The following is a 450215-nucleotide window of genomic DNA, read 5'->3' on the forward strand; positions in this document are numbered from 1 at the left end:
CCTGGTCCGGATGACCCTCACCCCCGCGGTGCTGTCGCTGCTGGGCGAGCGCGCCTGGTGGCTGCCCCGCTGGCTGGACCGGATCCTGCCGGACGTCGACGTCGAGGGTGCCAAGCTCGAGCGGGCGCTCGGCGGGCCGTCCGCGGCTCAGGAGCCGGAGGTCGTCGCCAGCCGCTGACCGGCCGCCTGCAGCAGCTCGCGGGCGCCGTCCCGCGCGACAGCGTCACCCTCGGTGACCTGGAGCGCGAGGCGGCGCCCGTCGCGTCGGTAGACCACCAGGCCGGGCCCGCCCTCGTCGACGATGAAGGAGGTGCGGTCCGGCGAGGGCCGCAGACCGATGCCGCCCCAGCGCATCGGGTCGAGGTCCTGCACGGCCACCCCCGCGACCTCCTCGGCCGGCACCCGGACCAGTCGGACCGGGGCGACGCGCGAGCGCACCTCCAGCCCGTCGACGTCGACCTCCACCCGCACGGCGCTCCACGCCAGGGCCAGCGCCCAGGTGCCGGCACCCACCAGGACGAGCACCAGGGCGGCCACCCATCCCTGCCCGCCCACCAGGACGACGACGAGGGCCACCGCGAAGACGGCCAGGACCCCCCAGCCGATGACCCGCATCGTGCGCGAGTCCAGGTCTGTGCTCCACGGCCGCACCTCCCGCACCTGCCGACCGCGCAGGGCCTGCACCCGGGACCGCTCCGGCACCAGGGCCCGGAGCTGGGCGGGGGTCGGCCGCCGGCGGCCGTGCACGGCATACCCGACGGCGCCCGCCACCACGGCGCCGAGCAGCGCGGCGAGCAGCACCGGCTGGCTCACTCCCCCGTCCTGGCTCCCGCCCCGCGACGCGGTGAGCAGGTGCAGCAGCCAGGCCCCCCACCCCACCCCGGCGAGCGCGGCCAGGGCCCACCTCGACCACGACTGGGGCACGACCCGCTGGAGCACGGCCATCACGGCCGCCCCGAGCGCGCACAGCACGACGACCGCCATCAGCCGCGCGGTGAGCGCGGGGTCCACGGTGGGCATCGTCACGGTGGTGACGAGCAGCGCGGCCAGGGGCAGGATCGCCCACACGCCGGCGGCGACGCGGCGCCAGTTCATCGACAGGTCCTCTCGGGGTGGGGATCCCCAGGGTATGCGGTGCGGACCGGGCGGCGACCGCGTCCGGCGAGGTGACGACCGCGTCCGGCGGGGTGGCCACCACGTCCGGTGGATTGACGGCCGCGTCCGGCGAGGTGACGACGTGCCGCCGGGTGGGTCGATCCGTGACCGCCGGGCCGGTAGCGTGGTCCGACGATGAGCACCCCCGACCGGACCACCGACGGTCCCAGCGAGTCCACCCTCGCCCTGCTGGCCGCGCTGCGGGAGATCGGCAGCGCCGAGGACGCCTCGTCGCTGGCCCGGCACGGCCTGCGTCTGGCCCGCAGCCTCACCGGGGCCGGGGCGGCCCTGCTCGCGGTCGCGGACGACCGTCACCCCGACGACCTGCTCGTCGTCGCCCGCGACGGCAGCGCGCTCACCGACGAGGAGGTCGAGCGCTGGTTGCTGGCGGGCGACGGGCAGGGTGCGGACGGCGAGGGGCGGCGGGCGGGCGGCGACGGCGAGCGGGCGGTGGGGGGTCCGGTGCTGTCGGCCGAGGTGACCGTCGAGTCCGGCCGGTTCGGCGTGCTCCGGCTCGGGCAGCTCCCCGGCCCCGTCGGGGCGCGCAGCCGGGCGGCCCTGGACGCCGTGGCCTTCGCGCTGGGCTCGCGCGTGGAGACCCTGCGCCAGCGCGAGGTGAGCGACCTGCACGAGCGCATCACCGACGCCGTGTGGGAGCTGGACCGCACGCTGGCCGACGGCGTCGACCTGGAGGTCACCCTGCCGCTGCTCGTGACCCGGACCCGGGAGCTGACCAGGGCCGACGCCGTGGCTCTCGTGGCCCGTCCCGGCTCCGGACCCCACCGCGTCCTCGCCGCCGACGGCGAACGGTCCGCCGCCGTGCTCGTCGAGCTGCAGCCCGACCTGGAGGAGGTCCTCGGCGCCGGGACCGCCCACCACTGGTCGGCCCGGGGCACGGTGCCCCGGCCGGACGGGGTCCACCGGCGGTGGACCTCGTTGGTGCCGCTGGAGACCCGGGGCGAGCAGCACGTCGTGCTCGTCGTCCACGCCTGGTCACCGCCGCGGGGCGTGCCGCCCCACCAGGTGCAGGACGTCATCAGCGCCCTGGCGCTGCACGCGGCCCTCATCCTCGACCGGGCCCACGGCGAGCGGGAGCACGACCTGGTCACCCGGCTGGAGGACCGCGACCGCATCGCCCGGGACCTGCACGACCTGGTGATCCAGCGGCTCTTCGCCGTCGGGCTGACCCTCCAGGGCGCGACGCGCCGTGCCGGGTCGCCCGAGCTCGTCGAGCGCCTCGAGGGGGCCGTGGCCGAGCTGGACCAGACGATCCGGGACATCCGGGCCACCATCTTCGAGCTGCGCCACCACCCGGGGCAGGGGTCCTTCCGGGCCGACCTGCGCGCCCTCGTGGACAGCTACGCCCCCACCCTGGGCTTCGCGCCGGTGCTGCACGTCCACGGGCCGCTGGACTCCGTGCCGGACGAGGAGCTGCACTCCCAGGTCCTCATGGTGGTCCGGGAGGCCCTGTCCAACGTCACCCGGCACGCGCGCGCGTCCAGCGTGCAGGTCACCGCGAGGATCGACCCCGGCACGCTGTCGCTCACCGTGCAGGACGACGGCGTGGGGGTGGCCGGTGGCGCCGTGGAGAGCGGCCTGTCCAACGTCCGGGCCCGGGCAGCGGACCGGGGAGGCCGGGTCCGGCTGGACCCGGCCTCCCCGCGGGGCACCCGGCTGCAGTGGTCGGTGCCGCTGCCCTGACCCGACGCCCGTGACGTCGCGACCGTCGTCGCCGCAGCCTCAGACCACCGCCACCGGGCCCTCGGCGTACTCCACCACCGCGCAGCCCCGGTCACCGCGGGGCACGACGAGCAGCTCGGCCCCCTCGGCGTGGTCCAGCAGGGCGGCCACCGCGTGCCGGTCGGTCGTGACGCCGTCCAGCACCACCTCCGGGTAGGCCTGCCGCCAGGGCCGCAGGAACGTCTCCAGGGCGCGCTCGGCCCGGTCCGCGTGGTCGGCCCAGACCTCACCGATCGGCCGGTCCGGAGGGTCGAGCGGTGGCGCGGCGGACCAGACGAGGACGGCCAGGACCCGCCGGCCCTCGCGGGCCGCCCGGTCCATCGCCACGCCCAGCGTCCGCATACCCTCCTGCTCGTCCTCCCCGACGTCCACGACGACCGGGGCGTCGACCGGGGTCGTGCCCGGGGCCCAGACCTCGGGGACGACCACCACGGCCGGCCCGGCCTCGTGCACCAGGCGTCGGGCGGTCATGCCCAGCCGCACCCGGCGCGAGGGTCCGTGGCCCCGCCGGCCCAGGACGAGCAGGGCGGGGACGGGGGCCGGGCAGGGGGCCGACCACGTGGTGGCTGCGCTCCTCAGGGCCGCCTGCACCCCGCCGTGCCGCACCTCGGTCACCACGTCCAGCCCGGGGGCCTGCCGGGCGACGTCGGCCAGGGCCCGCTCGAGGATGGCGCGACCGATCGACGACGACTCCTCCGGGCCCTCGCTGCCGTGCACCAGCACGAGCGGGGGTTTGTCGGGGGACGACCACGCCTCCGCGGCCGCCCAGGCGACCGCGGAGGCGTTGTGCGTCGATCCGTCGACGCCGACCAGCACCGGGCACTTCACCTGTGCCCGCACCGCGGCGTCCACGGTCCTACCTCAGCGGAGGTAGGAGGGAGCCAGCCGACGCCACATCGAGCCCAGGCCCAGGTAGCTCCAGGCCGCGGGGATGGTGGCGATGACCAGCATGACGATGGCACCGGTGAGGTGGTCGTCGAGGAAGGGGTTGGTGACGGTGGGGAGGGAGGCGCCGTACATGAACAGGTACATGGCCGCGCCGGCGAGAGCGCCGACCCGGGCACCCATGCCCGTCATGAGGGTCAGGCCGATGCCCAGCAGGCCGAGCATGAACAGCCAGTCGATGACGGCGATGCCCGCCATCCCGTTGTAGAAGCCGGCCAGGGGGCCCTCGACGCCGGACAGGTAGCCGGTGGTCGGGCTGCCGCCGTTGAGCCAGGCGCGCTCGGCCGGGGTGGCGAAGCCGAAGCCGAAGAGCTTGTCGACGAACGCCCAGAGGAAGTAGAAGCCGAACGCGATGCGCAGGACGCCCAGGGCGTAGCCCCCGGCCTCGGGCAGCAGGTGACGCTCACCGTCCAGCGTGGCGAGCTCGGGGTGGGTGTCGTGCTGGGTCTTGGTGCTCATGTCAGCCATCTCCTTCGTGGTGGTGTCTTGGTGGCTGACTCCAGAGTCGCATCATCCGACAGCACGTAGTAGAGGCGGAGGTCCCCACTTCCCGCGGGACCTTGGTCCCTCACTTCTCGAAGAGCTTGGCCCCCAGCACGGCCGCCTGGGTGCGCCGCTCCATCCCCAGCTTGGCCAGGAGCGAGGAGACGTAGTTCTTCACCGTCTTCTCGGCCAGGAACAGCTCCTGGCCGATCTGCCGGTTGGTGAGCCCGTCGGTGATGAGCTCGAGGATGCGCTGCTCCCGGTCGGTCAGCAGGGCGAGCTTCTCGGCCTGGGGGTCGCGTCGGGGCTCGCGCAGCCGCTGGACCACCTTGCTCACCAGGGCCGGGTCGATGAGGGAGCGCCCGGAGGCGACGCTGCGGATCCCGTCGACGAGGTCGGTGCCGGCGATCTGCTTCAGGACGTAACCGTCGGCGCCGGCCATGATGGCGGCGAAGAGCGCGTCGTCGTCGTCGTAGCTGGTGAGGATGACCGCACGGATCCGCGGGTCGGCCGCACGCACGTCCCGGCACACCTCGATCCCCGACCCGTCGGGCAGCCGACCGTCGAGCACCGCGACGTCGGGCACCAGGTCGACGATCTCGGCGGTCGCCCGCACGGCGCTGCCCGACCCCCACGATCTCGATGTCGGGCTCGGCCGACAGCAGGTCGTGCAACCCCCGACGCACCAGCTCGTGGTCGTCGAGCAGGTAGACGCGGATGGGTGTCGCCATGGGGGCAGTCTGTCAGCCCGCGCGGTGCGACACACCGTCGACGAGCGCCCGCAGCGCCTCGACGGCGGGGCCGGGCGGCAGGTCGACGAGGAGGTCGAGCGCCTCCTGCGCCACCCGGTCGGTGTGCCGGCGGGCCTGGTCCATGGCCGGGTGGGCCCGCAGCAGCGCCAGCGCCTCCGCCAGCTCCTCCGGGTCCTCGACCGCCCGCCGGGTCAGCTCCAGCAGCCTGGCGTCCGCGGGGTCGGTGGAGGTGCGCGCGTAGAGCACCGGCAGGGTGGCCTTGCCCTCGCGCAGGTCGGCACCGGGCGTCTTGCCCGAGTCGCTGGACTCCGAGGCGATGTCGAGCAGGTCGTCGGCGAGCTGGAAGACCACGCCCAGCTTCTCCCCGAAGGCGGTGAGGGTCACGACCGTGGCGGGCTCGCACCCGCCGAACATCGCGCCGTAGCGGGCCGCCGTGGAGATGAGGGAGCCCGTCTTGTCCGCCAGGATGGACAGGTATGCCGTCACCGCCGCCGGGTCGTCCGCGGCCCCGGCGAGGGTGTCCCCCGCCCCGGAGGTGCCGGCCCGCTCACCCTCGGCGACCTGCCGGTCGTCCCGGATCTGCCCGGCGCACAGCCGCACGAAGGTGTCGGCCTGGATGCGCACCGCCTCGGCGCCCAGCCCGGCCACGACCCTGGAGGCCGTCCCGAAGAGCAGGTCGCCGATGAGGATCGCCGTGGAGTTGCCGTAGCGGGAGTTCGCGCTCTCGACCCCCGCCGCAGCTCGGCCTCGTCCATGACGTCGTCGTGGTAGAGGGAGGCCAGGTGGGTCAGCTCGACCCCGACGGCCGCGTCGACGACGTGCTCGTCCCACCCCCGGCCGACCTCGCTCGCCAGCAGGGTGAGCAGCGGGCGGAAGCGCTTGCCCCCGGCAGCCACGAGGTGCCCCGACGCCTCGGCGATGAAGGGGTCGTCGTGGTCGACGACCTCCTCCAGCCGACGCGCGACCGCCGCCATGCCGTCGGCCACGCGGGCCTGCAGCGCCTCGTCGACCCCCGGGAGCGTGGGGACGCTCACCGGACGAAGGCCGCGGCGCTCTGGGCGAGGTCGAGGACGGGCGCGGGCATCACGCCCAGGGCCAGGGTGACCACGACGCCGACGACGATCGCGAAGGTCGTCATCCAGGACGGGTCGGCCACGGCGGTGTCGCCGGCCTCGTCACCCAGCCACATGGCCACGACCAGCTTGAAGTAGATGTAGGCCGTCACCGCGCTGGCCAGGACACCCAGGACCGCCAGCCACGCCCAGCCCTGGCTGACCGCGGCCGAGAAGACCGCGAACTTGCCGGTGAACCCCGAGGTCAGGGGGATGCCGGCGAAGGCCATGAGCAGGAAGGTGAAGGCGGCGGCCAGCCAGGGTGCCCGTCGGCCCAGACCCCGCCACTGCTCGACCAGGGTCGCCTCGGTGCCCGAGGAGCGGACCAGGGCCACGACGGCGAAGGCCGGGATGGTCATGAAGCCGTAGGTCATGAGGTAGAAGATCGTGCTCGAGATGCCGACCTCGTCCAGGGCGATGACCCCGGTGAGGATGAACCCCGCGTGCGCGATCGAGGAGTAGGCGAGGATCCGCTTGACGTCGGTCTGGACGACCGCGAGCAGCGCACCGACGACCATGGACAGCGCGGCCACCACGGCGATCACCGGCTGCCAGTCCAGGGCGGCGCCCTCGACGGCGACGTAGAGGACCCGCAGCATCGCCCCGAAGGCCGCGACCTTGGTGCAGGCGGCCATGAAGCCGGTGACGGGGGTCGGGGCACCCTGGTAGACGTCGGGCGTCCAGGAGTGGAACGGCACCGCACCCACCTTGAAGAGCAGGCCCACGGCGACCAGCAGCACACCGGGGACCAGCAGGCCGTTCATCCCCACCTCGGTGCCGATCGCGGCCGCGATGTCGGCGAACCGCATCGACCCGGCGAAGCCGTAGAGCAGCACGGCCCCGAAGAGGAAGAAGGCCGAGGCGAAGCTGCCGAGCAGGAAGTACTTGAGCGATGCCTCCTGGGAGAGCATCCGCCGGCGACGGGCCAGGCCGGTGAGGATGTAGAGCGGCAGGGACAGCACCTCGAGGGCGATGAAGAGCAGCAGCAGGTCGTTGGCGGCGACGAAGAGCATCATGCCGCCGACGGAGAACAGCGTGAGCGGGAAGACCTCGGTGGTCGTCGCCCCCAGGCGCACGGCCTGTGTCTCCGCGGCGGACCCCGGGCTGGAGGCGCCGGCCTGGGTGAAGGCGTCCGGCTGCGGCCCGCCGAAGCGCTCGGCCATGACCATCATGCCGAGGATCGCCAGCAGGAGGATGAGCCCCTGCAGGACCAGGGCGGCACCGTCGACGGCGACCGTGTCGGCGGCGGTCAGGCCCTGGCGGTCCCGGCCGAGCACGACCAGGGCGACGAAGGCCAGGACCAGGGTCGCGACGGCCAGCGGGACCTGCACGGCATACCGCGACCCCCGGCCGGCGAAGCCCTCGACGAGCACGCCGGCAAGACCTCCCACGAAGACGATGATCATCGGCAGGAGCGCCACGTAGTCGATCTCGGGCGCGACGAACATGGAGCCACCCATCAGCGGCCACTCCCCTCAGCGGTGGTGTCGACAGCCGGGGCGGGATCGGTGACCCCCACGGTCTGCATGGTCTGCTGCACGGCGGGCTCGAGCACGTCGAGCACCGGCTGCGGGAAGAAGCCGAGCACCAGGAAGGCGACGATGAGCGGGGCCACGACCCACTTCTCCCGGCCGGTCATGTCCGGGACGACCCGGTCGCCCAGCTCGGGCCGGGGGCCCGTGGCGATCTTCTGGTACATGACCAGGATGTAGATCGCGGCGACGATGACGCCCAGGGCGGCGATGAGGCCGACCCACCAGGTGCGCTGGAAGGTGCCGATGATGACGAGGAACTCGCTGACGAAGGAGTTCAGCCCCGGCAGGGCCAGGCCCGACAGACCCGAGACGAGCAGGGCCCCGGCGATGAGCGGGGTGACCCGCTGCCAGCCGCCGAAGTCGCTCATGGAGCGCGAGCCGCGCCGCATGATGAGCATGCCCGCCACGAGGAACAGCCCGGCGGCGGTGAAGCCGTGGTTGACCATGTAGAGGGTGGCACCGGTCTGGCTGACGGTCGTGAAGGCGAAGATGCCCAGGACGATGAAGCCGAAGTGGCTGACCGAGGTGTAGGCGATGAGCCGCAGGATGTCGTCCTGACCGATCGCCAGGAAGGCACCGACGAAGAGCGAGACCAGCGCCAGCGTGATGATGACCGGGGTCGCCCACTGGCTGGCCTCCGGGAAGAGCGTGAGGCAGAAGCGGATCATGCCGTAGGTGCCGACCTTGTCCAGCACCCCGACCAGCAGGACCGAGGTCGCCGGGCGAGCCTGCTCGGCGGCCAGCGGCAGCCAGGTGTGGACCGGCCACATCGGCGCCTTGATCGCGAAGGCGATGAAGAAGCCCAGGAAGAGCCAGCGCCCGGCCTCCACCGACAGGTCCAGACCGGTCAGGTTGGTGACGAGGAAGCCGTCGGTGCCGCGGGGGCCGGCCAGGTAGACCCCGATGACGGCGACCAGCATGATGAGCCCGCCGGCCAGGGAGTAGAGCAGGAAGGTGGTCGCCGCACGGGCCCGCCGGGCCCCGCCGAACATCCCGATGAGGAAGTAGACCGGGACGAGCATCGCCTCGAAGAAGACGTAGAAGAGGAAGACGTCCATCGCCGCGAAGACACCGACCATCATCGGGGCCAGCGAGAGCATGAGGGCGAAGTAGGTGTGCTGACGGCGGCCGACGGCCGGGACGTCGTCCCAGGCCGCGACGATGCAGATCGGCAGCAGGACCAGGCTCAGCAGGATCATCGTCAGCGAGATGCCGTCGATGCCCAGGGCGTAGGAGACGCCGAACTGCGGGATCCACGAGTAGATCTCGGTGAGCTGGAACTGCTCGGTGCCGCCGACCTGGAACTGGGTGGCCATCGCGACGCCGACCGCCAGGGTCAGCAGCGAGACGCCGAGCGCGACCGGGCGCACCGCCGTGCTGCCCTTGGGCAGCAGCGCCACGACCAGGGCGCCGAGTGCCGGCAGCACCAGCAGCGTGGTCAACCAGGGGAAGTTCATCACTGCATCACCCACACGACACCGAGGATGGCGACGACACCGAGCAGCATCGTCATGGCATAGGAGCGGACGAACCCGTTCTGGGCCCGCCGCAGGACGGACGCGAGCCCGCCCACGGCCGAGACGGCACCACCGGTGGTGGCACCCTCGACGATCACCCGGTCGGCCTCCACCATGGTGGCGGCGCCGGTGATGGTCGGGCCGACGAACAGCGCGTCGTTGACCTCGTCCTGGTAGAGGTCCTTCCGGGCGGCCCGGGTGAGGGCGCTGCCCTCCGGCGCGACCACGGGGACCTCCCGGGCCGTACATCATCCAGGCCAGGCCGACGCCGATCGCCATGAGCACGAAGACCGAGACCTGGATGCCGATCAGCGGGATCAGCGGCTCGGCCTCGGCCACGTGACCGAACACCGGGTCCAGCCAGTTCGGGAGGATGCCCGTGGGGTAGAGGACCGCGCCGAGCACGAGCGATCCGAGCGCCAGGATCATCATCGGGACCGTCATGGTCAGCGGCGACTCGTGCGGGTGCTGGTCGTCCTCCCAGCGGGCCTTGCCGTGGAAGGTCATGAAGAACAGGCGCGACATGTAGAAGGCCGTGATCCCGGCGCCCAGCAGAGCGACCAGGCCGAAGACCCAGCCCTGCCAGCCCGGCGCGGAGAAGGCGGACTCGATGATGTGGTCCTTGGAGAACCAGCCCGCGGTGAACGGGAAGCCGATGATGGCCAGCCACCCCGCCGCGAAGGTGATCCAGGTGATCTTCACCTCGCGGGACAGCGCGCCGAAACGTCGCATGTCGACGCGGTTGTTCATCGCGTGCATGACCGACCCGGCGCCCAGGAACATGTTGGCCTTGAAGAACCCCTGCGTGATGAGGTGGAAGATCGCGTACGTGTAACCGATCGGGCCCAGCCCGACGGCGAGCATCATGTAGCCGATCTGGGACATCGTCGAGGCCGCCAGGGCCTTCTTGATGTCGTCCTTCGCGCAGCCGACGATCGCGCCGTAGAGCAGGCTGACCGCACCGACGACGGCGACCGCGAGCCGGGCGTCCGGCGTGAGGTCGTAGATCGCCTGGCTGCGGGCCACCAGGTAGACGCCGGCGGTGACCATCGTCGCGGCGTGGATGAGCGCCGAGACGGGGGTCGGGCCGGCCATCGCGTCGCCCAGCCAGCTCTGCAGGGGGAACTGCGCGGACTTGCCGCAGGCCGCGAGCAGCAGGGCCAGGCCCATGAGGGTGAGGGTCAGGGGGCTGGCGCCCTCGGCGTTGCCGTGCACCGTGGCGAAGTCGAGCGCGCCGAAGGTGGCGAGCATCATCGCCATGGCGGTGATGAGCCCGACGTCACCGACCCGGTTGACGATGAACGCCTTGTTGGCGGCGGCCGCGTAGTCCGGGTTGGAGTTCCAGAAGCCGATGAGCAGGTAGGAGGCCAGACCGACACCCTCCCAGCCCAGGAAGAGCAGGAGGTAGGAGTCGGCCAGGACCAGGATGAGCATGGCTGCCACGAAGAGGTTCAGGTAGGCGAAGAACCGGCGCTTGTCCGGGTCGTGCTCCATGTAGCCCAGGGAGTAGACGTGGATGAGCGAGCCCACGAACGTGATGAGCATGACGAAGGCCATGGACAGCGGGTCCATGAGCAGCCCGGCCCGCAGGGTGAGGTCACCGACCGCCACCCACTCCCACAGCGGCAGCTGCAGGGCGCGGTCCCCGGGGGCGAACCCGGTCATCTGGACGATGACGAGCGCGCCGACCACGAACGAGCCCCAGGAGAGCACGGTGGCCAGCAGCGGCCCGAACGAGTCGGTGGCGCGACCGCCGACGAGCAGCAGGGCGGCGCCCAGCAGCGGCAGGGCGATCATGAGCCACCCGACCTGCGCCATACCCCCGGAGACAGCGTCGTAGGCCATGGGCTCGCTGGCCGCCAGAGCGAGCGACGAGAGCGGAATCACCTCGGTGCCTCCTTACAGCTTCAGCAGGTTGGCGTCGTCGACCGAGGCCGAGCGACGCGCACGGAAGATGGACATGATGATGGCCAGCCCGACCACGACCTCGGCGGCGGCGACGACCATGACGAACAGGGCGTAGACCTGCCCGTCCACGCTGCCGTGCATGCGCGCGAAGGTGACCAGGGCCAGGTTGCTGGCGTTGAGCATGAGCTCGATGCCCATGAAGACCATGATGTTGTTGCGCCGGGTCAGCACCGTCATGGCACCGAGCGCGAAGAGCACCACCGAGAGGTAGACGTAGGCCTCCAGACCCATCAGCGGCTCTCCTCCTCGTGCGCAGCCGTGTCGTCCAGGTGCAGCCGCCGGCCCTCGTCGTCGGTGGTGGCCACCTGACCCTCGGGGAGGTCACCCGGGAGGATGTCGCCCGGGGGCTCGCCCGCGGCGGTGCCGGTGGTCAGCCGGTAGTCGGCGGGGTTGGTGACCTGACCGCGCGCGACGAGCACGCGCGGGACGGACTCCTCCACGGGCGTGCCGTCAGGCCGCAGACCGGGGGTGTCGGCCGCGTTGTGGCGGGCGTAGACACCAGGGTTGGGCTTCCCCGCGAGCCAGGTGCCGCGGCGCAGGGCCTCGGTCGACATCTCGCGCTGGCCGCGGCTCGGGGTGAGCCGCTCGCGGTGGGCCAGCACCATCGCCCCCATGACCGCGATGACCAGCAGGGCGCCGAGCACCTCGAAGGGCAGCACCTGGCGCTCGAAGATCTCGCGCGCCAGGGCGGTGACGGTGCCCTCGCTCTGCGCGCCGTCCTCCAGGGTGACGTCCGGGGTGGGCCAGCGGACGGACGTCAGCGCCATCACCGCGCCGACGATGAGCAGCAGCCCGAGCAGTGCGGCCCAGAGGCGCTGGCCGCGCAGGGTCTCCACCATCGAGTCCGAGGCGTCCACGCCGATGAGCATGACCACGAAGAGGAAGAGCATCATCACCGCGCCGGAGTAGACGAACACCTGGATGATGCCGACGAACTCCGCACGCTGTGCGATGTAGATGACGCCCAGGCTGACCATGACCATGGCCATGGCCATGGCGGCGTGGACCGCCTTGCGCGCGAAGAGGAGCCCCAGCGCACCGACCACGGCGATGGCGGCCATCACCCAGAACAGGGTGACCTCCATCCCGGTGATCATCTCGGGGGCGGGGGTTGGGTTCACCGCGGGACCTCCTGCTGCTCCGCCTGCTCGCGCTCGGCGACGTAGTCCTTCTGGGCCTGGGTGGCACCGGTGACCTGGCCGCGGTAGTAGTCGCGCTCCTCCATACCCTCCGCCATCGGGAACGGCGGGGGGCATGTCGGGACCGACGGGAGCCAGCAGCTGGTGCTTCTCGTAGATGAGGGGCTGGCGCGCGGTGTCGGCCATCTCGTACTCGTTGGTCATGGTGAGGGCGCGGGTCGGGCAGGCCTCGATGCACAGGCCGCAGAAGATGCAGCGCAGGTAGTTGATCTGGTAGACGCGGCCGTAGCGCTCACCGGGCGAGAAGCGGGCCCCGGGGATGTTGTCGGCACCCTCGACGTAGATGGCGTCGGCCGGGCAGGCCCAGGCGCACAGCTCGCACCCCACGCACTTCTCCAGCCCGTCGGGGTGACGGTTGAGCTGGTGCCGGCCGTGGAAGCGCTTGGCGGTGGGGCGCTTGACCTCGGGGTACTCCTGCGTGGGCACCTTGCGGAACATCGTCGCGAAGGTGACGCCGAAGCCGGCGACGGGGGCGAAGAACTGGCCCAGGATCCCGGGCTCCTTCTTGCCGCCGGTGGGGTCGACGGACGGCTGCGCCGGCGGGGGCGCGCTCGGACGCCGCTGCGGGCTGGTGCTGCCCTCCGGGGTCGGGTCGGTCTGGTCAGCCACGGCTCTCCTCCGGGTCGTCGGTGGTGGTCGTGCTCGCCGGGACGGCGCTGGCCTGCTCCAGCCGGCGGCCGGCGCCGGGCTCGACGAGCGTCTGGCCCGGCAGCGGGGGCACGGGGTAGCCCTCCGCGAAGGGGTCGACCTCGTCGGGGACGGCCTCGCGCTCCTCCCGCTCGGCCGCGCGCCGTTGCGCGCTGCGGTCCCAGGCGAAGATCCCCAGGAGCACCACCAGGCCGATGCCCAGCAGGGTGAGGACGAGGTCGAAGCGGCCGCCGCCGAAGAAGCCCTCCTGGGCGGCACGGATGAGGATGACAGCGACCACCCACACCAGCGACAGCGGGATCAGCAGCTTCCACCCAGGTGCATGAACTGGTCGTAACGCACCCGCGGCAGGGAGCCGCGGAGCCAGACGTAGAAGAAGATGAAGCCCCACATCTTCAGGGTGAACCACAGCAGACCCCACCAGCCCTCGGAGAGCATGCCGTCCCCGATGAGGTTGAGCGGCCACGGGGCGTGGTAGCCGCCGAGGAAGAGCGTGGTCGCCAGGGCCGAGACGGTGAACATGTTGACGTACTCGCCCAGGAAGAACATGCCGAACTTCATCGAGGAGTACTCGGTGTGGAAGCCACCACCGAGCTCACCCTCACCCTCGGCGAGGTCGAAGGGCAGCCGGTTTGTCTCCCCGACCAAACCCATGGTGATGAGGTAGACGACGAAGGAGAAGAACAGCGGCACGACATACCACATCGGGATGCCGAGCCAGGTCTGCTGCGCCTGCGCGGCCACGATCTGGCTGGTGGACATCGACCCCGAGAACAGGAAGACCGCGACCAGGGACAGCCCCATCGCGATCTCGTAGGAGATGACCTGGGCCGTGGAGCGGATGCCGCCGAGCAGGGGGTAGGTCGAGCCCGAGGACCAGCCGGCGAGCACGAACCCGTAGGCACCGACCCCGGCGACCGCCAGCACGAGCAGCACCGCGACGGGGGTGTCGGTGAGCTGCAGCGGGGTGGTGTGTCCGAACATGCGCACCTCCCCCGCCATCGGGATGATCGCGAAGGAGACGAACGCCAGCGACCCCACCATGAGCGGCGCCGCGATGAACATCAGCTTGTCCGCGGCCTTGGGGGTGACGTCCTCCTTGAAGAACAGCTTGATGCCGTCCGCGGCCGTCTGGAGCAGGCCCAGGGGGCCGAACCGGTTGGGGCCGGGACGCTGCTGCATCCGGCCGATCACGCGGCGCTCGAACCAGATGACGATGACCACGGAGAGCATGAGGTAGACGAAGACCAGCGCGGCCTTGATGAGCGACAACCACCAGGGGGTGTCGCTGAAGTCGGCGGCCGGGAAGTCGCTGCGCGAGCCCAGCTCGGCACCGGCCGCGAGGATCTGCGGGTATGCGGTCACGACGCTCATGCCTCACCTCGGGACTCGGAGTGGTCGGCGGCGGTCAGCCGGACCACCGCGCCGGCGTCGACCCCCAGGGTCGCCCGGACCGCGGAGCCGGCGGAGTTGGTCGGGATCCAGACGACCCGGTCGTGCATGGGCGTCAGGGTGACCGGCAGGGTGAGCGACCCGCGGTCGGTGGCGACCGTGACCGCACCGTGCTCGTCGATGCCCAGGGCCGCGGCGGTGCCGGCGGAGATCCGGGCCCGCGCCTGCGGGGCGGTGCCGGCCAGGAACGGCTCGCCGTCCTGCAGACGGCCGGCGTCCAGCAGGTGGTGCCAGGTCGCCAGGACCGCCTCGCCCTCGCCCGGCGAGGCCGGGCCGGCGGGCGGGGTCCGCGGGGCCGCGGGCCGGGCCACGGACGACTCGTCCAGACCGCTGAGCTCGTGACGCAGCGCGGCCACCGAGCCGGCACCGAGCACCACGCCCATGACCTCGGCCAGGCGGTCGAGGACGACGTGGTCCGGGCTCGCCTGCGAGGCGAGCGCCTGGTCGAAGGGACGCAGCCGCCCCTCCCACGTGGCGTAGGCGCCGGCCTTCTCCTGCTGCGGGGCGACCGGAAGGATCACGTCGGCGAACTCGTGCACGTCGCTCTCGCGGATCTCCAGCGAGACCACGAAGGCCCGGGCGAGGGCCTCGCGGGCCAGCTGCGGGTCCGGCAGGTCGTCGATCTCGACGCCGCCGACCACGAGCGCACCGATCTCGCCGCGGGCGGCCGCGGCCAGGATCTCGGAGGTGTCCCGCCCCGGCTGCACCGGGACCGCACCGCCGTCGATGCCCCAGCGCGCGGCGACCTCGTCGCGCGCCGAGGGGTCTCCCACCGGGCGTCCGCCGGGCAGCAGGTTGGGCAGAGCGCCGACCTCGACGGCACCGCGCTCCCCCGCCCGACGGGGCACCCAGGCCAGGGCCGCCCCCGTGGAGCGGGCCAGCTCGGCGGCCGCGGACAACGCCCCGGGCACGGTGGCCAGACGCTCGCCCACGAGGATGACCGAGCCGTCGCCGAGGGCGTCGGAGGCCGCGTGGTAGGGGTTGGCGTCGCCGATGGGCTCCACCGCCCCGTCGACCGGTCGGGCCGCAGCGCCGGCGCGGTGCTCGGCCAGCGCCTGCAGCACCTCCGCCTCGGTCCCGGGCGCCGACGCCAGGAGGGTGCCACCGAGCTTGGTCAGGCCGCGGGTCTCGAAGGGGGCCACGGCGTAGACCGCGGTCCTGCTGCGGCGCATCGCCTTGCGCAGCCGCAGGAAGACGATGGGGCTCTCCTCCTCCGGCTCCAGCCCCACGAGGAGCACCGAGGTGGCCTCCTCGAGCGTGGCGTAGCTGACGTCGTGGTTGCCGGCGACGACCGCGGCCAGGAAGTCGGCCTCCTCGGCGCTGTGCGGGCGGGCGCGGTGGTCGACGTCGTTGGTGCCGAGCGCCAGCCGGGCGAACTTGGCGTAGGCGTAGGCGTCCTCGACGGTGACGCGGCCGCCGGGCAGCACCCCGGCCCGGCCGCGGGCCTGGGCCAGGCCGCGGGCGGCGGCGGCGTAGGCGTCCCGCCAGGAGGCGACGGCATACTCCCCGTCCGCGCCGCGGACGACCGGGTCGTGCAGCCGGTCACCCAGGGTCGGGTAGGGGAAGGCCCAGCGGCCCTTGTCGCAGTTCCACTCCTCGTTGACCTCCGGGTCGTTGATCGCCATCCGGCGCAGGACGACACCGCGACGGTGGTCGGTGCGGATCGCGCAGCCCGAGGCGCAGTGCTCGCAGACGCTCTCGGTGGACACCAGGTCGAAGGGGCGGGAGCGGAACCGGTAGGCGGCGCCGGTCAGGGCCCCCACGGGGCAGATCTGGACGGTGTTGCCGGAGAAGTAGGACTCGAACGGCTTCTCCTCGTAGATGCCCACCTGCTGCAGGGCACCGCGCTCGATGAGGGCGATGAAGGGGTCACCGGCGACCTGGTCGGAGAAGCGGGTGCACCGGGCGCACAGGACACAGCGCTCGCGGTCCAGGAGGACCTGGGAGGAGATGTTGACCGGCTTGGGGAAGGTGCGCTTGACGTCGTCGAAGCGGGAGGTAGGCCGGCCGTCGGACATGGCCTGGTTCTGCAGCGGGCACTCCCCGCCCTTGTCGCAGACGGGGCAGTCCAGCGGGTGGTTGATGAGCAGCAGCTCCATGACGCCGTGCTGCGCCTTGTCGGCGACCGGGCTGGTGTGCTGGGTGTTGACGACCATGCCCGGGGTGGCCACGATCGTGCACGACGCCTGCGGCTTGGGCATCGGCTTGACGTTGCCCTCGCGGTCGGGGGTGGCGACGTCGACCAGGCACTGCCGGCAGGCCCCCACCGGGTCCAGGAGCGGGTGGTCGCAGAAGCGGGGGATGTGGATCCCGGCCTGCTCCGCCGCCCGGATCACCAGGGTCCCCTCCGGCACGGAGACGGGGACGTCGTCGATGGTCAGCTCGACCATCTTCACGTCCGTCGCGGTCTGCTCGGCCGCCTTGTCGGTGATGCTCATGCGGGCTGGCTCTCCTTCGAGAAGAGGGTGTTGCGCTCCGGCGGGAAGAGCTCGTGCCAGGGGGTGTGCATCCCGGCCTCGAACTCCTCGCGGAAGTACTGGATACCGGAGGTGATCGGGCTGGTCGCGCCGTCGCCCAGCGCGCAGAACGCGCGGCCGAGGATGTTGTCGCAGATGTCCAGCAGCTTCTCGACGTCGCCCTCCAGGCCCTGGCCCTTCTCCAGGCGGGTCATGATCTGCTTGAGCCAGAACGTGCCCTCACGGCAGGGCGTGCACTTGCCGCAGGACTCGTGGGCGTAGAAGTCGGTCCACCGGGACACTGCGCGCACCACGGAGACCGACTCGTCGAAGATCTGCAGGGCGCGGGTGCCGAGCATCGACCCCTCGCTGGCGACCGACTCGAAGTCGAGCGGGACGTCGAGGTGGGCGTCGGTGAAGATCGGCGTCGAGGACCCGCCGGGGGTCCAGAACTTGAGCTTCCTGCCCCCGCGGACGCCCCCGGCCATCTCGAGCAGCTCGCGCAGCGTGATGCCCAGCGGCGCCTCGTACTGCCCCGGGCGCTCCACGTGACCGGAGAGGCTGAACAGACCGAAGCCCGTGGACTTCTCGGTGCCCATGTCGGCGAACCAGTCGGCGCCGTGCAGCACGATGGGCGGCACCGAGGCGATGGACTCGACGTTGTTGACCACCGTGGGACGGGCGTAGAGCCCGGCCACCGCGGGGAACGGGGGCTTGAGCCGGGGCTGGCCGCGCCGCCCCTCGAGGGAGTCGAGCAGGGCCGTCTCCTCGCCGCAGATGTAGGCCCCGGCCCCCGCGTGCACGGTGATGTCCAGGTCGAAGCCGGTGCCGAGGATGTCCTTGCCGAGGTAGCCCTTCTCGTAGGCCTCCTCGACCGCGCGCATGAGCCGGCGGTAGACGTGGACGACCTCGCCGCGCAGGTAGATGAACGCGTGGGAGCAGCCGATGGCGTAGGAGGTGATGATCATCCCCTCGATGAGGAACTGCGGGGCCGCCATGAGCAGCGGGATGTCCTTGCAGGTGCCGGGCTCGGACTCGTCGGCGTTGACGACGAGGTAGCGGGGCCCACCGTCGGGCGGGGGCAGGAAGCCCCACTTCATCCCGGTCGGGAAGCCCGCGCCGCCGCGGCCGCGCAGGCCGGAGTCCTTGGTGGCCGCGACCAGGTCGGCGGGGTCGTCCTGCAGCGCCTTGCGCAGCGCCTGGTAGCCCTCGTGCTGCTCGTAGGTCTCCATGGACCAGGAGCGCTCGGCGTCCCAGAACGCCGACAGGATGGGGGTCAGCTGGGTGCTCATGTGTCCTTGCCCTCCTCGCTCGTCTGCGTGTCCGTGGCGTCCCCGGCGTCCGGGGGGCTGTCCTGCACCCCGGTCGCGGGCACGGGGCCCTCGGCGGTCGGCTTCTCGTCCGGCTCGTTGGCCGCCTCGTTCACCGACAGGTGGCGACCGGCGGCGAGCCCCTCCTGCTGAGCGGCCTCGCTGGCCTCGGCGGCTCCCGCGTCGCCACCCCGGGGGGCGGTCCAGCCCTTCTCCTTGGCCAGGACCGTGCCCCGCAGCGAGGCCTCCCCGGCGCCGACGCCCTCGTCCGCGAGGCCGTCGGGGAAGCCGGCCAGGACGCGGGAGACCTGCTTGAACGTGCAGACCCGGGAGGGCCCGCGGGTCGGGGTCACCGACTCGCCGCTGCGCAGCCGGTCGACGACCTCCTTGGTGGACTCCGGGGTCTGGTGGTCGAAGAACTCCCAGTTGACCATCACCACCGGGGCGAAGTCGCAGGCGGCGTTGCACTCGACCCGCTCGAGGGTGATCCGGCCGTCCTCGGTGGTCTCGTCGTGACCGATGCCGAGGTGCTCGCTGACCTCGTCGAAGATCTGGTCGCCGCCCATGATCGCGCAGAGGGTGTTGGTGCAGACGCCGACGGTGTACTCGCCGTTCGGGTGGCGCTTGTACTGGGTGTAGAAGGTGGCCACCCCGCTGACCTCGGCCGTGGTGAGGTCCAGCTCCTCGGCGCAGAACTGCACGCCGCGGCCGGTGACGTACCCGTCCACGGACTGGATGAGGTGCAGCATCGGCAGCAGGGCCGAACGCTTCTGCGGGTAGCGGGCGATGATGGCGGCCGCGTCCGTCCGCAGCTGCTCCAGCACCTGGTCGTCGTAGGGCTCGTCCGAGGCGTGCAACGGTGCCTGCGGGTGCAGCGGCGACTCCGCGAACATGTGGTCGGAGCGGGCGACGCCCCGCTGCTGCTCCTGGGTGCTCCGGGTGTGGTCGGTGCTCACCGGTCCACGCCTCCCATCACGGGGTCGATCGAGGCGACGGCGACGATGACGTCGGCGACGAGGCCGCCCTCGGCCAGCGCCGAGGCCGCCTGCAGGTTGTTGAAGCTGGGGTCACGGAAGTGCGCACGGTAGGGGCGGGTGCCGCCGTCGGACACCAGGTGGCAGCCCAGCTCGCCCTTCGGGGACTCCACCGTGGCGTAGGCCTGACCCGGCGGGACCCGGAACCCCTCGGTCACCAGCTTGAAGTGGTGGATGAGGGACTCCATGGACTCGCCCATGATCTCGCGGATGTGGTCCAGGCTGTTGCCCTGGCCGTCGGCCCCGACGGACAGCTGGGCGGGCCAGGCGATCTTGCGGTCGGCCACCATGACCGGCTCGCCCTGGCTGGCGCGCAGCCGGGCGATGGCCTGCTCGACGATGCGGATCGACTGCCAGATCTCCTCCAGCCGGATGACCGTGCGCGCGTAGGCGTCGTGGTCGCGGCGGGTGATGACGTCGAAGTCGTACGTCTCGTACCCGCAATACGGCTCGGCCTTGCGCAGGTCGTGCGGGAGGCCGGTGGAGCGCAGGATCGGGCCGGTGATGCCCAGGGCCATGCAGTGCGCCAGCGACAGGTAGCCGACGTCGACGGTGCGGCCCTTGTAGATGGGGTTCTCCAGCAGCAGGAGCTCCAGCTCGTGCACCCCGTCGCGCAGCCCGGGCAGCTCGGCCTCCAGCAGGTCCAGGTGCTCAGGGAGCACGTCCTGGGCCACGCCTCCCGGGCGGACAAAGGCGTTGTTCATCCGCAGGCCCGAGACGGCCTCGATGAAGCGCAGGGTCCGCTCGCGCTCGCGGAAGCCGATCGTCATGATCGTGGTCGCGCCGAGCTCCATGCCACCGGTGGCGAGGGCGATCAGGTGCGAGCCGATGCGGTTGAGCTCCATCATCAGGACGCGGATGTCGTTGACGCGCTGCGGGATCTGGTCGGTGATGCCCAGGAGCTTCTCAACGCTCAGGCAGTAGGCCGTCTCGTTGAAGATCGGCGTGAGGTAGTCCATCCGGGTGCAGAACGTGGTGCCCTGCACCCAGGTGCGGTACTCCATGTTCTTCTCGATGCCGGTGTGCAGGAAGCCGATGCCGGCGCGGGCCTCCCGGACCGTCTCGCCGTCCAGCTCGAGGACCAGCCGGAGCACGCCGTGCGTCGAGGGGTGCTGCGGGCCCATGTTGACCACGATGCGCTCGGCACCGATCGCCGCGGCCTCGGCCGCGACGTCGTCCCAGTCGCCGCCGCCCGCGGTGAGGACCGGCCCCTCGTCGGGGTCCGTGGTGGGGCCGCCCTCGGCGTAGTAGTCCGTGGTCGGGCCCTGGGTCTCGTCGTGCGTGGTGGCCATCAGGTGTAGCTCCTCCGCTGGTCGGGGGCGGGGATGGTGGCGCCCTTGTACTCCACCGGGATGCCGCCGAGCGGGTAGTCCTTGCGCTGCGGGTGACCGGGCCAGTCGTCCGGCATGAGGATGCGGGTCAGGCCGGGGTGGCCCTCGAAGTCGATCCCGAACATGTCGAAGACCTCGCGCTCGTGCCAGTCGGTCGCGGGGTAGACGGTGACGATCGAGGGGACGCGGGCGTCGGACTCGGGGGCGGTGACCTCGAACCGGACGCGACGCATGCCGTGGGTGATCGACAGGAAGTGGTAGACGGCGTGCAGCTCGGCGCCGGTCTGCTCGGGCCAGTGGACGCCCGAGACGCCGGTGCAGATCTCGAACCGCAGCCGCGCGTCGTCCCGCAGCGGGCGGACCAGCTCGAGCAGCTGGTCGCGGTGGACGTGGATGGTGAGCTCGCCGCGGTCGACGACGACCATCTCGACGCCGGCCGCGAAGGCCTCGGGGGCCGCGGCCTCCAGGGCGTCGACGACATCGTCGAAGTAGGAGCCGTAGGGGCGCTCGGCCTGGCCCGGGAAGAGCACGGGCGCCTCGAGCCCGCCGTAGCCAGAGGTGTCACCGCTGACCGATCCGCCGAACATGCCCTGCCGGTGCGCCATCCGCACCGGCTCGCCGGGCACGGCGCGTCGCACCGCTCCCGCGCCGCCCTGCACCCACGCCTGGGCCGTGTCGACGACCTGCTCGGGGGTCTGCGGGGGGTGGTTGGCCGGGTCGTGCGTGGTCTCCTGGGCCGGGGCGTTCTTGTCCGGCGTCTCCGGTCCGGTGGGAGTGGTCGTCACGCCAGCAGCCCCTTCATCTCGCGCGTCGGCACAGCCCGCATCGCCGCCTCCTCGGCGGCGCGCGCCGCGGCGACCCGGTCCACGCCGAACTTGAACTCGCGGATCTGCTTGTGCAGCTCCAGAAGGGCGTTGAGCAGCATCTCCGGTCGCGGCGGACACCCCGGGAGGTAGATGTCGACGGGGACGATGTGGTCCACGCCCTGGACGATCGCGTAGTTGTTGAACATGCCGCCGGAGCTGGCGCACACGCCCATGGAGACGACCCACTTCGGGTTCGGCATCTGGTCGTAGACCTGGCGCACGACGGGGGCCATCTTCTGGGAGACCCGGCCGGCGACGATCATCAGGTCGGCCTGGCGCGGGGTCGCGGCGAAGCGCTCCATGCCGAAGCGGGCGATGTCGTAGTCGGGCGTGCCGACGGCCATCATCTCGATGGCGCAGCAGGCCAGGCCGAAGGTCGCCGGCCACACGGAGTACTGGCGCAGCTGACCGACCAGCCCCTCGACGGTGCCCAGCATGATCCCGCCAGGAATCTTGTCCTCAAGACCCATTCTCAACACCCATCTGCGTGAAGGAGCGGTGCGCGTGCGCACCGCCTGACGTCATACCCGGGATCAGTCCCACTCGAGCCCACCCCGGCTCCACTCGTAGACGAACGGGACCGAGACCACCACGAGGAACAGGAGCATCGCCAGCACCGAGAAGAGCCCGACCTGGTCGAAGGCCACCGCGAAGGGGTAGAGGAAGAGGACCTCGACGTCGAAGACGATGAACAGCATGGCGGTCAGGTAGTACTTGACCGGGACCCGGCCGCCCTCGTGAGCCTGGGGCGTCGGCTGGATGCCGCACTCGTAGGCCTCGGCCTTGGCCCGGTTGTAGCTCACCCGGCCCAGCAGGCCACCGCCGAAGACGGACCCGAAGGCGAAGAGGAGACCGAAGAAGAGGAAGAAGACGACCGGAAGATACGGGTGGTAGTCCATCAGAGCCTGGACTCCTTTCGGGACTCGCTCGGCGTCGGGCACGCCTTGGTCAGGGTCGGACGCAGTGCAATCCTAAGCGCACGCGTGCCGATCATGCGGCAGGGGTCATCCGGCTCAGCGCGTTGATGACGTGGTCGTCGAGGCGGCCGCCCCGCTCCTGCGGGAGGTTGGCCATGATCTTGAGCAGCAGGCGCATGAGGGCCTTGCGGGGCAGGCCGTAGCGGACGGCCAGACGCATGATCTCGGGCTTGCCGATGAGGGTGGCGAACTGCTTGCCGAGCATGTAGTAGCCGCCCAGGGCGTCCTTCATCACCGCCGGGTAGGACTGGAGCACCGCCTCGCGCTCGCCCGGGGTGGCGCGGGCCAGCGCGGAGGCGATGACCTCGGCCGCGTGCCGGCCGGCCTCCATCGCCTCGGCGATGCCCTCCCCGTTGAAGGGGTTGACCATCCCGCCCGAGTCGCCGACCAGGAGCAGGCCGCGGTCGTAGAGGGGCTGCCGGTTGAAGCACATCGGCAGCGCGGCACCGCGGATCGGACCCAGCTGGGTCTCCTCGGAGAAGCCCCACTCCGGCGGCATGGTCGCGACCCAGCGCCGCATGACGTCGCGGGAGTCGAAGGTGCCGAACTCCTTCGCGGTGTCGAGGATGCCCAGCCCCACGTTGGCGGTGCCGTCCCCCAGGGGGAAGATCCAGCCGTAGCCGGGCATGAGCACGTCCTGCCCGCCGTCCTCGCCCCTGGCCCACAGCTCCAGCCAGGACTCGAGGTAGTCGTCGTCGTGCCGAGGGGTCGTGAAGTAGGTGCGGACCGCCACCCCCATCGGGCGGTCGTCCCGCTTGGGGCGGTCCATGGCGAGCGAGAGCCGGCTCGAGACGCCGTCCGCGGCCACGACGACCGGCGCGCGGAACTCGCGGGTCTCCCCCGTGGCGCGGCCCCGCTCGTCCATGACCTTGGCGGTGACGCCGCAGACATCACCCCGGCGGTCGAGGATCGGCTCGGAGACGTTGGTGCGCTCGTGCAGGCGTGCACCCCGCGACTGCGCGTGACGGGCCAGGACCTCGTCCAGGTCGGTCCGCCTGCGGACCAGGCCGTACCCGGGGAAGCTCGCGTTGCCGGGCCAGTCCAGCTCCATCCGGACACCACCGCCGAGGATCCGCAGACCCTTGGTCCGGTGCCAGCCGTCCTCCTCGCGGTGCGGCACCCCGAGGCTGATGAGCTCCCGGACCGCACGGGGCGTCAGCCCGTCCCCGCAGATCTTGTCGCGCGGGAAGGACCCCTTCTCCAGCAGCAGCACGTCCAGCCCGTGCTGCGCCAGGTAGGCGGCCGTCGCCGACCCGCCGGGGCCCGCCCCGACGACGATGACGTCTGCCGTCTCGACCTGCTCACTCACGTCTGCCAGCCTCGCTTGTGACGACTTTCACGAACTCGGCCGAGTCTAGTCGCGCCTCCGGAGTGCCCCTGCCAAGCCCCTCCTGGCAGGAATTACCGACCGGCGGCGTGGCCCAAATGCCGTGCCCGGTCAGCGCAGGCGGCGCTCCGCGAGGTCGCCCAGCGTCGGGGGGCGCCCCCAGAGCTCCTCCAGCTCGGCGCACTGGGCCAGGAAGAGCTCGGCGCAGGCCAGGGCGTCGGTCAGTGCCGAGTGCGCGCGGTAGCGGGGCAGGCCGCGCCGGCGGCGGCACGCGTCGAGCCGGACCCGCCCCTCCCGCAGCTCCTGCACCGGGGTCCGCAGGACGAGCCGCCGCTCGACCTCCATCGTGTCCACGACCTGCAGACCGACGGTGCCGCCGAGGACCTCGCGGGACGCCGCCGCCAGGAAGGTGGTCTCCACCTGGGCGAAGTGGGCGAGCAGCACCCGACGGTGCGGGTGGACCGGGGGTATGGCGGTGCCGGTGGACGTGCTCGGCGCCTCCGGCAGGAACGCGGCGAGGACCTGCGGGAGCACCTCCTCCACGGGTGCGGCGGTGGCGAGATCGTCGTCGGTGAGGCCGTGGAGCGTGGCGGACTGGCCGACGTCACCGCGGGGGCGGACCGGCAGGTGCCGCGCGCCGGCGAGCAGGATCTGGCGGCCGCGGACGGGCACCATCCCGATGGCGAGCATCTCGTGGCGGCGCGGGTCCAGACCGGTCGCCTCGAGGTCCATCGCCAGCAGCTCCACCTCGGCCAGGGGGGTGTCTGCAGGCACGGTGGGTGCTGCGGCCAGGTCGGCGAGGACCCCGGCCGGCGGCCGCGACGACCGCCTCGACGGACCACGGCGCCCGAAGATCCCCACGAGGTCCTCAGCCGACCTGCGGCAGCCGCGAGGTCAGCCCCTGCTGAGCCGTCCGCACGATCTGGAACGCGTCGCGCAGGTGACGGCGGTCCAGCCCGCTGAGCCGCCCCGGGTCCAGGTGGTTGTCGGGCTGCCGGCCGAGCCGGACCTGCTCGGCCTGGTGGCGCAGCCGCAGGTAGGACAGCAGCTCGAAGGCGTCCCGCAGGTCGGCGGCCCCCTCCGCGGACAGCTGCCCTCGGGTCGCCGCCACCTGCAGCCGCTCCCCGGTGCCGAGGGCGGTCGAGCCGGCGCGCAGGGTGTGGACCCGGGCGAGCTGCACGATCGCCGCGACGCCGCGCTTGAGGTCCAGCGTGTCCCGGTGCTCCCCCGCGTCCTCGAGCACGAAGTGCCGGAAGAAGCCGATCGGCGGGCGCATGCGCGAGGCCTGGCCGGTGAGGTAGGCCATGAGCAGGTCCGACCGGCCCCCCGCCGGGACCACCTCGGCCCGCAGCCGCTCCACCAGCGAGGCGTCACCGTGGACGGCCCGCATGTCGTAGAAGATGGCCGCCCACAGGACCGCCTCCGGCCTGGGCTCGTGGCTCCATCGGGCGAACTGCGCCCGCCACTGCCCCGCCGTCATCCGCCACTGCGGGTTGGTGGCCATGACGTCCCCGTCGCAGCGGCGCCAGCCGCACGCCTCCAGGCCTGCGGTGACCCGCTCGGCCAGCCCGGCCCACCACGGGTCGTCCGGGTCGGCGTCGTCGGCCAGCACCAGGGCGTGGTCCTGGTCGCCGCCGAGCCCGACCTCCTCGCGGGCCACCGACCCCAGCGCCGCCCAGGCGTAGCCGCCCGGTGGACCGCCGTGGCCCCCGGCCTCCAGCTCGGCGGCGGCCAGCTCCAGGAGCCTGGTCGTCACGGCCTCGACCAGCTTCGTGGTGACCCGGCCGATGTCCTCCGCCGTCGCGTCCTCGGCCACCAGCTGCTGGACGACCGAGGGGATCCGGCGCGCCTGCTCGACCACCCCGTCCAGGTGCTCCTGGGAGGCGATGTCCGACACGAGGTAGACCGGGTTGGACCGCTCCAGCCGGACCAGGTCGGTGGTGGTGACCAGCCCCACGACGCTCCCGTCGTGCCCCAGGACGGGCAGGTGGTGGATGTTGCGGGCCGTCATCTCCAGCAGCACCTCGAGGGCGAGGGCCCCCTCCCCCACGGTGACCGGGCCGGCGGTCATCACCTCGCTCACCGGCCGCTCCGGCGACACCCCGGCTGCCAGCACGCGGCGCCGCAGGTCGCGGTCGGTGACGATCCCCAGCAGCCGTTCCCCCTCCATGACGAGCAGGGACGACACCGAGGCCTCGGTCATCACCCGGGCCGCCTCGGCGATGCTCGTCCCCGGCCCGGTGCCCACCGGCTCGGCCCGGATGAGGTCGCGCACCGACGTCCGCAGCACCGCCGACCCCCGGCTGGAGGACTGCAGCTGCCCCAGGGCCGTGCGGATCCGCCCGTGGTGGGTCGCGGCGAAGTGGACGGCCACCGCGGGGTGCCTGCCCGCGAGCTCGTCGAAGTCGGCCTGCGGCAGGGTCAGCAGCAGCGTGTCCTCCCGGGCGTGGACGGCATACCTCGTCGGTCCGTGCTCGACGACCGCGGACATGCCGAAGGCCCCGCCCGCGCCCACCCGGTCCACCAGCTGACCGTCGTCGGTGATGTCGACCGCCCCCGAGCGGACGAGCCACAACCGGTCGCCCCGCTGGCCCTGCGGGAGGATCTCGGTGCCCCGCCGGGCGTAGGTCATGGTGAACCGTCGCGGCAGGTCGTCGAGCACCTCGGGCGGCAGCGCGTCGAAGGGAGGGTGCTGCGCGAGGAAGTCGCGGACCTCCACCAGCTCGACATCCATGTCGTTCCCTTCCTTCCCGGGGCGGCTCTGCGCCCCGACCGCCTAGGTCAGCCCGCCCGCCCGCCCGGGCGCGACGGCGTGGTGGAGCGCGACGATCCCGCCGGTCAGGTTGCGCCAGCGCACCTGCTCCCAGCCGGCGGCGCGGATCTGCCCGGCGAGCGCCCGCTGGTCGGGCCAGGCGCGGATCGACTCGGTGAGGTACTCGTAGGACTCCGGGTTGGAGGAGGTCGCGCGCGCGACGGCGGGCAGCACCCGCAGCGCCACCTTGTCGTAGGCGGTCGACAGGACCGGGACCGTCGGGGTGCTGAACTCCATGACGAGCAGCCGCCCGCCCGGCCGGGTCACGCGCAGGAACTCCCGCAGCGCCCGGTCGACGTCGGCGACGTTGCGCAGCCCGAAGCTCATCGTCACGGCGTCGAAGGACCCGTCGGCGAACGGCAGGGCCATCGCGTCCGCCGCGGTGAAGGGCAGGTCGGGACGCCGGCGGTGGCCCTCGCGGAGCATGCCCACCGAGAAGTCGGCGGGCACGACCTGGATCCCCCGGTCGGCGTAGGGGACCGACGAGACACCCGTGCCGGCGGCGATGTCGAGCACCCGCTCGCCGGGCCGGGCGTCGACAGCCCGCGTGGCGGTGCGGCGCCACAGCCCGTCCAGGCCGCCCGTGAGCACGGTGTTGGTGAGGTCGTAGCGCCGGGCCACGCCGTCGAACATCTCGGCGACCTCCGAGGGCTGCTTGTCCAGGTGCGCGCGCGTGGGGCTCATGACGGTCATCCTCCCACCACGGCCTACAGTGGTCCGCTGTGTCCCCCGAGGTCCCCCGGCTGCGCGTGCGCACCGTCGCCGTCGACGCCACCGGCGACCTGCTGACCCGGGTCCCCGACGAGGTCGACCCCCGGGAGGTCGTGGCCTGGCTGCGGGAGGGTGACGGGATGGTCGGGTGGGGCCGCGTCGCGCAGGTCGAGACCTCCGGGGCGGACCGCTTCGCGCGGGCCGAGGACTGGTGGTCGGCACTGCGGTCGCACGCGGAGGTGGAGGACGAGGTCCGGCTGCCGGGCTCCGGGCTGGTCGCCTTCGGGTCCTTCGCGTTCTCGGCCGACTCCGTGGACGCCAGCGTGCTCACCGTCCCCCGCGTGCTCATCGGCCGGAGGGACGGCCTGGCCTGGATCACGCACGTCGTCGTCGGGGAGGAGCCCTGGCCCGCCACCCACCCCGCCGAGATCCTGTCGCGGACCAACCCCGCGCTGGGCCGGCTCGACCCCCTGGTCGAGACCGAGGGGAGCGTCGCGCCCCAGGACTGGCCGCAGGTCGTCTCCCGGGCGATCACCCGGATCGCCGCGGGGGACGTGGACAAGGTGGTGCTCGCCCGCGACGTCGCCGTCCACCACCGGGACGGGCGACCGGTGCGGATCGCCCCGGTCCTGGAGCGGCTCGAGAAGAGGTATGCGGCCACCTGGACGTTCTCGGTCGCCGGCCTGGTCGGGGCGACCCCCGAGATGCTCGTCCGGCTCCAGGGCGGCCGGGCCCGCTCCCGCGTGCTGGCCGGCACCCTCCGTCGACCCGACGGCGTCCCCGCCCCGGAGCGACCGGCCGGCCTCGCCGCCCACGCAGACCCCCGGATGAGCCTGGTCCGCAGCGAGAAGGACCTGGACGAGCACGCCTACGCCGTCCGCTCGGTCGCCGAGGCCCTCGCACCGCACTGCACCGACCTGGTCGTGCCCGAGGCGCCCTACGTGCTGGAGCTGCCCGACGTCTACCACCTCGCCAGCGACCTGAGCGGGACCCTGCGCAGCGGCGCCACGTCGCTGTCGCTGGCGGCGGCGCTCCACCCCTCCGCGGCGGTGTGCGGCACGCCCACCGACGCGGCCTTCCGGGTCATCGCCGAGCTCGAGGGCATGGACCGGGGCCGCTACGCCGGTCCGGTGGGCTGGGTCGACGGCTCGGGCGACGGGGACTGGGGGATCGCCCTGCGCTGCGGCGAGCTCGCCGACGACCGCCACTCGATGCGCATCTTCGCCGGTGGGGGCATCGTGGCCGCGAGCGACCCCCAGGCCGAGCTGGCCGAGACCGAGGTCAAGCTCAGCGCCATGCGCCACGCCCTCGGGCTGGGGTGACCCTGGCGTCCGGCGCGGCCCTGCGCACTCAGCCCTGGTGCGCCTGGATCCAGTAGCGCCGCTTCGGCGGGCCGCCGCCGGGTTGCGGCCGGACGTCCTCCAGCACCCCGCCGCACCGCTCGATGGTCCTCGCGGAGGCCTCGTTGTCGTCGTCGCACGTCACCAGCACCCGGTCGACCCCGAGGGCCGCCAGCCGGCGCACCGCCTGCGCCAGGATCTGCGAGCCGTAGCCCTGCCGCCGGAACTGCGGGGCGACGGCATACCCGACGTGCCCTCCGACCTCCTCCAGGAAGGGGGTGAGCCGGTGACGGACGGAGACCCGGCCCACGGGCTCGCCCTCGACCTCGGCCACGAGGAAGTCGGCCGGCACCCGACCCTCGGGCAGACCCACCCCGCGCGACTCCCGCTCGACCTGCGCCAGCACGTGCGGCCACGGGCCGTCGGCGAGGAGGAACTCGAAGTCCTCCCGGGCCAGCTGCTCGTGCATCGCGCGCAGGGTCGCCTCGTCCTCGGCGGTCGGTGGTCGCAGCCGCAGCGTCATCCCGACATCCTGCCCGAGGCCGTCCCGAGCCGGTCGGCCGCCCGCCGGTGTCGCACCGTCATCACCGGGGAGAGCACCACCATGAGGGCCAGGAAGGCGACGACGAGCAGCAGCGCCCGGTCCAACCCGACCGCCTCGCCCAGCAGCCCGATGGTGGGTGCCCCGAAGAGGAAGGCGCCGTAGGCGATGGTCGAGACGACGGTGATGGCCCGGTTGCCCCGCCCCGGGACCTCCCCTGCCGCCGACATCGCCGCCGGGAAGACGGCCGACACGCCGAGCCCCCACAGCAGGCCCCCGACGATGGCCAGCGGCAGCGAGGGCACCAGCGTGACCACGAGGATCCCGGCCGCCGCCAGCACCCCGCCGACGCGCACGACCCCGGCGCGCCCGAGCCGGTCGGTCGCCGGGCCCGCGAGGACCCGCCCGACCGTCATCGTGACGTTGAAGGCGGTGAGGGTGAGGGCCCCGAAGGCCGCGGGCGCGCCCTGCACGTCCACCAGCAGCAGCGCCAGCCAGTCGTTGGCGGCCCCCTCCGCGAGCGCGGCCGCCAGGCAGACCAGGCCGATGAGGACCTCCACCCGGGTGAGCCCGGAGCGGGCGGGTGCCGGCTCCGCCGGGGACGGGGTATGCGGTGCGCCGGGCTCGTGCACCTCCCGCACGAAACGCCGCAGCGCCGTCACCGCGACGACCGCGGTGACGGCCGCGAGGACCGGCAGCTGGACCAGCCCCACCCCGCGCCAGGCCGCGAGCGCGCCCGCACCCGACCCCAGGACGGCCCCGAAGGAGAAGGCGGCGTGGAAGTAGGGCATCCACGCCCGGTCCCGGTGCCGCTCGACGTGCGAGGCCTGGATGTTCATCGCGACGTCCCACACGCCGACGGCCGTGCCCGTGACGACGAGCGTCGCGAGCAGGGCGACCACGGACGGCGCCGCGGCGAGCGCGGCATACCCGGTGCAGGCGACCAGCACAGCGGCGCTCACCACCGCCCGGCTGCCGAAGCGGTCCACCAGCCGCCCGGTGAAGGGCATGGCCAGGAGCGACCCGACCCCCATCCCCATGAGGGCCAGCCCGAGCTCGGCCGTGGTGGCCCCGACGGCGTCGCGCAGGGCCGGCACCCGCGCCACGGTCTGCCCCATCGCGAAGCCGGCCGCGGCGAAGACCACCAGGACGGCGCCGACGCTGCCGGGGGCGCCGCCGGGCCGCTCAGCCACGCAACGCCCGGACCCGGTCGCGCAGGGCGCGGTGCGTGGACCGGTCGACCGGCACGACCAGCACCCTCAGACCGCCGGCCGGCTCGGCGAGGGCCCGCGCGAGCTCCTCCGTGGTCCCGACCCGCCGGTGGTCGACCCCGTGGGCGGCGCACAGCGCTGCCAGGTCGGTGCCGTGCGGGGTGCCGAAGATCCGCTCGGTGGCGGCGACCGCCTCGGCCGTGGCCGACCGGGCCGGCTCGCCGTACTCGAGGGTGCTGAAGATGCCGCCGCCGTCGTCGTCGACCACGACGACGGTCAGGTCGGGCACCGGCTCCGCCGGGCCGATGAGCAGCCCGTTGGTGTCGTGCAGGAAGGTCAGGTCCCCCATGAGGGCGACGGTGCGTCCGGAGGTCGTGAGAGCCACCCCCACCGCGGTGGACACGGTGCCGTCGATGCCCGCGAGGCCGCGGGAGGCGACCACGCGGGCCGCGGACCCGGTGCCGTCGTGGGCCAGGGCCAGGTCGCGCGGCGCGTTGGACGAGCCGAGGACGAGCACGTCGTCCTCGCCCAGCACCGCCGCCACCGCCGCCGCGACGCCCGGCCCGGTCGCCCCCTGCGTGGCCTGCCGCACCCCCGGCGTGAGGGCCCGCCCCGCCCCCACCCACGCGTCCACCCAGTCCTGCCACCCCTTCGCCCTGGCGGGCGGGACGCCCAGCACCCCGGCCCCGTGCACCCGGTGCACCACGTGGGACGGGTCGGTCCAGGCCGCGGCGGGCGAGACCTGCTCGACGACCGTCCCCGGCCGCCGCAGCAGCGCCCCCAGCTCGCGGAAGAGCGTGAGCCGCCCGACCACCACGACGCGGTCGGGGGCCAGCCGCGCCTCCAGCTCGGGGTCACCCGCCGCCAGCCGGGCCGCGAGCAGCACCCCGTGCGGCACGACCGTCCCCCCGACGGGCAGGACGCCGAAGGGTTCGGCCAGCACAGGCCACCCGGCGTCCTCGGCCCAGAGCAGCGCACGGCGCGTCAGCGCCGGCTCCGGCAGATCCCCCAGCAGCACGAGGGTGCGCCCGCCGGTGTCCCCGTCCGGGTCGACCGGTCGGCCGGCCACCCCCGGCACGGCCTCCGCGCGCGTCCACGGCCCGCCGTCCTCCCGGCCACCGAGCCCACCGGGCCCTGCCGGCCCCCGGCCGAGCGCCGGCCCGCCCCCGTCCGCCGGGTCCGGCGCGAGGGGGTCGCGGAAGGCCACGTCGATGTGCACCGGACCCCCGCCGTAGGGGTCGGTGCGACCTGTGGCGGCGGCGAGCGCCCGGCAGACGGTGGTCCGCCAGAAGGCCCCGGCCGCGTCGTCCACCGCCCCGGGGGCCGGCAGGTCGGTCTCCCACCGGACGGCCCGGCCGAAGAGCCCGGGCTGGACGGTGGTCTGGTTCGCCCCCGTGCCGCGCAGCTCGGCCGGGCGGTCGGCGGAGACAACGACGAGCGGCACCCCGGCGTGGTGCGCCTCCAGGACGGCCGGGTGCAGGTTGGTGACCGCGGTGCCGGAGGTGGTGACGACCGGCACCGGCAGCCCGGTGGCGCGCGCCATACCGAGCGCCAGGAAACCTGCCGAGCGTTCGTCGACCCGCACGTGCAGCCGCAGCCGCCCGGCGCGCTCGGCCGCCTCCAGGGCGTAGGCCAGCGGCGCGGAGCGGGACCCCGGGGCCAGCACCGCCTCCCGCACCCCGCCTCGGACGAGCTCGTCGACGAGGACGGTCGCGAGCGCGGTCGAGGGGTGCACGTGCCGATCGTGCCATGCCGAGGCGCTCCCCTAGAGTGAGGCCCTATGGCCTCGAGCTTCGAGATCGACCTCAAGGACGCCGACGCTCCCCTGGTGCTCGCCCTGGACGTCGGCTCCTCCGCCACCAGGGGCATGATCTACGACGCGCAGGGACGGCCGGTCGGCCGGCGCGCCAAGGTCTCCCACTCCTTCACCGTGGTCCCCGGCGGGGGCTCGGAGATCGACCCCGACCAGGTGGTCACCGAGATCGAGCAGGTGATGGAGGAGCTGCTGGGGGGCCTGCGCAAGGAGCAGGTCGCCGCGGTGGCGATCGACACCTTCGCCTCGTCCCTGGTCGTCGTCGACGCCGACGGCTCGCCCCTCACCCCCTGCTACACGTATGCCGACGCCCGTCCCGGCTCCCAGGTGGAGGGGCTGCGGAAGGAGCTGTCGGAGGAGCGCCTCCAGCAGCGCACGGGCACCCGCGTGCACGCGAGCTACTGGCCCGCGCGGCTGCGCTGGCTGTCGGCCGAGCAGCCGGAGGTCATGGAGCGGGCCGCGCACTTCCTGTCGCTGGGCGACTACGTGCTGCGGGCGCTCACCGGTGCCCTCGGCACGGGCACCTCGACGGCGGCGTGGACCGGCCTCGTCGACCGGCACACGGCGCAGTGGTACCCCGAGCTGGTGGAGATCTGCGGGATCGGCCTGGAGCAGCTGCCGCCGATCCACCACCTGGACCAGCCCCTGGAGATCGGTGACAAGCAGCGCGCCCGGCTGGCCCGGCGCTGGCCGGCCCTCGCGGACGCCCGCTGGTTCGCCGCCATCGCCGACGGCCTGGCCGCCAACGTCGGGCTCGGCGCGCACGACGAGACCGCCATCGGCGCCTCCTGCGCGACGTCCGGGGCGCTGCGGGTGCTCGTGCGCGTCATGCCCGAGGAGCTCCCCCCGGGCCTGTGGTGCTACCGCGTCTCCCACGACCGCTCCCTCATCGGCGGGGCTCTCAACGACGTCGGCCGGGCCCTGGCCTGGGCCGAGGTGACCCTGGCCCTGGACCAGGTGGACCCGGACGACCTCGCGGAGGCGCTCACGGCCGAGCCGCACGAGACGACCCCGCTCGTGCTGCCCTTCTTCACCGGCGAGCGCAGCACCGGATGGGCCGCCGACGCCCGCGCGGTGATGACGGGGGTCACGGCCGCCTCCACCCCCGCCGAGGTCTACCGCGGGGTGCTCGAGGGCATCGCCCTGGCCTACGCCCGCATCGCCGCCCAGCTCCGGGAGGTGGCCCCGCAGCCGGAGAAGCTCTACGCCGGCGGCTCGGTGGCCGCCGGCCACCCCGAGCTGATGCGGGTGCTGGCCGACGCCATGCGCACCCCGGTGACCCCGGTGACGATCAAGCGCTCCACGCTGCACGGCACGGCCCTGCTGGCCCTGGAGTCCGTGGCCCCCGGGGTGCGGCGGGCCCGGCCCGACCGGGGCACGACGCTCACGCCCGACTACGACCGGCGCCCCTACTACACCGAGCGCTTCGAGCGCTTCGCCAGGGTCTATGACGCCCTCTACGGGTGATCCGTTGATCGGCGGGCCGTGGGGACCCTGAGGTCGCTGGCCGACGACCTGCGCGCCCGGTCCGACGCCGAGCTCGTGGCCCTGCTGGAGGCCCGTCCGGACCTCGCCCGCCCGGCACCGGCCGACGTCACCGCCCTGGCCGCCCGCGCGACGACGCGGGCCTCCCTCCACCGCGCGCTCGACGGGCTGGACCTGGCCCACCTCCAGGCGCTGGAGGCCGTGGTGGTGGCCTCGCCGTGCGAGGCGGCCCAGGTCGCCGCCCTCCTGGCCACCGACGAGCGACGGGCGGGCGAGCTGCTCGACCGGCTGGTCCTGCTCGCCCTGTGCTGGCGCTCCCCGGAAGGGGTGCGCGCCACCCGGGCCGTGGCCCAGGTGCTGGGCGAGGAGGACGACCGGCCCGGCGGCCCCGGCCCGGCGGCCACCGGGTCGGCGGCGACGACGTTCGGACCGGCGGGGCTCGGACCAGCCGGGCCGGAGGTCCCGGAGGGTGACGCCCTGGACGCCGCCCTGGCCGCGACCGACGGACCGGCCCGGCACCTGCTCGACGCCCTGACCTGGGGTCCGGCCACCGGGGCGCTGAGCCGCAGCGGCCCGATGGCGGCCGCCGGGACCGCCCTGGTGGAGGCCGGGCTGCTGCTGCGGGTCGACGAGGACCACGTGGTGCTGCCGCGACAGGTGGCCCTGGCGCTCCGGGGTGGCCGGCTCCACCGGCACCCCGCCGTGGACCCGCCCCGGGTGCCGACCTCCCACGTGGCGCAGGAGGTGGTCGACGCCGCCGCCGGTGGCCGGGCCGGCGACCTGGTCGTCCTGGTCACCGAGATCGTCGACCGGTGGGGCGTGCGTCCCCCGCGCGTCCTGCGCTCCGGCGGTCTGGCCGTCCGCGACCTGCACCGGCTGGCGGCCCACCTGGAGATCCCGGAGGCCGAGACGGCCTGGCTGCTGGAGACCGCCCACGCGGCCGGTCTGCTCGGCGTCGACGACCGCCGCGGCGACGAGCCGTCGTGGGTGCCGACCACCGACGCCGACGGCTGGCTGCTGGTCGACGCGGGCGAGCGGTGGGCCCGGCTGGCGGCGGCCTGGTGGTCCATGTCGGCGGCCCCCTCCCTGGTCGGGTCGGGCGAGGGAGGCCGGGTCAACGCGCTCACCACGGCGACCTCCTACCCGCCGGCCCGGCGGCGGCGGCACGACGCCCTGGCCGCGCTGGCCGCGCTGCCCCCCGGCGCGGTGGCCGACGCCGAGCACCTGGGCGAGCTGCTGCGCTGGCGGCACCCGATCCGGGCCGCGCGGGCCGGCGGTGACCCCGCCTCGGGTCCGGAGGTCGTCCTGCGCGAGGCGGAGTGGGCCGGCATGACGGGCCGGGGCGCGCTGTCGACGCCCGGGCGCCTGCTCCTCGCCGGGGCCCAGGACACCTCGGACCAGGAGCGCCTCGCGGCGGCTGCCCGGGCGATGGAGCCGCTGGTCCCGCCCGCCGTGGACCACGTGCTCCTGCAGGCCGACCTCACCGCGGTCGCCCCCGGGCGCCTGGACGGGGCCGCCCGCACCCTGCTGCACCTGGTGAGCGACATCGAGTCCCGCGGGGGCGCCAGCGTGCACCGGTTCACCGAGACCAGCGTGCGACGGGCCCTGGACGCCGGCTGGTCCGCCGACCGGCTGCTCACCGAGCTGGCGGCGGTGTCCCGCACCGGCGTCCCCCAGCCCCTGGACTACCTCGTGCGGGACGTCGCCCGGCGCCACGGCCAGGCCACCGTCGGCGCCTGCGCCGCCTACCTGCGCTCCGACGACCCCGCCCTGCTCGACCGCGTCGAGCACGACCGCGCCCTGTCGGTGCTGCAGTGGCGGCGCGTCGCCCCCACGGTGCTCGTGAGCCCCGTGCCCGCCCCCACCGTCGTCGACCTGCTGCGCGAGGAGCAGTACGGCCCGGTGGTCGAGGGCGCGGGCGGTGGTGCCGAGCTGTTCCCGCAGACCGCCCGGCGGGTCCAGCGACGGGCCGCTGCCCCGGTGCGGGTGTCCGGCGTGGACCGGCAGGTCGCCACGGCGGTGGTGGGGATCGTGCGGCGTGGCGAGGGGGCTGCGGAGCGCGGGTCCGAGGACCTGGCCACCGACCCCGTGGTCATCGCCGCCACCCTGCGCGAGGCCGTGGCCGAGGGTGGGGCCTGCTGGATCGGGTATGCCGACGACGCGGGCGGGGTGGCGACCCACCTCGTGCGGCCGCTGGGCCTGGAGGCCGGTCGGGTGCGCGCCGCGGTGGGGGACGGGGACGTGGTGCGGTCCTTCGGGCTGCACCGGATCACCGGGGTCCGCCCCGCCGGCTGAGCCTGCTGGGGCCGGTCGAGCCCGCTCGGCCCGGCCGCGCCCGCTCAGCCCGGGGTGGACCGCGCGGTACGGCGACGGTCGGCGGCCCGGCGACGGCGGCCCGCGAGCTCCTCCCGCATCTCCGGGTCGTCCATGACGAGGTAGACCAGACCGCAGTCCTGCGGCCCGGTCACGCCGGGCTGGCAGAGGCTGCAGGGGTCACCGGGGCGTATGGGGCACTGCGGCGTGGGGGCCCGCCGCGCGCCGGGCGGGCTCATCCCAGGGAGCGCAGCGCCGCCGACAGCCGCTCCCGGGCGTCCGCGGCGACCTCGGCCAGGGCTTCCCCGGCCAGCTGCTGCATGGCGTCGGGGTCGAAGGCCTCGACCCGGGTCGTGCCGTCGCCCAGGTCACGGACGGCGACGTTGCAGGGCAGGACCGTCGCGACCGCCGGGTCGATCTGCAGGGCACGGTGCGCCAGCGCCGGCCGGCACGCCCCGAGCACGACGTGGGCGGGCACGTCGACGTCCAGCTTGGCCTTGAGCGTGGCCGCCCGCGACCGCCGGGTCGATCTGCAGGGCACGGTGCGCCAGCGCCGGCCGGCACGCCCCGAGCACGACGTGGGCGGGCACGTCGACGTCCAGCTTGGCCTTGAGCGTGGCCGCGAAGTCGATCTCGGTGAGGATGCCGAAGCCCTGCTCCTGCAGCGCGGCCCGGGTGGCCTCGACCGTCGAGGCGTAGTCCCGGGGGACGGTGACCTCCAGCACGTAGCTCATCGCGCCGCCCCCTCCTGGACCTCGGCGGCCGACCGCTCGGCGAGCTGGCGGTGCACGTCGTCCATGTCGAGGTCGCGGACGGCCTGGATGACCTGCTCCAGGGCGGGCGCGGGGAGCGCGCCGGCCTGCTCGAAGACCAGGATGCCCTGGCGGAAGGCCATGAGCGTGGGGATCGACATGATCTGCGCGGAGGCCGACAGCTCACGCTCGGCCTCGGTGTCCACCTTGCCGAAGACGATGTCCTCGTGCTGCTCGCTCGCCGCCTCGTACACGGGGGCGAACATCCGGCACGGGCCGCACCATGAGGCCCACCAGTCGACGAGGACGATCTCGTCGTTCTCGAGGGTGCTGGCGAAGTCGGTGGCGGTCAGGTCCTTGGTGGCCATGGTGGATCTCCTCTGCCTGGGGCGATGGACACGGTCGACAACGAACATACCCCCTGGGGTATTCCTGCGATCAGAAGACGCGCACCCGGTCCTGCGGCGCCAGCCAGAGCCCGTCGCCCTCGGCCGTGCCGAAGGCCTCGTGGAAGGCGTCCACGTTGCGCACGGTGTTGGCGCGCAGGTCCGCGGGGGCGTGCGGATCCACCGACAGCAGCCGGCGCGCCTCCTCGGGACGGGCCATCGCCCGCCACACCGAGCCCCAGCCCAGGAAGAACCGCTGGTCACCCGTCCACCCGTCGAGCTCCGGGGCCGTCCCGTCGTTGGCGATCGTGTAGGCCAGGTGGGCCAGCTCCAGGCCGCAGAGGTCCCCGATGTTCTCGCCCACCGTCAGGCCGCCGTTGACGGTGGCCTCCTCGCCGGGGATGTCCCGCGGCGAGAGCGCGGAGAACTGCGCGACCAGGCGCTGGGCCCGCTCGTCGAACCGCGCCCGGTCCTGCTCGGTCCACCAGTCGGTGAGCGACCCGTCGCCGGCGTAGCGGCTGCCCTGGTCGTCGAAGCCGTGGCCGATCTCGTGCGCGATGACCGCGCCGATGCCGCCGTAGTTGACGGCGTCGTCGGCGTCCACGTCGAAGAACGGGGGCTGCAGGATCGCGGCCGGGAAGACGATCTCGTTGAGCATCGGGTGGTAGTAGGCGTTGACCGTCTGGGGCGTCATCAGCCACTCGTCCCGGTCGATCGGCCGGCCGATCTTGGCCAGCTCCCGGTCGGTCTCGAAGGCCGCGCCCCGCCGCACGTTCCCGACGAGGTCCTCGGGGTCCAGCTCGTAGGCGGTGTAGTCGCGGAAGGTGGGCGGGTGCCCGACCTTCGGGCGGAAGGCGGCCAGCTTCTCCAACGCCTTCTCACGGGTCTGCGGGCCCATCCACTCCAGCTCGCCGATCCGACGGCGGAAGGCCTCGGTGACGTGGGCGACCAGCTCGGTCATCCGCGCGTGGGCCTCCGGCGGGTAGTGCGCGGCGACGTAGAGCTCCCCGGCGGCCTCACCCAGCAACGACTCGACCAGCGCGACGCCCCGCTTCCAGCGCTCCTTGTTGGCCGGGGTGCCGCTGAGCGCGGTGCCGTGGAAGGCGAAGTGGGCGGCGACCAGCTCGTCGTCGAGGTAGGGCGCCAGACCGTCGACGGTACGGACGGCGAGCCAGGCCTGCCAGTCGGCGACGGGCACCTCCGTGAGGGCGATCCCCATCGCGGTGAGGACGTCCGGCTGGCGCGCCACGACGTGGGCCAGCGCGCCCTCGGGTGCGCCCAGGCCCTCGGCGTAGGCGTCCCAGTCCCAGCCCGGGGCCAGCTCAGCCAGCTCCGCGGCCGACACCCGGGTGTAGGAGCGGACGGCGTCGCGGGCGGCGACCCGGTCCCAGTGGGCGTCCGCGATCCGCTCCTCGAGGGCGTAGACACGCTCCACCGCCTCGGCGCCGAGGTCGAGACCGGCTGCCGTCAGCGCCGGCGCGGCGAGCTCGAGCAGGGTCCGGAGGTAGGCGCGGTAGGCGTCCCGGACGGCGGCGTGCTCGGGCGCGGTGTAGTAGGCCTCATCCGGCAGGCCGAGACCACCCTGGTGCAGATAGACGATGTAGTCCTCCGGGCTGCCCGCGTCCGCCGTCACCCACGGGTTGACCAGGCCGGGCAGCCCCTCACGCTGCATCCGGCCGCTCAGCCGGACCACGTCGGAGGGGGTGACGACCCCCCCGACGACCCGCAGGGGCTCGACCAGCGGGTCCCGGCCGAGGGCGGCGACCCGCTCCTCGTCCATGAAGCTGGCGTAGAGAGCGCCGACCTTGCCCGCGGGCGTGTCCAGCCCCGGCTCGGCCCGGGCGGCCGTCTCGATCAGCTCGCGGACCGCCGCCTCGGCCTGCTCGCGCAGCAGGTCGAAGGAGCCGTAGCGGGAGCGGTCGTCCGGGATCGTCGCCGTCGCCAGCCACCCCCCGTTGACGTGCTCGAAGAGGTCGTCCTGGGGACGGACGTCAGGGTTCAGGTGGTCGTGGTCGATCCCGGAGTGCATGGGTCCACCGTATGCGTCAGGGCAGATCCCCGAGCAGGCGGAACACCACCCGTACGGGCGCGAGCAGCAGCCGGCCGGCCGTCACCATGAGATCGAGCGCCTCCAGGCCCGCTCCCACCCCGTCCAGAATCGTCCCGGCCCCGTCCGCCAGACCGGAGAGGCCCAGGCCGTCCCGGCCGGCGGCATCCTGCTCGAGGGTGCTGGGGAAGTAGTGGGCGTCGTCCCGCAGCTGGCTGGTGATGGTGGCTGCCCGCATCGCCAGGGCCGTCGGGTCGTGGTCGGGGAAGAGCCGGGCCAGCAGGTCCATCTCGAAGACGATGGCCACGAGGAGGGCGGTGTGCCGGTCCGGACGCAGACGGACGGTCAGGGCCTCCAGCAACCGGGCCCTCACCCCGGCCTCGGGGTGGCCGTCCCGCGGCAGGTGCCGGCGCCACCACAGGTAGCCCCGGCGGAGCACCCCTCTCCCCCTCAGCCGCTCCACCAGCACCCTCAGCTCACGACGGTCCGGCTCGGTCAGCTCCTGCGGCCGGTGGCCCGCCACCTGGGTCGCCGCGCTGTCCAGCACCGGGTCGCCGCCGGTCGCACCCGGGAGACCCGGCACGAGCAGACCGTCGTCGTCCAACGAGATCGCCCGACGGGCGAGCAGCTCGACGACCAGCGCCACCCGGGCCGCGCGACGCACCGCACGGCGCGGCACGAGCCACCGCCCCGAGTCGTCGTCGAGCAGGAGCAGGATGAGCTCTTCCCCCAGCAGCATGCCGCCATGGTAGGCGACGCCGTACGCTGGCAGGCATGAGCGCCCACAGCCGCCCGGGCGCCCTCGCCGGGCTGGCTCCGCTGGTCCGCCTCGCCCTGCGGCGGGGTCGCTGGCCCTACCTCGCCTGGGTGGTCATGCTGGCGGTCACGGTCCCCGCCGTCGCCGCCGCCTACGAGACGGTCGTCGACCCGCGCAACGCCGACGTCCTCATCGCCTCGATGACCGCCAACCCCACCATGCGGGCGATGCTCGGACCACCCTTCGAGCTGTCCACCGCCGGAGGGTTCACGGTCTGGCGGGTGGGCACGTTCGTCGCGACGATGGCCGGGATCATGGCGATCCTCGGCGTCGTCCGCTCCACCCGGGCCGACGAGGAGGAGGGCCGCACCGAGCTCCTGCTCTCGGGGTCGCTCGGTCGGCACGTCCCCCTGCTGGCCGCCGTCCTGGTGGCGCTGGCCGCCTGCGGTGCGCTCGGGCTGCTCGTCACGCTCGGTATGGTGGCGACCGGCCAGCCGACCGCAGGGTCGGTCGCCTTCGGGCTGGGGACCGGGCTCGTCGGGGCGGTCTTCGTCGGGGTCGGCGCCGTCGCCGCCCAGCTCACGGGCTCCGCCCGGGCGGCACGCTCGGTCGCCCTGTGGACGCTGGGCGCCGCATACACCGTGCGGGCCGTCGCCGACGCCGCGCAGGAGGGCAGCACGGTCCGCAGCCTCGCCTGGCTCTCCCCCGTCCAGTGGATGGCGCTGGCCAGGCCCTACGCGCAGGAACGCTGGTGGGTGCTCCTCATCCCCCTGCTGTGCACGGTGCTCCTGCTGGGCGCGGCCCTCGCCCTGCAGGAGCGACGGGACCACGGCGCCGGCCTCTGGGCGACCCGTCCGGGGCGGGCGGGGGCCCCAAGGAGCCTGGCCTCCCCGCTGGCGCTGTCCTGGCGGCTCCACCGCGGCGGCGTGCTGGGCTGGACCCTGGGGCTGGTGCTGCTGGCTACGGCCCTGGGCTCGCTGTCGACGAGCTTCGAGACGATGTTCGAGGAGACGCCGGCCCTCCGCGCCGTCCTGGAACGCATGAGCGGCGGCACGACCGTGCTGGCGGAGGCCTTCTTCGTGGCCATGCTCAGCCTCGTGGCCGTCGTGACGGGGGTGCTCGCGGTCAGCATCTTCCAGCGTCTGGCCACCGAGGAGGACTCCGGCCGCGCCGAGCTCGTGCTCTCGACCCCCACCGCTCGGCTGCGTCTCCTCCTCTCCCACCTCCTCCCCGCGGCGGTGGCGCCGACCGCCCTGCTCGTGCTCACCGGCGCCGTGCTGAGCCTGCACCTGGCCCGCACGGAGGGGGACTGGTCCTGGGTGGGCCGCATCGCCGGGGCCGGAGCCGCTCTCGCGCCCGGTGGTCTGGTCGTGCTCGGCCTCGCCGTGCTCCTGCACGGATGGGCGCCACGCCTGGCCTGGCTGGTGTGGGTCGTCGTCGGCTGGAGCCTGCTCATGGTATGGGTCGGCGCGATCCTCGACCTGCCGGGCTGGGTGACCGGGCTCACCCCCTGGGCCCCCCTGCCGCTCCTGCCGACCGACGCCATGGACTGGCCCGCCGTGCTCGGCACCACCGCCGTGGCGGTGGTCCTCACCGCGGCTGGGGCCCTGGGCTACCGGCGGCGGGACATCGCGGCCACCTGAGGACACCCTGGGAGGTGGCTGACCGCGGCGCCCAGACTGCGGACCTAGCGTGCACCGGATGCGACCGACCATGCGCACCACGGCCCTGCCCGCCCTCGCCCTGGCGACCGCCCTCTGCTGGGCGCCTGCTCCGGTGGCGCCGGCGGCACCGACAGCACGGGCGGCAGCACCGACGGGGGCACCGCCACGACCGCCGACGCCGCGGGGACCACCCAGCCGGCCGCCGACGGGGCCGGCAGCACCCTGGACGTCGACGCCCTCCCCGACCCCGTCGCCGAGGTCAACGGCGAGGACATCCCCCGTGACGTCTTCCTGGCCGCCTTCGAGGGCCAGCGGGAGGCGGCCCGGCAGCAGGCCGAGCTCAGCGGGACACCCACCGACGAGACGGTGCTGCGGGACCAGATCCTCGACCAGCTCGTCGACGCCGAGCTGCTCGTGCAGGAGGGTGAGCGTCTGGACGTGTCGGCCGGGGAGGACGAGGTCGACGCCGAGCTCGCCGCCCTCGTGGACCAGTCCGAGGCCGGCTCCGAGGAGGAGCTGCTGGCCCTGCTGGAGGAGCAGGGCCTGGACGAGGAGCAGGTCCGCGACGAGCTGCGCCGGATCGTGCTCATCGACACCTTGCTGCAGGAGCGCGGCGGCGTGGAGGAGCCCGAGGAGCAGGAGGTGCGGGACCTCTACGACCAGCTCACCCAGCAGGGGGCGGACGGTGCCGGATCGACCGCCGACCCCGGGTACCCGCCCTACGAGGAGGTGCGCGACCAGCTCGCCGAGCAGCTGATCCGCCAGAACGAGAACGCCGCGCTGGGCGAGCTGCTCACGGACCTGCGCGCGGAGGCGGAGATCACCCTCCACGTCTGAGCCCTCCCCCGCCGCGACCCGGGGCGCAGCCGCCCACCGGTGGCGGGTCTGCGATGCTGGTCCCGGCCGGGGCGGCGCGCGGAGGAGGGACGACGGTGGGTCACGGACGGGACGGCGCCCGCTCAGCGGGTGACCGGGATCCGCAGTCGTCGGTCGTGCTGGTGCTCGTCGTGCTGGTCGGCGCGTTCCTGCTCTGGCGGGTGCGCCACGGGGTCGACCAGGGGGACGGCGCCCATGTCGTCGCCCTGGCCGTGCGGCTGGCGGAGGGCGCGACCCCGTTCGTCGACGAGATGAACGTCCAGTCGCTCGGGTCCCTGGCCGCGGTCCCCTTCACCTGGGTGTGGCTGCAGCTGGTGGGCCTCGAGGGCGTCGTCCTGGCGTCCCGGACCTGGTACCTGCTGCTGGCGCTGGGGGCCGGCGTCGTCGGCTACCGGGCGCTGCGGACCGGGCTGCGGCCCCTCCCCGCCTTCACCGGGGTGGCGCTGGCCTGCGTGCCGACCCCCTACAACCTGCTCGTCACCAGCTACAACACGGTGCCGGGGCTGGCACTCGGGGTGGCCACCTTCGCCGGGTATGCCGCACTCACCCGCTCCAGCGGGCGCTGGGCGGCGGTCAGCGGCGCGGCCCTGGCCGTCTCGGTGCTTGCCCACCCCTCGTCGCTCCCGGCCGCGGCCGTGCTGGGCCTGGTAGTCCTGGTCCTCGGTCTGCACCGCACCGGGGTCGTCCGCGGCCTGCTGCTGGGCGGAGGTTCGCTGTCCGCGGTCGTGATCCTGTGGGTCGTCGCCGGCCCGGGGATCGGTGCGCTCCTGGAGACGCTGAGCTACACCACCGACTACCAGGCCTCCCGCCCGCACCCCGTGGACCGCCTGGCCGACACGACGCGACGCTTCGCCGAGGTCGTGGTCAGCCCGGCCTTCGTCCCCGCGCTGGTGCTCGCGCTCCTGGCCGGGCTCCCCCGGGTGCCCGCACGCCTGCGCACCCCCTCGATGGTGCTGGTCGCGCCGGCCGCCGCGGTCCCGGCCGCCCTCTCCCTGTCCGATCCCACCCGCCTGGTGACGGGGGCGACCAGCGGGACGTACGCCGTCCTGGTCGTCCTCGCCCTGGTCGTGCCCGTCGCCCTGTGGTCGGCCCGCACCCCCCACCGGGACCTGCGGCTGCTGCTGGCCCTCAGCGGCCCGCCCGCCGTCGTCGGGCTGGTCACCTACGCCCTCGCCACCTCGGCCAAGGGAAGCTGGGGCGTGATCGTCCCCCCGGCCCTGCCCCTCTACGGCGTCCTCGGGATCGGCGCGGTGCTGGCCGCCACGCAGGCGTGGGGGCGCCGGGACGACGCCCGTGACGACGACCGGGGTCGCTCCACCCGCCGACCGCTGCGACCCGTCCCGCTCGCGGCCGTCGCCCTCCTGGTGGTGCCGCTGCTCGGCGTGCACACCCTGCACAGCTTCCGCGACCCCGCTCCCTGGCGCACGACCGCCAGGATCACGGAGGGCCCCAACGCGGGCCTGTCCACCACCCCGGAGGGGTGGGTCCAGGACTGCCGCACCCGGCGGGCCGTCTCGGGCTGGGTCGGCCCCGGTGAGACTCTCCTGGCCTACGCCGAGCCGTCGGTCTACCTCTACACCGAGGCGCGCGCGGCCACGAACATCGTCTGGCTGGGCACCTTCGGCGCGGTCAACCAGGCGACCGTGGACTGGCTCGACGAGCGGGGCGCCTGGCCCGACGTCGTCCTCGTCCTGCCCTCCGTGGCCTCGGACTGGACCCGGTACGCCGCCGACGACCCGCTGCTGCAGCGCCTCGGCGAGGACTACGGCACCTACGTGGGTGCCGGGCCCTTCGGTGTCCAGCGGCGCGACGGCGCGGTGTCGCCGCCGTACGGCCCGGTGGACCTGGCCGCCTGCGACCTACCCTGACCCCGCGAGCGCCCGCACCACCCGCGAGGGCGCCGGGCGGCCCAGCTGCCCGGCCATCCAGGTGCTGGTCCGGACCAGCGCCTCCAGGTCGACCCCGTGGGTGATGCCGAGACCGTCGAGGGCCCACACCAGGTCCTCGGTGGCGAGGTTGCCCGTAGCCGACCTGGCGTAGGGGCACCCGCCCAGCCCGCCGGTGGAGGCGTCCACCGTGCGCACCCCGCGGCCCAGTGCCGCCATGGTGTTGGCGAGGGCCTGGCCGTAGGTGTCGTGGAAGTGGACGGCCGTCTGCTCCGGGCCGATCCCCGCGTCGTCCAGGGCGTCCAGCAGCCGCACGACGTGGCCGGGGGTGCCGACGCCGATCGTGTCCCCTAGGGAGAGCTGGTCGCAGCCGAGGTCCATGAGCCGCAGGCAGACGTCCACGACCCGGTCCACCGGCACCGGCCCCTCCCACGGGTCGCCGAAGCACATCGAGACGTAGGCGCGCACCCAGGCGCCGGAGTCGAGGGAGCGCCTGACCACGGGCGCGAACATCTCCACCGACTCGGCCACGGAGCGGTTGAGGTTCTTGCGGGCGAAGGTCTCGGTGGCGCTGCCGAAGATCGCGACCGAGGTGACCCCCCGCTCCAGGGCGCGGTCCAGCCCGCGCTCGTTGGGTACCAGGACCGGACGGTGCTGTCCGAGCCCGGCCGGCCCCAGCAGCTCCAGCAGCTCCTCGGCGTCGCCCAGCTGCGGCACCCAGGAGCGAGGCACGAAGCTGGTCAGCTCGACGGTCTCGAGACCGGCCGCCAGCAGGCGGCGCACGAAGTCGACCTTGACCTCGACCGGCAGCGGGGTGGACTCGTTCTGCAGGCCGTCCCGGGGACCCACCTCGTAGATCGTCACCCGGTCGGGCAGGCCCGGCAGCGGCTCGGTCATCGGCAGCGACGGGGTCGTCATGGGGCCATCTTCCCGCACCGGGGGAGGATCGCCGACCAGGTGGCCGGCTCCTGCGCGGAATGCCGACGCCACGCCATACCGTTAAGCCCTTGATGAACGGCCCTCTGATCGTCCAGTCCGACAAGACCCTCCTGCTCGAGGTCGACCACCCCGCCGCCGAGGCGGCGCGGCGCGACATCGCGCCCTTCGCCGAGCTCGAGCGTGCACCCGAGCACATCCACACCTACCGTGTGACCCCCCTAGGGCTCTGGAACGCACGGGCGGCCGGCCACGACGCCGAGCAGGTCGTCCACGCGCTGATCACCCACAGCCGCTACCCCGTGCCCCAGGCGCTGCTCGTGGACGTCGCCGACACCATGGCCCGCTACGGACGCCTCACGCTGGACAAGGACCCCGAGCACGGCCTGGTCCTGCGCACGACCGACCGGGCGGTCCTCGCGGAGGTGTTGCGCCACAAGAAGATCAAACCCCTGGTCGGCGCCCTGATCGATCCGGACACCGTGTCGGTCCACGCCTCCGAGCGCGGGCACGTCAAGCAGGAGCTGCTCAAGCTCGGATGGCCCGCGGAGGACCTCGCGGGGTACGTCGACGGCGAGGCCCACCCGATCGCGCTCGACCCGGACTCGGGCGGCGGATGGGCCCTGCGCCCCTACCAGCAGCAGGCGGTCGACGGCTTCTGGGACGGCGGGTCGGGGGTCGTGGTGCTCCCCTGCGGCGCGGGCAAGACCCTGGTGGGCGCCGGCGCCATGGCCCGCAGCTCGACCACCACCCTCATCCTGGTCACCAACACCGTCTCGGCCCGGCAGTGGCGCGAGGAGCTGCTCCGCCGCACCTCGCTCACCGAGGACGAGATCGGGGAGTACAGCGGCGCCCGCAAGGAGATCCGTCCGGTCACGATCGCGACCTACCAGGTGCTGACGACGCGCCGCAAGGGCACCTACCCGCACCTCGACCTGCTCGACGCCCGGGACTGGGGCCTCGTCGTCTACGACGAGGTGCACCTGCTGCCGGCACCGATCTTCCGGATGACGGCCGACCTGCAGGCCCGCCGACGGCTCGGGCTGACCGCCACCCTCGTGCGGGAGGACGGCCGGGAGTCGGACGTCTTCTCCCTCATCGGCCCCAAGCGCTACGACGCGCCCTGGAAGGACATCGAGGCCCAGGGCTGGATCGCCCCGGCCGACTGCGTCGAGGTCCGGGTGACGATGCCGGAGTCGATGCGGATGGCGTACGCCGTCGCCGAGCCCGACGAGCGCTACCGCTTCGCCGCGTCGGCGCCCGCCAAGGACGCGGTCGTCCACCAGCTCGTCGAGCGGCACCCCGGCGAGCCGACGCTCGTCATCGGGCAGTACCTGGACCAGCTCGAGCTGCTCGCGGACCGGCTCGACGCCCCCCTCATCACGGGGGCGACGACGGTGCCGCAGCGTCAGGAGCTGTTCCGCCAGTTCCGCGAGGGTGAGATCGACCTGCTCGTCGTGTCCAAGGTGGCCAACTTCTCGATCGACCTGCCCGAGGCCTCGGTGGCCATCCAGGTCAGCGGCACCTTCGGGTCACGTCAGGAGGAGGCCCAGCGCCTCGGGCGTCTGCTGCGACCCAAGGGCGACGGGCGGACGGCGCACTTCTACACCGTCGTGGCGCGGGACACCGTCGACGCGGACTTCGCGGCGCACCGTCAGCGCTTCCTCGCCGAGCAGGGGTACGCCTACCGCATCGTCGACGCCGACGACATCTCCACCCTCACCTGACTGCGCCCGGGTCAGCCCGGGGACAGCGCCGTCCGGATCGCCAGGACGGTCGCGACCGCGGCGGTCGCGGCCTCGTGACCCTTGTCCTCGGACGAGCCCGGCAGGCCGGCCCGGTCGAGAGCCTGCTGCTCGTCGTCGCAGGTGAGGACCCCGAACCCCACGGGCACACCCGTGCCGACCGAGACGTCGGTCAGGCCGGTGGTGGCCGCGGAGCAGACGTAGTCGAAGTGCGGCGTGCCGCCGCGGACGACGACCCCGAGGGCGACCAGAGCGTCATACCCACCCGTGCGGGCCAGCTGCGCGCAGGCGACGGGCAGCTCGAAGCTCCCGGGCACCCGCACCTCCGTCACCTCCGTGACGCCCGCCTCCGCCAGGCCGCGCCGCGCCCCGTCCAGCAGCCCGCCCATGACCCGGTCGTGCCAGGACGCGGCGACGACGGCGACCCGCAGGCCGGTCGCGTCGACGGTCAGGGTGGGTGCTCCGGCCTTGCTCATGCGGTGCTCCTCATCGTGCTGGTGGTGGGTATGGCGTGGGGGGTGTGGCCGAGCTGCTCGGCCTTGGCGCGGAGGTAGGCGTGCGACTCCGGCGGCGGCGTGGTGCGGGACGGCTCGGTGGCCGCGACCGTGAGCCCGAGCCGCGCCAGGGCCGCGGCCTTGTCGGGGTTGTGGGTGATGAGTCGCAGGTGCCGGTCGCCCAGCCCCAGGTCGTGCAGGATCGCGGCCCCGGCCGAGTAGTCCCGCGCGTCGACGGGCAGCCCGAGCACGTGCTGGGCCGCGACCGTGTCCACACCGGTGTCCTGCACGGCGTAGGCGCGCAGCTTGTCGAGCAGGCCGACACCCCGGCCCTCGTGGCCGCGCAGGTAGACCACGACGCCGCCCTCGGTGGCGACCCGGGCCAGGGCGTCCTGCAGCTGCGGTCCGCAGTCGCAGCGGCGGGACCCCAGGGCCTCCCCCGTCAGGCACTCGGAGTGCAGCCGCACCAGGGGCTCCGGCCCGGCGTCGGGACGCCCGACCAGCGCGAGGTGCTCGGCGCCGGTCACCAGGTCGCGGTAGCCGTGCACGACCAGCTCGCCGTGCTCGGTCGGCAGCACCGTGGTGGCCTCCCGGCGGACCGAGTCGTGGACGAGCCGGTGGGCGACCAGGTCGGCGATCGTGATGACCGGCAGGTCGTGCCGGGCGCCGAGCTCGGCGACCTGCGGACCGCGCAGCATCTCGCCCCGGTCGTCGACCAGCTCGGCGATGACCGCGACCGGGGCCAGGCCGGCGAGGCGGCAGAGGTCGACGGCGGCCTCGGTGTGCCCCCGCCGGGCCAGGACACCGCCGTCGCGGGCGCGCAGCGGCACGACGTGCCCCGGACGGCGGAGGTCCGCCGCGGTCGTGCCCGGTGCGGCGAGCAGCCGCAGCGTCGTGGCCCGGTCGCTCGCGCTGATGCCGGTCGTGACGCCGACGGCCGCGTCGACGGTGACGGTGTAGGCCGTGCGGAGCAGGTCCTCGTTGTGCTCCACCATGAGGGGCAGCTCCAGGCGGTCGGCCACCTCGCCGGGCATCGGGGCGCACAGGTAGCCCGAGCTGTGCCGCACCGTCCACCCGGTCCACGCGTCGGTCAGCGTCTCCGCGGCCAGGACGACGTCACCCTCGTTCTCCCGGTCGACGTCGTCCAGCACGAGCACGGGCCGGCCCTCGCGCAGGGCCGCCAGCGCCTCGCCGAGGCTGCTGGTCCTCACGGTGCCACCTCCCCGCCCGCGTCGACCCGGCCGTCGGCGAGCATGGCCTCGACGTACTTGGCCAGGACGTCCACCTCCACGTTGACCTCCTCGCCCGGCTGACGGGAGCCGAGGGTGGTCAGCTCCAGCGTCGTCGGGATGAGGCTCACGGAGAAGGTGTCGTCGGTGCGGGCCGACACGGTCAGCGAGACCCCGTCGAGGGCCACCGAGCCCTTGAGGACGACGTAGCGTCGCAGCGCCGCCGGGAGGGCGAAGGTCACCACCTCCCACCGGTCCCCCGGCTCGCGGGACAGCACCGTGGTCGTGGCGTCGACGTGACCCTGGACGATGTGACCGCCGAAGCGGGCGTCGGCACGCATGGCGCGCTCGAGGTTGACGGGGTCCCCGCGGCGCAGCCGGCCCAGGGTGGAGCGGGTCAGCGTCTCGGCCATGACGTCGGCGCTGAACCCCTGGGGGGTGTGGTCGGTGACGGTCAGGCAGACGCCGTCGACGGCCACGGAGTCGCCGTGCCGCAGGTCGGCCGCGACGGTGGGTGCGTGGACCTCGATGACGCTCGAGTCGTCCCCGTCGGTGCGGGCGGTGAGCGTGCCGAGCTCCTCGACGATGCCGGTGAACATGGTCAGTCCTCCTGGACGGTGGGTGCGGTGGCGCTGGGGGCGGGTGCCGTGGCCGTGGGGCTGGGGGTAGTGGCGCTGGGGGCGGGTGCGGTGGCGCTGGGGCCGGGGATGGGTGCGCCGGCGCTGGGGGCGGGGACGCGTGCCTGGTCGTCGGAGGCCGGGGCGTCCGGGTCGCGCGGGGTGCCGGGGACCAGCCGCATCCGGACGTCCGGCCCGACCCGGGCGAGGTCGACCAGCCGCAGGCGGGGCGCGTCGGCGAGGGTCCCGACCCCCAGGTCGGGGACCCCGGTGGGCCCGGCGCCCAGGAGGACGGGGGCCACGTGGAGGAGCAGCTCGTCGACGCAGCCCGCCGACCAGAAGGCCCCGCCCAGCGTGGGCCCTCCCTCGAGGAGCACCGTGCGGACGTGCCGCTCGGCGAGCGCGGCCAGCACCTCGCGGGGGTCGTGCGTGCGCAGCTGCAGCACCGGTGCGGGACCGCGGCCCAGCCGGGAGCCGGCGGGCAGGTCCCGGTGCCCCACGACGACCCGCAGCGGCTGGGTCGGCAGCTCCGCTCCGTCCCCGGCCCGGGCGGTCAGCGCCGGGTCGTCGGCGAGCGCCGTCCCCGTGCCGACCACGATCGCGTCCACGCGGGCCCGCAGCGCGTGGGCGTCGGCCCGGGCCTCCTCGGAGGTGATCCACCGGCTGGTCCCGTCGGGGGCGGCGACCCTGCCGTCCAGGGAGCCGGCGATCTTCCAGGTCACGTGCGGGCGCCCGAGGGCCGTGGCCCGCACCCAGTCAGCCACCAGGGCGTAGGACGCGGGGTGCGGGTGGTGCTCGACGGCGATGCCGCGCCCACGCAGCCAGTCACCGCCGCCGGTGGCCCGTCGGGTCGGCTCGGGCACGGCATACACGACCCGCTCCACGCCGGCCCGGAGCAGGGCCTCGGTGCACGGACCGGTGCGTCCGTGGTGGTGGCAGGGCTCGAGGGTGACGTAGGCGGTGGTGCCCCGGGCGCGCCCGCCCGCCGTGGCCAGCGCCGCGGCCTCGGCGTGGGGCGTGCCCGCCCCCTCGTGGTGCCCCTCGGCCACGATCTCCCCGCCGGGCGCCACCAGCACGCACCCCACGCGCGGGTTGGCGTCGCGGGCCGGGCCCCGCAGGGCACGGGCCACCGCCCGGTCCAGGTGCTCGTCGGTGCCGGTCACCGCATCCTCCGTCTCGTCGTCCTGCCCCGGAGGGGACGAGGGAGACGGAGAGGCCGACGGTGCGGGTCACGGCCGCGCCGACCGGACGGTCGGCGACGCCGGTGCGAGCACCGTCGCCGCTCGCGCTGCCTCCCATCCGGACTTTCACCGTCGGTCCCGGAGTTGCACCGGGTCAGCCGACCGCTGGATGCGGCCGGGTCGCGGACTGTCACCGCCGGCTCGGAGTTTCACCGACCCCGGAGCGCGTGCTGCTGGACCCAGCCTAGCAACCGTCCGGACACCACCCGTTCAGGATCTGTCCAGCCGTCTCCCAGCCTCCGGGCAGAGGATAGGCGCATGAGCGCCACCAGCCCGACCCCCGAGGCGACCCTGCTGGTCGTCGAGGACGAGACCAACATCCGCGAGCTGCTCACGACCAGCCTGCGCTTCGCCGGCTTCGCCGTCCACGCCGCACCGGACGGCCGGACCGCCCTGCAGCTGGCCTCCGAGCACGAGATCGACCTGGCCGTCCTCGACATCATGCTGCCCGACATGGACGGCTTCACCGTCACCCGCAACCTGCGCGACCGGGGGCTGGACCTGCCGATCGTCTTCCTCACCGCCCGCGACTCCCTCGACGACAAGGTCAAGGGGCTGACGGTCGGTGGTGACGACTACGTGACCAAGCCCTTCAGCCTGGAGGAGGTCGTGGCCCGGATCCGGGCCGTGCTGCGGCGCACCCGCGCGGCCGAGGAGGAGGCGGACGACCACGTGCTGCGGGTCGCCGACCTCGAGCTCGACGAGGACAGCCACGAGGTGCGGCGCGCCGGGCAGGTCATCGAGGTGTCCCCCACCGAGTTCAAGCTGCTGCGCTACCTCATGCTCAACCCCGGCCGTGTGCTCTCCAAGAGCCAGATCCTGGACCACGTGTGGGACTACGACTTCCGCGGCGAGATGAACATCGTGGAGTCCTACATCTCCTACCTGCGGCGCAAGATCGACGTCGTCGGCGAGCCGCTGATCCACACCAAGCGCGGGGTCGGCTACGTCCTGCGCGCCCCCCGGCCGAGCTGACCCGGGGCGTGCTCACCGGCCTGCGGCGGCTCACCTACGACCGCCTGCACGGGCTGTCGCTGACGCGACGACTCGTGACGGTCGTCGTCCTGCTGGTCCTCGCGGCCTACCTGCTCACCACGTCGGTGACGGTGATGATGATGCGCGGCTACCTCGTGAACCGCGCGGACGAGGACCTCACCGCCTACCTGCAGCCGCTCGCGCAGCGGGCCCTGTCCCAGATCGACGCCGAGACCACGGGTCAGCCCTCGCCGTCCAGCGCCCTGCTCGTGCCGCCCAACATCCCCTACTTCGTCGTCGTCACCCCGGCCGACGGGGGCGCGGCGAGACCCTTCCTCACCCGCGACACCGACCTCAGCCTCCCGGCGCTGGCCTCGATGCCGATGGACGACCCGCGGATCGGCGCCCCCTTCACCGTGCGCTCGGCGAACGGGGAGCTGAGCTGGCGGGTGCTGGCCGGGCAGCAGGCCAGCGGCGAGGGGACCGTCGCCGTGGCGGTGCCGCTGGACGGCATCGAGAGCACGGTCCGCCAGCTGGCGGTCCTCATCACCGTCATCGGTCTGGTCACCCTGGTGCTGGTCGCGGTGCTGGGCTGGTTCGCCGTGCGCCGCGCCTTCCGCCCCCTGACGCGCATCGAGGACACCGCGGCCGCGATCGCCGGGGGCGACCTCACCCTCCGGATGCCGCCGGGCGGCGCCGACGACGAGGTGAGCTCGCTGTCGGCCTCGATCAACGCGATGCTCACCCAGATCGAGCACTCCTTCGGCGTCCGGGAGGCCTCCGAGCGCCGCATGCGCGACTTCGTCGCGGACGCCTCGCACGAGCTGCGCACCCCGCTGGCCACGGTCAAGGGGTATGCCGAGCTCTACCGCTTCGGTGCCGTCCGCGACCCCGAGGACGTCGCTGGGGCGATGCGTCGGATCGAGGGTGAGGCCACCCGGATGACCAAGCTCGTGGAGGACCTGCTCACGCTCACCCGGTGGGACGCCGAGCCGCGGCTGTCGCCGACCCGGGTCGACCTGACGGTCCTGGCCTCGGACGTGGTGCAGGACGCCCGCGTCCGGGCCGGCGACCGCCGGCTCGCACTGGTGCCGCTCCGGCCCGGATCCCCTCCGGAAGGGGGACGCTCCGGCCCTCCGATGGTGATCGGCGAGGACGGAGCGCTGCGCCAGGTGCTGACCAACCTGGTGGCCAACGCGATCTCCTACAGCCCGGTCGACTCCCCGGTCGAGGTGGCGCTCGGCAGGCTCGGCGACGAGGTGGTCGTCGAGGTCCGTGACCACGGGCCCGGCCTCGACCCGGACAGCGCGGAGCGGGTGTTCGAACGGTTCTACCGGGCGGACAAGTCCCGCAGCCGAGCCTCCGGCGGCACCGGCCTGGGCCTGGCGATCGTCGCCGCCATCGTCGCCCGTCACGGGGGCGGGGTGCGCCACCTGCCGACCCCGGGCGGCGGGGCCACCTTCCGTGTCACCCTGCCCGCGGCGCCCCCGCCGGGGCCGGACGACGTCGAGGGCGAGGGCGAGGGCGACGGCGACGAGGCGCCGGCGCGTCCAGCAAACTCCTAGCGATATCCCAGGCCGCACCGACCTCCGGGGTGTCTCATGGACCCATGCCGATGACCGCCACCCCGTCCCCCGCCGCCGGCGGGCCCACGCCGCACGAGGCCACCCCCGACAGCACGCCTCCGGGCAGCACGCCCCCGGCGGGCGCCATTCCCTCGGCCGTGACCCCCACCGGCTCCTCGACCGGCGGCGCCCCGCCGGTCGCTGCCTCCTCCTCGCCCGCACGTCCCGCCCGTCCTCCTCGGCGCTGGGCCGACCTCGTCGTCGTCAGCCTGCTGTCGGCCGGGCTGGCCGCCGGGGGCACCTACACCGCGCTGGAGCTCGGGCAGCCGGGCAGCACCGGGTCGGTCGCCGAGGACCCCGCCCCCGATGGCGCCGACGTCGACCCTGGCGCCACCCCGGTCTCGGACGCCCCCGCGGCGGACCCCTCGACGGGGAGCTCCGCGGCGGCCGCGGAGGACTGGGCCGCGGTGGCCGAGGCGGTCACCCCCAGCACCGTGACGATCGCCGTCGCCGGCGCCACCGGGCAGGGGTCGGGCTCGGGCGTGGTCTGGGACACCGAGGGCCACGTCGTGACCAACGCCCACGTCGTCCAGGGTGCCCGGCAGGTCCAGGTCAGCCTCGCCGACGGCCGCACCTACCCCGCCACCGTGGTCGGCACAGACCCCTCCAGCGACCTCGCGGTGCTGCAGCTCACGGGCGCACCCGACGACCTCCCGCCGATCACCGTCGGGGACGACCGGGCCCTGCAGGTCGGTGACCCGGTGCTGGCCGTCGGGAGCCCCCTGGGGCTGTCGGGCACCGTCACCTCGGGCATCGTGAGCGCCCTGGACCGCCCCGTCACGACCCAGGGCACCGACGAGAGCCTGAGCGGCCGGGGCGTCCCCGTCGTCACCAACGCCATCCAGACCAGCGCCGCCATCAACCCGGGCAACTCCGGGGGTGCCCTGGTCAACGCGCGCGGCGAGCTGGTCGGCATCAACTCCTCCATCGCCTCCCTCTCCCAGGCCGGTGCCGGCGGGCAGGCCGGATCCATCGGCATCGGCTTCGCCATCCCCGCGGTCAAGGTGAGCCTGATCGCCGAGCAGCTCATCGAGACCGGGACCGCCACCAACGCCTTCCTGGGCGTCGGCCTGGTCGACGGCTCGGCCACGCTCGACGGGGCCCTGCTCACCGGTGCCGAGATCCGGCAGGTGGAGGACGGCTCGCCGGCGGCCGAGGCCGGGCTGCGCACCGGGGACGTGGTCGTCGCGATCGACGGGGAGCCGGTCTCCGGGCTCACCGCGCTCATCGGCCAGGTTCGCGAGCGGGCCGGCGGCCAGCAGGCGTCCCTCACCGTCGTGCGCGACGGCGCGCGCCAGGAGGTCGCGGTCACCTTCGCCACCCGGGCGGACGAGGGGTGACCTCGGCCGCCGGGTCGCGTTGATACCTTGACCCGGAGCGAGGCCGGCCCCCGGTCCTCGCCCCCACCTGGCAAGGAGTGTCCGTGAAGATCGCAGTCCTCGGCGGTGACGGTTTCTGCGGCTGGCCCGCGTCCCTGCACCTGTCGGACCTGGGTCACGACGTCCTGGTCGTCGACAACCTGTCCCGGCGGCGGATCGACGAGGAGCTGGGCGCCTCCTCGCTGACCCCGATCGTCAGCCCGCAGGAGCGGGTGGCGGCGTGGCAGGAGGTGTCCGGGCGGACGATCACCTTCGTCGAGCTGGACGTCGCCCAGGACTACGACGGCCTTGTCGACCTCCTGCTGGCCCAGCGTCCGGACGCCGTCGTCCACTTCGCCGAGCAGCGGGCCGCCCCCTACTCGATGAAGTCCCCGGCGCACAAGCGCTACACCGTGGACAACAACGTCAACGCCACGCACAACCTGCTGGCGGCGCTGGTCGAGACGGGCCTGGACGCGCACCTGGTCCACCTGGGGACGATGGGCGTCTACGGCTACGGCACGGCCGGGATGAAGATCCCCGAGGGTTACCTCCCCGTCCAGGTCGTCACCCACGAGGGCGAGCAGGTGGAGCAGGAGATCCTCTACCCCACCAACCCCGGCTCCGTCTACCACCTGACCAAGTGCCTGGACCAGCAGCTGTTCGCCTACTACGCCAAGAACGACCGCCTACGGATCACCGATCTGCACCAGGGCATCGTCTGGGGGACGCACACCGACCAGACCGCACGGGACGAGCGGCTGGTCAACCGCTTCGACTACGACGGTGACTACGGCACGGTCCTCAACCGCTTCCTCATGCAGGCCGCCGTCGGCTACCCCCTCACCGTGCACGGCACCGGCGGGCAGACCCGGGCCTTCATCCACATCCGCGACATGGTCCGCTGCGTCCAGATCGCCCTGGAGAACCCTCCGGCCCGCGGCGACAAGGTCAAGATCTTCAACCAGATGACGCAGACCCACCGGGTCCGCGACCTGGCCGAGCTGGTCGCCGGCCTGTCGGGCGCGACCGTGGAGATGGTCCCGAACCCGCGCCACGAGGCGGCGGAGAACGACCTGCACGTGCGCAACGACACCTTCCTCGACCTCGGTCTGGAGCCGACCTTCCTCGAGGAGGGCCTGCTCCTGGAGGTCGAGGAGGTCGCCCGTCGCTACGCCCACCGGGCGGACCTCGAGAAGATCCCCTGCACCTCCGTGTGGACCGCCGAGCAGCGGCCGGGCGTCCCCTCCCGGCACCCCCAGCCCGTCGCCGGCGGCTGAGCGCCGCCGGGTCGACGGCATACCCGCCGCCCATGCGCATCGCCCTGTTCACCGAGGTCTTCCTGCCCAAGGTCGACGGTGTCGTCACCCGCGTGACCCGCACCCTGGAGCAGCTGGAGCAGCTCGGTCACACCGCGCTCGTCTTCGCGCCCGGCGACCCGCCCGAGCGCTTCGGCGCCCACCAGGTGGTGCGGACCCGGTCCTGGTCCTTCCCCTGGTACCCCGAGATCATGGTCGGCACCCCCACCCCCCGGATCGCCCGGGAGATGCGCGCCTTCCGGCCCGACATCGTGCACGCGGTCAACCCGGTGTGGCTGGCGGCCTACGGCGTCCTGTCCGCGCGCCGGCGCAACCTGCCCCTGCTGGCCAGCTTCCACACCGACGTGCCCTCCTACACGACGGCGATCGGCGGCGGGCTGCAGGTCCTGCGCGCCCCGGTGCAGACGTGGACCACCGCCCTGCACAACCTGGCCGAGGTCAACCTGTGCACCTCCCGGCAGATGGTCGACCGGGCCCGGGAGGTCGGGATCCACGACGTGGACCTGTGGCCCAAGGCCGTCGACACGGTCGGCTACCACCCGCGGCGCCGCTCCCGCGAGATGCGGGAGCGGCTCACCGGCGGTCACCCCGACGCTCCCCTGGCGCTCTACGTGGGCCGGCTGTCGCGGGAGAAGAACCTCGTCCAGCTCCTCGAGCCGCTGCGCCGGCTGCAGGGGTATGGCGTGCGCCTGGCCCTGGTCGGGTCGGGACCGGGGCGCAGCGAGCTGGAGGCGGTGTTCGCCGGGACGCCCACCGTCTTCCCCGGCTACCTCGGTGGTGAGGACCTCGCTGCGGCCTACGCCTCCGCGGACGTCTTCGCCTTCCCGTCGACGACGGAGACCCTGGGCCTGGTGGCGCTGGAGTCGATGGCCTCGGGGGTCCCCGTCGTCGGCGCGGACGCGGGCGGGATCCCCTTCGCCGTCGAGGACGGCCGCACCGGGTTCCTGGTGACCCCCGGGGACGTCGAGGGCTGGACCGACCGGCTGCGGGCCCTGCTGACCGACCCGCAGCTGCGGGCGCGGATGGGAGGGCAGGCCCGGGCCGACGCCGAGGAGCACTCCTGGCAGGCGGCGACGGAGTCGCTCGTGCGGTCCTACGAGGTGGCGCTGGAGCGTCACGCCGGCCGGCGTCCGATGCACCGGGCGCTGCGCGCCCGGGGGTGAGGGCACTCCCCCCGCCCCCCTGACGCAGACCCCTGTCGACCACCCGTCGTCGCGGTGCCGGCGCGTCCTCCCCGGGTGTAGTCTCGTCGCTCCTCCCGCCGCCACCTCCGACGCACCGAGGTCCGCCGTGCCCGCCCCACCTCAGCCGCCCCTCCCCCCGCAGGACGTCCCCGACCCCGCTGCCGAGCTCGCCTCCGAGCAGGCCCACCTGGCGCGCGCCCGCACCGAGCTGGCCCGGATGCGCGAGCACACCCTGTCGCTGGCCGCCGACGGCGGCGACGCGATCGCCGGGGAGGCGCTGGCCCGCGTCCTGTGGCTCCGCGCGAGGGCGCTGCAGGACGACCCCGGCACCACGCTCTTCTTCGGACGCGTCGACCGGGACCCGCGCGGGCTCGGCGCAGGGGCGGGTGCGGTCGCGGGACAGGGCGCGGAGGACCGCCTCTACCTGGGGCGCCGGCACGTGTCGGACGCCGACGGTGACCCGGTCGTCATCGACTGGCGGGCGGAGGTCTCCCGGCCCTTCTACCGCGCCAGCGTCGCCGACCCGATGGGGTTGGTGCGCCGTCGCCGGTTCGGCGTCGAGGGCGGGGAGCTGACCGCCTTCGAGGACGAGTGGCTGTCGGCCCCGGGTGCCGTCGGGGGCGGGCTGGCCGTCGAGGGCCCGGACCGCAGCGGGCCGACCGACCCCGGCGGTCGTCCCACGAGCGCCCTGCTCGCCCGGGAGATCGAGCGCCCCCGCATCGGGCCGATGCGCGACATCGTCGCGACGATCCAGCCGGAGCAGGACGAGATCGTGCGGGCCGACGTCGCCACGACAGTCTGCGTGCAGGGCGCGCCGGGCACCGGGAAGACCGCCGTGGGCCTGCTCCGGGCCGCCTGGCTGCTCTACGCCTTCCGGGACCGGCTCGCCCGCTCCGGCGTCCTCGTCGTCGGACCCAACCGGGCCTTCCTCGAGCACGTCGGCGCGGTCCTGCCCTCGCTGGGGGAGGTGAGCGTGCGCCACACCACGGTCGAGGAGCTCGTGGCGCACGCGCGGGTGCGGGCGGTGGACCCCCCGGAGGTCGCCCGGCTCAAGGGCGAGGCGCGGATGGCCGAGGTGCTGCGGACCGCGCTGTGGGCCTGCGTGCGGCCGGCGACCGAGGCCCTCGTGGTCCCGCGCGGGTCCCGTCGCTGGCGGGTCCCTGCCTACGAGGTCCAGGACATGCTCGACGAGCTGCGCACCCGGGGCGTGGGGTATGCCGCCGCCCGCGCCATGCTGCACCAGCGGCTCGCGCACGCCGTGCTCGTCGCCATGGAGCGCTCGGGCGACTCCCCCGACGACCGGGTGCAGGACAGCGTGGCCCGGTCGGCGGCGGTGAGGGCCTACGTCAAGGAGGTCTGGCCCGAGGTGCGCGCGACCACCGTGCTCGCCCACGTGCTGTCCACCGGCGAGCACCTGGCCGACGACCAGCGCGCGATGACGTGGGACGCACCTCCTCGCACGGCGGCGTCAGCCCGGTGGACCCCCGCCGACCTGGTGCTCCTGGACGAGCTGACCGACCTCGTCGACCGGACCCCGAGCCTGGGCCACGTCATCCTCGACGAGGCGCAGGACCTCTCCCCGATGCAGCTGCGGGCCGTCGGGCGCCGCGCCTCGACCGGGTCCCTGACCGTGCTGGGCGACCTCGCGCAGGGCACCACGCCCTGGGCGAGCACCTCGTGGGAGGAGTCGCTGCGGCACCTGGGCCCCCGGCACGCGCTGGAGGCTCCCGGCACGGTGCTGGTCGAGCTCCTCCGCGGCTTCCGGGTGCCCGGCGCGGTGATCGAGTATGCGGCCCGCCTCCTGCCCGTGATCGCCCCCGGTCTCGCCCCGCCCGAGTCCGTGCGCTCCAACCCGGGCCGGCTCACCGTGCACGAGGTCGGGGACAGCGTGGCGGGCGCGGTCGAGGCGACGGTGGAGGCGGTCCGGACCCCGGGGTCGGTCGGGGTGATCGTGCCGGACGCGTGGACCGCGGAGGTCGGTGCGGCGCTGACGGCCGCCGGCGTCGCCCACGAGGTGCTCGACGGGCAGCACGCGGGTGAGCAGGTGCTCCGGGTCCACTTCGTCCCGGCCCGGGTGGCCAAGGGGCTGGAGTTCGACCAGGTGGTGCTGGTGGAGCCGGCCGCCATCGCCGCCGCCGAGCCGGACGAGCGCACCGGCCTCCGGCGGCTCTACGTCGTCCTCACGCGTGCGGTGTCGGGGCTCAGCGTCGTGCACGCCGAGCCGTTGCCGGAGGCGCTCACCGGGGCCTGACGGCTCACGGGCCGGTGTCGACGGCCTCGCCCGTGTCGTGCGCGACGTGGTAGGTGGGCCGGCCGAGCATCGTGGTGTACATCCGGCCGACGTACTCACCCAGGATGCCCACGCACAGCAGCTGGATGCCGCCGACGGTGGTGACCACCACGAAGGTGGAGGTCCAGCCCGGGACGTTCAGGCCCACGGCATACCCGACGAGCGCGTAGACCAGCAGCAGCATCGCCACGACGAAGCCGGCCAGGCCCAGCCAGGTCGCCAGCCGCAGGGGCGCGATGCTGGCTCCGGTGATGCTGTCGACGGCCAGGCGCACCATCTTGGACAGGGGGTACTTCGAGCTGCCCGCCGGCCGCTCCTCGCGACGGTAGGTGACCATGCCGCCGGGGAAGCCGAGCTGCGGCACGACCAGCCGCAGCACCCGGTGGTGCTCGGGCAGGGCGTTGACCGCCTCGACGGTCGCCCGCGACATGAGCCGGTAGTCACCGGCGTGCGCGTGGGACTGGTGCGCGCCGAGCCGGCGCATGGTGTCGTAGTAGCCCTTGGCCGTGACCCGCTTGAAGCGGGTGTCGGTGCTGCGGTCCGAGCGGGCGGCGTAGACGACGTCGAGACCGTCGTCCTGCGCCAGCCGGAGCATCTCGGCGATCAGCTCGGGCGGGTCCTGCAGGTCGGCGTCGATCGTGACGACGTAGCTCCCCCGGGCCCGGGCCAGGCCGGCGGAGATGGCCGCCTGGTGCCCGGCGTTGGCGCGCAGGCGCACCACCCGCAGCTGGGGCCAGGACACCCGCTCGCGCTGCAGCAGGACCGGTGTCCGGTCCTGGCTGCCGTCGTCGACGACCAGCACCTCGTAGGGCACCCCGAGCCCGTCCACCACCGGTCGCAGCCGCGCCACGAAGAGCGGCAGGACCTCCTCCTCGTCGAACATGGGCACCACGACGCTCAGCACGGGCGCCTCCGTCATCCTCGTCCTCCCTGCTCAGCGGTCGAAGCGATCCTACGTGCTGCGGTCGCACCGGCCGGGGGGACGGCATACGGTGGACCCGAAGACCTCCCCCCTCAGAACAGGAGCGACCATGCACCCCACGCACGTCCCCCTGCGCGTCGTCACCGGCGCCTACATCCTCAACTCCGGCCTGAACAAGCTCAAGGCCGGCGAGGAGGAGCAGCAGCAGATGCACGGTTGGGCCTCCAGCGTCTACCCGTTCCTGGGGGACCTCAAGCCCAAGGAGTTCGCCAAGCTGCTGGGCTACGGCGAGATCGGTCTGGGCGCGGCCCTGCTGCTGCCGACCGTGCCCTCCGCCGTCGCCGGCGGAGCGCTGGCCGCGTTCGGTGCCGGCCTGACGGGGATGTACCTCAAGACCCCCGGCATGACCCAGGACGACGGCATCCGGCCCACCACGGAGGGCACGGGGCTGGCCAAGGACGTGTGGCTGGTCGGTGCCGGTCTCACCCTGGCGATGCAGTCCTTCCTCTCCGGGACCAAGCACGCCGCCCAGTCGGTGGCCGGCGGGGTCGCGGGCGCCGCCGGTGCGGTCGCCGGCGGTGTCACCGGAGCCGCCAGCTCGGTCGGCTCCAGCCTGACCAGTGCCGTCGGCGCGGGCGCCTCGAAGAGCAAGGGGGGCGTGCACAGCCTGCTCGACACCGCCCACGACAAGAGGGAGGAGCTGGCGGACGCGCTCGCCGACCTGGCCGAGTCCCTCGTCGGGAGGCGCTGAGTCCTGGTCCCCGACCCCGAGGCCCTCCTCGACCGGTGGCTCGCCGACGCGCAGCACCTCGCCCCCGACGCCGGCCGGGACCTGTGGCTGGCGGAGGGGTCGGTGCTCCTTGGCGGGTGGTCCCAGCCCCACCGCGTCTACCACACGACCCAGCACCTCGCGGAGGTCCTGACGGCGCTGGACGAGCTGGCCGCGCAGGTGGGTCTGGACCCCCTGGACGCCCTGCTGGCCCGCACCGTCGCGTGGTACCACGACCTCGTCCACGACCCCCGTGCCACCCCCGGCAGCAACGAGCACCGCAGCGCGACGCTGGCACGCGACCACCTCCACCGGCTGGGGGTGGAGGACGGGCTCGTGGACGTGGTGGAGGCCGGGGTGCTGATGACCCGGACCCACCAGGTCCCCGAGAGCTCCCCGCACGCGCCGGCCCTGGACGCCGTGCACGACGCCGACCTGTGGATCCTCTCGGCCCCGCCGGACCGGTACGCGCAGTACCGCGAGCAGGTGCGCCAGGAGTACGCCTTCGTGCCCGAGGACGCCTACCGGAGCGGACGGGTGGACGTGCTGGCGCCCTTCCGGGACCGTCCACGGCTCTACCGGACCGGGCACGCGCACCGGGGCTGGACCGCGCGGGCCCGGCGCAACGTCGGGGACGAGATCGCCGGGCTCGGTGGTGGGGGCCGGGACGACCGTGCATGACGTCGCGCTGGTCCACGAGGTGCGCGTCGCCCTCGCCCGGGCCGCGGACCCGCAGCGCGCCGCCGGCCAGCAGGCGTACATGCGCAGCGCGATGCCCTTCCACGGGGTCCGCTCGCCGGAGGTCGACCGGATCGTGCGGACCGCCGTCCGGAGCCACCCCCCGACGGACCGGCGGACGTGGGAGGCGAGCGTCCGGGAGCTCTGGGACGCGGCGACCCACCGGGAGCAGCGGTATGCCGCCCTGGCGCTGGCGGAGCACCGCTGCGCCGCGGCGTGGCCGGACCCGGGCGGGCTGGAGCTGGCGCGGCACCTGGTGCTGACCGGCGCCTGGTGGGACCTCGTCGACCGGACCGCGACCCGCCTGGTCGGCCCGGTGCTCCTGTCGCACCGGGCGGTCGCGACACCCGTGATCGACGCCTGGTCCGTCGCGGACGACCTGTGGCTGCGGCGCACGGCGATCCTGTCCCAGCTCAAGCACCGTGCCGCGACGGACCAGGACCTGCTCGAGCGGGTGGTGGCGGCCAACCTGGAGGGCTCCAGGTTCGGGTCCGAGTTCTTCGTCCGCAAGGCGTTGGGGTGGGCCCTGCGCGAGCACGCCAGGACGGACCCGGCCTGGGTGCTCGACCTGCTGGAGCGCCATGCCGCGCGCGTGAGCCCGCTCACCCGCCGCGAGGCGACCCGCCACCTGGGTGGGGAACGGGAGGGGTCACCGGGACGGCATACCTAGGCCAGCAGGTCGCGCCAGCGCTCGAAGAGCGGCCAGAAGACCGCCTGCCCGGCCCACGCCCGGGCCTGTCCCCACGGGAGCCACACCGCCTCGGCGATCTCGACGGGGTCGGGCCTCAGCTCCTCCCGCGCGTCCAGGTGCACCCCGAAGACGGCCAGGTGGTTGACCTCGTCCCAGGGCTCCGGCACGGGGGTCCCCGTGATCGTGATGCGCTCGTAGCCCACCGGGGCGAGCCGGTCCGGGTCGAGCTCCAGACCGAGCTCCTCGCGCACCTCGCGCACCGCGGTCCCGCGCACGCTCTCCCCCGGGTCGCGCTTGCCCCCGGGAGCCGCCCATCCTGACCGCGTCGTGTTGCGGACCAGCAGCACGGCGTCGGCCGCGGTGACGACCACGACGGCGGCACCGGCCGAGCGCGGCGGCTCGTGGGGCGAGCCCACCACCTCCACGACGTGCTCGACCCCGATCCAGGGCAGCCCGCCGTCGGCCCGGGCCAGCGGCCGCTCCCCCTTCCGCTTGCGGAAGCGCATCCCGCTGTCGCGCAGGGTTCGGGCGAGCTGGGTGCCGCTGACGGCGACGGCGCCCGCCGCGAGGCAGTCCGCATACCGCTCCTGCGGGACGTCGTAGTGGTCCCCCTCGAACGACCGCTCCGGGATGCCCAGGCGCCGGGCGAAGGCGTGCAGCTCGGCCAGGGACCGGTCGCTGATGAGGTGCGACCACAGCCGCCCGTGCGCGGGCCACAGGGGCGGGTCGAGCAGGATCGTCATCCCAGCGTCCTGGGGGCGTACATGATGAGGGCCACGCCGGCGAGGTAGACGGGCGCGCCGGCCACCAGCGCGGCCAGGGCGGAGAGGGCGACGGAGCGGCCGGTCATGGGAAGGACAGTAACCCGAGGCTGTGGACGAGGAGGGCCTGGTCCGGCGCCGTTGGTCTAGCGTCAGGACCTACCAGGTGACCGCCCGGTCACCGGGATCACGGGGAGGGACCCAGACATGAGCAACACCTTTGCCGTCGACACGGCCCGGATCGCCGCGGCGTCCGGGGACATCGAGCGGATCGCGGCCACCATCGAGTCCGAGGTGCGCGCGATGATGGCCAAGCTGAACGGCCTGCAGGACTGCTGGCGGGGAACCGCGGCGGGGCAGTTCCACAGCGTGACGCAGGACTGGAGCGCCACGCAGGAACGGGTCCGGACCTCGCTGCAGCAGATCTCCACCACGCTGCGCACGGCCGGTCAGGACTACGAGCTGGTCGAGCAGACCAACCGGATGCGCTTCACCCCGTCCTGACGGGCCCCACCCGGGTGGCGGCAGCCCCCGGGGACGCCGACGGGGCGGCCCCTCCAGGAGGGACCGCCCCGTCAGTGGTCTTCCGCGAGCAACGCGGGAGTCCGGCTCCGACCCGGGGGGTCAGAAGTCCATGCCACCCATGCCACCGTCGCCGCCCGGCATGGCCGGGGCCTTCTCCGGCTTGTCGGCGATGACGGCCTCGGTGGTGAGGAACAGCGCGGCGATGGAGGCGGCGTTCTGCAGCGCGGAACGGGTCACCTTCACCGGGTCGGCGACGCCGAAGCCCAGCATGTCGCCGTACTCGCCCGTGGCCGCGTTGAGGCCGTGGCCCGGGGTGAGGTTGCGGACCTTCTCCGCCACGACGCCACCCTCGAGACCGGCGTTGATCGCGATCTGCTTGAGCGGGGCCTCGACGGCGACCTTGACGATGTTGGCGCCGGTCGCCTCGTCACCCTGCAGGTCGAGACCGTCGAAGGCCTTGGAGGCCTGGATGAGGGCCACGCCACCACCGGCGACGATGCCCTCCTCGACGGCAGCCTTGGCGTTGCGCACGGCGTCCTCGATGCGGTGCTTGCGCTCCTTGAGCTCGACCTCGGTCGCCGCGCCCGCCTTGATGACGGCCACGCCGCCGGCCAGCTTGGCCAGCCGCTCCTGCAGCTTCTCGCGGTCGTAGTCGGAGTCGCTGTTGTCGATCTCGGCGCGGATCTGGGCGACCCGGCCGGCGATCTGGTCGGCGTCGCCGCCACCCTCGACGATGGTGGTCTCGTCCTTGGTGACCACGACCTTGCGGGCGGTGCCCAGCAGGTCCAGCTCGGCGGTCTCCAGCTTGAGCCCGACCTCCTCGGAGATGACCTGGCCACCGGTGAGGATGGCGATGTCACCGAGCATGGCCTTGCGGCGGTCGCCGAAGCCCGGGGCCTTGACGGCGACGGACTTGAAGTTGCCGCGGATCTTGTTGACCACCAGGGTCGCCAGGGCCTCGCCCTCGACGTCCTCGGCGACGATCGCCAGCGGCTTGCCGGACTGCATGACCTTCTCCAGCAGCGGGAGCAGGTCCTTCACCGAGGAGATCTTGGAGTTCACGACGAGGACGTAGGGGTCCTCGAGCACGGCCTCCATGCGCTCGGTGTCGGTGACGAAGTAGGGGCTGATGTAGCCCTTGTCGAAGCGCATGCCCTCGGTGAGCTCGAGCTCCAGGCCGAAGGTGTTGGACTCCTCGACCGTGATGACGCCCTCGTTGCCGACCTTGTCCATGGCCTCGGCGATCATCTCGCCGATCTCGGTGTCGGCCGCGGAGATTGACGCGGACTGCGCGATCTGCTCCTTGGTCTCGACCTCCTTGGCCATGCCCAGCAGCTCGTCGTTGACCGCCTGGACGGCGACCTCGATGCCGCGCTTGAGGGCCATCGGGTTGGCGCCGGCGGCGACGTTGCGCAGGCCCTCCTTGACCATGGCCTGGGCGATGACGGTCGCGGTGGTGGTGCCGTCACCGGCGACGTCGTCGGTCTTCTTGGCGACCTCCTTGACCAGCTCGGCGCCGATCTTCTCGTAGGGGTCCTCGAGCTCGATCTCCTTGGCGATGCTCACACCATCGTTGGTGATGGTGGGGGCGCCCCACTTCTTCTCGAGCACGACGTTGCGGCCCTTGGGGCCGAGGGTCACCTTCACGGCGTCGGCAAGGGTGTTCATACCCTTCTCGAGCCCGCGGCGAGCCTCCTCGTCGAAAGCAATAAGCTTGGCCATCTGCGCTGGTTCCTCCACACGTGGACGGACGGGTGACCGGGTGCCGCCCGCGACGGACGAGCCGGACGGATGGGGCTTCCGGCGCCCCACGGTCCGACCCTCGGCAGGCCGGTCGGGATTATCACTCTCGGGTCGAGAGTGCTAGGTCCATGATTAGCACTCGACCCCCTCGAGTGCAAATGCTCACGACCGCGTGCCCCGCAGCTCCAGCGCCCTGACGGCCGCCTCCCGCAGCGTCTGCTCCTGCAGGCCCAGCCCACGGGCGGCGCCGATGAGGGCCTCCACGCCGGTCGGGCCGGCCTCCAGCACCTCCGCGAAGCGCTCGGCCAGCTCGGCGAGCTGCGCCGTCTGCGTCTGCACGAAGCTCTGGTCGACCACGTCCCCGTGGCCCGGCACCCAGGCGTCGGCGCCGCTGGAGGGCGCCTTGGCGGCCAGGGCCCGCAGGGTGCCGGCCCACTCGAGGGGGAAGGCGTCCTCCATGGCCGGGTCGGCACCCTCCTCGACCAGGTCACCGGCGAAAACGACCCCGGCGTCGGCACCGCCACCGCGAGGTCGTGGTCGGTGTGGCCGCGCCCGGCGTAGAGGAGGTCGACGCTGCGGTCACCGAGGTCGATCCTCGTGTCCCCGTCCACGAGGTAGAACGGCAGCACGATCTCGGTCTGCTCGATCTCGCGGGCGATCGCCTCGCGGTCGGTCCGGCGCAGGTGCTCCACGATCTGGGTGCGTTGCGACTCCCCCGTCCGCATCAGCTCCTCGGCCGCACCGGTGTGGGCGTAGATCTGGGAGTCGCGGAAGGCGGAGTTGCCGAAGCAGTGGTCGTAGTGCGCGTGGGTGTTGACCACGACGATCTCGGTCGGCGTGATCTCGCGCACCGACTCCAGCAGCTCGACGCCCTGGCGGTGGTAGATCCGGGTGTCGACGACGACGCTGCGCCGCTCGCCCACGATCAGACCGCAGTTGAGGTTGAGCTCCTCGTGCCGCCGGGCGAAGACCCCGGGGCCGATCTCGCGCCACGTCAACATGGCCCCAGTCTAGGTATGCGGCGGGCTAGGTATGCGGCGGGGCTGGCCGGACGGCACCCGGCCCCACGGCATACCCCCGGTCTCAGCTCAGACCGACGATCGTCCCGTCCTCGGTGATGTCCATGCCGTTGGCCGCGGGCACCTTCGGCAGGCCCGGCATCCGCATGATGTCGCCGGTGAGGGCCACCACGAAACCCGCGCCCGCGTTGACCACCAGCTCGCGGACGGTGATGCGGAAGCCGCGCGGGGCGCCCAGCCGGGTGGGGTCGTCGGAGAAGGAGTACTGGGTCTTGGCCATGCACACCGGGAGGTGGCCGTAGCCGTCGGCGTTCAGCTGGCCCAGCTGGGTCGCGGCCGCGGGCGCCAGGTCGACGCCGTCGGCGCGGTAGATCTCCTTGGCGATCGTCTCGATCTTGCTGTGCAGGGTCTGCTCCGCGTCGTAGAGCGGGCGGTAGTCGCTGCCCTGCTCGCACAGCTCGACGACCGCGTGCGCCATGTCGGCACCACCCTCCCCGCCCTTGGTGAAGACCTCGGACAGCACGACCTTGACCCCGAGGGCCTCGCAGCGCTGGCGCACCAGGGACAGCTCGGCGTCGGTGTCGCTGGGGAACCGGTTGAGCGCCACGAGCGCCGGGACGCCGAACTTCGCGAGGTTCTCCAGGTGCTGCTCGAGGTTGACGATGCCGTTGCCGAGGGCGAAGAGGTCCTCGTTCGTGAGCTCCTTCTTGTCCTTGCCCCCGTTGAGCTTGAGGGCCCGGACGGTGGCGACGACGACCACGGCGTCGGGGCGCAGGTCGCCCGCGGGGCAGACGATGTCGAAGAACTTCTCCGCGCCCAGGTCGGCGCCGAAACCCGCCTCGGTGACGACGTAGTCGGCCAGCTTGAGCGCGGTCTTCGTCGCGACGATGGAGTTGTTGCCGTGGGCGATGTTGGCGAAGGGGCCGCCGTGGATGATCGCCGGGGTGTTCTCCAGGGTCTGGACCAGGTTGGGCTTGATCGCGTCCTTCATGAGCAGCGCCATCGCACCGGGGGCCTGCAGGTCGGCGGCGGTGACCGGCTGCTTGTCGTAGGTGTAGGCCACGACCATCCGGGAGAAGCGCTCCTTGAGGTCCTCCAGGCTGGTCGCCAGGCACAGGGCCGCCATGATCTCGGAGGCGACGGTGATCTCGAAGCCGGACTCGCGGACGACACCGTCGCCCACCTTGCCCATGCCGATGACGATGTTGCGCAGCGCGCGGTCGTTCATGTCCAGCACGCGGGGCCAGACGACCCGCTTGGGGTTGATGCCCAGCGGGTTGCCCTGGTGGATGGAGTTGTCCAGCAGCGCGGCGAGCAGGTTGTGCGCGGAGGTGATCGCGTGGAAGTCGCCGGTGAAGTGCAGGTTGATGTCGTCCATCGGGACCACCTGGGCGTAGCCGCCGCCGGCCGCGCCACCCTTCATCCCGAACGACGGGCCCAGGGAGGGCTCGCGCAGGGTGGTCATCGCCTTCTTGCCGATCTTGTTCAGCGCCTGGGACAGGCCCACGTTGGTCGTGGTCTTCCCCTCGCCGGCCGCGGTCGGGTTGATCGCGGTGCACAGGATCAGCTTGCCGTCCGGCCGGTCCTTCAACCGCTCCAGGATGCCGAGGGAGAGCTTGGCCTTGGTGTGACCGTAGGGCTCGTAGTCGTCCGTGGACAGCCCGAGCCCCTCGGCGATCTCGCCGATCGGCCGCAGCGTCGCCGCCTGGGCGATCTCGACGTCGGTCTTCATGGAAGCCAGCCTCCTCGATCGAGGCCTGCCAGGGCCGCAGGCCGTGGCGTCCAACCTAGTGGGTGCCTGCGCCCGCGGCGAGGGGGCCGGCGGGCCGGATCAGCCCTGCAGGCCGAGGCGACGCATCGAGCGCGCCCGCTGGCGGCGGCTGCGGTCACGGCGCAGGCGCTTGATGAGCAGCGGCTTGTGGGCCAGCGCGGCCTCGCTGTCGATGAGCTGGTTGAGGATCTGGTAGTAGCGGGTGGCGGAGAGACCGAAGAGGTCCTTGATGCCCTGCTCCTTGGAGCCGGCGTAGGTCCAGTGCCGGTGCTCGAAGTCCAGGATCTCCCGGTCGCGCTCGGACAGCCCGGAGGAGGGGTCGACCTGCTGCACGCGGGTGGCGGCTCCCATGGGTGAATGTCCTCTCGTCGCACGACGGTCTGACCAGATGTCGACCATCGTACGTCACCGGACTTACACGGGTGTCATTCACGGCGCCGCGCGTCGCCGCATACATTGTCGTCCCGTGACCGCCACCCCGCTGCGCGACCTCGTGCACCCCTCCTGGGCCGACGTCCTGGCCCCGGCGCAGGAGACCGTCGCCGCCCTCGGGGAGTTCCTGCGGGCCGAGCTCGCGGCGGGGCGCGGCTACCTGCCCGCCGGCGAGCGGGTCCTGCGCGCCTTCGAGCGCCCGCTGGAGGAGGTGCGGGTGCTGGTGGTCGGGCAGGACCCCTACCCGACCCCGGGTCACGCGGTCGGCCTCAGCTTCTCCGTCGCCCCCGACGTCACGCCCCTGCCCCGCAGCCTGGACAACATCTACCGCGAGCTGGTCGACGACCTCGGCGTCCCCCGGCCCAGCACCGGTGACCTGTCGCCGTGGGTGGAGCAGGGGGTGATGCTCCTCAACCGGGTGCTGACCGTCTCGCCGGGAGCGCCGGCCAGCCACCGCGGCCGGGGCTGGGAGCAGGTCACCGAGCTCGCGATCGACGCCCTGGCCCGGCGCGGCGGTCCGCTGGTGGCCATCCTGTGGGGTCGCGACGCCCGCGCCCTCGCACCGCGGCTGAGCGACGTGCCGTGCGTCGAGTCCGCCCACCCCTCCCCCCTGTCGGCCGCTCGCGGCTTCTTCGGCAGCCGGCCCTTCAGCCGCACCGACGAGCTGCTGGTCCGCCAGGGGTCAGACCCGATCGACTGGAGGCTCCCGTGAGCGACCGACCCGACACCCCCGGCACCCCCGCACCCCGCCCGTCCCTGCTTGTCCACGGCGACGCGGGGCCCACCGTCCACGGTGGGACGGGCAGCGTGCGACCCCGGCCCCGCGCGTGGGCCCGCTACGTCGCCATCGGCGACTCCTTCACCGAGGGCATGAGCGACCCCGACCCCCGGGTGCCGGACCGTTACGTGGGCTGGGCCGACCGCCTGGCCGCGCTGCTGTCGACGCACGTCGACGAGCTGGCCTACGCCAACCTCGCCGTCCGGGGCGCAAGCTGGCGGACGTCGCGGGCCCCCAGCTCGAGGCCGCCCTCGCGCTGGAGCCCGACCTGGTCAGCATCGTCGGCGGCGGCAACGACATCCTGCGCCCGCGCGCCGACGTCGACGCCCTGGCCGCCCAGCTCGACGCGGCGGTGGCCCGGATCCGCGCCACCGGGGCCGACGTGCTGCTGGCCACCCCCACCGACCCGGTGGGTGCCCCGGTCATCATCCGCACCCGCGGCCGGGTCGGGGTCTACACCGCCCACCTCTGGTCGATCGCGCAGCGGCGCGGCGCCTTCGTGCTCAACCAGTGGGCGTGCGACTTCCTCAAGGACTGGCGGATGTGGTCCGAGGACCGCATCCACATGACCTCCGAGGGACACCGCCGGGTGGCGCTGGCCGCCTACGTCGCGCTCGGCCACACGCAGGAGGAGGCGGACTGGCGGGCGCCGTTGCCGCCGGCCGTGCCGCTCGGGACGGTGGAGAGCCTGCGCGGCCACGCCCGCTGGGCCAGGGAGTATGCCGCCCCCTGGGTCCAGCGGCGGCTGCAGGGCCGGTCCTCCGGGGACGCCCTCGAGGCCAAGCGGCCCGACCTGGACCCGCTTCGCCCCGGGGAGGGGGGCGGACGATGAGCACCGCTCCGACGGGGCCAGGCCTGTGGCTCACCGTCCTGCGTCCCGCGGCCCTCGAGGCCCTGCTGGTCGAGCTCGGGGTCGGGTGGCTCGGGGTCGACCTGCAGCACGGGCAGTACGACGTGGCCGACCTGCGCGACCTGCTCCGGGTGACCGACCTGCCGGTGCTCGCCCGCGCCGCGTCCACCGACTTCGCCCACCTGGGCGCGGTCCTGGACAGCGGCGTCGCCGGCGTCATCGTGCCCAGCGTCGACACGGTGGAGGACGTGCGCGCGCTGGTCCGGGCCGTGCGCCTGCCGCCCGTGGGGAGGCGGAGCACCGGGATGTCCCGCAGCGCGGTCGTCGGGGCGCCCGCCCACCCCCTCCTGCTGCCCATGGTCGAGACCCGCGGCGCGCTGGACGCGGCCGCGGCGATCGCGGCCACCCCCGGGGTCGACGGGCTCTTCGTCGGCCCCTACGACCTCTCGCTGGCGTTGGGCGGTCCCGGCCCGGTGGACGACCGGGTCCTCGCGGCGATCCGCACGGTGGTGCAGGCCGCCCGGGAGCACGGCGTGCTGGCGGGCGCCTTCTCCGGCAGCCGCGACCTCGACCCGCACCTGCCTCCGTTGGACCTGGTCGCCGTCGACACCGATGTCAGCGCGCTCCGGGCCGGGGTCCGGGGGTTGTTCGCCGACTGAGCGGTCGACGGTCGTCGGCGCATCTGCGGCGCTATGGTGTCTCCCATGACGCAGATGCGGATCTCGGAGGCGGCCCGGCTGCTCGGGGTGTCGAGCGACACGGTCCGTCGCGCGGTGGAGGCCGGACGGCTGACCGCGGGCCGGGACGTCGGTGGCCGGGTGGTGGTCGAGGCGATCGACGTGGCGCGGATGGCCGGCGAGCAGGCTCCGTCCGCCCAGGCCGAGGTGGGGCCGGTCGGCACGTCGTCGGCCCGCAACCAGATGCGCGGCATCGTCACCCGCGTCGTCAGCGACCGGGTCATGTCCCAGGTCGACCTGCAGGCCGGACCCTTCCGCCTGGTGTCGCTGCTGTCCACCGAGGCCGTGCAGGAGATGGGGCTGGAGGTCGGCTCGGTCGTCGTCGCGTCGGTCAAGGCCACCCACGTCACCGTCGGGCTGCCGGGGTGACCACCTCCCGCCGACGGGGTCCTGGGCGGGCCGGAGCGGTGCCCTCGGGGCCGCCGTCGCGGCCGCGCTCGCCCTGACCGCCTGCTCGGGTGCCGGGGCGGGCGAGGACGACGGCCGGACCCTCACCGTCCTGGCCGCGGCCTCCCTCACCGACGTCCTGTCCCTCGTCGCGGCCGACGTGGAGGCCGACCATCCGGGGAGCACGGTGGAGCTCAGCTTCGCCGCCAGCTCCACGATCGTCCAGCAGGTGGCCGAGGGGGCACCCGCCGACGTTCTCGCCCTGGCCGGCCCGGGCCCCCTGGACCACCTCCCCGCCGAGCTCCGGCGCAGCGAGCCGGTCGTCTTCACCACCAACAGCCTCTCGCTGGCGGTCCCCCCGGACAACCCCGCCGGGGTCACGGGCGTGGAGGACCTCACGACGGAAGGGCTGCGCCTCGTGGTCTGCCAGCCCCAGGTGCCCTGCGGTGAGGCCACGTCCGCGCTGCTGACCGGGCTGGGGATCGACCCGGCCGTGTCCTCCCAGGAGCGCGACGCCCGGGCGACCATCACCAAGGTCGAGCTGGGGGAGGCCGACGTCGGCATCGTCTACCGCACCGACGTGGCCGCCGCCGGGGACCGGGTGCTGGGGATCGACATCCCGGGGGCGGTCAACGTCACGACCGGCTACCCGATCCTCGCCGTCTCCGACCACGAGCTGGCGGCGGCCTTCATCCAGGAGGTCCTGTCCGGGCGCGGGCAGCAGCACCTGGCCGACGCCGGGTTCGTGGCCCCGTGACCACGGTCCTCCCGAGGCGGCTTCCCCTCCTGGTGCCCGCCGCCGTCGGCGTCGGCTTCCTCGTCCTGCCCCTGCTCGCGCTCCTGCTGCGCGCGGACTGGCCCGACCTGGCGACGCACCTGCGCGCCCCCGTGGTCGGCCAGTCGCTGCGGCTGTCCGCCCTCACCACGAGCGTGACGATGGTCGTCGTCTGGCTCGTGGGCACCCCACTGGCCTGGCTGCTCGCCCGGTCGGACCACCCGCTGACGAGCTGGGCCCGGGCGCTCATCACGGTCCCGCTGGTGCTGCCGCCCGTCGTCGGCGGCGTCGCCCTGCTCATGACCTGGGGGCGACGCGGCGTGCTGGGAGGGTGGCTCGACCAGACGTTCGGCATCACCGTGCCGTTCACGACCGTCGCCGTCGTCATGGCGGAGATCTTCGTCGCCCTGCCCTTCTACGTCATCGCGGTCGAGGGCGCGATGCGTGGCCTGGACCGGCGCTACGACGAGATCGCCGCGACCCTGGGCGCCGGCCCGGTGCGGACCTTCCTGCGGGTGGCCGTCCCGCTGACGCTGCCGGGCGTCGCCGCCGGGTCGGCCCTGGCCTGGGCCCGGGCGCTCGGGGAGTTCGGCGCCACGATCACCTTCGCCGGCAGCTTCCCCGGGCGCACCCAGACGGCACCGCTGGGCGTCTACGCGGCCCTCGAGCAGGACCCGGAAGCGGCCCTGGCCCTCTCCCTGGTCATGCTCCTCCTGAGCGTCCTGGTGCTCGGCCTGCTCCGCTCGCGGTGGCTGCGGTGACGCCGGGACGCTGGTCCGCACCCCGGCCGGGCGGCGGGTCGGCCCTGGACGCCCGCCTCGAGGTCGACCTCGGCTCGTTCCGGCTGCGGGCCGACCTGCGCAGCGACGGTGGCGTCACCGCCCTCCTCGGCCCCAACGGGTCGGGCAAGACCACGGCCCTCAAGACGCTGGCGGGGCTGCATACCCTCACCGCCGGCCACGTGCGGGTCGCGGGGACCCTGTGGGCGCAGGGGCGGGGTCCGCACCGGCCGTCCGAGGACCGCAGCGTCGGGATGCTGCTGGCCGACCCCCTGCTCTTCCCCCACCTGAGCCTGCTGGACAACGTCGCCTTCGGCCCCCGGGCGCGCGGGGCGAGCCGCCGGGTGGCCCGGGCCCGGGCGGCGGAGGAGCTGGACCGGGTGGGTCTGGGCGACCTGCGTGACCGGCGGCCCGGCCGTGTCTCCCAGGGCCAGGCGCAGCGGGCCTCGCTCGCCCGGGCGCTGGCGACCGACCCCGCGCTCCTGCTGCTGGACGAGCCCCTGTCGGCCCTGGACCCTGAGACCCGCTCGGTCACCCGGGCCGGCCTCGCCGCCCGCCTGCGCGACTTCCCGGGCGTGACCGTCCTGGTCACCCACGACCCCGTCGACGCACTGACGCTGGGCGGGCAGCTCGTGTTCCTCGAGGACGGGCGCGTCGTCCAGCAGGGCGCCCCCGCCGAGGTCATCGCCCGCCCCCGGTCCTCCTACGTCGCCGGGGTCGTGGGGCTGAACCTCCTGCAGGGCCGCCTCTCGCCGGGCCCCCCGCCCACCCTGGAGTCGAGGGGGGCGGCCGGCTCGTCGTCGCCTCGGCCCCCGACGGTGCCCGTCCCGGTGACCGGCTGTGGGCGACCGTCGACCCCGAGGCGATCACCCTCTACACGTCCCTCCCCCACGCCTCGGCCCGCAACCTGTGGCAGCTCACCGTCGGCGCCGTGACCGTCACCGGTCAGCGCGCTCGCGTGCACCTCACCGGGCCGGAGCTGCACCTGGTCGCGGAGGTCACCCTCGGCGCCGTCGCCGAGCTCGGCATCGTCACCGGGCGCACGCTGTGGGCCGGGGTGAAGGCGACCGAGACCCACGTCTACCCGGCCTGAGGCGCGGCTCCATACCCGACCTGTGCACGACCTCCGGACTTCTGCACGGGCGATATCCCGCGCAGACGTCCGGAATCGGTGCACAGGTCGGGGAGGGAGGGGGTATGAGGCGCGCGGAGGGTCGGGGTACGGCGGGGAGGGACGGGTACGGGGCGGCGGGCGGGGAGGGACGGGGCGCGCGGCGTGCCGGGGTCGGGACGAGGGTCGTGTGGGGGTGACGTCGCGTCGGGCGCTAGCGTTGCGCGCATGGTGCACCGTGTCCTCCCGACGGACGAAGCCCGCGACCTCCTCGCCCTGGTCCGGGAGATCGCCGACGAGCAGCTCCTCCCCCAGGTGGACGCGGCCGAGGCGGAGCACCGCTTCCCGCGCGAGGTCTTCCGGCTGCTCGGGGACACCGGGCTGCTCTCCCTGGCCTATCCCGAGGAGCAGGGCGGCGGTGGGCAGCCCTACGAGGTCTACCTGCAGGTCGTCGAGGAGATCGCCCGGGCCTGGATGTCGGTCGCGGTGGGGGTCTCCGTCCACTCCCTGACCGCGTTCCCCATGGCGACCTACGGCACCCCCGAGCAGCAGGAGCGCTGGCTGGGCGAGATGCTCGGCGGGGCCCAGCTGGGCGCCTACTGCGTCTCGGAGCCGCAGGCCGGATCCGACGTGGCCGCCATCCGCACCCGTGCCGTCCGCGACGGCGACGACTACGTGCTCACCGGCGGCAAGGCCTGGATCAGCCACGCGGGGCACGCCGACTTCTACACCACCTTCGTCCGCACCTCCGACGACGGCGGGCGGGGGCTGTCCTGCTTCCACGTGCCCGCGGGCGTCGAGGGGCTGACCTTCGCCGAGCCCGAGCGCAAGATGGGGCTGCACTCCGACACCGTCGGGGAGGTCCTGCTCGACGGGGTCCGCCTCCCGGCCGAGCACCGCATCGGGGCCGAGGGGCAGGGTATGCAGATCGCCCTGGCCGCCCTCGACGCCGGTCGCCTCGGCATCGCCGCGGCGGCGACGGGGCTCGGCCAGCGGGCGCTCGAGGTGGCGACCGCCTACGCCGCCGAGCGCCAGCAGTTCGGTCGCCCGATCGCCGACAACCAGGGCCTGGCCTTCCTGCTCGCGGACATGGCGGCCGCCGTGGGCTCGGCCCGCGCCACCTACCTGCACGCCGCCCGGCTCAAGGACGCCGGCCTGCCGCACACCCAGGAGGCGTCCATCGCCAAGCTGGTCGCCACCGACGCCGCGATGCGGGTCACCACCGACGCGGTGCAGGTGCTCGGCGGCTACGGCTACACCATCGACTTCCCGGTCGAGCGGATGATGCGGGAGGCCAAGGTCACCCAGATCTTCGAGGGGACCAACCAGATCCAGCGCCTGGTGATCTCCCGCCAGCTCCTCGCCCAGCACCGCTGACCCCGCCCACACCCGGAGGACCCATGCGCATCACCGAATCCACCGTCGCCCTCGTCACCGGCGCCGCGAGCGGCCTGGGCGAGCAGACCGCCCGCCGGCTGCTCGACGCCGGAGCGCAGGTGCTGCTCGTCGACCTCCCCGGCGGGCGGGGGGAGGAGCTGGCCGGCGAGCTCGGCGACCGGGTCGGCTTCGCCGGCGCCGACGTGCGCGACGCCGAGCAGGTGGCCGCCGCGGTGCGTGCCGCGACCGAAATGGGCGAGCTGCGGGTCGTCGTCAACTGCGCCGGCGTCGCGACCCCCGGCCGGGTCCTGTCGCGCCGCGGCGTGCTCGACCTCGAGGCCTTCCGCACCGTCGTCGACATCAACCTGGTCGGCACCTTCAACGTCCTGCGCCTGGCGGCCGAGGCCATGGCGCAGAACACCCCGGACGACGAGGGCGCGGGTGACCGGGGCGTCATCGTGATGACCGCCAGCGTCGCGGCCTTCGACGGCCAGATCGGGCAGGCGGCCTACGCCTCCTCCAAGGCCGGCGTCGTGGGGCTCACCCTCACCGCCGCCCGCGACCTGGCCGACAAGCAGATCCGGGTGATGACCATCGCGCCCGGCGTCTTCGAGACCCCCATGATGGCCGGCCTGGGTGAGGACGTGAAGGCCTCCCTCGAGGCGCTGGTCCCCCACCCCTCCCGGCTCGGCCGCCCGCAGGAGTATGCGGCGCTCGTGGCCCACATCGTCGAGAACCCGATGCTCAACGGCGAGGTCATCCGCCTCGACGGCGCCCTGCGGATGCCTCCGCGCTGAGCGGTCGGGCCCCCGCCGCGGGCCGTCACGAGCCCGCGCCGTCCTCCCCCGCACGCAGTCCCAGCCCCCGGTCGCCGGCCGTCAGGGTGAGGCTCGGCCCGACGATCTCCACGGTGAGCGCGCCCGTCCGGAGCACCCCCAGCACCGCGTCCTCGAGCTCGCCCCGCTCGTCCTCGCACGCCATCGCGGTCATCACGACGTCCCCGACGACCAGGGTGCCCTCCCGCTCGTCGTAGGTGTAGGGCGCGCTGCCCTGGTTGCACCCGCCCAGGATCTCGACCGTCCCGTCGTCCCGGAAGGTCAGGGTCGCTTCCGCCTGGCCCGGCACGCTCGCCACGGCGTCGCGGGTGACGAGCGAGTCGACCTGCCAGCGCGGGCCGACCAGCGGACGGTCGGGGTCGGCGACCTCGCGGTCGAGCAGGGTGAGGACCGTCCCCGCGCCGGTCAGCGTCAGCGTGGCGTCGTCGAGGGCGAGCACCGGGCCGGACTCCAGAAGCTCGACGAGCCAGGCGTCCTGGGCCATGAGCTCCTCGGGACAGCCCATCTCGGTCCCGCCCAGGGAGTCGACCCGGAGCACGTCCTCCTCGACCCGGTAGCCCGCGAACATCGTGTTGCAGCCGGCCTGCGCAGAGAGCTGCCCGTCGTCGAAGGTCAGCCGCACCCGCGACCCCGCCACGAGGTCCCGGGGCCGCCCGTCCTCGGTGACGCCGGTGCTCAGGAAGGTGCGCCCCACGACCTCGACCTCGGCCCCCGGCCCCGGGCCGAGCCCGCAGCCCGACAGGAGCAGGGTGAGGGCCGCGACGAGCGCGACGGCATACCCCGGGCGCCGGCTCACGGGGCCGACCCTCCGGAGGTCGGTCGCTGCGCGTGCCACCGGCGCAGCCGCTCCAGCTCCTCGGGAGGCACGGCGAGCAGGGTGAGGAGCCGCCCGTCGCGCGGGACCGCCTGCACCCGCCAGGCGTGCGGGGGCGGCTGGTCGTGCCGCAGGTCGAGGATGTCCTGCCGCCCGAGGTGGTCGACCTGGGTGCCGGAGGTGACCACGATGCGGTCGGCCTCCAGCCGCGTGCCGCTGCGCTCCCGCCGGCTGGCCCAGACGAGGAAGACGCCGTAGCCGCACCAGGCCGCGACCAGGGGCAGGGCGCCCGGTCGCCAGGGGCCCACCACCGACAGGGCGGCGAGCGCGACCAGGGCGGAGAGGATCACGGCAACGCCGAGGCCGGCGCGGAAGGTCGGCAGCCACCGGGGCTGCATCAGCCACTCGGTCTGCGGGCTCACGCCGGGTGGGCCGGCGGTGCGCGGCGGTCGACCACTCACGCCGCCAGGGTATGCCGCCGGCCGCTACCGGCGCCTCAGCTCGCGCGTGACGTCGCGGGCCTGGGCGGCGGACACCCCGGGCAGCTCGACCCGACGGCCGTCGCTCAGCACGGCGACGGCTCCCCCGCGTGCCGCGTCCCGGTCGACCGTGCGGACCGTCGCGGCGGGGAACTCCAGGCGGCGGATCCCGTCGTGGACGACCAGACCCTCCGCGGAGGCCGTCGTCACCCCGCCGGAGCGCAGGTAGACCCCCACGAGGAGCGCCACCACGGCCACGCGGAAGACCAAGCCGAAGAGGTCCTCCTCCAGCGCCACGCCGCCCCGGCTGTAGCGCCACACCCCCTGGCCGACGACGAGCACCACGGCCGCCAGCAGCGTCCAGGCGAGGCTCTTCGGTCGGGAACGCACCCAGGTCATGGGGTCAGCGTAGGCGCGGGGGCCGTGCGGTCGCGCGCCCGGCCCCGTGTCCTCCAGACTGGGCCCATGAGCGATCGCCCCTCCCCTGGTCCCGACGTCGTGGTGGTGGGTGCCGGTGCCGTCGGCGCCACCATCGCCTACACCGCCCTGGTGCGCGGGAGCGCCCGCCGCGTGGCGCTGCACGACATCGACGCGGCCAAGCTCGAGGCGGAGGTGCTGGACATCAGCCACGGGCTGTCGTTCACGCCGAGGGGGTCGATCGTGGGCAGCGACGACGTCGAGGTATGCCGTGGCGCCCGGGTCGTGGTCGTCACCGCCGGCGCCAAGCAGAAGCCGGGGCAGACCCGCATGGACCTGGCCGGGAGCACCGTCGCCCTCGTCCGCACCCTCATGCCGCGCCTGCTCGAGGTCGCCCCGGACGCCACCTACGTCATGGTCACCAACCCGGTCGACGTCGTCACCACGGCGGCGCTGCGCCTCACCGGCCTGCCGTCGCGGCAGCTCTTCGGCTCCGGCACCGTGCTGGACTCCTCCCGCCTCAGGCACGCCATCTCCCGGCGGGTGGGCGTCGCGGTCCAGAACGTCCACGCCTACGTCGTCGGGGAGCACGGCGACACCGAGTTCCCGCTGTGGAGCTCGGCCAGCCTGGGCGGGGTGCCGGTCCGCGACTGGTCCCGCGGGCACGGAGGACGGCTGGACGAGGCCGAGCTGGCGGAGATCGCCGACGAGGTGGTGCACGCGGCCTACCGGATCATCGCTGGCAAGGGCGCCACCAACTACGCCGTGGCCCTGGCCTGCTGCCAGATCGTGGAGTCGGTCCTGCGCGACGAGCGGCGGGTCCTGCCGGTGTCCACCCTGCTGGAGGGTGAGTACGGCGTGAGCGGGGTCTGCCTGTCGGTCCCCACGGTGGTGGGCGCCGACGGGGCCGTGGAGCGGCTGGCCGTCCCGATGTCGGATGACGAGCAGCACCGGCTGCGGCTCAGCGCCGCCTCCATCCGCGCGACGCTGGAGGCCGTCGGCGACTGAGGTCGCATCAGGGGTCCCGCCGGGGCGGGCGGGTGAGCAGCGGGACGACCGCGCCCACCAGGGCGATGACCCCCATGACGGTGAAGCCGAGGGTGTAGGCCTGGTCCTCCCCGACCAGCCAGGAGATGAGCAACGGCCCGATCACGCCGCCGATGGACCAGCCGATGAGCATCAGGCCGTAGATCGCGCCGGCGTGGGCCACCCCGAAGAAGTCGCTGGCCGTCGAGGGCAGGGTGCCGAAGGCCCCGCCGTAGCAGGTGTAGATCAGGGCGGCGAGGACGTAGAAGACGACCACATTGCCCACGTGCGGCAGCGCCAGCAGGGCGAGCCCCTGGATCCCCAGGATCCCGACGAACGCCGGGCGCCGTCCGATCCGGTCCGACAGGGCCGCCCAGAAGATCCGCCCGCCCCCGTTGAACAGGCCCATGACGCCGACCAGGGTGGCCGCCCCGACGGCGGAGAAGCCCGCCACGTCGGTGGCGGTGCCGGCGGCGACCGAGATGAAGGAGATCCCCGCGGTGACCGAGATGGTGAGGATGAGGGTCAGGAGGTACCACTGCCGTGTCCGCAGCGCCTCCTGCTGGGTGAAGTCCCGTGCCTGGGAGCCGCCGTCGGCCTCCGCGCGGTCCTCGGCGTCGCCGTCCGCGCGGTCCTCGGCGTCGGCGGGGGGCGTCGCCGCGTCCTTGACCTCGCCCCTGCCGTCGTCCTCGACCCCGCCCTTCCCGGGCGCCGTGTAGCCCTCCGGCGGGTCCCGGAAGACCGCGGCCCCGAGCAGCCCCGCGACGAGGTAGGCCAGCCCGAGCCACAGGAAGACCTTGGTGGGGTAGCGCTGGTAGTCGGCGCTGCCGTCGATCATCATCTGGGCCAGGGGGGAGGTGATCACCGCACCGAAGCCGAAGCCGCCCACCGCGATGCCGGTGATGAGGCCGCGCTTGTCGGGGAACCACTTCTGGAGCATCGCGATCGGCACGATGTAGGCCAGGCCGAGCCCGAAACCGCCGAGGACGCCGTAGCCCAGGACGAGCAGCCACAGGTCACCCGCGTCGCGGGCGAGGCTCGCCAGCATGATGCCGACGGAGTAGATCGCCACCCCGGCCAGGGCGACCGGTCGCGGTCCGCGCCGGTCCTGCAGGCGACCGCCGAGGAAGGTGCCGACGAAGATCATCCCGATGGCGACCTCGAAGGGGATGGTCGCCTGGACCTTGCTCAGCTCGAGGGCCGAGGGCTCGGCCTGGATCGCCTTGCTGAAGGTGCTCCAGGCGTAGACGGCCCCGATGGCGAGCTGCACCAGCACCCCACCGGCGAGGATGAGCCACCGGTTGCCGGTGCCCGAGCCGGTGGACGGCTCCCTGGTGGTCTGCGTCGACTCGCTCATCAGCTCTCCTGGGAGGTGGGTCGGTCGGAGTGGGTCGGTCGGAGTGGGCCGGTAGGAGGTGGGTCGGGTGGCAGGGGTCGGGCGGCCAGGGTTGCCGGCCGGCGGGGTCAGCGGACGGTGACGATGCTGTCGTGGACGGTGCCCGCGGCGCGCCGCTCCTCCAGCCGGCGGCGTTGCGGCCCGACGGTGAACCGCGGGTCCTTCGCGGACTCGATGCCCCCCTCGACCATGCCGAAGCGGGTGAGGGCCGAGGCGGCCGCGAGCGCGGCGCCGGAGGCCACGGAGAGCAGACGGCTGCGCCCGGTCAGCAGGGTCCCGAGCCCGCCGGCGACCGTGAGGGCCTTGGCCAGCCGCAGCTTGCGCCCGGCCTCCCCCTCCTCCAGCGGCTCGAGGAGCTCCAGGTCCTCCAGGTGCCGCTCGAGCCGGTGCATGGCCACCAGGTCGGTCGCGGCCCCGAGGAGGGCGAGCCGGCGGGCGGGGCCGGCCTGCACGGTCGGGGTGAGGACCAGCTGCACGCCGGAGGCGGCCATCGCCGCGGACGCCACGAAGACGAAGGGCAGCTGGCCGCGGCTCTCGAACCACACGGGCGTGACCGTGTCGGACAGCAGGACGGCCGTGTATGCGGCCAGCGGGGGCGCGAACAGGGCCTGGCCCACTGCGGCGGGCAGGTCGACGAGCTCCAGCGCCTGACCGGCGAGCGCGACGACGCCCCGGTCGGGCAGCGGGAGGGCCCGGGCGACCTCGCAGGCGGTGGCGACGCCGGCGAACGCGGCATACCCGGAGAGGATCCAGGTGCCCACGGACATCGGGGAGGTGAGCTTGACGGTGCGCAGCATGTTGAGGAAGCGCTCGGGACGGCCCAGGTCGGCGACGAGGGTGGCGCCGCTGAGGGCGACGGTGGCCATCGCGGTGTAGCGGCTGTTGCGACGCAGCACGTCCCGGCCGGTGAGGGCGGCGCCCGTCGCCAGCAGGCCGGAGCCGGCGGCCACCCCGCCGAGGAAGAGGTAGGCGGGGATCTCGTGCTTCCACGGCACCGGCTTGATGATCGGGCGGCCGTAGTAGGCGGAGAACTCGGCGTCCGGGACCGCGGGGGCCTCCCGGCGCCCGCCGCCGTCGCGGTTGAGCCAGCTGCGGCCCCCGCGCGCCAGGTCACGGGCGGCGGCACCCGCGGAGGCCCGCACCCCGGACCGGCGTCGGCGACGCCCCTCGTCCTCGGGCGGGCGGTAGCTGTCGAAGGCCGAGGTGGTCACGACCGCCTCCCCGCGAAGGCCAGCGCCGCCGCCCCGAGCAGGCCCAGCCCGGCGTAGCCCGCCGTGCGGAACATCTCGGCCAGCCGGGCGGTGGGCACGATCGGGTCCGGCGGCAGGCCGTAGACCTCCGGCTCGTCCAGCAGCAGGAAGACCGAGCCGGTGCCGCCGACGCCGTCGTCCTCGTTCGCCCCGTAGAGCCGGGCCTCGGTGAAGCCCTGGTCGTGCAGCTGCGCGACGCGGGTCCGCGCGGCCGCCACCATCTCCTCGTGCGTGCCGAAGCGGATCGAGGTCGTCGGGCAGGTCTGCGCGCAGGCCGGCGTCTGGTCGTCGGTGAGCCGGTCGTAGCACAGGGTGCACTTCTGGGCGACACCAACGGAGGGGACGTGCCCGTCGTCGCGCACGGAGACGGCGGAGTCGCTGCGGCGCTCGATGACGCCGAACGGGCAGGCCCCGACGCAGTAGCCGCACCCGTTGCACACGTCCGCCTGCACCACCACCGTGCCGTGCTCGCTGCGGAAGAGCGCGCCGGTCGGGCAGACGTCCAGGCAGCCGGCGTGGGTGCAGTGCTTGCACACGTCCGAGGCCATCAGCCAACGGAACTCCGGCAGCGGCCCGACCATCGGGGTGCCGTCCACGGTCGTCGCGCCCTCGGTCGGGGGCTGCGGTGCTCCCCCGCCGACACCCGCCAGCAGGTCGCGCAGGTCCGGCCCGTGACCCTCGACCGGGGCGGGCAGGGTGCCGTAGCCCGCCGGGGCGCCGCCCGACGGGGAGGGAGGGTGCGCCGGTGCCCCGACCCCCGGCATACCCAGGTCCACCAGGCGACGGCCCGACTCGCGGGCGGCGGCGATGCGCTCCTGCGTCTGCTCGACGAAGGCGACGTGCCGCCAGGTGCTGGCACCCAGGTCGCCGGTGTTGTCGTAGGAGTTGGCGCTCAGCCCGAGGCCGTCCATCGGCAGGGCGTTCCACTCCTTGCACGCCACCTCGCAGGCCTTGCACCCGATACAGATCGAGGTGTCGGTGAAGAAGCCCTTGCGCGCGGGCGGGTGCTGCCACCCGGCGTCGGGGGCGGGGTCGGTGGGTCCCGCGAGCTGGCGGGCGAGGTAGCCCATCTACCGCTCTCCTTCGTCGGGTGCGTCGTCGTCCGGTGCGTCGTCCGGTTGGTCGTCGTCGGGTCGGGGTGCGGTCGCGGCGCGCCGGGCGGCCAGCTCCGGCGCCACCTCGTCGACCCGCTCGTTGGCGGTCTCGGCGGTGCTCCCGGCGCGCGACTGGTAGTCCGCGACCAGGCGCATCAGCTCCTCGCCGTGGGGCCGGCGCCCGGGCCGGATGTCGCAGGAGCCGACCTTGGACTCCTGGATGTGCACGTTGGGGTCGAGCACCACCCCGAGCAGGTCGTTGGCCGAGTCGCCCTCGACGACCGCGTCGCGCCCGACGCCCCAGTGGTAGGGCAGGCCGATCTGGTGGACGGTGCGGCCCCCGATGGTCAGCGGCCGGACCCGGTCGGTGACCAGCACGCGCGTCTCGATGGCGCTGCGCGCGGAGATGATCGTCGCCCAGCCGCCGTTCTCCAGGCCGCGCTCCTGCGCCAGCTCGCGGGACACCTCGCAGAACATCTCGGGCTGCAGCTCGGACAGGTAGGGCAGCCACCGGCTCATCCCGCCCGCGGTGTGGTGCTCGGTGAGCCGGTAGGTGGTGAAGACGTAGGGGTAGACGTCGTGGCCCGGCTCCTGCCCCGAGGGGCTCCACAGGTTGTCCTTGCGTGCGAAGACCAGCCGGCTGGGGTTGCGCTGCTGGGCGTAGAGCGGGTTGCGGACCGGCGACTCCTGGGCCTCGTAGTGGGTGGGCAGCGGCCCGTCCACCATCCCCTTGGGCGCGAAGAGCCAGCCCTTGCCGTCGGCCTGCATGATGAAGGGGTCGTCCCCGGCGATCGCGGCGGGGCCGCCGACGTCGGCGTCCGGGCGGAAGCTCGGGTGGCGGTCCACCGGGAAGTCCGGCACGTCCTTGCCGGTCCAGCGCCCCGCCTCCTCGTCCCACCAGACGTACTTCTTCCGCTCGCTCCACGGCCTGCCCTGAGGGTCGGCGGAGGCGCGGTTGTAGAGGATGCGCCGGTTCATCGGCCAGACCCAGCCCCACTCGGCCGCGGTCTCGTCCTGCTCCTGCCCGGGCACCCGGTTCTTGGAGCGGTTCACCCCGCCGGCGAAGACGCCGCTGTAGATCCAGCAGCCGCCGGAGGTGCTGCCGTCGGCCTTCATCTCCGCGAAGGAGCTGAGCGGCTCGCCGGCCCGGTCGCCGGTGAGGTGGACGCCGTTGATCTCAAGCAGGACCGCCTCGGCGTCGACCTCGCCGTGCTCGTCGCGGGGGTAGTCCCAGGTCATGTCGAGCACCGGACGGTCACGTTCGTCGGTCGAGCCCGCCAGCCGGGCGCGGATCCGCACCCCGAGCTCGTGGTAGAAGTCCAGCTCGCTCTGGGCGTCCCCTGGCGGCTGCACGGCCTGGTGGCGCCACTGCAGCATGCGCTGCGTCTGGGTGAAGGTGCCCGACTTCTCGGCGTAGCTGGCGGCCGGGAAGAAGAAGACTTCCGTCCCGATGTCCTCGGTGCGCAGCTCGCCGGTGGCGATCTCCGGGGAGTCCTTCCAGAAGGTGGCGGTCTCGATGAGCTGCAGGTCGCGCACGACGAGCCACTTCAGCTGCCCCAGCGCCATCCGCTGCATCCGCGCGTGCGCCGAGCCCACCGCGGGGTTCTGCCCGACGACGAAGTAGCCCTCGACCTCGCCGTCGAGCATCGCCATCGTCGTCTGGTAGGTGCCGTGGGCGCCCGTGAGACGCGGGAGGTAGTCGAAGCAGAAGTCGTTCTCCGGCGTGGCTGCCTCGCCGAACCAGGCCTTGAGCAGGTTGGCGGTGTAGGCGTCGGCGTTGGTCCAGAAGCCCTTCTGCAGCGGGGAGGAGATGGTCGCGAGGTACTCCGTCAGCGAGTCGTGCTCACCGGCCATCGGCATCGGCAGGTAGCCGGGCAGCAGGTTGAACAAGGTCGGGATGTCGGTGGAGCCCTGGATGCTGGCGTGCCCGCGCAGGGCCATGATGCCGCCGCCGGGACGACCCATGTTGCCCAGAAGCAGCTGCAGGATCGCGGCCGTCCGGATGAACTGCGCTCCCAGGCTGTGCTGGGTCCACCCCAGCGCGTAGGCGAAGCAGGTGGTGCGCTCCCGGCCCGAGTTCTCGGTGATGGCGCGCGCCACCTCGTGGAACTGCTCGACGGGTATGCCGCACATGTCCCGGACCAGCTCGGGGGTGTAGCGGGCGTAGTGCCGCCTGAGGATCTGGAAGACCGTGCGGGGGTGCTGCAGGCTCTCGTCCCGCACCACCTTCGCGTGCTCCAGGGCCGCACCGGCGGCTCCCAGCTCGTGACCGCCGGCGCGGGCCCGGTCCTCCGACCCCTCGTCGTCCCCGGCCGGGGCGTCGACGGTGTCGTCCGAGCCCGACGCGTCCTCGTCCTCGCGGGACTCGTAGGCCCAGGAAGAGGTGTCGTAGGCCCCCGTCTGCGGGTCGTAGCCGGAGAAGAGCCCGTCGAGGTCCTCGGTGTCGGCGAAGTCCTCGGTGATGAGGGTCGCGGCGTTGGTGTAGGCGACGACGTAGTCGTGGAAGTAGAGGTCGTTGCTCAGGACGTGGTTGATGAGGGCACCGAGCAGCACCACGTCGGTGCCGGCCCGCACCGGGACGTGCGTGTCAGCGATCGCCGAGGTGCGGGTGAAGCGCGGGTCGATATGGATGATTCGCGCGCCGCGGGCCTTGGCCTCGAAGACCCACTGGAAGCCCACCGGGTGGCACTCGGCCATGTTGGAGCCCTGGATCACCACGCAGTCGGCGTTGGCCATGTCCTGGAGGGACTGGGTGGCGCCGCCGCGGCCGAACGAGGTCCCCAGACTGGGGACCGTGGAGCTGTGTCATATCCGCGCCTGGTTCTCGATCTGGATCGCCCCCGTCGCCGTGTACAACTTCTTCATGAGGTAGTTCTCCTCGTTGTCGAGGGTGGCTCCCCCGAGCGAGGCGATCCCCATGGTGCGGCGGACGCGCCGACCCTTGTCGTCCACGTCCTGCCAGGTGTTGCGGCGGGACTCGACGTAACGGTCGGCGACCATGTCGATGGCGGTGTCCAGGTCGATCGTGCGCCACTGCGTGGCGCCGGGCGCGCGGTAGAGGACGGAGGTCTGCCGGGTCGGTGAGTTGACGAGCTGCTCGCTGGCGGCCCCCTTGGGGCACAGCCGGCCCCGGCTGATCGGCGAGTCGGGGTCGCCCTCGATCTGCACGATCTTCTCGTCGGAGACGAAGACCTTCTGCCCGCAGCCCACGGCGCAGTAGGGGCAGACGCTCTGCACGACGCGGTCGGCGGTCGTGGTCCGCGGCTCGATCTCGCGGGTGCGCCGGGACGTCACCGCCGCCCCCCGCCCGAGCAGGTCGCCCGAGGCCAGCTGCCGCAGCACCGGCCACCCCAGGAAGGTCGAGTCCTTGCGTGCCACCCTCACCAACCACCTCTCGACGCGGACGTGATCTGGCTCACCGTAGCCGCCCGCACCGCATACCGTCAGGCGAACCGCCTCCGTGCCCCGGGGCGGGGTCGTCTCACCCGCCGTCGGGACGCCCCAGGCCCTCCTCGGCGCTGAGCAGGACGACCTGCCAGACCTTCCTGCCGTCCTGAGGCTCGGCCCTCGCCCGGTCCTTGGCCCGGGCGAGCACCTCGCGGAACTCCTCCCCCACGGCCTCCATCTCCTCCTCCGTGAGCTCGAGGGTCGTGGACGCCAGCTGCGCCCGCGCGACGGGGTCGCGCCCGGCGGCCCACTCCGGGGCCCACGCCAGCACCCGCCGGAGCAGGTCCTGCAGGTCCAGGCCCTCCTGGTCGACGAACGCCCGGATCGCCGCCTCCTCCTCGGCCGAGACGGGGGCGTCGGGGTGGTCGAGGCCGAAGCTTGACCCGGTGAGGACCCACACCCGGTCCCGACGGTCGCGGGCCAGCTCGGGAGCCTCGCGGATCATCCCCGCCGCCGCCAGCCGGCGCAGGTGGAAGCTGACGGAGTTGGCCGCGACGTCGAGCCGCTCGGCGAGGTCGGTGGCCCGCATGGGGTCTCCCGACCGCATCAGCCGGACGATCCGGCGACGCAGCGGGTGCGTCAGCGCCTTGAGCATGGGCGAGGTCATGGGGACGGGTTGCGGCAGGCTCACGAGAGAAGTTTAGCAAGAGGTATTGCGCAACTAAAGTTGCGCAACTATCGTTGCGGGTATGACGCACACGACCACCGCCCCGGCTCCGAGCGGCTCCCCCGTCCCGCCGGAGACCGAGCGCCCCGCACCCGCCCCCTCGCTCTGGCGCGACCGGGGCTACCTCGCCTGGCTCGCCAGCGACACCAGCTCGGCCCTCGCCTCCTCCGTGCAGGGCTTCGTCCTGCCGCTCGTCGTGCTGCTGCTCACCGGGGACCCCGCCGTCGCCGGGAGCGTGGCCGCGCTCGGGCTGGCCGCCCGGGTCCTCACCACCATCGTCGGCGGGGTGCTGGCCGACCGGCACGACCTGCGCCGCCTCATGATCCTCGGCGGCGCCCTGGGTGCCGTGGTGCTCACGCTCATGGCCCTGGCGTATGCCGCGGGGCTCGGCGTCCTGGCCCTGGCGGCCCTCAACGTCGTGGCCGGGGTGCGGTCGGGCCTGTTCGGGAGCGCCTCGAACGCCGCCCTCCGGCAGGCGGTCCCGGCCGGCCTGCTGCCGCGGGCGATGAGCGCGAACCAGGGGCGCGACGCCGCGCTGGCCATGGGCGGAGGTCCGCTCGGCGGCCTGCTGCTGGGCCTGGGCCCGGTCGTCGCGCTGGGCGCGGCCGCGGGCGCGCACCTGCTGGCGGCGCTGTCCGCACTGGGCCTGCGCGGGTCCTTCGCGCCGGTGGCCCGGCCCGAGGGGCACCGCGCCTCGATGCGGAGGGAGGCGGCCGAGGGGCTGCGCTGGCTCTGGCGCCAGCCCGTGCTGCGGACCATCGCGCTGGTCGCCGCGGTCCTCAACCTCGGCCTCAACGCCGCGCTCACCACCGTCCTCTACTCCTTCGGGGCGCAGGGGGTGTCACCGGGACGGCTCGGGCTGGTCTCCCTGGCGCTGGGCGTGGGCATGCTCCTCGGCTCGCTCGTCGCCGGCACCCTGGTCGACCGCCTGCCGACCGGCTGGGTCGCGGCCGGCGGCCTGGCCTGGCTGGCGGCCTCGGTCGCCGTCCTGCCGTGGCTGCCAGGCTTCTGGCCCACCCTGGTCGTGCTGGGCCTGGGCACCGTGGCCGCGCCGGCGATCAACGCCGGGGTGCTGGGCTACCTGATGCACGTGACCCCCCGCGCGGTCCTCGGAAGGGTGTCGAGCGCGATCGAGCTGCTCTCCGCCGGGGCGGTCCCGCTGGCACCCGTGGTCGCGGGCCTGGGGCTGGCGACCGTCGGGCTGCGGGGGACCCTGCTCGTCAGCGCCGGCTGCTGCCTCCTCGCCCTGGTCCTGGTCCTCGCCGGCCGGGACGTCCGCCGGCTCCCCCGGCCCGCGCAGTGGGGCGCTGCGCCGGAGTGAGCCTCCGGGAAGCGCCGGTGTGACGGGGCAGACAGCCCGCCGCCCTTGTGCGCTGCGGGAGCCGGGTGTGTGCTGGAGGCACGGCATACGGAGGGATTCCCATGCGCTACCTGGTCGTCTACGAGTCGGCGTTCGGCAACACCCGGGAGGTGGCCGAGGCGGTGGCCGCGGGGCTCGGCGGGGAGGCGGAGGTGGTCGACGTCGGCGCCACTCCCCCGCTCGCCGGGCTGGACGTGGACCTGCTGGTCGTCGGCGGGCCGACGCTGCGGGCCCTGGGGTGCACCCTGGTAGCCGACCCGGAGAAGTTCTGGGTGCACGGTGACCGGGGGCCGCTGCTCGACGGTGAGGTGGAGCGGGCCCGGCAGTGGGGTGCCGGCCTGCGGTGAGCGTGCGCCGCGGGTGATGCAGGGCGGGCGGGACCCTGGTGCCGCCGGCGTCCGGTGGGACGATGCAGAGACCCGTCGGGCAGGGAGGACACCACATGACCGTCTCCACCAGCACCCGCACCCTGGCGGTCCCGGGGGCCGCCGTCGTCTACGACGTGCACGGGCCCCTGCCGCCGACGGACCGGCCCCCGCTGCTGATGATCGGCCAGCCGATGGACGCGAGCGGGTTCAGGGCGCTGAGGTCCTTCTTCCCGGACCGCACCGTGGTGACCTACGACCCCCGTGGGCTGGGTCGCAGCACCCGCGAGGACGGTCGGACCGACCACGACCCCCAGCAGCACGCCGAGGACCTGCACCACCTGGTGAACGCCCTCGGCTGCGGCCCCGTGGAGGTCTTCGCCAGCAGCGGGGGCGCGGTGGACGGGCTCGCCCTGGTGACGGCATACCCCCAGGACGTCCTGGTGCTCGTCGCTCACGAACCTCCCCTCACCCACCTGCTGCCCGACGCCGAGGGGGTCGGGCGGGCCGAGCAGGACATCGCTCGCGCCTACCAGGAGGGCGGGTTCGGCCCCGGGATGGCCAGGTTCATCGACTACACGTCCTGGGAGGGTGAGCTGACGCAGGACTACTTCGACCGGCCCGCGCCGGACCCCGTGGCCTACGGTCTTCCGGCCGGGGACGACGGCTCCCGCGACGACCCCCTGCTCTCGGGCGCCTCGGACAGCGTCACCGCGTGGACGCCGGACGTCGACACCCTCTCGGCCTCCGGGGTGAGGATCGTGGTGGCGGCCGGGGAGGAGTCGGCCCGTCAGGTCACGGGCCGGTCGGCGGAGGCGGTCGCGACCCGGCTGGGCCTGCCGCTGACGATCTTCCCGAGCCACCACGGCGGCTTCCTGGGCGGGGAGCTCGGGTGGGCCGGTCAGCCCGAGGCCTTCGCGGCCCGGCTCCGGGAGGTGCTCGACGCGTCCGGGCCGTGAGCGCCGGGCGCCGGGGCCGGCTCGGCGGGCAGGGACGACGGTGCCGGCCCGGACGACGGTGCCGGCTCGGGCGACGGTGCCGGCCCGGGCGTAGGGTCGACCGGCATGAGCCAGGTCCTCTTCCGCGGTGGCGTGCTGGTCGACGGGACGGGCGCCGAGCCGGCGCCCGGTGACGTGCTGGTGGTGGACGGCCGGGTCGCGGCCGTCGGCCCCGATCTCCCGGTGCCGGACGACGCGCGGGTCGTGGACTGTGAGGGCGGGTTCGTGACGCCCGGGCTCATCGACTGCCACGTGCACTTCCTCTTCGAGCAGCCCACGATGCTGCAGGTCCTGCAGACGCCGTTCTCCCTCCCCTTCTACGAGGCTCTCGACCGGATGCGGCGCACCGTGGCGACCGGCATCACGTATGTCCGGGACGCGGGGGGCGCGGACCTGGGGCTGGCGGAGGCGGTGCGCCGCGGGCTGGTGCTGGGGCCGCGGATGCAGGTCGCCATCCAGATGATCAGCCAGACCGGCGGGCACGGTGACGACTGGCACGTCTGCGGTGCCGAGCTCGGCCTGCTCGCGGCGCATCCCGGCATGCCGTCGTCGGTGGTGGACGGGCCGGTGGAGATGCGCCGCAAGGTGCGCGAGCTGGTCCGGGCGGGCGCGGACGTCATCAAGGTCGCGACGAGCGGTGGGGTCCTCTCGCCCCGGTCCGATCCGAGGCACGGGCACCTGCGCGACGACGAGGTCGCAGAGCTGGTGCGCGAGGCCACCGCGGCGGGGCTGGCCGTCATGGCCCACGCCATCGCCACCGACGGCATCAAGACGGCGGTCCGCAACGGGGTCCGCTCGATCGAGCACGGGATCTACCTCGACGACGAGGCGATCGGGCTGATGCTCGAGCACGGCACCTGGCTGGTGCCCACCCTGAGCGCCCCGCGGGCGGTGCTGGCCCAGGCCGCCGCCGGGGCCGCGATGTCGGACGCGGTCCTGGCCAAGGCCCGGATGGTCGCCGCCGTGCACGACGACTCCGCGCGGCGCGCGATCGAGGCGGGGGTCAGGGTGGCGATGGGCACCGACAGCGGGGTGGGCGTGCACGGCACCAACCTCGAGGAGCTCGGGCACCTCGCCGCCCTGGGTATGCCGCCCGCCCAGGTCTGGGCGTCCGCCTCCGGGGTGGCGGCCGAGCTGCTGGGGGTGGAGGCCGACCACGGGACGCTGCAGGTGGGGAAGGTCGGGGACGTGGTGGTGCTCGACGGCGCCTTCGACGACCTCACGGGGCTGCGCGAGCGGGTGCGCGAGGTCTGGATGGCCGGGGAGCAGGTCAGCTCCCGCAGGTGAGGTCCGGGCTGACGACGACCGACGCAGGGCCCGCGTGCACCGCATACCGTCCGCGACGGGCCGTCCTGTGCCATCCTCACCTCATGGCCCCTCCCCACGGGAGCCCCGCGCCCCGGACCCCGCCCGCACCGGTGCCGGCGCACGTGCAGGCCGACCTGGCCGGGCTGGGGGCCGAGCTCGACCGGGTCGTCCCGGGCAAGGGGCCCACGAACCTGCTCATCGGCACCTGGAACGTGCGCGCCCTGGGCGGCTACACCGACCGGTGGACGTCCCGGGCCGGGGACAGCCCCACTCGCGACTGGCACGCGATGGCGTGCATCGCCGAGGTGCTGCGCCGCTTCGACGTGACGGCCGTCCAGGAGAGCCGGCGTGAGACCAGCGCCCTCTTCGCGGTCCTGTCGCTCCTCGGCCCCGACTACCGCGTCATCGCCTCCGACGTCACCGAGGGCGGGCCGGGCAACGGCGAGCGGCTCGCCTACGTCTACGACAGCACCCGCGTCCAGCCCTCCGGCCTGGTGGGCGAGATCGTGCTGCCCGACGAGGCCGAGGGCCCCGCACGCCAGTTCGCCCGCACCCCCTACGCAGCCGGGTTCGTCCGCCACGGCGTGGAGTTCATCCTCACGACCGTCCACGTCATCTGGGGCAACAAGCCGGCCGACCGGCTCCCGGAGATCACCGCCTTCGCCCGCTGGATGCGCTCCTGGGCCGACCGGCCCAAGGACTGGAACCGCAACCTGCTCGTGCTCGGCGACTTCAACATCGACCGCTACGAGGACCCGCTGTGGCGGGAGTTCGTCGCCACCGGCCTCTACCCGCCGGCCGTGCTCCACGACGTCCCCCGCACCATCTTCGACGACGACAAGGACCGTCACTACTACGACCAGATCTCCTGGTTCACCCCCGTCGGGGCCGACGGTCTCACGCAGTCACGCCTGGAGGGGATCACCTTCGACCAGGTCGGTGGCAACGTCGACTTCGTCCCGCACGTGCTCACCGGCAGCGGCCTGACCCGCTCCCAGATGTCGTGGCGCATCAGCGACCACTACCCGCTGTGGCTCGAGTTCGGCGTCGACCCCGGGACGACCTGAGCCCGGCCGGCGACCGGGGCGGAGTGCACGAGGAGGTGCCCGGTCGGCATACTGCGGGGATGCCCAGCTCCCGCCATGAGCCCCGTCCGCCCGTCCGCCTGAACCACCCGGAGTGGACCAGGGACGCGGTGATCTACCAGGTCAACCAGCGTCACTTCACCCCTGAGGGCACCTTCGCCGCCGCCCAGGCGCACCTGCCCCGCCTCAAGGAGCTGGGCGTCGACATCCTGTGGCTGATGCCGGTCAACCCGATCGGGGAGGAGAACCGCAAGGGTGGGCTCGGGTCCCCCTACGCCGTGCGGGACTACCGTGCGGTCAACCCGGAGTTCGGGACGCTGGAGGACTTGCGCGCCTTCGTCGACGCCGCGCACGCGCTCGGCCTGCGGGTCATCCTGGACTGGGTCGCCAACCATACCGCCTGGGACAACCCGCTGACGGTGGAGCACCCGGAGTGGTACCGCCGCGACTGGAAGGGCGACCTCGTGCCCACCCCCTGGTGGGACTGGGACGATGTGGTCGACCTCGACTACGACCAGCCCGGGCTGCGGGAGTACATGGCCGACTCGATGGCCTACTGGGTGCGCGAGGCCGACGTCGACGGCTTCCGCTGCGACGTCGCCGGCTACGTGTGGACCGACTTCTGGGCGGCGGCGCGTCGCCAGCTGGAGGAGATCAAGCCGGTCTTCCTGCTCGCGGAGTGGGAGAACCGGGACCTGCACGAGGAGGCCTTCGACGCCACCTACGCCTGGTCGTGGAACGAGACCATGCACAAGATCGCGCACGGCCGGGCCACCCCCTTCGAGCTGAAGGTCTATTACGCCTGGAACGAGCGGGCCTGGCCGCAGGACGTCATGCGGATGCTCTTCGTGTCCAACCACGACAAGAACGCGTGGGAGGGGACGGAGTACGAGCAGTTCGGCCCGATGCTCGACGCGGCGGTCGTCATGTCCGTAGTCAGCGAGGGCATCCCCATGATCTACAACGGCCAGGAGGCCGGCAACGACCGCCGGCTGGTCTTCTTCGACAAGGACGAGATCGCGTGGCGGGAGGACCCGCAGGGCGAGCTCTACCGTCATCTTTTCGCGCTGAAGAAGGCCCACCCGGCACTGTGGAACGCGGGCTGGGGCGCGCGGATGACCCGCGTCGTCAACGACGACGAGGACCGGGTGATCAGCTTCGTCCGCGTGCACGCGACCGGGGACGCCGTCATCGCCGCCTTCAACCTCTCCGACCGCCCCGCGCGCGTCACCCTCGGGGCGGCCCGGGCAGGACCTGGAGTATGCGGACGCCTGGTCGGGCGAGCCCGTGGAGCACCGCGAGGGTGCGGTCTGGGAGCTGCCGGCCTGGGGCTACCGCGTGGGGGTGACGCCGGGCTGACCGGTCTCGAGCGCCGCGAGCAGGGCACTCACGGCCTCGACGATGACGGGGTCCGGGTCGTGGTGGGCGGTCAGCCAGGCCAGCACCGCCCGCGCGGCCTCGGGGTTCTTGTCGTAGCCAGGAGCCATGCGCTCCAGGGGCAGGTCGCCCGGCACCGAGGCCCGCTCGATCCTGCGGCTGGCCTCGAAAGGGTCGGGGTGGGCCAGGGACGCCGACGGGTGGAGGCGGACCAGGGCAAGGACGCGGTCGAGCGCGTAGACCTGGATGAAGCGCATCGCCGCCAGCCGCTCTCCCCGCAGCTCGCGGTGCAGCCCGACGAAGAGGTTGGTCAGCGCCTCGTTCACGTGGAACTCAGGGGTGTCGAGGGCGGACCGGGCCGGCGCGGCGGCGCCCCCTGCCAGCGGGTCCCGGCCCTCGCGCGACCAGACCACCCGGGGGCCCACCAGCGGGATCGCCGCGAGCTCCTGGGGGGTGAAGACCGCATACTCCAGGAAGAGCCCGTCGGCCAGCAGCGCCTTGCGGCCGTTCGGGTCGTTGACGAAGCTGAAAGCGACCTGCCCGCCGAGCCCCTCCAGCCAGCCGGTGCCCGCCAGGTAGCGCTGCTTGGTCGCGGGGGTGTCGACGACCAGGAAGAAGTCGATGTCGGAGTGGTCGTCGAAGCGGTGCGTCTCCTGGCCGGCGGAGCCGAGGCCGAGGACGGCCTCGACGTGGGGGTCTCGGGCGACAGACGCGGCGAGAGCATCGAGGCGGGCCAGCTGGGGGTGCACGCCGTCACGCTAGACCACGCCGGTCCCCGGGGGCGTCAGGCCCGAGCCACCGCTGCCTGGTGGGTGACGGTCAGGGCCGCCACCGCGCCGGTCCTGCTGAGGACCCCGAGCCGGTCGTAGGAGTGCTCGAGGTGCTTGCGCACCGTCGCCTCGCTGATCCCCAAGACCCGCCCGACCTCGCGGTTGGTCTGCCCCAGGGCCACCTGTCGCAGGATCTCCACCTGGCGGCCCGTGAGCCTGGCGGTCAGGGGCTGGACCGGCGGGAGCGTGCTCAGCACCAGCCCCCGCAGGTGCGGCAGGAGCAGCTCCATGAGCATCAGCTCGCGCGGGCCGAAGGCCGAGCCCTCGTCCCGCCGCAGGATCAGGCGTGCGCTGCGGCCCCGACCGGTCGGGTAGCCGACGAGGATCTCGTCGACGTAGTGCAGGTACTCCACATACAGCGGGTCGGACCTCATCTCGTGCCGGCTGAGGACCGACCGGTCGGAGACGACCACCGGCCTCCCGACCCGCTCGGGAAGGCTGCACGTGGACCTCCACCAGCACCGCCAGAAGAGGGCGACGCCCGGGTCCCGCCTCGTGACGGCCCGCTCCTCGGGAGTCTCGCTCCACCGTTGCCCGCCCGTGGAGGCCTGGCAGTAGAGGCGGACCTGCTGGACGCAGTCCATCTCCTGCAGGCTCGCGGCGTCGCACCCGACCAACGACTCCAGGTGCGCCAGGAGCTGGAAGGTCCGCTCTGCGGGCGCCTCACGATGACCCGGCCGGGTGAGGTCCAGGAGGTCGCGGAGGATCCGCAGGTCGTGCGGCGACAGCGAGCGCTCAGACATGACCGCGCTCCGTGCCGTCGTCGGGCCCGAAGGCCTGCGCGACCGCTGCCGTGCGGCTCGCCACGCCCAGCCTGAGGAAGGCGTTCTCCAGGTGCTTGCGCACGGTGGCCTGGGTCAGGCCGAGGGCGTGGGCGATCTCCTTGTTGCACAGGCCGCACCGCACGAGGGCCAGGACCTCCCGCTGCCGCTGGGTCAGCGCCGGTCGCCCAGGGGGCCGGCCGGGTCCCCGCGCCTGCTGAGCCAGGCGGACAGGTGCGGCCGGAGCAGGTCGACCAGGACGACGTCGTCCTCGCCGAAGGGACGGGCCGACGGACGCCGCAGCCGGATCCCGGCGTGGACCACCCCGCCCGCGGCAGCGTCGACGACCAGCTCGGTATGCCCGGTGGCGGCGAACGCGGGAGTGCACGGAAGGGTCCGGAGCGCCTCGGCCTCGAGGGCCTCGGCCTCGCAGTCCAGCAGGCTCTCGAGGAGGGCGACGAGCAGCACCGGGGAGCCGGCATCCTGCGCCGCCGGGTCGGCCAGCTCGCGGACCGCCCGCAGCAGGTCGACCTGGGTCGTGCTCGTCGTGCTGTCAGACACGGGACCCTCCTGTGCGGGCTTGCTGACCGGCCCTTCGACGGTACTCCTGGGACGCCCGTGCGGGGCATACGCGTTTCGTCGTAACCCTCTGCGGCTACGACTCATCACGTATTCCGCGCCCCCTTCCCCGTGGCCATCGTGGAGATGTCACCCGAAGAGCCCCGGGCAGGGCGTCCGGGCGGGGTGAGAAGGGACAGGGACCATGAAGATCCACACCACTGCGGTCGCCCTCCTGGTGTCCGTGGCCGCTCTGACCGGGTGCGGGGACCAGGAGGCGCCCGAGGTCGAAGCCGTCGACTACAGCGACGACCGGGACGCCGCTGAACGGGAGGGGCTTCGCAGGGAGCAGGCTGCGGCCGGCGGGGCCGGCGGGACCGGCGGGTATGCCCGGGGCTGGCGGCCCGGACATCCGGCACCGTCCGTGGGCGACGACAGCACGCCCCAAGAGGTCACCCGTCACCGTGGCCTCGTCATGCAGTAAGGCACCGCACCACGGCTCCTCTCCCCGTCCGGGGGGCCGAGCCGCCCCACCCAAGACCGACAGGAAAGGACACTCACCATGTCCCAGCTGGACCACCTGGCCGCCCGCTCCGTCGCACGTGAGCGCGAGCGCGACCTGCAGGTCACACTCCGTCAACGGGAGACCCGACGGGGCCCCGACCCCGGGTCCTCGCAGCCGGAGCCCGAGAGCCACTGGCTCCGCGACATGCTGGTGCACCTGCACCTGGTGCACGCACCGAGCCGGTGACCCCACGGGGAGGTGCCGCTCCCGTGCCCGCGGGAGCGGCACCATACCCCTGTCTGCCCTCAGATGCCGTCGATGCGCAGCACCGTCCCGGTCAGGGTCACGACCCACGCGGTCCCACCGCGGATCTCCATGGAGGTCGGCCGGTCCAGGCCCTCGACCAGAGGCACCAGGTCACCGCCGCGGGTCCCGAGCATGAGCGCCCCGGTGTCCGGCGACGCAGGAGCGCCCGCGTTCTCCGGGTCGTCGGGCAGATCCCAGATCCCCTGGGACAGGGCATACATCTGGTGACGGTGGCCGGCCTCCACGTCGACCAGCAGCGGCCCGCCGGAGGCCACTCAGCCACGTCCAGCGCTACCGCCACCGCACCGGACCCGCGCTCCACGACCCACACGCCGTCCGAGACCGAGCCCTCTGTGGTCGCCGGCCGTTCCACGTGGGGTGGGATGTGCGCCGACGGGCCCTGCCGTGCCGAGCTCGTCGTGGGTGGCGACGGCGGTTGGCGCCTCGACACGCAGGACGGAGCGTCGGAGGGGCGGCTGACGGACGCCGAGCTGGATCAGGTGCTCGATGCGGTGGAGACCACCGGGCTCGCGTCGGCATCCGAGGTGGCGACCGTGTGCGCCGCGGACAGCGACGGAACGTCGTTCTCCTACAGCTGGACCGCCGACGGTGAACAGCACGAGGTGGACTCCTGCGAGACGGTCATCCCCACCAGTGACCCGTTGGTTCAGGTGCTTGACCAGCTCGCCGCGCGGCTGGAGGACTGAACCGGTGGCCGGTAGACAGAGCGGGCGAAGGGACTCGAACTGTCAACCACCTGATTACAAGACATCCAGGCGAAACCCGTTGACCTGCGAATATCGCACGTAACAGTGTCTCTTGAACCCTTTCGTGCAGCATACGTGCATCGCGCATGCCCCCTCGTGGCCCGTTCTGCCGCCGTCGACACCTTGGGCGCAAGCGGCGGGGAGCCGTCCAGGCCTCGTTGCCCGAGGGCACCCTTCGGCCAGTCGTATGTCACGCGCCCTTCGGACGGTGATCGAGGATGCCGTAGCGAATCGTCTTGTACCCGCCTGGCGGACTCCGGAGGACCACGGAACCGCTGACGGCGTACATGCAGAGCGGCGCAAGGGTGGAGCTCGACCACCACACGGAGACCGAGGTCGCGAGGCGGCAAGTCGATGGAGCCCCTGACGTCGACGCGGACGGACGAGACATCCTCACTCACGCCGGACGTTTGGCGACGCTCCTGGCTCGCGCTCGGGCGCGCGGAGTTGAGAGCTTTTGGCTGGACGCTCGGGCCCGCTCGGCCGTCAACCGCCTCGTCCAACTCCCTGCCTGAGAGAACGTCACCGGCAGCCCGAGCGACCCACAACCGACGCCCGCGTCACACCGCGGCGATTGAGCCTCGTGCGCACGTGGCCCATCACCTCTCACGCCGACGCGCGGTGGGTCAACGGCCCACATGCACCCGGTCCTCGAACTCGGTCCACAGGAGAGCTGCTCGTCGTAAGCCATGGTCGCGTGGGCACCACTGCTCCTTGGCAGCATGACACCTGTCAGCCCTTGCTCGTACGGTTGCGGGCGAACCGATGAAAGACTGCGCATCGGGCACTTCAAGGAAGGCGACACATGGGCAACCACTCCTCGACCACCCCCGTCGGCACCTACAGCCCATCCGGCGGCACGGCGGAGAAGACCCAGGTGCCGGGTCCCGAGCAGCAGGACCCGCTCGTGACCGTCGGGGAAGGCGCCACGCCGGGCGCTGGTGAGGTAGTACGCGGTGCCACGGGCGAGTCCAGCGAGAACGTACAGGCACTCGTCGGAAAGGTCGCCGGCACGCAGGACTCGACGCCGCTGAAGTTTCACGTGGCGATTACAGAGCACGCCTACCTCCAGCTCGACGACGTCGTGACCTGCTCGCGCGAGGTCCCCGGCGTCGGCAAGGTCGTCACCTCCGGGGTCGTCACCGACGTCGTCGCTCGCCACGAGGGCGCCACGTTCGGCTCGGACGTTTTCCTCATCGCCGACGGCGTCATGCCCGGGCAGGTCCAGGAGGTTGCCGAGGTCACCGCCACCCGCGTCGACCCGGAGTGCTACGTCCCGCCGCGCCCCGGCGCGGACGCGTACCGTGCCACCGGAGTCGAGCGTGACCAGGCGCTGTACTTCGACCAGATGGAAGCCAAGGTGCCCGTCGGGCTGGGTCGCGACGGTGTCCCGGTCTACTGCAACCTGGAATTCCTCGACGGCACCCGTGGCGCTCACGTCTCCATCTCCGGCATCTCCGGCGTCGCGACCAAGACCAGCTTCGCGCTGTTCCTCCTCCACTCCGTCTTCACCTCCGGCGCCCTCGGCGCACGATCGGTGAACGCGAAAGCTCTGATCTTCTCTGTCAAGGGTGAAGACCTGCTGTTCCTCGACCAGACGAACAACAAGCTGACCGACGTCCACGCCGCCAAGTACGCCAAGCTCGGACTGGCTCCCGTCCCGTTCTCCTCCGCCGGGTTCTACTCCCCGCCGATGCCCGATGACCAGACCGGCCGTCCGAACGTGAAGGGCCGCACGTCAGGCGTCAACGCGTTTTGGTGGACCCTCGTGGAGTTCTGCGACCGGGAGCTGCTCCGTTACGTCTTCGCCGACAGCGAGGACGAGCGCAGCCAGTACACGATGGTCATCCACCAGGTCGCCGCGCGGCTCAAGTCCGACGCCGTGCCGGCAGGGAACGACGGCGCCATCTCCATCGACGGCATTCAGATCCGCACGTGGCCCGACCTGATCGAGTTCATCACCGAGCGCGTCACCGACGAGGATTACCGGGCCCGGTGGGCGGGTCCCGTGACCGGCATCGGGACCGTGAACGCGTTCGTACGCCGGTTGCGGTCCTCCCAGCGGCACCTGACCCCGATCATCCGCGGTGACCTGCCCAACAGCCCCACCCGGCAGATCTCGACGGCCAATCAGCAGGTCACCGTCGTCGACCTCCACGCCCTGCACGACCGGGCACAGCGGTTCGTCGTCGGTGTCGTGCTCGCCACCGAGACCGAGCGCAAGGAGGCCGCTGGCTCCGGCGGTCTGCTGTTCACAATGCTGGACGAGCTGAACAAGTACGCGCCACGTGACGGGTCCTCCCCGATCAAGGAGGTCCTCCTCGACATCGCCGAACGCGGCCGGTCGCTCGGCATCATCCTCATCGGCGCGCAGCAGACCGCATCCGAGGTCGAGCGGCGCATCGTGTCGAACTCCTCAATCAAGATCGTCGGGCGCTTGGACCCCGCGGAGGCCGGCCGGCCCGAGTACGGGTTCCTGCCTGCCTCCCAGCGCGGCCGCGCGACGCTCGCCAAGCCGGGCACGATGTTCATCTCCCAGCCGGAGATCCCCGTCCCGCTCGCCGTGGAGTTCCCCTTCCCGGCCTGGGCCACGCGGCTCTCGGAGGTCACCGACCCGACGTTCACCACGGCTGCGCCTGACGGTGCCGCGGCCGGCTCGGGCGTGGCTGCCTCGCATCCCGCGGCCGCGGATCCGTTCGCGCTGCTTCCCGACCTCGACGGCGACGACGGTGCCATCGCCGACGACCAGCCGCCGTTCTGACCCACCGCCCAGCGCCAGCCGCCCGACCTTCCGACCGACCCAGGAGTCGACGATGAAGTTCCTCCACACCTCCGACTGGCACGTCGGCAAGACGCTCAAGGGACGTCCGCGTCTGGACGAGCACAAGGCGGTCCTCGCCGAGATCGTTGGCCACGCCCGAGCCAAGGACGTCGACGCCGTCGTCATCTCGGGCGACATCTACGACACCTCCGCCCCGACCGCCGAAGCGCAGCGCCTGGTCATCGCGACGCTGCTCGCGCTGGCCAAGGACGACATCGAGGTCATCGCGATCGCCGGCAACCACGACTCCGGGTCAACTTTCGAGGCGTTCCGTCCACTTATGGGCGTCGCCGGCATCAATCTGTACGGGCAGGCCCGCGCGAAGGACAAGGGCGGCGTCTACTCCTTCACGGCCCGCTCCACCGGCGAGCCGGTCAACGTCGCCGTCATCCCGTTCCTCTCCCAGCGGTACGCCGTCCGCGCCGCCCAGCTGATCGCACCGGGTGACAACGTCCCGGCCCGCAACGTCGGGTCCTACGACCAGTGGGTCCGGAACATCGTCGACCACCTCCAAGGCGGCTACGACCCCGACGGGGTGAACCTGATGACCGCGCACCTGACGTGCACCGGCGGGGCGTTCGGCGGCGGCGAGCGGATGGCGCAGTCGATCTTTGAGTACCACGTGCCCGCAGCGATCTTCCCGATCGACACCCACTACGTTGCCCTCGGTCACCTGCACCGCCGTCAAGAGCTTCCGGCCGGCTGCCCGGTCCACTACTCCGGCTCCCCGCTGGCCGTCGACTTCGGCGAGGAGGAGAACACCCCCACCGTTCTGCTCGTCGAGGCTTCCCCCGGCGCTCCGGCGAAGGTCACCGACCTGCCGCTGAGGTCCGCGCGCCGGCTCCGCACCGTGGAGGGCACCGTCGAGCAGCTGCGCGCCGCCGCCGAGGAGTACGGGGAGGACTGGCTGCGTGTGCGGGTCAAGCAGTCGACGTACGCCGGCCTGCGCGACGACATCATCGAAGCTCTCCCGAATGCGCTCGAGATCCACATCCACTCCGACTTCACCAACACCGGGTCGGGGAAGGTCTCCAGCGTCCAGGTCGCCGCGAAGACCCCGGCGGAGCTGTTCGCGGAGTACTGCGCGCATGTTGGCTCCGACGACGAAAGGGTCCGCGCCATGTTCGACACCATCAACGACGAGCTCACCACCGGCCGCTGACGCGCCCGCCCGAGAAGAACCACAGGAGCAGCCAGGATGCGTCCAGTTCGCCTCGACATTCACGGGTTCGCCTCGTTCCGCGAGCCCGCGACGGTCGACTTCAACGACGTCGACTACTTCGCCCTCATCGGACCGACCGGTGCGGGGAAGTCGACCATCATCGACGCGATCACGTTCGCGCTCTACGGGACCGCTCACCGTTGGGAGCGCGCTAACTCCATCGCCTACGCGCTCGCTCCGACGACGAACCGGTGCACCGTCTCCCTCATCTTCGACGTCGCCGGGCGGCGGTACCAGGTCGCGCGTGAGGTCCGCCGCGTCGGGCAGCAGATCCAGCAGAAGGCCGCGCGCCTGGAGCGGTTCCTCGACCCGACCGCCTGTCCGGCCCCCGGCGACGACCCCGTCGAGACCGAGGTGCTGGTCTCCGAGGTACGCGACCTAACGCCGGCGATGTGCGACTTGCTCGGCATGGAGTTCGACGACTTCTGCCAGTGCGTCGTCCTCCCACAGGGCGAGTTCGCCCGCTTCCTCAAAGCGACCCCGCGGGAGCGGCAGACGATCCTGCTCAAGCTGCTTGGGTCCGGCCACTACGAGCAGATCGGCAAGGTCGCCGGCGCCCGGGCGAAGGAGGCGGAGAAGGAGGTCGAGATGTACGCCGACCAGCTCCGCGGTCTCGCTGAGGTGACCCCGGAGGCGCGGCAGGCGGCGACCACCCGCCGCGACGTCCTCGCCGAGCTCAACGCGCAGATCTCCGACCTGGTCGCTCCGGTCCTCGCCGCCCGCACCGCTGAGGAGACGCACGCCAATGCCGCGGCGGAGGCAAACGCAGCCGTCGCCGCCCTCCGGGAGGTGAAGGCTCCCGGAGGGCTGGTCGACCGGCACGCGAACCTGACGAGCGCGAAGTCCGCGCACAGCGACGCGGCGAGCAAGGCTGCCGATGCCGCCGCCGCGTTCAACGCTGCGACCACAGCCGCCGAGTCCGGGCCGCAGAAGATGGCTCTGGACGCCGCCGAGACGCTCTACTCTGAAGCGGATCAGGTCCGCTCCTCGTTGGAGAAGGCGACCCGGGCCGCCGAGGAGACCAGGGCCGCAGCGTCCCGCGCCACTGAGGCATGGGACGTCGCCCAGCGGGTGCTACGCGACGCCCGGACCGCGGACCAGCATGCTCGCGCCGAGCACGAGGCCGCGGCAGCCAAGGTGAAGGCCCTGACCGACCAGGTCCAGCGCCTGTCGACCATCACCGCGCCGACCGACCTCGCCGACCTCGCCGCAGGCGCCCGGAACACTGCGGAGGAGCTCGCTAGAGCCGACTCCGCCCTAGCGGACGCCAAGGACGCAGCAGCGAAGACCGCGGCCGCATGTCAGGGCCTGCCCGACCCGCGCACGTTGCAGTCCCTGGACTCCGAACGCACCGCCCTCGCCGCGAGCGCCGCCGGCTGGGACGCGGGCGCCGCGAAGGGCGCCGAGCTGGCGGCCGCCGCCAAGGCCGCTGCGGCGGGCCTGGCCGAGTCCTCTGCGCAGCTCGACACCGCGTGGGCCGCGCTCGAGGACGCCCGCACCCGAGACGCAGCTGCCGCGCTGCGCCCCTCGCTGCAGGTCGGCCACGAGTGCCCCGTCTGCACCCAGACCGTCACCGCGCTCCCCGAGGTGGCGACCGACGGTCCGACCGTGGAGACACTCACCGCGGCGTGGCGCACGGCACAGGCCGCCCAGCAGCAGGCCGAGGACCAGCACCGCGCCGCGGTCCGGGCCGCGGAGACGTTTACGGTGCAGCGGGAGGCGAAGACCCGGGAGATGCGGTCTGCCGCTGACCGTCTCACCGCCGCGGTCTCCTCCCTCGCCGCAGACACCGGTCTGGAGGAGCTGCCGGCGCCGATCGGTGAGGACGTCACCGGTTCAGCAGTCGAGGCGCTCGTGGCAGCGGTTGCCTCGACCCTGACCGCTGCCGAGGCCCGGTGCCGTGAGGCGTTCACGAGCCGCGACGAAGCTGCCGCTGTTCTCGCCGCTGCCGAGAAGCAGGTCGCCGCGACCCGCGTCGCCGCCGAGCAAGCGCAGCGGCAGATCGACGGTCACCGCGCCGCGCTGGTCCGGGCTCACACCGGCGTCGAGTCCGATGGCGCGCCGGCCGTGGACACCTCCACCCTCGAAGGGACCGTCGCCGGGTGGGCGTCCTTGACCGCGTGGGCCGCTGGGACCGCCGAGCAGATCCAGGACGAGCAGTTGCCGGCCGCAACGACCTCAGCCGAGCAGGCCCAGGCGCGGGCCTGTGAGGCGGCCGAGAACCTGTCCGGCGCCGAAACCGCAGCGACCGAAGCGGCGTCAGCGGCCTCTCAGGCCGCGGCAGCGGCCGCTGGAGCAGCAGCGACGCTCGAGCAGCTCACCAGCCGCGACACGGAACTGACCGGACGTCTCGCGTCGGTGCCCGCTCGGGCCGCCCTGCCTGCGCTGCTCGCCGAGGCCGAGACGCTCTCCCGGGCACGCGCCGACGCGGCCGCTGCCGCAGAGCTGGCCCAGCAGTTCGCGAAGATCGCGGAGGAGGCGTTGCAGGCTGCGCAGGCAGCGGTCACCGCCGACCGGGACGCTCTCGGCGCGATCCGCGACACGGTGACGGCGTGGAGCCCTCCGACGTTCAACGCGACGCGGATGGGAGAGGACCTGGCCGGATGCTTCGACGAGCTCGTCACCTGGGCTGAGTCCCGCGCCGCCGAGCAGGAGGCCACCGCCGCCGACGCTGCCGAGTCCCAGGCGCAGGCTGCTGCGGACGCGGCCAAGCGTGTGAACGCGCTGACCGAGCAGCTGACGAGCACGATCTGCCGGTCGCCGGCGTCCAGGAAGACCCGCGGTCCGCCGAGCGTCTGGTCGCCGTCGCCCACACCCAGGCGGCCGCGGCCGCCGAACGGCTTTCTGACGCCCTGGCCCGCAAGGACGAGGTGCTGTCCAAGAGCGAGGAGGCCCGGAAGCGGGCGATCGTCGCCGGGGAGCTGCGCACGCTGTTGCGCTCGGACAAGTTCCAGCAGTGGCTTGCGACCGCTGCGCTCGACACGCTCGTCGCGGGCGCCTCGACCAGCCTGTTCGAGCTGTCTGGCGGCCAGTTCACCCTGACGCACGAGAAGGGCGAGTTCTTCGTCATCGACCACTTCGACGCGGACTCGCTCCGCTCGGTGAGGACCCTGTCGGGCGGTGAGACGTTCCAGGCCTCCCTCGCGCTGGCCCTGGCGTTGTCGGAGCAGCTCGCGTCACTGGCGGTCGGCGGGAACGCACGCCTGGACTCGATCTTCCTCGACGAGGGGTTCGGCACGCTCGACCCTGACGCCTTGGAGACGGTCGCGGCAACGCTGGAGAACCTCGCTCAGGGTGAGCGGATGGTCGGCGTCGTCACCCACGTCGCCGCTCTCGCCGAGCGGACCCCGATTCGGTTCCTGGTTAGCCACGACAACCGCACCTCGCGCGTGGAGAGGGAGGCCGGATGACCACCGCCACGACGAGCGGCCCGGGAGGTCGGATGAGGTTCCACATCGACGGCTGGGACCCCGCGTACGGGTCCGCGATGGAGGACACCGGCGAGGCGACCGCCGTCGCCGAGTCGACCGCCCGCATCGACGCGACCGTGGAGACGCCTCCGGAGCAGTGGGCCCCGGTCGTCGCAGGACCGGAGTCCAAGGAGCCTGGCGCTGTTGTGTTTATCGACGGGGTGCGGCGCATCGAGGCTCGGGTGTGGATCCCGGATGCCGATGACACCGGGGCGTCGATGGGTGTCGCCGCCTCCTACGCCTCCGGTGCGGTGTGCTGCTGCCCGGATGGTGGCGCGCACATGCTGGTCTCCGAGCAGCGGCGTGGCCTGTTTACGACCGACGCGCACGCCGCCGACGTGGCGACGAAAGCCGGCGAGTTCCGCGCCCATCACGTCCCGGCCGACGAGGCGGAGTCGCCGGCGGTCACGCTGTCGGCAGCGTTGCAGCGCGAGCTCCTCGCTCTCGAGCTGGTCACGGCGGCGAACGCGAGGGCGGCGGTCAGCGGGCACTGCGCGGAGCGGGACACGGACCTGCTCGTCATCGACGGTCCGCTGCGCTCTCGGGACCACCTTCCGCGGGCGCTGGGCTTCATCAAGACCCACCGGGCGATCTACCTGCCACCGGAGCTGAACGCGGTCGTGGGCCGGCTCGGGCCCGGGGAACGGACCCCGGTGTTCCTGATGGGCACCAGCTGGGACCGGTACGCATGGTACCTGCGGCTGCCGTGCCGGCCGGGCTCGCCGTGGGTCGGGGTCGTGCGCGTGGAGTGCGCGGCTCATCTCACGGCGAAAGAGGCCGTCGAGCTCGCGAGCCTTTCCCAGCTTCTCCTGCCTCGGTACGCGTCCGTGGAATATAAAGACCAGCGGGCCCCGCAGAACTTGGTCCCGATCGCAGGCCTCGAGCGTCAGCTGCGACGCCGTCTCGGCGACCAGAAGATGGTGTACCGGGCGCTGCAGGTCGCGGCCGCCAGCTCATAAGCCGACCCAACCACTCGGCATCCGCAAGTGCCACCCGTCGATCTCCCGATTCTTGGGAGATCCGTCGGAGGCCGATGGTACCTTCGCTCCGTGCCAATGAGCCTGACCGAATGGGTGAACGCGCAGCTCGAAGACTCCGATCTGCCCGACGAGGTGGCGCTGCTCGTTCTGGCCGCACTCGAGGGGGATGACGAACTCGATGGCTACCTGGACGACGGCGTCGCGGTTGCTCGCCCTGAGCCTTCCGCGGCCTCAGACGAGGTCGAGGCGAACGGGGTTGTCCTGACCTCGATCAAGGTTGAGGGCTTCCGAGGAATTGGCGCCACGTGCGAGCTTCCGATCGCTCCGAAGCCCGGGCTCACCATCGTCGCCGGGCGGAACGGCTCCGGAAAATCCAGCTTCTCCGAGGCGCTTGAGCTCGTCCTCACTGGCGGCACCTATCGCTGGGCGAACAAGAGCGCAGAGTGGCGCGAGCAGTGGCGAAATCTCCATCACTCCTCTGCGGCCGTCTCTGTCGGGCTCCTCGAGGAGGGTGTTGGCCCGATTACCGTGACGTCCACGTGGTCCGACGACGAGAGTTCCGTCGAGTCACGCACAGTAAAGGCGCAGGTAGCGGGTCAGCCTCAAGTTCACAGCATCGAGCATTTGGGATGGAAGCGGGCGCTGGAGCAGTTCAGGCCGATCCTGTCCTACGACGAATTGGGCGGCATGCTCGAAGGCAAACAATCCGAGCTGTACGACGCACTCGCGAGCATCCTTGGGGTTGAACAGCTCGGCGACGCGGTTAAGCGACTCAAGGCACGATCCGACGCCCGCAAGGGACCCGGCGCGGCCGCGACCGCCCGGCGCAAGGAGCTACTGGGACAAGCAGCGGCCTCCACAGACGACCGCGCCGCTGAGGCGGCGACGTCGCTGAAAAGGCAGACCCCGACACGGCCAAACTTCGTGCACTCGCGACTGGCGGTGAGCAGGTCGACCGCGGACCACTCCCGGCGCTGCGGGCGCTGTCCACGCTCTCGACACCCGACGAGACCGCCGTCTTGGTCGCCGTCACGCGCCTTCGAGCTGCGAAGAACGAACTCGCTGACGCTGGCGCGCAGGTGTCCCAGCGCAATCGGGACCGCTTGAAGCTGCTTGAGCAAGGCCTCCTGCTGCACGCCAGCCATGGTGATCAGACTTGTCCGGTGTGCCGTGCAGGCAACCTCGACGCGGCCTGGGCGGAGACGAGTAAGGCCCTCGTCGAGCACGAGAAGAAGCAGTTCGCCGAGGTCGAAGCAGCCCATCAGACCTTCGACCTGGCCTTTGAGGCCGTTCGCAAGCTGCTGCAGTCGCCGCCCCCTCAGCTGACGAACGCGCCGATGCCGTCGCTGCAGGTCACCGTTGATGAGGCGCGACAAGCCTGGAGTGCATGGACCAACATCGAGGTCAAGAAGGACGCCGGCGGCGCTGACGTGCTAGCGGCCCACGTCGAGAAGCAACTTCCCGCCCTTGCCGCCGCTGTCAGTTGCCTCAGGGAGTCGGCGGCATCCGAGGTCTCAGCCTTGGACGACGAGTGGCGGCCTTTGGCTAGCGCTATCGCCGGCTGGTGTGACGACTGGGAGGCGTGGAAGAACGTCGAGCCGAGCGTCAAGCAGCTCCTCCATGCCGAGAAGTGGCTGAAGGACAACGACCTGCGCCTGAAAAACGAGCGCCTCGAGCCGATTCAAGCCCAGGCGCGGCATGCGTGGGAGAAGCTCAAGCAGGAGAGCAACGTTGAACTGGGAGCTCTTGAGCTGACAGGAACCAACACTCGCCGACGTGTCCGCATCAGCGGAGCGATCGATGGCGAGGCAGTGGATTCGTTCGCCGTTTTCAGCCAAGGCGAGCTGCACGCTCTGACGCTCTCGTTGTTCCTGCCCCGAGCGACGCTGGCACAGTCTCCGTTCCGGTTTGTCGTGCTCGACGATCCGGTGCAAGCCATGGACCCGGCGAAGGTTGACGGACTTGTAGACCTCCTTGGTGAACTTGCGCAGACCAGACAGGTCATCGTCTTCTCTCACGACGATCGACTTCCCGCCGCATTGCGCCGCTCACCCCACGACGCCACGATTTTGGAAGTCAGCCGCGGCGCACATTCGGCCGTCAGCATCACCGCGTCCCAAGACCCAACAGTGCGCTACCTCAGGGACGCGCATGGCCTTATCAAGGAGTGGCAGCACGATCGACTGACCGAGGACGATCTCCGCAAGACGTTGCCCGGGCTCTACCGCTTCGCCATCGAGTCTGCGGCGAAAGATCGCTACTTCGCGAACCGCCTCGCCACCGGGGCAAGCATTCACGATCTGGAATCGACCTGGTCAGGCACTTACAACACGCGCAAGCGGGTTCTCCTCGCGATCTTTGGGGAAGAGCCTCAAGAGCACCTTGCCCAACGCTGGATCTCTGGGCCCTACCGCCCCGGGGCCCTCGGGATCGCCAGCAACGGCTTCCATCGGGGGTTGGCGACAGACCCCGAGGATGCTCACTACAAGACGAAGAAGCTCGTGGAAGACATCAAAGCGGGCGCCAAATGAACACTCTCGTCGAGAAGGCCCGCCAGCAGATTGAGGCTCAGGATCCTTACTCCCTGCGTCGAGCATGCTGGCTCGCCCGGACAGCACTTGAGGGCGTCATCACAGAGCTCCTGAAGATCAAGGGCGTCGCGGCCGATCGAGCATCTGCACGCGCGAAACTATCCTGCTTGGAAGGCGTCTACATCGATGATCGCGCCTTGGCGCACCGAGCGGAGTACGCCTGGAGTCGCCTCAGCGATGCCTGCCATCAACACGCATATGAACTCGCACCGACGTACCCGGAAGTCCAACACCTGGTCGGGCTTGTGGCGGAACTGTCGAACATGTCAAAGAACAAGCACGAGGAGGCGCCCTAAGCATGGAGACCGTCGAGGCTGAGGTTCGACAGTTCGCGACCCAGACCAACCTCTTCGTTTGGGAAGGGATCCCTTGGGGGGGAGCCACGACGCTGACCCCGGAGTCGCAGACACTCGCAGATTTCTTGGCGGTTGCTCGAGCGGTTGGCGCTCCGATCTTGTATCTCGATCCGGACGGATCCGCGGCGGCCTTCGCGGCCAACGGCGTTGTCCACGTGTTCGCTACACCGGCCGAAAGGCTCCGCCTTACGGGAGGCGACTCAGCGGATGACGAAGACCTGCTCCTCAATGAGGACGAGGACCAACGCTCTGGGAGCGTCACAATCCGGGTGGGCGGGTCGCATGACTACAACGATCCCTACTACGACTGGCAGAGCGGCAGGAAGGTTTCTGGCCGGGTCCGCGAGGCAGTCGATGCATTGGTTGCCGACGGCCGCTTCAACGGTTACCGCAGTGGCCATGTTGTCGCAGAGTACGTCGCCGAGCTCGAGGCCAAGGACGCTGACGCAGTCGAACGGGTCGCCAGACGAGTCTTCGAAGAGACTGTCGGAAAGCAACTCGACCACCAAGCTACCCAGCTCGTTCAGACGCTGGTGAAGGACCCGGCGTACGACCCTCTGGCATGGGGCCCGGAGAACCGCGCGTTCATTGAGGAGCGCGTCGAGAACGAAGACCTCCGGCTTCTCGAGCGCCTTGAGCGCGCGCTTGCCACCTATGCCCACGAGTCCGGTGCTCGCACCAAAGCTGAACGCGAGCTCGCCCGACGCGCCGAGGCCATCCTTCTCGCACTCACCCCGGCGGAGCGCGACCGGCTCGGCTTCGCCTCGAGAAATGCGGCCAAGCTACAGGTGCTCGCGCCTCATCTCGAAGGAGAGTCGAATAGCAAAGCCGACCGTCTGGCCAAGGAGGTAGCTCGCCTTGAGCAGGAACGCTTCGGGCTGCCCCGCGAGGAGCGCTACGCCACAGCAGCCCGGCACCTACAGGCGAGCGGGATGACACGCGCGGAGGTTTCACGCCGTCTAGGTATCTCGAACTCAATCGTGGAGCGGATAGTCGCAACGCATAGGCGCGACGTCGAACTCACCAGTGATGACCCCATCCGCGTGGATCACGCCCCGGACTTCTTCTAGTCAAGGCGCGTTGGCCGGCTCTTCGCAGTTGAGCGGGGCACCCGGTAGGTGATCGGGATCGTGGGCCCGACATGCTGTTGGTCTCTCACCCCCAAACGACGAGGCCACGAGCAGGGATAACGGGCTCTTCGCAGATGAGGGTGTAGCGGGCGCTGGCGCGTCGATCCAGGGGTAGGTGTCGAGGTCCTCCGAAGATGGAAGTTCTCACACTGCCCATCCGGAAGACCTCGACGTGCCCGACGCTACCTTCACGCGCCCTGACCTGACCACCTTCACCGGCCTGGACGACCTGGGGCTGGAAGTCACCGGCCAGCGCCTCGAACCTGACCGGGCTGTGCTCGCGTGTCGGGTCGTGGACCCGGACGACTGGTGCAAGCGGTGCGGCTGCCAGGGCACTCCGCGCGACACCGTGACCCGGGAGCTGGCGCACGAGCCGTTCGGGTGGCGCCCCACGACCCTGCTGGTGACGGTCCGCCGCTACCGGTGCGCAGAGTGCTCGCACGTGTGGCGTCAGGACACCACCGCCGCCGCCGAGCCGCGGGCGAAGATCTCCCGCGCCGGGCTGCGCTGGGGCCTGGTCGCCGTCGTGGTCCAGCACCTGTCGATGTCCCGTGTCGCCGAAGGGCTCGCGGTGTCGTGGAACACCGCCAACGACGCGGTCCTGGCCGAGGGCCAACGGCTGCTCATCGCCGACCCGGCACGCCTGGACGGCGTCCGCGTGGTCGGGGTCGACGAGCACGTGGTGCGCCACGAGGCGCTGTTGTTTCGGATGGAGGTGAGAGACCTGCATCGCCTGGTCGTCGTAGCGGCTGGGTGAAGTTGGCGGCAGCCTGAACCGGGGATCGCCGGGGAGGGTGGGAGCAGCCGCGACGAAGTCAGGGCGGTTCGGCACTACCGGACGGGCCGTGCCTGGTGAACGAGACGGGAAGGTGTACGCAAGGAACCGGTGTTGTGAAGCCTCTTCATCGTCGACCAGCTCGAACCCGGTGGATCTGGGCTGGTGTGCGGTGCGTACCTGCCCCTTGTGGTGGCTGCCAGCCAGGTGGCCGTCGGGGGTGGGGAACTGTCGGGACGGTTGTATGTGTCGGGCCTGGCAGGTCGTGGTGAAGGTCTACGGCGTAGCCACGACGAGACCGCAGGGGCAAAGCCGGGCGCCTCGCCCGTTGACCGAGCAACAGTGAACGTGGGAACCGCCCGTAGTCCGTTCCCCGCCCTCGTGGCGGGGATAGGTCCGATGCCGACCGAAGGGTGCGGGTGGGGCGGAGCCGTCGTAGTACTCCGAGGCCGGGAGAGCCGGTCGCATGGGGAAGGACGGCAGCGAGAGGAAGCAAGGAGGGACTGTGATGTCCGAAGACGCGTCGGTGAACACCGGCGCCGTGATCTGGCCCGAGCATGAGTGGGCGCAGGTGACGGTACGGAGGATGCAGACCAAGCTGCATTGTTGGGCGGTCGGGGACCCCGGCCGCCGGTTCGACGATCTGTACAACCTGGTCTGTGACCCGGCGTTCCTGGTGGTGGCGTGGCAACGCGTCGCGGGGAACAAGGGGTCGCGGACGCCGGGGGTGGACCGGGCCACGGTGGCCTGGATCGCTTCCCGGATCGGGGTCGAGGAGTTCCTGAGCGACGTCCGCGCGCAGTTACGGGCGCGGACGTTCTGTCCGGTCGAGGTACGTCAGGTGGAGATTCCCAAGGCCAGCGGCAAGGTCCGCAGGCTGGGGATCCCGACCGTGACCGACCGGGTGGTGCAGGCGGCTCTGAAGCTGGTGCTGGAGCCGATCTTCGAGGCGGACTTCGCGCCGTGCTCGTACGGTTTCCGCCCGAACCGGCGCGCGCAGGACGCCATCGCCGAGATCCATCACTTCACCACCAAGTCGTACCACTGGGTGCTGGAGGCCGACATCGAGGCGTGCTTCGACAGGATCGATCACGTCGCGCTGTTGGACAGGGTCCGAACGCGGATCGGCGACAAGCGCGTGACCAGGCTGGTCAAGTCGTTCCTCAAGGCCGGGGTGATGACCACCACCGGCTCGCGGGAGGCGACGCACACCGGCACCCCGCAGGGCGGGATCTTGTCCCCGTTGCTGGCCAACATCGCCCTGTCCACGCTGGATGATCACTTCATCACCGCGTGGGAGCAACAGATGGGCACCGAGGTCCAGCGGCAGCGCCGCAAGCGACAAGGCAGGCCCAACTACCGTCTGGTCCGGTACGCCGACGACTTCGTCGTCCTGGTCACCGGGCAGCGGGAGCACGCCGAGCAGTTGCGGACGGAGGTGGCAGGCGTGCTGGCCCCGATGGGCCTGCGCCTGTCACCGGAGAAGACCCGTGTGGTCCACATCGAGGACGGGTTCGACTTCCTCGGCTTCAACGTCCGCAGGATGCGGAGGCGAGGGAGCAACAAGTGGTTCGTGTACACCAAGCCCTCGAGAAAGGCGATCGCCTCGATCAAGGGCCGGGTGAAGACCATGACGTACAGAGCGACCCTGCACCACGATCCCGGGTACTTGTTCGAGTACCTGGGCCGGGTGCTGCGAGGGTGGGCCAACTACTTCCGGCACGGCGTGTCCAAAGCGACTTTCTCCGCGGTCGACTCCTACACGTGGGAGCGGATCACGGCCTGGTTGCGGGACAAGCACAAGATCGGATGGCCAGAGCTGCGGCGCAGGTTCTGCCTGCCCGGACCTGGCGGCTCGCGTCGACGGGCAACGGTTCCGGGGCGCAGCCAGCGTCTCCGTCGTCCGGTACCGCTACCGCGGCTACCGGATCCCGACCCCGTGGACACCGACAGCCACCACCGGCTGAGCAACAACCACCTCGTGGAGAGCCCGGTGCGGTGAAAATCGCACGCCGGGTTCGGCGGGCGGTCCGGGGAAACGGAGCGACAGCAATGCCGCCACCGCGCCCCGGACCGACCCAACTGGCGGCATTCGAGGCGCGGCGACAAGTACGTCACCGTGGTCATCGACCTCACCCCGGTCCGCGACCGCACCGGCCCCTCCCGGCTGCTGGACGTGGTCGAGGGCCGCAGCAAGAGGGCGTTCAAGGACTGGCTGGCCGACCGTGACCAGGCCTGGCGCGACGGGATCGAGGTCGTGGCCATGGACGGGTTCGCCGGGTTCAAGACCGCTACCACCGAGGAGCTGCCCGACGCCGTCGCGGTCATGGATCCGTTCCACGTCATCCGGTTGGCCGGCGACGCCCTGGACGGGTGTCGCCGCCGGGTCCAGCAGGAGCTGCACGGTCACCGCGGCCGCAAGGGCGACCCTCTCTACTCCGCCCGGCGGACCCTGCACACCGGCGCGGACCTGCTCACCGAGAAGCAGCAGGACCGCCTCGACACCCTCTTCGCCGGAGAGCGGCACGTGCAGGTCGAGTGCACGTGGGGCATCTACCAGCGCATGATCTCCGCCTACCGGGACCCCGACCGCGCGGGCGGCCGTGTCGAGATGCGCTCGGTCATCGACGCCCTCACCGACGACGTGCCCAGGCCGCTGGTCGAGCTGCGCACGCTCGGCCGCACCCTGGCCCGGCGGGTCTGCGACGTCCTGGCCTACTTCGAACGGCCCCGCACCAGCAACGGCCCCACCGAAGCCGTGAACGGACGACTCGAGCACCTGCGCGGACTGGCCCTCGGCTTCCGCAACCTCACCAACTACATCGCCCGAGCACTGCTCGAGGCCGGCGGATTCAGGCCACGACTACACCCTGGATTGTGAAGAGCCGGATAACGGCAGGAGCAGGAATGACGGCAGGAGCACGTAGTTGTGGGGTTGGAAGACGCGTTCACCGTCGTGTTGATCGAGCGGGTCGACCCGGCACGGGTCAAGGCGGTCATCGCGGTCACCGTCCGGGAGGACGCCTGTCGGGGGGTGCGGGGTCTGAGCTCGCGAATCAATGAGCGGCCGATGATCGCGGTGAAGGATCTGAAGGTGTCCGGCTAGGTGGTGAACCTGTGGTGGCGCAAGCGGCACCTGGCCTGCCGGGAGCCCCAGTGGGCCGCCAGTCGGTCAACCAAGCAGTCCCAGCGTGCCAAGGAAGTAGTTGACCTGCTGCGGTCCGCTCCAGCACTTGATGATCGGATTAGGTATCGATCACAGTACCGGCCCGGCCCAGGTTGATCCGCTGCGTCGAGGAGCAGAAGCCTGCCGCAGCTTGTGAGGCGTGCGGTCCTGCTCGTGCGGACCTACCTGTACTTCGGTGCCGGTGGCAGGGTGGTCAGGACCGGCTCGACCGTCGTCCAGGAAGAGTGGTTCGGACGGAGCGTGGGCTCGTGGTCGACCAATTCGCCGCCGTCTGACCAAGCCAGGAAGTCGGTGACGGCGAGGATGGGCTTGCCCCATTCCCGGGCCTTCTTGGCCTTCCCGGATTGCGAGGCGGGTTCTGCTGCCACGAGCACGTCGCACCGTGTCTGGCTCACGTTGCCCACCGGTACAAGGCCTCGCTCGACGGCGATGTGGTGAAGATCCTCCCTGTCGAGCGGCACGCCGTCCCGGGACGCCGAGCCGGTGAAGCACACGCGTGCTCCCGGGGCGAGGAGGGACCCGGCGTCCGGATGCGTCGGGGTTGCTGCGTCGTCCACCTGCCCGGGGACCGTCGTCCCGGTCATTCTTGCGAGTTGGGCCAGCACGGACCGGGTTTCGGGCATGGAGGAGAGACCCGGTCGAGCAGTGAGCATGGAAATCATGGCGGCTGCCGATCCGTCTTCGTCTGGCACCAAAAACCGCAGTGTCTCGCCGTTTGTCTGGAAGAGGAATCCGTGCCGCTCACCGGTCGGGCCGGGGAAGGGAGTTCCTGTCCCGACATCGGCACCTGTCCCAGTCGTGAGGTCGCGGATCGACCTCGCCTGTTCGAGCGCCGTTCCTCGCGTCAATGCCGCCAGCTGGCGGCAGTCGACCGTGTGACGCACCTCGTGGCCCATCGGCATCGGGACGACATGGCCCAGCCGTTTTAGCTCGGCGTCGACCAATCGGAGGTTGGTGTCGATGTCGATCCCGACCGGCACGGAACCATGGAGGTATGGCATCAGGGCGTCCCAGGCCTCGACCATGGTCGGCGCCAGGAAGACGTCCATCGCCGAGATTCCCCAATCGTTGCGTGCTGCCCCGATGTCGCGTCCGGGGTTGACGAGCGTCTCCAATTCAAGCCCGTCGTCCGTCACGATTCCGATCTCAACTGGGCGCGGGTAGTCCAGGAACCCGCCCTGCCCGACTGTCCTCATCCCGACGAAGACCGGTCTGAAGTCGGCCGTCGCGTCGCCGGTGCTCAGGGTGAACCGACGGACGCGGGGGTCGACGCGCAGGTCGGCTGGACGGATTGGCCGCTTGAGTACGAGGCCGGACATGGAGGTGCAACGGCTGAGAGCCACGTAGAGCTGCCCGTCGGCGAACATGCCTCCACTCAGATCGACAAGAAGTCTGTCGACGGTCTGGCCCTGACTCTTGTGGATCGTGATGGCCCAGGCCAGCCGGAACGGTAGCTGGGTGTAAGTACCGACGACCTCGTGCCGCAGCGATCCACCGTTGACGACAGGCCTGGTGGCCTCCCACGTGTGAGGCGTGACCTCCACCACTGTGCCTGACTGCAGTTGGACGCGGGCGGTCTCGGTGGCTTCGTCCCACTGGACCAGGCGACCCAGGGAGCCGTTGGACCAGCGTCGGGCCGGGTCGTTGGTCACCAGCATCACCTGCGCGTCCACCTTGAAGACGAGGTCGGGTTCTACCGGTGGGTCGAATCCGTCCAGGTCGCCGGACGTCCTGGCGCGATGCTGGTGCTCCGGCGTCTGCAGGGACTGCAGGCGTTCCTTGTTGCGTGCTCCGGCGATCCGGTTGGTCGCGGCAAGGGTCAGCCAGAACTCGTCCGTGGGTGGTTCAAAGTCCGCATCGACCCGCTTGTTGAGTTTCACCAACGACTCTCCTCTCAGGGTTCCCGTCCGGACGTCGTTGAGGAGCTCGATCATCTGCGGGTCGCCCTGCTGACGAAAGACCGTGGTGAGGTTGACCGTGGCGAATCGGTCCTGAGAGAAGTTCTGCGCGGAGAAGAAGTACGGACCCTCGTATACCTCTCGGAAGAATTCCTCCTCCCCCGCCGCCACCACTGGGGCGAGCTGGTGGAGGTCTCCGACCAGGACGATCTGCACTCCTCCGAAGGGCTCGCCCGGGCGCGGTCCAAAGCGGGTGAGGGCTGCCGCCATCTTGTCGAACAGGTCGGCACGGACCATGGACGCCTCATCCATGACCAACACCTCGACCTTTTTCAGAGCGGCAGCGAAACGGCCGGGGTAGTAGCGCCCAGTCCTCACCTCCTCCAGGGTGGTCCTCGGGGAGAAGGAAAAAACATGGTGGATCGTGTACCCGCCCAGGTTGAGCGCGGCTATACCCGTGGGGGCCGTGACCAGGACGCTCTTGCTGGTGCCCGCCAAAAAGTGACGCGTCAGTGTCGTCTTTCCGGTTCCCGCCTTGCCGGTGATGAACAGGTCACGGCCCTGGTGGAGCAGTTGAAGGGCATTCTTGAACTCTTGGGTGAGGACGAGACCGCCTGTCATGACCTCGACCTCATTCGTCCACCGCGACGTCGATGACCTTTTGCGTAGGCACCACCAAGTCGTCCACACCCAGGGACGGCGGCAGCGGTCGTGCGTTAAGCATCGACAGCTCCGCGGGCATGATGTAGGGCGACTCGCCGGTCCTCGGGCTCCGCGACCTGCGCAACCGCTGCTTCTCGGCGTCTAGCCACTCCTGCCACCGGGCCTTGACCAGGTTCGCCTGCGCCAGCGTCCGCCGAGCAAGATCTGTAGGCAGCGCCCCCAGCTCACCCGGCTGGCGACAAACCCAGTCGGGCCGCACGAGCCTGGTGCGGTTGCGCTTATCGTGCGAGGCTATCGCAGCCACGATCTCTTGCCGCAGTTCGTCTGTGGCCGCACGCAGGGCCTCCACCACGTCGTCGACCGACCGCACACTTCTGGCTGGCAGTCCCTCCGGCATGTCTTCGACGCGGCCAACGACCACCTGTCGATGAAGGATCCCCTCTACCCTCGCGCACTCGTCAGCATCGAGCACCACCGCGTTGACCGCCTCCACACTGGACGGACCCGTCATAGCCAAACACCAGACAGCGAGTTTGCTGCTCTCCCGGTGCACCACGGCCATACCCCGCAACGGCAACGTCGACCTTGGCGCATTTCCCGATCCCATGCGCAAAGGATGCCAGACAGCTCCGTCAGAACTACTGGGCACCCAGGAGGCAATGCGAAACCCTCACGTCTTACGGCACCGAAGTCCAACTGCCGCAGAAGGGCAAGTCAGCCCAAGTGTTGGACAGGCAGGATGTCGAGGGTCGGAAGCCCGTCCACGATCCTCATGGTTTCCAGGCTGACTGTTACCGTCCGTCACACGCCGTCACCGAGCGCCTCGCTCCCGTGGTGACGCCAAGTATCAAAGTCTTGAGTGTCCGTCGCTGCCCTGGGCTGCCCGTCTTCCCACCGGCCGAGCTGGGCCATGAGGTACCCCGCGTAATCGACCAGCATGTCCTGCCACCTGTCGTCCCGTTCCGCGAGGCGAGCCTCCTCGAACTCGGGCAGGACGTACGCCATGACCGTGGGACCGAACACCTCCCCAGCAGCGAACTTGACACTGGCCAAGGCACGCATCAGGTCGTTCGGCACCCGATGCCGGTGAAAGTCGAGCACACGGTTCCACTCGGTCAGCGCCGACCGTACGTCGTCGTCAGTGGCGGCCGGGCTCGTGCCCCATCGTCGTACCACGTCGCGCAGCTCTCGCAGTGCTGTGCGCAGCTCCAGGGCCGATCCACGACGGGCGGCTCGTGCTTCGCTCTGCCTGGCCTGCCGACCACCCGAGAAGTGGCCTGCCAGCCCGCCCAGAACCAAGGTCGACAACGACACCGATATATCCGCCCATTCCATGACCTCGAAGCATGTCCGAGACCACCGACAGGGCGGCGGACGTGAGTGACTGTTGCCGTCGAACCGGGTGATCGGACACACCTCCGATGCGCCTGCCTATGACCGGCGGGGACCCGCGTCGCCTGCTCCTGGCGCACCTTGGCCCGCGCCTGCCTGCCCACGCCCGCGCGGGCTGCCGCACCGTCTGCTCCACGTGACTCTCCTTCGATCTAGGAAGAACTGCTGAAACCCCAAGCGGACGAGCACACCCCAGGGACTCACCCGCTCGATCACCTCCTCACCAGAACCGAGGCAGCACCGCCCACGCACGCTCACCGATCCCACCCCGGCACCGCCCACGCAGACTTACCGACCCCAACCCCGGCACCGCCCACGCAGACTTACCGACCCCAACCCCGGCACCGCCCACGCAGACTTACCGATCCCAAGCGCAGCACCGCCCACGCCGACTCAGCCACCCTGAGCCCGACCGAAACCGCCCCGCTCATGTCCCACACAGACCCGTGAATAACCCGACCGAGGGCATGCGCGGGAGCGCGCCGGGCGGAGCCCGGCACGTCGTTCCGGACCGGAGGGTCAGGCGGCGGGGTCGATGATGACGGTGTGGCCGAGCCGTTCGAGCTGGGCGACCAGGCGGCGGGTGTGGGCCTCGTGGTTGCGGCGTGCCAACCAGTCCGCGCCGAGGTCCTGGTAGGGCTCGTCCCTGCTCAGCATGTGGTAGGCGCAGACCAGGATCGAGTGGGCGACCGCGACCTGGGCCCGGCCCGCCCCGCGGCGCTTGACCAGCCGGGCGTGCTGGGCCGCGAGGTAGTTCTTGCCCTTCATGCGACCGACCGAGCCGGCAGCCTCGACCAGCATCGCGCACAGCCACTTGTTCCCGTGGCGCGTGCCCGAGGGGCGGCTGCGGCCCGCTGACTGGTACACGCCGGGGGCCAGCCCGGCCCAGGAGGCCAGGTGCGCGGCGGAGGGGAACCGGGACATGTCCGCCCCGGTCTCGGCCACGATCACCTGGGCCACGCGCTCACCGACGCCCGGGATGGTCTGCAGCAGTTCGATCTGGTGCGCCCACGGGGCACACGCGGCCGCGACGGCGTCGTCGACCTCGGCCAGGTCGTGCTCGACCATGTCGAGGCGGTCCAGGATCGAGCGGGCCAGCCGGGCGTGGTGGGCGTCGAAGTGCCCCTCCAGGGCCTGGGCCAGGTCCGGGATCTTGCGCCGCATCTTCCCCTTGGCCAGCTGGGCGAGCACCAGCGGGTCCCGTTCGCCGGCGATCATCGCGGCCAGGATCACCCGGGCCGAGACGGTCGTCAGCGTCGAGGCGACGGCGGACAGCTTGATCGAGGCGTCCTCCAGCATCATCTCCAGCCGGATGCACTCCCGGGTCCGGTCGCCCATCAGCTGGACCCGGTAGCGGGTCAGCATCCGCAGCGAGCGGATCGGCGGCGGCGGCACGAACGAGGGCGCCAGCAGCCCGTGCTCGAGCAGCTGGGCGATCCACTCCGCGTCCCGCACGTCGGTCTTGCGCCCGGGCACCGCCTTCATGTGCGCGGCGTTGAGCAGCCAGACCTCCATCGCCTCCTCCAGGCAGTAGAACGGCGGCTTCCAGTACGTCGAGGTCGACTCCATCGCCGCGATCCTGACCCCGCACTCGACCAGCCAGTCCCGCATCAGCCGCAGCGACCCCGTCGTCGTCTTGAACGTGCGCGTCTCGGTGTGCCGGCCCCGACGCGCACCAGGCGTGCGCACGCACACCGTGACCGAGTCCTTGCCGACGTCCAGGCCGGCCACCCGCTCGAAGAGCACTTCCATCTCGTCCCCGTCCCTTCCCGGACAGCGGCCGCGGCCCTCGCGGCCGCACGCCGCCCGGAAGGTCCTCTGCCAGGACACAGACCCACGTGCTCGTAGCAACAATCCAGCGGCACCCGAGAACCTCGCGCCATACACCTCTACGGGCTCACCCGCACCAGTGTGTCTCGACGTCGCCGGACGACACCCCCCCATTCTCATCCACCGGCACAGGGACCGCCAGGTCCCAAGTCCGTTACACCTCTTGCATTCCCGGCCTAAGCGAGCATTATCGCGTCAGAAGTCACACCCGTTGGGTGGTCTGCGGATTAGTAGGGACTTCGACGGCCCCCGCGGGCCCGTTGACCAGGGACGCCTAACTAGGTGTAACGTCAGGAGCAACAATATGGCTTCTGAGGCAACGACGGATCGGCGGTCCTGATGGTCGGCATACCGGGCTCGGCGGGGCTGGTCCTGGTCGCCGGGGTGGCTCATCTGAACGAGGAGAGCGCCGTCTTCGAGGCGATGCTGACCGGCTGGGGTCGTCAGCAGCGGTCCCGGCTGCTGGGCGAGAAGACCATCAGCGACCGGGTCCGGTTGGTCCGTCGGTTCACCGAGTTCGCCGAGTCCTACCCGTGGTCCTGGGGTCCTGGGGACGTGGAGGACTTCACCGTCTCCCTGGCCAGCGGGGACGGTCGGCGGTCACCCTCGACGATCCGCGGGTACCACCTGGGACTGCGGATGTTCTGCGATTACCTCACCGACGCGCGGTACGAGTGGCCCCGGCAGTGTCGCGACCGGTTCGGCTCGGTGCCCTCACAGGTGTGCCACGAGTGGAACACGGTGGCACATCTGAACGAGTACGAGGGCCGTCCGGCACGGCGACCGTTGACGTACGCCGAGCTGCAGGATCTCTTCGACCACCTGGACGCCCAGGTCGAACGCGCCGCGTCCTCGGGCCGCAAGGGAGCGTTGAGCGCGCTGCGTGACGCGCAGGTCTTCAAGACCGCCTACGCGTTCGGCCTGCGCCGCAACGAGCTGTGCCGACTGGACGTGGCCGACCTGCGACCCAACCCGCACGTGCCCCGGTGGGGCACCTACGGCTCGGTCCACGTCCGCTACGGCAAGGCTGTCCGCGGTGGAACCCCGCGCCGCCGCACGGTCCTGGCGGTGCCGGAGTTCGACTGGGCCATCGAGGGGATGCGCCAGTGGGTCGAGCAGGCAAGGCCGCTGTTCGGCGTGCCTGGCCACCCGGCCCTGTGGGTGACCGAGCGGCTCTCGCGGGTCTCGCTGCGCCACTTCGACGCCCGCTTCGCGGCGGTCCGCAACCAGGCGGGCCTGGACCCGGTGCTGTCGCTGCACTGCCTGCGCCACTCCTACGTGACCCACCTGGTCGAGTTCGGCTATCCCGAACGGTTCGTCCAGGAGCAGGTCGGGCACGCCTACGCCTCGACCACCGCGATCTACGCCTCGGTCAGCAACGACTTCAAGGACAAGACCCTCAAGGCCGCGCTGGCCCGCGTCTACGCACCCACCGATGAGGAGGACCAGGGATGACCGTCCGCACCGTGATGGGGTGGAACCTGCGCCAGGTGATGGCCACCCACGGCATGTACCAGACCTCCGAGCTCGTCCCGCTGCTGGCCGAGCGCGGGGTCCACCTGTCCCGAGAGCACGTCTACCGGCTGGTGGCCCGCACCCCGCAACGGCTGAACATGGACGTCCTGGCGGCCCTGTGCGACATCCTGGACTGCGAACCCAACGACCTGCTGGTCCCCACCGTCGTCGAGGACCAACCCGCCAAGACCGGCACCGGGGACCGCGGTCCGGGCATCGGTGACCTGCGCCCGATCCGGGCCCGGGTCCGCCGCCCGCCCGAGGGCCGGTGAGCCCACGTCCGCGGCTGCCGCGCCAGGACTGCGCGCACTGCGGGCGACACGACCGGTGCACCCGGATCGTCCTGGAGGAGGCGGTCTGCCAGCGCTGCACCCTGCGCTTCGCCCGGACCGCCCAACCCTGCCCCGGTTGCGCCAACATCAGGGTGCTGGCCTTCTACGACGCCGACCGCCGGCCGGCGTGCGCGCCCTGCACCGGCAACGAGGCCGTCTACGCCTGCACCGCCTGCGGGAGGGAGGACTCCCCGTGGGGCCGGCTGTGCGGGCACTGCGCCCTGAAGGAGAAGACCACCGCGCTGCTGTCCGGCCCCGACGGCGGCATCAACCCGCGACTGCGGCCGGTGTACGAAGCCCTGATCTCGGGGCCACGACCGCAGACCACCCTGTACTGGTTCACCCGCTCCACCGGCCCGGCCACCCTGGGCGCGATGGCCCGCGGCGAGCTCGACATCTCCCACGCGACCTTCGACACGCTCCCGGCCGACAGGACCAACACCTACCTGCGCGACCTGCTCACCGCCACGGGGGTCCTGCCGCCCTTCCACGCCGAGCTCGAGCGGGTCAGCCCGTGGCTGGAGGAGCTGCTGGGCACCCTGCCGGCCGGGCAGTCCGAGGTACTGGCCCGGTTCGCCCGCTGGCAGGTGCTGAGCAGGCTGCGCCGCCAGGAGCAGCACGGGACCCTCACCCACGGCGCGATCTCCGCAGCCCGAGCGACCATCGTCGTCACCGCCCGCTTCATGAACTGGCTCACCGAGCACGGCACGGACCTCGCCGACATCGAACAGGGTGACCTGGACCGGTTCGCCGAGGAGCACCGCGCCCGCGCCCTCGCGCTGCGACCGTTCCTGGCCTGGTGTGCCCGCACCGGCCTCGGAGGGGATCTGTCCGCGGCCACCCGCCCCACCACGCAGCCCGCCGTCACCCTCTCCGACGAGGACAGGTGGTCGCACGTCCAGCTGCTCCTGCACGACGACACGATCCGCCTCTACGCCCGCGTCGCCGGTCTCTTCGTCCTGCTCTACGCCCAACCCCTGGCCCGGGTTTGTCGCATGCGCGCCGACCAGATCACCGTTGACGCCGTCGGCGTCACCACGGCCACGTTCGACACCTTCCCCGTCGAGCTGCCGGGCCCGCTCGACCGCCTCGTCCGCACCCACCTGACCCGTCGCGGGCAGGCCTCCTACGTCAGCCGTCCCGACACCTGGCTCTTCCCCGGCGGCATCCCGGGCAAGCACCTGGCGACGGAGAACGTCCGCGCCCAGCTCGTCGAACGCGGCATCCAGCCCATGGCCGCCCGCAACGCCGCCATGTTCCAGCTTGCTGCGAGCATGCCCACCCCGATCCTGGCAGAGGTGCTCGGCCTGGCCCCCAACACCGCCACCCGGTGGGCCGCCCTGGCCTCACGAGACTGGAGCGCCTACACCGCCCAACGCGACACCCACCTCCGACGCTGAAGCTGATGACTTCCCGTTGCACCCCCGACCTCACGGACGGTTCAGCACAAACTGTATAGTTCAGCCCGTGCTGACTACTTCCTCCAGGCTGGACGCGATGCATCGGATCGGCCGGGCCCTGGCAGATCCGACGCGGGCTCGGATCCTGCTGTCGCTGCTCGAACGGCCTGCCTATCCCGCTGGACTTGCCGAGGACCTCGGCCTGACGCGGCCCAACGTGTCCAACCACCTGACCTGTCTGCGCGACTGCGGCATCGTCGTGGCCGAACCGCAGGGACGACAGACCCTCTACGCGATCGCCGACCCGCACCTCACCAACGCGCTGCTCGCGCTGGTCGAGGTGACCCTCGCCGTGAACGAGGACGCCCCGTGCCTGGATCCGCAGTGCCCCGTCGCCGGCTGCGAGGTCAGCCGGTGATCCTCACCACGGTCCTGCAGGCGATCGGGCTGTTCATGGCCACCAACATCGATGACATCATCATTCTTTCTCTGTTCTTCGCCCGAGGCGCCGGCCAACGAGGCACCACCACCCGGATCGCGCTGGGGCAGTACCTGGGGTTCGTCGGGATCCTCGGTGCTGCGCTGCTGGTCGCCTGGGGGGCCGGGCTGGTCCTGCCGTCCAGCGCCATTCCCTACTTCGGGCTCATCCCCCTGGCGCTCGGTATCTGGGCGGCGTGGCAGGCATGGCGAGGCGACGGTGACGACGACGACGAGAAGGTCGAGGGCAAGAAGGTCGGCATCCTGACTGTCGCCGCGGTCACCTTCGCCAACGGCGGAGACAACATCGGCGTCTACGTCCCGGTGTTCCTGAACGTCAGCACGGCAACCGTGGTCATCTTCTGCGTCGTGTTCCTGCTGCTCGTCGGCGTGCTGGTCCTTCTCGCCAGGTATGTCGCCACCCGCAGGCCTATCGCCGAGGTGCTCGAGCGATGGGAACACGTGCTCTTCCCGATCGTCCTGATCGGCCTCGGCATAGCCATCCTCGTCAGCGGCGGCGCATTCGGACTCTGACAAACCGGGACCCTACGAAGCGCCGAACGACGGAGCGTGACGCCTCCCATTCCGGGCGCCTGACCTGCGGGGCGTCGCCTGCTTCGGGCCAGCTATAAGGACTGGTTCCGATAGGGCTGTCCACCAGTATAGTATGTCGTTGGCACGATAGAAACCCGTGTAGTAGCGACTCACCGGAGACGCCCGTGGACACCACAGCAAGCAACGTCCCCAGCGTTGGAGACGCGCCCAAAACGGCTCGCAGATCGGGGCAGAAGGTCGTCTGCGGATGGTGCCGGACAGAAGTGCCCGTTCCTCCCCGCGGGCGCGTCCCGAAGTGGTGCTCCAGCTCCTGCCGCCACCGCGCGTGGGAGCAACGGCGTGCGGCCGACGCTGGTCTCGCCGCAGTCGAAGTCGTCGACCGCGTGGTCGAGGTGGTGAGAGTCGAGAAGGTCGTCGAGGAGCGTCGCGTGCAAGTGCCTGTTCCCCGGTCCCCTCGGTCGACTAGGGAGTGGGTCGACGTCCTGAACCGACTCGACTGGGCGCTGCAGACCAACCGTCTGGAACTCGACGACCTGGCCGAGATAGAGCCGGCCCTGGCTCGAGTTATCGCCGCCTACCGTGCTCGGAGCGACAAACTGCACCTGCGTCGGGGCCGTCGCTGACTCCTTCAAGCACGGGACAACGCCGACGTCGTCATTGCCGAAGCTACGACGTGCAGCCACACGTCGCTCGCCACCGGGCGCAAGCCCGTCAAACAGATTGCCGCGCAGGTGTGTCAAACGGGCGCAATGCCGCGGCCAGGCTTAGCCTCAAGGGCGGAGGCGCTCGGTGTGCTGACCGGTCAGTTCCTCGATGAGCTCGAAGTCCTTGTCGAGGTGCAGCACCGTCAGACCCGCGAGCTCAGCGGTAGCGGCGATGAGCAGGTCCGGGATTGACGGGGCCCGGTGACGGCCCCTGTCAGCCAGCAGCAGCTGGACCTCGAGGGCTCGGTCCTCGATCGCGGGTGTCAGGTACTCGACCGGCATCATCGAGATCGGCGGGGTGCCGAACACCGACCGCGCGTCCGCGGCGGTCCGCGCCGAGTAACCAACCTCTAGTCTGGTCATGGTGGTGATCCGGACGAGCCCTCGTTCGATCCGCCCAGCCCACTCGGCGGCGTCGGGACTGGCGCCCAATCGGACCAAGGCGGACTTGTCAATCAGCCAGTCAGTCACCGCCACGCTTCGTCCATCGTCTGGTGGTCGGTGAGGTCGGCGAACCTGTCCGCGAAGGCACGGAGAACCTCGACGGAGACGGGCGCGCTCGCGGTGGCGGCGTCCGAGGCCAAGCGTCTGCGGATGTACTCGGCCCTGGAGAGCCCGAGTCGGGCCGCATGGGCATCCACGCCGGCCAGCACCGCCTCAGGAACATCGCGAATCAGCACGTCAGCCATGCGCACCACCTCCTAGATATCCGATGATATCAGCAGCCGCCCTCGCCCATTCGTTTCACCGTGCTCAGTGTCCCATCTGGGCGGAACCGACATAGTGGGCGACCTATACGCCGGCGACGTAGGCGGTGAGGAAGTGGACGCCGTGGCGGTCGAGGTTGCCGCGGGCCCTGTCGTAATGCTCGGTGGTCCTGGGGTCAGCATGACGGGCCAGGATCTGGGCGTCACGCAGGGGCACGCCGGCGTCCAGGGCGTTGGTGATGGCGGCGTGCCGAAGCGAGTGAGGGCTGATGTGCCGAGGGATCCGCGCGGTCTTCGCGATGCGCTGCACCATCCGGTAGACGTCACGACGGTCGATCGGCCTGCCCGAGACTGGGCGCAGCACCAGTCGCCCGGTGGTGCGCTCACCGCGGCAGGCCTCCAGGACCCGCAGGACGGGGACCGTCAGCGGCATGGTGGCCGGCTTGTTGCCCTTGCCGACCAGGTGCAGCACCCGGTGGCCCCGCAGCACGTCGGCGTAGTCCTCGATCCGCACGGCTGCCGCCTCGGAGGCGCGCAGCGCGTTGATCCCGAGCAGGTAGGCCAGTGCGCCGTGGTGGACGGTGACGGTCTGGGCGACCTGGAGGAAGCGGATCAACTCCAACCGGTCCAGGCCCTGGGTGCGGGACTCGTCCCGGTGGACCTTCGGAAGCCGGGCGTAGACGGCCGGGTCGGCGGGGATGGTGCCGTCGATGTGCGCGAACCGGAAGTATCCCCGGACGGCGTGCATCATCGTGTTGACCGAGGAATCCATCAGGCCGGCATCCCCGAGCTCGCGGATGTAGAGCTCGACGTGCGCACGCTGTATCCCGACCAGTGGGTCCAACCCGTTGGCCCCGCACCAGGTGAACCAGCGGCACAGCTGTGCCCGGTACAGGGCGTGAGTCGCTCCGGAGTAGCGAGCCAAGAACGAGACCGCCGCAAGCTGTGCGGGGCTCATCGAGGACGGCTGGAACGGCAGTGTCGCCGTGGAGCTGGTCGTGGTGGACATGGTCGCCTCCTGCGGCGACCTCGTTGCGCCACTGTCGACGCCCGCCGCCAGCGCGGACGAGGCACTGACCCCAACGACGCTACGCCGAAGACAGGACCCGCCCGGCGATGAGACATGCCACGAACCCCAGGCGACCGTTCTCGTCAAACAGACCAGCAGGCTGAGGGGCATAGGGTCGGTCGGCATGGACACCGACCAGCCAGGTCTCTTTCAGCTGCCCGACCATAAACGACAGGTCCCTGCCCAGCCACCGCAGCGCGGGAAGAACCGGCAGGTGTGGGAGCTGACCGCGACCGCGGAGGTCACCATCACTGATGCTTCTGCCCTGCAGGCGGCGGCCCGGGCGGACGAGGGCGTCGTGATCACCGCCTCCGGCGCTGACCTCGGCGTCGACGACGCCCAGCCTGAGGAACCGCATACCGCGCCCAGCGATGACGCCTTCGATGCACTTGCCTGGCTGATCTGGCCCAGTCACGGACTGGAGGGGGCGCTCGAGGCCGGCGCCCTGAGGATCCTGTCGGTGGAGAGCGAGGCCAAGGCCGACTCTGTCGATCACGGGACGGCCACGTGGAGCGTCACGGCCAAGCTCACTGACGTGGAGGCACTGCGCCGGTTGGCCGCCCGGGCCTGCCCGGACGAGGCAACGGAGATCTCGGCCAGCCTGGCGATGGCCTGGCAGAGGGCAGCCGACCCGTTTGCGCCGCTGCGCTCAATCGACGGGATCACCTGGAAGCCGGGGCGAGTCGTCGTCGAGCACCTCCCCTCCAGGGCTGGCCGGAACTCTTGAGCCAGGCAGAGCTGGACTGCCTCCCTCCTGGTGGGACCGCAACTCCACACCTCCTCGCGTCGGTGAGGTGGATCTCCACCGCGCCGTAGCCCTGGACAGATACAGTTCCCGCGAAATGATGGTCACCGATCTGCAGCACTTCCTCCACCTACCCCTCGACGCACCAGGCCCCGCACGCCGGCTGGCCAAGCAGCTGGGCGACCTCGTCAGGGCGGCCACCGCAGGCGACGCGGGTACCGCCTGGGAGAGCGCGCTGCCATGTCGGCGCCGCCCCGGCCATCGTGCCTGCTCGGGCCGGATGGTTTTGCACCGCGACTTCGACGTCTCGGTCCCGATCCGCTGGCAGTGCAGCGGCTGCGGGGACCAGGGCCGCATCAGCAAATGGGCCGATTCACCGTTCGACCTGCGCCGTCGACGGCTCGCTCGCGCCGAGCCAGTCCACCAGATCCTTATCCCCACCGACGTGGCAGCGACGCTGCGCGAGCTGCACCTGCTCGACGTCGACTCTGAACGGTTGGTGTTCCGGATCCATCCCCACGCCACCGGCAAGGTCGTCTTGCCTGCCACCGAAGATGGACTGGAGGGACTCATCGGGTCCCTCGCAGCCAAAGCCAACCACGAATCTGACCGGGCTCGCCAGCGGCGACTCGACCTTGCCTTCGAAGCGCTCAACGGTGCAGCCGGCAGCAACGGAGCCTGACCGATGGCCGTCCCCGAGCTCGAAGCGGCGCGAGTCCATCGCTGGTGCGACCAACGAGTACCCGAGCGCGCCCAGCACCAGGTCCGTCTGGAGTGTCACGTTGGTGACCGACACCTGACCATCGTCGAGCGGCGCGCGCCCTGGCGCGAGGACTTCGGACCCGAATGGACCAGCCTGCCCATCGCGCGCCTGCGATACACCGCAAGGGACAAGGCCTGGACCCTGTACTGGCGGGACCGCAACCTCCGCTTCCACCTCTACGACCGCGTCGGGCCCTCAAGCACCACCGAGGACCTCCTCGACGAGATAGACCGCGACCCCACCCACATCTTCTGGGGCTGACGACCTCGTAGCCAAGCCCCCTCCGCCAGTGACCGATCAAGCGAGTCCTTACACCCACAGACGGACTTCAACAGGGCCCACAGATGGCGAAACGCGGCGGAGGGAAACGGGCTCTTCACAGTTGAGGGTGTAGAGGGCGCTGGCGCGTCGGTCACGGGGTAGACGTCGAGGTCTTCCGATGATGGAGGTTCCTACGCCGCCCATCCGAAAGACCTCGACATGTCCGACGCTACCTTCACGCGCCCCGACCTGACTACCTTCGCCGGCCTGGACGACCTGGGTCTGGTGGTCACCGGCCAGCTGCTCAAGCCTGACCGTGCGGTGCTGGCCTGCCGGGTCCTCGAGCCGGACGACTGGTGCAAGCGGTGCGGCTGCCATGGCGTTCCGCGGGACACCGTGACCCGACAGCTGGCGCACGAGCCGTTCGGGTGGCGTCCCACCACACTGTTGCTCACCATCCGACGCTACCGGTGCACCGAGTGCAGCCACGTGTGGCGTCAGGACACCACGGCCGCGGCCGAGCCACGGGCGAAGATCTCCCGCGCCGGGCTGCGGTGGGGCCTGGTCGCGATCGTGGTCGGCCACCTGTCGATGTCCCGGGTCGCCGAGGGCCTGGCGGTGTCGTGGAACACCGCCAACGACGCGGTCCTGGCCGAAGGACAGCGGCTGCTCATCGCCGACCCGACCCGGCTGGATGGCGTCCGTGTCTTAGGCGTGGATGAGCACGTCTGGCGGCACACTCGGCGTGGTGACAAGTACGTCACCGTGATCATCGACCTCACCCCGGTCCGCGACGGCACCGGCCCCTCCCGCCTGCTGGACGTCGTCGAGGGGAGGTCCAAGGCAGCGTTCAAGGACTGGCTCGCGCAGCGGGACCAGGCCTGGCGCGACGGGATCGAGGCCGTGGCCATGGATGGGTTCGCCGGCTTCAAAACCGCCACCACCGAGGAGCTGCCCGAGGCTGTGACGGTCATGGATCCATTTCAGGCTCTTCCCAGTTGCGGTGGGGGTAGGGGTGTGACGCGCCGGGCGAGGCAGGTGCCGGGCTGAGAAGGGTCGAGGCCCTCAAGATCGGAGGCGACCAAGCACTCCGAAGACCTCGAGGACCTCGACGATGGACAACCCTACGTCGTGCTGCGCTGCGCTCGGCGCACACAGCGCGTACTGCGACAACTGCGACCTGCTGGTGGGCCTGGACGGCTATCACGTCCTGGACGTGGCGCGCGGCCCGGACGGGCTGGTGGTGAGGGTGGAGTCACCGCCGGGTCCGGTCGGGTGCCCGGACTGCGGAGTGCGCGCGGCCTCGCGAGGTCGGCGCGAGCACCGGTTGGTCGACATCCCGGCGTTCGGGACGCCGGTGCGGCTGGTCTGGGCGAAGCGGACCTGGGCCTGCCGGGAGGCGTCGTGCCCGAGGCGCTCGTTCACCGAGACCGACGAGACCTTGGCTCCACCACGCTCGACGTGGACGACCAGGGCGAGGTCCTGGGCGGTCGGGCAGCTGCGCCGTGAGCACGCCACCGTGCACGGCCTGGCCCGCCAGCTGGGCCTGGGGTGGGACACCGTCTGGTCCGGGATCGAGCCGATCCTGACGGCCGCAGCAGCCGACGAGACCCGCTTCGCGGGCGTGCAGACCTTAGGCGTGGATGAGCACGTGTGGCACCACGTCTCGACGAAGGCGCCCGAGGACGGTGGACGCGGACCGAAGGAGCTGACCGGGATGGTGGACCTGACGACCGATGAGAACGGGCAGGTCAGGGCACGTCTGCTGGACCTGGTACCGGGCCGCTCGAAGAAGGCGTACGCCGACTGGCTCACCGCACGGGGCCACGCCTTCACCGCCAGCGTCAAGGTCGCCACGCTCGACCCGTTCCACGGGTACAAGGCCGCCATCGACGACGAGTTGGCCGAGGCGACCGCTGTGCTCGACGTCTTCCATGTCGTCGCCCTGGGGACGAAGTGCGTGGACGAGGTCAGACGGCGGGTGCAGCAGGCGACCACCGGTCACCGCGGCCGCAAGGGCGACCCGCTGTACGGCATCCAGAACATCCTGCGCGCCGGCGAGGAGAATCTCACCGACAAGCAGCGCGCCCGGATCGAGCGGGCGTTCGCCGCCAACGAGGCCCACGAGGTGGTCGACCTGACCTGGCAGTGCGCCCAGCAGTTGCGCGCCGCGTACAAGCAGACCGAGAAGGCCGAGGGCCGCAAGCTCGCCGAGCGCATCATCGCCTCGTTCCCCTCCTGCCCGATTCCCGAGGTCGCCCGGCTCGGCCGCACCCTGCGCAAGTGGAGAGAGGCGTTCCTGGCCTACTTCACCACCGGGGCCACGAATGGCGGGACGGAGGCCATCAATGGACTGGTCGAGCTGCACCGTCGCCTGGCTCGAGGCTTCAAGAACCGATCCAACTACAGGCTCCGCATGCTCCTCATCGGCGGAGGGCTCAACCTATGACCCCCACCGCAACTGGGAAGAGCCCCATTTCACGTCATCCGGTTGGCCGGGGACGCCCTCGATGAGTGCCGCCGTCGCGTGCAGCAGGAGCTGCACGGGCACCGCGGCCGCAAGGGCGACCCCCTCTACTCCGCCCGTCGGACTCTGCACACCGGCGCCGACCTGCTCACCGACCGTCAGCACGAGCGTCTCGACAGGCTCTTCGCCGGCGATGAGCACGTGCAGGTCGAGGTGACCTGGGGCATCTACCAGCGGATGATCCACGCCTACCGCGACCCCGACCGCGCCGGCGGCCGGACCGAGATGAGGTCCGTGATCGACGCCCTGACCGAGGGCGTCCCGGGGCCGCTGGTCGAGCTGCGCAAGCTCGGCCGCACCCTGGCCCGACGAGCCAGCGACGTTCTGGCCTACTTCGACCGGCCCCGCACCAGCAACGGCCCTACCGAAGCCGTAAATGGACGGCTCGAGCACCTGCGCGGACTGGCCCTCGGGTTCCGCAACATCACCCACTACATCGCCAGAGCTCTCCTGGAAGCCGGCGGCTTCAGACCCCAACTACACCCTGGATTGTGAAGAGCCGGGAAACGGCCGAGTGTGCGCACGCTACGCGGCGGTAGGACGCGCTCCCCGACAGTATCGATCGCTGGACGGCAGACTCGCTTGCAGTGCCCCGACCTCATCCCGCTCGGTGTCCGCGCCCGAGAAGGCGAGTCCTTCACGGCTACCTTTGTGGCATGACCCGCATCCCTCCAAAAGTTACGCGCCTGTTGCTCGACGATCTGACGGCGATCCCCCTTCGTCAGATTGCGAGCCTCTTCGAGGACAACGGGATTGAGCTTGGTCCGGAGAACCCTGACGATCACGACTCGAGCGAACGTCGTCGACAGGGTCGTCGCTACTTGGCCACGCTAAACTTGGAGATGCCCAGCGATCACGAACGCCTGCTCGGCGTGCTCACTGATCGCATGCAAGCAATAGACCGTGACTCACTGAACTGGACCGGTGGGCTCGACCTGCGGGACTCATGGATGCGTACCCTTGCTTCCGCAGGACTTGATATCGACCCGGTCACATATGTGGTGAGCGACCCCGAGCCGCCTACTCAGCGTGCAATCACATTCACGCCGATGGCACTAGCCGCTATCTCGGATCCTGGCGCGATCCACGATCACCTGTCACGCCTCCACGACGCAGTGGACTCGGACCCTCGACTTGCGGTAAGCACTGCTAGGGCGCTGATCGAGTCGACCGCCAAACTGGTGTTGACCAAACGCGGCAGGACCTACACGAAGGGTGCGAAGGTGCCCACACTGGTCACTAGCGCCCAAGAATCGCTCGGGTTAGCGGCGAAGGGCGTGAGCGAGGAGGAACCGGAGCTGCGCAAGCTTCTCCAATCGCTCGTGACCCTGACGCAAGGCGTTACGGAAATTCGCAATCGGGTTGGGGTCGATCACGGGGCCGAGAGCGTTCCGAACTGGGTCAAGCCACGCCACGCGCGACTCGTCGTTGGGGCGGCACAGGTCTGGTGTCAGTTGATGCTAGAAACCTTGGCTGACCCGAGCGCGCCCTGGCGAACCCGGCCGGAAGATTCTTGATCGAGATGCGGCGACGTACCTATCTGTGTCCGACGTGGAAGCGACCGGCTAGTCACCTCACTCGGGTCAGCACCAGGCCGACGCGCTTCGCGGCGGTAGGACGCAGCTTCGACGTCCCGAGAGAGGGGATCCCCGAATGACGCGGCTGCGTGTCGTACGCGGCTTCTCTACTCGCCCGCGACTCGCACCAAGACCAGGTCGTCGACGTCAATATCGTCGCGTGAGAGCAGGGTGGGCTTCCAACCCTCGTCCAGCCCCATCAGGTCCAGTACGACCGCACCTTGGCGTAGCGCCGGCCCGATCGGCTGCGCTGAGGCAATCGCAGCGTAGAACCTAGCGGCGAAGGCACTAGCAGCCAGGTCGCTGATCTCGGTCGCCATTGCGATGATCACGGGGGTCGCCTCAAGCAAGACCTCGGCTCCATCAAGGGTGTCGCAGCCATTCAGGGTCAGCAGCTTCGGCGGTTCAGCGGTGGCGCCAAGGGCACGAGCCAGCAGTTTAAATGGAACGTCCCGCCCCTCGGGGCCGTCGACGCTGGCGTTGTCGAACAATATCGCGGCATCGCCGGCGTGACCGGAAAAGTGGACAACGTGGGGTCGGATGTCGTTCAGACCGTCGAGTAGGTCTTCAGGGGTAGCTGCGGGCCGGTACTGGATGTCAATGAGATCTCGGTGTAGCGCACGTTTGACCGCCTGCTGAACGTCACGAACCTCGACCTCGGTTCGGAGGTCCATCTCAGGGTTGGCGGTCAGGTAGAGGACTCGGAGAATCTCCGGCTTCGGCGGCTGAACCGTCACGTAGTGCACCGTAGGGCTGGAGAGCCGGGCGATCTCGCGAGCATGACTCTTCTCCTTCTGCTGACGCCGGGCATCCGCCTGCTCCCGGGTTCGAGCATCGGCCTTCTTCTTGTCCTCCTCCTTCTTCGCCGAACTCTTGATCTCACGGGCGAGGTTCTCTTCAGCCGTTGCCAGGTCTCCTGCTGATTTGCTGAGCTTGACCGACAGGGCGGTCACCTTCTTGTCCTCGGCCTGAGCCCTCTTTTCCAGGTTGTCCGCGTTGCGCTGGTAGGTCCGAGCCATGCTGGCGCTCGTTCGCGGCGTGATCTTCTGAAGCTCCTTAGCCGCGTCGGCGCGATGCTTCCCGGCGGCTGCCCGCGCCTTCCCGCGGTTCGTCTCGTCACTGGCTTGCTGCTTCTTTATCGCCACGATCTTGTCGCGGTACTGCTTCTCCGACATCGCGTCCCCTTCTTGACCGGCAGGTGGCCTGGAGCCGGTCGTGCACGAGTCCGGCGATCCTCCTAAAGGATATGAAGCGGGTCCGACAGACCCGGCCGATGGAGGCTGCCGACGTGGTCGCGGTTCATGAGGCGTGACGGACTCATCACCTGTGTCTGGTTAGTTTGCGCTCGCACTGAGGCGCACGACCTCGACCCACGGGTCAACCCGCCCAGAGATCTTTCGGGACGGAACGCCCTACGAAGAGACCTGCGACAGATAGCCAAATCTGCGCGGAACTGCTGGAGCCGCCACCTGGCTAGACGCCGGCGACATAGGCGGTAAGGAAGTGGACGCCGTGGCGGTCGAGGTTGCCGCGGGCCCTGTCGTAGTGCTCGGTGGTTCTGGGGTCCGCATGCCGGGCGAGGATCTGCGCGTCCCGAAGTGGCACGCCGGCGTCCAGGGCGTTGGTGATAGCGGCGTGCCGTAGCGAGTGGGGACTGATGTGCCGAGGGATCCGCGCGATCTTCGCGATGCGCTGCACCATCCGGTAGACGTCACGCCGGTCGATGGGTTTGCCGGAGACCGGTCGCAGGATCAGCGGCCCGGTGGTGCGCTGACCGCGGCACGCTTCCAGGACCCGAAGGACGGGGACCGTCAGCGGCGTGGTGGCGGGCTTGTTGCCCTTGCCGACCAGGTGCAGCACCCGATGGCCGCGCAGGACATCGGTGTAGTCCTCGATCCGCACGGCTGCCGCTTCGGAGGCCCGTAGGGCGTTGATGCCCAGGAGGTAGGCCAGTGCGCCATGGTGGACGGTGATGGTCTGGGCGACCTGGAGGAAGCGGATCAACTCCAGCCGGTCCAGGCCCTGGGTCCGGGATTCGTCCCGGTGGACCTTCGGCAGCCGGGCGTACACGGCCGGGTCGGCCGGGATGGTGCCGTCGATGTGCGCGAACCGGAAGTACCCCCGGACGGCGTGCATCATCGTGTTGACCGAGGAGTCCATCAGGCCGGCCTCTGCGAGCTCGCGGATGTAGAGCTCGACGTGGGCCCGCTGTACACCGACCAACGGGTCAAGATCATTCGACTCGCACCAGGTGAACCAGCGGCCCAGTTGTGCCCGGTATAGGGCGTGCGTGGCTCCGGAGTACCGGGCCAGGAACGAGACCGCCGCGAGGTGTGCGGGGCTCATCGAGGACGGCTGGAACGGCAGGATCGTCTCGGAGCTGGTTGTGGTGGACATGGTCGTCTCCTGCGGCGACCTCGTTGCGCCACTGTCGACGCCCGCCGCCAGCGCGACGAGGCACTCACCCCAACGACGCTAAGCCGAATTCAGGACCCGCCCGGCGATGAGACCTGTGACGGAGCCTTGGCGACCGTTCTCGTCAGACGGACCAGCGGGCTGAGGGGCATAGGGTCAGTCGGCATGGATGCCGACCAGCCAGGTCTCTTTCAGTTGCCGGACCACGAGCCGCAGGTCCGTCCCCAGCCGCCGCGGCGCGGTAAGAACCGACAGGTATGGGAGCTGACCGCCACCGCGGAGGTCACCGTCACTGATGCTTCTGCCCTGCAGGAGGCGGCGCGGGCGGACGAGGGCGTCCTGATCGCCGCCTCGGGTGGTGACCTCGGCGTCGAGGAGGCCGAGTCTGAGGCAGCGGATGCGGCGCCCGGCGATGACGTCTTCGATGCACTTGCTTGGCTGATCTGGCCCAGTCATGGGCTGGAGGGGGCGCTCGAGGCCGGCGCCCTGCGGATCCTGTCCGTGAAGAGCGAGGCCAGCGGCGACTCTGTCGATCACGGGACGGCCACGTGGAGCGTCACGGCCAAGCTCACTGACGTGGAGGTGCTGCGCCGGTTGGCCGTTCAGGCATCCCCGGACGAGGCAGCGCAGATCTCGGCCAGCCTGGCGGTAGCCTGGCAGAGGGCAGCCGACCCGTTTGCGCCGCTGCGCTCGATCTCCGGCATCACCTGGAAGCCGGGGCGAGTCGTCGTCGAGCACCTCCCTGCCAGGGCCGGCCGGAACCACTGAAGCGCAGCGAGCTGGACTCCCTCTCCAAGGCCGCTCCCGTCCAGACGTTCTCGCGGCGCATTGACGCGGCCCGAGGCAGACTGCCTTCATGGAAACGACTTGGACCATCGCCGAACTCGAAGACGAGCTCGAGCGGTTCGAACAGGCAGCCCGCGCAGCAGGCCTAAAGGAGGACTCCGTACGGACGTACGTTGGCCGCTCACGGATCTTCGTACGGTGGCTCGCCCTGAGTTTGGTCATTTCGTTAGTGCGTGACCTCACCGGTGATGGAGGGCGTCGAGGAGGGCCTGCTTGTCGGCGGGGATCTGGGGCGGGAAGGTCTGCCGGCTGGCGTTGATCGCGATGGTGGCCGAGCGCAGCGGCCGGAGCTGGCGGATCACGTTGCGGATGGCCAGGCCGGTTCGGTTCTGGATCTCGCGTGAGATGGCCAGGGCGGTGAAGACGATGGTCAGGTGGGCCTCGATCGCGTCGCGTTTTCTGGCGAACAGTGGGCGGGCGCGAAGGTCTGTCTTGGACATCCGGAAGGAGGTCTCGACCTGCCAGAGGTCGTGGTAGGAGGAGATGACCTCGCGGGCGGGCATGATGCTGGCCGGGATGTTGGTGACATAGCCCTTCAGACCGACCAGGCGGCGGGCCCTGGCCAGGGCCGCCTCGTCCAGCCTGGGGGCGCCCTGGCCCTTCTTCACGAACCGCGGGGTGCGGGCGGCTTTCTCGCCGGCGACGACGGCTTTGGCCTTGTTCTCCTGGAGGGTCAGGGTCTTCGTATCCCGGGCAGCCCGTTTGGCCGAGTAGGCCCACACGGCCCGCCAGGAGACCTCGTGCTCGGCGGGGTCCCACACCGGCTCGGCCCGCTTCTTGACGTCGTTAACGGCCCGAGCGCGCGTGGTGGACACCCGCGGGGTGATGGTGTCGATGACCTGGCCATCGGTGAACGCATCGCCGTGCCAGCGGAAGTGGGAGGCCAGGTCGATCGGTGCCTTGGTCATCCTCGAGCCGACGATGAACCGCAGGTTGGCCGCGTCCAGTTCTTTGAGGTTGTCCGCAGAGAGCATCCCGGCGTCGGCGACGACGACCATGTCGGCCACGGAGTGCCGGGCCTGGAAGGCCTTGACGATCGGCACGATCGTGGCCGTTTCTGCCTTGTCTCCCTCGAAGCAGCCGATCTCCAGCGGGAACCCACCCCGGTCGACCAGCAGGCCGACCACGATCTGTGGGTCCACCCTGCGTTCCTTGGAGTAGCCGACCTTGCGCAGGTCGTCCTCCTTCTCGGCCTCGAAGTACAGGGTCGTGACGTCGTACATGATCAGCGAGACGTCCCCGGTGCTGACCGCGTGCTCGAAGCAGGCCCCGGCGACCAGGTCGCGGTACCCGCGTTCCTGCGCGCGGGCCAGGGTGCGCCCCATCGTCTTGTAGCTCGCCGCTTCTTGGCCCAGGTCGCCCAGCACCCGCGCGACATCCAGCAGCGAGGTCGGCTCCACCACCCGGGCGATCACCAGATCGGCGAACACCTCATCACCGACCACGTCGAACCCCAGCTGGGCGTACACCGCGGTCAGAGCCTCGAAGAGCACCCGGCTGTCCGTGCCGACCACCCGGCCAGAAGCATCCCGGACCTTCGGCGACGCTGGGGCGGGCGTGTCGAACAGCGCCGGTTCAGGAGCCGGTCGCACCAGCGACGCCGCCACCGGCGCTGGTTCCACGTCCAGCTCCAGAGTGCCCTGCGCAGGGTTCTCGAGTAGCTCCCGGGCCCGGGCCAGCAGCACCCCAAGCTCGGCCTCGGTGTGCGCAGACCCAAGGTGCTTGACGATCCGCTGCCGCCCCTGGGCGTACTCGGCGATCTGCACGGCCGTCGCCCCCGACTTGGTCGGCACCCGCCTGATGAACGCCACACCAGGAGGCTAGACGCATCCGATTAGTGCGTGAAACACCACCACCCGAAACACAACACCGCAGGTCAGCAGCCCGAGGCCCTGCGAGGACGCACTACCTGTCCAAACTCAGGACGTACGTTGGCCGCTCACGGATCTTCGTACGGTGGCTCGCGGGTGACTACCAGTTTCAGGGACCGCGATAGGGGCGGCGAACGACGCACGCTCGCCCGTCAAGGCATCCGAGTTAACGCGGCGGTAGGACGCAGGCTCGAAAGACCGGGTTCGGTCCGGGTACAACTGGTCGAGAGTTGTCGGCGGACTTGTCAGGGCGGTCGACGACCGCGCACGCCACTGGCCGACGTGCCTTTCCGTGGCCTCGTTGACGGTGGCTCGTACGATCTGCTCATGACCAAGCGCATCTCGACAGAGGCCTACCAGGCACTTCGCGACGCGCTGGCTGTAGTGACTTGGTACAAGCGACCCTTCCAGGCGCTCGTGACCATGTCGCTGCGCGACAGCCCTGAGTTGGTCGCTGGCCTGAACTTCTCCGAAACCAAGCGCGCCGTCGCCGATGAGCTTGTGCGGCGGCTGGTCACTCAGGAGAGCCGGTACCAGGACGTAGCCATCCGCTTCATGCTGGAGATCGCTGCTATGACCAAGTTCTCGGACATCGAGCAGTTGCCTGAGCCGGATCGTGCAACGCGGCTGGCCGACGCTCGAGCTGCCGTGGCGCACCTCCAAAGGCTCACCGAGCAGTTCAGCGTCCGTCTGCAGGAACAGGAACGGTTGCAGGCCGAGCGCGAGGCGAACGAGGTTCAGGCCGAAGCGTTGCGCCGCTTCGAAGACGACGTGGCCGCGCTCAGGGACCGCTTTCTCGAGCTTCAGGGAGCCACAGATCCGCGTCAGCGTGGCTACGACTTCGAGTCCCTACTCTCCGACCTTTTCAAGCTCTATGACATGGAGCCGAGGCTGGCTTACCACCTTGAGACCGAACAGATCGACGGCTCACTGAGTTTCGACACGGACGACTACATTTTGGAGGCGAAATGGATCGCCGAGCCGGTCTCGCGGGAGACAGCTGACGCCTTCGCGGCGAAGGTCAGGCGCAAGGGCAAGAACGCCCTTGGGCTCTTCGTGGCGGTCAACGGACTGTCGTCTTCTGCGCGCGCAACCTACCGGGAGTCCACCCCATTCATCATGATGGACGGCGTAGACGTCTACCTGGTGCTGGAAGGGCGGGTCCGCCTCGACGATGTGCTGCGGACCAAGCGGCGCCACGCCAACGAGACAGGCTCCTGCTACCTGCCGGCGTCAGCGATCGTCTCGGGGCTCTGAGCTAGCGGTTGTGACTTGCGGCGGAATGACGCGGGTCGCCTGGTCGACCAGCCCATGGACACGAATCAGGTCCCTCGTAGTCGCTGCCGAGTGAGCAGAGTCAGTTTCTGTTGTGTCCCAACGATCGCGCATGGAGCACGTCCTTCCAGTACGACTCGCGCTCCAGGATGTGGCCGTCGTCGGTACGCATCGACCAGTACTCGAGGAGTGCAAACCGCATGTTGGTGCGGTAGTACTCGTCGCCCATCTCCTCGAGGTGCGCCTTTAGCCCGGCGTTGCCACCGTGCAGCGTGGTCGCATAAGTCGTCCAGCGTTGCCAGATGCCTGTGTCGCCGTACGCGGAGCCGACATACCGTTGTACGGTCTGCTTGTCGTGGATGACGTACACGCCCTTCATGCTCTCCAGCGCGATCCGCCAGTCGGCCCGAGCCTGGCTGACGACCGCCTGTAGGTCGGCAAGGCTGTGATTGATCCGATCGTGCCCCGGGAAGGGGTCACCGGCGAACGGTTCCTCGAGGATCGACGAGACCGTCATCGCGGGTAGGGCAGACTCCATCTTCTGGCGAATGTTCCGACCCGACCTCTTGTGGCGGACCCAGAGGCGGCGGATGAACGGGCCCAGCAGGTCCTCACGGAGCGCCACCGTGTACGAATGTGCCTGCTGCTCGGGCCTTCGTTCCAGGACCTCCTAGATCCCGCCGAAGAGCCAGAGGGTCGCGTCGTGCTTGTCCTGGGCCATCGAGAAGATGAACTCGCGATTGAAGTCGTTCTTGACGCTTCGCCACGAGTTCCACTCCTGCCACTCCTCGTGGTTGGTCGCCAAAACGTCAATCGGATGCTTGATCTGGTTCCAGACGGCGAAGTGGACCTTGTGCTGCTTCGGATCGAAGTCCCCGGGCAGTAGACAGGTCAGCGGGATGGCCTTCATGAGGAGGCCTAAGCCGGGTGCGCATCGAGAAGATCGTGGTTCGAGCGCGGCACCACGACGCTCTCACCGACACGCTTTGACGCGGACACAGCCAAGCGTTCACAAGCGGTCCGGGTAGTTACAGGGTCAGTCGGTCTGCACCAGCAACTCGCGCGGTTCACAACTGATGTGGATCCAACCCTCCCGCCGTGCCGCCGCGACTTCGTCGTCCGGCGGACCAATGGTCAGTTCAAGGTCGCGGGCCCGGGCAACCAGGGCGCACACGACGGCGTCGCACACGTCGTCACTGACGAACCGGGAGAGCAGGCTGTCGTCGGCGGTGAGGAACGCGAAGTTGGACCGCAGCTCGGGCCAGGTCTGTTTTGCCTTCCCGAGTCCCCACGCGGCCAAAGCCGCTGAAGGATAGGTCTCGCACACCGTTCCATCTAGACCCGCCCGGTCGACCCGGACACCGCGGGAAACCAACTGGGCCTCGACCAACACCCACATCGCAGCGGTCGCCCCGAGCAATTGGAACGACGCTGGAAGGGGGACGCGTCTTGATTCGGGGATCGTCAGTCAAGAACCGATCAGTGCGCCGCTGCGCTACCTCCCCTCCCGGGTTCGCCACTTCTCCCAGGCCGCTGCAGCCGGCATGGCCTGGGCGGGTAGCGGCGCGTGGTGTCGATCAGCCATGAGGGCGACGAAGAGGTCTGGCCAACCGAATGGCACGTCTACCGCCCACCTGTTCGTCTTGTGCTCGGCGATCAGAGGCGCGATGTCTGCTGCGGGGAGTGGGTGGCGCACGTCGACGACGCGCGCCTCATCTGGGATCGACCAGTCGATGGCGACGGCAGCTGTCTTGGCCTTGTTCGTGGAGACGTCAAGCCCCCAGCTGAGCGCGCTCATGACCAACATTCTCCTTGCTCGGCGGCTCTTCGCGACCCGCGCCGGTCGAGGCGGTATGGCTCGCGTGCGCGGCAACGGACGGACGGGCGTAGCCGTCGTCCACGGCGGCTGCTACCCCTTCAAGTCAGGTCCCCGGCTCAGCACACGGGTCGGTGATGCGGGGCATACGGAGACGCCACGACAATGCGATTCAACCATCATTGATTGCAATGGAACTTGCCGCGAGTTTGTCTTTGAAATCGAGAAGGTGGTCCCCGTCGATCACGATTGGTTCGCCCTTGGCGAACCAATTTAGGACCTCGGTCTTGGCGCTGTGCTCAGAAGAGGCGATACCTTGTCGATGCACAATATCGTGCCGGACGTGCCGTAGATCCCCGAAGACGGTATTGAGGACATTTGACTTGTCAACGCCCGCGACCTTGGCGATGCGGGCCCGGACGTCATCTTCCCACGCTTGGTAAATCGCGACGACCCAATCACGCCCCAAACGATTGAAGGCATCACCACCCCGAGTCAGTTTTTCAAGCGTCTCCTTGCGATGCCACTCAGCCAATATCCGTGCATCTGCGGCATTCGGGTCGCCCCTCCCCATGATTATTCGGGGGTCGGGATTGGCCGGGTGAACAGGACGTCTCTTGATGTCCTCGACTGCTAACCCAAGCCCCCTCTGAGCCCAAGTCAGAGTCGCGATGGATTCATTAACCTCGACGCGTAGGTCCTGGAGAATGTCGTCCAATCCTGTGTCCATGGTTCGAGCGTAGTTGACGAGGCATGGCGAACAGTGGTCGGGCGAGCCGCTGTATACCTGCCGCGGAAACTCGCCGTACATGCATGGCATGCGGAGAGTCGCAAGGGCGCGCCGCCCAAGTGTCTACACTGCCCGCCGCCAGCGCGACCGAGGCTGTCGACGCCCACGACGCTACGCCGCCAGGACCGCCTCCTGGTCGCGGCGGAATGACGCATGTCCGCAACACTGTGCTGGAGTGCGGGCTACTGCTCGTTACACGATGTGTTGGTCGGGGCTTCCGGGTCATCGATCGTCAGATTGCCGTGCACGTCGATGTGCGCGTAGACAGGCTGATTGGTGAACGTCGTGGGTGTACCGCTTACGCGCAGCATCGTGTTGCCGTGACCCGCCTCCCCTGGGACCCCAATCTCGATGAAGAGGTCTTCGTACTCAGCGGCATAAAGTTGCTCGAACAGTTCGAGGTCCGTGACCGACCAGAGTTCTTCAAGGTCTTCGTCTAGCGCCGCACCGACAGCAGCTCGTCGCTCGTCCCAGTAGCCGTCGTTGACGAAGAAGCGTAGGAATCGCGACGGCGTCATGCCGGTAAGAAGATCGCGGACTGAGTCGCGGGAGACAACGCCGGCACCGCATGCAATTGGGTCGATCCAGGGGCCCGTGTCGGCCGCGGCCAATAGAACGCGCAGCACCCAGTCCGGGCCATAATCGAAGGCGACGTAGACCTGGTGCTCACCGGCGTAGTCTATGACGCGAGTCAGCCACTTGATTCGCCGCACCGTCGCCCCCGAATACCTGATGGAACCCGATGGGAAGACCGCCCGGCCCACTCGCATGGAAACCAACGAGTCGACTTGACTCTGTGTGAAGTCGCTGTCGACGTGAGCGAGCCGAGACGGTCTTGGCATCTCAACCAAGCTCTCTCCGGCGTAGGCGGCACTCGCTTCCGACGTCAGGCTCTGAAGAAGGGAGCGGATCCAGACACACAGAACGGCCACGCGTGCTGCAGCGAGGCTGGTCCCAGGGGTCGACTGCCCGGCGGGATCAGTGCCGTCCGCGGCAAGGGTTGGCTTGGGCCCGTCGACGGTACCGCGGCCGGAGCAATCAAGTGGCAGGCCGTTCGAGCCGCACGCGGCGACTGAGATGACACTCCGTGCACATGCGAGGTCGCTCAGCGTTCCCGGGCCCGGCCCCCAGTTCCCCGCGGCGGCCACCACGATCCGGTTCTTGTCGCGCAAGAACCGGGTGGCGTACGCCAGCGCGTCCGCCTCGGGATCGCGTGACCGAGTGACGGCCAGGCTGAGGCGATACACGTGAGCATTGTTGGCCTTGGCCGCGTCTAGTGCGTGGAGGATCTTGAGCCTAGCCCGCGGGTACCGCGGCCAGCTCCGTAGAACTTCAAACCGCGCCCCCGGTGGATCGCCGGTGGGCCAGGCCACGAAGGGGAGTCCCCGGAAAACGATCCCACCTTGGGTGATGTCGTACGGGTCGCCGTCTTGTGGGACCGGAGGCTCGGCCAGCAGGTGCACGTCGAAGTGCTTAGCCATGATGCACACCTCTCTCCCCACGAGGCTGCACGCATAGGGCAGCCTGGAGTCGTCACTCGTCAGGCTTGAACGTGACCTTGGCGGCATGCGCCTTCGCACGGCTTGCTTCGCCACCCAGGACCAAGCTGATCTTGCCTTCCATGGTGGTCTCGAACGCGACCACGACGGTCGCTTCGGACAGCACGTAGTCGGCATCGAGGACCGCGATGGCTGCTTCGATGACAGCAAGCGCGTTCGTAAGTTCATCGTCAACGTACGCGGCACCGACCGCATCGCTGGGTTCCATCGTGAGCGAGATCGTGGTCGTGTCCTTGATACCGCCACCGCCGCCCAACTTCACCAGTTTCAAGTCGATCTCTCCGGATGCCTTCTTCTCCAGCACCGTCTCCAAGTCGACACCGAGTTTGGTGACGCGCATGCCCAAGTCGCCTATCCGACCAGTCGACTGGGCAACGGCTGCTTGCAGGTCTCGGATGACGGCACGGACCTCTTCAGACGCACTCATCGATCTCCCCCGTTCTCGCGAGCAGCTACCGCGATGAACTCACGGCCCCGTGTCTGGCACGCGCACCCGTGCTGCGTGTGCTGTTCAGGGTGGCGCTGGCCCGACGGCGTTGTCAAGCGTTGGCATCTGCAACGGGTGAGCCGACCGTTTCGCGGCGGTAGGACGCACTCGTCGCGGACGCCCGGCCCTCGGTAGAGTCGGATCCAGCAACTCCTAGAGTTCCCCTCGAGGGTCGATCCAGCCGGGTGAAGGGTGCCAGGACAGCCCTCTCGTGGGATCGAGAACGTCGTTGGTCAGTGGTTCCACGGGGCGAGCAGACACGAGATAAAAGCCTCGGGGTGCTTGGGTCGACAGCTTGAACACCTCCATGTGGCTGATGGAGGCGTCGTTTTCGTAGATGACGGACTGGAGCGAGTCCAGGATTCCTTTGACCAAATTGTCGGCGTCTTTATCACGATTCTTCGCGCCCAAGACACAGACCACACGCAGGCACACTTGCGTGCAGGCCGGCCAAGAGCAGTTGGACGGATACATCGAGGCAAGGCCGGAACGGATGCGCGATTTCCTCTCGCGGAGGGCCCCAGCATCTGTCTGTGCGGTGAAGGGATCGATGGGGAGTTGCACGCTGACGGGCAGGCCTGAAGGGTCAAAGTCACATGTGGTGCACGGTCGTTCTGCCAGCCAGGTCGCCTTCGACAGATAGGTGGCATGGAGGCGGCTTCGGCCATCGAGTGTGCTCGTGAAGGATGTGGCACCGGCGGTAAGGAGACTCTCGACGACTAGGCTATTGAGCTCGCCGGGCTCTTGCTCGTCATGCCGCCCGAGCGTGAGTTGGTAGGAGATGCGTGCCTGCCTCAGCCGGTTCTCAGCGACAGTCCACCGGTGGTCATCGTGGTCGTTAGCGAGCGCTTCTCGCAGGTGCGTCACGAAGTGGCTCTCAGACATGTTTGGTCACCGCCGACGGGGTAGGGGCTGGCTGCCTGGCGCGTTCTCGCTGACGGGAGAGCTCAGTCCGGCGTGTCTTACGGGCGGCAATGAGGGCCCGGTCTGCGTCGGGGCCTTTGCCTCGGCGCGCACGTTCATGAAGCGGTCCCCCTGTAAGGTGATCCCGGGCACCAGACGAGTAGCTGGCGCGTGCAGCGCACGGGCTCTCCGAGGCGTCGGCGATGGGGAGCCGGCAGTCCTGGCAGTAGACGTCCAACGCTTGAATATTCACCTCTGGGAGCCGCAGGAGCCGCCGGACAGCGGCTTGCTTGGCTTGTGCTGGAGTCACGGGTAGGAGGGCTGCGACAACCCACCGATGTTGCGAGTCCTCGTCGACAGCGAGTCCGCCCTGGTTGCCAGTCCCGAGGTCCCGAGTCGGCCGTCGGGGCAAGCTTCGTCGAGCTCTCGACTGAGATGGCGAGAGACCTGGAAGGTTCGATTCTGTCTGCATATCGGCGATGCGCATGTGCCGACCCTAAGGAGGGCCACTGACAGACCTAATCGTCAAGGACGTGGCCGGGGCGCCGGGATCGTTGCTGGCCAGCCCGACGGGATAGGAGCCTTGCGCGGTGCTCTTCGACGAGGATGGTGCTGGTCGTGGTGGGCATGGTCATTTCCAGGGGCGCCCTCGCTATGGGCCCGGCTGGCGCCAGCCAGCGCAAGGAGGCCCCGATCCGAGGACGCCACGCCGTCCGGGCAAGCCCCCCTGGCGGCGTTATGACGCGCCTTGCCTGACGGGTACGGCGAGCGGTCTGCGGCAGAACCGGATGTCTTGCGGTGATCATCTCGGCCCCCAGCGGGCGTGTTGCCGGGCCTGTCTGAACCGGGTGGTTACCGCAGGCCGAGGAGCCGGGCTCCGATGGCGTCGTTGAGCCGCGTGGGCAGGACTGTGTTCATGGTGACCATCGCTCGGGCCTGGGCCCCGGCGGCGTAGCGAGCACGAGGGCGGCGCGCGGTCAGCGCCTGCTCGACCACCCGGGCTACGACGTCCGGCGGCACGGTGCGGGCCTGGAGCGTGCTGACCAGCTTGAGCATGCCGCTGATGTGTTGTGCGTAGAGCTCGCGGTGGTTGGCCGTCATGCCCTGCTCCATGGCATGGAGCAATGGCTGGATCTGTTGCCACGGGCCGGTGTCGGTGGGGCCGGGCTCTACGACGGACACGTCGATGTGCCAGGGCCGGAGCTCGACCCGGAGCACGTCCGCGACTGCTTCCACCGCGAACTTCGACGCGCAGTAGGCGCCCTCCATGGGCACCGGTGCCCGGCCGCCGGTGGAGGAGATGAAGACGATCCGGCCGCCGCCGGTACGGATCTGCGGCAGTACGGCCTGCGTGACGGCGACCTGGCCAAAGAGGTTGACCTCGAACTGGCGGCGAAGGTCTGGGACGGACACGGTCTCGATCGGGCCGAGCACCCCGATGCCGGCGTTGTTGACGAGGGCGTCCAGCCGGTCGGGCAGGTTGTCGGCCAGGGCGGCGACGTGCGCCTCGTCGGTGATGTCGAGCAGGACCCTCGTGATGCCGCGGTCCTCGCGCCCCAGGCCCTCCCCGGTGATTTCCTCGCGCACGCCGGCGAACACGGTCCATCCGGCGCAGGCCAGTCGCAGCGCGATGGCCTCGCCTATCCCGCGACCGGCTCCGGTGACCAGGACCGATGGCATGGGGAACATCCTTTCCGGCAGGCGCCCCGCCTCACCCGTCACACTACTCACGTAGTGGCACGGCGTCACTACTCATATAGTGCTCAGATGAGATCGTTGCGGGACCGTGCCCTCGATGCCGCCATCGAGTTGGTGGGCACCCAGGGCCTGAAGGCCTTGACCCACCGCCGGATCGACGAGCGGGCCGACCTCCCGCCGGGGTCCACGTCCAACTACTTCCGGACGCGCGACGCCCTCCTTCGTGGGGTGGCGGACGCCATCCTCGAGCGGGAGATCTCTGGGATGCGAGCCACGTTCGCCCCGCAGTCGGCCGAGGAGCTCCTCGAGGCCATGGTGGCGCTCCTGGACCGCACCACCGAGGACCAGCGCACACTGACCAGCGCACGGCTGGTCCTCTTCATGGAGGCGAGCCACAATCCCGCCTTGCGTGAGAGCCTCGGACGGGGTCGGGCAACCTTTGAGGCCGCCCTGCAGGGGGCACTTGCAGAGCTGGGCGCCACGGACCCGGTTGCGGCGACCCGGGCCATGATGGCGTGCGCGGAGGGACTGATCCTGCATCGCGTCGCCCGCCACGACGACAGCGACATCCGGCCGGTCCTCGAGCTCGTCGTCCGCGCCGTCCTGGCCTGAAGGCGTTCGTGACCCACCAGCGAACGAAGGCGACCACCGTTCCGACGCTCGTTGGCCTGGCGCACGGGTCGCGCAGGCAAAACGCTCCGGCCGCGCGACCCGCGGCATGAGCGTGCCCGTCGCCCTTCGCTTGGTTTGGCTGTCCGGCTCCAGGATCTGGTGCGTTCAGTCGACGTCTTCAGCGCCCTTTTCCCTCGGCGGTCTCCAAGCAACCCATTCGCGGAGGATGCGGCGAAGCGGAGTAGAGGCCACAGACCGACCAGTGATGGATACACGGAGAGGCACTCTAGGTGCGTTGCCGAGAACGTACGGGGTACATAACCCCGTACGCACCCCGTACGCACGGCGACGGAGTACGTCAGCGCAGGTCAGGGTGCGTACGGGGAGAGGTTCAAGGAAGTTGCGCCAATGCCGCGCACGGCCTATCTATCAGCCCCCGAACCCAGCCCCGTACTCGCCGGGGTGATCCAGACGGAGTGAGCCTTGATCCACCGACCCGGGGTGAGGTCTGCTGTTGCGGTGGTGGCTGAGGGTGGGGCGGGCTGAGGGCGGCGTGGTGAGCCTGCCGGTCTGCGCCGGCTCTTCCACGTCGGGTTCCTCGGGTCGTGCCCGTTTCGGGGCTGGGTGGTCAGATCGTGGTGGCCGGTGGGGGTCCGGTCGCGGCGGTGTGGAGCGCGGTCCAGCGCCCGGCCCAGGGCCAGTGCGTGGGTAGGTGCAGGATCAGCCGGCGGCCGGTGGCGGCGATCCGGGCGGGTACGTTGATGATCTTCCGGCGCAGGGTCGCCCACCGGGCGGTGGCCATGTCGGCGGCGACAGCGGATGCGCCGGCGATGTTGAACGCGACCGCGGCCATGGCGACCCAGGCCGCGTTCGCCGCGTACTTCCCTGAGGGCAGGTTGCGCCAGGGGCCCGTCCTTGAGCTCGGCGACGACCTGCTCGACGACCGCGTGCCCCCGGTGGTGTTGATCGGCCTCGATGGTGCCCAGGTCGGAGTTGGTGATGAACGCGTGGTGGCATTAGGCAGCGAACAGCTCACCCTGCGCGTTGCCGTCCCCGGCCAGGGGCTGGAGCCGTCTGACCCGGCGCACGATCAACCGGCAGGGCACGTGCTCGGCCCTGCGGCGGGAGGTGAACGCAACGAAGGGCACCTCGGCGACCTCGGCGTCGGAGACCCACCGCTGCTCGGCCTTCATCCCAGGCCGCGTTGGGGTACTTGATCGGGGTCCAGCGTCCTCATCGATGGCCGCGGTGGCCGCCTTGGCCTGTGGGGTCCATCCGCACGGTCACCGAGAACCACACGCCGTGGCGCCAGGCGGTTCCGACGAAGGCGTGGCCGTAGTGCGCCGAGTCCGCCCGGCACAGCACCCGGCCGCTCACGCCCGCGCCGCGGGCGGTCGTGATGGCCGGGGCGAGGAGCCGGCCGGCGCCGGCGGGCGAGGCGACGTTCCCGCGCCGCCGCAGCCGCGCCCGGACGATCACCGGCGCCGCCACCACCGTGGAGAGCGTGGCGAGCTGGACGTTCAGCCCCCACACCGGAGTAGCCGTACGCCGCGGGCGGCCAGCGGCTCACGAGACGCATGAGCTCTACCGGTAGCCGGTCCGTCACGGCGCTCACCGGCCAGTGGTGATGTCGATGGCGCCATCGGCGTCGTCGCCGCGCTCGCACTCCCGCTGGCACACTCGTCTGCGCCGCTCCCATTCATCGCCGCTCTGCTCCTCGCCATCGGCACAAGTCCGGGTTCCGGTGCCGATGTCTCGTTCGTCGGACTGCAGTGAGCAAGACAGCCACGGCTCCTCGCCTTCCACCACTTCGTGCGGCGCGGGAGAGCGGCCGGATGATGGCTATCCGGTCTCAGTTTCAGTGTCCGCAAGTGAGTCGTCTGCATCCGCTGGGAGGGGACGAAGCACCCGTTTGTCGTACTTCAGGGTTTCCATGAGTTCATCGACGATCTGCTCACCGCGGCCGGCGCGGATGGCTTCCCCGACGTGCCTCTCGAGATGGTGGCGGAACACCTCGCGACTGGTGCCCTCAAGCATGCCCTGCACCGCGGCGAGCTGCTTCATGATGTCGGGGCACCAGGCGTCGGCTTCGACCATCTTCACGATGCCTTCGAGGTGGCCGCGCGCGGTCTTGAGCCGATTGATCGTCCGCCGGTGGTAGTCGACGTCCGAACCCTGCCCACCGCGACTGTTGTCGACTAGGCCGGCGCCTGGTGGCTGCCCTTGGCTCTGGCTCACTGTGACACTCCATCTCGTTCGGGTCTCTGGCTCAGGACTACCGGAGCCACGGTCAGTTCCGGGGGGCGGCGAGGCGGTGGAAGACGGTCGCGGCAGCACCGGTGATGGCGATCAGCCAGGACAGCGTGAGGACGAGTCCGACTGTCTCGTTGAAGTTGGGGGTGAACGCGCCATCGACGAGGACACGGACCGCGCCGTAGGCGGGCATCCACGCCGCCCAGGAGGGTGGTGCGGCGTCGAACATGACGTTCTGGGCGAGGCCGACGTCCAGGAACGGAAGCAGGAACATCAGGTAGAGGCCGCCGAGGCGCCCGACGAGTGGGCCGATGACTACGCCGATCATCCCGTAAGTGAGGGCGATCGCGAAGGTGGCCAGTGCAAAGGTCACCCAGACCTTGGGAGCGAAGCTGAAGGCGGTGACAGCCAACGACACGGCGCTAACCAACGCTGCGGCCAGAGTGACGACCCCGAGGCGAGCGGTGAGCACCTCGCGGGGACGGAAGCCGGCGATCACCAGCCGGCGGTCGCCCTCGGCTGATCCGAGCACCACGAAAAGGCCCGCCAGCCCGGTCAGGAACGCGACGGTGATCGCGACCATGATCGCGCCGTGGACGTCGACCATGGAGAGCACGGTGACCGACCGCTGACCACCCTCGGCCAGCTCCACGGGGGCGGGATCGTCGGGGGTGGTGGCGATGGACAGTGTGATGAAGAAGATCGGTAAACCAACCAGCAGTACCCACAGTGCGCGGTTGCGGCGGTACTCGCGCCAGGCGAATCGCAGCCCGTACCGCAGCCGCGACCACGACGACGCGGACGCGCGGGCGCGAGCTGGTCGGGTGGTGGCGACCAGGGCGACGAACGCCAACGCCAGTCCGCCGATCGTCCATGTCAGCGAGGCCCCGAGGTCGCCGAGAGGGCCGGCGTGCCCGGTGGAGGCGTCGAGCATGACAAGGGTGGGGAAGTGCGCGGGGAAGACCCGGTTGACCAGGGAGTCCGCGTTGCCCATGCCCGGCCCGAGGAACACGTCGAACATCCAGACGAAGATCAGCAGGAGCGACCCGTTCACCTCCGAGCGCACCAGTGCCCCGATCGTGGCGCCGATCCCGAGATAGATGACAGCGAACATCCCGGTCGCGAGGACTGCTCGCGCTGGATCGGCGACGTCGGTCCGCACCGCCAGCGCGAGCAGAGCCCCGGCGGCCGCCACGGCCGCCAGCAGCAACGACGAGGCCAGCCGCGCGGTGACCACCGAGGCGGTGGCCGAACCCGCCGAGGCAATCCGGTGGTCGGCATCGCGCGAGCCGGCGACGTGGAAGAAGCCGGCGACGCCCGCGAGGAGGGCGGCTGCCCAGCCCGCGGTGGCGGCCTCGAGCTGCCCGAATGTCGTCTCGGCGCCCAGGATGCGGCCGAAGTCGGCCAGTGCACCGGCGGACAGGGCCACGAACACCACCGGCACCGCCGCAAGCAGCACGAGGTTGAGCGGTCGCCGGGCGTACTCGAGCAGGTAGCGCCAGGTCGCGAGTCCCGTCAGAGTTGCTGTCGGTGTGCTCATCGCGGCACCGTCTTACCGTCAACCAGGTCGTAGATGCGGTCGAACCGTTCGACGTCGGTGATGAAGTGGCTGATGATCAACAGGCTGCGACCGGCGTCGCGGCGGTCGCGGGTGAGTTCCCAGAACCGCTGGTAGGTGTCCCAGTCGAACCCGGCGTAGGGCTCGTCGAGCAGGAGCAGCTCGGGGTCGGGTAGTAGTGCGAGTCCGAGGTTGAGCTTGGCCCGGGTTCCGCCTGACAGTTCCTCGACGCGGGCGGTGCGCCACTCCGCGAACCCCAGGGTTGCGTAGATGTCCTCGCGCGAGGCCTTCATATTAGGTTCGGCCATCCCATAGGCCCGCCCGAACAACTCGAAGTGCTCGTCGCAGGTCAGACGCTCGTAAAGCACCGGATCTTGGGGGCAGAAGCCCACGAGCCCGGTGTGGAGAACGGTGCCGGCGTCCCGGTCGAGGGCCCCGACCAGGATCTTCATCAGCGTGGACTTGCCCGACCCGTTCTCCCCGACGAGCCCGACCACCTCGCCGCGCCGCAGTCGTAGCTCGGCGCCGTTCAGCACCGGCTTCACGCGCCGGCGGGGCCACCACCCGGTGCGGTACGCCTTGGCGATTCCAGTGGCCTCGAGCACGGCCGCTGGATCCGACATTGACGTGCTGGGGGGCCGGAGGAGTGCACTGGTGGGGGTCATCGGTTCCTCCCTCTCGGGGTCGACGTCGCCGCCGCCTCAAACTGACTCACCGCAATAGTACCACCCCACCTGGGGTGGGGGAGCGGGTCCAAGGTCCCATCTCCTTCATCGACCTGCCTTATACAGCGGGTCCTGTCAGTGGGCTTGGAGCGGGAACTCGAGGTGTGCTGGCCGGGGCAGACCGTGAGGACCTCGCCGGCGACTCCGACGCACACCGGGGGCGTCCTGACACGAAGCCACGTGTCGCCTGCCATGAGCATGGGACCGCTGTAGCCGGTTTTCTGCCAGCTTCATGGGACCACCTGGATTGCCAGTCATGGGACCACCCGGCGCGTCTTGCTGGTGGTCTCCTCGATGGCCCGTTTGATCGCTGTGTCAGCTTCGTCGACGCGGAGGTCACCGGGCGTGGGGTTCAGGGAGGTCAGCGTGATTGAGGTCAGAGAGGTGCTGCGGGGCTGGCTCGACGGAGCAGGCTTGCGGACGGTCGCGGAGCGGGCGGGGGTGGACCGCAAGACCGCCCGCCGTTATGTCCAGGCCGCCCAGGCCACCGGGCTGGAGCGGTCGGCGGGGCTGGCGGCGGTCGACGACCAGCTGGTCGGCGCGGTCGTGGCGGCGGTGCGTCCGGTCCGCCCGAACGGTCACGGCGCCGCCTGGGAAGCACTGCTGGCGCGCGAGGAGCAGATCCGGGCGTGGGTGGCTGGGGATGGCAAGGATCAGAAGCCGCTGTCGGTCGTGAAGATCGAGGAGCTCCTCGCCCGGCAGGGCTGCGTGGTGCCGTACCGGACGCTGCACCGCTTCGCGACCGAGCGGTGCGGGTACCGGGCCAAGGACACCACCGTCCTAGGATGGCTTTACGCCATACCGATGCGAAGTTTCGACGGAGACCCCTTCTGGATGCTTCCTGTTTCGACCTGGGCGAACACCGAACTCCGAAGAATGGTGCGACCGAAGTCCATCGGGACCTAATATGGTGAGGAGCGTTCCGGGCGGGAACGGACCGAGAAGCACTCCTCTTGCCCAAGCCGCGAACTCACCAGTTGGCCTAACTCAGGCCACTTTGGCGACAAAAGTCCGAGATGTGATCGTTGTAGTAGTGGCCCCGTTTGTCGTCCCCGCGATTTTGCTCGTTTTCACGCGCCTGAATCAGGCACCCACGGTTCAAGATGCTTTCTCAATAACTGATTTGGCCTTCGGCTTCGTGGCTGTCTCTATTGCCGGGACGGCCCGTGCTGTCGCTACGAAGTCTGATGCTTGGATGGCCTTCGCCGTGGGATCGGTAGTAGTCATTTGCCTACAGACCGCAATCGCCATTTCGAGCGACAACATATCTCAAGCCAACCTGCTGGCGACAACCATCCTGAGTCAGGGCGATTCGGTCGGTGCCGCCAGCGCGGAGATTCAGGGCCTTGCCACCGACTTTGAACAGACGCAGCCGGTACTCCTGCAATGGGTCATATGTTTGCTTACGCGCATCGGAATCATGATAACTTCGTTCGAACTCATCAGGAGGGAGCAGTGACGCGTAAGTCGCCTGACCCCCGGAGCGAGCGCCTACTCACGATCACTAGCGTCGCGCTGGCCGTCACATCTCTTGCGGTGGCCGTCCTGGCCGCAACTTCGAACACCTTCGAGGGGTCTGGTGTTGGGGTTTCTATTCCATGGTGGATGATAGCCGCCGTCCCGGTTGTTTTTGCCTATGCCGGCTTCACAGCCTGGATGCTGACTCATCTGCGTCGCGTACGTCACTTCGACTTCCGACTCGCGATCACCGGGCAACCCGGATCTGGAAAGACGGTGTTCGCCAACCTCCTGTACGAACGGTGCATGAACGACCGGAATCCTTACGTGTCCTTCACTGCAGATTCGCGGAGCGCCATCGCAGTTTACCAAGCAATTCGGGGGATCGATCAAGGCGCGTGGCCGCAGTCTACTGGGCTGGGCAATGTGATCCAATATGACGGCGAACTTCAGTTCGGCAAAAGAACGGTCGTCGATCTAGAAATAGGCGATACGGCCGGGGAGCACTGGCTGGACCTTGCTACCGAAGGAAGTGATGGCGCCCCGGGATTCCTTGAGTATGTGGTTTCTGCGAGAAGCATTGCGCATATTATCTCGATCGAGGACCTCTATGCCGAATCGCATGACGCCGCCAGGTCGTATGCAGTGGCCGCTGGCATGAATCACGAAGTCCAGGACTTGCGTCTGGCTGCCCAACTCGCCCGGTCAGTCGAACGGCACAACGGCAGGGCGCTGCTCGTTATCTTATCGAAAGTTGACCTGATCATACCCGATCGCTTTTCTGCATCCACGAGCAGTGAGTTGTTTCGGGTCTTCCATTCGAAGGAATTACCTTCATCCAAGATTCTCCGCGAGATGGACCGCCTTGGAGATCACAGGATTTCAGAGCGATTGACATCCCTCGCGGCGGAGTTGCAGAACTCCTTCGACTCCGTGGATTTCTGTTTCTCGTCGACCCGTACTCTGCAGGGTGGCCAGTCTGTCTCCACCTCCGAGGTCAGTGAGAATGGTATAGATGTCCTTGAGTGGATATATGGCTCTTCCCAGTTGCGGTGGGGGTAGGGGTGTGACGCGCCGGGCGAGGCAGGTGCCGGGCTGAGAAGGGTCGAGGCCCTCAAGATCGGAGGCGACCAAGCACTCCGAAGACCTCGAGGACCTCGACGATGGACAACCCTACGTCGTGCTGCGCTGCGCTCGGCGCACACAGCGCGTACTGCGACAACTGCGACCTGCTGGTGGGCCTGGACGGCTATCACGTCCTGGACGTGGCGCGCGGCCCGGACGGGCTGGTGGTGAGGGTGGAGTCACCGCCGGGTCCGGTCGGGTGCCCGGACTGCGGAGTGCGCGCGGCCTCGCGAGGTCGGCGCGAGCACCGGTTGGTCGACATCCCGGCGTTCGGGACGCCGGTGCGGCTGGTCTGGGCGAAGCGGACCTGGGCCTGCCGGGAGGCGTCGTGCCCGAGGCGCTCGTTCACCGAGACCGACGAGACCTTGGCTCCACCACGCTCGACGTGGACGACCAGGGCGAGGTCCTGGGCGGTCGGGCAGCTGCGCCGTGAGCACGCCACCGTGCACGGCCTGGCCCGCCAGCTGGGCCTGGGGTGGGACACCGTCTGGTCCGGGATCGAGCCGATCCTGACGGCCGCAGCAGCCGACGAGACCCGCTTCGCGGGCGTGCAGACCTTAGGCGTGGATGAGCACGTGTGGCACCACGTCTCGACGAAGGCGCCCGAGGACGGTGGACGCGGACCGAAGGAGCTGACCGGGATGGTGGACCTGACGACCGATGAGAACGGGCAGGTCAGGGCACGTCTGCTGGACCTGGTACCGGGCCGCTCGAAGAAGGCGTACGCCGACTGGCTCACCGCACGGGGCCACGCCTTCACCGCCAGCGTCAAGGTCGCCACGCTCGACCCGTTCCACGGGTACAAGGCCGCCATCGACGACGAGTTGGCCGAGGCGACCGCTGTGCTCGACGTCTTCCATGTCGTCGCCCTGGGGACGAAGTGCGTGGACGAGGTCAGACGGCGGGTGCAGCAGGCGACCACCGGTCACCGCGGCCGCAAGGGCGACCCGCTGTACGGCATCCAGAACATCCTGCGCGCCGGCGAGGAGAATCTCACCGACAAGCAGCGCGCCCGGATCGAGCGGGCGTTCGCCGCCAACGAGGCCCACGAGGTGGTCGACCTGACCTGGCAGTGCGCCCAGCAGTTGCGCGCCGCGTACAAGCAGACCGAGAAGGCCGAGGGCCGCAAGCTCGCCGAGCGCATCATCGCCTCGTTCCCCTCCTGCCCGATTCCCGAGGTCGCCCGGCTCGGCCGCACCCTGCGCAAGTGGAGAGAGGCGTTCCTGGCCTACTTCACCACCGGGGCCACGAATGGCGGGACGGAGGCCATCAATGGACTGGTCGAGCTGCACCGTCGCCTGGCTCGAGGCTTCAAGAACCGATCCAACTACAGGCTCCGCATGCTCCTCATCGGCGGAGGGCTCAACCTATGACCCCCACCGCAACTGGGAAGAGCCGGATATATCGCGTGGCAGTACGAGACGGCCATTCGATTAGGTGATCACTCCAGAGCACGAGCCGCAAGCTTAGCGCGCCGGATCCGCAACGGAGATTGCGACCGGGCTGTCGACTTTGATGCTTTGCTGCATTGATACTCGCACCCAAGTTGCAGGCTCTCGTCGGGCCCCCCTTAACCCGGGTCGCGACCCTGCCAGGCCATAAGCTATTCGCCGTGTTCGACCGCGACGAGGGCCGCCCCAGGCATCCGGACATCGGCGTTATGTGGGTGATCGTTGTCAAGAGGCCTCGGTGGTGTCGAGGCCGGTGATGAGCTCGTCGTAGATCGCCGCGCGGCGGGTCTGTCCCTTGGCGCAGGCGTCGGCGCGCTGGGCGAGCAGCGCTGGACGGAACACGATGGTGGTCTGGAAGAAGGTGCAGGACTCGCAGATGCTCTCGTACTCGCAGTCCATGACCTTGGGCCTGGTGCAGTAGCCGTTGCCCAGGAGGCGGTGGTGCTCGCGGTTGAGGCGGGCCATGTTGGGTCCGAGGTCCTCGGCGGGCAGTTTCGCAGGTGCCGTGTAGAGGGCGTCGACCTTGGCGGCGACGGCGAAGTACTCCTGGGCGACGGTGCGGTTGGCGATCTTGGCGTAGACCAGGGTCATGTCCAGGGACTTGTGGCCGAGCATCGCGGCGATCGCCTCCAGCGACATGCCTCGGTTGATGGCCTGGGTGGCCAGGGTGTGCCGCAGCCGGTGCGGGTTGATGTGGCCCAGCCCGGCGGCCGCGCCGGCCTTGTTGATGAACCGGGTGACGGCGTGCCGGTCGAGCTGGCGGCCGTTCTCGTAGGGGATGAGCAGCTCGTGCCCAGGGGTGACGTGCGCGGCCCGGTAGGCGCCGATGAGCTCGACCAGGTGGGGGTGCAGGGGCAGGTATCGGTCCTCGTGCAGCTTGCCGACCGGCACGTGGAGCCAGTAGGTGTCACCGATGAGGACGACGGCGTCGGACCTCAGGGAGCAGTACTCCCCGACGCGCAGGCCGGTGCGCAGCAGGACCTCCACGGTCAGGCCGATGAGCTGGCGTCTGTCGGCCTGGGCGGCGCGCAGCAGCGCGGAGGCGGAGGGGTCGTCCAGGGCCTTGGGCAGGGCGTGGTCCTGGACGGGGATGTCGCCGTGGAACATCGGCACCCGGGACGGGGCCTCGGGCCATCCCCACTCGTCGATGCGCATGAAGAACATCCGCAGCACCCCGAGCCGCTGGGCGCTGGTGGCCGGGGCCAGGGTCGGTTTGTTCTGTCCCGGGCGGGCCAGCAGCCAGGGTTTGTAGCCTTCGATCTGGGGACGGCCGATCGCCGCGACCGTGCGCACCTGCGGGTGGCACTGGATCAGGTAGGTCGCGAAGGCCCGCAAGCACTGGTCGGTGTTGTGCACGCTGCCCGGGCGCAGGATGCAGGCGATCTGCTCGAGGTAGCGGACCATGACGTCGACGATGTCCGGGACGGCCTCGGTCAGCTGCTCCCAGGTCGCGAACGGGATCGCCGCGTACGGGTTGGGCGGGCGCAGCCGCCGGCGTCCGCGCCTCATGAGGACCCCCCGGGCAGCGCAGGTCCGGGACGGCCGGAGATGCTGGTGAAGACCCGGGCCGGGGTCGGTGGTGGTGACAGCGGTGGGTCGATGGCGAAGACCTGCGCATCGATGACCTCCGAGGCGGTGCGGTACTGGGTGGCGAGCCAGTCCTCGCCCAGGTGCAGGTAGATCCGGGTGGACTCGATCGAGGCGTGCCCGGCCTGTGCCTGCACCGCTTCCAGCGGCATGCCCGCGGTCCGCAGCCGGGTCAGGCAGGTGTGGCGCAGCTGGTGACAGGTCGCCCGGTCCAGCCCGGCACGGCGCCGGGCGCCCTCGAGGACCTCGTCCAGGCCGTCCGCGCTCAACGGGTGTCCGCGCCGGGGCCGTTTGAGGCAGACGAAGACGCGGTCGGTGCCGCCGTCGTCCTGGCCCGTGCCGGCCTCGGCGGGCCGTTCGGTGTTCAGGTAGGCGGCGAGGTGGACGAAGAACGCGGGCGCGATCGGCACGTACCGCTGGTGCCCGCCCTTGCCGTCAGCGACGAACACACGCCGCTCACCGGGTCGCAGGTCCTCCAGGCGCAGGCCCAGGACCTCGCAGCGCCGCAGCCCGCCCAGCAGCATCGCCGCGACCATGGCCCGGTCCCGGTGGGTACGCAGCGCCGCGACCAGCGCGTCGACCTCCGCCGGTGCCAGGATCCGCGGCAGCGTCCGAGGCGCACGCACCAGCGGCACCCCTTGACGGGGGCGGTTGCGTTCGCGCCGGGTCGGCAGCCCCCGTGGCACCGGGTTGCGGGCCACATCGCCGCGCACGCTCAGGAAGGCGTACAGCCCGCTGATCGTCGACAGGCGCCGCCGGACCGTCCGCAAGGACACCCCGCCCGGGGCGGGCGAGCCGTCGAGCCCGACCACCGGCAGCACCGGCCCGATCCTCGGCAGCCTCCTCAGCCCGGCACGCTGGGCGGTGATGAACGCCAGCACGTCCCGGCTCGTGACCTCCGCGACCGGCTTGTCCACCACGGTGAAGAAGACCTTCAGGTCATAGATCGCGGCGAGCACAGAGTTCGGCCGCGACCTGGACGCGAGGAAGTCCAGGAAGTCATCCAGCAACGGTTCGTCGAACCTGGCCGCTGGCGACCCCGGCAACCGCTCATCGACCGGCACGAACCTCAACGACAGAGCTGACATACAGCGCCTCCTCAGCGAGACGGACACCTGCAAAGTACAGGCGCCGGTGATCCGAAGATCACCCACATATCAAGCGGAGTCGTAATGTATCGACCGCCGACTGCGCGCGAGCGCCCCAGCTGCCCGCAGCTTGCCCAGAGCGTGCGGAGCCACGCTGCCCCATTCTGGGCGAAGTGACGCATCGGGGAGCGATCGCCCGGGGAGTTTCGCTCAACGGCCTACTGGCGGCTGGGCGTGATGAGACGCCCCTCCCAGTCGGGACCTCCGGCTCCCCACTCACTCTTGCGGGGGGCGGGCGAGTTCGGAGAGCTTCGCGGCGATCTCCGCGTCGCGGCCTTGGGCGGCGTGCTGGTAGCGAAGGGCGGCCGCGACGGTCGAGTGACCGAGACGTGCCTGGAGCTCGGCGAGGGTGGCGCCGGTCATGGCAGCCATGGTCGCGCCGGTGTGCCGGAGGTCGTGGATCCTCAGGTCCTCGCGGCCGGCGGCGGCTCGGGCCTTGCGCCAGGCCGTGTGCAGCACCGTCGGCTGCAGATGACGCTGGTGCTCCCGCATGGAGGGGAACAGCAGGGCGTCCGCTCCGGAGCGCACATGTTTCTCCAGGTGCTGCTCCAGCGCGGGAACGATGTGCGGGGGCACGCTCACCTCACGGGTGCCGGCGGCCGACTTCGGGGTGCCGATGATCGGCTGGCCCCTGACCCATGACACGGCCCGGGTCACCTTGACGACGCCGCGGTTCAGGTCGAGGTCCCGCCGGCGCAGCTCGAGCACCTCCCCACCCGCAGCGCGCACCACGCGCAGAGCAGCACGAGGGCGCCGAGCTGGTCCGGCATCTCCTTCACGAGCACGTCCAGCTCGGCGAGCGTCGCCGGGCGGATCTCCTTCTTGGTCGGCGGGTTGGAGGCGGCTCGGACGCGGCACGGGTTGCTGGTCAACAGCTCGTCCGTAACGGCGGTCGTCAGGACGGCCCGCAGCAACGCGTAGGCGCGGGCGTTGACCGTCGGGTGGTCCGGCGACAAGCCGGCCCACCACCGGCGCACGAGGGCCGGCGTGAGGTCGGAGACGAGCAGGTCGCCGAACTCCGGCTCGAGGTAACGGCGCAGCAGGTGCTCGTAGCCTTCGCGGGTCCGCGGCTTGAGGGACCGGTCGGCGAGCCACTGACGAGCAAACTCGGTGAAGGTCGGTGGTGCCAGGCGCTCGGCCAGCTCCGCCCGCCGCCTCGGGGCCACCCAGTCGTCGCGGCTCGCCAGCGCGCGCTCGTGGACCAGCCACGCCTCAGCGTCAGCCTTCGAAGCGAAGGTGTGGGGAGCAGTGTGCCGTCCCAGATCCGGACCGGTGTAGCTGGCCTGCCACCGCTTCGACGGCAGCCGCCGCAGTGCCCCGAAGCCTCGTCTCGATGCCATCGCGTCCCCATTTCGTGCAACATACGTGCAACAAGGGTGCCACTTCGTGACCACTTCTGACAACGGGTGACCAGATGGACGGCGGCCGCAATCGTGGCGTTTTCGCAGGTCAGAGGTCAAATCGCTGGTCAGGAGGAGAGCTGGCGAAGGGACTCGAACCCTCAACCACCTGTTTACAAGACAGGTGCGCTACCAATTGCGCCACGCCAGCCCACCGGCCCGGAGGCCGGCGGCGCTGTCGATGCTAACCCGGGGGCGGGCCCTCAGCCGACCTTCGTGAGGATGCCGCCGTAGATCCAGCCGGTGCTGGAGCCGCCGTCGAGCTTGACCCAGCCGTTGCTGGCCAGCGTGCCCTTGACCTGGGTGCCGTGGGCGGCACCGCCGATGACGGAGTAGGACGTGCCCGGGCCGGAGCGGATGTTCGCGCCGACGCCGGCGGAGACGCGCCAGGTGGCGGAGTCGCTCGGCGGCGGGGTGGGCGAAGGGGCCGGGCCGCCGGGGTCGGTCGTCGTGAGCGTGGTCAGGCTGATGAATCTGTTGTCCGCCATCTTCACCCAGCCGTTGCTCGCGGCACCGGTGATCTTGGTGCCCTTGGCGGCACCGCCGACGACGGCGTACTGCGTCCCGGGACCGGAGCGGATGTTCGCGCCGACCGAGGCCGAGACCCACCAGGTGCCGCCGTCGGCGGGCGGGGGCTGCGGGGCCGGGGGCGGCTCGGGCGCGGGCGTCCCGGGGTCGGTCGTCGTGAGCGTGGTGAGGCTGATCCACCCGGCCCGGTCGGCGAGCTTGACCCAGCCGTTGCTCGCCGTGCCGGTGATCTTCGTGCCGGCGCCCGCGGCGCCGATGACGGCATACTGCGTGCCCGGGCCCGAGCGGATGTTGGCGCCGACGGACGAGGAGACCCACCACGTGCCGGTCTCCCCCGGCGGCGTGGGAGCCGGCGGCGGCTCCTCCCCGGGGTAGGGCTCGCTCCCGTTCTGCAGGGTCAGCCCGGCCCGCACCGAGCAGACCGGCCACGCGCCGGGACCCTGCACCTGGAGCACGCGCTGGGCGACGGTGATCTGCTGGATCTTCGTGGCCTGGTGCGCGTAGGCGGCGAACTCCTGGCCGCCAAAGCCGACCCACGTCGGGTGCCAGAACTGCAGGCCGCCGTAGAAGCCGTTGCCGGTGTTGATGTGCCAGTTGCCGCTGGACTCGCACTGCGCCACCCGGTCCCACACGTTGTGGCCGTGGGCCTGGGCGGCCGGGGCGGTGAGGCCGACGGCGGCGACGGACGCGGCACCGGCCAGGGCGACGTGGCCCGTGCGGCGCAGGGACGTCCCGACGCGGGACGGGGCGCGGTGCCGGGCGGAGCGGGGCAGGCTGGGCATCGGAGGCCTTCCGGAGGTGGGACGAGTGTGACGCCTGGGACAAGACGCCCGCACCACGGTAGGGCAGTCGCACGGCGGACGGAAGCCAGTGTGATAAGCATCACGCGTGGCGGTGCCCTCTGAGGAGGGTCGGCAGGGCTAGGGCGCGCAGCTCGTCCCGCGGGCCCACGGCCCGGGGGACTCCCCCGCAGGGAGCCGCCGTCAGAGCCAGCTGAAGGGCAGCAGGTCCCACGGGGTGGAGCCGGGCGTCAGCGGCCACCACGACACGTGCTCCCCCGTCAGCACGGCCCACGCCAGCAGACCCGCCCCGCCGAGCAGGCTCAGCGTGGTCACCACCACGGTGGCGGCTCCGGCGGGCACGCTCCCCCGCACCAGCGTCCGTGACCCCCGGCGCAACGACGTGCTTCCCAGGCCCCACCAGCCGAGCCAGCCACCGACGAGCGCGCCCGCCCCGACGGCGAGCGGGTGGTCGGGTCCGACCCCGGCCATCACCTCGGTCGTGGTGACCAGGCCGGACAGCACGAGCGGCACGATGACGCCGATCGCCACCGGCAGCAGCAGCGACAGGACGGTCGACAGGGCGGCGGTCAACAGGTGCCAGGGCGAGGCCAGGACGGCCAGCGGGATGTCTCCCCGCCGCGGCCCGACCTCGTAGCGGCGCAGCACCAGCCCCGTCAGCGACCGGTCGACGGTCCGCGCGATCAGGCCCCACAGGGCGTAGAGCCCCCAGCCGAGCAGCGGGACGACGCTCGTGACGCCGACCAGGGCGACGAGCAGCGCCGCCAGCGTGCCGGCACGCGAGCTGCGCCCGATGCGCGGGTCCGGCGCGGGCGGGACACCCTGGGCGGGCAGGCCACCCGGCGCGGGCGGGGCACCCGCGTCGGCCTGCGCGGGCAGGGCCCCGGGAGCACCTGGAGCACCCGGGTCGCCCTGCTGCACGGGCTGCTGCGCAAACTGCCGCTCTGGGTATGCGGTTCGCGGCCCCTGCCCGTCCTGCTGCCGGGATCCCTGGTCGGGTGGCGCCCAGGGTCGGCCGCTCGGCGGCGCGGGCGGGCGCTGCGGCGCCCTCCGCGTCGGGTCCACCAGGCCGTGCACCCGGGTCAGCGCCGACGTGACGTCCTCGTGCCGGGCGTAGCGCTCCAGCGCGTCGAGCACCTCGTGCTCGTCGGGCCGGCGGGCGGGGTCGGGGTCCAGGGCGGCGGCCAGCAGCGGGCGCAGCCGCTCCTCCACCCCCTCGAGCTGCAGCCGGCCCCGGGTCACCCGGTCGAGCACGACGGTCACCGGCCCCCGGCCGAAGGGCGGGTGGCCGGAGGCGGCATACGCGAGCGTCGCGGCCCAGCCCCACCAGTCGGTGGCCTCGCTGACCGCCCCGCCCTCCACGACCTCCGGCGAGAGGTAGCCGGGGGTGCCCATGACCAGCCCGGTCGAGGTGAGCCGTACGTCGTCGGCCACCTGGGCGATGCCGAAGTCGATGACGATCGGCTCGAGCGCCCCGTCGCGCCGGACCATGAGCACGTTTCCCGGCTTGAGGTCGCGGTGCACGATGTCGACCTGGTGGATCGCGTGCAGCGCCGCCGCGAGCCCCCGGCCGAGCCGCAGCAGGTCCTCCCCGCGCAACGGGCCGTCCCGCTCCACCACCCGGTCCAGCGGCGGCCCGGGGACGAACTCGGTGACGATGTAGGGCGCGGACCCGTCGACGTCGGCGTCGACCACGGCCGCGACCCGCGGGTGGTGCACGCGGGCCAGGGTGTGCACCTCGCGCCGCAGCCGCTCGCGCGCCGAGTCGTCATGGGCGATGTGCGGGCGGAGCACCTTGACCGCGACCTCGCGGCCGTGCCGGTCCTGGGCACGCCAGACGACCCCCATCCCGCCCTCTCCCACCCGGTCGAGCAGCTCGTAGCCGCCCAGGGAACGGGGCACGACCACCTCGACCGGTGCGGTCGGGTGCCCTCCCTGGGGCAGCGGGTCGGTCTTCACGAGGTCCACGGTAGGTGCTCCGGATGAGTTGGTGGTGAGAGGCGGTCGGTGCCGGGCGCGCCGTCGGCGGGCCGCGGCTAGGGTGGAAAGGCAGGGGCTCGATGCACGACAACGAACGGAAGGGACACATGGTTTCGCCCGATCGGCGCACGTTCGACTTCGTCATCGCCGCCAACCGGCTGCCCGTGGACCGGCACGTCGACAACGACGGCGGCGTGGAGTGGCGGACCAGCCCCGGGGGCCTGGTCACGGCCATGGAGTCGGTCATGCACGGTCGCGAGGCGGCCTGGGTCGGGTGGGCCGGCTTCCCCGGGGAGGCGCCCGAGCCCTTCGACGACGACCAGCTGCGGCTCCACCCGGTGCCGCTGTCGGCCGAGGAGCTGCGCGACTACTACGAGGGCTTCTCCAACGACACCCTGTGGCCGCTCTACCACGACGTGATCGTCCCCCCGACCTTCCACCGCTCGTGGTGGAACTGCTACCGCAAGGTCAACGAGCGCTTCGCCGAGGCGGTGTGCGAGGTGGCCGCCGAGGGCGCGACCGTCTGGATCCACGACTACCAGCTGCAGCTGGTCCCCGCGCTCGTGCGCGACCGGCGGCCGGACCTGCGGATCGGCTGGTTCAACCACATCCCCTTCCCGCCGGTCGAGCTCTTCTCCCAGCTGCCGTGGCGCCGCGAGATCCTGCGTGGGCTCCTGGGTGCGGACTTCCTGGGCTTCCAGCGCCCCGACGACGCCCGCAACTTCATGCGCGCCTGCCGGGCCCGGCTCGGCACCACCACCGTGGGGGACCGCGTCGTCTGGCGGGGCGCCGACGACGACCGGCTCGGCGCGTCCCCTCGGACCGTCCGCGCCGCCGCCGTGCCCATCTCCATCGACGCCGACGGGCTGCGTGAGCTGGCCCGCCGGCCCGAGGTGGTGGAGATGGCCAAGGAGATGCGCGCGTCCTTCGGCAACCCCAAGGTGGTGCTGCTCGGGGTGGACCGGCTCGACTACACCAAGGGCATCCGGCACCGCCTGCAGGCCATCGGCGAGCTCTTCGAGGACGGCGAGATCTCGCCCCCGGACGTCACCTTCGTCCAGGTCGCCACCCCCAGCCGCGAGCGCGTCGACGCCTACCGCACCCTGCGCGAGCAGATCGAGGCCACCGTCGGCCGGATCAACGGCGACTTCTCCCACCTCGGGGACATCGCGGTCCACTACCTCCACCAGACCTACGACCGGCAGGACATGGCCGCCCTCTTCCAGGTCGCCGACGTCATGCTGGTCACCCCGCTGCGCGACGGGATGAACCTCGTGGCCAAGGAGTACGTCACCGCCCGGCACGACGGAGGCGGGGCCCTCGTCCTCTCGGAGTTCACCGGCGCCGCGGAAGAGCTGCGGCACGCCTACCTGTGCAACCCGCACGACATCGCCGGCCTTAAGGAGACGATCCTGCGCGCCGTCCGGGACAGCCCGCAGGAGAAGACGCGCCGCATGCGGGCGCTGCGCCGCCGGGTGCAGCGCAACGACGTGCAGCGGTGGGCCGACGACTTCCTCGCCGCGCTCGCGGCCGCGCCCGGCCGGCCCTCCCGCGAGGAGGCAACGGAATGAGCGCGCTCGACCCCGACCTGCGGAGCGCGCTGGCCACCTTCGCCGGCCACCCCCGCGTCCTGGTCGCCACCGACTTCGACGGGGTCCTGGCCCCGCTCGTGCTCGACCCCCTGGACTCCCGCCCCGTGGAGGGGGGTATGCCGGCGCTCGAGGGCCTTGCCGCCCTCCCCGGGGTCACGGTGGCGCTCGTGAGCGGCCGGGCCCTGGAGCCGCTGCGGACGCTCTCGGGCGCGCGGGACCCGCTCGTCCTCGTCGGCAGCCACGGCGCGGAGGACTCGCGGCGGGAGGGCGGTTTGGCCCTGGACGAGGAGCAGAAGGCACTGCTGGAGACCCTGTCCGGGGAGCTGGAGACCCTGGCGGCCGGCCACCCGGGCGTGCGCGTGGAGGTCAAGCCCGCCGCGCGGGTGGTGCACACCCGGGGCCTGGCCCCCGAGGTGGGTGGTCCGGCCCTGGAGGCGGCGCTCGCCCTGGGCCAGCGGCACCCCTCCTTGGTGGTGACGCCGGGCAAGGAGGTGGTCGAGCTCGCCGTCTCCCACGTGGGCAAGGGCCCGGCCCTGGTGGCGCTCGCCGACGAGGTGGGCGCGGACGCGACCCTCTACCTCGGCGACGACGTCACCGACGAGCAGGGCTTCGCCGCCCTGGCCGACGACCCGGACCGGGCGCGGGCCGCCCGCCGGCTTACCGTGCGCGTGGGTGACGGGCAGACTGTGGCGCAGCACCGCATACCGGATGAGCACGCGGTCGTCGAGCTCCTGGAGACGCTGCTGGCGGCCCGGCGCGAGGCCGGGCCGGCCCGCTGACCAGACCACCCGCTGGTCAGACGGTCGCCCCCGCGGCCTGCCGGACCCCCGTCGAGCGGCGCAGGATGAGCTCGGGCTCGAAGAGGTACTCCCGGTGCTCGCCGGTCCCTCCCCCGACCTCCTCGAGCACCGCCGCCACTGCGGCCTCGGCCATGCCGTCGACGTCCATCCGGATCGTCGTCAGCGGCGGGTCGACGAACCCCATGAACGTCGCGTCGTCGCTGCCCACGACCGACAGGTCCTCCGGCACGCTCAGCCCCAGCTGACGAGCCGCCCGGATCGCGCCCAGGGCCATGACGTCCGAGCCGCACACGATCGCGGTCGCCCCCCGCTCCACCAGCATCCGGGCGGCCGCGCCGCCGCCCTCAAGCGTGAAGATGGTGGTCGCCACGAGGTCGGCCGGGTCACCGGGCAGGTCGGCCATCGCCGCCGTGAAGCCCTCGATCCGGCGCTGCACGGGGACGTAGCGCTCCGGGCCGGTCGCGAAGCCGATCCGCTCGTGCCCAAGCTCCCGCAGGTGCCTCACCGCCAGGTGCATCGCGGTGACGTCGTCGTGGCTGATGAAGGAGGCGTCGATCCCCTCGCGCCAGCCGTTGACCAGGACGATCGGCAGTCCGCGCTCGCGCAGGCGGGTGTAGCGCTCGATCCCCGCCCGGGTGTCGGCGTGCTGCCCGCTGACGAAGACGATGGCGGAGACGCCCCGGTCCAGCAGCATCCTCACGTACTCGTCCTCGTGCACCCCGCCGGGCGTCTGGGTGCACAGCACGGGGGTGTAGCCGGCGGCCGCGAGCGGCGTCTCGATCTGCTGGGCGAAGACGGGGAAGACCGGGTTGGTCAGCTCCGGCACGACGAGCCCGACCAGCCCCGCGCTGGAGCGCTGCAGCTTGCTGGGCCGGTCGTAGCCGAGCACGTCCAGCGCGGTGATGACCGCCTGCCGGGTGCCGGCGGCGACCCCCGGACGGTCGTTGAGGACCCGACTCACGGTGGCCTCGCTGACGCCGGCGTAGGCGGCCAGGTCGGCCAGCCGGCTGCGGCCGGCCGCGGGGGGGACCGGCGTGGGGGCGCCGGGTTCGAGGTCGTCACCAGCCACCCCGGAAGTCCTCGGGCACCGGCTGCCAGGCCGGAGCCGCCGTCGTCCAGGTCCACACCTGCACGCCGGGCCCGTCTGCGCCGACCACCAGCCCGGTCTCCCCCACGGTGACGCCCCCGCCGTGGGCCGCGGCCCCGGCTGCCGCACCGGGGACCGAGGCCCACGGGACCTCGACCGGGGCGTGGGCCGCGCGCGCGACGTGGACCAGGGCCGACTGCTCGGGGTGCTCCCGCACGAAGACCATGGCGTCACCCTCGGCGTGGAGCCACCGCATGCTCCCGGAGGACAGCGCCGGGCTGGAGCGGCGCAGCGCGACGAGGGCACGGTAGTGCGCCAGGAGGTTCTCGTCCCACAGGTCGGGGTCGGTGCTGCCCCACGGCATCGGCCGGCGTCCGTGCTCGCCGAAGTCACCGCGCATCCCGATCTCGTCCCCGTAGGTGATCATCGGGATGCCCGGCACGGTGAGCAGCAGGCCGGCGGCCACCTTGACGTGGTCGAGGTCGTCCCCGACGAGGGTGCGCACCCGGGTCGTGTCGTGCGAGCCGACGAGGGTCATGCTGTGGACCAGCGAGCGCCACGGCACCAGCGCCGAGAACTGCCGGATCGTGTCCGCCACCAGGTCCGCGCCCAGCCGCGGCGCGCGCAGCGGGCTGCCGAGGAACTTGGGGGCGAAGCCGACCGCCCGCAGCCACGTCCACAGCGGCCGGGTGAAGCCGGAGTAGTTCATCACCCCGTGCCAGCCGTCGCCGAGCGCGTCCCGGCTGTGGTCGTGGGTGTGCTCGGCGACCAGGAGGCCCTCGCCACCGGTCGCGCGGTCGACGGCCGCGCGGGTCTCGCGCGCCACCTCGTGCGACAGGTCGGTCTCCTTGTAGCGCCCCGTCATGTTGGCCACGTCCACGCGCCAGGCGTCCAGGCCCTTCCCGGGGCCGAGCCACCGCTCGATGACCGAGTCGGGCCCCTCGGTGAGGGCCGCGCGCAGGGCGGGGTTGCGGTGGTCCAGCTTGGGCAGGCTCTCCACCCCCAGCCAGGTGACCCACTCCCCCGGCGTCCTGGGGTCCCGCACGTACCACCCGCCGTAGGGACCGTCCGGGTCCTGCCGGGCTGCGACATACCACTCGTGGGCGTCGCCGGTGTGGTTGAGGGTGATGTCGCCCATCACCCGCAGCCCGCGGTCGTGCGCGGCCCGCTGCAGGCGCAGCAGCGCCTCCGTCCCACCCAGCACGGGGTCCACGGTGTCGAAGGTCGACGCGTCGTAGCGGTGGTTGGAGCGGGCGGGGGAAGACCGGGGTCAGGTAGAGCACCGTGGCGCCCAGGTCGACGAGGTGGTCGAGATGCTCGGCCACGCCGTCGAGGGTGCCGCCGAAGACCTGGCGGGGGCCCTCGTCCTTGCGGGTCGTGACGGGCTCGTCCCAGCGTGCCGGGATCGCCCAGTCGGGCAGGTCGGTGCGCGGACCGCCGGGATCGCCCCCGGGCTCGACCGAGGCGTCGCGGGCGAACCGGTCAGGGAAGACCTGGTAGACCACGGCCCCCTGCGCCCACGCGGGCGGCGCGGGGAAGGTGACGATCCGGAAGTCCTCGGCGTCCGGGACGTCCCGCAGGTGCATCCCGCTCGCGGTGAGCCACCGGTATGCCGGGGGGCGCTCCGGGTGGTCCTCGTCCCCCTCGGCGTCGCCGGCGGAGTCGAGCAGGAAGCGGTAGTTGGTGACCGGGTTGTGGCAGCGCACCTCGGCCTGCCACCACCGCTCGTGCTCGTCCTCGTGGACGACCCGGGCGTCGGTGAAGAACTGCTCCCCGTCCGGGGTCGTCCGCACGTGCACCGCCGTGACCCGGGCCGCGTGCGGGACGCGGACCCGGACCCCCACGACGGCGCCCGGGGTGGGGGTCTGGTCCGAGACGTAGAGCGGCGACCCGTCGTGATGGGGCTCGACCGCGGAGATCACTTGACGGAGCCGCCGGTGAGTCCGCCGATCAGCTGCTTCTGCAGCGCCAGGTAGACCAGGACGACCGGGAGCGAGGCGAGCAGCGCTCCGGCCACGAACTGCCCGAAGTAGCGGTTCTGATCGGCGTTGCGTGTCGCCCACAGCCCGACGGCCAGCGTCTGGTTGTCCGAGCTGCTCAGGAAGATGCTGGCCAGCAGGAACTCGCCCCACAGGCCCACGAAAGCCAGGATGCCCACGGTCGCCAGGATCGGACGGACCAACGGCAGGATGATGGTGAAGAAGACCCGCGCGTGGCTGGCACCGTCGATCTTCGCCGCCTCGTCCAGCTCCTTGGGGATGGTGTCGAAGTAGCCCTTGAAGAGCCAGATGTTGCTGCCCATCGCCCCGCCCAGGTAGACGAGCAGCAGGCCCCAGATGGTGTTGAGGCCGATCCCGGGCAGCACGTTGCCGACGTTGGCGAAGGTGATGTAGAGGGCGACGAAGGCCAGCACCGCGGGGAACATCTGCACGAGGAGGATGAAGAGCAGGCCGAAGCGCCGGCCCGTCCAGCGCAGCCGCGAGAAGGCGTACGCGGCGGCCGCACCCAGCAGCAGGGTCGCCGCGGTGGCGACGACGCAGATGATGAGCGAGTTGCGGTACCACGTCCAGTAGGGGCGGGCGGGATCGCTGAGGAGCGCGTCGAAGTTGCGCATCCCGGGCCGGGTCGGCAGCAGGCCCGACGTCGACAGCGTCCCGGCGTTGTTGAACGCCGAGGAGACGATGAAGATGATGGGGAAGAGCGCGAACGCGAGGGCCAGGAGCGCCAGCGCGTGCCGCCACCAGACGTCGCGGAAGGATCCCTTGCGGGCCATCCGCGACCCCCGGGGGGCCCTGGAGGCCTTGGTGTCGAGGGTGCCGCCGGCGCCGCGGTCGGAACCGTGCGCGTCGACCGTGCCGAGGGTGGGGTCGGTGTCACCGGGCATCGTCATGTCAGTTCACGTCCTCGAGTGCCTTGGTCTGGCGGAAGCCCAGGTAGCTGATGACCGCGACCAGGAAGAAGATGATCACGGAGATGGCCGACGCGAACCCGAAGGACGGGGTCACACCGCCGAGCGCGAGCCGGTAGGCCAGCGTGATGAGCAGGTCGGTCGAGCCGATCTGCGCCTGGCCGCCGACGAAGGGCCCGCCCTCGGTGAGGAGGAAGATCAGGCCGAAGTTGTTGAAGTTGAACGCGAACGAGGCGATCATCAGCGGCCCCACCGCCACCAGCAGCAGCGGCATGATCACCGAGCGGATGGTGCGCAGCGGGCCTGCCCCGTCGATCGCCGCGGCCTCGCGGACATCCGTGGGGATGGCCTGCAGCGCGCCCGTGCAGACGATGAACCAGTAGGGGAAGCCGAGCCACAGGTTGGTCAGGAGCACCGCCGTGCGGGCCCAGTTCGGGTCGCCGAGCCAGTTGATGTTCAGCCCGAAGAGGTTGTTGATGAGGCCGAACTCCTGGTTGAACATCGAGGCCCACACCAGCGCCGTCACGTAGACGGGAAGCGCGTAGGGCAGGATCAGCAGCGAGCGGTAGATGGCCTTGCCCTTGAGCCGCTCGTCGTTCATCAGCAGCGCGATCGCCATACCCAGCAGGAAGGTGCTGGCCACGGTGAAGGCCGCGAAGAAGACGTTCCAGATGAAGATCTTGGTCAGCCCGTCCCGCAGCGTGGGGTTGGTGAAGGCGTCCGTGTAGTTCTGGAGCCCGACGTTCTCTCGCCAGCCCTGCGGCAGGGCGGCCCCCTCCCCACCCTCGGGCACCCACTGGGCGTCCTGGGCCACGTAGACGGTGCCGGTCACCCGGTCGACGATGGTGTCGCTCTCCTCGTCGTAGACCCGGGTCGGCTGGCCCACGAAGGCCTCGGACAGGCCGACCGCCCGGACACCACCGGTGGTCTCGCCGGTCTCCTCGTCGATGATGGGGACACCGAACTCGTTGAGGTCCGCGGACCGCGCGTTGACCTCCTGCGGGGTGAGGGTCACCCATCCCGGCGCGGAGATGATCCGGCCCGTCATCCCCGCCTCCACGCCCTCCGCCGGCAGCGGCTCCAGACCGTCGATGGTGCCGACGAAGTACTCGCCCTCCGGGCTGGTCAGCAGGTAGGCCAGGTCACCGGTCTGCGGGTCGCTGCCCTCGGGCACCGCGTAGTTGAGCGCGTAGCGCTCGGCACCCTCCACCTCACGGACCGAGTTGGCCTCGATCGAGGCGATCGACTCCTCCTTGCTGAAGAGGTGGCCCGCACCGTAGTTGGTGAACGACATGCTCACCGTGTAGAGGAGCGGCCAGATCTGCAGCGCGAGCATGAGCAGCACACCCGGCAGCAGGTACTTCAGCGCGGATCGCGCGGCGCGTGGCGTAGACGGCGACGATGCAGATGGCGACGAAGGCGGTCAGGCTGACCATCAGCCAGTGGCCCGCCTCGATCAGCTGCTGCGCGACATACGCGAGCACGAGCAGGGCGAGGACGATGAGCCCCCACCGGACGAGCTGCACCCACACCGGGGTGCGCTGGGCGAACTCGAGGTGATCCTCGTCCAAGGGTTTCAGGCTGCGCAGCGCGGCTTCCGTCTCGGCACGCTTGCGAGAGGGTTGGGACATCGTCGTCTCCATCGGGTTCGGGCCGGGACCCCGGCGTCCGGGTGGTGCGGTGCGACCGCCCCGGGGAGGGGCGGGGGGGCGGGCCGGCCCGGCGCCCGCTCGCGCGGACGCCGGACCGACCCCGACGGTCTCAGACCGTCATCGACCGATGTTGCCCTCGATCTCCGACTGGGCGGCCTGCAGGCGCTCGGCCGGGTCGTCGCCACCGACGATGTCGGCCGTCGCCTGGCCCAGGGGGCCCCACACGGCGTTCATCGCGGGGATGTTCGGCATCGGGGAGGCGCCCTCACCGGCGGCCGACCAGGCCGCGATGTCGGCGTCCTCGCCGGAGACGGTCTCCAGGGCGCTGATCAGCGCCGGGGGACGCTGGCCGGCCTCGAAGAGGGCGAGCTGCATCTCCTCGTTGGTGACGTAGGTGTTGACGAACTCCTGCGCGAGGGCGGCGTTCGCCGCCTTGGCCGAGACGTAGAACATCTGCACCCCGAGGAACGGGATCGTCGTGCCGCCGTCCTCGAAGTCCGGGATGGGGTCGACCGCGTACTCGATGTCGGCGCCCTGGACGTTCGGGATGGCCCAGGGGCCGGCGACCATGTAGGGGGTCCGACCCTCGGCGAACAGCGACTCCATCGTCGGGAAGTCGATGTTGACGTTGAGCGCGCCCTCCTCGGCCAGCCAGGCGATCTTCTCGCCACCCTGGATCGACTCCTCTGAGCCGACGATGACGTTGTTGGGGTCCCAGCCACCGTCCTCGTTGGTGCCGAAGATACCGCCGCCGTAGGCGGACAGGTAGGGGAACGCGTGGTAGGCGTCGCCCTGCTGGCCCACCGGGGTCACCATGACCTGGTCGGCGTCGCCGGCCTCGACGAGCTCCTTGCCGGTCGCGACGAGCTCCTCCATGGACGCCGGGGCGTCGGGGGCCAGCGCGGTGTTGCGGATGAGCCCCAGGGACTCGGTGGCGTAGGGGACGCCGTAGATCTGCCCGTCGTACTTCGTGGCCTCGAGGGAGTCCTCGGTGAAGAGGGCCTGGGTGTCGGCCGACATCTGGACCGGGGAGACGATGCCGTCCTGGACGAACTCGCCCAGCCAGTCGTGGGCACCCACGACGATGTCCGGGCCCTGGTCGACGTTCGTGGCGTCCTTGAACTGCTGGCGCACGTCGGTCGCGACCTGCACCTGGGTGGTGATGCCGAACTCCTCGCCGAACTGCTCGGCCCACTCGGTGAGGATCGGGGCGCGGACGTCGTCGGCCCAGATCACCAGCTCGGCGTTGGCGTCGCGGACGGGCGCGGCCTCCTCCTCCTCACCCTCGCCCTCGGCGGCGGCCTCGGTCTCCTCGGACTCGTCGCCCGCAGCCTCGGTCTCCGCGGACTCGTCCGTCGCGTCGTCAGCCGCGTCCTCGACAGCGGAGGTCGCGTCGTTCGCGGTCTCCTCGGTCTCCCCGCCGCCGCAGGCGGCGAGCAGCAGAGCGGCGGACGCGGTGAACGCGACGGCACCGGTGGTGCGCTTCATGGTTCTCCTTCGAACAGGTGAAAAGGTGCCCGGTCCCGAGGTGGGACGGAGGGCGTGCCTGCCAGTATGCTCCGCCGAAAGGCGGCTTGCAAGTTCTTGCAGGAACAAATTCAGGCCCGTGCTACGGTGATCTTCGTCACCGGCAAGGGCGCCGCGCACGCCATACCCATCGTCTGTCGTGGACGTCGCCGTCGGAGGCACGCACCACGCCCGTCCGCACCCCGCGGACGGGTTCCTTTACAACGGATCGTCCGGCACGTACCTGCCGGTGAAGGAGCACAGCAATGGCAACCGTCACCTACGACGAGGCGACCCGCATCTACCCCGGTGCCGACTCGCCCTCCGTCGACAAGCTCAACATCGAGATCGCCGACGGCGAGTTCCTCGTCCTCGTCGGCCCCTCCGGCTGCGGCAAGTCCACCTCGCTGCGCATGCTGGCCGGCCTGGAGGAGGTCAACGGCGGACGCATCCTCATCGGGGACCGCGACGTCACCCACATGCCGCCCAAGGACCGCGACGTCGCGATGGTCTTCCAGAACTACGCGCTCTACCCGCACATGACGGTCGCGGACAACATGGGCTTCGCCCTGAGGATCGCCGGCAAGAACAAGGCCGAGATCCGCGAGCGCGTCGAGGAGGCCGCCAAGATCCTCGACCTCACGGACTACCTCGAGCGCAAGCCGAAGGCGCTGTCCGGTGGTCAGCGCCAGCGCGTGGCCATGGGCCGGGCGATCGTGCGCCAGCCGCAGGTCTTCCTCATGGACGAGCCGCTGTCCAACCTGGACGCCAAGCTGCGCGTGCAGACCCGCACCCAGATCGCCTCGCTGCAGCGCCGCCTGGGCGTCACCACCGTCTACGTCACCCACGACCAGGTCGAGGCGATGACGATGGGCGACCGCGTGGCGGTCCTCAAGGACGGCATCCTGCAGCAGTGCGACGCGCCGCGGCACATGTACGACCACCCCAACAACGTCTTCGTGGCCGGCTTCATCGGCTCCCCCGCGATGAACCTCATGACCGTGCCGGTGGCCGACGGCGGGCTCCGCCTCGGTGACTACGTCCACCCCGTCGAGCGCGGTCTGCTCTCCGGCGTCGGCAACGAGGTCGTCCTGGGTGTCCGCCCCGAGGACGTCGAGCTGTCCGACTCCGGCCGCGGCCTGCCGATCGAGATCGACGTCGTCGAGGAGCTCGGCGCCGACGCCTACATCTACGGCGAGCTGCCCGGCGCCTCGGTGACGGACAAGCCGTTCATCGCCCGCGTCGACGGCCGCACCCCGCCGAAGAAGGGTGAGGTCGTGCACTTCCAGCCCAAGGGCGACCACGTGCACCTCTTCCACGCCGAGACCGGCGAGCGCATCGGCAGCTGACTCGTCCCTCCCCGCCCCCCTCTCCACCGGCCGCGTCCTGTGGTTGCCCCCGCAGCCACCGGACGCGGCTTGTGGTTGCTCCCTGGGGCACCGGCCGCGGCTTGTGGTTGCCCCTGAGGCGACCGGCCGCGGCTTCTGGTTGCTACCTCAGTGACCGACCGCCTCCCGTGGTTGCCCACAGCCCTGTCCTCGCGGTCGCTCCATCCACAGCCGGGAGCTCGGGCCTTCCGCGCGACGCTCCGATCGGCCCACCGTGGCTGCATGGACCTCGCACGGCTCCCGCCCGACCCCTTCAGGTATGCAGACGCCCTCGCCGCCGGACTGAGCCGGCAACAGCTTCGCACCTCCGTCCGCCGGGGCGACCTCTTCTCCCCGGCCCGAGGGTGGTACGCCCGCGCCGGCCCCCAGATCTCACTGGGTGAACGGTGGGAAGCGACTCGCGAGGACCACCTACGCAGGTTGCGGGTCGCACTCCATACCTATGCAGGATGCGTGGCCAGCCATGACAGCGCCGCGATCCTGCACGGTCTGCCGATCATGCTGTCGCCAGGGGCCGAGGTCCAGCTCGTCCATGTCGATGACCGCCCGGTCTCCCGGCGGCTGCCGGGTGTCGTCCTCCATCACAGCGAGTCCGTCCCGCTGGAGCCGGTGCTTGTCGACGGTCTCCGGACGACCGCCGTGCCGAGAACCATCGCCGACGTCATGCGGACCAGGCGGCCACCGCACGCCCTGGCCGTCCTGGACCAGTCGCTGCGTCAGGGACTGGTCGCGCTCGAGGATGTCCGGCACGAGCTCGCCGTGCAGAAGCGATGGGTCGGCAAGACGCGGGCCAGGAAGGTCCTCGAGCTCGTCGACCCCGCTCGGGAGAGCTGGGCGGAGTCCTACTCCTACGGCGTGCTGGCTGAGATCGGGTTTCCCATGGCGATCCCGCAGGTCGACATCCTGGACGAGGCGTTCGACTTCGTGGCCAGGGTGGATGGGTTGCTCGACCACGAAGGGGTGTTCTTCGAGGTCGACGGCGAGGCCAAGTACTTCCTCGGTGAACCCGGGGCGGAGCCCGAGGAGACCGCCCGGCGCCGCCTGATGGCGGAGGAGAGACGGCATACCCGGCTCGAGGGGCTGGGGCTCGTCGGCGCCCGGTGGACACCGGCGCTCGCCATGCGCTCGGCGGTCGAGGTGAGCGGGAGGGTGAACCGGGCCATCGCACGAGCCAGGGGCAGGACCTTCACCGGGTGGGTCCGGTGGCAGGGCCGGCTGTGCAAGCTGCCACTGCTGCCACGGTCTCAGAGCAACCACACCACGCGGCCGGACGGGGTTAGAGCAACCACACCACGCGGCCGGACGGGATGAGAGCAACCACACCACGCGGCCGGTGGGGGTGAGAGCAACCACACCACGCGGCCGGACGGGATGAGAGCAACCACACCACGCGGCCGGTGGGGGTGAGAGCAACCACACGAGGCGGCCGGACGGGGTGAGAGCAACCAGACGAGGCGGCCGGTGGGGAGTTGGTGAGAAGGTGGTGCCCATGGCCCTCGACATCACCGCGGTGAAGCCGGACCCGGCGCTGTTCGACCTGCCGTGGCAGCTGCCCCTGGAGGAGTGGCCCGAGGACCACCTGGCGGCCCTCCCCCGGGGCATCTCGCGGCACGTGGTCCGCTTCGTCCGGCTCTCCGGGCAGGTCATGGCGGTCAAGGAGATCGACGAGAAGCTCGCCCGCCGTGAGTTCCTCACGCTGCGCAGCCTGCGCCGCATGGACCTTCCGGCTGTCGAGCCGCTGGCGGTGGTCTCCGGCCGGACCGCCGCGGACGGGTCCGCCCTGGACGCGTGCCTGGTCACCCGGCACCTGCGCTTCTCCCTCCCCTACCGCGCCGTCTTCTCCCAGCGGCTGCGACCCGACACGGCCCGGCGCACCCTCGACGCCCTGGCCGTCCTGCTGGTCCGGCTCCACCTGGCGGGCTGCTTCTGGGGTGACGTGTCCCTGTCCAACACCCTCTTCCGCCGCGACGCGGGTGAGTACGCCGCATACCTCGTCGACGCGGAGACCGCCGAGCTGCACCCGACCCTGTCCCGGGGGCAGCGCGAGCACGACCTCTTCGTCGCCCACGGCAACATCGCGGGGGAGCTCATGGACCTCGAGGCGGGCGGCCAGCTCGACGAGGGCGAGGACCCGATCGAGATCGCCAACCGGGTCATGCACCGCTACGACCTGCTGTGGAACGAGCTCACGGGCGAGGAGCGCTTCGAGCGGGGTGACCGCTGGCGGGTCGACGAGCGGATCCGGCGGCTCAACAACCTGGGTTTCGACATCGACGAGCTGGAGATGAGCACCGACGTCGACGGCACCACCATCCGGATCCAGCCGAAGGTCGTCGACGCCGGCCACCACTCCCGCCGGCTCATGCACCTCACCGGTCTGGACGTGGAGGAGAACCAGGCCCGCCGCCTGCTCAACGACCTCGACTCCTACCGCGCTGCCACCGACCGGCTGGCCGACGACGAGGAGCTGGTCGCCCACGACTGGCTCGTGCGGATCTACGAGCCCATCACCCGCTCCGTCCCCCGCGAGCTGCGCGCCAAGCTGGAGCCGGCCGAGCTCTTCCACGAGCTGCTCGAGCACCGCTGGTACCTCTCCGAGCGCGCCGGCCACGACCTCACCCTTGAGGAGACGGTCGCGGACTACGTGCGGACGGTGCTGCCCGACCGCCCCGACGAGGTCGCCGTCGTGGGCGTCGACACCGAGGAGATCCCCATCCAGGCGCAGCTGGGGGACCGCACGACCTAGCAGGTATGGGGTCCCGCGGCCGGGGAGATGACGCCCCCGGGCGAGGTCGGTTGGCCGCGTGCACGCCGCGGGCGAGGGCCATACTGCCCGTGTGCCCATGACTCGTGTGCGCGCCGCAGCCGTCCTCGCCGGCACCCTGCTGCTGACCGGGTGCGGGGTCGACATCCCCGCCGACCCGGACGGCACGCTGGCGGCGATCGAGCGGTCCGGCGAGCTCGTCGTCGGCGTCTCCCCCCACCCACCGTTCACGACGCTCCCCGGGTCGCCGGACGGGCCGCCGGGCGGGACCGAGGTCGAGCGGGTGACCAGCTTCGCCGAGTCCCTCGGCGCCGAGCCCGTCTGGGTGGTCGGCGGGGAGGAGGAGCTGGTCCGCCGGCTGGAGGAGGGTGAGATCCAGGTCCTCGTCGGAGGGCTGACCGACAAGAACCCGCACCTGACGAGGACCGGCACTACCCGCCCCTACCTCACCACCACCGAGGACGGCAGGAAGGTCAGGCACGTCATGGCGGTCGTGCCCGGTGAGAACGCCCTGCTCAGCGCCCTCGAGCGCTTCCTCGACGGGGAGAGCCCGCGATGAGCTCCCGCCACGGCTCCTACTTCGGCGCGACCGAGCTCCCGGAGGACATGCAGCGCGTCCTGCGCAAGGCCCGGCGCCTCGAGATCGTCTCGATCGTCTACATGCTGAGCGTCATCGCCGTCATCTACCTGGTCATGGGCAGCTCGCAGGCCATGCGGGCCGCGTGGGTCGAGGACCTGCTCTCCCTCGTGCCGCCGATCGCCTTCCTCGTGGCCGCGCGGGTCGCCGCCAGCCGGCCCGACCGCAAGCATCCCTACGGCCGGCACCGCGCCGTCGCCGTCGGTCACCTCGTGGCGGCCGTCGCGCTTGCAGCCATGGGCCTGCTGCTCACCTACGAGTCGCTCTCGGGGCTGCTGCAGCGCGAGCACCCGCCGATCGGCACGATGCAGGTCCTCGGCCAGACGGTGTGGGCCGGCTGGCTGATGATCGCGGCGCTGGTCTACGGCGGCATCGGGCCGATCATCCTCGGCCGGCTGAAGAAGCCGCTCGCCGAGCAGCTGCACGACAAGGTGCTGCACGCGGACGCGGACATGAACAAGGCCGACTGGATGACCGCCGGGTCCGGCATCCTCGGCGTGCTCGGGATCGGTATGGGGCTCTGGTGGGCGGACGCCGCTGCCGCGCTGGTCATCTCGCTGTCGATCGTCAAGGACGGCTGGTCCAACCTCAGGGCCGCGGTCGCCGGTCTGACCGACACCACTGCCCGCACCGTCGACGACAAGCACGAGCACCCGCTCGTCGGGCGGATCGACGACTACCTGGAGTCCCGGCCCTGGATCGCCCAGCACCGCAGCCGGGTGCGGGACATGGGCCACGTCTTCCAGGTCGAGGTCCGCCTCGTCCCCCGGGGCGGGCAGGTCGACCTCGCGCGGCTGCACCAGGTCACCGAGGACCTGCGGGCCATGGACTGGAAGCTCGACGACGTCACCGTGAGCCCCGCCCTGCGCATCGACGAGGGCGAGACGACGTCGGCGCCCGCGGACTAAGGGGGGCCGTCCCGGACCTCCCGGGCGCGACCGGTCGGTCGTCGAGGCCCCGCTCGCCTACCCGAGGTTCTCGACGGTGACCGGCTCGAGGTCGTCGGCCAGCTCGAGCCCGAAGACCTGGGCGTAGAACGACAGCTCCGCCTCCAGCGCCCGGACCTGGTTGTCGAGCACCCGGAAGCCGTGCCCCTCCCCCTCGAACATCACCAGCGCGACCGGCAGCCCCTTCGCCCGCAGCGTCGCCGCCATCTGCTCCGCCTGCGCCGGCGGCACCACCTTGTCGTCGGTGCCCTGCAGCAGGATGAGCGGGGTCGAGAGCCGGTGGACGTGGTGGATCGGTGAGCGCTCGGCATACAGGTCCTTGCCCTCGGGCCACGGCGCGACGAGACCGTCGAGGTAGCGGGACTCCAGCTTGTGGGTGTCCGTCGCCAGCGTCGCGAGGTCGGAGATCCCGAAGTGGCTCGCGCCGGCCGCGAAGGTGTCGGTGAAGGTGGCGGCCGCGAGCGTGGTGAAACCGCCCGCGCTGCCGCCGGTGATCGCCATCCGGTCCCCGTCGACCAGCCCCTCCCCCGCCAGGTATGCGGCGCCGCTCGCGGCGTCCTGCACGTCGACCTCGCCCCAGCGGCCGTCCAGCCGCTCCCGGTAGGCCCGGCCGAACCCGGTCGACCCGCCGTAGTTCACGTCGAGCACCGCGAAGCCGCGCGAGGTCCAGTAGCTGCGGGCCACCGAGAGCCCCGGTATGGCGCAGGCCGTGGGCCCGCCGTGCAGCGTGACGACGAGCGGGGGGAGGCCGCCCTCCGGCGCCCGGACCTCCGGGTGCGCCGGGAGGTAGAGAAAGCCGTGCGCGGTCGCGCCGTCCGGCGTGGGCCACGAGACCGGGCGGGGCGGGGCGGCGAAGCCCGGCGGGAGGTCGTCGGCCCCCTCCTCACCGGTCGCTGACCTCGTGGCGGCCGACCGCGTGGTGGCCGACCGCGCGCCCGCGGTCGTCAGGTCGACGAGGAGCACGTCGGCCCGCCCGTCGGCCCGGGACGCCTCGACGGCGACCTCGGTCGCGCTGACCACGGCGAGGTCACGGACGTAGGTGGTGCCCGTCCCGACCTCCTCGACGCTGCCGCTGCGGGGGTCGATCAGGACGAGGTGGCGGAAGCCGTCCCGCGAGCGCCCGCTGACGAGCCGGCCGTCGGGCAGCAGCGCGTAGGAGCGGGTGTCGGGGACCCACCGGGGGTGGCCGAGCTCGAGCTGCCCGTGGGTGACGGCGACCAGCCCCGCTCCGGCGTCGGTGACGTCGAGGCGGTAGAGGTTGCTCCAGCCCGTGCGGTCGGAGAGGACCAGCAGGGTCGAGTCGTCGAGCCACAGGGGTTGCTCCAGGGACTCCGCACCGGCGGCGCCGGCGGCGGCACCCGCGACATCGGCCGCCCCACCGTCCCCGGCCACGACCCGCACGTCGTGCAGGTCGCCCGCCTCGTCGAGCCGCCCGAGCCACAGCGTCGTGCGCTGCCACGGCATGTGCGGGTGGTCCCAGGTAAGCCAGGCCAGGCGGGTCCCGTCGGGCGAGAGCACCGGGTCGGTGACGAAGTCGGGTCCCGTGGAGTCCGGCTCGACCCCGGCGCTCCGCGCGCTGACCAGCCGCTCCCGGCCGGCGACCAGGACGGTCCCGAGGTCGGCGTTGTCACCGTCCAGGTCCAGGCGCACGAGGGAGTTGACGGCCTCGAGCTCCCGGTCGCGCAGGTCCTCGCGCAGGCAGATGACGGCACGGCGGGCGGGGTCGATCCGGAAGCACGACCAGCGCACCAGGCCGTCGGTGGGGGGCGTCAACGGGCGCGGCTCCTCACCGGGGGCGGCACGCCATACCTGCTGTGTCCCGAAGTCCACCCAGAGCACGGTGCCGTCGCCGACGGCGAAGTCGCCACCGCCGTACTCCAGGTAGCGCGTGCGCACGTTGTGCTCCGGCGGACTGACGTCCTCGACCCGGTCGTCGCGCCGCCGCACCAGGGTCACCCAACCGGCGTCCTGCGGGCGCGCCTCGAGCCAGTAGAGGTCGCTGCCGTCGGCCCGTGGGTCCGTCCGCCGCGTCATGCCCGCGAGCGTCCCGCGGGCGTCGAGCGGGGAGGGCCAGGATCCGTGCGGGAGGGTCTGCATGGGGCCCATCCTGCCCCTCCCGGTCAGCGCGCCCGGGAGCGGGCGATCTCGTAGAGGGTGACCGCCGCCGCGATCCCGGCGTTGAGCGACTCGGTGGCGGCCGCCATCGGGATCGAGACGATCTGGTCGCACGTCTCCCGCACGAGGCGCGACAGCCCCTTGCCCTCGGAGCCAACCACAACGACGAGCGGCTGGTCGGCGAGCTCCAGGCCGGGGAGCTCGACGTCGCCGTCGGCGTCCAGCCCGATGACGAAGAAGCCCGCCTTCCGGTAGGACTCGAGCGCCCTGGTGAGGTTGGTGGCCTGGGCGACGGGGACCCGGGCCGCCGCGCCGGCCGAGGTCTTCCAGGCCGAGGCCGTCATCCCCGCCGAGCGGCGGGACGGCACGACGACCCCGTGACCGCCGAACGCGCCGACCGACCGCACGATGGCCCCGAGGTTGCGGGGGTCGGTGATGCCGTCGAGCGCCACGATGAGCGGGGCGCCGGGCAGCTGCTGGTGCATCAGGTCGTCGGGGTGGGCGTAGTCGTAGGGCGGCACCGCCAGCGCCAGACCCTGGTGGACGGCGCCGTCGGTGAGACGGTCCATCTCCCCGCGCGTCGTCTCCATCACCGGGATGCCGCTCTCGGTGGCCAGGCTGATCGACTCCTTGACGCGGTCGTCGGACTCCATCCGGCTCCCGACGTGCAGCGCCGTGGCCGGCACCCCGGTGCGCAGCGCCTCCAGGACGCTGTTGCGACCGGCGACGACCTCGGTCGACCCGCCCTTGCCCGGGCCGGAGCGGCGGCCGCCGGACGGGCGACCGGCCGCACCAGCCGCCTTGGCCGACCGGGTGGCCTGCCGCGCCGCCGGGTGACCGACGCGGTCCTCGGCCCGGGGCGTGGGGCCCCTGCCCTTGAGCTGCTTGCGGCGCTGGCCGCCGGAACCGACGACCATGCCCTTCTTGTTGCTGGTGCGCGCGTTGCGGCGCTGCTGGTTGCCTGCCATGTCGTCTCCGTCTCAGCGCAGCGCCCACCGGGCGCCGGCGGGGGTGTCCTCGATGACCACGCCGAGGGCGGTCAGCGAGTCGCGGATGGCGTCGGCCGCCGCGAAGTCCTTCTGCGCACGGGCCTGCGCCCGCGCGTCGAGCCGCTCCTGCACCAGGGCCGAGAGCACCTCGCCGGTGCGGTCCTCCCCGCCGACCGCGCCGCCCCAGCGGGGGTCCAGCGGGTTGACGCCCAGCACGTCGAGCATGGCGACCAGCTGCCGCAGGGTATGCCGCACCGCCGAGGGGTCCACCACGTCCGGGGCGCCCTCGAGCACCTTGTTGCCCTCGCGCACGACCCCGAAGACCACCGCGAGCGCGGTCGGCACGTTGACGTCGTCGTCCAGCGCCTCCCGGAACGCCGGGGGGAACGCCTCGTCGACGGGCAGCGCCCGGGCCTCGTCCAGCAGCACCTGCGCCGGCTCGCCCACGACCTCCAGCGCGCGCGCCGCATACCCCTCGATCCGCTCGACCGCGGCGAGGGCCTCGGCGAGCGAGTCCTCGCCGTACTCGATCGTGGAGCGGTAGTGCGCGGCCCCGAGGTAGTAGCGCAGGACGATCGGGCGGACGGTCCTGGTCAGCTCGGTCACGGCGAGCGCGTTGCCGAGCGACTTGCCCATCTTGGAGCCCTTGACCGTGACCCAGGCGTTGTGCAGCCAGAAGTGGGCGAAGTCCAGCCCGGCGGCCCGGGACTGGGCCTGCTCGTTCTCGTGGTGGGGGAAGCGCAGGTCCACGCCGCCGCCGTGGATGTCGAAGGCGTCGCCGAGGTACTTGCGCGCCATCGCCGAGCACTCCAGGTGCCACCCAGGGCGGCCGCGGCCGTAGGGCGTGGGCCACGAGGCGGTCTCCGGCTCACCGGGCTTGGAGCCCTTCCACAGCGCGAAGTCGCGCGGGTCGCGCTTGCCCCGGGGGTCGGCGTCGGTGGCGGGCTCCATGTCGTCCAGCTTCTGCCGGGTCAGCGAGCCGTAGGCCGGCCAGGAGCGCACGTCGAAGTAGACGTCGCCCGAGCCGTCCGCGGCGGCGTAGGCGTGCCCCTTCTCGACGAGGGTGTCGATGAGCTCGACCTGCTCGGGGATGTGGCCGGTCGCGCGCGGCTCGTAGGTCGGCGGGAGCACGCCCAGCAGGTCCAGCGCCCTCGTCGTCTCCCGCTCGTGCTCGTAGGACCACGCCCACCAGGGCTCGTCGGCCTCGGCCGACTTCGCCAGGATCTTGTCGTCGATGTCGGTGACGTTACGGATGAGCGTGACGTCGTAACCGTGACCCCGCTCCAGCCAGCGCCGCAGGATGTCGAAGGCCACGGCGAAGCGGACGTGCCCGATGTGCGGGCTGCCCTGCGTGGTGAGACCGCAGATGTAGATCCCCACCCGGCCGGGCTCGAGCGGCTCGAAGGGCCGCAGCTCGCGGGAGGCGGTGTCGTACAGGTGCAGGGTCACCCGGACAAGGTTACCGGCGAGGTGCGGGTATGCCGTCCGCCCAGGATCGGGTCGGCCGGGTCACCGGCGTCCGTGCCGGATCCGTCGCAGGCTGGCGCGCTCGAGCAACCCCCAGGTCGTGCTGGTGACGAGGTAGAGGCCCGCCGCCAGCGGCAGCGTGGCGACGGCCGCGACGGTGAGGAACGACAACAGCGGCATCACCTTCGTCACCTGCTCCATGCTCTCCGCGGGGCGGCGGGCGGCCAGCTCGGCGACGGCGGCCCGGTCCTCGCTCAGGTGCCGCCGCAGCTGCCACGCCGAGAAGGCCGCGACGACGACCGTCACGGCCATGAGCACGAGGAAGACCCACAGCTCGCCACCGCCGGCGCCGGCCAACCGCTCCGACAGGGGCGTGCCGAACAGCGTGTGGTCGAGCAGGCGGTTGTGCGCGCCGTCCAGCTCCTGGGCGGTGAACAGCCGGTAGACCAGGCCGAAGACCGGCAGCTGGACCAGCACCGACAGGCATCCGGGCGCCAGCGGCACGCCCTCCTCGCGGTGCAGGTCCAGCACCGCGCGCTGGAGGGCCTGAGGATCCTCGGCGTGCTGCTCACGCAGCCCGGCCAGCCGCGGCTCGAGGTCCCGGCGGCGCACCGCCTGGTGCTGGGTGCGGCGGTTCAGCGGGTGCAGCGCCAGCCGCAGCCCGAGGGTCAGCAGGACGACGGCCGCGCCTGCCGGCAGCACCGGGGTGAGGGCGTCGAGGAGGTCGTGGAGGTGGACGAGGACAGGGTCGAGGAAGGCGAGCACGCGAGGTCCTTGGGGGTGGGAGCACACGCATCGGGTGTGCTGCGGGCTGGGTCGGCGACAAGGGCGACCCGGCCGGGGGCGCGCAGGCGTCCGCGGGTATGACGCAGAGTCAGACGTGCGGGAGTGCGCGCCGGGCGGCGGGTCGGCTCAGCCCAGCGAGGGTGCGCGCGGACGGACCGGACCGGGGCGGTCCGGGTCGCTGGCGCGCACGCCGGTGGCACGGCATACCTCGCTGCGGTGCCGCACCGAGACCACCCGCGCGCGGACGGGCGCGGCGTGCGAGGTGACGGCAAGCGCCGCGATCCCCGCCAGGGCCAGCGCGAGCACCAGGTGGTCGGGCGTGCTGACCGCGGCCGACAGCAGGGCCACGGTGCCGAGCAGCGGCAGCAGGAGCCCCAGCAGGGGCACGCGCTCGGCGGGCAGGCTCACGTCGACGAGCCTACCGGTGCCGCCCGTCCGCCGCCTCCGACCCTGGACCGAGGGACGGCGAACCGGCTCAGACCTGGGGCGGATGCGGAGGCTGAACCCGGGCCGTCTAGCGTCGTCCCCATGCTCATCGCCGAGGAACTGCTCCTGGTCGGCACCAGCCCCGAGGGTCGCAACCTACTGGGCTCGCAACGAGGCATCGGGCTCGCCGGTGCGCTGCTCACCGAGCTCGTGCTGCACGAGCGGCTGGACGTCGACGACCGGAAGCGGCTCCGCGTGGTCGAGGGTGGATCGACAGGGGACCCGCTCCTGGACGAGGCCCTGGTGCGGTTCGGCGAGCGGGAGGGCAAGAAGCCGAAGGACGTCCTGGACCGCGTCGGCCGGAAGGTCCAGCAACCCCTGCTGGAGAGCCTGGCACGCCAGGAGCTGCTGCGGCCGGAGCCGGTCAAGGCGCTCGGGCTGACGCTCACCACGCGGTGGCCGGTCACCACCGCGGGCCCCCGGGACGCGATCCTGGCCGACCTGGCACGCGTGGTGACCGGTGCCGCCGAGCCCGACTCCCGCACCGGTGCGCTCATCTCCCTGCTGCACGCGCTCGACGCGCTCCCGCGCGTCATCGCCAAGGACCTGCGACCAGGGATGACGAACGGCGAGGTGAAGAGGCGGGGCAAGGAGATCACGAAGGGCCGATGGGCGTCCGAGGCCGTCGTCAAGGCGGTGCAGGAGGCGGCCGCGGCCACGGCCGCCGCCGTGGGCGCGGCGACGGCGGCGAGCTCCTCCAGCGGCAGCTGACCCCGGGCTCGGAGCGCGTCAGCCCCCGCGGGTGTGGTTCAGTCGCGGGTATGCCGATCGTCCACGGAGCGACTCCGCCCGCCTGACCGTCCTCACCCCGCACCTGCTCCGTGTCGAGTGGTCCCCCTCCGGACGGTTCGAGGACCGGGCGACCCAGGTGGTCCTCGAGCGGGACCTGGGCCCCGTCGACGTGCGGGTCACCCCGGTGGGCGAGGGCGTCGAGGTCGTCACCGAGGGTTTCGAGGCGGTCTACACCGGCGGGCCGTTCACCGCGTCCAGCCTGTCCCTGCAGGTGCGCGGCGGCGTCACCAACTACCACTCGGTGTGGAGGTACGGCGAGCCTCCGCGGCCCGAGCGTGCGCTCGGGGGCACCGCCCGCACCCTGGACGAGGTCGACGGCCGCTGCCCGCTGGAGCCCGGCCTCCTCTCGCGGGACGGCTACGAGGTGCTGGACGACTCGGCGAGCCTGGTCCGCACCGGGCCCGCGGTGACCGACCTGAAGCCCCGTGAGCCCGGGACCGTGGACCTCTACGTCTTCGCCCACGGGCTCGACTTCCGTGGCGCGCTGCGCGACTTCCACGCGCTCACCGGCCCCGTCCCGCTGCTGCCCCGCTACGCCCTGGGCAACTGGTGGAGCCGCTACCATCCCTACTCCGCCGACGAGTACCTCGAGCTCCTCGACCGCTTCGAGGCCGAGCGGATGCCCTTCTCGGTCGCCGTGCTGGACATGGACTGGCACGTCACCGATCCCGATCCTCGCTTCGGCAGCGGGTGGACCGGCTACACCTGGGACCGCGAGCTCTTCCCCGACCCGGCCGGCTTCCTGACCGCGCTGCACGAGCGTGGCCTGCGCGTCACCCTGAACGACCACCCGGCCGACGGTGTCCGCGCCCACGAGGAGGCCTACCCCCGGATGGCGCGGGCGCTGGGCGTGGACCCCGACACCGAGGTGCCGCTGTCCTTCGACGTCACGGACCCGACCTGGCTGCGGGCGTTCTTCGACTCCGTGGCCCACCCGATGGAGGAGGAAGGGGTCGACTTCTGGTGGATCGACTGGCAGTCCGGGCCCTACTCGCGCACCCCCGGGCTGGACCCCCTGTGGGCCCTCAACGAGGTCCACTTCAGCGAGCTCGCGTCCACCGGCCGCCGACCGCTGATCTTCTCCCGCTACGCCGGGCCGGGCTCGCACCGCACCCCGCTCGGCTTCTCCGGCGACACCGTCATCTCCTGGGCCTCGCTGCGCTTCCAGCCCGAGTTCACCGCCACCGCCGCCAACATCGGCTACGGCTGGTGGAGCCACGACATCGGCGGGCACTGGGGCGGGGTCAAGGACGTCGAGCTGGCGGTCCGCTGGGTCCAGCTCGGGGTGTGGTCGCCGATCAACCGGCTGCACGCCACGGCCAGCGCCTTCCAGGGGAAGGAGCCCTGGCGTTTCGGCCCCGAGGCGCACGCCCTCATGGGCGAGGCCCTCCGGCTGCGGCACCGGCTCCTGCCCTACCTGGCGACGATGGCCGAGCGGGCCGGCGCCGAGGGCGTCGCCCTGGCCGAGCCGGTCTACCACCGCCACCCCGAACGGGACGAGGCCTACGCCCACCGGGCCACGTACTTCTTCGGCGCCGACCTGCTGTGCGCCCCTGTCGTGGAGCCGGGGGACCCTCGCACCGGGCTGGCCCGGGTCGACCTGTGGCTGCCGCCGGGCACGTGGTGGGACCTGCAGACCGGGCGCCGCTACCGGGCCGGGGAGACCGGTCGCACGCTGGCCGCATACCGCGACCTGTCCGGCACCGTCGCCCTGGCGCGGGCCGGCACCGTCCTGCCGCTCACGGCGGACCCGGTGAGCAACGGCGTGGACCTGCCCGCGTCCCTGGAGGTCAGGGTCTTCCCCGGGGCCGACGGCGAGCACGTCCTGGTCGAGGACGACGACGGACCCGCGCAGACCCGCCGGGTGGCGCGCACGCCCCTGCGCTGGGACGAGGCGAGCCGCACCCTCACGATCGGGCCGGCCGAGGGTGACCTGGAGGTGCTTCCTGCACGGCGCACCTGGAGCGTGCGTGCCGCCGGGCTCGTCGGCGAGCCGGTGCTCCACGTCGACGTGCCGGTCGGCGAGCCGCTGACGGTCCGGCTCGACGGGGAGGAGGTGCCACCGACCACGCTCGAGGACTGCTTCACGATCCTGGACGCGGCTCAGGTGGAGCACCACCTCAAGGACGAGGTATGGCGCGTGCTCACCGCCCCCGGCACCTCGCCGGTGTCGTTGCTCGGCCAGCTCACGGCGCTAGACCTCGACGCCTCGCTGCACGGGGCGCTGGTGGAGGTGCTCACCGCCAACGGCTGAGGCCCACCCCCACCGGCCGCCCGCCCCCATCCCGACCGACCGCTCCCCGTGGTTGCCCCCAGCCCCACCAGCCGCTCCCCGTGGTTGCCCCTAACCCCACCAGCCGCCCCCCGTGGTTGCCCCCAGCCCCACCGACCGCCCCCCGTGGTTGCCCCCAGCCCCACCGACCGCTCCCCGTGGTTGCCCCCAGCCCCACCGGCCGCCCCCCGTGGTTGCCCCCAACCCACCGGCCGCTCCCCCGTGGTTGCCGCCAACGGGGTCGCTCCGCCTCGCACGCTCTCCAGGACCCACCTAGCGTGGACGGCAGACCCAATCCCGACGAGAGAGGTGCGGAGCATGAGCGAGTCAGAGGTCGGCCGGCGAGCCGAGAAGATGACCAACGACAAGGGCGGCTTCCCCGCGCAGGAGCAGGAGCACCCGGGCAGCACGGCGGCGATGGACCCCGTGCCTGACCACGGGGAGGACACCTACGAGGGCACCGGCAAGCTGGAGGGCATGCGGGCTCTTGTGACCGGGGGCGACTCCGGCATCGGCCGGGCGGTTGCGATCGCCTTCGCCCGGGAGGGTGCCGACGTGGCGCTGTCCTACCTGGAGGCCGAGCAGGAGGATGCCGAGTCCACGGCCGAGTTGGTCCGCGCCGCCGGTCGCACCGCTGTCCTGTGCCCCGGCGACCTCATGCAGGAGGAGACCTGCACGAGCGTGGTCGAGAAGGCGGTTGAGGAGCTCGGCGGCCTGGACATCCTCGTCAACAACGCCGGCGCCCAGTGGGCTCGCGACGACAGCCTGGAGCAGATGAGCTCGGAGCGGATGGACCGGATCTTCAAGACAAACCTCTACGCGCTGATGTGGCTGACCCGCGCGGCTCTACCCCACCTGGGCAAGGGCTCCAGCATCATCAACGTGAGCTCCATCCAGGCGTACGAGCCCTCGACCTCGTTGCTGGACTACGCCGCGACCAAGGCCGCGATCAACAACTTCACCGTCAACCTGGCGGCCGAGGTGGGCCCGCGGGGGATTCGCGTCAACGCCGTCGCCCCGGGGCCGATCTGGACGCCGCTGCAGCCGGCCACCAAGCCGGCGAAGGCAATGGAGGAGTTTGGCGCCGACACCCCGCTCGGCCGGGCCGGTCAGCCCTCCGAGCTCGCGGGCGCGTTCGTCTTCCTGGCCTCCCCGAAGGACGCGAGTTACGTCTCCGGCACGGTGCTCGGCGTGACCGGCGGCAAGCCAGTCTTCTGACCGATCCGCGCACGGCCGGGCGTCAGCAGCGCTCACCCGGACGCCCACGGCGGCGGCCCCTGCGGGCCGCCGCCGTGGGCTGCTCTCTCGAGGAGAGCAACCATGCCAGGCGGCCAGTCGCCCTCTGAGCAACCACACCAAGCGGCCGGTCGCCCCAGGGCCAACCACACGAGGGGGCCAGTCGCCCTCTGAGCAACCACACCAGGCGGCCGGTGGCCTTGGGGCAACCGTGCGGGGCGGCCGGTCGGAAGTGTGGCGGTCACCACCGGTGCGCGACGTCGATCACCAGGCGCGACCCGGTGCCCGGGCCGTCGAGCACGAAGACCCGCATGGGCAGCCGGGCCCGGACGCCGACCCCGAAGGTGCTCCGCCCCTCGAACGACCCCGCCATCGCGACCTGCCGCAGCGTGTCGTACCCGGTGACGTCGACCACCCGGCCCCGGTCGCGCGGCGCGAAGGTCGCACGCCCGGCGGAGTCGTAGGCCGGGACCGTCACGTCGACCTGCAGCCTTGCCCCGCCGGCGAGCGGGACCGCCTGGCCGGAGCCGGGCGCGTAGACGGTGTCCACGTACCGCACGGAGTAGCCGATCTTGCTGGCCGGGATGCCGGCGACGTCGATCACGGTGCGGTCGAAGCAGGTGTGCCGCCCGGCGCGCACGTTGGTGATGGTGCCGTCACCGACGTGCGCGTCGGCGACGTTCTTGGCCAGCGAGCCCCAGGTCACCCCCAGCTGATGCCGGTCAGCACCGGCATCGGCGTGGTCGGTACGGCCGTCGGTCCCGCGGCGGTGGCGGGCGCGATCCCGCTGAGCAGGACGAGCGCGGCCGTGGCCAGCGCGGTCCGTCGTGTGGTCCTCATGGCATTCCCCTGCCTTGTCCGGACGCCCCGGCGGGACGTCTCGACAGGTATGTCGTGGGGCCGGGCGGGAAGGTTCAGGTCCGGACGACCAGCAGCGGCGGCCCGGGCGGTCCGTCGGCCGGCTGCACCCCGTCAGCTGCCCCGGTCGATCCACTCCTGCAGGTGCGGTTTCTCGGCCCCGATGGTGGTGTCACCGCCGTGGCCTGTGTGCACGACGGTGTCCTCCGGCAGGATGAGCAGGCGGCCGCTGATGGAGTCGATGATCGTGCCGAAGTCGCTGTGCGAGCGCCCGGTGGCGCCGGGTCCGCCCTCGAAGAGGGTGTCGCCGCTGAGGAGCACCCCCAGGTCGGGGACGTAGAAGCAGCACGCGCCCGGGGCGTGGCCGGGCGTGTGGAGCACCTGCAGGTGCACGCCGGCGACCTCGAGGACCTGCCCGTCCTCCAGGTCCTCGTCCCAGTCCCGGTCCGGGTGGGTGAGCTCCCACAGCGGACGCTCGGCCGGGTGCAGGTGGATCGGTGCCCCGACCTTCTCCTGCAGGTCGAAGACGGCGTCGACGTGGTCGCTGTGGGCGTGCGTGAGCAGGATCGCCCGGACCGTTCGTCCGCCCACGACCCGGACGATCTCCTCGGCGTCGTGCGGGGCGTCGAAGACCACGCACTCGGTGTCGTCGCCGAGCACCCAGACGTTGTTGTCGACCTCCCACGAGCCGCCGTCGAGCTCGAAGTGGCCGGTGGTGACGCCCTGGTCGATGCGTACGGTCATGCCTTCTCCTCCTGGTCGAGGACGACGACGCTGCGGAGCACGTCGCCGCCGTGCATCTTGTCGAAGGCCGCCTCGACGTCACCGAGCCCGATCGTCTCGGAGACGAAGGCGTCGAGGTCGAAGCGGCCCTGGCGGTAGAGGTCGATGAGCATCGGGAAGTCGCGCGAGGGCAGGCAGTCGCCGTACCAGCTGGACTTCAGCGCCCCGCCGCGGCCGAAGACGTCCAGCAGCGGCAGCGTGATCTCCATCTCCGGGGTGGGGACCCCGACGAGGACGACCGTGCCGGCCAGGTCGCGGGCGTAGAACGCCTGCCGGTAGGTCTCCGGCCGCCCCACCGCCTCGACGACGACGTCGGCGCCGTGGCCGCCGGTGAGCGCCTGGACGGCCTCGACGGGGTCGGTGTCCTTGCTGTTGACGGTGTGGGTCGCGCCGAAGCGGCGGGCCCCCTCCAGCTTGCGGTCGTCGATGTCGACGGCGATGACCGTGGTGGCGCCGGCAAGCACCGCCCCCGCGATCGCGGCGTTGCCGACGCCGCCGCAGCCGATGACGGCGACCGAGTCACCGCGCGTGACGTTGCCCGTGTTGACGGCGGCCCCGAAGCCGGCCATCACGCCGCACCCCAGCAGGCCGGCCGCCACCGGCGAGGCCTCCCGGTCGACCTTGGTGCACTGGCCCGCGTGCACAAGGGTCTTCTCGATGAAGGCACCGATCCCGAGGGCCGGCGAGAGCTCGGTCCCGGCCATCGGGTCGCCGTCGGCGAGCGTCATCCGCTGCGTGGCGTTGTGGGTGGCGAAGCAGTACCACGGCTTGCCCTTGGCGCAGGCCCGGCACTGACCGCACACCGCGCGCCAGTTGAGGACGACGTAGTCACCGGGCTCGACCTCGGTGACCCCCTCCCCCACCGCCTCGACCGTGCCTGCGGCCTCGTGCCCCAGGAGGAAGGGGAAGTCGTCGTTGATGCCGCCCTCGCGGTAGTGCAGGTCGGTGTGGCAGACGCCGCACGCCTCGACCCGGACGACCGCCTCCCCCGGACCGGGGTCGGGCACGACGATGTCGACGACCTCGACCTCGGCTCCCTTGCTGCGGGCGATGACACCCTTGACGGTCTGGGACATCGGGGACCTCCTGTGGCCGGGGCTGCGTGCTGACCCTCACCGTATGCGGTGCCACCGACAGGGCGACGTGGGGGGCCACCTGCGCCGACCCGCCCCTCCCGCCCCCCGCACGGCGTCAGAGCAGGGTCAGCACCTGGGCGACGAGGATCTTGACGACCATCGCCACCGGGTAGACCATCGCGTAGCCCAGGGCGACCCGCGGGTCGTGACCGGACTGCTCCTGCGCCTGGGCGAGGATCGCCGGCTGGGTCTGGGAGCCGGCCACGACGCCGGCCAGCCGGGACCCGGCCTGCCGCAGCCAGACCCGACCCAGGACCAGCAGGGCCACGGCGTGCAGGCCGCTGACGACCAGCCCGGCCCCGACGAGCTGGAGCCCGAGCGGGTTGGCCAGGGCGTCGACGAAGGCCGATCCCGCCCGCCCGCCCGCGTAGGCGAGGAAGACGAGCAGCCCGATCTGGGTGAGCGTCTCGGCCGCCTGGTGCGGCAGGGTCCAGACCACCCGGCCGGTCCGCCCGGTGCGCCCGAGCACCAGCCCGGCCACCAGGGGGCCGGCCGCCTGCCCAAGCTCGAGGGTCCCCAGCCCGGGCACCGGCACCGGGACGGCTCCGAGGAGCAACCCGACCGTCAGCCCCAGGGCCAGGCCGAGCGGGTTGATGTCGGCGGTCCCGTGGTCGCTGTCGCCGAGGTAGGCCGCCACGAGCCGCATCTGCTCGCGGGGCGCCGCGACGCGCACCCGGTCGCCCGCCTGCAGGACGAAGTCGTCGGTGGCCAGGAAGTCCTGGTCCGCCCGCCCGGCCGGACACGGGTCGCGCGGGCCCCGAAGCGCTCGAACAGCTGCAGGTCGGCGACCGTCCGCCCGTAGAACTCGCGCTGCGACAACACGATCCGGCGGTAGTCGACGTCGGTGCGCTCGGCCTCCAAGGCCTCCGGCGAGCGTCGCCCCAGCTGCTTGACCAGGTGCTGCAGCGCACGCTCCGGCCCGATGGCCAGCACCAGGTCACCTGGACCCAGCACCGTGTCGCCCTGCGCCATCCGGACCGTCCCGTCCGCGCCCTGGAAGCGGGAGAAGAGCACCCGCCCGTGGGGTGTCCAGCTCAGCTCGGAGACCGCGAGCGCGTTGTCGCGCTCGACCAGGATCGTCGCGTTGCGCACCGGCGAGGGCTTGGCCCGGTCGTCCGCGGTCGGGTGCCGGTCCCCGCTGCGCAGGGCCCAGGTGGCGGCGGCCAGCAGGAGGACCACCCCGCCGACGTAGGACATCGAGTAGGCGACGGTCGGGTCCGGCGAGCCGTCCAGCCGCAGGATGGCGGCCGCCAGGGCCGGGGTGTTGTTGAGCGCGCCCGCGTAGAGCCCCGCGACGGTGCCGGGTGTCAGGTCGAGCAGCCGCCCGATGCCCCAGGTGACCGCACCCAGGGCGACCAGCGTGCCCACGACCACGCTGACCGGGCGCAGGCCGGTGCGCAGCGAGGCGAAGAACGAGGGGCCGGCGGTGACGCCCACGGCATACGCGAAGACGGCCAGACCGAAGGTGCCCAGCACCTCGGGGAGCGCCAGCCGCTCGTCGGCCGCGGAGAAGGCCAGGGCGGTGAAGAGGACGGCGGCCGGCCCGAGGGAGACCCGGCGCAGGCGCACTGCGCCGACGGCGGTGCCGACGGCCAGCACCGCGAAGAGCAGCAGGACCGGACGTCCGGCGAGGAGGTCGACCACGTGGGTGCAGTCTACGCCCGGCACCGGGAGCGCCTCGGCGCGTCCGCCAACCTACGGGAGCGTAGGTTGGGTGGCGTGACGCATGCCGACCCCCTGATCCCGCTGACCGTGACCCCCTCGCGGTCGACCAGCGACCTGCTCGCCGACGCTGCCCGCCGCTGGCCCGACCGCGTCGCCATCGACTTCCTGGGGGCCACCACCACGTATGCCGCGCTGCTCGCCTGGGTGGAGGCGGCCGCCGAGGTCCTGCGGGGGCTGGGCGTTCGGCCGGGGGACCGTGTCGCCGTCATCCTGCCCAACTGCCCCCAGCACGTCGTGGCCTTCTACGCCATCACCTCGCTCGGTGCCACCGTGGCCGAGCACAACCCCCTGGCCGCGCCGGAGGAGATCCGCGCGCAGCTGCGGATGCACGGCGCCCGGGTCGTGGTCGCGTGGGAGCACACCGTGGCCTCGGTGCTGGCTGACGAGGACCTTCCCGGGCGCACGGTGCTGGCCGTCGACCTCACCGCCGCGATGCCGCGCCGCACGCGGATCCTGCTCAGGCTCCCCCTCAGGGCGGCCCGGAGCCAGCGGGAACGGCTGCGCGCGCCCGTGCCGGACGGCGTCGGCTCCTGGGACCGCAGCGTGGCCTCGGCCCGGCCCTCCGACGCGCAGGCACACACCCCGGCGCCGGAGGACGTCGCCGTGCTGCTGCCCACCGGCGGCACCACCGGCACGCCGAAGCTCGTGCCCCTGACCCAGGCCAACCTCATGGCCAACGTTGCGCAGGGTCGCCAGTGGGTGCCGGGGCTGCGCGAGGGCGAGGAGACCTTCGGGTCGGTGCTGCCCTTCTTCCACGCCTTCGGCATGACGCTCTCGCTGACCTTCGCGGTGTCGATGGGGGCCACCCAGGTCGTGCTGCCCAGCTTCGACGTGGACATGGCCCTGGCCTCGATCCGGCGCCGGCCCTGGACCTTTCTGGCCGGGGTGCCGCCGATGCTGGACCGGCTGGCGGCGGCCGCCCTGGCTAAGGACCCCCAGCTGCTGGCCCCCCTGCACTACGCCCTCTCCGGCGCCATGTCCCTCGATCCCGAGGTCGCCCGCCGGTGGGAGGACGCGACCGGCGGGCTGGTGATCGAGGGCTACGGCATGACGGAGTGCTCACCGGTGGCCCTGGGCAACCCGTTCGGGCCGGAGCGACGGCCCGGCACGCTGGGTGTACCGTTCCCCGGCACCTCGATCCGGGTCGTCGACCCGGACCTGGTGGAGGAGGACCCGAACGCCCCCGACGTCCCCGACGGCCAGGTCGGGGAGCTGCTGGTGCGGGGTCCGCAGGTCTTCGGCGGCTACCTGGACGCCCCGGAGGAGACCGCCCAGGTGCTGCTGCCGGGTGGCTGGCTGCGGACCGGTGACCTGGTGCGCCGCGACCCGAAGGACGGCTTCGTCGCCCTGGCCGACCGCCGCAAGGAGCTCATCATCTCCGGCGGGTTCAACATCTATCCCACCCAGGTCGAGAGTGCCGTCCGGGACATGCCGGGCGTCGTCGACGTCGCGGTCGTGGGCCTGCCGGACACCTCCCTCGGCGAGCACGTGGTGGCCGCGCTCGTCCTGGAGCCGGGCTCGACGGTCGACCTGGCCGCCGTGCGGGAGTGGGTGCACGGCAAGGTGTCCCGGTATGCCGTGCCCCGCGCCGTCCACATCCTCGAGGACCTGCCGCGCAGCCAGCTCGGCAAGGTGCTCCGTCGGCACGTCCGCGAGCGCCTGCTGGAGCGCGGCCGGGACCGGACGGGTGACGCGGACGAGGGGCCCGCGGACGCGCCCCGGGACCCCGCGGACGTGACCCCGGACCCCACGGTCGAGCCGGGGGGCTCCGGAACGAGCACCGAGAGCGGCCGCGGCACCTCCGCCGGCAGCGCCTGAGCCTCGCCGCGAAAGGGGCCGTCAGGCCCGGACGGGGGCGACCAGGGCGGTCGCGAGCCCGACGAGCCCCTCGTCCCGCCCGACGAAGCCCAGACCGTCCGTCGTGGCGGCGCTCACCGACACCGGCGCCCCGCCCAGCGCGGCGGACATCGCCGCCGCCATCTCCTCCCGGCGGGGGCCGAGCCGGGGACGTCGGGCGACGACCTGCACCGCCACGTTGCCGATCTCGAAGCCGGCGTTCTGCACCATACCCGCGACGTGGGCCAGCATCTCGGCCCCCGACGCACCGGCCATCTCCGGGCGGTCGGTGCCGAAGACGCTGCCCAGGTCCCCCAGCCCCGCCGCCGACAGCAGCGCGTTGCACGCGGCGTGGGCCGCGACGTCACCGTCGGAGTGCCCCGCGATCCCCCGCTCCCCCGGCCACTCCAGGCACCCCAGCCACAGCGGGCGCGGGTCGCCCTCCGGGGCCCAGGCGTGGATGTCGGTGCCGACCCCGGTGCGTGGCAGGACGGTCATCGGCGCGCTCCTTCGCCGTGCCGCAGGATCTGGTCGACGACGGCCCCGACCTCCACGGCGGAGGTGTCCACGGTGAGGTCGGCCTCCGGCCACGGCTCGACCAGCCGGGTGCGCGAGCTCTCCCACCCCGGCGGCCGGTGTCCGGGGATGTCGGCGACCCGGGCCTCGACCCGGCGCCGGTGCTCCTGCGGGTCGCGACACTCGACGAGCACGCCCAGCGCGACGGCACCGCAGTCCCGGGCCACCGCCTCCCACTCCTGCCGCACGACACCCAGGCCGTTGACCATGTCCGCGACCACCGACCGGCCCAGCAGGAGCTGGTCCCGGGCGACGGCGTAGCACGCGGCGTATCCGTACGGTCCTCTGTCCCCGTCCTCGAGCCCGCTGCGCACCAGGGCCTGCTCGATGCTGTCCCCGCGCAGGTGGGTCGCCCCCAGCCGGGTGGCCAGCCGGCGGGCCAGAGTGGTCTTGCCCACGCCGGGACGGCCGCTGAGGACGACCAGCACCGGACGTCCCTCCCCCGTGACGTCCCGGTCCTGGTCGTCGACCCCGGCAGCCCCGTCGGTCCCGTCGGTCCGCACCGGGTGCTCTGCCTCCATCCACCCGGCGGCCACCTCCAGGTCCTCAGGGGTGGTGATCTTCAGCGCGCGCGGCGATCCCTCGACGACGGTGACCCGACCGCCGTGGGCCTCGACCATCCCGCAGTCGTCGGTCGTGAGCGCGAGCGAGGCCTCGGCCCGGCCCTGGTCGACGGGCTCGGCGTGCGCCCGCTCGAGGGTCTCCCGCAGGAAGCCCTGCGGCGTCTGGACCGCACGCAGGGAGGACCGGTCCACCGTCGCGAGGACCGTCTGCAGCCCCGTCGGGCCGGTGCGGACCTGCTTGATCGTGTCGGTGACGGCGACGGCGGGGGTGACCGCGGGGTGCCCGGAGTGCACGGCGTGGATGACCCGGTCGAAGACCTCGACGGGGGTCAGTGCCCTCGCGGCGTCGTGCACGAGCACCACCCCCACGTGGGCGGGGAGCGCGGCGAGGCCTCGGGCCACCGAGTCGGAACGCTCGGCACCCCCGGGCACCACCGTGATCCGGACGCCACGGGGAAGGTCGGTCAGCTCGGGCCTGACCGCATGCTGCACCTCGGCGAACGCCTCGGGGTCGGAAGGGGCCACCACGACGAGGTCGGTGATGGCGGTGCACCGCAGCGCCCCGCGCAGGGCGTGGACGAGGATCGGCGCGGCATCGGCGCCGCGACCGAGCGGCACGAGCGCCTTGGGCCGACCGGCACCCAGCCGGGTGCCCCGGCCGGCGGCGACGAGGACGAGGCCGGCGCCGACGATGCCGTCGGGCCGGCCGGTCATCTGCCTCAGGAGGCGAGGACCTCGTCGAGGGTGGCCTCGGCGGTGTCCTCGTTGGTCTTCTCCGCGAGCGCGAGCTCGGAGACCAGGATCTGGCGCGCCTTGGACAGCAGGCGCTTCTCACCGGTGGACAGGCCACGGTCCTTGTCACGGCGCCACAGGTCGCGGACGACCTCGGCCACCTTGATCACGTCGCCGCTGGCGAGCTTCTCGAGGTTGGCCTTGTAGCGGCGCGACCAGTTGGTGGGCTCCTCGGTGTGCTCCTCGCGCAGCACCTGGAAGACCTTGTCCAGGCCCTCCTTGCCGACGACGTCGCGCACGCCGACCAGGTCGCAGTTCTCCGCCGGGACCTCGATGGTGAGATCCCCCTGGGCGACCTTGAGCTTGAGGTAGAGCTTCTCCTCACCCTTGATGGTCCGAGTCTTCATCTCTTCAATGAGAGCGGCACCGTGATGCGGGTACACGACCGTCTCTCCGACCTTGAACGTCATCTTCTCGAAAGCCCCTTTCGCGGACCCCCAGAATACCACGCGTGGCGCACGTCACCCAACGAGATGCTTGACATCTGTGCTGGTCAGGGACTTGACAATCCCCCCACGGTATGCCGCCGACCCCCTGCTCCGGGCGCTCCAGGGTGCCCTCCGGGGCCATCTGCGGACCCTCGTCGCTCGGCTCTCGCCGCAGGTCACACGGCGTGCGGCGCCGCCCCCGCCGCGGGTGGCCGCTAGGCTGTGCCCCGTGACGACCGCATCCGCTCCCCGCCCCCGCCGGGCCGCCGTGCTGGTGGCCGCTGCCGTGTCCGCGATGACGCTGACCGGCTGCTCCCTCAACTCCCCCACGACGACCCTGCTGCGCTACGCCCCCGCGGACGGCGTCGAGATCGACGGCGAGGACCTCGTCGTGCGCGACCTGCTCGTCGTGAGCAACGGCGACGGCTCCCCCGCGGTCGTGTCCGGCTCGCTGGTCAACCGCGGGGACGAGCCCCTGACCGTCTCCGTCACGGCCAACGGCGAGCCCCTGTCGCAGGAGATCACGGTGGACCCCGGCGGCCGCACCCGGCTCGACGGGGTGGCCCCCGACGGCTCCCAGGGGGAGCGCCTCGTGCTGCCCGCGCTGGACTCCCCGGCCGGGCAGAGCGTGGAGATCCGCCTGAGCACCGGTTCGGAGACGCTGTCCGCCAACGCTCCGGTCCTGCTGCCCCACGGCCCCTACGAGGGCTTCGCCGACGACGCGGGCGGCACCGTCGAGCCCCACCCCGAGTCCGGGTCCGACCACTGAGCCGGGCCCGGGGGCGCTAGTCGTCCTCGCGCGGCACGGAGGTCGTGAAGCGCTCGTAGGCACCGGGCATCTGCTCGTCGTGCCACACGCCGGTCACGAGGAAGACGACCCGCAGCGCCACCGAGACCGCGTGGTCGCCGAAGCGCTCGTAGTAGCGGGAGAGCAGCGTGGCGTCGACGGTGTGCTGGGTGCTGCCGGTCCACGACGGGTCGAGCAGGATGCGGAAGACCTCCCGGTGCAGCCGGTCCATCGTCTCGTCGGCCTGGATGAGCTCGCTCGCGCCATGGACGTCGTTGGCGGCGACGATGTCGCCGGCCCGCAGCACCATCTGCTCGGCGGTGACCGCCATCTCGGCGAAGATCGGGCGCAGCTGCTCGGGCAGCACGGCGCCGGGGTAGCGCAGCCGGGCCAGCTTGGCCACGTGCCGCGCCAGGTCCCCGCTGCGCTCCAGGTCCGAGCTCATGCGCAGGGCGGTGACCATCTGTCGCAGGTCGGTGGCGACGGGCTGCTGGCGGGCCAGCACGTCGATCGCCCGGTTGTCGAGCTCGCGCCGCAGGGCGTCGATGAGCTGGTCGTCGGAGATCACCTGCTGGGCCAGCGCCAGGTCGGCGTCCATCAGCGCCCGGGTGGCCCGGTCGAGGGCCGTGGCGGCCAACCGGCTCATCTCGACCAGCTGCTCGCTGATGAGCTCGAGCTCCTCCTGGAACAAGCTGCGCATGTCTCTCCCTCTCCGAGTCCGTCCCCCTGCCGGGCGGCGCACGACCACCCGGGTCCGCAGGCTGCCGGACGGACGTGAACAACATACGACCTGGGCATGAACACCTCACCACGGACCTGCTGCAGGACCCTCACGTGCACAGGGTGGTCCTGCGGGCGGCCTAGTCTTGGACCCATGACCCCTCTCGCGGCGGGGGTGCTGGGACTGGTCCTCGGCGCCCTGACGGTGGCTGTGGCCTGGTGGTGGACCCGCCGCCCGGCGACGACCGCGGCGACCGCGTCCGGCCCGCCGACCCGCGACGACGAGGTGCCCGTCCCGGCCGGCGTCGCGGCCGTCCTCTCGGTGCTGCGCGCCGCGGGGATCGTCGTCGACCGGCGCGGCCGGGTCCGGATCGCCAGCGCGACGGCGACCGCGCAGGGGCTGGTGCGCGGTGACGCGCTCGTCCACCCGCGGCTGCGCGAGGTGGTGACCAAGGTGCTCGGTGACGGCACCATCCGGCAGGAGGAGCTGGTCTCCTACCGGGGGCCGCTGACCGCCGGACGGATGGTGCTGGACGCCCGGGTGGCGCCGCTGGACGACGGGCTCGTGCTCATCCTCGTCGACGACCGGACCCAGGCCCACCGCGTGGAGGAGGTCCGCCGCGACTTCGTCGTCAACGTGAGCCACGAGCTGAAGACACCGGTGGGGGGCCTGGCCCTGCTGGCCGAGGCGGTCGCGGACGCCGCCAACGACCCGGCGGCCGTCGCCCGGTTCGCCAGGCGGATGACCGCCGAGACCCAGCGGCTGACCCGGCTGGTGAACGAGATCGTCGACCTCTCCCGCCTCCAGACCAGCGACCTGCTCACCGACATGACCATCGTCGACGTGGCCGCGTGCGCCGCGGAGGCGGTCGAGCACACCCGCCTGGTCGCCGGGCAGCGCGAGCTGGTGGCCACACCGACCGGATCCCCGGAGGAGCTGCGGGTCTACGGCGACCGCGAGCTCATCACCACCGCCATCCGCAACCTGGTGACCAACGCGATCTCCTACTCCGAGGACGGCACGCACGTCGCGGTGGTCACCCGCCGGGAGGGCGACACGGTGGAGGTCTCGGTGACCGACCAGGGCCGGGGCATCTCCCCCGCGGACCAGGAGCGCATCTTCGAGCGTTTCTACCGCGTCGACGCCGCGCGGTCGCGCAGCACCGGTGGCACCGGGCTCGGCCTGTCCATCGTCAAGCACATCTGCGCCAACCACGGGGGTGAGGTGACCGTCTGGAGCGAGGAGGGGCAGGGCTCGACCTTCACCCTGCGGCTCCCGGCGGTGGTCGACGACCCCCGCCCGGTCGGCTCGCCCGCCCCCCACCGCGGGGTGCAGGGGGCCGGCCCGGTCGGCCCCCCTGACGGCGCGCCGGCACCCGCCTCCTCCCCCGTCCCGTCGGCGACGCACGACGGTCTCGAACCCCTGCGTGGAAAGGTGAGCTCCCCATGACCAGGATCCTGGTGGTCGAGGACGAGGAGTCCTTCTCGGACCCGTTGTCCTACCTGCTCGAGAAGGAGGGGTATGACGTGGCCGTCGCCGCCTCCGGCCCCGACGCCCTCGCCGAGTTCGACCGCACGGGGGCCGACCTGGTCCTGCTGGACCTCATGCTCCCCGGCCTGTCGGGCGTCGACGTGTGCCGCGCGCTGCGCCAGCGCTCGAGCGTCCCGGTCATCATGCTCACCGCCAAGGACTCCGAGGTGGACAAGGTCGTGGGTCTGGAGATCGGCGCCGACGACTACGTCACCAAGCCCTACTCGGGCCGGGAGCTGCTGGCGCGGATCAAGGCGGTCCTGCGCCGGTTGTCCGAGCCCGAGGAGCTGCTGCCCGCGACCGTCGAGTCCGGGCCGGTGCGCATGGACGTCGAGCGGCACACGGTCTCCGTCGACGGCCGGCCCGTCCCGCTGCCCCTCAAGGAGTTCGAGCTGCTGGAGATGCTGCTGCGCAACACCGGTCGCGTGCTCACCCGAGGCCAGCTCATCGACCGGGTGTGGGGCAGCGACTACGTCGGCGACACCAAGACCCTCGACGTCCACGTCAAGCGGCTGCGGGCCAAGGTCGAGCCCGACCCCTCCAGCCCGCGGCACATCATCACCGTCCGCGGGCTGGGCTACAAGTTCGAGGCCTAGCCGGACCTAGCGGCCCTGGTTGGCGACCGCCTGGATCGCGTCCTTGGCGGCCTCCGGGTCGAGGTAGCGGCCGCCGGCCTGGACCGGCTGCAGGTCCTCGTCGAGCTGGTAGAGCAGCGGGATGCCGGTGGGGATGTTGAGCCCGACGATGTCTTCGTCGCCGACCCCGTCGAGGTGCTTGACCATGGCCCGCAGGCTGTTGCCGTGGGCGGCCACGAGGACCGTGCGGCCGGCCCGCAGGTCGGGGACGATCTCCTCGTCCCACCAGGGGAGCATGCGGGCGATGACGTCCTTGAGGCACTCGGTGCGGGGGAGCTGGTCGCCGAGGTCGGCGTAGCGCGGGTCGCCGGCCTCGGAGAACTCCGAGCCGTCCTCGATCGGCGGGGGCGGGGTGTCGAAGGAGCGGCGCCAGAGCATGAACTGCTCGTCGCCGTACTTCGCCCGGGTCTCGGCCTTGTCGAGCCCCTGCAGCGCGCCGTAGTGACGCTCATTGAGCCGCCAGGAGCGCCTCACCGGGATCCAGTGCCGGTCGGCGACGTCGAGAGCGGTGTTGGCGGTCGTGATGGCGCGCCGCAGCAGCGAGGTGTGCACGACGTCGGGGGTCAGCCCCTCCTGCGTCAGCAGCTCCCCGGCCCGGCGTGCCTCGGCGTGCCCCTTCTCGGTCAGACCGACGTCGACCCAGCCGGTGAAGAGGTTCTTCTGGTTCCAGTCGCTCTCGCCGTGACGGAGCAGGATCAGGGTGTGCGCGGCCTCGCTCATGACCCCACACTATCGGGGCGCCCCGCCGTGGCTGCCGACCCCGTCCCGTCGTCGGCGGCCTCCAGCTCGGCCCGGAAGGCCTCCAGGTTGGCCGTGCTCTCCCCCCGGTCGACGCGCCAGGCCCACTCCCGACGGATGGAGGTCCAGAAGCCCAGCCGCAGCAGGTCGTTGAAGGGCTCGTCGCAGGCGGCCAGGACCGCTCCGAGCAGGTCGTCCAGCAGCTGCTCGTCCAGACCGACGAGCGGGACCCGCCCGGTGAGCCAGACGTCGCCGCTGCCGTCCACGGCATACCCCACCCAGGGCAGCCGCAGCGCGCGGCGCAGGAGGAAGCGGTAGAAGGCCTCGTGGTTCTCGTCGGGGTTGCGCACCACGAAGGCCCGCAGCTCCAGCGCGCGCTCACCCACGAGGAGCGAGACGAGGGTCCTCAGCTTGCGTTCCCCGGGGAGGGTCGCGACGGTCTCGCCCGCGCGGGTGCCCGCCTCCCAGGGGACGCCGAGGGCGTCCAGGTGGGTGCGCAGCCGGCCCTCGTGCCCGGCGGTCGCGTCCGGCGACGGGGTCATCGGTGCTCCTTCCCGCGGCGGACCGCGGCGTAGGTCTCCTCCAGCTGCTCGACCGTGCGCTCCCAGGAGAACGCCCGGGCGTGCGCGACCGCCGCGGTCGCCCACGCCTGCCGCGCCCGGGGGTCGTCCAGCCGGTGCAGGCTCTCCTGCAGGGCCTGGGCCCAGTGGGCCGGGTCGTGACCGTCCACCAGCACGCCCACCTCCCCGACGGCGACCGGGAGGCCTCCGACGCGGGCCGCCACCACGGGGGTGCCGCACGCCAGGGCCTCGAGGGCCACCAGCCCGAACGACTCGGCGTAGGACGGCACGGCGAGGAGGTCGGCGGCGGCGTACCACCGCGCGAGCTCCGGGCGCGGCACCGGCGGACCGAACCGCACGACGTCGGCCAGACCCTCCTCCCGCGCGAGGCGCTCCAGCTCGTGCGGACGGTCGTGACCGCTTCCGGACAGGCCGCCGAGGACGACGACCTGCAGGCGGTCGCGCAGACCGGGCTCGCGCGTGAGCAGGTCGGCGGCGGCCCGCAGGAGCACGTCGGGCCCCTTGAGCGGCTGCACGCGTCCCACGAAGAGCAGCACGGTCGCGTCCGGCGCGACGCCGAGGGTGGCCCGCGCCTGCGCCGGCTCCACCGGCCGGAAGGTGTCGAGGTCGACCCCGGGGTGGACCACCCGCACACGGCCGGGGTCGGCGCCGTAGAGCTCCATCAGCGCCCCCGCCTCCTGGTCGGTGTTGGCGACGAGGGCGTCCGCCGCGCCCACGAGGGCGGCCTCCCCCTCTTCCCGGACGCGTGGCTCGGGGCGGTCCCCCGGGGCGAGCGAGCGGTTCTTGACGCGCGCCGCGGTGTGCATGGTGACGACCAGGGGTATGCGGTGCCGCTGCGTGACGGGGAGCGCCGCCACCCCGGACAGCCAGTAGTGGGCGTGCACGACGTCGGCCGGTCGGGCGCGCAGGTGCTGGTCCAGCGCCGCGGAGAACTGGCTCAGGTGGGCCGGCAGGTCCTCCTTGGCCAGGCCCGGCGGGCCGGCGGGCAGGTGGTGCACCAGCGCGTCGACCCCGGGCTCGAGCGGGACCGGTCCGGTCGGCGCGCCCGGCGTGGCGCGGGTGAGCACGTCGACCGGGGTCCCCCGACGGGCCAGCTGCTCGGCGGTCCGGGCCACGTAGACGTTGAGGCCGCCCGCGTCCCCCGTGCCCGGCTGCAGCAGGGGGGAGGTGTGCAGGGAGACCATCGTGACGCGGCGCACCCGGCCAGTCTGGCACGCGGCATACCCTGGTCCGGTGCCCAGCCGAGCCTCCCGCAGCGTCCCGGGACGCCCCGTCGGCACGGTCACCCGAGGGACCACGAACCCCCAACCGACTGCGCCGGGTGGACCGCTGGACGGCCTTCGCGCTCGCCCCGCTGCTGCGGGCGGCGGACGCGGCGCCGGTGGTCGTCGACCTGGGTTACGGCGCCTCCCCCGTCACGGTCCTGGAGCTCGCCGACCGGCTCGCCCGGGTGCGCCCGGACGTGCGGGTGGTGGGGGTGGAGATCGACCCGGAGCGGGTTGCGCGCGGGGTCGCCGTCGCCGACCCGCCGCGGGTGGACTTCGTCCTGGGGGGCTTCGAGGTGCCGCTGCCGGGGGTCGGGCGGGCGGCACGGCCGACGGTGGTGCGGGCCTTCAACGTGCTGCGGCAGTATGCCGAGCACGACGTGGCCGCGGCGTGGTCCCAGGTGGTGGACCGGCTCACGCCCGGTGGTGCGCTGGTGGAAGGGACGTGCGACGAGCTGGGCCGGCTCGCGGCCTGGGTGGACGTCCGCCGGGGCACGGACGGCGCGCCGGCGCCCCGAAGCCTGACGTTGTCCTGGCGGCTCGCCGGGCTGGACCGGCCGTCGGCGGTGGCGGAGCGGCTGCCGAAGGTGCTCATTCACCGCAACGTCCTGGGCGAGCCGGTGCACGCGCTGATGACGGCGCTGGACGCGGCGTGGGCGCGCCACGCCCCCCTGGCGGCCTTCGGGGCGCGGCAGCGCTTCGTCGCGACGGCGCAGGCGATGCGCGAGCAGGGGTGGCCGGTGCGGGACGGGGCGGCGCGGTGGCGGCTCGGGGAGCTCAGCGTGGACTGGGCGTGCGTCGCCCCGGCTCAGCGCCGGGAGTAGTCGTCCTCGAGGCGCTCGATGTCGGACTCGTCGAAGTGGCCGAACCCCAGCTCGAGCACCACCGCCTCGCGGTCGCCGGGGTTGCCCATGCGGTGCACGGCCCCCACCGGCACCCACACCAGCTCCCCGACTTGGGCCGACCAGGTGCGCCCGTCCACCGTGACGTCGAGCGGGCCGGCGAGCACGTGCCACAGCTCGGCCCGGTGCTGGTGCCGCTGGAGCGAGAGTCGCTGGCCGGGGTCGACCGTGATCGTCTTCACGGTGGTGGGCTCGTTGGCGGTGAACTGACGGAAGCGGCCCCACGGGCGCTCCTCGACGAAGACGGCCTCGCGACGGTCACGGTCCGGCGACGGCTCGGTCACGGGGCCACCCTCCTGGCTCACGGGAAAAGATCGATCGCGTCCGCCGGCACCCTGCTACCGGGGCGACGCGCCCACCATGATGCCACCCGGAGGGGGTTCGCTCACCACGGACCGTAGGGGCCCATGTAGGTGCCCGGGCCGCCCCGGCCCTGCACGGCCTTCACCGCGGGCTTGACGTCCACGTGGTAGACCGCCGCCGCGACGACCGCGACGATGTTGAAGATGTTGAAGGGGGAGAACAGGAAGATGAAGCCGACGACCGTGGCCGCCCCGGTGAGGATGAGCCAGAACTGCTTGGACCGCTTGCCGGCGGCCGGGAAGGCGTCGGCCCGGGTCCGCAGGCAGTCCACCAGCGCCCAGAGCATCATGGCGAAGATGCTGACCCCGACGACGGTCTGGAGCAGGGACTGGGCCTCGTAGATCGCGGGCATGGGTCCAGCGTAGGTGGTCTCAGGTGTCGACGAGGACGGTGAAGGGTCCGTCACCCACGATCTCCACCTGCATCATGGCGCCGAACCGGCCGGTCTCGACCTCGACCCCCCGCTGTCGCAGGGCGGCCACCACGGCGTCGACGAGGGGCTCGGCCACCTCCCCGGGGGCCGCGTCGCCCCAGGACGGCCGCCGTCCCTTGCGGGTGGTGCCGTAGAGGGTGAACTGGCTGACGACGAGCACCGGTGCGCCCGCGTCGGCCACCCCCTGCTCGTCCCTCAGGATCCGCAGCTCGGCGATCTTGCGGGCCATGGTGGCGACGTCCTCCGGCCCGTCGGTGTGGGTCGCGGCCACCAGCGCGACCAGGCCTGGCCGGTCGATGCGCCCCACCACCTCGCCCTCGACGGTGACCCGGGCTCTGGTCACCCGCTGCAGGACCGCCCGCACCGTCAACCCCGCGTCAGCGCCGGAAGGTCCAGCGCGCGCACCCGGCCGACCGGCTCCCCGTGGCCGCGCACGACCGCCTCGGCGTCCAGACCGTCCAGGGTGGCGGCGACCCCCTCCCCCAGGTCGCCGACGCCGGCCAGCCGCAGGGCGGCGGTGGTGACGACGACGCGGGCCCGCTGCTGGCCGTCGGCGATCTTCACCGCGAGCCCGCGCCCGTCGGCCAGCCCCACGGCGTAGACGGCCTCGGCGCCGTCCTTGGCGATGAGGCCCGGCACACCGCGCATGAGCACGGTGTTGTCCCGGCCGGTGCCGCCGACCATCTCGGGGTGCGCCCGCATGGCGGCGGCCACCCGACCCTCCGGGGTGTCCGCCGGCGCCGCGGCCAGCCGGCCGAAGGCGCGGGCCAGGCCGGCGCTGCTCACCGCGAGCGCCGGCGCGCCGCAGCCGTCCACGGTGGTGGCGGCCACGGGCTCGCCGCACAGCTCCTCCACGACCTCGACGACGAGGCGCTGGAGGGGATGGCCGGGGTCGCGGTAGGTGGCGGTGTCCCACCCGGCGGTGACGCAGGCCAGGAGCATCCCGGCGTGCTTGCCCGAGCAGTTCTGCCCCAGGGCGCTGGCAGGCAGGCCCTCGCGCACCCAGCGGGTCCGCTCGGCGTCGTCGAGAGGCAGGTCGGGGGTGTTCTGCAGGGCGCTCTCGCCGAGGCCGGCGGCGGCGAGGATGCGCCGGCTTCCCTCGAGGTGGAAGGGCTCCCCGGAGTGGCTGGCGCAGGTCAGCGCCAGGAGAGCGCCGTCGAGGTCGGCGCCCGCGCGCAGCAGCGCCAGGGCCTGCAGGGGCTTGAGGGACGAGCGCGGGAGCACCGGTGCGTCGACCGGGCCGACGGCGAGGTCCAGGGACCCGTCGGCCGCCGTGAGGGCGACGATCCCGTGGTGGACCGACTCGACGAGGTCGTTGCGCACGACCTCGGCGACGACGGGGGCGGCGGCGAGCGGGCTGGTCGTGGTCATCGGGCGCGACGCTCCTTGACGCCGAGGAGCTCCCGCGCCTGGGCGGTCGACATCGGCGGCCGTTGCAGGGTGGTGGCGAGCTCGGCGGCGCGGGAGACCAGCTCGGCGTTGTGCTGCACCGGGCGACCGCGGGCGAACAGAACGTTGTCCTCCATACCGACGCGCAGGTGGCCCCCCATGGCCAGGGCCGCCGCCGCGACCGGGAGGTGGGCCCGCCCGATGCCGGTGGCCGACCAGCTCGTGACCTCGGGCGGCAGCATCTGGACGCCGGCGACCAGGGCCGGCACCGTGCCCGGCATCGCCCCGGGGACCCCGGTGACGAAGTCGACGTGGACCTTGCCCCCGTAGGGGAGCCCGTGGGCGTCGATCAGCCTGGCCAGGGCCGCGAGGTGGCCCAGCTCGAAGATCTCGAACTCCGGGACGACCTCCTTCTCCTGGGCCTGCACGTAGAGGTCGCTCATGAAGCCGTGGGGGTTGAGGAAGACGTCGTCGCCGAAGTTGACGGTGCCGCAGGTGAGGGAGCACGAGTCGGGCTCGGCGTCGAGGACGGTGAGTCGTGACTCCAGGGGGTCGTGCACGGAGCCGCCGGTCGAGAGCTGGACGACCAGGTCGGTGGCCTCGCGGAGCGCCTGCACCGTGTCCCTCAGCCGGACCGGGTCCAGGGTGGGCGCGTGGTCCCGCTCCGGGTCGCGGACGTGGACGTGGACGAGCCCGGCGCCGGCCCGCTCGCACGCCTGCGCCGTCTCGACCAGCTCCTCGAGGGTGGTCGGCAGCTGCGGGAGGTCGGCCTTGGCCGTCTCGGCGCCGGTGGGCGCCACCGTGATCAACGTCGATGACATGGGGCCGATCCTGCCAGCCGGGCCGACCGTGCCCCCAGGCCGCCCTCGGCGGAGGGTCAGGCCCGGGGGATCCGTGGCCGCGCGGCGGGACGCTCGGTGCTCGGCGGGACGATCGGCGTCTGCGCGGCCGAGACGTCGCCGGCCAGCAGGACGGCCCCAGGGTCGGTCGTGTACTTGACGAGAGCGAGCGCGATCGGGCCGTCCTCGTGGTGGCGCGCGACGCTGGTCAGCCGGCCGACCGGGCGACCGCCGTCCACCGGCACCAGCTCGGTGCCCGGCTCGGGCAGGACGTGGCCGGACCCGTCGAGGTGCAGGAAGACGACGCGACGGGGCGGGCGACCGAGGTTCTTCACCCTGGCGACCGTCTCCTGGCCGCGGTAGCAGCCCTTGTCCAGGTGGACGGCGGTCCGCAGCCAGTCCAGCTCGTGGGGGATGGACCGGTGGTCGGTGTCCACCCCGGCGCGGGGTCGCCAGGCGTGCACGCGCAAGGCCTCGGCGGCCCAGGTGCCGGCCAGCGGACGGTCGCCGACGGCGGCCTCGAGGCGGCCGCGCGGGACGATCAGCTCGCGCCAGGCACGACCCGCGGCCGGGTGGTCCTGCCCCTGCGGGCCGTAGCAGAAGGTGTCCCCCACGGGACCGGGCCACGGGTCGACCCAGGTCGGCGGCTCCCCGGCCGCCCCGGGCCGGGCGACCGGCTCCCCGAGGACGGCGTGCTCCGGCGAGACGTCCGTGACCTCGACCCGGAGCATGAACCGCATGGAGTCGAGCCAGCCGGTGACCGCGGCCGCCGCACCCGGCTCGGTCGTCACCCACGTGGTCTCCCCGTCGTCGACGACGTGCAGGGCGTGCTCGACGTGCCCCTTGGGGCTCAGGACGAGAGTCTCTACCCCGGCTCCGGGAGCCAGGGCGAGCAGGTGCTGGGTCGTCAGGGAGTGCAGCCAGGACAGGCGGTCCGGCCCGGTGACCGTCACCACCCCCCGGTGGGAGAGGTCGACGACCGCCAGCCCCTCCGCCAGCAGCCGCTGCTCGCGGGAGGGGTGGCCGTAGTGGGCGGCGACCCCGGCGTCCGGGCCGGTGCCCTCGACCGCGCCGGGACGCTGCAGCAGGACGCTCATGGGACGGGCTCCTCCGGTGGTGGACGGGTGCCCCTCCACCGTAACCGCCCCGCTCCGGTCCTCCGGACCACGTGCCGCACGTCAGCGGACTGTCAGGACCGGCGCATAGGATCCCGGTATGGGGTACGAGCAGGACGTGGACCGCCGCCGCGACGCCCGGGGCGGCCGGCGGCGGAGGCGTCCGCTGCGCGCGCTCGCCGCAGCCGTCGGGGTGCTCGCCCTCCTGGGCGTGCTGACCATCGCCGGCTACCTCTTCTACCTCCAGCGCACGGTCGAGGGCAACATCGAGCAGGCCGACCTGCGGCCCACCGAGAACGCCCGGATCACCATCTCCCCCGACGTCTACGGTGCGCGACAGCCGGGCGACCCGACCACGGTGACCGGTGACGCCTCAGGGGGCGAGCAGGGGAACGGCGAGGGGGACGCGTCCTCCGACGGTGAGGGCGTCGGCGAGGGCGAGGGGGACCTCGGGGACGAGGGTGAGGAGGAGGTCGCCCCGATCGTGGGTCCGGACGGGCAGGAGCTGGACGTCGCCGGGGTCGAGGTGGTCGCGACCAACCCCGAGCGCAGCCCGTCGGCCGGCGACGCCCTCAACTTCCTCATCATCGGCACCGACAGCCGGGACCTGTCCGTGGAGCGCGGCCGGTCCGACGTCATCGTGCTCATGCACGTCAGCGACGAGCGCGACCGGGTCGACCTCGTCCACTTCCCCCGCGACCTCTTCGTGCCGATCGCCGGCACCGGCGGGTCCTCCAAGATCAACGCCGCCTACTCCTACGGCGGGGCGCCGCTGCTCCTGCAGACCCTCCAGCCCCTCATCGGGGTGCCGATCGACCACGTCGTCATCGTCGACTTCGACAGCTTCCGGGCGATGACCGACGCCGTCGGCGGCGTCGAGGTCATGGTCACCGAGGCCGGGGGCGGTTTCTCGACCGGCCTGCAGCACATGAACGGCGAGCAGGGGCTGCGTTTCGTCCGCGAGCGCTACTCCCTGTCCCAGGGCGACATCTCCCGCGGTGAGCGGCAGATGCAGTTCATCAAGGGCCTGATGAACAAGGCGCTGTCCCGCGAGACCCTCACCAACCCCGCCCGGCTGGCGAGCTTCGTCGACGCGGCGTCCACCAACCTCACGGTCGACGCGGACCTGGAGGTGGGTGCCATGCGGGACCTCGCCTTCTCGATGCGGGGCGTGCGCGGCGACGGCATCCACTTCTGGCAGGGTCCGTGGAACGGCATCGACATGCACCCGGTGGCCGGGTCGATCGTGCTCATGGCCGACGCGCAGATGGCGCGTCTGGCCCAGCACCTGCAGACGGACACGATGGAGTCCTACGTGGACGACGTGTCTCCCCGGGTGGGCTTCGGCGGCTGAGCGCCGGGGGCTCAGACCCGCTTGAGCTCGGCCGACACGTGCGACTGGAGAGGGTGGCCGGTGGCGGCCATGTCCATCACCCACATCATGTTGCCGCCGACGTAGCCGTACATCCGGTGGGCGGCGGAGTACTCCTTCGCGTGCGGGCTGCGGATGACCCCGTCGGTGCGGACCTCCACCTTCGCGGGGCCGGTGGTGCCGTAGTACATCTCCACGATCCCCGTCGGGTGGGTGAGCAGCAGCTCGACGTCCCCGCCGGGCTGCGGGCGCCAGAAACCGGTCTCGACGGCCCCCAGCCTGTCCTTGTTGCCGTGCTCGTCCAGCAGCCAGGCGCGGGAGGACCACATGAGGAAAGGACGACCGTCGTGGGTGACTTCGATCTCCTGGCCGAAGTTGCGGGACTCGATGGACGGGTAGCCGACGACGCCGGCACCGGCCCAGGAGCCGAGCATCCAGGCCAGGGGGGCGCAGTCGGGGTGCATGGTCGGGTCGAGCTCGAGAGGCGGCACGGGCCCATCGTACGGGGACGGGGTCAGGCTCCCAGCGCCTCCGGCAGGAAGGCGAGCGCCACCAGGTAGGGCACCACTCCGACGACCAGGACCGACACCACGGCCGTCACCAGGCGGGGGCGCGGATGGGCCAGGGTCGGCAGCGGCCCCAGGACGGCGCGCAGGGCGTGGCTCAACCCGCCGCTCGCGACGCCCAGCAGCAGCCAGGTCGCCGGGGGCGCGTCCATCACCACCGCGAGCAGCAGGGCCGCGACGCCGCCGGAGGCCATCGCCAGCGGCGTCAGCCAGGGCCGCAACCGGGGCACGGCTGCCAGCAGGTCGGTCCCGGCGCTGGCCACGGCCGCGGCCAGGGCGGTGAGGACCAGGGCGAGACCCTCCACGCTGCGGCTGGCCGGGACGAGGAGGACCCCGCACGTGAGCAGGCCCACCGCCAGCACCACCGAGCTGACCGACTCCACCACCCGCGGGCGGCCGTCCTTGCGGAAGACCTGGTGGACGAACGCGGCGATCATGGCCGCGGACAGGGCGACGGGGACCCACAGCAGCCACGGACGGTCCTCCTGCACCGCCACCGCGAGCACGAGCGCCAGCCCCCCGAGCAGCACGACCCCCACCGTGCCGCGCGGTGTGGGCAGCGCGAGCATCCCGGCCCAGCCCCACGACACCACCCCGACGCACAGCGTCAGCGCCGCCACCAGGCCCAGCGGCGAGGCGGCCGCCGCGACCCCGAGCAGCAGGGCCACCCCCCACACGCCCAGGGTCACGGCCAGGGCGGTGCTGCGCCGCGGCCGACCGGTGGTGCTCGACATCCCCCCATCCTGCCGCACCGCCGTGGGACCGGCGCGACTCTCCTATCCTGTGGGCGTGGCCGACGTGGTGCTGCTGACCCCCGACCCCGCCGACCCGTCGGCGGGCTCGGTCGTGCCCGGCCTCGCCCTGCTGCCGCACCGGGTCACCGTCCTGGGGCTCGACCCCGCCGCCCTGATCGCCCGCACCCCCGACCTGGTCCTGGTGGACGCGAGCCGCGACCTGGTCCAGGCCCGCGGCATCCTGCGCACGCTGGCGGCGATGGACCTGGGCTGCCCCGTGCTGCTGGTGCTCGCCGAGGGAGGGCTGGGTGTGGTGGACGAGCACTGGCCGATGGACGACCTCGTGCTCACCGTCACCGGCCCCGCGGAGCTGGCCGCCCGTCTGCGCCTGGCCCTGACGCGAGGCCCCCGGTCCTCCCCCGCACCACCACCGGCGCCCGCCGTCCGGGAGCCGAGCACGATCCGGGTGGCCGACGTCGTCGTCGACGAGGCCAGCTGGACGGTGCGGGCCGGAGGTCGGACGCTCGACCTGACCTACAAGGAGTTCGAGCTGCTGCGCTACCTGGTGGCCCACCCGGGGCGGGTGGTGACCCGCGACACCCTGCTGCAGGAGGTGTGGGGCTCCGACTACTACGGCGGCACCCGGACCGTCGACGTCCACATCCGCCGGCTCCGGGCCAAGCTCGGCTCCGAGCGGGAGTCGCTCATCGGGACCATCCGGGGGGTCGGCTACCGCTTCGACGGACCACGGGGCGCGGACCGCTGAGGGCCGTGCCACACTGTCGCTCTATGTCCGGCACGAGGCCCGTCATCGAGGAGCTCCCCGCGCTGCCCGGAGCGCTGTCCGGCGACGTCCTGGCCCTGGCCCACCGGGCCGCCCAGCACGACGGCGTGCGACCGCTGTCCGAGCAGACCGTCCTGCAGGCGCGCCGGCTGCCGCAGGAGGAGCTGGTGGGCACCAGCACCCACCTGGTCGTCGTCGCCGAGGACCCCGCCGGCGCCGGGGCCGGCCTGCCCGGGTCGGCGGCCGCCCCCACCGGGCCGGTGCTGGCCTACGGCCACGTCGACGCCAGTGACCCCTCCGCCCCGTCCGCCGAGCTGGTCGTCGACCCCTCCCGGCGCCGGCAGGGGGTCGGGGGGATGCTCCTGGACCACGTGCTCCGACGCTGGCCCGGGGTGCGGCTGTGGTCGCACGGCGACCTGCAGGACGCACGGCGCCTCTACACCTCGCGCCAGCTCAGCGTGGTCCGCGAGCTGTGGCAGATGTCCGGCCGCTGGCCGGCGAGTGGGCCGACCTGCCCGACCACGACGTGGAGCTGCCCGAGGGCCTGGCGGTGCGCCCCTTCCGGGTCGGCCACGACGAGGAGGCCTGGCTCGCCGTCAACGCCCGCGCCTTCGCCGGCCACGCCGAGCAGGGACGGATGACGCTGACGGACCTCGCAGAGCGCCGGGCCGAGCCGTGGTTCGACCCGCACGGCTTCCTCATCGTCGAGGACCGCACCGGCGCGACGTCGACGGCAACCCCCGGATCGCCGCCTTCCACTGGACCAAGGTGGAACCCGACGACCGCTCCACCGGCGAGGTCTACGTCGTGGGCGTCGACCCGGACTACCAGGGCCGGGGCCTCGGCACGGCCGTCACCCTGCTCGGCCTGCAGCACCTGCGGGCCGTCGGGGTGAGCACCGCGCACCTCTACGTCGACGGGGACAACCCGGCGGCCATCGCCACCTACCACCGGCTCGGCTTCGAGCGGTCGGCGATCGACGTCATGTATGCCGCCGGAGCCGCGGAGGCGTGAGCCCGGACGATCGCATGGTCCGGGCGGCCGGGGTCGTCCCCGTGCGGTGGCGCGACGGTGCGCTGCAGGTCGCCCTCGTCCACCGGCCCAAGTACGACGACTGGTCCTGGCCGAAGGGCAAGCTCGACCACGGTGAGCACTTCGCGGTCGCCGCCGTCCGGGAGACGTTCGAGGAGACCGGCCTGCAGGTCCGGCTCGGGCGTCCGCTCCCGGACGTCCGCTACCCGCTGCAGAGCAACGGGCAGGTCAAGCTGGTGCGCTACTGGGTGGCGGAGGTCGTCGGGGGCCACGGGCGGCTGGAGCACGAGGTCGACGAGGTCGCCTGGCTCTCGCCCACGCTCGCCGCCCGCCGGCTCAGCTACGACCACGACCGGGCGCTGCTGGACACCGTGGTGGAGCTGCATACCGCGGGGCGGTTGCGCAGCTGGCCGCTGCTGCTGGTGCGGCACGCCCACTCGGTGCCCCGCGGGGACTGGGACGGACCGGACGCCCGGCGTCCCCTCAGCCGCGCCGGTCGGCGACGCGCCGAGGGCCGCATGCGCCAGCTCACCCAGGCCTACGCCCCCACCACGGCGCTCAGCAGCCCGGCCGTGCGGTGCACGGACACCCTGCGCCCCTGGAGCGAGCCCGCGCAGGTGCCGGTGGCGTGCAAGAAGGGCCTGTCGGAGGAGGGTTTCGCGGTCGACCCGACGAAGGTCGACAAGCATCTCGCCCGCGTGCTGGCGGCGGGTGACCCGGCGGTGATCTGCACCCACGGACCCCTGCTGCCCCGGCTGCTCCAGCGGTTGGGCGAGGTCCCCGGCGTGGATCTCGACGTCGGCGACCGTCGCATGCTCATGCGGTTGCGGGACGCACCGATGGACAAGGGGGAGATCCTCGTGTGCACCATGCTCGGTGCCGGCGCCGACGCCCGCGTCGTGGCCGTCGAGCGGCACCGACCTCGCGGTGAGGGGCGGGAGACCTCTGCGTAGCCCGACCGGCGACGACATATATAAGCATTGACTTATTAAGGGCTGCTGGGCATGATGCCGGGCATGGAGACCTTCGACGTGCTGGGCGACCCGGTCCGCCGGAGGCTGCTCGAGCACCTGGCCTCCTGCGGCGAGCTGACGGCCGGGGGCCTGGTGAGCCTGGCGCGCGAGGAGTTCGGGATCAGCCAGCCGGCGGTCTCCCAGCACCTGAGGGTGCTGCGCGACGCGGGCCTGGTCAGCGTGCGCACCGAGGGCACCCGGCGGATCTACATCCTGCGCGGCGAGCCGCTCGCCGAGGCCGAGCGCTGGCTGGCCGACCTGCGCGGCTTCTGGTCGCAGCGGCTCGACGCCCTCGGGACCGAGCTGGCCCGTGGGCGGCGCGCGGCACGCCATACCCGCTCGACAGAGACCACCGACAGACGACGCGGCGTCCGCCGCGCACGAGACCAGGAGGATGGCATGAAGGACCTGATGGAGGAGCTCACGATGGTGCAGCGGCGGGTGGCGGACGGGCAGGTGCCGGCCGGGGCGGCCCGGGTGATCTCCCTCTCGCGGACATATGCCGCGACCGTCGAGGAGGTCTGGGACGCGCTGACGGACGCCGAGCGGCTATCGCGGTGGTTCCTGCCCGTGAGCGGTGACCTGCGGCCGGGTGGGCGCTACCAGTTCGAGGGTAACGCCGGCGGCGTCGTGCGGGAGTGCGAGGGGCCGACGCGGCTGGTGGTCACCTGGGAGATGGGCGAGCCGGGGCCGGCGGACACCTCGTTGGTGGAGGTCCGGCTCACGGCGAGCGACACCGGCACGCGGTTGGACCTAGAGCACCGGGCGCAGGTGCCGCCGGAGATGTGGGACCAGTTCGGGCCGGGCGCGGTCGGCGTCGGCTGGGACGGCGCGCTGCTCGGCCTGGCCCTGCACCTGGCGGGTGAGCGGCTCAGCGGGACGCCGGACGAGATCGCGGCCGACCCAGCGGTGATGGAGTTCAACGTCGCCGCGGCACGGCAGTGGGGCCTTGCGCACCGGGCGGCCGGGGCGGACGCGGAGACGGCCGACGCCGGCGCGGAGGCGACGACCTCGTTCTACGTGCCTGCGCAGGGCTGAGGGGGACCCTTCAGCTCGGCGGCGACCGCACAGCCAGAGGATTGTGTGTGCCGGGCCGGGAGCGCCTCTCGGCGCGGGGCCGCTCGTGGCGGCGAATGTTGGAGCCCGGGGCTGCCGCGGCCCGGCACACGGTAGAGACTAACCCGCTTCCCCGCCGAGATGTTCCTGAGCGTTCCTGTGTCCGCCGCCACACCGACGCCGCCACGCCGGCCGCCGGCCGCCGGACGCCCGCCGCGTGGCGGGCGCGGGCCGTCAGTGCAGGTCGCCCTTGCGCCAGAGCCTGGCGCAGGCGGTGAGGTCGTCCGCGGTGTCCCGCAGCCGGGCCGCCCGTCGGCCGCGGTCGTCCCCCTGTCCCTCCGCGGCGGGGTCGGCCAGACCCACGGCCATGACGTGGCAGAAGGCGGAGGCCCGCTCCAGCGCGACCGCCAGGTCCCCCGTGAAGACACCGGTGAGGATCTCCTCGGTCAGCCGGCCCAGCGCCGAGGGCGTGGGCGGCTCGGCCACGCCCGCGATCGCGCGGTAGACCTCCGTGTGCGCCGCGCCGGCGGTGAACTGGCGGCCGACCTCCCCCGGCGACCGGCGCACCCACTCGTGCAGCAGGTAGAGCCGCCACAGGGCCCCGGGCAGGGTCCGGGCCGGGCGGTCGGCCCACATCTCCGCGACCGTGGCCAGCCCCAGCTCCTCGACGAGGCTCACCAGGCGCGCCGTGAGCTGCGGGTCGCCGCGGCCGTCCCGCCCGCGCCCGACGACCAGCTCGGCCGTGCGGTGCGCGGCCTCCGCCGCCTCCAGGGGGTCCACGCCGCCGGCCACGTCCTCCAGCACCTCGGAGGGGCGCAGGGTGGGCCGGTGGAACGGCCTCCGACCCGGCTCCCGGCTCATGCCGCGTCACCTCCGCGCAGGACGGCCACGCTGTCGGGGCCCAGCAGCACGGTGGGACCGTCCTGGTCGACGTCGCCGAAGGTGGTGAGCACCCGCGCGCCGGTCCCGACCGCCACAGGGGTGCGTCCGCTGCCCCCGAGGGTGCAGATCACCCGGACGTCGCCGCGGACCACGGTGATGACCTCCCCGCCTGCTCCGCCGGGCGCGGGGGCGCGGTCGACCTCCCCCCCGGCGAGCGGCGTCGAGGTCAGGCCAGGCTCGGACCTGCGCAGGAGCAGCAGGTCGCGGTAGAAGGCGAGCACCTCGGCGTGGCCGGGATCGGCGACCTCGTCCCAGTTGAGCACCGAGGCGGCGACGGTCGCGGCGTCCTGCGGGTCCGGCACCTGGCCGGACCACCCGTGCTCGGCGAACTCCGCCTGCCGACCGGTCCGGATCGACTCCGCCAGCCACTCCTCGTCGTGGTCGGTGAAGTACTGCCACGGGGTCGAGGCGCCCCACTCCTCACCCATGAAGAGCATCGGGGTGTAGGGCGAGGTGAGCAGCAAGGCCGCGCCGATGGCGTGGCGGCCCGGGCTGATCGTGTGGTGGATCCGGTCGCCGACGGCGCGGTTGCCGACCTGGTCGTGGGTCTGCAGCGAGGCGACGAACCGCCACCCCGGGGTGACCTCCGGGTCCACCGGGCGCCCGTGCCGTCGACCACGGAAGGTCGAGAAGGACCCGTCGTGACGGAACGGCGTGCGGGCCAGCACCCGGGGCAGCACGTCCGCGTCGGCGAAGTCCGCGTAGTAGCCCTGCGTCTCACCGGTCAGCAGCACGTGCAGGGCATGGTGGACGTCGTCCGCCCACTGGCCGTGCAACCCCGTCCCGCCGCTGCCGCCTGGGCCGCGGGGGGCCACGGTCGCGGGGTCGTTGCGGTCGGACTCGGCGACCAGGGTCCGGGGTATGCCGCTGCGCGCGGCGATCTCGTCGGCGACCTCGGCCATCTCCTCCAGGACGTGCCGGGCCCGGTCGTCGTGCAGCGCGTGCACCGCGTCGAGCCGCAGCCCGTCGAGGTGGTAGTCCTCGAGCCACATCCGCACGTTGTCGAGGACGAAGTCCCGCACCCCGTCGCTGTGCGGCCCGTCGAGGTTGACCGCCTGGCCCCAGGGGGTGTGGTGCCGGTCGGTGAAGTAGGGGCCCACCTGGCCCAGGTAGTTGCCGCTGGGGCCGAGGTGGTTGTAGACGACGTCGAGCCAGACGGCCAGGCCCCTGGCGTGGGCGGCGTCGACGAAACGGGCCAGCCCGTCCGGGCCGCCGAAGGCCTCGTGCACGCCGTAGAGCGCCACCCCGTCGTAGCCCCAGCCGACCCGGCCGGGGAAGGGCGCGACGGGCATCACCTCGACGACGCTCACCCCCAGGTCGACGAGGTGGTCCAGGCGCTCCAGGGCGGCCTCGAAGGTGCCTTCCCGGGTGAAGGTGCCGACGTGCAGCTCGTAGACCGCGGCGCCCTCGAGCGGCACCCCCGACCAGTCCTGGTCGGTCCACGCGAAGGAGGTGAGGTCGACCAGCTGGCTGGGGGCGTGCACCCCGTCGGGCTGACGCCGGGAGCGCGGGTCCGGGACGGGGTCGCCCCCGTCGACGCGGAAGGCGTAGCGCCCGTCGCCGGGCTCGGCCTCGACCTGCCACCAGCCCTCCTCCGCCCGGGTCATCGGGACGGCGACGGATGAGTCCGCGCCCAGGCGCAGCTCGACCTCGGAGGCCTCGGGGGCCCACAGGCGGTAGGTGTGCCCGGCGCCCCCCGGCCGCTGGCCGTCGTCAGGTCGGTGGTGGTCGGGTCGCTGGTCGCCGCCGGGGCGGACGTCGTCGTCGGGTCGCAGGTCGTCGCTCACCGGGGTCCTTCCTCGAGGTCACGGGCCCGCACCAGCAGGGCCACGGGTGCTGTCGCGAAGACGTCGACGGCTGCCGCGCCGTCCTCCCCGACGTGGTGTTCCGCACCGGTCAGGGCGTCCCGCCACAGGTCCGGCGGCAGGGGGATGCGGGTGTCCCCCAACCCGCCGGCCGCGCCCAGGGCGCGCGGAGCACGGATGGTGAGCGTGGCGGCCACCCCGCCCCGCACGAAGCCGAGCACGTGCGGCCCGGCGTCCACCGGGGTGTAGCCGGCACCGGGGCCGTAGGCCTGCGGCAGCCAGGACCGCAGGCGCAGCACCCGGGAGCGCAGCCAGAGCACCTCGTCGGCGAGGTCGTGCGGCCGGCCCTCGGCGTCCAGCCGGCGCAGCCGCTCGAGCCGCTCGTCGAAGTCCACCGGCCTGCGGTTGTCCGGGTCCACCAGCGCCAGCCCCGCCGCCTGGTAGGTGTCGGGGACCCCGGGCAGCGTCAGCTGGACCAGCTTCTGGGTGAGGGTCAGGGTGCGGATCGTCTGCTCGTTGTCACGGACCGCGGCGGCGATGGCGGTGCTGACCTCGCCCTCGTGCGAGACCATCTCGTCGGCGAGCGCGAGCACCCTCGCCTCGTAGTCGTTGTCCGGCTCCACCCAGGTGCTGTGCAGCTTGGCCTCCCGCACCGCCTTGGTGAGGTAGGCGTGCAGGCGGTGCGGCTCGACCCGGCCCGCCCCCACCAGGGTCTGCCAGACGAGGTGGGCGGTGGGCGCGTCGACACCGTGCCGCTGGGCGGCGGCCGCACCGGCGGCGGACAGGGCCCGCCAGGCCTCGGGGTCCCCCGCGACGGCGAGGATGCGAGCCCGCACGTCCTCGCTGCGCTTGGTGTCGTGGGTCGACAGCGTGGTCATGCCCAGGGGCCAGTGCTGCGCCTGGTGCACCGCCCAGGAGTGCAGGGTCGCGACCTCCGGCGTCTCCCCGGCCCGGGGGTCGGCGCCGACCTCGTTGAGCGCGACGAGCCGGTGCCAGCGGTAGAACGCGGTGTCCTCGATCCCCTTGGCCATCACCGGGCCGGTCGTCTGCTGGAAGCGCACGCACAGGTCGGCGGCGGCGACCGGGTCGACCACGCTGACGTCCGGCCGGCGCAGCAGCTGGGCCAGCTCGACGAGCTCGCCCTCCAGGTCCGGCCGGTTCGCCCGGGCCCGCTCCACCGCGTCCAGGAGCGGCCGCTCCAGGTCCGGGTCGGGGGTCTCCCCGGGCCGGATGTAGGCGCGGTAGACGTGCACGTCCACGAGCAGCTCGGTGAGGGCGGCCCGCAACCGGTGCTCGTCGGCGTGCGGGAGCGCCTCCCGGGCCCGGCGCACCAGCCGCGACACCTCGGGCTGCAGGAGGGCCTCGACGGCCTGCCGCTTGCACCGCTCCACCTCGACGTCCAGGTCCGGCTCGCCGCCGGTGGCGAACCACGCGGTGCTCACCACGTCCGCGGTGGTGGGGTCGACCAGCGCCCCGAGCACGGCGGCGTTCGCGTCATACCCGGTCGTGCCCTCGCACGCCCAGGCGGAGGGGAGGCGCTCGGCGCCCTCGAGGATCTTCTCGACCCAGACCGGGGTGCCGGGGCGCAGCTGCTCGCGCAGCATCGCCAGGTAGCCGCCCGGGTCCGCGAGCCCGTCCGGGTGGTCGACCCGGAAGCCGTCGATGACGCCCCGGTGGTGCAGGTCCAGCAGCTCCGCGTGCGTCGCCGCGAAGACGTCGGGGTCCTCCACCCGGACCCCGATGAGACCGTCGACCTCGAAGAAGCGCCGGTAGTTGAGGACCTCGGCCGCGTCCTGCCAGTGGCCGAGCACCCAGTGCTGGGCCTCCAGGAGGGCCGGGAGGTCGTCGGTCAGGTGCTCGGTGCCCTCGGCGACCGGCAGGACGTGCTCGAAGTAGCGCACCACCGGCCTCCCGACCGCCGGGCCCTCGTCGTCCCGGCCGGTGGACACCTCGATCTCCCCTGCCTCCAGGGCCTCCTCGAGGGACTGGCCGAGCAGCGGAAGCCCGAAGCGTCCGCCCAGGTGCTCCCAGTCCACGTCGAACCACCCGGCCCGCTCCGAGGCCGGGCCCTCCCGCAGGACCTGCCACAACGGGGCGTTGCGCCAGAACGGCGAGACCAGGGCCATGTGGTTGGGGACGATGTCCACGACGACGCCCATGCCCCGCTCGTGGACCGCGGCGGCCAGCCGCTCGAGCCCCTCGCGACCGCCGATCTCCGGGTTGACCCGGGTGTGGTCCAGGACGTCGTAGCCGTGGTCGCTGCCCGGGACGGCGGTCAGCACCGGCGAGAGGTAGACGTGGCTGGCGCCGAGCTCCTCCACGTAGGGCAGGGCGGCGAGAGCGTCGTCGCAGGTGAAGCCGGCGTGCAGCTGCAGGCGGTAGGTGGCGGTGAGCGGGCGGCGTTCGCGGGCCTCAGATGTGGTCATGTCCGCTCCAGTGTCTCAGGAGCGGCGCGCGGCGCATCCGGTGAAGGCTCCCCGCCGGGGGACGGACGTCGCACCGCTCCGGTGGGACTCCGGGAGGACGGGTCGGGGCCGAGGACGGGTTGGGGCCGAGGACGGGTCGGGCGGGATGGGATGGAGGGTATGCACGCTCCCGCACCGCATGAACGGTCGTCGGGCGTGCATGCGGTGCAGGAGCGTGCATCTCCGGTGCCGCCCCACGCCGGGCGGGCGGCACCGGGTCGGACCGGGCCGATCAGGCGGTCGGGTCCTGCGGCTGCAGGGTGAAGCCGACCCCCTCGGGGGTCTGGGCCGCGTCCAGGGTCTGGTCGGCCAGCGCGGGGACGGTGTCCTCGGCCACGTAGACCGGGGCCTCGGTGCTGGGCACGGCCTGGTCGGTCGGCTCGGGCTGCGGCACGAGCGCCACCTGGAGCTGGGTCTGGTCCGCGGCCAGCGACAGCCGCAGCCCCGCGGTCTCGGGCAGGCCCTGCTCGGAGGTCAGGCCCTTGACGACGGCCTGGGCGTTCTCGGTGACGGTCAGCATGAAGTTCTCCTTGTCGTCGGTGCGATGACCGGCGGTGGGCCGGTCCGGACGGCCGCGACCGACCACCGCCAGGTGGTGGGTGCGCCCCGTCCCTCGGACGCTCCACCCTGTCCCAGGTCCCCAGGGGTCTGGCAAACGAGAGCTGCTCCGCGGTGGCCGACCGGTCGTGTTTTCGACCGGTCGGGCGGGGATCCCCGGCCTGTCGGCCCTAGCACGGGAGCCTCATCCACCAGGAGCCCTCATGAGCCAGGACAGCCGCCCCACCGACGATGCGTTGGCCGAGGACGGGCAGGGGCGCGTGGACCCGGCCGCGGACCGTCCCGAGCCGGAGGTCGTCGACTCCTTCCAGGGCAGCGTCGAGACGGGGGCGGACCGCCTGCACCGCACCTGGCGGGCGCTGCTGACCACCGGCTTCTTCGGCGGCCTCGAGATCGGTCTGGGCATCCTGGCCTACCTGGCGGTGCTGCACGGGACCGGCGACCACCTGCTCGCCGGGCTGGCGTTCGGGATCGGCTTCGTCGCGCTCTACCTCGCCCACAGCGAGCTGTTCACCGAGGGCTTCCTGCTGCCGATCATGGCCCTCTTCGCCGGTCGGGGGACCGCGCCGCAGCTGCTGCGGCTGTGGGGGGTGACCCTGCTGACCAACCTGGCCGGCTGGCTGGTCGTACTGGCCTTCCCCGAGTTCACCGAGGTGCTGACCGAGACCGCACGACACTTCGTCGACGCCCCGCTGGACCTCCGGGCGGTCGCGCTGTCCCTCCTCGGCGGCTTCGTCATCACCGTCCTGACGCGCATGCAGCAGGGCACCGACTCCGACGGCGTCAAGGTGGTGGCCGCCTTCTCCGCCGGCTTCCTCCTGGCCGGTCTGAGCCTGTTCCACTCGGTGCTGGACTCCATCCTCATCTTCGGGGCGATCCACGCGGGGCCCCGGTGAGCTACGCCGACTGGCTGGGGTGGTTCTGGTACGTCGTCCCGCTCGACATGCTGGGCGGCCTCGTCTTCGTCACGAGCCTGCGGCTCATCCGCGCGAGCGAGCTGCCCGAGGCGCCGGGACCGGACGGGGGCACAGAGCACGAGGGGGACGCCCGCTGACACGGCGCGGGGCGCTCGGGTCCGCCGCCTACAGTGAGAAGGTGCCGACGCCCCCCTCCGCCCACGCGTCCTCCCCCGAGCACCCCCTGCGTGCCGAGGCGCGTCGCCGGATCCTCGTCCTCGACGGTGGCTACGGGTCGATGCTCCAGCAGGTCCCGCTCACCGAGGACGACTTCCACGGCGCCGGCCCGGCCTGGGCGGCCCACGCCGGCACCACGCTGCGCGGCAACTTCGACCTCCTGGGGCTGACCCGGCCGGACGTGCTCGCCGAGGTGCACCGCTCCTACCTGCGGGCCGGGGCCGACATCCTCACCACCAACACCTTCAGCGCCACCACCGTCGCGCAGGCCGACTACGGCACCCAGGACCTGGTGCCCGACATGAACGCCGCCGCCGCCCGGGTCGCGCGCCGGGTCGCCGACGAGGTGCAGGCCGAGGACGGCCGTCCGCGCTGGGTGGCCGGCTCCCTGGGGCCGACCAACCGCACGGCCTCCCTCTCCCCCGACGTGGAGCGCCCCGAGTTCCGCTCGATCACCTACGACCAGCTGCGGGAGGCCTACGGCGAGCAGGCCGCCGCGCTCCTGGACGGTGGCGTCGACCTGCTGCTCGTCGAGACCGTCTTCGACACCCTCAACGCCAAGGCTGCGCTGCACGCGATCGCCGACGTCCAGGCGGCGCGGGTCGCCGCGGGGGCCGCCGACCGTCCCGTCCCCGTCCTGCTGTCCGGCACCATCACCGACGCCTCGGGCCGGACCCTGTCGGGCCAGACGCCGGAGGCCTTCGTCGTGGCCACCGAGCACGTGGACCTGCTCTCGGTCGGGCTCAACTGCGCCCTGGGCGCCGAGGCGATGCGACCGCACCTGCGCGACGTGGCGCGCGCGACCGGCGCCCTCACCTCGGTGCACCCCAACGCGGGTCTGCCCAACGCCTTCGGAGGGTATGACGACACCCCCGAGGAGATGGCCGAGGTCCTCGGGGCGATGGCCCGGGAGGGGCTGCTCAACATCGTCGGCGGCTGCTGCGGCACCACCCCCGACCACATCAGGGCGATCGCCGGGGCCGTGGCCGCGGTGGCCCCCCGCACCCCGCCGGAGGGCACGCCATACCTGCGCACCTCCGGCCTGGAGGCCTTCACGCTCACCCCGGACGTCAACTTCGTCAACGTCGGCGAGCGCACCAACATCACCGGCAGCCCGAGGTTCGCCCGGCACGTCCAGGAGGGCGACTGGGACGCCGCGGTGGCCGTGGCCCGCCAGCAGGTGGAGGCCGGCGCGCAGCTCATCGACGTCAACGTCGACGAGGGCATGCTCGACGGCCCGGCGACGATGACCCACTTCCTCAACCTGCTCGCCGGCGAGCCGGACGTCGCCCGCGTCCCCGTCATGGTCGACTCCTCGCGGTGGGAGGTGCTGGAGGCCGGGCTGCGCTGCCTGCAGGGCAAGGGGGTGGTCAACTCGTTGTCCCTCAAGGACGGTGAGGAGGAGTTCCTCCGGCGCGCGGCGGTCGTGCGCCGCTACGGTGCCGCGGTCGTCGTCATGGCCTTCGACGAGCACGGGCAGGCGGACACCTTCGAGCGGCGGATCGCGGTGTGCGAGAGGGCCTTCCGGCTCCTCACCGAGCCCGGCAGCGGTCTCGCCGACCCGTTCCCGGCCCACGACGTCATCTTCGACCCCAACGTGCTGACGGTGGCCACCGGCATGGAGGAGCACGACCGCTACGCCCTGGACTTCATCGAGGCGACCCGCTGGATCAAGCAGAACCTCCGAGGCGCCCTGGTCTCCGGCGGCATCTCCAACGTGTCCTTCTCCTTCCGCGGCAACAACACCGTGCGCGAGGCGATGCACTCGGTCTTCCTCTTCCACGCCATCCGGGCCGGCCTGGACATGGGCATCGTCAACGCCGGGATGCTCGGCGTCTACGAGGACCTCGACCCCGTGCTGCGCGAGCACGTCGAGGACGTGATCCTGGCCCGCCGGCCCGACGCGACCGAGCGGCTCCTCGAGCTGGCCGAGCGGGTCAGGGCGGAGGTCGAGGCGGCCGGACCGGGCGGGGGCGGCCCGTCGGCGGCCGCCACGGCCAGGCTGGCCTGGCGCGACGCCGACGTGACCGAGCGGCTCCGGCACGCCCTGGTGCACGGCATCGACACCTACGTCGTCGAGGACGCCGAGGAGGCCTACCAGCAGCTCGGATCGGGTCTGCAGGTCATCGAGGGCCCGCTCATGGCCGGCATGGACGTCGTCGGCGACCTCTTCGGCGCGGGCAAGATGTTCCTGCCCCAGGTGGTCAAGTCGGCCCGGGTGATGAAGAAGGCGGTCGCGCACCTCACCCCCTACCTGGAGGCCGCGGCGGCGGAGACCGGAGGACGCACCAAGGGCCGCGTCGTGCTGGCCACGGTCAAGGGCGACGTCCACGACATCGGCAAGAACATCGTGGGGGTCGTGCTGGGCTGCAACGGCTACGAGGTCACCGACCTGGGCGTCATGGTGCCGGCCGAGCAGATCCTCGCGGCCGCGGACGAGCTCGGCGCCGACGTCGTCGGGGTGTCCGGCCTCATCACCCCGAGCCTGGACGAGATGGTCTCGCTGGCCACCGAGATGCAGCGCCGCGGGCTGAGCACGCCCCTGCTCATCGGCGGCGCGACCACCTCCGCCGCGCACACCGCGGTCAAGATCGACCCCGCCTACGAGGGCACCGTCGTCCACGTGGTCGACGCCTCCCGGGCCGTCGGCGTGGTTGCCGACGCGATCGGCCACGAGGAGAAGCTCCGCGACCGCGTCGCGCTCACCTACGCCGAGCTGCGCGACCGGCACGCCGCCAAGGACGTCCGGCTGGTGCCGCTGGAGCAGGCCCGGGCGAGCACCCGCGCGGTCTCCGCGCCGGTGCCGGTGGCCCCCTCCAGCCCGGGGGTCCGGGTGCTCGAGCCGTCCCTCGAGGAGCTGGTCGAGGTCGTGGACTGGACCCCCTTCTTCACCGCCTGGGAGCTCCGCGGCTCCTACCCCCGGATCCTGCAGGACCCGAAGGTGGGTGAGCAGGCCCGGACCACGTGGGCCGACGGCCAGGGCTGGCTGCGGCGGATCATCGACGAGGGCCTGCTCACCGCGCGCGGGGTGGTCGGCCTGTGGCCCGCGGCGCGGGACGGTGACGACATCGTGCTGGACGTGGACGGCGAGCCGGTGCGGCTGCACACCCTCCGGCAGCAGCGCGAGCGCACCCAGGGCGGGTATGCCGCTCTCGCCGACTTCGTCGCCCCGCAGGACGACCACGTGGGTGCCTTCGCCGTCTCGGTCCACGGCGCCGACGAGCTGGCCGCCCAGCTGCGGGAGGAGCACGACGACTACGGCGCGATCATGGTGCAGGTGCTCGCCGACCGGCTGGCGGAGGCCTTCGCCGAGTGGACCCACCGCGAGGTGCGCACGCGACTGTGGGGCTACGCGCCGGACGAGGACCTCCCGGTCGAGGACCTGGTCAAGGAGCGCTACGACGGCATCCGCCCCGCGCCCGGCTACCCCGCGCAGCCGGACCACACCGAGAAGGTCACCCTGTGGGAGCTGCTGGACGCCGAGCGGGCGGCCGGGATGCGGCTCACCGAGCACGGGGCCATGTGGCCCACGAGCGCGGTCTCCGGTCTGCTCCTGGGACACCCGGAGTCCCGCTACTTCGCCGTCGGCCGGATCGACCGCGACCAGCTCGAGGACTACGCCGCCCGCAAGGGCTGGTCGGTGGCGGAGGCCGAGCGCTGGCTCGGCCCGCTCCTGCGCTGATCCTCCTCCCGGGCCGGCGCCCCTGCCGGGTCGAGGAGGGGACCGCGTCGGCCGGGCACGCCGGCCGGTGTCCGTCGCGGAATCACGATCGGGCAAAGAAGCGATCACGATCTGATCACAGAACGGCTCTCAGTTGGATTTTCGGGCCGCGACCGTCCTAACGTCGAAAAGCGGTTCTTTTCCCCGGCACCCCTGTGGCGGCCCCTCTGACGACCCGTGCCACGCCCGCACCCGCTGCCGAAGAGCCCTGTCCTGAGCGACCCCTGACACCGGAGGAACTCGATCTCGTGAACATTCTTGCTGCGGAGCACCTGTTCAAGATCTTCGGTCGTCGACCCCATCGCGGGGTGGACGCCCTGCGGCGCGGCGCCGACCGCGAGGAGCTGCGCGCCCACGGCCTGACAGCTGCGGTCGTCGACGCGTCCTTCGAGGTCGCGGCCGGTGAGATCTTCGTGGTGATGGGGCTGTCCGGCTCGGGCAAGTCGACGCTCATCCGGATGATCAACGGTCTGCACCCGGCCACGGCCGGCGAGGTGGTCATCGAGGGGGAGAACCTCGCCGCGCTCAAGGGGGACGACCTGCGCCGGGTGCGGCGGGAGAAGATCTCCATGGTCTTCCAGCACTTCGCTCTGCTGCCGCACCGCACCGTCGGGGAGAACGCCGCCTACGCGCTCACCGTGCAGGGGGTCAACCGGGCCGACCGGGAGGCCCGGGCGGCCCGGGCCCTGGAGATGGTCGGGCTGGCCGGTTGGGGCGGGTCGATGCCCGCCGAGCTGTCCGGGGGTATGCAGCAGCGGGTCGGCCTGGCCCGTGCGCTGGCGGCCGAGACCGACATCATGCTCATGGACGAGGCGTTCAGCGCCCTGGACCCGCTCATCCGCCGCGAGATGCAGGACCAGCTGGTGGACCTCCAGCAGCGGCTGGACAAGACGATCGTCTTCATCACCCACGACCTCAACGAGGCGATGCGGCTGGGCGACCGGGTCGCGATGATGCGCGACGGTCGGATCGAGCAGGTCGGGACCGCCGAGCAGATCCTCAACGACCCGAAGAACGACTACGTGGCGCAGTTCGTCCAGGACGTGGACCGCGCCAAGGTGCTGACCGCCGGTGCGGTGATGGAGCCTCCGGCCGTGGTCATCGGCGCCGAGCAGGGGCCGCGCCAGGCGCACCGGCTCATCCGTGAGCACCAGCTGGGCGCGCTCCCCGTCGTCCGGCGCGACCGGACCCCGGTCGGTGTCGTCCTGCCGGGTGAGATCGCGGCCGCCGTCCGGGAGGGCCGCGACCGGCTGCCGCTCACCGAACGCAGCGCGACCACGGTCGGGCTCGACACACCCCTGGGCGACCTGCTCGCCGACGCCGCACGCCGCGAGAGCCCGTTGCTCGTCGTCGACGACGCCGGCCGCCTCGCCGGGCTCATCCCCCAGGTCACCCTCCTGGCCGCCCTCTCCCACGAGCAGGTCGACCCGCTCCCGACCCCGGCCGGTGGCCCGCCCAGCTCGACCGACCCCCTGACCGACGACACCGAGGTGGTGGCCCGATGAGCACGACCGACGACAGCCTGCTGCCCCGCGTCCCGATCGGCGCCTGGGTCGACGGCCTCTTCGACTGGATCGACGACAACCTCAGCGTCCTGCTGCAGCTCTTCCGGGACGTGATGACCTGGGTCGTCAACGGCCTCGTCGACCTCCTCATGTGGCCGCCGGCCCTGGTGATGGTCGCCGTCCTCGCCCTCGTCGCCTGGCTGGTCGCGTCCTGGCGCCTGGCCCTGGGGACCGCCCTCGGCTTCGCGCTGATCATCTCGATGGGCATCTGGCTGCCCGCGATGCAGACGCTGGCGCTGGTGATCGTGGCCACCCTCGTGGCGATCGCGATCGCCGTGCCCCTGGGGGTCCTCGCCGCGCGGAACGACACCGTGAGCGCGCTCGTCCGCCCCGTGCTGGACTTCATGCAGACGATGCCCGGCTTCGTCTACCTCATCCCCGCGGTGACCTTCTTCTCCATCGGCCTGGTGCCCGGCATCTTCGCGACCATCATCTTCGCCCTGCCGCCCGGGGTCCGGCTCACCGAGCTCGGCATCCGGCAGGTCGACCGGGAGACGGTCGAGGCCGGGCACGCCTTCGGCGCCTCCTCCGGCCAGATCCTCCGCGGGATCCAGCTGCCGCTGGCCGTGCCCACCATCCTGGCCGGGGTGAACCAGGTCATCATGCTGGCCCTGTCGATGGCCGTCATCGCCGGCTTCACCGGGGCCGACGGGCTCGGCAAGCTCGTCGTGGAGTCCATCGCCCGGCTCAACACGCCGCTCGGCGTCGAGGCCGGTGTCGGCGTGGTGATCCTCGCCATCTTCCTCGACCGCGTCACCGCCGCCCTGGGCGACCCCGGCAAGCACCCCCGGTCCCTGCTGGCCCTCGCGCGGTCCCGCCGCGCCGGCGACCGCTCCGGGCGGCAGCCGTCCGCGACGGACCCCGCGGGCACGAGCACCGTCGCCGACCGCTCCACCGTCTGAGCACCCCACCCCATACCCGACCACCCGAACCCGATCGAGAGGAACAGATCAGATGAGGACCACGACCGACCGCACCCGCCGCACCACCCGCACGACGGGGCTCGTGGCGGCCCTGTCCGCCGGCAGCCTGCTGCTCGCCGCCTGCGGGGGCGACGCCGAGCCCGCCGGCGACGACCCCGGTGCCGAGGGCCCGTCCGGCACGATCACCCTGGGCTTCCTCCCGTCCTGGACCGACGGCCTGTCCACGGCCTACCTGCTGGAGAACCAGCTGGAGCAGATGGGCTACACCGTCGAGATGGAGACGCTCACCGAGCCGGCCCCGCTCTACGCGGGCCTGGCCAACGGCGACGTCGACATGTACCCCTCGGCCTGGTCGGAGGTCACCCACGCCGACTACATGGAGGAGTACGGCGACAGCATCGAGGACCTGGGCAGCTACTACGACAGCGCGGTGCTGACCATCGCCGTGCCGGAGTACGTCGACATCGACTCCCTGGAGGAGCTGGCCGACAACGCAGACCGCTTCGACGGTCAGGTCATCGGCATCGAGCCGGGGGCGGGCCTGACCCGCGTCACCAACGAGAGCGTCTTCCCGACCTACGGGCTGGACGCGGAGTTCGAGCTGGTCACGTCCTCCACGACCGCGATGCTCACCGAGCTGCGCAACGCGGTGGAGAACGAGGAGGACATCGTCGTCACCCTGTGGCGCCCCTTCTGGGCCAACGCCGAGTTCCCGGTCAAGGACCTGGAGGACCCCGAGGGCGCCCTGGGCGAGCCGGAGGCCCTGCACTTCCTGGGCCGGGAGGGCTTCGCCGAGGAGTTCCCCGAGGCCGCCGAGTGGATCGGCCAGCTGAGCCTGGACGACGACCAGTACGGCTCCCTGGAGGACCTGGTCGTCAACGAGTACGGCGAGGGCCGGGAGGCCGAGGCGGTCGAGGCCTGGATCGAGGAGAACCCCGACGCCCTGCCGGAGCTGCCCACCGCCAGCTGACCTGAGGCTCGCCTCTCCCGCACCACCGCGCGCCCCCGTCGATCCCGGTCGGCGGGGGCGTCTCGCGTCCCGACGCCGGGGCCGACCAGCACGGCGTCACGTCATACCGGCTCGGCAACCTGCACCAGGAGCGTTCGGCCGACCAGGCCGACCGTGCGGCTCAGACTGGCGCGGAACTCCTCCTGGAGCAGCGGTGCCGCGCGCAGGGCCCACAGCACCTCGCTGTTGACCCAGGCGGCCTCCCGCGCCCGGGCGACGCTCCACGACCCGACGAGCGTCAGCAGCGGCGTCAGCTCCCGGTCCACCTCGAGGGCGATCCCGTCGAGGAAGGACTGGCGCACCTGCTCGTGGACCTCCGCCAGCACCGCGCTGACCTTGTCGTAGTCCGAGCGCACCTGCCGCGTGGTCGGGTCGATGCCGAGCTGGCGGCAGGTGGTGACGACCGCGACCGGCAGGTCGTGGTTGATGTGGGCGTTCATGCCGGCGACGGCGAACTGGATCGGTGCCAGGGCCGTGCGCCGGCTCGCGAGGACCGGCTCCCAGCAGGGGGGCGGGACCAGACCGACCCGGTCACCGTGGACGGCGTCGAGGTAGAGCTGGGCGAAGACGACGTCGAGCCGCTCCATGAACCGGTCGTCGGCGAAGTAGCCCTCGTGGAGCCGTTGCTCGACGAGCTCGGTCACCTGCAGGTACATCCGGTTGAAGTGCCACACGCCGTCCCCCCGGTCCAGCTCGGTGTCGAGGGCGCGCAGCGCGGCGACGACGGACGCGACGTCCGGCAACTGGCCCGCGGGGACCGGCTCCTCCCGCCGCATACGGCCCGGCAGCAACGGCAGCGGCGGCAGAGACGGAAGGCGGAGCGTGGCGCGGACGGTGTCGAGCAGGTCGCGGAGTCCCATGGCCGATTCGACCACCCCGCAGGGGTGTGCGGCAACGGTCCAGGGGTGCGGCGACGGCTCAGGGGTATGCGCGGCGACGGCTCAGGGGCCGCGGCGCAGACCTGCCGCGAGCACCCAGACCAGCGGCAGGACGGACGCGAACATGAGCAGACGTCCCGTCCCCGGGTCCGACGCCGTGAGGATGGCGCCGGCGAGGAGCAGCGCGGCGAAGACCAGCACGCCGTTCGTGCGGGACACCGTGCGCTCCAGGCGCCTCACCTGGGACGACAGGAGGGGCGTGGCGATCCTGAGCTCGCCCCGCTCGGCCAGCGTCAGCACCCGGTCGGCCCGACGCGGCAGGACGAGCGCGAGGCGGGCCAGCGCCATGGCCTCGGACAGGACGGTCTGCGGGAGCCCCTGGCGCTCGTCGTCCAGGAGCTGCCCGGCGTAGGGGGTGATGGTGGCCCAGACGTCGAACTCCGGGTCGAGCCCGGTGCAGATGCCCGACAGGATCCCGAGGGACCGGCCGAGCAGCAGGAGGTTCTCAGGCACCTGGAACGGCAGCTCCAGCAGCAGCTCCCGGAACTGCAGGCCGAAGCGGATCAGCTCCTCGGGGTCGATCTGCTGCAGCTCGTCCATCCGCAGCCCGCCGAACCGGTCGAAGACCTGCTCGACGGCGGCCTCGATCGAGGCCAGGTCGGCGGTCGGCAGCAGCACCCCGAGCCGCGTGAGCCCCGAGACCAGGCGGGCGCTGTCGCGCAGACCGGCGGCGATGACGAGGTCCCGCAGCCCGGTGCGCAGCTCGTCCGGCACCTCTCCCATCATGCCGAAGTCGATGTAGGTGAGGGTCCAGCCGGGCTCGTCGTCCGCGGCGTCCGGGGACGGGCTGACGAAGAGGTTGCCCGGGTGCGGGTCGGCGTGGAAGAAGCCGTCGGTGAAGATCTGCTGGAGGAAGGTGTCGGCGAGCAGCTGGGCCACCTCGGCGCGGTGGATGCCGGCCGCGGTGATCGCCGCGTGGTCGGCGAGCTTGACGGCCGAGACGTCCTCGAGGGTGAGCAGACGGCGCCCGCTCAGCTCCCACACGACCCGCGGGACGCGGACGTGGGGGTCGTCGGCGAAGTTGCGCGCGAAGGTCTCGGCGTTGGCGCCCTCGGCCAGGTAGTCGACCTCCTGCAGTGTCGTGGCCGCGAACTCCTCGAGCAGGGCCCGCACGTCGGCGCGCTCACGGATGGGGCGGTAGCGCTCCATCCAGCCGCCGACCCGACGCAGCGCCGAGAGGTCGACCTCGATGACGCGCTGGATGTGAGGCCGTTGCACCTTGACCACGACGTCGGCGAAGCCCTCCTGCGCGGCGTCGGCCGGGCGGAGTCGTGCCCGGTGCACCTGCCCCAACGACGCGGCGGCCAGGGGGGTGGTGTCGAACCACGCGAAGTGCTCCTCCAGCGGCACGCCGAGCCCCGACTCCGCCACCGCCCGGACCTCCTCGAGGTCCTCCGGCGGCACCTCGTCCTGGAGCCCGGCGAGCTCCCGCGTGATCTCCGGGGGCAGCACGTCCAGGCGGGCCGAGAGGAACTGGCCCACCTTGATCATCAGCCCACCCATGGAGACGGCGAGGCCGCGGAAGCGCAGGGCGGCGCGCCGTCCCCGCTCGGTGCGCGTGCGCGCCGCGAGGCGTCCCAGACCGAGCCGACGCAGCACGATCTCCCACCAGATGAAGGAGACCGTCACCCGCGCGAAGAAGAGCACGATGCGCCGGTAGCGGGCGCGCAGGTCCGCGTCGGTCATCCGGTGCCCGCCGTGGACGGGCGGGGGTGGGAGCGCTGCAGGATGACGGCCCTTCCTGGTCGGCAGCGACAGGTCGCCACCTGCCGGGAAGGTACCACCGGTCGCTGGGGCCGGCGCCCGGCCCGCGACCGGCCGACACCCGTCCTCCTGAGACACTGGGGTCCGATGACCTCCACCCAGTCCCGCGTCTCCGTCGAGTTGGTGCCCCGCAGCGCCGAGTCCCTCGCCGGCGAGGTGCGGGACGTCGTGGCCGGGCTGCCGTGGGTCGACACCATCAACGTGCCGGACCTGCTCAAGTTCGACCTGCGCAGCTGGGACGCGTGCGGGGTCGTCCGCGGGGCGACCGCCCGGCCCGACGGCACCGCATACCCCGTCATCCCGCACGTGCGCGCCGCGGACGTCGACCCCGACGCCCCGCTGCCCATGGCCGGGGCTCTCCGGGAGCACGGAGTGCAGGAGGTGCTGGTCGTGTCCGGCGACGACGCCGACTACTTCACCCACCGCACCTACCCGGTCGACGCCGTCGACGTCATCCGGCGCTTCCGGGCCGAGCTGCCCGAGGTCAGGGTCTACGCCGGGCTCGACCCCTACCGGCAGGGCATCGCCCAGGAGATGCGCTACCTGGAGCGCAAGCTGTCCGCCGGGGCCGCCGGCATCTTCACCCAGCCCTTCTTCGACACCGCGCTGATGGCCGCGTGGGCGGGGGTGCTGCCCGACGACCTGCCGGTGTGGTGGGGCGCGACGACCGTCACCACGCCGGGGGCGCTGGGCTACTGGCGACGGCGCAACCTGGTGGCCTTCCCGACCGACTTCGACCTCACCCTGGACTGGCAGCGCACCTTCGCCCGCCGGGCCGTGGACTTCGCCCGCGAGCGTGGCCATCACGTCTACCTCATGCCGGTGCGCACCTCCGTCGCCGACTACCTCGACGGGCTCCTCTGAGCCGACCGGGTCCGTCGGTGGCCGGTGCCACGATGGCGGTATGACGATCACGGGGCGCCCGGTCGCGGGTGAGGGGGACGGCCGCAGCCGGCGGGCCGTGGTGCTCATCCACGGGATCGGGGAGCAGCGCCCGACCGGGACGCTGCGGGGCTTCGTGGACGGGCTGGACCTCGGTCCGGCGTGGAGCAAGCCCGACCGGGTCAGCGACAACCTCGAGCTGCGGCGGATGTCGGTCTACCGGCACGGCGCGCCGGCCACCGACCTCTACGAGCTCTACTGGGCCCACCACGCCGCCCCCTCCTCCCCCCGGCAGGTCCTCGGCTGGCTGGCGCGGTTGCTGACCCGACGCTCGGCCTGGTCGGGCGGCCCCGCCTCCCCTGCGCTCAACGTGCTGACGGTCCTCGGTGCCGCGGCGCTGGTCATCGCCGTCGTGCTGGCGCTGACGACGGCACGGCGCGAGGGGGTTGCCGCGTGGCTGACCGCGCCTCCCTTCTGGGCGGCCCTGACCGTGGCAGCCGTGCAGTTCCTGGCACAGCCGGTCCTCACCCGACGCCTCGCCGACGCCGAGCGTTACCTCACCCCCGACCCGGGCAACATCGCCGCCCGCACGGCGATCCGCACCGAGGGCCTGACGCTGCTGCGCCGGCTGCACGAGGTGGGGATCTACGACCGGGTCGTCGTCGTCGGCCACTCGCTCGGCTCGGTCATCGGGTATGACGTGCTGCGGCTCTTCTGGGACGAGGCGCGGTGGCCGACCTTCGAGCGGGCCGGCCCGCAGCCGGAGGCCGAGCGCTTCGTGCTGGAGCACGGCGACCCGCTGTCGCTGCGGAGGGGCCAGGTGGAGATCTACCAACGGGTCCAGCACCGGCTCTGGCAGGAGCAGCGTTCGCGCGGCGTGCCGTGGCTGGTGACCGACTTCGTCACGCTGGGCTCACCGCTGGCCCACGGTCGGCTGCTCCTGGAGACGCCCTCGGCGACCCTGACCCGGCGGCAGGACGACCTGGAGCTGCCGACCTGCCCTCCGATGCCCTCGCTCGACCCCGACGAGGGGGACGACCGCGAGGCCACCTTCTACCCCACCGTGCTGCGCAAGGGAGGGCAGGAGCGGGTGGCCCTCGTCGGCAACCACGGTGCCCTCTTCGGGCCGACCCGCTGGACGAACCTCTACGTCCCGGCGTGCGCGGCGGTGTGGGGGGACCCGGTCGGCGGGCCCCTGCGGGAGGTCTTCGGCACCGGCATCCGGGACGTCGCGGTGCACCACTCGGGTCGGCACCGGCGGTGGTGGCACCGGCTGCTCCCCCTCCGCTCGCACCTGCGCTACTGGGCGCCGCTGGACCGCCCGCCGCGGGTGCGGGAGCGCACCGTCGAGGCCGTCCCGGCCCTGCGGGAGGCCATCGGCCTGGGCCAGGTCGACGGGCCACCCCCGGCCTGACCCCACACCAGCGCGACCCGCCCGGTCGGGCAGGAGCGGTCAGCCGGTGCGCTCGGCGTCCTCGAAGGTGCCGGTGACGGTGGCGCCGTCCGCGGTGTGGACGATGCACAGGACCTCGCGGTCGCCGACCGACCAGCTGTCCTCGGTGGGGTAGACGGTGAGGATCTGGAACCGCTCGGACTCCTCGTAGCCCACCCCGACGTAGGTCCGGAACTGGGGGAGGCACTGCGTGTCGACGACGCCGTCGATGACGTCCTGGCCGGGGAAGGGCCCCTCGGGCAGCTCGTAGGCCAGCAGCACCTCCGCGTCGTGCGGCTGGTCGCACGCCACCGTCGGGATCTGCTCGACCTGCCCCTCCTCACCCGGCGGAGGTGCCCCCGCGAGCTCGGCGAGCAGGAGGCAGTCGCCCACGTCGGCCGTCGGCGGCTCGACGGCCGGGGTGGCACACCCGGCCAGCACGAGCGCGACGAGCGACACGGCGTGCGGCAGCGGACGGCGCACGAGGTCTCCTGCGGTCGACGGCGGGGGGACCACACCGTACCGCTGCCGCACCGCGGACCGCTCGCCGAGGCCTCGCGCTCAGAGCCTGCGCAGGGCGGTGGCGAGCAGCACCGGCTCGCCCACGGCGTCCGAGGCGTCGAGGTCGCACTCGGCCTCCACGACCCAGTCCAGGTCGCCCTCGGGGTCGGTGACGGTCTGCTCGACACGCCATACCCGGACCGCCCGCCCGCTGGCGATCCGGGCCCGCTCCCCCGCCACCTGCTCGATGCGCAGGTGCTGGGGGCCGCGCGCGTCGGCGTCCAGGACGACCTGGTCGTGCTCGTCGTAGTAGTCGCCGACGGCCCGGTCCCAGTCCTCGCGCCCCATGAGCGGCTCGTGGGGCGGCTCCGGGAGCAGCGCCACCTGGGCCTCGAGGTCGCCCAGCGCCTCCCACGCGTCCTCGGCGAGCAGCTCCACCCTGCGCCACATGGCGTTGCGCACCATGACCCGGAAGGCCCGCTCGTTGCCCGTGATCGGCCGGACCGGGACGGGCGGCGCCCCCGCGGCCTCGCGCGCGGCGGCCGCGGCGACCAGCTCGGGGTCGGTGAGCGCCTCCCACTCCTCCAGCAGCGAGGAGTCGGTCTGGCGGATCGTCTCGCCCAGCCAGTGGACCAGGTCGTGCAGCTCGGTGGTGTAGGCCGTCTCGGGCACCGTCTGCCGCAGCGTCCGGTAGGCGTCGGTGAGGTAGCGCAGCACGACGCCCTCGGACCGGGCGAGCTGGTAGTAGCCGACGAGCTCGGTGAAGCTCATCGCCCGCTCCCACATGTCCCGGACCACGGACTTGGGCGAGAGCGCGTCCTCACGCACCCACGGGTGCGACTGCCGGTAGATGGTCAACGTCCCCTCGAGCAGCTCGGCGAGCGGGCGCGGCCAGGTCACGTCCTCCAGCTGGGCCATCCGGTCGTCGTACTCCACCCCGTCGGCCTTCATCCGGGCGACCGCCTCCCCCCTGGCGCGGTAGCGCTGGGCGAGCAGGATCGGCATGGGGTCGTCCAGCACCGCCTCGACGACGGACAGGACGTCCAGGGAGTAGGTCGGGGCCTCCCTGTCGAAGAGCTCGAGGGCCGCGAGCGCGAAGGGGGCCAGCGGCTGGTTGAGCGCGAAGTTCTCGGCCACCCCGTCCGCGAGGTCGACGCTGCGCCCGTCCGCCCCGGGCACCGCCCGGCGGGTCAGCACCCCGGTGTCCAGCAGGGACCGGCCCAGGGCGATCGCCCGCCGGGCCAGCCTGGCCTGCATGGCCGGCGTCTCGTGGTTGTCGCGCAGCAGGGAGGCGAGGTTGCGGACCGGATCCCCCTGGCGTGCGACGACGTTGAGGATGGTGGAGTGGTCGACCTTCATCCGGGAGGTCAGCTGCTCCGGCTCGGCCCCGACCAGCTTCTCGTAGGTCTGCTGGCTCCAGGACACGAAGCCCTCCGGAGGCTTGCGCCGCTGGACCTTCTTCTGCTTCTTGGGGTCGTCCCCGGCCTTGGCCAGGGCGCGCGCGTTCTCGATCGTGTGCTCGGGCGCCTGCACCACGACATACCCGGCGGTGTCGTAGCCCGCACGCCCGGCACGCCCCGCGATCTGGTGGAACTCGCGGGCGCGCAGGATGCGCTGCCGGGAGCCGTCGTACTTGGCCAGCCCGGTGAACAGCACGGTGCGGATCGGCACGTTGATGCCGACGCCGAGGGTGTCGGTGCCGCAGATCACCTTGAGCAGCCCGTCCTGGGCCAGCTGCTCCACCAGGCGGCGGTAGCGGGGCAGCATCCCCGCGTGGTGCACGCCGATCCCGGCGCGCACCAGCTGAGACAACGTCCGGCCGAAGCCGGCGGTGAAGCGGAAGGCGCCGATCCGCGCTCGGATCGCCTCCTTCTCCTCGGCGGTCACGAGCCGTGGCAGGGACAGCAGGGACTGCGCCCGCTCCAGGGCCTCCCGCTGGGTGAAGTGCACGACGTAGACGGGGGCCTGCCGCTCCTCCAGCAGCTCGGTGATCGTGTCGGAGATCGGCGTCAAGGCCAGCTCGTCCCGGAAGTGCAGCGGGACGGGACGCTCGGCCCCCGCCACGAGGGCGGTCTCCCGGCCGGTGCGACGCGTGAGGTCACGCTCGAACCGCGTGGTGTCGCCCAGCGTCGCGGACATGAGGAGGAACTGCGCCTGGGGAAGGGTGAGGAGGGGCACCTGCCAGGCCCAGCCGCGGTCGGGCTCGCCGTAGAAGTGGAACTCGTCCATGACGACCATCCCGATGTCGGCCCCCTCGCCCTCCCGCAGGGCGATGTTGGCCAGCACCTCGGCGGTGCACACGATGATGGGCGCGTCGGCGTTGACCGCGGCGTCGCCGGTGAGCATGCCGACGTTCTCGGCACCGAAGGTGCGGCACGCGTCGAAGAACTTCTCGCTGACCAGGGCCTTGATCGGCGCCGTGAGGAAGGCGACCTGGTCGCGGGCCAGCGCCAGGAAGCAGGCGGCGGTGGCGACGAGGGACTTGCCGCTGCCGGTGGGGGTGGCCAGCACGACGTTGCTGCCGGACAGCAGGTGCAGCAGCGCCTCCTCCTGGTGCGGGTAGAGGGAGGTCCCCCGGCCGGCGGCCCACTCGGTGAAGACACGGTGCAGCCGGTCGGGGTCGTCCCCCGCCCCCGGCGGGAGGGCGTCGACGAGGGTGGGCTGGATGGCGGTCGGTGCGTCGGCAGTCATGGAAGCCCCATTGTCCGGTATGACGACGACATCGGGAGCGACGTGGCCCGACCCATCTCCTACGTCATGTGGGATTTGGCTACTCCACCACGGCAGAAAGGTTCCACATCATGCGCACCAGCCGCACCATGGGCACACTCCTCATCGTCCTCGGCCTGATCTTCATCATCGCCGGCGGCGCCACTTACGTCATGGTGAGCCAGGAGCTGAAGAACGCCAACGTCACCGTCGCGGACGACGCCGACTTCCTCGCCGGCGACACGGTCGACGGCCCCTTCTCCGCCTACTCGCAGGCGATGATCATCGACAAGCACGCCCTGGAGTCGACGGGCGGCAAGACCTACGCCGAGCTGGACCGCGAGGACCCGCTGCGCGCCACCGCGATGAACGCCTCCTTCCTGCGCGCCTCGCTGTTCACCTCCGTGGTGTCCTTCGGCGTGGCCACCATGGCGATGGGTGTCGGCCTGGCCTTCATCCTGGGTGGCGTGGGCCTGCGCGCGGTCCCGGCCGCCGTCGGTGACCCCGACCGTCGTCGGGTCGACGCCTGAGTCACAGCCCTGCGAACGGCCGGTCCCCCTCGGAGGGGACCGGCCTTCGTCATACTGGGGCGGTGCTGTCACCCGCTCTGGCCCGCCGCCTGCTCGACACCGGCCTCGTGTGGTCCCCGGTGGCGGGCGACCGCTTCGTCGTCGACCGACCCGGGATGGAGCACGATCTGTTCTACCTCGCGGACATGACGGTGGAGGTCCACACCTTCGTCGGCGGCAGCGTGATCGGCTTCAACGGCGTCGCGGAGTGGGCGCTGGACTCGGTGGCGCTGGAGGAGACGCTGTGGCTGCCGCGGGAGGACCAGCTGCGGGCGGTCCTCGGGCACGACTTCGTCGGTCTGGGCCTGCAGGACGAGGGGTATGCCGTGGTCGCGCTGGTCGACGGGGCCCCGCGGACCTTCGTGCACCGGGACGCCGAGGAGGCCTACGGCCTGGCGACGCTCGAGGTGCTGGCCCACCGGCACTGAGCGACGTCAGTCCTCCCCCGGCCCCCCATCCCGGCGCTCACCGGTGCAGGGCCGGATCTCCCGTCCCAGCACCGCCTCCGCGGTCTGCCGCTCGACGTCGGCGGGGCTGTCCGGGTCGGCGGGATACTGCGGGTGATCTGGGTTCAGCACCAACCCTCGGCGCAGGAACCACCAGGCGTTGAACGGCCCGTGCCCCTCGTGGTGGTACTGCCAGACGGCCCGGGCGAGCGAGGCCCGACTCACCGACTCCTGGACGGTGCCGAGCGTGCGGGTCTGCTGCTCGAGAGCATGGCTCAGGTCACGCACCTCGCGGCGCAGGGCGGCGAGCTCCTCGTGGATGCTGGACATGGTGGCCTCCAGGTGGTTGAGCAGGGCGTGGCGGTCGTCGTGCGACCCGGGGTAGCCATAGGCACGGGCGTAGGCGGTGATCCCGGCCCTGGTGGCCGGGCCGACCTGGCCGGTCCCGCGGAGCCGGGCCAGGCCCAGGGTGGTCAGGTGGTCCTGGACGGCGGACCACTCCTCCTGCACCTGCGGTTCGGGCTGACTGACGGGCATCTGGAGCCCGGTGACGATCCATCGGTCGTCGTAGCGGATGCGCCGGCGCCAGACCCCTCCCCCTCGTCCGGGGTCGGACCCCGCCGGAGCGCCAGGTTGGGGCACGTTGAAGCCGATGACGTCGACGTGCCGTGCCCGGGGATCGTTGCCCTCCACGAGGTCCACGTGGTTGACCTCGTTGGTCTGACGCGGGTCGCCGCTGTCGTAGCGGAACAGCAGCGCGTCCCCGGGCCTCAGTTCCTGCAGCGGGACCCCTCGAGAGCGGTGCTGCTCGAGGATGGCGACGGTCCAGATGAACCCCCGGCGGTGAGGCGCGGTTCCCCCGTGGGTCTGGTGCCCGATCACCCGTCGGGCCTCGTCCTCGCCGAGCGCCTGGTACCAGCACCAGGACCAGCCCGCGGCGCAGAAGTAGGCCCGCTCCCAGTCCTTGCCGTACCAGAGGCCGTAGGGGGTGGCGCCTCCGCGGCCGTAGTGCTTGGTCAGCTCGCCGCGCGCCGCGTCCGTCACCCGCTGACGCAGCGCCACCTCCTGGGTCCGCCGACCCCCCGGCGGGCGCGGCGTCGGGGGGCCGGGGTCGGGTGCCGACCCCACGGACACCCACTCGGGCATCTCCAACGCGTCCGGGGCGATCCCCACCATCCGCACCTCCTCATCCAGTCTGGCGCGGGAGGCCGAGAGGCCGCAACGGTCTCGCCCGTCAGCGGCATACCGGTCAGCGGCGGACCTGAATCTGCGGCGCGTAGAGCTCCATCGCCGCGAGCGCGCGCTCGTGCGCCTCGTCCGTGGACCCGGCGCAGGCGGCGGCGACCACCTCGACGAAGCAGCCCGCGTCCGCCGCGGCCAGGGCGGTCGACAGGACGCAGCAGTCGGTCGCGACCCCGGCCAGGACGAGGTGGGCGTCACGGCCGACGGTGTCGCGCAGGTGCTCACCCCACTTGCCGAAGGTCGGCTCGGAGACCGTGTGGGGCAACCTCAGCTCGGCGATCTCGTCGACCATGTCGAAGAGCGGGTCGTGCGGCGAGCGGTCGGCGAAGGGGAAGCGCTCGAAGTAGGGCACCCAGGAGCCGTGCTTGGCCGGGGGCGGGATCCACCGCGTCTGGACCACGCGGTCCCCGTGCTCGGCCACCAGCTCGGTGATCGGCCCGACGGTCTCCGGGAAACGGGGTGCGCACCACTCGGACGCCGGGTCGGCGAAGATGCGCTGGGCGTCGATGACGACCAGCCAGGGTGCGTGCTGGGTCATCGCCCCACCACCCGGTCCGGCCGGGCGTCGGCCGTGGGGGCGATGCCCGACTCCTGGCGGCGCACGATCGATCGACCGAGGGCCAGCCAGCCGAGGAAGCCGATGGCGAGGGCGACGAGCACCCCGAGGTTGGCCCAGGCCCAGGTGCCCTCCTTGCCCCCGAGGGGGCCGAGCAGGTAGCCCTGCCAGTTGTTCCACGACGCGTCGTCGGCGAACATGTTGATGACGAGGCCCCAGCCGACGAGCGAGCCCACGACCATGAGGGCGATCGCGGTGACGTTCCAGTTGCCGTAGCGTCCGCCCGCGTCGAAGAGCGCGTGCTCGTCGTAGTCCCGGCGGCGCAGGGCCACGTCGGCCATGAGGATCCCCGCCCAGACCGCGATCGGCACCCCGAGGGTGATGAGGAAGCTCTGGAACGGGCCGAGGAAGCTCTGGGCGAAGAAGACGACCCAGATCGTGCCCAGCGTGAGGATGGTCCCGTCGATCGCGGCCGCCGCCGGGCGGGGGACGTTCACCCCGAGCGAGAGCAGGGTCAGGCCGGAGGAGTAGATGCCGAGCACCGCACCGCTGACCAGGGCCAGCACCGCGGCCAGGAGGAAGGGCACGAGGAACCAGATCGGCAGGATGGTCGCCAGCGTCCCGATGGGGTCGTTCACGATGCCCTCCTCCAGCTCGGGGCGGGAGCCGACCAGCATCAGGCCGTAGAGCACCAGGACGACCGGGGCGACGCTCCCCCGAAGGTGTTCCAGAAGGCGATCGCCGCGCCGGACGCGTCCCGCCGCTGGTAGCGGGACCAGTCGGCGGCGATGTTGATCCACCCCAGCCCGAAGCCGGTCATCAGCATGACGAGGGCGCCGACGACGGCGGTGAGCGGGCCGGCCTCCCGAGCCATCACCACGCCCAGGTCGAGGTCGCCCAGGGTCATGGCGATGTAGGCGATGGTCGCCGCGCCGGTGAGCCAGGTGAGCACCGACTGCATCTTCATGATGGTGTGGTAGCCGGCGACCGAGGCCAGCACGATGAGGGCGGCGATGACCCCGGTGGCGACGACCTTGGTGCCGGTGCCCCCGCCCCAGCCCAGCTGCTCGAAGACGGTGGCGGTGGCGAGGACGGCCATGATCGCCAGGAAGGTCTCCCAGCCCATCGAGATCAGCCAGGAGAAGACGCCGGGGACCTTCTGACCGTTCACGCCGAAGGCGGCTCGCGACAGGATCATCGTGGGGGCCGACCCCCGCTTGCCGGCGATGGCGATGATCCCGCAGAAGAGGAAGGACAGGGTGATGCCGACGACGGTGACGACGACCGCCTGCCAGAAGGAGATGCCGAAGCCGAGGACGAACGACCCCCACGAGATCCCGAAGACCGAGACGTTCGCGGCGAACCACGGCCAGAAGAGGTCCGACGGTCTGGCGGTCCGCTCCCTCTCCTCGATGATCTCGATGCCGTTGGTCTCGATCAGGCCACGCTCGGTCTCGGTGAGCCGCGTCGTCACGGAGTCGCTCATGGGGCAAACTCTCGCACACCCGGGGTCCACCGGGGATCCATCCGCCGGACGGCCCGCGGCGGGCTGAGGCGGCGTAGGTTGGGGACATGACGGGGACGCCTCAGGAACAGCACGACGACGGGCAGGCACGGGCGCAGGAGCCGGGCGCTGACCGGCCCCCGCTCCCCGGACCGGCGGACGAGACGTCCGGCCCGATGACGATCATCCCGGGGCCCGCCGCCGAGGACTCCGTGGCCTGGCAGCCGGGGTCACCGCCCCCGGCCCGGTACGACACCTCTGCCTCCCCGGCGGCCCCTCGCGCCGCGATGAGCATCACCGGCTTCATGAGCGACATCAAGCGCACCGGGCGGTGGCAGGTGCCGGCTGCGCTCACCGTCACCCAGGGCATGGGGGACGTGACCCTCGACCTGCGCGAGGCGGTGGTCACCTCGCCGGTCGTGGACGTCACCTTCTACGGGGGTATGTCGTCCCTCAAGATCATCGTGCCCCCCGGGGTCGAGGTCGAGTGGGGTGGGGGCATGGCCCTGCTGAGCGACGAGAAGGCCGACCCCCCCGGCGAGGTCGACCCCACGATGTGGCGGCTGCGGGTGACCCACTACGGCCTGATGAGCGACGTGCGGGTCCGCACCCTCGCCGTCGGTGAGACCCCCACCAAGAAGTGGTGGAAGGGCCTGCGCTGAGGCCTGCCGGCCCGACCGCCCGCTGGCCCAGGGCCACGTAGACTGCCGAGGCGTCCCCGGGAGCGACCGACCGCGGGTGTGAGGGCCTCTAGCTCAATGGTTAGAGCTGCGGACTTTTAATCCGTAGGTTGTGGGTTCGAGTCCCACGGGGCCCACTCCCGCATAACTGCTGGTCACAGCGCCACAGCCCGGTTTTCATGGTGCTCCGTCTTGCAACGTAGTCGGGGGCTTGGCCACCAGCTTGGCCACCACAGCTTCCGCACCCAGGTAATCATCGAGCCGTGCGGCCGCGCCGTCGAGGGCGTCCGGCAGGAGATGGGTATAGAGGTTGAGCGTCGTCGCCGGCGTGCTGTGCCCCAGGATGCGCTGCACCTCCACCGGTGTCGCGCCGGCCTGGATCAGGAGGCTTGCGCAAGTGTGCCGGAGGTCGTGAAACCGGATGTCCACACCGACCGACTCAACGGCCTGCGACCACGCGACCCACCGCTTCCAGTTGGACGCCCGCAGCCGGCCACCATCGGGTGAGGTGAACAGCAGTTCGCTTGCGGCACGACCTGCGACCACGTCGCGCATGTCGTCAAGCAGGCGCAATGGGATCGGGACGCGCCGACGCCCATACCGAGACTTGGGCGGCTTGACCTCAACGCGCCCCGAGACCTCAACCTGGGCGCGTTGGACCCTAAGCCTCGATCCACCGATGGGCAGGTGGATGGGCCGCTGTAGGACGGGGTCAGGTCTGTGACGGGGCGAGGGTCGTGAGGGCGCGCGTGAACTGCCGGTCTGCCCGGCTTTTCCACTGGGTTCCTGCTGGTAGGGACGGGGGCTGGGGTCAGGCGGGTGCTGCGGCCCGGCCGGGGCGGAGCGCGTCGTAGAGGACGGTCCAGGCGTGCTCCCAGGGCCAGTCTCGGGGTAGGTGCAGGTGCAGGCGGCGGGCGGAGGAGGCGACCCGGGCTGGCAGGTTGACCAGCTTGCGGCGGATCGTGGGCGTCGTCGCCCGCGCCAGGCGGGTGCTGCCGGTCAGGGTGGCCGCGGCGCGGGTGAGGTTGAACGCCATGACCGCGGCGATGAGCCAGGCGGCGTTGGCAGCGAACTTGCCCGAGGGCAGGTGCGCCAGGGCCGAGGCTTTCAGGTCGGCGTGGACGTTCTCGATGACCGCGTGGCCCCGGTGGACCTGGTCGGCGGCCACGGTGTCCCGCTCGGTGGCGGGCGTGGTGGTGAAGAACGCGTGGAAGCGCCAGGTGTCGAACATCGACTCCTGCCCGTCCTTGGCCCTGGGGTTCAGGTCCGGGACGCGGCGCACCACCAGCCGGCCAGTGACCTGCTCGGACTTCTTGGCCGAGGTGAACGCGGTGTAGTCGATCTCGGCGACCTCGGCCCGCGAGACCCACCTGCCGGTGGCCTGGTCGTAGATCGCGTCGGTATACCTGATCGTGGTCCACGCGTCCTCGGCGATCGCGGCGATGGCGCGCTTGACCGCCGGGTCCAGCCGCACGGTGATCGAGACCTGTGCACCGGCCCTGTCGGCGGCGCCCACCAGGGCGGCGGAGTAGAACGCGGAATCGGCGCGCAGGAGCACCGGTCGCCCGGCCAGGTGGCTGCGCCGGACCAGCGCCAGGGCATCGGTGGTCAACCGGGCCGCGCCACGGGAGGAACCCACGGAACCCTTGCGCAGGCGTTGGGCGGCGATGACCGGGGCGGTCTGCTCGGTGGACACGGTCGCCAGCAGCGCGTTCAACCCTCGGACCCCGCTGTAGCCGAACCCGGCGCCCTGCTTGGCGTAGCCGTGGACCTCCACGATGGTGTCGTCCAGGTCGAGCAGCACCGTCCCGGTGTCGCCGGCCCGGCCCAGCAGCCCGGTGCGCCCGGCCAGGGCGAGGGTGAAGCGGGAGGCGACCGCGTCGCCCTGGCGGACGTGGCCGAAGGTGAACGTGCGCAGGAACGAACCGAGCGTGGAGGGGGCATAGGGCCGTTCGAACAGCTTGCCCATCGCGCCGTGGCGCAAGAGCCCCATATCCTCGATGCTGTCCGCGCCGGCGGCCATACCCGCCACCAGGGCGGCCAGCTTGGCGCCGGCGTTGGCGCCCTTGTCGGTCGGCAGGCTCAGGTGCTCATCGCCCAGGGCGTGCAGGCCGGCTTCTTCGGCCAGCGTCATCAGCGGGACAAGCCCGGCGGCAGACACGAGGTTGGGGTCATCGAACGTCGCGGAGACCACGGGGAGGGTGTGAGAGAGTTGCATCTACGAGATGCCCTTCCGGTTTGGGTGATACGTGCTCTAGACAAGTCGTATCTTCCCAGGTCAGAAGGGCATTTCTCGCTTTCCCACGCCGCTTCACCGGCTCACCCGATCGGTGGATCCAGGCTTAGCCACGGGCCGCAGCAGCGGGCCGTCGTGTATCCCGGCCAGCTCGCACCAGGTGATGATCGCGTCGACCGGGCAGCGGTTAGGGCCGGCCTCCGGCAACCGACCCGCACTCACCCCGGCATGCTCTCAGCCAGGCCCCGTCGAGGCCGGCGCAACCTCGGGCGACTCCACGCCCTGCTCCTCGCCGCCCCTAGCGCCGTCCTGCTCCTCGCCCTTGTCCCCATCACCCCCAGCGTCGCCCTTGTCCTCGTCATCGACGCCCCGGATGAGCCGGTAGACCTCCCGTCCCGTCAGCGTGCCGCCCCCGCACCACACCAACGCCTCCTGCGTACTCATCCCCTCCTCCTCGATCAACGCCCGAAGCGCCCGCCCTGCTCGCTGCTCGCAGTCGCGCGCCACCGCGTCCCGCTCGGCCAGCGCCACGGCCACCGCCTCGCCCCATTTCGTCAGCCGCCGCTCCCGCTTCGCCTGCTCCTGGACCACCTTCGCCCGAGCCTGGCGAGCACGCGCCCGCGCCAGCTGCCTCACCGTCTGCTTCTGCATCACAGCGCACCTTTCCTCGATCTACAAAGAACCTCCGTGTCCCGTGTCAAGTTCTTGGCAGGTTTTCCGGCTCGGGAAAGTTGGGTGTTCCGGGGTCGGACAGGCGCAGGTGCACCTCGCGCGGCCGGTTCCAGGACAGGGCCTCGTGCGGGCGGACGGCGTTGAACTCGACGCGGAAGTCCTCACCGTGAGCGACAAGGTCGTGCATGTCGTCGATCTGCTCGCGGTAGAGCCGCTCGTACTTCAGCGACTGGAACGCTCGTTCGCGGACCCCGTTCTGACCCGGGGTGCGCACCCGGGTCCGCACGTGGTCCAGCTGCGGGGTGGCCTCGATGAAGGCAGCGAACCGTGCCGAGCGGAACGGTCCCCCGTTGTCGGTGACCAGGGTGATGGGCACGACCTCACCGGTGTCGGGGTCGGCGAGGTACTCCAGCAGGTCCAACCCCGCAGGCAGCATCGACTCGGCCTCGGCCAGGGCCAGCTGCACCGCGGCGATTGCGTCGTGCTGGTTCGCAGTCGGCGACCAGTGCCACCCGAACTCGTACTTGGACCAGTAGTCCGCGATCCCGGCCACGCGCCAGGTCCCGCCAGCGGCGGTCTCGTACTCGGAGAAGTCGAACTGCCACACCATGTTCGGTCCGGTCGGGGACCTGGCGAACGCGGCCTTGCGCTGCTGGGCGAGCTGGCGTCGTTCCCGCTGGTAGTCGGCCTTGAGCAGCAGCCCGGCGTCGTCGAGGATCCGCGCCGTGGTCGACATCGACACCCGGTGGCCCGAGTGACGAGCCATCGCCCAGACCTTGCGGTGGCCCCACGCGGCGTGCTTGGCCGCCAGTCCGGTCACCACCTCCCAGGACGCCTGGCGTGCCGGCCGGGGCCAGGGACCCCTCGCGGGGCGCCCGGCACGGGCGTGCGCCTGCCAGCGGCGGTAGGTCCGCTCGGGGACGCCGATCAGCTTGCAGAACCTCGTGGTCGGCATCCCCGCCTCGGTGCGGATTACCTCGAGGTCCTCGAAGGGCCCAGCCGGCCCTCCGCGCTCTTCTTCCACACCCGCGCCTGCAGGTGCGCCTCTCCCAGCGCGGTGGTCAGCTCGGTGACCTCCGCCTCCAGCTGCTCCTCCCGGGTCGAGGGCCCGGTCCGGCCCGAGGCCAGCGCGGTCCGTCCCGCTTCGAGGAAGTCAGCCTTCCAACGGCCGATCGACTGCTCGGACACCTTCTCCTTGCGCGCCGCCTCGGCGATCGAGACCTCGCCAGCCAGAACGCTGAGCACGATACGAGTCTTCTGCTCCGCCGGGATCACAGGTGGTCGTCCCACGGCTCATCTCCTTCATGGTCACGCCGATCATGCCCTCATAACCGGTCTGCCAAGAAGTCTGGAACGGGACACAGGGACTCACCCCCGACCAATCACCCTCAGACCATCAGCGCCGAGCCCGACCCGCACCGCCACCGAGGCCGAGCCCGACCCAGACCGACCCTGAGGATGACCGAGAACGACGCTGAGCCCGACCGAAACCGCACCGCTCATGTCCCACACACCTCTGCTGCGCAGCAGCGGCGGCTGGACCCAGAGCGCGATCAGTACCCGACGAACTCCTCGACGTGCACCCTGGAGGCGTCCACCCCCAGGACGTGCAGGGCGCTACGGGCGGCGTCGACCATCATCGGCGGCCCGGCAACGTACCACGTGCACTCCAGGTCATCGACCTTCTTGCGGATGAATGACTCGTCGAGGAGACCGAACCGCTTGCACAGCGTCAGCCGGGCGTTGCCGCGCGCCATCTCGTCGAGCTCGCCGAGGAATGCGGCAGACCGGGCGTTCCTGTTGGCGTACAGCAGAGTGATCGGCGGCCCACCGTCGGCACGGCTGTCCAGGGACCGCAGCATGCTGACAAAGGGCGTGACACCGATGCCTCCGGCCAACAGCGCCACCGGCCGCGCCGGGTCGCGTGGCAGCGTGGAGAACCCGTGCGGCCCCTCGATCTGCAGCTCAGACCCAAGGTCGAGCTCGCGCAGTGTCCGCTTGAACCCGCTGCCGGTCTCCCGGAAAGCGATCGAGACTTTCTCCTCATCCCAGGACGAGGAGACGATCGAGAACACGCGCGATCCTCCCCTGACGTCTCGGTGCAGCAGCCTCGGCGCCCGGACCTGCACGTGCTGTCCGGCATCGAAGACAAAACCGTCCGGCCGCGCGAACGACACCTCCAGGGTGTTCTCCGCAACCTGTCTACGGCCCGTCAGCGCGGTGGTGAAGACTCGCCGCCGTCGTCGCAGCCTCACTCCGCTACCTTCCCACCGCGCGCCGCTGGCGGACCGTCTTCACGAAGGCGGCGGCCTGCGCCCCCATGACCGACAGCACCATCACGACGTAGGCGAAGCGCAGGATGTTCTCCGGGTAGGCTGTCGGCAACCCCATCAGGACTCGGTACGGGGACGGCGTGTAGTGCATGAACGCGAAGTACAAGGTGTGCAGAGCCATGGTGTAGAAGATGACGTACGAGAAGCTGTGCAGCCACTTCCATGACGAGATCCCCAGGAAGCTGACCGCCCGGTCGAACGACGTCGATGCCAGGACGAGCGCGAACAGCAGCGCTACGAGACCCATGAGGTTGGCGAGCCCGAATCCTGGCTCGAAGCGCAGGTAGGCGTCCAGCTCGGGCACGTACTGGAACCCCAGCAGCTCCCGGACGGACCACCGCGCCCAGCCGTCCCAGACGAGGACGAAGTGCACGAGCACCACCAGGGTGAACCAGACCCCGGCCTCCCGCCGCCAGCTGACGAGCCGTGTCAACGCCGGCCACAGCCGCGCGGCCGGCCCCACGAGCGCGACGAACCAGATGAGCGCGGCGGCGCCTACGCCGAATGACTTCCACAGGCGCATCTCGGGGTCCCACTCGCCGTTCGCCTCCCAGCCCCCGTACACCGCCAACCCAGCGAGCCCTCCGACGAGGAGATGGCGCAGCACAACCTCCCTCGTGCTCTTGACTCCGAGCAGCATCGTCGCGTTTCCGCCTTCCATCGTCTGCGTATGCGGGGCCGGATGACCGACGCCCGTCGTGCCTCAAACTCCTAGGACCGGTTCAAAGTTCCGTCTGCCCCGGCCTCTGGTGCGGGGTCACCTTCCTCGGGTGCCGGCCGGTGGCCGGCGTACCCTCAGACGGGTTCGTCGGACCGGATACGTACGTGCGGCCGTTGTCTCAGTCCTGACAGGGCGAGGGATGTCTCTTCCCGGCTCCCCAGCACGAGAAAGGCGAGCAGGACACCGTAGAACGGAAGGTGCCCGAGAAGCTCGGTCGCCCCAAAGATCGCCACCGTCGCGGTGAACGGCACGGCCGCCAGGAGCGCGACCACCTGTGGCAGAGCGCCGGAGATGAGGAGCAGCCCGAACAGGAGCTCGACGGACCCGGCAACCACCGCGAAACCGTCGGCGCTCACCCCGGCCGGGGCAAGGAGATTGAGGGCCGGGACCTGGTCAAGCATCGCTCGTGCCATCTCGGGATTCGCGAGCTTTTCCACGACCGCGAGGGAGATGAGGGTTACTCCCGCGCCGAGCTTGAGGCCCACTGCCGCACGGCGCAGCGTCGCCTGGTCAAGGTCCGTGCGCCCTCCATCCTTCAGCCGCGGCGGCACCATGAACAGAAACACCGCGATGCCGACGAACACTGCCAGGGTGACGAGCGCCTCGGGACCGTGCAGAGCCACGAGCAGCGGCCCGGTGAGCATGATCGCCACGCTCGCCGCACGTACCAGGACACCGGCGATGAGTAGCCCGCCCACCACGGCCTGCGGCACGAGCAGCAACGTGCCTGCCGCGCCGTCCGGGACGCGGATGCCTGGGTCGAGGACCGCCCGGTCGAACGCCAAGACGAGCAGGCTCACACCCAGATGCGCGGCGAGAAGCCGCGGCACCCACGGCAAGAACGACGCCAGCCGGCGGGCCGGCCTGATCGTCGCCAGCTCGGGCCCCGGTAGCCGCGCCGCGACCGCCCGGACCAGCAGTGTCACCGCGACGGCTACGCCCACCGCGAGGACGACGCCCGGGCGCAGCAGCGCGCCGAAGTCCAAGGGATAGGCTTCCGGGTTGCTGACGAACCACTCCTGGTGGGCGCCCGCCGGCGCACCGCTGCCCACGACGAACCCCACGACCAGGGCCACTACGGCCCATCGAGCGACCACAGGCAAGGTATGTGTCTCCTCGGTCGCTGGTGTCGAACGTGGCGTGAGGCAGGGAAGATCCGCTGACGATGGTAGAACACAGCGACCTGAGCGTGATCACTCGGGTCGCATGTTGAACGTCGCTGATCTTGCCGATGATGCCGTCATCGGTGTTGCCGATGATCTGGGGTTGAGAAGGCCCCGCTCGCTGGTTGCGGGCGGGGCCGTGGTCGTCTCAGTGACGGCGTGCTCGGCGCGGTGACGCGGGCGGCGGTACTGGGTCAGTCGGCACCGGTTTCGGAGATCGCGATGCGAGCGGCCTTCTCGTCGACGATGGCGCTGTCTCGTGCGAACGCGGCGGTGAGGGCGTTGACGGCGAGGTTGTTGATCGCGCGGGGGTAGCCACGTGAGGCGTTGTGGACCAGGGTGATCGCGTCGGCGCTGAACAGGGTGTCGGCGCGTCCGGCGAGCTTGAGGTGGTGGGTGATGTACTCCCCGGTCTCTGTGGCGTCCATTCCGGCCAGGGCGTAGCGGACGCCGATCCGCTGGTCCAGGGCGGCGAGCACCCCGAGCCGGAGCCGTTGGCGCAGGGTGGGCTGTCCGACCAGGAGCGCGGCGAACGGGGCGCCGGAGTCCATGTCGTGGTTCGTCAGCATGCGCACCGCTTCCATCTGGGCGTTGTCCAGCAGGTGGGCCTCGTCGAAGATGACGACCGGGGTGCGGCCGCGTTCGGCGTGCTCGGCGGCCAGGGCGTCGGCGGCCTGGGGGACCAGGGTCGCGGTGTAGAAGCTGGGGACCTGTCCGAGCGCGGAGACGACGTGGTGCAGCATGCCGCGGACCCCGACCGAGGGGTTGGGCAGGTAGATGACCACGTGTCGGGAGACATCGAGCGCTGCGGTCGCGGCGCGGACGGCGACGGTCTTGCCGGCGCCGACCTCGCCGGTGATCACGCCCAGGGCGTGCTGGTCGATGCACCAGCCGATCCGGGCCACGGCTTCGGCGTGCCCGCCGTGGCGGTGCAGCATCGAGGGGGCCAGGGCCCGGCCGAAGGGCATGGTCGTGAAGCCCCAGTGCGACTGCAGGCGCTGGATGCTCACCGGCTCACCTCCTGGTCCTGCTCGACCTCCTCGGTCAGATCGTCGATGGACATCTGTCCGGGAACCTGCTGCGCTGGTGCGGCCTCGGGTCCGGTGGAGTAGAGGGCGTGGAAGCCGATCTTCTCGTCGGCGGCGACCTGGGCGTGGTGACTCTGCGCGACCAGCTGCAGGTAGGCGATCCCGGTGGCCGGGGCCGGGACCGGCTCGGGCGTCTCCGGACGCACTTTGGGGTGGGCGTGGCGGGTGATCACGTGCGGCACCGCGGGCCCGTAGGAGCGCCCGCCATGGCGGACCTCGATGTCCTCAAGGTTGAACGGGGAGAACACCAGCTCGACCTTGCGTCCGACCAGCGCGGCCTCGACCTGATAGGTGTTGCCGTGCAGGGACACGGTCGCGGTCTTGGTGACGGTGCGCAGCTCAGACCACAAGAACGCCTCGGTCAACGCCTCGGCTGCCGGCATGGATGGTCCGTGCCCGGCGGCCTGCCACCCGTCGTTCCAGCGGGCCAACGGCGTCTGCCCGGTCTCGGAGTGCACCTGGTGGTGGTAGACCGACTCGACCCAGGCAGTGAACAACGCGTTCAGCTCCAGCAGCGCGGCCGCCGGGGACAAGCCACGCTCGGCCAGGTCGGCGGCGCTCGACTCGGCCACCTCAACCAGGAACTGCTCACGGACGGTGCGGAAAAACCTTTCGATCTTCCCGCGGCCCTGGGGGCGGTGCGGGGTGGAGTGGGTCAGCCGGATCCCGAGCTTGCCGCAGGCCCGCAGCAGCCACGCGTCGACGTAGGCGGAGCCGTTGTCGACATAGACCGAGCCAGGAACGCCGCGGGCGGCCAGCGCCGGTTCGAGCGCGGCAGCCAGCCGCACGGTGTCCTCGGCGAACCCGAACCGGTAACCAGTCACCAACCGGGAGTGATCATCCAGAAACGCGAACAGGTAGGTCTTACGGCCACCAACCCGCGGGCCGTGCAGCGCATCACCGACCCAGCGTTCGTTCGGTGCGGGCGCCTCGAACCGGCCGAACACCTCCCCAGTGGCGCCGGTGGCCGGGCCCATCAGCTCGCGGCGGTGGAAGAGCCGCAGCAACGTGGACTCCGAGGGCGAGTAGCCCGAGGACGCGCGCAGGATCCGGGCAACCTGCGCGGCCGTCCGGGCCGGGTTCTCCCGCTTCAGGGCGACCGCCAGCTCCAGCACCGCGGTGTCGATCCGAGACCCGGGCTGGCGGATCGAAGGCACCAACGCATCGAACCCGCCAGCCCGGTAGCGGCGAATCCACCGGTCCAGGCTGTCGCGGGAGTACTGGTGGGTCCCGCCGAACGGGCCGGCGTGGGAGCGGGCAGCGATCGCCCGCACGATCCGGCCCCGGGCCTTGGTCGACAGCTCCGGGTCCAGGGCAGGGCAGATCAACTGGTAGCGGAACAGCGCCACCTGCTGAGCCCGCTGCCTGCGCTTGACGTCGTCCTGCTCGGGTGTGCTCACCGGTGATACCTCGATTCGACTGGGGAAACCCGACCAGGAAGAGGTCAGGTCATGACCCTGCCGAGGATTCCCGCTGCTGACCCTGCCGCGTCAGGGGCAACTGGTGTTGCGCCACCGGGCGGCCCGACCGGTGGCCATCCCGGGGCCAGCAGCCGAGCGCCAGAGCACGCCGAAGCGACCTGCCAGGCCGTCACCGGGCCGAGCACGCCGACACCGCCGAACCGCTCCCTCAGCGCTACCGTGGCCGCGCCCAGGGCCGCCAGCAGGTCCCGCCACGGGCAGCCCAACGCCGTGGGTACCGGCCGGTCCACCCCGGCCCGGGCAGCGACCGCCAGCAGATGCACCCGCACCGCCTCCAACCGGGTAGCAGCCGCTCGCAACCAGCCCCGCACCGTGGACGCCGGCACACCAAGCTCGGACCCGATCGGCCGATGCCCGGACCCGGCCGCGCGGGCGACCAGCGCCGCACCGATCACCTTGACCGCGTACGCCCGCCGCGACAGCACGGTCACCGGCAGCAGCACGTGCGTGACCCCACAGCCCGGACACCGAGCCCGCCGCGGCCGTAACCGGCCAGGTAAGCCCCGTGGACCACGCGGGTCCGTGCCCACCCCACGAGCGCAGTGCCGTCGAGCAGTCCGGGCACCCGATGCCCCCGCTGCTCAACCGCGACTCGACCCGAACCTGATCAGCCTCTACCGTTATCAACGATGCCTCCGTGCATCCAGCACGGCCCTCCCGCAACGTCTTCCAACGGACAACTACAGCGGGAGGGCCGTGGTCGTTATCTCCCGTCCAAGCATTCTCCCGATCAACGGCACAGTGACGACGCCGACCACCACGACCAGCCACGAGCAGGACACCGAGAAGTCATCGGCAACCCCGACGACGAACCCCCAACCCCACGTCGTCAGCCAGACTGACGCTCAACACGTGGGCGGGCGTACGGGACGTGATTGGTCTCGCTCAAGTCGCCCACACGTCGAATATAGATGCGCACCCACCGGCTCATGGGGATCCTTCAGTTCGGCGGCACAGCGAGTAGGCGGCGGAACCTGCTACCTCGCTCCAGGAAGCGCTAGGGATGCAGCGCCGGTCTTGCAGCAACACACTTGGAGGCTGCGCCCCCTACGTGCCGGTCCAGAAGTCTGTTACCGGCGGAAGCTACTCGGCGCGTACGATCAAACATCAATCCCCCACATGTAGGAGCTGTTGTGGCACAGAAGGTGCGAACGATCCTTGTCTCAGACCTCACTGGCAAGGAGCTGGGCGAGGACGGCCAGACCGTCAAGTTCAGCTTCCACGGAGCCGAGTACGAGATCGACCTTTCGCAGGAAGAGGCGGACGAGTTCGCCGCCGTCTTGCAGAAGTACACGGACGCCGCCCGACGTGTCGGTGGCCGTCGCCAGTCGGGGAGCAGCCGTGGCAACGCTCCCTCAGACCGTGAGCAGCTGAGGAAGATCCGCGAGTGGGCGAACGAGAACGGCTACAAGGTGTCGAGCCGCGGCCGCATCCCCCAGGAGATCCAGGACGCCTACCACGCTTCCAACTGATTTCGAGGACAACAACCCCGGTGGAACGAGCCGCCAGGTGGGGGATCTTGCCCCAGGGGACTACTGGCACGAGCGCCCCGGTGGCAACCAGTCCAGGGATCGAGAATTCGCCATGTCACCCGCAGCGCGGCATGACCGGATGCTGTTGCTGGGCGTCTCGGCGGTGATTTCGACGCATGCGTCGTTGTGGCCTGTCGACCAAGCCTTTGTCATAGTTGCGCCCACGGGGGTCAGTGCCTTCTGTTTCGGGATACTGGGAGGGGACTTCCAACCATCTCGCCTCATTTCAGGCGGCGCGCGACACGGACAGGCCGTTGGGCCGCGTGCGCAAACCGTGACCAGGTCGTGACCCACGGGGTGGCTCTGCGCAGCACACTGGACTCCACAGGGAGGTGCGCGGTGCGACGGACATGGTCAGCACGTCGTGGGTGGCGGACACCTGGTCGGGTGGGGGCTGGGTCGCTTCTGTCTGGCTTGCTGCTGGTGAGCGCCTGTGGGACGCAGACGGGGGCAGGGCCGGACTCACCAGGCGGTACCGCCGCCCCCACGACGGGGGGCATTGCCGGCTTCCCGGCGTGCGCCGACGTGCCCCGGATACGGGCTGACGAGTCGCTCTACCGGGACGAGCCGGTCTACGGCAACGCAGACGACCTGGTCCAGGACGTTCACGAGTGGGCGGCCGGGCAGACTGGATTCGTCGAGCTCGGGCTGGACCGGGAACGCAACGGGTGGGTCACGGTCTGGGTCAAGGACGCCGACGTCGAGGCGATGTCCGAGCAGATCGCCGAACGCTGGCCCGGTGAGGGGATCGTGGTCGTGGAGGTCCCCTGGACCGTCGGCGAGCTGCAGTCGCTCATCACCGAGGTGAACGCTGCCTTGGAGCAGGCCGGTGTGCGCACCGGCGGCACCGCGCTGATGCCGCACCATGGTGTGGCCGAGATCGGTCTCGGGGTGATCACACCGGAGGCCAAGGAGGTCCTGGCCCAGTTCGCCGGACGCCCCCTCTGCGTCGAGGGCATCCCCGCCGATGAGGCACCGGAGGAGAAGGATCAGCCGCGCGCTGGTGAGGGCTGGCGTCTGCTCGGGGAGGATGAGACAGGCGAGGCCTACCGCTCGGGGGTCGCGACGACGGATGCTCAGCTGGACCGGCTGTGGGCGCTGGCCGGCCTTGAGGGCGAGCCCGCGGCCGTCGACTGGGACAGCGAGGTCGCCGTGTGGTTCGGCGCGGTCTACGGGAGCGGGTGCCCGGTCCGGATGGACGGCGTTGTCGTCGAGGGCGACCTACTGCACGCTGACCTGGTGGTACCGAACGCGGTGTACGGCTGCAACGGTGATGCCAACCCGCACGCCTTCGTCGTGGCGGTGGAGCGGCAGCTGCTGCCGGAAGGGCCCTTCCGGGTGCAGCTCGAGGCCCGCGATCCCTATCCCGGCACCGCGGAGGAGCGCACCGTCGTCGACGTGGACCTGTCCGCTTCCGGCAGCACCGCTACTGACGAGCAGCTGCACCTGGACCCGACGTTGGTCAGACCTGCCGAGCCCCCGCTCGTCACGGACGGCGACGCGCTTCAGGGTGACGAGGCGGTGCGCTACGTCTACCGCCACGATCCTGGGTGCGAAGTCCCCACCCTCGGCCCGCTCGACGGCTCAGTCTGGCGGCTGGCCGACCGGGAGGCGCCCTGGGACGTGGAGAACGGCGAGGAGCTCACCCTCTACCCGCTCGGCGGCGAGGACGACCAGATCATCGCCTCTACGCAGCACATGGACTGGATCTTCGTGCGGCTTCCCCAGGGCAACACCTGCCCCTGAACCCGTCGAAGTGGTCGCCTCCGACCGAGGCCTTCCGCGTCTCCCTGTCGCTGCAAAGCTGCGGCCACGCTCTGAAAGGCACGAAAGGACGCAAACTCCATGCGCCAGAACAGGATGCCTACAGCTCGTCGAGTACGGCAAGGTCGTGGAGGTCTACGGCACGCATGGGATAGCCCCTTCGAAGCTCGCGGGCTCGCCCGGCACTGGCCACGACGACCGCTTGGCCGTCGATTAGGCCGGTAACTCTCTGCTCAGAAGGGTGGAGGTACACCTCGCCGTCCAGACCTTGCTGGACTCCGTTGCCGGCCGGGTCCAAGCGCATTGCATGGACGTCTACTTGCCCTGAGTGACTCGATAGCTGCACGCGGACTGGTCGCCAATCCTCGGTGACCCGATAGCCGCGGGAGGTGAGCCAGGCCATGAACTCGGCCTCGTGATCTTCGTCGATGAACACGTCGAGATCTTGGTGGGAGCGAGTCTGTCGTCCGACCAACGCATCGACACCCCATCCGCCGTTGACCTGATAGACCACCCCGTTGGCGTGAAGCCAGGCGACGATCTGCACCACCTCGGCGGCGGTCATCCGGGAGGAGTTCTTCATAGGAGAAGTCTCCCTTCCCGTGTACCAGGGTCCGTACGACCCGCGGCAGAAGAGTGCGTGTCACGCCTTGCGTTGACATGCCGCATCGCCCAGACCTGCGTGGCTGAGCGCGGAGAGTCGGTTCCAGTGTTGACTGGGCTCATGAATCTACGCAGCATTGAAGTCGGCCTTGTAGGTCAGGATCCGAGTGTCTTCGAGACCTTCGAACGAGCTCAAGTCGTCGGGATCCGCAACGGGCGACTCATGATCGCCTTCGAGGCGGGAACGCAGCTGACGACGCTCCCCGCCTCCGCGGTGGACCGAATGGATATCGCTGGCGTCACGTCCGAGGTTCTGGAAGAGATGGGACGCGCCCAGGATGGGCGCCGCAAATAGGTCCGACTCGCGGCAAAGTAGTGCGTTCGAGTTGGCGGGGCGGCTTCGGTCTAGAGGCCGAGCTGCAGAATGCGCTCGTTCCGCGCGCGCACGAATCTGATGCTGTTCGCACGGAAAGTTGCGTACTCCAGAGGGGTCGCGGCGTAGGCGGGGAGGGGAAAGTCGGTGACGACGTCCGTTCAGCAATGACCAGACGCCGCCACGGTCCGGGGTAACGAGGTCGTCGAGCAGGAAGAACCTGACGTATGTGTCGAAGTCGCCGAACAGGGGGAAGAAGTCGCCGTAGTAGTTGAGCCGGTGCGCCAGCGGGCTGTCGAGCCCGGGGTCGACGTAGTGTCGGCGGATGCACTCCAGGGTGAGGTCGAACCGGTCGGCGATCTGCCGGTGCACCCCGCGGGCCTGGTTGATGGTCTGACCCGTCTGTCCCTCGTCGTTACGAGGGAACAGGACATACCCGCCGAGCGTGGAAGCGAGTCGGAAGAATCCGTCGGTGTCCTGCTCGATCTCGGCCACGAGGTCCGGCGTGAAGCGGGATGTCCACCCGGCTGTCGACCAGGTCGGGATGATCCCGTCGCTACCCAGCCTGAACGCGGTCCCGTCCGCTGTGCGCAGTCTGATGCCGTACGCGTAGTCGTAGGTCACCGCGATCTCGAACGGTCCCACACCCTCAACGGGGCGGGTGCAGAGAGCCTGATGCCACAGGTAGAGCCGTTCACATGTCTGGTCTGGGTCCCCGCCACCCTCGTAGTAGCTCGCGAAGTCCAAATCCGGGTCGATCCCTGCGCGCACCCATCCATCTTGCCCAACACCGTACCCACGTGGGAGGCCGTCGTCCGGCTCCGTGAGCGTGCGGGTCAGAGCGCCGCTACGGAGTCGAGGAATACGACTTCCGTGCCTGAGTAGTGTGAGGGTGTGCGCGAGGACGAGCTGCTGACTGTCAAGCAGGTCGGGACCGAACTGGGCATGCCCTTCACGCGAGTGCGCAGCCTGATCAGCAAAGGCAGGCTCAAAGCGGTCCTGATGCCCGCTGGGGCGGCAACATGGAGGGTGTCCCGAGCCGACCTGCGGCGGTACACCGAAGAAGTCGCGCGGGAGGATCGCGACCGTCGACGCCGCGCTCGGGACAAGGCGCTGAGTCAACTCACCGCCTCCTGGGATCGCCTGTCGGACGACGAACGCAAGCATCTCGAGACAGTCCTCCCGGTCGAGATCTTCCGGCCACTTGCTGACGCATCTCGTCCACACTGCATCCGTCGCCCTGAGGCGTTGAACGCTTTATGCACGGCGTATGGGAACCGCACGGACGCCGGGATGGAGGAGCTCGCGATGGACATGCCCCAGGACCTGTTGTGGGCAGTGGCACGCGTTCGCGCGGCGCTGCGCGAAGCTGAGGAGTCCTAGGCGTACGCAGCGCCGGCCGCGGTGCGGCGGACCGGACGGGTTGCCGCAGGGTGCTGCTGGCCCGTCGCTAACCTCTCGCAGAAATCACGGGTACGGAGCAATCCGTCAGGAATGATGGGACGACGGCCCGGGCTGACGAAACCACTAGGAGCTCCCATGGATGACCTTGTTGCAGCAGCAGAGGGGCTGATCGCCCCCGCAGCTGCCCTGTTGGGGGTAGTCCTGGGGGCAACCCTGTCGGGACGCCGAGAGCACCGTCAGTGGTTGAGAGAGCGTCGGTTCGAGGCCTACTCAGACGTCAACTTGGCCGCGCGAACGGTGCTCTGGCGTGGAGACGAAATCGGTCGTGACTCGGCAGAGCCAGACCTGGAAGCGCAGATTGCGAAAGTGCGTGCAGCGATGTTTGATCTCCGCCAAGCCGTAGCAACGGTCGAGATCATCGGGACCGTCACGGGGATCAAGGTCGCCCGCAGCCTGAAGGACGCGTCAGCTGCTCTGTATCGGTATCTCAGCGAGCTGAAGGGCCCTCCCGAGGACGATGCCATCGCGATCCAGCAGGCTCGGGCGGCTCTAGGCAAGTACCAGGAAGCAATGCGGGACGAGTTGTAGCCGGCACGGGCAGGCCAGGAGATCTGGCTGTGGGTCTGCCATTGCGGTGCTCCTTCTCACCCTCCCGGGAGGTCGAGCGTGACCATCACCTTGGCCCGTCACCGTCCCGATGCGCGGCAAGACCGGACGAGCGTAGCCGTCCTCCACGCGGCAGTTCAGTGCGTCGAGTGTCCGTCTGAGATGCCCTGATGCCAAGCGGTGTGTCGTGACTGGGACTCGTAGGCAACGAGGGCGCCGCACTGCTGGCACACGGGCATGCTGCCTCTGTCATTGCGACTGTACCCAGACTTCAACTCAGCTCGGGTCAGTCCGAGATACTCTCGAATGCTCATGGGACCACCGTAAGCGCTAGGGGGCTCGCCAGCTTTCACAGCCATAGAGAAGGATCGGCCCGAGAGGTCCGATAGCCCGCGCGGCCAGCGGCATGAGAGTGAGACGGGTGCGGCCTTGGGGGTCAGCCGTTGGCCGTCGGTAAGTATGGTGCTAGGCGTGCGAGTTCCTGAGGTTGTGGACTATGCCGCCTTCCTGCCCGCCGCTTGGGGTGAGCGGGTGGATTACGCTCCCGAGCAGGACCGGTGGGAATGGCACGGCCACGACGTTCACGTCTACCGCCGCCGCAGCCCCGAAGCGCGGGTCCGGGTCATCGTCGTGCATGGTGCCGGAGGAAACAGCAGCGCCTTGTGGCCCATTGCCTCTCTACTGCCGCCGGAGCAGTTCGACCTGTCAGCCGTGGATCTGCCCCTGTACGGCAAGACGGTATCGCCGGACCCGTCCTCGGTGCGGTACCAGCACTGGGTCGACATGCTCTGTGACTTCGTGGCTGCTGAGGACGACGGGAGACCGCTGCTCCTTCTGGGCGCCAGCGTGGGAGGCATGCTCGCCTATGAGGTCGCCGCACGCTGCGGGCGTGTTGCGGTCGTCGTGGCCACATGCCTGCTCGACCCTCGCGACCGGCGTGTCCAGCGGGTGCTGACCAGGTTCGGCCCTGCAGGTGTGCTCGCCGGGCCTTTAGCGAGGCGGCTTCCTGACAGGCTGTCGGGGCTGCGGGTGCCCATGTCGTGGGTAGCCGCGCTGGACAAGATGAGCCGCAACGCCGGACTGTCGAAGCTCTGCGCCAGCGACCCCCGGGGCGGAGGGGCACACGTGCCTCTTGGCTTTCTCGCCTCCTACATGACGTACCAACACGTCCAGCCCGAGCAGATGCGCACCCCCGTCATTCTCGCGCACCCGGACAAGGATGCCTGGACGCCCCTGGAGGTGAGCATCCGATGGTTCCAAAGAATTGCAGGTCCGACCGAACTGGTCAGGCTGCGTGGCTGCGGCCACTTCCCCATAGAAGAGCCCGGACTCTCCAGCCTCCTAGGCAGACTCACAGGCCTGGCACCGGACATCGAGACGGCAATCGAGCGCGCGACGGGCAGCCCTCCCAACTCGCGCTGAGCCCGGATCCCCCGTCGCGGCATGATCGGACGAGCGTAGTCGTCCTCAGCGCGGCAGTACCGCGCGTTCGCGACTCGGCCTGTAAGAGAGACTCAACCGCATGCTGATCACTCCTCTCCCGTCCGAGCTGGAACACGATGCGGTACAGCTGTGGCGCGACTGCGGACTGACCCGTCCGTGGAACGATCCAGGCGCCGATCTGGGGCGTGCCCTCGAGGGCCCGTCGTCCACGGTTCTCGCGGCGGTGACGGACGGGCAGCTTCTCGGCACGGTGATGGCGGGGCAGGACGGTCATCGTGGCTGGGTGTACTACCTGGCCGTCCAGCCCGGCCATCGTGAAGCCGGGATTGGGCGTGCCCTGATGAACGCTGCTGAGTCATGGCTACGCGAGCAGGGCATACCAAAGCTGCAGCTCATGGTGCGTGCTGACAACACTGCCGTCATCAAGTTCTACGAACGGCTGGGCTATGTGGATCAACGGGTCGCTGTCCTTGGTCGATTCCTCGACGAGGAGCTACAAGCGCTACGTGAACAGAACTCGTCGGAGCGATTCCGCTAGGACCGCAGGGCAAGGACGAAGCCCGGCCACCAGAAGCGACCAGCGGCAGTTGCGGGCGTTCGCCACGAGCGCCGTGAGAACATCTGAGGCGTGGCGTGGAGACCTTCCCAAGGGGACGAAGAGGTTCAGCGCGACCCACGCCTTGATCCCTATCGAGAACGAGCCGCCAAACTCACTAGCCGCAGTGGCAGGGACGCGATGCTCTTTGTCCGCGTGAAGACGTGGTGGACGTCCACGAGTGGGCACCTGTGGTGGCGGCGGTGGTCGGAGCCGTACGAGGTCCCTCACGGCTACATGTTGTTCGTCGACGGCGAGTTCACCGACTGGCTCATGGACCGTGACGAGCTCACGCGTGATCTTGCCGACTGGTCGCAGAATCGCTTGCGCTACGTTGGCGAAGTTCTCGACGTGGAGTGGCTCGACGATGAGGCATCCCAGCACGCGCGTAGCCACCTGTTCGGGCTGGACCCGCTGTAACGCAGGCATAGTCCGTCCATTCTCCGCCCTGAGCTGCTTTCTCCCGATGCACCTCTGCGCCGCCCCCGCTCCATGCGGCATAGGAAGGCGTTGTAGCGCTGGGGTCTGGACGTGAGGAACGTCCTCCTGATGCGCTTGTCGGGCTTGGTATCCCATCGCCTTCAGGAGGACGTCCCAATGTCTAACCGTAGTGGTGTCTCGCGTGGTGACCGGAACCGGAACGCCCGGCTGGCCCGCCTCAGGGAAGCAGTCCCAGTCGGTCACGCGATCGTGGGGATCGACCTGGCCGACCGCAAGCAGATGGTCGTCGTGTGCGACCACGACTCCCGGGTACTGGCGCGGCGCACCTTCCGGTGCAAGGCCTGGGACCTCGGCTCCGCTCTGGACTGGGCGGCCGGCCACGCCGCGCGGCACGGGTTCGCCGGGGTGACCGTCGCGTGCGAGCCGACCGGACACCGGTGGCGGATCCTGGGCCAGCTCGCTGCTAACCGGGGCATGAGCTGCGTGTGCGTGCAACCGACGATCTCCTCCTGGGCGCGGAAGTCCGAGGACCTGACCTTCGACAAGACCGACGACAAGGACGCCGTCCTCATCGCCCGGCTGGTCGGGCAGCTGCGTTGCTACCTTCCCGAACCGGTCGATGAGACCTGGGGCCGGCTGCGGCACCTGGGCACCCGCCGCGAACAGCTCCTGGACGAGCACGTCGCGTGCGTGCAGCAGTTGCGTGACCTGCTCGAGTGCGTCTGGCCCGCCGTCCTGACCGCCGCCGCGCAACCGTTCAAGTCCACCACCTGGGTCGCCGCGCTTAGCGTGATCCTGCGCCGCGACGGCGGTGACCTGAACCGTACCCGCCGCCTCGGCGCGGCCCGGTTCGAACGCCTCGTCCGCACCGAGATGACCCGCCGCGGGAAGGCCCGCCCGTGCCTGCGGATCGTGCGCAAGGTCTACATCGCCTTGGCCGACCGTGCCGGTGTCCTGGACCACCGTGCCGGTGCACTGGAGCGGGCTGAGTGGGTGCTGACCGACTGGGACACCGCCCGGGCCCAGCAGGTCGACGTCGAGACCCGCATGGTCACCGTCCTCGACGAGCTTGAGCTCACCGACCTGGTGACCACCATCCCCGGCCTGTCCGCGGTCGGCGCCGCCGCGATCCTGGCCGAGACCGGCGACCTGACCCGGTTCACCTCCGCCCGTGCCGTGGTCAAGCACGCCGGCCTCGCCCCGCGGGAGCGGATGTCCGGCACGTTCACCGGCAAGGCCCGCCTGACCGGCGCCGGCCGACCCGGCCTGCGCACTGCGGCATGGCGGGCGGTATGGGGCTGCCTGCAGACGAACAAGGTCTACGCCGCCCGCTACCGGCATCTGACCACCCGCGAGAAGAACAAGCTCACGGCGACCCAAGCCCAGACGATCATCGCTGCCGCGATCCTGCGCCAGCTGCACGCCGTCGTCGTCCACCGCCAAGCCTGGGACCCCGCCCGGGCCACCGGCACCACCAAGACCCAGGGGCCGCTCGTGGCCGCCTGACCCACCGACCTCGCGCGAGGTGTTCGCGCGTCACCAGCAGGGCCGGGGCGAGCCTTCCGCGGCATTGAGAACCCTCACCGGTATCTCCACGGTCATCAAGGGCCGCCCCGGCCCGTCGTCAACGAACCCGATCACACGCTGTCGAGCCACCAAGCTCCATTACCGCTATGCAGGGACGACGACGGGCCCAGGGCACCCGGACCCCTTGACGTAGAAGGGACTGTCCGCTAAACGGTGTTTCTGGCCCGACGCGCCGGCTCAGCTGGCGGGGAAGGTCATGAGATGACCGAGAAGATCTCGAGCATGAGCTCGATGCCCAAGAAGGTGAAGAAGACGACCTCGCGCAGCGAGGCAGAACAGGCGGCGGTCCGGGAGCTGGTCAAGGCCGCCCGGGCCCGCGGTGAGGACCTGACCGGCCCGGACGGGCTGCTCAAGTCGATCACCGCCACCGTCCTGGAGACCGCGCTGGAGGAGGAGCTGACCGAGCACCTCGGCCACGAGAAGCACCAGGTGCCCACCGCCGGGAACGGCAACATCCGCAACGGCACCCGCCCCAAGACGGTCCTCACTGACGCCGCCGGGGAGGTGACGATCGCCGTCCCGCGGGACCGGGCCGGCACGTTCGAGCCGGTCATCGTCAAGAAGCGACAACGGCGGCTTTCGGACGTGGACGCGGTCGCGATCAGCCTGTTCGCCAAGGGCCTGACCACCGGTGAGATCAGCGCGCACTTCCACGAGGTGTACGGCGCCAGTATCAGCAAGGACACGGTCTCGAGGATCACGGACAAGGTGCTGGAGGAGATGGCCGCCTGGTCCTCCCGTCCGCTGCAACCGGTGTACGCGGCCATCTTCATCGATGCGATCTACGTCAAGGTGCGCGACGGGCAGGTCGGCAACCAGCCCTTCTACGCCGCGATCGGTGTCGACCTGAACGGCCGGCGAGACGTCCTCGGGCTGTGGGCAGGGCAGGGCGGTGGTGAGTCGGCGAAGTTCTGGATGAATGTGCTGGCCGACCTGAAGAACCGCGGCGTGGCCGACGTGTTCTTCATCGTCTGCGACGGCCTCAAAGGACTGCCCGACAGCGTCAACGCCGTCTTCCCGCAGGCGATCGTGCAGGCCTGCGTGATCCACCTCATCCGGGCGACGCTGCGCTACGCCAGCCGGAAGTACTGGGACCAGCTGTCCAAGGACCTGCGCCGCATCTACACCGCCCCCTCGGTCGAGGCGGCGTGGGCGGCGTTCGAGGAGCTCGAGGAAAAATGGGGCAAGCCCTACCCAGCCATCCCCAAGATGTGGAGAGCAGCGTGGGAGGAGTTCATCCCCTTCCTGGCCTACGACGTGGAGATCCGCCGCGTGCTGTTCTCCACCAACGCCATCGAGTCCCTGCACGCCAGGTACCGGCGCGCGGTCACCGTGCGCGGGCACTTCCCGACCGAGCAGGCCGCCCTGAAGTGCCTCTACCTGGTGACCCGCGGGCTGGACCCCAAGGGCACGGGGCAGGCACGATGGACCATGCGGTGGAAGCCCGCGCTCAACGCTTTCGCCGTCACCTTCGCCGACCGCATGCCGGCCGCGGAGAACCTCTGAGATGAACGCCAGAAACACCGTTCATCGGACAGACCCACGTAGAACGCCTCACGCTGATGATCGGACGAGCGTAGCCGTCCTCAGCGCGGCATTATGCACGTGATGGGGGTGGGGGCGGTTCATGATGCTTCGCCGTTCTCGAGGTTGTTGAGGAGTTTGCCGAAGAGCTGGGCTCGGTGGGTCTGGCCCTTGGCGTGGGCGTCGTCGTGCTGGGCCTGGAGGGTGGGGCGGAAGGCGATGGTGGTCTGGAAGAAGGTGCAGGTCTCGCAGATGGACTCGAAGGCGCAGTCGAGCTCGGGGGGTCTGGTGCAGTGGCCGTTGCCGAGCATTCGGGAGTGCTCGCGACGGAGGCGGGCCATGTTGGGTCCGAGGGCGTCGGCGGGCAGGTGGGCGGGGTCGGTGTAGAGGGCGTCGACCTTGTCGGTGACGGCGAAGTACTCCTCGGCGACGGTGCGGTTGGCGATGCGGGCGTAGCGCAGGGTCATGTCCATCGAGGAGTGGCCTAGCATCGCGGCGATGGCTTCCAGGGACATGCCGCGGTTGATGGCCTGGGTGGCCAGGGTGTGGCGCAGCTGGTGGGGGTGAATGTGGGGCAGCCCGGCGGCGGCGCCGGCCTTGTTGATCATCCGGGTGACGGTGTGCCGGTCCAGCGCCCGGCCGTTCTCTCTCGGGAGCAGCAGCGGGTGGGTGGGGTCGACGTGGGTGGCCCGGTAGTCCTGGATGAGGGTGAGCACGTGCGGGTGCAGGGGCAGGTATCGGTCCTGGTGCAGCTTGCCGACCGGGACGTGCAGCCAGGGTCCGGCGCCGATGTGCACGAGCGCGTCGGCGGGCAGGGCGGTGTACTCGCTGACCCGCAGACCGGTGCGCAGCAGCACCTCCACGGTCACGCGAAGCAGCATCCGGGGCTGGGCCTGGGCGGCGCGTAGCAGCCGGGCGGCGCTCGGGTCATCCAGTGCTTTGGGCAGGGGCCGGTCCTGGCGGGGCAGGTCCCCGGAGAACATCGGCACCCGGGCCGGGGCGTCGTCCCAGTCCCACTCGCCGATCCGGATGAAGAACATCCGTAGCGTGCCGAGCCGGCCGGCGATGGTGGCCAGGCCCAGCGGGGTCCCGCCGCGGCCGGGGCGGGCGGCCAGCCACGGCTTGTAGGCCTCGATGGTGGACCTGTCGATGTCGGCCACGCAGGTCAGGGTCGGGGTGTGGGTGAGCAGGTAGGTGGCGAAGCAGCGCAGCGACTGGTCGGCGCCGTTGACGCTGCCCGGGCGCAGCACGCAGGCGATCTGGGCCAGGTAGGCCCGCATGGTGGCCGCGACCTGAGGCAGCTCGGCGGCGACCTGGTCCCAGGTCGCGACCGGCGCGGCGCCGCCGCGCTGGTCCTGGGCGGGGTCGAACCGGACCGGCAGGGTGGTGCTCATCGCAGCCTCCGGAACCCCGGCAGCGCCGGCCGTTCACCGGCGCCCGGCGGCGGTGTCGCGTGCACGCCGGGGACGCCGGCGAAGACCTGGGCGTCGATGACCTCGGCGGCCTTGCGGTACTGGGAGGCCAGCCAGTCGTCGGCCAGGTGCAGGTAGATCCGGGTGGACTCGATCGAGGCGTGCCCGGCCTGTGCCTGGACGGCCTCCAGGGCCATCCCGGCCTCCCGCAGCCGGGTCAGGCAGGTGTGCCGCAGCTCGTGGCAGGTGCCGTGGGACAGGCCCGCACGGGCCCGGGCACCGGCCAGGACCTGATCGATACCGCGCACGGTCAGCGGCTGCCCGCGGGTGGGTCCCTTGAGCACGACGAACAACCGGTCGGTCGCGGCGTCGGCGGTTCGCTCGATGGCCAGGTAGTCGGCGACCGCGGTGAAGAACCTGGCCGATACGGGCACGATGCGTTGCCGTCCGCCCTTGCCCTCGGCGATGAACACCCGCCGTTCGGCGGCCCGCAGGTCCTGCAGGCGCAGGCCCAGGACCTCGCAGCGGCGCAGCCCGCCGAGCACCATCGCCGCGACCATGGCCCGGTCCCGGTGGGTGCGCAGGGCGCCGGTGAGGGCGTCGACCTCGGCTGGGGCCAGGATCCGCGGCAGGGACCGGACCCGCCTGGTCAACGGCACGCCCTGGGAGGGGCGGGATCTCTCCCGGCGGGTCGGCAGCCCCCGGGGCACCGGGTTGGTGACCACGTCCCCGCGAACCTGCAAGAAGGCGTAGAACCCGGAGATCGTGGATACCCGCCGGGCGATCGTGGCCGGCCCCACCCCGCCTCCGCCGTCGGTGGGCAGACCCTGGACCACGCCGGCAGGACGGCCGGTGCGCTGGGCAGTGATGAAGGCGAGCACGTCGGCCGGGACCACCTCGGCCGGGTCCTTGCCGAGCACCGACAGGAAGATCCTCAGGTCATACGCCGCGGCCAGGACCGTGTTCGGCCGGCACCGCCCGGCCTGAGTTTGGACAGGTAGTGCGTCCTCGCAGGGCCTCGGGCTGCTGACCTGCGGTGTTGTGTTTCGGGTGGTGGTGTTCACGCACTAATCGGATGCGTCTAGCCTCCTGGTGTGGCGTTCATCAGGCGGGTGCCGACCAAGTCGGGGGCGACGGCGTGCAGATCGCCGAGTACGCCCAGGGCGGCAGCGGATCGTCAAGACCTTGGGTCTGCGCACACCGAGGCCGAGCTTGGGGTGCTGCTGGCCCGGGCCCGGGAGCTACTCGAGAACCCTGCGCAGGGCACTCTGGAGCTGGACGTGGAACCAGCGCCGGTGGCGGCGTCGCTGGTGCGACCGGCTCCTGAACCGGCGCTGTTCGACACGCCCGCCCCAGCGTCGCCGAAGGTCCGGGATGCTTCTGGCCGGGTGGTCGGCACGGACAGCCGGGTGCTCTTCGAGGCTCTGACCGCGGTGTACGCCAGCTGGGGTTCGACGTGGTCGGTGATGAGGTGTTCGCCGATCTGGTGATCGCCCGGGTGGTGGAGCGACCTCGCTGCTGGATGTCGCGCGGGTGCTGGGCGACCTGGGCCAAGAAGCGGCGAGCTACAAGACGATGGGGCGCACCCTGGCCCGCGCGCAGGAACGCGGGTACCGCGACCTGGTCGCCGGGGCCTGCTTCGAGCACGCGGTCAGCACCGGGGACGTCTCGCTGATCATGTACGACGTCACGACCCTGTACTTCGAGGCCGAGAAGGAGGACGACCTGCGCAAGGTCGGCTACTCCAAGGAACGCAGGGTGGACCCACAGATCGTGGTCGGCCTGCTGGTCGACGGGGTGGGTTCCCGCTGGAGATCGGCTGCTTCGAGGGAGACAAGGCAGAAACGGCCACGATCGTGCCGATCGTCAAGGCCTTCCAGGCCCGGCACTCCGTGGCCGACATGGTCGTCGTCGCCGACGCCGGGATGCTCTCTGCGGACAACCTCAAAGAACTGGACGCGGCCAACCTGCGGTTCATCGTCGGCTCGAGGATGACCAAGGCACCGATCGACCTGGCCTCCCACTTCCGCTGGCACGGCGATGCGTTCACCGATGGCCAGGTCATCGACACCATCACCCCGCGGGTGTCCACCACGCGCGCTCGGGCCGTTAACGACGTCAAGAAGCGGCCGAGCCGGTGTGGGACCCGCCGAGCACGAGGTCTCCTGGCGGGCCGTGTGGGCCTACTCGGCCAAACGGGCTGCCCGGGATACGAAGACCCTGACCCTCCAGGAGAACAAGGCCAAAGCCGTCGTCGCCGGCGAGAAAGCCGCCCGCACCCCGCGGTTCGTGAAGAAGGGCCAGGGCGCCCCCAGGCTGGACGAGGCGGCCCTGGCCAGGGCCCGCCGCCTGGTCGGTCTGAAGGGCTATGTCACCAACATCCCGGCCAGCATCATGCCCGCCCGCGAGGTCATCCTCCTACCACGACCTCTGGCAGGTCGAGACCTCCTTCGGATGTCCAAGACAGACCTTCGCGCCCGCCCACTGTTCGCCAGAAAACGCGACGCGATCGAGGCCCACCTGACCATCGTCTTCACCGCCCTGGCCATCTCACGCGAGATCCAGAACCGAACCGGCCTGGCCATCCGCAACGTGATCCGCCAGCTCCGGCCGCTGCGCTCGGCCACCATCGCGATCAACGCCAGCCGGCAGACCTTCCCGCCCCAGATCCCCGCCGACAAGCAGGCCCTCCTCGACGCCCTCCATCACCGGTGAGGTCACGCACTAACGAAATGACCAAACTCAGGATGAAGGCGAGCACGTCGGCCGGGACCACCTCGGCCGGGTCCTTGCCGAGCACCGACAGGAAGATCCTCAGGTCATACGCCGCGGCCAGGACCGTGTTCGGCCGGCACCGCCCGGACAGGAAGTCCAGGTAGTCGTCCGCGCAGGCGACCCCGACCCGCAGCACCACCTCGCCCGAGGGCCCTCGCGACCTGACCAGACACGGATCCAGACCCGACATGTCACGACCTCCCGGTCCCTCGACCATCAGCCACACCGGCTGGTCGAAATCTCCCGGAAGATCACGTGCATAACAAGCAGAAGAGTGCACCACCCGGTGACAACACGCTCGCCGCCGGTCGCGCCTGGACCCAGGATGAGGTAGAGGAGCAGCTAGATTCTGGCCTCATGTCCTACACCGTCGCGCGGCGCAAGCCCACCGTCGAGGAGCACCGTCGATTGTCTGAGTCCGTCGGCTGGGCCGACGCCTTCTGGTGGGAGGCGATGCCCGCGTCCTTGGCCGGCTCTACCTGCGGTGTGGTGGTCCATCAGGACGGCGGTGAGCTCGTGGGGATGGGGCGGGTGGTGGGAGACGGTGCCTTCTACTTCTACATCCAGGACGTGGTGGTGCATCCGGACTATCAAGGCTGCGGGGTAGGACGGACCATCGTGGACGAGCTCGTGGACCAGATCAGGCAGCAGGCGCCGGGCCACTGTTTTGTCGGCCTCTTTGCCACACCGGCCGCAGAGACGCTCTATCGGAAGCTGGGGTGGGGAGAGCAGGAGATGCTCGGTATGTGGAAGGTCGTCAGGGACTGACGTGTGGGCGAATGCGCGTCGACCGTCGGGATGACGGTCAGTCAAAGCACCAGCCGTCCTCGGCGCGGCAAAGGCGGATGGATGCGTCGAGCCCGAGACGAGCGCTCGGAGGGTGGGGAGAGGGGTTAGACCGTGAACAGCCACTTATGCCTTCGCCCCGACAGGTCGGGTGTCACCCAGTTTCACTTCGAGCAGGTGACCACCGCTGGGGCCGTTGGAGGGTGAAGGGGTAGCAGGGCCAGTCCCAGTCCAGGGGGTGGCGGGGAGGTCGGTGAGGTGGTGCAGGGCGGACTGCAGGAGCCGGGGGAGGGTGTCGGGGTCGACCTGATGGTGCGGTGCCGTGGGGTATTGGAGGTTGAGGTGGTCGAGGTTGATGAGCACGTGCGGGTGTGGCAGTTCGGTGGCCCAGCCGGACTCTGGGGGGAGCCGCTGGTGCAGGGCACCGTCTTCTTGCCATTCGGGTGCCTGGCTGAACAGCATTCGCCGGCCCGATCTGGTGAGGACCGATCCGGGTGGGTGGGCGGCGATGAGGTCTGCCTCGTTGATCCACTCTGCGGCCGGGCGGAGGACCAGCGGCTCCTCTTCCTCGGGCGCGAGGAGGCGGTCGTCCCACAGGCCGGTCTCGAAAGGCAATGGGTCACCCTGGGCGATGCGTTGTTCCTCGAAGCCGAGATCGACGACCCGCAGGGGGTGGCCGTGGGACCAGCAGGACCAGCGCGCGGCGCACAGCATCTGGCTCCACCAGACCTCGGCGACCTCCTCGGCCGCCGCCCGCAGCAGGTCCAGCAGGGGGGTAGTGATGCCGGGCCCGGGCGGGAAGGTGAACAGCAGCCGGCCGGTCCCGGCCCCGGCGGCGACCCCGACGTGAGGCCGCTGGTCGGCTGCGCCCAGTCGCAGCAGGTCGGCTGCCGGCCAGGTCTCACAAAGGCCCAGTGGGGCCATGTTCAGCCTCGCGCCCTCAGCGATGACCTCGACGATGGCAGCCATAGTGAGGTGCGGTGCGCCAGACCAAGAGAGCAACGCATAGCTCTCCACGTCGGGCGTGGGCACGTCGTCGCTCGGGTCAGGGGCGTGGTCCATGACTGGATGCTATGTCGGTAGCGAGATGGGGTTGAGGCGCGGCTCATGACTCGCGACCGGCGGCATGTCCGGATGAGTCTGGGATGGTCTACGAGGCCGTCAGGGGAAGCTCTGGGGTGCTCGGCCGAGGGTCACTGCGCAGGCGTCCATACGTCAGCACATCTACGCGCTCACCACCGACGAGGAACTTCTCCCGCTCGATGCCCTCCTGCACGAACCCTGCGGCGCGCGCAACGGCCCCGGAGGCGGGATTGTTGGCGCGATGCCCCAGCTCGAGACGCTCGATACCTCCGTCGCGCAGCGCCCAGTTGGCCACGGTCGCCGCGGCGCGCTTGGTCAGGCCGCGATGGCGGTGCGAATCGTGAGTCCAATACCAGAACCAGCCCAGTCGGTTTTCGTGGTCGACATTGAGCGCCACGACCCCAAGGAGCGAGCCGTCGGCATCCAAGGCGAAGGCGAAGGGGTTCTCGGAGAGATGCCGCGCATAGGTGGCGGCAGAGGCGAGATCGCGGACGTCACCTTGTCGCGACATGTCCTCCGCCTTGAAGGCTTCGAGGATCGCTTCGTCGTCGCTCGGCAGGACGTGGCGGAGCACCGCGGGAGGTCTCGTAGTCATCGGTTCTGAGGTTAACAAGCCCGCGGTCGACACAAGCTCTGCTCGCGGCAGAAGCGGATGCTCGTGTCACCCTCTCCACACAGCGCGCGTGTCTCTAGGCCTCGTCGTACTTAGGGTCGAATAGTTCATCGGGCACCGGCGGCCATGCGGACTCATCCCAGGGCACCTCTTCGTACCCGTCCTGACGGTAGTCCGCCACCATGAGGTCTTTCGCCTCCAGTGCCTTGTCCTCGTTGTCGGCGACGCTTCGGGTCATCCAGCCCTTGCGACCCGTCCCTCCAAGCTGTAGGAGCGTGCGTCCGCGGACGCGAAGCATCACGAACTGCGTCCGAAAGAGTCGCTTTCGTTCCACACGAGTCATCACGTCAGTCACGCCATGACCCTATCCGACGGACGGTAAGTTGGCCGCCGTTGCGCCTAGGGGGTGCGGCAAAAAATCGGACGAGCGTAGCCGTCCTCCACGCGGCAATACAGTGAACCCGCATATCGGTCTTCCGCAGGTAGCAGTCTCACGCCGAGCGTCGCAGTACCGCCTGCTCGAACAGGAGGGCGAGGGCGCTCAGAGCCGCTAGGCCGAGACATACGAAGGTTGAGACCCGCCCGAAGTCGCGATCGTCGCGCCACACCTCGGCCGTCCACACGAGACGAGCCAGCTCGGGACGACTGCGATGCACCTCGAGGGGGACCTCGTCCCCGACATCAACTGCGCGGTCCGTTTCAGCAGGGACTTCGATACTGCGGGAAAGTCCCTGGAGCGGTGTCCCGGCCGGAGTCTCTACGACAAACTGAGGGGAGCCCACCGGATGCCACCACGCCGGCTCTCGATATTCCCTGACGATCGCGGTCACTTCCACCCGGTCCTCAGCCGAGATCCGGGACAGCGACCAGGAATTCACGCCCCACTCCAGCACACCGAAGCAAGCCGCGATGAACAGAAAGAACGCTACGAGGGCCGGAGGCACCGTCGCCTCGCCCTTCGCCCGCCAGGCCACCCGCGGCTCTTCAACGACGATCGCTTGGTCGTCCGCGGCGCAAGTCGTCGGTGTGCCTCCGCGAGCGACATGCTCAGGTGACGTGCCGATCAGCCACATGACCAGCAGGGCCAACAAACTGTAAACAGGCTCTTCCCAGTTGCGGTGGGGGTAGGGGTGTGACGCGCCGGGCGAGGCAGGTGCCGGGCTGAGAAGGGTCGAGGCCCTCAAGATCGGAGGCGACCAAGCACTCCGAAGACCTCGAGGACCTCGACGATGGACAACCCTACGTCGTGCTGCGCTGCGCTCGGCGCACACAGCGCGTACTGCGACAACTGCGACCTGCTGGTGGGCCTGGACGGCTATCACGTCCTGGACGTGGCGCGCGGCCCGGACGGGCTGGTGGTGAGGGTGGAGTCACCGCCGGGTCCGGTCGGGTGCCCGGACTGCGGAGTGCGCGCGGCCTCGCGAGGTCGGCGCGAGCACCGGTTGGTCGACATCCCGGCGTTCGGGACGCCGGTGCGGCTGGTCTGGGCGAAGCGGACCTGGGCCTGCCGGGAGGCGTCGTGCCCGAGGCGCTCGTTCACCGAGACCGACGAGACCTTGGCTCCACCACGCTCGACGTGGACGACCAGGGCGAGGTCCTGGGCGGTCGGGCAGCTGCGCCGTGAGCACGCCACCGTGCACGGCCTGGCCCGCCAGCTGGGCCTGGGGTGGGACACCGTCTGGTCCGGGATCGAGCCGATCCTGACGGCCGCAGCAGCCGACGAGACCCGCTTCGCGGGCGTGCAGACCTTAGGCGTGGATGAGCACGTGTGGCACCACGTCTCGACGAAGGCGCCCGAGGACGGTGGACGCGGACCGAAGGAGCTGACCGGGATGGTGGACCTGACGACCGATGAGAACGGGCAGGTCAGGGCACGTCTGCTGGACCTGGTACCGGGCCGCTCGAAGAAGGCGTACGCCGACTGGCTCACCGCACGGGGCCACGCCTTCACCGCCAGCGTCAAGGTCGCCACGCTCGACCCGTTCCACGGGTACAAGGCCGCCATCGACGACGAGTTGGCCGAGGCGACCGCTGTGCTCGACGTCTTCCATGTCGTCGCCCTGGGGACGAAGTGCGTGGACGAGGTCAGACGGCGGGTGCAGCAGGCGACCACCGGTCACCGCGGCCGCAAGGGCGACCCGCTGTACGGCATCCAGAACATCCTGCGCGCCGGCGAGGAGAATCTCACCGACAAGCAGCGCGCCCGGATCGAGCGGGCGTTCGCCGCCAACGAGGCCCACGAGGTGGTCGACCTGACCTGGCAGTGCGCCCAGCAGTTGCGCGCCGCGTACAAGCAGACCGAGAAGGCCGAGGGCCGCAAGCTCGCCGAGCGCATCATCGCCTCGTTCCCCTCCTGCCCGATTCCCGAGGTCGCCCGGCTCGGCCGCACCCTGCGCAAGTGGAGAGAGGCGTTCCTGGCCTACTTCACCACCGGGGCCACGAATGGCGGGACGGAGGCCATCAATGGACTGGTCGAGCTGCACCGTCGCCTGGCTCGAGGCTTCAAGAACCGATCCAACTACAGGCTCCGCATGCTCCTCATCGGCGGAGGGCTCAACCTATGACCCCCACCGCAACTGGGAAGAGCCTGTAAACAGACCACGCCGCCACGGCGCCCATCCCGACCAGGGCCCCGCCCGTCGCCCATTCTTCTACGGGTGCCCTGGCAGCAAGCGCCGCGAGTGCGCCCATGCCGCTTCCTGCTGCGGCCGCGCCGAAAAGCACGAGGATGAAGCTCCAAGGGACCCGGCCGCCGGTCTCCTCGCCCTTCAAGTAGAACTGCGCCGGGGACCGGACCAGAACCCACCCGAGGAACCGGCGGACAGGCCCCCTTGCGCCTCTCGCCCGATGTTTCACCGGCGCATCATCCCAATCCAAGCGAGCAGCAACAAACAGCGGCCTGCCGGAGTGCGGCAGAGTCGGGCGTTTCCTTCGGCGACTGACGGGCCAGCGCCGGGTCCGTTCGCGATACTGGGAACCGTGGACACTACTGCTCTGCAGGCGCGGCTGGAGCATGTCTTATGGATTGGTGGCGGTTCCGGCTCGGGCAAGTCCACGGTGGCTCGTCGACTGGCTGAGCAGGACGGGTTGCATCTGTACTCCACCGACGAGGCGATGGGCAGGCACGCTGACCGGCTGGGCCCGGCCCAGGCTCCGCTCCTGGCCGCGTTCATGACGATGGACATGGACCAACGCTGGTGTCACCGCTCGACTGATATGTAGGGGTGCCGTGTCAAGTGGGCAGGGTGAGGCGCCGCCGGGCTAGCTTGCTCGGCGGCGCCTCGTCTCGTTCTCGGGGGGTCCTTGTCCCTTTGCTGCGGCGTGTTCGTCGACGCGTGTCAGTCTGATATGGGCGGGTTGGTTACCGCAGGACGGCTCTCCGGCCGGAACGGGTCTCCGCGTCTGAGGTCGAGCGTGGCCGCTTGTGGCGGTTGCTCACAGTCGAATCGGGAGTCGTTCCTCGCGCTGCATGCGTGTGGGGCGGACGGCGAGAACGGGTCTTGGGGGGTCAGGTCGTGGTGGTCTCCAGCACGGCCAGGGACCAGCACCAGCCGGCTAGCTCGCGGGCGATCGCGGTGTTGGCCACGGTGTGCTTCTTCTTGTGCTCGGTCAGGGCCTGCCAGCGTCTGTGCAGCCGACGGTTGCCGGCGTCACCGCGTTCGGCCGCGGCGGCAGGGGCCAGTGCCCACCGGTCCTGCATCGTCTTGCCGGGCTTGTACTGGGCCTTGTGGTGCCAGGCGGCCTCGATCAGCAGGCGGCGCGCGTGGGGGTTGCCGGCCTTGGTGATCGCTCCCCGGTTCTTGGACTGCCCGGAGGAGTGCTCGGAGGGCACCAGTCCCAGGTAGGCGGCGATCGTCGATCCGGTGAATCGGTGCCAGTCACCGAGCTCGACGGCCAGGGAGAACGCGGTCAGTGTTGAGATCCCACGCAGGCAGGCCAGCCGACGGGTCACGGGGGTGAACTCGCTGTCGGCGGCCAGGACCGCGATCTGTCCGTCCAACCTCTTACGCGCCGTGACCAGGTCGGTGGTCCGGGCGTAGTACAGGTCGAACGCCGCGGCCGTGCCGGCCAGGTCGAAGCGCAGCTGACGCAGCCAGGCGTCGTGCTTGCCCGTCCACGCCTCCCCACCGTTGTACACGTGCCCGTGGCGCAGCAGCAGCTTGCCCAGGCGGTGCCGGGCGCTCATCAGGTCCCCCCGAACGTCGGCCCGCGCCCGCACCAGGTCGCGTGCGGCCTCCTCGGTCAGTGTGGGGACCCGCACGCTGATGATCTCCTCCATCCGCAGCAGCCGGGCCAGCAGCAGCGCATCGCGTTTGTCCGTCTTGACCTTGTCCCCGCTGGGCCGGATCAGTTTGGACGGCGCGGCCACCTCGCACCGGATCCCGGCCGAGGCCAGCGCCCGCGCCAGCCCGTACCCCGTCGGGCCGGCCTCGTAGGTCACCGCGACCGGACCGTGCCCGGCCTCGACCAGCTGCCGGACCCAGTCCACTACCAGGGGGACCGCCGGCCCGACCGTAGCCTCGATCACCTCCCCGGTAACCGTGTCCAGCGCTGCCGCCCGCACCGATCGTGCGTGCACGTCCATCCCGATACTTGTACGCTCCGTGAACACCGGGGCCCTCCTACACATGTGGTACCCGAGCAGGCCGCTCCTACCCGGTTAACCCACGAATCTGTGTCAGGAAGGCCCCGGCCCGCAACCACGACCTCGATGCCGCAGCTACGTCATACCGTCTGAGCAGATGCTGCAGACGTTTCATTGGTTCGCTGGTGAGGGCTTCGACCTGATCGTCGAGGACCTGCTGGCGATGCCGCGTGAGCCTGTCGTCGTCGAGGGCTTCCGACTCCTGCCTCGTCTAGTCGCGCCCCTGTCAGCTGCCGGCCGAAGGGTCTGGCTCCTGCCCACTCCGCAGTTCCGCCGAAACGCCTTCGCAGCCCGAGGGTCGCTGTGGCAGATCGCCGGCAGGACCAGCAATCCGGAGCTGGCGTTGGCGAACCTGCTGGAACGGGACCGGCTGTTCACCGAGCAACTGAGAACGGAGGCCGACGCGCGGGGGTTGCCGGCCGTCGACGTGGATGACGGGGTAACGACCGAGGAACTCATGACTCGTGTGCGTCAGGCGCTCCAGACATCCCCACCGGACTAACCGTCGCACCGCCGACGGTCTGAAGTGGCGCGCTCCGCGCGGCAAAGTAGTGCGTTCGACCAGTGCGATGTCAGGCCCTGTCTCGCTAGGGTTCCGTCATGAGGCCGTCGCCGCAGGAAGTCGCGTCCCAGCTGACAAGCATTCTTCGATCGCCTTGGCCGGAAGGCATCGATGACGGTGTCTCATGGCTGCGCTCCATGGGCATCTCGACAGACACTGCGGAGGAGACACCTTCGGAGGGCAGTGGTCGGTCCTGGGGAATGGCCTCGGTGCCCGGATGGGGTGCGGCTCGGGCAGGGTGGAGCACGTACCGTGAGCAGTTCGCGGATGTCTTCTGGTTCCTGTGGGACGACCATGGCTGGGACGATGTGCGGGGCGCTGCGGCTGACCTCGCTCAGGCCATCACAGACGTTCACGGGGCACCTGAGGAGAGCACCGAGGAGACCACGGGCCACGGGCCCAGCTGGTGGTGGCGTCTGAATGACCACAGCATTGAGGTCTACGCCCACAACGGTGCGATCCGGCCAGAAGACTTCCCGGCCGGGCCCGCGGTCGTGCAACTGCATGTCGACCTACGCGCCGTCGCGGAACCTCGTGAGGCCGAGGCGTGTGAACTGGGTGCTCCTCCAGGGCCCTGACCGACTCCAGCCAGGCGATCGAATGTCGCCAGTCTCATCGCGGCCAAGTAGTGCGTCCGGCGCCGTGGGTTGGTTCGGAGGGCCCGGATGCTGCGGGCATGGCCGCAGCAGTAGGTGGCATCTGGCCCCACACCCCGCCGATGTGACACACCGTTCGGGGCCAGCGTGCTCGCGGACGCTGCGGCGCTTCGGTCAGGAGGTGGTGAGCCGCCGCGGCCTGGGCCACGGGCCGAGCCAGCGCTCCCAGGGCAGGAAGGCACTCCAGCAGACCGCGGTCGGCAAGAAGTGGATGCCGAGCAGCACGAAGGTGCTGAGGTGGAAGCCGATGAAGACGAGCACGACCATCCAGCGCCAGTGCTCGCGCACGACGAAGACCAGCGGCGCGGCCAGCTCGAGTGCCAGCGCCCCCACTGCCCGGCACGCAGCAGCAGCCTGCTCGACGAGCAGGTCGTTGACCGGGTTGGGGCGACGCAGGAAGGCCCACACCAGCGTCCCCGAGTTCGCCCAGCGCAGCAGATCCCACTCGTTCAGGACCATCTTGGCCAGCACCGACCCGGTGTAGGTGAAGACGGTGAGGATCTGGATCATCCGCAGCGCCCAGCCGGCGGACTCCGAGGGTGAGCGGTCGGCATACCGGCAGGTCCCCGCGGTCGGGAGCAGCAGGAGGCCGACGACGATCGCCATGTGGTCGTGCGCGACATACCCGAAACTCATGCCCCACAGGCACCAGACGAGGTAGCACCCCGCCAGCAGACCACCCCCGACGTGCTGGACCCACGCCGGGGCGCGAGCGGTCCCGCCGGCGGCCAGCCCCAGCAGCCCCACCGCGACACCGGCCAGGACGAGCAGGGAGGTGGCCTGGCCCGGCGGCGGCAGGCGCAGCAGCTGGGCGAGCACGACCGGGTCGTAGAACTCGGGGGTCCCCACGCGGTCGCGCGGCGAGCGGAGCAGGAAGAGCGCGTCGACCAGGGCCACCGTGCCAATCAGCACCCGCACCCAGGCCACCCTGGCCCGGGGGACCAGCGGAGACCACCAGTCGAGGATCCGGGTCACCCCGCTCCGGGCAGGGTATGCCGCGGTGGCGGTGCTCATGCCGGGCGGTTCCTGGACGAGGGGCTCATGGCGTGTCCTCCCAGCGCAGCACCAGCCGGTCCGTCGGTGGCCCCACCCGGCTGCCCCCGCGCAGGGTGTCCACCCGCTGACGCACCTCTAGCGCGACCAGGTCGGTGCCGGGGTGGTTGTCCTCGTAGGTTCGGGCCACGGCGCCCAGCGGTGCCGGGTCCTCACGCAGGCCCCTGCCGAGGGCGAGCTCGAGCTCGACGCGGGTCAGCCCGGCGGTCTCGGCGCGCAGCGTGATCGGCACCTGCCGGCCCTTCGCGTCCACGCCGACCAGGTAGGTGTTGACGACCTCGCCGTCCGGGTCGCGGGCCACCGCATACTGGCCCAGCATCCCCAGCGGGAACCAGTCGTCGTGCCGGTCCAGCTGCGCCGCGAGCACGATGCCGAGGATCGCGGCGGCCACGGCCAGCCGCACCCCCCTGCCCACCGCGCTCATGCGTGAGGGTATGCCGTCAGCTGGCCAGCTGTCGGAGTGCCACGCGCGGGCGGTGCGGTAGCCCACCGGCGGCAGAGGCGCCGCGCCACGTCGTTGTCGGAGAACATGCCGAGCGTGCAGACGCCGTGCTGCTCCACCGCCCACCGGGTCAGGCCGGCCGGGACGAGCTCGCCCAGCCCCTTTCCTTAGGCGAGGGCGTCCAAAGTGAGTATGACGAGGGCGCTGGTCCAGCCCAGCGGGGCGGGACCGCCGGGACGGCCCTGTGAGTCGACCTTCTCTGGCAATGACCCCCACGGTGCTCGGTGCTGGTCGAGCCAGTCGAGCCAGTGGTGGGCAAGTTCGTCCTGCCCAGACGCTGCGGCCGCGTAGGCGACCAGGGCGACCTCGGGGGTCCAGGAGATGCCGTCGTTCTTCCACTGCGAGCCTGGTGCCAGACCTCCGCCGGCGCGGGCTGCTTCCTGCTGGTAACCCAGCCACGCCTCGTGCACACCTGGGAGAGGGTCGGGGTCGAACGGGGGCATGAGCATCGCTGTCGCTGCATCAAGACCCCCGTGGGTGCCAGCTCGCAGGTAGTCGGGTCCGAAGAACTCCCCGATCTCGGACCGCACCCCGGCTGCCGCCTGCTGGACCTGGTCGGCGCGCTGGTCGTCTCCGAGGGTGCGGTAGTCGGCCGCAGCAAACCTCAGTCCGGCGGCCACGGGGGCGCTGGCTCCTAGCAGGTGGTCGTAGGTGGTCTGCTCCCAGTAGTCCTGCCCTGGTGCCGGTAGGTGGCTGCCGCCGCCTGTGGCGCGCAGCAGCTGGTCGGTGCACCGGTCGCGCAGGTCGTCCACGACTGACGGAACGCTGGCCACCTGGGTTGTCTCGTGGATCGCCCACAGGACCCACCCGCAGCCGTCGACCTGGGCGCGGCGGGGGTCGAGATAGATCCGGCCGCCGGAGAGCAGGTATCGGGCGTCGAACCCGTACATCGGGTCCAGGTACAGCTCGCTGGTCCGGGTCATCAGTTCCACGGACAGGTCGGCGTGACCCGTGCGTGCCAGGGCAACGGCTAGGAAGGCGCCGTCTCGCGGCCAGAAGTATCCCCAGTTCTCCGCTGGCCCGGCCGGCGGGAAGCCGGCATCGGTCGCCAGGTTCTCGGAGAGGTTCTTCAGGTCCCACAACGCCGTTCGCGACATCTCCTCGTACGAGGTCCCGGCGCCGGGCAGGGTACCCGCCTCGATCCACGCCTTGTCCTCAGCACCTGGCACGTCCCAGTAGGGGTAGTGAACCAGCTCACCGCGCAGCCCCACTCGGGTGTGTGGGTCCACCGGGGCCGGGTCTGCGCTCCACCCCGCCACGGAGGTCACGGCTAGCCCGAGCACGATGGACGCGGCGGTCACGCGCAGGAGGGTGTTGCCGTGAAGGAGACGATCGACGTGCAGGAGCACCGCACCGATGACAGTTCCGACAGCTAGTCCCATCCAGGCGTGCAGCACGTCAGGAGCAGAGCATGCGCGCGCCAACTCAGGAAGGGCGTACTGCACCCCCTCTAGCACCAGCGGCAGGGCAGCCGCTGTCGCCAACCAGCGCGGCCGTCTCGACAGCGACAGGCCGGCCACGATCATCAGCCCGACCACACCCATCCGAGGGTCCTGCTTGAACCAGTCCCACGGCCACAGCAGATGCTCTGGCCCCAGATCGCAGGTCCGTGAGATGCCGCTAACCGGTCCAAGCCGAGGCGGCAAAGTAGTGCGTCCGAGAGCGCGCGGCCGGGTCGACGTCACAGACGTGTTTCGGCGTCCTTCGGGCACGCTCTCCATGACGGTGCTGCTCTAGTTGCCTGGCTGTTTGGCCCGGTCCGGTCCTCCGCCACCGAGTCACGCCGTGCAGGAGGGCGGCAGCTGCGCGTACTTAGGGCTGGAGCGCTTGGACCGCGCTCACGATGACGATCTGATCGGGCGCGAGCCATGGTGCGGCGGTCTCGTAGATGGCGTCGACGGTCGCCTGGTCGGCGACCACGACCTCGACGTACAAACGGGCATCGGTCCCGCCGCTCCCGACACTGTGGAATCTCAGGTCCGATCGGTCGGCCACGGCGTCCTGCGCGGCCCGCAGGTCCTGATCGGAGGGGACGTTCCGATTCTCGAGGCAAAGGGGCCCGGTGTAGACGTCGCGGATCGCGGCACGGGAGGCACCCAGGTCGGTGCCCTCGGTGAGCAGCACGTTCATCACCCCGCCGTCTGAGAGCCAGGACGTCGCGTAGCCGGCCAGGTCCTGCCTCAGCAGAGTAAGGAGTGCCTGCTCCTCGTCCATCCCGGCCGGTCCTTGGGTGCGGCCAGCCTGGTCGACGCCGGCTACGTCGGCCGTGGGGTCCTTGCAAAGTGCGGAGAAATCCGTGTCGAGCCAGTCGGTCGTGTCGTAACCCGGAGGAGGCTCAGGGTCCAGTGGCCGGGTCAGGGTGAACGTCCCCTGCTCGCCGGCCTCCGGGGCGTAGTGCCCGATGGCGTAGACGGTGTCGTCTGTCCAGGTGATGCCGTTCTCCTGCTGGACGTCGTGGTCGGCCCAGGAGAACGCCCCCTTCAGTTCTGGCCCGACGCAGTCAGGTGGATAGATGGCTGTTTGGGGGCCGAAGCAGAGAACCACCGGGTCCTGCACCGAGCGCTGATAGGGACTGCCGGCCAGGACTATCTCATTCGACAGGTCCACAATCTCGGGCTCGTGACCGGTGGCCGCCTGTGGCGCGGGGGAAGTGTTCCTTGCCGTCTCCGTTACGGCCGAACCGTCCCCGGTCGGTGCGGGCTGGTTCCCGCACGCTGCGAGGAACAGCGCCGAGCCGATCCCCACGAGCGCGGCAGCAGTTCTCATGGTTCGCATCATGGCAGTTCGACGGGACGCCCACCCGGACCGTTCCGCAGAAACGGTCTGTCCGGTCGGGCGAGGGACTCCGCAGCTTCACACCCGATCCCGTATAAGGCCCCTGTGCGACGACGTTCACCCATCGAGACGGCCGCCAAGTCACGACCTGCGGCATGGTCGGACGCTACGCGACCACAGCGGCAAATGAGTATGGCTCCGGCGTCTTGATCAGTCGGCTCAAGAGCCCCGTCGGCAGCATGCCTGGGGCTAGTCTGTGGCCATGAGCGCATGGCTCACCATCGAGGTCCAGGACGGCGACGTCTCCGCCGATGGGTGGCGTCGTGCCCATGGCGAGCAGCTTCTCGAAGCGGCGGTTACCAACGGGGCTAGCGATTGGGTCTGGCACACGCCTCGGTGGGGCGTCATCCTAGAACTGGAGTTCGCGGATGAGCTCGCGCGGGAGGCCTTCCGGGAGCTTCCGGCAGTACTTGCTGCACTGGACGCCGTCCCAGACGCTGTGTTCGGCTTGCACGTTTACCCCGGACGCGGAGGTAGCTCCGGCAGCGCAGTTCCCCGGCGGCCTCGGCCAGCTCCCTTCAGCGATACTGCCATGGCTGAAGAGACCCAAGACGAGTTCATAGATCTGCCACCCGGAGAGCACTCGTACTGGAGCGGCACCCGACCCTAGGTTCGCTGCTTGGCATACGATGCCAGATGCGGCAGATGCGTGCAGTCCGGATCTCGCGTAAGGTGGCGCCGACTAGGCCGAGGGAGTGCGACTTGCGGGAAGATGTCGGTCAACGAACCGTCTGGCGCCAGCAGGGCAAGACGTGGCGGACCTTCGCCCGGGTCTGGTTGCCATTCACGGGCATCTTCTTGATCGCGGTGTTTTTCATCGAGGACATCCACTGGGGCACGCTCTTATCGGCTGTGGGCAACTTTATCGCTGGGGTGTGCTTTATGGTGATGGCCCGTATCGGGTCGTCGGCCGATCACCGAGGCATCGAAGTCACGCAGCTCCGAACGAGACGATTCGCATGGTCCGTCGTCGAAGAACTTCGCCCCAACGCCGCGAGCCGGTGGGCAACCTCCGTTGAGGCCAGGCTCACAGACGGTACAACCGTCCCCTTGCCTGGTGTACCCGTCGCAGACCTGCGTCGCCTTGAAGAATTGCGCGCCAGCGAAGCTAGGCCATCCAGTCCGGGGTACTGACGCAGGCAGCGATCCGCAGCACCCGGGCCAGGCGTTGCGCGGCCCAAAGCAGTTGCGGACTCACCGGACGTCGCGCAAGGCGGCAAATGAGGGTGTTTAGGCTATTCGCCAGTGGCTCCGTCGATAGCCTCTCGGAGGAGATCTGCGTGACCGCAGTGGCGTCCGTACTCCTCGACCATGTGCGTGAGGACCCACCGCACGGACACCGACTCACTGCTGCCCGGGAGGACTGCCGGGTCTCCTAGTTCGAATCCCGCGAGGGTGCTGAGCCTGACCCAGTGGCCTCGCGAGGACTCGATGGATCGATCCCAGGAATCGCGTAGGGCATCACCGGAAGTGCTGAGGGCAGTGTCCCACTCCCAGTCCGGTGTCTGTTTCCAGTCGATGGTGTCCCAGGGAGCGGAGGGTGCTTCACCGTTGAGGACGCAGCCGAACCAGAAGTCCTCGACGTAGGCGAGGTGCTGCAACAGCCCGCCCAGCGACATGCTCGATGGCAATGGTTTGGCGTGCAGTTGATCATCGCTGAGCCCATCCGTCTTCCGTTCGATCGTCGCACGCAAGAAGTCCAGGAACCCCAACAGCGTGCCGGCCTCGTTAGCCATGGACGGCGGCTCGGGGCGACCCTGATCGCTGACGATTTCTACATTCACGTGAGCACCCTACGTCGCCCACTTACCGCAATACTGAGCGGGTCACCGCACTGCGCACCACCATCGCGGGTGGATTTCGACGCGCCCGCGTGTGTCTACTTGCAGCCCGTCTCAACTGTCTCGTGACGACGTCTGTGCCTTGCTGGCTACTCGGCCGCACGCGGAACGCTACCGATCGCGGCGGATGCGTGCGTTCACTGGCGGCGGCGCTGTGTGCGCCTCGGGACGTCCGACCCGCGGCAGAAGCGGATGGGTTCCTGCTACTCCGCAAGTAGGGGTCGTCACGCGGTGCTGTGATGTCGACACCAACAGCCGCCAGGAGTCGTTGCCACCGTCTTAGCCTCGATCCACCGATGGGCAGGTGGATGGGCCGCTGTAGGACGGGGTCAGGTCTGTGACGGGGCGAGGGTCGTGAGGGCGCGCGTGAACTGCCGGTCTGCCCGGCTTTTCCACTGGGTTCCTGCTGGTAGGGACGGGGGCTGGGGTCAGGCGGGTGCTGCGGCCCGGCCGGGGCGGAGCGCGTCGTAGAGGACGGTCCAGGCGTGCTCCCAGGGCCAGTCTCGGGGTAGGTGCAGGTGCAGGCGGCGGGCGGAGGAGGCGACCCGGGCTGGCAGGTTGACCAGCTTGCGGCGGATCGTGGGCGTCGTCGCCCGCGCCAGGCGGGTGCTGCCGGTCAGGGTGGCCGCGGCGCGGGTGAGGTTGAACGCCATGACCGCGGCGATGAGCCAGGCGGCGTTGGCAGCGAACTTGCCCGAGGGCAGGTGCGCCAGGGCCGAGGCTTTCAGGTCGGCGTGGACGTTCTCGATGACCGCGTGGCCCCGGTGGACCTGGTCGGCGGCCACGGTGTCCCGCTCGGTGGCGGGCGTGGTGGTGAAGAACGCGTGGAAGCGCCAGGTGTCGAACATCGACTCCTGCCCGTCCTTGGCCCTGGGGTTCAGGTCCGGGACGCGGCGCACCACCAGCCGGCCAGTGACCTGCTCGGACTTCTTGGCCGAGGTGAACGCGGTGTAGTCGATCTCGGCGACCTCGGCCCGCGAGACCCACCTGCCGGTGGCCTGGTCGTAGATCGCGTCGGTATACCTGATCGTGGTCCACGCGTCCTCGGCGATCGCGGCGATGGCGCGCTTGACCGCCGGGTCCAGCCGCACGGTGATCGAGACCTGTGCACCGGCCCTGTCGGCGGCGCCCACCAGGGCGGCGGAGTAGAACGCGGAATCGGCGCGCAGGAGCACCGGTCGCCCGGCCAGGTGGCTGCGCCGGACCAGCGCCAGGGCATCGGTGGTCAACCGGGCCGCGCCACGGGAGGAACCCACGGAACCCTTGCGCAGGCGTTGGGCGGCGATGACCGGGGCGGTCTGCTCGGTGGACACGGTCGCCAGCAGCGCGTTCAACCCTCGGACCCCGCTGTAGCCGAACCCGGCGCCCTGCTTGGCGTAGCCGTGGACCTCCACGATGGTGTCGTCCAGGTCGAGCAGCACCGTCCCGGTGTCGCCGGCCCGGCCCAGCAGCCCGGTGCGCCCGGCCAGGGCGAGGGTGAAGCGGGAGGCGACCGCGTCGCCCTGGCGGACGTGGCCGAAGGTGAACGTGCGCAGGAACGAACCGAGCGTGGAGGGGGCATAGGGCCGTTCGAACAGCTTGCCCATCGCGCCGTGGCGCAAGAGCCCCATATCCTCGATGCTGTCCGCGCCGGCGGCCATACCCGCCACCAGGGCGGCCAGCTTGGCGCCGGCGTTGGCGCCCTTGTCGGTCGGCAGGCTCAGGTGCTCATCGCCCAGGGCGTGCAGGCCGGCTTCTTCGGCCAGCGTCATCAGCGGGACAAGCCCGGCGGCAGACACGAGGTTGGGGTCATCGAACGTCGCGGAGACCACGGGGAGGGTGTGAGAGAGTTGCATCTACGAGATGCCCTTCCGGTTTGGGTGATACGTGCTCTAGACAAGTCGTATCTTCCCAGGTCAGAAGGGCATTTCTCGCTTTCCCACGCCGCTTCACCGGCTCACCCGATCGGTGGATCCAGGCTTAGCCACGGGCGCGAAGAATCTGCCGAAACAAGCCGTTTCGCGACCAACTGGCTGGCTCCTCACGCAGTAAGCGCCCCGAACCTGGCGTCCAGCGCTATGCTCTGCGGAGTCTGGCGTCTGCTGCTCTGCCGGCAAGTAGTCGCCTCCGACGCCGCTCCGCGATAAGGGGGAAGAGTCATGGACATGAGTCAAGTTGTTTGCGCAATCGGTCGGCAAGGGCCTGAGGGGGTTCAACTGCTTGGCACGGGCTTCGCCGTCTCGACCACGAGGATCGCAACAGCTTTTCACGTAGTGGGTCCGAGCGATGAGAATCTCGTTGTTGCGCTACCGAGGTACCAGAACCTTTCCCAGTACCAGGATACGTCTGACCGCCAACTACGCGCCGTTTCTGCCAGAATGGCCGCTCCAGATCCAGTGCGTGATCTGTGCATTCTGGAGGTAGAGCAATACCGCATGAGTTTTCCCTACTCACTCGACGGAACCGACTCTGTACCCCCTGGGACTCCAGTTGTAACATGGGGATTCCCGCACGCCAATTCTGGACGCTTGGTGCTCACACAACAACAAGCGCATGTGGGCGCTCGCATCCTCATCGAAAGTGCTGGCGCAAAGAGCAAGCATATCGTTTTGAACACACAGGCGCGCGAAGGGCAGTCTGGAGGCCCCGTCCTGGACCCGTCATCAAACAGCGTCGTCGCCGTATTGATTGGCAGTTATGCGCCTGGCGGTGGCGGGGGAATCAGCCTCGGCGGAGTCGACCCAGCTACTTTGCATCAAACGACTCATGCAATCTCGGCCGAGTACCTGCGGGAGATGCTGTGACAGCCACAGAGCCGGCGTCGCCGAACCTGCAGCACATTTTCGAGGGTGGGCTGGATGAGTGGCTAAACGCACTGCCAGCATACCAACGAAGGCATGTTCAGGCTATGCTGGAACATGGCACCCCTGAGGATGTGGCCGCTAGTTGGCTTGGCAGTTTAGGGCCCAGCGACACCGCGCCCTATGGCGGCGTGAAGGCCGCAGGGGCGAGTTTCTACGAAAATCTCCTCCGTGAGTTGCAGAGATTGTTCTGCGATCCAGATGCATATGTAGAAGAGCGAAGCCAGTTACAGAAGGCGAGCGGTACTGGACAGTTGATGATAGTTGGCGTGGTTTGTACTGCAATTGCGCCCCACATCGGCGCTGCCGCAGCTTTCATCGGCCCAGCCGTGGCCCTCACACTGGCACTGCTGAGCAACGCCGGGAAAGCTACGGCTTGCCAGCAACTGAACGACATGCTGGCCCGGCGTGAGTCCGCCCAAAGCCAGGAGTGAGCGCGGGCGCCATCGCATCAACCTCTTCCTCGGCCGAGTTGCCATGGCCTGCGAAACTTGGGGGTGGACGCGGATCGGCCAGGAGTCTCCCTGGCGCGCACCGTTTGAAGCCACCGGCCCACCGGCGGCAATAGGTGCAGGACGATTCCGACAGCAAGCGCGACGGGGGCCTCTCGAGCAATGGTCACGATAGGCGCTGTGATTCTGTCTGCAGATGTGCCCGACAGCGCGTGCGATGCACCGCTAACGCGCCCATGGCAGCGGAATGCGCTGGCGTCTTAGATACGGTCACCAAGGCCGATAGGGGCTCTTCACAATCCAGGGTGTAGTTGGGGTCTGAAGCCGCCGGCTTCCAGGAGAGCTCTGGCGATGTAGTGGGTGATGTTGCGGAACCCGAGGGCCAGTCCGCGCAGGTGCTCGAGCCGTCCATTTACGGCTTCGGTAGGGCCGTTGCTGGTGCGGGGCCGGTCGAAGTAGGCCAGAACGTCGCTGGCTCGTCGGGCCAGGGTGCGGCCGAGCTTGCGCAGCTCGACCAGCGGCCCCGGGACGCCCTCGGTCAGGGCGTCGATCACGGACCTCATCTCGGTCCGGCCGCCGGCGCGGTCGGGGTCGCGGTAGGCGTGGATCATCCGCTGGTAGATGCCCCAGGTCACCTCGACCTGCACGTGCTCATCGCCGGCGAAGAGCCTGTCGAGACGCTCGTGCTGACGGTCGGTGAGCAGGTCGGCGCCGGTGTGCAGAGTCCGACGGGCGGAGTAGAGGGGGTCGCCCTTGCGGCCGCGGTGCCCGTGCAGCTCCTGCTGCACGCGACGGCGGCACTCATCGAGGGCGTCACCGGCCAACCGGATGACGTGAAATGGATCCATGACCGTCACAGCCTCGGGCAGCTCCTCGGTGGTGGCGGTTTTGAAGCCGGCGAACCCATCCATGGCCACGGCCTCGATCCCGTCGCGCCAGGCCTGGTCCCGCTGCGCGAGCCAGTCCTTGAACGCTGCCTTGGACCTCCCCTCGACGACGTCCAGCAGGCGGGAGGGGCCGGTGCCGTCGCGGACCGGGGTGAGGTCGATGATCACGGTGACGTACTTGTCACCACGCCGAGTGTGCCGCCAGACGTGCTCATCCACGCCTAAGACACGGACGCCATCCAGCCGGGTCGGGTCGGCGATGAGCAGCCGCTGTCCTTCGGCCAGGACCGCGTCGTTGGCGGTGTTCCACGACACCGCCAGGCCCTCGGCGACCCGGGACATCGACAGGTGGCCGACCACGATCGCGACCAGGCCCCACCGCAGCCCGGCGCGGGAGATCTTCGCCCGTGGCTCGGCCGCGGCCGTGGTGTCCTGACGCCACACGTGGCTGCACTCGGTGCACCGGTAGCGTCGGATGGTGAGCAACAGTGTGGTGGGACGCCACCCGAACGGCTCGTGCGCCAGCTGTCGGGTCACGGTGTCCCGCGGAACGCCATGGCAGCCGCACCGCTTGCACCAGTCGTCCGGCTCGAGGACCCGGCAGGCCAGCACCGCACGGTCAGGCTTGAGCAGCTGGCCGGTGACCACCAGACCCAGGTCGTCCAGGCCGGCGAAGGTAGTCAGGTCGGGGCGCGTGAAGGTAGCGTCGGACATGTCGAGGTCTTTCGGATGGGCGGCGTAGGAACCTCCATCATCGGAAGACCTCGACGTCTACCCCGTGACCGACGCGCCAGCGCCCTCTACACCCTCAACTGTGAAGAGCCCCGATAGGGCACATTCGACATACCTCGGGCCGGATTGTAGTCGAGCGTATCAACCAACCAATCCATGGCATCAAAGGCAAGTTTCTGGTTCGGGCCTGGGCCGCAGCGTACTGAGTACAGGGGTCGCGTCGAGGGCTCGCCGAAGTCGAACTCCTGGTATGGAACGAGGAAACTCCGCCCAGCGCGGAATTTCATACCTGGTTGACGGAGATCCCCTTGCCTTTTCATCAGGCGCCACTCACGTTCGCCGGCAAACGCTTCGTGCTTGAAAAATGGGGCAATCGCTTGCAAATCGTCGTTTGCTCCCCGCAGCGCCGTGGCGGGCCCGGGGCCAGACTGGGCAACCGCGAAGGCCCTGCTCAGGATGTCCACTACGTATGGGAGGCAGCCAATTCCATAGAGGACGGGTGCTAGCCTCCAGCCCTCCTGTTCTGCTTGATCCCTCAGTTGCTGAGGGTGAAGGGCGATTGAATATCCGTCCCCAGGATTCGTGTAGGCGCGCCAAAGGTTAAGGTCGTCGTCATCGTCGGTCAGGGCGATGATGTAAACAGCCGGAGCATTGGAATAGGGCCAGCCGAGGCCCTGCTCGAAGAGCGCAGCTGTTTCTGGGTGCGCGGCCCTTAGAGGGCCCAACTCCTGCCAGCCTATCGACAGGTAGTGCTTGGCTTGGGCGAAAACGTAGTGATATTCTTGTGAGTCATTCATATATGAGATTGAACTTCCCCATAGCGTGTGACTGCTAAGGATGGAAAGCAAGCCCGCTCCACTGGTGTAGTGAGCCAGATGATGTGGCAGTTCCGCTTCGCCGGAATCAGTGAAGAACTCGCGCATAACCGCAGCCTACCTCGCCACCGCCGCGCGTCCCCTTGTGCAAGCACCTGAGTTGCCCTCAGGCCGCCCAACTGCGGCGATAATCCGAGACGCGGTGGGCGGCTCTGCCTGCCGTTTGCAGTCGCGGTCAGGCGAAAGCGCTGCTGCGGAACTGCCCGGAGGTTCATACACGGACATCGAGTCTCGCGCGTTCGGCGGCTTCCGAGTGGCTGGTGCGGGCATCCGGACATCGGCGGTACAGCGATGTATCGCCCCTCGCGGCGAGGCACGCGTCGAGCAGCAGAACGCGCGCTCGGTCGACGCCCGACTCTCGGCGTTATGTGGGTGATCGTTGTCAAGAGGCCTCGGTGGTGTCGAGGCCGGTGATGAGCTCGTCGTAGATCGCCGCGCGGCGGGTCTGTCCCTTGGCGCAGGCGTCGGCGCGCTGGGCGAGCAGCGCTGGACGGAACACGATGGTGGTCTGGAAGAAGGTGCAGGACTCGCAGATGCTCTCGTACTCGCAGTCCATGACCTTGGGCCTGGTGCAGTAGCCGTTGCCCAGGAGGCGGTGGTGCTCGCGGTTGAGGCGGGCCATGTTGGGTCCGAGGTCCTCGGCGGGCAGTTTCGCAGGTGCCGTGTAGAGGGCGTCGACCTTGGCGGCGACGGCGAAGTACTCCTGGGCGACGGTGCGGTTGGCGATCTTGGCGTAGACCAGGGTCATGTCCAGGGACTTGTGGCCGAGCATCGCGGCGATCGCCTCCAGCGACATGCCTCGGTTGATGGCCTGGGTGGCCAGGGTGTGCCGCAGCCGGTGCGGGTTGATGTGGCCCAGCCCGGCGGCCGCGCCGGCCTTGTTGATGAACCGGGTGACGGCGTGCCGGTCGAGCTGGCGGCCGTTCTCGTAGGGGATGAGCAGCTCGTGCCCAGGGGTGACGTGCGCGGCCCGGTAGGCGCCGATGAGCTCGACCAGGTGGGGGTGCAGGGGCAGGTATCGGTCCTCGTGCAGCTTGCCGACCGGCACGTGGAGCCAGTAGGTGTCACCGATGAGGACGACGGCGTCGGACCTCAGGGAGCAGTACTCCCCGACGCGCAGGCCGGTGCGCAGCAGGACCTCCACGGTCAGGCCGATGAGCTGGCGTCTGTCGGCCTGGGCGGCGCGCAGCAGCGCGGAGGCGGAGGGGTCGTCCAGGGCCTTGGGCAGGGCGTGGTCCTGGACGGGGATGTCGCCGTGGAACATCGGCACCCGGGACGGGGCCTCGGGCCATCCCCACTCGTCGATGCGCATGAAGAACATCCGCAGCACCCCGAGCCGCTGGGCGCTGGTGGCCGGGGCCAGGGTCGGTTTGTTCTGTCCCGGGCGGGCCAGCAGCCAGGGTTTGTAGCCTTCGATCTGGGGACGGCCGATCGCCGCGACCGTGCGCACCTGCGGGTGGCACTGGATCAGGTAGGTCGCGAAGGCCCGCAAGCACTGGTCGGTGTTGTGCACGCTGCCCGGGCGCAGGATGCAGGCGATCTGCTCGAGGTAGCGGACCATGACGTCGACGATGTCCGGGACGGCCTCGGTCAGCTGCTCCCAGGTCGCGAACGGGATCGCCGCGTACGGGTTGGGCGGGCGCAGCCGCCGGCGTCCGCGCCTCATGAGGACCCCCCGGGCAGCGCAGGTCCGGGACGGCCGGAGATGCTGGTGAAGACCCGGGCCGGGGTCGGTGGTGGTGACAGCGGTGGGTCGATGGCGAAGACCTGCGCATCGATGACCTCCGAGGCGGTGCGGTACTGGGTGGCGAGCCAGTCCTCGCCCAGGTGCAGGTAGATCCGGGTGGACTCGATCGAGGCGTGCCCGGCCTGTGCCTGCACCGCTTCCAGCGGCATGCCCGCGGTCCGCAGCCGGGTCAGGCAGGTGTGGCGCAGCTGGTGACAGGTCGCCCGGTCCAGCCCGGCACGGCGCCGGGCGCCCTCGAGGACCTCGTCCAGGCCGTCCGCGCTCAACGGGTGTCCGCGCCGGGGCCGTTTGAGGCAGACGAAGACGCGGTCGGTGCCGCCGTCGTCCTGGCCCGTGCCGGCCTCGGCGGGCCGTTCGGTGTTCAGGTAGGCGGCGAGGTGGACGAAGAACGCGGGCGCGATCGGCACGTACCGCTGGTGCCCGCCCTTGCCGTCAGCGACGAACACACGCCGCTCACCGGGTCGCAGGTCCTCCAGGCGCAGGCCCAGGACCTCGCAGCGCCGCAGCCCGCCCAGCAGCATCGCCGCGACCATGGCCCGGTCCCGGTGGGTACGCAGCGCCGCGACCAGCGCGTCGACCTCCGCCGGTGCCAGGATCCGCGGCAGCGTCCGAGGCGCACGCACCAGCGGCACCCCTTGACGGGGGCGGTTGCGTTCGCGCCGGGTCGGCAGCCCCCGTGGCACCGGGTTGCGGGCCACATCGCCGCGCACGCTCAGGAAGGCGTACAGCCCGCTGATCGTCGACAGGCGCCGCCGGACCGTCCGCAAGGACACCCCGCCCGGGGCGGGCGAGCCGTCGAGCCCGACCACCGGCAGCACCGGCCCGATCCTCGGCAGCCTCCTCAGCCCGGCACGCTGGGCGGTGATGAACGCCAGCACGTCCCGGCTCGTGACCTCCGCGACCGGCTTGTCCACCACGGTGAAGAAGACCTTCAGGTCATAGATCGCGGCGAGCACAGAGTTCGGCCGCGACCTGGACGCGAGGAAGTCCAGGAAGTCATCCAGCAACGGTTCGTCGAACCTGGCCGCTGGCGACCCCGGCAACCGCTCATCGACCGGCACGAACCTCAACGACAGAGCTGACATACAGCGCCTCCTCAGCGAGACGGACACCTGCAAAGTACAGGCGCCGGTGATCCGAAGATCACCCACATATCAAGCGGAGTCGTGCTGTCACGCACCGCGGTGTGTGGGCACCCAGGTTCAGGGTTGCGACCTGAGGTGCAGGGTGGCTGCCCCCGGGCGCCAAGCCTGGGATGGTCCTCGAGTCCTCGGCCAGGATGCTGCCACCGGCCGGTAGTCGTCCACGGTGTCGCTCGACAACACGGGCGCCGACCCGGACCCACTCCCATAACCATGAACGCGTTGGTGTGGCCACCAAACCGTGGTGGCCCCACCCCTGCTACGCCGAAACCCTGGCGATGAGGAGCGCCACCGGCCGTGGGTCCAACGTGGCTCAGCCGCGCCTCCCGGTCCAGCCTGCGGCGGGTCGCGTGAGGGGTTCAGTGGCGAGTCTCGCCCGCACTGGCATCGTGGGCGGATGCACTTGTCCCTCTCCCGGAGAGGAGTTCCAGGACGGGGTCGGCCGTGGCCACCATTTGGCCACCACAGCATTGCCCCGACCGCCACTGGTTGCGTCAAGAACCTGGGTTTGCACCGACTGCAGCAGGGCCCACATGCCTTGTACCGCAGTGCATCTGCCTTTTAATCCGTAGGTTGTGGGTTCGAGTCCCACGGGGCCCACCGTGAGATCGCCGCAGGTCAGACGGTGTTTCTTCGGGGGCACCGCGCCGTCAGGGCGCGCACTCATCGGCCGCGAGCCGATCACTGGAACTAGTGCCATGTGGCCAAGTGGCGAGCTGCCACATGGTGGTCGGTCGTGCCGCTGGCGACAGCGATGACCAGGTCGTACGCGCCGTCGTCAGGTGCGTCAAGATCGACGCCGTTGATGCCGTAGAACACCACGACAGCGAGCCACCCCAGTCGCTTGTTGCCATCAACCAGCGGGTGGTTGACGACGATGGACTCCAGCAGCGCACCCGCCTTGGAGTCGATGTCGGGGTAGGCGTCTCGTCCGAAGACGTTGGCGCTGGGACGGTGGGCGGCGGAGTCCAACAGGCCAAGGTCCTGGACGGGGCCTACGCGCAGGTCCGCTGCCAGCGCGAGCAGGTCCTCGGTGGTCAGGTACTCCAAGGGTCAGCGTCCGAGACGCTCGAGCAGGTCGGCGTACCGCTCCCGTCCACGTGCGGACAGCTCGCGCACACGCTCCTCGTGCCCACGCCGCGCGGCAGCTTCCCGGATCGCCCGCACCGTCGCCTCCTGCTTGCTCACACCCTCGGCCTCGGCCAGGGCCGCCAAGGCTCGCTCATCCTCCGGGGACAGTCGCAGAGTCATCGCCATCCACTCATGGTATCACTCTGGTATCTGACGCTCATGCCGTTGTCCGGACTTCTTAGCTTAGGCGACCTCGTCTCGAAGAGAGGCCCCAGTGACCCTGCGGCGCTGGCCGACATCCGCGAAGCCGACCTCGCCTACCAGGCAGGAGACGTGGTCCGCGGAGCAGATGCGGTCCGGGCACTGCTGCGCGTCGAGCACCGTCGCGACGTATACGGGCGCCACTGACCCGAGGCGCACGTTCATGCCGTTGCCGCCACACCGAGCCGGCGTCACGATGTCACGATGAACGACACGACGCCTCGGGCCTCGTGGCTACCGGACGACTTCGTGCATCCGGTGCGAGTCGAGCTGCCGACAGGACATCGCCTGCGCCCGATCCGGGAGGAGGACGTCGACCTGGACTATCCCGCCGTCATGGGGTCGCGGGAGCGGCTGTGGTCGATCTACGGGGAGGCGTGGGGGTGGCCGCCGTCCACCATGACTGTGGAGCAGGACCGTGAGGACCTGGCACATCATGCGGCTGAGATCGAGAGGCATGAGTCGTTCAACTACGCGTTGTTCGACCAGCACGAGACGGCGTTGCTGGGCTGTGTGTACATCGAGCCGACCGTCGTCGACGACGTCGATGCCGAGGTGTCCTGGTGGGTGGTGGACGACCTGGTGGGGACGCCGGTCGAGAAGGCCCTGGACTCTCTGCTCCCGGTGTGGCTCGAGCAGGACTGGCCGCTGCGGCGGCCGATGATGGTCGGACGAGAGGTGTCTTGGGCGGAGTGGCTCGTCCGTGCCCCCCAGCGTGGATGACGGCTAGGGCGTTCACCGTCACAGCGGGGACGCCCGCCGTCGGCCGAGCATGGCCAGAAGCTCACGGCGCACCCTGTCCCGGGCTCTCCTCAACCCGTCCCGCGGAGGGTGCGAGGACCGGCCTTGGCGGCCACCGATCGCAGGAGCGCGCTGCGACCACCCTCGGCCAGGTAGCGGTGCGCACAGTGCGCCAGCACCGGCTCGACCTTCATGGGTTCGACCAGAAGATGCTGGCGGGCTTCCCGCCCCCGCCACTGTCGCTCGATCGCGCGGTCGGTCGGCCACCTGCCGCTGACCGCGAACGAGAGCAGGTCCTTGCGGGCGCACTTCGGACATCGACCGCACGGTCGCCCGAGGCGTGAGCCGCGCACGCAGGACTGAGCGACGTGCCCCATCTGGTGCTGCTGGACGATCGCGCTCGTCACCACCTCCGAGACGCCGGCGGTCGGCACGCACACGGGGAGGCTCAGCACCGCGAAGGCAGGTCCCCACTCGGCGATGAAGGGCGACCGCGCGTAGTCACGGAAGCGACCACGCTGCAACCGGTAGGTGGCCTCGAGGGGAGCGCCCCACGCGACGGCGTCGAGCCCGTCGACGTCGGCATGCAGCAGCAGGGGGACGGCCGTGGTCAGGTCGTGCGGGAAACCCGTGGGATGTCGCAGGTACTCGACGTCGCTCGGCACCACCGTCACCGCCCGCCCGTGCCGCGTCAGGACCTCGCACGACTCCGCCGCTGCCCGGCCGTCCATCATGGTGGCCCGTCGCTCGCCCCGGGGCCTCAACCTGGACAGGGTGATAGCTGTGGGTGCTCTCCGGAAGCAGCACCAGGGCCGCGACGCTGTCCGTCCCCCCGCTGAAGCACAGACCGGGTCGACCGTCGCTCAGGGTGGCACGCGGCGCATGCTCCCCGACGTGCGCCACTGCCAGGCCCAGGCCCGCGTGGATCGCGTCCGCCAGCTCTCGGCTCGCCGGGACCGAGCATGAGAACGGCGCGGCCTTGGACACCCACGGGCGGGCGCAGAGCAACGCGCTGACGACGAGGAGGTCCGGGTGCACCCTCCCTGGCGGTACGCCTACGAGGAACGTGGCCCGACGGCGGGCGAGCTCGACGCCGCGACGAGCGCGCACGTCCGCGCCAGGCTCCAGCACGAAGGTGACCCTGCCAGGCGTGTGCTCGATCTCGACGTGCATCAGCCCAGCGCGTCCGCGCCGGCACCGACCGCGTCCCCTGCACACCATTCCGTCACCTGGCCATCATCGGTCACCCCGCGAGCCCGGACCCGTCGCCGCACCGGGCGAGGGACACACTCGTCGGCGCCGGGACGGGCGGGCCTCGCAGGGGCTGACGCGAGGCGTCCGCAGCCGCTAGCATGTCGGCCACCGAGGACGGCCCGCGCACCAACGACGATGTGCACCGCGGTTCGCTACCCGCCCAGGTCTGCAGAGTTCCTGAGGTTGCCGAGCCGCAAGGAGTGTCATGTCCACGACGCGCCGCCGCCTGTCCCTCGTCCTTCCTGGCGCACTCGCCCTGAGTCTGCTCGCCGGCGGCGTCTCCGCCGCCAGCCCGCCACCGTCGGCCGCAGCCGCAGGTCCACGCGCGATCGGCATCGAGGTGCTCTCCAGCGCCCCGGACCAGGTCACCGGCGGTGACGCGCTGGTCGAGGTGACCGCCCCGCATACCCTCCCACCCGAGGACGTCCGGGTCAGTCTGGACGGGCAGGACGTCACCGCAGCCTTCGACCTCACCGCCGACGGCACCCTCGTCGGGCTGGTCGACGGACTGGAGCTGGGGACGAGCAGGCTGCGCGCCGAGGCTGCGCCCGCCGCCCCCCGGCCCGGTGTCTCCCGGGCCCGTCCCGCCACCCTCACCCTGACCAACCACCCGAAGGAGGGACCGGTCTTCTCGGGTCCTCAGCAGCAGCCGTTCGTCTGCACGACGGCGAGGGCCACCCACGCCGGCCAGCTGCTGCTCGGTCAGCCGCTCGTGGACAACCAGGACGGCCAGGGCATCCCGGTCGCGCTCGAGGGGGAGGACGGCAGCTACCCGCGCGACGGACGCGGCTACCCGACCGACGACGCGGAGATCGTCGGCTGGAGCGCGAGCTGCGCGGCGCAGACCCGCACCGGATACGTCTACCGCAGCACCACGGACGGGTCCTTCCGCTGGCTCGCCGACCCCGCGGCGCTGCCGGCCGACGTCGCGCAGACCACGACGATGGACGGGCAGCAGGTGCCCTTCGTCGTGCGCTGGGAGCGCGGCACGATCAACCGCTTCATCTACAGCATCGCCGCCCTCGCGCCGGTCGGTGACGACCCCGGGTCGCGGCCGGACCCGTCGTTGTGGAACAGGCGGCTCGTCTTCAGCTTCCAGGGTGGCGTCGCGATCGGTCACACCCAGGGGACCACCTCCACCGACGCCATGCTGCCGCCGGACCTGCTCGGCCTCGGGTACGGCGTGATGTGGTCGAGCGGCAACCGCACCAGCACCCACTACAACCTGCAGGTCGGCGGCGAGACCGCCCTCATGGTCAAGGAGCGGGCGGTCGAGGCCTACGGCGTGCCCGACTACACGGTCGCCGTCGGCGGCTCCGGCGGCGCCATCCAGCAGTACGTCTACGCCCAGAACCACCCGGGCATCATCGACGCGGCGATCCCGCAGTACTCCTACCCCGACATGGTCAGCCAGATCATCCACGTCGCCGACTGCGAGCTGCTCGAGCACTACTTCGACGCCACCGACCGGGACAACCAGAAGTGGAAGGACCCGGAGGTGCGACAGGCCGTCATCGGCCTCAACGGGACGGCCCACCCGAAGAACCTCTCCGCCGGGGAGGTCGCCCAGTGGACGGGTCTCTACCAGCTCATGGCGGCGTTCGGCTACCAGGTCATGGACAAGGACCCGGCCTCGCCCGCCCCGGCCCTCATGGAGTGCAAGCCGGGCTGGTTCGGGCTGACGCCGCTGGCGCTCAACCCGACCTTCACCGACGTCCAGGACCTCGACAAGCTGGCCCAGGGCGCGGACGGCGTCGAGTGGACCCACTGGGGCGACCTCGTCAACATCTACGGCACCGACGACGACGGCTTCGCCAGGGTGCCGTGGGACAACGTGGGCGTCCAGTACGGCCTCCAGGCGCTGCAGGACGGTGTCATCACGCCGGAGGAGTTCCTCGACCTCAACGCCCAGGTCGGCAGCTGGAAGCCGACGCGGGACCTGGTCACCGAGGGTTTCCCGTTCGTGGGGTCCCCGAGCCCGCAGACCTTCGACCCGTGGAGCTCGCGCAACATGCACCTCAGCCCCGACGGGACCACCCCGGCTGCGCGCAGGTCCGGTGACCTCGCGGCGATCGGTGCTCTCTACGAGTCCGGTATGCAGTTCCGCGGCGACATCGACATCCCCGTCATCGACGTGCGGCACTACCTCGAGGACGAGCTGGACATGCACAACACCCAGCAGTCGTTCGCCGTCCGCCAGCGGATGGTCAACGTGGACGGCGACGCCGACAACCAGGTGATCTGGTTCATGGACGCGCGCCCAACCGTCGCGGCCGACCCGACTCCCCTGGCCTTCCGGGTGATCGACGAGTGGATGGCCAACATCGCCTCCGAACCGGAGCTCGGCGTGGCGGGGAACAAGCCCGCGATGGCGGTCGACGCCTGCTTCACCACCGAGGGCGACCTCCTGGCCTCGGGGCCCGGGGTGTGGGACGGCATCCTCGACGACGGCGCGCCCGGGGCCTGCACCGAGCAGTTCCCGGTCTACTCCTCCTCGCGCCGGGTCGCCGGCGGTCCCTACGAGGGTGGGGTCTGGAAGTGCGCGCTCCAGCCGGTGGCGAGGGCGGTCAACCAGGGACTGTACGGCGACTGGCAGCCGACCCGCGCCGAGCAGCGTCGGCTCCAGGAGATCTTCCCCTCCGGCGTCTGCGACTACAGCAAGCCCGACCAGGGGAGGCCGCGACACCTCGCGCCGTAGTCCCCGGTGCGGCGTCCGCCGTGGGCGCGGGCGGTCCCGACGTCTAGCCTGAGGGCCTGACGACAGGAGACGTCCGGTGCACCTGCCCCAGCCTCGCGGGCCGTTCTCGACCGCCGTGGTCGACCGGCTCATCGACCCCTCCCCCACGACGGAGGGCGGTCTGCGGACGGCGGTCCGTGAGTCGGCGACCGGGATCGCGGACGACGAGGACCGGCTGCTCGCCCTCTGGCTGGTGCACGGCCTGAGCTACCACGGCTACACCGGCGTCGACCCCGACCTCGAGTGGGACCTCCCGCTGCTCCAGGCGCGGGTCCGGCTCGAGGCAGCCTTGGAGCAAGATCTGCTGGCGGCGGCCCGGCCCGTGGTGGAGGAGCTCCTCCCCGAGGCCGCTTCGGACCTCACGGCCACCCTCTTCTCGCTGCCGGACCGGGTCGCGGCCGACGCGCCGTCGATCTCGGCCTGGGCACGCTCGACCATGACGCTGGAGCAGTGGCGGGAGATGCTGGTGCTGCGCTCCGCCTCGCAGCTCAAGGAGGCCGACCCCCACTCCTTCGCCATACCCCGCATCCCCGGTGCCGCGAAGGTGGCCCTGATGGAGATCCAGTTCGACGAGTACGGCGCCGGCAACCCCGCGGCGCTGCACTCGGCCCTCTTCGGCAAGGCGATGTCGGCCGTGGGTCTGGACGCCTCCTACGGGGGGTATGCCGAGTCCTGGCCGGGTGAGGTCCTGCTCGCCAACGTGGCGCTGGGCTGGTTCGCCGGGCGCCGACGGTGGGCCCCCGCGGTGGTCGGCCACCTCACGATGGTGGAGACGACCAGCTCGCTGCCGTCGAAGTTCTACGTCGCGGGAGCACGCCGGCTGGGGCTCCCCGAGCCGGCCTGGCGCTACTTCGACGAGCACGTCGAGGCGGACGCCGCGCACGAGCAGGTGGCGGTGCGGGACGTCTGCGGCGCCCTGGTGGCGCAGAGTCCGGAGGCCCTCACCACCCTGCTGACCGGCGCGGTGGTCGGGCTGACGGTGGAGGCGGCGGTCGCCGAGCAGGCGATGGGCGCCTGGCGCCAGGGCGGGTCGTGCCTGCGCTCGCCGCTCCGGCCGTGGGTGGCGGCGTGAGCCAGGAGCGCCCGGTCGCGACCCCCCTGCCGGTCGAACTCGTCCGCACCACCGCCTGCGAGGGTGGCCCCCTGCTCGTCCGCGGAGCACGGACCGTGCTCGACGCCGACGGCATCACCCACCCCGTGACCCGTCCGGTGGTCGCCCTGTGCCGCTGCGGCGCCAGTCAACGGCTCCCCTGGTGCGACGGGGTGCACAAGCGTCTTGCCCCGCCACGGGACTGAGTCTCACCCAGGTGCCCGGGCCCCCGGCGGGCGACGGGGGGACGGACGTCAGCGCGGCGTCGTGACGAGCCGCTCGGTCTCGGAGGGGCGCAGGGAGGGGCTGCCGGTGGCGACCCGTCCCGCGGGTCGGCGCAGCCGGGAGTGGCGGCCGCCGGAGGGACGTCGCAGGGAGGAGCTGCCCAGCACGACCGGGATCATGGACAGGGCGAGCTCGTCGGGAGAGGGGGACTGCGGGCGGTTCGTCGTCGTCATGGTTCCAGTGTCGCCGGGGAAGATCCTTGCGTCCAATGAACAGGTGACATATCACCTTTGCTCTGACAGCATAGGTGCATGGACGTGCGCACGCTCCGGTGGTTCCAGCAGGTCGCGGACGGCGACACCGTCACCGAGGTCAGCGACCTCGAGGGCGTGAGCCAGTCCGGCATCTCCCGGGCGCTGAAGCGGCTGGAGGTCGACGTGGGGACGCCGCTGCTGGCCCGGTCCGGGCGGACGCTGGAGCTGACGCGGGCCGGGCAGGACTTCCGGCGCCACGTGGACGCTGCGATCCGGGCGCTGGACGACGGGTTCGCCGCCGTCCGGCAGCTCCTCGACCCCGAGTCCGGCGCCGTCAGCCTCGCGTTCCAGCCCTCCCTCGGCACCTGGCTCGTGCCCAGGCTGGTGGGCTCGTTCACCCACGCCCACCCGGGGGTCGAGGTGGCGCTGACGTCCAAGCAGGACAACGAGCTGGAGCCGGCCGTCGGCGGGCGGACGCACGTCGAGCTGGAGCTGACCACGAGGCCGCCGCAGGACCGGACGGTGCGCTGGCGGGTCCTGGTGCGCGAGACGCTGCTCCTCGCTGTGGGACCTGAGCACCCCTGGGCGGGTCGGGAGCACCTCGACCTGGCCGAGGCGGCCGACCAGTCCTTCGTCGCCACCCACCCCTTGTCCCACCTGTGGGAGGTCACCCAGGACCTGTGCCACCGAGCCGGTTTTACCCCACGGGCGTCCCTCGTCTGCCAGGACCTGCCGACCACCCGGGCGTTCGTCGCGGCGGGCCTGGGGGTGGCGGTGCTGCCCGTCCCGGACGCGTGGGTGCCGACCCACGAGGGGCTGCACATGCTGACCCTGCAGAGTCCCGGCGCCTACCGCGACGTCGGCATCGCCTGGTCGACGGAGCAGCCGATGCTGCCCTCGGCCCGCCTCTTCCTCGACCACGCCGTGAGCACGCTGAGGGACGGCGACGCACCTGTCCGTCGGTGAGCCCTACCCCGTCCCCGGACGGGCGGCGTCCCGCCGCCGCTCCAGCAGCCGCCGCACCCGACCCCTCACCCCGCCGACCACGCCCGGGTGCACGTGGGCGACGGCGGGGCGGTGCTCCGACCCCACGGGAGGCACGTCGAGCTCAAGGTCGGACACGGTGACCAGGCCGGGCCGGTCGTCCTCCCCGCCCAGCACCCTCCCCGCGACCCAGGCCGCGCGCAGGCGGCCCTCGTCGATCTCCAGGAGCGCGAGGTTGTTGTCGAACCACGGCCCGGCGACCCCGTGCCACCGCCACCTCGGGTCCGGCACCTGGGCGGACCCGGCCAGCACCCGCCCCAGGGGCCGCGCCCCGTGCGACATCCCCGACACCAGGGCTCGCATCGCCCGGGGCAGGGGGTTGCGGATCGGGGAGCAGACCAGCTGCAGGATCCGCGAGCCGGTGGTCCGCTCCACCTCGTTGACGTAGCTGTGGTGCACGTCGCCGGAGAGGAAGATCACCGAGGACGGCGCCGCCCCCCGCTTCCCGTCGGCGACCTCGTCGACCATGCCGGACACCCGGTCGAAGGAGTCGCTGAAGGCCCCCCAGTGCTCGAGGTCGACCTCCTGCCGCATCCGCTCCCCCAGACCGGCCGGCCACCTGCCCCACGCCCCGTCGACGAGCGCCTCGTTCCACGACTCGAGGTGGTGCAGGCCGCGCGGCAGCAGGAAGGGCAGCGAGGTCGCGACGAGGAGGTGGTCGTGACCCCCGGTGAGCTGCGCGTCGGCCCACTCCATCTCCTCCTCGTCCAGCATCGACCGGCTGCCCGGCGTCAGGTCCCGCGCGGCGCGGGAGTCCAGGACGACCAGGTGCGACCCGCCGAGCGGGTGGGTGTAGCTCCACCGGTAGGCCGTCGGCCGGGCGTCCACCTCGGCGGCGAACTCGTCGACGGCGTCGGTGAGGTCCACCTCCTGCCCCGGTGACCGCTGCTCGCGTCGGCCGAGCTCCCGCCACAACCGGTCCTGCGCACGCGCGTCGGGCGAGAGGTTCCCCAGGTGCTGGTAGAGCCAGTAGGAGCCCAGGGCCGCGACGATCCGGCCGTGCCACCAGGACGTCTGCTCCATCTGCGTGCGCCACTGCTGCGAGGTGTTCCAGTCGTCCCGCACGTCGTGGTCGTCGAAGATCATGAGGGACGGCAGGCACGACAGCAGCCACCGCAGCGCCGGCTCGCTCCAGGCCAGTCCGTAGAGGTGGGCGTACTCCTCGAAGTCGGCCAGCTCGGCACCGGGCTCCTCGTCCAGGCTCCGCCGGGAGGCGATGAAGTCCCGCATGGCCGCGCTGGTGGAGTCGGCATACACCTGGTCGCCGAGCAGGAGCAGCAGGTCCGGCCGCTCCCCCAGGGGGCCGCGCCCGCCGCCGGCGAGCTCGAGGGCGAAGGTCCGCAGCGCGTCCACCCCGTGGCTGAGGTGGTGGAGGGCGTCGTGGGGGACGCTGGTGCGGCAGGATCCGAAGGCCATCCGCACCGGGCCGTCGACCGTGGTCGTCCGCAGCGTGCTCTCCGGCCACGAGGTGCCCGCCTCGGGCCAGACGACCTCGTCGTCGACGAGCACCTGGTATGCCGTGCTCCACCCGGCTTCGAGGTCGTCCACCTCCACCAGGGCGTAGTGGTGGTCGTGCACGCGGAAGGTGGGACGGCTCCAGTCCGTGCGGCCGGTGGGGTGAGCGGCCACCCGGACCGTCACGGTGCCCGCACCCTCGGTCTCGACCCACACCGCCGCCGACCGGTCGTCGACGTGGCGCAGCAGCGGGCCGAGACGGAGAGGGCCTGTCATGCGCCCATTGTGCCCGGATCAGGGGGTGCGGCGGGCGGGGCGACGGGCGGCTGGCCGACCCGCCGGGTCAGGGGCGCCGGCTCAGGCCCCGACCCCGGCGCGCGGCACCTCCTGCTGCAGCCGCTCGGCGAACGCCTCGGCGCGGACCAGGGCGGACCTGAGGTGGGCGATCCGGCGCTCCGCCTCGGCGTGCGCGGCCTCCAGCGCGGCCAGGGCCGCCTCGCGCGCACCCGCGTCGTCGCCCGCGGCACGGACCGTGTCCAGCGCCCGCAGCAGCTCCCCGATCTGCCCGATGCTGTAGCCCAGAGGCTTCATGGGGGTGATGAGCTGAAGGCGCGCGATCCCTGCGTCGTCGTAGAGCCGGAAGCCTCCCTCGGTGCGACGGACGGGGCTCACCAGCCCCATCTCCTCGTAGTAGCGGATCGTGCGGTGCGACAGCCCGGTGCGCTCGGCGACCTCCCCGATGTGCACGAGCCCGTCGTGGCCGTCGATCCCGCTCACGGGGCGCCACCGACCTCGACCCCGAAGAGCGGCAGGAGGCTGCCCTGCGGCAGGTCCGCGGCGATGGTGCCCATCCGCCAGCGGTCGGAGAACAGCGCCACGAGGGTCCCGTCCGTGCGCTCGAGCACCTCGGCGCCGTGCTTGGCGTCCACGGTGGCGACCGCCTCGCGTGTCACCCGCCGCGCCTCGGCATACCCCAGCGGCTCGAGGACCACCTCGGCCCCGAACTCGTGCTCGAGGCGGTGGGTGGCCACCTCGAACTGCATCGGCCCGACGGCGGCCAGCACGGGCGACTGGGCTCCCCGCCGGTCCGAGACGAGCACCTGGACCACGCCCTCCTGGTCCAGCATCTGGATGCCCCGGCGGAACTGCTTGCTGCGCCCGGTGTCCCGGGGTCGGACCACCGCGAAGTGCTCGGGGGCGAAGCGCGGCAGCGGCGGGAAGGTCACCGGGTCCTCGGCGTGGAGGGTGTCGCCGACGTGCAGCGCGTGGGCGTTGACCAGTCCCACCACGTCGCCCGGGTAGGCCTCGTCGATGGTCTCGCGCTCCCGACCGAAGACGGACTGGGCGTACTTCGTCTGGAACGGCCGTCCGGTGCCGGCGTGGGTGAGCACGGAGCCCCGCTCGAACGTCCCGGAGCAGACCCGCATGAAGGCCAGCCGGTCCCGGTGCGCCCGGTCCATCCCGGTCTGCACCTTGAAGACGAAGCCGGAGAAGGGCCCGTCCACCGGTCGCGGGCGGCCCTCGACGTCTGTCCACGGCCCCGGCGGTGGCGCCATCGTCGTGATGGCCGCGAGGAGCTCGGCGACCCCGAAGTTGAGCACCGCGGACGCGAAGAGGACCGGGGTGGTCCGGGCGGCCAGGAACGTGTCCTGGTCGTGCGTCTGGCCCGAGGAGGCCAGCAGCTCCAGCTCCTCCGTCGCCCGCTGCCACTCGGGGCCGTGCCTCCGGGCGGCCTCGTCCGCGCCGAGAGCCTCGCGGCCGGCCAGGGTCGCCCCGCCGGGGGTGCGGGTGAACTGGGTCATCCCGCCCGTGGAGGGGTCGAGCACCCCGCGGAAGTCGCCCGCGACGCCGACCGGCCAGTTGACGGGGGTGGGCACGATACCCAGTCGCTCCTCGATCTCGTCGAGCAGCGCCAGGGGCTCCTGACCGGGGCGGTCCCACTTGTTGATCACCGTGATGACGGGGGTCCGACGGACCCGGCACGCCTCGAAGAGCTTGAGGGTCTGGGGCTCCAGCCCCTTGGCGGCGTCCAGCAGCATGACTGCGCAGTCCACCGCCGCCAGCACCCGGTAGGTGTCCTCGGAGAAGTCGGCGTGCCCGGGGGTGTCCAGCAGGTTGAGCACTGTGTCCCCCACGGTGAACTGGAGCGCCGCGGAGGTGATCGAGATCCCGCGCGCCTGCTCCATGTCCAACCAGTCGGAGACCCCGCGCCGGGCGCCCTTGCCGTGGACCGCTCCGGCCTGGGCGATGGCGCGGGCGTGGAGGGCGAGCGCCTCGGTCAGCGTGGACTTCCCGGCGTCCGGGTGGGAGATCACGGCGAACGTGCGGCGCCGGGCGGTCTGCGCGGTCACGTCGGGGTCGGTGGCGGGTCGTCCTGCGGGGGCGGTCACCGACCTACTCTAACGTTGCGGAAGATTTCCTCCGTCCACCGCCGCCCCACAGCTCCCGCTGCAGACGCAGGTCGTCGCGCAGCCGGTGCGGGACCGGCAGGCGGCGGACGACGAGCTCGGCGACATAGGCCTCCAGCGCCGCCAGCAGGACCCGCTGGGCCCGCACCAGGTCCTCGCGGACCACGGGGGCCACCCGGCGGGCGAGCACGGCCTCACGGGCCCGTCGCACGTCGGTGGCCAGCTCGGACAGGCCACCCGACCCCGTTCCCCCCGACATCCTGGGCCTGGACACCATGGGACACGACTCCACTCGATCGCCGAGGCCGAGCCGACGGCACGGCCTGCCCGCAGACTACGCTCCTGCGGCCCGGGAGGGCGGCCGGGGCTGACCCTGGGCGCGGTCGTGGCACTAGGTTGGCCTGATGACGCAGATCTGGGCCCACCGAGGGGCGAGCGCAGCCGCGCCGGAGAACACCCTGGCCGCCTTCGAGCTCGCGGCCCGACAGGGCGCCCAGGGTGTGGAGCTCGACGTCCAGCGCAGCGCCGACGGGACGGTGGTGGTCATCCACGACGAGACGGTCGACCGCACGACGCAGGGCTCGGGCCGCGTCGTCGACCTGCCCGGCTCCGCACTGCAGGCCTGGGGCGTCCCCACCCTGGCCGAGGTGCTGGACCTGCTCGCCCCCACCGGCCTGAGGGTGAACGTCGAGCTGAAGAACGGGATCGAGCCCTACCCGGGCCTCGAGGAGGACGTGGAGGCGGTGGTGTCGTCCTCACGGCTCGCCGACGAGGCGGGCGAACGCGTCGTCTACTCCTCGTTCAACCACCGCAGCCTGGCCCGCCTGGACCGGCTCGGCACCCGCGTCCCGCTGGGGGTGCTCCACGTGGAGGCGATGGTCCGACCCTGGGTGTATGCCGCGTCCTTCGGCGCGCGGGCCCTGCACCCGATGGCCCTGACGGTGCTCCCGGAGGAGGTCGCGCAGGCCCACGAGGCGGGGATGGCGGTGCACGTCTGGACGGTCGACGACCCGATGCCGTGCGGACGCTCGCGGCGGCCGGAGTGAACGCCATCATCACCAACGTCCGGACGTGGCCCTGGCCGCGCTGGGGTGAGCCTAAGCTCCCGTCCGGCCCGCCCGGAGGCGCCTCCCGGGTCTCGGAGCGCTCGACCCGCTCCAGCACCCCGCTGAGGAACCGGTCCAGCACCTGGAGGTCCTCGCTGGTCACCCCCTCGAGGAAGAGGGCACGCACGGCCCGCACGTGCCCTGGCGGCCGCGGTCCAGCGCCTCCTGACCGGCGGCGGTGATGACCACGAACGCCCCCGCGGCCGTCCTCGGCGCACTCTCCTTGTGCACGAGCCCTCGTGCGGACATGCGGCGCAGGTGGTGGGACAGCCGCGAGCGCTCCCAGTGCATCTGCTCGGCCAGCACCGAGATCCGCAGCCGGCCGTCGTCGGCCTCCGACAGGCGCACGAGCGTCTCGAAGTCCTGCATGGACAGCCCGCTGTCGGAGTGCATCGCCCCGCCCCAGCGCTGCGGGCAGCTCGGTCTGGACGCGCAGCCAGCGCCGCCAGACCTGCATTCCTGCTCGTTCAACCAGGGCGCGTTCTCCTCGGGACATACCCCTAGACTATCACTTGCTTGACATGTCACCCAGGTCTGGTAATGTAGATGACACATCAAACACTTGCCTTCTGGAGGTTCTCATGACCACGCTCAACGAGCTCAACGGCACCTACACCATCGACCCGAGCCACACCCGCGTCGGCTTCTCCACCGCCACGCCATGATCACCAAGGTGCGCGGCGCCTTCAACGAGGTCGCCGGCACGGCCACCACCGGCCCGACCTGCAGGGCGCCACCATCGAGCTGACGCTCCAGGCCGCCTCCGTCGACACCGCTCCGCGGACCGCGACGCCACCTGCGCTCGGCGGACTTCTTCGACGTGGAGACCTACCCGGTCCTCACCTTCCGCTCCACCCAGGTCGAGGCCGTGGACGCCGACACCCTGCGTGTCACCGGTGACCTCACCATCAAGGACACCACCGGCCCGTGACCGTCGACTTCGAGTTCGCCGGCGCCGCCCAGGACCCCTTCGGCAACGAGCGCATCGGCTTCGAGGGCTCCGTCGTCGTCAACCGCAAGGACTTCGGCCTGACCTGGAACGCCGCGCTGGAGACCGGTGGCGTGCTCGTCTCCGAGAAGGTCACCCTGGAGTTCGAGGTCTCGGCGATCAAGTCCGCCTGAGTCCCGCCCGCTCCACCCCGGACCCCCGCGCTGCCTCGCTGCGCGGGGTCCGTGCGTCCCGGGGGGCTCTCGTGGCCGGGCTCAGCTGCGGAACTGGGTGAACTCCGCCGTCTGCGGGTCCGGGAACATACGCTCATCGGTGTCCAGCCCGCTGACGATCGCCATCTGCTCCTCGGTGAGCTCCAGCCCGAGCACGTCGACGTTCGTCGCGATGCGCTCGGGGGTGACCGACTTGGGGATCGCGACGCGCCCCTGCTGCAGGTGCCACCGGAGCACCACCTGGGCGGGGGTGACGCCGACCTCCTCGGCGAGGGCGACGATCCGCGGGTGCTCCAGGTCCTGGCCCTGCCCGATCGGGGCGTAGGCCTCGACCACCAGCCCGGCCTCGGTCGCCGCCTGCTGGGTCGCGCGCTGCTGGAAGGTCGGGTGCACCTCGATCTGGTTGACCGCGGGGGTGACCGGGCGGTGCGCAGCAGGTCGGCCAGGTGGTCCGGCAGGAAGTTGGACACGCCGATGGCCCGGGCCCCGCCCTCGTCGTAGATCTCCTCCAGGACCTCCAGGTCTCACCCGCCAGCCCCCGGCTCGGGACCGGCCAGTGGATGAGGTAGAGGTCCAGCGCGTCCAGCCCGAGGGCGGCCCGGGAGTCCTCGAAGGCACGACGCGTCCGCTCGCGCCCCTGTCCCCGTTGCGCAGCTTGGTGGTGACGAAGAGTCCTCCCGGGGCAGGCCGCTGGCGCGCAGCGCGGCACCGACGGCCGCCTCGTTGTAGTAGCCCGCGGCGGTGTCGACGTGGCGGTAGCCGACCTCCAGCGCGTGCTCGACCACTGCTGGGTGACCTGCTCGTCCACGCGGAAGGTGCCGAATCCCAGCGCGGGGATCTGGACGCCGTTGTTGAGGGTGAGGGAGGGCTGGGTCGTCATGCGCGCCACCCTACGCCCGCGCACCGACGCCCCCGCAGGGCCACACTGGGCGTATGCCGTCCGACCACGAGGCGGAGCTCGCGGCCGCCGCCCGGGAGGCGCAGGAGCGCCTCGCGAGGCGGTTGCCCCTGCTGGTCAGCCGTCGGGTGCCGGTACGCGGGCTCACCCGTGGACCGGTCACGGGCACGGCCCGGCTCCGCCTGGCCGACTCCACGACGGTGCTCGTCGAGGCCGTCGTGCCCGGCCAGCTCGGCCGCGTGCTGCTGGCGCTGGAGCGTCACCGGTCGGTGACGCTCCGGGAGTGGCGGCGGACGCCCGAGGGGCTGGAGGTGGTGCTGGCCGGCGTGCCCGGCCGGGAGGCACCGAGGCTGCGCGTCCTGGGTCCCGACCAGCCCGACTAGGCGCGCTCACCCGGTGCCGGCGGCGCGGTCCAGCGCCCGCAGGACCGAGCGAGCCTTGGTGAGCGTCTCGGCATACTCCTCGTCGGGGTCGGAGAGGGCCGTCACGGCGCCACCCACCCCAAGGTCACGTCCCCGTCGCGCCAGGTCGCCGTACGGATCACGATGGAGGTGTCCATCGAGCCGTCGAGCCCCACCCAGCCGATGGCGCCGGCGTACACCCCCCGGGGTCCGCCCTCCAGCTCGTCAAGGATCTCCATGGTGCGGACCTTGGGCGCCCCGGTCATCGACCCTCCCGGGAAGCAGGCGCGGAGGACGTCCGTGGGCCCCATACCGTCGGAGAGCCGGCCCCGGACCGTCGAGACCAGCTGGTGCACGGTCGCGTAGCTCTCGACCGCGAAGATCTCCGGCACGAAGACGCTGCCCGAGCGGCAGACGCGGTGCAGGTCGTTGCGCAGCAGGTCCACGATCATGAGGTTCTCGGCCCGGTCCTTCTGCGACCGGGCGAGGTCCCCAGCGAGGTCCGCGTCCTGCTCGGGGGTCTCCCCGCGCGGGCGCGTCCCCTTGATGGGCCGCGCCTCGACCATCCCGTCGAGGACGGAGACGAAGCGCTCCGGCGAGCCGGACAGGACGCTCCCCGCCGGCGTCCGGAGCCAGGCCCCCCGCGGCACCGGTGACACCTCCCGCATGGCGCGGTAGAGGTCCCGCTCGCCCACCCCGGTGTCCGGGGCCTCGTAGGTCGTGGTGAGGCAGATCTCGTAGGACTCGCCCCGGGCGATCTCCCCCAGGGCGCGCCGGACCTTGGCCAGGTATGCCGTCTGGTCGTCCCGTGCCACCGCGCGTCTTCCGGCCGGGCCGGAGGCCGGGTCCACGGTCTCCCGGGCGTCCACCGCCCCGGAAGGGGGCGAGGTCCGCGTCGGCCTCGCCGTCGCCCCGGCGTGCGGTGCCCCGGCTCCCCCGCGCGCGGCGGCCCGCACCGCCGCCTGCACCGTCTCCGCCCAGGCCTCCTGGGCCCGGTCGACCCGCCCGTCCTGCCACCACAGGGCCCACACGTCGCCGGAGCGGTGGTCCACGACGACACCCCGGTCGGCGAGGATCAGCCAGGCGTCCGGCCAGGGTGAGCGGTGGGCCGCCGACCCGCCCGTCTCGGCCTTCAGCTCGTAGCCCCAGTAGCCGACGAGGCCCGGCCGCCACGGGAAGGGCAGGTCCAGCTCCCGGACCCGGGCCAGCTCGGTCGCCTCCAGGCACCACCGCCCCAGCTCCTCGTCCATGCGGTCCATCAGGGGCGGGGCCTCACCGACCCGGTGCGTGAGCTCGCGCGACAGCGGCCCCCGGGCGTCGACGACCACCGACCACCCCGTGCCGTCCGAGGCGTCCAGCCACACCGAGGTCGGGGCGTCGGCCACCAGGGCGTCGCGCAGGGCCAGGTCGTCCACCGGCCCCGCCATCCGGCGCACCCCGAGCCGCACCGGCCGGCCTCCCTGGCACGGGGCGGAGGCGGCGAGCGCGTCCCCGACCGCCACCGCGCCAGTGTCGGTGCCCCGCGGGCCGCCCGCCCCCGGGGGCACCTCGATCCCGGCGAGGGTGAGGAAGTTGGCCATGATGAGCTCCCCGTGCTCGGACAGCACCGACTCCGGGTGGAACTGCACCCCCCAGAACGGTCGGTCGGGGTCGGCCAGCGCCATGACGCTGCCGTCGTCGACGGCCCGGGCCGTGACCCGGAGCCCGGACGCGAGCGGCTCGGCCACCTCCAGGGAGTGGTAGCGCACGACCTGCAGCGGCGAGGGGACCTCCCGGAACAGCCCCGTCCCGTCGTGCTCGACGGCGCTGACGACCCCGTGGCGGGGCAGCGCCATCTCCACGACCGCCTCCCCCGCGACGTGGGCGATCCCCTGGTGCCCGAGGCAGACGCCCAGGACGGGCACGTCGTCCTGGCGCAGGACCAGGTCCGACAGGCCCATGTCGGTCGCGACCTGCGGACGTCCCGGGCCCGGCCCGACGACGACCGCCGCGAAGCGGCGCAGGTCCTCCGGCGTGGCCGGGTGGTCGTGGCGCCACACCACCGGGGCCCGGCCGAGGACCCGGTGGAGCAGGTCGGCGACGTTGTAGGTGAAGCTGTCGACGTTGTCGACGAGCAGGACCTCCTGCGGCACGCGTCAGCCCCGCGGGCGCAGCCGGACGTGCGGGAGCGCGGGGGCCGGCAGCCACGCGTCGTCGGGGTAGTCGAAGGTCCCGAAGCGACCGGCGTCGTCCTGGCCCTGCTCGGCGTTCCACCGCCGGCGCGACTCGACGATGTCGTCGTGGTCCCGGCCGATGAAGTTCCACCACATGACGATCTGCTCCTCGAAGGGCGGCCCGCCGAGGAGCACGAGCCTGGCCCCAGCGTCGCCGGCCCGCACCGCCACGTGAGACGGCCCGGGGGCGAGATGCGCCAGCTGGTGCCGTGTGAGGGGGGAACCGTCCACGGTCAGCTCACCCTCGTCGAGGAGGATCCCGTGCTCGAACGCAGGGTCCAGGTCCAGCCCGGCCGACGCCCCGGGCTCCAGCCTCAGCTCGGCGCCCAGCAGCGGCGTGAAGGTCGTCACCGGGGAGGAGAGGGTGACGCGCCCGCCGGGCGCGTCCCCGGCCCGGAGGGAGAGCTCGCCCAGGAAGACGCTGGCCCGCACGCCCTCGACCTCCACGGGCTCGGGGGCGAAGTGCTGGAAACCGGGGGCGACGTCCGCGTGCTCGGCGGGCAGCACCGTCCACAGCTGCACCCCGTGCAGCGTCCCCGGTGCGCCCTCCTCCCGGACGGAGACCTCGGAGTGGGAGACGCCGCGCCCGGCCGTCATGAGGTTGAGCTCGCCCGGCACCACGGTGGCCCGGACCCCGGTGGAGTCCCGGTGCTCGATCTGCCCGGTGAACAGCCAGGACACGGTCTGCAGACCGGTGTGCGGATGGGGCGGCACGACCATCCCGCCGGTGGCCTCGATCTCGTCCGGGCCGTAGTGGTCCAGGAAGCAGTAGGCGCCGATGGTGGTGCGCCCGCGGGAGGGCAGGGTGCGCCGGACCGTCATCGCGCGAGGGCCGCCGAGCGGCACCTCCCGGGGCTCCAGGATCGTCGGCCCCGGACGCCCCGGCGGCGGGTCGCCCCCGCACTCCACCTCGACGGGGTTGCGCTCGAGCGTGCTCATCCGGCCAGTGTCCCACCCGGGGAGCCTCCGGCGCGGGCCGGCCGTGACCAACGTCTCCCCGTCGTAGGGGGCAGGGTTCGCCCGTCGAGGGCGTTGGACCTGCCATGAGCGTTCCCGTCCCCACCCCCCACCGCGTCCTCGTCATCGGGTCAGGCTTCGGCGGTCTCTTCGCCACCAAGGCCCTCAAGGACCCGGCGGTGGCGGTGACCGTGGTCGCCCGCACCGGCCACCACCTGTTCCAGCCGCTGCTCTACCAGGTCGCCACCGGCATCCTCAGCGAGGGTGTCATCGCCCCCTCCACGCGCGACGTCCTGGCCGGTCAGGCCAACGCCACGGTGATGCTCGGCGACGTCGAGCGGGTCGACCTGGCGGCCCGCACCGTCACGACGCGTGCGGCGGGGCGCGGCATGACCTACGACTACGACAGCCTGATCGTGGCGGCGGGGGCCGACCAGTCCTGGTTCGGCAACGACGACTTCGCCCGCCACGCCCCCGGGATGAAGACGATCGATGACGCGCTGGAGCTGCGCGGGCGGATCTACGGCGCCTTCGAGCTGGCCGAGCTGGCGGCGGCCGCCGGTCGGGCGGATGACGTTCGCCGCCTGCTCACCTTCGTCGTCGTCGGGGCCGGTCCCACCGGTGTCGAGATGGCCGGGCAGCTCGCCGAGCTGTCCCGCCGCACCCTGCGCAAGGAGTTCCGCCACATCGACCCCTCCTCCGCGCGCATCCTGCTCGTGGACGCGGCGGACGCCGTGCTCGGCAGCTTCGGGGAGGACCTGGCCGAGAAGACCGAGGAGGACCTGACCCGGCTGGGGATCGAGGTCAAGCTCGGGCAGAAGGTCATCGGCGTCGACGAGGAGGGCGTGGTCCTGGAGGACGACGACGGCATCCGCTCCCACATCCCGGCCGAGACCAAGGTCTGGGCCGCCGGCGTCCAGGGCAACCCGCTGGGGCGCCAGCTGGCCGAGCAGAGCGAGGCCGAGCTGGACCGGGCCGGCCGGGTCCGGGTGGCCCCCGACCTCACCCTTCCGGGACGCCCCGAGGTCTTCGTCGTCGGGGACCTGGCCGCGGTCGACGGTGTCCCGGGGGTGGCCCAGGGGGCCATCCAGGGCGGCCGGCACGCCGCCGACCAGATCCTGCGCCGGCTGCGCGGGGAGGAGAGCGGCCAGCCCTTCGTCTACCACGACAAGGGCTCGATGGCCACGATCTCCCGCTTCCGGGCGGTGATGAAGCGGGGCAACCTGGAGCTCACCGGCTACCCCGCGTGGGCGGCCTGGCTCGCGGTCCACCTCTTCTACATCATCGGCTTCAAGAGCCAGCTGACGACGCTGATGCACTGGGCGGTGAGCTTCCTGGGGCGCGACCGCTCCGAGCGCACCGTCACCGAGCAGCAGGTGCTCGCCCGCCTGGCGCTGGAGTACCTCGGCGAGGACTTCCCGCACCGCGGTCGGTCCTGATCCGGCCGCCGGACACTTTCACCCCGCGGCGTCGCCGTCCCTGACCATCGGCAGGTGGGGTATGCCGTCCTCCAGGTAGTCCGTCCCGCTGCGCCGGAAGCCGAACCGCTCGTACCACCGCTCGAGGTAGGTCTGGGCCCCGATGTGCACCGCCCGAGACCCGGTGCGGCGCAGCGCCTCCTCGACGAGGGCGGAGGCATACCCCCGGCCGCGGTGCGCCGTCGCGGTGGCGACCCGCCCGAGGTGGTGCGTCCCGGCGGCGTCGACGAAGGTGCGCAGGGTCGCGACGGGCTCGCCGTCGACGTCCACCCACAGGTGCTCCGTGCGCGGGTCGGTGTCCACCTCGTCCAGCTCGGGGTAGGCGCAGGCCTGCTCGACGACGAAGACGTCCACGCGCAGCCGCAGCAGGGCGAAGAGGGTGAGCGGGTCGAGGTCGGCCAGGCGCGCGGCGCGGACGTGCGGCATACGCTGCAGCCTATGAGCCAGCCCGCACCTCTGGAGCCGGTGGACGCGCTGCGCCGGATCGCCTACCTGCTCGAACGCAACCGGGCGGAGAGCCGCCGGGTGGAGGCCTACCGGAGGGCCGCAGCGATCATCCTCCCGCTCGGGGAGGAGGAGGTCCGTCGGAGGGTCGCGAGCGGCACCCTGACCGAGCTGGCCGGCATCGGACCCTCGACCTCGGCCGTCATCGAGCAGACCGTCGCGGGCAGGGTGCCGGACAAGCTGGCCGAGCTGGAGGCCGCCAACGTCGGCCCGCTCGTCGAGGGCGGCGAGCCGATGCGCACCCTGCTGCGGGGGGACCTGCACACGCACTCGGACTGGTCCGACGGCGGCAGCCCCATCCAGGAGATGGTCGCCGCCGCGATGGAGGTCGGGCACGACTACCTGGCGCTCACCGACCACTCCCGGGGGCTGCGGGTCGCCAACGGGCTCTCCGCCGACCGGTTGCGCAAGCAGCTCGGCGTCGTCGACGCGGTCAACGCCGTCACCGCCCCGGGCTTCACCCTGCTCAGGGCGATCGAGGTCGACATCCTCGACGACGGCGAGCTGGACCAGGAGGAGGACCTCCTGGCGCAGCTGAACCTCCGGGTCGCCTCGGTCCACTCCAAGCTGCGGATGGGGTCCGAGGCGATGACCCGCCGGATGGTCGCCGCCGTGCGCAACCCGCTGACGACCGTCCTGGGGCACTGCACGGGCCGTCGGGTCATGCCCCGCCGGGGTGACCGGGCCTCGCGGTCGGGCGGGTCCGTCCGCCCGCCGAGCACCTTCGACGCCCGCGCCGTCTTCGAGGCCTGCGTCGAGAGCCGCACCGCCTTCGAGATCAACTCGCGCCCCGAGCGGCAGGACCCGCCGGGCGAGCTGCTCAACCTCGCGATCGAGCTCGGCTGCTGCTTCGCGATCAGCACCGACGCGCACGCCCCCGGGCAGCTGGACTTCCTCGACCTGGGCTGCGAGCGGGCGGTGCGTCACGCCGTCCCGCCGGAGCGGGTGATCAACACCTGGCCGGTGGAGGAGCTGCTGGAGTGGGCCCGACCCTGACCCGGGCGCCGTTTTTGTCCTGGGCCCGTTTGTCACGTATGCTCCTTCAGTCCTCAACGGATAGGCCCCCATCGTCTAGTGGCCTAGGACCCCGCCCTTTCACGGCGGTAGCACGGGTTCGAATCCCGTTGGGGGTACCAGGCCTCGCCTGATAACGAGGCCCCGTAGCGCAGTTGGTTAGCGCGCCGCCCTGTCACGGCGGAGGTCGCGGGTTCGAGTCCCGTCGGGGTCGCAGAGTGCGGCGTGGTGCCGGTCGCCAGACCAGCACCACGCCGCATCCTTCACGGCCAGGTAGCTCAGTTGGTACGAGCGTCCGACTGAAAATCGGAAGGTCGGCGGTTCGACCCCGCCCCTGGCCACGGCGACAAGCCGCGGGGCTGCCCCTGAGACCCCCGCGGCTTTCGCGCGTCCGGGGGTGGGCGGGAGGGGTATGGCGGGCGTCGCCGGGTGGAGGCCGAGGAGCCTCACGTGCGACGTGATTTACGGCACTTCCGGCTGAGCGAATTGCACACAGGGTGGTTCATGTGCTGGAGTTAGGGTGACCTAACCCGGGGATGGACACCACCGGGTCGACAATTCCTCGCGAGGAGCACGATGATCCGCCGCAGCACCCGCACGCTGACCCTGGTCGCCGCCACGTTCACCCTCGGCCTCACCGCCTGCGCCGACGACGGCTCGCAGGACACGGGCAGCACCGAGGAGACCGCGGGATCCGGCTCCGACGGCGCGACCTCGACGGAGGCCGCGGGCGGCACCGATGGTGACGGCACCGTGACCCTCTACTCCGGCCGCAACGAGGACCTCGTCCAGCCGGTGCTCGACCAGTTCACCTCCGAGACCGGGATCGAGGTGGAGGTCCGCTACGCGGGCACCGCCGAGATGGCGGCGCAGCTGCTGGAGGAGGGTGACAACTCGCCTGCCGAGGCCTTCCTCGCCCAGGACGCCGGCGCCCTCGGCGCGGTGGGCGACCTGCTGCAGCCCCTCCCCCAGGAGACGCTCGACCTGGTCTCCGACACCTACGAGTCGGCCGACGGGACCTGGGTGGGTCTCACCGGGCGCTCCCGCGTCCTCGTCTACAACAAGGACGCCGTCGCCGAGAGCGAGCTCCCCGACTCGGTCGCCGAGCTCACCGGCGAGGAGTGGCAGGGCCGCGTCGGCCTCGCGCCGACCAACGCCTCGTTCCAGTCCTTCGTCACCGCCATGCGCGTGCTCGAGGGTGACGACGTCGCCCGTCAGTGGCTCGCCGACATGGCGGCCAACGACCCGGAGATCCGCGAGCGCAACGGCGTCATCGTGGCCGACGTCGACGCCGGGGCGATCGACACCGGCCTGGTCAACCACTACTACCTCTACGAGCTCGCCGACGAGCGGGGGGTCGCCCCCGAGGAGCTCTCCGCCGCCCTGCACTTCTTCCCCTCCGGCGACACCGGGGCCCTGGTCAACATCTCCGGCATCGGGCTGGTCGGCGAGCAGGCGGACGGCGACGCCCAGGCCCTGGTCGACTACCTGCTCTCTGAGGCCGGTCAGACGTACTTCGTGGAGAACACCTACGAGTACCCGATGATCGAGGGCATCGAGCCCCCGGCCGGCCTCCCCGCCCTCGACGAGCTGGAGACGCCCGACATCGACCTCAACGACCTCGAGGATCTCCAGACGACCATCGAGATGATCACCGAGGCGGGTCTGCTCTGACCGGACGCCGACCGCACGCAGCGCTCACCGCCGGGGCTCTCCTCGCCACGGCGGTGGCGCTGCTGCCGTTGGCCTACCTCCTGCTGCGCACCCTGCAGGGCGGCCTGCCCGCCTGGTGGGAGGCCGTCGCCACCGAGCGGGTCGCCGTCCTGACCGGCACCTCCGTCCTGCTCGCGGCGGTCGTGACCACCGCCTGCCTGCTCATCGGGGTCGGCGGCGCCTGGCTGGTCACCCGCTCGGACGTCCCCGGCCGCCGACTCCTCGCCGTGCTGCTGGCCCTGCCGCTCGCGGTCCCCAGCTACGTCGCCGCCTTCACCTGGGTCTCGGTGGCCGACCTGTGGGCGGCCGACCCCGGCACCCGCTTCGAGGGCTTCACCGCCGCCGCGGTCGTCCTCACCCTCTACACCTATCCCTACGTCTACCTCCCCGTGGCCGCCGCCCTGGTGCGGGTCGACCCGAGCCAGGAGGAGGTGGCCCGCTCGCTCGGGCACGGGCCGCTGCAGACGCTGCTCACGGTCACCCTGCCGCAGGTGCGTCCGGCGATCGCGGGTGGCGGGCTGCTGGCCGCCCTCTACGTCCTGTCCGACTTCGGCGCCGTCTCGATCCTGCGGCTCGACACCTTCACGCGGGCGATCTTCACCGCCTTCAGCGTCGGCTTCAACCGCTCGCTGGCCCTCACCCTGGCCACCCTGCTGGTGCTCCTGACCCTGGCCATCCTGTGGGGCGAGGGCCGGACCCGCCGCGCCGGGGCCCGTTTCACCGCCCCCCAGGCGGTCCGCCCCGCCCGGGCGCTGCAGCTGGGGGTATGGCGCTGGGCCGGCTCCGCGGCCCTCACGGCGGTCGTGCTCGCCGCCCTGGGTGTGCCGGCGCTGTCCCTGGCGCGCTGGATCCTGGCCGGCACGTCCGTCGCCGACGCCTGGGGACGTCTGGGGGACGCCGCCGCGGGCTCGCTCACGGTGTCCCTGCTGGGTGCGGCCCTCACGATGCTGCTGGCCCTGCCCGTGGGCATCCTGGCCGCCCGCCACCCCGGTCTGCTGCCCCGCACCCTGGAGCGGGCCGCATACCTCGCCCACAGTCTCCCGGGGGTCGTGGTCGGCCTGTCGCTCGTCTTCTTCGGCGTGACGGTCGCGCTGCCGCTCTACCAGACCACGTGGATGCTCGCCCTGGCCTACGCCACCCTGTTCCTCCCGCTCGGGGTCACCGCCGTCGCCTCCGCGGCCGCCCAGGCGCCCCCGGCCCTGGAGGAGACGGCCGCCTCCCTCGGCACCACCCCGGTCCAGGTCTTCCGGCGGGTGACGGTGCCGCTGACCCTGCCGGGCATCGGGGCGGGGGCGGCGCTGGTCTTCCTCACCGCGATGAAGGAGCTGCCCGCCACGCTGCTGCTGCGCCCGACCGGCATGGACACTCTGGCCACCCGGTTGTGGAGCGCGACCGGGATCGGGCGCTACGCCGAGGCCGCCCCCTACGCCCTGGTGCTCGTCGCGCTGGCCGCCGTCCCCACCTGGTTGGTCGTCCGCCGCACCGGCATCCTTCCCGCCGCCGGGCCGACCGAGCCGACCGTGGCCGTGCCCGCCGACCGGCACCCCCTTGACCCGGACCTGACCGCCGCCGGTGGTCCTGACCTGCTGACCGGAGTGAAAGCATGACGCTCATGACCATCCCCGAGGCGACCCACGAGGTCGCGGCCCCCCGCGGGGGGACCCCGGCCGTGGAGATCGTCGGGGTCGGCAAGGCTTTCGGACCCGTCACGGCGCTCTCCCAGGTGGACCTCACGCTGGAGGAGGGTGACTTCCTGGCTGTGCTCGGGCCCTCCGGCTGCGGCAAGACCACGCTGCTGCGGTGCATGGCCGGCTTCGAGCGGATCGACGCGGGACGGATCGCCCTCGGTGGTCGGGCCGTCGCCCTGCCGGGCATCCACCTGCCGCCGCACCGCCGGCACGTGGCGGTCGTCCCTCAGGAGGGCGCGCTCTTCCCGCACCTGTCGGTCGCCGAGAACGTCGGCTTCGGGCTGTCCCGCCGGAGCCGGGGCCGTGCTCGACGGATCGAGGAGTCCCTGGAGCTGGTCGGGCTCGCCGGGCTGTCGGCGCGGATGCCGCACGAGCTCTCCGGCGGCCAGCAGCAGCGGGTGGCCCTCGCCCGCGCCCTCGCGCCGAGGCCACCGCTCGTGCTGCTCGACGAGCCCTTCAGCGCCCTCGACGCCTCCCTGCGGGTGGAGCTGCGCCACGACGTCCGGGCCGCGCTGCGCGAGGCGGGGGCGACGGCCATCCTGGTCACCCACGACCAGGGTGAGGCCCTGTCGATGGCCGACCGGGTCGCCGTCATGCGCGACGGTGAGATCCGTCAGGTGGGGACCCCCGTCGAGGTCTACGGCTCGCCGGTGGACGCCTGGGTGGCGACCTTCGTGGGTGAGGCCGACCTGGTCGACCTCCCCGTCGGCGGGTGGGGCTCGGAGGACGACGAGGTGGCGAGCACCCCGCTCGGGCCGGTGCGGGTCGTGCGCCCGGCCTCCGGGCGCGACTGCACCCGGCTCGTGGTGCGCCCCGAGCAGGTGCTGCTCGAGGAGGTCGCCCAGGTCGGACGCGGCGCGGACGGCCCGGGCCACGGCGTGGTCACCGCCGTCGACTTCCACGGTCACGACGCCCTGGTCACCGTGGAGCTCGCCGACGGCACCGCGGTGCACGCGCGCACCGGGGCCCACCCTCCCGCGGTGGGCACACCCGTCCACGCCCGCATCGTCGGCGACTGCCGCGCCGTGCCGGACGGCGGGCTGGGCCCGCTGCCGCAGCCGGCCCCGCTGAACGTCCCCTCGCACGGATGAGCTCCGCGGTCCAGCAGGTGGGGCGGGTCAAGGCCCTCGCCACGCACCACCGGACCCTCCAGCACGGCATGAACCTCTGGCCGCCGTTCCTCTTCTCCGGCATCCGGGTGGAGCGGATGAGCCCCGACCTCCGCACGGTGCGGGTCCGGCTGCGGCGGCTGCCCGCCACGACGAACTACGTCGGCACCCTCTTCGGCGGGTCGTTGTTCGCGATGACCGACCCGTTCTGGATGCTCATGATCCTGCGCAACCTCGGGCCCGCCTACGTGGTCTGGGACAAGGCGGCCGAGATCGACTTCATCGCCCCCGGCCGCGCGTCGGTCACGGCCACCTTCGAGCTCACCCAGGACGTGCTGGACGAGATCGTCACCGCCGCGGCCGACGGGGAGAAGGTCCTGCGGTGGTTCGCGGTCGACGTGATCACCGCGGACGGGACGGTCGTGGCGCGCGTGCGCAAGCAGATCTACGTGCGCCGGCGGCGATAACGCGGGAGGCTGGGGTCATGCCCTGGTGGCCGACGCGACGGACGAGCCCCGGGCCGCCGTCGCAGGACCCGGTGGCCCGCGCCTTCGCGGCCGTGCCGCGTCAGGACTTCCTGCCCCCGGCCCAGCGCTGGCGGGCCGACCACGACGGACCGATCGACATCGGCCACGGTCAGACCAACTCCCAGCCGGTCACCGTGGCCGCCATGCTCCGGCTGCTCGACGTGCGGCCCGGTCAGCGGGTGCTCGACATCGGGGCGGGCTCGGGCTGGACCACCGCGCTGCTCGCGACCCTGGTCGGGCCGGGGGGGCGGGTGCTGGGCCTGGAGCGGGTGCCCGAGCTGGCCCGGTGGGGTGCCGAGAACCTCCGCGCCCATGCCGCGGGGCGCGCCGACCTGGGGGACGCGAGCCTCGAGCCGGCCGACCCCGAGGAGCTGGGCCGGTCCGCCGAGGCACCCTGGGACCGGATCCTGGTGTCGGCGATGACCCGGGAGCTCCCCGAGTCCCTGGTCGACCAGCTCTCCGACGAGGGGCGGCTCGTCTGCCCCGTCGACGGCCAGATGCTGCTCGTGCGACGCGACGGTGCCGGCCGCACCGTGAGCCGGCACGGCGCCTACCGCTTCGTGCCCCTCGTCGAGCCCTGACCCGACGCCCGCGCCCTCCCGCCACGCCTGCCTCGCCCTCATGCGCCCCGCCCCCGGCGTGACATGCTCGGGGAGCCCGCCCGCACCCTGCACACCTCGACCCCAGGAGGCCCGTCATGACCCCCCAGCTCCGGATCGGCTACAAGGCGTCCGCCGAGCAGTTCTGCCCCCGCGAGCTGGTCGAGCTGGGCGTGGCCGCGGAGGCGGCCGGGCTGGACAGCGCCTTCGTCAGCGACCACTTCCAGCCGTGGCGGCACGAGGGTGGCCACGCGCCGTTCGCCCTGTCCTGGCTGACCGCGGTCGGCGAGCGGACCAGCACGATCGTGCTGGGCACCTCGGTGCTCACGCCCACCTTCCGCCACAACCCCGCCGTGATGGCCCAGGCCTTCGCGACGATGGCCTGCCTCTACCCCGGTCGCATCATCCTGGGCGTCGGCTCGGGCGAGGCGCTCAACGAGTCCGCCAGCGGCGGGCTCACCGGGGACTGGCCCGACTTCAAGGAGCGGTTCGCCCGGCTCCGCGAGTCGGTGCGGCTCATGCGGGCGCTGTGGGCCGGTGAGCGGGTCAGCTTCGAGGGGGACCACTACTCGACCACCGACGCGACCATCTACGACGTGCCGGAGGACGGTGTCCCGGTCTACGTCGCCGCGGGCGGGCCGACGATGGCGAAGTACGCCGGCCGGATGGGCGACGGCTTCATCTGCACCTCCGGGAAGGGCATGGACCTCTACACCGAGCAGCTGCTGCCGGCGGTCGAGGAGGGCCTGTCGCTGTCCAAGGACCCCGGACGGGTCTTCGGCCGGATGATCGAGATCAAGGTCTCCTACGACCGCGACCCGGCGCTCGCCCTGGAGAACACCCGCTTCTGGGCCCCCCTGTCGCTGACCGCGGAGCAGAAGCACTCCGTCACCGACCCCGTAGAGATGCAGCGCCTGGCCGACGAGCTGCCGATCGAGCAGGTCGCGCGCCGGTGGATCGTCGCCAGCACCCCGGACGAGGTGGTCGAGCAGGTCCGGCCCTACGTCGCCGCCGGTTTCGACCACCTGGTGCTGCACGCCCCGGGGCACGACCAGCGACGCTTCCTCGAGCAGTATGCCGAGGACCTCGCGGGTCCGCTGCGGGCCCTGGAGGGTCCGCCCGCCTGAGGCGCGGTCAGGACCCGGTCATCGCGTGCCGGATGAGGCTGTGCAGGGTGAGCAGCCCGTCGCGGGACAGGACCGACTCGGCATGCCCCTGGATCGTGGCCACCCCCGGTCCGCGCAGCCCCACGACGGCGTCGTCGGGCTCGTGCACGGCCACCTCCAGCTCCCGGCCGCCGAGGACCGGTGCCGGCGAGCCCGGCCCCGGGGCCCGGGCGACGAAGGTGTTGTAGAACCCGATGCGGCGCACCTCGCCCCACAGGTCGACCGGGATCTGCACCCCCTGGTTGGGCCGGGGCAGCTTGACGATCGGCAGCCCCGCCAGCGCGGCCAGCACCTGGTGCGACAGGCACACGGCGAGCAGGGGGCGGTCGGCGTCCAGCCGGGCCTGGATCAGCTCCCGCAGGCGCGTCATCCGGGGGTCGTCCTGCTCCGCGGGGTCACCGGGCCCGGGCCCGAAGAGCACGAGGTCCCACTCCGCCGCCGCCACGTCCGCAGGGCCCACCGTCTCCCAGCGCCGGACCTCCGCGCTCATCCCCATGTGCCGGACCATGTGGGCCAGCATCTGGGTCCAGGTGTCCTCGGCGTCGACGACGAGCACCCGGCGGCCCATGAGCTCGGGGTCCGGACGGGCCTCCTGCGGGCTCAGCCAGAAGGGCGACAGCGTCTCGTTGCGGGCCGCGAGGTCCTCGGCGACCCCGGGGAGCGAGGCGAGGTCGACGGCATACGTCAGCTCGCGGCGCGGCCGGAGGCCCAGCGCCGCCAGCATCCCCCGGGCCTTCGCCGAGGTCTCGGCGCACTCCGACACCGGGTCGCTGTGGCGCACGAGGGTCGCGCCGGCGCTCACCGTGACCGTGCCCGCGTCGTCGACGTGCGCGGTGCGGATGAGGATGGGCGCGTCGAGGCGCTCCCCGCCCTCCTCGTCGAGGTCCAGGAGCGCCAGCACGCCCGAGTAGTAGCCGCGCCCGGTGGGCTCGTAGCGGCGGATGACCGAGCAGGCGTTCTCCATCGGCGAGCCCGTCACGGTCGGCGCGAACATGGTGTGCCGCAGCACCTCCCGCACGTCCGACTCGCTGGCGCCGTCCAGCAGGTACTCGGTGTGGGTCAGGTGCGCCATCTGCTTGAGCAGCGGCCCGGTGATCCGGCCGCCGTCCGAGCAGATCTGGGCCATCATCTTCATCTCCTCGTCGACCACCATGAAGAGCTCCTCGGTCTCCTTGGTGTCCTGGACGAAGGCGGAGAAGGACTCGCGCAGAAGGCTTCCACCTGGGTCCTCGCGCTGCGGGTGGCGGAAGGTGCCGGAGATCGGGTTCATCCACACCCGTCCCTCGCTGACCGACACGTGCCGCTCCGGGGTGGCCCCCACGAGGGTGTGACCCGGGGTGTGCACGGCGAAGGTCCAGTAGGCCCCCCGCTCGTCGGTGAGCAGCCGCCGCAGCCAGGTGAGGGCAGCGAGCGCCGGGTCGGTGGCGGTGCGGGCCACGACGTCGCGGCGCAGGACGAAGTTGGCCCCCTCCCCCTCCCCGATCTCCTCCTCGATCACCCGGGCGACGGTCGCGGCGTAGTCGTCGTCGCTGACGCTGAACCGCTCGTCGGTGACGTCGACCGCGGCGGTGGGCAGGGCGGCCACGAGGTCGCTCACCGGGACCCGCTGGTATGCGGTCCCCCCGGCGGGTCGGAGCACCCGGAGCGGGGCACCGTCGTCGTGGGCCTCGAACCCCCGCTCCCTCACCTGCCGGTAGGGCACCAGCGCCAGCACGGGCAGTCCCGGGCCCGGTCGCGGCAGGTCCCGGAGCCGCTCGAGGTCGAGCACCTCCCCCACGATGACCTCGGCCTCCTCCTGCCCCTCCCGCCGCAGGATCGCCCACGACGCGCCGGCGGGGTCGGCGAGGATCTGGTCGAGGAGGCGGGTGGGCATGAGGCACAGTCTCCCACCCGGCCACGTCGTCCTCCCGGACCACCCGGCATCCGTCCGAAGGATGACGACAGGAGACTCGCACCGGCCCTAGCCTCCCAACTCTGGGACGGGTCCACACAGGGTCCCAGTCGGTGGCGGGCCGCAGGGGCCCCGGACGCCGCCGAGGACCCAGATCTGCAGGGAGATCAGCATGCGCCGTTCATCCATTCCCACCCTCGTGTGCTGCGGCACGCTCGCGACCGCCTTGGTCGCCGCCCCCGCGCACGCCCGACCGGGGTCCGAGCCCGAGACCATCGCCGAGGGTCTCGCCGGCCCGCTCACCCTGGCCGTCCACGACAGCTCGCCCAGGGTCTACGTCACGCAGAGCTTCGCCGGACGGCTGACGAAGATCGACCGGTCGGGGCAGACCGACCTGGTCGTCGACGACAACCCGGCCGGCGAGGTCGTGGGGGTCAGCCTGGGGGGCGGCGGGGTCTACTACATCCAGACCGACTACGAGGGCTGGTCGAGCCACGTCTACCGCATCGGTCCGCGCGGGGACGTCACCCGGGTCAGCGACGACCTCTTCGCCTACGAGGAGATGCACAACCCCGACGGCGGGGCGACCTACGGCTTCACCGGTCTGAGCGACAGCTGCGAGGAGGAGCTCAAGGCCTTCGAGGCCGACAACGCCGGCATGCTGCCGCCGCTGTCGGAGTACACGGGCATCATCGAGTCGCACGGCTACCAGACCTCGGTCCAGGGGCGCGACGTCTACGTCGCCGACGCCGCGGCCAACGCCGTGCTCAAGGTGGACGGGCGCACCGGGTCGATCAGCACCGTGGCGGTCCTCCCGGCCACCCCCACGACCTTCGACGCCGCGGCGCACGCGACGATGGAGGGGACGACCGGGATGGAGATCCCCGACTGCCTCGTCGACTCCACCGTCGTCCCCGAGCCGGTGCCCACCGACGTCGAGGTCGGCCCGGACGGGATGCTCTACGTGTCCACGCTGCAGGGCTGGATGGGTGAGATCGCCCCGCTGAGCTCGGTCTACCGCGTCGACCCGTCCTCGGGCGCGACCACCTGGGTCGCGGGAGGCATGCACGGCGCCACCGGGCTCGACCTGCGGGGCTCCGACATCGTGGTGGCCGAGATGTTCGGCTTCCAGGTGTCGATGATCCCCAGCGGCAGCTCGAGCGCGCAGCCGCTCTTCTGGGCGCACAGCCCGGCCGACGTCGAGGTGCACGGCAGCACGCTCTACGCGACGACCGGCACCTTCGACGAGGAGAACGGCGGGTCGGTGGTGCGGCTCCGGATGCGGTGAGCGCACCGCATACCTGCTGGCCCCACCCCCACCCCCCGACCTGTGCACCCGAAGATCACGTCTGCACGGGCTATAGCCCCTGCACACGTCAGATTCGCGTGCACAGGTCGGAGGGGCGCGGGAGGGCAGGGCGCGAGGACCGGGTATGCAGCCCGCCCCGCTCAGTGGGTCACGGCCCCCTCGGAGGCGGAGCCGACGAGGCGGACGTACTTGTTGAGCACGCCGCGCCGGGCCCGCTCCGGCGGTTCCGGCGGGGTCCAGGCCGCCCGGCGCCGCACCAGCTCGGCCTCGTCGACCTCCAGGTCGAGCCGCCCGCGGGCCACGTCCAGCACGATCGGGTCGCCGTCGCGCACCAGCGCGACCGGCCCGCCCTCGGTCGCCTCGGGGGCGATGTGCCCGACGCACAGGCCGGTCGTCCCGCCCGAGAAGCGCCCGTCGGTCACGAGGAGCACGTCCTTGCCCAGGCCGGCGCCCTTGATCGCACCGGTGATCGCCAGCATCTCCCGCATCCCGGGACCGCCCCGGGGCCCCTCGTAGCGGATGACGACCACGTCGCCGGCCACGATCGTGCCGTCCTCGAGCGCGTCCATCGCCGCCCGCTCGCCGTCGAAGACCCGGGCCGTGCCGCGGAAGACGTCCGCGTCGAAGCCGGCCGACTTCACGACCGCCCCGCCCGGGGCCAGGGTGCCGTCGAGGATGGTCAGCCCGCCCGTGGCGTGGATCGGGTCGTCCAGCTGCCGCAGCACGGTGCCGTCCAGCGGGGGCACGTCGAGGTCCTCGAGGTTCTGCGCCAGGGTGCGGCCGGTCACCGTCATCACCTCGCCGTGCAGGAGGCCGGCGTCGAGCAGGGCCTTCATGACGACGGGGATGCCGCCGACCCGGTCGATGTCGACCATGACGTGCCGCCCGAAGGGCTTGACGTCCGCCAGGTGCGGGACGCGGGCGCCGATCCGCCGGAAGTCCTCCAGCGTGAGCTCGACCTCGGCCTCGCGGGCGATCGCCAGCAGGTGCAGCACCGCGTTGGTCGACCCGCCGAAGGCCATCGTCACCGCGATCGCGTTCTCGAACGCCTCCTTGGTGAGGATCTGCCGGGCGGTCAGACCGGTGCGCAGCATCTGCACCACGGCCTCCCCGCTGCGCCGGGCGAAGCCGTCCCGGCGCCGGTCGGTGGCGGGCGGCGCCGCGGAGCCGGGCAGCGACATACCGAGCGCCTCCGCTGCGGCCGCCATCGTGTTGGCGGTGTAGAACCCCCCGCACGCCCCCTCGCCCGGGCAGATGGCCCGCTCGATCGTGTCGACGTCCTCGCGGGACATCAGCCCGCGCGCGCAGGCCCCGACCGCCTCGAACGCGTCGATGATCGTCACCTCGCGCTCGGAGCCGTCCGAGAGCTTCGCGCGGCCGGGCAGGATCGACCCGGCGTAGACGAACACCGACGCCAGGTCCAGGCGCGCCGCCGCCATGAGCATCGCCGGCAGTGACTTGTCGCACCCGGCCAGCAGCACCGAGCCGTCCAGCCGCTCGGCGGACATCACCGTCTCCACCGAGTCGGCGATCACCTCGCGGGACACCAGCGAGTAGTGCATGCCCTCGTGGCCCATGGAGATGCCGTCGGAGACCGAGATCGTGCCGAACTCCAGCGGGTAGCCGCCGGCCGCGTGCACCCCGTCCTTGACCGCCTTGGCGAGCCGGTCCAGGGACAGGTTGCAGGGGGTGATCTCGTTCCAGCTGCTGGCGACACCGACCTGCGGTTTGTCCCAGTCGGCGTCGCCCATCCCGACGGCGCGCAGCATCCCGCGGGCGGCGGTGCTCTCCAGGCCGTCGGTGACGTCGCGCGAGCGGGGCTTGGGGTCGACGCCGGTATGCGCTGCGCCCGGACCGTTCGTGGTGGTCACGTCAGTCACGCGCGGCCGACCCTTCCACGTAGTCGCTGTCGTGCGACTTCACCCACGCCATCATCCCGCGCAGGTCCTTGCCCACCGCCTCGATCGGGTGGGCGGCTCCCTTGGCGCGCAGCTCCTTGAACTCCGGGGCGCCGGCGTCCTGGTCCTCGATGAAGCGCTGGGCGAAGGCCCCGTTGCGGACGTCCTCGAGCACGGCCTTCATGTTCTCCTTCACCCGGTCGTCGACGACGCGCGGGCCGGAGACGTAGTCGCCGTACTCCGCAGTGTCGGACACCGACCACCGCTGCTTGGCGATGCCGCCCTCGTACATGAGGTCGACGATGAGCTTGAGCTCGTGCAGCACCTCGAAGTAGGCGATCTCCGGCTGGTAGCCCGCCTCGGTCATCACCTCGAAGCCCTTCATCACCAGCTCGGAGACACCACCGCAGAGCACGGCCTGCTCGCCGAAGAGGTCGGTCTCGGTCTCCTCGGTGAAGGTGGTCTCGATCCCACCGGCCCGCAGCCCGCCGATCGCGGAGGCGTAGGACAGGGCGAGCGCCTTGGCCTGGCCGGTCGCGTCCTGCTCGACGGCGATGAGCACCGGCACGCCGCGGCCGTCGACGTACTCGCGGCGCACGAGGTGGCCCGGGCCCTTGGGCGCGACCATCGCCACGTCGACGTCCGCCGGGGGCTTGATGTAGCCGAAGCGGATGTTGAAGCCGTGGCTGAAGAAGAGAGCCTTCCCGGCCGTGAGGTTCGGCTCGATCGCCTCGGCGTAGAGGTGCCGCTGCACGTGGTCGGGGACGAGGACCATGATGACGTCCGCCTCGGCGCAGGCCTCCGCCGGCGTGAGCACGCGCAGCCCCTCGGCCTGGGCCTTGGCCCGGCTGGCGCTGCCCTCGGCGAGACCGACGCGCACGTCCACCCCGGAGTCGCGCAGCGACAGCGCGTGGGCGTGACCCTGGCTGCCGTAGCCGAGCACGGCGACCTTGCGCTGCTGGATGAGGGACAGGTCGGCGTCGGCGTCGTAGTACATGGTGGCCATGGGGCGTTCGTTCTCCTGAGGTGGTGGCGTTGGTGAGGGTGGTGTCGTACCGGGGGCGGCGCCCCGGGGCGCAGCCCCGTGGGGGTTACTCGGGGGGCGGAGCCCCCCGAGCGTGGGCGAAGCCCCCCGAGCGTGCTAGAAGGCGGCGGCGGCCATCGCCCCGACCGGGCGCGGGCCGTTGTCGTTGATGGCCCACAGCCGGCCGCGGATGCCGTCGGCGTCGGCCAGCTCCTCGATGTGGATGACCTCGACCAGCTTGTCGAGCTGGCTGGTGACCTTGTGCAGCTGCTCCGCGCTGACGTTGACGACGATCGTCATGCGCGAGACCTTGCTGTCCTCGGTCGGGCCGACGACCAGGTGGTCGATGTTGAAGTTGCGCCGGGCGAAGAGAACCGAGACGCGGGCCAGGACGCCGGGGTTGTTCTCGACCAGGACGGACAGCGCGTGCCGGGAGCGGGAGGTGTCGTTCATGAGGGTGGAACCTTTCGTGGGGGCGGACGGAGGGGTCGGGCTGGTGCGGGGGGCGAAGGGCGCGGCGGGGGTGGGCACCGGCGGGCCGGAGGTCGGGTAGTCGGACAGGAGGGTCATTCGTCGTCCCCGAAGTCGGGTCGGACGTCGCGGGCGTGCTGGATGTCGTCGTTGCTGGTGCCGGCGGCGACCATCGGCCAGACCATGGAGTCCTTGCTCACCCGGAAGTCGACGACCACCGGCTGGTCGTCGACCGCCATCGCGGCCTCGATGGTGCGGTCCACGTCCTCCGGGCGGTCGCAGCGCAGGCCGACGCAGCCGTAGGCCTGGGCCAGCATGCGGAAGTCGGGGACCTGCATCGAGGGCAGCTGGGAGGCGCTGTAGCGCTCGGAGTAGAAGAGGGACTGCCACTGGCGGACCATCCCGAGGGCGGCGTTGTTGATGATCGCCACCTTGATGGGGATGCCCTCGACCGAGCAGGTCGCCAGCTCCTGGTTGGTCATCTGGAAGCAGCCGTCACCGTCCACGGCCCACACGGTGGCCTCGGGCCGGCCGACCTTGGCGCCCATGGCGGCGGGCACGGCATACCCCATGGTCCCCAGACCGCCGGAGTTGAGCCAGGTCCGCGGTCGGTCGTAGGTGATGAACTGGCTGGCCCACATCTGGTGCTGGCCGACGCCCGCGGCGAAGACGGTGTCCGGACCCGAGAGCGCGCCGAGACGCTCGATGACGTACTGCGGGGCCAGCGCGCCGTCCTCGGGGGTCTCGTACCCGGCGGGGTAGCGGCGCTTCCAGCCCTGGGTGCGCCGGATCCAGGCGTCGTGGTGGGGGGCGGCGCCGGCGGCGGTGCGGCGCGTCCACTCGGTCATGAGCGCGACCATCGTGTCCTTGACGTCCCCCAGCAGACCGACCTCCGTGGGGAAGTTTTTCCCGATCTCGGCCGGGTCGATGTCGGCGTGCACGATCCGCGCCTGCGGGGCGAAGGTGTCCTTCCTGCCGGTGACCCGGTCGTCGAAGCGGGCCCCGAGGCTGATGATCAGGTCCGACTTCTGCAGGGTGGCCACGCCGGAGACGCTGCCGTGCATGCCGGGCATCCCCATGTGCTGGGGGTGGGAGTCGGGGAAGGCACCGCGGGCCATGAGGGTGGTGACGACGGGGATGCCGGTCAGCTCGGCGAGCTGGCGGACCTCCTCGGAGGCGTTGGCACGGATGCAGCCGCCCCCGACGTAGAGGACCGGGCGACGCGCGGTGAGCATGAGCTCCACCGCGTCGCGCACCGCCTCGGGCGCCGCGGTGTGCTCGGGACGGTAACCCGGCATCGGCAGCTGCAGGCGGGTCTCGTCGGCCAGCGCGGTCAGGGCGTCCTTGGCGACGTCCACCAGGACGGGGCCGGGACGACCGCTGGCCGCGAGGTGGAAGGCCGAGGCGACGGTGGCCGCGACGTCGTCCGGCCGTGTGACGAGGAAGGAGTGCTTGGTGACCGGCATCGAGATCGCCCGGATGTCGGCCTCCTGGAAGGCGTCGGACCCCATCGCCGTGCTGGCGACGTTGCCGGTGATCGCGACCAGGGGCACCGAGTCCATGTTGGCGTCGGCCAGCGGCGTGACCAGGTTGGTGGCCCCGGGCCCCGAGGTCGCCATGCAGACGCCCACCTTGCCGGTGGCCGCTGCATACCCCTGCGCCGCGTGGCCCGCACCCTGCTCGTGCCGCACCAGGATGTGCCGGATCCCCTCGGCCCCGTAGAGCGCGTCGTAGAGCGGGAGCACCGCGCCGCCCGGGAGCCCGAAGATGGTGTCGACGCCGAGGCGCTGGAGGGTGGCCACGAGCGCCTCGGCGCCCGTGCGGGGAGCGGCGCCCGGAGTCGAGCCGCCGGACTGGCCGGGGGTCGTCTCCGTCGCGCCGTCAGCGATGCTGTGGCTGCTCAGGGATGTGGCGGTCATGATCGTCGGTCCTGACTGGAGGTGTCTGGGGTGCTGGTGGGGTGGTCGGAGCAACAAAAAACCCCTCGGCCCGGAGGGCAGACGAGGGGAGGACGCGGCGGCGGGGGACTAGGCCGGCACGCGTCCCTGGCTAATAAGTACGAGGGCGAAGATCTGCATGCCCGCCATCACACACCCTCTGGGGGCCTCCGTCAAGAGGTTGCATAGATATGTGACACGTTGCACAGTCATACATCTCAACGATATGTCGATTGACATATCGCGACAGGACGAGTCATTCTGGAGGGCGAGGCGGCCCGACCGGGGTCGCACCGACATCGGAGGCAGGCATGACCCGCAACCAGGGTGGCTTCGGCGGCTTCAACGTCGACCCCGACCAGATCTTCGGCCCGCACGGAATCCTCAACCAGGTCTTCGGCCAGCAGGGGGGTGCGGCGTGGGGCGGACGGGCCGGCCAGCGCTCCGGACCTTTCGGCCCCGGGGGCCCGTTCGGCGGCGGTGGCCCCTTCGACGGCCGCGGCCCGGGCGGACGCTCCGGCGCCGGGAGGCGAGCGCGCCGCGGTGACGTGCGCAACGCGATCCTGCACCTCCTGCAGCGCGAGCCGATGAACGGCTACCAGCTCATGCAGGAGATCGCCCAGAGTTCCGGCGGGGCCTGGCAGCCCAGCTCGGGCGCTATCTACCCGGCCCTGGCCCAGCTCGAGGACGAGGGGCTCGTCGAGCAGGTGCAGTTCGAGGGGCGTCGTGCCTACCAGCTCACGGAGGCGGGCCGGCAGGCCGCGGCCGACCTCCCGCACCAGTCCTGGGCCGGCGGCGCCGAGCCCGAGGACCCGTGGGGCGAGGGTGGCCCCACCCACGCCTCGAGCCGCCACCGCCACCGTGGCTGGGCCGGCGCCGAGACCGATCCCGAGGAGCGGCGCTCCCGACGCCATCGCGGCGCGCAGCTGTGGAAGGCGCTCGGGAGCGTGGCGATGGCCACCCAGGCCGTCGGTCAGGCCGGGGACGACGCCCTCTCCGGGGCGGCCGCCGACCTGCTCGACCGCACCCGCCGCGACCTCTATCGCCTGCTGGCCGAGGCCGAGGTGGAGCGGTCCGGGAGCCCGTCCGACGACGACGGCGACGACGACGTCACCGAGGGTGAGCTCCTGGAGGACTGACGCCGGGCCCGTGCGGGGGCGCGTCCCGACCGGGCGCGCGTCCGCGGCGGCGGTGACGGCATACTGACCCGTATGGCCGATCACTTTGACGTTGTTGTCCTGGGCGCCGGTCCCGGTGGGTATGTCGCGGCGATCCGCGCGAGCCAGCTGGGCAAGAAGGTGGCCGTCGTGGAGAAGCAGTACTGGGGCGGTGTCTGCCTCAACGTCGGGTGCATCCCGTCCAAGGCGCTGCTCAAGAACGCCGAGCTGGCGCACACCCTGACCCACGACAAGAAGAAGTACGGCATCGAGGGCGACGCCACGATGTCCTACGGCCCGACGCACGCCCGCAGCCGCCAGGTCTCGGCCGGCATCGTCAAGGGCGTCCACTTCCTCATGAAGAAGAACAAGATCACCGAGGTCGACGGCTGGGGCACGCTGACCGGCCCAAGGAGCATGGACGTCAAGCTCGACGACGGCAGCACCCGCCAGCTGGAGTTCGACAACCTCATCCTCGCCACCGGCTCGGTGACCCGGATGCTGCCGGGCGTCGAGGTCAGCAAGAACGTCGTGACCTACGAGGAGCAGATCCTCGACGCCGAGCTGCCCGGCTCGATCATCATCGCCGGCTCCGGGGCCATCGGCGTGGAGTTCGCCTACGTCATGAAGAACTTCGGCGTCGACGTGACCATCGTGGAGTTCATGGACCGCATGGTCCCGGCCGAGGACGCCGACATCTCCAAGGAGCTGGCCAAGCACTACAAGAAGCTGGGGGTCAAGGTCCTCACCGGCACCAAGGTCGAGGCGGTCGAGGACACCGGCTCGGGCGTGAAGGTGAAGGTGTCCCGCGGAGGCGACGGCGGGAAGACCGAGGTACTGGAGGCCGACCGGCTCCTGTCGGCGATCGGCTTCGCACCCCGCACCGAGGGCTACGGCCTGGAGACCACCGGCGTCGAGCTGACCGACCGCGGCGCCATCGCGATCGACGACTACATGCGCACCAACGTGGACGGCGTCTACGCGATCGGCGACGTCACCGCCAAGCTCATGCTCGCGCACGTCGCCGAGTCGATGGGCATCATCGCGGCGGAGGTCATCGCCGGCGCCGAGACGATGCCGCTGGACTACCGGATGATCCCGCGCGCGACCTACTGCCACCCCCAGGTCGCCTCGATGGGCCTCACCGAGCAGCAGGCGAAGGACGCCGGGCACGAGGTGAAGGTCGCCACCTTCCCCTTCACCGCCAACGGGAAGGCCATGGGTCTGGGCGACGCGGTCGGCTTCGTCAAGGTGGTCGCGGACGCGGAGCACCACGAGATCCTTGGCACGCACATGATCGGCCCGGACGTCACCGAGCTGCTTCCGGCGGTGAACGTCGCGCAGACGTGGGACCTCACCGCCGATGAGGTCTCCCGGGTGGTCTTCGCCCACCCGACCCTCGGCGAGGCCCTCAAGGAGGCCATGCACGGCGTCGCCGGGCACATGATCAACTTCTGAGGCGGCTGATGGCTGCGCGCTCCGGCGTGGGGCGCGCAGCCCTGCTCGTCTCCGCCCTCACCGCGCTGTCCACCGTCCTCGGCCTGGTCCGGGACGCGGTGATCGCCGCCGTCTACGGGGCGGGTGCGCAGCTGGACGCCTGGTTCGTGGCGCTGGGGCTGTCGAGCATCCTGCTCGGTGTCCTCGGCACCTCCCTCAACCGGGCCGTCACCCCGCAGGTCGCCCGGGAGGCAGACGGCGAGGGCCCGGGTATGCCGTGCGCCGGCCACCCCGGCTGGTGGACCGCCAGCGTGGTGGGGACGGTGTCCATCGGCGTCGTCGGGGTGCTCCTGGGGTTGGCCGCAGGCCCCGTCTCGGTCGTGCTGGCCCCCGGCCTCGCCGCGAGCGACGACGGCACGCTGGTGCTCCTCGTCCGGGTGGTGCTGCTGGCGACCGTCCTCATCGCCGCGACCGACCTGCTCGCGGGGCTGGCCCACGGGCACGGGATCTTCCGGTGGGCCGCGCTGCAGGGTGTGCCCTTCAACGTCGCGATGATCAGCGCCGCGGGACTGCTGGGACCGCGTCTGGGGATCGTCGCCCTGGCCTGGGGCTTCGTCGTCGGATCGCTCCTGCGGCTGGCGCTGCAGCTGTGGCCGGCGGTCCGGCTGCGCTGGCGGCTCGCCGCCCGGCTGGACCTGCGCGGCCCCGCCTGGCGGGAGATCAGCGCGATGGTCCCGGCCCTGATGGTCGGCCAGGCGGTGGTCAACGTCAACACCCTTGTGGACCGCGCCGTCGCCTCGACCGTCGAGGAGGGTGCCGTGACCGCGATCTTCCTGGGGTGGCGCCTGGTCAACCTTCCGCAGGTCCTGGTCGTCGCCGCTCTCATGGCGCCCCTCTACCCGGCCATGGGGGCCGCCTCCGGCGATCCCCGGGCGCTGCGTCGGCTGGTGCACCGGGGGACGGCCGTCACCCTCACCGTCCTCACCCCCGTCGTCGTGGTCCTGGCCGTCGTACCCGAGCGTGTCGTGTCCCTGGCCTTCGGCCGCGGCGGTTTCGACGACGCGGCGGTCGCGGCGACCGCCACGGCCCTGGTGTGGCTGCTCCCTGCCCTCCTCGCCGTGGGGTGGCGGCAGGTCGTCGTGAGCGCGTCCTACGCCGTCGGCGACACCCGCGGACCCGTCGCGATCAGCATCCTGGCGATGGTTGTCAACGTCGTCGGGGACCTACGCTGGCCCCCGTGCTGGGCGTGCCCGGGATCGTCCTGTCCACGTCGGTCTCCTTGCTGCTCGCCGCCGTCCTCACGAGCCGGCTGCTGGCCCGTCGCCACGGCCTGCTCGCCGCCGCGGTCGCGCGCGGACAGCTGTCCCGGGCGACGGTGGGAGCCCTGGCCGCGGGGTCGCTCGGCGCCCTGACGGCCCGGGCCCTGGGTGGTGCGGGCGACCTCGTGGTGGTCGCGCTGGTCGCCGTCGTCGTCCTGGGCGCCTACCAGGCGACGCTGCACCTGCTGCGGGCCCCGGAGCGTCGCGTCGCCGGCGACGTGCTCAGCCGCCTCCGCCGGCGGTGAGGGTGGGCTAGGACGCCAGCCGGGAGGAGATGCCCCGCAGGCTCTCCACGGGCCGCAGCACGCGTGGTCCGGAGCCTTCCTAGGGCCCAGCCGCCTCGGGCCCAGCCGCCTCAGGCCCAGCCGCCTCAGGCCCAGCCGCCTCGGGCCCAGCCTCGTCGGGCTCGGCGTCGTAGGGCCGCAACCGGGCCGTGAGCAGGTGGGCGACCGGGCCCGGGTCGTCGACCCGGGCCAGGCTGTGGCGGGCCCCCACGGCCCACCGGAGACTGTCGCCGACGTCACGGACCAGGCCACCCCGGCGTTCGACGCGCGCCCGCCTCAGGTCGCCGGCGAGCCAGTGGTAGCGGACCCCGGGGCGGCCGTCCGCCAGCTCGGTGACCGGAAGGCCCAGCCTGCTGCGCACCCAGGCGTCCACGAGGCCGGGGCGGGCCGACTCGCTGAGCGCCAGGGAGCCGAAGGGCCGACCGTTGAGGTCGATGAGCCAGGAGGTGCCGTCGGCGTCGATGAGGAACTGCAGCTCCACCAGGCCCTCCCAGCCCAGGTCGCGGAGCATGAGCTCGCTGCGCAGGGCCAGCTCCTGGTCGACGGGCACGGTGACGGCCCGGGCGGAGGCACCGCTGGGGGTGGGCCACACCCGGGACGCCTGCTGCTGGACGCGGGCGGTGAGGACACCGTCGTGCATGAGCCCGACGAGCGCCCCCAGCCGCCCGTCGACGAGCCGTTGGAGGACGGGCTCCTCCCCCTGCCTGCGCATCCGGGCCAGCTGCGTGTCCAGCTCCTCGGGGCACCGGCACAACCGAGCCTCCACCCGGTGCCGTCGCGTGACCCCAGGACGCCAGTGGGTGCGGGCCTTCACCACGACGGGATAGCTCACGGCGCCCGGGTCGAGACCGACGGGGGGCATCCAGGTGTCGGGAGCCGCCAGCCCGGCGGCCCGTGCCGCCCTCGTGAGACGCAGCTTGTCCAGCGCGTGGCCCACCACGGGCGCGGGAGGTGTGGCGACCGGCACCGTGAGGTCGCCGGCCGCGTGCGCCAGGCCCGCCATCCAGTCGTCCCCGGTGCCCAGGACCAGGTCGTAGGCCTCCGACGCCGCGGCGGCGTTGACGGCCCGCACGAAGGGCGCCAGGGAGCCTCGGGGTCGCGGGACGACGTGGGTCGGGCCCACCGCCCGGGAGGCGCCGACCAGACCGCCGGAGACCCGCGGCGTTCCTGCCCCCACCCGCCAGCCGGCCCGGTGCAGGGCCCGGGCGACGGTCACGGACCCGCGGTCACGCACGTGCGCCAGGACCAGCACGGCTCCGGGCGACGTCGTCGGCATACCTCAACCTAACAACGCTCGCCGCTGATCCCGCGCACGTGGGCCGCCCGCCGGGCCGTGTCGGCCTCGCTCAGGGTGAAGAGGGCTCCGGCTGCCCCGGCCGGGCCAGCTGCGCGGCCGCCACGAGCGCGAGCACGCCTCCGAAGGCGCTGATGACCAGCCCCGGGGCCGGTGCCCACCCCTCCATACCCACCAGGCCCCACGCGTGGAGCACCTGCCACACCGGGATGCCGATCCCGACGATCCCGCCCAGCACCCCCTGGACGACCGCCGCCAGCCGCAGCTGAGGGGGCAGCATGCCCCCGGCGAGGACGATCAACCCCGCGTAGAAGACCCAGAGGCCACCGCCGACGGCGCCGATGAGAACCCGCCCCGCCTCGGTGTAGACCCAGGGCAGCCAGCCGCCCAGAGCCATCATGGCTCCCGCGGCCAGCAGTCGGCCCTGGCCGGGCAGGCGCCTGCGTCTCATGGCTGCACCCTAACCGCCCGCCCGGGCCGTCCCCTCCCCCGCCGCGAGGCCCTTCCCACGCCGTCGGCGGGCGGTCCGGGCACGACCGCTCAGCCGCGCGGGACGACCGTTCGGCGCAGCGTGGCGCGGCCGTTCTTGACGCTCGTCGCGACCCCGTGCTCCGCTGTCCGACGCGGCACCCTCCCCCGGGCCGTCCCCCGACCGTTCCCGAGCAAGGAGGCTCATCATCGACGCTCAGCAACGCCAGGCCTACTGGCGGCGAAATCTCCGGCTGATGGGCGTGCTCCTCGTGATCTGGGCCCTGGTGTCGTTCGGCGCCGGGATCCTCTTCGTGGAGCCGCTCAACAACCTCAGCTTCACCATCTTCGGGATCCCGGTGGGCTTCTGGTTCGCCCAGCAGGGCTCGATCATCACCTTCGTCATCCTCATCGCGGTCTACGTGTGGCGGATGGACAAGCTGGACAAGGAGTTCGGGATCGACGAGTACGAGCAGGCGGTGCATCACCAGTGAGTGACGTGCAGCTCTGGACCCTGATCTTCGTCGTCATCACCTTCGGCTTCTACATCTGGATCTCCTTCCGCAGCCGGGTGTCCGACACGGCCGGCTTCTACGTCGCCGGCGGTGGCATCCCGCCCCCGCCAACGGCGCCGCGATCGCCGCGGACTGGATGAGCGCCGCGTCGTTCATCTCGATGGCGGGCATCGTCGCCTTCTCGCAGAACGGCTACGCCGGCTCGGTCTACCTCATGGGCTGGACCGGCGGCTACGTGCTGCTCGCGATGCTCCTGGCGCCCTACCTGCGCAAGTTCGGCAAGTACACCGTGCCCGACTTCGTCGGCGACCGCTACAACGAGACCGCCCGCCTGGTCGCCGTGGTCTGCGCGCTCGTCGTCTCCTTCGTCTACGTCGCCGGGCAGATGGCCGGTGTGGGCGTGGTCTTCCAGCGCTTCCTCGGCGTCGACCGCACCTGGGGCGTCGTGATCGGTATGACGATCGTCTTCTTCTACGCCGTCCTTGGCGGGATGAAGGGCATCACCTGGACCCAGGTGGCGCAGTACTCCGTGCTGATCGTCGCCTACATCATCCCGGCCGTCGCGATCTCGCTGCAGCTGGCCGGCAACCCCCTGCCGCAGATCGGCTTCGGCCAGATCCTCGGCGAGCTGGACGGGCTGCAGCGCGACCTGGGCATCGAGGCCTACACCGAGGCCTTCACCCAGACCTCGATGCTCAACATGATCCTCATCACGGCCGCGCTTATGTTCGGCACCGCGGGCCTGCCGCACGTCATCGTCCGCTTCTACACCGCACGGTCGGTGCGGGCGGCGCGCTACTCGGCGCTGTGGGCCCTGTTCTTCATCTCGCTGCTCTACACCACGGCCCCGGCCGTCGGTGCGTTCAGCAAGTTCAACGTGCTCAACACGATTCCTGGCACGGCCGTCGACTCCACCCCCACCTGGTTCAACAGCTGGCGGGACGTCGGTCTCATCGAGGTGAACGACCTCAACGGCAACGGGATCATCGACGTGGCCGGTGGCCTGGGCCCGGGCACCGAGCTGATCATCAACAACGATATCGTCGTCCTGGCCACCCCGGAGATCGCCGGCCTGCCGGCCCCGATCGTGGGTCTGGTCGCGGCCGGCGGCCTCGCGGCGGCGCTGTCCACCGCCTCGGGTCTGCTGCTGGTCATCTCCAGCTCGGTCGCCAACGACATCTACTGGAAGCGGATCAACCCCCGGGCCACCGACAAGCAGCAGCTGACGGTCGGCCGGATCGCCATGGCCGCCGCCATCCTGGTCGCCGGCTACCTGGGCATCAACCCCCCCGGCTTCGTCGCGGAGGTGGTCGCGCTCGCCTTCGGCCTGGCGGCCGCCAGCTTCTTCCCGATCCTGTTCCTCGGGATCTTCTGGAAGAAGGCGACCGCCTGGGGTGCCGCGGCAGGGATGTCGGTGGGCATCGTCTTCACGCTGGGCTACCAGCTGTGGACGCTGCCGGCCTTCCTGGGCAACGAGCCGATCTGGGACATCCCGGCCACCGGTGTCGGCACGATCGGCATGATCCTCAACCTGCTGACGATCTTCATCGTGTCGCAGTTCACGCCCGCACCGAGCGAGCTGATGCAGAAGGTGGTCGAGGACGTCCGCTACCCCGGCCGCTCCGAGCTGGTCCTCGCGCACGCCGAGGGCCACCTGGACGAGTACGCCCAGGAGCACCACCTCGGTGACCCCTCCGGGGAGGACCGTCGGGACGGACACTGATCGCTCTCCCCACGATCACCGGAGGCCCTGCGCACGGCGCGGGGCCTCCGGCTCGTCCCGGGCCGGTCGGTCTACGGTGACTCCCATGCGCACCCCCGGCCGACCCGACCGGTCGGCCAGCCTCTGGGTCGTCGCCGCCCTCGCATCCGGGCCGCTGGTCTCGCTGGGACTGGCCCGCTTCGCCTACGCCCTTCTCCTGCCGGAGATGCAGGACCGGTTCGGATGGACCTACGCGCAGGCCGGGGTCCTCAACACCGCCAACGCGGTCGGCTACCTCCTCGGCGCGCTCGCCGGGGCGGGAGCGGCGCGACGCTGGGGCACCAGGAGGGTCTTCCTGCTGGGCACCGTGGGCACCACCCTCGCCCTGGCACTCACCGCCCTGGCTCCCGGGTATGCGGCGCTGCTGGCGACCCGGGCCCTGGCCGGCGCGGCCGGCGCGCTGGCCTTCGTCCTCGGAGGGGCGCTCGTCGCCACCGCGACGAGCGGGCACCCGCCCGCCGCGGCCGCCCGGCTGCTGGGTCTCTACTACGGGGGCTCCGGCCTCGGGATGACGATCGCGGGCCTGCTGGTCCCGCTCGTCCTCGAACGGTCCGGCCCCCTGGGCTGGCGGTGGGGCTGGCTGTCGCTCGCCGCAGTCGGGTCGCTCGCGTGCCTGGCCGCGCTCCTCGGGCTGCGGCAGCAGGCCGACCCCCCACCACGGGGGGTCGAGCACCGGTCGTGGCGTCGGGGGTCGATCGGCTGGGTCACCGCGGGGTACGTGTTGTTCGGTCTGGGGTACATCGCCTACCTCACCTTCGCCGTGGCCTACCTCGCCGAGCTCGGGGCCGGGGCTGCCCAGGTGGCGGTCTTCTGGGCGGTCCTGGGACTGGCGGCGACCGTGGGCGGCCTCGCCTGGGCGCCGCTCCTGGGTCGGCTGGGCGGTGCCCGAGGGATGGCCGCCGTCCTGGCGGTCCTCGCGCTCGGGACGCTCCTGCCGCTGTGGCAGCCCCGGCCGTGGGCCTTCCTGCTCAGCGCCGTCCTCGTCGGAGGCAGCTTCCTGTCGGCGGTGACCGGCGTGACGATCGCCGTCCGGCACGTCCTGCCCGCGCCGCTGTGGACCGCCGGCCTGGGCTTCGCCACGGTCGCGTTCGGCGTCGGTCAGTCGCTCGGGCCGTGGCTGTCCGGGGCGGTGGCCGACCGAGCCGGCGGGATCGCCGCGGGTCTGGCCGCCTCGGCCGCCCTCCTCCTGGTCGGCGCCGTGCTCGCCCTCCCCCAGCGCGAGGCACGCCCGGTGCGGAACCGCCCGTCCTGAGCCCGCGTCATACCGGGGTCAGCGACGACGCACCCACCCTGGACCGCCGGGCGGCCTCGGGGCGAGGCACGAGAAGGAGCCCGTCATGAGCAGCCGCCACCGTCGGACCGGTCCCGGTCAGAGGCCGTCCCGTCTTCCTCTCCTGCTCGTCCCCCCGCTCCTGGCCGGCGTCGCTGCCTGCACGCCTGCGGACGTGCTCACCCCAGCGGCGGCCCAGGCGGCGACGCTGACCGACTTCGGGTCCTGCGAGGAGCTGCTGGCCTACTTCCAGGAGCACGCCCTCGAGCAGGTGGGACCGTGGGGCCTCGGCTCGGGCGGACGGTTCGGCGGGTGGGACGACGCCGCCTCCGGTGACGCGGCCGAGGCGGGCGCGGACACCGGGGTGCAGCTGAGCGGGGGCAGCCAGGTCGGCGTGGACTTCTCCGGCACGAACAACCAGGAGCAGGGGGTCGAGGAGCCGGACATCGTCCAGACCGACGGCGAGCTCATCCTCACCGTGCGGGGCGGGCACCTCGTCGTCGTGGACGTGCCGAGCGCCGAGGTGGTCGGGCGGGCGGCCCTCCCGATGCGGGGCGAGGGCGGGAGCGAGCTGCTGCTGGACCGGGACGCCCGCCGGGCCCTGGTGCTCACCACGGAGTGGTCGGGGGGAGGCTGGTCCCCCGCCGCCACCCGCGCCGACGGGCTCACGACCTACCCCGCCTTCGGCACCGAACGGACGGTGGTGACCACGGTCGACCTGAGCAACCCGGCGCAGCCGGTCGTCACCGGCTCCGTCCGGCTCGAGGGGTCCTACCGGTCGGCGCGGATGCACGACGGTGCCGCGAGGGTGGTGCTCGTGACCCAGCCGCCGGGGCTGTCCTTCGTCCAGCCCCGCGACGGCTCCCTGCGCGCCGAGCAGGAGGCCGAGGACGCCAACCGGGCCATCCTGGAGGAGTCCACGATCGAGGACTGGCTGCCCCACCTCCAGACGGTGCGGGACGGGCGGGCCGACGGCACCGAGCCGGCGCTGGCCTGCGAGGACGTCGCCCGGCCGCCGGAGTTCGCGGGACTGGCCACGATGTCCGTGCTCACCTTCGACCTCACCGGCGAGCCGCGCCCCACCTCCGCGGGAGCGGTGGTCGCCAACGGCTCCACCGTCTACGCCTCGGCCGACCGGCTCGTCGTCGCCACCAGCCCGTGGGAGGCCTGGCCCGTCGCCGGTGACGTCGCGATCGGCCCCGGACCACAGGACCCGGGGCGGACCGCGTTGCACACCTTCGACCTGAGCCGGGACGGACGCACCGACTACCTGGCCTCCGGATGGGTGGAGGGCCGGCTGCTCAACCAGTTCGCCCTGGACGAGCAGGACGGCATCATCCGGGTGGCCACCACCAAGGACAGCACGTCGGGCGCACCCTCGAGCAGCTCGCTGGTGGTGCTCGCGCAGCAGGGCCAGGCGCTCGTGGAGCGCGGCCGCGTCGACGACCTGGGCGTCACAGAGCAGATCTACGCGGTGCGCTACCTCTCGCCGGAGCTCGCCGCCGTCGTGACCTTCCGGCAGACCGACCCGCTCTACCTCGTCGACACCTCCGACCCGTCGGCCCCAACCCTGGCGGGCGAGCTGAAGATCCCCGGCTACTCCGCCTACCTGCACCCCGTCGGGGACGGCCGCCTGCTGGGGATCGGTCAGGACGCGACCGAGGACGGGAGGACGACGGGCCTGCAGGTCTCCCTCTTCGACGTGTCCGAGCCGACCACCCCCACCCGCCTGTCGCACCTGACCTTCGAGGACCACTACTCCGAGGCCGAGCACGACCACCGGGCCTTCCTCTGGTGGGAGCCGACGGGGCAGGTCTTCCTCCCGGCAGCCTCCTGGACGGGGGACAAGGAGTGGGTGGGGGTGCTCAGCGCCCGGGTGGACGGCCAGGAGGTCGACCGGGGGGCGCGGCTGCAGCTCGGTGGCTCCGACCGGGGATGGGACTACGGTCGGCGGACGCTCGTCGTGGACGACCAGCTGTGGGTCCTCGGCGAGTCCACCCTTCGCGCCGTCGACCTCGTCACGATGGAGGAGCAGGCCCGGGTCGACCTCTGAGCCGGATCGGTCGAACTTTGGCCCGGGCGCCCAGGAGCGACCGAACGGACCGGGATCGGCGACGATTGCCGAAGGTATCCAGTCATGGCGGGGCACCTGCGAAGTTCCTGCGTCAACAACCCTCGTTGAGGGCGCCTCGACGAATTGACTTCGTCGTGATCCTGCACTAGAACTTCCTCATGACGTGCCACCCGCGCCGCCGAATGCGTCGCTGCTGAGTCCCGACCTCGCAGCTCGACGCCCGCCGCGCTCCCCGCGACCGGCCGCCCGCGTCATACCTCCCCGGCTGTCCGAGGCAGGGCTCAGCAGAGCGACCCGCAGCACGCAACCCCCTCTGCCCCCATCCTCTCGACACACCTGGAGCACCCCATGACCTACCGCGACTTCACCACCCGTCAGATCCACGCCGGCCAGACCCCCGACGCCGCCACCGGCTCCCGGGCGCTGCCGATCTACCAGACCACCTCCTACGTCTTCGCCGACGCCGACCAGGCCGCCAACCGCTTCGCCCTGGCCGAGCTCGGCCCCATCTACACCCGGATCACCAACCCGACCCAGGAGGTGGTGGAGAACCGGCTCGCCGACCTCGAGGGCGGCGTCGGGGCGCTCCTGGTCGCCTCCGGCTCCTCGGCGATCACCCTGGCGATCCTCAACGTCGCGGGCGCCGGCGACCACATCGTCTCCTCCCCGAGCCTCTACGGCGGCACCCAGAACCTCTTCGCCCACACCCTGCCCAGGCTCGGCATCGAGGTCACCTTCGTGGCGGACCCGTCCGACCCCGAGTCGTGGCGGGAGGCCGCCCGGGACAACACCAAGGCCTTCTTCGGCGAGACCGTCGCCAACCCGAGCGGGGACGTCCTGGACATCGCACCCGTCTCGGCGGTGGCGCACGAGGTCGGTGTCCCGCTCATCGTCGACAACACCATCGCCACCCCCTACCTCACCCGTCCGATCGAGCACGGCGCCGACGTCGTGGTCCACTCGGCGACCAAGTACCTCGGCGGGCACGGCACCTCGATCGCCGGTGCGATCGTCGACGGCGGCACCTTCGACTACGGGCGCAGCGGCCGCTTCCCCGGCTTCACCGAGCCCGACCCGTCCTACAACGGGCTGGTCTACGCCGAGACGCTGGGCGCGGACGGGATCTTCGGGGTCAACCTGTCCTACATCCTCAAGGCCCGGGTGCAGCTGCTGCGCGACCTCGGTCCGGCGGTCTCCCCGTTCAACGCCTTCCTGGTGGCCCAGGGCATCGAGACGCTCTCGCTGCGCCTGGACCGGCACGTCGAGAACGCCCGGAAGGTCGCGGGGTGGCTGGAGGGTCACGAGCAGGTCGAGCACGTCGTCTACGCCGGCCTGCCGGGGCACCCGTCCTACGAGCGGGCCCAGAAGTACCTCCCCAAGGGACCCGGCGCGGTGCTGGCCTTCGAGATCGCCGGCGGGGTGGAGGCGGGCAAGGCCTTCGTCTCGGCGCTGGAGCTGCACAGCAACGTCGCCAACATCGGTGACGTGCGTTCCCTGGTCATCCACCCGGCCTCGACCACGCACAGCCAGCTCGACGAGCAGGCCCTGCGCGCCGCGGGCGTGACCCCGGGCCTGGTGCGTCTCGCCGTGGGGCTGGAGGGGATCGAGGACATCCTCGCGGACCTGGAGACCGGCTTCGAGGCGGCGCGGGCCGTGGCCCGGCGCACCGAGGCGGCCTGACCGGGATGACCGCCCCAACGTCCCGGGCCCCGGTCCCGGCCCCGAGCGACCTTCCGCCCCGGCGGCCCGCCGACGGACGACGCCGGACCCGCCCGGTCGGGGCCCTCGCCCTCGAGGGCGGCGGCCGCCTGGAGGAGGTCCGCGTCACCTACCAGACGTGGGGCTCGCTCAACGCGGCCCGGGACAACGCGGTGCTGGTGCTGCACGCGCTCACCGGTGACAGCCACGTCGTCGGCGGGCGCGGGCCGAACCAGCCCACCCCGGGCTGGTGGCCGGGGCTCATCGGTCCGGGCGCCCCGATCGACACCGACGAGTGGTTCGTCGTGGCCCCGGCCGTCCTGGGCGGCTGCCGGGGCACGACGGGCCCCTCGTCGCCGGCCCCGGACGGGCGGCCCTACGGCTCCACCTTCCCCCGCGTCACCGTCCGCGACCAGGTGCGCGCGGAGGCCCTGCTCGCCGACGCCGTGGGCATCCACGCCTTCGCGATGGTCGTCGGGGGGTCGGTCGGCGGGATGCGGGCGCTGGAGTGGGCGGTCACGTACCCGGGGCGGGTGCGGCGGTGCGTCGTGCTCGCCTCGGGGGCGCGAGCCACCGCCGACCAGATCGCCTGGGCCGCACCGCAGCTCGCCGCCATCCGGCTCGACCCGGGCTACTCCGGGGGTGACTACTACCCCGGTCCCGGGCCGCGGGCCGGCCTGGAGATCGCCCGCCAGATCGCCCACGCCACCTACCGCTCGGCGGCCGAGCTGGAGCTCCGCTTCGGGGCCGAGCCGCAGGAGGGAGAGGATCCGCTGCGCGGCGGACGGTATGCCGTGCAGTCCTACCTGGAGCACCACGGCCGCAAGCTGGTGCGCCGCTTCGACGCCAACGCTTACCTGGCGCTCACCGAGGCGATGTGCTCGCACGACGTCGGGCGGGGGCGCGGCGGGGTGGAGGCCGCGCTGCGCCGGATCACCGCCGAGCTCACGGTCGGGGTCGTCTCCAGCGACCGGCTCTTCCCGCCCGCCGACGGGCAGGTGGTGGCCTCCTCCCCCGCCTGCCGAGAGCTGGCGGTGATCGAGTCCCCCTACGGGCACGACGCGTTCCTCATCGAGACCGACCAGGTCTTCGCACTCATCCACCGGGCGCTCACGAGCCAGGCCGTGCCGCCGGACAACCGTCCTCCCGCGCCGGCGGGAGTGGTCCCCGCAGCGGGCGTGGCCGCCGGACCCGCCCTGTGGTGACGGCAGGCTCTACAGGCCCGTGGGCTCGGGCAGCCAGTCCACCTCGGAGCACACCGCCCAGGGCACCAGCCCGGCCAGGGCGACCGTGGCGGCGGCGCCCGGGCTGACCACGCGGTAGTCCGCCGTCACCACCACCTGACCACCCTCCTCGGTCACGAGGAAGCCGTCGCCCACCAGGCCGGGCGGCAGCCCGAAGGCGTCGTCCCAGCCCACCGGTTCGGTCGTCGGCCACCCCTCGGCCAGCTCGAGCCGGGCCCGCGCGTCGGCGACCGCGGCCGGGTCCTGCGTGCCCTCCGGATAGACCACGCGCACGACGGCGTCCCGGCCGGTGAAGGCGATCCCCCAGGCCTGCGGCTCCAGCAGGTCCGCCACCTCGACGCTCCCGACGGCCGCCTCCTGGTCCTCGACGTCCGCGTCCGCCCCGAGCGCGGTCGGCCAGCCCAGGCACCCGGGGACGACGACCTGGGTCTCGACGCCCTCGCTGAGGGCCGCCGCGACGGCTGCGCTCCGGCTGAGGGTGGCGCCGGGCTCGCCCGCACCGCGCAGGAGCAGGCGCTCACCGGGGAGGACCTGCGCCCCCTCCACCCCGGCCACCCCGTCCGTGACCGCCCGCTCGAGCCCGTCGAGGTCCAGGTCGTCCCTCAGCCGCAGCGCCGTCCCCGCCGCGGCGAGGTCGTCGCCACCGTCCCGGTCCTCCGTCGCGTGCCCGGCCCACCGGACCTCCCAGACCACGTCGTCCTGGGTGACGCCGTACCGCAGGCCCAGCCGGCTGTTCTCCGCCCGCAGCGCACCGTCGGTCAGCAGCACGGTGCTGGCTCCCACGGCCCGCCAGAACTCGATGCGGTCGGTCTGGATGCTCTCGCTCGTCAGCTCGGCGGCCCCGAGTCGTTCCTTGACCCGGGCCCAGTCGGTCACGGTCAGGTATGCGGTGTCCTCCGGAGCCAGGGCGAGCGCGGCGGCGACCGGGCCCGGGTCGGGCCGACCGGTCTGCGTCGGGCTCGGCTGACCGGTCCGGCCCCCGACCGGCTGGCCGCTCGGCGTGACGGTCCCCGTGGCGGCGACGGGATCGGCGGGCGCGGTGGCCGTGGCGGCGACGGGATCCGAGGGCGCGGGCGAGCAGGCCGCCAGGCCGGTCGGGGCGGCCAGGGCGGCGAGGAGCAGGGTCGCGGCGGAGCGTCTCACCGTCCCATTCTCCCCGGACCCGGCCGCCGTCAGCCCCCACCTCCGGGAACCCTCCGGCCTGCTGACACGTCCACCACGTAGGATCGACCGCACAGGGAAAGGAGACCCTATGCCCGACTGGCTGCGTGATTCCCAGTGGCTGTGGTGGGTCGGAGCCGCCCTGGCCTTCGGCATCGTCGAGATGACCACCCTCGACCTCATCTTCCTCATGCTGGCCCTCGGCGCGCTCGTCGCCGCCCTCGTCGCGGGGGCCGGACTGCCGCTGCTGTGGCAGTTCCTGGTCTTCGCGCTGTCCGCGGGCCTGTTCGTCTTCGCCCTTCGCCCCGTGGCGCTGAAGTACCTCAAGCTCGAGGGCAAGGGGGCGCGGCTCGGCATCGAGGGGCACATCGGCCAGACGGCCACGGTGCTCACCGAGGTCACCGACCGCGGCGGGCTGGTCAAGCTGCGGGGGGAGGACTGGACCGCCCGGGCCGAGCTCGAAGGGTCCACCTACCCCGTCGGCGACCTCGTCACCGTGGTGCGGATCGACGGCGCCACGGCCGTGGTCACCGAGGCGCAGCCCGAGGACAAACCCTTCGACACCGACCACCCGCCCCTCGGGTGATCCCCCGGGAGCCCCGGCTCCGCAGACCTGCTTCCCGCCCTGACTGACGACAGACAAAGGAGAATCGTCATGCCAGCAGAACCCATCACCCTCATCGTGTGGTTCGTCGTCGCGCTGCTCGTGCTCTTCACGCTGGTGGCCATCGCCCGCGCGATCCGCATCGTGCCGCAGGCCACCGCCGTCATCGTGGAGCGGCTCGGCAAGTACGACCGCACCCTCGACGCCGGGCTGCACTTCCTCATCCCGTTCATCGACCGGCCGCGCTCGGTGGTCGACCTGCGCGAGCAGGTCGTGAGCTTCCCGCCGCAGCCGGTCATCACCAGCGACAACCTGGTCGTCTCGATCGACACCGTCATCTACTTCCAGCCGACCGACCCCAAGGCGGCGACCTACGAGATCGCCAACTACATCCAGGGCATCGAGCAGCTCACCGTCACCACGCTGCGCAACGTCATCGGCTCGCTCGACCTCGAGCAGACGTTGACCAGCCGCGACATGATCAACGGTCAGCTGCGCGGGGTGCTGGACGAGGCCACCGGCCGCTGGGGCATCCGGGTCAACCGGGTGGAGCTCAAGGCCATCGACCCGCCGGCCTCCGTCCAGGACTCGATGGAGAAGCAGATGCGTGCCGAGCGCGACCGGCGTGCGGCCATCCTCAACGCCGAGGGCGTCAAGCAGTCGCAGATCCTCACGGCCGAGGGGGAGAAGCAGGCCCAGATCCTGCGCGCCGAGGGCACCGCCCAGTCGGCGATCCTGGAGTCGCAGGGTGAGGCCCGCGCGATCCTGCAGGTCTTCGACGCCATCCACAAGGGCAACCCGGACAGCAAGCTGCTGGCCTACCAGTACCTCCAGATGCTGCCCGAGATCGCCAAGGGCGACTCCAACCAGATGTGGGTCGTGCCCACCGAGCTCACCGCCGCCCTGTCCGGGATCGGCAACGCGCTGGGCGGTGGCGGACGCCCCGGCGGCGCCGCCGACCTCGACGGACCGTCGGCCGGGCTGCGCGCCGACTCCGGCTACTCGGGTCTGGACGACCTCGAGACGCCGACGCTGGAGGACCCGCGTGAGGCGCTGCGGCGGGCCCGCGAGGAGGCCGAGGACGCCACGCGGGACGCCGAGTCCTCCACCCGCAACCGCAGCAAGGACGACGCCGACAAGGCGGTCGCCGCAGCGGCGGAGAAGGCCAAGCGCGCTCAGCAGGAGCGGGATCAGGCGCAGACCGGCCCGGCCGGCCTGGACCCGCTGCCCGAGCAGGAGCAGGCCGTCCCTGACCTGCCGAGCCGTCCGGGAGACTCCGCCGACCCGCAGCGCTCCTGGCAGCGGCCGGAGGGTGAGCGCTCCTCGTGGGAGAGCACGGGCCGCGGCGAGTAGCGCCGACCCACCCATGACGACGGGGCCGTGACCGGGAGGTGACGGCCCCGTCGGCATACCCCCGGGTTGTGCATCCGGGCCGCTCAGGTGAGGGTGAGGGCATGCGGATCACCGACACCAGCGACCTGTGGTGGAAGAGCGCCGTCCTCTACTGCCTGGACGTGGAGACCTTCCTCGACGCCGACGGGGACGGGGTGGGCGACCTCGAGGGCCTGGCCCGGCGCATCGACTACCTGGCCGACCTCGGCGTCACCTGCCTGTGGCTGATGCCCTTCTACCCCAGCCCGGACCGGGACGACGGCTACGACGTCAAGGACTACCTCGGCGTCGACGAACGGCTCGGTGACCTGGGCCGCCTGGTCGAGCTCGTCCGCCTCGCCCACGACCGCGGCCTGCGGATCATCGCCGACCTCGTGGTCAACCACACCAGCGACCAGCACCCGTGGTTCAGGAGGTCGCGGGCCGAGAAGGACCCGGCCCGGAACCCGTACCGCGACTACTACGTCTGGCGCGCCGACGACCCCGGCGACACCTCCGACCAGGTGGTCTTCCCCGACCAGGAGGACTCGATCTGGACCAAGGACGACAAGACGGGCGAGTGGTACCTCCACCACTTCTACCGCCACCAGCCCGACCTCAACCTGGACCACCCGGACGTGGTCGCCGAGCTGCTGCGGGCGGTCGGCTTCTGGCTGCAGCTGGGCTTCGACGGCTTCCGGGTGGACGGGGTCCCGTTCTTCGCCCAGGAGCCGGGCAAGGAGGGCGAGGACGACACGGTCGACCCGCACGCCTTCATGAAGAAGCTGCGGGACTTCATCCAGCTGCGGCGCGGCGACGCGATGACGCTCGGGGAGGTCAACCTGCCGCACGAGGAGCAGCTCGCCTTCTTCGGCGGGGAGTCCGCCGACGAGTTCCACATGCAGTTCGACTTCATCGGGATGCAGGCGACCTACCTGTCGATGGCCCGGCAGGACGCGCGCCCCCTCATCACCGCGCTGGAGGCCCGGCCCGCGCTGCACCGCACCAACCAGTGGGCGACCTTCCTGCGCAACCACGACGAGCTGACCCTGGACAAGCTCACCGAGGCCGAGCGGCAGGAGGTCTTCGAGGCCTTCGGGCCCGAGGAGCGGATGCAGGTCTACGACCGGGGGCTGAAGCGCCGCCTCCCGCCGATGCTGGGAGGGGACCCGCGGCGGGTGCGGATGGCCTACTCCCTGCTCTTCTCCCTCCCGGGCACCCCGACCCTCTACTACGGGGAGGAGATCGGGATGGGGGAGGACCTGGCGGCCGAGGGCCGGATGGCGGTCCGCACGCCCATGCAGTGGAGCGCGACGAAGAACGGCGGCTTCTCCTCCGCGCCCCCCTCCCGGCTGGTGCAGGCCGTCGTCGGCGACGGCTACGGCCCCGAGCACGTCAACGTCATGGACCAGCTGCACGACCCGGACTCGCTGCTCTCCTGGATCCGGGGGCTCATCAAGATCCGGCACGCCTGCCCCGAGCTGGGGTGGGGCGAGCTGTCGATCCTCGAGCACGACGGCCCGCACGCGGTGCTTGCCCACCGCCTGGAGCTGGAGACGACCGCGATCATCGCCCTGCACAACCTGGGGGCCGACCCCGTCACCCTGACGGTGCCGGTCGAGGGTTTCGGCGAGGACCCGCGGGTCGTGGACCTGCTCACCCACGAGGTGCTCGACCCGGCGACGCGGCTGTCCTCCTCGCTCGAGGGGTATGGCGTGCGCTGGCTGCGGGTGCGTCCCGCCGGCGACCTGGCGGTGCCGTGATGCGCATCGGGTTCCACGCCTCGCACGAGCAGATCTCGCCCCGCCAGCTGCTGGCGGACGTCCAGCACGCCGAGCGCGCCGGCTTCCAGATGGCCATGTGCTCGGACCACCTCTTCCCGTGGTCCTCGCAGCAGGGCCACTCCGGCTACACGTGGGCATGGCTGGGCGCGGCCCTGGCCACCACCGACCTGACGTTCGGCTGCGTCTCGGCCCCCGGCCAGCGCTACCACCCCGCAGTGCACGCCCAGAAGATCGCCACCCTGGGGCAGATGTTTCCCGGTCGCTTCTGGGTCGCGCTCGGCAGCGGGGAGAACATGAACGAGCACGTCACCGGCGACCGGTGGCCGACCAAGGAGGTCCGCACCCGACGGCTGGAGGAGTGCGTCGACGTCATCGGCCGGCTGCTCGACGGGGAGGAGGTCACCCACGACGGGCTGGTCACTGTCGACCGGGCCCGGGTCTGGGAGCGGGCCGACCCCCGCCCGCTGCTGGTCGGCCCGGCGACGTCGGTGGCCTCGGCGGCCCGGGTGGCGCGCTGGGCGGACGGCCTCGTGACGCTCAACCAGCCGCTGGACACGCTCCGCGAGCTGCTGGCGGCCTACCGGGAGGCCGGCGGCGCCGGCACCGCGTCGCTGCAGGTCCACCTGTCCTGGGCCCCCACCGAGGAGGACGCCGAGGCGATCGCCCACGAGCAGTGGCGCAGCAACGTCTTCCCCGAGCCGGTCAACTGGGACACCGACACCCCGGAGGCCTTCGACCTCATCGGCGAGCACGTGGGGCCTGAGACCGTGCGGCAGCACGTCCGGGTCTCCTCCGACCTGGGTCAGCACCGGGCCTGGCTGCAGGAGTACGCCGAGCTGGGCTTCGACGACCTGTACCTGCACTTCGTGGGGCAGGAGCAGGAGCGCTTCCTCGACGTCTTCGGTGAGCAGGTGCTGCCGCAGCTCCAGTGACGGTCAGGCGTGCTCGGCCACGAGGTGGCCCAGCAGCCGGCGCACGTCCCGCCCGGCGCAGGGCGTGGGCAGCCCGGCCCGGTGACGTTCGTCCTGCCCGGTGGGCCCTATGCTGCGCTGCGTGGAGTCGGGGAGCTGGGGGTCGTCATTGCGCGGCCGGAGCAGGACGGACAGGCTGCGAGGGTCAGTCAGGACCCGGGGAACAGTGGTGATCACCGGCGTCACTGTTCTCACCGCACTCCTCCTGACCAGCTGCTCAGGTGGCGCACCCTCCGGGCAGGGCCCAGTCACCGCCTCGCCACGGACCGGGGACACGGTGACCGTGCCCGACGTCGGATCGTCCCTCACGGACGAGCAGGTGCGCGCGGTGCTCCGGCAGATGGACGCCGCACTCGGCCAGGGCGACGTGGAGGCGTACCTCCAGCACGTCGATCCGTCGCTCGAGCCCGCCCAGCGCGCGTGGTTCGCGGCGGTGCATGCCGTGCCCATGGACGTGCGCCAGATCCGGTTGGACAGCGTCGTCTCCCGCAACAGTTCCGAGGGGACCGTCGCCCACGTCGGTCTCCGCCACCAGATCACGGGAGGCGACCCGGAGCCGCTGCTGGAGCAGTACCGCTGGGTCTTCGCCCAGGACGGCGACGGGCCGGTCCGACTGGTCGCCAGCACCGGACGCAACGGCGCCCTGTTCGGTCACCCGCAGGTCTGGGACCGCGGTGAGCCGGTGGCGGTCCTCGAGGGTGATCACGTCCTGGTGCTGGCCCCCGAGGGCTCCCGTGCCGAGGCCGAGCTCCTCCTCGACACCCTCGACCTCGCCGCCGGGCGCTCGCTGGAGACCCTGACCTTCCTCGCCCGGGGGCGCGAGGTGCTCGTCGTCCACCTCGTCGGGGCCGAGCTGCTGGAGGAGGCCACCGGTGTCGCGGAGAGCCCCACCGGCGAGCAGCTCCTCAAGGTCTCGCCCGACGAGATCCCCTGGGACGCACCCCGTCTGACCGGTACGGACACGCCCGTCGCGAGCCGGCTGCTGCTCGACGTCGACCTGGCCGTGGACGACCTGTCGGAGCTCGGGGCCAGCCCGGGCGGCCACACCTCGTTGCGCTACGTCGCCGCTGCGAGCGCCCTGTGGGGCGATGACGTCAACCTGTGGCCGCAGGGGTGGGTCGTCGAGGGGGTGTCGAACTGGTGGTCAGCCGCCGAGGACCCCCACTTCCTCGACAGCCTCCGGATCCAGGTCGGCGAGCACCACCGCGGCTCGGGGCCACCGGCCACTCTTCCGGTCGTACCGGACCTCAGCGACCCCGACTCCGTCGACGCCTTCACGCTGGAGTCCGTCAGCCTGGCCCTCCACGTGGCCGAGGTCCACGGACAGTCGGCACTCATCGACCTCGCCGGCAGGCTGGTCCTGCTGGACAGCCGGTATGACGAGAAGGGCATCGAGAGCGCCTATGTCGACGTGCTCGAGCTGGGACAGGACGAGCTCCTGCAGCAGTGGGCGGCGTGGAGCGGCCAGCTCGCCGAGAGCGTCGACGGGTCCCTGCCGCCGCCCACCGTCTGAGCCGAGCAGGTCACGGCTACCTAGAGGTCTGGTCCAGCTGCGCCATGACGATCCGGCCGATCCGCTCCGGCGGGTTGGCCACGTCGACCAGGACACCGCGCTCGTCGTCCTCCAGCGGCTCGAGGGTGTCCAGCTGCGACTCGAGCAGCTCCGGCGGCATGAAGTGGTCCTGGCGGGACTGCATACGCTCCAGCAGCAGCGACTTGTCGCCGACGAGGTGCACGAAGTAGACGCCGGGTGCGCCCTCGCGCAGCAGGTCCCGGTAGGGACGTCGCAGCGCCGAGCAGGTGAGGACCGAGCAGCTCCCGGCCCGGTCCTGCTCGCCGAGCCAGCCCGCGAGGTCGCGCAGCCAGGGCCAGCGGTCCTCGTCGGTCAGCGGGAAGCCCGCAGCCATCTTGGCGACGTTGGCCTCCGGGTGGTGCTCGTCCCCCTCGGCGAAGGGCCACCCCAGGGCGTAGGCGACCGCGCGGCCGATGGTGCTCTTGCCGGTGCCGCACACCCCCATGACGACCACGTGGGAGGGCACGTCCGGATACGGATCGGGGATCGGCGCCACGTCGGGTACCTCCTGGGTCGGCTGGTCCCACCTTAGTGACCGGCGCCTGACGTAGCATCGACCGCCATGAGCGCCCCCCTCTTCCAGCCGGTCCTGCTGGGCACCGACCAGGGCACGTACGCCCTGGCCCGCGCCTTCCACCAGCAGTACGGCGTCCGGTCCGTCATCGTCTCCCGCGGCCGGTCCGGGGCGATCGCGAACTCCCGCATCCTCGACCTCGTGCACACCGGGGACGACAGCGACCGCGCGGACCTGGTCGCGGCCCTGCTGCGGGAGGGCCGGGAGCGCACGCGCAGCGCCCCCGACGTCCCGCTGGTCCTCATGTACAACTCCGACTCGCACGTCGAGCTGGTCTCGGAGCACGCGGAGGAGCTCTCTGAGTTCTACCGCTTCCCCCACCTGGACCGGGACAAGCTGGCCCAGGTCGCGGACAAGAGCCACTTCGCGCAGATCTGCGAACGGCTGGGCCTGGCGACGCCGCGCACCTCCGTCGTGCGCTTCGCCGGCGCCGACGACCCCGCCTGGGTCCCGGACCCGGTCGACGTCACCTTCCCCGTCGTCGCCAAGCCCGCCAACAGCGCCGACCTGGAGAACATGCGCTTCCCGGGGGTGCGGAAGGTGTGGTTCCTCGACACCCCCCAGGAGTGGGAGGACACCGTGCGGGTGCTGCGCGAGGGCGGCTTCCGGCACGACTTCCTCGTGCAGGAGCTCATCCCCGGCGACGACACCCACCAGTACTCCGCGGTGGCCTACGTGGACCGGTCGGGCCGGGTGACCGCGCTGGCGACGGCCCAGGTGCTGCTCGGCGAGCACGACCCGATGACCATCGGCAACCCGGTCGCCATGATCACGACGCCGCTGCCGGAGATGATGGACGCGACCGAGCGGATCCTCACCGAGGTCGGCTACTGGGGGTTCGCCAACGTCGACGCCAAGCGCGACCCGCGCACCGGGGTGCTCTACTTCATGGAGATGAACGCCCGGATGGGCCGTAACTCCTTCTACGCCACCGCAGCCGGGGCGGACATCGTCGGCGCGCTCGTGGACGACGTCGTGCGCCAGGTGCAGCGTGAGCCCCGCCGGGGCACCCACGAGCTCCTCTACTCCATCGTCTCGCCGCTGATGCTGCCCTACTACGTGCGGGACCGGGCGCTGCGCCGCACGGTCGTGGCGGCGGCCCGGCGGGGCATCGTCCACCCGCTGCTCTACGAACGGCTCAACCTGCGCCGCCAGGGGTACGTCGCCGCCCAGCGCCTCAACCACGTGCGCAAGTTCGCCCGGCACTACCCCCGGCTGAGCGACACCGGCTTCTAACCGGCCGGGCCCGGAGCCAGGTCGACCCAGGTGGAGCCGACCTCGCTCACCTGCGCCGACCCCGAGGTCAGCCGGGCCAGCTCGCCGAGCAGCCGGTCGGCCCGTGCCACGGGCACGCCGAGCCGCAGGGTGACCTGCTGCCCCCAGGCGACGTCGAGCACCTCCACCCCCTGGGCCCTCAGGTCGTGCTCGAGGCGGCCCGAGCGGTCCGCCCCGACCGTGACGTCCACCAGCCGGAGGAGCTGGCGCGGCAGGACCGTCGCCGCGGCCACGGCCTCCCGGACCGCGCCCGAGTAGGCGCGGACCAGGCCACCGGTACCCAGCAGCGTGCCGCCGAACCACCGGGTCACCACGGCGACCACGTCGGTGAGGCCGGCGCCGGTCAGCACCTCCAGCATCGGGGTGCCCGCGGTGCCCGCCGGCTCCCCGTCGTCGTTGCTGCGCACGGTGGCGCCGTCCGGCCCCAGGACGAACGCCGAGCAGTGGTGACGCGCGTCCCAGTGCACCGTCCGAGCCTCCTCGACGACGACCCGGGCCTGCGCCTCGTCCTCGACCCGCCGCAGCCAGCACTCGAAGACCGAGCGCTTCTCCTCGAGCCGGGCCACGACGGGGGCGGCGACGGTGCGGCAGGTCGTCGGCTCCACCCCGGCAGGGTATGCCGTCCCCGGTCCGGCCGGGGGACCCCCGCGACCGCCCTCGTACACTCGCAGGGGTGAGACGGATGCTTCGGTCGCTGCTCCTGCCCCTTCTCGTGACGTTCCTGGTGCTGGCACCCCGCGGGGCGCTCGCCCACGACGAGCTGCTGGGCAGCGACCCCGCCGACGGGGCGAGCGGCGTGGCACCGGCCCAGGTCACGCTCACCTTCTCCGGGCAGATCGCCCAGGTCGGGGCCACCGTCGTGGTCACCGACGGAAGCGGGGCCTCGGTGGTCGCGGGCGAGCCCGTCGCCGAGGGCACCGAGGTCGTCCAGCCCCTGGCCGCCGACCTGGCCCCGGGTGCCTACGAGGTCGTGTGGCGGGTGACGAGCCAGGACGGGCACCCGATCTCCGGCACCTTCGGCTTCGAGGTCGAGGGGGTCCCGGCGGCCGAGGAGGCCCCCGACGCCGAGGAGCAGGAGGCTGCGGCGAGCGACGACGGGAGCGAGGTGGTCGCGGCGGCACCAGCCACGCAGGAGCCCGTCGACGAGCCTGCCGACACCCCGGCCCCGGACATGACCGAGGACGAGGCGGGGGGTCTGCCCCTCTGGGTGTGGATCTTCGTGGCCGTCGCCGTCGCCGGCCTCCTGGCCCTGCTGGCGCAGACGTGGCGGCGGAACCGGGCCTGACCAGCGCGGACGGCACCACATACCCCGTTCCCGCCCGGAGCGTGGGTGGACCGGCCCCGGTGACCGATGGCGGATGTGAGCCCTGTCTCATGTAGCCTAGGCATCACGGAAGACACCAATCCCGGGCCGGCTCCGCGACCTGAGCTCTCAGACCAGCGATGCCGCCCCGGCAGACTCGACACAAGGGGGTCACGCCATGGGGCGCGGCCGAGCCAAGGCTAAGCAGATCAAGGTGGCACGGAAGCTGAAGTACTCAGCGCCGAGCACCGACCTCAGCGCACTCGAGCGGGAGCTCCGAGCCTCGCGCGGAGACGTCGACGACCACTCCGACCCGGTTCCCGACTAGGAGCCGGAGGACGACGTCGTCGACGACGACGATCCTTACGCGGCGTACGTGGTCGAGGACGACGACCAGGACGACTACGGCTCCTGGGCCACGGGCAGCTCCCGGTGACCGCAGCTGGTGGCCGTCCCGCTGACGACCACCGGCTCGACGGGGAGGATCAGCCATGACCGGTCGGGCCCGCCACGAGGCGAGGTGGACCCACGCCGACGCCACGGTCCGCGGCTCCCACCGCAACCGGGGCTGGGTGATGCTGCTCGTCGGCTTCGCCGCCGTCGTGACGTTGTCCACGGTGGCGTACCTGGAGTTCATGCGCTTCGAGACCGTCAGCTACGAGCTGCGGCAGTGCGAGCGCCCGCTCTCGGAGTCCTCGTCCTGGGCGGACGTGGAGGCCGCCGGCTGCGTGCCGGTGACGCTCACCGACGCGGCTGACCTGGTGGTCCTCGAGGCCGCGACGCGCAGCACCCCCGACCGCGTGGACGGCTCGACCTGGGTCTTCGACGAGGTGCCCGTCAACTCCCCCGCGCACGCCGTCGAGTTGGTCACGCCGTTCGCCGGGCGGACCGCGGTCATCGCCGAGCCCACCAACCGGGTGCTCCGCGACGAGATGTCCTCCGACGCCTCCGGGACACGCTGGAGCGGCTTCATCGGCTCCCGCGGCCCCACGGAGTACTGGCTGCTGGTGACCCCCGCTCAGGCGGGGTAGTCACCCACCATCATCACCGCTCCCCCGTCGACGCCCTTGGCGCCCTGCACGACCGGGTCCCGGTGCGCCTGCGCCGTGGCGGGGTCGGCGATCGCCCCCACGACCCAGGACTCCATGCCCTGGGCCTGCAGGATCTCCTGGGCGCGAGCCGCGCCCTCGGGCGCCACCACCGCCACGAAGCCGACGCCCATGTTCAGCGTCTGCTCGAGGTCCGGCAGCGGCACCCGGCCCAGCTCCTGCACCAGGCCGAAGACCGGCGGCGGGCTCCAGCACCGCTCGACGGTCGCGAGCTCCCCGGCGGGCAGCACACGGGCCAGGTTGGCCGCCAGCCCGCCGCCGGTGACGTGGGAGAGGGCGTGCACACCGACGTCGGCCCGGACCACCTCCAGCAGCGCCCGGGTGTAGATGCGCGTGGGCTCCAGCGCCTCCTCGCCGATCGTGCGCCCCAGCTCGTCGACGTGCCGGTCCCACCCCCAGCCGGCCGCCGCGACGACCCGGCGCACCAGGGAGTAGCCGTTGGAGTGCAGCCCGGAGGAGGGCAGGGCCAGCACGACGTCGCCGCGCCGCACCCGGTGCGGCCCCAGGACGAGGTCGTGCTCGACCACCCCGGTCGCGGCACCGGCGACGTCGTACTCGTCCGGCTCCAGCAGACCCGGGTGCTCGGCGGTCTCCCCGCCGACCAGGGCGACGCCGGCCAGCTCGCACCCGTGCGCGATCCCGGCGACGATGGCGGCGATCCGCTCGGGCACCACCCTGCCGCAGGCGATGTAGTCGGTCATGAAGAGCGGCTCGGCGCCCGTGACGACGATGTCGTCGACGACCATGCCGACGAGGTCCTGGCCGATCGTGTCGTGCTTGTCCATCGCCTGGGCGATCGCGACCTTCGTGCCGACCCCGTCGGTGGAGGTCGCCAGCACCGGTCGGCGCAGGTCCTTGAGCGCGGAGGCGTCGAACATCCCGGCGAAGCCGCCCAGCCCCCCGAGCACCTCCGGCCTGGTGGCCCGCCGCACGGACTGCTTCATCAGCTCCACCGCCCGGTCACCGGCGTGGACGTCCACCCCCGCGCTGGCGTAGGTGATCGGCTGACGGTCAGACGAGCTCATGACGTCCCCTCGGTCGGTGCGGGCGGGCAGGTCCAGGGTATGCCGTGGCGCTCGCGGCCCTCCTGCCGGCGTGGGCCGGCAGGGGCAGGGAGGGACCCGCCTCGACCCCTGGTGACGTCGGGCGCCGCAGGAGTACCGTCGAGGTATGAGCAGGAGGGCGTGCAGGAGGACGGGGGCAGCGACGGCCGTGGCCGTGCTGCTGCTCGCCGGGTGCCAGGCCGGGGGCGAGCCGGCCGGCTCACCCACCCCCACCAGCGCGACGCCGACGCCGAGCGAGGCCGCCCCGACGACGCAGGACGAGACCTCGAGCGAGGACGCGACCGGGACCCCGAGCGAGGACCCGACGGAGACCGCGGGCGAGGACCCGACGGAGACCGCGCCCTCGGCGGGACCGACCGGGGACGCGACGGAGACCGGGCTGCCACCGTCGGCGCTGCCGCCGTGGACCGACGACCTCACCGAGGAGGCGCCGCAGGCGGCCGGGTCGGCCCAGGAGATCACCGGGGTGCGGACGGGGCGGCACGAGGACTTCGACCGCGTCGTGCTGGATCTCACCGGGGACGAGCCGACGCTGGGCTGGTTCGCGCGGTTGGTCGACGAGGCCGTGGAGGACCCCTCGGGCCTGCCCCTCGACGTGGAGGGCGAGCGCTTCCTGCAGCTGGGGATCGCCGGGATCGACTGGACCGTGGACTCCCCCGACCGCTACGACGACGGGCCGGTGCAGGGCCAGGGCACCGAGGTCGTCACCGAGGTGGTCTTCGGCGCCCTCTTCGAGGGACAGCAGCAGATCCTCGTCGGGCTGCGCGAGGACACCGACTACCGCATCTTCACCCTGGCCGACCCCGCCCGGATCGTGATCGACGTCCGGCACCCCTGAGGTCGCGGCCCGGCAGGGCTCAGGCCCGTCGGGCCGTCCCCGCCTCCGGGGACAGGGCGCCCGTGCCCACCCGGTCCACGTCGAGGGTGCCGACCTCGGTGGGCGGCACGTCCCCGTGCGCGACGGGGAACTGCAGCTCGAGCACGTCCTTGCCGAGCTGGTCCGCCGCCGGGAGCTCGATCGGGTAGTCGCCCGAGAAGCACGCGGTGCACAGCGTCGACCGGTCCTGCTCGGTGGCCGCCACCATGCCCTCCTCGGAGATGTAGCCCAGGGAGTCCGCCCCGACGGAGGCCCGGATGTCCTCCACCGCCAGGCCGGTGGCGATGAGCTCCGCGCGGGTGGCGAAGTCGATGCCGTAGAAGCAGGGCCAGCGCACGGGCGGGGACGAGATGCGCACGTGCACCTCGGCCGCACCGGCCTCGCGCAGCATGCGCACCAGGGCCCGCTGGGTGTTGCCGCGCACGATCGAGTCGTCGACCACCACGAGCCGCTTGCCCCGGATGACGTCCCGCAGCGGGTTGAGCTTGAGCCGGATGCCGAGCTGGCGGATCGTCTGGCTGGGGGCGATGAAGGTGCGGCCGACGTAGGCGTTCTTCACCAGGCCGTGCCCGAAGGGGATGCCGGAGGCCTCGGCGTAACCGATCGCCGCGGGGGTGCCGGACTCCGGCGTCGGCATCACCAGGTCGGCCTCGACCGGGTGCTCGCGCGCGAGCCGTCGGCCCATCTCGACCCGGGCGTCGTAGACCTCGCGGCCGGCGATCGTCGTGTCGGGCCGGGCGAGGTAGACCCACTCGAAGACGCACCGCTTGGGGGCCGGGTCGGCGAAGCGCCGGCTGCGCAGGCCGTCCTCGTCGACGGCGATGATCTCCCCCGGCTCGACCTCCCGCACCACGGAGGCCCCGACGATGTCCAGGGCCGCGGTCTCGGAGGCGACCACCCACCCGCGCTCGAGCCGGCCCAGGACCAGCGGCCGCACCCCCTGCGGGTCGCGGGCGGCATACAGGGTCGTCTCGTCGCAGAAGATGAGGCTGAAGGCGCCCCGCAGCCGCGGCAGGACGTCCATCGCCGCCTCCTCCAGCGGCAGGTCGTGGTCGGCGGTGAGCAGGCCGGTGACGATGGCGGTGTCCGTGGTGTTGCCGCGCGCCACCTCCCCGGAACGTTTGTCCAGCCGCCCGGCGTGCAGCGAGGTCAGGCGGTCGCGCAGCTCGGCGGTGTTGATGAGGTTGCCGTTGTGCGCCAGGGCGACCGTGTGGTCGTCGGTCCCGCCGAGGGTGGGCTGGGCGTTCTCCCAGCTGTTGCGACCGGTCGTCGAGTAGCGGCAGTGCCCCACGGCGACGTGACCGGGCAGCGAGGCCAGCGCCGCCTCGTCGAAGACCTGGCTGACCAGGCCCACGTCCTTGTAGACCACGAGCCGCTGGCCGTCGCTGGTGGCGATGCCGGCCGCCTCCTGCCCCCGGTGCTGCAGCGCGTAGAGCCCGAAGTACGCGAGCTTCGCGACCTCCTCCCCCGGGGCCCATACCCCGAAGACGCCGCAGGCGTCCTGGGGCAGGCGCTCCCCCGGCAGGAGGTCGTGCGAGAGCCGTCCGTCAGCGCGAGCCACGCTCCCCATCCTTCCACAGGGCGACCGCCCCACCACCCGGCCCGGGGGAATGTGACGCGTCACTCTCACGTTGTCCCCGCCATGCGCATCGACATCTGGTCCGACATCGCCTGCCCGTGGTGCTACATCGGCAAGCGCCGCCTCGAGACGGCGCTCGCGGGCTTCGAGCACCGGGACGAGGTGGAGGTCGTGTGGCGCAGCTACGAGCTCGCGCCGGGGGCGCCCGTCCCCCCGACCCGCACGAGCGCGGCCCACCTGGCGGAGAAGTACGGCGGCACCCCCGACCAGATCGCCGCCATGACCCGCCGGGTGGCCGAGACGGCGCAGGGCGAGGGTCTCCGCTACCGGCTGGACGACACGATGCACGTCGCGACCCGGGACGCCCACCGGCTGCTGCACCTGGCCCTGGAGACCGGTGGGCCCCGGCTGCAGGGGGACCTCAAGGAGCGGCTGCTGGAGGACTACTTCGTCCGCGCGCTCGACGTGAGCGACCACGTCGTCCTGCGGGCGGCAGCCTCCGAGGTCGGGCTGTCGCCGGAGGAGGTGGACCGCGTGCTGGGCTCGGACGCCTACGACGAGGAGGTCACCGCCGACATCCGGCAGGCCTCGGCCCTCGGCGCCGGGGGCGTGCCCTTCTTCGTCCTCGACGGGCGCTACGGCATCTCGGGGGCGCAGCCCGGCGAGGTCTTCGCCGACGCGCTGCGCCGGGCCTGGGCCGACGCGCACCCTCCCCTGACCACGCTCGGCGGCGGCGCGGCCGGCACGGCCTCCGGGACAGCCGGGTCCGACGACGGCGCCGCGGTGTGCGGCCCCGACGGGTGCGAGGTCCCGGCCCGCTGACGCGGCGGGGCCCCGGCTAGCGCAGGGTGGGGTGCTCGTGGCGCCAGTCGACCACGAGGTAGACGACGGCACCCAGCAGGACCCCGAGCGCGGCGAAGAGCACCCCGAGCAGCACCACCTGCTGCAGGATGCTGCTCATGGGCGTCTCCGCCCCGAAGATCGCCAGTCCCGCCCCGACGAGGAAACCGAGCACCGCCCCCGAGACCAGGTAGGGCGGCAGGTGGGGCGCGGGGCGTCCCGGGCCCGGGGCCTGCGGACGCGACGGCCCGGACCCCGGCCGGCCCCCGGGCCGGGGGCTCACCGCTGGTCCGGTGTGCTCAGGCGGTCGGCGACGAGGTAGGCGATCGAGCCCAGGAACCCGCCCAGGACGGCCCCGATCGTGGCGAGCAGGATGACCTCCTGGAGGGCCGAGCTGCCCGGGGCGTCCGGGCCGAGGTAGCCGACCAGACCGCCCACGACCAGGCCGAGGACGACACCGGCCACGAGGAAGCTCTGCAGCCGCGGCCGGCGGCGGTAGGGCAGGTGCTGGGGCCCGGCGGCCGGGATGGTCTCCATGTCGTCCTTGCGTGCCACCTCGTCAGTATGACGCCGCCCCCTCCGGCGGGCGAGCCCACGGCGCAGGTGTGTGCCCGAGGTCACCTGCCGCGACCCTTGCCGCCCGTGAGCCCGCCGGAGCACAGTGGAGGCAGGCCCTGGAGGCCGTCCAGGGCCAGGGACCCTGCCGTCGGAGGGGGGAAGGAGGCCGGGATGATCCTCGTCTGCGGCGCCACCGGTGACCTCGGAGGGCGCGTCGTGCAGCAGGTGACCTCCGGGAGCCGGCCAGCCTGGACCGCGCGCTGGCGGGCGTCGACACGGTCGTGACGACCGCCAACGCGATCGGCCGGTTGCTCGCCGGCCCGACCGACCTGTCCATCGACGCCGTCGACCGCGACGGCAACGCCAACCTGGTGCACGCCGCGGAGCGGGCGGGGGTGCGCCGCTTCGTCTTCGTGTCGGCCGCCGGCGGGGAGGGTATGGCGCGCAGCGCGCCGTTCGCGGCCGCGAAGCACGCCACCGAGGAGCTCCTGCGGTCCTCGTCCCTCCCTGCGGTGATCGTCCGTGCGGAGATGTTCCAGGAGGTCTTGGCCGGCCGGCTGGGTGGCTTCGACGCCGAGGCCGGACGCGCCCAGATCTTCGGCCGCGGCCGCACCCCGCACCGCTACGTCGCCGTCGACGACGTCGCCGCCCTGACCGCCCACCTGGCGGTGGCGCCCGATCCGCCGGCCGTCGTGGAGGTCGGCGGTCCGGAGGCCGGGATGGCGCTGCACGGCGACACCGAGGAGTTTGCCACCACCGACGCACCGCTGCGGGAGGCCGGGATCGAGCCGCGGCCGGTGAGCGCCTACGTGCGCTCGGAGGTGTCCCGGCTCGTGCCCGCCCGCGGGGCCGGCGGCTAGAGCAACGGCAGGTGCGCGGACAGGTCCGCCCGGATGCCGGAGCGGCGGACCGCCCCCGAGCCCTCGGCCTCGTGCCAGGTGAGCCCACCCGTCGCGAGCGCCAGCCAGGTCCCGGCGTCGGTCTCCACCACGTTCGTCGGCGTACCCCGCGTGTGGCGGGGACCCTCGATGCACTGCACCGCACCGAAGGGCGGAACGCGCACCTCGACCGACCGGCCGGGTGCGCGGGCCGCCAGCTCCTCCAGCGTGTAGCGCACCGCGGTGGCGGTGGTCTGGCGCGGGAGGTCCGCGCCGTCGGCAGCCACCCACGCGGCGAGGGCCTGCGCACCCGCGGCGGGGTCGACGCGGCGACGTGGCGGCATACCGACCGGTCCCTGCCTCAGTCCAGCGGGTCGCGCTCGATAGGGCACGACATGCAGCGCGGCCCGCCGCGTCCGCGGCCCAGCTCCCCGCCGCTGATCTCCAGCACCTCGACGCCCTGACCGCGGAGGTAGTCGTTGGTCACGGTGTTGCGCTCGTAGCCCACGACCACCCCCGGCTCCAGCGCCAGGACGTTGCAGCCGTCGTCCCACTGCTCCCGGGCGGCGGCCCGCGGGTCCTGCTCGGCGGCGAGGACCCGCAGCGAGCTCAGCCCGAGTGCGTGCGCCAGGACCTTGTCCATGTCCTCCGGCTCGTGCCGCTCCACCAGGATGTCGAGCTCCCCGTCCACCACCTCGCCGGCCGTCATGGTCCACGACGGCAGCTGCGGGAGGCCGGAGTAGCGGGTGAAGGTCTCCTGGTCGATCATCGTCATCACGGTGTCCAGGTGCATGACGGCGCGGGCCTTGGGCATGTCCAGGGCCATCACCGTGCTGATCCCGCCCGAGGCCAGCAGCCGCTGCGCCAGCCGCTCGACGCCCATCGCCGAGGTGCGCTCGGACAGGCCGACGAGGACGACGCCGTTGCCGAGCACGAGGATGTCGCCGCCCTCGGCGGTGGCCGGGCCGTCGTCGATGCCGTGGGCCCACCAGTTCATGCCCGACTCCGCGAACATGGGGTGGAAGCGGTAGATGGCGTCGTAGTGGACGGTCTCGCGGCGCCGCGCCTTCTTGTGCATGGAGTTGACGGCGACGCCGTCGTTGACCCAGGCGGAGGTGTCCCGGGTGAAGAGGTGGTTGGGCAGCGGCGCGAGGACCGAGTCGTGCTCGTCCAGCTGCTCGATGAGCAGGGAGTGGGTGACGGGGACCCGCTCCAGGACCTCCTTCTTGGTGATCCCCCCGATGAGGTGGCGGGTCAGCGTGCCGTCGTCCATCTCCTCGAACATCGCCCGCAGCTCGGCCGCGGCCAGCGGGCCGACGTGCCGCACGTCCAGGCTGTGGTCGAGGACGTGCTCGCGCGCCTGCGGTGCGGCGAGCGTCTCGCGCAGCAGCTGGTCGAAGTGGTGCACCACCACCCCGCGCTCCTCCATGACCCGGACGAAGTGGTCGTGCTCCCGCTGCGCCTGCTCGACCCAGAGGATCTCGTCGAAGAGGTAGCGCTCCTTGTTGTCGGGCGTGAGCCGGTGCATCTCGAGCCCTGGGCGGTGGACGATCACCTGGCGCAGGCGGCCGACCTCGGAGCTGACCTGGTACGGCATACGCGGGTCCTTTCGCACGATCTCGCAGCGGCCCGGAGGGCGACGCCGGGGCGGGCCCATCGTCGCACGACCGGCGCTGTCAGGATGGGGGGATGCGAGCAACGATGATCCACGGCACCCGCGACGTCCGGCTCGAGGCGGTCGCCGACCCCAGGGTGCTGCGACCGACGGACGCCCTCGTCCGCGTCTCCGCCAGCTGCGTCTGCGGCTCGGACCTGTGGCCCTACCGGGGGATCAACCCCGTGGAGTCGCCCCGCCCCATCGGCCACGAGTTCGTCGGGATCGTCGAGGAGGTCGGCGCCGACGTGCGGACGGTGCGGCCGGGCCAGTTCGTCATCGCCCCGTTCGTCTACTCCTGCGGGGAGTGCGCCCACTGCCGGTACGGCGTGCACACCTCCTGCGTCCGGGGCGGCCGCGGCTGGGGCGGGCCGGACGGCGACGGCGAGCCGACCCCCGCCTGCCAGGGCGAGATGGTCCGGGTGCCCTACGCCGACGGCACGCTGGTCCCGACCCCGGAGGTCCCCGGGGAGGGCCAGCTCGCCTCGATGCTGGCCCTTTCCGACGTCATGGGCACCGGCTGGCACTGCGCGGTCTCGGCCGGGGTGCAGGAGGGCGAGACGGTCGTCGTCGTCGGTGACGGCGCCGTCGGCCTGTCGGCCGTGCTGTCGGCGGCCCGGCTCGGCGCCGGGCGCGTCATCGCGATGTCCCGGCACGAGACGCGGCAGGCGGTGGCGCGCGAGTTCGGCGCCACCGACGTCGTGGCCGAGCGTGGCGAGGAGGGCGCCGAGCGCGTCCTGGAGCTGACCGACGGGGTGGGGGCCGACCGGGTGCTGGAGTGCGTCGGCACCGGCGACTCGATGACGCAGGCCTTCGCCTGCGCCCGGCCCGGGGGGTCCGTCGGCTTCGTCGGCGTCCCGCACGGGGTGGAGGTCCCGGTGTCCGACATGTTCCGGCGCAACGTCCGGCTCGCCGGCGGCGTCGCCCCGGTGCGGCGCTACCTGCCCCGGCTGCGCGACGAGGTCCTGGCCGGCGAGATCGACCCCGGCCGCGTCTTCGACCTCACCCTGCCGCTGGCCGAGGTCGCCGAGGCCTACGCCGCGATGGACGAACGGCGCGCCATCAAGGTCATGCTCCGGCCCTGAGTGCCGGGGCGGGGACGCGGGGACCCGGGGCGTGAAGAACCCCTCGCGCACCTGGAAGAGCTCACCTGCCCTTGCTGCATTCCTGCCCTGGGGGAGTTCAGTGAGGTACCACCGCACGAGGGGTCCGGGGGCCAGTCTAGGCCCTCAGCCGAGCCCGATCCAAGCCGCGGCCACCCCCAGGCCCGCCACGACGAAGGCGAAGGCCCACACGCGGTCCAGGTTGACCCAGTGGGTGCGCAGGATGCGGACCCCCACGGTCTGGTAGACGAGCAGGGCCACGGTCCCCGCGGCCAGGGCCATGCCCAGGGCGTGCACGAGCGCGACCACCGCCGCGGAGGTGAGGTCGCCCGACAGCGCCCCGGCGACGGAGTGCTCGTGCGAGCTGGTCGTGTGCAGCAGCACGGGCGCGAGCATCAGACCGGCGCCGGTGACCGTCGACATGAGGAAGGACCACCAGGCGAGCTGCCACGGGCGTAACCGCATACCGACCCAGCGGAAGTGGCGGGGCCGCAGCAGCAGCACCAGCCCGAAGGCGAGCAGGGCCGCGGAGACGACGCCCATGGCCACGCTCCGGGTGACCTGCCCGGCGAAGAGCGTGATGACGAGCGCGGAGGGCAGGACGGAGGCCTCGTGCCCGACGACGATCCAGGCCAGGGAGCGCAGGATCGCCCGCCGGCTCTTCTCCTGCAGCCCGAAGGACAGTGCGAAGAGCCAGCCCATGGCGGGGTTGACGCCGTGGAAGAGGCCGAGACCGACGGAGGCGAGGAGGGCGGCCAGGTCGAGGCCGCCGCCCGACCCGTGGCCGGCGTGGGTGAGCAGCACGTCGTGGGTGCGCCCGTCAGCTGAAGCAGTAGGAGTCGCTCGAGGCGTCGCCGCCCTCCAGGTGCGTCTGGTGCACCCGGTTGCCGCGGAAGTCCGCCCCGTGGGGGAAGAAGCGCTCGTCCAGCCGCATCCCGCCGTTCTCGGTGTCGACGTGCGCGAGCGCCATCCACGCGCCCACACCCTCGGGGTAGAAGTCGTCGTCCCAGGCGCCGTAGAGCGAGTTGGTCCAGTAGACCCGCTTGCCGTCCCGGGACAGCTCCACCATCTGCGGGGCCCCCAGGAGGGGCAGGTCCGGGGCCGCCGGGTGGGAGGCGCGGGCCATGATGCCGCCGAGCTGCACCTCGCCGACCTTGACCGGGTGCATCGGGTCGGACACGTCGAGCTGGAGAGCCCGGCCGGTGCCGAAGCAGGAGACGTAGAGGAAGCGGTCGTCCACCGACAGGTCGATGTCCGTCACCAGCGGCGGCACCGCCTTGAAGGGGCGCAGGATCTCCGGGAGCCGGTCGACGTCCTCCTCGGCCACCGGCTCGGCGGGGATGTCGAAGACCTTGGAGATGGTGAAGTCCCCGTCGCCCTCCCGCCTCCAGCACCAGATGGAGGCCGACAGGTCCTCCAGGGACAGCACGACGCCGATGAAGCCGTACTGCTGGTCCGGGTCGTGGGCAGGGCGCAGCTCGAGGGCCATCTGGTACTGAGGACCCAGGTCCAGGGCCTGCAGGTGCTTGCGGGTCGCCAGGTCGAAGATGTGCACGGTGTGGCCGTACCTGCCGGCGAGCAGGTCCTCGACGTGCACGCCGTTCTCGATCTGGCGGGGGGTGCCCCACTCGCTGGCGATGAGCCGGTCGTGGTTGATGTGCCACCAGAAGTCGTAGGCGAGGTACTGCGGCCCGCGGTCCTTCTCCCACGTCCCCTTCACCTCGAAGGTGTCGTGGTCGAGCAGCGCGATCCCACCCGGCCCCTCGTCCCCCTCGGCCGCCCCGAGGTTGGTGATGTAGATGCCCTCGGGGCCGCAGTGGGCGGTGTGCGGACGGGAGTAGCCGGACTTCGCCTTGTACTCCTCCGGCTCGATGATCTTGGCGATCCGCGGGTTGCGCGGGTCGTCCTTGACGTCGACGAAGTGGATGCGGCTGGAGCGCAGCCCCATCATGAGCAGGTAGCGGCGCTCCACGTGGGGGTGCGGGTTGTTGGGGCACAGCGCCGAGGAGCAGGCGTTCCACCCGTGGTGGTGCAGCTCGTCGCCGTAGTTGGGCATCTCGCACCAGCCCACCACCTGGCCGTAGTCGTCGGCCTCGGGGTCCACGCTCACCACCGCCAGCGCGTCCTTGTTGGGCTCCCCCTCACCGCGCCAGAAGGTGGCGACGAAGGCGTGCCGCTCCGGAGGCGCCTCGGCCGCCAGCTCGGGCGAGGGGTAGAAGGTGGGGTCGGGCTTCCAGGTGCGGGCCATGCTGGCGTCCCATCAGGTCAAGGTATGGGTGTTCTAACAGCAGGTGATTATGCCACCCTCGACGGGCACCGGGGAACGGTGGGCGCCGGGGCGGTCGCTCGCTGATTTCGGGGCCGGGCGCGGCTCGGGTATCCTTTCCGGCGGAGGATTCGCATAGTGGCCTAGTGCGCACGATTGGAAATCGTGTTGGGATAAAACCCTCGGGGGTTCAAATCCCCCATCCTCCGCCACACGACGAAGGCCCCCGACCAGCGGTCGGGGGCCTTCGGCGTACGAGGGGGTCAGCGACGGCGCCGCGTCCCGAAGAGCGAGCGGGAGATCTCGCGGCCGATCACGGTGCCGGCCGAGCGCAGCATCGACTTGAAGGCCGTCGACTGCACGACCTGCCCGACGACGCCCCCGCGGTCCTCCTGGGTGCGGCGCGAGCGACCACCGTCCCCGCCGGCCGGCGCCTCCGCCTCCGCCCGCTCCTGCTCCTCGACCGCCTTGGCCGCGGCCTCCATCTGGGCCCGCAGCATCTCGTAGGCCGACTCGCGGTCCACCGCCTCGGCATACCTGCCAGCCAGCGGGGAGGCGGAGACCACCTGCTGCAGGACCTCCTCGGACGACGGGCCGATCTGACCCTGCGGGGCCCGCAGGTAGGTGCGCGCGACGGGGGTCGGGGCGCCGTCCTCGGACAGCACGGTGACGATGGCCTCACCGGTGCGCAGGGAGGTGAGCACCTCGGCGAGGTCGTACTCGCTGGTCGGGAAGGTCGCGACCGTGGCGCGCAGCGCCTTGGCGTCGTTGGGGGTGTGGGCGCGCAGGGCGTGCTGCACCCGGTTGCCGAGCTGGGCGAGCACCGAGTCCGGCACGTCTTTCGGGGTCTGGGTGACGAAGAAGACGCCGACACCCTTGGAACGGATGAGCCGCACCGCCTGCTCGACGGACTCGAGGAAGGCGTCCGAGGCGTCGTCGAAGAGCAGGTGGGCCTCGTCGAAGAAGAAGACGAGCTTGGGCTTGTCCGGGTTGCCGACCTCGGGGAGGTCCTGGAAGAGCTCGGCGAGCAGCCACATGAGGAAGGTGGAGAACAGCACCGGCTTGTCCTGCACCCCGGGCAGCTCCAGCAGCGAGATGACGCCCTTGCCGTCGGCGGTGGTGCGGAGCAGGTCCTGGGTCTCGAACTCCGGCTCGCCGAAGAAGGCGTCGCCCCCGGCCGCGGACAGTCCGACCAGCTCGCGCAGGATGACCCCGGCCGTGGACTTCGCCAGGCCGCCGAGGTCCTTCAGGTCGGCCTTGCCCTCCTCGGAGACGAGGTGCTGGATGACCGCCTGGAGGTCCTTGAGGTCCAGCAGGGCCAGGCCGCGCTGGTCGGCCCAGTGGAAGACCAGGCCCAGGCTGGACTCCTGGGTCTTGTTCAGCCGCAGCACCTTCGACAGCAGGGTGGGCCCGAAGGAGGTGATGGTCGCCCGGACCGGGCTGCCGGCCCCGTGGCCTCCGAGGTTGAACACCTCGACCGGGTATGCGGTGCCGGTCCACTCCTGCTGCAGCTGCCCCATCCGCTCCTCGACCTTGGGGTGGCCTCCCGCTGCGGTCGCCAGCCCCGTGAGGTCGCCCTTGATGTCGGCGAGGAAGACGGGGACCCCGGCGTCGGAGAGCTGCTCGGCCAGGACCTGCAGCGTGACGGTCTTGCCGGTGCCGGTCGCCCCCGCGACCAGACCGTGCCGGTTCATCGAGCCCAGCGGCAGACGGACGACGGCGTCAGGCACCACCGCCTCGCCGTCCACGGCCCCGCCGAGCACGATGCTCGGGGAGGTGAAGGCGTAGCCCTCGCGGATGAGGCCGATCTGATCGCTGCCGCTCTGCTCGCTCACGGTCTAGACAATAGACTGCGCCGCATGATCTTCAAGGGTGTGGGCGAGGACCGCCCCTACCCTCCGCACGGCCTGGACGATCCGGCCGACTGGGCGCACCTCGCCCCCCGCATGGTCCGGCTGGACGAGCTGGTCACCACCCGCGCCGTGCTCGACCTGCGCGCGCTGCTGTCCCAGGACTCCACCTTCTACGGCGACATCTTCTGCCACGTCGTGAAGTGGCAGGGCACGCTCTACCTGGAGGACGGCCTGCACCGGGCGCTGCGGGCCGCGCTCCAGGGCCGACCCGCGGTGCACGGGCGTGTCCTGGACCTGGACACCCGCAGCGGTCGCTAGTCTGCACGGTCGGAGAGGAGTCCACCCGTGGGATACGTGCGCACTGCCGGTATGTCGACGGTCGCCCGCAGAGCGCGCCGTCGGGCCGCCCTGGTCATCACCGGGCTGCTCCTCGCGCTCGCGGTGGCGCTCCTGCTGTCCGTCGCGACCGTCCAGGGCTGGTTCGGCCTGGGCCAGGGCGAGGGTGAGGACGCCGCCGCCACCACCGCCTCCGCCGTGCCGCCCCCGGCGCTCACCCCGGCCCAGGTCACGGTGGACGTCCTGAATGGCACGAGCACCTCGGGCCTCGCGGGCCGCACCGCCGAGGCCCTGCGCACCCGCGGGTTCGACGTGGGGTCGGTCGACAACGCCGACGGGGTCGAGGGGGTCGGGATCGTCCGGCACGGCCCCGAGGGCCAGGAGGCCGCCGAGCTGCTGGAGACCACCGTGGGCCAGGACCTGGAGCTGGTGCTGGAGCCCGAGCGCGAGGGCAGCGAGATCATCCTCGTCCTCGGCCCGGGGTGGACCGAGCTGCCCACCGCCGACGACGCCGTCAGCACGGACGGCCGCTGATGACCGAGGTCCACGAGGTCACCGTGGCCCGTCGGGTCGACGCCTCCCCCGCGGCCGTCTGGGAGGTCCTCACCGACCTCGAGGTGGCGGCCGAGCGCCTGACGCAGGTGGTGGAGCTGGAGATCCTCACCCCCGGCCCCTACGAGGTGGGCACCCGGTGGCGCGAGACCCGCCGGATGCTCGGCCGGTCCGAGACCCAGGAGATGACGGTCGTCGAGAACGACCCGGAGCGACGCACCGTCACCGAGGCCGTCGACACCGGCACCCGCTACCGCACCGAGATCGGGCTCGCCCCGCTGGACGGGGGCAGGTCGACCCAGCTGTCCATCCGGTTCCTCGCCTGGGCCACGGGTGACCCCAGCAGGCTGCAACGGCTGGCGCTCACCGTCGTCGGACCGCTCGCGCGGACCCTGACGGAGAAGACGCTGCGCACCGAGCTCGACGACATCGCCGCGGCGGCCCAGGCCATCGACCGACGCTGACGTCGGGCGATCCGCGGGTCAGGTGGTCTCCGCGTCGTCGATCTGCGGGTCGTGGCTGCCGACCTTCATGCCGATCGACAGGTGGCCCCCGAGGTAGGCGCCGAAGCCGCCGACGGTCAGGGCACCGGCGCTGAGCACACGTCCCAGCCCGTGCCGGTCGCTGCGGCGGGCGAGCCACGACGCGAGGTTGAGGCCCAGGGCGATGTTGTTGGCCACGGCGTGCACGCTGGCGACCCGCTGCGCCCGGCGGCCCAGACCGGCATACTCGGCCAGCCCGGTGACCGCCGTCGGCAGGTAGGCCGCGTTGCCCAGGGCGACGAGGCGCTGGCTCGCGGGCCGCATCTGCGGGCCGCCCGTCCAGTCCAGCAGGGCGGCGCTGATCCACGCGCCCAGCGGGATGTCGGTCAGGACCGGGTGGACGGCGTGGCCCATCGTCCCCGAGCGGAGCAGCGAGGCGCGGGTCGGGTCCGCGACCAGCCGGTCGGCGGCGTGCCCCAGCTGGTCGGCGAGCCCGTCCAGACCCTGCGCGGACTCGATCCGGTCGGTGAGGCCCGTCATCGGTGAGCGGTCGGGGGAGCTGCGGTGCATCGACATACCTGCAGGGTAGGACCGCACCGGCCGCCCTGCGCCCCGGAACGGCCCACCCGGCCACGCCGCCGCCCCCGCGCGACGCCACGGGGTCCGGGCCAGCGTGGTGCCCTGCTAGCTCACCATGACCGAGCGCGGTCGGTCGCGGCGCTCAGCCTCGCGGTGACAGGTCCGGCTCGTCCCTGATCCCGAAGTCGTGACGGAGCGCCGAGAGCGCCGCGCGCCACCCGGGGACGCCGTGCACACCGGGACCGGGCGGAGTGGCGGAGGAGCACAGGTAGACGCCCCTCGCGGGGGTCCGCCACGGGTCGAGCGACAGGGTCGGCCGTGCCACCAGCTGTCGGACCCCTACGTCACCGACCGCGATGTCCCCGCCCACGTAGTTGGGGTTGTAGGCCTCCAGGTCCGCGGCCGACAGCGCTGTCGCGTGGAGCACGACGTCGCGGAAGCCGGGGGCGAACTCCTCGATCCGCCGGGTGATCGCCTCGGTCGGGTCGAGGGTCGAGCCGTGAGGGACGTGCGTGTAGGCCCACAGGACGTGCTTGCCCTCCGGCGCCCGGGAGGGGTCGAAGCTCGTGGGCTGGGACACCAGGGCGAACGGCTTGGTCGGGTGCTCGCCGCGCGCGATCGCGGCCTCCGCGGCCGCCATCTGGCTGCGGGGCCCGCCCAGGTGGATCGTGCCCGCCCGGCCCAGCCGGGGATCCTTCCACGGGACGGGCCCGGACAGGGCGAAGTCGACCTTGGCCGCCGCCCCGCCGTAGCGGAAGCGGCGCAGCGCCCGCAGGTAGCGCGCGGGCAGCCGCTCCCCCGCGATCCGGGCCAGCGCCCGCGGGCTGACGTCGAGGATGACCACGTCCGGGTCGCCGAGCTCGTCCAGCGTCGTCACCTCGTGGCCCGTGACGATCTCGGCTCCGTGGGCCCGGGCGTCGTCGGCCATCGCGTCCACGATCGACTGGCTGCCACCCACCGGGATCGGCCAGCCGCCGACGTGGGCGGTCGCGGCCAGCATCATGCCCGCGGCGGCCCATCCCACGCCGGGCATGGGTTGGATCGGGTGCGCCATGGCGCCGGTGAGCAGCGCCGGGGCCTCCTCGGTCTCCCAGCGGTGGCCCCAGAGCGGGGAGCCCTGCTCCAGCACGGGCAGCCCGATCCGCAGCAGGCCCCAGGGCCGCAGCGGGGGTCGGAGCGGGGTGTCCGAGACGAGCCGGCTCATCAGCCCGGGTCGGTCGACGAAGGGGCGCAGCAGCGTCCGGAAGGCTTCGCCGTCCGCCCCGAGCCCGTCCGCGGTACGGCCCAGGTCGCGGAAGGCCTGGACCACCCGGTCGGCGTCGAGCCCGTGGGCGTAGGGGACCTCGGGGTCGACGAAGGCGATCCGGTCCCGCAGGCCGAAGCGGTCGAAGAAGGGGGAGGCGTAGGCCATCGGGTGCACGGCGGAGCAGATGTCGTGACGGAAGCCGGGCAGCGTCACCTCCGCCGTGCGGGCACCGCCCCCGACCGACCCCATACGCTCGATCACCCGCACCGGCACCCCCGCCCGGGCGAGCGTCACCGCCGCGGCCAGCCCGTTGGGGCCCGCACCGACGACGACCGCTCCACCATCACCCACCCGCCCGAGTATGGCAATCCTCGCCCCGGGCGTCCCGGTGAAGCCGGGGTGCGTGTGGCAGGCTCGGCGGCGTGCGCTGGACCTGTTCCCCCGACTCCTGCGACCCCGAGGCGGCCGAGCGGCTCCTGGCGACGGTGCCGGAGTGGTTCGGCCTGCCCGAGGCCAACGCCGACTACATCGCGGCCGCCAGCAGCAAGGAGACGTGGACGGTACGGGACGAGGAGGGCACGGTCGTCGGCCTGACGCTGGTCGACCGGCACTTCCCGCACGTGGCGGAGCTCCACCTCATGGTCGTCGACCGCGCCCACCACGGGCAGGGCGTCGGGACCGCCATGGTGCGGGCCGTGGAGGACGACGCCCGCGCACGGGGGGTCCGGCTGCTCCAGGTGAAGACCCTCGGCGCCTCCCACCGCGACGCCGGGTATGCGCGGACCCGCCACTTCTACGAGCGCGTCGGCTTCCTGCCGCTCGAGGAGACCGACCTGTGGGGCGAGGACAACCCGTGCCTGTTCATGGTGAAACCGCTGTGAGGGCCGCCCGACCCCGGACCGCGACCGACCGCGGGACGACGAAGGGCCGGACCCGCGCGATGCAGGTCCGGCCCCGTCCGACGCCCTGAGGCATCTCTGGCTGGCTGGCGGTGGCGGTGGGATTTGAACCCACGGAGGACTTGCGCCCTCACACGCTTTCGAGGCGTGCTCCTTAGGCCGCTCGGACACGCCACCGCCGGACAGGTTACCCGAGGACGACGGGCCTCCCGAAATCCCGGGGGTCAGCGGCGTCGGTCGAAGAAGTCGAGCAGCAGCGCCGCGCACTCGGCCTCCAGCACCCCGCCCACCACCTCGACCCGGTGCAGGGCCCGGCGGTCGCGCGGCAGGTCCCAGACGGACCCGCAGGCGCCGGCCTTGCCGTCCCAGGCGCCGAAGACGACCCGGTCGACACGGGCGAGCAGGGCGGCGCCGGCGCACATCGCGCACGGCTCGAGGGTCACGACCAGCGTGCACCCGTCCAGGCGCCAGGACCCGCGCCGCTCTCCCGCCTCGCGCAGCGCCACCACCTCCGCGTGCCCGGTGGGGTCGTGCTCGAGCTCGCGCACGTTGCGCCCCCGGCCGAGCACCCGGCCGTCCGCGTCCACCACGACGGCACCGATCGGCACGTCCTCGGCCTCGTCGGTCGCCCGGGCCTCGGCGAGCGCCAGCCGCACCCAGTCGGCATACCCCGGTGTCTGCATGGCGGGTACGTTACGCAGTATGCGCGTCCACGTTGCCGACCACCCGCTCATCGCCCACAAGCTGACCTACCTGCGGGACAAGCGCACGGACACCCCGACCTTCCGCCGGCTCGCGGACGAGCTGGTCACGCTCCTCGCCTACGAGGCCACCCGCGAGGTGCGGGTCGCCCCCTTCGACATCGAGACCCCCGTCGCCGCGACCCAGGGCATCCACCTCGCCACCCCGAAGCCGCTGGTCGTGCCCATCCTGCGGGCCGGCCTGGGGATGCTGGACGGGATGATGCGCATGCTCCCGACCGCCGAGGTGGGCTTCCTGGGGCTGGTCCGCAACGAGGAGACCTTCGAGGCGCACACCTACGCCAACCGGCTGCCGGACGACCTCGACAAGCGCCAGTGCTACGTCCTGGACCCCATGCTGGCCACCGGCGGCACGCTCATCGCGGCGATCCAGTACCTCGTGGAGCGCGGCGCCGACGACATCACCGCCATCACCCTCCTGTCCGCGCCCGAGGGCATCGAGCGGGTGCAGGCCGAGCTGGTCGACATCGGCCGGCCGGTCACCCTGGTCACCGGGGCGATCGACGAGCGGCTGAACGACCAGGGCTACATCGTCCCCGGGCTGGGCGACGCGGGAGACCGGCTCTACGGGGTCGTCTGAGGAGGTCAGGTATGCCGTCCGCCCGGGTGTCGCGCCGCTCGCAGGTCGAGCCGTTCCACGTCATGGAGGTGCTCAAGGCGGCGGCCGCGCGGCAGCGCAGCCACGGCGACGTGATCCTGCTGTGCGCCGGCCAGCCCTCCACCCCCGCGCCGGAGCCGGCCCGCGACGCGGCGGTCGCGGCCACGACCACCCAGGTGCTCGGCTACACGGAGTCCGGCGGGATCCTGCCGCTGCGGCACGCCATCGCCGACCACCACCGCGAGACCGCCGGGATCGAGGTCGACCCCGACGACGTGCAGGTCTTCCCCGGCTCCTCGGGGGCGTTCACCGCGCTCTTCCTCGCGGCCTTCGACGTGGGTGACACCGTCGCGATGACCCGGCCGGGCTACCCCGCCTACCGCAACACCCTGCGCGCCCTGGGTTGTCACGTGCTGGAGCTGGAGTGCGGTCCCGACACCCGCTTCCAGCCGACCGTCGCGATGCTGGAGGCGCTGCCGGAGCCGCCGGCCGGGCTGGTCGTCGCCTCCCCCGCCAACCCCACCGGCACGATCATCGACGCCGCCGAGCTGGCCGCGATCGCCCGGTGGTGCGAGGAGCACGGCACCCTGCTCGTGAGCGACGAGATCTACCACGGCCTCACCTACGGGCGCCCGACCGCCAGCGCCTGGGCCACCTCCCGCGAGGCGGTGGTCGTGGGGTCGGTGAGCAAGTACTTCTCGATGACGGGCTGGCGGCTCGGCTGGCTGCTCGCCCCGCACTCCCTGCGGCGCCCCCTCGAGGTCCTCAACGGCAACCTCAACATCTGCGCCCCCGTCGTCTCGCAGTACGCCGCGCTCGGCGCCTTCACCCGGCCGGCCCTGGCCGAGCTGGACGCGCACCGGGAGCGGTATGCCGCCACCCGGCAGCTGCTCATCGCCCGCCTCCCGGAGGTGGGGCTGCGGGACTACGCCCCGCCGGACGGGGCCTTCTACGCCTGGTGCGACGTCGGTCACCTGACGGACGACTCGGTGGCGTGGTGCCGCGACCTGCTCGCCGACTGCGGGGTGGCGATCACCCCCGGCGTCGACTTCGACACCGTCGACGGCCACCGGATGGTGCGCCTCAGCTTCGCGGGGTCCACGGCGGAGGTCGCCGAGGCCCTGGACCGGATGGAGCGCTCGCCCCTGCTACAGGGCTGACGCGCCGCCGCGACCCGGCGCTGCACCGCATACCACGTCACATCTGTCACACTGGCACCAGGCTGACGCGTGCTGCCTCTCCCTGCCCCCTCGCGCGCCCGGCCCGTTCCGCCTGTCGATCCCTGAGGAGTGCCCGATGCCGTCCACGGTGAAGAAGATCCTGCTCTGGCTGATCTTCGGCTTCCTCATCTACGCGATCATCACCAGCCCCGACGTGCCGCGGACATCGTGCGGGGCGTCTGGGACATCATCGCCGAGGGTTTCCTCAACATCTTCCGCTTCTTCAACATGCTCATGAACGGCGGCTGAGGAGCACCCGATGGCACCCGCCGGGAACCGCGCGGTCCGGATCAGCAAGCGGATCCTGGACCGCTACCTGCTGGACGACGAGGTCCCCATCGTGGCGACCCGCCGGCACTGGGCGCGGCTGGTGGAGCCGGTCGGCACGACCTTCGTCGGCCTCTTCGTCGCGGCCGGTCTGTCCCGCCCGCCTGGAGCAGGGGCTCGGCGACGCCGTGGTCTGGCTGCTGTGGTTCGTCCTGCTCGTGTGCGCGCGGTCTGCACCTGATGGAGTGGCGCAACGACTGGTTCGTGGCCACCGACCGCCGGATGCTGATGGTGTACGGCCTGGTCACGCACAAGGTGGCGATGATGCCGCTGGCCAAGGTGACGGACATGACTACGGGCGGTCCCTCATGGGCCGGATGCTCGGCTACGGGCAGTTCGTGCTGGAGTCGGCCGGGCAGGAGCAGCGATGCGGGAGATCAGCTGGTGCCCGACCCGGACGAGGTACCGCCGCATCTGCGCACGATCTTCGGCCAGCACCCCGACCTCGACCCGCACGGGCGGGAGCGCTTCGACGACGCCTTCGACGAGGAGGTGGGCGGGGACCCCTTCGAGGCGACCTTCCACGACGAGGCCCCCAGCGTCGTCGACCGCTTCGACAGCGACATCGTCCGGGTCCGGGCCGGACGCCCGGCAGCGACGACGGCGACCCGGCCCGGGCGACGGGACCGGCAGCCACGCTGGGAGGCGGTGGAGCGCCACGAGCTCCCCTCCGACTGGACGTGGGTGAGGACGAGGCGCGCGGCGCGCGGGCGGCGACCCGGCGGAGGGTCGCGGTGGACCCGGACCCCACCCCGCCGCGCGGGCGCCGCTAGCGGCCCGGCCGGGATCAGGCGGAGGGCTCGAGGTCGAGGACCCAGCGTTCGCCTTCCTCCCGGAAGCCGATCCTGCCGTAGTACGGGGTTGGCGCATCCGCTCGGGGGACAGGATGCGCCGGACCCCTCGCCGCTGGAAGAGCCCGGAGCGCCGGAAGACGAACTCACCGGGCGAGAAGTCCCGGTGCGCCGGCGTCACCCAGTCCAGCAGGACCTCCTCGGTCCCGCCCCCGGCGTCCCGGGTCACGACGACGCCCACCGTCTCGTCGCCCTTGAGCACGAGGTAGGCCGAACGGCCCGGACGGTCCTCGGCCCCGGTCCCCTGGGCGGAGTAGACCGGGAAGTACCGGTCGATGTCCTCGCGGTGCACCGCGAGGACGTGGGCCAGGTAGGCGTCGTCCGCGCCGACCTCCACGACGCTGTAGGTCCCCTCGTCGTGCCGGGTCCGCAGCATCTGCCAGAGGTAGACCACGTTGATGAGCGCCAGGACCACGTTGAGGCCCACCATGGGCCACACCTCGACGATCCCGTTGTAGACGAGCAGCACCAGGCAGCCCGCCAGGTTGATCAGGCGCAGGCGCAGCAGCCGGGTCTGCAGGAGGGAGACGACGAGCACGCCGGACCCCACCCACCCCAGGACCTCGATCCAGTTCACGTCGACAGGTTAGGGCCAGCGGCGCCGCATACCTAGAATCCTGCCCATGGCAGTCCGTCCCATCACCGTCATCGGCCACAAGGCCCTCCACTCCCCGACCAAGAAGGTCAAGGAGATCACCGACGAGGTCCGCACCCTCGTGGCCGACATGTTCGAGACCATGGAGGCGGCCGACGGGGTCGGCCTGGCCGCCAACCAGGTGGGGTCGCGCCTGCGCATCTTCGTCTACGACTGCCCGATCTCCGCCGAGGAGAACGCCCGTGGGGTCGTCGTCAACCCCGTGCTCGAGCGCCTCGGCACCCCCGGGCCGCTGCACGACGAGGAGGACGGCGAGGGCTGCCTGTCGGTGCCCGGCGAGTGGTTCCCCCTCGCGCGCCACCCCCGCGCCCGGGTCACCGGCACGGACCTGGACGGCAACGAGGTCGTCCTGGAGGGCTCGGGCCTGTTCGCCCGCTGCCTGCAGCACGAGACCGACCATCTCGACGGCTACCTCTACGTCGACCGTCTCACCGGCCCGATCAAGACCGAGGCGCGCGAGGCGGTCAAGGACCGCGGCTGGGCGGCCGACGGCGTCCTGAAGTGGGACCCCACGACCACCGAGGCCAAGGACGTCTGAGCCGCCCGGCCCTAGTCCATGTCCTCCAGCTCGCGGCCCTTGGTCTCGGGGACCCACCTGGCCACGAAGAAGAAGGACAGCAGGGCGCACAACGTGTAGAAGCCGTAGGCCACCCCCAGCCCCAGGTCGGCCATGACGGGGAACGAGGTGGAGATGGCGAAGTTGGCCAGCCACTGGGCCGCAGCCGCGATGCCCAGCGCCGTCGCGCGGATCCGGTTGTTGAACATCTCACCCAGCAGCACCCACACGCCCGGGCCCCACGACATGCCGAAGAAGACGACGAAGGCGTTGGCGGCCACCAGGGCCACGAGGCCCTGACCGTCGGAGAGGACCGGCACGAGCTGTTCGCCCTGCTGGACCCGGTCGGCGGTCGCGAAGATCCACGCCATCGTGCCGAGGGAGACGAACATCCCCGCCGAGCCGACGAGCAGCAGCACCCGCCGGCCGATCTTGTCGATGAGCGCTATGGCCACGATCGTCACCGCGATGTTGGTCACCGACGTGATCACCGTCTGGGTGAGCGCGTCGTCCTCGGTGAAGCCGACGGCCTGCCACAGGGTCGAGGAGTAGTAGAAGATGACGTTGATCCCGACGAACTGCTGGAAGACCGACAGGCCGATGCCGATCCACACGATCGGCAGCACCCTGCCGGCGTCGCCGCGCAGGTCCCTCAGGGAGGCCCGGGCCTCCTGACGCACGGTGCGCTGGATCTCGCGAATGCGCTCGGGGATGCCCCGGAGCATGACGCGGCCGAGCACCTCACGGGCGTCGTCGAGCCGCCCGAGCGAGACCAGGTAGCGCGGCGACTCCGGGATGGTCAGTGCCAGGACGCCGTAGGCCACCGCGGGGAGGACCTCCACCCAGAACATCCACCGCCAGGCGAGGCTGCCCCAGAGCGCCTCGCCCGAGCCGCCCGCCACGCTGGCGAGGAAGTAGTCGGAGAGCAGTGCGACGAAGATGCCGACCACGATCGCCATCTGCTGCAGCGAGCCGAGCCGCCCGCGGATGGAGGCGGGGGAGATCTCGGCGATGTAGGCGGGTGCGATGACCGAGGCGGCTCCCACGCCCATTCCGCCGAGCACCCGCCAGAAGATCATGTCCCACGGCCCGAGGGCGAAGCCCGAGCCGATCGCCGAGACCGAGAAGAGGACGGAGGCCAGGACCATCACCCGGATCCGCCCGACCCGCTCGGCCAGCCGCCCCGCGAGGTAGGCGCCGACGACGCAGCCGAGCAGTGCAGAGCTGACCACGAAGCCGGTGAGGACCGAGCCCATCTCGAAGTCGGCGCGCATGGCCCCCACCGCACCGTTGATCACGGCGGTGTCGAAGCCGAAGAGGAAGCCTCCCAGGGCTGCGACGGAGGCCAGCTGGACCGCCTTGCCCAGCAGGTAGTCACGCTCACCCTGCTCGTGCGTGCCCGTCGTGTTCGTCGACATCCTCATCCCTCCCGGATCGGCCACCACGCCCGTCGACGTGCTAGGCACCAGTGTGCGACCGATCCTGCGGCTCCGCGAGGCGTGGTCGACCCTCGTCCGGCTCACCGGGTCACCGGGTGCGCGGACGCGTGCACCACTACGGTAGGGCGATGAGGCTCGCAGACAGGCTGGACAACCTCGGCACGGAGACGGCCTTCGCGGTTGCGGCGGCCGCCGCCGACTGGAAGGCCCGGGGCAACGAGGTCTACCCCTTCCACCTCGGCGACCTGGACTTCCCCCTGGCCGACCACATCGTCGAGGCGATGAACGCCGCCATCGCCGACGGACGACGGCTTCGCGATCGACCTCGACCAGGTGCGCGACCTCATCACCGACCGGACCGTGGCCATCATCTACAACAACCTGCAGAACCCGATCTCGGCCGAGTCCACCGACGCCGAGCGGGAGGCGATCGCCGCGCTCGCCCAGGAGCACGACCTGTGGGTCCTGTCGGACGAGGCCTACTTCGAGATGCGCTACGACGGCACGTCGACCTCGATCGCCTCGCTGCCGGGGATGGCGGAGGACGTGCATCCTCTACACCTTCTCCAAGAAGTTCGCGATGACCGGCTCCCGCCTGGGCTGCGCGGTGGCTCCCGAGGAGCTCGGCCGGGTCTTCTCGACGATGAACACCAACGACGAGTCCTGCACCACCCACTACGTCCAGTGGGCCGGGATCGCCGCGCTGCAGGGCACCCAGGAGCCGGTGGAGCGGATGCTCACCGAGCTCCGCGGCCGGCGGGACGCCGCGTGCGAGATCGTCAACAGCACGCCCGGTATGTCGGTCGAGGTCCCGTCCTCGACGTTCTACCTCTTCCCGGACGTGACCGAGGCGATGCAGATCGTCGGCGCGACCGACCTCGCCGACTTCGCCCAGCAGGCGCTGCACAGCACCGGGGTGAGCTTCTCACCCGCAACCACTTCGGCCGGCCGCAGCCCGGGGAGGGCCGCAGCTACATCCGGTTCGCCTACTCCGGGCTGCCGGAGGAGCGCATCCGTGAGGGGCTCAGCGGCCTGCGCAGCTGGGTGGAGGCCGCCCGATGACCGGCCCGTCCCGGGTCGTCGTCACCGGCCGGGTCCCCCGCCCGGGGCTGGACATCCTGCGCCGGGACGGCCACCGGGTCGAGGTGTGGGACAGCGAGGACCAGCAGCCCCGGGAGCAGCTGCTGGAGCAGGTCCGGGGTGCGGACGCGCTGATGACCCTGCTCACCGAGCAGGTCGACGCCGAGCTGCTGGACGCGGCCGGCCCCCAGCTCAAGGTCGTCGCCAACGTCGCGGTGGGCTACAACAACGTCGACGTCGACGCGTGCCGCGAGCGGGGCGTGGTCGCCACCAACACCCCCGGCGTCCTCACCGACGCGACGGCCGACATCGCGATGGCCCTCATCCTCATGACGACGCGGCGGCTCGGTGAGGGCGAGCGGGTCATCCGGTCGGGCACACCCTGGCAGTGGGGCATGTTCTACCTGCTGGGCACCAGCCTGCAGCACAAGACGCTCGGCGTCGTGGGGCTCGGCGCGATCGGCGCCGCGACCGCGCGACGGGCCAGGGCCTTCGGGATGAACGTCATCTACACCTCCCGGTCCTCGGCGGCCAGGGAGCTCGAGACCGAGCTGGGCACCCACCGGGTCGACATGGACACCCTGCTCGCCCAGAGCGACGTCGTCTCCCTGCACTGCCCCTACTCCTCCAGCACCCACCACCTGCTCTCGACCGAGCAGTTCGCCGCGATGAGGCCCTCCGCCCACGTCGTCAACACCGCCCGGGGGGCCGTGATCGACGAGGCCGCCCTGGTGGAGGCGCTGCGGGAAGGTGAGATCGCCGGGGCCGGGCTGGACGTCTTCGAGGAGGAGCCGGCCGTGCACCCCGGCCTCCTCGAGTGCGACAACGCCGTCCTGCTGCCCCACCTGGGGTCGGCCACCATCGAGACGCGCACCGCCATGGCCACCCTGGCCGCCGACAACGTCGCCGCCGTCCTGGCGGGACGCGAGCCGCCCACGCCGATCGGCTAGGCACGGGCACGAGAAAGGGCCCCCACCGCATCCGGTGGGGGCCCTCGTCCTCTGTCTCAACACAGAGCGCGCCCGAAGGGATTCGAACCCCTAACCTTCTGATCCGTAGTCAGATGCTCTATCCGTTGAGCTACGGGCGCAACGAGGCAGTACTTTACACGGCAGGGGGCGGGGCCACGAAATCGCGACGTCGCGACCGACCCCCGGCGTGACCTTCCTCATGATCCCCCCGAGCCGGGCCACCCAGGTCCGACGCCGCACCCCGGAACCGATACCGTGGGAGCAGCGGGGCGATGACGCCCTCTCGCCACGACGCTGGCGGCGGACGCCAGGGAAGGACAGCTGATGCCGGACATCACAACCACCGGTGGCACCAGCCACGCCGAGCTCGACGCCTGGGTGAAGGAGGTGGCCGCCCACACCCACCCCGAGAAGGTCGTGTGGATCGACGGGTCCGACGAGGAGATCGAGCGCATCAACGCCCTGCTCGTGGAGGCGGGGACCTTCACGAAGCTGGCCGACGACAAGAAGCCGAACAGCTACCACGCCCTCTCCGACCCCCAGGACGTCGCCCGGGTGGAGGACCGCACCTACATCTGCTCGGTCGAGCAGAAGGATGCCGGCCCGACCAACAACTGGATGGACCCCGAGGAGATGAAGGGCAAGCTGTGGCCGTTGTTCGAGGGGTCGATGCGGGGACGGACCATGTACGTCATCCCCTTCGTCATGGGCCACCTCGAGGCCGAGGACCCCAAGTACGGCGTGGAGATCACCGACTCCGCCTACGTCGTCGCCTCCATGCGCATCATGGCGCGCATCGGCGCGAAGATCCTCGCGCAGATGGAGGAGACGAACGCCCCCTTCGTCAAGGGCCTGCACTCGGTCGGCGCCCCACTGGAGGAGGGCGAGGTCGATGTGCCGTGGCCCTGCAACGAGACCAAGTACATCGTCCACTTCCCCGAGGAGCTGGCAATCTGGTCCTACGGCTCCGGCTACGGCGGCAACGCCCTGCTGGGCAAGAAGTGCTACGCCCTGCGCATCGCCTCGGTCATGGCCCGGGACGAGGGCTGGATGGCCGAGCACATGCTCATCCTCAAGCTCACCAGCCCCGAGGGCGAGGTGCACTACATCGCCGGGGCCTTCCCGTCGGCTTGCGGCAAGACCAACCTGGCGATGATCGAGCCGACCATCCCGGGGTGGAAGGCCGAGCTCGTCGGGGACGACATCTCCTGGATGCGCTTCGGGGAGGACGGGCGGCTCTACGCCGTCAACCCCGAGTTCGGGCTCTTCGGGGTCGCTCCCGGCACCGGTCGCTCCACGAACCCGGTGGCGATCGACACCATCGAGGCCGGCAATTCCATCTTCACCAACGTCGCCCGCACCCCCGACGGCGACGTCTGGTGGGAGGGGATGACCAAGGAGAAGCCAGCCGAGCTCATCGACTGGCACGGCGAGCGCTGGACCCCCGACTCCGACCAGCTCTCCTCCCACCCCAACAGCCGCTTCTGCACCCCGATCCTGCAGGTGCCGAACATCGCGCCGGAGTACGACGACCCGCGCGGGGTGCCGATCTCGGCCATCATGTTCGGCGGGCGTCGCAAGACGACCGTGCCCCTGGTCACCGAGTCCCGCGACTGGCAGCACGGCACCTTCATCGCCGCCACGCTGTCGTCGGAGACGACCGCCGCGGCCACCGGCGCGGTCGGTGTGGTGCGGCGCGACCCGATGGCGATGCTCCCCTTCATCGGCTACAACGCCGGTGACTACGTGGACCACTGGCTGGAGATCGGCAAGAAGGCCGACGCCGACAAGCTGCCGAAGGTCTTCCTGGTCAACTGGTTCCGGCGCGACGAGGACGGCAACTTCCTGTGGCCCGGGTTCGGCGAGAACTCCCGCGTCCTGAAGTGGATGGTCGACCGGATCACCGGGAAGGCGGAGGCCGAGGAGACCCCGATCGGGTTCCTCCCTCTGCCCGAGGACATCGACACCGACGGTCTCGACACCTCGACCGACGACGTTGCCGCCGCGCTGCACTACTCCCCCGAGGAGTGGCAGGCCGAGCTACCGCTCATCCGCGAGTGGTTCGAGACCTTCGGGGACGACCTGCCCAGCGCCATGGCCGACGAGCTGGCGACCCTGGAGCAGCGACTGGCGGAGGCGAGCGTCTGATGGCCATCGTCCCCGGTGAGGAGCCCCCGGTCTTCGAGGAGAAGCCGCTGCTCGCCGACGAGCCGCCCCCTCCCGGCACGGGGGACGACATCGCCGAGCAGGTGGAGGAGCTGGACGAGCAGATCCGGTCCGGCGGGTCCGAGGAGGTCGAGCAGGCCGACGAGGCGGCCGACGCGGTCGAGGGCGACGCCCAGGACGCGCAGGACGCCGAGGCGGACGACGACCCGGGCAGCGACGCGGACGCCGAGGCCGACCCGACCTCCGACGAGGGTGCCGACCCGGAGGACCCGGAGGCGCAACGCTGAGGCCCTGACGACGGGACGACGAAGCCCCGGCCACCACGGTGGCCGGGGCTTCGTGCTCGATCGGCGGAGGCGGAGGGATTTGAACCCTCGATGGGGCTCTAAACCCCAAACCCGCTTAGCAGGCGGGCGCCATAGACCAGACTAGGCGACGCCTCCAGATCAGGGATCAGGGTAACCCTCCACCTCGGGCCGCTCCAAACAGCCCTCCCAGGTCAGCACCAGCCGGGGCTGATAGGACAAGATGTTGCCCACCACCCTCACGGGTGCAGCACCGTCCGAAAGGCGACCCGCACCTCCATGAGCACTCCCCGTGGCGATCGTGGCGTCGAGCACGCCGCGCACCGCACACGCAACGACTTCCGCGCCTCCCAGCAGCGCTCGGGGATGGGTCGCGCCCTGGGTCTGACGACCCTCAGCGCGCTGCTGCCGGGTCTGGGTCTGCTGGGGACGAGGCGGCGGGGGGTCGGGATTGTCGTCGTCACCCTGGCCGTGCTGGGGCTGGGCGCCGCGGGGGTGTATGCCGTCTCGAACGGGCTGACGACGACCGCGCTGGAGACCGCCGGCAGCACCCGCACGCTGCAGGTCATCGCGGGGGTCCTGGTCGCGGGGACGGTCGTCTGGATCGCGGCGATCGCGCTGACCGCGCTGCAGGCCCGGCCCCGCCGGACCACCGGGGTCCAGAAGCTGGGGCTGGGGATCTTCACCACCCTGCTGTGCCTGGCGGTGAGCGCGCCGGCGGCCCTCGGGGTGCGCTACATCAGCGCGCACGTCGACGCCGTCGGCAAGGTCTTCAGCTCCGAGTCCGTCGGGGCCAGCGGTGCCACCCCGACCTCGGCGATCCGCCAGGACACCGAGAACCCGTGGGAGGACCTCCCCCGGGTCAACCTGCTCCTGCTGGGCTCGGACGCCGCGGAGGCCCGGGAGGGGACGCGCACCGACACGATGATCGTCCTGAGCGTCGACACCACCACCGGCGACTCGGTGATGTTCTCCGTGCCGCGCAACCTCATGCGGGTGCCGTTCCCGCGCGAGCACCCGCTGCACGAGGTCTACCCCGCCGGGTACGACTGCGGCGACCAGTGCCTGATGAACGCCGTGTGGACGGAGGCGGAGAAGCACGCGGAGGAGTTCCCCCAGCTCTACGCGGGGGACGCGCTGCCCGGCCTCACCGCGACCAGGGAGGTCCTGGAGACGGTCCTGGGCCTGGAGCTGCACCATACGGTGATCGTCAACCTGCAGGGCTTCGAGGACCTCATCGACGCCATGGGCGGGGTGGTCGTCAACATCCAGGAGCCCATCCCCGTCGGTGGTCGCACCTACACCGACGCCGCGGGCAAGCTGCAGCTGGACCCCACCTCCGACGTCACCTGGCTGCAGCCCGGGTCGCAGCGGTTGGACGGGGCGACCGCCCTGGGCTACTCCCGCTCGCGGGTCACCACCGACGACTTCAGCCGGATGCGGCGCCAGCGGTGCATGGTCGCCGCCGTCATCGACCAGGCCGAGCCCATGACCCTGCTCCAGCGCTACCCCCAGATCATCGGCGCGGTCGGTGACAACGTCGCCACCGACATCCCCGCCCAGGACCTGGACGAGTGGGCGACCCTGACCCTGCGCGTGCAGGCCGGGACCATGCGCAGCCTGCCGTTCACCAGCTCCAACACCGACACGGTCGACCCCAACTTCTCCGAGATCCGGGCGAGGGTCTACGACGCGCTGCACGCCACCCCCGTGCCCCCGCCCCCGAGCACCCCCGACGACGCGGCCACCACCAGCAGCCCCGAGGCTCCGGCCCCCACCGACGACGCCGCCGTCACGACCTCCCCCACCGACGACGCGGCCATCAGCACGGGCCCCGTCGTCGACGAGCTCGAGGACGTCGGCGCGGTCTGCGACTGACCCACCGCCCGGCGGGAGGCGTGCGAGAATGGTGGGAGGGAACCGGTCCGGGTCGAGGCGTGCGGGCGCCCCGGCCGGGGGCCGCTCCTGGAGGGTTCGCATAGTGGCCGAGTGCAGGCGCCTTGAAAGCGCCCGAGGGAGACCTCCGTGGGTTCGAATCCCACACCCTCCGCCGACCGGCGTTCCCGCCCACGGGCGGACGGCAGCGACCTGCGGGGAACAATCCGCCCCTCCCTGCCGGTTGGTGCATCTCGACAGGCCACCCCGACCCTGAACTTGTAGGCTCGGGGTGAACGTGACCCATCGAGAAGGAGTCATCATGAACAAGCTTCTGCTGATCGTCGGCGCCGCCGCAGGCTACGTGCTGGGGGCCCGTGCGGGCCGCGAGCGCTACGACCAGATCGCCGACCGCGCCAACCAGCTGTGGACCGACCCCCGCGTCCAGGAGAAGGTCGAGGAGGTCAAGGCCAAGGCTCCGGAGGTCGCCCACAAGGTCACCGACCAGGCCAAGTCCGTCGCCGACCAGGCCAAGAGCAAGGCCCAGGGCAAGGAGAGCACCGGCATGGACGGCAGCTACTCCAACGAGACCGGCTCGATCGACTCCCAGGGCAACGTGACCCTGGACGAGGACAAGCTGGGCGGCCCGACGGGCTCCCTGCCCCCGCAGAGCTGACCGGCCGGCCCGCCCGGCGGGTCCCCGGTATGCCGAACGGCCCACCCCGCAGGGGGTGGGCCGTTCGTCGTCCGTCGTTCGCGTGAGAGGGTCAGGCGCGGACCCGGGCCCCTGTCAGATCCACAGGGCGGGCTCGTCGTAGAGGGCGTGCTGGGGGTCCGACCCCGGCTCCAGCGAGCGGCACTTGGCCGGGACGCCGGTCGCCACGCACATGGCACCCACGTCCTTGGTCACCACCGCGTTGGCACCGACCTGGGAGCCGTGGCCCAGCGTGATGTTGCCCAGCACCTTGGCACCGGCACCGACGATGACGCCGTCGCCCAGGGTGGGGTGCCGCTTGACCGGCTCCCACGACCGGCCGCCCAGGGTCACGCCGTGGTAGAGCATGACGTCGTCACCGATCTCGGCGGTCTCGCCGATGACGACCCCCATGCCGTGGTCGATGAAGAACCGACGACCGATGCGGGCCCCCGGGTGGATCTCGACGCCAGTCGCGGCCCGGGCCGCCTGGGAGAGCAGGCGGGCGGGCAGCCGGGCGCCCTTCTGCCACATGGTGTGGGAGACGCGGTGCACCCACAGGGCGTGCAGGCCGGGGGACGCGAGCGCCATCTCCAGCCGGCTGTCGGTGGCCGGGTCGCGGGCGACTGCTGCGTCGAGGTCCTCGCGGACCCCGGCCACGGCGCGACCCAGCACGCCGGCGGCCTTGCGGGGGGTCTGCAGGAGCGCGAGCATCAGTCGGTCAGCCCCTCGAAGAGCACGGTGGACAGGTAGCGCTCGCCGAAGTCGCAGACGATGGCCACGATGGTCTTGCCGGCGCTCTCCGGCCGACGGGCGATCTCCAGGGCGGCGTGGACGATCGCGCCGCTGGAGATGCCGGCGAGGATGCCCTCCCGGGTGGCGAGCTCGCGCGCGACGCGGACGGCGTCCTCGAGGGAGACGTCGGCGACCTCGTCGTAGATGTCGGTGTCCAGGATCTCCGGCACGAAGTTGGCGCCCAGGCCCTGGATCTTGTGCGGGCCCGGCTGGCCCCCCGAGAGGATCGGCGAGTCGGCCGGCTCGACGACGACCAGCCGGATGTCCGGCTTCTGCTCCTTGAGGTAGCCCCCGCCGCCGGTGATCGTCCCGCCCGTGCCCACGCCCGCGACGAAGACGTCGACCTGGCCGTCGGTGTCCTGCCAGACCTCCGGGCCGGTGGTGGCGCGGTGGACGGCCACGTTGGCGGGGTTGGCGAACTGGCGGGCCCGGACCGCCCCGGTGGACGCCGCGATCTCGTCGGCCTTGGCCACCGCGCCCTTCATCCCCTCCGAGCCCGGGGTGAGCACGAGCTCGGCGCCGTAGGCGCGCAGCAGCGCGCGACGCTCCAGGCTCATCGTCTCCGGCATGGCGAGGATGACCTTGTAGCCGCGGGCGGCGCCGACCATGGCCAGGGCGATCCCGGTGTTGCCGGAGGTGCCCTCGACGATCGTCCCGCCGGGCTGCAGCCCACCGGCCTCGACGGCGGCGTCGATGATCGCGGCCCCGATGCGGTCCTTGACGGAGTTGGCGGGGTTCTGGGACTCCAGCTTGACGAGCACCTGGGCCCCCTCGGCGACGCCCTCGGTGAGGCGGTTGAGGCGGACCAGGGGGGTGCGGCCGATGAGCTGGGTGATGTCGTCGTAGACGGGCACGTCGAGAGCCTTTCGTGGGGGACGGTACTTCTCTCAGCGGTTATACAACAGTCAACACCGGGTTATTCCACCGGTCCCGCCCGACCGTCCGTGCCCGTGTCGGAGCACGGGACTACTCTCTCGGTATGTCGTTCACCGCCCTGCAGGTCTTCGCCATCGCCGTCGCGTCCCTGGTCACCCTGGCGGCGGTCGCCCTGTTCGTGCGCACGATCGTGGCGTTCGTGGCCAGGTTCCGCCTCGGTCAGCCCGCCTCGCGCACCGACGAGCCGGGGACCCGGACGCTGACCCTGCTGCGGGAGTTCCTCGGGCACACCCGGATGGCGCGCAAGCCCCTGGTCGCCGTCGCCCACTGGGGCGTGATGCTGGGCTTCCTGCTCCTCACGACGACGCTGGCCACGGCTTACGGCCAGCTCGTCGACCCCTCCTTCGCGCTGCCGCTCATCGGGCACTGGCCGCCCTACATCTGGCTGGCCGAGCTCTTCGGGTGGTTCACCATCCTGGGCATCCTGGCGCTGATCGTCGTCCGCCAGCGCAGCCACCCGCGCTCCCTGGAGCGGCGCAGCCGGTTCTGGGGGTCGACCTTCTGGCAGGCCTACGTCGTGGAGTTCGTCATCCTCGGCGTCGGCCTGTGTATCGTCGCGCTGCGCGGTCTCGAGTACGCCCTGGGCCGGGCCACGGGGGCCGACTGGGCCGACCGGCTCCACTTCCCGACGACGAGCTGGGTGGGGAGCTTCTTCGACGGGTTGTCCGTCCAGGCGCTGGAGAGCACCATCGTCGCCGTCGCCCTGCTCAAGATCCTCATCTCCATGGGCTGGATGGTCACGGTGGCCCTGACCCCCACCATGGGTGTGGCGTGGCACCGCTTCCTGGCCTTCCCCAACATCTGGTTCAAGCGGCACGCCGACGGTCGCACCTCCCTGGGGGAGCTGCAGCCGATCACCGTGGGTGGGGAGCCGGTCGACTTCGAGAACATCGAGGAGCTGGACGAGGACGCCTCGCTCGGGGTCGGCAAGGTCGAGGACTTCACCTGGAAGGGCCTGCTCGACTTCTCCACGTGCACCGAGTGCGGCCGCTGCCAGGAGCAGTGCCCCGCCTGGCACACCGACAAGCCGCTCTCCCCCAAGATGCTCGTGGTCAACCTGCGCAACCAGCACCACGCCGTCGCGCCCTGGCTGCAGGCCACCCCGCAGGCTCGGGAGGCCGCCGAGCAGGCCCTCACCGCCGCCGGCGGCCCCGGTGCGGCCAGCCTGCCCGCCCAGCTGGGCGGCATACCCTCCTCCGCCGTCCTGGCCGCGCAGCGCCCGCTGGTCGGCGAGACCGAGGGCGACCCGACGATCCCCAGCGGTGGGGCCGTCATCGACCCCGACGTCCTGTGGTCGTGCACGACGTGCGGCGCGTGCGTCGAGCAGTGCCCGGTGGACATCGAGCACGTCGACGCGATCGTCGACATGCGGCGCTACCAGAACCTCATCGAGTCGGCCTTCCCCGGCGAGCTCGGCGGCCTGTTCAAGAACCTCGAGAACAAGGGCAACCCCTGGGGCATGAACGCCCGCCTGCGGATGGATTGGGCCAAGGACCTCGACTTCGACATCCCGATGGCCGGGGCCGACGTCGAGGACCTCTCCTCCGTCGACTACCTCTTCTGGGTCGGGTGCGCCGGCGCCTTCGAGGACCGCGCCAAGAAGACCACCCGCGCCGTGGCGGAGCTGCTGCACACGGCCGGGGTGTCCTTCGCCGTCCTGGGTGACGGGGAGACGTGCACCGGCGACCCTGCCCGGCGGGCCGGCAACGAGTTCCTCTTCCAGATGCTGGCGATGCAGAACGTCGAGGTCCTCAAGGAGGTCAACGCGACCCGGATCGTGGTGACCTGCGCGCACTGCTTCAACACCATCAAGAACGAGTATCCCCAGGTCGGCGGGCAGTTCGAGGTCGTCCACCACACCCAGCTGCTCAACCGCCTCGTCCGCGAGAAGCGGCTGACGCCGGTGGCCCGCCCGGGCGAGGCCGACACCGCGGGTGTCGCCTCCACCGCCGGGACGGTCACCTACCACGACCCCTGCTACCTGGGTCGCCACAACCAGGTCTACGCCCCGCCGCGCGAGCTGCTGGGCGCCCTGCCCGGCGTGGAGCTGCGCGAGATGCCCCGGCACGGGGAGAAGTCCTTCTGCTGCGGGGCGGGCGGCGCCCGCATGTGGATGGAGGAGAAGATCGGCAAGCGCATCAACCTCGACCGGACCGAGGAGGCGCTCGCCACGGGCGCGGACCGGATCGCGATCGGCTGCCCGTTCTGCCGGGTCATGCTCTCCGACGGCCTCACCCAGAAGCAGTCCGAGGGAGCCCGCGAGGAGGTTGAGGTCGTGGACGTGGCCCAGATGCTGCTGGCCGCCGTGCGCCGTGGGCAGGAGCCGGAGAGCGCGCAGGACGCCTCGCCGGAGCCGGAGCCCCAGCCCGCCGGCTGAGGGTCGGGCGCCTGGCGCCTCGTTTCTCCCCGCTCGCAACCCCGCCGGGTCAGTCGGGCAGCACCAGCGGCGCGAAGTGCTCCCAGTAGGGCTCGCCGCGCAGGTGCATCGCCCAGGCCGCCCGGGGTCCGACGTAGCGCAGGTGCCACGGCTCCGGGGCGTACCCGGTGACCTCCTGGCCGCCCTTCGGGTAGCGCACGAGGAAACCCCAGCGGTGGGCGTGCTCGGCCACCCACCGGCCCTCCTCCGTCTGCCCGAAGCACTGGTAGCTGCAGCTGCCGGCGACGTCGATGGCCAGCCCGAGCTGGTGCTCGCTGTGCCCCGGGCGGGCCGACAGCTGGTCGGCGCGCGCAGCCCCGACCTGCCGCACCCAGTCCTCGTACGTGCCCGCCTGGGTGTCGTGGTCCCGGAACCCGGACGTCACGACGAGCAGGTGCCCCTCCTCGAGGGCGGCCGCCAAGAGCGCCTCGGTCTGGGCGACCACCTCCGAGCGGGCCTGGTAGAAGCCGCCCGGCAGGTCGGCCAGGTCCTCCGGCGCGTAGCGCACCGGCTCCACCGGCCGGTCCCGCGTGACCAGCGCGTAGAGCCGCTCCGGCTCCCGCTCCTCGAGCCCGGTCGGCGGCAGCGCCGTCAGCCCCAGCAGCGGGTCGGCGGCGAAGGAGAACAGCCGGTCGACGGCACCGCCGGGGTCGGCGACCTCCTGGTCCGGGTCGACCGTCCCCTCCGGGGCTCCCGTTGCTCCCGGTGCTCCCGGTGCCTCCGGCGGCGGGACCGCCACGGCGGCCGCCTCCGGGTCCGGCCCGGCCAGCAGCGGCGCGACGGCCAGCACGGCTCCCAGGCCGACCACGGCCAGCAGGGTGCCGTGGGCGGCATACCGGGAGGCGGTCGGACGGGCGCGCCGGTGCCTCATGTCGTCGGCCTCAGTCGTGCACCGCGGTGCGGTGGAAGTTGCGGTAGGACCGGCTGGCGGTGGGGCCGCGCTGTCCCTGGTAGTGGCTCCCGCGGACGTCGGAGCCGTAGGGGTGCTCGGCCGGGGAGCTGAGCTGGAAGAAGCACAGCTGCCCGATCTTCATCCCCGGGTGCAGGACGATCGGCAGCGTCGCGACGTTGGACAGCTCGAGGGTGACGTGACCCGTGAAGCCGGGGTCCACGAAGCCGGCGGTGGCGTGGGTGAGCAGGCCCAGCCGACCCAGGGACGACTTGCCCTCGACCCGGGCGGCCACGTCGTCGGGCAGGCTCACCTGCTCCAGCGTGGAGCCGAGCACGAACTCCCCGGGGTGCAGGACGAAGCTCTCCGCCGCGTCCACCTCGACCAGCCGGGTCAGCTCGGGCTGCTCCTGCGCAGGATCGATGAACGGGTACTTGTGGTTGTCGAAGAGGCGGAAGAAGCGGTCCAGGCGGACGTCGACGCTCGACGGCTGGATCATCGCGGGGTCCCACGGCTCGAGCCGGACCCGCCCGGAGTCGACCTGAGCGCGGATGTCGCGGTCGGAGAGGAGCACGGTGGGTACCTTAACGGTGGGTGGGCTTGGAGGCGCGGGCCGGGCGGGCTACTATGCTTCCTCGGTGCCGGTCACGGCACCACGCGGGCGTAGTTCAATGGTAGAACATCAGCTTCCCAAGCTGAATACGCGAGTTCGATTCTCGTCGCCCGCTCCGGTAGGACCGAGCGCCGCACCCACGGGTCCCGTGGTGCGGCGCTCGTCGTTCCGGGGGTCAGGGGTGCAGCAGCTCGACGTCGTCGATGCCGTCGGAGTTCTTGCGCACCCAGTCGGCGTAGTCGGCCTCGGCGTGGGTGACGGGCACGGCGATGATCTCGGGCACGTCGTAACGGTGGTGGGAACGCACCACCACCGCCACCTGTTCGAAGGCGTCGGCCGTGGTCTTGGCGAGCAGCAGCCACTCCTGGGACTGGTGGACCTCGCCCTTCCACGTGTAGAGCGAGGCCATGGGGCCCAGGACCTGCACGCAGGCGGCGAGCTGGCGGGCGACGAGGTCGGAGGCGATGCGGTGGGCGGACTCGGGGTCGGGCACGCTCACGTGCACCTCGACGAGCGCCGGGTGGACCGGTTGCTCGCTCATGACGCCACCTCCGCCAGCGCCTCGCCCAGGACCGAGACGGCGCGGGCCGCGTCCTCGTGGCTGATGACCAGCGGGGGCACCACGTGCACCCGGTTGCCCATCACCAACGGCCACACCCCGCGGCGCTGGCAGGCGGCCTGGACCTGCTTCATGCGGTCGGCACCGAGCGGGGTCCGGGACTCCCGGTCCGCCACCAGCTCCAGGGCCCAGAAGACGCCCAGGCCCCGGGCGTTCCCGACGAGCGGAGCCTGCTCCGCCAGGGACCGGAGCCCGGGGCCGAGCGTGCGCTCGCCCAGCTCCGCGGCGTGCTCGACGATCCCCTCCTCGCGCATGATCGTGATGGCGGCGACGGCGGACGCCGTGGCCAGTGCGTGACCGGAGTAGGTGAGGCCGCCGGGGAAGGGCCGGTCCTCGAAGGTCGCGGCGACCTCGTCGGACAGGACGAGCCCGCCCAGCGGCACATACCCGGAGTTCACACCCTTGGCGAAGGAGATGAGGTCGGGCCGCACGCCCCAGTGGTCGAAGGCGAACCACGCGCCCGTCCGTCCGAAGCCGGACATCACCTCGTCGAGGATGAGCAGGATGCCGTGCTCGTCGCACAGGGCCCGCACCCCCTCCAGGTAGCCCGGCGGCGGGACGAGGATGCCGTTGGAGCCCACGACCGTCTCCAGGATGATCGCGGCGACCTGGTGCGGCCCCTCGGCCTCGAGGGTGTGCCGCAGGTGGGTGAGCGCACGGTCGGACTCCTCCTGCGGCGTCGTGGCGGAGAACTCGCTGCGGTAGAGGTAGGGCCCCCAGAAGTGCACGACGCCGGGGATGCCGGGCTCGGCACCCCACCGGCGCGCCTCACCCGTCAGCGTGATGGCACCGGCCGTGGCCCCGTGGTAGCTGCGGTAGGCCGCGAGGACCTTGTGCCGTCCCGTGTGCGCGCGGGCCGCCCTCAGGGCGTTCTCGTTGGCCTCCGCCCCGCCGTTGGTGAAGAAGACCTTGTGCATCCCCTCGGGGGCGAGGTCGCTCACCAGGCGCGCGGCCTCCGCCCGGGACTCCTCGGCGAAGGACGGCGCCACGGTCGTGAGCCGCCCGGCCGCCTCCTGGACCGCGGCGCTGAGGCGGGGGTGCTGGTAGCCGATGTTGACGTTGACCAGCTGGCTGGTCAGGTCGAGGAAGCGGCGGCCCTGGTGGTCCCAGAAGTAGGCACCCTCACCGCCGGCGAGCGGCAGCGGGTCCACCGCGCCCTGGGCCGACCAGGACGTCAGGACGTGGCGCCGGGTGAGCTCGCGGATGTGCGCCTCACGCCCGGGGTCTGCGACAGAAGACATAGGCGCACCCTACTGGGGGGGGCACGGTGGCGTCCGCGGCACCGGCGCGGGCAGGATGGGGCCATGGTGGACACCGTGGTCAGGGCCCCCTCGCACGCGGTCGGCGCCGACGCCCCGCCGTTGCTGGAGGAGACGATCGGCGACAACCTGGACGCCACCGCGCGCCGGTGGGCGGGGCGCACCGCACTGGTCGAGTGCGAGTCCGGGCGACGCTGGACGTATGCCGAGCTGGTCGCCGACGTCGACCGCCTCGCCCGGGCCCTGCTCGCCTCGGGCGTCGGCACCGGCGACCGGGTCGGCATCTGGTCGCCGAACACCGCCGAGTGGACCCTCGTGCAGTTCGCGACCGCCAAGATCGGCGCGATCCTGGTCAACGTCAACCCCGCCTACCGCACCCACGAGCTGTCCTACGTGCTGCGTCAGGCCGGCGTCGGCACCGTCGTCGTCGCGGAGTCCTTCAAGGGCAGCAGCTACCCGGCCATGGTGGATGAGGTCCGCGAGGAGTGCCCCGACCTCCGGACGGTGCTGGTCGTCGGCAGCGCGGGGTGGGAGGAGTTCCTGGGCCGCGCTGCCGAGGTCGGCGCCGACCGCCTCGCGCAGGTCCAGGGCAGCCTGTCGCCCACCGACCCGATCAACATCCAGTACACCTCGGGCACCACCGGCTTCCCCAAGGGCGCGACCCTGTCGCACCGCAACATCCTCAACAACGGCTACTTCGTCGGGGAGGGGTGCGGCTACACCGAGCAGGACGTCATCTGCATACCCGTGCCCTTCTACCACTGCTTCGGGATGGTCATGGGCAACCTCGCCGCCACCACGCACGGCGCGTGCATGGTCATCCCCGGGCCGGGCTTCGACCCCGCGGCGACGCTGCGCGCGGTCCGGGAGGAGCGGTGCACCTCCCTCTACGGGGTCCCGACCATGTTCATCGCCGAGCTGGAGCTCATCGACCGGGGCGGGGAGTTCTCGATCGACGACCTCGGCAGCGTCCGGACCGGGATCATGGCCGGCTCGCTGTGCCCCGCCTCGGTGATGCGGCGGCTGATCGACGCCGGCGTCACCGACCTGACCATCTGCTACGGCATGACCGAGACCTCGCCCGTGTCGACCCAGACCACGCCGTCGGACCCCTTCGAGAAGAAGGTGGGGACGGTCGGCCGCGTGGGGCCGCACCTGGAGATCAGGATCGTCGACCCGGTGAGCCGGGAGACCGTCCCCCGGGGCGAGCCGGGCGAGTTCTGCACCAGGGGCTACTCGGTGATGCTCGGCTACTGGGAGGACCCCGAGAGGACCGTCGAGGTGCTGCAGGACGGGTGGATGGCGACCGGGGACATCGGGGTGATGGACGAGGACGGGTTCGTCGAGATCACCGGCCGGATCAAGGACATGGTCATCCGCGGCGGGGAGAACATCTACCCCCGGGAGGTCGAGGAGTTCCTCATGGGCCACCCCGACGTGGTGGACGCCCAGGTCGTCGGGGTGCCCGACGCGAGGTACGGCGAGGAGCTCATGGCCTGGCTGCGTCTCCGCGAGGGTGCCGAGCCCCTCACCGCTGAGGCGGTCCGGGAGTTCTGCTCAGGGTCGCTGGCGCACTACAAGATCCCGCGCTACGTCAGCATCGTCGAGGAGTGGCCGATGACCGTCACGGGCAAGATCCGCAAGGTCGAGCTGCGCGAGGCCGGGGAGAGGATCGTCCAGCAGCGCCCGTGAGGCGGAGGCGGGGTATGCCGGCCGCCGTCACGTCCCCTCCTCGTCCCCCCGCCGCGTTCCCCGTGGCCCTGCGAACCAGGATGGACGAGCGAGACCAGCATGGACAAGGTTCTCGACGGCGCCTGTCCCCGTCTTCCTTGTCCATCGCCGCTCTCCGCCGCCTCACGGCTGCCGCCAGGGTGGAGGCGGGGGTATGCCGGGCCGCCGCCGGGCCGTGACCTGGGATGCTGGACCCATGCTGCTCCTCCTCTTCGGCCCGCCCGCGGTGGGGAAGATGACCGTGGGGCGTGCGGTCGCCGCCCGCAGCAGGTTCCGGCTGTTCCACAACCACATGACCATCGAGCCGCTGCTCGAGACCTTCGGCTACGGGACACCGCCCTTCGAGGTCCTCAACGCGGAGTTCCGGCGGCGCGTGCTCGAGGAGGCCGCCGCCCACGACGTGGACCTGCTCCTCACCCTCGTGTGGGCGCTGGACCACCCGGAGGACGTGGCGGGGATCGAGTCCTACGTGGAGATCTTCGACGGGGACGTAGCCTTCGTCGAGCTGCGGGCGGACCTCGGGACCCGGCTGGAGCGGAACCGCACGGAGCACCGCCTGCTGCACAAGGCCTCCAAGCGCGACGTCGCGTGGTCCGACGGCAACCTGCGGGAGATGGAGGACCGCTGGGTCATGACGTCGCAGGACGGGCCGCAGCGCGCCGCCGAGCTCCTGGCCCGGCACCCTCACCTGGTCCTCGACACGACGGGCCGGACGGCGCAGGAGTCGGCCGACCGGATCCTGGAGTGGGTGGACCAGGGCTCCTAGCGGACCCGCGTCACCGCCACCCCGGCCCGCAGCACCCGGGGGATCTCGGCGACCTCGTCGACCGCGTCGAGGAGCCGGGCCTGATCGGTGGTCGGGGCCGGGGAGTCGAGGGTGACGGCATACTCCACGCCGGTGGACCGCCACCGGTCGTCGAAGTCCCCGTCCACCACCACCGAGACCCCGTCCACGGCCAGCCCCGCCCGCCGAGCCTCGCGGTAGACGTCGTTGAGGACGCACAGCGCGACCGACAGGTGCAGCAGCTGGGCCCCGTTGGCGGCCGGCCCGACCACGACCCCCTGCTCGGTCCACCCGTGCGGCAGCACGACGCCCTCCTCCCCCCGGAGCGACCCCGCGCCGGCCCGGACCCGGAAGGGTGCGTCCTCCCCCCGCGCGGACGACCGTCCTGCGTCGGCCGGCGCCACCACCAGGTCCCGGGTGATCTCGAGATGCCCCAGGTGCTGGCACAGCTCCTCCAGGACGTGGAGCAGCACCCCCTCCGCGCTCCCGCCCCAGAACCGGCCCTCACCCCGCCGGCCCCGGACCGGCCCACCGGGGCCGATCCTGGCCAGGTCTCCCCTCAGCTCCTCCCGCGCGACCCGGGCGCGCGCCACCAGCTCGGCGACCGGCCCGCTCGCCACGAACTCCGCCTCCCGGTCCCGCCGGACGGGCTGCCCGAGGAGCTCCTGCCGGGTCCACTCCGAGACCATCCCGAGGCAGTGGGTGAGGATCTGGTAGGCGGAGTTGGCGCCGGGCAGCTCCGGCACCCGGTTGGCGGTGACGTCGTCCATCCCCGCGACCACGTCGATGATCTCGTCCAGCTTGGCCAGGCAGAAGCGGCCGAGCACGTCCTCGTCCATCCCCGCATCCTGTCGCACGGCGGGCCCCGGGCGGAAGGTCAGACGAAGGGTGGCGTGAACCGCCCGTCGACCGCCGTCCACCCGCCGTCGACCATCACCTGCGACCCGGTGACGAAGGACGCCGCGTCCGAGGCGAGCCAGCACGCCGCACCGACCATCTCCTCGGGCCGGGCCCACCGCCCCAGGGCGGACTTCTCCGCGTAGGCCCGCCCCCAGTCCTGGTCGGCCCGGATCTGGTCGGTCAGCGGGGTCTCGACCACACCCGGCGCGACGGCGTTGACCCGGACGCCGCTCGGCCCCAGCTCGGCGGCGAGGGTCCGGACCAGCTGCTGCACCCCGGCCTTGGTCGCGGCATACACCCCCTGCCCCGGCTCGACGGTGACGGCCCGGATGGAGGTGAAGGCGACGATCGAGCCACGCCCCCGAGCCATCATGCCGGGGGCGAAGGCCCGCGCCGCGTTGAAGGTCCCGCGCAGGTTGAGGGCGACCACCCGGTCGAACTCCTCACCCGTGTAGTCCAGCAGGCGCTTGCGCACGTTCACCGCCGCGGTGAGCACGAGCACGTCCACCTCGTCGATCCGGTCCGCCCGCCGCCCCAGGTCGCCCTCGTCCAGGACGTCCACCGGGTATGCGGCGTGCCCGCGCCCCGGGTCCCCCACCCGGTCGCGCGCCGCCTCCGCGGTGGCCGGTTCCTTGTCGAGGCAGGTCACCCGTGCCCCCTGGGCGGCCAGCCCGGCGGCCACCTCGCTCCCGATCCCGCCCACCCCGACCACGACGGCGTGCCGCCCGTCCAGCCGGAACATCCGGGCGTAGTCCAGCGTCATGGGCCCAGTGTGGCAGGCCGGTCCGACCCGGTGGCCAGGGACTTCGGGCCGTCGGCGAGGGACTTCGGGCCGTCGGCGAGGGACGGCAGCCCGCCGGCGAGGGTCGCCGGGCCGTCAGCGAGGGACGGCAGCCCGTCGCCGGGGACGGCCCGCCTACGCTGGCCGGATGGACGCGCGGGACGTGGTGGCCTCCAGCGAGGCGGTGCTGGTCGACTTCGACGGGCCGCTGGCGCGTCTGCTGCCGGGCAGGCGGTGGCTGGAGCTCTCGGACCGGGTGCGCGCCCGGGCCGGGGAGCTGGGCGGCCCCGCGCTGGAGCAGGCCCTGGAGGGTCAGCCCGACCACGTGCAGGTCCTGCGCTCCGCGGCGGCGCGCGCCCCCGAGGTGGGGCCGCCCCTCGCGGCCTTGGTGACCCGGGTCGAGCTGGCGGCGGCCGAAGAGGTCGCGCCGGGTGCGGGGGCCGTTGCCTTCCTGGAGGAGTGCCTGGAGCGCTCGGCGGTCGCGGTGATCACCAACAACGACCCCCGGGTGGTGGGGCTCGTGCTGGACCGGGCCCGCCCGGGCCTCACCGACCGCCTGGCCGTCGTGCTGGGGCGGGTGGACGACCGCCTCGACGACCTCAAGCCCAGCCCCGCCATGCTCCACTCCGCCCTGCGGACGAGCGGGGTCGGGGCGGCGACCGCGGTCTTCCTCGGGGACTCGGTGACCGACGTCGAGGCCGGGCTGGCTGCGCGCGTGCGGGTGGTCGGCGTGGCAGAGGACGCCACGCGGCGGCAGGAGCTGCTGACCGCAGGTGCCGTCGCCGTCGTCGCCTCCGTGGCCGACCTGCTCTGCACCGGCGGGCCCGACCGTCGATAATCGGCGCATGAGCTCCGGCGCAGCGACGAGCCTTCCCGAGCCGACCGCGGTGGAGCGGCTGGCCGACACCGTCCTGCCGACCCGCCACGGGACCTTCCGGATGACGGCATACCGGGACGACCTCGACCTGGAGCACGTCGTGCTGAGCGTGGGGATCACCGACGCCGGCGCCCGGCAGCGCGACCTCGACAAGGCCCCGCTCGTCAGGGTGCACTCCGAGTGCCTCACCGGTGACGCGCTGGGCTCACGGCGGTGCGACTGCGGCGAGCAGCTGCAGCGGGCGCTGCACCTGGTCATGCAGGACGGCTACGGCGCCCTGGTCTACGTGGGCGGGCACGAGGGTCGCGGCATCGGCCTGGTCGAGAAGCTGCGGGCCTACGCGCTGCAGGACACCGGGCTGGACACGGTCGACGCCAACCTGCGGCTGGGCCACCAGGCCGACCAGCGCACCTACGGTCAGACGGCCGCGATCCTGGAGGACCTCGGGATCAGCCGGATCCGGCTGCTGTCCTCCAACCCCGCCAAGGAGCAGGCGCTCACCGCGCTCGGGGTCGGGGTGGTGGCCCGGCAGCCGCTCATCATGCCCGGCCGGCCGGAGAACGCCGCCTACCTGCGCACCAAGCGCGAGCGCATGGGCCACGACCGTGAGGCGGCCGACGAGTGGGAGGCGCTGCTGCGCGGGGAGGTGACCTCGGGACCCCTGGGCGAGAGGTATGCCGATCTCGCCCGCCCGGGCGGCCCGCGGGTGGTGGCGCAGCTCGGGCAGAGCCTGGACGGCTTCATCGCCAGCCGGACCGGCGACGCCGCCTTCGTCACCGGTGAGGAGGACCGCGAGCACCTGCACCGGCTGCGGGCCCTGGCCGACGCGGTCGTCGTGGGGGCGGCGACGGTGGTCTCCGACGACCCGCAGCTGACGGTGCGGTCGGTGGCGGGACCCTCCCCGGTGCGGGTGGTGCTCGATCCGCGGGGCGCGGTGCCGACGGGCGCTCGCGTCCTCACCGACGGGGTCGCCCCGACGCTGTGGATCGTCGGCGGCGGCACGGTGCCGGAGCAGCCCGCCGCTCACGTCACGGCGCTCCCCTGGCCCGGTGGCGGGCCGATGGACCCGGCGGGTGTGCTCGCGGTGCTGAGGGAGCGTGGCCTCGGCACCGTGCTCGTCGAGGGCGGGGGCCGGTTGGTCACGGCCTTCGTGCAGGCCGGCGTGGTCGACCGCCTCTTCCTGACGACCGCGCCCGTGCTCATCGGTGACGGCGTGCCCGGGCTGCGGCTCGGCGGGACCGACCGCCTCGCGGACGCCTTCCGGCCGACGGTGGTGCGCCGGTGGGCGGCGGGCGAGGACCTGGTCACCGAGCTCGACGTCACGGGCCTGGGCCGGGGCTGACCCGGCGGGCGCGGACGGGCGGGCCGGGCACCGGGCGGGCCGGCACCCGGTGGGCACGGACGGGCGGGCCGGCACCGGGCGGGCACGGACGGGCGGGCCGGCACCGGGCGGGCGGCCCACGCCGCCCGATAGACAAGGAAGATGGTCATGGACGTCGTCGAGAACCTTGTCCATGCTCTTCCTGGTGGTGCGAAGTGGCCTGATGGTGCCGGAGCGGCGGGACCGGGGTGGCGCGAAGCGACTGATGGTGCGGAGCGGCGGGGGCCAGGACCCGGCGGGCGCCGCCGCATCACGCACCCCTGCGCGGGAGGCGGCCCGGTCAGGTGGGGGCGTAGAGGTCGACGTGGCCGACGACGACCTCGAGCCGTCCTGATCGCAGCTGACCGCGCCGCAGGTCCTGCCACGCCCGCAGCGCCCGAGCGTGGTGGGGTGCCTGCGCCAGGGCGGCCTCGACCCGCTCGTCCAGGAACCGCGACAGCAGGTCGGCGTCCCCGGTGCCCAGCACCCAGTCGGTCCGCTACTCGCACGTCTCCCGCCCCCGGTCGCGGAGGAGCCGGGCGAGGCGTCCGGGAGCGTCCGGCCCGGGTCGGGCGTCGCGGCGCTGGTGGTCGTCGAAGGCCGCGCGCAGCAGGTGGTCGTCCGGGTGTCCCGGCGTCAGCTCCAGCTCTCCGGTGACCGACAGGCTGAAGAGCCCGGCGGCGTCGTGCCGGGCCGTCTCGTCGGCCAGGACGGTGAGCTCGCCGTCGGTGAGCACGTCGAGCAGCGCGGAGCACGTCAGGACCAGGCGGTCGTCGTCCTCCAGCACCAGCCCCGCCAGCAGCGTCCCCAGGTCCTCCACCTCGGCGCCGACCAGCTCGGCCCCGGGGTGGTCCTCCTCCCGCAGGTGGTCCGCGTCACGGTCCACCGACACCCATCGCTGGCGCACCGGCAGCCGCGGCGCGAGGTAGCGCCGGTTCGCGCCCGTGCCCGCGCCGAGGTCGACGAGCACCAGACGACGCCCACCCGTGGCCCAGGAATCCTGCGCCAGCCGTCGCGGGAGATCCCCCGCGCCACGGTCACGGGCGGCGGTGTCCGCGCTGCTGCGCAGCGCCAGCCAGTCGCGTCCCGCCCGCCGGTCACCGCTCACCGCGCCGCTCCGTCCCTGACGCCCGCGAGGTTCCGGGGAGACGGGTCAGGCGGCGGCCGGGAGACGACCCCTGGCGAAGTACAGCACCGGCCCGACGAAGTTGATGCCGATGATCCCCGCCCACCTGGCCTTCGACCCCCTGACCGCCGCGGCGGGCCGCACGGCGAGGTCGGTCCAGGCTGCGACGGCCAGGGACAGCTGCACCGAGGCCAGGGCGACGACAACGCCCTTCTGTGTCGCCGACAGGTCGTTCCAGCGCGTGGCCATGGTGCCTCCTCGCTCCTCGACCGGCCGCGGCGAGGGTGGCCGCGAACTCCCGGCCGGGGCTGCTCCCAGTCTATGACCCGGGCCCACCGGAGCGGCCGTCCCGGTCCGCCGGTCGGCCCTCACCGCTGAACCTGCGCGAGCGCGTCGGCCACCGTGCGGGCGGTGCGGTCCCACCCCGGCTGGCGGCCCCGGCGGGTGAGCGCCGCCTCCCGCCAGACCGCCCGGGTGGCGGCGTCGTCGAGCCAGAGGCGGAGCACCTCCGCCAGCGGGCCGGGGTCGTCCGTGCGCACCGCGGCCCCGGGCAGCGGCCCGTCGACAGCGGCGTCCGCCTCGTGGGTCAGCGCCTCCTGCGCCCCGGTGCCCCGCGTCACGACGGCCGGTATGCCGTGCGCCAGCGCCTCGGTGACGACCATCCCCCAGGTCTCGCTGCGGGAGGGGTGGACGAGCAGGTCGGTGCGGCGCCATACCCGCTCCAGCTCCGCCCCGGTCAGCGGGCCGGCCCAGGTCACCCGATCCGTCAGCCCGAGACGAGCGACCTCGGCGAGCAGCCCGTCGGCGGCGTGCCGGTCCGGTGCCGGTCCGGCGAGGACCAGATGCCACGGCCGGTCACGGAGACCGGCGAGCGCCGGCAGGAGCACGGCGTGGTTCTTGACCGGGGTGAGCGCCGCCAGGACGAGCAGCCGGGGGGTCCTCCCCGACCCCGGCGCCACGGGGGTCGGGTCCGCGCCCGGACGGGCCACCACGACCCCGGTCAGCCCGTAGCGGTCCCGCAGGTCGGTGGCCGACCACCGGCTCGTCGTGACCACGAGGTCGGCCGCCCGGAGCGCCCGACCCTCCCGGGCGTCCAGCCCGGCCGCCTCGGACCCCTGCGCGCCCGCGCCCGCCGACAGCGTCGAGTGGACCAGGAGCGCGGTCGGCCGGGCGGCCGCGCTGGCCTCGACCACCTCGGGGACCGCGCACCCCACGAGCCCGTCCAGCAGGACGGGCGCCGCACCCGCCGACCCCAGCGCCGCCGCCAGCGACCGGACGTCCGCCTCGTCCGGGACGGGCCAGGAGCCGGGTGCCCGCAGCACCGTGATCCGGCCGGGCCAGCGGTCGGCGAGGCGGGCGTCGTACCGGTCGCCGCCGCTGGGCGCGGACCGGTCCCGGTCGGGGACGACGAGGGTCGCCCTCACCCCGCTCCGCCCAGCTCCCGCCGGTAGGAGGCCCAGGCGTCCGGGTGCTCGCGCAGGGTGACCGTCAGGGCGTGCAGGCCGGCAGCCGGGTCCACCGCCGCCACGAGCTGGTCGGCGATCCAGCGGCACAGGAACTCCGTGGTCGTGACCTGACCGCTCAGCTCGGGCAGCTCGTCCAGGTTGCGGTAGGCCAGCCGGCCCAGCACCTCGCCCAGCGACGCGGTGGCGGCCCCGATGTCGACGACCACACCGTGCTCGTCCAGGTCGGGCCGCTCCCACGTCGTCTCGACGACGTACGTCGCGCCGTGCAGCCCCTGGGCCGGGCCGAAGAAGGGGTCGGGCAGGGAGTGGGCGACCATCACGTGGTCGCGGACGGTGAGGGTGAACATGGGGCTCCTGTCATGGGGGCGGGTCGGGTCGGTGGGTCGGTGGGGCGGGACGGGGCGGGTCGATCGGGACGGGCGGGTCAGTAGCGGACGAGGTGGCACAGGCCGGGCTCCCCGTCGGCAAGGCGCCGCAGGAGGTGGGGCAGCTGCTCGAACGGCGTCGGGCCGGCCAGCAGGTGGTCGAGGGCGGGGTTGGTGGCGGCGTGCAGCGCCACCTGCATGCGGTCGGCGTGGTCGCGGCGTGCGGCCCGGTGCGGGCTGACCCGGCTCACCTGGCTCGCCCGCACGGACAGGCGTCGGGTGTGGAAGGTGGTGCCGAGGCCGACGGTGACGGGGGTGGTGCCGTACCACGACAGCTCGACGACCTCACCCTCCTGCCCCAGCAGCCCGAGCGCCGTCTGCAGCCCGGCCTGGGTCGCGGACGCGTGGAAGACGACGTCGCAGTCGCTGCCGGCCTCCTCCGGGGTCACGCCGGTGGCGCCCAGGTGGGCGGCGAGGGCCCGCCGGGATGGATCGGGGTCGACCAGCTCTAGCCGGGTGAGCGGGAGGGAGCCCAGCAGGGCGGTGACGCTGGCGCCCACCATCCCCCCGCCCACGACCGCCACCCGGTCGCCGTAGAGCGGCCGGCCGTCCCAGAGGGCGTTGACGGCGGTCTCGAGCGTCCCCAGGAGCACGGCACGCTCGTCGGGCACCTCGTCGGGGAGCGGCGTGAGGGCGGTGAGCGGCACGACATACCGGTCCTGGTGGGGGTGCAGGCAGAAGACCCGGCGACCCACCCACCCGGGATCCCCCTCCTCGACCACCCCGACCGACAGGTAGCCGTGCTTGACCGGCCCGGGCAGGGCGCCCTCCTCGAACGGCCCGGCCACCTGGGCGGCGACCTCCGGCGGCACCTGCCCGCGATGGACGAGCAGCTCGGTCCCGCGGCTCACCCCGGACACGACCGCGCGGACGAGCGCCTCGCCGGGCCCGGGCGGGTCGATCGGCGCGGTGCGGATCTCGCCGTGGCCGGGGGCGAGGGTCCAGTACGCTCGAGCCTCCATGGCTGCCATTGTGTCCAGCGTCGGCGGGTCCCGCTGGACGGGGAGGACCCCGGCCGACGGGGTCACGCTGGTGCGGGCGGTGCTGGTGGCGGGGTGCGCGGTGCGGGTCCTCACCGGGCGCGGACGCCCGCGGGGGTGGGGGCTCCCGGTGGTCGCGGGGGTCGCCTGGGCGCTGGACGGGGTCGACGGGTATGTCGCGCGCCGCACCGGCACCGTGTCGGAGCGGGGCTGCCGCTGGGACAACACGACCGACGCCACCCTCGTGGCCGTGCTCGCGACGGCGGTCGCCGGGGCCGCTCCGTGGGCGCCGGTGGGGGCGGCCCTCTAACCGGCCTACCGCCTGGGGCAGCGCGTGCGACCGACGTGGCGCCGGCCGCTGCCGGGCAGCCGCCGCGGCAAGGTGGTGGGCGGCGTCCTGACGGGCACGCTCCTGGGCGCCACCGTCCCCGGGATGCCGCGCGCCGTCGTGCGTCCGGCGGTGGCGGTGGCGGTGGGGCTGGTGACGTGGTCGTTCGCGGTCGACCTCACGTGGCTGGAGCGGCAGGCCCGGTCCTGAGCCGCGACGTCCTGGCATCATCGGTCGGGTGAGCCCGGACCTGGACCAGCCTCCGCCGCAGCTGGGGCCCGCGGACGTGGCGCGTCTCGTGACGGCGCACCCGCAGTGGTGGGACATGGTCGAGGACCAGCCGGGGGCCGGCGGCCCGGCCCCGTCGGACCAGGGGGGCGAGCCCTCCGTGGACCTGCTCGGCCGCGGTGAGTCCTGCACCGTCTGGCGGGTCACCCGCGGCGAGCGGCAGCTGGCGGTGCGGGTGCCCCATACCCCCCTGGCGGAGCTGCCCCAGCCGCTGACCGCCGAGCTCGAGCTGCTGGGGCGGGTGCCCGAGGGGGTGGGCGCCCTCCCCGTCGCGGTGCACGAGCCGACGGCATCGGACCCGACCGCCTACCTCGTGGCCGGTCTCGTCCCCGGTGAGGTGCTCCCTCCCTCGGCCTGGACCGAGGACCTCGTCGCGTCGCTGGCGCGGGTGCTCGCCCGCCTGCACGTGCTGGGGCGGACGGAGGGCCTGCCACCCGTCGCCCCGCCTGACCTCGTCGCGACCGCGCACGGGGCACGGGCCTGGTGGCGCGAGCACGAGCCCGAGCACTCCTGGTCGCTGGACCCGCTGTGGCCGGCCGTCCTCGCCCACCAGGAGCGCGTGGAGGCCCGTGCCCCGGGGACGGAGACGACCCTCGTGCACGGTGACGCCTGCCTGACCAACGTGGTCGTGGCGGCGGGGCGGCCACGGCTCGTCGACTGGGAGTGGGCCGGGCTGGGGGACCCGGCGCGGGACCTGGCCTATACCGGCGGCCGCGTGCACGCCGACCCCTGGTACCTCGCGCTGGACGAGGTCAGCGTGCGCCGTCAGGTCGAGGAGTACGCGAGGGCCCGGGAGGCTCTGGGCCGTCCCGTGGAGGTGGAGCCCCTCCTGGTCCGGCGGGCGGGGTGGCTCCTGAACGAGACCTACTTCCTGGTCCCCCACCTCCGGCGGGTGGCGGCCCGTGGGGGCGAGCACGCCGACCGGTATGCCCGCACGGCCGCCTCCCTCCTGGGTCACCTCGCCGCCTGGCTGGGCGGCGAGGTAGCTCAGGACGCGGCGCTGGGGAAGGCCTCGCGGTAGGACCGCCACCGGCCGGCCGGCGTGGTCACCGAGTCGGCCGCGAGCATGGCCCTCACGATCGAGCGGGTCACGACCTCGCCCGCGGCGTGCAGCAGCAGGTGGAGGGCGGCCGGGCCCGGTGCGGGTCCTGCCGCGGTCGACAGCCCGAAGAGGGTGTCCCCGTCGACCATGGTGTGGATCGGGCTGACGGCCCGGGCCATGCCGTCCTGGCCGGACCCGGCGAGCCGGGCGCACTGGGCCTTGGTGAGCGTGGCGTCGGTCGCGACGACGCCGATCGTCGTGGCCAGGGTGCGGGGCATGCCGGCGCTGCCGTCCGCGGCGGCGGCCCGTCGCGCCGCCTCCAGGTCGGCGGGGTCGGGCCGACGGGGCCGGACACCCGCCGGCCAGCCCGGGATGCCCTCGAGGTCCGCCGGGAGCAGGGACCGCGCCCCCCACAGCTCTCCGGTGGCCGGGTCGACCGTCGATCCCACGGCGTTGACGACGACCAGCGCCGCGACCGTGACGACGCCCTCGTCGGTGGTCAGCACCGCGCTGGCGGAGCCGGTCCCACCGCGCAGGCCGCCCGCCTGGGCGCCCGTGCCAGCCCCGGACGACCCCTGCTGGACGAGCGGGTGGGCGTCCGTCACCTGGGCCGACAGCGCTGCGGCACAGGCGTTCTCGCCGAACGCCGCGTCCGGCGCTGCCGCGAAGTCGCCCCCGCGTCCCAGGTCGAAGATGACGGCTCCGGGCACGATGGGGACCACCTGGCCGGGGCCGCCCATGGGAAGCCGCGGCCCTCGGCATACAGGCGGCGCATCACCCCGTCGGCCGCGGCGAGGCCGAAGGCCGACCCGCCGCTGAGGGTGACGGCGTGGACCCGCTCCACCAGGTTGCGCGGGTCGAGCAGGTCGGTCTCCCGGGTGCCGGGTCCGCCGCCGCGGACGTCGACGCCGCCGACCGCACCCTCGGGGGGCGCCAGCACGACCGTCGTGCCCGTCAGCCAGCCGTCCCCGACCCGCCCGTGGTGGCCGACGGCGAGCCCGGCGACGTCGGTCAGGTCGTTGCGCGGTCCCGCAGTCCAGCTCTGCACGGTGCTCCTCAGGACGTCGGGTCGCCGACACCGGCGGCCAGCTCGCGCGCGCCGCGGCCGGCGAGGGCGCCGGCCAGGTCGGGCACGGCCGCGAGCAGCGACCGCGTGTAGGGGTGCTCGGGGGCGGCGAAGAGCTGCTCGGTCGGCGCCACCTCGACGATCTCCCCGCGCTGCATCACCGCGATCCGGTCGCAGACGTGCCGCACGACCGACAGGTCGTGGCTGACGAAGACCAGGGTGAGGTCGAAGCCGTCGACCACCTCGTCGATGAGGTTGAGCACCTGCGCCCGGACCGACACGTCGAGGGCGGAGACCGGCTCGTCGGCCACGAGGATGTCCGGTCCCGGCGCCAGGGCCCGGGCGATGGAGATCCGCTGGCGCTGGCCGCCGGAGAACTGGTGGGGGTAGCGGTCGGCCGCGTCGGCGGACAGCCCGACCCGCTCCAGCAGCTCGCGCACCCGCTCCCGGCTCTCGGCCCGCCGGCCCGGGCGGCGACGAGCGGCTCGGCCACGATCTCCCCCACCCGCATGCGGGGGTCCAGCGAGCTCATCGGGTCCTGGAAGACCAGCTGGAGGGTCTCGCGCAGCCAGCCCAGCCGCCGCAGCGGCTGGTCGTGGACCGGTCGGCCCTCCACGTGCACCTCGCCGGACGTGGGCCGGTCCAGCCCGCAGATCAGGCGCAGCAGGGTGGACTTGCCCGACCCCGACTCCCCCACGATCCCGAAGCGCTCCCCGCGCGGGACGCACACGGTGACGTCGCAGACGGCGTGGACGACGGGGGCCGGCGAGGTCAGCGAGGTGCGGCGGCGGCGGAACTCCCGGCTCACCCCGCGCAGCTCGATGGCCGGCGACTCAGTCATCGCGCTCACCACCGGCGGGGTGGTGGCAGGCGAAGCCGCGGGCGTGCTCCCCGGCGGGGTGCTCCCCGCGGGTCGTCCACGGCGGCCGGGTACGGCATACCTCGGTGGCGTGCGCGCAGCGCGAGCGGAAGACGCACCCGTCCGGGAACCGGCCGGCCGGGGGGACGGTGCCCGGGATCGTCGGCAGGGCCGCCCGCTCGCGGCGCGCCCCGTCGATGCCGGTGAGGTCGCTGGCGGCGACCAGCCCCTGGGTGTAGCGGTGGCGCGGGTCGGCGAAGACCTCCGTGACCGGGCCGGCCTCGACGATCCGCCCGCCGTACATGACCAGGACCCGCTCGCAGACCGTGGCGACGACCGCGAGGTCGTGGGTGATGAAGAGCATGGCCGCGTCCCGCTCCTCGATGCCCCGCACGATGAGGTCGAGCACCGTCGCCTGGACGGTGACGTCGAGCGCGGTCGTGGGCTCGTCGCAGATGAGCAGGCCAGGGTCGTTGGCCAGGGCGATCGCGAGGACCACCCGCTGGCGCTGGCCGCCGGAGAGCTCGTGCGGGTAGGCCCGGGCGACGTGGGCGGGGTCGGGCAGACCGACCTGCTCGAGGAGCTCGACCGCGCGGGCCCGGGCCTGGGCCTTGGGGCGGGTGCGGTGGATCGTCATGACCTCGGCGACCTGGGCACCGACCCGCATCGTCGGGTTGAGCGCGGTCATCGGCTCCTGGAAGACCATCGACATCGAGTCCCCGCGCAGCCGGGCCATCGCGCGCTCGCCCACCTCCAGCAGGTTGCGGGTCGCGGGCGAGCGGGCCGAGAGCCGCACCTCGCCGGTCGCGCCGAGCCCCTCCGGCAGCAGCCCCATGACGGCCAGGGCGGTGAGGGACTTGCCCGACCCCGACTCCCCGATGAGCCCGACCCGCTCGCCGCGGTCGATCGCGAAGGTGACCTCGTGGAGCAGGGGGGTGGAGCCGGCCGCGACGGACAGGTCCTCGACCCGCAGGACGGAGCGGTCGGGCGCCACGGAGGGTTGGGCCGACATCGTCACCTCCTCGTGTCGCGGCTGGCGGGTATGCCGCGTCCCAGGCTAACCGTCACGCCCACCCGCGGGGGCGGCCAGACCTGCGGCGCGCCCCCCACGGCCACCCCCACCCCCACCGACCGCCCCGTGTGGTTGCTCTCATCCCCACCGAGCGCACCGCGTGGTTGTTCTCAGCCCCACCGAGCGTCTCTTGTGGTTGTTTTCAGGCCCACCGAGCGTCTCGTGTGGTTGCTCCCAACCCCACCGAGCGTCTCTTGTGGTTGTTTTCAGGCCCACCGAGCGTCTCGTGTGGTTGTACTCAGAACCACCGAGCGCCCCGCGTGGTTGTTCTCAGGCCCACCGAGCGCCTCGCGTGGCCACTGCGAAAGGTCCCGCCCAGAGGCCCTCGTCCGGTCAGGGCCGGCGAGCGACAGCGAGCGGGTGCGGGCTGGCCTCGGCGGCCAGACCGGCATACCTCATGTTCCGCGACCTGGCCTGGAGAAGGGCCGTCATGCGAGGCCCTCCTGGTCGAGGTGCTCGCGGACCCGGCTGACCTTGGCGGTCAGCTGGTCAGCATACCCCGGGCGCAGGTCGGCCTTGAGCACGAGCGAGACCCGCGGGCCGTGCTGGGCCACGGCGTCGCAGGCTGCCTTGATGACCGGCATCACCTCGTCCCAGTCGCCCTCGATGGTGGTGAACATCGAGGTCAGCTCGTAGGGCAGGCCGGAGTCGCGGACCACGCGGATCGCGTCAGCGACCGCGGCACTGACCGAGCCGGACTTGTCGGAGACGGACGGGGCGACGGAGAAGGCGAAGAGCATGTCATCACCCTAGATAGCGCGGCGTGGGGCGGTCCGGGGCGGCCACACGAGGCGGTCGGTCGGCCCTGGAGCAACCACACGAGGTGGCCGGTGGGAAGGAGAGCAACCACACGAGGTGGCCGGTGGGAAGGAGAGCAACCACACGAGGCGGTGGGTAGGGAGGAGAGCAACCACACCACGCGGCCGGTGGGGAAGAGAGCAACCACCCCAGGCGGCCGGTGGGGAGGGGGGCGGCCACGCGAAGCGGCCGGTGTGGAGGGGGCCGGTGGGAGGGGGTGGGGGGTCAGCGGCCCTCGAGTTTCGGGTCGAGCCAGTCGCGGAGGCCGTCGCCGAAGAGGTTGAAGCCGAGCACCGACAGGGCGATCGCGGCTCCGGGCACGAGCGCGAGGTGGGGTGCGGTGCGCAGCGTGGTCTGCGCCTCGTAGAGCATCCGCCCCCACGAGGCCTGACCCGTGGGGGTGCCGAGGCCGAGGTAGGCGAGGGCGGCCTCGGCGAGGATCGCGATGGCGAAGGACACCGAGGCCTGGACGATGACCAGCCCGGCGACGTTGGGCAGCACGTGCCGCCAGGCAATCGCCAGCGGGGAGCGGCCGGCGGCGCGGGCGGCCACGACATACTCGCTCTTCATCACCCCGAGCGCGCCGGAGCGGGTGATCCGGGCAAAGGCCGGGATCGTCGCGATCCCGATGGCGATCATCGCGACCCGCGTCGACCCGCCGTAGAGCGCGGCGAACATGATCGCGAGCAGCAACGCGGGGAAGGCCAGCAGTACGTCGTTGCTGCGCATGACCAGCTGGCCCAGCCACCCCGGCGACATCGCGGCCAGGACACCCAGGGGGACCCCGACCAGGGCGGCGACACCGACGGCGACGAGACCGACATACAGGGTCGTCCTCGCTCCCACGAGGATCTGGGTGAAGACGTCACGGCGCAGGCGGTCGGTGCCGAGCCAGTGCTCGGCGTTGGGGGTCTGGTAGGCCTCGGTCTGCAGCACGCGCATCGGCGGCCACGGGGTCCAGACGTAGGACACGAGGGCGAGGGCCACCACGACCAGCACGATCGTGCCGCCGATGACCAGCGAGGGGTTGAGGGGCCGCCGGCGGGCACCGGTCGGGGCGGCCGCCTCACCGGCCGCGCTGCCACCGGCCTCGCCGGCGACGCCCGGGGCCGGCGCGCCCTGCATCGACTCGGTCATCGCGCGCCCGCCCGCAACCGGGGGTCGATGATCAGGTAGAGGGTGTCGACGACGAAGTTGATGACCAGGACCGCCACCACCAGCACCATGACGACCGCCTGCACGGTGAGCAGCTCACGCTTGGCGACCGAGTCCAGCAGCAGGGATCCGAGACCGGGGATGACGAAAACCCGCTCGATGACCACGGCCCCCACGAGCAGGGTGGCCAGCTGCAGCCCCAGCACCGTGACGACCGGGACGGCAGCGTTGCGGAAGCCGTGCCGCCACAGCGCCTCCACCGGCCGCAGCCCCTTCGCCCGGGCGGTCCGCAGGTAGTCCTCGCGGAGCACGTCCAGGACGGCCGAGCGGACGTACCGCGCGAGCACGGCCGCCTGCACGAGGGCAAGGGAGATCGCCGGCAGCGCGAGCCGCTGGAGGAAGCCGACCGGGTCCTGCGCCGGCACCACCCACCCCCCGGAGGGCACCCACCGCAGCCGGACGGCGAAGACCGAGATGAGCAGGATGCCGGCGAGGAAGGCCGGGATCGCCACGCCCACCTGGGACAGGCCCGACATGACCACGCCGTCGAGGTGCCGGTGCCGCACCGCCATCCACACCCCGACCGGCACCGCGACGACGACGGCCAGCAGCATCGCCGCCAGCACGAGCCAGAGCGTGACCTGGATGCGGTCGGCGATCTGGGGCCCGATCGGCGCCCGGGAGACGAACTCCACGCCCGGGTCGAGCAGGACCAGCCCCCGCACCCACTCGAGGTACTGCACCACCACCGGACGGTCGAGCCCGAACTGCGCCCGCAGCTGGGCCACGGCCTCGTCCGAGGCGTTGATGCCGAGCGCGACCCGGGCCGGGTCCCCCGGCAGCACGCGCATGAAGCCGAAGACGAGCAGCGAGGCCACCGCGAGGCTCGCCAGCAGCACGCCGGTGCGCTGCAGCAGGCGGAGGATCATCGGTATGCGGTGCCGGGGCTCGTCGCGCGTCGGGGCGGGGGTCAGTCGCGGGCCAGGTCGGCCAGGGGGAAGGCCTCCTTGATCGCGTTCTCCGGCAGCCCGGTGATGTCGGTGTCGGCGACCATGAGGTTGGGCAGCAGGAAGAGGAAGTCGGCGGCGGCGTCCTGGCTGATGAGGGCGGCGGCCTCCTTCATCTTCGCGACCTGCTCCTCCTCGGTGCCGGTGTCGGCCTCGTCGAGGATCGTGCGCAGCTCCTCGGTGCCGTAGGTCGTGTAGTAGTCCGGGTCGCCGAAGACGTTGCCCAGGTCGCGCGGCTCCACGTGCGCCACGATCGACATGTCGTAGTCCTCGTTGGTGTAGACCGTCTCCAGCCAGGCGGAGGGGAACTCCAGCTCGTCGATGGTCACCTCCAGCCCGACGTCCTCCAGCATCGACTCGACCACGGTGCCGCAGGCCACGGCATACGGGAGCGTCGGGATGCGCAGGCGCAGCTCCTGCCCCTCGGCGTCAGCCTCGGCGATGAGGCTGCGGGCCTGGTCGGGGTCGAAGGGGAAGTCACCGGTGCGGTCCTCGTACCAGGGGTCGCTCGGCGGGACCATCGAGCCGATGAGGGAGCCGCGGCCGGCCCAGCAGGTGTCCATCAGCGACTGGTGGTCGATCGCGTGGCGGACCGCCTGGCGCAAGGTCGGGTCGGAGAGGGGCTCGCCCTCGTTCTGGTTCATGGACAGGACGACCTCGCCGTTGGTGGTGCCTTCGACGATCTGGTAACCGCCGCCCTCGAACTCGGCCAGGGACTCGGGGGCCTGCACCGTGGAGACCACGTCGATGGCGTCGGTGAGCATCGCGTTGTTGAGGGCGTTGGCGTCCCGGAAGTAGTGCATTTCGACGGTCGCGAAGTAGGGGGACTCTCCGTGGTAGGAGTCGTTGCGCTGCAGCGTGATCTTCGAGCCGCGGTCCCAGGAGTCGAAGACGAAGGGGCCGGAGCCGACGGGGGTGTTGGCCAGGTCGTCGACACCCTCGGTGTCGAAGATCGCGCCGACCCGGGTGGTCAGGGCGTAGAGGAAGCTGTTGCTCGGCTCGGCCAGGGTGACCACGACGGTCGTGTCGTCCGGGGCCTCGACGGAGTCGATGACGTCGAACTGCGCCTTGAGCGAGGTGGTCCACGCGTCCGAGCTGACCCGCTCCAGGGAGAACTTCACGTCCTCGGCGGTCAGCTCGGCCCCGTCGGAGAACGTGACGCCGTCGACGAGGGTGAAGGTGTAGGTGAGCCGGTCCTCGCTGACCTCCCACTCCTGCGCGAGCATCGGCACGATCTCCCCGGAGTCGGCGTCGACGGTGACCAGGGTCTCGTAGACGTTGTCCAGGAGCAGCTGCGGGATCGCGGCGCCGTCGGTGGTGGTGAAGTCCAGGCTCGCGGGCTCGGCGACCAATCCGATGCGCACGGTCTCGGTGGAGCGGGAGCCGTCCGGGGGCGGGGCGGCGACCGGGCCGCTGGCCGTGGCGTCCTCCCCGTCGGTCGACCCCTGCGCGTCCGTGGCGTCGGTGGTCGGGTCTGAGCTGCCGGCCCCGGCGTTGCAGCCGGTCAGCAGTGCGGTGGCCGCGAACGCGGCGCAGGCGAGACGGGCACGGGTCTTCGTCGACGTCGCGGTCATGGGCGGCATCATCCTTCATTCGGCTGCCGGATGGCTACCCCGCAGCGGGTACGGTCGCTTCCATGACCAAGGATGCCCGATCGTCGCAGGGCGACGCGCCGGTGGTGCTCGTGGCGCCGGACAAGTTCCGCGGCAGCCTGACCGCGCCGGAGGTGGTGGCCGCCGTGCGGGTCGGGGCCGAGGCGGTCGGGTGGCAGGTCCTGGAGCGCCCGCTGGCCGACGGGGGCGAGGGGATGCTGGACGCCTTCGGCGGGGCGAACCGCAGCACGACCGTGACCGGCCCGGCCGGCACGCCCGTCGAGGCACCCTGGCGCCTCGGGGACGACGGCGTGGCGGTCGTGGAGAGCGCGGCCGCGTCCGGGCTGGCGCTGGCCGGCGGGTCGGCGGGCAACGACCCGATGGCGGCGACGAGCGCCGGTACCGGCGAGCTGGTCGCCGAGGCGGTGCGGGCCGGGGCGCGGCGGGTCGTCGTCGGTCTCGGCGGGTCGGCGATGACCGACGGCGGGCTGGGCGCGGTCGAGGCGGTCCTCTCCCGCCTGGACGGGCGGCGGCCCGCCGACCTGGGGGTCGAGCTGCTCGTGGCCTGCGACGTGCAGACGGTCTTCACCGAGGCAGCCGCCGTCTTCGGGCCGCAGAAGGGCGCCGGGCCGCAGCAGGTGAGCGAGCTGACGCAGCGGCTGCACCGGGTGCTGGCCGACTACGAGCACCGCTTCGGTGCGCAGCTGCGCGAGGCCGCGGTCGACCTGGCCCGGTTGCCGGGCGGCGGCGCCGCCGGCGGCCTGGGCGGCGGCCTCGTCGTGCTGGGCGGTCGCCTCCTCCCCGGGCTCCGGCTGGTGGCCGAGCAGGTCGGGCTGGCCGAGGCGATCGAGGCCGCCGACGCGATCATCACCGGTGAGGGGGCGCTGGACGCCGAGTCCTTCAACGGCAAGGTCGTCGGCGGCGTGGTCGACGCCGCCGAGCCGGACGGCATACCCGTCCTGGTCCTGGCCGGCACCGTCCGCCCCGACGCCCCCGCCGCCCGCCTGTCCCGCCTCCGCACCGTCGATCTCTCCCGGACCTACGGCGCCGACGCCTCCTGGAACCGCACCGCCGAGTGCATCGCCCACGCCGTCGAGGAGCACCTCCCCACCCGCCCCCGCCCCCTCCCCTGAGAGCGACCGGACGCGCGTTCCTGCCAGACCGGACGCGCGTTCCTGACGCTTCTCCACAGGCCCGGGGCCGTTCCGGCCAACCGGACGCGCGTCTCCCGCGGGGGCGGAACCCCATACCAGAGACCGGCCGAACCTCGGCCCGACTCGGACGACGTGTGGACAACTGTCACGAACGCGCGTCCGGTCTGGCACGACCGCGCGTCCGGTCGGGTCGAGTCGGGCGACCCCTGTGGACAACCGTCACGAACGCGCGTCCGGAGTGGCAGGAACGCGCGTCCGGTCGGGGAAAGGGGGGCGTTACACTACTGACAGGAAACTGATACCGTGAGTATCGGGTACAGCATCGAGAGAGGGGCCACCGTGGGTCACTACCGCAGCAACGTCCGCGACACCGAGTTCATGCTCTTCGACGTCCTGCAGCGCCAGGACCTCCTGGGTCGCGCTCCCTACGACGAGATCGATCTCGAGACGGCCCGGGCGGCGCTCCACCAGGTCGCCGAGCTCGCGGAGGGGCCGATCGCGGCCAGCTTCGCCGAGGCCGACCGCGAGCCCCCGGTGCTCGACCCCGCGACCGGCACGGTCACCATGCCGCAGAGCTTCGTCGACTCCTACCAGGCCTGGGTGGACAACGAGTGGTGGCGGCTGGAGGTCGACGCCGGCCTCGGCGGCACCCCCGCCCCACCGAGCCTGACCTGGGCGATGAACGAGCTCGTCCTCGGCGCCAACCCGGCCGTCAAGATGTTCGCCGCCGGCTTCACCTTTGCCAACGTGCTGCACCGCCTCGGCACCCCCGAGCAGCAGCAGCTCGCCCAGCACATGATCGACAAGCACTGGGGCGCCACGATGGTCCTCACCGAGCCCGACGCCGGGTCCGACGTCGGCGCCGGCCGCGCGAAGGCCGTCAAGGCCGGCGACGGGACCTGGCACCTCACCGGGGTCAAGCGCTTCATCACCAGCGGCGTCGCCCCCTTCTACGACAACGTCGTCCACTTCGTCCTGGCCCGCCCCGAGGGCGCCGGCCCCGGCACGAAGGGCCTGTCGCTCTTCGTCGTCAGCGACCGGCACATCACCGACCTGGAGACCGGGGAGCTCGGCGAGCGCAACGGCGTCCAGGTCGCCAATATCGAGCACAAGATGGGCCTCAAGGTCTCGACCACCTGCGAGCTGCGCTTCGGCGAGGACCCCGACAACCCCGCCGTCGGGACCCTCCTGGGCGAGGCCCACGACGGCATCGCGCAGATGTTCCGCATCATCGAGCACGCGCGGATGCTCGTCGGCACCAAGGCCATCGCGACCCTGTCCACCGGCTACCTCAACGCCCTCGACTACGCCAAGGAGCGCGTCCAGGGCGCCGACCTCACGCAGATGACCGACAAGACGGCCCCGCGCGTGACCATCACCCACCACCCCGACGTGCGGCGCTCGCTCATGCTGCAGAAGGCCTACGCCGAGGGCCTGCGCGCGCTCATGCTCTGGACCGCCAGCTTCCAGGACACCGTCCACAGCGCCCAGGACCTCGCCGGCACCGACGACCTCGCCGAGGTCGACGACCGTGGGGCCGACCTAGCCGCGCGCGTCAACGACCTGCTCCTGCCGCTGGTCAAGGGCTGCGGCTCCGAGCGCGCCTTCACCCTCCTCGGCACCGAGTCTCTGCAGACCTTCGGCGGCTCCGGCTTCCTCCAGGACTACCCGATCGAGCAGTACGTCCGCGACGCCAAGATCGACTCCCTCTACGAGGGCACCACGGCCATCCAGGGCATGGACTTCTTCTTCCGCAAGATCGTCCGCGACCAGGGGCAGGCGCTCGGGTATGTCGCGCAGCAGGTGATGCGCACCGTCTCGGCCCGGGCGGACGACGGCCTGGACGAGACCCGCGACGCGGTCGGTCGGGCGCTGGGCGAGGTCCAGCAGATGGTGGAGTTCCTCACCGGCAGGGCGATCGCCTCCCGGTCCGAGCCGGAGCAGGTGTATGCCGTGGGCCTGGGCACCACCCGTCTGCTGCTGGCGGCCGGTGACCTCGTCATCGGCTGGCTGCTCCTGCGCCAGGCCGAGGTGGCGGCGCGACTGCTGGCCTCCGGGCAGCCCGGCGTGAGCGGGGCCGGTGCGCACCCGGCCTACCTGCAGGGCAAGATTGCGGCGGCGAGGTTCTTCGCCACCGAGGTCCTCCCGCGGCTGGGCGCCGACCGCCGCACGATCACCGCGGTCGACCTGGGCCTGATGGAGCTCGCCGAGGACGCCTTCTGAGCCCGGCCCCGGTCAGGCGTAGCGCTTGATGCGGAAGACGAAGAACCGCATCATCAGGTACATGTAGACGGCTTCGAAGGCACCGGCGATCAGCCGGGCCCCGATCCCCGGCACGCCCTGCCACTCCAGCAGGGACGCCAGCCCGAGGATGAAGAGGGCGTAGTTGGTCAGGACCGTGAGCACGTAGCGTCCGGTCTGCCGACCCACCGGGCCGTGCGACTGGAAGTTCAGCCACCGGTTGAGCACGAACGCCAGGCCGAACGCGATGACGTAGCCCACCGTCACCGCCACGGGGTAGAGCACCCCCAGGACGCTGTCGAGGACGTAGAGGATCGTCAGGTCGACGGCATACGTGAAGCTGCTGATCGCCGCGAAGCCGATCGCCGTCTCCGGCACCAGCCGCGCCAGCCAGGCCGGCAGGGCGCCGTGAAACCGCAGCCGCGCCCGGGCGAAGCGGTCGGCCGCGGTCGCGCCGGTGGGCGCGGCCGGCACGGCGGAGGCTCCCGACCCCCGGCCTCCGGGGTCAGGCACGGGCGAGAGGCGCGGAGCGTCGATCAGTAGCCGTCACGGTGACGGACGTCGCGCTCCTCGTTGCGGTCGATGACCTCACGGTGGGTGGTGTTGGTGCGCTGGGTGTTCATGACCAGGCCGAGGATGAGCGAGAGCACGCCGGCGGCCATGAGGATGTAGCCGATGGTGTTGAGGTTGACGAAGTCGACGGCGTCCGGCTGGATGCCGAAGCTGAGGATCGCGCCGGTGACGAGCAGGAAGATGCCGAGGCCAATGCCCATGGTGGTGTGCCTTTCGGTAGGAATCGACCCCCAGCGTAACGTCGAGGTCTCACAACCGCCGGTCAGCGAGCACGGGGAAGTCGGTCCGCGCCCGCTCCACCTGACCGGTGTCGATCTCCACCGACAGCACCTCCTGGTCGGTGCCGGCCTCGGCCAGCACCGTGCCCCACGGGTCGACGACGGCGCTGCGTCCGCCCATCTCGATCCCGGCGTGGGTGCCCGCGGTGTTGCAGGCGAGCACGAAGCACTGGTTCTCCACCGCCCGGGCCCGCAGCAGCAGCCGCCACGCCTCGACGCGCGGGGCCGGCCACGCGGCGGGGACGAGGAAGAGCTCGGCGCCGAGGTCGAGCTGGGCGCGGTAGAGCTCGGGGAAGCGCAGGTCGTAGCACGTCGACAGCCCCACGGTCAGGGCGTCGGCGGGGGCGGGGAGATCGGTGACGACCAGCTCGGTCCCGGCCTCCATCAGGCGCGGCTCGCCGGAGCCGAAGCCGAAGCGGTGGATCTTGCGGTAGCGCGCGCACGGCCGGCCCTGCGGGTCCAGCACGACCGAGGTGTTCCACAGATGCCGCCCCTCCGCCCCGGGTCGCTCGGTGCGTTCCACGACGGACCCGGTATGCAGCACCGCCCCGATCTCCCGGGTCGCCTCGGCCAGGGGGGCCAGGGCGGGCGGCAGCTCCGGGTCCTCCGGCAGCCCGGGCTCGTCGGGCCAGAGCACCTGGGCCCGGTCCTGCCAGTCCGCGGCCGCGAAGCCTCCGGCGCTCCACAGCTCGGGGAGCACGACCAGGTCGTGCCCGGCCCCGGCGGTGCGGACCAGGTCGGCCGCGCGCTGGGCCCGTGCGGCGACCGGCTCGTCGGCCCCCTCGCCGTAGGCGAGCTGGAGAAGGGCGATCCTCATCGGCGGCTCCGTTCGTCGAGGGCCTGCAGGCGGGCGTTGTAGGCGGCGAGCTCGGCGTCGTCGTCCCGGTCGGCCTGCCGGTCCAGCCGGGCGCTCTCCCGCTCGTCGCGGCGCATCCAGTCCATCACGATCATGAGGACGACGACCACCGTGGGGATCTCGCCGATCCCCCAGGCGATCGCGCCGCCGAGCTGCTGGTCGACGAGTAGGTCGTCGACCCACGGCACGTCGAGGGTCTTGAAGAAGGCCGGGGCCAGCAGCCAGGTGCCCTGCATCAGCGCCAGCCCGAAGAAGGCGTGGGCGGCGAGGGTGCCGATGGCGACGAGCACCCGCATCGGCGGCTCCCACTTGGGCGGCCCCGGGTCCTGGCCCACGAGGGCCCAGACGAAGGCGAAGCCGGTCAGGCTGAAGTGCACGATCATGGCGACGTGCCCCACGTGGGTCGTCAGCGCCCACTCCAGCAGCCCGGTCCAGTAGAAGACGATGAGGCTGAGGAAGAAGTTTGCCCCGGCCACGAGCGGGTTGACCACGAAGCGGGCCCAGCCGGAGTGCACCACCGCCACGAGCACCTCGCGGGGGCCCAGCGTGCGGTCCTTGCGGGCCGGCAGGCTGCGGTAGGCCAGGGTGATCGCCTGGGCGGGGACGAGGAAGACCGGCACCGCCATCATCAGCCCCATGTGCATGACCATGTGGTGGGAGAAGGCGACCCGGCCGTAGACGGCGGGCGCGCCGGAGGTGACGTAGACGAAGACCGCCCAGCCGATCCCCCACAGCAGCAGCCGCCACCAGGGCCACCGGTCGCCGCGGCGGTGCAGGCGCACCATGCCGGCGGCATACAGGCCCACCGCGAGCACTGCGGCGAGAAGGAAGAGCCAGTTGACCGCCCACGTGTCCAGCAGCCGTGCGGCCTCGAAGGGCGGGGGCGTGGGGTAGCCGGTGAGGGCGTAGGCCGGGTCGGCGGCGTCCACCCCCTCCTGCGGCGGCGGGGGCGTGCGGGACAGCGCGGCGCCGAGGCCGATCGCGGAGCCCATGAGCAGTGCCTCGAGACCGGCCAGCCGGGCGAAGGCGCCCGCGGTGTCCACCCCGCGCGCCACCATCGCGCGACGCTGGCGGTAGCCGAGGATCCCGAGCACGAGCAGGACCGCGACCTTGGCCCAGATGATCCGCCAGTAGGGCGAGGTGAGGTCGGCCAGGTCGTCGGCGGTGCCGAGCGAGAAGAGCAGGCCCGAGAACCCGACGGCCACGAAGCTCCACAGCGCCAGGGTCGAGAAGCGACGCACCGTGTCGGCCAGCGCGGTGCCCCGCCCGATCACGGGGAGCAGGAGCGCGATCGCCAGCAGCCCGCCGACCCACACGCTGATCCCGACGAGGTGCAGCCCCAGGGCGGTCACCGCGGTCTCGTGACCGGCGTCGCCGCTGGAGTGACCGCCGAAGGCGAGCGGGGTGGTCGCGACCAGCGCCAGCAAGCTCGCCCAGGCCAGGGCCCCACGGGTCCGGGCGACCGCGGCCAGCGGCACGAGCGCCGAGACGAGCAGCACCTCCAGGGCCCGCAGCCGCATCAGCTCCAGGCCCCAGGTGTTGGCGAGCAGCTGCTCGACATACCCGACCGTCCCGGGCTGCAGCCCGGCCAGGTCGCCGAACCCCAGGACGAGGATCCCCGCCGCGCTGAGCGCCCACAACCCCGCGGCCAGCGCCGCCAGCCGCCCGGCCGTCGCCCGCCGCCGCGTGGTCGGCCCCTCGCGCACGAGGAACGCCGCGACCACGAGCAGCCCCACCGTCAGGGCCATCGCCACGTGGTGGACCACCTTAAGGAGGACCAGACCCCACCGCACGAGCGGCCCGGCGTCGCCGATGACGACCGGGGCGACCGCCCCGCTCAGCGCGGCCACCGGCACCCCGACCACGACCGCCGCCAGCACGGCCGCCACCGGCGTCGCCCAGGCGAGGGGGGGTCGGGACTCGGTGGTGGGCATGCCTCCCATGCTAGGCGGCGCCCCGGTCGGCACCTCACCGGATCATGAGGCAAGATAGAGAGGTTGCCGTACGACGAAGGCGCCGGTGCGGGGTGGCGCTTTCCGACCCTCTCCGCGCGCGCCCGTCGTCCCACGAACGGCAGCTGACGATCACAAGGAGAAGACAACATGCGACGCACCATCACCACCGTGACCGCGCTCGTGGCGGCGGTCGGCCTGGCCGCCTGTTCGCCCGAGACCGAGTCCGAGACGGCCACCGAGGACACCGCCACGGTCGAGGAGACCACGGAGGCCGCCGAGGAGGCCGCCACCTCCGACGACGCGGCCATGACGTCCGAGGGGGCCTCGGCCGGCATGGACGACCCGGTCTGCGAGGAGTTCTTCATGGGCCAGGGCCAGCCGCTCGCCGAGCGCGCCGGCACCACCCGTGACCTGCTGGAGACCGGCGACCCGCTGGACCCGGTGTCCTACTCCGAGCTGAGCCTGCTGCAGAGCCGGATCGACATGCTCGGCGAGGAGGCCTCCGCCGACCAGGCCGGGCTGCTGGAGCGGGTCAACGCCCCGTTCACCGAGGTCGTCGACGCGGTCGTGGCCGACAACGCCCGGATGGAGGAGGAGATCACGATCCCCGAGGTCGACGTGACGGACTCCGCCGCCGCCCAGGACGAGCTCGAGGCCGCCTGCGCCGGCTGACGCACCACCTCGAGGCCGCCCACCGCCCGCGCGGTGGGCGGCGTCGCGCACTACGGTGGGTGCATGGTCGTGCACCCTCCCCCGCCCGCTGACGTCCCGTCGTTCATCGAGGCCTACCGCGAGGTGCTGGGCACCTTCGTCGGCACCTGCGACGGGTTGCGCGAGGCCGAGTGGGACCTGCCCACCTCCTGCCCCGGGTGGACGGTCAAGGACCATGTGGCCCACGTCGTGCACGTCGAGTCGGTCCTGGCCGGCCTCGCCCACCCGGCCGAGGGCCACACCGGCGACCTGGAGATCCGCGTCGGCAGCCCGGAGCACGTGCGCCACAGCTTCGCCGTGTGGATGGAGGAGGGGGTCCGCGCCCGCGAGGACCTGAGCGGCCCGGAGCTGGTGCAGGCGCTGCGCGAGGTCGCGGAGATCCGGCTGGCGGCGCTCTACGACCCCGACCTCGAGATGGACACGCCCGTCCCCTCGGTCCGCGGCCGGCAGGACCCCTTCGGGGACGTCATGGCGCTGCGGGTCGCGGACATCTGGGTCCACGGCCAGGACATCCGCGCCGTGGTCGACCGTCCGGGCGCCCTGGAGAGCCCCGGCGCGGCCGTCTTCACGAGCTACGTCCTGTCCACCGTCCCCGACGTGGTCCTCGGCCTGGACCCGGTGCCCGCGCCGGGCACCGTCGTCATCCTGGAGAGCACCGGCCCGGTCACCGGCCGCGCGGGCGTGCGCATCGGGACCGACGCCGACGGCGCCCCCTGCGCCCACGAGCTCTTCACCGGCCACACCAGCGCCGAGGACGACACCCCGGACGTCGACGAGTCCCCCGACGCGGTCACCACGATCCAGCTGTCCACGCACGAGCTGACCCGCCGCGCGGCGGGGCGGCAGACCGCGGACGAGACGGCATACCACGTGCAGGGTGACGAGGAGCTCGCGAGCCGGGTGCTCGGCGCCCTCGACGTCACCCCCTGAGCCCGCCCGTGCCCGCCGCGCTGGAGACCAACGCCCTGGGGCTGGCCCTCGGCGGCGGCGGGGCGAGGGGCCTGTGCCACATCGGGGTATGGCGCGTCCTGGCCGAGCTCGGCGTGCGCCCCGACCTGGTGTCGGGGACGAGCATGGGCGGCCTGGTCGGGGCCTTCCTCGCCGCCGGCTACAGCGCGGACGAGATGGAGGAGATCGCGCGCGGCGTCGGCTGGATGCGGATGATCGACTGGGGGCTGTCCGGGCGGCTGCTGTCGACGAAGAGCTACCGCGCCTGGCTGGCCGAGCATCTCCCTGAGACCTTCGAGGAGCTGGAGCTGCCGCTCATCCTCACGACGACCGACGTCGTCGACGGGCAGGTCCACTACCTGCGCACGGGCGACCTGCACACCGCCATCCGCGCCACGACGGCCTACCCCGGCGTGGTCGAGCCGGTGCCGGTCGGCGACGCGATCTTCGTCGACGGCGGCATCCTCAACCAGATCCCCGTCGACGGCGCGCTCTTCCTCGGCGCCCGCCGGGTCATCGCCGTCAACGCCACCGCGCTGGAGCCGCTCGAGCGCCCGCAGAACATCGAGAAGGTCCTGCGCCGCCGCCCCGTCACCGGCGCCTTCAAGGAGGCCATGCGCGCGATCGACGTCATGCAGACCCAGCTGACGATGGCGCGGCTGTCGCTCTACCGCCCCGACGTGCTCATCGACCCGGCCATCGAGGGCGTCGACCTCCAGGACTTCCACAAGTCGGCCGAGGCGATCGCCGCGGGCGAGACCGCCACCCGCGAGGCCGGCGACCGGATCACCCGGCTGGTCGGCTCGTCCCCGTAATCCTGCTCGCGTCCCCGTGTGCGCGCCTATCGCGCTCCCGTGCCGGCCCCCGCGAGAAGATCCAGAGCCCCGCCACGAAGGCCGCCATCACCAGCAACGCCGTACCCGCCACCCAGAGCCCGGGCTCCCACTGCACGGTCAGCTCCAGGACGACCCCGACGGCGGCGATCACCAGCGCGACCTGTCCCGCGAGGCGGGTCGCCCGGAACTGCGCCATCCGCTCCGCGTGGTCCGCCTCGCTCCCGGTCACCAGCCGCGCGGCCGGGGTGAGCCGACGCGTCACCGAGTGCAGCACCCCGTAGCCCAGGAAGAAGAGCGCCCCGAACACCGCGACCTTCGTGTTGCCCCGGGACAGCCCGACGACGAGGACGACCAGCGCGCCCAGGGTGGTCAGCGCCGTGAAGAGGCGGTCCTGGAGTCGGGGTCGGGCGGCCATGGACCCCAGGGTATGCCGTCCCCTCCTCCGCCCGACCGCGCGCCACCCTCGGACCCCCGAGGCAAGGCTGTGCACGTCATGCACCTTCCCTAGCTAGGCTCGGTCGGGTGAACCCTGAACCCCGCCTGCGACCCCTGCGAGCCGAGGAGAGCGACCTGCTCTTCGAGGCCTCGATGGGCACGATCAACTGGCCGGGCCCGCGCTTCACCGAGGCGGAGGCGCGCGCCATCCCCGAGATCGCGCACTACTGGGACTTCCGGCCCGAGCGCGGAGACCTGGGCGTGGTCGCCGAGACCGCGGGGGCGGGCGGCATACCCCTCGTCGTGGGTGTGACCTGGCTGCTCTTCTTCCCCGAGGACGACCCCGGCTACGGCTTCGTGGCCGCGGACGTCCCGGAGTATGGGGTGTGGGTGCGGGAGGGCTGGCGCGGCGCCGGCCTGGGCCGACGCCTGACCGAGGCGGTGATCGCCGAGGCGCGGGCCCGGGGGCTGCGGGCCATCTCGCTGTCCGTCGAAGACAGCAACCCCTCCCACCACCTCTACCGGTCGCTGGGGTGGGAGCCGGTGCCGGGCGGGGAGGCGGACGGGGTCATGCTACTGCCGTTGGACGGGTGAGCGTCCGGCCCAGCTGCTCCCGCTGGAAGGATAACCGCATGCCCACGCTCGACGACGTCCTCGCCGCCGCCACCATCAACCCCGCCGTCGTCGAGCTGGCGCCGGACTACCGCGTGCTGCTGCTCGCCGTCTCCGGGATCACTCCCGGGCCGAGCGACGCACGGAGTGAGGAGGCGCTGATCGCGGCCGAAGATGCTGCCCGCGCGGCGATGGGCGAGGGGAAGGTCGAGGACCTGCCGAAGGTCGCGTCGTGGCGGGCGGCCTACCGCGCCTTCGGGGCCAAGCCGCAGCGCACCCGGCACAGCCTGGAGGCCCTGCTGCGCCGGGTCGACGGCGGGCTCCCGCGGGTCAACCGGCTGACCGACCTCTACAACGCGGTCTCGGTCCGGCACCAGATCCCGCTCGGCGGGGAGGACCTGGACCGCTACGTCGGCCCGCCGCGGCTCGTGCGCGCCACCGGCGAGGAGGCCTTCGAGACCACCGCCTCCGGTGGGCCCGTCGTCGAGCATCCCGAGGTCGGGGAGGTCGTCTGGCGCGACGACGCCGGCGTCACCTGCCGCCGGTGGAACTGGCGCCAGACCACCCGCACGGCCCTGACCGAGGAGACGACCACGGCGCTGTTCATCCTGGACGCGCTCGACCCGCTCACCAACGTCGAGCTCGAGGCGGCCGCCGACGAGCTGGTCGAGCACCTGCGAGCGCTCGGCCCGGAGCTGACCGTGGCGCGGCGGCTGGTCACCGCGGGCTGACGCCCTCGGGCGCTGCGGCCCCGGGCCTCAGCCCTGGTCGGCCCGCCCGTCGCTCTCCCGCGCGGTCTGCCACAGGTCGATCCCGCTGTCGACGGCGTGCTCATCGATCCGGGCCAGCTCCTCGTCGCTGAACTCCGCGGCCTCCAGCGCGCCGAGGCTGTCGAGGACCTGCTCGGGCCGGCTGGCGCCGACGAGCACGGAGGTCACCTCCGGTCGGCGCAGCACCCAGGCGAGCGCCATCTGGGCCAGCGTCTGGCCGCGCTCCCGGGCGATCCCGTCCAGCGCCCGCACGTGCTCCAGCGCCTCGTCGGTGAGCAGCTCGGCCGCCAGCGACTTGTCCTGGGTGGCGCGCGAGCCCTCGGGGACGCCGTCGAGGTACTTGTCGGTGAGCATCCCCTGCGCCAGCGGCGAGAAGGCGATGCACCCGACGCCGAGGTCGTCGAGGGTGTCGAGCAGCCCCTCGGTCTCGACCCAGCGGTTGAGCATCGAGTAGGACGGCTGGTGGATGAGCATCGGGGTGCCCAGGTCAGCGAGGATGCTCGCCGCCTCGCGCGTGCGCTCCGGGGAGTAGGACGAGACGCCCACGTAGAGCGCGCGGCCGGTGCGGACGATGTGGTCCAGCGCGGCCATCGTCTCCTCCAGCGGCGTCCGGGGGTCGGGCCGGTGGTGGTAGAAGATGTCGACGTAGTCCAGCCCCATCCGGGCGAGGGACTGGTCGAGGCTGGCGATGAGGTACTTCCGCGAGCCGCCGATGTCGCCGTACGGGCCCGGCCACATGTCCCAGCCGGCCTTGCTGGAGATCACCAGCTCGTCGCGAAGCCCGGCGAAGTCGGTGCGCAGGTGCTGCCCGAAGTTGCGCTCGGCCGAGCCGTAGGGCGGGCCGTAGTTGTTGGCGAGGTCGAAGTGGGTGACGCCGTGGTCGAACGCGGTGCGCAGGATGTCGCGCTGGCGCTCCAGCGGCACGTCGTCCCCGAAGTTGTGCCACAGCCCGAGGCTGACGGCCGGGAGGTCCAGGCCGGAGCGTCCGGTGCGGCGGTACTGCATACGGTCGTAGCGGTCGGGCGCAGGGAAGGTGCTCACCCCTCGATGATGCCGCACGCGCCGGTGCCGGCCGACCCCCTGGGGGTCGGCCGGCACCGGTGGTCACCTGTCGCTCGCGCGTCCTGGGGCGAGGCATGCGGCTCGCCCCAGGTGGCCGCCCCCTCGGCTCGGACGGCTGGCCGCCTCGGCTCAGGCGTTCTCGAGCCTGGCCAGCTTGCGCTCCACGGCGCGGGCCTGCTGCTCGCCCCCGAGGTAGTTCAGCCCGAAGAAGACGACGAACCCGGCGACGAGGCTGAGCAGGGCGCCCACGACCAGGCCCGTCGTGCCCTGCAGCGCCGCGGGCAGCTCGCCCATGCCCTGCGCGTCGCCCAGCAGCAGGCCGCCGACGCTGAGCACCGCCAGCGCGACCGAGAACAGGCCGGCGTCCAGCGCGTAGGACCGGCGGCGCACCGCCTTCTCCTCCGGCGTGGGGCCGGTGGGCAGCTCGTGGCCCAGGACCGACCGCGGCGCCTCGGCGCCGAACATGCGGTTGAACAGCCAGAAGAGGCCACCGGAGCCGAGGAGCACGATGATCGCGCCGGTGTTGGTGACCTCCTCGTCCTGGAGGTAGTCCCAGACCAGCACGCCCAGCGCGCCCAGGCAGACCACCATCAGGGTGATCATCGCGGCCCGGCCGGCATTCAGCTCTTGGCGCTCGTCCATGTCAGTTGTTCTCGCTTTCGTCCCAGAAGAGGTGGTTCAGATCGGTGTCGAGGGCCCTGCAGATGTCGATGCAGAGCCGGAGGGTGGGGTTGTGGGAGCCGGCCTCGATCAGCGAGATCGTCTGCCGGGAGGCGCCGACCGCCTTGGCCAGGTCGGCCTGGGTGAGGTCCTTGGCGACCCGGGCCAGCTTCATCCGCTGGTTGGCCATCGACTCACCCCGTGTCGCTCTTGGTTGTCATGATGTCAGTTATATGCGACATCGTGACGCGTATGCAAGACATTGAGGCAGGTTTCTTTTTCTGCAGGGCCGCTGCGGCGGATGGGATCGTCGGTCTACCTGCCGCGCGTCCGGGCCGCCATGGCGAACCCCGCCTGGACGAGCGGCCTCTGCCCGGCTTCTAGACCTTCGGCGGCAGGGTGCGGGCGTGCGCGACGGCGCCGCGGACGAGCTCGGCGAGCGCGCCGTCGTCGTCGGTCAGCGTGTGCTCGACATCCAGCCACCCGGTCATCGGTCGGCCGCGCATGACGGTCTGTGCGACGCCCTCCCGCCGCAGCCGACGCTCCTCGGTCTCGTCGTCCGCGCGGACCATCAGGAGGTCGCGGCCGCTGACGGCGAGCGCCATCCGCCCGTCCGCGAGGAAGGCCAGCCCGCCGAACATCGCCTTCTCGGTGATCCCGTCCTCCCCCGCCAGGACGTCCCGGACGCGCTGCGCGAACCCCTCGTCGTACGCCATGGGGCCGAGTATGCCGTGCGCACGGCTGCGCCCGCTGCCCTGGCAGCGGGCGCAGAGTGAGAGAGAGGAACGGAGATCGGTCAGGTAGGTGGGGGCACGGAGATCGGCCGGGAGGTAGCGGCGCGCTCGCCAGTAGCGGCTCAGACGTCGGTGCTCGCGGTCTGCGCCTTCCACGGGTTGAGGGTGGCGGCCAGACCAACGATGAGGGTCACCGTGGTGACGCGGCCGAAGAGGCCGGCGAGCTCGGGGAGCTCCTGGAACCAGACCGACCGCTCGGTGAGGACGTAGAGGGCGACGATGAGCAGCGCCGCCGCGCCGAACCACAGGGTGCGCTTGACGGGGTGGTCGGGGCCGTCGGCCGGGGCGCCAGAAGGCTGGCCGGTGCCGGTGGCGACAGAGGTGGCGGACGGGGTGCTGGTGGCGAGGTTTTGGTCATGGCTCAACCCTCGCGCCGCGGGCACCCCCTCGACATCAGCCAAGGGTCTCAGCCCGCACACCGATGGTCTGCCTGCCCCGGCTGCGGGGGCATACCGAAGTCGGAGGGGGCCCGGCCCGGCCTGGCTCAGGCCGCGTTGGGGTCCGGCTGGTGGATGCCGAAGACGTTGTTCGCGGTGTCGTGGAAGTAGCCCTGCCAGGCCATCCCGGGCAGCGCGTACTTCGGCAGGGCCACCGTGCCGCCGGCCCGCTCGATGGTTTCGGCCATCGAGTCGTAGTCCTCGACGCCGATGGTGAACACCCCGCCCGCCACCGCGCCGCCGACCTCGGGGTCGGGCCCTTGGCGCTGCATGATGGCGCCGTCGATGCCCGGTGCGCCCTCCTCACCGGTGGTGGCGCCGTAGTACGGCATACCGGCGAAGCCGCTCCAGTCCTCGAACTGCCAGCCGAAGACCTCCCGGTAGAACTCGACCGCCCGCTCGACGTCGGCGGCGTGGATCTCGAAGTGGATGACGCGCATGGGCTGCTCCTGTCGTGGGGAGATCAGCATGGCACCGACCCCCGACAGACCACCACCACGTGTGAGTGCCGCTGGGGTTGACCATGACAGCGGAGGGCGGGGCGTCGGTGAAGACCTCAGCCGCGGGCACCCCCGACCGTCCGGTCACCCCGGACCGCCCGGGCACCCCGGACCGCCCGGGCACCCCCGACCGTCCGGTCCGTCGTGGGTGGCTCACCCAGTCCCGCCCCAGGTGGGGCTGGCAGGCTCAGGCCTGTGCTCGTCGACCTCTGGGGCCGCGCGACCTCCACGCAGCCGCCGCTGACGTGGCAGGTCAGCCTGCTCCTCGGCCTGATGGCGCTGGTCGTGACGTGGAGCCCGGTCGGCTACCGGCTGGTGCGCCACCTGGTCACGCTGGTCCACGAGGCCGGCCACGCGCTGGTGGCCGCACTGGTCGGGCGGCGGCTGACCGCGATCCGGCTGCACTCGGACACCTCCGGGGTGACCGTGTCGCGCGGGCGTCCCCGCGGCCCGGGGATGGTCGCGACGGTGCTGGCCGGCTACCCGGCGCCGGCGCTCGTCGGTCTCGCCGGGTCGCTCCTGCTCGGCCAGGGGTATGCCGCAGCCCTCCTCTGGGCCCTCGTCCTCACCTGCGCGCTGATGCTCCTGCTGGTCCGGAATCTCTACGGTCTGTGGGTGGTGCTCGTGACCGGGGCCGCCGTCGCGACCCTGTCCTGGACGGCGTCGCCGGAGGTGGTGAGCGGTGCGGCCTACCTCGTGGTGTGGGCCCTGCTCCTGGCCGCGCCGCGCTCGGTGGTGGAGCTCCAGCGCGAGCGCCGGCGTCGGCGGGGAGGCGGGAGCGACGCGGACCAGCTGGCGCGGCTGACCGGGGTGCCGGCCGTGGTGTGGGTCGGGGTGTTCTGGGTGGTGTGCGCGGCAGCGCTGGTCCTGGGCGGGACGCAGCTAGTCCCGGGCATCGCCACCGCCCTGGCAGGCTTGGCCCCATGAGCATCACCCAGCAGCCCGCTGGCCGACCGGCCCCGCGCCCGGACGCGCCCGCCTGGCTGCACCGCGTCATTCCCGTCCTGCTGCTGGTCGCTCTGATGTGGGTGAGCGAGGTGGTCGACCTGGTCATGCCGCTGGACCTGGACCGCTTCGGCATCCGCCCGCGCGACACCTCGCACCTGGCCGGGATCGTGCTCAGCCCGTTCCTGCACCTGGGCTTCGGGCACCTGCTGGCCAACACGGTCTCGCTGCTCGCCCTGGGCAGCCTGCTCGCGCTGTCGACCCGGCACCTGTGGCTGGTCACCGGCGGCGTGATCCTGCTCGGCGGGCTCGGGGTGTGGCTCCTCGGCGGGCCGGGCACCGTGCACATCGGGGCGAGCGGGGTGGTCTACGGGTATGCCGCGTTCCTCGCCGTCTACGGCTTCGTCGCCCGTCGCTTCGGGTCGGCGCTGGTGGGTGTGCTGGTGGTCGTGCTCTACGGCTCGATGCTGTGGGGCGTGCTGCCGCTGCGGGCCGGGGTGTCCTGGCAGGCACACCTCTTCGGGGCGCTCGCCGGCGTGGCGCTGGCGGTGTGGCTCGGCCGGCAGGACCGGGCCGAGCGTGCGGGACGGGTGGGCGTGCGGCGCAGGTGACGGGCTGAGTGCCCTGCAGCAGTCAGGCCTCGCACCCGGTCGCAGGCCCGGGGCCGCTCAGTCACAACCCGTGGCCACCTCCAGCGTGGCGTAGAGCTGCCGGGTCCGGTCGCCGGCCAGCCTTCCGAGCCGGTCGGTCAGGGCCTCGACGGCGACGTCGACGACCGCGTCCAGCTGCACGGGGCAGCTCCCCCCGGTCCGCCAGCTCGCGGCACCGGACGCAAGGGCCTAACCAGCCGGCTTCAGGCCGTGGCGCCGGACGAGTGCCAGGTAGAGCAGCGCCAACCCCGCACCGAGTGCGCCGTAGTGGGCGTCCACCACGTCCCGCGTGTTGGCCAGCGGCAGGAAGAGCTCGTAGCCGTAGTTGGCCGCGACGATGACCAGACCCACGACCACGACCTCACGGACCCCGGCGTCGTAGACCAGCCTGACCAGTCCGTAGAGCATCAGGACGAGGCAGGACAGGACGAGGTTGGAGGCGTGGCTGTAGAGCCCCGGGACCAGGGCCTCCACGTCCAGCAGCGGCGCGTCCGGGTGGTAGGCACCCACCCCGATGTTGGCCATGACGGCGAACAGCGCGAAGTAGACGACCCAGGCCCAGGGGCGCACCGTCCAGGACGTCTGCCGGACCGCGTCCCACCTGCTCATCTCCGCTGCACCAGCCACGGACACCAGCCCAGCTAGCCGTGCATCCGGTGCATTGCCTTGCCTGGGCCGACGCGACCCGCACCGGCCGCGCCCGCGCCTCAGCCCCAGACGAGCGCCCGGGCGGGGTCCTCCATGATCGCGGCGAGGTCGGCCAGGAAGCGTGAGCCGAGCTCACCGTCGATGAGGCGGTGGTCGAAGGAGACGGCGAGCTGGGTGACCCAGCGCGGCTCGATCCGTTCGTCGGCCCCGGTGCCCACGACCCACGGCTGGCGGCGGATCGCGCCGAAGGCGACGATCGCGGACTCGCCGGGGTTGATGATCGGGGTGCCGGTGTCGACGCCGAAAACCCCGACGTTGGTGATGGTAATCGTGCCGCCGGACTGGTCGGCCGGCTGCGTGCGCCCGGCCTTGGCGGTAGCCACGAGGTCCTGCAGGGCCTCGCCGAGCTGGCGCAGGTCCATCAGGTCGGCGTCCTTGATGTTCGGGACGATGAGGCCGCGCGGAGTGGCGGCGGCGATCCCGAGGTTGACGTAGTTGCGCCGCACGATCTGCTGCGCCTGCTCGTCCCAGGCGGCGTTGATGCCGGGGTTGCGGCGCACCGCGATCGTCATCGCCTTGGCCAGCACGAGCAGCGGGCTGACCTTGAGGTCGCTCACGCCGTAGGAACGGTCGCTCTTCAACCGCTCGACGAGCTCCATCGTCGCGGTCACGTCGACGGTGATGAACTCCGTGACGTGCGGGGCGGTGAACTTCGAGGAGACCATCGCCTGGGCCATCATCTTGGTGACGCCCTTGATGTCGGTGCGCTCCTCGCGCTCGCCGGAGCGGTCCATGACGGGCCGCTGGTATGCCGCCGCTCGGGGGGCTCCGGCCCCCGAGTCCCCCCCGGGAGCCGACGGCGCGGCGTCACCGGTGGCGGCGCCCTGCCCGGACGGGGCGGCGAGCTCGGCGGCGGCGTGCTGCGCGGACGGACTGGCGGCGCCCCCCGCGAGGTGGGCGTCGACGTCGGCGCGGGTGATGACGCCGTCGGCGCGGCTGGGGCTGACCTGGGTCAGGTCGACGCCCTTGTCCTTGGCGTACTTGCGCACCGGCGGGGTCGAGCGCACCTTGCGCGGCCCGACCGTCTCGGCCTCGGCCTCCGCCTGGGCCGTCCCGCGCCGGCGGCGACGCGTGGTGGAGCCCTCGATCGCGCCATACCCGACCAGCACGGCCTCGCGCTTGGTCTCCTGCGGGCTCTCCCCGCCCGCGGGCGGGGTCGGCACGAGGTTGTCCGAGGCGGCGGTCGCCTCGTCGGTGACCTCCTCCGGGCCGGTCGTGCCGCCCGCGCCCCCGCCGTCACCGGTGTCGATGACGATGATCGGCGTCCCGACCTCGACCTCGTCACCCTCCTGGGCGAGGATCTCGGTCACCGTGCCCTCCCACGGGATGGGCAGCTCGACCAGGGACTTCGCGGTCTCGACCTCGACGACGATGTCGTTGGTGCGCACGGTGTCGCCGACGGCGACCTTCCACTGGATGATGGTGGCCTCGACCAGGCCCTCGCCGGGGTCGGGAAGCTTGAACTCGGGCACGCTGGGCTCCTTCGAAAGACGTGCGGGTCAGTAGGCCATGAGGGTCTCGACGGCGTGCAGGACGCGGTCGAGGTCGGGGAGGAAGACCTCCTCGTGGCGGCTGGGCGGGTAGGGGATGTTGTAGCCGCCCACCCGCAGCACCGGCGCCTCGAGCGAGTAGAAGCAGTGCTCCTGCACGTGCGCTGCCAGCTCGGAGGTGATGCTGCTGAAGGTCTGCGCCTCGGACAGGACGATGCACCGGCCCGTGCGGCGGGACCGACTCCTCGATGACCTCGGTGTCCAGCGGCGAGAGCGAGCGCAGGTCGACGACCTCGATCGACGGGCCGTCCTCGAGCTCCGCCGCCTGCGCGGCGGCGAGCGCCACCTTGACCGACGGGCCGTAGGTGAGGACGGTGACGTCGGTGCCCTCCGCGCGCACGATGGCCTCGTCCAGGCGGTACGGCGCGTCCGCAAGGTCGGGCGTGGAGCCGGCGGCGCCCAGGTCGAGCACACCGCGCTCGTGGTAGCGCCGCTTGGGCTCGTAGAGGACGACGGGGTCGTCGCTGGCGATCGCCTGCTGCATCATCCAGTAGGCGTCCTCGGCGGTGGAGCAGGTCACGACCCGCAGCCCGGCGGTGTGGGTGAAGTAGGACTCGTTGGACTCGCTGTGGTGCTCGACCGCGCCGATCCCGCCGCCGTAGGGGATGCGGATGACCATCGGCAGCCTGAGCTTGCCGAGGGAGCGGTAGTGCATCTTGGCGACCTGGCTGACGATCTGGTCGAAGGCCGGGTAGACGAAGCCGTCGAACTGGATCTCGACGACGGGCCGGTAGCCGCGCAGGGCCAGGCCGACGGCGCTGCCCATGATCCCGGACTCGGCCAGCGGGGTGTCGACGACGCGGTCCTCGCCGAAGTCCTTCTGCAGGCCCTCGGTGATGCGGAAGACACCGCCGAGCTTGCCGATGTCCTCGCCCATGAGCAGGACCTTGGGGTCGCGCTCCATGGCGGCGCGCATGCCGGCGTTGAGGGCCTTGGCGATCGTGGTCCGCTGGGCGGTGGTGCTGGTCGACGCACTCATCAGGTATGCGGTGTCCTTCCTCAGTCCTCGAAGCCGGCGTGGTAGTCGGCGAACTCGCGCGCCTCGCGCTCGACCAGCGGGTGCGGCTCGGCATACACGTGCTCGAACATCTCCGCGTGCGGCGGGTCGGGCATGGTCTGGCACGCGGTGCGGATGCGCACCGCCAGCTCGTCGGCCTCGGCCTCGAGGTCGGCCAGCCAGCCCTCGTCGACGATCCCCTGCTCCAGCAGGTGCTTCTTCATCCGGTCGACCGGGTCCTTGGCGCGCCACAGGTCGACCTCGGCGGAGATGCGGTACTTCGTCGGGTCGTCGGAGGTGGTGTGCGCGCCCATCCGGTAGGTGAACGCCTCGATGAGCGTGGGGCCCTGGCCGGAGCGGGCGCGCTCGAGGGCGGCGCGGGTCACGGCGTAGGAGGCCAGCACGTCGTTGCCGTCGACCCGCACGCCGGGGAAGCCGAAGCCGTCGGCGCGGCGGTAGGGCGGCACGCGGAACTGCCGGTCGTTGGGCTCGGAGATCGCCCAGTGGTTGTTCTGCACGTAGAAGACGACCGGGGCGTTGGAGACCGCGGCGAAGACGAGCGCCTCGTTGTAGTCGCCCTGCGAGGTGCCGCCGTCGCCGGTGAACGCCATGACGGCGGTGTCGCGGCCGGGGTCGCCCGTCGCCACGGCACCGTCGCGCTGCACGCCCATGGCGTAGCCGACCGCATGCATCATCTGGTTGCCGATGACGATGGTGTAGAGGTGGAAGTTGTTCTCGTTGGAGTCCCACCCGCCGTGGTTGACACCGCGGAACATGCCGAGCAGGTTCTCCGGCGGCACGCCCTTGCACCAGGCGACGCCGTGCTCGCGGTAGCCGGGGAAGGCGTAGTCCTGCGGGCGCATCGCGCGGCCCGCACCGACCTGGGCGGCCTCCTGGCCGAGCAGGCTGGGCCACAGCCCGAGCTCGCCCTGACGCTGCAGCGCGAATCCCTCGGCGTCGACGCGGCGGACCAGGATGAGGTCGCGCAGCATCCCGCGCAGCGCGTCGTCGTCGAGCTCCTCGAGGTAGGCGGCGTAGGGCTGGTTGACCTCGTCGAGAGGGACGCGGCTCCCGTCGGCGGCGAGGAACTGGACCATGTCCGGGCCTCCGTCGGTGATGTCCCGCTGCGGGGGCTCGTGCCCACCCTGGGCGGCGCCGGTCGGCTCAGCGACCTGCGCGACGTCGTCGTCGCTCACGCGTCAACACTCCTTCTCCTCGGCCTCGACGCCGATGGGGGCGGCTGGGTATCGCGGTCACGTTACCGCAGCGCCCAGCCTGACCTCGGGTCAGTCCGGGACGGGCAGGACCTCGGCGAGGAAGGCCCGCGTCTGCTCCCCGGCCGCCGCGCTGGCGGTGGCGTGGTGGAACATCGGGTCGGGGTTGTCGAAGGCGTGACCGGCGCCCTCGTGCAGCTCGAAGCGCACCTGCGGGCGGGTGCCGTCGGCGGTCACGGCGGCCCGGACCTCCTCGACGGCCGGCATCGGGATGAAGGCGTCGGCGGTCCCGAAGTGGTGCAGGCTCGGGCAGGTGACCTTCTCCGCCCGCGCGAGCAGGCCGGGCAGGGCGGAGCCGTAGTAGCTCACCAGGGCCGCGGGCGGCCGCCCGGCGTCGGTGGCCCGGGCGGCCACGTCGAAGGCGAGGCCTCCGCCGAAGCAGAAGCCCAGCAGCCCGACCCGGTCGCCGTCGACCCCGTCGAGCCCGCGCAGCTCCTCCAGCGCGGCGAGGCCGTCGCGGGCGGCGGTCTCCCAGTCGACGCGCTGGGCCAGGGCCATGCCGGCCTCCAGGCCACCCTCGGCGGCGGGCTGCTCGACGACGGGTATGCCGTCAGCGTCGGCCTCGGCGGGGGCGTCGCCGTCGCCCTCACCCTCGCCCAGGCGGGCGTAGAGCTGGGGGGCGAGCACGGCATACCCCTGGTCGGCGAGCTCGGCGCACCGCTCCTGGATGTAGCGGCCGACGCCGAAGATCTCCTGCAGGACCACGAGGGCGGGGGCGGGGCCGTCGCCGGCGGGCCGCCAGAGCAGCCCGGGGAGCGGGCCGTCCGGGGCGGGGATCTCGTGGGCGGCGGGGGCGCTCACCGGCGCTCCCCGTCCGGCAGCAGCATGCTGGTGACGACGCCGACGGCCGAGACGATGAGCGAGCCCAGCACGGCGTCCCAGAAGAAGCTCTCGACGGTGAACTCCAGCCCCAGCACGCCCGCCAGCCACGAGGTGAGCGAGAGCATGAGGGCGTTGACGACGACGAGGAAGAGCCCCAGCGTCAGCACGATGAAGGGCAGCGACAGCAGCTTGAGCAACGGCTTGACGATGGCGTTGAGCACCCCGAAGAGGGCGGCGACCAGGACGACCGTGAGCACGAGCGAGGCGCCCTCCCCCCCGAAGCTGATCCCGGGGAGCAGGACGGCGGCGACCCACAGGGCCACGGCGTTGGCGAGGACGGCGAGCAGCATCTTCATACCGGCATCGTCCCACGCACCACGGGCGGGCGGGGAGGTCGCCGGGAGGGTCACTAGGCTGCGTTCATGACCGAGCAGACCGCCCCCGTCCGCCTGCGCGCCGTCCTGGACCGGATGCCGGCCTACGTCGCCGGCCGGCCGCCCGCGCCGGTCGAGGGGCTCACCCCCTACAAGATCTCCAGCAACGAGAACCCCTACCCGCCCCTGCCGTCGGTCACCGACGCGCTGGCCCGGGCCGCGGCGACGATCAACCGCTACCCCGACCCCGGGGTCGTCGCCCTGACGCGGGCGCTGTCGGAGCGTCTCGGGGTGCCGGCGGAGCAGATCGCGACCGGCACCGGCAGCGTGGCCGTGCTGGCGCAGCTGGTGTCGATCACCTGCGACCAGGGGGACGAGGTCATCTACGCCTGGCGGAGCTTCGAGGCCTACCCCATCGTCGTCGCGCTCGCCGGTGCCGAGTCGGTGCAGGTGCCGCTGACCGCCGACGCGCGGCACGACCTGGACGCGATGGCCGCCGCCGTCACCGACCGCACCCGGCTGGTCCTGGTCTGCTCCCCCAACAACCCGACCGGGCCCACGGTGCGGGAGGACGAGCTGCGCGCCTTCCTCGCGAAGGTCCCCACCGACGTGCTCGTCGTGCTGGACGAGGCCTACCTGGAGTTCACCACCGCGCCGGACGTGCCGGACGCGCTGGCCGTGCTCGCCGACCACCCCAACGTCGTGGTGCTGCGCACCTTCTCCAAGGCCTACGGCCTGGCCGGGCTGCGGGTCGGGTATGCCGTGGGCCACCCTCTCGTCGCCGCCGCCCTGCGCAAGGCCGCCCTGCCGTTCGGCGTGACCGACCTGGCGCAGGAGGCGGCGATCGCCAGCCTGGAGGCGTACGACGAGCTGGAGGTCCGGGTCAAGGAGCTCGTGGCCGAGCGGGAGCGGGTCCTCGCCGCACTGGCCGAGCAGGGCTGGGACGTGCCGCAAGCCCAGGGCAACTTCGTCTGGCTGCCGCTGGGCGAGGACGCCGTGGACTTCGCGGCCGCCTGCGCGCGCCAGGCCCTGACGGTGCGGCCCTTCTCCGGCGACGGCGTCCGCTGCACCATCGCCGAGCCGGAGGCCAACGACCGGCTCCTGGAGATCACGGCGCAGTGGCTGCGGGAGCGGTGACGAGGGCTCGGTGCCCTAGGTCGTGCTGCCGGCCCGGGGCTTCGCCCGTCGTCGGGGCTTCGCCTTGAGCACCTTGGGCCAGGCGAGCTGCCGCGTGAGCCGGCAGGCGAGGAAGGTCACGGCCCAGCTGGCGACGAAGACGAGCAGGCTGGGCGCGATCATCCCCTGACCCTGCTGGCGCACCGCGAGGGCGAAGAACCAGGGCACCGCGATCCCGACGGCGCCCGCGGTGGCCATCAGCCACGCCTGCGCCCGCCGGCCCGCGACGAGCTGCGCGGGGATAGCGATCGCGATGATCGTCGCGAAGGCCATGACGAGGGGGAAGAACTCCGGCCCGCCCCGCTCCAGGCTCCACGACTGCCCCGACACCCAGGCCAGGACCCCGCCGAGGACCATGATGGACAGTCCCTTGTGCATCGAGCCGGTGACCAGCGCGCTCGAGCCGTGCGGTGAGAGTGACATGAGGGGTGTGAGGCCGCGCCTCAGGCGACCTGCCAGACGACGTCGAACGGGGCGCTGCTGACCAGCCGCGCCTCGATCCCGCGGGTGACGAACTCCTTCGCCGCGCGCGCCGCCTCGAACGGCTCCGCCCCGAGCGCGAGCTGGGCCGCCACGGCTGCGGCGAGCGTGCAGCCGGCCCCGGCCACGGCCACGCCCCCGCCGATCTTGGGAGCGGTGAGGACCTCGGTGCGCCCGGCGTCGACATACACGTCGACGGCGTCGTCCCCGGGCAGGTGCACCCCGCCCTTGGCCAGGACGACCGCGCCGGAGGCCTCGTGGATCCGGCGCGCGGCCTCGGTGAGCTCCTCGACGGTCTCGATCGACTCCATACCGGACAGCGACATCGTCTCGAAGTGGTTGGGGGTGACGAAGGTCGCCAGCGGCAGGACCTGCGCCTTGAGCGCCTCGTCGGTGTCGAGGGCGGCGCCGGGCTCCTGGCCCTTGCAGATGAGGACCGGGTCGAGGACGACGTGCTCGAACTGCCGCTGCCGCAGCGCGTCGGCGACGGTCGCGATGGTGGCGGGCGTGCCGAGCATGCCGATCTTGGCGACCCGCAGCTGCTCGGGCGGGTAGGTCGTCGTGATGACCTCGAGCTGGTCGGCGATGACCTGCGGCTCGACCGGGACGAAGCGGTGGTTCCAGTCGTCCTGGGGGTCGAAGGAGACGATGCAGGTCAGGGCCACGCAGCCGAAGACGCCGTGCTGCTGGAAGGTCTTGAGGTCGACCTGGGCGCCGGCGCCGCCGGTGGCCTCCGAGCCAGCGATCGTGAGGGCGACAGGGGGAGTCTGCATCCCTCCATGATGCACCGTCCGGCGGGCTCAGCCCTCCCGGGCGGGGGTGACGCGGCTGCCGGAGTACTCGACGACCTGGCCCGGGCGGATCTGCGTGCCGCGCCGCACGACGGTCTCCCCGTCGACGGTGACCTCGGCGTTCTCGATGACCATGCGGGCCATCGAGCCGTCCTGCACCAGGGAGGCGAGCTTGAGCAGCTGCCCCAGCCGGATCGACTCGTCGCGGATCGGGACCTGCTGGACCTCAGCCACGGCCCTCACGCTCCCCGGCGCCCTCGACGAGGTCGCAGTGCTCAGGGTGATCGGCGATGTAGCGCGGGATGAAGGGGCAGGTCGGCCGCACGCGCAGGCCCTCGGCCCGGGCGTGCTGCAGGCCGGCCTCGACGAGCCGGCCCCCCAGCCCGTGCCCGCGCTTGACCCGGTCCACGACGGTGTGCTGCAGGTCGATGACGTCGCCCCGCATCTCGTAGGAGAGGAACCCGACGGACCGCCTGTCCTCACCCTCTCCCTCGACGGCCTCCCAGCGGTCCTGCTCCGGGACGTGGACGATCTGCACCTCGCTCATCTCTCCAGGGTATGCCGTGCCGCCGGCGGTCCCGTCCGCTCCCCGCCTCCTCTCGCCGGTCAGCCCGCCGGGTCAGAGCCAGTCGACCCGGTCGGCGAGCACGGCATACCCGACGAAGGCGACGACGTCGAGCAGCGTGTGCGCCATGACCAGCGGCATGACCCTCCTGGTGCGGGTGTAGACCCAGCCGAGCAGCAGGCCCATCGCGACGTTGCCCACGAAGCCGCCGAACCCCTGGTAGAGGTGGTAGCTCCCCCGGACCAGCGCCGAGGTGACGATGACCGTCCACATCGACCAGCCCGCCTGCGCCCAGCGCGTGAAGAGGTAGCCCACCATGAGCACCTCCTCGAGCACGGCGTTCTGGACCGAGGCGAGGACGAGCACGGGCACCGCCCACCAGACCGACGGCAGGTTGGCGGGGGCGACGGTGGTGTTGAGGTCGAGCTCGCGGGCCAGGAGGTAGAGCGCCAGGCCGGGCAGCCCGATGACGGCGGCGAGAACGAGGCCCTGGACGAGGTCGCGGACGGGCCGGGCCAGGTCGAGGCCGATGAACCGGGCCGGTGCGCGCATCTCGCGGGCGAGGATGTGCAGGGCGAGGACGACGGGGACCAGGGCCAGGGCGATGCCGGCGAGCTGGTAGGCGAGGTCGAGCCAGGGCCGGTCGGGGGCGGCGCTGGTGTTCATGGCGGTCGTCTGCGCCGACAGCGGCGCCTCCGCGGTCAGCTTGCGGATGATGTTGAGGACCGACCAGACGGCCGACGCACCCAGGCTGACGCCCAGCACCAGCACCGTCTCGGTGACCAGCGTGCGGGAGGTATGCGGACTCGCCGGCACCGTGAGCCCCGGCAGCGGTCGCGGGCTGGCGTGCATGGGCGTCACGCTAGCCGCCCACCACAGCAGGCGGCCGGACGCTCGGCCCCGGTCCCGGCGCCCCCGATGCTTGTGCAGCGCTCTTGTGTCACATTGATCGCCCGGACGATGAATGTGACACAAGAGCCATGCACAAGGATGCGGCGCGCATCATCCCGCAGACCCTTCCCACGGGTGCTCCGTCGACCTACAGTGGCCGAGTTCCCGACCACCGACCTGGAGATCTCGATGAAGCGCACCGTCCTGACCGGTCTGACCGCCGCCGCCCTCCTGAGCTCCGCCACCGCGGCCCAGGCCATCACCTGAGGCGAGCCGGACGGCGACGACCACCCCCACGTCGTCACGATGCTCTTCGTGCAGGGCGGCGAGGGGTACTCCTCCTGCTCGGGCACCATGCTGGACGCCGACACCGTCCTGACGGCGGGTCACTGCACCGGTGTCGACGGGAACACCCCCAACAGCGTGACCTGGGTGAGCAACCACCCCGACCCGCTCCACGACTACGACGGCAGCGGCATCGCCGCATACCTGCAGGACAGCGACCACTGGGTGGAGGGCCAGGCGATCCCCCACCCGGAGTACGACAACTTCGCCGGCTTCCCCGACACGTATGACGTGGGTGTCGTGGAGCTCGAGGGCGCCATCGACACCGGCGGGGTCTACGGCACGCTCCCCGATGAGGGTTTCCTGGACGCGCTGATGACGAAGAAGGGTCGCACCACCCACCGGCAGGTCGCCGTGGTGGGCTACGGCATGCAGGGCACCGTCCCGGCGTTCTACCAGGACGACTTCATGCGCTACCAGGGCACGTCGACGATCACCGGCCTGGGCCGTTCGGCCAACCAGGGCGGCCAGAACGTCCAGCTCTCCAACTCGCCCGGCAAGGGCAACGGCAGCGGGGGCACCTGCTTCGGTGACTCGGGCGGTCCCGCCTTCTGGATCGACCCCACCACCGGCGAGGAGACCACCACCGTCGTGGCCGTCACCTCGTTCGGCATCACCGGCCAGTGCGCCGGGACGGACTTCTCCTTCCGCACCGACATCGACGCGACGCTGGACTTCGTCTCGCCATACCTCTGAGTCGGGGGGCGCGAGGCGCCAGGCACGCGGATAGACAAGGAAGTCCTGCACGGACGTCGCTCTCGACCTCGTGCATGCCCGACTTCCTTGTCTATCCGGGTGCGTCACCGCAGGGTCGGCCCGATGCCCTGCAGACCGCGTCGCACACCGCGGCCGAGTGGGACGCCTGTCTCGCCGCGCTCTTCGTGCCGCTGCGAGCTGGCACCCAACGCCTGACCGCCCCCGCCCAGCAAGGGGGACCTGCGGGCGGTCACTCCGGTCGACCGGGCCGACCCGGCGAGAGGCGCCCGGTCCGAGAGTCCGAGGGGGAGCCCGTGAGGCAGACCAGGCGAGGGGCGTCCGGTCCGTGAGTCCGGCCAGCCGCGGCGACCAGGCGGGGGCGCCGGTCAGTCGTCCCAGTCGTCGTCCCAGTCGTCGTCGTCGCACTCCTCCCACTCGTCGTCGTCCCAGCACATCCCCGGCGGGGTGACGGGCGCGGGCTGCACGGGCTGGGGCACGGGCGGCGGCGGGGGCAGGGGCACGGGAGCCGGCTGGGGTGCGGGAGGGGCGGGCGTCGAGCCGGTCGACCCGGAGCTGCCGGACCTGTCCGAAGCCTCCGACGCCTCCTGCTCCGCCCTCTCTGCCGCTGCCTTCTCCTCCTCCGCCTTCTCGGCGGCCGCCGCAGCCAGCTCCGCGAGCTCGCTCCGCGAGGCACGCAGCGTGCCCATCACGCTGCTCAGGGCGATCAGGCGGTCGTCGACGGTCTCGCGGTCCTCGGCGGTCCGCCCGGCGGAGTCGTCGGCGGCCGCGCCGCCACTCGCGTCCCCCGGCGACGCCGCGTTTGGCGCCCCCGCACCGTCCGCACTCCCCGCACCGCTCGTCGGCGCCCCCTCGTCGTCGACCACCGCCTGGCGGACCGCGGGCTCCCCCGGGTCCAGGTCGGCCGACACCACGACGCCGGGCAGGTCCTGCCGGGCCTCTGCGGTCGCGTCGAACCACAGCCAGATCCCGGTGAGCCCCACGAGCACCAGGCTGAGGGCGGAGGCGAGCAGCTTCATGGCACTACCTTCCCGCGGGTCGAGGAGACGGGGGTGAGACGACGATGAGAGAGTTCTCATCTTCGCTGGTCAGCGGCCACTCATCGACCGCCCAGCGCAGCACGGACTCCCGCCACGGCGGGCGGAAGGCGTAGACCGCGGCCAGCCTCGCCACCGTCGCCCGCCTCGCCAGCCGCATCCGCTCCGGGTCCACGTCCGAGGCGTCGGCGACGCGGTCCACCGCCTCCAGCATCGTCGCCGTGGCCCGGGCCGACCAGCGGCCCTGGGCCTGCCGCAGCCGGGCGTGGACGGCGAGGTTGGCCAGGTCGAGGGCCGGCTCGGCCCGGCATACCGTGTCCAGGTCGAGCACGGACAGCCGCGCTCCGTCCCAGAGCAGCTGCTTGTCGTGCAGGTCGCGGTGGGTGGGCACCAGCCGCGCTCCGGTATGCGGTGCCGCCGCCAGCTCCTCCGCCACCTCGCCCAGGCGGGCGGCCCAGGGGGTGCCGCGCAGGACGCCCGCGCGCTCGGCCCGCTCCCGCCAGGTGAGGAGCACCTGCGCCTCGTCGTCGGCGGTGTGCGCGGGCAGGTCGGGCGCGTCGAGGGCCTGGAACCGGGCCCACGCCCGGGCCCAGGCGGACCACATACCGGGCCAGTCGCGCTCCTCCGCGAGCTCGTGCACGGGCCGGCCGGGGAGGACGGAGAAGGCGACGGTGCCGTCGTCGGCGGACAGGACGTCCGCGGCGCCCAGCCCGGCCGCCCCGGCCAGGGCGCGGCCGCGCCGGGAGAGCTCGGCGACGGCGGGCGCGCGGCCGGGGCGCAGGACCTTCAGGTACCGGTCCGGCAGCGCCACGACCGCCCGGCGCGCAGGACGGTGCACGACGAGGCGGCCCCGCTCGGCCGGCCCGGCGAGCGCGGGGAGCCGCCGGTCGGTCCCGGGCGGCAGCAGCCGGACTGCGCCGGTCGCGTCGACGGTCCCGGCGCGCAGGCGCCCGTGCTGGTCCGGCCCCTCGATCGCGACCCGGGCGACGCCGTCCACGACCGTGTCGGGCCAGGCGCGCAGCACCTCGACCCTGTCGCCATCCTGCTCGACGGCCCCGGGCACCGTCCAGGGCGCCAGGACCTCGAGCGCGAGCCGGGCACGCCGCAGCGTCCCCTGCTCCCACCCCGGCTCCTGGGCACGCCAGGGCTCGGCGGCGCGGGCCAGGAGCGCGGCCGCGACCCAGGCGGGGGCGGGCGAGGCGCCGTACGCCGCCAGCAGCGGCCGAAGGTCCGTCCCCTCGATGATCGCGACCGCCAGGACGCTGGCCAGGTCCACCTCGGCCGGGCCGACCGCGGCGCGGTCCAGGTCGGTGAGGACGAGGCCGGTGTCCCCGGCCAGCACCTGGTCGAGGGAGAAGTCCCCGTGCAGCACGACGTCGGGGCCGCCCGCCAGGCCGGCAGAACGCTCCGGGGTGTCGGCTGCCGGCAGGGCGGTGAGGGCCTCGCGCAGGGGTGCCGTCAGGTATCGCGCCACCCCCTCCAGGTGGAGCACGGTCGCCTCGGCGGCGGCGTGGGCGTGGGCCCAACCACGGCGGGCCAGGCCGAGCTCCGGCCCGAGGGTCGTCGGGGAGGCGTGCAGCCGGGCGAGGAGCGTGCCCGCGTCCCGGAGCTGCTCGGAGGTCGCCCGGGTCGCGAGGTCGGCGCCCTCGACCCAACGCCATACCGTGGTCCGTCGACCGCCCCGGAGGCCCGCCTCGGCCGCGGGCACCGGCGTGGTGACGGGGACGCCGTGGGCGGCGAGCGCGCGAGCCACGCGGGTCAGCCGGTCGCGGTGCGGCTCGGCGGTCACGCGGACGACGTGGTCGCCGAGGCGCAGAACCGCCCGGCGCAGGGGGTTGTAGCGGAGCAGCTCCGCCACGCTCAGGTCGATCTCCGCCAGCGGACCCACCAGGCGGGGATCGGTGTGGGTCGGCCCCCAGAGCAGCTGCGCGTCCAGGTCGGGCAGGTCGAGCTCGCCGAGGGGGGCCTCCGGCCGGTGGCTGGTGATGGCCTCGATCCGCTTGTCCCGCTTGCGACGCGCCTCCCCGACGAGGGCCAGCACCCAGCCGATCGGGGCGTCGGGGCTGTGGATATCCGTCACGAACGCGCGTCCGGTTGGGGTGGGGTTGTGGATATCTGTCACGAACGCGCGTCCGGTTGCCGAGGGGGTGGGGCTGGTGGGGAGGAGGGCGGCGGCGTGGGAGACGCCGGGCTTGCTGCGCAGGCGGGTGATCCGGACCGGGAGGCCGACCGTGCGGGAGAGCCAGGCGGGGTCGAGGAGGAGGTCGAGGACGGGGTCCAAGGACGTCTCAGGCACGGGCCACCTCCTCCTCCAGCACCCGCTCGAGGGGCGCCTCGGAGGGCGGGCCGTCCCAGGTGACACGGCCGGCCTCGACGACGACGACCCGGTCGGCGGTGCGGGCGGTGTCGGCGTCGTGGGTGACGAGCAGGCAGGTGCGCCCGCGGGCCAGCTCGCGGATCGCGTCGTTGACGAGCTCGACGTTCTCGGGGTCCAGACCGGTCGTGGGCTCGTCGAGCACCAGCACCGGCGCGTCCCGCAGGAAGGCGCGGGCCAGGGAGATCCGCTGCCGCTGCCCGCCGGAGAGGCTGGAGCCGCGCTCGGTGACCTCCGTCAGCAGACCGTCGGGCAGGGCGTCGGTGAACTCCGTGACCCGGGCGAGCCTCGCCGCCCGGAGCACCTCGCCGTCGGTGGCGCCGGGGCGGCCCTGGCGGATGTTCTCCTCGATGGTGCCGGTGAAGAGCACCGCCTCCTGCTGCACGAGCGCCACCGACCCCCGGAGCTCGGCGAGGTCGACGTCGCGCAGGTCGATCCCGTCGAGGCGCACCGTGCCGGCGGTCGGGTCGAGCATCCGCAGGACGAGCGCGGCCAGGGTGGACTTGCCCGAGCCGGAGGGCCCCACGACGGCCACGGTCTCCCAGGGCGCCACCCGCAGGCGGAGCCCGTCGAGGACGCGGATGCCGGGGACGTACTCCACCCGCACGTCCTCGAACCGCAGCTCGCCCCGCACGCGGCGCAGCGGCACCGGGTCCGGCGCGGAGACGATGTCGGGCTGCACGTCGAGCAGGTCGGCGACGCGCTCGCCGGAGGCGCTGGCGCGGGCGACGCGGCCGGTGTACTTCGCCAGGTCCCGCAGCGGCTTCATCGACGTCTTGAGGTAGGTGAGGAAGATGACCAGGTCGCCCGGGGTCATCGCACCCTGCAGGACGCGGGTGCCGCCGAGGTAGAGGACGGCCGCGGTCGCCACGCCGACCAGGACGTCGGTGCGCCGCTCCAGCCCCGCCGCGAGCCGCCGGGCCTTGACCCCGTCCTTGAGGGACCTGGCGTTGGAGCCCTGGAAGTGGCGGCTGCGGTCCGGCTCCAGCCCGTAGGCCTGCACGTGGGTCATGCCGGCGAGGGTCTCCTGGGCGATGTTGGCCAGGTCGCCCTCGCTGCGCCGCGTCCTGCGAGACGCGTGCGTGATCTTGCCGGTGCTCGTGCGGGAGAAGAGGAGGAAGACGAGGATCGCGCCCAGGCTGATGAGCGCCAGGACCGGGTCGAGCCAGGTCATCACCCCCAGCATCGCGACGAGCGTGAAGACGTTGACCACCAGGGGCATCCCCGCGGTCACCGCCACCTCCTGCAGCCGCCCCACGTCGGCGACGAGGCGCTGCACGACGTCACCGGACCGGGCGGTGCCGTGATAGCGGCGCGACAGTCCCTGCACGTGGTCGAAGACTCGGGCCCGCAGCTGGGTCGCGATCCGCGAGCCCCCAAGGGCGAAGGCCACGGTCGCCCCGAAGTTGCACACCGCGCGCAGCCCGATGATCGAGATCGTCGCGAGGGCGGCCGCCAGCAGCAGCTGCGCGGACGCGGGCGGCCCGGCCTCGGCCAGGTCGGCCCCCAGGCTCCGGGTGACGGCGTCGACGACGAGCTTGGTCGGCCACGGCTCCAGGACGCGGAAGGCCACCTCGAGCACGAGCAGCACCCCGCCGCCGGCCAGCAGCCCGCGCTGCCCGGGCAGGTGCGGGCGCAGCAGGCCGAGCGTGCGGCGCAGCGGGCCGCGCCCACGTGCGGTAGGGGTCTCCTCCCCGCGCCTCACGAGACCGGCTCCAGCATCCCGCCGAGGGTGGCGTCCAGCACGTGGTGCCAGGAGTGCCGCTCCTCCATGCGCGCCCTGCCGGCGGCGCCGAGGCGGGCCGCGCGGGCCGGATCGGCGACGAGGGCGTCGACCGCGGCGGCGAGCGTCCGTGGGTCCGACGGCGGCACGAGCAGCCCGGTCACGCCGTCGTCGACGACGGAGGGGATCTGCCCGATGCGGGAGGCGACGACGGGCAGCGCGGCGGCGGCGTACTCGTACACCTTCAACGGGGAGAAGTAGTGGTCCGGGGCGGCGGTGGCGGGTAGGGCGCGACGGCGACCGACGCGCCCTCCATCGTCGCCGGCACCTGCTCCGGCGCGACGGCGCCGACGAGCTCGACGTCCAGGCCGTGCTCGGCGACGAGCCGCTCGACGGTCTCCCGCTGCGGGCCGTCGCCGACGATCCGCAGCCGCCACGGCTCGCGGGCCAGCGCGGCGGCGCGGACGAGGTCCTCGACGCCGTGCCAGGGCTTGAGGGTGCCGACGAAGACGACGACGGGCGGGCCGGCCGGGTCCGGGGTCACCGGGCGCACCCGCTCGGTGTTGACGCCGTTGGGCACCACGACGACGGGAGGTATGCGGTCCCACGCCTCCGCGTGGCCCCGCACCCAGTCCGCGACCGGCTCGCTGACGCAGCCCACGACGTCGGCCGCCGCGAGCTGGGCCCGCAGGGCGGCGACGGCGCCGGCCTCGTCGACGAGGACCCGGTGGGTGCGCTGCTCGTCGACGAGCTGGGCGTTGACCTCGAGCACGGTCCGCACGGCGGACCCGAGCCCGAGCCGCGCCTGCTCCAGCACGGTGGAGAAGAGCGAGTAGCGCTCGTAGACGACGTCCGGGGCGAGCTCCACGACCTGCCGGGCCAGCTCGGCGGCGGCCTCCTGCTGGGCGACCTCGCGCTGCGCCGGGTCCAGACCCTTGCCCCCGACGCGCACGAGGTGCACGGGCAGGTCGGCCAGGTCGGCGGGGACGTCGTCGCCGAGGCGGACGGCATACACGTGGACGTCGGCGCCCCGGGCGCGCCAGGCGCGGACGATCTCCTGCACGTGGACGCTGGCGCCCTTGGTGCCGAAGACGGGGATGCCGGGGTCGGCGCAGACGTAGGCGACGCGGAAGGTCATCGGGCCACCGCCTCGAGGGCGCTGAGCCGCGCGGCCTGCCGGGTGGTGTCGAAGTCGCGCTCGATGACCGCGCGTGCGGCGCGGGCGACCTCGACGCGGGGCCAGCCGGGGTCGGCCACCTCGCGCAGCGCGTCGGCGACGCGGTCGGCGAGACCGGCCGGGTCGCGGGACAGCAGGATGCCGGTCCGCGGCTCGCCGTCACGGGCGGGGTGGACCGCCTCGGGGATGCCGGTGACGTCGGTGGCCACGCACGGCACGCCGCGGGCCATCGCCTCGAGCAGCACGGTGGGGAGCCCGTCGGCGTTGCCGTCGGCGCCGACGACGCAGGGGGCGGCCAGGACGTCGGCGGCGTCCAGCTCGGCCACGAGCTCGGCCTGCGAGCGCGGGCCCAGGAGCGTCACGACGCCCTCCAGCCCGGCCTCGCGCACCTGCTGCGCCAGCCGGCCCGCGAGCTCGCCCTCGCCGACGATGCGGACGGCGAGCGGCATACCCTGCGCCGTCAGCCGTGCGGCGGCGGCCACGAGGTGGTCGAAGCCCTTCTTCTCCACGATCCGCCCCACGGCGAGCACCTGCAGCGGGCCGTCGACCGGTCGCGGGTCGCGGTACGGGAAGCGCGACAGCTCCAGCCCGTTGCGCACCAGCTCGACCGTGCCGGACAGCGCGGGGTCGACCTCGCGCAGGAGGTAGCGGCGGTTGTAGTCGCTGATGGCGACGACCCGGTGCGCCCGGTGGAGCACCTCGCGCAGCAGGACCGGGTCGACGTCCTCGTGGAAGAGGTCCTTGGCGTGGGTGGTGACGGTGAAGGGCAGGTCGGTCAGTGCGCACGCGACCGCGGTGCACCAGGAGGCCAGGCTCGCGAAGTGCACGTGCACGTGGGTGATGCCGTCGGCCCGCAGCCGCAGCGCCAGCTCGACCGCCTGGGCGACGTCGGAGGGGCCGAGGCGCACGAGCAGCGACAGCAGCGCCCCGAAGCGCTCGCCGAAGCCGGGCAGCTCCTCGTGCGCCCGCCGCAGCGTCTCCCACTCGGCGGACAGCTTGTGCACGCGCGGGAGGTGGGTGACCGGCGCCTGCACCTGGGCGAGCTGGGGGTGGAAGCGCGAGTCGGTCGTGGGCCGCAGCGCGTAGATCGCCAGGTCCTCCCCCGCGGCCTCGCGCGCCAGGATCTCGGTGACGACGAAGGTCTCGGAGAAGCGCGGGTAGACCTTGAGGACGTAGGCGGTGCGGCGGCGGGGGGCCGTGCCGGTCGGGGTGGTCGGCGGAGCGGGGGTGAGGGTCTCGGTGCTCATGGCGGGTATGTCGCGCGGTCAGACCGCGGCGACCAGCTCCTTCCGGGGGCGGGGGGTGGCGGTGGTGCCGGCCAGCAGGTCGGCGGCGGAGCGGGCGGTGGCGCGCAGCCCGCCGAGGTCGAGGTGCTCGCGGCTGACCCGGCGGCCCACGGCCGAGGCCCACCAATGCGTGATCGCCGCCGGGGACAGGTGCTGGGCCCGGAGCAGGTCCACCGAGCCGTCGGCGGCCAGCCCCTCGCAGCGCAGCAGCTGCTCGCGGCGGGGCCACTCACGGGGCACGAGGAGGGCGGGCACGTCGCCGGCGAGCGTCTCGGTGACCGTGTTGTAGCCAGCCGCGTCGGCCTGACGGGCGGGCCTGGCCGGATGAGGCCAGCCGCGTCGGCGACGGACCGGACGACGCTGGTGCGGGCGCCGGCGGCGCCCTCGACGGCCCGGTGGTCAGCGTCGGACATCTGCGGGCCGGTGACCACGACGTGCACGTGCCCGACAGGGACGGTGGCGCGGGCCGCGGCCAGGCACAGACGGGTGCCGTCGCTGCCGCCGCCGACGGTCGTGAGCAGGTAGGGCGTGGCCGGCTCGAGGCCGGGCGGGTCCTCGGCGCGGCCGTGGGAGAGGTAGCCCTGGTAGCGGACCAGGTCGTGGAGCGGCTCCGGCAGCTCACCGCTGGTGCGCAGGTCGTGCACGCGGGGGTCGCCGTAGACCCAGATCTGGTCGTAGAGCTCCCGGACCGTCCCGACCGGGGTGCGCTCCCACTCCCGGGCCAGTGCCGCGGGGGTGTCGAGCACCTCCCGCAGGCCCAGGACGACCCGGGCCCCGGGCACCTCGGCGCGCAGCGCCCGCAGCCCCTCCTCGAGCTCGCCCCCGAAGCCCAGCGCGTGCCGGTCGACGACGACCAGGTCGGGGCGGAAGGCCAGGAGCGTGGCCCGCACGATCTGCGCGCGCAGACCGGTGACGGCGTCGAGCCCGACCCCGAGCCGCCGCGGCCCGTACTCAGCGCCCGTCTTGCCGACGGCCGGCAGGGTCACGACGTCGAAGCCGGCGGGCAGCGAGCTCGTGACGGACCCGGCCACCCCGTTGACGAGCAGCCCGGTCACCGGACGACCGGTCAGCACCGGCAGCCGGGAGGCCAGCGCGTGCGCGAGGGCGCGGTTGCGGCGGAAGTGCCCCATCCCCTGGGAGTCGTGGGAGTAGAACACCACCCGGAGGGGGTCGGCTGCGCTCACCTCGGCCATGCCCATCACCTTCTTCTGCCCGACGACCCGGTCGGCCGCTCTGACCGTCAGTGAACGGGAGCAGGATGAGGGGTGGATGACAGGTCAGTGAGAGTTCTCTCATCGACGCCCGCGCCGATGCTCCCCCCGGCCCGACCAAGGTCACTAGACTCCCCATCCGACGCGGCGCCACGGGGGCGCGGCACCGGGAGCAGGAGAACGATGGCCGCCCCGAGCACCAGGAACGGCAACGGCGGGTCGCGCCGTAGCTGGGCCCGTGTCCTCCCGGGGCTGGCGGCGCTACGCGGCTACGAGCGCGGCTGGCTGCGCGGGACGTCCTCGCGGGGGTGACGGTCGCGGCATACCTCGTCCCCCAGGTGCTCGCGTATGCGGAGGTGGCCGGCCTCCCGCCCGTCAGGGCTGTGGCACCAGCGTTGCCCCTACGGACGATGGATGTCGAAAGGGTTCACCACGGTCAGGTCCGGCACCTGTGAGAAGTCCTTGACGTTCCTCGTGGCCAGGGTGGCTCCGTTCGCGAGGCAGATCCCGGCGAGCTGTGCGTCGGCCAGAGACATGGTCCGCCCCTGGTCGAGACCATCGACCAGGACACGGGCCGTGGCTCTCGCCGCCGTCACGTCGTAGACGGCGATGGCATCGGCGAATGCGGTGACCATCGCGGCCCACCGGACCGCGAGGGCCGAGCGTCGACGACCGGCCGGGAGTCGTCCCAGACCACGATCGATCTCCTCGACGGTCACCACGCTGATCGTCAGGTCCGAGGTCGCCACGTCCCGCGCCCACGCCAGGACGTTCGCCTCGGGGATGTCCTTCATGAACTCCGAGACGACGTTCGTGTCGGCGATGATCACGAGAGGTCGACCGGGCGCGGACGATCATCTCGGACCGGCACGAGCAGGTCCACTCCTCCCACCTCGGAGATGGCGGTGTGCAGCGCCAGCAGGATGTTCTCGTCCGGGAGGTCCACTGCCGCATCCAGGATCGCACGCACCTCAGCCTCGACGGAGCGGCCATGCTTAGCCGCCCGACCACGCAACCGGGCGTGGGTGGTTTCGTTCAACTGGCGGATCGTCAGACTGCCCATGGCGTCACCTCCGTGATAGCAATGCTAGCACTCGACGACACCTGTAGCGCCGTCCCCCTCAGTGCTCGAAGCGGTAGCCGACACCCCGGACCGTGGTGATCCGGTCGGCCCCGACCTTGGCGCGCAGGTAGCGCACGTAGACGTCCACGACGTTGGAGCTGCCGGTCACCTCATACCCCCACACCCGGTCGAGCAGCTGCTCGCGGGACAGCGCCTGCCCGGCGTGCGCGATGAGCTCGCGCGCGAGGGCGAACTCGCGGGCCGACAGGTCGACCGGCGTGCCGTCGACGGTGGCGGTGCGGGCGGCGACGTCCAGCTCGACCCCGCCGGCCACGAGCCGGTCCTCGGCGGCCGGCCCCGCGGCCCCCTGGAGGTCGGCGTGCTGGCGCAGCCGCAGCCGCACCCGCGCCAGCAGCTCCTCGACGCGGAACGGCTTGGCGATGTAGTCCTCCGCCCCGCTCTCCAGCCCGAGCACGGTGTCCTCGACCGAGTCGCGCGCGGTGCACATGATGATCGGCACCGCTCCTCCATCGTGCGCAGCATCTTGAGCACGGTGAAGCCGTCCATCTTCGGCAGGCCCACGTCGAGCACGACGAGGTCCACCTCCCCGCCGGTCGCGTGCTCGAGGGCCGCGATGCCGTCGGTGACGATCGTGGTCCGGTGACCCTCGGAGCGCAGCGCCCGGTCGAGAACCCGGGCGATCCCCTCCTCGTCCTCCGCGATCAGGATGTGCGGCATGCCCAGGAGGCTACCCGGTGGGGGTGTCGCGCTCGGGCCCGTCCGGCAGCCACAGGGTGAAGCGCGAGCCGACACCCTCGACGGACTCGACGGCGGCGGCGCCCCCGTGGGCCTGGACGATGGCCTCGACGATGGCGAGCCCGAGGCCGCTGCCCTCGACCCGGCTGGCGTTGTCGGCGCGGCCGAAGCGCTCGAAGATCCGGCTCAGCTGCTCCTCCGGTATGCCGCACCCCTGGTCCAGGACCGACAGCGCCAGGTAGCGGTCGGCCGGCCGGGCCCCGGCCGCGACCGCCCGCGCGCCCTCCTCACCGTCGGCGTCGGCCCACCGGCTGGTGAGCTCGACGACGCTGCCCGGCTCGCTGAACTTCACGCCGTTCGCGGCCAGCTGCACCACGGCCTGGATGATCCGCTGCCGGTCCAGGTCGAGCTGCCCCTCGGCATC

General features: G+C 72.0%; 434 protein-coding genes, 11 tRNA genes, 1 other RNA gene, 19 pseudogenes and 1 riboswitch (2 of these 466 running past the window's edge). Of the genes and pseudogenes, 207 read left to right on the forward strand and 258 right to left on the reverse strand.

Annotation, left to right across the window (positions count from 1 at the left end):
• Positions 1-178, forward strand: partial view of an MMPL family transporter gene (locus E3Z34_RS20465; protein WP_238695182.1) — the final stretch only. It extends 689 nt beyond the left edge of the window; 178 of the gene's 867 nt are visible here — the last part of the coding sequence; its start codon lies beyond the left edge, outside the window; it ends in the stop codon at positions 176-178.
• Here E3Z34_RS20465 and E3Z34_RS13590 read toward each other — a convergent pair.
• Complete coding sequence (locus tag E3Z34_RS13590) at positions 148-1095, reverse strand: hypothetical protein (RefSeq protein ID WP_134774037.1); 948 nt, start codon at positions 1093-1095, stop codon at positions 148-150. The genes E3Z34_RS20465 and E3Z34_RS13590 overlap by 31 nt on opposite strands.
• A gap of 195 nt (positions 1096-1290) precedes the next feature.
• On the opposite strand from E3Z34_RS13590, the gene E3Z34_RS13595 reads away from it, so the two are divergent.
• Entirely contained in the window at positions 1291-2856 is a 1566-nt protein-coding gene (locus tag E3Z34_RS13595) for a sensor histidine kinase (RefSeq protein ID WP_134774038.1), read from the forward strand.
• A 39-nt stretch (positions 2857-2895) separates the two neighbouring features.
• Here E3Z34_RS13595 and E3Z34_RS13600 read toward each other — a convergent pair whose 3' ends face one another.
• The 21 genes and pseudogenes from E3Z34_RS13600 to E3Z34_RS13705 all read right to left on the reverse strand — a co-directional run bounded on the left by E3Z34_RS13600 (position 2896) and on the right by E3Z34_RS13705 (position 27303).
• Entirely contained in the window at positions 2896-3747 is an 852-nt protein-coding gene (locus tag E3Z34_RS13600) for a universal stress protein (RefSeq protein ID WP_134774039.1), read from the reverse strand.
• A 9-nt stretch (positions 3748-3756) separates the two neighbouring features.
• The gene (locus E3Z34_RS13605) at positions 3757-4299 is read right to left on the reverse strand and encodes a hypothetical protein (protein WP_134774040.1); all 543 of its coding nucleotides are present in this window, start codon (positions 4297-4299) and stop codon (positions 3757-3759) included.
• 109 nt (positions 4300-4408) lie between these two features.
• Positions 4409-5054, reverse strand: a pseudogene (locus tag E3Z34_RS13610) (response regulator).
• 12 nt (positions 5055-5066) lie between these two features.
• Positions 5067-6049, reverse strand: a pseudogene (locus E3Z34_RS13615) (polyprenyl synthetase family protein).
• Between the two features lie 56 nt (positions 6050-6105).
• The gene (gene nuoN / locus E3Z34_RS13620) at positions 6106-7635 is read right to left on the reverse strand and encodes an NADH-quinone oxidoreductase subunit NuoN (protein WP_238695183.1); all 1530 of its coding nucleotides are present in this window, start codon (positions 7633-7635) and stop codon (positions 6106-6108) included.
• Between the two features lie 11 nt (positions 7636-7646).
• Complete coding sequence (gene nuoL / locus E3Z34_RS19910) at positions 7647-11126, reverse strand: NADH-quinone oxidoreductase subunit L (RefSeq protein WP_338043737.1); 3480 nt, start codon at positions 11124-11126, stop codon at positions 7647-7649.
• 12 nt (positions 11127-11138) lie between these two features.
• Positions 11139-11438 carry an NADH-quinone oxidoreductase subunit NuoK gene (nuoK, locus tag E3Z34_RS13635; protein WP_134774042.1) on the reverse strand — a complete coding sequence of 100 codons (300 nt, stop codon included), beginning with the start codon at positions 11436-11438 and terminating at the stop codon, positions 11139-11141.
• Positions 11438-12304 (reverse strand): NADH-quinone oxidoreductase subunit J, encoded by an 867-nt coding sequence (locus E3Z34_RS13640; RefSeq protein ID WP_134774911.1) that lies wholly within the window; start codon positions 12302-12304, stop codon positions 11438-11440. The genes nuoK and E3Z34_RS13640 overlap by 1 nt, the downstream gene beginning before the upstream one ends.
• 20 nt (positions 12305-12324) lie before the next feature.
• Positions 12325-12898: pseudogene (nuoI, locus tag E3Z34_RS13645) on the reverse strand (NADH-quinone oxidoreductase subunit NuoI).
• A gap of 109 nt (positions 12899-13007) precedes the next feature.
• A pseudogene (nuoH, locus tag E3Z34_RS13650) lies at positions 13008-14428 on the reverse strand (NADH-quinone oxidoreductase subunit NuoH).
• Positions 14425-16944, reverse strand: a complete 2520-nt coding sequence (locus E3Z34_RS13655) for an NADH-quinone oxidoreductase subunit G (protein ID WP_134774043.1) — start codon at positions 16942-16944, stop codon at positions 14425-14427. Before E3Z34_RS13655 ends, nuoH begins: the two are co-directional and overlap by 4 nt.
• A complete protein-coding gene (nuoF, locus tag E3Z34_RS13660; RefSeq protein WP_134774044.1) occupies positions 16941-18254 on the reverse strand; it encodes an NADH-quinone oxidoreductase subunit NuoF in 1314 nt (437 codons plus the stop codon). The genes E3Z34_RS13655 and nuoF overlap by 4 nt, the downstream gene beginning before the upstream one ends.
• Positions 18251-19165 carry an NADH-quinone oxidoreductase subunit NuoE gene (nuoE, locus tag E3Z34_RS13665; RefSeq protein ID WP_134774912.1) on the reverse strand — a complete coding sequence of 305 codons (915 nt, stop codon included), beginning with the start codon at positions 19163-19165 and terminating at the stop codon, positions 18251-18253. The genes nuoF and nuoE overlap by 4 nt, the downstream gene beginning before the upstream one ends.
• A 59-nt stretch (positions 19166-19224) precedes the next feature.
• Positions 19225-20598 (reverse strand): NADH-quinone oxidoreductase subunit D, encoded by a 1374-nt coding sequence (locus tag E3Z34_RS13670; RefSeq protein WP_134774045.1) that lies wholly within the window; start codon positions 20596-20598, stop codon positions 19225-19227.
• Positions 20598-21422 (reverse strand): NADH-quinone oxidoreductase subunit C, encoded by an 825-nt coding sequence (locus tag E3Z34_RS13675; protein ID WP_420818956.1) that lies wholly within the window; start codon positions 21420-21422, stop codon positions 20598-20600. Before E3Z34_RS13675 ends, E3Z34_RS13670 begins: the two co-directional genes overlap by 1 nt.
• On the reverse strand, positions 21419-21973 hold the full coding sequence (locus tag E3Z34_RS13680; RefSeq protein WP_134774046.1) for an NADH-quinone oxidoreductase subunit B: 555 nt from the start codon (positions 21971-21973) through the stop codon (positions 21419-21421). The genes E3Z34_RS13675 and E3Z34_RS13680 overlap by 4 nt, the downstream gene beginning before the upstream one ends.
• Positions 21974-22036: 63 nt before the next feature.
• Entirely contained in the window at positions 22037-22402 is a 366-nt protein-coding gene (locus E3Z34_RS13685; protein ID WP_134774047.1) for an NADH-quinone oxidoreductase subunit A, read from the reverse strand.
• Positions 22403-22493: 91 nt separating this feature from the next.
• A complete protein-coding gene (locus tag E3Z34_RS13690) occupies positions 22494-23789 on the reverse strand; it encodes a geranylgeranyl reductase family protein (protein ID WP_134774048.1) in 1296 nt (431 codons plus the stop codon).
• Between the two features lie 129 nt (positions 23790-23918).
• Entirely contained in the window at positions 23919-24581 is a 663-nt protein-coding gene (locus E3Z34_RS13695; protein WP_238695184.1) for an exonuclease domain-containing protein, read from the reverse strand.
• A 94-nt stretch (positions 24582-24675) separates the two neighbouring features.
• Positions 24676-26541, reverse strand: coding sequence for a putative nucleotidyltransferase substrate binding domain-containing protein (locus E3Z34_RS13700; protein WP_134774050.1), 1866 nt, complete (start codon positions 26539-26541; stop codon positions 24676-24678).
• A 42-nt stretch (positions 26542-26583) separates the two neighbouring features.
• Positions 26584-27303 (reverse strand): demethylmenaquinone methyltransferase, encoded by a 720-nt coding sequence (locus tag E3Z34_RS13705; RefSeq protein ID WP_134774051.1) that lies wholly within the window; start codon positions 27301-27303, stop codon positions 26584-26586.
• Between the two features lie 38 nt (positions 27304-27341).
• On the opposite strand from E3Z34_RS13705, the gene E3Z34_RS13710 reads away from it, so the two are divergent.
• The gene (locus tag E3Z34_RS13710; protein ID WP_134774052.1) at positions 27342-28652 is read left to right on the forward strand and encodes an isochorismate synthase; all 1311 of its coding nucleotides are present in this window, start codon (positions 27342-27344) and stop codon (positions 28650-28652) included.
• A gap of 28 nt (positions 28653-28680) precedes the next feature.
• Here the strand turns inward: E3Z34_RS13710 and E3Z34_RS13715 are convergent, their stop codons facing one another.
• From E3Z34_RS13715 to menD, 3 genes are read right to left on the reverse strand one after another with little or no spacing between them, the layout of a single operon-like run.
• Positions 28681-29193 carry a GNAT family N-acetyltransferase gene (locus tag E3Z34_RS13715; RefSeq protein WP_134774053.1) on the reverse strand — a complete coding sequence of 171 codons (513 nt, stop codon included), beginning with the start codon at positions 29191-29193 and terminating at the stop codon, positions 28681-28683.
• On the reverse strand, positions 29190-30404 hold the full coding sequence (locus E3Z34_RS13720; RefSeq protein WP_134774054.1) for an MFS transporter: 1215 nt from the start codon (positions 30402-30404) through the stop codon (positions 29190-29192). Before E3Z34_RS13720 ends, E3Z34_RS13715 begins: the two co-directional genes overlap by 4 nt.
• A complete protein-coding gene (gene menD / locus E3Z34_RS13725) occupies positions 30397-32157 on the reverse strand; it encodes a 2-succinyl-5-enolpyruvyl-6-hydroxy-3-cyclohexene-1-carboxylic-acid synthase (RefSeq protein WP_134774055.1) in 1761 nt (586 codons plus the stop codon). Before menD ends, E3Z34_RS13720 begins: the two co-directional genes overlap by 8 nt.
• A gap of 45 nt (positions 32158-32202) precedes the next feature.
• Here menD and E3Z34_RS13730 point away from each other — a divergent pair, with 45 nt between their 5' ends.
• On the forward strand, positions 32203-33702 hold the full coding sequence (locus E3Z34_RS13730) for a gluconokinase (RefSeq protein ID WP_134774056.1): 1500 nt from the start codon (positions 32203-32205) through the stop codon (positions 33700-33702).
• A gap of 18 nt (positions 33703-33720) precedes the next feature.
• On the forward strand, positions 33721-36015 hold the full coding sequence (locus tag E3Z34_RS13735) for a helicase-associated domain-containing protein (protein WP_134774057.1): 2295 nt from the start codon (positions 33721-33723) through the stop codon (positions 36013-36015).
• Positions 36016-36059: 44 nt separating this feature from the next.
• Here E3Z34_RS13735 and E3Z34_RS19915 read toward each other — a convergent pair whose 3' ends face one another.
• The 6 genes and pseudogenes from E3Z34_RS19915 to E3Z34_RS13765 form a co-directional block, all read right to left on the reverse strand.
• Positions 36060-36272, reverse strand: coding sequence for a DUF6767 domain-containing protein (locus E3Z34_RS19915; protein ID WP_134774058.1), 213 nt, complete (start codon positions 36270-36272; stop codon positions 36060-36062).
• Positions 36269-36574 carry a DUF302 domain-containing protein gene (locus tag E3Z34_RS19545; RefSeq protein WP_202976954.1) on the reverse strand — a complete coding sequence of 102 codons (306 nt, stop codon included), beginning with the start codon at positions 36572-36574 and terminating at the stop codon, positions 36269-36271. Before E3Z34_RS19545 ends, E3Z34_RS19915 begins: the two co-directional genes overlap by 4 nt.
• 28 nt (positions 36575-36602) lie before the next feature.
• Positions 36603-36767, reverse strand: a pseudogene (locus E3Z34_RS20335) (DUF302 domain-containing protein); the annotation flags it as partial.
• Positions 36764-37153 (reverse strand): thioredoxin, encoded by a 390-nt coding sequence (gene trxA / locus E3Z34_RS13755; protein WP_134774061.1) that lies wholly within the window; start codon positions 37151-37153, stop codon positions 36764-36766. The gene trxA and the pseudogene E3Z34_RS20335, both read right to left, overlap by 4 nt.
• Before the next feature lie 70 nt (positions 37154-37223).
• On the reverse strand, positions 37224-39200 hold the full coding sequence (locus E3Z34_RS13760) for a M13 family metallopeptidase (RefSeq protein WP_134774062.1): 1977 nt from the start codon (positions 39198-39200) through the stop codon (positions 37224-37226).
• A 16-nt stretch (positions 39201-39216) separates the two neighbouring features.
• Complete coding sequence (locus E3Z34_RS13765) at positions 39217-39957, reverse strand: GPP34 family phosphoprotein (protein WP_134774063.1); 741 nt, start codon at positions 39955-39957, stop codon at positions 39217-39219.
• 35 nt (positions 39958-39992) lie between these two features.
• Here E3Z34_RS13765 and E3Z34_RS13770 point away from each other — a divergent pair, with 35 nt between their 5' ends.
• The 3 genes from E3Z34_RS13770 (at position 39993) to E3Z34_RS13780 (ending at position 44383) form a co-directional block, all read left to right on the forward strand.
• Entirely contained in the window at positions 39993-41618 is a 1626-nt protein-coding gene (locus tag E3Z34_RS13770) for an ABC transporter permease (RefSeq protein WP_134774064.1), read from the forward strand.
• Positions 41619-41930: 312 nt separating this feature from the next.
• Positions 41931-42476 (forward strand): SurA N-terminal domain-containing protein, encoded by a 546-nt coding sequence (locus E3Z34_RS13775; protein WP_238695510.1) that lies wholly within the window; start codon positions 41931-41933, stop codon positions 42474-42476.
• 53 nt (positions 42477-42529) lie between these two features.
• Complete coding sequence (locus tag E3Z34_RS13780; protein WP_134774066.1) at positions 42530-44383, forward strand: hypothetical protein; 1854 nt, start codon at positions 42530-42532, stop codon at positions 44381-44383.
• Here the strand turns inward: E3Z34_RS13780 and E3Z34_RS13785 are convergent.
• Positions 44375-45319, reverse strand: a complete 945-nt coding sequence (locus E3Z34_RS13785) for a hydroxymethylglutaryl-CoA lyase (RefSeq protein WP_134774067.1) — start codon at positions 45317-45319, stop codon at positions 44375-44377. The genes E3Z34_RS13780 and E3Z34_RS13785 overlap by 9 nt on opposite strands.
• A 92-nt stretch (positions 45320-45411) precedes the next feature.
• On the opposite strand from E3Z34_RS13785, the gene E3Z34_RS13790 reads away from it, so the two are divergent.
• Complete coding sequence (locus E3Z34_RS13790; protein ID WP_134774068.1) at positions 45412-47064, forward strand: DNA repair helicase XPB; 1653 nt, start codon at positions 45412-45414, stop codon at positions 47062-47064.
• An 11-nt stretch (positions 47065-47075) separates the two neighbouring features.
• On the opposite strand, the gene ribH is transcribed toward E3Z34_RS13790, so the two are convergent.
• Genes ribH through ribD form a run of 4 tightly spaced genes read right to left on the reverse strand, consistent with a single transcriptional unit; the run spans position 47076 to position 50585 of the window.
• Entirely contained in the window at positions 47076-47558 is a 483-nt protein-coding gene (gene ribH, locus E3Z34_RS13795) for a 6,7-dimethyl-8-ribityllumazine synthase (RefSeq protein ID WP_134774069.1), read from the reverse strand.
• Positions 47555-48787: a 3,4-dihydroxy-2-butanone-4-phosphate synthase gene (ribB, locus tag E3Z34_RS13800; protein WP_134774070.1), complete on the reverse strand. Its 1233-nt coding sequence runs from the start codon at positions 48785-48787 to the stop codon at positions 47555-47557. The genes ribH and ribB overlap by 4 nt, the downstream gene beginning before the upstream one ends.
• Complete coding sequence (locus E3Z34_RS13805; RefSeq protein ID WP_134774071.1) at positions 48784-49404, reverse strand: riboflavin synthase; 621 nt, start codon at positions 49402-49404, stop codon at positions 48784-48786. The genes ribB and E3Z34_RS13805 overlap by 4 nt, the downstream gene beginning before the upstream one ends.
• 2 nt (positions 49405-49406) lie before the next feature.
• Positions 49407-50585: a bifunctional diaminohydroxyphosphoribosylaminopyrimidine deaminase/5-amino-6-(5-phosphoribosylamino)uracil reductase RibD gene (gene ribD, locus E3Z34_RS13810; RefSeq protein ID WP_238695185.1), complete on the reverse strand. Its 1179-nt coding sequence runs from the start codon at positions 50583-50585 to the stop codon at positions 49407-49409.
• 120 nt (positions 50586-50705) lie between these two features.
• Positions 50706-50832: riboswitch (FMN riboswitch) on the reverse strand.
• 89 nt (positions 50833-50921) lie between these two features.
• Between ribD and E3Z34_RS13815 the strand changes: the two genes are divergently transcribed.
• From E3Z34_RS13815 to E3Z34_RS13840, 6 genes are all read left to right on the forward strand, one after another.
• A complete protein-coding gene (locus tag E3Z34_RS13815) occupies positions 50922-51638 on the forward strand; it encodes a response regulator transcription factor (protein WP_134774072.1) in 717 nt (238 codons plus the stop codon).
• 8 nt (positions 51639-51646) lie between these two features.
• Entirely contained in the window at positions 51647-53203 is a 1557-nt protein-coding gene (locus E3Z34_RS13820; RefSeq protein WP_134774073.1) for a sensor histidine kinase, read from the forward strand.
• 50 nt (positions 53204-53253) lie between these two features.
• Complete coding sequence (locus E3Z34_RS13825; RefSeq protein ID WP_194092413.1) at positions 53254-54603, forward strand: S1C family serine protease; 1350 nt, start codon at positions 53254-53256, stop codon at positions 54601-54603.
• An 83-nt stretch (positions 54604-54686) separates the two neighbouring features.
• The gene (locus tag E3Z34_RS13830; RefSeq protein ID WP_134774074.1) at positions 54687-55901 is read left to right on the forward strand and encodes an NAD-dependent epimerase/dehydratase family protein; all 1215 of its coding nucleotides are present in this window, start codon (positions 54687-54689) and stop codon (positions 55899-55901) included.
• 32 nt (positions 55902-55933) lie between these two features.
• Entirely contained in the window at positions 55934-57103 is a 1170-nt protein-coding gene (locus E3Z34_RS13835; RefSeq protein ID WP_134774075.1) for a glycosyltransferase family 4 protein, read from the forward strand.
• A 127-nt stretch (positions 57104-57230) separates the two neighbouring features.
• Positions 57231-59375 (forward strand): HelD family protein, encoded by a 2145-nt coding sequence (locus tag E3Z34_RS13840; protein ID WP_238695186.1) that lies wholly within the window; start codon positions 57231-57233, stop codon positions 59373-59375.
• Between the two features lie 4 nt (positions 59376-59379).
• Here the strand turns inward: E3Z34_RS13840 and E3Z34_RS13845 are convergent, their stop codons facing one another.
• Entirely contained in the window at positions 59380-60333 is a 954-nt protein-coding gene (locus E3Z34_RS13845; protein WP_134774076.1) for a glycosyltransferase family 2 protein, read from the reverse strand.
• A 112-nt stretch (positions 60334-60445) separates the two neighbouring features.
• Between E3Z34_RS13845 and E3Z34_RS19920 the strand changes: the two genes are divergently transcribed.
• The 3 genes from E3Z34_RS19920 (at position 60446) to E3Z34_RS13860 (ending at position 62513) form a co-directional block, all read left to right on the forward strand.
• A complete protein-coding gene (locus tag E3Z34_RS19920) occupies positions 60446-61087 on the forward strand; it encodes a hypothetical protein (protein ID WP_202976956.1) in 642 nt (213 codons plus the stop codon).
• Between the two features lie 102 nt (positions 61088-61189).
• Complete coding sequence (locus E3Z34_RS13855; RefSeq protein ID WP_134774077.1) at positions 61190-61786, forward strand: HD domain-containing protein; 597 nt, start codon at positions 61190-61192, stop codon at positions 61784-61786.
• Positions 61779-62513, forward strand: a complete 735-nt coding sequence (locus E3Z34_RS13860) for a DNA alkylation repair protein (RefSeq protein ID WP_134774078.1) — start codon at positions 61779-61781, stop codon at positions 62511-62513. The genes E3Z34_RS13855 and E3Z34_RS13860 overlap by 8 nt, the downstream gene beginning before the upstream one ends.
• Here the strand turns inward: E3Z34_RS13860 and E3Z34_RS13865 are convergent.
• Positions 62510-63277, reverse strand: coding sequence for a DUF4031 domain-containing protein (locus E3Z34_RS13865; protein ID WP_134774079.1), 768 nt, complete (start codon positions 63275-63277; stop codon positions 62510-62512). The genes E3Z34_RS13860 and E3Z34_RS13865 overlap by 4 nt on opposite strands.
• 225 nt (positions 63278-63502) lie before the next feature.
• Here E3Z34_RS13865 and E3Z34_RS13870 point away from each other — a divergent pair, with 225 nt between their 5' ends.
• Entirely contained in the window at positions 63503-63799 is a 297-nt protein-coding gene (locus E3Z34_RS13870; RefSeq protein WP_134774080.1) for a WXG100 family type VII secretion target, read from the forward strand.
• 120 nt (positions 63800-63919) lie between these two features.
• Here the strand turns inward: E3Z34_RS13870 and groL are convergent, their stop codons facing one another.
• The 5 genes and pseudogenes from groL to E3Z34_RS13890 all read right to left on the reverse strand — a co-directional run bounded on the left by groL (position 63920) and on the right by E3Z34_RS13890 (position 68704).
• On the reverse strand, positions 63920-65542 hold the full coding sequence (groL, locus tag E3Z34_RS13875) for a chaperonin GroEL (protein ID WP_134774081.1): 1623 nt from the start codon (positions 65540-65542) through the stop codon (positions 63920-63922).
• A 183-nt stretch (positions 65543-65725) separates the two neighbouring features.
• Positions 65726-66022, reverse strand: coding sequence for an MBL fold metallo-hydrolase (locus E3Z34_RS19110; protein ID WP_238695187.1), 297 nt, complete (start codon positions 66020-66022; stop codon positions 65726-65728).
• Positions 66023-66144: 122 nt separating this feature from the next.
• Positions 66145-66564: pseudogene (locus tag E3Z34_RS20340) on the reverse strand (MBL fold metallo-hydrolase); the annotation flags it as partial.
• A gap of 82 nt (positions 66565-66646) precedes the next feature.
• Complete coding sequence (locus tag E3Z34_RS13885; protein WP_134774083.1) at positions 66647-68314, reverse strand: formate--tetrahydrofolate ligase; 1668 nt, start codon at positions 68312-68314, stop codon at positions 66647-66649.
• A gap of 99 nt (positions 68315-68413) precedes the next feature.
• The gene (locus E3Z34_RS13890) at positions 68414-68704 is read right to left on the reverse strand and encodes a DUF3263 domain-containing protein (RefSeq protein ID WP_134774084.1); all 291 of its coding nucleotides are present in this window, start codon (positions 68702-68704) and stop codon (positions 68414-68416) included.
• Positions 68705-68819: 115 nt separating this feature from the next.
• Between E3Z34_RS13890 and E3Z34_RS13895 the strand changes: the two genes are divergently transcribed.
• From E3Z34_RS13895 to E3Z34_RS13910, 4 genes are all read left to right on the forward strand, one after another.
• The gene (locus E3Z34_RS13895; protein WP_134774085.1) at positions 68820-69497 is read left to right on the forward strand and encodes a uracil-DNA glycosylase; all 678 of its coding nucleotides are present in this window, start codon (positions 68820-68822) and stop codon (positions 69495-69497) included.
• A 115-nt stretch (positions 69498-69612) separates the two neighbouring features.
• Entirely contained in the window at positions 69613-70395 is a 783-nt protein-coding gene (locus tag E3Z34_RS13900; RefSeq protein WP_420818957.1) for an SGNH/GDSL hydrolase family protein, read from the forward strand.
• Positions 70392-71072, forward strand: coding sequence for an HpcH/HpaI aldolase family protein (locus E3Z34_RS13905; protein WP_134774086.1), 681 nt, complete (start codon positions 70392-70394; stop codon positions 71070-71072). The genes E3Z34_RS13900 and E3Z34_RS13905 overlap by 4 nt, the downstream gene beginning before the upstream one ends.
• A 45-nt stretch (positions 71073-71117) precedes the next feature.
• Complete coding sequence (locus E3Z34_RS13910; RefSeq protein ID WP_134774087.1) at positions 71118-71519, forward strand: TOBE domain-containing protein; 402 nt, start codon at positions 71118-71120, stop codon at positions 71517-71519.
• On the opposite strand, the gene E3Z34_RS18290 is transcribed toward E3Z34_RS13910, so the two are convergent.
• The gene (locus E3Z34_RS18290; protein ID WP_202977117.1) at positions 71497-71712 is read right to left on the reverse strand and encodes a hypothetical protein; all 216 of its coding nucleotides are present in this window, start codon (positions 71710-71712) and stop codon (positions 71497-71499) included. The two genes, E3Z34_RS13910 and E3Z34_RS18290, sit on opposite strands and share 23 nt — an antisense overlap.
• Here E3Z34_RS18290 and modA point away from each other — a divergent pair.
• The 6 genes from modA (at position 71698) to E3Z34_RS13945 (ending at position 76376) form a co-directional block, all read left to right on the forward strand.
• Positions 71698-72294, forward strand: a complete 597-nt coding sequence (gene modA, locus E3Z34_RS13915; protein ID WP_238695188.1) for a molybdate ABC transporter substrate-binding protein — start codon at positions 71698-71700, stop codon at positions 72292-72294. The two genes, E3Z34_RS18290 and modA, sit on opposite strands and share 15 nt — an antisense overlap.
• The gene (locus E3Z34_RS13920) at positions 72291-73073 is read left to right on the forward strand and encodes an ABC transporter permease (RefSeq protein ID WP_134774088.1); all 783 of its coding nucleotides are present in this window, start codon (positions 72291-72293) and stop codon (positions 73071-73073) included. The genes modA and E3Z34_RS13920 overlap by 4 nt, the downstream gene beginning before the upstream one ends.
• A complete protein-coding gene (locus E3Z34_RS13925; RefSeq protein WP_238695189.1) occupies positions 73070-74026 on the forward strand; it encodes an ABC transporter ATP-binding protein in 957 nt (318 codons plus the stop codon). Before E3Z34_RS13920 ends, E3Z34_RS13925 begins: the two co-directional genes overlap by 4 nt.
• Positions 74023-74184: a TOBE domain-containing protein gene (locus E3Z34_RS19115; protein WP_158288685.1), complete on the forward strand. Its 162-nt coding sequence runs from the start codon at positions 74023-74025 to the stop codon at positions 74182-74184. Before E3Z34_RS13925 ends, E3Z34_RS19115 begins: the two co-directional genes overlap by 4 nt.
• Before the next feature lie 246 nt (positions 74185-74430).
• Positions 74431-75579, forward strand: a complete 1149-nt coding sequence (locus tag E3Z34_RS13940) for an acyl-CoA dehydrogenase family protein (protein ID WP_134774090.1) — start codon at positions 74431-74433, stop codon at positions 75577-75579.
• A gap of 23 nt (positions 75580-75602) precedes the next feature.
• On the forward strand, positions 75603-76376 hold the full coding sequence (locus tag E3Z34_RS13945) for an SDR family NAD(P)-dependent oxidoreductase (RefSeq protein ID WP_134774091.1): 774 nt from the start codon (positions 75603-75605) through the stop codon (positions 76374-76376).
• Between the two features lie 25 nt (positions 76377-76401).
• On the opposite strand, the gene E3Z34_RS13950 is transcribed toward E3Z34_RS13945, so the two are convergent.
• From E3Z34_RS13950 to E3Z34_RS13960, 3 genes are read right to left on the reverse strand one after another with little or no spacing between them, the layout of a single operon-like run.
• Complete coding sequence (locus E3Z34_RS13950; RefSeq protein ID WP_134774092.1) at positions 76402-77211, reverse strand: META domain-containing protein; 810 nt, start codon at positions 77209-77211, stop codon at positions 76402-76404.
• Positions 77208-77690 carry a hypothetical protein gene (locus E3Z34_RS13955; RefSeq protein WP_134774093.1) on the reverse strand — a complete coding sequence of 161 codons (483 nt, stop codon included), beginning with the start codon at positions 77688-77690 and terminating at the stop codon, positions 77208-77210. Before E3Z34_RS13955 ends, E3Z34_RS13950 begins: the two co-directional genes overlap by 4 nt.
• Before the next feature lie 24 nt (positions 77691-77714).
• Entirely contained in the window at positions 77715-78107 is a 393-nt protein-coding gene (locus E3Z34_RS13960; RefSeq protein WP_134774094.1) for a hypothetical protein, read from the reverse strand.
• 66 nt (positions 78108-78173) lie between these two features.
• Between E3Z34_RS13960 and E3Z34_RS13965 the strand changes: the two genes are divergently transcribed.
• The gene (locus E3Z34_RS13965) at positions 78174-79133 is read left to right on the forward strand and encodes an L-lactate dehydrogenase (RefSeq protein ID WP_134774095.1); all 960 of its coding nucleotides are present in this window, start codon (positions 78174-78176) and stop codon (positions 79131-79133) included.
• A 7-nt stretch (positions 79134-79140) separates the two neighbouring features.
• On the opposite strand, the gene E3Z34_RS13970 is transcribed toward E3Z34_RS13965, so the two are convergent.
• The 5 genes from E3Z34_RS13970 to E3Z34_RS13995 all read right to left on the reverse strand — a co-directional run bounded on the left by E3Z34_RS13970 (position 79141) and on the right by E3Z34_RS13995 (position 86969).
• The gene (locus E3Z34_RS13970; RefSeq protein WP_134774096.1) at positions 79141-80508 is read right to left on the reverse strand and encodes an OFA family MFS transporter; all 1368 of its coding nucleotides are present in this window, start codon (positions 80506-80508) and stop codon (positions 79141-79143) included.
• 107 nt (positions 80509-80615) lie between these two features.
• The gene (gene nrfD / locus E3Z34_RS13975; protein ID WP_134774097.1) at positions 80616-81758 is read right to left on the reverse strand and encodes an NrfD/PsrC family molybdoenzyme membrane anchor subunit; all 1143 of its coding nucleotides are present in this window, start codon (positions 81756-81758) and stop codon (positions 80616-80618) included.
• A complete protein-coding gene (locus E3Z34_RS13980; RefSeq protein ID WP_134774098.1) occupies positions 81755-82867 on the reverse strand; it encodes a 4Fe-4S dicluster domain-containing protein in 1113 nt (370 codons plus the stop codon). Before E3Z34_RS13980 ends, nrfD begins: the two co-directional genes overlap by 4 nt.
• Positions 82868-86269 (reverse strand): formate dehydrogenase, encoded by a 3402-nt coding sequence (fdh, locus tag E3Z34_RS13985; protein WP_202977107.1) that lies wholly within the window; start codon positions 86267-86269, stop codon positions 82868-82870.
• A 103-nt stretch (positions 86270-86372) separates the two neighbouring features.
• The gene (locus E3Z34_RS13995; RefSeq protein ID WP_134774100.1) at positions 86373-86969 is read right to left on the reverse strand and encodes an ArsR/SmtB family transcription factor; all 597 of its coding nucleotides are present in this window, start codon (positions 86967-86969) and stop codon (positions 86373-86375) included.
• A gap of 58 nt (positions 86970-87027) precedes the next feature.
• Here E3Z34_RS13995 and E3Z34_RS14000 point away from each other — a divergent pair, with 58 nt between their 5' ends.
• From E3Z34_RS14000 to E3Z34_RS18295, 6 genes are all read left to right on the forward strand, one after another.
• Positions 87028-88326: an MFS transporter gene (locus E3Z34_RS14000; protein ID WP_134774101.1), complete on the forward strand. Its 1299-nt coding sequence runs from the start codon at positions 87028-87030 to the stop codon at positions 88324-88326.
• A gap of 101 nt (positions 88327-88427) precedes the next feature.
• Positions 88428-88712: a flavodoxin family protein gene (locus tag E3Z34_RS14005; protein ID WP_134774102.1), complete on the forward strand. Its 285-nt coding sequence runs from the start codon at positions 88428-88430 to the stop codon at positions 88710-88712.
• A gap of 95 nt (positions 88713-88807) precedes the next feature.
• Entirely contained in the window at positions 88808-89689 is an 882-nt protein-coding gene (locus E3Z34_RS14010) for an alpha/beta fold hydrolase (protein ID WP_134774103.1), read from the forward strand.
• A gap of 105 nt (positions 89690-89794) precedes the next feature.
• Entirely contained in the window at positions 89795-91015 is a 1221-nt protein-coding gene (locus E3Z34_RS14015; RefSeq protein ID WP_134774104.1) for a metal-dependent hydrolase family protein, read from the forward strand.
• Positions 91016-91098: 83 nt separating this feature from the next.
• Positions 91099-92103 (forward strand): endonuclease/exonuclease/phosphatase family protein, encoded by a 1005-nt coding sequence (locus E3Z34_RS14020; protein ID WP_134774105.1) that lies wholly within the window; start codon positions 91099-91101, stop codon positions 92101-92103.
• Positions 92104-92162: 59 nt separating this feature from the next.
• Entirely contained in the window at positions 92163-94367 is a 2205-nt protein-coding gene (locus tag E3Z34_RS18295) for an alpha-amylase family glycosyl hydrolase (protein WP_202976957.1), read from the forward strand.
• On the opposite strand, the gene E3Z34_RS19550 is transcribed toward E3Z34_RS18295, so the two are convergent.
• From E3Z34_RS19550 to E3Z34_RS19130, 3 genes are read right to left on the reverse strand one after another with little or no spacing between them, the layout of a single operon-like run.
• Complete coding sequence (locus E3Z34_RS19550; protein WP_275106663.1) at positions 94283-95071, reverse strand: response regulator transcription factor; 789 nt, start codon at positions 95069-95071, stop codon at positions 94283-94285. The two genes, E3Z34_RS18295 and E3Z34_RS19550, sit on opposite strands and share 85 nt — an antisense overlap.
• Positions 95064-95234, reverse strand: coding sequence for a response regulator transcription factor (locus E3Z34_RS19125; protein ID WP_238695190.1), 171 nt, complete (start codon positions 95232-95234; stop codon positions 95064-95066). Before E3Z34_RS19125 ends, E3Z34_RS19550 begins: the two co-directional genes overlap by 8 nt.
• A 29-nt stretch (positions 95235-95263) precedes the next feature.
• Entirely contained in the window at positions 95264-95650 is a 387-nt protein-coding gene (locus E3Z34_RS19130; protein ID WP_194092414.1) for a hypothetical protein, read from the reverse strand.
• A 202-nt stretch (positions 95651-95852) separates the two neighbouring features.
• Between E3Z34_RS19130 and E3Z34_RS14040 the strand changes: the two genes are divergently transcribed.
• Both E3Z34_RS14040 and E3Z34_RS14045 read left to right on the forward strand, forming a co-directional pair.
• Positions 95853-96131 (forward strand): hypothetical protein, encoded by a 279-nt coding sequence (locus E3Z34_RS14040; protein ID WP_134774107.1) that lies wholly within the window; start codon positions 95853-95855, stop codon positions 96129-96131.
• A gap of 78 nt (positions 96132-96209) precedes the next feature.
• A complete protein-coding gene (locus E3Z34_RS14045; RefSeq protein ID WP_134774108.1) occupies positions 96210-96398 on the forward strand; it encodes a hypothetical protein in 189 nt (62 codons plus the stop codon).
• Between the two features lie 59 nt (positions 96399-96457).
• Here the strand turns inward: E3Z34_RS14045 and E3Z34_RS14050 are convergent, their stop codons facing one another.
• Complete coding sequence (locus E3Z34_RS14050; RefSeq protein WP_134774109.1) at positions 96458-96733, reverse strand: hypothetical protein; 276 nt, start codon at positions 96731-96733, stop codon at positions 96458-96460.
• Positions 96734-96841: 108 nt separating this feature from the next.
• On the opposite strand from E3Z34_RS14050, the gene E3Z34_RS14055 reads away from it, so the two are divergent.
• The 14 genes and pseudogenes from E3Z34_RS14055 (at position 96842) to E3Z34_RS17755 (ending at position 113676) form a co-directional block, all read left to right on the forward strand.
• Positions 96842-97165: a hypothetical protein gene (locus E3Z34_RS14055; protein ID WP_134774110.1), complete on the forward strand. Its 324-nt coding sequence runs from the start codon at positions 96842-96844 to the stop codon at positions 97163-97165.
• 865 nt (positions 97166-98030) lie between these two features.
• Positions 98031-99986 (forward strand): ATP-binding protein, encoded by a 1956-nt coding sequence (locus E3Z34_RS14060; RefSeq protein ID WP_202976958.1) that lies wholly within the window; start codon positions 98031-98033, stop codon positions 99984-99986.
• Between the two features lie 52 nt (positions 99987-100038).
• Positions 100039-101208, forward strand: coding sequence for an exonuclease SbcCD subunit D (locus tag E3Z34_RS14065; protein WP_134774111.1), 1170 nt, complete (start codon positions 100039-100041; stop codon positions 101206-101208).
• 36 nt (positions 101209-101244) lie between these two features.
• Entirely contained in the window at positions 101245-104310 is a 3066-nt protein-coding gene (locus E3Z34_RS18305; RefSeq protein ID WP_134774112.1) for an AAA family ATPase, read from the forward strand.
• Positions 104202-104678 (forward strand): SbcC/MukB-like Walker B domain-containing protein, encoded by a 477-nt coding sequence (locus E3Z34_RS14075; RefSeq protein ID WP_202976959.1) that lies wholly within the window; start codon positions 104202-104204, stop codon positions 104676-104678. The genes E3Z34_RS18305 and E3Z34_RS14075 overlap by 109 nt, the downstream gene beginning before the upstream one ends.
• On the forward strand, positions 104675-105697 hold the full coding sequence (locus E3Z34_RS14080; RefSeq protein ID WP_202976960.1) for a hypothetical protein: 1023 nt from the start codon (positions 104675-104677) through the stop codon (positions 105695-105697). The genes E3Z34_RS14075 and E3Z34_RS14080 overlap by 4 nt, the downstream gene beginning before the upstream one ends.
• 96 nt (positions 105698-105793) lie before the next feature.
• Positions 105794-106825, forward strand: coding sequence for an AAA family ATPase (locus E3Z34_RS14085; protein WP_158288687.1), 1032 nt, complete (start codon positions 105794-105796; stop codon positions 106823-106825).
• A complete protein-coding gene (locus E3Z34_RS14090; RefSeq protein WP_158288688.1) occupies positions 106822-108249 on the forward strand; it encodes a hypothetical protein in 1428 nt (475 codons plus the stop codon). The genes E3Z34_RS14085 and E3Z34_RS14090 overlap by 4 nt, the downstream gene beginning before the upstream one ends.
• Complete coding sequence (locus tag E3Z34_RS14095; RefSeq protein WP_134774116.1) at positions 108246-108605, forward strand: hypothetical protein; 360 nt, start codon at positions 108246-108248, stop codon at positions 108603-108605. Before E3Z34_RS14090 ends, E3Z34_RS14095 begins: the two co-directional genes overlap by 4 nt.
• A gap of 2 nt (positions 108606-108607) precedes the next feature.
• Positions 108608-109735 carry a hypothetical protein gene (locus E3Z34_RS14100; protein WP_134774117.1) on the forward strand — a complete coding sequence of 376 codons (1128 nt, stop codon included), beginning with the start codon at positions 108608-108610 and terminating at the stop codon, positions 109733-109735.
• A gap of 232 nt (positions 109736-109967) precedes the next feature.
• Positions 109968-110486, forward strand: a pseudogene (locus E3Z34_RS14105) (transposase); the annotation flags it as partial.
• Between the two features lie 592 nt (positions 110487-111078).
• Complete coding sequence (ltrA, locus tag E3Z34_RS14110) at positions 111079-112572, forward strand: group II intron reverse transcriptase/maturase (protein WP_238695191.1); 1494 nt, start codon at positions 111079-111081, stop codon at positions 112570-112572.
• Positions 112573-112641: 69 nt separating this feature from the next.
• Positions 112642-113451 (forward strand): annotated as a pseudogene (locus E3Z34_RS14115) (ISL3 family transposase); the annotation flags it as partial.
• A 54-nt stretch (positions 113452-113505) separates the two neighbouring features.
• Complete coding sequence (locus E3Z34_RS17755) at positions 113506-113676, forward strand: hypothetical protein (RefSeq protein WP_158288689.1); 171 nt, start codon at positions 113506-113508, stop codon at positions 113674-113676.
• A gap of 242 nt (positions 113677-113918) precedes the next feature.
• Here E3Z34_RS17755 and E3Z34_RS19555 read toward each other — a convergent pair whose 3' ends face one another.
• The 4 genes from E3Z34_RS19555 to E3Z34_RS14135 all read right to left on the reverse strand — a co-directional run bounded on the left by E3Z34_RS19555 (position 113919) and on the right by E3Z34_RS14135 (position 119462).
• On the reverse strand, positions 113919-116276 hold the full coding sequence (locus E3Z34_RS19555) for an AAA family ATPase (RefSeq protein WP_134774118.1): 2358 nt from the start codon (positions 116274-116276) through the stop codon (positions 113919-113921).
• A gap of 10 nt (positions 116277-116286) precedes the next feature.
• Entirely contained in the window at positions 116287-116880 is a 594-nt protein-coding gene (locus E3Z34_RS14125; RefSeq protein ID WP_134774119.1) for a hypothetical protein, read from the reverse strand.
• A gap of 239 nt (positions 116881-117119) precedes the next feature.
• Positions 117120-117653: a hypothetical protein gene (locus E3Z34_RS14130; protein ID WP_134774120.1), complete on the reverse strand. Its 534-nt coding sequence runs from the start codon at positions 117651-117653 to the stop codon at positions 117120-117122.
• A gap of 576 nt (positions 117654-118229) precedes the next feature.
• On the reverse strand, positions 118230-119462 hold the full coding sequence (locus E3Z34_RS14135; RefSeq protein ID WP_134774121.1) for an IS110 family RNA-guided transposase: 1233 nt from the start codon (positions 119460-119462) through the stop codon (positions 118230-118232).
• 417 nt (positions 119463-119879) lie between these two features.
• Here E3Z34_RS14135 and E3Z34_RS14140 point away from each other — a divergent pair, with 417 nt between their 5' ends.
• The 5 genes from E3Z34_RS14140 to E3Z34_RS14160 all read left to right on the forward strand — a co-directional run bounded on the left by E3Z34_RS14140 (position 119880) and on the right by E3Z34_RS14160 (position 123798).
• Positions 119880-120995, forward strand: coding sequence for a tyrosine-type recombinase/integrase (locus tag E3Z34_RS14140; protein ID WP_022921923.1), 1116 nt, complete (start codon positions 119880-119882; stop codon positions 120993-120995).
• Positions 120992-121327, forward strand: a complete 336-nt coding sequence (locus E3Z34_RS14145) for a helix-turn-helix domain-containing protein (RefSeq protein WP_022921924.1) — start codon at positions 120992-120994, stop codon at positions 121325-121327. Before E3Z34_RS14140 ends, E3Z34_RS14145 begins: the two co-directional genes overlap by 4 nt.
• Complete coding sequence (locus tag E3Z34_RS14150) at positions 121324-122787, forward strand: hypothetical protein (protein WP_238695192.1); 1464 nt, start codon at positions 121324-121326, stop codon at positions 122785-122787. Before E3Z34_RS14145 ends, E3Z34_RS14150 begins: the two co-directional genes overlap by 4 nt.
• A gap of 67 nt (positions 122788-122854) precedes the next feature.
• Positions 122855-123205, forward strand: coding sequence for a Cd(II)/Pb(II)-sensing metalloregulatory transcriptional regulator CmtR (gene cmtR, locus E3Z34_RS14155; RefSeq protein WP_029202581.1), 351 nt, complete (start codon positions 122855-122857; stop codon positions 123203-123205).
• Positions 123202-123798, forward strand: a complete 597-nt coding sequence (locus E3Z34_RS14160) for a cadmium resistance transporter (RefSeq protein ID WP_022921927.1) — start codon at positions 123202-123204, stop codon at positions 123796-123798. The genes cmtR and E3Z34_RS14160 overlap by 4 nt, the downstream gene beginning before the upstream one ends.
• A 791-nt stretch (positions 123799-124589) precedes the next feature.
• On the opposite strand, the gene E3Z34_RS14165 is transcribed toward E3Z34_RS14160, so the two are convergent.
• The 3 genes from E3Z34_RS14165 to E3Z34_RS14175 all read right to left on the reverse strand — a co-directional run bounded on the left by E3Z34_RS14165 (position 124590) and on the right by E3Z34_RS14175 (position 126239).
• Positions 124590-124994 carry a PIN domain nuclease gene (locus E3Z34_RS14165; protein WP_134774122.1) on the reverse strand — a complete coding sequence of 135 codons (405 nt, stop codon included), beginning with the start codon at positions 124992-124994 and terminating at the stop codon, positions 124590-124592.
• Positions 124991-125212 (reverse strand): type II toxin-antitoxin system VapB family antitoxin, encoded by a 222-nt coding sequence (gene vapB, locus E3Z34_RS14170; protein WP_134774123.1) that lies wholly within the window; start codon positions 125210-125212, stop codon positions 124991-124993. Before vapB ends, E3Z34_RS14165 begins: the two co-directional genes overlap by 4 nt.
• A gap of 103 nt (positions 125213-125315) precedes the next feature.
• Positions 125316-126239 carry a tyrosine-type recombinase/integrase gene (locus E3Z34_RS14175; protein WP_158288690.1) on the reverse strand — a complete coding sequence of 308 codons (924 nt, stop codon included), beginning with the start codon at positions 126237-126239 and terminating at the stop codon, positions 125316-125318.
• Between E3Z34_RS14175 and E3Z34_RS14180 the strand changes: the two genes are divergently transcribed.
• The 7 genes and pseudogenes from E3Z34_RS14180 to E3Z34_RS14210 all read left to right on the forward strand — a co-directional run bounded on the left by E3Z34_RS14180 (position 126217) and on the right by E3Z34_RS14210 (position 132112).
• Positions 126217-127026 (forward strand): hypothetical protein, encoded by an 810-nt coding sequence (locus E3Z34_RS14180; protein ID WP_202976962.1) that lies wholly within the window; start codon positions 126217-126219, stop codon positions 127024-127026. The two genes, E3Z34_RS14175 and E3Z34_RS14180, sit on opposite strands and share 23 nt — an antisense overlap.
• A gap of 118 nt (positions 127027-127144) precedes the next feature.
• On the forward strand, positions 127145-127726 hold the full coding sequence (locus E3Z34_RS14185) for a hypothetical protein (RefSeq protein ID WP_238695193.1): 582 nt from the start codon (positions 127145-127147) through the stop codon (positions 127724-127726).
• A gap of 3 nt (positions 127727-127729) precedes the next feature.
• Positions 127730-128068: a DUF3024 domain-containing protein gene (locus tag E3Z34_RS14190; RefSeq protein WP_134774127.1), complete on the forward strand. Its 339-nt coding sequence runs from the start codon at positions 127730-127732 to the stop codon at positions 128066-128068.
• Between the two features lie 219 nt (positions 128069-128287).
• Positions 128288-129106, forward strand: a pseudogene (locus tag E3Z34_RS14195) (ISL3 family transposase); the annotation flags it as partial.
• A 76-nt stretch (positions 129107-129182) separates the two neighbouring features.
• Positions 129183-130517, forward strand: coding sequence for an ISL3 family transposase (locus tag E3Z34_RS14200; RefSeq protein WP_194092415.1), 1335 nt, complete (start codon positions 129183-129185; stop codon positions 130515-130517).
• Between the two features lie 24 nt (positions 130518-130541).
• Positions 130542-131090 (forward strand): annotated as a pseudogene (locus E3Z34_RS14205) (ISL3 family transposase); the annotation flags it as partial.
• A 161-nt stretch (positions 131091-131251) separates the two neighbouring features.
• Positions 131252-132112 carry an abortive infection family protein gene (locus E3Z34_RS14210; protein ID WP_134774128.1) on the forward strand — a complete coding sequence of 287 codons (861 nt, stop codon included), beginning with the start codon at positions 131252-131254 and terminating at the stop codon, positions 132110-132112.
• Positions 132113-132279: 167 nt separating this feature from the next.
• On the opposite strand, the gene E3Z34_RS14215 is transcribed toward E3Z34_RS14210, so the two are convergent.
• Together E3Z34_RS14215 and E3Z34_RS14220 are read right to left on the reverse strand one after the other, a co-directional pair.
• The gene (locus E3Z34_RS14215) at positions 132280-133347 is read right to left on the reverse strand and encodes a CHAT domain-containing protein (RefSeq protein ID WP_134774129.1); all 1068 of its coding nucleotides are present in this window, start codon (positions 133345-133347) and stop codon (positions 132280-132282) included.
• Positions 133348-133645: 298 nt separating this feature from the next.
• Positions 133646-134569, reverse strand: coding sequence for a tyrosine-type recombinase/integrase (locus E3Z34_RS14220; protein WP_134774130.1), 924 nt, complete (start codon positions 134567-134569; stop codon positions 133646-133648).
• Between the two features lie 183 nt (positions 134570-134752).
• Between E3Z34_RS14220 and E3Z34_RS14225 the strand changes: the two genes are divergently transcribed.
• Positions 134753-135355 (forward strand): hypothetical protein, encoded by a 603-nt coding sequence (locus E3Z34_RS14225; protein WP_134774131.1) that lies wholly within the window; start codon positions 134753-134755, stop codon positions 135353-135355.
• 257 nt (positions 135356-135612) lie between these two features.
• Here E3Z34_RS14225 and E3Z34_RS14230 read toward each other — a convergent pair whose 3' ends face one another.
• Positions 135613-137244, reverse strand: a complete 1632-nt coding sequence (locus tag E3Z34_RS14230) for an IS1634 family transposase (protein ID WP_134772099.1) — start codon at positions 137242-137244, stop codon at positions 135613-135615.
• A gap of 387 nt (positions 137245-137631) precedes the next feature.
• On the opposite strand from E3Z34_RS14230, the gene E3Z34_RS14235 reads away from it, so the two are divergent.
• Entirely contained in the window at positions 137632-138561 is a 930-nt protein-coding gene (locus tag E3Z34_RS14235; protein ID WP_134774132.1) for a restriction endonuclease, read from the forward strand.
• 100 nt (positions 138562-138661) lie between these two features.
• Here E3Z34_RS14235 and E3Z34_RS14240 read toward each other — a convergent pair whose 3' ends face one another.
• The 9 genes from E3Z34_RS14240 to E3Z34_RS14275 all read right to left on the reverse strand — a co-directional run bounded on the left by E3Z34_RS14240 (position 138662) and on the right by E3Z34_RS14275 (position 145814).
• A complete protein-coding gene (locus E3Z34_RS14240) occupies positions 138662-139204 on the reverse strand; it encodes a GIY-YIG nuclease family protein (RefSeq protein WP_134774133.1) in 543 nt (180 codons plus the stop codon).
• Between the two features lie 45 nt (positions 139205-139249).
• A complete protein-coding gene (locus E3Z34_RS14245; protein ID WP_134774134.1) occupies positions 139250-139489 on the reverse strand; it encodes a hypothetical protein in 240 nt (79 codons plus the stop codon).
• Between the two features lie 126 nt (positions 139490-139615).
• Positions 139616-139969 (reverse strand): DUF429 domain-containing protein, encoded by a 354-nt coding sequence (locus tag E3Z34_RS14250; protein WP_158288691.1) that lies wholly within the window; start codon positions 139967-139969, stop codon positions 139616-139618.
• Between the two features lie 105 nt (positions 139970-140074).
• The gene (locus E3Z34_RS14255) at positions 140075-140377 is read right to left on the reverse strand and encodes a DUF429 domain-containing protein (RefSeq protein WP_158288692.1); all 303 of its coding nucleotides are present in this window, start codon (positions 140375-140377) and stop codon (positions 140075-140077) included.
• A gap of 190 nt (positions 140378-140567) precedes the next feature.
• Positions 140568-141125 carry a hypothetical protein gene (locus E3Z34_RS14260; RefSeq protein ID WP_134774137.1) on the reverse strand — a complete coding sequence of 186 codons (558 nt, stop codon included), beginning with the start codon at positions 141123-141125 and terminating at the stop codon, positions 140568-140570.
• 242 nt (positions 141126-141367) lie between these two features.
• Complete coding sequence (locus tag E3Z34_RS14265; RefSeq protein ID WP_158288693.1) at positions 141368-142666, reverse strand: S8 family serine peptidase; 1299 nt, start codon at positions 142664-142666, stop codon at positions 141368-141370.
• Between the two features lie 52 nt (positions 142667-142718).
• On the reverse strand, positions 142719-143171 hold the full coding sequence (locus E3Z34_RS17760; protein ID WP_158288694.1) for a hypothetical protein: 453 nt from the start codon (positions 143169-143171) through the stop codon (positions 142719-142721).
• Between the two features lie 213 nt (positions 143172-143384).
• A complete protein-coding gene (locus tag E3Z34_RS14270) occupies positions 143385-144116 on the reverse strand; it encodes a RusA family crossover junction endodeoxyribonuclease (RefSeq protein WP_134774139.1) in 732 nt (243 codons plus the stop codon).
• A gap of 870 nt (positions 144117-144986) precedes the next feature.
• Positions 144987-145814 carry an SDR family oxidoreductase gene (locus tag E3Z34_RS14275; RefSeq protein ID WP_134774140.1) on the reverse strand — a complete coding sequence of 276 codons (828 nt, stop codon included), beginning with the start codon at positions 145812-145814 and terminating at the stop codon, positions 144987-144989.
• 87 nt (positions 145815-145901) lie between these two features.
• On the opposite strand from E3Z34_RS14275, the gene E3Z34_RS14280 reads away from it, so the two are divergent.
• The gene (locus E3Z34_RS14280) at positions 145902-146444 is read left to right on the forward strand and encodes a TetR/AcrR family transcriptional regulator (protein ID WP_134774141.1); all 543 of its coding nucleotides are present in this window, start codon (positions 145902-145904) and stop codon (positions 146442-146444) included.
• A 628-nt stretch (positions 146445-147072) separates the two neighbouring features.
• Here the strand turns inward: E3Z34_RS14280 and E3Z34_RS19145 are convergent.
• Complete coding sequence (locus E3Z34_RS19145; protein ID WP_238695194.1) at positions 147073-147297, reverse strand: hypothetical protein; 225 nt, start codon at positions 147295-147297, stop codon at positions 147073-147075.
• On the opposite strand from E3Z34_RS19145, the gene E3Z34_RS19150 reads away from it, so the two are divergent.
• Positions 147296-147661, forward strand: a complete 366-nt coding sequence (locus E3Z34_RS19150) for a hypothetical protein (protein ID WP_238695195.1) — start codon at positions 147296-147298, stop codon at positions 147659-147661. The two genes, E3Z34_RS19145 and E3Z34_RS19150, sit on opposite strands and share 2 nt — an antisense overlap.
• Positions 147662-147677: 16 nt before the next feature.
• Here the strand turns inward: E3Z34_RS19150 and E3Z34_RS14290 are convergent, their stop codons facing one another.
• From E3Z34_RS14290 to E3Z34_RS14305, 4 genes are all read right to left on the reverse strand, one after another.
• Positions 147678-147977 carry a hypothetical protein gene (locus E3Z34_RS14290; protein ID WP_134774143.1) on the reverse strand — a complete coding sequence of 100 codons (300 nt, stop codon included), beginning with the start codon at positions 147975-147977 and terminating at the stop codon, positions 147678-147680.
• 309 nt (positions 147978-148286) lie between these two features.
• Entirely contained in the window at positions 148287-148682 is a 396-nt protein-coding gene (locus tag E3Z34_RS14295; protein WP_158288696.1) for a metal-sensitive transcriptional regulator, read from the reverse strand.
• A 52-nt stretch (positions 148683-148734) separates the two neighbouring features.
• Positions 148735-150237, reverse strand: a complete 1503-nt coding sequence (locus E3Z34_RS14300) for an ABC transporter permease (protein ID WP_134774145.1) — start codon at positions 150235-150237, stop codon at positions 148735-148737.
• Positions 150234-150920, reverse strand: coding sequence for an ATP-binding cassette domain-containing protein (locus E3Z34_RS14305; protein ID WP_134774146.1), 687 nt, complete (start codon positions 150918-150920; stop codon positions 150234-150236). Before E3Z34_RS14305 ends, E3Z34_RS14300 begins: the two co-directional genes overlap by 4 nt.
• A gap of 405 nt (positions 150921-151325) precedes the next feature.
• Between E3Z34_RS14305 and E3Z34_RS14310 the strand changes: the two genes are divergently transcribed.
• From E3Z34_RS14310 to E3Z34_RS14325, 4 genes are all read left to right on the forward strand, one after another.
• Entirely contained in the window at positions 151326-151886 is a 561-nt protein-coding gene (locus E3Z34_RS14310; protein ID WP_238695196.1) for a hypothetical protein, read from the forward strand.
• 127 nt (positions 151887-152013) lie between these two features.
• The gene (locus tag E3Z34_RS14315) at positions 152014-152439 is read left to right on the forward strand and encodes a hypothetical protein (protein WP_134774147.1); all 426 of its coding nucleotides are present in this window, start codon (positions 152014-152016) and stop codon (positions 152437-152439) included.
• A gap of 77 nt (positions 152440-152516) precedes the next feature.
• Entirely contained in the window at positions 152517-153500 is a 984-nt protein-coding gene (locus E3Z34_RS14320; protein ID WP_158288697.1) for a TRAFAC clade GTPase domain-containing protein, read from the forward strand.
• 101 nt (positions 153501-153601) lie between these two features.
• On the forward strand, positions 153602-154936 hold the full coding sequence (locus E3Z34_RS14325) for an ISL3 family transposase (protein WP_194092415.1): 1335 nt from the start codon (positions 153602-153604) through the stop codon (positions 154934-154936).
• A gap of 303 nt (positions 154937-155239) precedes the next feature.
• Here the strand turns inward: E3Z34_RS14325 and E3Z34_RS14330 are convergent, their stop codons facing one another.
• The 7 genes from E3Z34_RS14330 to E3Z34_RS14355 form a co-directional block, all read right to left on the reverse strand.
• On the reverse strand, positions 155240-156523 hold the full coding sequence (locus E3Z34_RS14330; protein WP_134774149.1) for a tyrosine-type recombinase/integrase: 1284 nt from the start codon (positions 156521-156523) through the stop codon (positions 155240-155242).
• Positions 156520-157611 carry a tyrosine-type recombinase/integrase gene (locus E3Z34_RS14335; RefSeq protein ID WP_238695197.1) on the reverse strand — a complete coding sequence of 364 codons (1092 nt, stop codon included), beginning with the start codon at positions 157609-157611 and terminating at the stop codon, positions 156520-156522. Before E3Z34_RS14335 ends, E3Z34_RS14330 begins: the two co-directional genes overlap by 4 nt.
• A gap of 354 nt (positions 157612-157965) precedes the next feature.
• Positions 157966-158457: a tyrosine-type recombinase/integrase gene (locus E3Z34_RS19155; protein ID WP_238695198.1), complete on the reverse strand. Its 492-nt coding sequence runs from the start codon at positions 158455-158457 to the stop codon at positions 157966-157968.
• Positions 158424-159089, reverse strand: a complete 666-nt coding sequence (locus tag E3Z34_RS19160) for an N-terminal phage integrase SAM-like domain-containing protein (RefSeq protein WP_238695199.1) — start codon at positions 159087-159089, stop codon at positions 158424-158426. The genes E3Z34_RS19155 and E3Z34_RS19160 overlap by 34 nt, the downstream gene beginning before the upstream one ends.
• A gap of 138 nt (positions 159090-159227) precedes the next feature.
• Positions 159228-159300, reverse strand: a tRNA-Thr gene (locus E3Z34_RS14345).
• A gap of 52 nt (positions 159301-159352) precedes the next feature.
• Positions 159353-160459 (reverse strand): transglycosylase family protein, encoded by a 1107-nt coding sequence (locus tag E3Z34_RS19925; protein WP_134774151.1) that lies wholly within the window; start codon positions 160457-160459, stop codon positions 159353-159355.
• A gap of 201 nt (positions 160460-160660) precedes the next feature.
• The gene (locus E3Z34_RS14355) at positions 160661-162436 is read right to left on the reverse strand and encodes a serine/threonine-protein kinase (RefSeq protein ID WP_134774152.1); all 1776 of its coding nucleotides are present in this window, start codon (positions 162434-162436) and stop codon (positions 160661-160663) included.
• Positions 162437-162564: 128 nt separating this feature from the next.
• Here E3Z34_RS14355 and E3Z34_RS14360 point away from each other — a divergent pair, with 128 nt between their 5' ends.
• Both E3Z34_RS14360 and otsB read left to right on the forward strand, forming a co-directional pair.
• Positions 162565-164028 (forward strand): alpha,alpha-trehalose-phosphate synthase (UDP-forming), encoded by a 1464-nt coding sequence (locus E3Z34_RS14360; RefSeq protein WP_134774153.1) that lies wholly within the window; start codon positions 162565-162567, stop codon positions 164026-164028.
• The gene (gene otsB, locus E3Z34_RS14365; RefSeq protein ID WP_134774154.1) at positions 164025-164828 is read left to right on the forward strand and encodes a trehalose-phosphatase; all 804 of its coding nucleotides are present in this window, start codon (positions 164025-164027) and stop codon (positions 164826-164828) included. Before E3Z34_RS14360 ends, otsB begins: the two co-directional genes overlap by 4 nt.
• A gap of 16 nt (positions 164829-164844) precedes the next feature.
• On the opposite strand, the gene E3Z34_RS14370 is transcribed toward otsB, so the two are convergent.
• The 6 genes and pseudogenes from E3Z34_RS14370 to E3Z34_RS14390 form a co-directional block, all read right to left on the reverse strand.
• Entirely contained in the window at positions 164845-165918 is a 1074-nt protein-coding gene (locus E3Z34_RS14370; protein ID WP_202976963.1) for a LacI family DNA-binding transcriptional regulator, read from the reverse strand.
• Positions 165908-167522, reverse strand: a pseudogene (locus E3Z34_RS19175) (glycoside hydrolase family 13 protein). Before E3Z34_RS19175 ends, E3Z34_RS14370 begins: the two are co-directional and overlap by 11 nt.
• Positions 167523-167854: 332 nt before the next feature.
• On the reverse strand, positions 167855-168826 hold the full coding sequence (locus tag E3Z34_RS14380; RefSeq protein ID WP_134774155.1) for a sugar ABC transporter permease: 972 nt from the start codon (positions 168824-168826) through the stop codon (positions 167855-167857).
• Position 168827: 1 nt separating this feature from the next.
• Positions 168828-170138: an ABC transporter permease subunit gene (locus E3Z34_RS14385; protein ID WP_238695201.1), complete on the reverse strand. Its 1311-nt coding sequence runs from the start codon at positions 170136-170138 to the stop codon at positions 168828-168830.
• On the reverse strand, positions 170056-170487 hold the full coding sequence (locus E3Z34_RS19185; RefSeq protein ID WP_238695202.1) for a hypothetical protein: 432 nt from the start codon (positions 170485-170487) through the stop codon (positions 170056-170058). The genes E3Z34_RS14385 and E3Z34_RS19185 overlap by 83 nt, the downstream gene beginning before the upstream one ends.
• 126 nt (positions 170488-170613) lie before the next feature.
• Positions 170614-171984, reverse strand: coding sequence for a sugar ABC transporter substrate-binding protein (locus E3Z34_RS14390; protein ID WP_134774156.1), 1371 nt, complete (start codon positions 171982-171984; stop codon positions 170614-170616).
• Positions 171985-172268: 284 nt separating this feature from the next.
• Between E3Z34_RS14390 and E3Z34_RS14395 the strand changes: the two genes are divergently transcribed.
• The 5 genes from E3Z34_RS14395 (at position 172269) to E3Z34_RS14415 (ending at position 177699) form a co-directional block, all read left to right on the forward strand.
• Complete coding sequence (locus E3Z34_RS14395) at positions 172269-173351, forward strand: ABC transporter ATP-binding protein (RefSeq protein WP_134774157.1); 1083 nt, start codon at positions 172269-172271, stop codon at positions 173349-173351.
• Positions 173352-173843: 492 nt separating this feature from the next.
• Positions 173844-174701: a hypothetical protein gene (locus E3Z34_RS14400; protein ID WP_134774158.1), complete on the forward strand. Its 858-nt coding sequence runs from the start codon at positions 173844-173846 to the stop codon at positions 174699-174701.
• 178 nt (positions 174702-174879) lie between these two features.
• Positions 174880-176136, forward strand: coding sequence for a DUF4032 domain-containing protein (locus E3Z34_RS14405; protein ID WP_134774159.1), 1257 nt, complete (start codon positions 174880-174882; stop codon positions 176134-176136).
• A 97-nt stretch (positions 176137-176233) separates the two neighbouring features.
• Complete coding sequence (locus E3Z34_RS14410) at positions 176234-176713, forward strand: transporter substrate-binding domain-containing protein (protein ID WP_134774924.1); 480 nt, start codon at positions 176234-176236, stop codon at positions 176711-176713.
• The gene (locus E3Z34_RS14415; protein WP_134774160.1) at positions 176710-177699 is read left to right on the forward strand and encodes a cation diffusion facilitator family transporter; all 990 of its coding nucleotides are present in this window, start codon (positions 176710-176712) and stop codon (positions 177697-177699) included. Before E3Z34_RS14410 ends, E3Z34_RS14415 begins: the two co-directional genes overlap by 4 nt.
• A gap of 57 nt (positions 177700-177756) precedes the next feature.
• On the opposite strand, the gene E3Z34_RS14420 is transcribed toward E3Z34_RS14415, so the two are convergent.
• The 5 genes from E3Z34_RS14420 to E3Z34_RS14440 all read right to left on the reverse strand — a co-directional run bounded on the left by E3Z34_RS14420 (position 177757) and on the right by E3Z34_RS14440 (position 183503).
• Positions 177757-179835, reverse strand: coding sequence for a S9 family peptidase (locus tag E3Z34_RS14420; protein ID WP_134774161.1), 2079 nt, complete (start codon positions 179833-179835; stop codon positions 177757-177759).
• A 23-nt stretch (positions 179836-179858) separates the two neighbouring features.
• The gene (gene rlmB, locus E3Z34_RS14425) at positions 179859-180821 is read right to left on the reverse strand and encodes a 23S rRNA (guanosine(2251)-2'-O)-methyltransferase RlmB (RefSeq protein ID WP_134774162.1); all 963 of its coding nucleotides are present in this window, start codon (positions 180819-180821) and stop codon (positions 179859-179861) included.
• A gap of 12 nt (positions 180822-180833) precedes the next feature.
• Positions 180834-182291 carry a cysteine--tRNA ligase gene (gene cysS / locus E3Z34_RS14430; RefSeq protein WP_134774163.1) on the reverse strand — a complete coding sequence of 486 codons (1458 nt, stop codon included), beginning with the start codon at positions 182289-182291 and terminating at the stop codon, positions 180834-180836.
• A gap of 60 nt (positions 182292-182351) precedes the next feature.
• The gene (gene yidC, locus E3Z34_RS14435; RefSeq protein WP_158288698.1) at positions 182352-183074 is read right to left on the reverse strand and encodes a membrane protein insertase YidC; all 723 of its coding nucleotides are present in this window, start codon (positions 183072-183074) and stop codon (positions 182352-182354) included.
• A gap of 147 nt (positions 183075-183221) precedes the next feature.
• The gene (locus E3Z34_RS14440; protein ID WP_134774165.1) at positions 183222-183503 is read right to left on the reverse strand and encodes a hypothetical protein; all 282 of its coding nucleotides are present in this window, start codon (positions 183501-183503) and stop codon (positions 183222-183224) included.
• 120 nt (positions 183504-183623) lie between these two features.
• Between E3Z34_RS14440 and E3Z34_RS14445 the strand changes: the two genes are divergently transcribed.
• From E3Z34_RS14445 to E3Z34_RS14455, 3 genes are all read left to right on the forward strand, one after another.
• On the forward strand, positions 183624-184292 hold the full coding sequence (locus E3Z34_RS14445; protein ID WP_134774166.1) for a GOLPH3/VPS74 family protein: 669 nt from the start codon (positions 183624-183626) through the stop codon (positions 184290-184292).
• Between the two features lie 31 nt (positions 184293-184323).
• Positions 184324-186627 carry a glycoside hydrolase family 31 protein gene (locus tag E3Z34_RS14450; RefSeq protein WP_134774167.1) on the forward strand — a complete coding sequence of 768 codons (2304 nt, stop codon included), beginning with the start codon at positions 184324-184326 and terminating at the stop codon, positions 186625-186627.
• A 336-nt stretch (positions 186628-186963) separates the two neighbouring features.
• Positions 186964-187863 (forward strand): SDR family oxidoreductase, encoded by a 900-nt coding sequence (locus E3Z34_RS14455; RefSeq protein WP_134774168.1) that lies wholly within the window; start codon positions 186964-186966, stop codon positions 187861-187863.
• A 259-nt stretch (positions 187864-188122) separates the two neighbouring features.
• Here the strand turns inward: E3Z34_RS14455 and E3Z34_RS14460 are convergent.
• The 5 genes and pseudogenes from E3Z34_RS14460 to E3Z34_RS14480 all read right to left on the reverse strand — a co-directional run bounded on the left by E3Z34_RS14460 (position 188123) and on the right by E3Z34_RS14480 (position 192302).
• Positions 188123-188721, reverse strand: a pseudogene (locus E3Z34_RS14460) (AMIN-like domain-containing (lipo)protein).
• Between the two features lie 132 nt (positions 188722-188853).
• Entirely contained in the window at positions 188854-189483 is a 630-nt protein-coding gene (locus tag E3Z34_RS14465) for an MBL fold metallo-hydrolase (protein WP_134774169.1), read from the reverse strand.
• Complete coding sequence (locus E3Z34_RS14470) at positions 189480-190598, reverse strand: S-(hydroxymethyl)mycothiol dehydrogenase (RefSeq protein ID WP_134774170.1); 1119 nt, start codon at positions 190596-190598, stop codon at positions 189480-189482. The genes E3Z34_RS14465 and E3Z34_RS14470 overlap by 4 nt, the downstream gene beginning before the upstream one ends.
• A 115-nt stretch (positions 190599-190713) precedes the next feature.
• Positions 190714-191295, reverse strand: coding sequence for an aspartate-alanine antiporter-like transporter (locus tag E3Z34_RS14475; RefSeq protein ID WP_158288699.1), 582 nt, complete (start codon positions 191293-191295; stop codon positions 190714-190716).
• Positions 191223-192302 (reverse strand): aspartate-alanine antiporter-like transporter, encoded by a 1080-nt coding sequence (locus tag E3Z34_RS14480; protein WP_158288700.1) that lies wholly within the window; start codon positions 192300-192302, stop codon positions 191223-191225. Before E3Z34_RS14480 ends, E3Z34_RS14475 begins: the two co-directional genes overlap by 73 nt.
• Positions 192303-192377: 75 nt before the next feature.
• Here E3Z34_RS14480 and E3Z34_RS14485 point away from each other — a divergent pair, with 75 nt between their 5' ends.
• Positions 192378-194201 carry an AMP-binding protein gene (locus E3Z34_RS14485; protein ID WP_238695204.1) on the forward strand — a complete coding sequence of 608 codons (1824 nt, stop codon included), beginning with the start codon at positions 192378-192380 and terminating at the stop codon, positions 194199-194201.
• 21 nt (positions 194202-194222) lie between these two features.
• On the opposite strand, the gene ispF is transcribed toward E3Z34_RS14485, so the two are convergent.
• From ispF to E3Z34_RS14500, 3 genes are read right to left on the reverse strand one after another with little or no spacing between them, the layout of a single operon-like run.
• The gene (ispF, locus tag E3Z34_RS14490; RefSeq protein ID WP_134774173.1) at positions 194223-194717 is read right to left on the reverse strand and encodes a 2-C-methyl-D-erythritol 2,4-cyclodiphosphate synthase; all 495 of its coding nucleotides are present in this window, start codon (positions 194715-194717) and stop codon (positions 194223-194225) included.
• Positions 194714-196072 carry a 2-C-methyl-D-erythritol 4-phosphate cytidylyltransferase gene (gene ispD, locus E3Z34_RS19930; protein ID WP_134774174.1) on the reverse strand — a complete coding sequence of 453 codons (1359 nt, stop codon included), beginning with the start codon at positions 196070-196072 and terminating at the stop codon, positions 194714-194716. Before ispD ends, ispF begins: the two co-directional genes overlap by 4 nt.
• Before the next feature lie 5 nt (positions 196073-196077).
• Positions 196078-196560, reverse strand: a complete 483-nt coding sequence (locus E3Z34_RS14500; protein ID WP_134774175.1) for a CarD family transcriptional regulator — start codon at positions 196558-196560, stop codon at positions 196078-196080.
• A 247-nt stretch (positions 196561-196807) separates the two neighbouring features.
• On the opposite strand from E3Z34_RS14500, the gene E3Z34_RS14505 reads away from it, so the two are divergent.
• Positions 196808-197347, forward strand: coding sequence for a hypothetical protein (locus tag E3Z34_RS14505; protein WP_134774176.1), 540 nt, complete (start codon positions 196808-196810; stop codon positions 197345-197347).
• A gap of 16 nt (positions 197348-197363) precedes the next feature.
• On the opposite strand, the gene phoU is transcribed toward E3Z34_RS14505, so the two are convergent.
• Positions 197364-198065: a phosphate signaling complex protein PhoU gene (phoU, locus tag E3Z34_RS14510; RefSeq protein ID WP_134774177.1), complete on the reverse strand. Its 702-nt coding sequence runs from the start codon at positions 198063-198065 to the stop codon at positions 197364-197366.
• Between the two features lie 174 nt (positions 198066-198239).
• Between phoU and E3Z34_RS14515 the strand changes: the two genes are divergently transcribed.
• Positions 198240-199535, forward strand: a complete 1296-nt coding sequence (locus tag E3Z34_RS14515) for a sensor histidine kinase (RefSeq protein ID WP_134774178.1) — start codon at positions 198240-198242, stop codon at positions 199533-199535.
• A complete protein-coding gene (locus E3Z34_RS14520; protein WP_134774179.1) occupies positions 199532-200212 on the forward strand; it encodes a response regulator transcription factor in 681 nt (226 codons plus the stop codon). The genes E3Z34_RS14515 and E3Z34_RS14520 overlap by 4 nt, the downstream gene beginning before the upstream one ends.
• A gap of 6 nt (positions 200213-200218) precedes the next feature.
• On the opposite strand, the gene E3Z34_RS14525 is transcribed toward E3Z34_RS14520, so the two are convergent.
• From E3Z34_RS14525 to mshA, 3 genes are read right to left on the reverse strand one after another with little or no spacing between them, the layout of a single operon-like run.
• Positions 200219-200971, reverse strand: coding sequence for a phosphoglyceromutase (locus E3Z34_RS14525; RefSeq protein WP_134774180.1), 753 nt, complete (start codon positions 200969-200971; stop codon positions 200219-200221).
• Positions 200968-201531: a YbjN domain-containing protein gene (locus E3Z34_RS14530; RefSeq protein ID WP_134774181.1), complete on the reverse strand. Its 564-nt coding sequence runs from the start codon at positions 201529-201531 to the stop codon at positions 200968-200970. The genes E3Z34_RS14525 and E3Z34_RS14530 overlap by 4 nt, the downstream gene beginning before the upstream one ends.
• Positions 201528-202856, reverse strand: coding sequence for a D-inositol-3-phosphate glycosyltransferase (gene mshA / locus E3Z34_RS14535; RefSeq protein WP_238695205.1), 1329 nt, complete (start codon positions 202854-202856; stop codon positions 201528-201530). The genes E3Z34_RS14530 and mshA overlap by 4 nt, the downstream gene beginning before the upstream one ends.
• On the opposite strand from mshA, the pseudogene E3Z34_RS14540 reads away from it, so the two are divergent.
• Positions 202804-203659, forward strand: a pseudogene (locus E3Z34_RS14540) (class I SAM-dependent methyltransferase). The gene mshA and the pseudogene E3Z34_RS14540 overlap by 53 nt on opposite strands.
• Here the strand turns inward: E3Z34_RS14540 and E3Z34_RS14545 are convergent.
• From E3Z34_RS14545 to ygfZ, 6 genes are all read right to left on the reverse strand, one after another.
• Positions 203644-204021: a phosphomannose isomerase type II C-terminal cupin domain gene (locus E3Z34_RS14545; RefSeq protein ID WP_134774182.1), complete on the reverse strand. Its 378-nt coding sequence runs from the start codon at positions 204019-204021 to the stop codon at positions 203644-203646. The pseudogene E3Z34_RS14540 and the gene E3Z34_RS14545 sit on opposite strands and share 16 nt — an antisense overlap.
• 101 nt (positions 204022-204122) lie before the next feature.
• On the reverse strand, positions 204123-204452 hold the full coding sequence (locus E3Z34_RS14550; protein ID WP_134774183.1) for a DUF2516 family protein: 330 nt from the start codon (positions 204450-204452) through the stop codon (positions 204123-204125).
• Positions 204453-204471: 19 nt separating this feature from the next.
• Complete coding sequence (gene dtd, locus E3Z34_RS14555) at positions 204472-204897, reverse strand: D-aminoacyl-tRNA deacylase (RefSeq protein ID WP_134774184.1); 426 nt, start codon at positions 204895-204897, stop codon at positions 204472-204474.
• A gap of 2 nt (positions 204898-204899) precedes the next feature.
• Positions 204900-205904, reverse strand: a complete 1005-nt coding sequence (locus tag E3Z34_RS14560) for an asparaginase (RefSeq protein WP_134774185.1) — start codon at positions 205902-205904, stop codon at positions 204900-204902.
• Positions 205901-206743 (reverse strand): beta-keto acid cleavage family enzyme, encoded by an 843-nt coding sequence (locus E3Z34_RS14565; RefSeq protein WP_134774186.1) that lies wholly within the window; start codon positions 206741-206743, stop codon positions 205901-205903. Before E3Z34_RS14565 ends, E3Z34_RS14560 begins: the two co-directional genes overlap by 4 nt.
• A 56-nt stretch (positions 206744-206799) precedes the next feature.
• Complete coding sequence (ygfZ, locus tag E3Z34_RS14570; RefSeq protein WP_134774187.1) at positions 206800-207858, reverse strand: CAF17-like 4Fe-4S cluster assembly/insertion protein YgfZ; 1059 nt, start codon at positions 207856-207858, stop codon at positions 206800-206802.
• Between the two features lie 118 nt (positions 207859-207976).
• On the opposite strand from ygfZ, the gene E3Z34_RS14575 reads away from it, so the two are divergent.
• The gene (locus E3Z34_RS14575; protein WP_134774188.1) at positions 207977-209230 is read left to right on the forward strand and encodes an LCP family protein; all 1254 of its coding nucleotides are present in this window, start codon (positions 207977-207979) and stop codon (positions 209228-209230) included.
• A gap of 11 nt (positions 209231-209241) precedes the next feature.
• Here the strand turns inward: E3Z34_RS14575 and E3Z34_RS14580 are convergent, their stop codons facing one another.
• On the reverse strand, positions 209242-209712 hold the full coding sequence (locus tag E3Z34_RS14580) for a heme-binding beta-barrel domain-containing protein (protein ID WP_134774928.1): 471 nt from the start codon (positions 209710-209712) through the stop codon (positions 209242-209244).
• A 50-nt stretch (positions 209713-209762) separates the two neighbouring features.
• Positions 209763-210548, reverse strand: coding sequence for a hypothetical protein (locus E3Z34_RS14585; RefSeq protein ID WP_134774189.1), 786 nt, complete (start codon positions 210546-210548; stop codon positions 209763-209765).
• Positions 210549-210603: 55 nt separating this feature from the next.
• Between E3Z34_RS14585 and E3Z34_RS14590 the strand changes: the two genes are divergently transcribed.
• From E3Z34_RS14590 to E3Z34_RS19935, 5 genes are all read left to right on the forward strand, one after another.
• Positions 210604-211314, forward strand: a complete 711-nt coding sequence (locus E3Z34_RS14590; protein ID WP_134774190.1) for a winged helix-turn-helix transcriptional regulator — start codon at positions 210604-210606, stop codon at positions 211312-211314.
• Positions 211315-211337: 23 nt separating this feature from the next.
• Positions 211338-211973, forward strand: a complete 636-nt coding sequence (locus tag E3Z34_RS18310) for a GNAT family N-acetyltransferase (RefSeq protein WP_202976964.1) — start codon at positions 211338-211340, stop codon at positions 211971-211973.
• Between the two features lie 34 nt (positions 211974-212007).
• The gene (locus tag E3Z34_RS18315) at positions 212008-212346 is read left to right on the forward strand and encodes a GNAT family N-acetyltransferase (RefSeq protein WP_202976965.1); all 339 of its coding nucleotides are present in this window, start codon (positions 212008-212010) and stop codon (positions 212344-212346) included.
• A complete protein-coding gene (locus tag E3Z34_RS14600; RefSeq protein ID WP_238695206.1) occupies positions 212343-213317 on the forward strand; it encodes an NUDIX hydrolase in 975 nt (324 codons plus the stop codon). The genes E3Z34_RS18315 and E3Z34_RS14600 overlap by 4 nt, the downstream gene beginning before the upstream one ends.
• Before the next feature lie 63 nt (positions 213318-213380).
• Positions 213381-214415: a metalloregulator ArsR/SmtB family transcription factor gene (locus E3Z34_RS19935; protein WP_158288701.1), complete on the forward strand. Its 1035-nt coding sequence runs from the start codon at positions 213381-213383 to the stop codon at positions 214413-214415.
• 252 nt (positions 214416-214667) lie between these two features.
• Here E3Z34_RS19935 and E3Z34_RS14610 read toward each other — a convergent pair whose 3' ends face one another.
• From E3Z34_RS14610 to E3Z34_RS14625, 4 genes are all read right to left on the reverse strand, one after another.
• Entirely contained in the window at positions 214668-215294 is a 627-nt protein-coding gene (locus E3Z34_RS14610; RefSeq protein WP_134774192.1) for a hypothetical protein, read from the reverse strand.
• Entirely contained in the window at positions 215291-217162 is a 1872-nt protein-coding gene (treZ, locus tag E3Z34_RS14615; protein ID WP_238695207.1) for a malto-oligosyltrehalose trehalohydrolase, read from the reverse strand. Before treZ ends, E3Z34_RS14610 begins: the two co-directional genes overlap by 4 nt.
• Positions 217159-219606 carry a malto-oligosyltrehalose synthase gene (treY, locus tag E3Z34_RS14620; RefSeq protein WP_134774193.1) on the reverse strand — a complete coding sequence of 816 codons (2448 nt, stop codon included), beginning with the start codon at positions 219604-219606 and terminating at the stop codon, positions 217159-217161. Before treY ends, treZ begins: the two co-directional genes overlap by 4 nt.
• 271 nt (positions 219607-219877) lie before the next feature.
• Positions 219878-220165: a Fe-S cluster assembly protein HesB gene (locus E3Z34_RS14625; RefSeq protein WP_134774194.1), complete on the reverse strand. Its 288-nt coding sequence runs from the start codon at positions 220163-220165 to the stop codon at positions 219878-219880.
• Positions 220166-220406: 241 nt separating this feature from the next.
• Between E3Z34_RS14625 and E3Z34_RS14630 the strand changes: the two genes are divergently transcribed.
• The 6 genes from E3Z34_RS14630 to E3Z34_RS14650 all read left to right on the forward strand — a co-directional run bounded on the left by E3Z34_RS14630 (position 220407) and on the right by E3Z34_RS14650 (position 228515).
• A complete protein-coding gene (locus E3Z34_RS14630) occupies positions 220407-221099 on the forward strand; it encodes a formate/nitrite transporter family protein (RefSeq protein WP_238695208.1) in 693 nt (230 codons plus the stop codon).
• A complete protein-coding gene (locus E3Z34_RS19200) occupies positions 221096-221257 on the forward strand; it encodes a hypothetical protein (RefSeq protein ID WP_238695209.1) in 162 nt (53 codons plus the stop codon). Before E3Z34_RS14630 ends, E3Z34_RS19200 begins: the two co-directional genes overlap by 4 nt.
• Positions 221258-221298: 41 nt before the next feature.
• Entirely contained in the window at positions 221299-225018 is a 3720-nt protein-coding gene (gene metH, locus E3Z34_RS14635; protein WP_134774195.1) for a methionine synthase, read from the forward strand.
• A 287-nt stretch (positions 225019-225305) separates the two neighbouring features.
• Positions 225306-226562: a quaternary amine ABC transporter ATP-binding protein gene (locus E3Z34_RS14640; protein ID WP_134774196.1), complete on the forward strand. Its 1257-nt coding sequence runs from the start codon at positions 225306-225308 to the stop codon at positions 226560-226562.
• Positions 226559-227524: an ABC transporter permease gene (locus E3Z34_RS14645; protein ID WP_134774197.1), complete on the forward strand. Its 966-nt coding sequence runs from the start codon at positions 226559-226561 to the stop codon at positions 227522-227524. The genes E3Z34_RS14640 and E3Z34_RS14645 overlap by 4 nt, the downstream gene beginning before the upstream one ends.
• A 52-nt stretch (positions 227525-227576) precedes the next feature.
• The gene (locus tag E3Z34_RS14650; RefSeq protein WP_134774198.1) at positions 227577-228515 is read left to right on the forward strand and encodes a glycine betaine ABC transporter substrate-binding protein; all 939 of its coding nucleotides are present in this window, start codon (positions 227577-227579) and stop codon (positions 228513-228515) included.
• Between the two features lie 101 nt (positions 228516-228616).
• Here E3Z34_RS14650 and E3Z34_RS14655 read toward each other — a convergent pair whose 3' ends face one another.
• Together E3Z34_RS14655 and E3Z34_RS14660 are read right to left on the reverse strand one after the other, a co-directional pair.
• Positions 228617-229414: a DUF5995 family protein gene (locus E3Z34_RS14655; RefSeq protein ID WP_134774199.1), complete on the reverse strand. Its 798-nt coding sequence runs from the start codon at positions 229412-229414 to the stop codon at positions 228617-228619.
• Between the two features lie 81 nt (positions 229415-229495).
• Complete coding sequence (locus tag E3Z34_RS14660) at positions 229496-231178, reverse strand: ABC1 kinase family protein (RefSeq protein WP_134774200.1); 1683 nt, start codon at positions 231176-231178, stop codon at positions 229496-229498.
• A 165-nt stretch (positions 231179-231343) separates the two neighbouring features.
• Between E3Z34_RS14660 and E3Z34_RS14665 the strand changes: the two genes are divergently transcribed.
• Both E3Z34_RS14665 and E3Z34_RS14670 read left to right on the forward strand, forming a co-directional pair.
• Entirely contained in the window at positions 231344-232120 is a 777-nt protein-coding gene (locus E3Z34_RS14665; RefSeq protein WP_134774201.1) for a methylenetetrahydrofolate reductase, read from the forward strand.
• 40 nt (positions 232121-232160) lie between these two features.
• Positions 232161-233552 carry a hypothetical protein gene (locus E3Z34_RS14670; protein ID WP_134774202.1) on the forward strand — a complete coding sequence of 464 codons (1392 nt, stop codon included), beginning with the start codon at positions 232161-232163 and terminating at the stop codon, positions 233550-233552.
• Between the two features lie 39 nt (positions 233553-233591).
• On the opposite strand, the gene E3Z34_RS14675 is transcribed toward E3Z34_RS14670, so the two are convergent.
• Complete coding sequence (locus E3Z34_RS14675) at positions 233592-234053, reverse strand: septum formation family protein (protein ID WP_158288702.1); 462 nt, start codon at positions 234051-234053, stop codon at positions 233592-233594.
• Positions 234054-234131: 78 nt separating this feature from the next.
• Complete coding sequence (locus E3Z34_RS14680; protein ID WP_134774204.1) at positions 234132-236762, reverse strand: DEAD/DEAH box helicase; 2631 nt, start codon at positions 236760-236762, stop codon at positions 234132-234134.
• Positions 236763-236872: 110 nt separating this feature from the next.
• On the opposite strand from E3Z34_RS14680, the gene E3Z34_RS14685 reads away from it, so the two are divergent.
• Positions 236873-237310 carry an aromatic ring-opening dioxygenase LigA gene (locus E3Z34_RS14685; RefSeq protein WP_134774205.1) on the forward strand — a complete coding sequence of 146 codons (438 nt, stop codon included), beginning with the start codon at positions 236873-236875 and terminating at the stop codon, positions 237308-237310.
• 62 nt (positions 237311-237372) lie between these two features.
• Positions 237373-237777: a pilus assembly protein CpaE gene (locus E3Z34_RS14690; RefSeq protein WP_134774206.1), complete on the forward strand. Its 405-nt coding sequence runs from the start codon at positions 237373-237375 to the stop codon at positions 237775-237777.
• Between the two features lie 6 nt (positions 237778-237783).
• Here E3Z34_RS14690 and E3Z34_RS14695 read toward each other — a convergent pair whose 3' ends face one another.
• From E3Z34_RS14695 to E3Z34_RS14705, 3 genes and pseudogenes are all read right to left on the reverse strand, one after another.
• Complete coding sequence (locus E3Z34_RS14695) at positions 237784-238971, reverse strand: hypothetical protein (protein ID WP_134774207.1); 1188 nt, start codon at positions 238969-238971, stop codon at positions 237784-237786.
• Between the two features lie 73 nt (positions 238972-239044).
• Positions 239045-239575 (reverse strand): cysteine hydrolase family protein, encoded by a 531-nt coding sequence (locus E3Z34_RS14700; protein ID WP_134774208.1) that lies wholly within the window; start codon positions 239573-239575, stop codon positions 239045-239047.
• Positions 239572-241079 (reverse strand): annotated as a pseudogene (locus tag E3Z34_RS14705) (purine-cytosine permease family protein). The gene E3Z34_RS14700 and the pseudogene E3Z34_RS14705 overlap by 4 nt, the downstream one beginning before the upstream one ends.
• An 86-nt stretch (positions 241080-241165) precedes the next feature.
• On the opposite strand from E3Z34_RS14705, the gene E3Z34_RS14710 reads away from it, so the two are divergent.
• Entirely contained in the window at positions 241166-241759 is a 594-nt protein-coding gene (locus E3Z34_RS14710; RefSeq protein WP_134774209.1) for a hypothetical protein, read from the forward strand.
• Between the two features lie 82 nt (positions 241760-241841).
• A tRNA-Lys gene (locus E3Z34_RS14715) sits at positions 241842-241914 on the forward strand.
• A 40-nt stretch (positions 241915-241954) separates the two neighbouring features.
• Here E3Z34_RS14715 and E3Z34_RS14720 read toward each other — a convergent pair.
• The 11 genes from E3Z34_RS14720 to E3Z34_RS14770 all read right to left on the reverse strand — a co-directional run bounded on the left by E3Z34_RS14720 (position 241955) and on the right by E3Z34_RS14770 (position 251914).
• Positions 241955-242350, reverse strand: coding sequence for a tyrosine-type recombinase/integrase (locus E3Z34_RS14720; RefSeq protein ID WP_158288703.1), 396 nt, complete (start codon positions 242348-242350; stop codon positions 241955-241957).
• A gap of 238 nt (positions 242351-242588) precedes the next feature.
• Positions 242589-243995 carry an IS1380 family transposase gene (locus tag E3Z34_RS14725; protein ID WP_134772308.1) on the reverse strand — a complete coding sequence of 469 codons (1407 nt, stop codon included), beginning with the start codon at positions 243993-243995 and terminating at the stop codon, positions 242589-242591.
• Between the two features lie 252 nt (positions 243996-244247).
• Positions 244248-244664, reverse strand: a complete 417-nt coding sequence (locus tag E3Z34_RS14730) for a hypothetical protein (protein ID WP_134774211.1) — start codon at positions 244662-244664, stop codon at positions 244248-244250.
• Between the two features lie 46 nt (positions 244665-244710).
• The gene (locus E3Z34_RS14735; RefSeq protein ID WP_134774212.1) at positions 244711-245640 is read right to left on the reverse strand and encodes an integrase core domain-containing protein; all 930 of its coding nucleotides are present in this window, start codon (positions 245638-245640) and stop codon (positions 244711-244713) included.
• A gap of 17 nt (positions 245641-245657) precedes the next feature.
• Positions 245658-245930: a helix-turn-helix domain-containing protein gene (locus tag E3Z34_RS14740; RefSeq protein WP_238695211.1), complete on the reverse strand. Its 273-nt coding sequence runs from the start codon at positions 245928-245930 to the stop codon at positions 245658-245660.
• A gap of 308 nt (positions 245931-246238) precedes the next feature.
• Complete coding sequence (locus E3Z34_RS14745) at positions 246239-246940, reverse strand: ferredoxin--NADP reductase (RefSeq protein WP_134774213.1); 702 nt, start codon at positions 246938-246940, stop codon at positions 246239-246241.
• 4 nt (positions 246941-246944) lie between these two features.
• Positions 246945-247625 carry a ferric reductase-like transmembrane domain-containing protein gene (locus E3Z34_RS14750; RefSeq protein WP_158288704.1) on the reverse strand — a complete coding sequence of 227 codons (681 nt, stop codon included), beginning with the start codon at positions 247623-247625 and terminating at the stop codon, positions 246945-246947.
• Between the two features lie 188 nt (positions 247626-247813).
• Complete coding sequence (locus tag E3Z34_RS14755) at positions 247814-248803, reverse strand: hypothetical protein (protein WP_134774215.1); 990 nt, start codon at positions 248801-248803, stop codon at positions 247814-247816.
• A gap of 293 nt (positions 248804-249096) precedes the next feature.
• Positions 249097-249912, reverse strand: a complete 816-nt coding sequence (locus E3Z34_RS14760) for an ExeA family protein (protein WP_134774216.1) — start codon at positions 249910-249912, stop codon at positions 249097-249099.
• The gene (locus E3Z34_RS14765) at positions 249909-251390 is read right to left on the reverse strand and encodes a DDE-type integrase/transposase/recombinase (RefSeq protein ID WP_134774217.1); all 1482 of its coding nucleotides are present in this window, start codon (positions 251388-251390) and stop codon (positions 249909-249911) included. The genes E3Z34_RS14760 and E3Z34_RS14765 overlap by 4 nt, the downstream gene beginning before the upstream one ends.
• A gap of 44 nt (positions 251391-251434) precedes the next feature.
• Positions 251435-251914, reverse strand: coding sequence for a hypothetical protein (locus E3Z34_RS14770; protein WP_202976967.1), 480 nt, complete (start codon positions 251912-251914; stop codon positions 251435-251437).
• 690 nt (positions 251915-252604) lie between these two features.
• On the opposite strand from E3Z34_RS14770, the gene E3Z34_RS14775 reads away from it, so the two are divergent.
• Positions 252605-252943 carry a histone-like nucleoid-structuring protein Lsr2 gene (locus E3Z34_RS14775; protein WP_134774218.1) on the forward strand — a complete coding sequence of 113 codons (339 nt, stop codon included), beginning with the start codon at positions 252605-252607 and terminating at the stop codon, positions 252941-252943.
• A 585-nt stretch (positions 252944-253528) separates the two neighbouring features.
• Entirely contained in the window at positions 253529-254749 is a 1221-nt protein-coding gene (locus E3Z34_RS14780) for a hypothetical protein (RefSeq protein WP_134774219.1), read from the forward strand.
• Positions 254750-254867: 118 nt separating this feature from the next.
• Here E3Z34_RS14780 and E3Z34_RS14785 read toward each other — a convergent pair whose 3' ends face one another.
• Positions 254868-255350, reverse strand: a complete 483-nt coding sequence (locus E3Z34_RS14785; protein ID WP_029202545.1) for a nucleotidyltransferase domain-containing protein — start codon at positions 255348-255350, stop codon at positions 254868-254870.
• Between the two features lie 147 nt (positions 255351-255497).
• Complete coding sequence (locus tag E3Z34_RS14790) at positions 255498-256514, reverse strand: DUF6994 family protein (RefSeq protein WP_134774220.1); 1017 nt, start codon at positions 256512-256514, stop codon at positions 255498-255500.
• A gap of 123 nt (positions 256515-256637) precedes the next feature.
• Here E3Z34_RS14790 and E3Z34_RS14795 point away from each other — a divergent pair, with 123 nt between their 5' ends.
• The 7 genes from E3Z34_RS14795 (at position 256638) to E3Z34_RS14825 (ending at position 263325) form a co-directional block, all read left to right on the forward strand.
• Positions 256638-257126 (forward strand): helix-turn-helix domain-containing protein, encoded by a 489-nt coding sequence (locus tag E3Z34_RS14795; RefSeq protein ID WP_134774221.1) that lies wholly within the window; start codon positions 256638-256640, stop codon positions 257124-257126.
• A gap of 156 nt (positions 257127-257282) precedes the next feature.
• On the forward strand, positions 257283-257735 hold the full coding sequence (locus E3Z34_RS14800; RefSeq protein WP_134774222.1) for a hypothetical protein: 453 nt from the start codon (positions 257283-257285) through the stop codon (positions 257733-257735).
• A gap of 549 nt (positions 257736-258284) precedes the next feature.
• Complete coding sequence (locus E3Z34_RS14805) at positions 258285-259175, forward strand: alpha/beta fold hydrolase (RefSeq protein ID WP_202976968.1); 891 nt, start codon at positions 258285-258287, stop codon at positions 259173-259175.
• Between the two features lie 100 nt (positions 259176-259275).
• On the forward strand, positions 259276-259734 hold the full coding sequence (locus tag E3Z34_RS14810) for a GNAT family acetyltransferase (RefSeq protein WP_075958490.1): 459 nt from the start codon (positions 259276-259278) through the stop codon (positions 259732-259734).
• A gap of 294 nt (positions 259735-260028) precedes the next feature.
• Positions 260029-260211, forward strand: a complete 183-nt coding sequence (locus E3Z34_RS14815; RefSeq protein WP_134774223.1) for a hypothetical protein — start codon at positions 260029-260031, stop codon at positions 260209-260211.
• Positions 260212-260481: 270 nt separating this feature from the next.
• The gene (locus E3Z34_RS14820) at positions 260482-261738 is read left to right on the forward strand and encodes an IS110 family RNA-guided transposase (protein ID WP_158288705.1); all 1257 of its coding nucleotides are present in this window, start codon (positions 260482-260484) and stop codon (positions 261736-261738) included.
• A 312-nt stretch (positions 261739-262050) separates the two neighbouring features.
• Positions 262051-263325 carry an IS256 family transposase gene (locus E3Z34_RS14825; protein WP_238695476.1) on the forward strand — a complete coding sequence of 425 codons (1275 nt, stop codon included), beginning with the start codon at positions 262051-262053 and terminating at the stop codon, positions 263323-263325.
• 119 nt (positions 263326-263444) lie between these two features.
• Here the strand turns inward: E3Z34_RS14825 and E3Z34_RS14830 are convergent, their stop codons facing one another.
• Positions 263445-264737 (reverse strand): tyrosine-type recombinase/integrase, encoded by a 1293-nt coding sequence (locus tag E3Z34_RS14830; RefSeq protein ID WP_134774225.1) that lies wholly within the window; start codon positions 264735-264737, stop codon positions 263445-263447.
• Positions 264734-265819 (reverse strand): tyrosine-type recombinase/integrase, encoded by a 1086-nt coding sequence (locus tag E3Z34_RS14835; protein ID WP_134774226.1) that lies wholly within the window; start codon positions 265817-265819, stop codon positions 264734-264736. Before E3Z34_RS14835 ends, E3Z34_RS14830 begins: the two co-directional genes overlap by 4 nt.
• A 30-nt stretch (positions 265820-265849) precedes the next feature.
• Between E3Z34_RS14835 and E3Z34_RS20345 the strand changes: the two genes are divergently transcribed.
• The 4 genes from E3Z34_RS20345 (at position 265850) to E3Z34_RS14850 (ending at position 268298) form a co-directional block, all read left to right on the forward strand.
• On the forward strand, positions 265850-266245 hold the full coding sequence (locus E3Z34_RS20345; protein WP_420818958.1) for a hypothetical protein: 396 nt from the start codon (positions 265850-265852) through the stop codon (positions 266243-266245).
• A gap of 43 nt (positions 266246-266288) precedes the next feature.
• Positions 266289-266750, forward strand: coding sequence for a hypothetical protein (locus E3Z34_RS20350; protein ID WP_420818959.1), 462 nt, complete (start codon positions 266289-266291; stop codon positions 266748-266750).
• 144 nt (positions 266751-266894) lie between these two features.
• The gene (locus E3Z34_RS20355) at positions 266895-267470 is read left to right on the forward strand and encodes an IS1634 family transposase (protein WP_420818960.1); all 576 of its coding nucleotides are present in this window, start codon (positions 266895-266897) and stop codon (positions 267468-267470) included.
• Between the two features lie 417 nt (positions 267471-267887).
• Positions 267888-268298 carry a GNAT family N-acetyltransferase gene (locus tag E3Z34_RS14850; protein WP_134774227.1) on the forward strand — a complete coding sequence of 137 codons (411 nt, stop codon included), beginning with the start codon at positions 267888-267890 and terminating at the stop codon, positions 268296-268298.
• 144 nt (positions 268299-268442) lie between these two features.
• On the opposite strand, the gene E3Z34_RS14855 is transcribed toward E3Z34_RS14850, so the two are convergent.
• The 4 genes from E3Z34_RS14855 to E3Z34_RS14870 form a co-directional block, all read right to left on the reverse strand.
• Complete coding sequence (locus E3Z34_RS14855; RefSeq protein WP_134774228.1) at positions 268443-269285, reverse strand: hypothetical protein; 843 nt, start codon at positions 269283-269285, stop codon at positions 268443-268445.
• A 181-nt stretch (positions 269286-269466) separates the two neighbouring features.
• Entirely contained in the window at positions 269467-269973 is a 507-nt protein-coding gene (locus E3Z34_RS14860; RefSeq protein ID WP_238154318.1) for a GNAT family N-acetyltransferase, read from the reverse strand.
• Between the two features lie 115 nt (positions 269974-270088).
• Positions 270089-270367 carry a hypothetical protein gene (locus E3Z34_RS14865; protein WP_134774229.1) on the reverse strand — a complete coding sequence of 93 codons (279 nt, stop codon included), beginning with the start codon at positions 270365-270367 and terminating at the stop codon, positions 270089-270091.
• Positions 270368-270503: 136 nt separating this feature from the next.
• Complete coding sequence (locus E3Z34_RS14870; protein WP_134774230.1) at positions 270504-271100, reverse strand: hypothetical protein; 597 nt, start codon at positions 271098-271100, stop codon at positions 270504-270506.
• Between the two features lie 141 nt (positions 271101-271241).
• Between E3Z34_RS14870 and E3Z34_RS14875 the strand changes: the two genes are divergently transcribed.
• Positions 271242-272576, forward strand: coding sequence for an ISL3 family transposase (locus E3Z34_RS14875; RefSeq protein WP_194092415.1), 1335 nt, complete (start codon positions 271242-271244; stop codon positions 272574-272576).
• Between the two features lie 944 nt (positions 272577-273520).
• Here E3Z34_RS14875 and E3Z34_RS14880 read toward each other — a convergent pair.
• The gene (locus E3Z34_RS14880; protein ID WP_134774231.1) at positions 273521-274642 is read right to left on the reverse strand and encodes an IS110 family RNA-guided transposase; all 1122 of its coding nucleotides are present in this window, start codon (positions 274640-274642) and stop codon (positions 273521-273523) included.
• 112 nt (positions 274643-274754) lie between these two features.
• On the opposite strand from E3Z34_RS14880, the gene E3Z34_RS14885 reads away from it, so the two are divergent.
• Complete coding sequence (locus tag E3Z34_RS14885; protein ID WP_134774232.1) at positions 274755-275159, forward strand: hypothetical protein; 405 nt, start codon at positions 274755-274757, stop codon at positions 275157-275159.
• An 830-nt stretch (positions 275160-275989) separates the two neighbouring features.
• Here E3Z34_RS14885 and E3Z34_RS14890 read toward each other — a convergent pair.
• The 4 genes from E3Z34_RS14890 to E3Z34_RS14905 all read right to left on the reverse strand — a co-directional run bounded on the left by E3Z34_RS14890 (position 275990) and on the right by E3Z34_RS14905 (position 280196).
• Positions 275990-276889, reverse strand: a complete 900-nt coding sequence (locus E3Z34_RS14890; protein WP_134774233.1) for a hypothetical protein — start codon at positions 276887-276889, stop codon at positions 275990-275992.
• Between the two features lie 25 nt (positions 276890-276914).
• Complete coding sequence (locus tag E3Z34_RS14895; protein ID WP_134774234.1) at positions 276915-277352, reverse strand: hypothetical protein; 438 nt, start codon at positions 277350-277352, stop codon at positions 276915-276917.
• A gap of 185 nt (positions 277353-277537) precedes the next feature.
• Positions 277538-278731, reverse strand: a complete 1194-nt coding sequence (locus E3Z34_RS14900) for a glycoside hydrolase family 15 protein (protein ID WP_134774235.1) — start codon at positions 278729-278731, stop codon at positions 277538-277540.
• Positions 278732-279242: 511 nt separating this feature from the next.
• On the reverse strand, positions 279243-280196 hold the full coding sequence (locus E3Z34_RS14905; RefSeq protein WP_134774236.1) for a hypothetical protein: 954 nt from the start codon (positions 280194-280196) through the stop codon (positions 279243-279245).
• A 271-nt stretch (positions 280197-280467) separates the two neighbouring features.
• Between E3Z34_RS14905 and E3Z34_RS14910 the strand changes: the two genes are divergently transcribed.
• Entirely contained in the window at positions 280468-280875 is a 408-nt protein-coding gene (locus E3Z34_RS14910) for a hypothetical protein (RefSeq protein WP_134774237.1), read from the forward strand.
• A gap of 278 nt (positions 280876-281153) precedes the next feature.
• Entirely contained in the window at positions 281154-281399 is a 246-nt protein-coding gene (locus tag E3Z34_RS20360) for a PH domain-containing protein (protein ID WP_420818999.1), read from the forward strand.
• A 101-nt stretch (positions 281400-281500) separates the two neighbouring features.
• On the opposite strand, the gene E3Z34_RS14920 is transcribed toward E3Z34_RS20360, so the two are convergent.
• Together E3Z34_RS14920 and E3Z34_RS14925 are read right to left on the reverse strand one after the other, a co-directional pair.
• Positions 281501-282001 carry a DinB family protein gene (locus E3Z34_RS14920; RefSeq protein ID WP_134774239.1) on the reverse strand — a complete coding sequence of 167 codons (501 nt, stop codon included), beginning with the start codon at positions 281999-282001 and terminating at the stop codon, positions 281501-281503.
• Positions 282002-282534: 533 nt separating this feature from the next.
• Positions 282535-283941: an IS1380 family transposase gene (locus tag E3Z34_RS14925; protein WP_134772308.1), complete on the reverse strand. Its 1407-nt coding sequence runs from the start codon at positions 283939-283941 to the stop codon at positions 282535-282537.
• Between the two features lie 309 nt (positions 283942-284250).
• Here E3Z34_RS14925 and E3Z34_RS14930 point away from each other — a divergent pair, with 309 nt between their 5' ends.
• On the forward strand, positions 284251-284889 hold the full coding sequence (locus E3Z34_RS14930; RefSeq protein ID WP_202976969.1) for a S1 family peptidase: 639 nt from the start codon (positions 284251-284253) through the stop codon (positions 284887-284889).
• A complete protein-coding gene (locus tag E3Z34_RS14935; protein ID WP_134774241.1) occupies positions 284886-285380 on the forward strand; it encodes a hypothetical protein in 495 nt (164 codons plus the stop codon). Before E3Z34_RS14930 ends, E3Z34_RS14935 begins: the two co-directional genes overlap by 4 nt.
• Before the next feature lie 311 nt (positions 285381-285691).
• On the opposite strand, the gene E3Z34_RS14940 is transcribed toward E3Z34_RS14935, so the two are convergent.
• The 6 genes from E3Z34_RS14940 to E3Z34_RS14965 all read right to left on the reverse strand — a co-directional run bounded on the left by E3Z34_RS14940 (position 285692) and on the right by E3Z34_RS14965 (position 292032).
• Entirely contained in the window at positions 285692-286999 is a 1308-nt protein-coding gene (locus E3Z34_RS14940; protein WP_134772184.1) for an ISL3 family transposase, read from the reverse strand.
• A gap of 86 nt (positions 287000-287085) precedes the next feature.
• Entirely contained in the window at positions 287086-287940 is an 855-nt protein-coding gene (locus E3Z34_RS14945) for a DUF2971 domain-containing protein (protein ID WP_134774242.1), read from the reverse strand.
• A 334-nt stretch (positions 287941-288274) separates the two neighbouring features.
• The gene (locus E3Z34_RS14950) at positions 288275-289558 is read right to left on the reverse strand and encodes a tyrosine-type recombinase/integrase (protein ID WP_134774149.1); all 1284 of its coding nucleotides are present in this window, start codon (positions 289556-289558) and stop codon (positions 288275-288277) included.
• On the reverse strand, positions 289555-290646 hold the full coding sequence (locus E3Z34_RS14955; protein ID WP_238695197.1) for a tyrosine-type recombinase/integrase: 1092 nt from the start codon (positions 290644-290646) through the stop codon (positions 289555-289557). Before E3Z34_RS14955 ends, E3Z34_RS14950 begins: the two co-directional genes overlap by 4 nt.
• A gap of 825 nt (positions 290647-291471) precedes the next feature.
• Positions 291472-291831: a type II toxin-antitoxin system death-on-curing family toxin gene (locus tag E3Z34_RS14960; protein WP_134774243.1), complete on the reverse strand. Its 360-nt coding sequence runs from the start codon at positions 291829-291831 to the stop codon at positions 291472-291474.
• Between the two features lie 3 nt (positions 291832-291834).
• Positions 291835-292032, reverse strand: a complete 198-nt coding sequence (locus E3Z34_RS14965) for a CopG family transcriptional regulator (protein WP_228255154.1) — start codon at positions 292030-292032, stop codon at positions 291835-291837.
• A gap of 285 nt (positions 292033-292317) precedes the next feature.
• On the opposite strand from E3Z34_RS14965, the gene E3Z34_RS14975 reads away from it, so the two are divergent.
• Positions 292318-292836, forward strand: a complete 519-nt coding sequence (locus E3Z34_RS14975) for a GNAT family N-acetyltransferase (RefSeq protein WP_134774245.1) — start codon at positions 292318-292320, stop codon at positions 292834-292836.
• 89 nt (positions 292837-292925) lie between these two features.
• Here E3Z34_RS14975 and E3Z34_RS14980 read toward each other — a convergent pair whose 3' ends face one another.
• Positions 292926-293618 carry a DUF6395 domain-containing protein gene (locus tag E3Z34_RS14980; RefSeq protein WP_134774246.1) on the reverse strand — a complete coding sequence of 231 codons (693 nt, stop codon included), beginning with the start codon at positions 293616-293618 and terminating at the stop codon, positions 292926-292928.
• Between the two features lie 695 nt (positions 293619-294313).
• Here E3Z34_RS14980 and E3Z34_RS14985 point away from each other — a divergent pair.
• The 3 genes from E3Z34_RS14985 to E3Z34_RS14995 all read left to right on the forward strand — a co-directional run bounded on the left by E3Z34_RS14985 (position 294314) and on the right by E3Z34_RS14995 (position 298141).
• Positions 294314-296806, forward strand: coding sequence for a DUF6351 family protein (locus tag E3Z34_RS14985; RefSeq protein ID WP_134774247.1), 2493 nt, complete (start codon positions 294314-294316; stop codon positions 296804-296806).
• A gap of 76 nt (positions 296807-296882) precedes the next feature.
• The gene (locus tag E3Z34_RS14990) at positions 296883-297917 is read left to right on the forward strand and encodes an iron-containing redox enzyme family protein (RefSeq protein ID WP_134774248.1); all 1035 of its coding nucleotides are present in this window, start codon (positions 296883-296885) and stop codon (positions 297915-297917) included.
• Complete coding sequence (locus E3Z34_RS14995; RefSeq protein ID WP_134774249.1) at positions 297914-298141, forward strand: CDGSH iron-sulfur domain-containing protein; 228 nt, start codon at positions 297914-297916, stop codon at positions 298139-298141. The genes E3Z34_RS14990 and E3Z34_RS14995 overlap by 4 nt, the downstream gene beginning before the upstream one ends.
• Positions 298142-298189: 48 nt before the next feature.
• On the opposite strand, the gene E3Z34_RS15000 is transcribed toward E3Z34_RS14995, so the two are convergent.
• Positions 298190-298393, reverse strand: a complete 204-nt coding sequence (locus E3Z34_RS15000) for a hypothetical protein (protein WP_134774250.1) — start codon at positions 298391-298393, stop codon at positions 298190-298192.
• A gap of 78 nt (positions 298394-298471) precedes the next feature.
• Here E3Z34_RS15000 and E3Z34_RS15005 point away from each other — a divergent pair, with 78 nt between their 5' ends.
• Positions 298472-299380 (forward strand): LysR substrate-binding domain-containing protein, encoded by a 909-nt coding sequence (locus tag E3Z34_RS15005; protein ID WP_238695212.1) that lies wholly within the window; start codon positions 298472-298474, stop codon positions 299378-299380.
• Positions 299381-299383: 3 nt separating this feature from the next.
• Here the strand turns inward: E3Z34_RS15005 and E3Z34_RS15010 are convergent, their stop codons facing one another.
• The 4 genes from E3Z34_RS15010 to E3Z34_RS15025 all read right to left on the reverse strand — a co-directional run bounded on the left by E3Z34_RS15010 (position 299384) and on the right by E3Z34_RS15025 (position 303580).
• Positions 299384-301189, reverse strand: a complete 1806-nt coding sequence (locus E3Z34_RS15010; RefSeq protein WP_134774251.1) for an alkaline phosphatase D family protein — start codon at positions 301187-301189, stop codon at positions 299384-299386.
• 81 nt (positions 301190-301270) lie between these two features.
• Positions 301271-301690, reverse strand: coding sequence for a helix-turn-helix domain-containing protein (locus E3Z34_RS15015; RefSeq protein ID WP_134774252.1), 420 nt, complete (start codon positions 301688-301690; stop codon positions 301271-301273).
• Positions 301687-303303: a peptide chain release factor 3 gene (locus E3Z34_RS15020; protein ID WP_134774253.1), complete on the reverse strand. Its 1617-nt coding sequence runs from the start codon at positions 303301-303303 to the stop codon at positions 301687-301689. Before E3Z34_RS15020 ends, E3Z34_RS15015 begins: the two co-directional genes overlap by 4 nt.
• 4 nt (positions 303304-303307) lie before the next feature.
• Positions 303308-303580 (reverse strand): hypothetical protein, encoded by a 273-nt coding sequence (locus E3Z34_RS15025; protein ID WP_134774254.1) that lies wholly within the window; start codon positions 303578-303580, stop codon positions 303308-303310.
• A 145-nt stretch (positions 303581-303725) separates the two neighbouring features.
• Here E3Z34_RS15025 and E3Z34_RS15030 point away from each other — a divergent pair, with 145 nt between their 5' ends.
• Positions 303726-304367 carry a glycerophosphodiester phosphodiesterase family protein gene (locus E3Z34_RS15030; protein WP_202976970.1) on the forward strand — a complete coding sequence of 214 codons (642 nt, stop codon included), beginning with the start codon at positions 303726-303728 and terminating at the stop codon, positions 304365-304367.
• A 159-nt stretch (positions 304368-304526) separates the two neighbouring features.
• Here E3Z34_RS15030 and E3Z34_RS17770 read toward each other — a convergent pair whose 3' ends face one another.
• Positions 304527-304820, reverse strand: a complete 294-nt coding sequence (locus tag E3Z34_RS17770) for a MarR family winged helix-turn-helix transcriptional regulator (protein WP_158288707.1) — start codon at positions 304818-304820, stop codon at positions 304527-304529.
• Between the two features lie 427 nt (positions 304821-305247).
• Between E3Z34_RS17770 and E3Z34_RS19940 the strand changes: the two are divergent.
• A pseudogene (locus E3Z34_RS19940) lies at positions 305248-305549 on the forward strand (YceI family protein).
• Between the two features lie 81 nt (positions 305550-305630).
• Here E3Z34_RS19940 and E3Z34_RS20470 read toward each other — a convergent pair.
• The gene (locus E3Z34_RS20470; RefSeq protein ID WP_338043740.1) at positions 305631-305981 is read right to left on the reverse strand and encodes an aldo/keto reductase; all 351 of its coding nucleotides are present in this window, start codon (positions 305979-305981) and stop codon (positions 305631-305633) included.
• 540 nt (positions 305982-306521) lie between these two features.
• Here E3Z34_RS20470 and E3Z34_RS15050 point away from each other — a divergent pair.
• On the forward strand, positions 306522-306869 hold the full coding sequence (locus E3Z34_RS15050; RefSeq protein WP_134774256.1) for a hypothetical protein: 348 nt from the start codon (positions 306522-306524) through the stop codon (positions 306867-306869).
• Positions 306870-306970: 101 nt separating this feature from the next.
• On the opposite strand, the gene E3Z34_RS15055 is transcribed toward E3Z34_RS15050, so the two are convergent.
• Positions 306971-309019 (reverse strand): chorismate-binding protein, encoded by a 2049-nt coding sequence (locus E3Z34_RS15055; RefSeq protein ID WP_202976971.1) that lies wholly within the window; start codon positions 309017-309019, stop codon positions 306971-306973.
• A gap of 3 nt (positions 309020-309022) precedes the next feature.
• The gene (locus E3Z34_RS15060; RefSeq protein WP_134774257.1) at positions 309023-310039 is read right to left on the reverse strand and encodes a pirin family protein; all 1017 of its coding nucleotides are present in this window, start codon (positions 310037-310039) and stop codon (positions 309023-309025) included.
• Between the two features lie 104 nt (positions 310040-310143).
• On the opposite strand from E3Z34_RS15060, the gene E3Z34_RS15065 reads away from it, so the two are divergent.
• On the forward strand, positions 310144-311496 hold the full coding sequence (locus E3Z34_RS15065) for an NAD(P)/FAD-dependent oxidoreductase (protein ID WP_134774258.1): 1353 nt from the start codon (positions 310144-310146) through the stop codon (positions 311494-311496).
• An 18-nt stretch (positions 311497-311514) separates the two neighbouring features.
• Here E3Z34_RS15065 and E3Z34_RS15070 read toward each other — a convergent pair whose 3' ends face one another.
• Positions 311515-311961, reverse strand: coding sequence for a GNAT family N-acetyltransferase (locus E3Z34_RS15070; protein WP_134774259.1), 447 nt, complete (start codon positions 311959-311961; stop codon positions 311515-311517).
• A 12-nt stretch (positions 311962-311973) separates the two neighbouring features.
• Between E3Z34_RS15070 and E3Z34_RS15075 the strand changes: the two genes are divergently transcribed.
• The 10 genes from E3Z34_RS15075 to fgd all read left to right on the forward strand — a co-directional run bounded on the left by E3Z34_RS15075 (position 311974) and on the right by fgd (position 319816).
• The gene (locus tag E3Z34_RS15075) at positions 311974-313035 is read left to right on the forward strand and encodes a PHP domain-containing protein (protein WP_134774260.1); all 1062 of its coding nucleotides are present in this window, start codon (positions 311974-311976) and stop codon (positions 313033-313035) included.
• A gap of 64 nt (positions 313036-313099) precedes the next feature.
• Positions 313100-313175: transfer RNA gene (locus E3Z34_RS15080), tRNA-Glu, on the forward strand.
• Positions 313176-313193: 18 nt separating this feature from the next.
• Positions 313194-313267: transfer RNA gene (locus E3Z34_RS15085), tRNA-Asp, on the forward strand.
• Positions 313268-313320: 53 nt separating this feature from the next.
• Positions 313321-313394, forward strand: a tRNA-Phe gene (locus E3Z34_RS15090).
• A 235-nt stretch (positions 313395-313629) separates the two neighbouring features.
• The gene (locus tag E3Z34_RS15095; RefSeq protein ID WP_134774261.1) at positions 313630-314727 is read left to right on the forward strand and encodes an iron ABC transporter substrate-binding protein; all 1098 of its coding nucleotides are present in this window, start codon (positions 313630-313632) and stop codon (positions 314725-314727) included.
• A 53-nt stretch (positions 314728-314780) separates the two neighbouring features.
• On the forward strand, positions 314781-316373 hold the full coding sequence (locus E3Z34_RS15100; protein WP_238695213.1) for an ABC transporter permease: 1593 nt from the start codon (positions 314781-314783) through the stop codon (positions 316371-316373).
• Positions 316370-317545: an ABC transporter ATP-binding protein gene (locus E3Z34_RS15105; RefSeq protein WP_238695214.1), complete on the forward strand. Its 1176-nt coding sequence runs from the start codon at positions 316370-316372 to the stop codon at positions 317543-317545. Before E3Z34_RS15100 ends, E3Z34_RS15105 begins: the two co-directional genes overlap by 4 nt.
• Positions 317542-318030 (forward strand): DUF4442 domain-containing protein, encoded by a 489-nt coding sequence (locus E3Z34_RS15110; RefSeq protein WP_134774263.1) that lies wholly within the window; start codon positions 317542-317544, stop codon positions 318028-318030. The genes E3Z34_RS15105 and E3Z34_RS15110 overlap by 4 nt, the downstream gene beginning before the upstream one ends.
• 17 nt (positions 318031-318047) lie before the next feature.
• The gene (locus E3Z34_RS15115) at positions 318048-318671 is read left to right on the forward strand and encodes a protein-L-isoaspartate O-methyltransferase family protein (RefSeq protein WP_134774264.1); all 624 of its coding nucleotides are present in this window, start codon (positions 318048-318050) and stop codon (positions 318669-318671) included.
• 116 nt (positions 318672-318787) lie between these two features.
• Positions 318788-319816, forward strand: coding sequence for a glucose-6-phosphate dehydrogenase (coenzyme-F420) (gene fgd, locus E3Z34_RS15120; protein WP_134774265.1), 1029 nt, complete (start codon positions 318788-318790; stop codon positions 319814-319816).
• A gap of 7 nt (positions 319817-319823) precedes the next feature.
• Here fgd and E3Z34_RS15125 read toward each other — a convergent pair whose 3' ends face one another.
• A complete protein-coding gene (locus E3Z34_RS15125) occupies positions 319824-321728 on the reverse strand; it encodes an anthranilate synthase family protein (protein WP_134774266.1) in 1905 nt (634 codons plus the stop codon).
• 190 nt (positions 321729-321918) lie between these two features.
• On the opposite strand from E3Z34_RS15125, the gene E3Z34_RS15130 reads away from it, so the two are divergent.
• Positions 321919-323034, forward strand: coding sequence for a ScyD/ScyE family protein (locus tag E3Z34_RS15130; protein WP_134774267.1), 1116 nt, complete (start codon positions 321919-321921; stop codon positions 323032-323034).
• Positions 323035-323195: 161 nt separating this feature from the next.
• On the opposite strand, the gene ilvD is transcribed toward E3Z34_RS15130, so the two are convergent.
• From ilvD to E3Z34_RS15155, 4 genes are all read right to left on the reverse strand, one after another.
• The gene (gene ilvD / locus E3Z34_RS15135; protein ID WP_420818961.1) at positions 323196-324935 is read right to left on the reverse strand and encodes a dihydroxy-acid dehydratase; all 1740 of its coding nucleotides are present in this window, start codon (positions 324933-324935) and stop codon (positions 323196-323198) included.
• Entirely contained in the window at positions 324928-325959 is a 1032-nt protein-coding gene (ilvC, locus tag E3Z34_RS15140) for a ketol-acid reductoisomerase (RefSeq protein WP_134774268.1), read from the reverse strand. Before ilvC ends, ilvD begins: the two co-directional genes overlap by 8 nt.
• A gap of 135 nt (positions 325960-326094) precedes the next feature.
• Positions 326095-326430 (reverse strand): acetolactate synthase small subunit, encoded by a 336-nt coding sequence (ilvN, locus tag E3Z34_RS15145; protein WP_134774269.1) that lies wholly within the window; start codon positions 326428-326430, stop codon positions 326095-326097.
• Positions 326431-326543: 113 nt separating this feature from the next.
• Complete coding sequence (locus E3Z34_RS15155; protein WP_134774270.1) at positions 326544-328367, reverse strand: acetolactate synthase large subunit; 1824 nt, start codon at positions 328365-328367, stop codon at positions 326544-326546.
• 329 nt (positions 328368-328696) lie between these two features.
• On the opposite strand from E3Z34_RS15155, the gene E3Z34_RS15160 reads away from it, so the two are divergent.
• From E3Z34_RS15160 to E3Z34_RS19205, 4 genes are all read left to right on the forward strand, one after another.
• Positions 328697-329524, forward strand: coding sequence for a PadR family transcriptional regulator (locus E3Z34_RS15160; RefSeq protein ID WP_134774271.1), 828 nt, complete (start codon positions 328697-328699; stop codon positions 329522-329524).
• A 72-nt stretch (positions 329525-329596) separates the two neighbouring features.
• Positions 329597-331000: a dihydrolipoyl dehydrogenase gene (gene lpdA / locus E3Z34_RS15165; RefSeq protein WP_134774272.1), complete on the forward strand. Its 1404-nt coding sequence runs from the start codon at positions 329597-329599 to the stop codon at positions 330998-331000.
• Positions 331001-331008: 8 nt separating this feature from the next.
• A complete protein-coding gene (gene murJ / locus E3Z34_RS15170) occupies positions 331009-332391 on the forward strand; it encodes a murein biosynthesis integral membrane protein MurJ (RefSeq protein WP_238695215.1) in 1383 nt (460 codons plus the stop codon).
• Complete coding sequence (locus tag E3Z34_RS19205; protein WP_238695216.1) at positions 332355-332543, forward strand: hypothetical protein; 189 nt, start codon at positions 332355-332357, stop codon at positions 332541-332543. The genes murJ and E3Z34_RS19205 overlap by 37 nt, the downstream gene beginning before the upstream one ends.
• A 79-nt stretch (positions 332544-332622) precedes the next feature.
• Here E3Z34_RS19205 and E3Z34_RS15175 read toward each other — a convergent pair whose 3' ends face one another.
• Together E3Z34_RS15175 and E3Z34_RS15180 are read right to left on the reverse strand one after the other, a co-directional pair.
• The gene (locus E3Z34_RS15175) at positions 332623-333858 is read right to left on the reverse strand and encodes a hypothetical protein (protein ID WP_194092417.1); all 1236 of its coding nucleotides are present in this window, start codon (positions 333856-333858) and stop codon (positions 332623-332625) included.
• A 70-nt stretch (positions 333859-333928) separates the two neighbouring features.
• On the reverse strand, positions 333929-334327 hold the full coding sequence (locus E3Z34_RS15180; RefSeq protein ID WP_134774273.1) for a hypothetical protein: 399 nt from the start codon (positions 334325-334327) through the stop codon (positions 333929-333931).
• Between the two features lie 274 nt (positions 334328-334601).
• Between E3Z34_RS15180 and E3Z34_RS15185 the strand changes: the two genes are divergently transcribed.
• The 7 genes from E3Z34_RS15185 (at position 334602) to metX (ending at position 342868) form a co-directional block, all read left to right on the forward strand.
• A complete protein-coding gene (locus E3Z34_RS15185) occupies positions 334602-334838 on the forward strand; it encodes a DUF4212 domain-containing protein (RefSeq protein WP_238695217.1) in 237 nt (78 codons plus the stop codon).
• Between the two features lie 5 nt (positions 334839-334843).
• On the forward strand, positions 334844-334999 hold the full coding sequence (locus tag E3Z34_RS19210; RefSeq protein WP_238695218.1) for a hypothetical protein: 156 nt from the start codon (positions 334844-334846) through the stop codon (positions 334997-334999).
• Positions 334996-336582: a sodium:solute symporter family protein gene (locus tag E3Z34_RS15190; RefSeq protein WP_238695219.1), complete on the forward strand. Its 1587-nt coding sequence runs from the start codon at positions 334996-334998 to the stop codon at positions 336580-336582. The genes E3Z34_RS19210 and E3Z34_RS15190 overlap by 4 nt, the downstream gene beginning before the upstream one ends.
• Positions 336583-336667: 85 nt before the next feature.
• Positions 336668-337873 carry a YbfB/YjiJ family MFS transporter gene (locus E3Z34_RS15195; RefSeq protein ID WP_134774275.1) on the forward strand — a complete coding sequence of 402 codons (1206 nt, stop codon included), beginning with the start codon at positions 336668-336670 and terminating at the stop codon, positions 337871-337873.
• A gap of 85 nt (positions 337874-337958) precedes the next feature.
• Complete coding sequence (locus E3Z34_RS15200) at positions 337959-339944, forward strand: beta-propeller domain-containing protein (RefSeq protein WP_134774276.1); 1986 nt, start codon at positions 337959-337961, stop codon at positions 339942-339944.
• 369 nt (positions 339945-340313) lie between these two features.
• Entirely contained in the window at positions 340314-341645 is a 1332-nt protein-coding gene (locus E3Z34_RS15205) for a bifunctional o-acetylhomoserine/o-acetylserine sulfhydrylase (protein ID WP_134774277.1), read from the forward strand.
• A gap of 5 nt (positions 341646-341650) precedes the next feature.
• Complete coding sequence (gene metX, locus E3Z34_RS15210) at positions 341651-342868, forward strand: homoserine O-acetyltransferase MetX (RefSeq protein WP_134774278.1); 1218 nt, start codon at positions 341651-341653, stop codon at positions 342866-342868.
• 9 nt (positions 342869-342877) lie between these two features.
• Here the strand turns inward: metX and E3Z34_RS15215 are convergent, their stop codons facing one another.
• Entirely contained in the window at positions 342878-344050 is a 1173-nt protein-coding gene (locus E3Z34_RS15215) for a hypothetical protein (protein ID WP_134774279.1), read from the reverse strand.
• Between the two features lie 109 nt (positions 344051-344159).
• Here E3Z34_RS15215 and E3Z34_RS15220 point away from each other — a divergent pair, with 109 nt between their 5' ends.
• The 4 genes from E3Z34_RS15220 (at position 344160) to E3Z34_RS15235 (ending at position 348759) form a co-directional block, all read left to right on the forward strand.
• The gene (locus tag E3Z34_RS15220) at positions 344160-344654 is read left to right on the forward strand and encodes an NfeD family protein (RefSeq protein WP_134774280.1); all 495 of its coding nucleotides are present in this window, start codon (positions 344160-344162) and stop codon (positions 344652-344654) included.
• A gap of 69 nt (positions 344655-344723) precedes the next feature.
• Positions 344724-346025: an SPFH domain-containing protein gene (locus E3Z34_RS15225; RefSeq protein WP_134774281.1), complete on the forward strand. Its 1302-nt coding sequence runs from the start codon at positions 344724-344726 to the stop codon at positions 346023-346025.
• Positions 346026-346126: 101 nt separating this feature from the next.
• Positions 346127-347806 (forward strand): alpha-amylase family protein, encoded by a 1680-nt coding sequence (locus E3Z34_RS15230; protein ID WP_134774282.1) that lies wholly within the window; start codon positions 346127-346129, stop codon positions 347804-347806.
• The gene (locus tag E3Z34_RS15235; RefSeq protein ID WP_134774283.1) at positions 347803-348759 is read left to right on the forward strand and encodes a TIGR03885 family FMN-dependent LLM class oxidoreductase; all 957 of its coding nucleotides are present in this window, start codon (positions 347803-347805) and stop codon (positions 348757-348759) included. Before E3Z34_RS15230 ends, E3Z34_RS15235 begins: the two co-directional genes overlap by 4 nt.
• A gap of 3 nt (positions 348760-348762) precedes the next feature.
• On the opposite strand, the gene E3Z34_RS15240 is transcribed toward E3Z34_RS15235, so the two are convergent.
• Positions 348763-348975, reverse strand: a complete 213-nt coding sequence (locus E3Z34_RS15240; RefSeq protein ID WP_134774284.1) for a hypothetical protein — start codon at positions 348973-348975, stop codon at positions 348763-348765.
• Between the two features lie 100 nt (positions 348976-349075).
• Here E3Z34_RS15240 and E3Z34_RS15245 point away from each other — a divergent pair, with 100 nt between their 5' ends.
• Positions 349076-350311 (forward strand): hypothetical protein, encoded by a 1236-nt coding sequence (locus E3Z34_RS15245; protein ID WP_134774285.1) that lies wholly within the window; start codon positions 349076-349078, stop codon positions 350309-350311.
• 16 nt (positions 350312-350327) lie between these two features.
• Here E3Z34_RS15245 and E3Z34_RS15250 read toward each other — a convergent pair whose 3' ends face one another.
• On the reverse strand, positions 350328-350837 hold the full coding sequence (locus E3Z34_RS15250; protein ID WP_338043742.1) for a gluconokinase: 510 nt from the start codon (positions 350835-350837) through the stop codon (positions 350328-350330).
• A gap of 96 nt (positions 350838-350933) precedes the next feature.
• Between E3Z34_RS15250 and E3Z34_RS15255 the strand changes: the two genes are divergently transcribed.
• Positions 350934-352181: a carboxylate--amine ligase gene (locus tag E3Z34_RS15255; RefSeq protein WP_134774286.1), complete on the forward strand. Its 1248-nt coding sequence runs from the start codon at positions 350934-350936 to the stop codon at positions 352179-352181.
• On the opposite strand, the gene E3Z34_RS15260 is transcribed toward E3Z34_RS15255, so the two are convergent.
• Positions 352178-352825, reverse strand: a complete 648-nt coding sequence (locus tag E3Z34_RS15260; RefSeq protein WP_134774287.1) for an IMPACT family protein — start codon at positions 352823-352825, stop codon at positions 352178-352180. The genes E3Z34_RS15255 and E3Z34_RS15260 overlap by 4 nt on opposite strands.
• 77 nt (positions 352826-352902) lie before the next feature.
• On the opposite strand from E3Z34_RS15260, the gene E3Z34_RS15265 reads away from it, so the two are divergent.
• The 3 genes from E3Z34_RS15265 (at position 352903) to E3Z34_RS15275 (ending at position 354554) form a co-directional block, all read left to right on the forward strand.
• Entirely contained in the window at positions 352903-353505 is a 603-nt protein-coding gene (locus tag E3Z34_RS15265; RefSeq protein ID WP_238695514.1) for a copper resistance CopC family protein, read from the forward strand.
• Between the two features lie 196 nt (positions 353506-353701).
• Entirely contained in the window at positions 353702-353851 is a 150-nt protein-coding gene (locus tag E3Z34_RS15270; RefSeq protein ID WP_134774289.1) for a DUF3073 domain-containing protein, read from the forward strand.
• 163 nt (positions 353852-354014) lie between these two features.
• On the forward strand, positions 354015-354554 hold the full coding sequence (locus tag E3Z34_RS15275) for a hypothetical protein (protein WP_134774290.1): 540 nt from the start codon (positions 354015-354017) through the stop codon (positions 354552-354554).
• Here the strand turns inward: E3Z34_RS15275 and purM are convergent.
• A complete protein-coding gene (gene purM / locus E3Z34_RS15280) occupies positions 354542-355657 on the reverse strand; it encodes a phosphoribosylformylglycinamidine cyclo-ligase (RefSeq protein WP_134774291.1) in 1116 nt (371 codons plus the stop codon). The two genes, E3Z34_RS15275 and purM, sit on opposite strands and share 13 nt — an antisense overlap.
• A gap of 145 nt (positions 355658-355802) precedes the next feature.
• Between purM and E3Z34_RS15285 the strand changes: the two genes are divergently transcribed.
• The gene (locus tag E3Z34_RS15285; RefSeq protein ID WP_134774292.1) at positions 355803-356534 is read left to right on the forward strand and encodes an AMIN-like domain-containing (lipo)protein; all 732 of its coding nucleotides are present in this window, start codon (positions 355803-355805) and stop codon (positions 356532-356534) included.
• A 19-nt stretch (positions 356535-356553) separates the two neighbouring features.
• On the opposite strand, the gene purF is transcribed toward E3Z34_RS15285, so the two are convergent.
• Positions 356554-358134: an amidophosphoribosyltransferase gene (purF, locus tag E3Z34_RS15290; protein ID WP_134774293.1), complete on the reverse strand. Its 1581-nt coding sequence runs from the start codon at positions 358132-358134 to the stop codon at positions 356554-356556.
• Positions 358135-358215: 81 nt separating this feature from the next.
• Here purF and E3Z34_RS15295 point away from each other — a divergent pair, with 81 nt between their 5' ends.
• Positions 358216-358974 (forward strand): DsbA family oxidoreductase, encoded by a 759-nt coding sequence (locus E3Z34_RS15295; RefSeq protein ID WP_134774294.1) that lies wholly within the window; start codon positions 358216-358218, stop codon positions 358972-358974.
• Positions 358975-358990: 16 nt separating this feature from the next.
• On the opposite strand, the gene E3Z34_RS15300 is transcribed toward E3Z34_RS15295, so the two are convergent.
• Positions 358991-359275, reverse strand: coding sequence for a hypothetical protein (locus E3Z34_RS15300; protein ID WP_134774295.1), 285 nt, complete (start codon positions 359273-359275; stop codon positions 358991-358993).
• Positions 359272-359547, reverse strand: a complete 276-nt coding sequence (locus tag E3Z34_RS15305) for a hypothetical protein (RefSeq protein ID WP_134774296.1) — start codon at positions 359545-359547, stop codon at positions 359272-359274. Before E3Z34_RS15305 ends, E3Z34_RS15300 begins: the two co-directional genes overlap by 4 nt.
• 263 nt (positions 359548-359810) lie before the next feature.
• Here E3Z34_RS15305 and E3Z34_RS15310 point away from each other — a divergent pair, with 263 nt between their 5' ends.
• Complete coding sequence (locus tag E3Z34_RS15310; RefSeq protein WP_238695515.1) at positions 359811-360410, forward strand: NAD(P)H-binding protein; 600 nt, start codon at positions 359811-359813, stop codon at positions 360408-360410.
• Here E3Z34_RS15310 and E3Z34_RS15315 read toward each other — a convergent pair.
• Positions 360407-360772 (reverse strand): sterol carrier family protein, encoded by a 366-nt coding sequence (locus E3Z34_RS15315; protein WP_134774298.1) that lies wholly within the window; start codon positions 360770-360772, stop codon positions 360407-360409. The genes E3Z34_RS15310 and E3Z34_RS15315 overlap by 4 nt on opposite strands.
• A gap of 17 nt (positions 360773-360789) precedes the next feature.
• The gene (locus E3Z34_RS15320; protein ID WP_134774299.1) at positions 360790-362025 is read right to left on the reverse strand and encodes an arginine deiminase; all 1236 of its coding nucleotides are present in this window, start codon (positions 362023-362025) and stop codon (positions 360790-360792) included.
• A 92-nt stretch (positions 362026-362117) separates the two neighbouring features.
• Between E3Z34_RS15320 and E3Z34_RS15325 the strand changes: the two genes are divergently transcribed.
• Entirely contained in the window at positions 362118-363167 is a 1050-nt protein-coding gene (locus tag E3Z34_RS15325; RefSeq protein WP_134774300.1) for a zinc-dependent alcohol dehydrogenase family protein, read from the forward strand.
• A 32-nt stretch (positions 363168-363199) separates the two neighbouring features.
• On the opposite strand, the gene ffs is transcribed toward E3Z34_RS15325, so the two are convergent.
• The 3 genes from ffs to E3Z34_RS15340 all read right to left on the reverse strand — a co-directional run bounded on the left by ffs (position 363200) and on the right by E3Z34_RS15340 (position 365433).
• Positions 363200-363294: signal recognition particle sRNA small type (gene ffs, locus E3Z34_RS15330), an RNA gene on the reverse strand.
• Between the two features lie 17 nt (positions 363295-363311).
• Complete coding sequence (locus tag E3Z34_RS15335; protein WP_134774301.1) at positions 363312-363989, reverse strand: hypothetical protein; 678 nt, start codon at positions 363987-363989, stop codon at positions 363312-363314.
• A gap of 16 nt (positions 363990-364005) precedes the next feature.
• Positions 364006-365433 (reverse strand): selenium-binding protein SBP56-related protein, encoded by a 1428-nt coding sequence (locus E3Z34_RS15340; RefSeq protein ID WP_134774302.1) that lies wholly within the window; start codon positions 365431-365433, stop codon positions 364006-364008.
• 142 nt (positions 365434-365575) lie between these two features.
• On the opposite strand from E3Z34_RS15340, the gene E3Z34_RS15345 reads away from it, so the two are divergent.
• Positions 365576-365663: transfer RNA gene (locus tag E3Z34_RS15345), tRNA-Ser, on the forward strand.
• A 51-nt stretch (positions 365664-365714) separates the two neighbouring features.
• On the opposite strand, the gene E3Z34_RS15350 is transcribed toward E3Z34_RS15345, so the two are convergent.
• A complete protein-coding gene (locus tag E3Z34_RS15350; protein ID WP_134774303.1) occupies positions 365715-367286 on the reverse strand; it encodes a helicase HerA-like domain-containing protein in 1572 nt (523 codons plus the stop codon).
• Positions 367287-367310: 24 nt separating this feature from the next.
• On the opposite strand from E3Z34_RS15350, the gene E3Z34_RS15355 reads away from it, so the two are divergent.
• The 3 genes from E3Z34_RS15355 to E3Z34_RS15365 are packed head-to-tail and all read left to right on the forward strand — an operon-like array spanning position 367311 to position 368656.
• Positions 367311-367622: a type II toxin-antitoxin system VapB family antitoxin gene (locus tag E3Z34_RS15355; protein ID WP_134774304.1), complete on the forward strand. Its 312-nt coding sequence runs from the start codon at positions 367311-367313 to the stop codon at positions 367620-367622.
• A gap of 51 nt (positions 367623-367673) precedes the next feature.
• The gene (locus tag E3Z34_RS15360) at positions 367674-368174 is read left to right on the forward strand and encodes a LytR C-terminal domain-containing protein (RefSeq protein WP_134774305.1); all 501 of its coding nucleotides are present in this window, start codon (positions 367674-367676) and stop codon (positions 368172-368174) included.
• Complete coding sequence (locus tag E3Z34_RS15365) at positions 368174-368656, forward strand: SRPBCC family protein (RefSeq protein WP_134774306.1); 483 nt, start codon at positions 368174-368176, stop codon at positions 368654-368656. Before E3Z34_RS15360 ends, E3Z34_RS15365 begins: the two co-directional genes overlap by 1 nt.
• 18 nt (positions 368657-368674) lie before the next feature.
• Here E3Z34_RS15365 and E3Z34_RS15370 read toward each other — a convergent pair whose 3' ends face one another.
• Positions 368675-369250, reverse strand: coding sequence for a DUF2231 domain-containing protein (locus E3Z34_RS15370; RefSeq protein ID WP_134774307.1), 576 nt, complete (start codon positions 369248-369250; stop codon positions 368675-368677).
• Between the two features lie 145 nt (positions 369251-369395).
• On the reverse strand, positions 369396-370850 hold the full coding sequence (locus E3Z34_RS15375) for a phytoene desaturase family protein (RefSeq protein ID WP_134774308.1): 1455 nt from the start codon (positions 370848-370850) through the stop codon (positions 369396-369398).
• A 71-nt stretch (positions 370851-370921) separates the two neighbouring features.
• On the opposite strand from E3Z34_RS15375, the gene E3Z34_RS15380 reads away from it, so the two are divergent.
• Positions 370922-371380 (forward strand): GNAT family N-acetyltransferase, encoded by a 459-nt coding sequence (locus E3Z34_RS15380; RefSeq protein ID WP_134774309.1) that lies wholly within the window; start codon positions 370922-370924, stop codon positions 371378-371380.
• A gap of 105 nt (positions 371381-371485) precedes the next feature.
• On the opposite strand, the gene E3Z34_RS15385 is transcribed toward E3Z34_RS15380, so the two are convergent.
• Together E3Z34_RS15385 and E3Z34_RS15390 are read right to left on the reverse strand one after the other, a co-directional pair.
• A tRNA-Ser gene (locus E3Z34_RS15385) sits at positions 371486-371575 on the reverse strand.
• Positions 371576-371622: 47 nt separating this feature from the next.
• On the reverse strand, positions 371623-372081 hold the full coding sequence (locus tag E3Z34_RS15390) for a nucleoside deaminase (RefSeq protein ID WP_134774310.1): 459 nt from the start codon (positions 372079-372081) through the stop codon (positions 371623-371625).
• A gap of 19 nt (positions 372082-372100) precedes the next feature.
• Here E3Z34_RS15390 and upp point away from each other — a divergent pair, with 19 nt between their 5' ends.
• The 4 genes from upp (at position 372101) to E3Z34_RS15405 (ending at position 374485) form a co-directional block, all read left to right on the forward strand.
• Positions 372101-372739: a uracil phosphoribosyltransferase gene (upp, locus tag E3Z34_RS15395; protein WP_134774311.1), complete on the forward strand. Its 639-nt coding sequence runs from the start codon at positions 372101-372103 to the stop codon at positions 372737-372739.
• 11 nt (positions 372740-372750) lie between these two features.
• The gene (locus E3Z34_RS15400) at positions 372751-373917 is read left to right on the forward strand and encodes a pyridoxal phosphate-dependent aminotransferase (RefSeq protein WP_134774312.1); all 1167 of its coding nucleotides are present in this window, start codon (positions 372751-372753) and stop codon (positions 373915-373917) included.
• 129 nt (positions 373918-374046) lie between these two features.
• Positions 374047-374226, forward strand: a complete 180-nt coding sequence (locus E3Z34_RS17890) for a hypothetical protein (RefSeq protein ID WP_170212976.1) — start codon at positions 374047-374049, stop codon at positions 374224-374226.
• 10 nt (positions 374227-374236) lie between these two features.
• Complete coding sequence (locus E3Z34_RS15405; protein ID WP_134774313.1) at positions 374237-374485, forward strand: hypothetical protein; 249 nt, start codon at positions 374237-374239, stop codon at positions 374483-374485.
• Between the two features lie 125 nt (positions 374486-374610).
• Here the strand turns inward: E3Z34_RS15405 and E3Z34_RS19950 are convergent, their stop codons facing one another.
• Positions 374611-375732: a hypothetical protein gene (locus E3Z34_RS19950; RefSeq protein ID WP_338043743.1), complete on the reverse strand. Its 1122-nt coding sequence runs from the start codon at positions 375730-375732 to the stop codon at positions 374611-374613.
• A gap of 46 nt (positions 375733-375778) precedes the next feature.
• Here E3Z34_RS19950 and def point away from each other — a divergent pair, with 46 nt between their 5' ends.
• Positions 375779-376348, forward strand: coding sequence for a peptide deformylase (def, locus tag E3Z34_RS15415; protein ID WP_134774314.1), 570 nt, complete (start codon positions 375779-375781; stop codon positions 376346-376348).
• Positions 376349-376359: 11 nt separating this feature from the next.
• On the opposite strand, the gene E3Z34_RS15420 is transcribed toward def, so the two are convergent.
• Positions 376360-377784 carry a sugar porter family MFS transporter gene (locus E3Z34_RS15420; RefSeq protein ID WP_134774315.1) on the reverse strand — a complete coding sequence of 475 codons (1425 nt, stop codon included), beginning with the start codon at positions 377782-377784 and terminating at the stop codon, positions 376360-376362.
• Between the two features lie 149 nt (positions 377785-377933).
• Between E3Z34_RS15420 and E3Z34_RS15425 the strand changes: the two are divergent.
• Positions 377934-378867 (forward strand): annotated as a pseudogene (locus tag E3Z34_RS15425) (pyridoxal phosphate-dependent aminotransferase).
• Positions 378864-379835, forward strand: coding sequence for a 2-hydroxyacid dehydrogenase (locus tag E3Z34_RS15430; RefSeq protein WP_134774316.1), 972 nt, complete (start codon positions 378864-378866; stop codon positions 379833-379835). Before E3Z34_RS15425 ends, E3Z34_RS15430 begins: the two are co-directional and overlap by 4 nt.
• Before the next feature lie 67 nt (positions 379836-379902).
• Here the strand turns inward: E3Z34_RS15430 and E3Z34_RS15435 are convergent.
• Positions 379903-379975: transfer RNA gene (locus E3Z34_RS15435), tRNA-Arg, on the reverse strand.
• A gap of 205 nt (positions 379976-380180) precedes the next feature.
• On the opposite strand from E3Z34_RS15435, the gene E3Z34_RS15440 reads away from it, so the two are divergent.
• A complete protein-coding gene (locus E3Z34_RS15440) occupies positions 380181-382004 on the forward strand; it encodes a phosphoenolpyruvate carboxykinase (GTP) (RefSeq protein ID WP_134774317.1) in 1824 nt (607 codons plus the stop codon).
• Positions 382004-382309, forward strand: coding sequence for a hypothetical protein (locus E3Z34_RS15445; RefSeq protein WP_134774318.1), 306 nt, complete (start codon positions 382004-382006; stop codon positions 382307-382309). Before E3Z34_RS15440 ends, E3Z34_RS15445 begins: the two co-directional genes overlap by 1 nt.
• 64 nt (positions 382310-382373) lie before the next feature.
• On the opposite strand, the gene E3Z34_RS15450 is transcribed toward E3Z34_RS15445, so the two are convergent.
• Positions 382374-382465: transfer RNA gene (locus E3Z34_RS15450), tRNA-Ser, on the reverse strand.
• A gap of 141 nt (positions 382466-382606) precedes the next feature.
• On the opposite strand from E3Z34_RS15450, the gene E3Z34_RS15455 reads away from it, so the two are divergent.
• The 3 genes from E3Z34_RS15455 (at position 382607) to E3Z34_RS15465 (ending at position 384878) form a co-directional block, all read left to right on the forward strand.
• Complete coding sequence (locus E3Z34_RS15455; RefSeq protein ID WP_134774319.1) at positions 382607-384205, forward strand: LCP family protein; 1599 nt, start codon at positions 382607-382609, stop codon at positions 384203-384205.
• An 89-nt stretch (positions 384206-384294) separates the two neighbouring features.
• Positions 384295-384377: transfer RNA gene (locus tag E3Z34_RS15460), tRNA-Ser, on the forward strand.
• 147 nt (positions 384378-384524) lie between these two features.
• Complete coding sequence (locus E3Z34_RS15465; RefSeq protein WP_134774320.1) at positions 384525-384878, forward strand: YtxH domain-containing protein; 354 nt, start codon at positions 384525-384527, stop codon at positions 384876-384878.
• A 114-nt stretch (positions 384879-384992) separates the two neighbouring features.
• On the opposite strand, the gene epsC is transcribed toward E3Z34_RS15465, so the two are convergent.
• Together epsC and cysK are read right to left on the reverse strand one after the other, a co-directional pair.
• The gene (epsC, locus tag E3Z34_RS15470; protein WP_134774321.1) at positions 384993-385610 is read right to left on the reverse strand and encodes a serine O-acetyltransferase EpsC; all 618 of its coding nucleotides are present in this window, start codon (positions 385608-385610) and stop codon (positions 384993-384995) included.
• Entirely contained in the window at positions 385610-386545 is a 936-nt protein-coding gene (gene cysK, locus E3Z34_RS15475) for a cysteine synthase A (RefSeq protein ID WP_134774322.1), read from the reverse strand. Before cysK ends, epsC begins: the two co-directional genes overlap by 1 nt.
• A gap of 125 nt (positions 386546-386670) precedes the next feature.
• Between cysK and E3Z34_RS15480 the strand changes: the two genes are divergently transcribed.
• Positions 386671-389004 (forward strand): (Fe-S)-binding protein, encoded by a 2334-nt coding sequence (locus tag E3Z34_RS15480; RefSeq protein ID WP_134774323.1) that lies wholly within the window; start codon positions 386671-386673, stop codon positions 389002-389004.
• Positions 389005-389053: 49 nt separating this feature from the next.
• Here E3Z34_RS15480 and E3Z34_RS15485 read toward each other — a convergent pair whose 3' ends face one another.
• Positions 389054-389914, reverse strand: coding sequence for a M15 family metallopeptidase (locus E3Z34_RS15485; protein WP_134774324.1), 861 nt, complete (start codon positions 389912-389914; stop codon positions 389054-389056).
• Positions 389915-389924: 10 nt separating this feature from the next.
• Positions 389925-390506 carry a dCTP deaminase gene (dcd, locus tag E3Z34_RS15490; RefSeq protein WP_134774325.1) on the reverse strand — a complete coding sequence of 194 codons (582 nt, stop codon included), beginning with the start codon at positions 390504-390506 and terminating at the stop codon, positions 389925-389927.
• An 83-nt stretch (positions 390507-390589) separates the two neighbouring features.
• Between dcd and E3Z34_RS15495 the strand changes: the two genes are divergently transcribed.
• Positions 390590-390660 (forward strand) — tRNA-Gly (locus tag E3Z34_RS15495).
• A 60-nt stretch (positions 390661-390720) separates the two neighbouring features.
• Here E3Z34_RS15495 and cutA read toward each other — a convergent pair.
• Positions 390721-391086 (reverse strand): divalent-cation tolerance protein CutA, encoded by a 366-nt coding sequence (gene cutA / locus E3Z34_RS15500; RefSeq protein WP_134774326.1) that lies wholly within the window; start codon positions 391084-391086, stop codon positions 390721-390723.
• Entirely contained in the window at positions 391083-392405 is a 1323-nt protein-coding gene (locus tag E3Z34_RS15505) for an aspartate aminotransferase family protein (RefSeq protein WP_134774327.1), read from the reverse strand. Before E3Z34_RS15505 ends, cutA begins: the two co-directional genes overlap by 4 nt.
• A 63-nt stretch (positions 392406-392468) precedes the next feature.
• On the opposite strand from E3Z34_RS15505, the gene E3Z34_RS15510 reads away from it, so the two are divergent.
• Together E3Z34_RS15510 and E3Z34_RS15515 are read left to right on the forward strand one after the other, a co-directional pair.
• Positions 392469-394115 (forward strand): AMP-binding protein, encoded by a 1647-nt coding sequence (locus tag E3Z34_RS15510; protein ID WP_134774328.1) that lies wholly within the window; start codon positions 392469-392471, stop codon positions 394113-394115.
• 235 nt (positions 394116-394350) lie between these two features.
• Positions 394351-394920 carry a DEAD/DEAH box helicase family protein gene (locus tag E3Z34_RS15515; RefSeq protein WP_158288709.1) on the forward strand — a complete coding sequence of 190 codons (570 nt, stop codon included), beginning with the start codon at positions 394351-394353 and terminating at the stop codon, positions 394918-394920.
• Here the strand turns inward: E3Z34_RS15515 and E3Z34_RS18330 are convergent.
• Complete coding sequence (locus E3Z34_RS18330) at positions 394917-395777, reverse strand: mycothiol transferase (protein ID WP_202976972.1); 861 nt, start codon at positions 395775-395777, stop codon at positions 394917-394919. The two genes, E3Z34_RS15515 and E3Z34_RS18330, sit on opposite strands and share 4 nt — an antisense overlap.
• 38 nt (positions 395778-395815) lie before the next feature.
• A complete protein-coding gene (locus E3Z34_RS15525; protein ID WP_134774329.1) occupies positions 395816-396601 on the reverse strand; it encodes an SDR family NAD(P)-dependent oxidoreductase in 786 nt (261 codons plus the stop codon).
• Between the two features lie 166 nt (positions 396602-396767).
• Between E3Z34_RS15525 and E3Z34_RS15530 the strand changes: the two genes are divergently transcribed.
• Complete coding sequence (locus E3Z34_RS15530; RefSeq protein ID WP_158288710.1) at positions 396768-397457, forward strand: HAD family hydrolase; 690 nt, start codon at positions 396768-396770, stop codon at positions 397455-397457.
• A 7-nt stretch (positions 397458-397464) separates the two neighbouring features.
• Positions 397465-398838, forward strand: a complete 1374-nt coding sequence (gene ribA, locus E3Z34_RS15535; protein WP_202976973.1) for a GTP cyclohydrolase II — start codon at positions 397465-397467, stop codon at positions 398836-398838.
• Positions 398839-399157: 319 nt separating this feature from the next.
• Here the strand turns inward: ribA and E3Z34_RS15540 are convergent, their stop codons facing one another.
• From E3Z34_RS15540 to E3Z34_RS15565, 6 genes are all read right to left on the reverse strand, one after another.
• On the reverse strand, positions 399158-399343 hold the full coding sequence (locus E3Z34_RS15540) for a hypothetical protein (protein ID WP_134774331.1): 186 nt from the start codon (positions 399341-399343) through the stop codon (positions 399158-399160).
• A 12-nt stretch (positions 399344-399355) separates the two neighbouring features.
• Positions 399356-399964 (reverse strand): hypothetical protein, encoded by a 609-nt coding sequence (locus E3Z34_RS15545; RefSeq protein ID WP_134774332.1) that lies wholly within the window; start codon positions 399962-399964, stop codon positions 399356-399358.
• Between the two features lie 45 nt (positions 399965-400009).
• Positions 400010-400231 (reverse strand): hypothetical protein, encoded by a 222-nt coding sequence (locus E3Z34_RS15550; protein ID WP_134774333.1) that lies wholly within the window; start codon positions 400229-400231, stop codon positions 400010-400012.
• A gap of 119 nt (positions 400232-400350) precedes the next feature.
• Positions 400351-401406, reverse strand: coding sequence for a glycosyltransferase family 4 protein (locus tag E3Z34_RS15555; RefSeq protein ID WP_134774334.1), 1056 nt, complete (start codon positions 401404-401406; stop codon positions 400351-400353).
• Positions 401403-401795: a 6-pyruvoyl trahydropterin synthase family protein gene (locus tag E3Z34_RS15560; RefSeq protein WP_134774335.1), complete on the reverse strand. Its 393-nt coding sequence runs from the start codon at positions 401793-401795 to the stop codon at positions 401403-401405. The genes E3Z34_RS15555 and E3Z34_RS15560 overlap by 4 nt, the downstream gene beginning before the upstream one ends.
• Positions 401796-401872: 77 nt before the next feature.
• Entirely contained in the window at positions 401873-402835 is a 963-nt protein-coding gene (locus tag E3Z34_RS15565) for a zinc-dependent alcohol dehydrogenase (RefSeq protein WP_134774336.1), read from the reverse strand.
• Between E3Z34_RS15565 and E3Z34_RS15570 the strand changes: the two genes are divergently transcribed.
• The 3 genes from E3Z34_RS15570 to E3Z34_RS15580 are packed head-to-tail and all read left to right on the forward strand — an operon-like array spanning position 402834 to position 404490.
• Positions 402834-403163 carry a CDP-alcohol phosphatidyltransferase family protein gene (locus E3Z34_RS15570; protein WP_134774337.1) on the forward strand — a complete coding sequence of 110 codons (330 nt, stop codon included), beginning with the start codon at positions 402834-402836 and terminating at the stop codon, positions 403161-403163. The two genes, E3Z34_RS15565 and E3Z34_RS15570, sit on opposite strands and share 2 nt — an antisense overlap.
• Positions 403164-403187: 24 nt before the next feature.
• Positions 403188-403391: a hypothetical protein gene (locus E3Z34_RS15575; protein ID WP_134774338.1), complete on the forward strand. Its 204-nt coding sequence runs from the start codon at positions 403188-403190 to the stop codon at positions 403389-403391.
• 28 nt (positions 403392-403419) lie between these two features.
• Positions 403420-404490 carry a phosphotransferase family protein gene (locus tag E3Z34_RS15580; protein ID WP_134774339.1) on the forward strand — a complete coding sequence of 357 codons (1071 nt, stop codon included), beginning with the start codon at positions 403420-403422 and terminating at the stop codon, positions 404488-404490.
• On the opposite strand, the gene E3Z34_RS15585 is transcribed toward E3Z34_RS15580, so the two are convergent.
• The 9 genes and pseudogenes from E3Z34_RS15585 to E3Z34_RS15615 form a co-directional block, all read right to left on the reverse strand.
• A complete protein-coding gene (locus tag E3Z34_RS15585) occupies positions 404457-405221 on the reverse strand; it encodes a P1 family peptidase (RefSeq protein ID WP_338043744.1) in 765 nt (254 codons plus the stop codon). The genes E3Z34_RS15580 and E3Z34_RS15585 overlap by 34 nt on opposite strands.
• Complete coding sequence (locus E3Z34_RS19955) at positions 405113-405559, reverse strand: P1 family peptidase (protein WP_338043745.1); 447 nt, start codon at positions 405557-405559, stop codon at positions 405113-405115. Before E3Z34_RS19955 ends, E3Z34_RS15585 begins: the two co-directional genes overlap by 109 nt.
• 8 nt (positions 405560-405567) lie before the next feature.
• Positions 405568-406017: an ATP-binding cassette domain-containing protein gene (locus tag E3Z34_RS19565; RefSeq protein WP_275106664.1), complete on the reverse strand. Its 450-nt coding sequence runs from the start codon at positions 406015-406017 to the stop codon at positions 405568-405570.
• 113 nt (positions 406018-406130) lie between these two features.
• Positions 406131-406418, reverse strand: a pseudogene (locus E3Z34_RS19570) (ATP-binding cassette domain-containing protein); the annotation flags it as partial.
• The gene (locus E3Z34_RS15595; protein WP_134774340.1) at positions 406411-407448 is read right to left on the reverse strand and encodes an ABC transporter ATP-binding protein; all 1038 of its coding nucleotides are present in this window, start codon (positions 407446-407448) and stop codon (positions 406411-406413) included. The gene E3Z34_RS15595 and the pseudogene E3Z34_RS19570, both read right to left, overlap by 8 nt.
• A gap of 488 nt (positions 407449-407936) precedes the next feature.
• Complete coding sequence (locus E3Z34_RS15600) at positions 407937-408248, reverse strand: MTH1187 family thiamine-binding protein (RefSeq protein ID WP_134774341.1); 312 nt, start codon at positions 408246-408248, stop codon at positions 407937-407939.
• A gap of 283 nt (positions 408249-408531) precedes the next feature.
• Positions 408532-409443 (reverse strand): ABC transporter permease, encoded by a 912-nt coding sequence (locus tag E3Z34_RS15605; RefSeq protein WP_134774342.1) that lies wholly within the window; start codon positions 409441-409443, stop codon positions 408532-408534.
• The gene (locus tag E3Z34_RS15610; RefSeq protein WP_134774343.1) at positions 409440-410390 is read right to left on the reverse strand and encodes an ABC transporter permease; all 951 of its coding nucleotides are present in this window, start codon (positions 410388-410390) and stop codon (positions 409440-409442) included. Before E3Z34_RS15610 ends, E3Z34_RS15605 begins: the two co-directional genes overlap by 4 nt.
• A gap of 41 nt (positions 410391-410431) precedes the next feature.
• Entirely contained in the window at positions 410432-412042 is a 1611-nt protein-coding gene (locus E3Z34_RS15615) for an ABC transporter substrate-binding protein (RefSeq protein WP_134774344.1), read from the reverse strand.
• 62 nt (positions 412043-412104) lie between these two features.
• Between E3Z34_RS15615 and E3Z34_RS15620 the strand changes: the two genes are divergently transcribed.
• Positions 412105-413193, forward strand: a complete 1089-nt coding sequence (locus E3Z34_RS15620) for a glycerate kinase (protein ID WP_134774345.1) — start codon at positions 412105-412107, stop codon at positions 413191-413193.
• Positions 413194-413553: 360 nt separating this feature from the next.
• Entirely contained in the window at positions 413554-415437 is a 1884-nt protein-coding gene (locus tag E3Z34_RS15625; protein WP_134774936.1) for an acyl-CoA dehydrogenase, read from the forward strand.
• 12 nt (positions 415438-415449) lie between these two features.
• On the opposite strand, the gene E3Z34_RS15630 is transcribed toward E3Z34_RS15625, so the two are convergent.
• From E3Z34_RS15630 to E3Z34_RS15645, 4 genes are read right to left on the reverse strand one after another with little or no spacing between them, the layout of a single operon-like run.
• Positions 415450-415968, reverse strand: a complete 519-nt coding sequence (locus E3Z34_RS15630) for a GtrA family protein (protein WP_238695220.1) — start codon at positions 415966-415968, stop codon at positions 415450-415452.
• A 23-nt stretch (positions 415969-415991) separates the two neighbouring features.
• Entirely contained in the window at positions 415992-416228 is a 237-nt protein-coding gene (locus tag E3Z34_RS15635; protein WP_134774346.1) for a DUF6458 family protein, read from the reverse strand.
• 49 nt (positions 416229-416277) lie between these two features.
• Positions 416278-417123: a carbon-nitrogen family hydrolase gene (locus tag E3Z34_RS15640; RefSeq protein WP_134774347.1), complete on the reverse strand. Its 846-nt coding sequence runs from the start codon at positions 417121-417123 to the stop codon at positions 416278-416280.
• Positions 417120-419096, reverse strand: a complete 1977-nt coding sequence (locus tag E3Z34_RS15645; protein WP_134774348.1) for a bifunctional copper resistance protein CopD/cytochrome c oxidase assembly protein — start codon at positions 419094-419096, stop codon at positions 417120-417122. The genes E3Z34_RS15640 and E3Z34_RS15645 overlap by 4 nt, the downstream gene beginning before the upstream one ends.
• A gap of 168 nt (positions 419097-419264) precedes the next feature.
• On the opposite strand from E3Z34_RS15645, the gene E3Z34_RS15650 reads away from it, so the two are divergent.
• The 3 genes from E3Z34_RS15650 (at position 419265) to E3Z34_RS15660 (ending at position 421591) form a co-directional block, all read left to right on the forward strand.
• Positions 419265-419789 (forward strand): hypothetical protein, encoded by a 525-nt coding sequence (locus E3Z34_RS15650; RefSeq protein WP_134774349.1) that lies wholly within the window; start codon positions 419265-419267, stop codon positions 419787-419789.
• A 63-nt stretch (positions 419790-419852) separates the two neighbouring features.
• Positions 419853-420758 (forward strand): maleylpyruvate isomerase family mycothiol-dependent enzyme, encoded by a 906-nt coding sequence (locus E3Z34_RS15655; RefSeq protein ID WP_134774350.1) that lies wholly within the window; start codon positions 419853-419855, stop codon positions 420756-420758.
• 8 nt (positions 420759-420766) lie between these two features.
• The gene (locus tag E3Z34_RS15660; RefSeq protein WP_134774351.1) at positions 420767-421591 is read left to right on the forward strand and encodes a patatin-like phospholipase family protein; all 825 of its coding nucleotides are present in this window, start codon (positions 420767-420769) and stop codon (positions 421589-421591) included.
• On the opposite strand, the gene E3Z34_RS15665 is transcribed toward E3Z34_RS15660, so the two are convergent.
• The gene (locus tag E3Z34_RS15665; protein WP_134774352.1) at positions 421563-422027 is read right to left on the reverse strand and encodes a hypothetical protein; all 465 of its coding nucleotides are present in this window, start codon (positions 422025-422027) and stop codon (positions 421563-421565) included. The genes E3Z34_RS15660 and E3Z34_RS15665 overlap by 29 nt on opposite strands.
• Positions 422028-422134: 107 nt before the next feature.
• On the opposite strand from E3Z34_RS15665, the gene E3Z34_RS15670 reads away from it, so the two are divergent.
• Positions 422135-422641, forward strand: coding sequence for a GNAT family N-acetyltransferase (locus E3Z34_RS15670; protein ID WP_238695221.1), 507 nt, complete (start codon positions 422135-422137; stop codon positions 422639-422641).
• Positions 422642-422679: 38 nt separating this feature from the next.
• A complete protein-coding gene (locus E3Z34_RS15675; RefSeq protein WP_134774353.1) occupies positions 422680-423390 on the forward strand; it encodes a B3/B4 domain-containing protein in 711 nt (236 codons plus the stop codon).
• A gap of 27 nt (positions 423391-423417) precedes the next feature.
• Here E3Z34_RS15675 and mgrA read toward each other — a convergent pair whose 3' ends face one another.
• From mgrA to E3Z34_RS15705, 6 genes are all read right to left on the reverse strand, one after another.
• Positions 423418-424434: an L-glyceraldehyde 3-phosphate reductase gene (gene mgrA, locus E3Z34_RS15680; protein WP_238695517.1), complete on the reverse strand. Its 1017-nt coding sequence runs from the start codon at positions 424432-424434 to the stop codon at positions 423418-423420.
• 186 nt (positions 424435-424620) lie between these two features.
• Positions 424621-425133, reverse strand: a complete 513-nt coding sequence (locus E3Z34_RS15685; RefSeq protein ID WP_134774355.1) for a hypothetical protein — start codon at positions 425131-425133, stop codon at positions 424621-424623.
• A 1-nt stretch (position 425134) separates the two neighbouring features.
• On the reverse strand, positions 425135-425341 hold the full coding sequence (locus E3Z34_RS15690) for a helix-turn-helix transcriptional regulator (protein ID WP_134774356.1): 207 nt from the start codon (positions 425339-425341) through the stop codon (positions 425135-425137).
• 190 nt (positions 425342-425531) lie between these two features.
• Positions 425532-425867 (reverse strand): TfoX/Sxy family protein, encoded by a 336-nt coding sequence (locus E3Z34_RS15695; protein WP_134774357.1) that lies wholly within the window; start codon positions 425865-425867, stop codon positions 425532-425534.
• 140 nt (positions 425868-426007) lie between these two features.
• On the reverse strand, positions 426008-426346 hold the full coding sequence (locus tag E3Z34_RS15700; protein ID WP_134774358.1) for a hypothetical protein: 339 nt from the start codon (positions 426344-426346) through the stop codon (positions 426008-426010).
• An 83-nt stretch (positions 426347-426429) separates the two neighbouring features.
• A complete protein-coding gene (locus E3Z34_RS15705; RefSeq protein ID WP_238695222.1) occupies positions 426430-426852 on the reverse strand; it encodes a VOC family protein in 423 nt (140 codons plus the stop codon).
• A gap of 225 nt (positions 426853-427077) precedes the next feature.
• On the opposite strand from E3Z34_RS15705, the gene E3Z34_RS15710 reads away from it, so the two are divergent.
• Positions 427078-427809 (forward strand): M50 family metallopeptidase, encoded by a 732-nt coding sequence (locus tag E3Z34_RS15710; RefSeq protein WP_134774359.1) that lies wholly within the window; start codon positions 427078-427080, stop codon positions 427807-427809.
• On the forward strand, positions 427806-428438 hold the full coding sequence (locus tag E3Z34_RS15715) for a rhomboid family intramembrane serine protease (protein ID WP_134774360.1): 633 nt from the start codon (positions 427806-427808) through the stop codon (positions 428436-428438). Before E3Z34_RS15710 ends, E3Z34_RS15715 begins: the two co-directional genes overlap by 4 nt.
• A 57-nt stretch (positions 428439-428495) precedes the next feature.
• Here the strand turns inward: E3Z34_RS15715 and E3Z34_RS19575 are convergent, their stop codons facing one another.
• From E3Z34_RS19575 to E3Z34_RS15745, 7 genes and pseudogenes are all read right to left on the reverse strand, one after another.
• A complete protein-coding gene (locus E3Z34_RS19575; RefSeq protein WP_275106665.1) occupies positions 428496-428618 on the reverse strand; it encodes a hypothetical protein in 123 nt (40 codons plus the stop codon).
• A gap of 48 nt (positions 428619-428666) precedes the next feature.
• Positions 428667-429086 carry a hypothetical protein gene (locus E3Z34_RS15720; protein ID WP_134774361.1) on the reverse strand — a complete coding sequence of 140 codons (420 nt, stop codon included), beginning with the start codon at positions 429084-429086 and terminating at the stop codon, positions 428667-428669.
• Between the two features lie 98 nt (positions 429087-429184).
• Entirely contained in the window at positions 429185-430657 is a 1473-nt protein-coding gene (locus E3Z34_RS15725) for a dihydrolipoamide acetyltransferase family protein (protein WP_134774362.1), read from the reverse strand.
• Positions 430658-430684: 27 nt separating this feature from the next.
• Positions 430685-431714, reverse strand: a pseudogene (locus E3Z34_RS15730) (alpha-ketoacid dehydrogenase subunit beta).
• A gap of 20 nt (positions 431715-431734) precedes the next feature.
• The gene (pdhA, locus tag E3Z34_RS15735; protein ID WP_134774363.1) at positions 431735-432928 is read right to left on the reverse strand and encodes a pyruvate dehydrogenase (acetyl-transferring) E1 component subunit alpha; all 1194 of its coding nucleotides are present in this window, start codon (positions 432926-432928) and stop codon (positions 431735-431737) included.
• Between the two features lie 90 nt (positions 432929-433018).
• Positions 433019-433807, reverse strand: a complete 789-nt coding sequence (locus E3Z34_RS15740; protein WP_170213020.1) for a dienelactone hydrolase family protein — start codon at positions 433805-433807, stop codon at positions 433019-433021.
• Complete coding sequence (locus tag E3Z34_RS15745; protein WP_134774364.1) at positions 433804-434184, reverse strand: phage holin family protein; 381 nt, start codon at positions 434182-434184, stop codon at positions 433804-433806. The genes E3Z34_RS15740 and E3Z34_RS15745 overlap by 4 nt, the downstream gene beginning before the upstream one ends.
• A 66-nt stretch (positions 434185-434250) precedes the next feature.
• On the opposite strand from E3Z34_RS15745, the gene hisC reads away from it, so the two are divergent.
• The gene (gene hisC / locus E3Z34_RS15750) at positions 434251-435339 is read left to right on the forward strand and encodes a histidinol-phosphate transaminase (RefSeq protein WP_134774365.1); all 1089 of its coding nucleotides are present in this window, start codon (positions 434251-434253) and stop codon (positions 435337-435339) included.
• A gap of 15 nt (positions 435340-435354) precedes the next feature.
• Here hisC and E3Z34_RS15755 read toward each other — a convergent pair whose 3' ends face one another.
• From E3Z34_RS15755 to E3Z34_RS15775, 5 genes are all read right to left on the reverse strand, one after another.
• Positions 435355-435801: a hypothetical protein gene (locus tag E3Z34_RS15755; protein ID WP_134774366.1), complete on the reverse strand. Its 447-nt coding sequence runs from the start codon at positions 435799-435801 to the stop codon at positions 435355-435357.
• 20 nt (positions 435802-435821) lie between these two features.
• Positions 435822-436631, reverse strand: coding sequence for a bifunctional hydroxymethylpyrimidine kinase/phosphomethylpyrimidine kinase (locus E3Z34_RS15760; protein WP_134774367.1), 810 nt, complete (start codon positions 436629-436631; stop codon positions 435822-435824).
• Between the two features lie 27 nt (positions 436632-436658).
• Positions 436659-436883, reverse strand: a complete 225-nt coding sequence (locus E3Z34_RS15765) for an RNA-binding S4 domain-containing protein (RefSeq protein WP_238695223.1) — start codon at positions 436881-436883, stop codon at positions 436659-436661.
• A complete protein-coding gene (locus E3Z34_RS15770) occupies positions 436876-437196 on the reverse strand; it encodes a GNAT family N-acetyltransferase (RefSeq protein ID WP_134774369.1) in 321 nt (106 codons plus the stop codon). The genes E3Z34_RS15765 and E3Z34_RS15770 overlap by 8 nt, the downstream gene beginning before the upstream one ends.
• A gap of 72 nt (positions 437197-437268) precedes the next feature.
• Positions 437269-438066 (reverse strand): CPBP family intramembrane glutamic endopeptidase, encoded by a 798-nt coding sequence (locus E3Z34_RS15775; protein ID WP_134774370.1) that lies wholly within the window; start codon positions 438064-438066, stop codon positions 437269-437271.
• A gap of 174 nt (positions 438067-438240) precedes the next feature.
• Here E3Z34_RS15775 and E3Z34_RS19580 point away from each other — a divergent pair, with 174 nt between their 5' ends.
• Entirely contained in the window at positions 438241-438372 is a 132-nt protein-coding gene (locus E3Z34_RS19580; RefSeq protein WP_275106666.1) for a hypothetical protein, read from the forward strand.
• A 39-nt stretch (positions 438373-438411) separates the two neighbouring features.
• A complete protein-coding gene (locus E3Z34_RS15780; protein ID WP_134774371.1) occupies positions 438412-439146 on the forward strand; it encodes a trypsin-like serine protease in 735 nt (244 codons plus the stop codon).
• A 386-nt stretch (positions 439147-439532) separates the two neighbouring features.
• Here E3Z34_RS15780 and E3Z34_RS15785 read toward each other — a convergent pair whose 3' ends face one another.
• The 7 genes from E3Z34_RS15785 to E3Z34_RS15810 are packed head-to-tail and all read right to left on the reverse strand — an operon-like array spanning position 439533 to position 447954.
• Positions 439533-440183 (reverse strand): hypothetical protein, encoded by a 651-nt coding sequence (locus tag E3Z34_RS15785; protein WP_134774372.1) that lies wholly within the window; start codon positions 440181-440183, stop codon positions 439533-439535.
• 4 nt (positions 440184-440187) lie between these two features.
• Entirely contained in the window at positions 440188-442497 is a 2310-nt protein-coding gene (locus tag E3Z34_RS15790; protein ID WP_158288711.1) for a phosphotransferase, read from the reverse strand.
• Positions 442490-444280, reverse strand: coding sequence for an ABC transporter ATP-binding protein (locus tag E3Z34_RS15795; protein ID WP_134774374.1), 1791 nt, complete (start codon positions 444278-444280; stop codon positions 442490-442492). Before E3Z34_RS15795 ends, E3Z34_RS15790 begins: the two co-directional genes overlap by 8 nt.
• A complete protein-coding gene (locus E3Z34_RS19585; RefSeq protein ID WP_275106685.1) occupies positions 444277-444540 on the reverse strand; it encodes a glycosyltransferase in 264 nt (87 codons plus the stop codon). Before E3Z34_RS19585 ends, E3Z34_RS15795 begins: the two co-directional genes overlap by 4 nt.
• A 2-nt stretch (positions 444541-444542) precedes the next feature.
• The gene (locus E3Z34_RS19590) at positions 444543-445436 is read right to left on the reverse strand and encodes a glycosyltransferase family 4 protein (RefSeq protein ID WP_275106667.1); all 894 of its coding nucleotides are present in this window, start codon (positions 445434-445436) and stop codon (positions 444543-444545) included.
• Complete coding sequence (locus E3Z34_RS15805) at positions 445433-446722, reverse strand: glycosyltransferase (RefSeq protein ID WP_134774375.1); 1290 nt, start codon at positions 446720-446722, stop codon at positions 445433-445435. Before E3Z34_RS15805 ends, E3Z34_RS19590 begins: the two co-directional genes overlap by 4 nt.
• Positions 446719-447954, reverse strand: a complete 1236-nt coding sequence (locus tag E3Z34_RS15810) for a glycosyltransferase family protein (protein ID WP_202976974.1) — start codon at positions 447952-447954, stop codon at positions 446719-446721. The genes E3Z34_RS15805 and E3Z34_RS15810 overlap by 4 nt, the downstream gene beginning before the upstream one ends.
• 326 nt (positions 447955-448280) lie before the next feature.
• Between E3Z34_RS15810 and E3Z34_RS19235 the strand changes: the two genes are divergently transcribed.
• On the forward strand, positions 448281-448427 hold the full coding sequence (locus E3Z34_RS19235) for a hypothetical protein (protein ID WP_238695224.1): 147 nt from the start codon (positions 448281-448283) through the stop codon (positions 448425-448427).
• On the opposite strand, the gene E3Z34_RS15820 is transcribed toward E3Z34_RS19235, so the two are convergent.
• The 4 genes and pseudogenes from E3Z34_RS15820 to E3Z34_RS15835 all read right to left on the reverse strand — a co-directional run.
• Positions 448374-448802 (reverse strand): type II toxin-antitoxin system VapC family toxin, encoded by a 429-nt coding sequence (locus E3Z34_RS15820; RefSeq protein WP_134774376.1) that lies wholly within the window; start codon positions 448800-448802, stop codon positions 448374-448376. The two genes, E3Z34_RS19235 and E3Z34_RS15820, sit on opposite strands and share 54 nt — an antisense overlap.
• On the reverse strand, positions 448799-449035 hold the full coding sequence (locus E3Z34_RS15825) for a FitA-like ribbon-helix-helix domain-containing protein (protein WP_134774377.1): 237 nt from the start codon (positions 449033-449035) through the stop codon (positions 448799-448801). The genes E3Z34_RS15820 and E3Z34_RS15825 overlap by 4 nt, the downstream gene beginning before the upstream one ends.
• A gap of 58 nt (positions 449036-449093) precedes the next feature.
• Positions 449094-449773 (reverse strand): annotated as a pseudogene (locus E3Z34_RS15830) (response regulator transcription factor).
• A gap of 10 nt (positions 449774-449783) precedes the next feature.
• Positions 449784-450215, reverse strand: partial view of a sensor histidine kinase gene (locus E3Z34_RS15835; protein ID WP_134774378.1) — the 3' end only. Its footprint extends 1083 nt past the window's final position; 432 of the gene's 1515 nt are visible here — the last part of the coding sequence; its start codon lies beyond the right edge, outside the window; the stop codon is at positions 449784-449786.

Source organism: Ornithinimicrobium flavum (assembly GCF_004526345.1).
GTDB lineage: Bacteria > Actinomycetota > Actinomycetes > Actinomycetales > Dermatophilaceae > Ornithinicoccus > Ornithinicoccus flavus.

Coding starts and splice junctions, on each gene's coding strand:
- E3Z34_RS13590 (WP_134774037.1), bottom strand. CDS start 1,095: ATGAACTGGCGCCGCGTCGCCGCCGGCGTGTGGGCGATCCTGCCCCTG.
- E3Z34_RS13595 (WP_134774038.1), top strand. CDS start 1,291: ATGAGCACCCCCGACCGGACCACCGACGGTCCCAGCGAGTCCACCCTC.
- E3Z34_RS13605 (WP_134774040.1), bottom strand. CDS start 4,299: ATGAGCACCAAGACCCAGCACGACACCCACCCCGAGCTCGCCACGCTG.
- nuoN (WP_238695183.1), bottom strand. CDS start 7,635: ATGTTCGTCGCGCCCGAGATCGACTACGTGGCGCTCCTGCCGATGATC.
- nuoK (WP_134774042.1), bottom strand. CDS start 11,438: ATGGGTCTGGAGGCCTACGTCTACCTCTCGGTGGTGCTCTTCGCGCTC.
- E3Z34_RS13640 (WP_134774911.1), bottom strand. CDS start 12,304: ATGATCACCGGGATGGAGGTCACCCTGTTCTGGGTGATGGCCGCCATC.
- E3Z34_RS13655 (WP_134774043.1), bottom strand. CDS start 16,944: ATGAGCATCACCGACAAGGCGGCCGAGCAGACCGCGACGGACGTGAAG.
- nuoF (WP_134774044.1), bottom strand. CDS start 18,254: ATGAGCACCCAGCTGACCCCCATCCTGTCGGCGTTCTGGGACGCCGAG.
- nuoE (WP_134774912.1), bottom strand. CDS start 19,165: ATGTTCGCGGAGTCGCCGCTGCACCCGCAGGCACCGTTGCACGCCTCG.
- E3Z34_RS13670 (WP_134774045.1), bottom strand. CDS start 20,598: ATGGCCACCACGCACGACGAGACCCAGGGCCCGACCACGGACTACTAC.
- E3Z34_RS13680 (WP_134774046.1), bottom strand. CDS start 21,973: ATGGGTCTTGAGGACAAGATTCCTGGCGGGATCATGCTGGGCACCGTC.
- E3Z34_RS13685 (WP_134774047.1), bottom strand. CDS start 22,402: ATGGACTACCACCCGTATCTTCCGGTCGTCTTCTTCCTCTTCTTCGGT.
- E3Z34_RS13700 (WP_134774050.1), bottom strand. CDS start 26,541: ATGGATGTCGAGCTGGTGGAGGTCCGCGACTTCCTCGCGCAGCACCCT.
- E3Z34_RS13705 (WP_134774051.1), bottom strand. CDS start 27,303: ATGAGCCCCACGCGCGCGCACCTGGACAAGCAGCCCTCGGAGGTCGCC.
- E3Z34_RS13715 (WP_134774053.1), bottom strand. CDS start 29,193: ATGACGCTGCGGCTGCGACCACCGACCGCCGAGGACGAGGCGACCCTG.
- E3Z34_RS13730 (WP_134774056.1), top strand. CDS start 32,203: ATGGCCTCGAGCTTCGAGATCGACCTCAAGGACGCCGACGCTCCCCTG.
- E3Z34_RS19915 (WP_134774058.1), bottom strand. CDS start 36,272: ATGAGCCCGCCCGGCGCGCGGCGGGCCCCCACGCCGCAGTGCCCCATA.
- trxA (WP_134774061.1), bottom strand. CDS start 37,153: ATGGCCACCAAGGACCTGACCGCCACCGACTTCGCCAGCACCCTCGAG.
- E3Z34_RS13760 (WP_134774062.1), bottom strand. CDS start 39,200: ATGCACTCCGGGATCGACCACGACCACCTGAACCCTGACGTCCGTCCC.
- E3Z34_RS13765 (WP_134774063.1), bottom strand. CDS start 39,957: ATGCTGCTGGGGGAAGAGCTCATCCTGCTCCTGCTCGACGACGACTCG.
- E3Z34_RS13770 (WP_134774064.1), top strand. CDS start 39,993: ATGAGCGCCCACAGCCGCCCGGGCGCCCTCGCCGGGCTGGCTCCGCTG.
- E3Z34_RS13780 (WP_134774066.1), top strand. CDS start 42,530: ATGCTGGTCCCGGCCGGGGCGGCGCGCGGAGGAGGGACGACGGTGGGT.
- E3Z34_RS13785 (WP_134774067.1), bottom strand. CDS start 45,319: ATGACGACCCCGTCGCTGCCGATGACCGAGCCGCTGCCGGGCCTGCCC.
- E3Z34_RS13790 (WP_134774068.1), top strand. CDS start 45,412: ATGAACGGCCCTCTGATCGTCCAGTCCGACAAGACCCTCCTGCTCGAG.
- ribH (WP_134774069.1), bottom strand. CDS start 47,558: ATGAGCAAGGCCGGAGCACCCACCCTGACCGTCGACGCGACCGGCCTG.
- E3Z34_RS13805 (WP_134774071.1), bottom strand. CDS start 49,404: ATGTTCACCGGCATCGTCGAGGAGCTCGGCACGCTCACCGCCCGCACC.
- E3Z34_RS13815 (WP_134774072.1), top strand. CDS start 50,922: ATGAGCGCCACCAGCCCGACCCCCGAGGCGACCCTGCTGGTCGTCGAG.
- E3Z34_RS13825 (WP_194092413.1), top strand. CDS start 53,254: ATGACCGCCACCCCGTCCCCCGCCGCCGGCGGGCCCACGCCGCACGAG.
- E3Z34_RS13835 (WP_134774075.1), top strand. CDS start 55,934: ATGCGCATCGCCCTGTTCACCGAGGTCTTCCTGCCCAAGGTCGACGGT.
- E3Z34_RS13845 (WP_134774076.1), bottom strand. CDS start 60,333: ATGACGGAGGCGCCCGTGCTGAGCGTCGTGGTGCCCATGTTCGACGAG.
- E3Z34_RS19920 (WP_202976956.1), top strand. CDS start 60,446: ATGCACCCCACGCACGTCCCCCTGCGCGTCGTCACCGGCGCCTACATC.
- E3Z34_RS13865 (WP_134774079.1), bottom strand. CDS start 63,277: ATGACGATCCTGCTCGACCCGCCCCTGTGGCCCGCGCACGGGCGGCTG.
- E3Z34_RS13870 (WP_134774080.1), top strand. CDS start 63,503: ATGAGCAACACCTTTGCCGTCGACACGGCCCGGATCGCCGCGGCGTCC.
- groL (WP_134774081.1), bottom strand. CDS start 65,542: ATGGCCAAGCTTATTGCTTTCGACGAGGAGGCTCGCCGCGGGCTCGAG.
- E3Z34_RS19110 (WP_238695187.1), bottom strand. CDS start 66,022: ATGGAGGACGCCTTCCCCCTCGAGTGGGCCGGCACCCTGCGGGCCCTG.
- E3Z34_RS13885 (WP_134774083.1), bottom strand. CDS start 68,314: ATGAAGACCGACGTCGAGATCGCCCAGGCGGCGACGCTGCGGCCGATC.
- E3Z34_RS13890 (WP_134774084.1), bottom strand. CDS start 68,704: ATGGGAGCCGCCACCCGCGTGCAGCAGGTCGACCCCTCCTCCGGGCTG.
- E3Z34_RS13905 (WP_134774086.1), top strand. CDS start 70,392: ATGAGCACCGCTCCGACGGGGCCAGGCCTGTGGCTCACCGTCCTGCGT.
- E3Z34_RS13910 (WP_134774087.1), top strand. CDS start 71,118: ATGACGCAGATGCGGATCTCGGAGGCGGCCCGGCTGCTCGGGGTGTCG.
- E3Z34_RS18290 (WP_202977117.1), bottom strand. CDS start 71,712: ATGGTCGGCCTCCACGTCGGCCGCGACGAGGGACAGGACGTCGGTGAG.
- E3Z34_RS13940 (WP_134774090.1), top strand. CDS start 74,431: ATGGTGCACCGTGTCCTCCCGACGGACGAAGCCCGCGACCTCCTCGCC.
- E3Z34_RS13945 (WP_134774091.1), top strand. CDS start 75,603: ATGCGCATCACCGAATCCACCGTCGCCCTCGTCACCGGCGCCGCGAGC.
- E3Z34_RS13960 (WP_134774094.1), bottom strand. CDS start 78,107: ATGACCTGGGTGCGTTCCCGACCGAAGAGCCTCGCCTGGACGCTGCTG.
- E3Z34_RS13965 (WP_134774095.1), top strand. CDS start 78,174: ATGAGCGATCGCCCCTCCCCTGGTCCCGACGTCGTGGTGGTGGGTGCC.
- E3Z34_RS13970 (WP_134774096.1), bottom strand. CDS start 80,508: ATGAGCGAGTCGACGCAGACCACCAGGGAGCCGTCCACCGGCTCGGGC.
- E3Z34_RS13980 (WP_134774098.1), bottom strand. CDS start 82,867: ATGGGCTACCTCGCCCGCCAGCTCGCGGGACCCACCGACCCCGCCCCC.
- E3Z34_RS14000 (WP_134774101.1), top strand. CDS start 87,028: ATGACGCACACGACCACCGCCCCGGCTCCGAGCGGCTCCCCCGTCCCG.
- E3Z34_RS14005 (WP_134774102.1), top strand. CDS start 88,428: ATGCGCTACCTGGTCGTCTACGAGTCGGCGTTCGGCAACACCCGGGAG.
- E3Z34_RS14010 (WP_134774103.1), top strand. CDS start 88,808: ATGACCGTCTCCACCAGCACCCGCACCCTGGCGGTCCCGGGGGCCGCC.
- E3Z34_RS14015 (WP_134774104.1), top strand. CDS start 89,795: ATGAGCCAGGTCCTCTTCCGCGGTGGCGTGCTGGTCGACGGGACGGGC.
- E3Z34_RS14020 (WP_134774105.1), top strand. CDS start 91,099: ATGGCCCCTCCCCACGGGAGCCCCGCGCCCCGGACCCCGCCCGCACCG.
- E3Z34_RS18295 (WP_202976957.1), top strand. CDS start 92,163: ATGCCCAGCTCCCGCCATGAGCCCCGTCCGCCCGTCCGCCTGAACCAC.
- E3Z34_RS19550 (WP_275106663.1), bottom strand. CDS start 95,071: ATGTCTGAGCGCTCGCTGTCGCCGCACGACCTGCGGATCCTCCGCGAC.
- E3Z34_RS14040 (WP_134774107.1), top strand. CDS start 95,853: ATGAAGATCCACACCACTGCGGTCGCCCTCCTGGTGTCCGTGGCCGCT.
- E3Z34_RS14045 (WP_134774108.1), top strand. CDS start 96,210: ATGTCCCAGCTGGACCACCTGGCCGCCCGCTCCGTCGCACGTGAGCGC.
- E3Z34_RS14055 (WP_134774110.1), top strand. CDS start 96,842: ATGTGCGCCGACGGGCCCTGCCGTGCCGAGCTCGTCGTGGGTGGCGAC.
- E3Z34_RS14060 (WP_202976958.1), top strand. CDS start 98,031: ATGGGCAACCACTCCTCGACCACCCCCGTCGGCACCTACAGCCCATCC.
- E3Z34_RS14065 (WP_134774111.1), top strand. CDS start 100,039: ATGAAGTTCCTCCACACCTCCGACTGGCACGTCGGCAAGACGCTCAAG.
- E3Z34_RS18305 (WP_134774112.1), top strand. CDS start 101,245: ATGCGTCCAGTTCGCCTCGACATTCACGGGTTCGCCTCGTTCCGCGAG.
- E3Z34_RS14080 (WP_202976960.1), top strand. CDS start 104,675: ATGACCACCGCCACGACGAGCGGCCCGGGAGGTCGGATGAGGTTCCAC.
- E3Z34_RS14085 (WP_158288687.1), top strand. CDS start 105,794: ATGAGCCTGACCGAATGGGTGAACGCGCAGCTCGAAGACTCCGATCTG.
- E3Z34_RS14095 (WP_134774116.1), top strand. CDS start 108,246: ATGAACACTCTCGTCGAGAAGGCCCGCCAGCAGATTGAGGCTCAGGAT.
- E3Z34_RS14100 (WP_134774117.1), top strand. CDS start 108,608: ATGGAGACCGTCGAGGCTGAGGTTCGACAGTTCGCGACCCAGACCAAC.
- ltrA (WP_238695191.1), top strand. CDS start 111,079: ATGTCCGAAGACGCGTCGGTGAACACCGGCGCCGTGATCTGGCCCGAG.
- E3Z34_RS19555 (WP_134774118.1), bottom strand. CDS start 116,276: ATGACAGGCGGTCTCGTCCTCACCCAAGAGTTCAAGAATGCCCTTCAA.
- E3Z34_RS14125 (WP_134774119.1), bottom strand. CDS start 116,880: ATGGCCGTGGTGCACCGGGAGAGCAGCAAACTCGCTGTCTGGTGTTTG.
- E3Z34_RS14130 (WP_134774120.1), bottom strand. CDS start 117,653: ATGGAATGGGCGGATATATCGGTGTCGTTGTCGACCTTGGTTCTGGGC.
- E3Z34_RS14135 (WP_134774121.1), bottom strand. CDS start 119,462: ATGGAAGTGCTCTTCGAGCGGGTGGCCGGCCTGGACGTCGGCAAGGAC.
- E3Z34_RS14140 (WP_022921923.1), top strand. CDS start 119,880: ATGGTCGGCATACCGGGCTCGGCGGGGCTGGTCCTGGTCGCCGGGGTG.
- E3Z34_RS14145 (WP_022921924.1), top strand. CDS start 120,992: ATGACCGTCCGCACCGTGATGGGGTGGAACCTGCGCCAGGTGATGGCC.
- vapB (WP_134774123.1), bottom strand. CDS start 125,212: ATGGCTGACGTGCTGATTCGCGATGTTCCTGAGGCGGTGCTGGCCGGC.
- E3Z34_RS14175 (WP_158288690.1), bottom strand. CDS start 126,239: ATGTCCACCACGACCAGCTCCACGGCGACACTGCCGTTCCAGCCGTCC.
- E3Z34_RS14185 (WP_238695193.1), top strand. CDS start 127,145: ATGGTCACCGATCTGCAGCACTTCCTCCACCTACCCCTCGACGCACCA.
- E3Z34_RS14190 (WP_134774127.1), top strand. CDS start 127,730: ATGGCCGTCCCCGAGCTCGAAGCGGCGCGAGTCCATCGCTGGTGCGAC.
- E3Z34_RS14200 (WP_194092415.1), top strand. CDS start 129,183: ATGGACAACCCTACGTCGTGCTGCGCTGCGCTCGGCGCACACAGCGCG.
- E3Z34_RS14210 (WP_134774128.1), top strand. CDS start 131,252: ATGACCCGCATCCCTCCAAAAGTTACGCGCCTGTTGCTCGACGATCTG.
- E3Z34_RS14215 (WP_134774129.1), bottom strand. CDS start 133,347: ATGTCGGAGAAGCAGTACCGCGACAAGATCGTGGCGATAAAGAAGCAG.
- E3Z34_RS14220 (WP_134774130.1), bottom strand. CDS start 134,569: ATGTCCACCACAACCAGCTCCGAGACGATCCTGCCGTTCCAGCCGTCC.
- E3Z34_RS14225 (WP_134774131.1), top strand. CDS start 134,753: ATGGATGCCGACCAGCCAGGTCTCTTTCAGTTGCCGGACCACGAGCCG.
- E3Z34_RS14235 (WP_134774132.1), top strand. CDS start 137,632: ATGACCAAGCGCATCTCGACAGAGGCCTACCAGGCACTTCGCGACGCG.
- E3Z34_RS14245 (WP_134774134.1), bottom strand. CDS start 139,489: ATGAAGGCCATCCCGCTGACCTGTCTACTGCCCGGGGACTTCGATCCG.
- E3Z34_RS14255 (WP_158288692.1), bottom strand. CDS start 140,377: ATGAGCGCGCTCAGCTGGGGGCTTGACGTCTCCACGAACAAGGCCAAG.
- E3Z34_RS14260 (WP_134774137.1), bottom strand. CDS start 141,125: ATGGACACAGGATTGGACGACATTCTCCAGGACCTACGCGTCGAGGTT.
- E3Z34_RS14265 (WP_158288693.1), bottom strand. CDS start 142,666: ATGGCTAAGCACTTCGACGTGCACCTGCTGGCCGAGCCTCCGGTCCCA.
- E3Z34_RS17760 (WP_158288694.1), bottom strand. CDS start 143,171: ATGAGTGCGTCTGAAGAGGTCCGTGCCGTCATCCGAGACCTGCAAGCA.
- E3Z34_RS14270 (WP_134774139.1), bottom strand. CDS start 144,116: ATGTCTGAGAGCCACTTCGTGACGCACCTGCGAGAAGCGCTCGCTAAC.
- E3Z34_RS14275 (WP_134774140.1), bottom strand. CDS start 145,814: ATGCCATCGGTCCTGGTCACCGGAGCCGGTCGCGGGATAGGCGAGGCC.
- E3Z34_RS14280 (WP_134774141.1), top strand. CDS start 145,902: ATGAGATCGTTGCGGGACCGTGCCCTCGATGCCGCCATCGAGTTGGTG.
- E3Z34_RS19150 (WP_238695195.1), top strand. CDS start 147,296: ATGGCGACCCAGGCCGCGTTCGCCGCGTACTTCCCTGAGGGCAGGTTG.
- E3Z34_RS19145 (WP_238695194.1), bottom strand. CDS start 147,297: ATGGCCGCGGTCGCGTTCAACATCGCCGGCGCATCCGCTGTCGCCGCC.
- E3Z34_RS14300 (WP_134774145.1), bottom strand. CDS start 150,237: ATGAGCACACCGACAGCAACTCTGACGGGACTCGCGACCTGGCGCTAC.
- E3Z34_RS14305 (WP_134774146.1), bottom strand. CDS start 150,920: ATGACCCCCACCAGTGCACTCCTCCGGCCCCCCAGCACGTCAATGTCG.
- E3Z34_RS14325 (WP_194092415.1), top strand. CDS start 153,602: ATGGACAACCCTACGTCGTGCTGCGCTGCGCTCGGCGCACACAGCGCG.
- E3Z34_RS14330 (WP_134774149.1), bottom strand. CDS start 156,523: ATGAGGCGCGGACGCCGGCGGCTGCGCCCGCCCAACCCGTACGCGGCG.
- E3Z34_RS19160 (WP_238695199.1), bottom strand. CDS start 159,089: ATGGCATCGAGACGAGGCTTCGGGGCACTGCGGCGGCTGCCGTCGAAG.
- E3Z34_RS19925 (WP_134774151.1), bottom strand. CDS start 160,459: ATGCCCAGCCTGCCCCGCTCCGCCCGGCACCGCGCCCCGTCCCGCGTC.
- E3Z34_RS14360 (WP_134774153.1), top strand. CDS start 162,565: ATGGTTTCGCCCGATCGGCGCACGTTCGACTTCGTCATCGCCGCCAAC.
- otsB (WP_134774154.1), top strand. CDS start 164,025: ATGAGCGCGCTCGACCCCGACCTGCGGAGCGCGCTGGCCACCTTCGCC.
- E3Z34_RS14380 (WP_134774155.1), bottom strand. CDS start 168,826: ATGACGATGCCCGGTGACACCGACCCCACCCTCGGCACGGTCGACGCG.
- E3Z34_RS14385 (WP_238695201.1), bottom strand. CDS start 170,138: ATGTCGTTCACCAACTACGGTGCGGGCCACCTCTTCAGCAAGGAGGAG.
- E3Z34_RS19185 (WP_238695202.1), bottom strand. CDS start 170,487: ATGGAGACGACGATGTCCCAACCCTCTCGCAAGCGTGCCGAGACGGAA.
- E3Z34_RS14390 (WP_134774156.1), bottom strand. CDS start 171,984: ATGAAGCGCACCACCGGTGCCGTCGCGTTCACCGCGTCCGCCGCTCTG.
- E3Z34_RS14395 (WP_134774157.1), top strand. CDS start 172,269: ATGGCAACCGTCACCTACGACGAGGCGACCCGCATCTACCCCGGTGCC.
- E3Z34_RS14405 (WP_134774159.1), top strand. CDS start 174,880: ATGGCCCTCGACATCACCGCGGTGAAGCCGGACCCGGCGCTGTTCGAC.
- E3Z34_RS14410 (WP_134774924.1), top strand. CDS start 176,234: ATGACTCGTGTGCGCGCCGCAGCCGTCCTCGCCGGCACCCTGCTGCTG.
- E3Z34_RS14415 (WP_134774160.1), top strand. CDS start 176,710: ATGAGCTCCCGCCACGGCTCCTACTTCGGCGCGACCGAGCTCCCGGAG.
- E3Z34_RS14420 (WP_134774161.1), bottom strand. CDS start 179,835: ATGCAGACCCTCCCGCACGGATCCTGGCCCTCCCCGCTCGACGCCCGC.
- rlmB (WP_134774162.1), bottom strand. CDS start 180,821: ATGGCAGGCAACCAGCAGCGCCGCAACGCGCGCACCAGCAACAAGAAG.
- E3Z34_RS14445 (WP_134774166.1), top strand. CDS start 183,624: ATGCTCATCGCCGAGGAACTGCTCCTGGTCGGCACCAGCCCCGAGGGT.
- E3Z34_RS14455 (WP_134774168.1), top strand. CDS start 186,964: ATGAGCGAGTCAGAGGTCGGCCGGCGAGCCGAGAAGATGACCAACGAC.
- E3Z34_RS14465 (WP_134774169.1), bottom strand. CDS start 189,483: ATGACCGTACGCATCGACCAGGGCGTCACCACCGGCCACTTCGAGCTC.
- E3Z34_RS14470 (WP_134774170.1), bottom strand. CDS start 190,598: ATGTCCCAGACCGTCAAGGGTGTCATCGCCCGCAGCAAGGGAGCCGAG.
- ispF (WP_134774173.1), bottom strand. CDS start 194,717: ATGACCGTCCTGCCACGCACCGGGGTCGGCACCGACATCCACGCCTGG.
- ispD (WP_134774174.1), bottom strand. CDS start 196,072: ATGACCGGCCGGCCCGACGGCATCGTCGGCGCCGGCCTCGTCCTCGTC.
- E3Z34_RS14500 (WP_134774175.1), bottom strand. CDS start 196,560: ATGACGTTCAAGGTCGGAGAGACGGTCGTGTACCCGCATCACGGTGCC.
- phoU (WP_134774177.1), bottom strand. CDS start 198,065: ATGCGCAGCTTGTTCCAGGAGGAGCTCGAGCTCATCAGCGAGCAGCTG.
- E3Z34_RS14515 (WP_134774178.1), top strand. CDS start 198,240: ATGACCCCTCTCGCGGCGGGGGTGCTGGGACTGGTCCTCGGCGCCCTG.
- E3Z34_RS14520 (WP_134774179.1), top strand. CDS start 199,532: ATGACCAGGATCCTGGTGGTCGAGGACGAGGAGTCCTTCTCGGACCCG.
- E3Z34_RS14525 (WP_134774180.1), bottom strand. CDS start 200,971: ATGAGCGAGGCCGCGCACACCCTGATCCTGCTCCGTCACGGCGAGAGC.
- E3Z34_RS14530 (WP_134774181.1), bottom strand. CDS start 201,531: ATGACCCCGTCGCCGGACGCGACCGCCGGGCACGAGGGCCGGCTGCGC.
- E3Z34_RS14550 (WP_134774183.1), bottom strand. CDS start 204,452: ATGCCCGCGATCTACGAGGCCCAGTCCCTGCTCCAGACCGTCGTCGGG.
- E3Z34_RS14560 (WP_134774185.1), bottom strand. CDS start 205,904: ATGACCACGACCAGCCCGCTCGCCGCCGCCCCCGTCGTCGCCGAGGTC.
- E3Z34_RS14565 (WP_134774186.1), bottom strand. CDS start 206,743: ATGTCATCGACGTTGATCACGGTGGCGCCCACCGGCGCCGAGACGGCC.
- ygfZ (WP_134774187.1), bottom strand. CDS start 207,858: ATGAGCGTCCTGCTGCAGCGTCCCGGCGCGGTCGAGGGCACCGGCCCG.
- E3Z34_RS14575 (WP_134774188.1), top strand. CDS start 207,977: ATGGGGTACGAGCAGGACGTGGACCGCCGCCGCGACGCCCGGGGCGGC.
- E3Z34_RS14580 (WP_134774928.1), bottom strand. CDS start 209,712: ATGCACCCCGACTGCGCCCCCCTGGCCTGGATGCTCGGCTCCTGGGCC.
- E3Z34_RS14585 (WP_134774189.1), bottom strand. CDS start 210,548: ATGTCGAGCACCACCGGTCGGCCGCGGCGCAGCACCGCCCTGGCCGTG.
- E3Z34_RS18310 (WP_202976964.1), top strand. CDS start 211,338: ATGTCCGGCACGAGGCCCGTCATCGAGGAGCTCCCCGCGCTGCCCGGA.
- E3Z34_RS19935 (WP_158288701.1), top strand. CDS start 213,381: ATGGAGACCTTCGACGTGCTGGGCGACCCGGTCCGCCGGAGGCTGCTC.
- E3Z34_RS14610 (WP_134774192.1), bottom strand. CDS start 215,294: ATGAGCCGGGAGCCGGGTCGGAGGCCGTTCCACCGGCCCACCCTGCGC.
- treY (WP_134774193.1), bottom strand. CDS start 219,606: ATGACCACATCTGAGGCCCGCGAACGCCGCCCGCTCACCGCCACCTAC.
- E3Z34_RS14625 (WP_134774194.1), bottom strand. CDS start 220,165: ATGCTGACCGTCACCGAGAACGCCCAGGCCGTCGTCAAGGGCCTGACC.
- E3Z34_RS14630 (WP_238695208.1), top strand. CDS start 220,407: ATGAGCCAGGACAGCCGCCCCACCGACGATGCGTTGGCCGAGGACGGG.
- E3Z34_RS14645 (WP_134774197.1), top strand. CDS start 226,559: ATGAGCACGACCGACGACAGCCTGCTGCCCCGCGTCCCGATCGGCGCC.
- E3Z34_RS14650 (WP_134774198.1), top strand. CDS start 227,577: ATGAGGACCACGACCGACCGCACCCGCCGCACCACCCGCACGACGGGG.
- E3Z34_RS14655 (WP_134774199.1), bottom strand. CDS start 229,414: ATGGGACTCCGCGACCTGCTCGACACCGTCCGCGCCACGCTCCGCCTT.
- E3Z34_RS14660 (WP_134774200.1), bottom strand. CDS start 231,178: ATGACCGACGCGGACCTGCGCGCCCGCTACCGGCGCATCGTGCTCTTC.
- E3Z34_RS14665 (WP_134774201.1), top strand. CDS start 231,344: ATGACCTCCACCCAGTCCCGCGTCTCCGTCGAGTTGGTGCCCCGCAGC.
- E3Z34_RS14670 (WP_134774202.1), top strand. CDS start 232,161: ATGACGATCACGGGGCGCCCGGTCGCGGGTGAGGGGGACGGCCGCAGC.
- E3Z34_RS14680 (WP_134774204.1), bottom strand. CDS start 236,762: ATGACTGCCGACGCACCGACCGCCATCCAGCCCACCCTCGTCGACGCC.
- E3Z34_RS14685 (WP_134774205.1), top strand. CDS start 236,873: ATGCGCACCAGCCGCACCATGGGCACACTCCTCATCGTCCTCGGCCTG.
- E3Z34_RS14695 (WP_134774207.1), bottom strand. CDS start 238,971: ATGGTGGGGATCGCCCCGGACGCGTTGGAGATGCCCGAGTGGGTGTCC.
- E3Z34_RS14700 (WP_134774208.1), bottom strand. CDS start 239,575: ATGACCCAGCACGCACCCTGGCTGGTCGTCATCGACGCCCAGCGCATC.
- E3Z34_RS14710 (WP_134774209.1), top strand. CDS start 241,166: ATGACGGGGACGCCTCAGGAACAGCACGACGACGGGCAGGCACGGGCG.
- E3Z34_RS14725 (WP_134772308.1), bottom strand. CDS start 243,995: ATGCAACTCTCTCACACCCTCCCCGTGGTCTCCGCGACGTTCGATGAC.
- E3Z34_RS14730 (WP_134774211.1), bottom strand. CDS start 244,664: ATGCAGAAGCAGACGGTGAGGCAGCTGGCGCGGGCGCGTGCTCGCCAG.
- E3Z34_RS14735 (WP_134774212.1), bottom strand. CDS start 245,640: ATGCCGACCACGAGGTTCTGCAAGCTGATCGGCGTCCCCGAGCGGACC.
- E3Z34_RS14785 (WP_029202545.1), bottom strand. CDS start 255,350: ATGAAGAACTCCTCCCGGATGACCGCCGCCGAGGTGGTGCAGATCGTC.
- E3Z34_RS14800 (WP_134774222.1), top strand. CDS start 257,283: ATGGATGACCTTGTTGCAGCAGCAGAGGGGCTGATCGCCCCCGCAGCT.
- E3Z34_RS14810 (WP_075958490.1), top strand. CDS start 259,276: ATGCTGATCACTCCTCTCCCGTCCGAGCTGGAACACGATGCGGTACAG.
- E3Z34_RS14815 (WP_134774223.1), top strand. CDS start 260,029: ATGTTGTTCGTCGACGGCGAGTTCACCGACTGGCTCATGGACCGTGAC.
- E3Z34_RS14825 (WP_238695476.1), top strand. CDS start 262,051: ATGCCCAAGAAGGTGAAGAAGACGACCTCGCGCAGCGAGGCAGAACAG.
- E3Z34_RS14830 (WP_134774225.1), bottom strand. CDS start 264,737: ATGAGCACCACCCTGCCGGTCCGGTTCGACCCCGCCCAGGACCAGCGC.
- E3Z34_RS14850 (WP_134774227.1), top strand. CDS start 267,888: ATGTCCTACACCGTCGCGCGGCGCAAGCCCACCGTCGAGGAGCACCGT.
- E3Z34_RS14855 (WP_134774228.1), bottom strand. CDS start 269,285: ATGGCTGCCATCGTCGAGGTCATCGCTGAGGGCGCGAGGCTGAACATG.
- E3Z34_RS14875 (WP_194092415.1), top strand. CDS start 271,242: ATGGACAACCCTACGTCGTGCTGCGCTGCGCTCGGCGCACACAGCGCG.
- E3Z34_RS14880 (WP_134774231.1), bottom strand. CDS start 274,642: ATGTGTAGGAGGGCCCCGGTGTTCACGGAGCGTACAAGTATCGGGATG.
- E3Z34_RS14885 (WP_134774232.1), top strand. CDS start 274,755: ATGCTGCAGACGTTTCATTGGTTCGCTGGTGAGGGCTTCGACCTGATC.
- E3Z34_RS14890 (WP_134774233.1), bottom strand. CDS start 276,889: ATGAGCACCGCCACCGCGGCATACCCTGCCCGGAGCGGGGTGACCCGG.
- E3Z34_RS14895 (WP_134774234.1), bottom strand. CDS start 277,352: ATGAGCGCGGTGGGCAGGGGGGTGCGGCTGGCCGTGGCCGCCGCGATC.
- E3Z34_RS14905 (WP_134774236.1), bottom strand. CDS start 280,196: ATGAGAACTGCTGCCGCGCTCGTGGGGATCGGCTCGGCGCTGTTCCTC.
- E3Z34_RS14910 (WP_134774237.1), top strand. CDS start 280,468: ATGAGCGCATGGCTCACCATCGAGGTCCAGGACGGCGACGTCTCCGCC.
- E3Z34_RS20360 (WP_420818999.1), top strand. CDS start 281,154: ATGGCCCGTATCGGGTCGTCGGCCGATCACCGAGGCATCGAAGTCACG.
- E3Z34_RS14920 (WP_134774239.1), bottom strand. CDS start 282,001: ATGGCTAACGAGGCCGGCACGCTGTTGGGGTTCCTGGACTTCTTGCGT.
- E3Z34_RS14925 (WP_134772308.1), bottom strand. CDS start 283,941: ATGCAACTCTCTCACACCCTCCCCGTGGTCTCCGCGACGTTCGATGAC.
- E3Z34_RS14930 (WP_202976969.1), top strand. CDS start 284,251: ATGAGTCAAGTTGTTTGCGCAATCGGTCGGCAAGGGCCTGAGGGGGTT.
- E3Z34_RS14940 (WP_134772184.1), bottom strand. CDS start 286,999: ATGTCCGACGCTACCTTCACGCGCCCCGACCTGACTACCTTCGCCGGC.
- E3Z34_RS14945 (WP_134774242.1), bottom strand. CDS start 287,940: ATGCGCGAGTTCTTCACTGATTCCGGCGAAGCGGAACTGCCACATCAT.
- E3Z34_RS14950 (WP_134774149.1), bottom strand. CDS start 289,558: ATGAGGCGCGGACGCCGGCGGCTGCGCCCGCCCAACCCGTACGCGGCG.
- E3Z34_RS14965 (WP_228255154.1), bottom strand. CDS start 292,032: ATGACTCTGCGACTGTCCCCGGAGGATGAGCGAGCCTTGGCGGCCCTG.
- E3Z34_RS14975 (WP_134774245.1), top strand. CDS start 292,318: ATGAACGACACGACGCCTCGGGCCTCGTGGCTACCGGACGACTTCGTG.
- E3Z34_RS14985 (WP_134774247.1), top strand. CDS start 294,314: ATGTCCACGACGCGCCGCCGCCTGTCCCTCGTCCTTCCTGGCGCACTC.
- E3Z34_RS15000 (WP_134774250.1), bottom strand. CDS start 298,393: ATGACGACGACGAACCGCCCGCAGTCCCCCTCTCCCGACGAGCTCGCC.
- E3Z34_RS15005 (WP_238695212.1), top strand. CDS start 298,472: ATGGACGTGCGCACGCTCCGGTGGTTCCAGCAGGTCGCGGACGGCGAC.
- E3Z34_RS15010 (WP_134774251.1), bottom strand. CDS start 301,189: ATGACAGGCCCTCTCCGTCTCGGCCCGCTGCTGCGCCACGTCGACGAC.
- E3Z34_RS15025 (WP_134774254.1), bottom strand. CDS start 303,580: ATGTCGGGGGGAACGGGGTCGGGTGGCCTGTCCGAGCTGGCCACCGAC.
- E3Z34_RS15030 (WP_202976970.1), top strand. CDS start 303,726: ATGACGCAGATCTGGGCCCACCGAGGGGCGAGCGCAGCCGCGCCGGAG.
- E3Z34_RS17770 (WP_158288707.1), bottom strand. CDS start 304,820: ATGCACTCCGACAGCGGGCTGTCCATGCAGGACTTCGAGACGCTCGTG.
- E3Z34_RS15050 (WP_134774256.1), top strand. CDS start 306,522: ATGCCGTCCGACCACGAGGCGGAGCTCGCGGCCGCCGCCCGGGAGGCG.
- E3Z34_RS15060 (WP_134774257.1), bottom strand. CDS start 310,039: ATGAGCACGCTCGAGCGCAACCCCGTCGAGGTGGAGTGCGGGGGCGAC.
- E3Z34_RS15065 (WP_134774258.1), top strand. CDS start 310,144: ATGAGCGTTCCCGTCCCCACCCCCCACCGCGTCCTCGTCATCGGGTCA.
- E3Z34_RS15070 (WP_134774259.1), bottom strand. CDS start 311,961: ATGCCGCACGTCCGCGCCGCGCGCCTGGCCGACCTCGACCCGCTCACC.
- E3Z34_RS15075 (WP_134774260.1), top strand. CDS start 311,974: ATGAGCCAGCCCGCACCTCTGGAGCCGGTGGACGCGCTGCGCCGGATC.
- E3Z34_RS15095 (WP_134774261.1), top strand. CDS start 313,630: ATGATCCGCCGCAGCACCCGCACGCTGACCCTGGTCGCCGCCACGTTC.
- E3Z34_RS15105 (WP_238695214.1), top strand. CDS start 316,370: ATGACGCTCATGACCATCCCCGAGGCGACCCACGAGGTCGCGGCCCCC.
- E3Z34_RS15110 (WP_134774263.1), top strand. CDS start 317,542: ATGAGCTCCGCGGTCCAGCAGGTGGGGCGGGTCAAGGCCCTCGCCACG.
- E3Z34_RS15115 (WP_134774264.1), top strand. CDS start 318,048: ATGCCCTGGTGGCCGACGCGACGGACGAGCCCCGGGCCGCCGTCGCAG.
- fgd (WP_134774265.1), top strand. CDS start 318,788: ATGACCCCCCAGCTCCGGATCGGCTACAAGGCGTCCGCCGAGCAGTTC.
- E3Z34_RS15125 (WP_134774266.1), bottom strand. CDS start 321,728: ATGCCCACCCGCCTCCTCGACCAGATCCTCGCCGACCCCGCCGGCGCG.
- E3Z34_RS15130 (WP_134774267.1), top strand. CDS start 321,919: ATGCGCCGTTCATCCATTCCCACCCTCGTGTGCTGCGGCACGCTCGCG.
- ilvC (WP_134774268.1), bottom strand. CDS start 325,959: ATGGCCACCATGTACTACGACGCCGACGCCGACCTGTCCCTCATCCAG.
- ilvN (WP_134774269.1), bottom strand. CDS start 326,430: ATGAACGACACCTCCCGCTCCCGGCACGCGCTGTCCGTCCTGGTCGAG.
- E3Z34_RS15155 (WP_134774270.1), bottom strand. CDS start 328,367: ATGACCGCCACATCCCTGAGCAGCCACAGCATCGCTGACGGCGCGACG.
- E3Z34_RS15160 (WP_134774271.1), top strand. CDS start 328,697: ATGACCCGCAACCAGGGTGGCTTCGGCGGCTTCAACGTCGACCCCGAC.
- lpdA (WP_134774272.1), top strand. CDS start 329,597: ATGGCCGATCACTTTGACGTTGTTGTCCTGGGCGCCGGTCCCGGTGGG.
- murJ (WP_238695215.1), top strand. CDS start 331,009: ATGGCTGCGCGCTCCGGCGTGGGGCGCGCAGCCCTGCTCGTCTCCGCC.
- E3Z34_RS15175 (WP_194092417.1), bottom strand. CDS start 333,858: ATGCCGACGACGTCGCCCGGAGCCGTGCTGGTCCTGGCGCACGTGCGT.
- E3Z34_RS15180 (WP_134774273.1), bottom strand. CDS start 334,327: ATGAGACGCAGGCGCCTGCCCGGCCAGGGCCGACTGCTGGCCGCGGGA.
- E3Z34_RS15185 (WP_238695217.1), top strand. CDS start 334,602: ATGGGCGTGCTCCTCGTGATCTGGGCCCTGGTGTCGTTCGGCGCCGGG.
- E3Z34_RS15190 (WP_238695219.1), top strand. CDS start 334,996: ATGAGCGCCGCGTCGTTCATCTCGATGGCGGGCATCGTCGCCTTCTCG.
- E3Z34_RS15195 (WP_134774275.1), top strand. CDS start 336,668: ATGCGCACCCCCGGCCGACCCGACCGGTCGGCCAGCCTCTGGGTCGTC.
- E3Z34_RS15200 (WP_134774276.1), top strand. CDS start 337,959: ATGAGCAGCCGCCACCGTCGGACCGGTCCCGGTCAGAGGCCGTCCCGT.
- E3Z34_RS15205 (WP_134774277.1), top strand. CDS start 340,314: ATGACCTACCGCGACTTCACCACCCGTCAGATCCACGCCGGCCAGACC.
- metX (WP_134774278.1), top strand. CDS start 341,651: ATGACCGCCCCAACGTCCCGGGCCCCGGTCCCGGCCCCGAGCGACCTT.
- E3Z34_RS15220 (WP_134774280.1), top strand. CDS start 344,160: ATGCCCGACTGGCTGCGTGATTCCCAGTGGCTGTGGTGGGTCGGAGCC.
- E3Z34_RS15225 (WP_134774281.1), top strand. CDS start 344,724: ATGCCAGCAGAACCCATCACCCTCATCGTGTGGTTCGTCGTCGCGCTG.
- E3Z34_RS15230 (WP_134774282.1), top strand. CDS start 346,127: ATGCGGATCACCGACACCAGCGACCTGTGGTGGAAGAGCGCCGTCCTC.
- E3Z34_RS15255 (WP_134774286.1), top strand. CDS start 350,934: ATGAGCGCCCCCCTCTTCCAGCCGGTCCTGCTGGGCACCGACCAGGGC.
- E3Z34_RS15265 (WP_238695514.1), top strand. CDS start 352,903: ATGCTTCGGTCGCTGCTCCTGCCCCTTCTCGTGACGTTCCTGGTGCTG.
- E3Z34_RS15270 (WP_134774289.1), top strand. CDS start 353,702: ATGGGGCGCGGCCGAGCCAAGGCTAAGCAGATCAAGGTGGCACGGAAG.
- E3Z34_RS15275 (WP_134774290.1), top strand. CDS start 354,015: ATGACCGGTCGGGCCCGCCACGAGGCGAGGTGGACCCACGCCGACGCC.
- purM (WP_134774291.1), bottom strand. CDS start 355,657: ATGAGCTCGTCTGACCGTCAGCCGATCACCTACGCCAGCGCGGGGGTG.
- E3Z34_RS15285 (WP_134774292.1), top strand. CDS start 355,803: ATGAGCAGGAGGGCGTGCAGGAGGACGGGGGCAGCGACGGCCGTGGCC.
- E3Z34_RS15295 (WP_134774294.1), top strand. CDS start 358,216: ATGCGCATCGACATCTGGTCCGACATCGCCTGCCCGTGGTGCTACATC.
- E3Z34_RS15315 (WP_134774298.1), bottom strand. CDS start 360,772: ATGCCGCCACGTCGCCGCGTCGACCCCGCCGCGGGTGCGCAGGCCCTC.
- E3Z34_RS15320 (WP_134774299.1), bottom strand. CDS start 362,025: ATGCCGTACCAGGTCAGCTCCGAGGTCGGCCGCCTGCGCCAGGTGATC.
- E3Z34_RS15325 (WP_134774300.1), top strand. CDS start 362,118: ATGCGAGCAACGATGATCCACGGCACCCGCGACGTCCGGCTCGAGGCG.
- E3Z34_RS15340 (WP_134774302.1), bottom strand. CDS start 365,433: ATGGCCCGCACCTGGAAGCCCGACCCCACCTTCTACCCCTCGCCCGAG.
- E3Z34_RS15355 (WP_134774304.1), top strand. CDS start 367,311: ATGATCTTCAAGGGTGTGGGCGAGGACCGCCCCTACCCTCCGCACGGC.
- E3Z34_RS15360 (WP_134774305.1), top strand. CDS start 367,674: ATGTCGACGGTCGCCCGCAGAGCGCGCCGTCGGGCCGCCCTGGTCATC.
- E3Z34_RS15365 (WP_134774306.1), top strand. CDS start 368,174: ATGACCGAGGTCCACGAGGTCACCGTGGCCCGTCGGGTCGACGCCTCC.
- E3Z34_RS15370 (WP_134774307.1), bottom strand. CDS start 369,250: ATGTCGATGCACCGCAGCTCCCCCGACCGCTCACCGATGACGGGCCTC.
- E3Z34_RS15390 (WP_134774310.1), bottom strand. CDS start 372,081: ATGCAGACACCGGGGTATGCCGACTGGGTGCGGCTGGCGCTCGCCGAG.
- upp (WP_134774311.1), top strand. CDS start 372,101: ATGCGCGTCCACGTTGCCGACCACCCGCTCATCGCCCACAAGCTGACC.
- E3Z34_RS15400 (WP_134774312.1), top strand. CDS start 372,751: ATGCCGTCCGCCCGGGTGTCGCGCCGCTCGCAGGTCGAGCCGTTCCAC.
- E3Z34_RS15405 (WP_134774313.1), top strand. CDS start 374,237: ATGGCACCCGCCGGGAACCGCGCGGTCCGGATCAGCAAGCGGATCCTG.
- def (WP_134774314.1), top strand. CDS start 375,779: ATGGCAGTCCGTCCCATCACCGTCATCGGCCACAAGGCCCTCCACTCC.
- E3Z34_RS15420 (WP_134774315.1), bottom strand. CDS start 377,784: ATGTCGACGAACACGACGGGCACGCACGAGCAGGGTGAGCGTGACTAC.
- E3Z34_RS15430 (WP_134774316.1), top strand. CDS start 378,864: ATGACCGGCCCGTCCCGGGTCGTCGTCACCGGCCGGGTCCCCCGCCCG.
- E3Z34_RS15440 (WP_134774317.1), top strand. CDS start 380,181: ATGCCGGACATCACAACCACCGGTGGCACCAGCCACGCCGAGCTCGAC.
- E3Z34_RS15445 (WP_134774318.1), top strand. CDS start 382,004: ATGGCCATCGTCCCCGGTGAGGAGCCCCCGGTCTTCGAGGAGAAGCCG.
- E3Z34_RS15455 (WP_134774319.1), top strand. CDS start 382,607: ATGAGCACTCCCCGTGGCGATCGTGGCGTCGAGCACGCCGCGCACCGC.
- E3Z34_RS15465 (WP_134774320.1), top strand. CDS start 384,525: ATGAACAAGCTTCTGCTGATCGTCGGCGCCGCCGCAGGCTACGTGCTG.
- epsC (WP_134774321.1), bottom strand. CDS start 385,610: ATGCTCGCGCTCCTGCAGACCCCCCGCAAGGCCGCCGGCGTGCTGGGT.
- E3Z34_RS15480 (WP_134774323.1), top strand. CDS start 386,671: ATGTCGTTCACCGCCCTGCAGGTCTTCGCCATCGCCGTCGCGTCCCTG.
- E3Z34_RS15485 (WP_134774324.1), bottom strand. CDS start 389,914: ATGAGGCACCGGCGCGCCCGTCCGACCGCCTCCCGGTATGCCGCCCAC.
- cutA (WP_134774326.1), bottom strand. CDS start 391,086: ATGAGCGAGCAACCGGTCCACCCGGCGCTCGTCGAGGTGCACGTGAGC.
- E3Z34_RS15505 (WP_134774327.1), bottom strand. CDS start 392,405: ATGTCTTCTGTCGCAGACCCCGGGCGTGAGGCGCACATCCGCGAGCTC.
- E3Z34_RS15510 (WP_134774328.1), top strand. CDS start 392,469: ATGGTGGACACCGTGGTCAGGGCCCCCTCGCACGCGGTCGGCGCCGAC.
- E3Z34_RS15515 (WP_158288709.1), top strand. CDS start 394,351: ATGCTGCTCCTCCTCTTCGGCCCGCCCGCGGTGGGGAAGATGACCGTG.
- E3Z34_RS18330 (WP_202976972.1), bottom strand. CDS start 395,777: ATGGACGAGGACGTGCTCGGCCGCTTCTGCCTGGCCAAGCTGGACGAG.
- E3Z34_RS15525 (WP_134774329.1), bottom strand. CDS start 396,601: ATGACGCTGGACTACGCCCGGATGTTCCGGCTGGACGGGCGGCACGCC.
- E3Z34_RS15530 (WP_158288710.1), top strand. CDS start 396,768: ATGGACGCGCGGGACGTGGTGGCCTCCAGCGAGGCGGTGCTGGTCGAC.
- ribA (WP_202976973.1), top strand. CDS start 397,465: ATGAGCTCCGGCGCAGCGACGAGCCTTCCCGAGCCGACCGCGGTGGAG.
- E3Z34_RS15550 (WP_134774333.1), bottom strand. CDS start 400,231: ATGGCCACGCGCTGGAACGACCTGTCGGCGACACAGAAGGGCGTTGTC.
- E3Z34_RS15560 (WP_134774335.1), bottom strand. CDS start 401,795: ATGTTCACCCTCACCGTCCGCGACCACGTGATGGTCGCCCACTCCCTG.
- E3Z34_RS15570 (WP_134774337.1), top strand. CDS start 402,834: ATGGCTGCCATTGTGTCCAGCGTCGGCGGGTCCCGCTGGACGGGGAGG.
- E3Z34_RS15565 (WP_134774336.1), bottom strand. CDS start 402,835: ATGGAGGCTCGAGCGTACTGGACCCTCGCCCCCGGCCACGGCGAGATC.
- E3Z34_RS15595 (WP_134774340.1), bottom strand. CDS start 407,448: ATGTCGGCCCAACCCTCCGTGGCGCCCGACCGCTCCGTCCTGCGGGTC.
- E3Z34_RS15600 (WP_134774341.1), bottom strand. CDS start 408,248: ATGCTCTTCGCCTTCTCCGTCGCCCCGTCCGTCTCCGACAAGTCCGGC.
- E3Z34_RS15605 (WP_134774342.1), bottom strand. CDS start 409,443: ATGACCGAGTCGATGCAGGGCGCGCCGGCCCCGGGCGTCGCCGGCGAG.
- E3Z34_RS15610 (WP_134774343.1), bottom strand. CDS start 410,390: ATGATCCTCCGCCTGCTGCAGCGCACCGGCGTGCTGCTGGCGAGCCTC.
- E3Z34_RS15615 (WP_134774344.1), bottom strand. CDS start 412,042: ATGACCGCGACGTCGACGAAGACCCGTGCCCGTCTCGCCTGCGCCGCG.
- E3Z34_RS15620 (WP_134774345.1), top strand. CDS start 412,105: ATGACCAAGGATGCCCGATCGTCGCAGGGCGACGCGCCGGTGGTGCTC.
- E3Z34_RS15635 (WP_134774346.1), bottom strand. CDS start 416,228: ATGGGCATTGGCCTCGGCATCTTCCTGCTCGTCACCGGCGCGATCCTC.
- E3Z34_RS15640 (WP_134774347.1), bottom strand. CDS start 417,123: ATGAGGATCGCCCTTCTCCAGCTCGCCTACGGCGAGGGGGCCGACGAG.
- E3Z34_RS15645 (WP_134774348.1), bottom strand. CDS start 419,096: ATGCCCACCACCGAGTCCCGACCCCCCCTCGCCTGGGCGACGCCGGTG.
- E3Z34_RS15650 (WP_134774349.1), top strand. CDS start 419,265: ATGCGACGCACCATCACCACCGTGACCGCGCTCGTGGCGGCGGTCGGC.
- E3Z34_RS15655 (WP_134774350.1), top strand. CDS start 419,853: ATGGTCGTGCACCCTCCCCCGCCCGCTGACGTCCCGTCGTTCATCGAG.
- E3Z34_RS15665 (WP_134774352.1), bottom strand. CDS start 422,027: ATGGCCGCCCGACCCCGACTCCAGGACCGCCTCTTCACGGCGCTGACC.
- E3Z34_RS15675 (WP_134774353.1), top strand. CDS start 422,680: ATGCCCACGCTCGACGACGTCCTCGCCGCCGCCACCATCAACCCCGCC.
- mgrA (WP_238695517.1), bottom strand. CDS start 424,434: ATGCAGTACCGCCGCACCGGACGCTCCGGCCTGGACCTCCCGGCCGTC.
- E3Z34_RS15685 (WP_134774355.1), bottom strand. CDS start 425,133: ATGGACGAGCGCCAAGAGCTGAATGCCGGCCGGGCCGCGATGATCACC.
- E3Z34_RS15690 (WP_134774356.1), bottom strand. CDS start 425,341: ATGGCCAACCAGCGGATGAAGCTGGCCCGGGTCGCCAAGGACCTCACC.
- E3Z34_RS15695 (WP_134774357.1), bottom strand. CDS start 425,867: ATGGCGTACGACGAGGGGTTCGCGCAGCGCGTCCGGGACGTCCTGGCG.
- E3Z34_RS15705 (WP_238695222.1), bottom strand. CDS start 426,852: ATGCTGATCTCCCCACGACAGGAGCAGCCCATGCGCGTCATCCACTTC.
- E3Z34_RS15715 (WP_134774360.1), top strand. CDS start 427,806: ATGAGCATCACCCAGCAGCCCGCTGGCCGACCGGCCCCGCGCCCGGAC.
- E3Z34_RS15720 (WP_134774361.1), bottom strand. CDS start 429,086: ATGAGCAGGTGGGACGCGGTCCGGCAGACGTCCTGGACGGTGCGCCCC.
- E3Z34_RS15745 (WP_134774364.1), bottom strand. CDS start 434,184: ATGAAGATGCTGCTCGCCGTCCTCGCCAACGCCGTGGCCCTGTGGGTC.
- hisC (WP_134774365.1), top strand. CDS start 434,251: ATGACCGAGCAGACCGCCCCCGTCCGCCTGCGCGCCGTCCTGGACCGG.
- E3Z34_RS15755 (WP_134774366.1), bottom strand. CDS start 435,801: ATGTCACTCTCACCGCACGGCTCGAGCGCGCTGGTCACCGGCTCGATG.
- E3Z34_RS15760 (WP_134774367.1), bottom strand. CDS start 436,631: ATGCAGACTCCCCCTGTCGCCCTCACGATCGCTGGCTCGGAGGCCACC.
- E3Z34_RS15770 (WP_134774369.1), bottom strand. CDS start 437,196: ATGAGCGAGGTGCAGATCGTCCACGTCCCGGAGCAGGACCGCTGGGAG.
- E3Z34_RS15775 (WP_134774370.1), bottom strand. CDS start 438,066: ATGCACGCCAGCCCGCGACCGCTGCCGGGGCTCACGGTGCCGGCGAGT.
- E3Z34_RS15780 (WP_134774371.1), top strand. CDS start 438,412: ATGCTCTTCGTGCAGGGCGGCGAGGGGTACTCCTCCTGCTCGGGCACC.
- E3Z34_RS15785 (WP_134774372.1), bottom strand. CDS start 440,183: ATGAAGCTGCTCGCCTCCGCCCTCAGCCTGGTGCTCGTGGGGCTCACC.
- E3Z34_RS19590 (WP_275106667.1), bottom strand. CDS start 445,436: ATGACCTTCCGCGTCGCCTACGTCTGCGCCGACCCCGGCATCCCCGTC.
- E3Z34_RS15805 (WP_134774375.1), bottom strand. CDS start 446,722: ATGAGCACCGAGACCCTCACCCCCGCTCCGCCGACCACCCCGACCGGC.
- E3Z34_RS15810 (WP_202976974.1), bottom strand. CDS start 447,954: ATGGCCGAGGTGAGCGCAGCCGACCCCCTCCGGGTGGTGTTCTACTCC.
- E3Z34_RS15825 (WP_134774377.1), bottom strand. CDS start 449,035: ATGGGCAGTCTGACGATCCGCCAGTTGAACGAAACCACCCACGCCCGG.